Here is a 461,373-nt window from a genome sequence, read left to right as displayed (position 1 = left end):
CGGGCGCGGAAGGCGCGGTAGTGCCGGTCCCGGTCCACCCCGTACGCCTCGGCCCCGGCCCCGATCTCGGAGGCGGCGATGGAACCGGAGATGATCCGCCGCACGAACCCGTCCTGGTGCTCCTGGGCACGGCGCTGGATCTCGAGCTCGGCCTCGCGGTGTCCCGCCGCCAGCGCCACCATGCTCCACGCCGACCACGCCTGCTTGGTGCTGAACAGCTCCAGCAACAGGCTGTCGCGGTACGGGGACGGCGGGGCGTGCTCGCGCACCAGGTCCACGAAGATCTTCTGGTGCTGCATCGAGGTCTGCAGCATCTCCGCGACGCCGACACCCTGCCGGGCCCGGTCCTCCCCGACCCTCCGCAGCGGGGTGTCGTCGTCCTCCGGGCCGGGCGACCGCCGCGCCCGGACCCCCGCGACCGACACCGACATGTTGCGCCGCCAGCTCTCCAGCAGCACGTCGTGGTCGACGTGCCGGTACGAGGTGTGCGTGAACACCCGTGCGAGCATCCGCTCCGCCATCGGGCCGTGCCCGTCGAGCAGGCCGACCTGCTGCAACCGGTCCATCAGGGCGTCCCAGGCCTCGTCCCGCGTCACGCCGCCACGCCGCCGGCCCACGGACGCACCTCCTCGTGCCTCACCGGGTGCACCGCCGCGATGACGGCCCCGGTCCGATGATGCGGCCCGCCGGTCGGCCCGTCGACCTCCGTTCGGGGCGACGGGCGCGGGCCGGCACCACTAGAGCCGGTACCAGTCCCGCGCGGTCTCGGCCATGATCCGCGGCCGCATGGACGGTGGCGCCGCGGCGAGGAGGTCGGTGATGTCGTCGTCGTAGCCGTGCGGGTAGTCGGTGGCGAACATGAGCACGTCCTCCGAGCCCAACCACTCCAGCACGGTCGCGGCCTGCTCCCGGGTGCCGAGGTCGGCGGGCGCGACGGAGAAGCGCATGTGCTCCCGGATGATCTCCAGCGGCCTGCGGTCGAGCCACGGCACCTCGCGGCGCAGGCCCTTCCACTCCTTGTCCATCCGCCAGCCCCACACCGGCAGCCAGGCGAACCCGCCCTCGAGCACCGAGACCCGCAGCCGCGGGCAGGCCTGGAACACCCCCTCCGAGACCAGGCTGGTGACCTGCGCCGTGAAGGACTGCCACTCGGCGGCGTACTCCTCGACGTAGGAGGAGGAGTAGCCGGTGGACGAGGGGGCGTCGGTGGAGGTGCCGCCGAAGTGCAGCCCGGCCACGAGCCCGTGCTCGGCCATCGCGTCGAACACCGGGTGGAACTGCCGCTGACCCCACAGCGCCGCGTGCCGGACGGGCAGCAGGACCTGCACGAACCCGGGGTGGTCCCCGACGCGGTGGATCTCCTCGATCATCGCGGCCGGATCGCGCGCGGGGATCACGACGGAGCCGGCCAGCCGGGGGTCCCGGTCCAGCCACTCGGCGACCAGCCAGTCGTTGACGGCGCGGGCGAGCGCGGCGGCCCAGTCGGGGTGGCGCAGCGAGTCCACGGCGTAGTAGCAGGTCAGGATCGCCCGCTCGACGCGCCACGGGTCGAGCACGTGCTGCTGCAACAGGCCGAGCTCGGAGGCGGGCGGGCGGTCGGCGGGGCGCCACTCGGGGCGGCAGGAGCGGTCGGAGCCCGGCGGGTAGGCGAGGGCGACCCCGCCGACCGGGCCGTGCCACCCGCGCTCGGTGCACCAGGCGATCCAGTGCGGGGACATGTACGGGAACAGGGCCTCGAGCGACGGGACGTTCGCGTGCACGTCGCAGTCGATGACCGCACCCGGCCAGACCTCGTCGCGGGTGACGTCCTCCAGCAGGGCCGTCGTCATCACCGGGCCTCCTTCCGCGCCGAGCGCCGCAGGTCGACCACGACGTACTCGTCCTCCACCCCGACCTCCACGGTCTCGGCGGTGTAGGGCCCGGGCACCCGGCCCGCCACGGGCACGCCGCCGACCTCGTCACGGCCGGCCACCTCGACGTCGTAGGTGCGCAGCCGGGTGCGCGGGTCGACGTACGACCGCCCGGTGCGGACGTCGAACTCCCAGCCGTGCCACGGGCACACCAGCAGCGCGGTCGACTCGTCGTACTCGAACTCGCCCGGCCGCGCGGAGCTCAGCCCGGCGACGACCGTGCCCTTGCACATCTCCGCCCCCTTGTGCGGGCAGCGGTTGATGAGCCCGTAGAAGGAGCCGCCGATGTTGAACACGCCGACCTGCCGCCCGCCCACCTCGACGAGCACCCGCCCCCCGTCGGGGATGTCGGCCGCCCGGGCGACGACGTAGCGTCCGGTCACGTCTGCACCAGCGGGCCGGCGACGTCGCCCGGCGTGGCCCGTCCCGCCGCCCACCGGTCCCGGATCGCGTTGTTCGGCATGCCACGCCCCTTCCGGACCCCTCGCCGTCGAGAGTCCTTCCTGAACGTTCGCTCAGTGCGAACGGCCACCGCATCGGCAGAACCTCCACAGTCGGCCCGGCCATGCTTGGCGGTTCCGACAGCGACAGCGCGAGACGGCCCGTCCTAGCTTCGGGAACCACTCGTGTCCCAGGTCGCACGACGGAGTGTGATCGATCCCGAGGAGATGCCGTGACCGTCGAAGAACCGATCGCCGTCGCCGGGCGCGGCGAGCCGTCCCGTCCGCCCGGGCCGCTGGAGGCGCGGCACGCGCGGTCACGGGCCTTCCAGAACGTCCGGGACGGCGACGCGTCCGAGCGGCTGACGTCCACGCACTGGCACATCGCCGCCGCGCTCGGCCTCGGCTGGATGCTCGACGGGATCGTCATCGCCCTCTATGCGCTGATCGTCCCCTACCTGCTCGCGGACTTCGGGATCAGCCTCAACCTGCTCACGCTCGCGGTGACGATCACCGGCGTGCTCGCCGCGTTCGCGGCCTACTTCTGGCCGTGGCTCGCCGACCGCATCGGCCGCCGCACCGGGTTCATCGTCAACGTCGGGCTGACGTGCGGGTTCCTCGTGATGATCGTGGTGTCGAGCAACTGGCTGTTCTTCATCGTCTTCTACACGCTCATGCGGATGACGATCGCAGGCGAGTGGGCGATCGGCTCGCTGCTGACGGTCGAGACCTGGCCCGCGAAGCACCGCGCCAAGGTGCTCAGCGCGGCCCGGTCGCTCTACGGCTACGGCGTCGTGATCGCGGGCCTGGCGGGCACCTACATCGTCGCACCGCACGGGTGGCGGTGGGCGTTCCTCGTGCCCGCGGTGATCGGCCTGCTCGCGGTCTACGTGCGGTTCCTGTGCCCGGAGTCCCCGGCGTGGGTGCGCAACCGGGACGCGATCGCCGCGCGCACCGAGGACGCGCCGCCGGAGCAGCGGACGACCTGGGCGGAGCGGGCGCGGAGGGCCGCGGTGGGGCAGCTGTTCGAGCCCGGCCAGCGCAAGCGGACCCACGTGGCGCTGTTCGTGGCCGCCACCGCGACGATGTCCTGGTACACCCTCGGCTACTGGGCGCCGTTCTACCTGCAGGAGAGCCACGGCTGGTCCACCGCCGAGTACAGCAGCTGGTACATCTGGTGGGGCGTGGCCGGCGCGTTCGGCTACTACCTCATGGGCTGGATCGCCGACCGCTGGAGCCGGTTCCGCGCGATGCTCACCGGAAACCTGATCTTCATCGTCACGCTGGTGCCCTGGGCGCTGGCCACCGAGACCTGGCAGCTGTGGGTGTTCGGGCTGGCGTCCAACTTCGGCCTGATCGGCGTATGGGGCACGGTGCTCACCTACACCGCCGAGCTGTACCCGACGCGCATGCGCGGGGTGGGTATGGGGCTGACCTGGATGGTCGCGGGGTTCCTCGGCGTGCTGGTGCCCTACGGCGCCCTGTGGATCCGCAATGCGACGGGGTCGTTCACGGCCGCGTTCATGCTCATCCCGCTGCTGCTGGTGGTGCAGCTGATCGGGCTGTTGATCGCGCGGATGGACTTCGCGGGCAAGCAGCTCGACTCGATCGCCACCTGAGCCCACCCCCTCCTCTCGCTAATCGGCGTTAGCCGGGCCGGATATGCTCGGCCGCGCCGAGAGGGGAACCGATGACCACCGCGACCACGGCCCGTACGGCCGAGATCCGCGCCGCCGCGCTGGAGCTGTTCACCCGGCTCGGCTACGAGGCCACCACGATGGCCGACATCGGGGCGGCGGTGGGCGTCCGCGGCCCGAGCCTCTACAAGCACGTGGCGTCCAAGCAGGACCTGCTCGTGCAGATCATGACCGGCACGATGGACGCGCTGCTCGACGCCCACCGCGCGGCCGTCGCCACCACTTCCGACCCGGTGGAACGGCTGCGCCGGGCCGTCGACGCCCACGTGCGCTACCACGCCCGGCACCGGATGGAGGCCTTCGTCGGCACGCGGGAGATCCGCAGCCTCGTCGAGCCGCACCGGACGGCCGTGCTCGCCCGCCGCGCCGACTACGAGGCGGGCTTCCGCTCGCTGATCACCGACGGCGTCGACGCGGGGCGGTTCACCGTGGCCTCCCCGCGGCTGGCCTCCTACGCGATCCTCGACCTCGGCATGGGCGTGGCGGTGTGGTTCCGCGAGGACGGCGAGCACAGCGAGAACGCGGTGGCCTGGCAGTACACGGAGTTCGCGCTGCGGCTGCTCGGCGCCGCGACCTGAGGCCCCGCTACTGGATCCGCCGCTCCATCCCGGCCCAGGCCTTCTCCCGCAGCAGGTACTTCTGGATCTTGCCGGTGGAGGTCTTGGGCAGCTCCCCGAACTCGACGTGCTTGGGAGCCTTGAAGCGGGCGAGCCTGCCCTGCACGTGCGCGACGATCTCCTCAGGGGTGGCGGTGGCCCCCTCCTTCAGCGTCACGTAGGCCGCGGGCACCTCACCCCACCGCTCGTCGGGCACGGCGATCACCGCAGCCTCCAGCACCGCCGGATGCTCCATGATCGCCTGCTCGACCTCGACGGAGGCGATGTTCTCGCCACCCGAGATGATCACGTCCTTGCTGCGGTCGCGCAGCTCCACGTACCCGTCCGCGTGCACGACGCCCAGGTCGCCGGTGCGGAACCAGCCGTCGGGGGCGGCGGCGCTCGTCGCGTCCGGGTCCTTGAAGTAGCCGAGCATCACGTTGTTGCCGCGCAGCGCGATCTGCCCGATCGTCGCGCCGTCCGCAGGCACGTCGGTGCCGTCGTCGCCGATCACCCGCGCGGTGCACGCGATCATGTTGCCGACGCCCTGGCGGGCCTTGAGCCGGGCCTGCGCCTCGCCGTCGAGGTCGTTCCACTCCGGGCGCCAGTCGCAGATCATCGCCGGCCCGAACGTCTCGGTGAGGCCGTAGAGGTGCGTGACGTCGAAGCCCAGCTCGCCCATCCGGCGCAGGATCGCCGGGGACGGCGGGGCGCCCCCGGTGGCGACGCGGACCGTGCGCTCCAGCGGGGCCGCCTCGGCGGCGTAGGCGAGCATCGACAGCACCGTCGGCGCGCCCTCCAGGTGCGTGACGCCCTCGGCGCGCAGCAGCCGCCACACCTGCGCCGGGTCGACCTTCGGCAGGCAGACGTGCGTGGCCGCGGCCGCGGTGACCGCCCACGGGAAGCACCAGCCGTTGCAGTGGAACATCGGCAGCGTCCACAGGTGCACCGCCGAGGGCGACAGCCCGGTGTGGCCCACCATCGCCAGCGCCTGCAGGTAGGCACCGCGGTGGTGGTACATCACGCCCTTGGGGCGGCCGGTGGTGCCGGACGTGTAGTTGATCGACAGCAGCGCCCGCTCGTCGGTCGGTCTGATCGCCCTCGGTTGCGCGGCGGCCAGCAGCTGCTCGTACTCCTCCCCCGCCCGGATCCGCCGCGGTGGGTCCGCCAGCCCGGCCACCGCGGCGTCCACCAGCTCGTCGAAGACGGGGTCGTGCACCAGCACGGCGGCCTCGGAGTGCTCCAGGATGTAGGCCACCTCGGCCGCGGACAGCCGGGTGTTCACCGCGACCAGCGGCACACCCGCCCACGGCACCCCGAAGTTCGCCTCCAGCAGCACGTGCGTGTTCGGCGCGAGCACCGCCACCGGCCGCCCGCCGGCGAGCGGCACCAGCGCCCCGGCCAGCCGGCGGCACCGGCCGTGCAGCTGGGCGTAGGTGAAGCGCAGCTCCCCGTCGACGACGGCCGTGCGGTCGCCGTGCGCCGCGGCCGCCCGGTCCAGGTAGGACACCGGCGTGAGCGGCTCGAACGAGAGCGCGTCCAGATCAACGGTCATCCGGGCCTCCCCGCTGCCGGTGGCGGTGTCCCCCACCGGTTCCAGTGCACGACGTCCTCGACCGGGCGCCGCTTCGGCTGCGCCCACCGGCCCTTCGCCGGGTAGCCCATCGGGATCAGCGCCATCGTCAGCGCGTCGGCGGGCAGGCCGAGCAGCTCCCGCAGCTCGTCCTCGTGCCCGCCGTACAAGGTGGTGAGCGAGGTGCCGATGCCGTAGGCGCGGGCGGCGAGCACGAGCTGCTGCACCGCCCCGTAGATGGAGGACCCGAGGCGCGGGCTCGTGGCGTCGGCGGCGCCACGCAGCACCGGGAACACCCACACCGGCGCCTCCTCCAGGTGGTGGGCGAGGTGCTCGGCGCCGAGGTAGCCGCGCGGGGTGAGCCCCTCGGCGCCGGGCGGTGCCGCGAGGATCTGTGCCCGCCGCGACCCGTAGGCCCGCTCCCAGTTCTCCCGGTACCACCCCGCCACCGGGGCCTTCAGCGCCGGATCGGTGACGACGACCCAGCCCCAGGACTGCATGTTGCCCCCGGACGGGCCGCGGATCGCGGCGTCCAGGACCGCCCGCAGCACGTCGTCGGGGATCGGGTCGGGCGCGAGGTAGCGCCGCGCGGGCGTGGAGTGGAGCGCCTCCAGCACGCCGAGCGGTTCCGGAATGGGCGCCACTGTCACGGATGTCCTCCTTCTCGACCGATCGGGTCGTTCGACGGGGGAAGCCTCGCACCGCCCGGTCGCAGGCGCACCCGCACCGGGTCAGCCCGCGTCGGCGGCAGGCGTCGCGAGCAGCGGCCGGTGCCCGGCGACGGCGATGCCGGACGCGGGCAGCCCCGCCCCGTCGCCGGGGTCCTCGCCCAGCAGCAGCGCGCTGCGGACGCCGAGGTCGCGCAGGACGTGCGCCGCCAGCGCCGCGGTGTCCGCGCCGGGCACCGCGCAGCCGCGCAGCGCGTGCACCGGGCCGACCCCGGGAGCCGCCCGGGTGCGCAGGTACACGAGCACCCCGCGGCCTGCGGCGTCGATCGCGGCGAGCGCCGCGTCCAGCCGCGCCGCGCACGTGCAGCGCAGCGAACCCAGTACGTCACCCGCCACGCACTCGGTGTGCACGTGGACCGGCACGGGGGCCGGCCCGGTGAGGTCCCCGCGCGCCAGGGCGAGGTGCTCGGCGCCGTCGCCGGCGTACCCGAGTGCGCGGAACACGCCGTGCGCGGTCGGCAGGGTCGCGCTCGCCCCGGCCCGCAGCAGGGGCGTGGCGCGCCGGCGGGCCGCCACGACCTGCGACACCCGCACGACGGGCAGCGCGGCCCGCTCGGCGAGCGCGGCCAATGCGGCCGGCCCGGCCACCTCCCCGGCCTCGTCGACGGCCGTGGCGAGCGCGGCGGCAGGAGCGAGCCCCGCCGACGTGCACAGCTCGACGGCGGCCTCGGCCGGGCGGGCCCGCTCCAGGACGCCCCCGCCGCGCGCCCGCAGCGGCAGCACGTGCCCGGGCCGGACCAGGTCGGCGGGCCGGGTGGCCGGGTCGGCCAGCGCGCGGACGGTGAGCGCGCGGTCGCGGGCCGAGATCCCGGTGGTGATCCCGTCCTTCAGGTCGACGGCCACGCCGAACGCCGAGGTCAGAGGCCCGGCGTCGCGGGCGGCCAGCGGCGGGACGCGCAGCGCGTCGAGGCGCTCGCCGGTCATCGCGACGCAGACGATGCCGCTGGACTCCCGCACGAGGAAGGCCATCGCGCGCGCGTCCACCCGCTCGGCCGCCACGAGGAGCACGCCGGTCGGGACGTCGGCGCAGTCGTCGAGCAGCAGCACCGGGCGGCCCGCGACGAGCTCCGCGCCCGCAGTTCCCAGGACGTCGGCCATCACCGCTCCGCGGGCTGGGGGCCGGACAGGACCTGGTGGCGGCGCGCGGCGACGAGGTCGGCGAAGCGCACCACCTCGTCGGCGACGGTGTGCAGCTGCTCGGTGACCCGCACCTCGCTGCAGCACCCGTCGGCGAAGCCGGTCTGCGTCGAGTTCACCGCGGCCCCGTACGGGGTGACCCAGCCGCGCAGCGCGTGCACGATCGCCCGCAGCGCGCTGAGCGTGGTGACCGCGGCCTGCCAGCCGTAGGCGGTGACGATCAGCCCGACGGAGCGGTCGGCGAGGTAGGGCAGGGCGTCGTCGCGCATGTCCTCGGTGTAGTCCAGCGCGTTCTTGACCAGCCCGGAGATCGAGCCGTGGTAGCCGGGCGAGGCGACGATCACCCCGTCGGCGCGGCGCAGGTGCTCGACGAGGTCGCGGGCCACCGGCCCGCCGTCCCCCGCCTCCGGCGCGTACATCGGCAGCCGCGCCAGCTCGGTGCCGGCGAACACGCGCGTGGTGGCGCCCTGTGCCGCGGCGCGGGCCACCGCGATCCGCAGCGCCTGCTCGCTGGAGGAGCCGGTGCGGACGGTGCCGCCGAGGCCGACGACGTGCAGCGGGCGGCTCATGCGGCGGCCCGCCCCGCCAGGAACGCGGTGATCGCCGCGAGCGTGTCGTCCGGGTACTCCACCAGCATCCCGTGGCTGCCGCGCGGCAGCACCTGCAGCGTGGCGTTCGGCAGCAGGTCGGCGATCTCCACCGACTGCGCCACCGGCGTGAGCACGTCCTCGGCGCCGGTGAGCACGAGCGTGGGGGTCTCGGCCTTGGGCAGGTCCGGGCGGGAGTCGTAGACGCGCAGCCCGGCCGCCTGCGCCTCGAACCCGGCGAGCGTCGTCGGGTGCGGGTCCTGGCGGGCGAGCTCGGCCTGGGCGTGCGCGGCCGCGTGGTCGGACAGCAGCCGCGGGGTGAACACCCACGGCATGCCGGTGATCCCGATCGCCACCGGGTCGACGCCCGCGCGGCGCAGCGCGAGGCCCGCGTCCAGCCACGCGTCCTGGACCGGCGTGTAGGACGGGAACGCGTTGAGCAGCACGGCCGCGGACAGCAGGCGGCCGTGCCGGATCAGCATCGACTGCAGCACCGACCCGCCCAGCGACCAGCCGACCGCGGCCACCGGCCCCAGCCCGAGGTGCTCGACGAGCCCGGCGGCGTCGTCGGCGAGGTCGTCGATCGCGTACGGGCCGGGCGGCACGGCGCTGCGGCCGGTGCCGCGGTTGTCGAACGTGATCACGGTGTGCTGCTCGGCCAGGCGCGGGGCCGCGAGCGCCCAGGCCAGCGAGCTGGAGCCGAGCCCGGAGATCAGCAGCAGCGGCGGGCCGTCACCCGTGACGTCGTAGTGGATGTCGATGCCGTTCACGGTGGTGGTGGGCATGCTCAGTTCCCTCCGACGGGTGCGGGGACGCCCGCGCGCGCGGCGATGCGCCGCTGCGAGACGGCGGGGGTCCAGTGGTCGGGCTGGTCGGCCCAGAGGTCGCGCAGCTGCGGGATCACCTTCGTCCCGAACAGGTGGGTGTTCTCGGCGGCGGTCTCCTCGGGCAGGTCGCCCATGTGCAGCGACGCGATCAGCTGCCCGACGCGCAGCTCGGTGGCCAGCTCGCGGATGCGCTGCGCGACCCGGTCCGGCGTGCCGGCGATGATGTAGCCCTTCTCGTCGTACTCCCAGAAGCCCATCTCGCCCCGGGTCGCCCGGCGCTTGTCCTCCAGCGCGGCCGGCGTGTTCACCCGCTGCAGCATCTTCGCGAGCGACTCGGTGGAGGTGTAGCCGGGCGGGGTGGCGTAGCGCATGGCCGGGTCCTTGACCCGCTGGAAGTACTTCACGGCGCGCTCGTACTTGCGCTCGGCCTCGGCGTCGCTGTCGGCGACGCAGACGAGCTGGGTGAACGCCATCCGGTGCGGGTTGAGGTCGCCGTCGTGGGCGGCGACGTAGTCCCAGTAGCCGTCGACCAGCGGTTTGGCCGACCGCAGGCCGGAGAACGACAGGTGCCCGTAGCAGTAGTTCTCCCGCGTCACGAGCTCCCAGGTCTCCACGCTGCCGGACCCGGGCACCCAGATCGCCGGACGCTGCTGGACGGGCCGGGGCCAGACGTTGACGTGGCGCAGCTGCGTGTAGCGCCCGTTGAACGCGAACGGCTCGCGCTCGGCCCACGCCCGCAGCACCAGCTCGCGGGCCTCGTGGAAGCGCTCGCGCAGCTCCACCGGCGGGCGGCCGTAGGCGTACGCGGAGTCCATCGGCGTGCCGAACACGAAGCCGGCGATCACGCGCCCGCCGGACAGGCAGTCCAGGTAGGCGAGCTCCTCGGCCACGCGGGTGGGTGGGTTGTAGAGCGCGAGCGAGTCGCCGATCACGAGGATCGCGGCGTTCTCGGTGGAGCCGGCCACGCTCGCGGCCAGCAGGTTCGGTGACGGCGTCATCGCGAACGGGGTCTGGTGGTGCTCGTTGACCGCGAGCCCGTCGAACCCGTCGCGGTCGGCCTGCTGCATGAGCCGGATGAACATCCGGTAGTCCTCCCCGACCCGCTCGGGGTCGGCGAGGTCGATCGGGCTGTCCACCCAGGCGCCCTGGCCCGGGGCCGGGAAGGCGTCCGGCAGGCCGCTGTGGGTGACCTCCGCGAACCAGTGGAACTTCACCGTTGCACCATCCTCGGGACGAGCCGTCGACGTCGGTCGTCGCCATCGTGAGCGGCGCTCCGGGGCCGGACAATGGAGGACCGCACACTTCCGGCCGGGACGTCCCGGTCAGCTCTCCACAGTTCGCCGAGAACCCGCGGAGATGCCGGACGGTGCATTGCGGAATCTCCGCCCGAACCCTTAACGTCCGTTCAGCCGCAGAGGACGTCCCGCAGGTCACGCGGTACGGCGGCACCTGCCGGATCCCACCATCCCGACTTTCCGGGCGCCGAGCGCCCGGTGCTTCCGCATGCCCGGCCACGAGGGACGACTTCATCGAGGAGGTTGCGCCCGTGCTCAAGTTCTTCGTCCTGCGCGTCCTGTCGACGCTACCGGTGCTCGTGCTCGTGACGTTCGTGGTGTTCGGTCTCGTCCTGCTGATCCCGGGTGATCCCGCCGCCACGATCGCGGGCCCGGACGCCACGGTCGCGGAGGTCGCGGCCGTGCGCGAACGGCTCGGCCTGGACCGGCCGGTGCTGGTCCAGTACTGGGACTGGGTCACCGGGGCGCTCGCGGGCGATCTGGGCACCTCCCTGTACACCAGCCGCCCGGTGGCGACGTCCATCGGCGACGGCCTGCCGGTGACGATCTCGCTCGCCGCGACGGCGCTGCTGATCTCGCTGGTGATCGCGGTGCCGACGGCGATCGTCTCGGCGCTGCGCCGCGGTACGTGGATCGACCGCGTCGCGACCGTCGGTTCCTCGCTGGGCATCGCGCTGCCGTCGTTCTGGCTGGGCCTGGTGTTCGTGCTCGTGTTCAGCCTCGCGCTCGGCTGGCTGCCGGCCACCGGTTACGTCCCGCTCGACGAGGACCCGGCGGCCTGGCTGCGCCACATCCTGCTGCCGGCGCTGACGCTCGGGATCGCCTCGGCCGCCGAGAGCGCGCGGCAGCTGCGGGGGTCGATCATCGGCGTGCTGCAGCAGGACTACGTGCGCACGGCGCGGGCGAAGGGCCTGCGGGAGCGCATGGTGATCGGCAAGCACGTGCTGAAGAACGCGAGCGTCCCGCTGGTCACGGTGCTCGGCCTGCAGATCACCGCGCTGCTCGGCGGCGCCGTGCTCGTCGAGCAGGTGTTCGGCGTGCCGGGCCTCGGGCTGGTCGCCATCGGCGCGGTCACCACCCGCGACATCCCGGTGATCCAGGGCATCGTGCTGGTCGCCGTCGTGGTGGCCATGGTCTGCAACCTCCTCGTCGACCTCACGTACGGCTACCTCAACCCGAAGGTGCGGCCCCGATGACGCGCAGCGAAGCCCCCTCCCCCGCGCCGGCCGCCGCGTACGGCGGCGGTGCCTGGCGCGACTTCCGGCGCCGGGTCGGCCGCAACCGGGCCGCGATGGTGGCGCTCGGCGTCCTGTCCTTCCTCGTGCTGGTCGCGCTGGTCGGGCCGTACGTCACGCCGGCGGACCCGAACGACCAGAACCTGCGCGGGGTGCTGCAGGGCCCGTTCTCGCCCGGCCACCTGCTCGGCACCGACCAGCTCGGCCGCGACATCCTCAGCCGGCTGATCGTCGGCACCCGGGTGTCGCTGTTCGCGATCTGCCTCGCGCTGGTCGTGGCGATGGCGATCGGGGTGCCGCTCGGGTTCCTGTCCGGCTACTCCGGCGGCCGCTTCGACGCCCTCGTCATGCGCCTGAACGACGCGGCGATGAGCTTCCCGCCACTGCTGCTGGCGATCGCGCTGGTCGCGGTGCTCGGCCCGAGCCTGCGCAACGCGATGTTCGCGGTGGGGATCCTCATGGCGCCCCGGTTCCTGCGGCTCGTGCGCGGCGTGGTGCTCGGGCTGCGGGAGGAGACCTTCGTGGAGGCCTCCCGCAGCATCGGCACCCCGACGCGGCTGATCGTCTGGCGGCACATCCTGCCCAACACCCTCTCCCCGCTCACCGTGGCGGTCGCGGTCACCGCGGGCTACGCGATGCTGTCCGAGGCCGGGCTGTCCTTCCTGGGCCTCGGTGTGCAGCCCCCGGACGCCAGCTGGGGCTCGATGATCCGCGAGGGCTTCCTCTACTACGGCCGCTCGCCGTGGCTCGGGATCTTCCCGGGCGTGCTCATCGCCCTCACCGTCTTCACGTTCGTGACGCTCGGCGACGGGCTGCGGGACGCGCTGGGCCGCGAGGAACGGAGCGAGTCGTGAGCGGTACCAGCAGCACGACCGAGCCCACGCTCGAGGTCGCGGGGCTCGAGGTCGAGGTCCTCACCGGCAGCGGCTGGGCCACCGTCGTCGACGGCGTCGGGTTCCGCATCGGCCGCGGCGAGACGCTCGGCCTGGTCGGCGAGTCCGGCTCGGGCAAGAGCGTCACGTGCCTGTCGATCGCCGGGCTGATGCCGCCGAAGCAGTCACGGGTGCGGGCGCAGACGCTGCGGCTGCTCGGGCGCGACCTCAGCGCGCTGACCCCGCGCGAGATGGCCGACGTCCGCGGCCCGCAGATCGGCATGATCTTCCAGGAGCCGATGAGCAGCCTCAACCCGGCGTTCACCGTCGGGGACCAGATCGCCGAGGTGCTGCGCCGGCACGAGCGGATGCCGCGCCGGGCCGCGGCGACGCGGGCGGTGCAGCTGCTCGACCGGGTCGGGGTGCCCAGCCCCGCGCGCCGCGCCCGGCAGTACCCGTTCGAGTTCTCCGGCGGCATGCGGCAGCGGGTCATGATCGCGATCGCGCTGGCGGGCGACCCGGACGTGATCATCGCCGACGAGCCGACGACCGCGCTCGACGTCACCGTGCAGGCGCAGATCCTGGAGCTGCTCCGCGAGCTGCAGCGCGAGCGCGGCATGTCGGTCATCGTGATCACCCACGACCTCGGTGTCGTCGCCGACGTCTGCGACCAGGTCCTCGTCATGTACGCCGGGCAGATCGTGGAGTCCGCGCCGGTGCACGAGCTGTTCCGGACGCCGCGGCACCCCTACATGGAGGGCCTGCTCGCGGCGATGCCGCGGATGGACCGGCCCGCCGCGGCGATGTCGACGATCCGGGGTGCGCCGCCGTCCGTCGGCGCGTTCCCCGCGGGCTGCCGCTTCCACCCCCGCTGCTCCTACGCCGCGGACCCGTGCGGCACCGACCCCGTCCTGCAACCGGTCGCGCCCGGCCGGGCCACCCGGTGCCTCCGGCACCCCGAGCTGACCCTGCGAGGTACGCGATGAGTGCACCGCTGCTCGAGGTCACCGACCTGCGGGTGACCTTCGCCCCGCGCCGGGCACCGTTCCGCCGCGCGGCGGCGCCGCTGCACGCCGTCGACGGGGTGAGCTTCGCGCTGCACGCCGGCGAGACGCTCGGGCTGGTCGGCGAGTCCGGCTGCGGCAAGTCCACCACCGCCCGCGGGGTCCTGCGGCTGGTCGAGCCCAGCGGCGGGTCGGTGCGGCTGGACGGCCGCGAGCTGCTCGGGTTGGCGCCGAAGGAGCTGCGGGCCGCGCGCCGGGACATCCAGATGGTGTTCCAGGACCCGTACTCCTCGCTCGACCCGTCGATGCTCGTGCGGGAGTCGATCGGTGAGCCGATCGACGTGCACCTGCGGCTGCCGCGCGCGGAGCGGACCGAGCGGATCGCGCAGCTGCTGCAGCGGGTGGGGCTGCCGCCGGACGCGATGACCCGCTACCCGCACGAGTTCTCCGGCGGGCAGCGCCAGCGGCTCACGATCGCCCGCGCCATCGCCGCCGACCCGAAGATCCTCGTGCTGGACGAGGCCGTGAGCGCGCTCGACGTGTCCACCCAGAACCAGGTCATCGAGCTGCTCGAGGAGCTGTCCGCGGCGATCGGGCTGACCTACCTGTTCATCGCCCACGACCTGTCGGTGGTGCGCCACATCTCCGACCGGGTGGCGGTGATGTACCTCGGGCAGATCGTCGAGCACGGCGAGACCGCGCGCGTGTTCGACGCCCCGGCCCACCCCTACACCGAGGCGCTGCTGTCGGCGGTGCCGGTGCCCGCGCCGGACGTGCAGCGCAGCCGGGAGCGGATCGTGCTCGCAGGCGATCCCCCGGACCCGGCGCAGGTGCCGCCGGGGTGCCGGTTCCACACCCGCTGCCGCTACGCGATGGACGTCTGCCGCACGGAGGTCCCGCGACTCACCCCCGCGCAGGGGTCCGGCGAGGTCGCCTGCCACCTGCACACCGCGGGCCCGACGCTCGCCGGGATGTCGGTGCGCACCCTCGCCCGCCCGGGCCGGACGCAGGTGCCCGCATGAGGTCGGCGGTGTGGCAGGGCGTCGGCGCGGTCGGGCTCGTCGAGGTGCCGGACCCGGAGCCCGGGCCGCGCGACGTCGTGCTCGACATCGGCGCGTGCGGGATCTGCGGCTCCGATGTGCACGCGTACGCCGAGGGCGCGTGGATCTCCCCGGGCGCGCCGATGGGGCACGAGTTCGCCGGCACGGTCCGGGCGGTCGGCGCCGAGGTGGCGGGGCTCGCGGTCGGTGACCGCGTGGCGGTCAACCCGATGGGCCCCTGCGGCACCTGCCCGCAGTGCGCGGCCGGGCGCACCAACCTGTGCCGCGACATGCGCGGCAGCGCGCGCGGCGGGCTGTCGGACGCCGTGCTCGTGCCGGACGCGGTGGTCGGCGAGCGGCTGTTCCGGATGCCGGAGTCGATGACGTTCGAGGAGGGGGCGTTCCTCGAACCGCTGTCGGTGGCGGTCCGTGCGGTGCGCCACGCCGCCCCCGACCTGAGCGCCCCGCTGGTCGTCGCCGGGCTGGGCACGATCGGGCAGTGCGTGCTGCGGGCGCTGCTCGCGTACGGCGCCACCGACGTGCTCGGCGTCGACGTCTCCCCGGCCCGGCTCGCCGCGGCGGCCGCCACCGGCGCGCCCGTGCTCGACGTGCGCGACGGCGACCTGCGCGACGCACTGCTGGAGCGCTGGGGCACCTCCGTCTCGCCCTACCAGCAGGGCGGCAACGTGGCCGCGTTCTTCGAGTGCTCCGGGGCGCTGCCGGTGCTCGCCACCGCGACCACCGTGACCCGGGCGGGCGGCACGGTCGCGCTGGCCGGGCTGACCAGCAGCACGCCGCCGGTGGACGTCAACACGGTCGTGCAGAAGGAGCTGCGGCTGCTCGGCAGCTTCGCCTACACCGCCACCGATGCCCGCGAGGCGTTCCGGCTGCTCGCCGAGGGCCTGGTCGAAGTGGCCCCGCTGGTGAGCCACCGGGTGCCGCTCGCCCGCGTCGGCGAGGCGTTCGCGACGCAGCACGCCGTCGACGGGTCGGTGAAGGTGGTGGTGCTCCCGTGATCGCCGTCGGCGTCCCGTACCCGGGCGGTCCGGAGGTGCTGCGGCTCGTCGAGCTGCCCACCCCGCAGCCCCGGGCCGGGCAGATCCGGATCCGCACGGCGGCCGCCGCCGTGAACCCGACCGACACGGTCTACCGCCAGCTGGGGCCGCGCCCGGAGGAGGGGCTGGCGCCGCCGTGGATCCCGGGCATGGAGCTGGCCGGGGTGGTCGACGCCGTGGGCCCGGCCGCCGGGGGGATGCCGGAGTGGTCGGCGGGCGACCGGGTGATGGCGATCGTGATGCCGCGCAGGCGGCTCGGGGGCGCCTACGCCGCGCAGGTCGTGGTGCCCGCCGACGCCGCCGCCGCGATCCCGCCCGGCGTCGACGACGCCGCGGCCGCCACCCTGCCGATGAACGGGCTGACCGTGCACTCGGCGCTGCAGCACCTCGCGCTCGCACCCGGCCAGGTCCTCGGCGTCACCGGCGCGGCCGGCGCCGTGGGCGGCTACGCGATCGAGCTCGCGAAGGTCGCCGGGCTGCGGGTGGTGGCCGACGCGAGCGACGCCGACGCCGCGCTCGTGCGCGGGCTGGGCGCCGACGTCGTGGTGCCGCGCTCGAAGGACCCCGCCGCGGAGGTCGCCGCGTTCCGCGCGGCCGTTCCCGGCGGGGTCGACGCGCTGCTCGACGCGGCGGTGCTGGACGCCGCGGCGCTGGGGATCGTGCGCGACGGCGGCGCGCTCGCCACCGTCCGCTTCTGGGCCGGGCCGAGCGAGCGGGGCATCCGGATCCACCCCGTGATGGTCCGCGACCACCTGCACGACGGCGCCGCGCTCGCCCGCCTCGCCGAGCTGGTGGTCGCCGGCCGGCTGACGCTGCGCGTCGCCGCCACCCACCCCGCCGCCGAGGCGGCCACCGCGCACCGGCGGCTGGAGGCGGGCGGCACCCGCGGCCGCCTCGTGCTCACGTTCTGACCCACCCGAAGGACAGGAGGGACACCCATGGGATCGCTGCAGGGCAAGGTCGCCGTGATCACCGGCGGGGCCAGCGGCATCGGCCGCGCCACCGCCGTGCGGTTCGCGCAGGAGGGCGCGGACGTCGTGCTCGGCGATCTCGCCGACGGCACCGAGACGGTCCGGCTGGTCGAGAAGCTGGAGCGGCGGGCGGTGTTCGTCCGCACCGACACCACCAGCGAGGCCGACTGCGACGCGCTGGTCGCCGCCGCGGTGGCCGAGTTCGGCCGGGTGGACGTCGGCGTCGCGTCGGCGGGCATCGCCACCGCGGCCGGGATGAGCAACGTGGAGGCCCGCGCGGCCGGGGGCGACGCCACGCACGTGGTGAACATCGACACCGACGCGTTCCGCAAGGTGCTCGACGTCAACGTGCTCGGCGTGATGATGACCGACCGCGCACTGGCCCGGCAGATGCTGGCCCAGGGCGACGGCGGCGCGATCATCAACATCGCCTCCAGCGCGGCGAAGATCCCCCTCGCCGGCGCGTCGCCCTACTGCGTGTCGAAGGCCGGCGTCTGGATGCTCACCAAGGTGATGGCGCTGGAGCTGGCCACCACGGGGATCCGCGTCAACGCCGTCGGCCCGGGCTACACCGCCACCCCGATGATCGGCGGGATCGAGGACAACGCCGCCGCCTACGGCGCGGCCATGAGCATCACGCCGATGAACCGCCTCGGCACCCCGGAGGAGCAGGCCGCCGCCTGCCTGTTCCTCGCCACCGACGAGTCGTCGTTCATGACCGGGCAGATGCTGCACCCGGCGGGCGGCCAGTTCACCGGCTGATCAAGGAGGTCGGACGTGGGCGTTCCATATTCCCGTCGGGTCGTCGTCCTGCTCGCCGCGCTCGCGCTGCTGCTGGCCGGCTGCGGCGGCCGGGCCACCTCGGGCGCGGGCGGCAGCGGCGTGCTCGACCCGGGCGGCACGTTCCGCTACGTGTTCGTGCAGAACCCGTCGACGTTCGACCCGCACAAGTCGGCGAACCCGTGGGACATGATCTTCTTCCGGCTGGTCTACGACCAGCTGATCATGGAGGACGAGCAGGGCGACCTCGTGCCGCAGCTCGCCACGTCCTGGGAGTTCGTCGACGGCGACACCGCCCTGGTGCTCACGCTGCGCGACGACGTCACGTTCATCGACGGCACGCCGTTCGACGCGGCCGCGGTCAAGGCCAACATCGAGCGGGCGATGACGCTGGAGGGCAGCACCCAGAAGGGGGCGCTGGCCCGGGTGGCGGGCGTCGACGTGGTCGACGCGCACACCGCGCGCATCAACCTCAGCGGGCCGGGCGGGAACCTGCCCGCGCTGCTGAGCGGCACCACCGGGTCCATGATCAGCCCGGCGGCGTTCGACAACCCGGACCTCGACCAGAACCCGGTCGGCTCCGGGATGGCGAGGCTCGCGGAGTACGTCCCGGGGCAGGTCACCCGCTACGACCGCAACCCCGACTACTGGGACCCCGGGGCCGCGAAGGCCGCGCACTACGAGATCTTCGTGCAGACCTCGGCGCCGACGCGGCTCACCATGCTGCAGACCGGGCAGGCCGAGCTGACCTACCTCGACCCGTCGCAGGCCGAGCAGGCCGCCGCGGCCGGGCTGAACACGGCGCCGTCGAAGAGCTTGTCGATCATGTCGCTGTACATGAACACCGGCAAGCCGCCGTTCGACGACATCCGGGTGCGGCAGGCCATGCAGCACGCGGTCGACCGCGGGGCGATCGTCGAGGGCCTGTTCTTCGGCATCGGCGAACCCGTCGCGCAGTACATGCCGCCGGACTACTGGGCCTACAACCCGGACGTCACACCCGACGACCCGGCCCACCGCTACGACCCCGAGCGGGCGCGGCAGCTGCTCGCCGAGGCGGGCCACCCGGGCGGTGTCGACTTCGAGATGCTGGTGCCCAGCCTCGACGACCACCGGGCCGTGGCCGAGGCGCTGGTGCCGATGCTCGCCGAGGCCGGGCTGCGGGCGAGCACCCGCGTGGTCGAGTCGCCGACCACCGGCGTGACCTTCTACGGGCGCGAGGAGGGCAACGCCTTCCCCGGCATGGGGGCCCCGTTCCAGGACCCGACGACCGTCTACCAGGCGAGCCTGCCGGGCCAGTACGCCAACCCGTGGAACACCTCGTCGCCGGAGTTCCAGCAGGCCTGGATGGACGCGCTCGCCGGCTCCAGCCGCGAGTCCCGCCTGGAGGCGATGCACCGGATGGTCGAGGAGGAGAAGAAGATCCTCAAGAGCTTCCCGCTGCACGCGCACGTCCCGCCGAGCGCGTGGACCGACCGCGCGGTGTTCCCCGAGGGCTACCGACCCGCGTACGCGCCGACGTTCCGCGGGGTCGGCGTGACCGGGGACAGCCGGTAGAGCGTTGCCCATCCCGGGCCGGGCAGGGGTGGACAGCGCTCCGTTGTCCGGCCCGCCCCGCTGACCAAGACTCGAGGTGCGGCGCCGGGTGCGCCGCACTCCCCCACCTGACTCCCCCACCGATGCGGAAGGACGAGGCATGCGTCTCGACGGCAGGGTCGCCGTGATCACCGGAGGCGGCTCCGGGATCGGCGCGGCGACGGCCAGGGCGTTCACCCGCGAGGGCGCCCGGGTGGTGATCGCCGACATCGACGCCGACGCGGGCACCGCGGTCGCCGACGAGCTGCGCGCCGGCGGCGCCACGATCGACTTCGTGCACGCCGACGCCGCCGAACCGGCGGCGCTGGAGCGGCTGGTCGCGTTCGCCGTCGACACCCACAGCACCCTCGACGTGCTGCACAACAACCACGTCGCGTTCGAGTCCGGCCGGGTGGGCGACCTGACCCTCGACGGGTTCCGGCGCTCGCTGGACGTCGGGCTCACCTCGTACTGGTACGCGACCAAGCTCGCGCTCGTGCCGATGCTCGCCCAGGGGCGCGGCTCGATCGTCAACACCGCGTCGGTGTCCGGGCTCGCGGGCGACTTCGGGCTCGGCGCCTACAACGTGCTCAAGGCGGGCGTGGTGAACCTGTCGCGGGTGACCGGCATCGAGTACGCCCGCAAGGGCGTGCGCTGCAACGCCGTGTGCCCCGGCCCGATCGGCACCCCGCCCATCGACCGACTGCACGAGGCGGCACCGCAGATCTGGTCCGACATCCGCGACGCGATCCCGATGGGCCGCTACGGGCGGGCCGAGGAGATCGCGAACGTGGTGCTGTTCCTCGCCTCCGACGAGTCCGCGTTCGTCACCGGCACGCACGTCGTGGCCGACGGCGGGCTGTGGGCGCACTCCGGGATGCCGCCGATCGGCGGCCTCGGTCCCGACTTCTGACCCGAACCCGCTACTGGAGGGCATGGCATGACGACCCTGGAGATCCCGAACGTCGGCCGGTTCGACGTCGACGTGTGGGAGGACGGCAGCGGCGGTACCCCGCTGGTCTACCTGCACGGCTACGAGCGCCATCCCGGCGGCGCCGAGTTCCTGACTCGGCTGGCCGAGAACCGGCGCGTCCTCGCGCCGGAGCTGCCCGGCTACGGCCGCTCGACCGGCTTCGAGCACTTCACCGACGTCCTGGACGTCGCGCTGTTCCTGCGCGAGCTCGTCGGGTCGTGGGGCCTGGAGCAGGTCGACGTGGTCGGGCACTCCCTCGGCGGCATGTTCGCCGCCGAGCTCGCCGCGATCAGCCCGCACCTGGTCCGCAAGCTCGTGCTCGTCGACGCGTTCGGGCTGTGGCGCGACGAGGAGCCCGCGCCCGACCCGTTCGGCGCCGCCGACGAGGTGAAGCGCGCGAAGTGGCACGGCGAGGCGCCGAAGACCGAGCCGACCAACTTCCGGCCCGACCCGGACGACCCGCACGCGGCGATCCTGTTCGCCGCCCGCAACCTCGGCTCCGCCACGAAGTTCATGTGGCCGATCGCCGACCGCGGGCTGCGGCGGCGGCTGCCGCTGATCGCCGCGCCGACGCTGGTCGTGCACGGCGCCTCGGACGGGCTGCTGCCGCTGTCCTACGCCGAGGAGCTCGCGCGGCTCGTCCCGGACGCCCAGCTCGCCGCGATCGAGGGCGCGGGCCACTACCCGATGGTCGAGCAGGTCGACGAGTTCGTGACCGTCGTCGACAAGTTCCTGGAGGCGTGATGGGCCGCGTACAGGGCAAGATCGCGCTGGTCACCGGCGGCGCGGCGGGCATCGGCCGGGAGACCGCGGCGACGCTCGCCCGCGAGGGCGCGCGGGTCGTGATCGGCGACATCAACATCGAGGGGGCGGAGAAGGCGGCTGCCGAGATCGGGGACGCCGCCTCGGCCGTCCGGTTCGACGCCACCGACCAGCAGTCGATCGAGGACCTGGTCGCCGCCGTGCTGGAGCGGCACGGGCGCATCGACGTGATCCACAACAACGCGGCGCTCGTCGGCCCGGACGCGTGGTTCACCGACGGAGGCGTCATCGACACGTCGGTGGAGATGTGGGACCGGGCGTTCGCGACGAACGTCCGCAGCATCTTCCTGATGTGCAAGTCCGCGCTGCCGCACATGGTCGCGGCCGGCGGCGGGTCGATCGTCAACATGGCCTCGATCGGCGGCATGCGCGGCAGCATGGCCCTCACCGCCTACGGCAGCACGAAGGCCGCCGTGATCGGGCTGACCCGCTACGTCGCCGCCCAGCACGGCAAGGAGGGCGTGCGCTGCAACGCGATCGCGCCCGGCGTCATCCGCACCCAGCAGCTGCTCGACGCCGTGCCCGACCTGCCGCAGCAGGCGCTGGCCGGGGTCGCGTCGCCGCGGGTCGGCGAACCCTCCGACATCGCGAACATGGTGCTGTTCCTCGCCTCGGACGAGTCGGCCTTCGTCAACGGCGAGGTCTACCGCGTCGACGGCGGCGGGATGGCCACGAGCTGACCTTCCAGGGAGGAAGACCATGATCAAGCTGACCGTCCTCTACGACGTCCCCGCTGACGTCGACACGTTCGACGCGCACTACTTCGGCACCCACGTCCCGCTCGCGGAGAAGGTGCCGGGGATCGAGCGCGTCGAGGTGACGCGCTTCGGCCCGGGCCCCGACGGGTCGCCCGCGCCCTACCACCTGATGGCGGAGCTGTACTTCGCCGACGCCGCCGCCATGCAGGCCGCACTCGGCTCCCCGGAGGGCAAGGCCCTCGGTGCGGACGTCGCCAACTTCGCCGACACCCGGTCGACCCACCTCGTCGGCACCGTCGCTTGAGAGGACAACCGTGAAGTTCCACTGGTTCGCCCAGCAGTACTACACGAAGCTGCCGCACGACTTCGGCGACACCGTGCACAGCTCGTGGGTGACGCCACCGGCGTCGGTCGCCGACCCGCGCCAGGTCGGCGAGGACTACCACATGTACCTGCGCCTGATGCAGCAGGCGGACGGCCTCGGCTGGGACTCGCTGCTGCTCAACGAGCACCACCAGACCTCGCTGGCGATGACGCCCTCGCCGAACCTGATCGCCTCGATCCTCGCCGCCACCACCGAGAACGCCGCGATCGCGCTGTGCGGCAACTCCCTGGCGCTGTACAACCCGCCGATCCGGGTGGCCGAGGAGATGGCGATGATCGACGCCCTCTCCGGGGGCCGGCTGATCGCGGGCATCGTGTTCGGCACGCCGATGGACACCGCGTTCTCCTACGGGGTGCCGCCGATCGAGCTGCGCGAGCGGTTCCACGAGGCCCGCGAGCTGATCCTCAAGGCCTGGACGGCCGACGAGCCGTTCGCGTTCAACGGCAAGTACACGAAGCTGCGCTACGTCAACCCGTGGCCGCGGCCGGTGCAGGACGAGATCCCCATCTGGATCCCGGGCAGCGGCAGCCCGGAGACCTGGGACGTCGTGAACGCCCTGGATTACTGCTACGGCTACCTGTCGTTCTCGGGCAAGCAGAGCGCGGCGCCGATCGTCGGCGGGTTCTGGGACTACACCGAGAGCCAGGGCGCCAGCATGAACCCGAACCGCATGGCGTTCACCCAGATCATCTGCTGCGCCGACACCGAGGCCGAGGCGGAGCGGCAGTACGCCGACGCGGTGAAGTACTTCTACCGGCAGAACCCCACCGCCCTGGAGTTCGCCACCCCGCCCGGCTACAACTCGCTGCCCTCGATCAAGGCCAACCTCACGCGGGCGAAGACCCAGTCCGCGGAGGAGCGCCAGAAGGCCCAGCGCGGCGAGCTGTCGTTCTGGGAGTACGACGAGCTGGGCTACATCATCGCCGGCACGCCGGAGCGGGTGGAGCAGCGCGTCCGGGCGCTGGCCACCGAGCTGCGGATCGGGCAGCTGATCACGTGCATGCACGTCGGGAACCTGCCCGAGGAGGTCGCGGCGGAGAACAACCGGCTCGTGGGGACGTCCGTGATCCCGAAGCTGCGCGACGTGTGGGCCGACGAGGAGGACCGCTGGACGCCGAAGGTCAGCCAGGAACGGGTGGCCGCGAAGTTCGGCGCGGGCGCCGCGGTCTGACCCGGCCCCTCCGAGCCGCGCACGGCGGTCGCGACACGGGTTAGCGTGCACGGCGGCGGGAGGTGTCGCGATGACGCGCGGTGCGGGCGGAACGGCCGACGAGACGATCGCCCGGCTGCTGCGGCTGCTGGCCACCGAGGCGCCCGGTGAGGCGTTCGACCGGCTCGCGGCCCAGGTGGAAGCGGGCGCGCCCGGCCCGGGCCGCGACGAGCTCCTCGTGGCGATCGGCCGGGCCGCCCGCATCCGGGGGCTGCTCGCCCACCGCAAGCGGCGCGAGAAGGAGACCCACGCGCTGATCGAGACGGCGCGCGACCTCGCGTCGCTGCGCGACATCGACGCCGTCCTCGACGCGATCGTGCACCGCGCCCGCCAGCTGCTGGGCACCGACGCCACCTACCTCGCGCTGCGCGACACCGAACGCGGCGACGTCTACATGAGGATCACGCTCGGCACGGTCACGCGGGCGATCGAGTCGGTGCGCCAGCCGCTCGGCAGCGGTGTCGGTGGCCGCATCATCGCGACCGGGGAGCCGTTCGCGACCTCGGACTACCTGCGCGACCCGCGCCTGCAGCGCGACGCCGCGGTCACCGACGCCGTCGTCGAGGACGGGATCGTCAGCATGGCCGGGGTGCCGCTGCGCGTCGGCGAGGACGTCATCGGAGCGTTGTTCGTCGCCAACCGCTACGAGCGCTCCTTCGACCCGTCGGAGATCGAGCTGCTGTCCTCCCTCGCCGACCACGCGGCGATCGTGATCGAGAACGCGCGCCTGTTCGAGGCCGCCGACACCTCCGCGCAGCGGCTGCGCGACGCCAACGCCGAACTGTCCCGGCAGGGCCGTGCGCTGGAGCGCGCGGGCGCGGCGCACGAGCAGCTGATGCCGATGGCCCTGCGCGGGGCCGACCTCACCGAGCTCGTCGAGCGCGTCGCGGCGATGCTGGACGGCACCGTGATCGCGGCCGACGTCGACGGCGAGGTCCTCGCGGCGGCGGGCCCGGCGGTGCCGCCCGACCCGCTGCCCGCACCGCGCCCGGACGCCGTCGGCGCCGCGCCCGATCCCGCGGCGGACGGGACGTGGACGGTGCCGGTGCAGGCGGGCGACGACGCGTTCGGCCACCTCGTGCTCGTCACCCCCGGACCGCTGCCCGACGCCGACGTGCGGACGTTCGAGCGCGCCGCGCAGACCGCCGCTCTGCTCCTGTTGATGGAGCGGCAGGTGTCGGCGGCCGAGCAGAACGTGCGCGGCGAGCTCATCGACGACCTGCTCGCCGAGCGGGAGCCGGACTGGACCGCGTTCACGCGGCGCGCGCGCCGCTCGGGGGCGCTGGACTTCCGGGTCCCGCACACGGTCGTCGTGCTGACGGCCCCGGAGGTTCCCCGCCGCCACCTGCTCGGCCGGGCCGCGGCGCACGCCGCCCGCTCCGGCGGGCCGGCCACCGAGCACGCCGGGCGCGTGGTCGTGCTCCTCCCCCGCGCCGGTCCCGACGCGGCCCACGCGATGGTCCGAGAGCTCGGCCGTGCCATCGGCGGCGCCGTGACGGCGGGCGTCGCCGGGCCCGCGCCGTCCGCGCCGGAGATCCGGGCCTGCCACCGCGAGGCCGAGCGCTGCCTGCAGCTGCTGCTCGCGCTCGGCCGGGAGGGGCAGAGCGCGACCCTGCCCGACCTCGGCGTGCTCGGGCTGGTGCTCGACGGCAGCTCGCCGCCCCAGGTGCGGGCCCTGCTCGCCGAGAGCGTCACGCCGCTGCGGCGCTACGACGAGCAGCACAACACGCTCCTGCTCGAGACGCTCGACGCCTATTTCACGGCCGGGCAGAACCCGCGCGCCGCGGCCCGCGCCCTGCAGGTGCATCCGAACACCGTCTACCAGCGCCTGGACCGCATCGACCGGGTACTGGGGCACCGCCGCTGGCGCGAGCCGGAGGGCGCGCTCGACGTCCGGCTGGCCCTGCAGCTGCGCAGGGTGCTCGAGCACATCCCCCTCCAGCAGCTCACCACCCGGGACGGCTAACGCCGAGTCCCCGGACTCCCCACGGTGGTTGACCACCCGGCATCCTCGTCCCTAGTCTCGGCTAATCGTCATTCGCCAAGGAGGGCCGGTGCCGGGACTGCTGGAGCGCTTCTCGCTCGACGGACGGGTCGCCATCGTGACGGGGGCGTCGTCGGGCCTCGGCGTCGCCTTCGCGCAGGGCCTCGCGGAGGCCGGCGCCGACGTCGTGCTGGCCGCGCGGCGCGCGGACCGCCTCGAGGGCACCCGCAAGCTCGTGGAGGACGCCGGGCGGCGGGCGCTCGTCGTCCCCACCGACGTGAGCAGGCAGCCGGAGTGCCAAGCGCTCGTCGACGCCGCGATGGCCGCGTTCGGCCGGGTCGACGTGCTGGTGAACAACGCGGGCATCGGCACGGCCGTCCCCGCCACCCGCGAGACGGTCGCCCAGTTCGCGCAGGTCGTCGAGCTCAACCTCAACGGGTGCTACTGGATGGCGCAGGCCTGCGGCCGGGTCATGGGCCCGGGCAGCAGCATCGTCAACATCTCCAGCGTCCTCGGCCTCACGACGGCGGGGCTGCCGCAGGCGGCCTACTCGGCGAGCAAGGCCGGGCTGATCGGGCTCACCCGCGACCTCGCCCAGCAGTGGAGCGGACGGCGCGGCATCCGGGTGAACGCGCTCGCTCCCGGCTTCTTCGCCTCCGAGATGACCGACCAGTACAAGCCGGGCTACCTGGACCGGCAGCTGCAGCGGGTGCCGATCGGACGCGTGGGCGATCCCGCGGAGCTCGCGGCCGCCGTGGTGTTCCTGGCGAGCGACGCGGGCGGCTACGTCACCGGCCAGACGCTGGCCGTCGACGGCGGTTTCACCATCACCTGACCCCGGTCACCCCACGCCACCGGAGGCCGACGATGTCCCTCACCGCCGAGGCGCCGACCCGCTCCGCCGCGAGCGCGCACCTGCTGTCGCGCGTCCTGCAGCTCCTGGCCGACGAAGCCCCCACCGCCGAGCTGGACGCCCTCCTCGCCTGCGCCCGGCACGACCCGTCGGCCTCGGCACTGGCGCCTGCCCTGGCCGACGCCCGACGCATCCGCGCCCTGCTCGACCACCGGGACCGACGGGAGCGGGAGGCGCACGCGCTGTACGGCACCGCGCGCGACCTCACCTCGCTGCAGAGCAGCGACGCGGTGCTCACGGCGCTCGTGGACCGCTCGCGGCGGCTGCTCGCCTGCGACTCGAGCTACATCGCACTGGTCGACGGCGAGTCGGGCGACGCCGTCATGCGCGTGACCGCGGGGACGCGCACCGAGGGTATCCGCCACATCCGCCAGCGCGCGGGCTTCGGCGTCGGCGGCCACGTGATCGGGACCGGGCAGCCCCTGGCCACGGCGAACTACCGGACGGACCCGCGGGTGCGCCGGGACCCGCGGGTGGAGGAGGCCGTCGCGCGGGACGGCATCGTCAGCATCGCGGGCGTCCCGATCAAGCGCGGGACGACGGTCGTCGGCGCGCTCTTCGCGGCCAACCGCCGCGAGCGCACCTTCGAGCAGGCCGAGATCTCGATGCTGACCTCGCTCGCGGGCCACGCCGCGATCGTGATCGAGAACGCGCGGCTGTTCGAGCAGGTGCAGGCGTCCTCGGCGCAGCTCCGCGAGGCGAACGCCCGCCTGCGCGCCCAACGCGCGGCGCTCGAGCGCGCGAGCACCGCGCACGAGCAGCTCATGCCGATGGCGCTCACCCGCGTCGGCCTGCCCGAGTTCACCCGGACGCTGGCCCGGATCCTGGGCGGCACCGTGGCGCTCGTCGGGAGCACGGGCGCCGTCCTCGCCGGTGCGCGCGTGGGCACCGGCCTCCGCCCGGAGGACCTGCCGACGGCGCACCCCGAGCAGGTGCGGGCGGCCGAGGTGCGGGCCGGTGCGGAGATCTTCGGCCAGCTCCTGTTCGCGAGGGCCGGCACCGGGCCGGACCCGGACACCGACGCCCGCACCCTCGAGCGGGCCGCGCAGACCGCCGCGCTCCTGATGCTCATGGAGCGCCGGACCTCGATGATCGGCCACGAGCTGCGGGCCGAGCTGGTTGAGGACCTGCTGGCCGAGCGGCCACCCGACCCGGCGACGCTCCGGCGCCGGGCCGACCGCCTCGGCGTGCACGTGCTGGACCGGCCGCACACCGTCGTCGTGCTCGCCGCTCCCGGCCTGCCGAGGCGGGCGCTCCTCGCCGCGGCGACCGCGCACGCCGCCCGCGCGGGGGGTATCACAGGCGAGCACGCGGGCCACCCCGTCCTCCTGCTGCCCGGCTCCGCCCCCGGCACGGCCGCCCGGACGGCCGCCACGCAGCTGTCCGCCGCGACCGGACGCACGGTGACCGCGGGCGGCGCCGGTCCCGCCGGTTCCCCCGCCGAGACCCGGCACCAGCACCGGGCGGCCGGCCGGTGCCAGCGCCTGCTCGTCGCGCTGGGCCGCGCCGGGGAGGGCGCCGACATCGCCGAGCTGGGCGTGCTCGGCCGCGTGCTCGAGGACGCCACCCCCGAGCACGTGCACCGCCTGCGCGAACGCGCGCTCGGACCGCTCCTGCGGTACGACCGCGACCACGAGGCGCAGCTCGTCGAGACCGCGGACCGCTACTTCGCGCACAGCCAGAACGCGCAGGCGACCGCCGAGGAACTCGGCGTGCACGTGAACACCGTCTACCAGCGCCTGGAGCGGATCGACCACGTGCTGGGCGACGCGGGATGGCGCGCCCCGCACGGCGTCCTCGACATGCAGCTGGCGCTGCAGCTGCACCGCTCGATGGGCGCGCCCGCGGACGGGAGCGTCACCCGCGCGGCGTCCAGTACCGCATCAGGACACGGAGCACGATCGAGATCTCGAACCGCGTGACGCCGGGGTGGCGGCCGAGGTCGCGGGCGAGGAAGTCGGCCAGGTCGTCCTCGTGGCGGAACAGACCGTGGTGGATGACCGACGACGTTCCGGCGACCGTGGTCACATAGCGCGCGGAGGGGTGCGCGCTCAGCGCGGTGGCGATCTCCTGCATGGATCCGGCCGAGGTGGACAGGGAGATGACGGCCTCCAGCGGGTGACCGAGCAGCGCCGGCTCGATCTCGACCCGCGGCTGGACGAGCCCGCGCTCCAGCAGCGACTGGGTCAGCCGGTACGCCGTGGACGCGCTCATCGCGACCTCCCGGGCGATCTCGGCGGCGCTGGCCCTGCCGTCGCGCTGGAGCACGCGGGCGATCCCGGCCTCGTCCTCGGTGAGCCGTCCGGGACCGGTCGGCGGTGCGCCGTGGCGGTGCGCGGCGAGCTCCCGCTCCCGGTCGCCGCCCAGCCGGTCCAGCCGCCAGTTCGAGCCGGACTGGTACCGGTGCAGGCCGAGCTCGGAGTGGGTATGGACGACGCCGGGGATCGACGGGAGCGTGGCGGTCAGCAGCGCGGCCGCGGCGGTGCGCCGGGCGGGGTGGAGGATGCAGTAGACGTCCGCCCGGCCGGTCGTCGTCGCGACGAACTGCGCCTCGTCGAGCTCGGCGACGGCGGCGGCCACCGCGTCGGTACGCCCCGGCTCCGTCGAGATCCAGACGTGGTGCGGGGTCGCGTCGCCCGCCACCCACCACGGCACCTGGCCGACCACGCGCATCCCGTGCTGCTCGCGCAACCGGGCCATCCGGCGGCTGATGGTCCCCGTCGAGACGTCGAGGACGTCGGCCAGGATGCGCACGCCCGCGCGCGGCGCGATCTGCAGGGCCGCAACCAGGTCGAGGTCGCCGCCCTCGAGCGTCTCCGTCACCTGTGCGTTTCTAGCACGAGCCGCGCTTGTGAACGATCCAGCGCACAAACAGCTCGTTGTTGACAGATACAAGTCGCCCCCTTCTACTGGGTGACCACATCGTCGCTCGGAGGGACGCCGTTGACCGCGCCGCTGCTCGTCCGCAACGCCCACGTGCTCGACGTCGAGGCCGGCGAGCACCGGCCGGCCGACCTGCTCTGCCTCGACGGGCACGTCGCCCAGGTCGGCGACCGGCTCGACGTTCCGCCGGATGCCCGCGTGCTGGACGTCCGCGGCGCCCACGTGCTGCCCGGGCTGATCGACTGCCACGTGCACGTGATCGCCGTCAGCGGCAACCTCACCGCGGTCGCCGGACTGCCGCCCAGCTACGTCACGGCCGGCGCGATCCGGAACATGGGCGCGATGCTGGACCGCGGGTTCACCACGGTCCGCGACACGGGTGGAGCGGACTACGGCCTCGCGCGGGCGCAGGCACAGGGTCTGGTCCGCGGCCCGCGGCTGATCTACGGCGGCAAGTCGCTGAGCCAGACCGGCGGGCACGGCGACAAACGGCCGGTCGAGGTCAACGTCATCGACAACCACCCGTGCTGCGCCGGAACCGGGCGCGTCGCCGACGGCGTCGACGAGGTGCGCCGCGCCGCCCGTGAGGAGCTGCGCCGGGGCGCCCACCACCTCAAGGTGCACGCCTCCGGCGGGGTCTCGTCGCTCGGCGACCGGATCAGCTCCACCCAGTACTCGATGGAGGAGCTGCGCGCCGTGGTCGAGGAGGCCGAGGCCGCGGAGCGCTACGTCACCGTCCACGCCTACCCGGCGCGGGCGATCAACCGCGCCCTCGAGGCGGGAGTGCGCTGCGTGGAGCACGGCAACCTGCTCGACGAGCGCACCCTCGAGCTCCTCGTGGAGAAGGACGCATTCCTCGTCCCGACTCTCGTCACCTATGTCGCACTGAAGGGCGAGGGCCGGGAGCACGGGCTGCCCCGGGCGAGCTGGGAGAAGATCGACGAGGTCCTGGACGGCGGGCTCGGCGCGCTGGAGCGCGCGGCGCGGGCCGGGGTGCGGATCGCCTACGGCACCGACCTCCTCGGCGGGATGCAGCACCGGGAGAACGAGGAGTTCCGCATCCGGGCGGAGGTCCAGCAACCCATCGACATCATCCGATCGGCCACCACGACGGCCGCCCGGCTCGTGGGCATGGCCGGTGAGATCGGCACCCTCGCACCCGGCGCCCACGCCGATCTCGTCGTCCTCGCCGGCGACCCCCTGGAGGACATCGAGATGCTCGCCGACCCCGCGAACGTGCGCACGGTCGTCCAGGCGGGCCACATCGTCGCGCACCGCGGCGACTGACGCGAACGGGCGGCTACGGGCGTGGACAACAACACCGTGATCCTGGGTGCGATCTGCACCTACGTCGTCGTGATGATCGCCGTGGGGGTCTGGGCGGCACGCAAGGTCAAGAACAACCACGACTTCATGCTCGCCGGGCAACGGCTGGGACGCCTGGTGCTCACCGGCACGCTCCTGGCCACCTGGACCGGCGCGGGCACGATCATCGGCAGGGCCAGCTTCTCCTACACCTACGGCCCGCTGGCCAGCATCTTCTACAGCCTCGGGGCGCCGGTCGGCATCCTCGTCATGTACCTGTTCCTGGCCCGGCGCGTGCGCCAGTGGGGCAAGTACACGGTGCCCGAGATCATGGAGAGCCGCTACGGGCCGTCGGTGCGCCTGGTCACCGCGTTCGCGATCCTGCTGGCCTACACCGGGATCATGGCCGAGCAGGTGCGCGGGCTCGGCTACATCCTGCACCTGACGACCGGTTTCTCGGAGGAGGTCGCGAAGCTCGCCGGGCTCGCCGTGATCGTGTTCCTCGCGTTCAGCGGCGGTCTGATCTCCGTGGCCTACACCGACGCGATCAGCGCGTTGCTGATCACGGTGGCGCTCGTCGGTGGTTTCGTCTTCGTGCTCGTGGGCGTCGGCGGGTTCGGCGGCCTCGCCGCGAGCCTGCCCGCCGACCACATGACCTGGAGCGGCGGGCTCAGCCCGATCCAGATGATCGGTTTCGTGCTGCCCACGCTGCTGCTGATCCTCGGCGACCAGAACATGTACCAGCGATTCAGCGCCGCGCAGACCCCGGAGATCGCGAAGAAGTCGACCCTCGGCTTCCTCGCGGGCGACGTGGTCTTCTACGGCGCCGTCATCGTGCTCGCCTCCGGCGCCGCGGTGCTGCTTCCCGGCATCGCGCCGGACACGGCCATCCTGCGCCTGGCCACCGACACCCTCCCCGTGGCCTTCGGGGCGTTGCTGCTGATGGCCGGCACCGCGTTCATCATCACCACCGGCAACTCCTACCTGCTCTCGGCGGCGGGCAACCTGGTGCACGACATCCACCGCTCGCTCACCCGCCGCGAGCACAGCGCACCGCGCGAGCTGTTGCTCACCCGCGTCGCCATCGTCGGGCTGGGCCTGCTCGCCTATGCCATCGGCGAGTTCTTCCCGAGCGTGCTGGAGATCCAGGTCTTCTCCTACACGATGTACGGCGCGGTCGTGACGCCGTCGCTGCTCGCCGTGTTCCTGTGGAAGCGCGCGACCTCCGCGGGCGCCATCGCCTCGATCGTCACCGGGATCATCGCGACCGTCGGCTGGGAGTTCGTCCTGGACAAGCCGCTCGGCTGGAACAGCGTGCTGGTCTCCCTGCCGTTGGCACTCCTGGCCCTCGTCGGCGTCAGCCTCGCCACGACGGCGCGGACCGACCCGACAGCGGCGACTCCCGACACCAGGTGACTTCGGACTGCGGATCACGGTGTCTGTGTCGAGGCCGTCCGCGGCCCGGTCGCGGACCCGTTTCGGCCTGTGCGCGACGAGCGAGACGTGAGCGGGGTTGCGCTCGTGATCGAACCCCGCTGATGTCTCGCTCGTGGCGGAGTCCTGCGGTGGACGCGCCGTTCCCGGCTGGCGGTACCGGCCGGCCGCCCTTGGTCTGGCCTGGCGTGCGATCGCACCCGAACTGGTTCGGCGAGCGCTTCGACCCCGAACCCATCCTCGACGCTACCGCCGTCAGGCGGACAGGCGGGTGAGCAGCGCGGCCGTCCCCTCCTCCTGCAGGACGTGCAGGGCACGCAGGTACGGCTGGGTGAACGCGGGCTGCTCGGCCAGGTCGCCGAACACGTCGGCGGCGCCGAGGAAGGCCAGCGGCTCGGTGCGCTCGCGGGCGGCGAGCGGGGCCAGCCGTTCGTGCAGGGCATCGTTGATCGGCAGCGGCCGCCCGGCCTCGTCGGCGCCCTCGGAGTACCGCGCCCACGTGGCGACGAGCGCGGCGCCGAAGTCGACCGGGCGGCCCGCGGCCAGGTTGTCGCGGACGGCCGGGAGCACGAACTTCGGGATCCGGTCGGACGCGTCCGTGGCGAGCCTCGCGAGCGTGTCGGCGACCGCCGGGTTGGCGAACCGCTCGAACAGCTCCGCGACGTAGGCGTCCAGGTCGATGCCGGGCACGGCGGGCAGCGTCGGGCGGGCCTCCGCCATGTACCCGGAGAGGAACGCGACGATGAGCGGGTCGGTGGCCGCCTCGTGCGCGAAGGTGTGCCCGGTCAGCAGCCCCGGGTAGGCCAGGCCCTGGTGGCTCGCGTTGAGCAGCCGCAGTTTCATCAGCTCGTAGGGCACGACGTCGTCGACGACCTGGACGCCGACCTCCTCGAAGGCCGGGCGGCCCGCCGGGAAGCGGTCCTCCAGCACCCACTGCACGAACGGCTCCGCCACCACCGGCCAGTCGTCGGCGATGCCGTACCCGTCGCGCACCAGCCTGCGGTCCTCGTCGGTGGTGACGGGGGTGATCCGGTCGACCATCGAGTTGGGGAAGGCGACCTCGGCGGCGATCCACGCGGCCAGTTCCGGGTCGACCAGCTCCGCGTAGGCGGTGACCACCCGGCGGGTCACCTCGCCGTTGCCGGGCAGGTTGTCGCAGCTCATCACCGTGAACGGGGGCGTGCCGGCGGCGCGGCGCCGGGCCAGGCCCTCGGTGATCAGGCCGAACACCGTCGCGGGCTCGTGCGGGGTGCCCAGGTCGCGCTGGATGGCCGGGTCGCTCGCGTCGAACTCGCCGGTGGTGCGGTCGATGAAGTAGCCGCCCTCGGTGACGGTCAGCGACACGATGCGCGTCGTCGGCGCCGCCAGCACCGCCACGACCGCCTCCGGGTCGTCCGGGGCGAACAGGTAGTCGTGGACGGAGCCGATCTCCCGCGGCTCGGTGCTGCCGTCCCCGTGCTTGAGCACCAGCGTGTACACGTAGTCCTGGGCGGCGAGCACGTCGCGCATGCGCGCGTCGCCGGGCAGCACCCCGACCCCGCAGATGCCCCACTCCAGTGCCTCGCCGCGGCTCATCAACCGGTCGACGAACATCGCCTGGTGGGCCCGGTGGAAGTTGCCGAGGCCGAAGTGGACGATGCCGGTGGTGATCCGGGACCGGTCGTAGGTCGGCCTGACGACGTCCGGGCTCGTGGTGTGCGCCATGTTCTCCTCCTCTGCGTCCGAGGTCAGTCGAGCCCGAGCAGGCGGGCGAGGTTGCCGCCGCAGACCATCTGCCGGGCGTCCTCCGAACCCGCGGCCCTGGCCATCTTCTCGAACTCGAAGGTGTAGTCGACGAACGGCGAGTCGGTGCCCCAGATCACCTTCTCCGGCCCGATCTCCTTGACCGACGTGGCCACCTCGAACACGGGCACGCGCGCGGTCTCCAGGTACAGGTTGGGGGTCTCGCCGGCGATCTCGACCGCCTGGTCGTGGGACCAGAAAGTACCGCTGTGCGCCATCAGGAACGGCACCTCGGGGTAGGCCCGGCAGACGCGCGCGAACTCCGGCGGCGCGTTGTAGAGGTCGGACGCGCCGTGGCAGATGACGACCAGGCCGCGCTCGCGGACGGCGTCGAGCACCGGCCCGACCAGCCCCAGGTCCGAGAGGTGGTAGCCGTGGATGGTGGGGTGCAGCTTCAGGCCGCGGTAGCCCTTGTCGGCGCGGCGGTGGATCTCGGCGACGGCCTCGTCGCGCTGCCACGGGTTGACCGCGAGGAACGGGACGATCCGGTCCGGGTCCGCTGCCCGCGCGGCGTCGACGTCGTCGTTGCTGAACACGCCCTCCACGAAGGGGAACGCGCAGGCCAGATCGACACCGGCCGTGTCGATGCGGTCCAGCAGCTCGGCACCGGTCTGGCTGGCGCCGTGGCGCACGCCGACGTGGTTGTGGGCATCGAGGGTGAGCGGCATGTCAGGTCCTTCCGGTGGTGATCTGCGCGGAGGGTCAGCGGGTCCCGCGGCGGCGCAGGACGCCGAGCGCGAGCGCGAGCAGGATGAGCGCGCCGTTGAGGCCGTATCGCCACGGCGCGCCGAGGCCCAGCAGCACCAGCCCGTTGGCGAGCAGGGTGACGAACACCGCGCCCAGCACGGTCCACAGCACGCTGATGCGCCCACGGGGAGAGGCCGTGGCACCGAGGTAGACGGCGGTGAACGCGTCGAGCAGGAACGGCTGCGCCGAGCCGGGCACGGCGAGCCCCGTGCGCGCGGTGAGCATGAGCCCGCCGACCCCGGCCAGCAGACCGCAGAGCACGAACCCGGACGCGAACGTCGCCCGCACCGGGGTCCCGGCCAGCTCCGCGGCGCGTGCGCCGGCGTCCACGAGCTCGATGCGGCGGCCCCACGTGGTGCGGGTGGTCGCGAACCAGGCCACGACGACCACGACGGCGCCGGCGAGCAGCAGCAGGCGGAACGGCCCCCACGAGTCGCTGCCGAACACCAGCACCGGCTTCACGAGGTCGATGGGCGCCGTGAAGAGCTGCTGCGGCGTGCCGTTGTCGGACACGACGAGCGCGACGGCGGTGAGCACCAGGTTGAGCCCGAGCGTCGCGACGATGGCGGGAACCCCGAGGTACCCGGCGAGGACGCCGTTGACGACGCCGACCGCGACCCCGACGCCGATGGCGATCAGCACCGCCGCCGGGGTGCCGTGCCCCTCGAGCAGGGCGCGGGCGGCCAGGTAACCGGCGAGGTCGGCGGTGGCCGCGATCGACAGGTCGAGGCCCTTCATCGACATGAGCACGCTCAGGCCGACCGCGAGGACGACCAGGACGGTGGCGTCCACCGCGACCGCCGCGAGGTTGCGCGGGTCGACGAACAGCGGCCGGGCGACCGCGACGGCCACCACCACCACGATCATCCCGAGGACCGTCGAGTACGACCGCAGCGAGTCCAGGCGGGGCGGCCGGGACAGCGTCATGGCACTCATCAGAAGATCACCACCTGTCCGAGGGCGCGGCGCCGGGCGACCGCGACGAGCACTGCCAGCAGCAGGACCACGCCCTGCACCCCGCCGAGCCACTCGTCGGAGAGCCCGTTGGCGATGAGCCCGGCGCCGGTCGCCGTGACGAAGAGGGAACCGACGGCCGCGGTGGCCGGGTCGAAGAGGAACGTGCGGGTGAGCGCCGAGCCCAGGAACGCGGCCGCCAGCGCGGAGACCAGCAGCTCCAGCGAGGCGTCGCGGGCGGTCGCGCCGCTGGCGTAGGAGGCCAGCAGCACGCCGGCGAGGCCGCTGAGGGCGCCGGAGAGCACCAGCGCGTGGACGGTGGCCCACCCGGTGCGCACCCCGCGCAGCCGCGTCGTGCGCTCGTCGTCGCCGACGGCGCGCAGCCGCAGGCCCGTCGGGGTGAGCCGCCAGACGAGCGCCACGACGGCGATGACGACGACTGCCGTGATCGCGATCGCGGGCACCGGCCCGACGAACCCCTGGCCCAGCAGCAGGAACGAGGGCGTCTGGGCGGTGACCGCCAGGCCGCCGTTCACGCCGAGCGTGATGCCCACCAGGAGGAAGAGCATCCCCAGCGTCGCGACGAAGGACGGCACCCGCAGCAGCACCGCCACTCCCCCGTTGACCGCGCCGATCACCGCCCCCGCGACGACCCCCGCGGCGAGCACCAGCGGCGTGGGGACGCCCGCGACCACGAGGGTGGCCGAGGCGGTCGCGGTGAGCAGGGCGACCGCGCCGACGGAGAGGTCGAACGCACCGGCGCCGAGGGCCACGGCGAGCGCCGCGGCCAGCAGCATCGGCGTGCCCGCCTGCCGCAGCACGTCCCAGAAGCCCGACGAGAGCAGGAAGCCGGGCGACCCGGCGACGAGCGCCGCGACGACCGCGAGCATCGCGACGCCGACACCGGCCTGCCGCAGCCAGGCCGGCCGGTGCGGGGCCGGCGCCGGGGCGCTCGCCACCGCGGCCGGCACCTCGCTCTCCTCCGCGCCGGCAGCGCGCGCGGTCAGCCCCTCCTCGTCCACCTCGCCGCGGCCCAGCTCCTCGGCGACGACGCCGTCGCGCACGACCAGGATCCGGTCGCACAGGCCGATGAGCTCCTCGAAGTCCGAGGACACCACGAGTACCGCGGCACCGCCGGCGGCGAGCTCGCCCAGGTGGCGGTAGATCTCGGCCTTGGCCGCGACGTCGACGCCCGCGGTGGGCTCGTCGACCAGGTACAGCCGCCCGCCGCGCGCGAGCCAGCGCCCGACCACGACCTTCTGCTGGTTGCCCCCGGACAGGGTCGCGACGTCCGGGGCCGCCGACCGCGGGACGATGCCGAGGCGCTCGACGAGGTCCTCCGCGGTGCGCCGCTCCCGGCGCCGCGAGAGCACGCCGCCGCGGGCGTGGGCGGACAGGCTCGACGCGGTGAGGTTGCTGCGGACCGACAGCCCCGGGAACAGGGCCTCGGTCCGCCGCTCCTCGGGCACGAGCGCGATGCCGCGACGGACGGCCGCGAGCGGGCTGGACGGGGCCGACGCGGCACCGGCGAGCCGCACGTCGCCGGTGGCGCGCCGGTCCCCGAACAGGGCCAGCAGCGTCTCGCTGGCACCGGACCCCACGAGCCCGGCGAGCCCGACGATCTCGCCTGCCCGCACCGACAGGTCCATGTCGCGCACCAGCTCGCCGGAGCGCAGGTGCCGCACCTCGAGCAGAGCGTCCCCCGGGGTGTGGGGCACGTCGGGGAACAGCGCCTCGAGGTCGCGCCCGACCATCGCCGCGATGATGTCCTGGGTCGACAGGCCCGCCGCGGGCGCGACGCTCGTGCGGGTGCCGTCGCGCAGGACCGTGACGCGGTCGGCGAGCGCGGTGATCTCGTGCAGCCGGTGGGAGATGTAGAGGACGGCGACGCCGTCCGCGCGGGCGGCGCGGATGAGGTCGAACACCGAGGCGGACTCGGCGGCGCCCAGCGCCGCGGTGGGTTCGTCGAGGACGAGGACCCGCGGTTGCGCGGCCAGCGCGGCGGCGATCGACACCTGCACGCGCTGTGTGGGCGTGAGGTCGCCGACGACGTCGTCGGGCGCGCAGTCCGCACCGACCCGTTCCAGCACCTCCCGCGCCCGCCGGTGCATCCCGGCGCGGTCGAGCAGGACACCGCTGCGGACGCGCTCGCGGCCGAGGAACATGTTCTCCGCAACCGTCAGCCGGGGGGCGAGCGGCTGGTCCTGGTAGACGATCTCGAGGCCGAGGCCGCGGGCGTCCTCGGGGCCGGCGACGTCGACGCGACGGCCGCCGACCTCGATGTGCCCTTCGGCCAGCGGGTTGACGCCCATCAGCGCCTTGACGAGCGTGGACTTGCCTGCGCCGTTCTGCCCGACGAGGGCGTGCACCTCACCGGCGCGCAGTTCGAGGTCGACGCCGTGCAGGACCGTCGTCGTCCCGAACCGGACGACGGCGCCGCGCACGGCGGCCGAGATCGGGGCGTCACCGGTGCCGGCCGGGACGGGGTCGAGGAGCTCGGTCATGTCCTCCCCCTCAGCCGCGCGGGGAGACGGGCTGCATGACCACCACGTCCTGGGTCTGGGGCCACTGGCCGGTGATCTCGGCCTTGTCGAGCTTCGTCTGCTCCCAGATGCCCGGGCCGTAGCGCCGCTCGGCGGCGGCGATCCCGTTGTGGCGGGTGGCCACCCACGCGGTCGTGAAGATGTTGGGCGCCACCTCCTTGCCGTCCCGGGCGTCGAGCGCGGCCTGGGCCGCGAGCTGCCCGATGAGCTGGGCGTTCTGCACGACGGTGGCCACGAACGGGCTGTTGGGGGCGTAGAGCATCGGGAAGGTGGCCCGGTCGCCGTCGATCGAGGCGACCGCGATCTCCGGCCGGTTCGCCTGCTGGATCGCCTGCACCGCGCCCGAGGTCATCTGGTCGAAGGCGCCCCACACCCCGGCGATCGACCCCGGGTCGGGGTTCGAGGTGAGGATCGCCTGCATCTGCGACTGCACCCGCGCGGGGCTGAAGTCCGACGGCTGCAGGTGCAGGGTCACGCCCGGGTAGTCCTCGACCATGGCCTGCAGCACCCGCAGCCGGGTCTCGAGCAGCGGTGCGCCCGGCACCCAGAACGCGTAGAGGTCACCGCGGTAGTCCATCGCGTCCAGCAGCGAGCGGCTCATCATCTCCGCCATCAACGACTCGTCGCCGCCGACGTCGGTGACGGCACCGGGCACGGTGGAACCGACGCCCGCGGTGACGACGACGACGCCCTTGCTGCGCGCCTGCGCCACCACCGGGCCGAGCTGCGCGGGGTCGCCGAGCTCGATGAGCAGGACGTTCACCCCGGAGTTCACCAGCGTCTGGATGTTGTTGATGTGCCGGGTGGCGTCACCGCCGGCGTTCGTGGTGGTCACGGTCGCGCCTGCGGCCCGGAAGGCCTCCTCGGCGCCGGTGACGATGTCACGGTTGTAGTCGTTGACGATCTCCCGCGCGGCGATGCCGACGGTCAGCGGGCCCTGCAGGTACGGCGTCTGCTCTGCACCGCCTGCCGGCGTCGTCCCGGACGCCGGGCCGTCCGTCGCGTCGGTCACCGGCCCGTTGAAGGAACAGGCGGAGGCGAGGGCGACGGCCAGGAATCCGGCGAGGAGCATGAGGATCCGGCGAGCGCCCCTGATCGCAGGTCGGTTCACGGTGTGGTCCTTCCGGGGTGCGGGGAGGGGGGTTCGGGCCGGCGTCCCGGCGCGGCGTCGAGGAGCGCCTGCGCGGTCGGGGTGTCGGTGACGACGGCGTTCGCGAGGCCACCCGACAGCGCGGCTCGCAACGCCTGGACGCGTTCGGGACCCGCGGCGGCGGCCACCCGCAGCGGGCGCGTGCGGATCTCGTCGAGGTCGACCGAGAGCGTCCGATCGGCGAGCTCGCCCCCGATCGGACGGCCGGAGGCGTCGAAGAACCGGCCGACGGCGTCGCCGACGGCGCCCTGCTCCTGCAGCCGGCGCAGGCTCGCCTCGTCGAGGTAGCCGTTGGCGAAGAGCGGGGTCGTGGGGGTCACGTGCCCGACCCCGAACATGCAGATGTCGGCGCGGGCCGCGGTCTCGAACGCGGTGCTGATGCCCCGGTCGGCGCGCAAGCTGGCGACGGTGGCGGCGTTGTCGACGTAGAGCGGGGCGGCGACGAGGATCTCGTGGGCGCCCAGCGCGTCGGCCACGGCGGAGACGGTGCGCATCGGGTTCACCCGCGTCGGGTCGCTCGGTGCCGCGCCGGCGAGCTGCACGACGGTGACGTCGAGGACCTCCTCCGCGCTGCGGCGCAACGTCCGCAGCACCTCCGCGGTGCGCGCGATCCACTCGTTGGGGTTGGAGCTCCAGCCCAGCCCGATGACGTTGCCGGGCTCGAGCCGGCGGGCGAGGATGTCCGCGCACCCCTGCCCGAGGTCGACGTTGCCGGCGCCGTCGGTGTCCGCCGGATCGACGACGACGACCTCCTCGAGGCCGTAGGCGGACTCGAGCGCCAGCTCGGTCTCCACCTGGCGGGTGATCCCCGAGACGATCTCGATCCGCACGATGCCGGCCGCGCGCGCCTGAGCGACGAGGCGCCCGGCGGTGGCCCGGCTGACCCCGAGGTGGCGCGCGATCTCCAGCTGGGTCTTGCCCTCCGCGTAGTACATGACCGCGGCGCGGACCAGCAGGCGCTGTTTGTCGACGTTCGGCAGGGGCACGCTCTCACTCTTCCTTGAGCATATGCTCATTGCTTGCGCATATGTTCGTCACACTATGCCCCGCTCGTCGACGAGGTCAAACAGGTCGAGGCACTGGTCCGGGGCGATCGCCGGTTGGAGTGCCCTGAGAAGCTGGGCCGATGAGGTACGTGGTGATCGGAGCAGGCGCCATCGGCGGCACCATCGGAGGCCGGCTGGCCGAGGCGGGACGGGACGTGGTGCTCGTGGCGCGGGGAGCGCACCTGGCCGCCCTGCGGGAGTCCGGCCTCACCCTCGACGAGCCGGGACGCTCGCGCACGCTGCGGCTGCCCGCGGCCGCCGGTGTGGACGAGATCGAGTGGCAGGACGGCGACGTCGCCCTGCTCTGCACGAAGACCCAGGACACCGTGCCGCTGCTCGACGCGCTGCGGGCGCTCGCGCCCGACGTGCCGGTCGTGTGCGCCCAGAACGGTGTGGCCAACGAGCGGTTCGCCGCGGAGCGGTTCTCGTCGGTGCAGGCGATGTGCGTGGTGCTGCCCGCCGAACACCTCAGGCCCGGCCGCGTCGTCGCCTACTCGACGCCGGTGCCGGGCATCCTCGACCTCGGCCGCTACCCGGACGGGGTCGACACGATCACCGAAGGCATCGCCGCCGACCTCACCGCCGCCGGCTTCAGCTCACGCCCGGACCCCGCGATCATGCGCGCGAAGTACCGCAAGCTGCTGCTCAACCTCGCCAACGCCGCCGAGGCGGCGTGCGGACCCGACGACCCGGGCCTGCGCGACCTCGCCGGCGCCGCCCGCGACGAGGGCGAGAAGTGCCTCGCGGCCGCGGGGATCGACGTGCAGTCCCGCGAGGAGGAGCGCGCCCGCCGCGACGCGCTCATCACGGAGCGCCCGGTGGACGGTGCCGCGCGCCAGGGCGGCTCGACGTGGCAGAGCCTGCGCCGCGGCGCCGGGTCGGTGGAGGCGGAGTTCCTCAACGGCGAGATCGTCGCGCTCGGCCGCGCGCACGAGGTGCCCACACCGGTCAACGCGCTGCTCCTGGACACCGTGGCGGAGATGGCCGCGGGCACGGAGGCACCCGGCGGCCGGGACGCGCAGCAACTGCTCGCCGCCGTGCGGTAAGGCCGGCAGAGCCGCTCCTCAGGCGCGGGGCGCCAGCCAGGCCGCCGCGGCCGTCAGCAGCGCCGCGGTGGCCCGGTGCAGCGTCGGGCCGGTTCCGGTGGGCACGAACTCGGGCGAGTGGTTGCCGGGGGCGTGCCCGGCCGCGACGGCGAGGTACGCCTGCGCGGGCCCGTCCGGGTAGAGGGCCGGGTCGAAGCCGCCGAAGTTCCAGAACACCGACGGCACGCCTGCCGCGTCGGCGAAGCAGCCGAAGTCCTCGCTGCCCGGCTTGCGCGCCGCCTCGTGCACCTGCGCGGCGCCGAACTCCTCGGCAAACGCCGCGCGGACCCGGTCCGCGGCACCGGGGTCGTTGACCAGCAGCGGGAAGTCGTTGATCGGCGCGATCTCCGGCTCCCGCGGGGCGCCAGCCGCGGCGGCCTCCGCCGCGACGATCCGCCGCACCGCGCCCAGCACCCGCTCGCGCACCCCCGCGTCGAACGTGCGGATGTTGAGCTTCAGCTCGGCCGTGGCCGGGATGACGTTCTCCTTGTTGCCGGCGTGGATCGCCCCGACGCTCACCACGGCGACGTCGGTGGGGGCGACCTCACGGGCCACGATCGTCTGCAGCCGCAGGACGATCGCGGCGGCGATGACGATCGGATCCACGGTGTTCTGCGGCGACGAGCCGTGCCCGCCGCGGCCGAACACGGTGACCCGGAGGCTGTCGGCGGCCGCCATGAACACCCCGGGCCGCACGTAGAGGTGCCCGCTCGGCGCCGAGCTGATGTGCTGGCCCAACGCCACGTCGAACGGCGGGAAGCGCTCCAGGAACCCGTCGTCGAGCATCGCGCGCGCCCCCGCGCCGATCTCCTCGGCGGGCTGGAAGACCGCGAGCACCGTGCCGGACCAGGCGTCGCGCTGCGCCGCGAGCTGCTCGACCGCCCCGACGAGCGCGGTGACGTGCGTGTCGTGCCCGCAGGCGTGCATCACCGGCACGGTCGCGCCGTCGGGGTCGGTGGCCGTGACCCGGCTGCGGTAGGGCACCTTCTCGATCTCCCGCACCGGCAGCGCGTCCATGTCGGCGCGCAGCAGCACCGTGGGGCCCGTGCCGTTGCGCAGCACGCCGACGACCCCCGTCCGGCCCACACCGGTGGTGACCTCGCACCCCGCCGCGGCGATCCGGGCGGCCACGACGCCTGCCGTGCGCTCCTCCTGGAACGACAGCTCCGGGTGCTCGTGCAGGTCGCGGTAGAGCTCCTCCAGGGCGGCGGTGCGCTCCTGCAGCCCCACGGTCAGGGTGTTCATCCCGGTCCTCGTCCTCCTGGTCACGGTGATCGGTGCCGTCCCAGGATGGTCCCCGAGGCGCGGCGGGGGTCAGCCGGTGCCCGCGCGGTCCGGCGCCCGCCGTCGTCCGGTCGCCGCCGGGGCGCCCGGACGCCCGGGCAGGAACGACGCGACGGCTCCGGCCCCGAGCGCCGCCGCGGCACCGAGCACCATGACCAGCCGGAACCCCTCTTCGGAGGGCACCGCGAGCCCGCCGACGTCGACGGTCAGCTGCGCGAGGACCACCCCGGCCACGGCGCTGGCCATCGAGGTGCCGATGGCGCGCATGAGGTTGTTCAAGCTGTTCGCCGCCGCCGTGTGGGAGACGGGCACGGCCGCCATCACCAACGCCGGCATCGCCCCGTACGCCAGCCCGATCCCGGCGCTGATCATCGCGGAGACCAGCACGATCTCCCAGATCTCCGACATGAGCACGGTCCCGGCCCCGTAGCCGAGCGCGACGACCACCGCGCCTGCGATCAGCGTCACCTTCGGCCCCCGCGCCCACGACAGGCGCGCCGAGACCGGCGCCATGGCCATCATGACCAGCCCGCTCGGCCCCATGACCAGGCCGGCGCCCAGGACCGACAGCCCCAGCCCGTAGCCGGTGGCCGCCGGGCTCTGCAGCAGCTGGGGCAGCACGAGCGACATCGCGAACATCGAGAACCCGAACACGGCCGAGGCGGTGTTGGTCAGCAGCACCTGGCGCCGGGCGCTGATCCGCAGGTCGACCAGCGGGGCCGCGGTGCGCAGCTCCCAGGCACCCCACAGCAGCAGCGCGAGCGCGGCCGCGGCGAACAGCCCGAGCGTCGGTGCGCTCGCCCAGCCCCAGTCGCCACCGCGGGAGATCGCCAGCAGCAGGCAGACGAGACCCACCGACAACCCGATCGCCCCGACGAGGTCGAAACGCCCTCCGGCGCGCACCGCAGGCTCCGGCACCACGACCAGGACGAGGACGGCCGCCACCACGCCCAGTGCCGCCATGCACCAGAACAGCGCGTGCCAGTCGGCGTGCTGGGCGACCAGCGAGGCGGCGGGCAGGCCGAGAGCGCCCCCGACACCCAGTGACGCGCTCATCACCGCCGTCGCCGAACCGAGGCGCTCGGCAGGCAGGGCGTCGCGCATCACGCTGATCCCCAACGGGACGACGGCCGCCGCGGCCCCCTGCACGGCGCGCCCGACCACCAGCGGCACCAGGGAGTCCGACAGCGCGCCGATGCACGAGCCGACCACCAGCAGCCCGAGGCTGACCAGGAGCATGCGGCGCTTGCCGATCATGTCGGCGAGCCGTCCGACGACCGGGGTGGCCACGGCCGCGGCGAGCAGTGACGCCGTGACCGCCCACGCGGTGTCGGACGGCGTGGCCGACAGCAGCTGCGGCAGCTGTGGGATCAGCGGGATGACCAGGGTCTGCACGAGCGAGACCGTGATGCCGGCGAAGGCGAGCACGGCGACGAGCACCCCCGCCCGCGGCCGGTCCGGCGTCGCGGACGGACTCACAGGACCTCCAGGCGGGACGGGGGCGTCCGCACCAATGTAAATCAATTGCCTGACTTAGGAAACGTGGGTGAGTTCACGTCGCAGGCGCGGCGATAGGTTCGGGTCCCGACGGCGAGGAGGCACCGGTGGTCGAGCTGCGTCAACTGCAGTACTTCCTGTCCGTCGCCGAGCGGCTGAGCATCACCGAGGCCGCGCGCGACCTGCAGATGGCCCAGCCCGCGCTGAGCCAGGCGATCACCAAGATGGAACGCGGGCTGGGCGCCGCCCTGTTCGACCGCAGCCACCGCCGCCTGCGCCTGACCCCCGCCGGCTCCAGCCTCGTGCCGGAGGCCCGCGAGCTCCTGGCACGGGCCAAGGTCCTGCAGGCGACGGTCGGGCGCGGCGGTCCCGAACGCACCTACCTGCGCATCGGGTGCATCGCCTCCGCGGTGTCCGGCCTGCTCCCGCGGGTCCTGCCGCCGTTCCTCGCCGCCCACCCGCAGACGGTGCCCGTCGTGCGGGAGATGGGCCAGCGCGCCCAGGCGGGCGCGCTGCGCGACGGTGCGATCGACGTGGGGATCTGCCGGGTGTTCGACGGCGGCGCCGACCTCGACGCCGTCCGGCTGACCGACGAGCCGCTGCACTGCCTGCTCCCGGCCCGGCACCGGCTCGCCGACCGCACCACCGTCGACCTCGGGGACCTGGCGGGCGACGACGTGGTCTGCTTCCCGCGCGACCTCGCCCCCGTCGCCCACGACACGATCATCAGCGCCTGCGTCCGCGCCGGGTTCTCACCGCGGATCACGCAGGAGGCGGGCAACGACCAGTCCATCTCCGGGATCGTGGCGTGCGGGCTGGCTGTCGCGATCGTCCCGGAATCGACGACCCGGCTGCGGATCGACGGGGTCGTCCACCGCCCGCTGACCGACCCCCTCGCGGTCACACCGCTGTCGGTGATCCTCAGCGCCACCGCGCCCTCGGCGATCGGCACCGCCTTCCGCGACGCCGTGCGCGCCGCCGCCTGAGCGGGGTCGGGGAGCCGCGGGTCAGGGGGCCGGGGCGAAGCGGGTCGGGTCCATGCGCGCGACGTCCATGGGCGTGCCGCCGTCGAGGGCCAGGTCGGCCGCGACCCGGCCGAAGACCGGCGCCAGCTTGAACCCGTGGCCGGAGAACCCGGCCAGCACCACCACCGACGGTGCGTCGGGGAGGGCACCGACCAGCGCGGTGCGGTCAGCGGTGTACCCGTCCATGTAGACGCCGTGGCGGATCGGGTCGGGGTGCAACCCGGGCAGGAAGCGCCGGACCGCCTCGGTGAGGGGCCGCAGCGCGGGCTCCGGCAGGTCGCGGGTCAACGACTCCGGTCCGTCGAGCGGGTCCCACACGTCGGCGAACCCGCACTTCACCGACACCCCGTCGAGCACCGGACAGCCGAACAGGTGCACGCCGTCGGTGTCGCGGATGAACGCCGGGAACCGGTCCGGGAGGTAGTCCTGCACGGTGTCGGGGACGAACCAGGTGAGCACGATCGGCTTCACCGTGATCGCCAGGTCCGGCACCAGCCTGCTCGCCCACGGCCCGGCGGCGACGACGACGCGCCGCACCCGGTACCGCCCCTCGTCGGTGACCACCGTGGCCCCGTCGTCACGGGGCTCGATCGCGCGCACCGGGGTGCGCTCGTGCAGCCGGGCGCCGCGGGCGCGGGCCTGCTCCACGGCGCTCAGCACGCTCAGCTCGGGGCGCAGCATCCCGCCCGCCGCGTCCACGATCCCGATCTCGCCGTCCACGAGGCGGTGCTGCGGGTAGCGCGCGGCGAGCTCGTCGGCGCCGAGGACCTCGTGCTCGAGCCCGTGCTCGGCCACCGAGCGCCGCACGTTCTCCATCGGCGCGAGACCGGGCAGCCCGATCGAGAGGCAACCGGTCGGGGTGAACAGCGGCCTGCCCGAGTCCCGCGTCAGCTCCAGCCACAGCTCGCGGGCGCGCCGGAGCAGGGGCACGTACTCCGGGCCCTCGTGGTAGGCCATGCGGAACAGCCGGGACTCCCCGCCCGCGGCCCCGCGGTCGTGGGCGATGCCGTACTGCTCGAATCCCAGAACGCTCGCTCCGGACGCAGCGAGCTGCCATGCGGTCATCGACCCCATCGCGCCGAGCCCGACGACGGCGACGTCGGCGTCCGTGTTCCCGCTCATGCGGCCCTCTCCTCTCCTGCCCGTGCGGTCGTGCGGCGCGGACGCGCCCAACCCATGAGGAACGGCAGCGCCAGGGCCACGAGCCCCAGCGCCGTCCAGCCCGAGGCGATCGCCCAGCCGGCGCCGAGGATCACGATCAGCGGGGTCAGCGCCACGCTCGCGGTCTCCAGCGGCGCCACCGGGAGGTAGGCGATGCCGAACTCCTCGAGGGTGCCGCTCTCCAGGTCCGGGTCGACCATCCGCAGCAGGGCGATCGACGTCGCGACGGCGCCGGTGGCCCAGCCCCAGGTGAAGATCGCCTTCTCGAACCACGCGCCGTGCATCAGCGCCGGCGCGACCCAGCGGAACATGACCAGGCAGAACGCCAGCCCGATCACCGACAGCACGGCCAGCGGCAGCCAGTAGTCCGCGACGAACCGCGGGACGATCGAGGCGATCCCGCACACGATCAGCACGTCCGTGGCGACACCCGACAGGCTCTTCATCGTGCGCGCGTCCGTGTAGGACCAGGCCGGCGTGCGCCGCAGGACGAGCTTCACCAGCAACCCCACGATGAACGCGAGCGCGAACACCGGCGGCGAGAACTGCGGGTACACCGCCGTGGACAGCTCCGCGATCCCGTAGGCGGCCGCGGCGACGGCCGCGATCAGGCAGATCTGCAGTCCCAGCGGTTCGATCGAGGACGCCGACGTGGTGGCCGAGCCGATCGACCCGCGCCGCTCCGGGTCGCGCACGAGCCCGGAGCGCAGCGACTCGGGCAGGTCGGCGAACCGCCCGACGCCCGAGGCGTGGCCGCGCCGCGCGCCCCAGTTGGCCCAGATGATCCCGCCGACGACCCCGACCAGCAGCCCCACGGTCGCCGACGTGAACGCCAGCGAGCTCGCCTCCTGCCACCCGGCCTGCTCGAACACGCTGCCGATCGCCGCCGCCGAGCCGAAACCGCCCGCCCAGCCGCCGAACAGCAGCAGCCCGAAGCCCTCGGGCGTGCCGAAGACCGGGACGAACAGGACGTAGGCGAGCACCATGCCGAGCCCGACCTGCAGCGCGTACATCGCCATCGAGTACGACGAGAACGCGGCGGTGGAGCGGCCGAACCCGCGCGCGCCGGTGTCGTCGCTGAACGGCAGGCACGCGAAGATCACCGCGATCAGCACCGAGGCGTAGGTGCCCAGCTGGCCGGAGAAGGGCAGCAGCCCCAGCACCTCCGGGCCGAGCAGCAGCCCGAGGAACCCCGCGATGACGCTCGCCGGCAGCAGCAGCCGCTGCGCGGGCACCACCCACCGGCGGACCAGCGTCCCGACCAGCAGCAGGGCGCCGATCAGCCCGGCGTCGGTCAGCAGTGACCAGGGGCCGTACCCCATCCGCACCTCCCGGATCGGTGAGCGATCTTCCTATCAACCCGGGGGTGGTGCGGGACAGATCAGCGGCATTCGATCCGGATGATGACGTCCTACGGGTTGCCGATGGGCGCGACCTCCAGAGGGGAGGGCACCTCGGCCTCGGGCACCGCGACCCGCGCGAGCGCGCGGAAGAACATCGCGGTGCCGACGGCGCCGGGGTCCGGCGCCCCCTTCGCCCGCTCCCCCACGTAGCTCGCGCGTCCCATCCGGGCCTGCAGTGCGGCGGTGCCCCGCGCGCCCTCGACGGCGGCCCGCGCTGCCCCGGCGAAGTCGTCCGGGTCGGTCTGCAGCGCCGTCACGGCGGGGGCGAGGGCGTCCACCAGCGTGCGGTCGCCCACCTGCGCCTCGCCGACGCGCTGGATCGCCGCCAGCCCGGCCGCCGCGCCCGCGGCCCAGCCGCCCTCGGGATCCACGGCCACGGCGTGGGCGAGCTCGGTGAACAGCAGCCCGAACAGCGGTCCGGAGGTGCCGCCGACCTCGTCGAGGAACACCTCCCCCAGCACGGCGAGCGCGTCGGTGTCCGGGCGCTCCTCCCGCACCGCGACCGCACGGCGCAGCCCGCCGCGCAGGTTGTCGCCGAAGTCGCCGTCGCCGCTGTGGCGATCCAGGTCGGTGAGCGCGGCATGCGCGTCGGCCGCGTCGTCGGCGTACGCGCGCAGGATGTCGGCGGTGTTCATCGGGCCTCCGATGTGGTGCGCGGGAAGGCGGGGGTCTGCGTCGGCGCGGCCCACCACTGCAACCACCGCGGCTGCGCGCGGGTGAGCGTCACCGAGAAGCCCGCCATGTCGATCGCGGGCACGAACGTGCCCACCAGCGCGCCCGCGACCGTCAGCCCGCGGGAGCCCAGCCCCTCGGCGACGAGGTCGTGCACGCCGTAGAGCTCCAGCAGCGAGGTGCCGCCGAGCCCGTTGACGAGCACGAGCAGCTCGTCCGGGCCGGCGGGCAGGCCTGCGGTCAGCTCGTCGAGCATCCGGTCCACGAGCTCGGGCAGCGGCGGACGGCTGATCGACTTCGCCGCTCGCTCCCCGTGGATGCCGACGCCGTACTCCAGGTCGGCGGGATCGAGGTCGAACGAGGGCTCGCCGGTGTGCAGCGAAGACTGCGCCCTGGCCGCGACGGCGAGCGAGCGCGAGGAGCCGGCGAACCGCGAGCCGAGCTCGGCCAGCTCGTCGAGACCGAGGCCCTCGTCCGCGGCCGCGCCGAGCAGCTTCTCGACGATCACCGTGGCCCCGGTGCCCCGCCGTCCCGTGGCGGTCTCGGCGCTCTCGGTGGCCAGGTCGTCGTCCACCAGGACGCGCCGGACCTCGATGCCGTCGTGGCGCAGCCGCTCGGCGGCGATCCCGAAGTTGATCCGGTCGCCCGTGTAGTTCTTGACGACGTGGATCACGCCGTCCGGGCCGGCGGCGGCGCGGCTGGCCTCCAGGACCTGCCGGTTGTGCGGCGACGCGAACACCTTGCCCGGCGCCACCGCGTCGAGCATCCCGCGACCGAGGAAGCCCGCGTGCATCGGCTCGTGCCCGGACCCGCCACCGGAGACGAGCCCGACCCGCCGCCCCTGCGCCCGGTGCCGGGCGGTCAGGTGCACCGGGTCGTCGTGCAGCGTGACGAGGTCGGCGTGCGCGCGGGCGAACCCGCGCAGCGCGGCCGGGACCGGGTCGTCGCCGGGCGGGAGGAACAACACCGACATCAGAGGCTCTCCTTGTCCAGGGACGGGGCCTGCTCGGCCGGGGCGTCGGGCCCGACGGGACGGTAGCGGGCCTCGCCCGCCCCCAATCGGGTGGCCGCGAGCGAGGAGAGCACCGCGATCCCGATCGCGTAGACCACCAGCCACGTCCAGTGCCCGCCGCCCGCGGCGAGCAGGGCAGTGCCGGCCAGCGGCGCGAGACCGCCGCCGAGGGTGGCGCCGACCTGCTGGGTGACCGACAGGCCGGTGTAGCGCACGGCCACCGGGTAGAGGTTGGCGAAGAGCGCCGCCTGCGCCCCGTACATCGCGCCGTGCCCGACCGCGAGCCCGAGCGACATCGCGAGCACGGTGAGCCAGAAGTCGCCGGTCTGCACCATGAGGAAGAACGGCACCGCGAGCAGTATCTGGAACACCGCACCGCCGATGTAGACCCGGCGGCGGCCGACGCGGTCCGACAGCGCCCCGAACAGCGGCAGCGTGCCGCACTCGAGCAGGCAGGCGATCAGCACCGCGAGCAGGACCGGCTCGCGCGGCAGACCGAGCTCGGTGGTGATGTAGGCGATCGCCACGACGTAGTAGACGTTGAACAGCCCGCTCTCGGCGATCTTCGCGATGATCGACATGACGACCTTCAGCCCGTGCCGCGCGAACACCTCCTTGACCGGCAGGCTCTGGACCTCGCGCTCCGCACGGGCCTTGACGAACTCCGGGCTCTCGCTCACCCGCAGCCGGATGTACACCCCGACCAGGATCAGCAGGATGCTGGCGAGGAAGGGCAGCCGCCACGCCCACGCGTCGTAGGCTCCGTCGGGAAGCGTCGCGTCGAGCAGGGTCACGAGGCCGACCGGGAGCAGGACGCCTGCCGGCGTGCCGATGTGCACGAGCGAGGTGAAGAAGCCCTGCCGCCGCGCGGGGCTGTACTCAAGGGCCATCAGCACGCCGCCGCCGTACTCCCCGCCCATGCCGAGCCCCTGGATCAGGCGGATCAGCACGAGCAGCAGCGGCGCCGCGATGCCGATCGTCTCGTAGGACGGCAGCAGGCCGATGGCGAAGGTGCCCAGCCCCATCATCACCATCGTGATGATCAGGACGTTCTTGCGGCCCAGCTTGTCGCCGAAGTGACCGAAGACCAACCCGCCCAGCGGCCGGGCGAGGTAGCCGACGAAGAACGTCGCGAACGCGGCCAGCGTGCCCACGAGCGGATCACCCGCGGGGAAGAAGACCTCGTTGAAGACGAGCGCCGCCGTCGTCGCGTAGAGGGTGAAGTCGTAGTACTCGACCGTTGTTCCGAGGGCGCTGGCCCACACGACCCGCTTGACGGGCGTTCCGCCCGCGGCTCCCGAGTTGTCGTTCATGGCACTCCCTCGTACCGTCTGGTGTCGGTGAAATCTGGCGGCTAATGTATCAGGCATCAGAAGCAGCACAACCTCCCCGAGGAGCACGATGAAGGACCTGGACCTGCACGGGATGATCTCGACGGTCGTCACCCCGTTCGACGAGAACGACGAGGTGGACCTCGAGCTCCTGCGGACGGAGGTGAAGTACCTCCTCGGCGCGGGCGTCACCGCGATCTGCGCGTGCGGGAGCACCGGCGAGGGCCAGACGCTCTCACTCGAGGAGAGCGCCGCGATCTGCCGCGTGGTCGTCGAGGAGGTCGGCGGGCGCGTGCCCGTCATCGGCGGCGTCATCCAGAACTCGACCGCGCAGGCGATCCGCTACGGCCTCGCGCTCAGGGCGGCCGGCGTCGATGCCCTGCAGGTGACGCCCGTGCACTACGTCTTCGCCCCCTCCGCGGAGGAGACCGTGGAGCACTTCCGACTCATCGGGGAGGCCACCGAGCTGCCACTCGTGCTCTACAACGTGGTGCCGTGGGCGCTCGTCCCCGTGGACACGATCGAGCAGATGCAGCAGGTGCCCCAGCTCGTCGCGATCAAGCAGAGCGGCGGAGACATGCACCTGCTCGCCGACCTGCTGCATCGCGTCCGCGACCGCTACCGGATCCTCGCCGCGCTCGACGACCTGCACTACCCCGCGTTCGTCATGGGCGCCCACGGTGCGCTCGCCGCGATCCCGACGGTCACCCCCGCGCTGTCGGTGCAGCTGTGGGACGCGGTGCAGGCCGGCGACCACGCCCTGGCCCTGCAGCTGCACGAGCGCATCCTCACGGTGTGGCGCGCCATCGACGGGCCGAACCTGCCGGCCACCCTGAAGGCAGCGCTGCAGCTGCAGGGGCGTGACGGCGGGCTGCCCCGCCAGCCGTTCCGGCCGGCCACCGAGGTCGAGCGCGCCCGGATCGCCACCGCGCTGCGTGACGCTAACCTCATCGACTAGACATCACATACAGGGAACATCTGCAGGGGGACCCGTGACCGTCGAGCCCACCCGTCCCGCCCTGGTCGTCGACTCCATCGCCGACCAGCTCTACCGGATCCTGTGCGAGCGCATCACCAGTGGCGCGTTCGCGCCCGGCTCCCGGCTGGACCCGCAGGCGGTGGCGGCGGAGTTCGGGGTCTCCCGCACCCCGGTGCGCGACGCGCTGGCGCGTCTCGAGCACGACCGGCTGATCGAGACGCGCCCGCGCTCGGGCACGTTCGTCGCGCGCCCCGGGATCACCGACGTGCACGAGGTGTGCCAGCTGCGCAAGGGCATCGAGTGGGTCGCCACCGGCCTCGCGACCGGCCGCATGCCGGAGTCCCAGATCGCCGAGCTGCGCGCCGAGGCCGTCGAGGCGCTCGCCGACGCGGAAGCGGGCGACTACGAGCCCTTCTTCGTCAGCGACATGCGTCTGCACCGCGAGATCGTGGCGGCCACCGGCAACGAGCGGCTCATCGCCGCACGCGCCTCGGTGGAGCCCTTCGTGCAATGGCTGCGGATACTCGGGGCCACCGGCCCGCACCGGCTGGCGGGCTCCACCCGCCGCCACCTGCAGATCCTCGACGCGATGGCCGCGCGCGACGCCGCCGGAGCCCGCGACGCCGCAGCCGTGCACCTCGACGAGGTCGAGGAGTGGACAGTCGCGGACATGGACTCCCAGGCGATCACGACCTGAGCCCGCCCAGGTCGGCCGCGGTCCAGGCCATGGCGACGGCACCGTCGACCACGGCGCGGTCGGCCGCCGGGGTGACGCACGCCGCGGCGAACTCGGGCTGGTGGTTCACGGCCGGGAGGCAGTCCAGCCCGAGCATCGGGTGGATCGACGGCACGCGGTGCGACACGTTGCCCATGTCGGTGGCCGCCCCCACCATCGGCTCCTCGTCCGGGCCCGGGAACCTGCGTCCGAGCGCCTCGGCGTTGCGGCGGTAGAGCGCCACCATCTCCTGGTCGTGCACGAGGTCGGCGTAGTCGGGGCAGCTCGGCCGCACGGTGACCTCGCACCCGGAGCCGACCGCGCCGGCCTCGAAGCAGCGCAACACCCGCTCCTTGAGGGCGGCGAGCGCGTCGACCGACCCCGCGCGGACGATCCAGTTGCCGGTGTTGCGGTCCGGGATGATGTTCGGCGCGAGGCCGCCGTCGGTGACGATGCCCTGGATCCGCTCGCCGTCGCCGGTCTGCTGGCGCAGCAGGCCGATGGCGACCTGCGCGATCGTCATCGCGTCGGCGGCGTTCACCCCCTGCTCGGGGTGCGCTCCCGCGTGCGCCGGACGGCCGCGGAACTCGACGTCGAACACCGACACCGCCGACCCGCGCAGCGCCGCCGCCTCGTGCGCGGCGGGGTGCACCATCATCGCGGCGTGCTTACCGTCGAAGGCGCCGCGGTCGATCATCAGGACCTTCCCGCCACCACCCTCCTCGGCCGGCGTGCCCAGCACCGTGACCGTGAGCCCCAGGTCGTCGGCGACGGGCGCGAGTGCCAGGCCCGCCCCGACCGCCGCCGCAGCGATGATGTTGTGCCCGCACGCGTGCCCCATCCCGGGCAGGGCGTCGTACTCGGCGCACACCACCACGTGGACGGGGCCGCTCCCGGCCGTCGCCCGCACCGCGGTGGGCAGGCCGTAGCAGCCGTGCTCGACGGTGAACCCGCCGGCGGCCAGCGCGTCGGCCACCCACCCGCTGGCCCGCGTCTCCTCGAACGCGAGCTCGGGGTGGGCGTGGATCCGGTGCGACAGGTCGAGCAGTGCGGCCTCTGCGGAGCGGACCCGGGCCGCGATGGCGGGCTTGATCGCGTCGGCGGTGGTCATGCCCGCTCCAGGCGGTCGGCCATCAGCTCTCCCGCCATGATCGCGGTCAGGTTCGTGTTGGCGCGGGGCACGGACGGGAAGATCGACGCGTCGACCACGCGCAGCCCGTCGACGCCGAGGACTCGGCAGGCCGGGTCGACCACGGTGGTGGCGTCGCCGGGATCACCCATCCGGCACGTGCTCGTGGCGTGCTGGGCGTCCGCGGCGGTGGCGAGCAGGTGGTCGTCGAGCCGCGCGTCGTCGTCGAGCACCGCCAGCACCGCGGCGTTGACGCGGTCGACCGAACCGTCGGAGATCGCCGCGACGTCCGCGCCCCGGGCCATCTCGACCAGCGCCCGGACGCCCGAGCGCAGTCGCGCGAGGTCCCGCTCGTCCGAGAGCATGGCTTCCCGGACCTCCGGCTGGGCCCGCGGGTCGCGCGAGGTCAGGGTGATCGCTCCGCGCGACCACGCCTGGTTCACCCACACCCCGAACATGCCCGCCCCGAAGCGGAGGTCGGCCCGCTCCATCGCCAGCACGTTCTGGTTGAGCGACACGAACATCATGTCGAGCGGCTGCGCGTCGGGCGCGTCGCTGGTGTAGCGGACGCAGACGTTGGTGTGCCGGTCGTCGGGGGTCCTGATCGCCGAGGCGGCGTCGAGCGGGATCGCGACGCCCGCCAGGGGGTGGTCCTGCAGGCCCTGCCCGACCGGCAGGTCGGCGACGACGTCGATCCCCAGCGCGCGCAGGTGCGCCGCCGGGCCGATGCCCGAGCGCATGAGCACGGCCGGGGAGTGCACGGCGCCGGCGCTCAGCACGACGAGGTCGGCGTGTTCCTCCACCGGGGTGCCACCTGCCAGGTAGCGCACGCCGACCGCCCGGCCGCCACGCACCAGCACCCGGTCGACCAGCGCACCGCCGCGGACGGTCAGTGCGGCCGCGTCCCTGGCCGGCTCGAGGTACCCGTCGTTGACGGTGACCCGCCGCCCGTCGCGCGAGTTGATCGGGTACGGGGACACGCCCGCGGCGCCGGGCGCGTTGACGTCCTCGGCCCAGCCGTGACCGGCGGAGAGCGCGGCGGCCCGCAACGCCGTGTCCACCGATCCCCACGCCTCCCGTGCCATCCGGAAGATCGGCGTGGGCCCTCCCCTGCCGTGGTGGGGCGCGTCCCCGAACTCCTCGTCGTCCTCGAGGCGGCAGAAGTAGGGCAGCACGTCCTCCGGCGACCAGCCCGCACAGCCCCACCGGACCCAGTCCTCGAAGTCCTCCATCGGCGGCCGGATCGCGATCTGGCCGTTGATCGCGGAGCTGCCGCCGGTGCCGCGCCCGCGCCCGTACAACGCGGGCTCCTGCACGTCGGTCCTGGTCGCGACCACGTCGGGCCACATCAGGTCGCCGCCGACGGCCGGGTCGATCAGGGCGCGCATCGGGTTCGGCGAACGCCAGACCTCGGGCATCTGCGCCGAGCGGTAATCCGGACCGGCCTCCAGCAGCAGCACCCGCCTGCCCGCTCCGACGAGCCGGGCCGCCAGCACCGCGCCGGAGGACCCCGCGCCGATCACGATCACGTCCCAGTCGTTCTCGGCCACGTCGGGTCCTCCGCGATCGTGGGCAGCACCCGTTCGGGCCACCCCTCGCGGTACTGTCGACCCATCACCGGCTCTCAGTCAACGGTGAAACTTCAGATTCTGGTGAAAGATGTCCACCGTGCCCGGCACCCGAAGCCACCTCGGCGGCGACGACGCGGCCGCCGCGGCCGAGGCCGTCGTCGAGGACTTCGCGACGGTCATCGGCCAGACGATGGGCTGGCCGCGGATGGCCGGCCGCACCGCCGCCGTCCTGCTGCTGAGCCCGCACCCGATGACCGTCCGGCAGCTGCAGGACGAGGTCGGGGCCAGCGCGGGGTCGGTGTCGGAGATGACCCGGCTGCTGGTGACGAACGGCGTGGTCCGACGGTTCAAGCCGCCGGGCGCCCGGCACTTCGTCCACGAGTGGCGTCCGGACGCCTGGGCGGGCTGCCTCGAACACCAGCTCCGGCAGGCCGAACAGCTGCGCGAGCTGGCCCACCGCACCGAGCGGGAGGGGACGGCGCTCCCCGAGCTGCAGCAGACCCGGTTGCGGGAGATGTCGGTGTACTACGACTTCATCGTCGCGCGGCTGGGCGCGCTGCTCGAGGAGTACGACCCCCGCGCGTAGGCGGCACCGCTACCGCCCCCGGAGTACCGGCGGCTACTCCCCCGAGTGGACGTGCCGGACCGGGACCGTCGGCATCCTGTTGCCCACCGGGGGTCCGCAGCACGCCGCCGGCCGGCGTCGACACGGGCGAGCGCACGCCACGCCGGGACTCGGCCCCGTTCTGCGCCGGAGGGGTGCGCGGGACGGGGCCGGGTCCCGGTGGCGGCGCGGCCGCCGCGAAACCCGATCGTCGTCGCGGGCGCCGCCCGCCACAGTGGGCGTATGCCCGACGACATCTCCTACCGCTGGCGCGCCCCGGTCACCGACGCGGAACTGTTCGACCTCACCGCCTCCCACGGGGGCCACCCGCAGCGCGGTTGGTGGGACCGGATCCGCCCGCACAGCCTGAGCTGGGTGAGCGCGCACCTGGGCGACGGCGAGCTCGTCGGGTTCGTGAACCTCGCCTGGGACGGCGGCGACCACGCGTTCGTGCTCGACACGAAGGTCCGCCCCGACCACCAACGCCGCGGCATCGGGACGCAGCTCGTGGCACGCGCGACCGACGCGGCACGCGAGGCCGGGTGCGAGTGGCTGCACGTGGACTTCGAGGAGCACCTGCGCACCTTCTACCTCGACGCGTGCGGCTTCCGGCCCACAGCGGCCGGGCTCATCCCGCTGCGCCCCGCCTGACCGGTCATGCCGGGCGGCTATCACAGCAGGTCTTGGACGGGCCGGTCGGCACGCCCCGACCATGGTCCGCGCCCCGCTCCCGCCGAGATGCCCAGAGGACGACCACATGACCCGCACAGCCACCCGGACCACCGCACCCCGGACCGTCCTCGCCGCCGCGGCGCTCCTCGCCGCGCTCACCGGCTGCGCCGGCGCGCCGGCACCGCAGGCCGAACCGGCGCCGCAGGCCGCCGCCCGTGACGTCGCGACGCCGCCCGCGGAACTCAGCGTCGCGCAGCAGCAGGCCCTGGCCGTCGCCGAGCGGTTCACCGAGGCGGCCAACCGCGGCGACGAGGCCGGCGTCCGGGACGCCTACGCCCCCGAGGCGCGGTTCGACAGCGTCGGGCGCATCTACCCCGACCGCGAGGCGATCCTGGAGCGGTTCCTGATCCCCGAGGTGCTCCGGGCCGGTGGCACCTACCAGGCCCTGTCCGCCGTGCCCGGGGCCGGGGAGCGCGTGGTCGTCGAGTACGAGTTCACGACCTCCCGCGGCGGGCGCGAGCACTTCACCTACGACTACCTCGTCACCGACGGCACGATCCGCGACGTGATCGGCCGCTACGTCTGAAGGCCCGAGCCAGAGCTGCACGCCGTTGCTGCGCAGGTAGGCGTCGATCCGCTCCTCGTCGGTCGCGCCGGAGGCGTTCTGCTGCCGCACCCGCTCCTCGTCGGCCGGCTCGGCGCGGCAGCGCTCGAGGAGGGGCCCGATCCCGGGCGGTGCCACGGCGATGACGCCGTCGGCGTCGCCCACCACGACGTCCCCCGGCTGGACGGCGAGGCCGGCGCACGTCACGGGGACGTTGATCTCACCCGGCCCGTCCTTGCCCGGGCGCCGGTCGCGTAGCCGGGCGGCAGACCGTTCCCGCTCACGGCGCCATCCCCACGACGTCGCCGAACGCGCGGGGATCGACCTGGAAGCGCTCCTCCACGGGCTCACCGCGCATCATGGTGAGGATGTTCCGGGCGGCCATGGCGCTGACGGTCCGCAGGGCGGCGACGGTGGAGCCGCCGACGTGGGGGGTGAGGACCACGTTCTCGAGCGTGCGGAGCGGATCGTCGTGCCGGATGGGCTCGTGCGCCAGGGTGTCGATCCCGGCCGCCCGCAGCCTGCCGCCGCGCAGCGCCGCGACCAGCGCGGCGTCGTCGAGCACCGGACCTCGCGCGGTGTTGATCACGATGGCACCGTCGGGGAGCAGGTCGAGCTCCCGTCGACCGATCATGCCGCGGGTGTCGTCGGTCAGGGGCACGTGCAGGCTGAGGACGTCGGCGACCCGGAGCACCTCCTCCAGGGACGACGCCACGCGCACACCGTCGGGAGCGCTGGTGAGGATCGGGTCGTAGGCCACGACGTCCATGCCCAACGCCGTTCCGAGCGCTCCGACCTTGCTACCGACGTTCCCGAACCCGACCAGGCCGAGGGTGCGACCGGCGAGCTCGACGCCGTCCGGGACCGGGGTCCAGCGCCCCGCCTTGAGCTGCGTGTCGAACCAGGTGATCCGGCGGGCGGCGGCGAGCATCAACCCGATCGCCAGCTCCGCGACCGCCCTGGCGTTGGCGCCGGGGGTGAACGTGACGGGGATGCCCAGGGCGGTGGCCGCCCCGACGTCGACGTTGTTCACGCCGGCACCGTGCTTGGAGATCATCTTCAGGGTCGGGCACGAGCGCATCGCGGCGCCGTCGAGGGTGAGCGTCCGCGAGAGGACGGCGTCGACGGGTCGCGTGGCCAGCGTGTCGGCGACCTCGGCCTCGTCCTTGCTGCCGGTCAGCAGGATCACCTCGCAGCCGGCCGCGGTGAGCATGCCCAGGCCCGGCTCGCTGAGCGCCGGAGCCGTGACGAGGACCGTCCAGCTGTCTGTCACGCCGGCTCCAGCGGCAGGGAGCGCACGTCCGCCACGCCCGTGAGGTTCCACAGCAGCTCCCGCAGCTCGGCGGCACGCTCGGCCCCCAGCACGGGCTCGACCAGCGAGCGGAACTTCGCGTCGAGCTGCTCGCGGGTCACCGGGTTCGCCGGGTCGCCGCGCCGGTCGGCGACGGTGACGGCGCGCTCGCGCTCGTCGCGCCCGACGACGGTGACGCGGGCGCCGCGACGCGCGGGGAACGCCTCGTCGAACTCCGCGCCCGGGCGCAGCGCCACCCGGCTCATGAGCGCGGTGACGCGCTCGTCGGCCAGCCGGTCGGTCGTGAACGCACCGGCGGCGACCTCGCCGTGCACGAGGGCGTGCGCGACGACGAACGGGATGGAGAACTTCGCCTCGAACGGCGTGGTCGGGGCGGGGTTCCCGGCCACCGTCAGGGCCGTCGAGTAGGACTCGGCCTCGATACTGGTGACCTCCTCGGCGCGCACACCCGCCTCCCGCAGCTCCAGCGCGGCGTCGATCGCGGCGAAGACGTGCCCGCAGCAGGGGTAGGGCTTGACGCTGGTCCGCTCGACGAGGAACTCCGGACCGAAGGGGGCTGCGGCGGCGTCCCACGACGGCGAGTCGGACATCACCGCACCCATCCCGATCTCCCCGTCGAGCACGGAGGGGGTGCCGGTGAACCCCGCGGACGCGGCGAAGGCCGCGACCGTGCCCGCCTGGGCCGCGTGGCCGCTGTGCAGGGGCTTGCCCATCGAGTCGCTGCGGAAGGTCTGCTGGAGCCCGGCTCCCGTGGTGGCCGCGAGCGCGAGGGCGTGCGCGAACCGGTCGACGTCGAGCCGCAGCACCTCGGCGGCCGCGGCGGCCGCGGCGAGCGCTCCCGCGGTGCCGGTGTTGTGCCAGTACCGGTAGTGCGCGGCGCCCAGCGTGCTCGCCACGCGGTTGCCCACCTCGTACCCGATGACGACGCCGCGCACCAGGTCCGCCCCGCTCACGCCGCAGCGCTCCCCCGCCGCGAGCGCGGCCGCGATCGTGGGCGCGCCCGGGTGGTAGAGCCCAGGGGCGTAGATGTCGTCGAGCTCCAGGGTGTGTGCGGCGGTGCCGTTGACGAGGGCCGCGGTCTCCGCGGAGGCGCCGTCCCGCGTGCCCGGCAGCCGGCACGGGCCCGTCCCGGTGAGCAGGCCCCGCCGCAGTGCGGTGGCGGGCTCGGCCACGGCGCCGCCGACCGTCACCGCCGTCCAGTCGACGATCGCGGCGAGTGCCGCGCGGACGGCGCGCTCGGGCAGCGGCCGATCGCGCGCGGCGACCGCACCGCGGGCGAGGGTCCGGGTCGCGCTGAGGTCGGCGCTGAGGTCGGCGCTCTCGTGGGTCACGTCATCGGCTCCCGCAGACGGGCCGGGTCGTCGCGACCCGGCATCCAACTCGGCAGGTAGTGTATACACAGGCACACCGCCGTGTCCCTGATTCGAACGGGAGCCGTCATGTCCGCACCGCCTCCCGCCGGCACCCGCCGGGTCGCCGCCGTCGACGTCCACCGCCAGATCAGCGAGATCCTGCGGTCCTGGGGACTCGACGAGGACGCGGCCGCGGTGACCGCCGAGGCGATGACCCACACCGATCTCTCGGGGATCGACTCCCACGGGATCTCGATGTTCGTCAGCTACGAGCGGCTGTTCCACTCCGGGCACCTGAACCCCCGCGCCCGCCCGACCGTGCTGCGCGAGAGCCCGGTGACCGCGCTCGTCGACGCGCAGCACGGCTTCGGGCACCCCGCCGCCGCGGAGGCGATGCGCATCGCGATCGACAAGGCCACCCGGGCCGGGCTCGGCGCGGTCTCGGTGGTCAACTCGCACCACTTCGGCGCCGCCGGGTTCTACGCGGCGAAGGCCGCCGCGGCGGGTCTGCTGGGGCTCGTGACCACCTCGGCGCGGACCACCGCCGTCGTGCCCACCGGCGGTGCGGAGCCGCGGCTGTCCACGAACCCGCTGGCCTTCGCCGCGCCGGCCCGCCGCCACGAACCGTTCCTCCTCGACATGGCCACCTCGACGGTGGCGATCAACAAGATCAAGGTCTACGACCTCGCCGACCGGCCGCTCCCGCAGGGCTGGTTCGTCGACCCGGCCGGCGAGCCGGTGACCGACGCCGGCACCGCCCTGCGCGCCGCGTGGGAGGGCCTGGGCGGCGGCCTCACCCCGCTCGGGGGACCCGGCACGACCGGAGGCGGGCACAAGGGATACGGGCTGTCGCTCATGGTCGAGATCCTCAGCTCGGCGCTGTCCGGCGGCACCGCGTCGGCGACCCGCGAGCAGGGCAGCCCGGACAACATCGGGCACTTCTGCCTGGCGATCGACCCGGGCGCGTTCCGCGACGCCGGGGACGTCCTCGACTCCGTCGACCAGATCATCGACGCCCAGCACGCCACCCGGACGGCCGACGGCGCCGAGGTGCTGGTGGCGGGCGAGCCGGAGAGCCGCGCCCGCGCCGAACGGGCGGCGCACGGGATCCCGCTCCCGGCGAGCCTGCGCACCCGCCTGCGGGAGATCTGCGCCCGCACCGGCGCCCCGTACGTGCTGCCGGAGGGCTGACACACCTCACCTCGGATCCGCGCGCCGGGTGTCGGGCATGGCGAGCGTGCACGCCGCGGTGAGCGCCACCAGCACACCGATGGTGACGAATGCGACGAGGAACGTCGCGTGGTCCAGCACCAGGCCGACGAGAACCGGGCCGATCAGCTGGCCCGCGTCGGTGACCATGCGCTGGATGCCGATGGCGGTCCCGCGCGCCCGCGGGTCGACCACGTCCACCACCACGACGGTCGGCGCGGCCGTGGAGTAGGCGGTGACCAGGCCCATGAGCACCATGCAGACGGCGAGCAGCGGCGGCGTCGTCGCCACGGTGAACAGCAGCACGCTCGCCGCGGCCCCGGCGAGGCTGACGACGAGGACCCAGCGGGCACCGCGGGCGTCGAGCACCGAGCCCGCGTGCCACAGCACCGCGATCTGCCCCACCGCCGCCGCCGTGACGAGCAGGCCGATCCCGCCGGCCGTCATCCCGAGCACCTCGCCCGCGTAGAGCGGCACCGCGGTGTTCCGGAGCCCGGTGCGGACGATGAACATCACCAGGATGACGAGCAGCGATATCGCGAAGGCGCGGTGCCCGAGCAGAGCGAGGACGCCGGAACGCCGCGCGCCGTCCGGGGCCGCGCGGCCGCCCTCGGCGTGCTGCAGCGCGGTCGGGCCGGGCAGGCGGACGACGGCCAGCACGGCGCCGACGACCGCCATCGCGCCGTAGGCGAAGAAGGGCGCCCGCAGGCCCCACAGCTCCGCGACACCGCCGCCCACGAGCGGTCCGACGGCCAGGCCGAGCAGGAAGATCCCGTGGTAGAGCGACATCCACCGCCCCGCCGATCCCTGCGGCACGAACGAGACGACGAGCAGCGTCGCGGCGCTCATGTACAGCGCCGAGCCGATGCCCTGGACCAGCCGGGCCGCGAGCAGCACCGGGAAGCTCTCCACGAGGCCGCCGACCACCGAGGCGGCCGCGATCACCAGCGCGCCGAGCGCGCACACCGCCCGAGGCCCGACGCGTTCGGCCCACCGGGCGCCGGCCACCTCGAACAGCAGCCGGCCGAGGGCGAAGGCGGAGACGACGAGGCCCACCTCGGTGGCGCCGACCCCGAAGGAGCTGGCGTAGCCGGGCAGGACGGGGACGAGGATGTTCATCCCCGTCACCAGCATCATCGTGGTCACCGCGGTGACCAGGAAGTAGGGAGGCAGCGTCGCCCTCCCGACCTTCGACACGTCCGCGGTCAGCGCGCGGTCGCGGTGCGGCCGCCGCCGAGCGCCCGGTCGAGCCGCGGGTAGGTGCGCCGCGCGTTCCCCTCGTAGACGAGCGCGCGCTCCGCGGGCCCGAGGCCCGCCGCGTCGACGTAGCGGCGGGTGTCGTCGAAGTGGTGACCGGTCCGGGGGTCGACCCCGCGCACCGCGCCCACCGCCTCCGAGCCGAACAGGATGTTCTCGGTGGGCACCACGCCGAACAGCAGGTCGATGCCGGCCTGGTGGTAGACGCAGGTGTCGAGCAGGAGCCCGCCCAGCAGGTGCTCCTCCAGCGGCGGCAGGCCCTGGTCCTGCGCCATGCCGCGGAAGCGGCCCCAGTGGAACGCCGCCGCGCCCCCGCCGTGCGGGATGACCAACCTGAGTCCGGGGAAGTCGGTGAGGACGTCCGAGCACATCAGCTGCACGAAGGCGGTGGTGTCCGCGCCGAGGTACCAGTCACCCGTGGTCTGCAGGGCCGGGTTGGCACTGGCGCTCACGTGGATCATCGCCGGGAGGTCCTGCGCGACGAGGGCTTCGTAGAGCGGGTACCAGGCCCGGTCGCCCAGCGGCGGACCGCTCCACGCGCCGCCGGACGGGTCCGGGTTGAGGTTCACCCCGACGATGCCGTGCTCGCGCACGGAGCGCTCGAGCTCGGGCAGCACGCTCGCGGGCGACGCACCGGGGGTCTGGGGCAGCATCGCCACCGGCTGGAACCGGTCCGGGAACAGCGCGCAGATCCGGGCGACGAGCGTGTTGCACACCCGTGCCCACGCGGTGCTGACCTCCATGTCCCCGACGTGGTGCGCCATCCGGCTCGCGCGCGGGGAGAACAGCGTGACGTCGATGCCGCGCGCGTCCATCCCGGCCAGCTGGTGGGTCGTCACGGACTCGACGAGCTCGTCGTCGGTGACGACCAGGTCCTCGGGGTCGGGCAGCGGCTCCCCGTTCTCGAAGGCCCGCACCTGGCGCGAGCGCCACTCGGCCACCTGGGGCGGGTAGGTCGTGTAGTGCCCGTGCACGTCGATGACGCGCTCCCGGTCGCTCACCGTTCCTCCTCGATCCGCACGAGTGCGTCCACCGCCACCACGCCCCGGCCATCGGCCAGCACCATCACCGGGTTGGCCTCCGCCTCGACGATCCGCGGTGACGCGGCCAGCTGCGACAGCCCGACGACGGCACGGGCGAGGGCCGGCAGGTCGCCACGGGGGCCACCCCGGTACCCGGCCAGCGCCCGCAGGGCCACCACCTCCTGCACCATCTCCTCGGCGGTGGCGAGGTCGACCGGGGCGGTGCGCACGGACCGGTCGCGGTAGAGCTCGGCGAGCACGCCCCCGGCCGCGAGGACGATGATCGGGCCGGCGTCGGGGTCGCGCCGGTAGCCGACGAGCACCTCGGCCAGACCGCGCACCATCGGCGCGACCATGAACGTCTCGGGCGCGACGTCCGGGGCGGTGGCCGCGAGAGCGGCGCCGATGTCCGCGACCGCGCGGCGGACGCCGTCCGCGTCCCGCACGTCGAGGACCACTGCGCCCGCGTCGGACTTGTGCGGCAGCTGCGCCGACACCGCCTTGACCACGCTGGGCCCGGCGACATCCGGGACGTCGTCGCCCGGTGCGAGGAGCGTGACGGGTGCGTGCGGCACGCCGACGGCGTCGAGCACGGCGTAGGAGGCGACCTCGTCGAGCACCCCGGCAGCGCCGGGGAGGCCGGGAACCGCCGCCGGTGCTCGCGACCCGGTCGGGCGGGGGGCGCGGCGGGAGAAGGTCGCGACGATCGCGTCGGCGCACGACTCCGGTGTGCGGAACGCGGAGACGCCCGCGGAGCGCAGCAGCCGCAACGCCTCCGGGGCCTCCGGCACGACGAAGGCCGCGAGGGGCGCGCCGGTGTGGGCCCGATCCGCGATGGGACGCACCGCGAGGTCGGGGTGGAACCGGGCCGATGAGCCCGGCACGGCCACGACCACGTCGAACTCGGGGGCGCCGACCATCACCTCGAGGGCGGCCGACATCACCTCGTAGCGCGTGCCGGCGAGGGTGAGGTCGACGAGCGTGCCGTGGTCGGTGGGGATGCCGCGCTCGGCCAGCGCCCGCCGCGTCTCCTCGCTCGGGCGCTGGGGCACGGCGCCGGCGACGGCGAGCCGGTCGACGGCCATCGCCCCGCCCCCGCCGGTCGTGGTGACGACCCCGACGCGCGGGGCGCGCGCCGCCCGCGGACGCAGCGGCACCGAACGCACGAGCTGCTGCCCCTCCAGCAGCGCTTCGAAGCTGTCCACCCGCCCGATCCCGATGTCGGCGAGGAAGGCGCTCGCCACCGCGTCGTCCCCGGCGAGGGCGCCGGTGTGCGAGACCGAGAGCTCCGCGCCCGCGTCGGAGCGGCCCAGCTTGTAGGCCAGCACCGGCTTGCCGCGCTCCGCCGCGGCGGCGGCGAACTCGCGCAGGCTCGCGGCGCCGGCGAGCGACTCCAGGAACAGTGCGTACCCCTCGACGCCGGGGTCGTCGAGGGTCGACAGGCAGATCTCGCCGAGTGACAGGTCCACCTCCCCACCCGTCGAGACCAGCCCGGCGAAGCCGACGCCCATCTCCTTGCCCCGCGAGACCAGCGCTCCGATGACGCTGCCCGAATGGGAGGCGACGAAGACGCCGCCCTCCGGCAGGTCCGGCTCGCCGAACGCGGCGTTCGCGGTGAGGGTCAGCCGCTCGTGGACGTTGACCACGCCGAGGCTGGACGGCCCCACCACCCGGACGGGGTGCGCGGCGACGATGTCCTGCAGCGCACGAGCGCGGGCCACGCTCGCCGGGTCCGGACCGACGAACCCGTCGGCCATGATCGTCACGACCTCGACCCCGAGCCGGGCGCACTCGCGGGTGACCTCCACCGCGGCGTCGGGACCCGCGAGGACGTAGGCGTGGTCGGGCACCTCGGGCAGCGCCTCGACCGAGGGCCAGGCCCGCTCCCCCTGGACCAGTGGGCGGTTCGGGTTGACCGGGTAGACGGTGCCGGCCCACCCGGCGCGACGCAGGTACTGCAGGGGCCGGGCCCCGGTCTTGCGGACGTCGTCGGAGACGCCGACCAGCGCGACGCTGCGGGGGGCCAGCAGGGCACGGCGCAGCGCCGCCCGGTCGCCACCGCGGGCCACCGCCGTCACCTGCTACCGCCGCGCTGGGAGAACCGGCGGTCGAAGACCGACTCGGCGATGCGGTTCTTCAGGATCTCCGAGGAGCCGCCGGCGATCATCCAGCCACGGGTGCGGCGGAAGCAGTACTCCACGAGCGACTCCTGGCTGAAGCCGGTGCCGCCCATCACCTGCACGGCCATGTCGGCGGCCGCGAAGCCTGCCTTGTTGGCGGCGTACTTCGCGACGGCGGTGTCATAACCCCTCGGGAGCCCGTTCTCGAGTTCGGTCGCGGCCCGCTCCAGCAGCAGCTGGGCCGCGTCGAGCTCGACGGCCGTCTCGGCGAACCGCCACTGCAGACCCTGGAACTCGCACAGCGGCCTGCCGAACTGCTCCCGATCCAGCGCGTGCCGCCGCGCCGTCTCGAACGCGTAGCGGCCCACGGCGAGCGAGCGGGCGGCGTTGCCGATGCGCTCGGCGTTGAAGCCGGCGATCTGCTTCTTGAACCCGCCGGGCCCGAGCAGGACGTTCTCGGCCGGCACGTAGCAGTTCTCGAAGTAGAGCTGGCACCACTGCTCGCCGTTCATGAAGGTCGACGGCCGCCCCCGGCTGAACCCGTCCGCGCCCTGCTCGACCAGCACCGAGCCGATCCCGCCGACGCCCGGCCCGAACCGGACGTAGACGAGGAACACCGAGGCCTCGGCCGAGTGGGTGGAGAAGACCTTGGTGCCGTCGACGACGAAGCCGTCGCCCTTCGGGGTGGCCGAGGTGCGCAGGTCGGTGAGCGCGGAGCCGGCCTCCGGCTCCGTCATGCCGAGGGAGATCACCTGCTCGCCGGCGAGCAGCGGGCGGAGGAACCGCTCGCGCTGCTCGGCGCTCGCGTACTCGGCGAGGGTGCGCAGCGGACCGAAGTTGCCCGCCTGGACGACGTCGGCGCTGCGCGGGCACGCCGACGCCACCGCCTGGATGGCGATGACGGCGTCGAGCAGCGTTCCTCCCTGGCCGCCCTTCTCCTGGGGCACCGTGATCCCGAGGAGGCCCATCTCGGCGAGCCGCTTCGCGACGTCCCACGGGTACTCCGGCGAATGGGCGCGCGCGAGGGCGTCCGGGGCGAGCGCGTCGCGGGCGAAGGCCTCCACGCTGCGGCGGAGGTCGATCTGCTCCTCGGCGAGGGTGACGGTCACGGCTTCCTCTCGTGCAGGGGTGCGGGGGCGTTGAGCGTCCGCACCGGGGCCCCGGCCAGCCAGGCGGCGATGTCGTCGACGACGTCGCCGTAGAACAGGCGGTACTCCTCGGCGGTCACGTAGCCGATGTGCGGGGTGAGCACCGTGCGGGGGGCCGCCAGCAGGGGTGTGCCCGCGGGGGCGGGCTCGACCTCGAAGACGTCGGCGGCGGCCCCGGCGATGGCGCCGTTCTCGAGCGCCGTGACGAGCGCGGTCTGGTCGACGATCGCCGCCCTGGAGGTGTTGACCAGGTAGCTGGTGGGTCTCATGAGCGCGAGCTCGCGGGCGCCCACCAGGCCGCGGGTCCGCTCCGACAGGACGAGGTGGACGGACACCACGTCGGCGCGGGCGAGGAGCTCGTCCCTCTCCACCCGCCGGGCACCGCAGGCGGCGGCGCGTTCCGCGGTGAGGTTCGCGCTCCAGGCGAGGACGTCCATGTCGAACGCCCGCGCGATCGCCGCCATCTGGCTGCCCGTGGTGCCCAGGCCGAGCAGGCCGAGCGTCTTGCCCTCGAGCCCGACGCCCAGGTGGGTGTGCCAGCGCCCCTCGCGCAGGGCCTGCTGCTGGCCCGGGATGTCGCGCAGGAGCGCGAGGACGAGACCCCAGGTCAGCTCGACGGTGGAGCGCTTGTTGCCCCGCGTGCCGCAGACCAGGACGCCGCGCTCGGTGGCGGCGTCGAGGTCGATGGCGGCGTTGCGCATGGCGGTGGTGACGAGCAGCCGCAGCCGGGGCAGCCGCTCGAGGACCGACCGACCGAGTCGGGTGCGTTCGCGCGTGGCGACGACGACGTCGGCCTCGCAGAGCACGGCGACGAGCTCGTCCTCGGATCCGATGTGCCGCGTCACCGTGACCACGTCGGCCGGCAGCACCGACCAGTCGGCGCAACGGGTGACGGCGTCGAGGTAGTCGTCCAGGACGACGACGCGGGTCGGCTCGCTCACTCGTCGGTCTTGGAGATCTGGTTGACCTCGGTGACGACGGGTTCCTGCGCCTTGAGCCAGTCGGTGTACTCCTGGGGCCCCATGAAGTCGGACTGCAGGGCGAGGTCGGCGAGCTCCTTCTGGTGCTGCTCGCTCGTGATGAGCTTCTCGAACGCCGCGGCGAGCTTCTGGACGCGCTCCTCGGGCACGCCGGCGGGCAGGGCGTAACCGCGCATCCCCGCCTCCTGGACGTCGATGCCCTGCTCCTGGAAGGTCGGGACGTCGGGCAGGAGCGGGCTGCGCTCGTCGTCCATGACGCCCACGGCCCGGCCGCCGCCGGACTTCACGACCTCGAGACCGTCGCCGATCGAGGCGAAGTAGACGTCGACGTGCTTTCCGAGGAACGCCGCCTTGGCGTCGGCCTGACCCGTGTTGAAGTGCACGGGGGTGAAGTCGGCGCCGGTCGCCTGCTCGAGCTTGATCATCGAGAAGTGGCCGCCGCCGCTGAGCCCGGACGTGGCTCCCCGCAGCTCCCCGGGGTTGGCCGTGGCGTGGTCCACGAGGTCCTGGGCGCTCTGGAACGGGCTGTCCGGCTGGACGATCGTGATGCGCGGGTCGTTGACGTGGTTGGCCAGCGGCTGGAAGTCCTCGAGCGTGTAGGTGGCGCCCTTCTCCTCGTCCAGGATCGTCGTGAGGATCGTCGGGTAGTTCAGGGTTCCGATGGTCAGCCCGTCCGGCTCGGAGTTCGCGAGCTCGGTGTAGGCGATCTGGCCGCCGGCGCCGTCCTTGTTCTCCACCTGGACCTGGACGTCGAGCTCCTCCTCCAGGGATCCGGCGAGCGAGCGGGCCATCGCGTCGGTCGTGCCGCCCGCGGCGTAGCCCACGAGCAACGTGATGGTCTCGCCTGACGGCCAGTCGTCGGGGGTGGCACCGCCGCCCCCCTGCTGGGCGCACCCCGTGAGGGCGAGCGCGAGGACGCCCGCGACGGCGGCGGCGAGGCGTTGGGGCTTCTGCACGTGGTTCTCCTTGTGAGGGGTCGTCGGTGACCCGGGGGTCAGACTTCGGCGTCCTCGCGCAGGCGGCCGGCGAGGGTGGCGGGCCGATCGCTCCCGCGCCGGCGCACGGTCTGCACGACCGGGACGACGATGATCGCGGTGGCGACGAGGAGCAGGACGAGGGAGATCGGGCGGGTGAGGAAGACCGTCATGTCGCCCCGGGAGATGTCGAGCGACTGCCGCAGCGAGCTCTCCATGAACGGGCCGAGGATCAGGGTCAGCACCAGCGGTGCGAGCGGGACGTCGAGGCGCCGGAAGGCGAGACCGAGGATCCCGAACACGAACATCACGAGGACGTCGATCGTGCTGTTGTTGATGCTGTAGGACCCCACGACCAGGAAGACGATGATGATCGCGATCAGCAGCTGCTGCGGGATCTTGAGGATCATCGTCCAGATGCGGATCAGTGGGAGGTTGAGGACGAGGCAGACGATGTTGCCGATGAACAGGCTGGCGATGACCGCCCACGCCACGTGCGCGTCGGTCTGGAACAGCGTCGGTCCCGGCGTCAGCCCGTTCATGAGGAACGCGCCCATCAGCACGGCGATCGTGGGTGAACCCGGGATCCCGAGGGTGAACAGCGGGATGAGGGCTGCGTTCGCGTGGGCGTTGTTGGCCGACTCCGGGCTGGCGACGCCCTGGATGGCACCCTTCCCGAGCATCTCGGAGTTGCGGCCGAGCTTGCGCTCCGCTCCGTAGGCCAGCAGCGAGCTGGCGGAGCCGGTGACGCCGGGAACCAGGCCCAGCAGGAAGCCGATGAGGCTCCCCCGGCCGATGGCGCCTGCGCTGTCGCGCAGGTCCTGGCGGCCCGGCAGCAGCCTGCCGACCGTGACCTGGGCGTTCGCCCGGCGCTTCTCGAGGAGCGTCGCGAGGATCTCGCCGAGACCGAACAGGCCGACGAGCACGGCGACGAACTCGACGCCGTCGAAGAAGTGCGCGATGCCGAAGGTGAACCGCGGCGCGCCCTCGACGGGGTCGATACCGACCATCGCGAGGAGCAGGCCGACGGCCGCGGAGATCAGGGCCTTGGTCATCGACTTCCCGGCGAGCCCCACGAGCAGGGACATGCCCAGGATCATCAGGGCGAAGAACTCGGGGGGCCCGATCCGCAGCCCCAGCGACGCGAGCGGCGCCGCCGCGATGACCAGACCGACCGTGGCGAGGGTGCCACCGATGAACGAACCGATGGCCGCGATTCCGAGTGCGATCCCCGCGCGGCCCTTCTTCGTCATCTCGTAGCCGTCGAGCACGGTGATCGCCGAGGACGCCTCGCCGGGCGTGTTGATCAGAACCGACGTGATCGTGCCGCCGTACTGGGACCCGTAGAAGATCGCCGCCAGCATGATGATGGCGCCGGTCGGCTCGAGCTCCATCGTGAGCGGGATGAGGATCGCGGTTCCGGCCACCGGGCCGACGCCCGGGAGCACGCCGATGAGGGTGCCGAGCAAGCAGCCGGCCAGGACCAGGAGCAGGTTCTCGACCGTCAGTACTGCGGCGAACCCGGCGAGGAGCTGGGAGATGTCCACTTCTCACAGCCCCCACTGCGCCAGGAGCGGCACCGACGCGGTCGGCAGGTAGACCTGCAGGACGTTGGCGAACACCGCGTAGATGCCGAACCCGCCCACGAGCGCCACCACGACCGACTCGAGCCAGCGCCTGCGCCCGACCACGAGCAGCAGGAACAGCACGAGCGCGGTGATGGCGAGCTGGTAGCCGACCACGTCGAGCAGCAGGATCGCGGCGAGCAGCGCAGCGAGGACGAGCGTGACCGCGAGGCGACCACCGGGCGGCACGGGCTCGGCGGCGTGGATGTTCCTGCCGCGCGCGGCCTGCACCGCCCAGATCACGGCGAGCAGTGCGAGGAGCACCCCGAGCCACAGCGGGAAGAACCCCGGACCGGGCCCCCGATTCCAGTAGCCCAGTGCGAGCGAGCCGGCGAACGCGCCGAGCCCGAGCACCAGGACGACGGCGGCCGCGACGAGCTCCGCGACGCGCGACCCGATCGCCGGCGCGCCGGCCGGGGGCGGCGCGGGCGCCTCGCCGGCCGTCGGGCCGGTACGCACGCGTTCCATGCGCCACCTCCTGCTCATCGCTGAGCGGTCCGTGCGCTGGTGACGTGCCACGTCGAGGTCGTTGCGGACACGTGTAGCCAGCTGTGTACAACAGGATGCCAGATGCTTGCACGGTGTCCAGGCGCGGTCAACCACAGGCGTCCGCAATGTGGGGTTCCCGGATATCGGACCGCTTGGTGGTCTCGTCGAACCATTGTGTGGTTCACTGCCGCCGTGGAACCCCGGGTGAGGTCGGTCGCGCGCGCCTTCGACCTGCTCGAGCTCTTCGACCACCGCAGACCCCGCCTGCGGCTGAAGGAGATCGCCGAGCGCACCGGCCTGCCGAAGACCACCGTCGTGCGGCTGCTCGCCGACCTCGTCGAGCGCGGCGTCGTCGCGAGCGCCCAGGACGGTCACTACACGGTCGGCGCGACCCTGCTCGGCTGGGTCCGGCTGTCAGCCGCGCTGTGGCGGGTCGACGAGCACACCACCGAGGTGATGCGCGAGCTCGTCCACCGCCACGGCGAGACGGTCAACGTCTACGTCCGCCAGGACCTCACGCGGGTCTCGATCGCCCAGGAGGAGGGCACCGCGACGGTGCGCAACGTCGTCGAGGTGGGCAGGCCGATGCCGCTGACGGCCGGGGCCGCGTCGTACGTGCTCCTCGCCGCGGTCCCGGACGTCGTCGACCGGCTCGTCGCGGCCGATCCGGAACTGGATGCCGCACGGCTGCGGGAGCGCGTGGCAGGCGCCGGGCGGGACGGCTACGCGATCAGCGACGGCGACCGGGAGATCGGCGCCGCGGCCGCGGCCGTCGCCGTGCACTCGCGGCGCGGCGGGCGGGTGATCGCCGCCCTGTCGATGTCCGGGCCGAGCTCGCGGTTCACCGGTCGACGTCTCGAGGCGGGCCTCGCCGGCCTGCACGAGGCCGCACACGCCGTCTCCGAGGCGGGCATGGGAAACGTCGAAGGGCTGCTGTGACACCGAACCCGACCTCGACCCCGCGCGCCGGGCTCCTCGAGGGCCTGCGCGTGCTGGACCTGACCAACGTCCTCGCCGGGCCGTACGCCGCCTACCAGCTGGCCCTCATGGGAGCCGACGTCATCAAGGTCGAGACGCCGCACGGCGGGGACCTGGCCCGCAGGCTCGGCGCCTCCCCCGAGCTCAGCGACGCGGACATGGGGGCCTCGTTCCTCGCCCAGAACGCCGCGAAGCGCTCGATCGCGCTCGACCTCAAGGACGAACGGGGCAAGGCGGCCTTCTGCAGCCTCGTCGCGGGCAGCGCGGTCGTCGTGGAGAACTTCCGGCCGGGCGTCATGCAGCGCCTGGGGTTGGGCTGGGAGCAGCTGCGGGAGATCAACCCGTCGCTCGTCTACTGCGCGATCTCCGGGTTCGGGCAGACCGGTCCGATGCGCGGCAGGCCCGCCTACGACCAGATCGTCCAGGGACTCTCGGGGCTCATGTCCGTCACGGGCACGCCGGAGACGGCCCCGCTGCGCGTCGGCGCGCCCGTGTGCGACACGCTCGGTGGCCTCGCGGCCGCCATGAGCATCGCGGCCGCGCTCGTGCGCCGGCACCGGACCGGTGAGGGTGCCCACCTCGACGTGTCGATGCTCGAGGCCGGTCTGACGGCGATGGGCTGGGTGGTCTCCGACCGGCTCGTCGCCGGCCAGGAGCCGGTCGCGATGGGCAACGAGAACCGCACCGCGGCGCCGTCGGGCACGTTCACCACCGCCGACGGGCACCTCAACATCGCCGCGAACAAGCAGGAGCAGTACGAAGCGCTGTGCGCCGTCCTGGAACGGCCCGATCTCCTGGCCGACGCGCGGTTCGCCACCCGGGAGCAGCGCAAGCAGCACCGCGTCGCGCTCAAGGCCGAGCTGGAGCAGACCCTGTCGGGCCGGTCGGCGGCGGAGTGGGATCCGCTGCTGACCGCGGCCGGGGTGCCCGCCGCGCCGGTGGCGACCCTCGCGCAGGCGCTGGAGTCCCCGCAGCTGGCGGCGCGGGGACTGGTGGCCGAGCTGCCGCTGCCGGTCGCGGGGCGGACCAGCGTTCGGGTGCTCGGCGGTCCGGTGCAGGTGGACGGCGCGCCGGTGCGACCCACCACCTCTCCCCCGCGTCTCGGGGAGCACACGCGCGAGATCCTCGCCGAGCTCGGCTGGACGCGTGCGGAGATCGATGCCCTCGTCACGGCAGGGGGTGCGGTGTAGTGGAGCGCTCGACGTGGTGGACGACCGCCGTCAGCGACATCGAGCCGGGGAGCATCCGGTACCGCGGCTACCCGGTCGAAGAGGTCATCGACGGGGCGTCGTTCGCGTCGACGATCTGGCTGCTGCTGCGCGGCGAGCTGCCTTCCCCCGCCCAGGCGCGGTTGCTGGAGCGCGCGCTCGTCGCGGGGGCCGACCACGGACCGCAGGCGCCCTCGATCGCGATCGCCCGCATGGCGATGACGTGCGGCGTCGGCGTCAACAACGCGATGGCGTCCGCGATCAACGTGCTCGGCGACGTGCACGGCGGCGCGGGCGAGCAGCTCATGGAGATCCTCGCCGGGCTGGCGGATGCCGACGACCTCCCGTCCGCCGTCGCGGACGTGCGCCGCCGGTTGCGCTACGTCCCCGGCTTCGGGCACCGGTTCCACCCCCGCGACCCCCGACGGGACCCGCTCGTGGGCGCGGTGACCCGGGCCGTCGCCGACGGCGTCGTCGCGGGGCGGCACCTGGAGGTCGCGCTCGAGATCGAGCGGCAGCTGTCCGAGGGCCGGGAGCGGGCGGTGCCGATGAACATCGACGGCGCCACGGCGATCATCTACGCCGAGCTCGGGTTCGCTCCCGCCCTCGGACGCGGACTGTTCGTCCTGTCCCGCGCCGTGGGCGCGCTGGCCCACGCGTGGGAGGAATCCGGCTCCGGGGCCCGCAACAAGGGCCCGGTGCCGCGCGACCAGCTCGCCGCCTACGCCGGTCCGCCGCCGCGGCACCTGGAGCCGCGCGGCGACTGACCCGCTCCGCTCCTCCTGCGTCAGGGCCGGGCCGGGCCCACGGTCACCAGCGTCTCCTCGGTCATCTCCTCGATGGCGTAGCGCGGACCCTCCACGCCGGTGCCGCTGGCCTTGACCCCGCCGAACGGCATGAGGTCCACCCGGCTGCTCGAGGTCTCGTTGATGTGCACCGTGCCCACCCGCAGCTGCTGGGCGGCCGTGAGGGCGCTGTCGAGGTCGGCGGTGAAGACGCCCGCGGCGAGGCCGAAGGGCGTGTCGTTCGCCTCGGCGACCGCGTCGGCCAGGGTGTCGAACGGGCGCAGGACGACCACCGGGCCGAAGACCTCGTTCGTCATCACCGTCATGTCGCGCGAGACGTCGCCCAGGATCGTCGGCGTGATCACCGAGCCCTCGCGCGCGCCCCCGTGGACGAGCTCGGCGCCGCCCTCGACGGCCTCGGTCACCCAGGACTCGATGCGGTCCGCCGCCTCGGCCGAGATCACGGGCCCGACGAACGTCTCGGGCAGGCGCGGGTCGCCCACGACCCGGTCCGCGACCCCGCGGGCCACGAGCGCGCCGAACTCCGCCATAACCTCGCGCTGCACGTAGAGCCGCTGCACGGAGGTGCACACCTGACCGGCCTTGCGGAAGGCGGCGTTGACGCACAGCCCTGCCGCGGCCTCCAGCGCCGCGTCCGCGCAGACGATCGTGCTCGCGAGGCTGCCCAGCTCCAGCTGGGTGCGGCGGATGCCGACGGTGCGGGCGATGTGCTCGCCGACCCGCGTGCTGCCGGTGAAGGCGTAGAAGGCGGGTACCGGGTGCTCGAGCAGCGCCTGCCCCACCTCGGCGCCGCCGGGCAGTAGCGCGAGCAGCCCTTCCGGCACGCCGGCGTCGAGCAGCAGCTCCACCAGCAGCACGGCCGTCAGCGGTGTCTCCGGCGCCGGCTTGAGGACCACCCCGTTGCCCGCGGCGAGGGCGGGGCCGACCTTGTGGCACACCGTGTTGACCGGCGCGTTGAACGGCGTGATCGCGCAGACCACGCCGAGCGGCTTGCGCAGGGTGAACCCGATCCGGCCGCGGACGCCGGGCCCGCCCTCGACGGGCACCATGCGCCCGGCCACGCGCTTGGCCTCCTCACCGCACAGCTGCAACGTCTCGGTGGCGCGGTCGACCTCGCGCCCGGCGTCGGTGAGGGTGAAGCCGGTGTCGGCCACCACCGCGTCGACGAACCGGTCGCGCCGCTCCCGCATCAGCGCCGAGGCGGCCATCAGGACCGCGCCCCGCTCGTATCCGGTCTGCCGCGCGGTCGCCTGTGCCGCCGCGACCGCCCGCACGGCCCGGTCGACCTGCGCGCGGTCCGGGACGTGGACCTGCGCCAGCTCCGCGCCGTCGAACTTGTCGTGCAGCGGCTGGGTGCTCGCGCCCTCGCGCCACGCGCCGTCGGAGAACAGGAGTGCCTGCGTGGGAAGGGGCATCAGAACTGGGCCTCGTACTGGGCGGGGTCGATGACGGCTTCGATGACGAGTGGCCGGGTGAGGTCGTTGACGCCCGCGGTGGCGCGCTCGAGCTCGGCGACCGACGTGACCCGGACGCCGTCGCAGTCCATCGACTCCGCGAGCTTCACCAGGTCGGTCGCCTCGATCCGGGTGGCCGTGCTCGGGTAGCCGGCCACCGCCTGCTTGAGCTCGATGCGGTTGAGGCTCTCGTCGACGAACACGACCACCGCGAGGTTCGCGCCGACGCTCGCCGCCAGCCGCATCTCGGTCGCCGCCATCGCGAACCCGCCGTCCCCGACGAGCCCGGCGACGGGCCGGTCCGGGAAGGCCAGCTTGGCCGCGATGGCCGCGGGAACGCCGAACCCCATCGACGACAGCCCGTTGGACATGAGCACGCCCCGCGGCGCCGGCGTGGTCCAGCCCTGCCCGACGAGCAGCTTGTGCGAGCCGACGTCGCACGCGACGACGGCGTCGTGGTTCATCGCGCCGCGCACGACGTCGAGGACGTCGGTGGGGTTGAGGCGGTCGGCCACGCGGCCGGAGTAGTAGACCTCGCGCAGGCGGGCGCGGTGCGCCGCGACGTCGCCGGGATCGGTGCGCGGCTCGCCGCGCCACTCGTCGGCCATCCACCGCAGGACGTCCGCGACGCCACCGACGAGCTCGACCTCGGCCTGGTAGACCTGGTCGGTGTTGGGCACGGCGTCGACGTGCAGCACCGGCACGGCCAGCAACCACGGCTTGATCAGCTCGACGGCGTCGAAGCCCACGGCCACGACGAGGTCGCTCGCGGCGAGCAGGTCCCACATGACCGTGTTGCAGGCCATGTCGAGCACGCCCGCGAAGTACGGGTGGTCCTCGGGCACCACGCCCTTCGCCATCGGCGACACGACGACCGGGGCGCCGACGGTCTCCGCGAGGGCGACGAGCTCCTTGGTCGCCTCGCCCCGCACGGCGCCGATCCCGGCGAGGATCACCGGCCTGCGGCTGCGGGCCAGGCGGGCCACCGGGTCGGGCGTGTCGCCGCCGTGCCCGTGCACCTGGACGCCCAGGGAGCGCGCTTCCAGCGGGGGCAGCGCCACCGGTTCGTCCGGGGCCTGGGCCTTGAAGACGTCCCCGCCGACGGTGAGGTGCACGGCGCCCGGGCGCTCGGCGACCGCCGTGCGCATCGCCTTGCGCAGCGTGGGCCCCACGGCCGCGGTCTCCAGCCTCCCCGCCCACTTGGTGATCGGGCCGAACAGCCGTCCGTGGTCCACGACCTGGTGGGTGAAGAACTGCTCGCGGGCCGCCTCGATCTGACCGGAGATCGCCAGCATCGGCACGCGGTCCCACTGGGCGGCCGCGACCCCGTTGACCAGCGCCGTCGAGCCCGGGCCGAGCGTGGACACGCACACGCCGAGGTTGCCGGTGGCCTGCGCCATGCCCTCGGCCATGAACGCGGCGGTCCCCTCGCGGCGCCCCAGCACGATCTCGGTGCCCTGCAGGCGCAGCGCCTCGAGGAACTCCACCGTCGGGTCGCCGGGATAGGTGAACACGTGCGAGACCCCGGCCTCGGCCAGGTACTCGGCGACCACCGCCGCAACGGTCCGGCTCACGGGCATCCACCTCACCAAACGTCGTCGCCGACGTCGCCGACGTCGTCGTTTTCGATCCGCCCGCGTTCGGCGGCGTGGCGGAGGGAGCCTAACAGCTCGGTATACATCTGCACACGGTCGGATGCCGCGGTGCGGGACACGTCGACCCGACGACTGGCGGGAACGGGCATGACGATGCCGCCGACCGGCGGCGCCGGTCGGCGGGGGGCGGGACCTCAGTCCTCGTTCTCCCAGAGCTTCAGGCGGATGTCGCGCGCCTCGCTGAAGTGCCGGCCCGCCACCTCGGCGGCACGGTCGCCGTCGCGCGCCTCGATGGCGGCGACGAGCTCGGCGTGCTGCTCCACCGTCTCCTCCCAACGCCCCTCGTAGGAGAGCGTGGTGAGCGGGAAGCGACCGAGCTGCACCTCGACCCGCTGGAGCAGATCGATGAGCGCGAGTTGGTGGGTGGACTGCCAGACGATGCTGTGGAAGTTCCGGTTGGCGCCGACCCGGCCGCGGGCGTCGAGATCGGTGGCGTTCACGTAGCGCCGGTGCGCCTGGTGCAGAGCGATGATGTCGTTGTTGGTACGGCGCTCGGCCGCGGTGCGACCGCACTGCGCCTCGAGCAGGATGCGCACCTCGTAGATGTCGAGCACCTCGCCGGGCGTACGGTCCCGGACGACGAGCCCCGATGCCGTGCGGAGCACGAGGCCGTCCTGCTCGAGCCGGGTGAGGGCCTGCCGGATCGGGGTGCGACTGACCCGGAAGGTCTGGGCGAGCGAGGTCTCGACGAGGTGCTCGCCGGGCTGGAGATCACCCAGGTAGATCGATTCCTTGAGCTGGGCGTACGGATCGATGGCATCACCGCCACGCACGGCCACGGTCACCTCGCCTCCCCGGAGCGCCCCGACCGCTCCACGTATGCAGGAGGATACAGGACGCCCAGGAGGAGCCCGGGCGTCCGTGTACGGGAGGCCGACACCCGGGGAATGCCTGGACATCAGGCGTGGTCGTACCGGACACCGTCGCATGCAGTCGTATACCAAGAGTCCGTCGCAGGTGGTGACGTCATCGCGGGAACCAGGCTCCACCTGCGGACGACCTCTCCTCCCGGGAGCAGGAGGAGGGGATGTGTTCGCATCGACCGCGCTGTCGCTGGCGTTCACCGTCGTGTTCGTGCTGACCGCCGGCTACTCGTTGGTGCGCATGGCACTGCTCACCGCCGGAACCGCGCCGGGCGGTGACCGGCTCGCGGAGCTGTCGCACCTGCTGATGAGCCTGGCGATGGTCGGCATGGCGACCGGGTGGACCGGCGGCCCCGCCAGTGCGGGCGGAGTCCTCCAGCTCGCGCTGTTCGGGCTGCTGACCGTGTGGTTCCTCGGTCGTCTCGCGGTCCCCGCTCCCGGGCACGCCCGGATCGGGGACGCCTACCACCTCGTCATGGTCGCCGCGATGGTGTGGATGGTGGCGGCGATGCCGCAGCTGATGGGCATGACCGGTGCACCCGCGGCGGGCGGCGGGGCGCACGCCCACCACCACGGCGGCGGTACCGCCGAGGCGCTCGCCCCGCACACCGTGGCCGTCGCGACGCCACCGTGGGTGCTCGCCGTGAACGGTGTCTTCGTGGCCCTGCTCGCTGCCGCGGCCGTGTTGTGGGGCCGCCGCGCGGTGCGACCGGGTACCGCGATCGGGATCGCCGCGGGCGGGGGCGGCGCCGTCGTCGCCACCCGCGCCGACCCGGGCCTCGCGCGGCTCACCGGCCCGCGTGCGGACGCCTGCTGCCACCTGCTGATGAGCATCGGCATGGGCGCGATGCTCCTCGCCATGTGATGCGCCGCTCCCCCGCGCGCTCCCACCCCCGACCGGAGGGCCCGCTGTGACCGACACCCTCGCCGCCGATCCGCCGGCAGGCGCACACCCCCCGGGCAGCGCCGCCGCCCGGTCCCGCGGTGGCTGGTGGTGGACCGGGCTGCGGCCGCTGGTGCTGCGCCTGCACTTCTACGTCGGGATCTTCGTCGGTCCGTTCCTCCTCGTCGCCGCCGCGACCGGTCTCCTCTACACGGTCACGCCGCAGCTCGAGCAGCTCGCGCACCGCGACGCCCTGACGGTGCCCGCGGTCGGGGACACGCCGGTCCCGCTGGGCGAGCAGGTCGTGGCGGCGGCCGCGGCGGTGCCGGACGGAACGGTCACCGAGATCCGCCCACCCCGCTCCGCCGACGGCACGACCCGGGTCGGCTTCGACGCCCCCGGCGTCGCGGAGGACTACTCGCGCACCGCCTTCGTCGACCCCTACACCGGCCAGGTCCGCGCCGTCCTGGACACCTACGGCGAGTGGCTGCCCGTCCGCGCCTGGATCGACGAGCTGCACCGCACCCTGCACCTCGGCCCGGTCGGGCGGCTCTACAGCGAGGTCGCCGCGAGCTGGCTCGGCGTGCTCGCGCTGTCCGGCGTCGCGCTGTGGACCGCCCGGCGCCGCCGCCGCGCCCGGCTCCGGCGCACCCTGCTGCCGGAGGGCACGGCCACCGGCCGCGTCCGGCTGCGGTCCTGGCACGGCGCGGTCGGGCTGTGGGCGGCGATCGGCATGCTGTTCCTCTCGGCCACCGGCCTGACCTGGTCGCAGTTCGCGGGCGCGAACGTCACCGCGTTGCGCGCGAGCCTCGACTGGTCCACGCCGACGGTCGCGACGGCCCTGCCCGGTCCGGCGGCCGGCGCTCCGGCGGGCGCCGCCGATCCGGCCGTCCTCGGCGACACCGCCGACCGCGTCCTCGCCGCCGCCCGCGCGGCCGGGCTCTCGGACCCGGTCGCCCTCCTCCCGGGTGGCGACGGCGAGGCGTGGGTGGTCGAGCAGGTCCAGCGCTCGTGGCCGGAGAAGCAGGACGCGGTCGCCGTCGACCCGACCAGCGCGACGATCGTCGACACCCTCCGGTTCGCCGACTGGCCGCTGGCGGCGAAGCTCGCGCGCTGGGGCGTCGACGCGCACATGGGCCTGCTGTTCGGCGCCGCCAACCAGGTCGCCCTCGCGACGCTCGCCCTCGCCGTCATCTGCATGGTGGTCTGGGGGTACCGGATGTGGTGGCTGCGCCGCCCGACCCGCGGCGGCCGGGCCGGGCCGCCCGGCGGCGACCTACTCCCCGACCCCGGGGCGGTCCTGCTCGTCGGGGCGGTCGCGGTCCTGGCCGGGGTGGCCCTGCCCGCGCTCGGCGTCACCCTCGTGGTGTTCCTGCTCGTCGACATCGGCCGCCAGCAGCTGCGCGACCGGCGGACCGCACGGCCCTGATGCGTGGCCCGGACGGTCACCGGGGTCGTGCCGCGGCCGATCCGGCCGCAGACGAGGGTGCGTGAGCAGGCCCGTGGCGACGCCCGTGCAGCAGGCTGCCGTGGGCGACCCGGGCCCCCGGCCTCATGATCAGCAAGTCGGCGCGTTCCCGGGTTGAAAGCGCCCGATATCGCGCCGACACGGCGATCATGACCACCCAGGTACCCGGTGATCAAGGACCGGGACGGCCGATGATCACAGTGTCCGAGGGTGCAACGGGACCACAGCCAGGTGCGCACCGGCCCGACAGCGACGAACTCGTCCCGAACAGGCCTGGGCCATGCCGGGAACGGCCCGCCCACAGGAGATCCCACGACGCCATCGACACCATGGGCCTGCGCACGCGACCGAAGACCCATGACGTCGACCGCGTCACGCACAGGCGCGCGGAACGCGCGAACGGCCATGATCAGCAGAAGTGGTACCAGGGCGACAGATCTGTCGCACTGGTACCACTTCTGGCGATCACCCCGGCGCGAGGAGTAGGTGAGGGCCCCGCGCGGCTCGCGCTCCGCACCGCCGCGTGGTCGCGGCAACCCAGGTGGTCAACGCCGCTCCGCGAGCCAGTCCTCGAACGTCGTCGGGGCGATGCGCGCGCCCTCCCCGGGCAGCAGCACGTTCCCGGCCATCGTGGGCCCGAACACCGACGACCAGGTGGGGACGAGCGTCACCGAGCGGCCGCGCGCCTGGTGGGTGCGGCGCGCCATGTCGACGAGGTCCTGCGTGGCCGGCCCCGCGACGTCGACGTGCCTGCCCTGCGGTGCACCGGTCGCGACCTCGGCGAGGATGCCCGCCACGTCCGCGGGGGCGATCGGCTGCACGAGCAGCGGGGCGATCGTGGCGACGCCGTCCCGCTCGGTCCAGCCCGCGACCATCTCGGCGAAGTCGTGGAACTGGGTGGCCGGCACGATCGTCCACGGCACGGGGCCCTGGCCGACCAGACGTTCCTGCTCGCGCTTGCCGGCGTAGTGCGCGTTGCCCTCGATGGCGTGGATCCCGACGATCGAGAGCAGCACGTGGTGCCGGACGCCCGCCCGCTGCTCGGCGGCGAGCAGGTTCGCCGTGGCCGTGGCGAAGAACGTCACGGCCTCCGTGCGGTCGCTCGACGTGGAGTTCGTGGCGTCGACGACGGCCTCGACGCCGGTGAGCGCGTCGTCGAGCCCGTCGCCGGTGACCAGGTCCACCCCGAGCGAACGGCTGATCCGCACGACGTCGTGACCGTCGCGCTCGAGCGCTGTGACCGTGAGGGCTCCGATGTTGCCGGTGGCGCCGGCGACCGCGATACGCATGCCCGAAGGCTATTCAGGACTAAGCAGATCCGCAATATCGTCGATATGCTGGTCGGCGTGAAGCTGCCGGTGAGCACCGAATGGGTCCTGCACTGCGCCACCACGCTGGCGCAGCTCGATCCGCGGACGACCGTTCCGGCTCCCCGCCTCGCGCGGCACTACGACCTGCCTGCGCCCTACCTGGCCAAGCAGCTGCAGGCGCTCGTCCGGGCAGGCCTGCTGGCCGCCACCACGGGTCCGCGCGGCGGGTTCCGGCTGGCGCGGCCCGCCTCGGCGATCACGCTCCTGGAGGTCGTCGAGGCCGTCGACGGCACGTCCTCGCCGTACGAGTGCCGCGAGATCCGCCAGCGGGGCCGTGGCGCGCTGCCGCCCGAGGACTGCCGGCACACCTGCGTGCTCGCGCAGAAGATGGCAGACGCCCACGAGGCATGGCGCGCCAGCCTCGCGGGCGTCACCCTCGCCGACGTCCTCGCCACGCTGCCACCGTCGGCGGTACCCCGGACACGACGGCTCCTGACGGGGACGGAGTAGGTGGAGCCCGTGAGCACCGACCCCTACCACCGCCTCGGACGGGGTTACGACCGGCACCGCCGGCCCGATCCGCGGATCCACGCCGCCGTCACACGAGCACTCGGCGACACCGCGACCGTCGTCAACGTGGGGGCCGGGCCGGGCGCGTACGAGCCGCCCACCACGGTCGTCGCCGTGGAGCCGTCACCGGTCATGATCGCGCAACGGCCGCCCGGCGCGGCGCCGGTGGTGCGGGCCCGCGCCGAGGCGCTCCCGCTGCCCGACGGCGCCGTCGACGCCGCGCTCGCGGTCTTCACCGTCCACCACTGGACCGACCCCGCCGCAGGTCTCGCCGAGCTCGTCCGGGTCTCCCGCCGGCAGGTCGTCCTGACCTGGGACCCCGAGGCCTTCGCGCGCTCGCTGTGGCTCGTCGCGGACTACCTGCCCGAGGTCGCCACCGCCGAGCGCGGGCTCGCCTGCCTGGAGACGATCACGGCGGAGCTCTCGCGCCACGGGCGTCATGTCGAGGTCCGGCCGGTTCCGGTACCGGCCGACTGCCGCGACGGGTTCCTCGGCGCGTTCTGGAGACGTCCCCGGGCCTACCTCGACCCCACCGTCCGGGCCGCCGCCTCCGGACTGGCCGGACTCCCACCCGCCGTGACCGGGCCGGCCCTGCACCGCCTCGCGGACGACCTCGCCACCGGCCGGTGGCACCGCTCGTACGGGCACCTGCTGGACCTCGACGAGCTCGACGTGGGGTACCGCCTCGTCCTCGCCACGGACGAGGGGCGATCCGCCGCCCCGTGATCGGAAGTCGCGATCATGCCCGGTCGCGGCCCTGCCCGTGCCGGACGCGCCGCGCCCGCGGCGCCCGCCAGTGGAACCGCACCGCGAGCAGCCGCACCACGAACCCGACGGCGAGCGCGACGGCCGCGTTCCACCCCTCGTCCAGCTGCAGGCGGTCGCCGATCACGGCGAGCGTGGCCGCCAGCGCGGCCGGGACGGCGTAGAGCTCGCTGTCGCGGCGCAGGACCGCAGGCGGCTCGCCGGCCACCACGTCCCGCAGGATCCCGCCGCCGATCGCCGTGACCACCCCCAGCACGACCGCCTGCACCGGCCCCAGGCCGTGGGCGAGGGCCTTCAACGCGCCCGCGACGCTGAACAGCCCCAACCCGACGGCGTCGAGGACCAGCACCGCGCGGCCCAGCCGCTCGACGAGCCGGTGCGCGACGAACGTCAGCAGCACCGCCACCGCGGGCACCACGACGTAGCCGGGCTCGGTGAACGCGGCCGGTGGCACGGCGCCGATGACGAGGTCGCGGACGATGCCCCCGCCCAGCGCCGTCACGCCGGCGAGCACCAGCATGCCGACGAGGTCGAAGTCGCGGCGCACCGCCACCAGCGCGCCCGAGGTCGCGAACGCGAAGACCCCGACGAGGTCGAGGACCTGCAGCACGGGGGTCAGTGCGCTCACTGCTGCGCCTTCCGGTGCGGGACGGGGCCGCCCGGTGGACGGCGCGACCACCGTAGACACCGCGTTGCCGCCCGGGCCGGTCGGCGCCGGCCCCGCATCGCTTCGCTTCGCTTCGCTTCGACGATCTCGCAAGCGACTGGCGCGCCGCGAAGACGGGGATCCGTCGACGACGGCGGGGTCGGCTTCCGCATCAAGGTCGACGAGCAGTCCACGCTCTGACCGGGGTCGGGACCGGCCCGGTCGGTCGCCGGACTCAGTGGATGTGGGAGCCGCCGTTGACGTCGTAGGTGGCGCCGGTGATGTACCCGGACTCCACGCGGCAGAGGTAGGTGATGAGGTCCGCCACATCCGCGACGCGGCCGTTGCGGCCCACCGGGATGCCGGCGATCAGCGCCTCCTTGCGCTCCCCCTGCAGCGCGTCCCCGGTGATGTCGGTGTCGATCAGGCCGGGCGCGACGCTGTTGACGGTGACGCCGAGCGGGCCCACCTCGCGGGCCAACGCGCGGGCGAACCCGAGCTGCGCGGCCTTCGCCGCCGAGTACGCGACCCCGCCGAAGACCCCGCCGCCCCGCTCGGCCGACACCGACGAGAGGAACACGACCCGGCCGAAGCCCCGCTCGGCCATCCCCGGCACCAGCCGGCGGGTGATGTTGTAGGCGCCGCGGACGTTGACGGCGAAGATGCGGTCCCACTCCCCGCCGTCCACGTCGAGGAACCGGGTGGGCGAGGTGATGCCGGCGTTGTTGACCAGCGCGCCCACCGCGGGCGCGTCGGCGGCGAGGGTGTCGACGGCCGCGGCGACCGAGCCCTCGTCCGTGACGTCGCAGGCGAGCCCGAACGCCTGCACGCCGTGCCGGTCCGCGATCTCGTCCGCGGTGTCCTTGGCGCCGGCCTCGTCGAGGTCGAGGACGGCGACGGTCCAGCCCGCGGCAGCAAGGGCCTGCGCGGTGGCGCGGCCGATGCCGCGGCGGGAGGCCGCGCCGGTGACGACGGCGGTCAAGTCGGTCACGGTCATCTCGCTCCTGTTCAGAGGTCGGCCCTGACGCGCGCGCAGAGCGCGTCGGTGGACAGGCCGTAGCGGTCGTGGAGGGTGGGCAGCGCGCCGGCGGCGAGGAACGCGTCGGGCAGCGCCACGGGGACGATGCGGGCGGCGACGCCTGCGTAGGCGACGGTGGCGGCGACGGCCTCGGACAGCCCGCCGACGACGGTGTGGTTCTCGGCCGTCACCACGAGCCGGTCCCCGCGCACCTCCCGCAGGATCGCCGCGGTGTCCAGCGGCTTGATCGTCGGGACGTGCAGCACGGCGGCGTCGACGTGGTCGGCCTCGAGCCGGGACGCGGCCTGCAGCGCCCGCATGGTCATCAAGCCGGTGGAGACGAACAGGACGTCCCGCCCGCCCCGCAGGAGGGCGGCCCGCCCCAGCTCGAAGCGGTAGTCGTACTCGTCGAGCACGGTCGGGACCTTCCCGCGCAACAACCGGAGGTAGGTCGGGCCGGCATGGTCGGCGAGCGCGGGCACCGCCTGCTCGATGTCGACCGAGTCGCACGGGTCCACGATCGTCAGACCCGGGCAGGCGCGCAGGATCGCGAGGTCCTCGGTGGCCTGGTGGCTGGGCCCGTAGCCGGTGGTGAGCCCGGGCAGCGCCCCGACGACGTTGACGTTCAGGCCGGGCTCGGCGATGTCCAGGCAGAGGAAGTCGTACGCCCGCCGGGTGGCGAACACCGAGTAGGTGGAGGCGAACGGCACCAGGCCGACCTCGGCGAGCCCGGCGGCGGCACCGAGCATGACCTGCTCGGCCATGCCCATCTGGAAGAACCGGTCCGGGTGCGCGTCGCGGAAGACGTGCATGTCGGTGTACTTCGCGAGGTCCGCCGAGAGCCCGACGATTTCGGGGCGCTCCTCGGCCAGGCGGGCCAGCGCGTGCCCGAACGGGGCCGGGGCCGTGCGCTGCCCGGGATCGGCGAACGAGGCGATCATCGCCGAGGTCGTCAGCCGCTGGGCAGGGGCGCTCATCGTGTTGCCTCCAACGCGTCGTGGGCGACCTGCCACTCGTGCTCGGCCACCGGCATGAAGTGCGCCTTCTCCCGGCTCTCCAGGAACGGGACGCCCCGGCCCGGGCGGGTGTCGCAGATCAGCACCGACGGACCGCCCGCGTGGTCGCGGACGCGATCGAGCCCGTCGAGCAGGGCGGGGACGTCGTTGCCGTCGACACGCACGGCGTTCCAGCCGAAGGCGCGCCACTTGTCGACGACCGGCTCGGTGCGCAGGACCGTCGGGGTCGGGCCGTCGGCCTGCAGCCCGTTGACGTCGACGATCGCCGTGACGTTGTCGAGGCCGTGGTGGGCGCAGGCCATCGCGGCCTCCCACGTGGAGCCCTCGTCGAGCTCGCCGTCGGAGAGCAGGTTGAACACCCGCGCCGGGTTGCCCAGGCGGCGCAGCCCGAGGCCCATGCCGCAGGCGATGCCGAGGCCGTGACCGAGCGAGCCGCCGGAGATCTCCATGCCCGGCGTGTAGGAGGCCATGCCCGACATCGGCAGGCGCGAGTCGTCGGTGCCGTAGGTCTCGATCTCCTCGAGCGGGATCGTGCCGGCCTCGGCCAGTGCGGCGTACAGGGCGATCGCGTAGTGGCCGATGGAGAGCAGGAAGCGGTCGCGCCCCTCCCACCCGGGGTCGTCGGGACGCAGGCGCAGCTCGCCGCCCTCGCGGGCGTAGAACACGGCGAGGACGTCGGCGACGCCGAGGGCCTGGCCGATGTAGCCCTGGCCCTGGACCTCGCCCATCGTCAGGGCGTGGCGCCGGATCCGGGTCGCCGCGGCCCGCAGCCACGCGATCCGCTGGTCACGCTCGCCGGCCGCGGCCGGGAGCCGGTCGGTGGTCACCGAGGTCATCGGTTGCTCCTCCTGGTGGGTACGGGGTCAGATGCCGCTGACGGGAGCGGGATCGGCGCCCGTGCGCGCGGAGTGCGCGCGCTCGAGGGCCGCGACCTCGGCCCGCTCGGCGCGGCCCCAGGTCTCCCGGGTCAGCAGCGTGGCGACGAGCCCGAGCAGGCCGTAGGCGCTGAACAGCAGGGCCGGGCCGAGCCAGCCGGTGCGCGCGTACAGCGCCGTCGCGATCAGGGGCGTGAACCCGGAGACGACGGCGGAGAGCTGGTAGGCCAGCGACGCCCCGCTCGTCCGGGTGCGGGCGTGGAAGAGCTCGGGGAACCAGGCACCCTGCACCCCGGCGAGGCTGTTCTGGCACACCGCGTAGCTGACCACGAAGGCGATCACGATCGCCGTTGCCTGACCCGTGTTGAGCAGCAGGAACAGCGGAACACCCCACGCCACGGTGATCGCGGTCCCGATCAGGTAGACGGGGCGGCGGCCGATCCGGTCGGTCAGCGCCCCCCAGAGCGTCGTGGCGGCGATGCCGAGCGCGGCGGCGAGCATGAGCGCGAAGAGCGTCACCGAACGGTCGGTGAGCTCCTCGCTCGCCAGGTAGGACATCACGAACGTGACCGACAGGGCGTAGCCGGCGGTCTCGGTGATCCGCAGGCAGAACGCCCGCAGGACGTTGCGCCAGTCCGTGCGCAGCACCTCGAGCAGCGGGTTCTCCGACACCGCGCCCTCGGCCTTCAGCGTCTCGAACTCCGGCGACTCCTCGACCTTCAGCCGGATCACGATCCCGACGACGATCAGCACCGCGGACAGCAGGAACGGCACCCGCCACGCCCACTGCTCCCCCAGCGGCACGCTCACCAGGAACGCGGCGTTGGCCAGCAGCAGCCCGACCGGGAAGCCGGCCTGCGTGATCCCCGTGTAGAGCCCGCGCCTGCGCCACGGGGCGTGCTCGAAGGTCATCAGGATCGCGCCGCCCCACTCGGCGCCGAACGCCAGGCCCTGCACGACGCGCACGGCGACGAGCAGCACCCCCGCCCAGGCGCCGACCTGCTGGTAGGTGGGCAGGACCCCGATCAGGACGGTGGCGACCCCCATCAGCAGCAACGACCCGACCAGGACCGGCTTGCGCCCGACACGGTCGCCCAGGTAGCCGCCGACGATCCCGCCGAGCGGGCGCACCGCGAACCCGACCCCGAGCGTCGCGAAGGAGAGCAGGGTCCCCGAGAGCGGGTCGGTGGCGGGGAAGAAGACCGTGTTGAAGTACAGCGCCGCGGCCGTGCCGAACCCGATGAAGTCGTAGGTCTCGATCGTCGCCCCGATCGACGACCCGATCGCGACCTTCTTCCTCGCGGGCGTGCCCTCGATCGCCGCGCGGGGCGATCCGGCCGGGGGCGTGTGGTGTGCAGACATGTGATCTCCGCTGATCGGCTGTGACCGAGCGGCCGTCTCCCGTTCCCGAGAGTCCGACTGTTAACACTCGGCAGTCGGGAGACACCTTGCAGGCGTCGTCGTCAGCTGTCAACCGCTCGCACCACTGTCACCAGTACGTCTGCTGTCTCGTCTCAGGTGCAGGACATCGAGCAGAGAGGTGACCGCGATGCGGGTCTTCGTGGCAGGTGGGGCGGGAGCGCTGGGCCGGCGGCTGGTGCCGCAGCTGGTGGCGCGCGGGCACGAGGTGACCGCGACCACCCGGAGCGCGGGCAAGGCCGGTGAGCTGCAGGCGCTCGGTGCGCGTCCCGTCGTGGCGGACGGGCTGGACGGGGTCGTGGTCGGGAGGGCGGTGGCCGAGGCGCGGCCCGACGCGGTCGTGCACCAGATGACCGCGATCGGGACACCGGACATGCGGCACTTCGACCGCTGGTTCGCCACGACCAACCAGCTGCGCACGACCGGCACCAGGCACCTGCTCGCGGCCGCGCAGGCGAGCGGCGTCGAGAAGGTCGTCGTGCAGAGCTACACGGGCTGGACGAACATCCGGACCGGCGGGCCGGTGAAGACCGAGGAGGATCCGCTCGACCCCGAGCCGGCGAAGGAGCAGCGGGAGTCCATGGCGGCCATCCGGTTCGTGGAGCGGGCCGTGCCGGCGGCGCCGCTCACCGGGATCGTGCTGCGCTACGGCAACTTCTACGGTCCGGGGGCATCCGAGTCGATGGTCGAGATGATCCGGGCCCGCAGGATGCCGATCGTCGGCAGCGGCGCCGGGGTGTGGTCGTTCATCCACCTCGACGACGCAGCGACCGCCACGGTCGCGGCTGTGGAACGGGGCGAGGCGGGCGTCTACAACATCGTCGACGACGACCCGGCGCCGGTGTCGCAGTGGCTGCCCCATCTCGCCGACTCGGTGGGCGCGAAGCCGCCGATGCGGCTGCCGGTGTGGCTCGCCCGGCTCGCGGCGGGGGAGGTCGTGGTGCGGTGGATGACCGAGGGCCGCGGTTCCTCCAACGAGAAGGCGAAGCGCGAGCTGGACTGGCGACCGGCCTGGACCAGCTGGCGCGACGGCTTCCGCCACGGGCTGGTCGACGACGGCGCAGCCCGGGACGCGCGCGGATGACCGATCCCGGTGAGCCGGCCGAGGCGCGCGGGGCCGGAAGCCAGATCACGAACGTCTTCGTCCTCGACGTCGCCGACGTGCGTGCGCGGGTGCCGGGAGCGGCGTGCGGCGGAACGACGCCGGGAGTTCGGCGGCACGGTGATCAGCGCGCGGGGGCGCTCGCGAAATGGTCGGCCGCGGCCGTCATGTGCGCCTCCACGACTCCGACCGCGGCCGCGAGGTCACCGCTCTCGATCGCCTCGACGATCGGCGCGTGCCGTCCGGGCGTCATCATCGCCGGCGCGTCCGCAGGGTCCCGGCTCATGATCGTGACCCGGATGCGGCCCTCCAGGTGCCGCCACGACTCCAGCAGCATCACGTTGCCCGACAGCTCGCACAACCGCGTGTGGAAGCCGAGGTCCGCTTCGACCCGGGCGGCGAAGTCCTCCCCCGCGTCGTCGAGCGCGGTGACCGCCGCCCGCAGCGCCGCCACCGCCGCGGCCCGGTCCGGCGACGCGATGATCTCGCTGACCGCGAGCCCCTCCAGCGCCGCCCGCACCCGGAACAGCCCGCGGATCTCCTCCGCGGACAGCGAGTTCACCCGGAGCATCCCGCGGGCACCGGCCCGGACGAGCCCCTCCTGCTGCAGGTGCCGCAGCGCCTCCCGCACGGTGCCCCGGCTCACCCCGAGGCGCGCCGCGAGCTCCACCTCGCCCAGGTGGTCGCCCGGCCGGTAGGCACCGGAGGTGATGGCCGTCCGCAGCGCCTGCAGCACGCGCTCGCGCAACGTGCTGCGGTCGATGTTCGGCAGCGATTCGACGGACACGGGCCTCCCTCTGACTGTCGACAGACTACCTACCGACACCCGGCAACGGCCTCGGCTCGGTCAGCGCGCCGCCACCGTGGCGCCCGGTGCCGGGAGGCGGATGAGCGGTGTCAGCAGCAGCACGACGACCGCGAGCGCGATCGCCACCAGCCCGACGATGCTGAAGTAGGCCACCTCGGTGTCCGGGCCGTAGAGCTGGACGATCTGGGCGCTGATCCCCTGTCCCGCGGCGTTGGAGGCGAGCCACAGGCCCATCGTCTGGGTCTGGAACGCGCTCGGCGCGTAGCGCGTGGTGGCCGACATCCCGATCGGCGACAGGCACATCTCCCCCACCGTGACGATCGCCAGGCTGCTCACCAGCCACAGCGGGCTGACCAGCACCTGCGTCCCGGACATGGCGGCCGGGACGACGAGCAGCAGGTAGGACAGCCCGGCGAAGGTCAGGCCGACGGCGAACTTCTGCGGCGTCGACACCCGGTCCCCGAGCCGTGTCCACAGGATCGCGAACACCGGCGTCAGCACGATCAGCACGAGCGAGCCGACCGACTGGAACCACGAGGACGGGATGCCGAAGCCCCACCGGTCCAGGTCCACGCGCGAGTCGGCGTAGCCGGCGAGCACGCTGTAGCCCTGCTCCTGCACCAGCCAGAAGCAGGCGGAGGCGACGAACAGCGGGATGAACCGCCACACCCGCGACCGCTCGGCCGCGGTGACCTTCCGGCTGCGCAGCATCACCGTGAAGTAGGCGATGGGAACGGCCACCGCGAGCACGCTCAACGCGTTGATCACGCCGCCCGCGGTGAGCCGCCCCGCAACGGCGAAGCCGGCCACGACCAGCACCACCACCGCCAGACCGGCGCCGAGCAGCGTGAGGGTCCGGCGCCCCGTGGGGTCCTGGGAGATGGGGTTGGCGGGCCGCAGGCCGATGTCACCCAGGTAGCGCGCGCCGTGGACGTACTGCACGAGCCCGAAGAACATGCCGACCGCGGCCACGCCGAACCCCAGGTGGTAGTCGACCCGCTGCCCGAGCGTCCCGACCACGAACGGGGAGAGCACCGCGCCGACGCTGATGCCCATGTAGAAGATGCTGTAGCCGGCGTCGCGGCGTCGGTCGCCCTCGGGATAGAGCTGCCCCACCGAGTGCGAGATGTTCGGCTTGAGCAACCCGGTGCCGAGCACGAGGAAGACCATCGAGGCGTACAGCGCGGGCACCCCGAACGGCAGGGCGAGGCTGATGTGCCCGCACATGATGAGGATGCCGCCGTAGAGCACCGCCCGGCGCGGGCCGAGCAGGCGGTCGGCCACCCAGCCGCCTGCGATGGCCGCGAGGTAGATGGACGCGCCGTACACCGAGATCAGGGCCGCCGCGAACGACTCCGGCATGCCCAGACCGCCCTCGCTGACGCGGTCGTACATGTAGAAGAGCAGGATCGCGCGCATCCCGTAGTAGGAGAAGCGCTCCCACATCTCGGTGGCGAAGAGGGTCGCGAGGCCGCGCGGGTGCCCGAAGAAGCCCGTCTGCGGAACGGTCGCCGATGTGCTCGCCATGTCATCCTTGCCGGTCGGGGTCAACACCAGCCGGCGAGTATGCCTCCACCGATCACCGACCGCGTGCGCGTGTGGCCCGCGCCGCACCCCCGATCCCGGCCGCTGATCGTTGCGAGATCCGTCCCGACGCCCCTCCCGGACAGCGCGAGGGGGCTCGGTCGTCCGCCCATCGACGGGGTGGAGTCCGCGGCGGCACGCTGCCGCGGTGGTCCACCTCGGCGACACTGCCGACGTGGACGAGGACGTCCCCGGCCGTGGTGCGCCCGCGTCCGGGGTGCCGGATGCCGCGACCATCCGCCGCGCGCTGGGCGAGTGCATGACGCTCGCCGACATCGACGACGCCATGGACTGGCCGGAGGGCACCGCGCGCAGGCGCCGCTGGCGCGACCCCGCAGCGGGCGGCCTGCCCCCGGCGGACGCCGAGCTCGGCGGTGTCCCGCTGTGGTTCCGGGCGACCGTCAGCCGGTGGCGCGCCGAGCTCCCCGGGCGTCGAGCGGACGCGGGTACCGACAGCACGCCCCCCGGGCCGGAAGCGGAGGCCCCTCCCGAGCCCGAGACCCACCCCGAACGCGAGACCCGGCCCCAGCGCCCGGCCGAGCCCGAGGCCGACGCCGAACCCGACGCCGAGGCCGAAGGCCAGCCCGAGTCCGAAGGCGACGCCGTGCCCGACGCCCGGTCCGGTACGACCCTGCACAGCGGGTTCCAGCTCGACGAGGGCCAGGACGTTCTGGCCTACGTCCACGGGTCCTGGCAGCCGGCGGTGGTGCGCAGCCGCGCCCGGCGCACCGTCGTCGTCGACTACCAGGTGCATCCCGGCGCGCTGGGCGCCCGACGCCAGCGGGTGGCGATCGACCGCATCCGGCAGGACCGGTGACATTGCCGACTTCGCACACCCAACACCACTTCGCACAAGGCCGGGCAAGGCCGAGCTTGTGCGAAGTCCTCGCTGGGTGTGCGAAGGGAGACCGCGCGAGCGGTTCGGGCGCCCGGCGTCTGGCACGCTGGCCGACCGTGGCCACTGATCGTCTCGCCCTGGTCCTGCACCCCCACCGGGATGCGACCGACGTCGTGCGCACCGTCGTGCGGTGGGCCCGGGCGCACGACGCCGAGGTGCTGGCGCGCGCGGAGGATGCCACGCGCGCCGGCGCCGACGTGCGGGCCGTGGAGGCGGCCGAGCTGGCCGCGACGTGCGACACCGTCGTGACCGTCGGCGGGGACGGCACGCTCGCGGTCGAGATCGACGGAAGCCCCGTGCGCGACGCCGGACCCGGCGACTCCTGGACGTGTCGCTGCAGCCGGACGCCCGCCTCGTCGTCCGCCTCGACTCGGAGGCCCACCAGCAACGCAGCCGCTTGAAGCTGGGCCTGCTGGACTTGCCGCTCCTGCCCGAGCAGCTGCGGGAGCTGCTCCCCGCCGACCTGGGGGCCCGCTTCGACTCACCTCCCCTGTCGCCGGAATCGTGAGGGCATCGACGACGCCCCGGGTCGGAGGCACCGCCGTGTATGCGCCCCTCCAACGACGAGCACCCGCAGAAGCACCCGACTGGATCCCGGTGCCTGCACTCGACCGGCCCCCAGTAGCGCCGACCGCCCGCCTGGAAGGCGTTCAAGGGCGTATCGACCCGTTCGATTCGTCCGGCCACGCCCCGAGGTCGGGAGGTTGCGGACCCCGAACGGGGTGGTCGTCACCCCTCGAGCTGTCCGTTGCCTGCGAACCAAGCACGCTGAGACTCGGCCCGTCATCCGTCGTCTCGCCAGCCGAGCCCGGCCCGACCTCCGACGTCATCTCGCCATCGGAGTCCACGTAGATCCGGACGTTGTCGTCATACGGGACGTCCTCGATCCGCCTGATCTCGTCTGCGAGATCGCCGCGGTTCCACTGGTGCTCGGCAAGCCGAGCGAGTTGCTGGACCGCGACCCCCCGGCCCCGATGCGGTTCCGGGAACAGCGCGTCGAGCAGGTTCCGCGCGAGCGACGCATCCGACGGCCTCCGGTGGGTCGGCTCATCGTCGGCCGCCAGCGCCGGTTCCCCGGCGGCGGTGCCGACAGGTACAGGCTCATCGCGATGTGCGTCGGACGCCGACCGGCCCTGCGCCACGGCGCTGATCCGGGTGAGGGGATCGATGCGGTCGGCCACACCGTCGATCTCGTCGAGGTGGCGGGCCAGCCACCACACCACGGCGCTGCCGGGACTCGTCAACACGTCGTCGCTGAGGTAGCGCCGCATGTCCCTCTCCTGGTCGCGCCGGAGCAGCCACACCTCGTTGTCCTTGCGGAGTCGTTCCAAGGCTGCCAGCCGATTCGCGTCCTCAGGCGCGATCGCGGCGACGACATCGGTGGCCCACACCACGGTCCGACCGTCAACGGCGGTCCGAGGGATGCCCAGGGTCGCCGCCAGCCGATGACCGGCAAGGGCATGATCACTCGGCGCCAGCTCTCGGAGCGCCGATGCCGCGCGATCCAGCACCGCCGACTTGGCTAGTGCGTCCGGATCTTCGTGCGCGTCCCGCCCGCCGCCGCGCGACTGCCAATAGACCGTCGCCGAGACCTGGAGCTGGTAGTCGGGGGCCGCCGTGCGGACGGAAGTCGGCTCGAGCGTCGCCTGAGACGGAGGAGGTGGCGGAGGAGCCGGGGACGGGGGCGGGGTGAGCACCGGAGGCTCCGGCCGGAGGAAACGGACCGAGAACGCCGCCACGCCGACCAGAGCCACGACCACCGCGGCGAAACTGCCCCATGTCGGCCACTGCAAACCTGCTCCGAGCAGCAGCGGAAGCACTACTGCCGCCACCACGAGCCCGCCCAGGAACGCAAACCTGTTGGTGGTGTCGTTCATCGTGTTCCTCCCTGGACGTGCTGGACCAACGTTGACGGGTCGATGGCCGCATCGGCGGCCTGTACCGCGGCGGCGTCGACGGCCGCGTAGAGCCGTTCGACGGTCTCCCGCCGCCGGGTTTGCGCCGCCGGCAGCGGCGTCCGCGCCCACTCGCGGCTGACGGAATGGAGGATGGACAGCCGGTCGAAGCGCAGGTCGCAGGCAGCAATGAGCACGGCAGCCAGAGCTTCGGCGTCAGCCGGTTCCGCGGCGGCGTGCACGGACAACCACCTGTGCACCGCAGGCACGTACTCCCACGCCGGGACCGTGTCGAATACGTCACCCCACCGCTGGGCCAAGCGTTCATGCACCCACGCGGCGGCAACGAGCGACCGACCACCGCGCGCGACGAGGAGCTCCGGCACCACGGTCGTGAGGAACAGGCGGGCGTCGGCGCGCCGGGCGTCGGCGTCGGACCGGCGACCACCGGTGAGCCGCGTGAGCAGGTACCGCATGCGGCTGCGGTCGGAACCGACGACCTCGACCAACGCTGTGGTGGCTTCTCGGGCCACCGCGGGCTCGGGGTGGCGGGTGAGGTGGCGCAACCGCACGATGGCTTGTTCGGGGTGGGTCTGCACGATCACCCGCCGGCACGCCGCCACGAGCAGGTCCGCGAGTCGGGCCGGTGCCGCCGTTCGACCGTTCGTATGATCCGTAGCCCACTCGTAGCACCGACGGCGGAACGCCCACCCGTACTCGACACTGGTCAGGCCGTACTCGAGTGCAGCGCTCGCCAGCAGCGCGGGGACACGGGCGTCGCCGGCCCAGACGGCGACGGCGGCGAAGACGTCGCCGGGGCGCCCCACGGCGAGGCTCTGCTCGACGAACCGGGCGACCATCGTCTCGCGGTGGGCGTCCTCGGCTCCCAGGTCACCGCACGCGATGACCCACCGGGCGAAATCGTTGCGCAGGCTCGGGAAATGCGTCCAGAAGTGATTCAAGACCGCAGCGGCGCGCCCGGCCGCGGTGAACGCGACGCGTCCGTCGACATGCAGACGTCCCCCGATCGCTGTGAGCCGGGCGCCGAGGCCGGACCGCTCGAAGTCTGGCGCGGGCCCGACGGTGTGCCGCACCTTTCGCAGCAGGCGTTCCTCCGCAGCCAGCACCGTTGCAGCGTCGGCGCCGGCGAGCAGGGCCACGGACAGCAGCAGTGCCCGATCGGCGGCCGAGGGATGCGCGGCAACGAGTTGAGAGATCTCCGTGTCCCGGTCCGAGAGCCTCTTGACGGCTACGCCGAACCAGCTCTCCGCTGTGCCGTCGGGAACGTCCGAGCGCGCCTCGCGAATGAGTGATGCCAGCTCCGCGACATCGCCGACGCTGCCGTTCGTCAGCAGGTTCGCTACATCGGGCAGCAACGCGCCGGCGGGGATCGCGATCCCGTACTCGCGCAGCCGGCGGTACAGCACCTGCCGGCCGTCCGGTCGCTCGAGGAGGGCGGTGCGCGCCCGGAACTCGGACCGGGGCCGTGTGACAAACGAGGGCAGGAGCACGACTAGAACCGCGGCGGAGGCCGCGACGACGCCGAAGAAATCAGTCAACTCGTCCTGAACGGCCTCGAAGAGCTGGTCGTCGACGTCCGAGAGGTCGAGCAGCAGTCGGTCGCGCTCGACCACGTCCTCGGCGTCGAGGACGCGGCCCCCGTCGCTCCCGGGCTCGGGCCGCAGCACCTGGATGGGCCGGCTGTCGTCGTCCCCGATTCCGTCGAGGAGCTGCCACGCGGCCGTGCGGCGCCCGATGCCGAGTTCACCGGCCAGCAGGACCATACCGTCGGCGGCGAGGATCCGTCTCGCGCGCTCCCACCCCTCCGGTGGGACGAACACGGCAGCCAGGTTCCGCTCGTGATCGAGATCGAGCGCGAGCGCCCCACGGCGCTCCCGACGACTTGTGGCGTACCAGTAATTGCGAACGTAGATCGGGCCGAGCGATCCGGTGATGGAGGTACCTATGTCACGGGCCTGCCCGACGCCCACCGCCGCCGGCCGGTCCTCGGGCGGTTCAGCCGTCACGACGTGGCCTCCGGCGGCGGGACGGGCGCCGATCCGTGCCGTTCCCGTCACCGATGTACACAGGGCCATGGGTACCGGTGAACACGTTGTCGATGTCTCGGGCCGTCCCGACGCCCACGACCCGGTTGTCTTTATAGGTACCGGCCTGCACCGCATCGCGGCCCACGCTGCCGATCGGGAGCCCTGCCGCCCCCGAGAGCTGCTGCGCTGACCGCTCGCTGTCCTCGGCCGCTTCCGGCGGCAGGAGCCCGCGCGCCACCAGCTCGCCGGTCGAATGCGGAACGCGCAGGTACGCGGTCGCCTCGTAGTTCTTGACCTTCACCTTGGTCCGCGCGTAGCTGCTCGGCCGCTCGCCGGTGTACCCGCTCTCGACGGCATCGCAGTACGCCCGCTCCGACACGATGGCGGCGACGCAGGTGTCGTTCTCAGCCCGGCTCAGCAGGCTCTTGACGGCGTCGGCGTCGAGCAGGCGGTGGACCTCGACCCGCGCTGCGCCGCTTCCGTCGGTGTCCCGGTCGCCCGTCGGTTCGGTCACTGGCCCGACGTGGACGCTCACCCGCATTCGCAGCGGCCGTGGTGGATCTCCGATCACGTCGGTCCGGTTCTCGTGCCGCAGCTGTGCTTGCAGCGCACCGAGCAGCGGGTTCAGCAGGAGGGGGAGCACGGACGACCGGAAGCCGGCCACGTACGAATCGCCGATCATCCGCTGCCAGATCTCCTCGCTCCAGAGCTCCCCCAGGCCGGCCCGGCGGAATGCGGCGTTCAGGATCCGCGGGATACGTCGTGTGAGTTCGGCGTGGTCGCGGCCCTGATGCCCGCTGTAGTCGCGGATGTCGACGGCGAACAGCGCCTGGTAGGGCGGCAACCGGCGGGGCTGGTCGCCGCACCCACCGTCGCCATGCGGCGCTCCCGAGAGTGTGGTCATGGTCGTTTTCCCTTCGTGGTCGCTCGATCAGACGGACGCGAGAAGTGCAATCCAGGTCGTGAAGGCGGCGAGGCCGCCGGCGCCACTGAGAAGGGCAGTGCGGAACCAGCGGTACTTGAGTCGCGCGATCTCCGCCAGTGCCGCGGCCTGTGCCCACGCCTGCTCCGCGAATTCGGCCGCATCCGGCCGGGGAGTCGGCGCTGTACCCAGACCGAGGGCTGGGAACGCGAACCAGGCCGCGTCGGCCCCGTGCGTCCGCGGCCACAGGCACGCGACGAGGAGGACCACCGATATCCCGGCGAGGACGATGACGCTCACGGCGACGAGCTCCACGACAGCGGGCAGCGGCGGGCCGGCGCGCAGCGCGGAGGCGATCCCGGCCAGCGCCACCCCCTGCGCTGCGAGGACGAGGCCCGCCTTGGCATCGGCCCCGGCGATCACCCGGTTGATCTCGGCGGCGGTGGTCAGGGCGAGGTCCAGGTCACGATCGGGATCGAGGTGCACACCCGTTGTCATGTATCCCATGACACGGGAGAGTGGAGTCGTTCGTCTGCGTCCAAGTACGCAGACGAACGGCGGGCACGATGCAGGGGGAGACGACGGTCGACGGCACGAGGCTGACGACGTGGATGCGGTCGGTGGGCCGCTGGAGATCGTGGGAAGCGGGCGCGATCATCTTCCGTGAAGGTGAGCCGGCCACCACTGTGTTGTTGATCGAATCCGGCCGGGCGAAAGCGATCCTCTCGTCCGCCAGCGGCAAACAGGTGATGCTTGCCGTTCGAGGTTCGGGTGATCTGCTGGGCGAGTTCGCCGCGTTGGACGGTCAACCCCGGTCGGCCACCGTTCAGGCGCTCAGCGCCGTCCGGGGGTGGTTGGTGACCTCCGCCGCCCTTGTCGACCACCTGTCCGGGGAATCGAGCGCGGCACTGGAGTTGCTACGCCTGCTGGTCGGTCGGCTTCGTGAAGCCGACATGCAGCGCCTCGACTTCGGAGCGCTCGACACGACCGGGCGGGTAGCGAACTTTCTGATCGCTCTCACCCCGCGTCACGTCGAGAACGGGTGGCTGTACCTGACGCAGACCGAGCTCGGCGAGTCCGTCGGGGCATCGCGCGAGGCCACCGTCAAGGCGCTGCGCAGGTTGCGCGATGCAGGCCTCATCGAGACTGCCCGGGGCCGGATCCGCGTCCTCAGGCCCGACAACCTGGCCCAGGTGGCCGACGGGAAGATGTCGGTGGTGGAAGCGCGTGCGCGCCGCGGTCCCGGTCGCGCCTGATCCTGCAATCGCCTCCTCGTTGCTGACCGTCAGCCCTGCAGTTGCTCCGTGACCCAGGTGTGGAAGGCACCGATGTGGTGCTCGCTGGGCACCAGCACTCCACCCCCCGCGTAGGCGCGCGACGACGCGGCCAGCTGGCAGCGCTCGCAGGCGTCGAAGTCCTGCTGGTTGACCCGGTGGAACAGCTCCACGGAGCGGTCCAGGTCCCGGCCGCTGCGCACGACCTCGGGCAGGTAGAGCCAGTCGCACTCCACCCTGGTGCGGTCCGGGGCCACCGGGTACATCCGGTGGAAGATCACGTGGTCGGGGACGAGGTTGATGAACACCTGCGGGTTGACGGTGATCGCGTAGTACTTGCGGTCGTGGTCCTCCCCCACCCCGGGGATCGCGGTGAGGCCTGCGCCGCCGTCGACGGTGAACCCGGCCGCCTCCTCGGCGAAGGCCGCGCCGTGCCCCACGAAGTACTGCGCGGCGTAGCCGTCGGCGAACTCCGGGAGCACCTCGGTGAGCTCCGGGTGGATGGTCGCGCAGTGGTAGCACTCCATGAAGTTCTCGATGATCAGCTTCCAGTTCGCGTGGACGTCGTAGCCGATCCGGCGACCGACCTCGAGGTTCTCGACGTCCCAGCCCTCGATCGCCTCGACCGACCCGAGCCGCTCGGCGACCGCACCGACCACGGTCTCCTCGAACGAGGGCGGCTCGTCGGCCACGCAGACCCAGGCGTAGCCGAGCCATTCGCGCAGGTGGACGGGCACGAGGCCGTACGCGGCCCGGTCGACGTCGGGCATGCTCGTCAGGTTCGGCGCCGCGACGAGCTTGCCGTCGAGACCGTAGGTCCAGGCGTGGTAGCCGCACTGCAGGTTCCGCTTGACCACGCCGGTCTCCTGCATGCAGACCCGCGCCCCGCGGTGGCGGCACACGTTGAGGAACGCCCGCAACCGGCGGTCCCGGCCGCGGACCAGGACCACGTTCTCCCGCCCCACGTCCACGGTGCGGAACGCGCCGGTGCCGTCGATCTCCGCGCTGCGGGCGGCGGCGAACCAGCGGGACTCGAAGATCTTCTCCTGCTCCTCGGAGAAGATCACGGGATCGGTGTAGGAGGGGCCCGGGAGGGTGGGGATCAGGCTCGACGACGGGGCGGACGCAGCGGGGGTCGGGGCAGACACGCGGCACCTCTCGTGCGGGGGTCGGTCAGGCTGCGGTGGTGGCGGGCCGGGGCACCAGCTGCCGGCGCCACTTCCCGAAGAGCTTGGGCTGGTTCATCGCGAAGACCGCGACGAGGTCGCCGTCACGGCGGTAGCCGGCCACGAACCGGCGGTCGGTGAGATCACCCTCGAGGACCTCCACCGGGTCGTCGGGCCGCCGGTGGCCGGCGAACTGCAGCCGGGCGCCGTACTGGTCGGACCAGAAGTACGGCGCCGCGGGCCGGGCGGCCGGGTCGCGGCCGAGCAGGCTCGCCACCGCGGCGCCGGGCTGCTGCACCGCATGGGTCCAGTGCTCGTGGCGCCGGCGCGTGCCCGCGTAGGCGCAGTGGGAGAACGCGCAGTCCCCGGTCGCCACGACGTGCGCGACGTTCGTGGCGCCCGCGGCGTCGGTCCGCACGCCGCGGTGGTCGTGCTCGACGCCGGAGCCGGCGAGCCACTCGACGTTCGGGATCGCTCCGATGCCGACCACCACCACGTCGGCGGCCTCGGTGCGGCCCCCGGCCAGCTGCACCTCGCGGACCCGGCCGTCGCCGCCGAGGCCGGTGACGACCTCCCCGGTGAGGAGCCGGACGCCGTGGTCCGCGTGCAACCCGGTGCAGACCTGCGCGAGGTCCGCGCCGAGCACCCGGCCCAGCGGCACCGGGTCCGACTCGACCACGGTGACCTCCACGCCGAGGCCGCGGGCGGTCGACGCCACCTCCGCGCCGACGAAACCGCCGCCGATCACCACGAGCCGGGCACCGGGGACCAGGTCGCGCCGCAGCGCGACCGCGTCCTCCACGGTGCGCAGGGTGTGCACGCCCGCCGGCCGCGCCCCGGGCAGCTCCCGGGCACGCGCGCCGGTGGCGACCACGACGCCGTCGGCGGGCACCTCGCGCCCCGACGCGAGCACGACGGCACGGGCGCCGCGGTCCAGGCCCACCGCGGCCTCCCCGAGGCGCCATTCCAGGTCGAGCTCCGCGTCCTCGGCGGTGGTCAGCACCAGGTCGTCGAGGTCGACCGTCCCGGCGAGGAAGTCCTTCGACAGCGGCGGGCGGTCGTAGGGGAGCCGGTCCTCCTCCCCCACCACGACGACCCGCCCGTCGTAGCCCTGTTCCCGCAGGGCACGCGCGGCGCCGAGCCCGGCGAGCGAGCCGCCGACGACCACGACGCAGCGCAGCGCGGCACCGGTCATCAGACGCCGGCCCCGACCGGCGCGGGGGCGCGCACGTGCACCATGCCGTCGACGACGACCACTTCGTAGGTGCGCACCGGCGCCTTGGCCGGTGGGCCGGACGGCATGCCGGTGCGCAGGTCGAAGCAGGCGGCGTGCAGCGGGCACTCCACGGCGCACCCCTCCACCCAGCCGTCGGCCAGCGAGGCGTCCTGGTGGGTGCAGGTGTCGTCGATCGCGAACAGCTCACCGTCGACGTTGAACACGGCGATCGGTACCTCGCCCTCGATGCGCACGGCGTCGCCGTCCGGGATGTCATCGATGGAGCCGACGAGGATCATGGTCCCTCCTGTTTCAGATAACGCAACGGGACGCACTATCAGCAACAGCAGGATGCGGCCCATCCCCGGCGCACGTCAATAGCTCTCGGGGTGCCGAACTCGCCCGACCCCGTAGAGTTCGGCCGTGACCGATTCGCCGCGATACACGAGGGAGGTCGCCCCGTCCAAGGTCCAATCGGTGGACCGAGCCATCGCGATCCTGTACCTGTTGGCCGAACGGGGGCGCGACGGCGTGGGCGTCACCGAGGTCGCCGCGGAGCTCGGGGTGCACAAGTCCACGGCGTTCCGGCTCATCGAGGCCCTGGAGATCGGCGACCTCGTGGAGCAGGTCGCGGAGCGCGGCAAGTACCACCTCGGACGGGGGATCGTCCGGCTGGCGGGCGCCACCACCGCCCAGCTCGAGCTGCCCATCGAGAGCCGGCCGGTGTGCCGGCGCCTCGCCGAGGAGCTGGGCGAGACGGTCAACCTCGCGATCGCCGACGCGGGCGAGGCCACGAACATCCTGCAGGAGTACGGCAGCTCGGCGATCACCGGTCGCAACTGGATCGGCAGGCCCACCCCGATGTACGCGACCGCGAGCGGGAAGGTGCTGCTGGCCTGGGGAGACGCCGAGCTGGTGCACAAGGCGCTCGGTGACGACCCGGTCGCCTACACCGAGCACACGATCACCGACGTCGCCGTCCTGGAGGCGGAGCTGCAGAAGGTCCGCGAGCACGGATGGGCCTGCACCATCGAGGAGTTCGAGCTCGGCCTCAACGCCATCGCCGTACCGATCCGGGGCGCCACCGGCGACGTCGTGGCCGCCGTGGGCGTCTCGGCGCCCTCCTACCGCCTCCCGGTCGAGTCGTTCACCGAGGTCGCCGAACAGCTGCTCACCGGCGCCGCCGAGATCAGCAGCCGCATCGGCTACTACGGCGCGACGGAGTAGCCGCGCCGCTCAGAGCACGGCGCGCACGGCGCGCTCGAACCCGACCACGTGCTCCAGCGCCAGCCGCGCCGCCCGCTCGGCCTCACCCTCGACGATGGCCTCGAGCAGCGCGACGTGCTCCTCCACGTGGCCTGCGACCGCGGGGATCCGGTCCAGGAACAGGCACCAGATCCGGGTGGCGAGGTTGTCCTGCCGGACGAGGATGTCCTCGAGGTGCGGGTTGCCCGCCGCGCGGTAGACCTCCCGGTGCACCTGGACGTCGCGGCGCAGCAGCTCGCGCCGGTCGGTGACGCGGGCCTGCAGGCCCGTCGTGTCGCGGGCGAGACCCGAGAGGTGCTCCCGGCAGGCCTGCGTGGCGTTGCGCGCGGCCCGGGACGCCGCGAGCGGCTCCAGCTCCGCGCGGATCTCGGAGATGTGCGCGAGGTCGGTGATGTCGACGGCCGTGGCGAAGGTGCCGCGCCGGGGGTAGGCGACGACGAGCCGGTCGCCCTCCAGGCGCTTGAGCGCCTCCCGCACGGGCGTGCGCCCGGTGCCGAGCTCCTGCGCGAGCACGTCGTCGTTCAGCGGCTCGCCGGGCCGGATGTCGAGCATGACCAGGCGGTCCCGGATCCCCACGTACGCCCGGTCCGCGAGCGACGGGGGCGGACCCTGGGGCGACGCGGACAGAGCAGGCGCGGCGCTCATCGTCCTCCCTCGAGCTTTTCCACAGGCATCGCCGAGGGTCCTTGACGCGGTCCCGCGGGCCGCCTTACCGTACACCGCCGGTTGATATATCAGTAGTCGCCGTTTGGTACTACAGATCGGACCACCCGATGCTCCACACGCAGGTCGCCCGTCCTCCCGAGAGCCTGAACGCCGGTCTCGCCGACACCGATCCCGAGATCCACGCCGCGGTCCTCGCCGAGCTGGCGCGGCAGGAGTCGACGCTGGAGATGATCGCCAGCGAGAACGCCGCCCCCCTCTCCGTGATGCAGGCGCAGGGCTCGGTACTCACCAACAAGTACGCCGAGGGCTACCCCGGCCGGCGCTACTACGGCGGGTGCGAGCACGTCGACGTCGTCGAGCGGCTCGCCGTCGACCGGTTGAAGGACCTGTTCGGCGCCACGTTCGCGAACGTCCAGCCGCACTCGGGCGCGCAGGCCAACGCCGCGGCGATGGCCGCGCTCCTGCAGCCGGGCGACACGATCCTCGGCCTCGACCTCGCCCACGGCGGGCACCTGACGCACGGGATGCGGCTCAACTTCTCGGGCCTGCTCTACGACGTCGCCGCCTACCACGTGCGCGAGGACGACCACCGCGTCGACATGGCCGAGGTGGCGCGGCTCGCGCGGGAGCGCCGCCCGAAGGTCATCGTCGCCGGCTGGTCGGCCTACCCCCGCCACCTCGACTTCGCGGAGTTCCGGCGGATCGCCGACGAGGTCGGCGCATCCCTGATGGTCGACATGGCGCACTTCGCCGGGCTCGTCGCGGCCGGGCTGCACCCCTCGCCGGTGCCGCACGCCCACGTCGTCACCAGCACCACCCACAAGACGCTCGGCGGGCCGCGCGGCGGCGTGATCCTGTCCGCCGAGGACGATCCGGCGCTGCGCAAGAAGCTCAACTCGGCGGTGTTCCCCGGGCAGCAGGGCGGCCCGCTCGAGCACGTGATCGCGGCGAAGGCGGTGACGTTCAGGCTGGCCGCGGGTGCGGCGTTCCGCGACCGCCAGGAACGCACGCTGCTCGGCGCGCGGCTGCTGGCCGACCGGCTGCTGGCCCCCGACTCGCGCGATGCGGGGATCGGCGTCGTGAGCGGTGGTACCGACGTCCACCTGGTGCTCGTCGACCTGCGCAAGTCCGAGCTCGACGGCAAGCAGGCCGAGGACCGGCTGCACGCCGCGGGGATCACCGTGAACCGCAACGCCGTGCCGTTCGACCCGCGGCCGCCGATGGTGAGCTCGGGCGTGCGGATCGGCACCCCCGCCCTGGCGGCGCGGGGGTTCGGCGCGGACGAGTTCGCCGAGGTCGCCGACATCGTGGCCACCGTGCTGCGCCCCACCACCGACGAGGCGACCATCCGCGCGCTGCGCGCCCGGGTGGGCGAGCTGGCCGCGCGCTTCCCCCTCTACCCGGCGCTGGAGGCCTCGTGAACCCGCTCCCGGAGCACCCTGACTTCCTCTGGCGCAACGCCGAGCCGAAGCGCTCCTACGACGTGGTGATCGTCGGCGCGGGCGGGCACGGCCTGGCCACCGCGCACTACCTCGCCCGCAACCACGGCATCACCAACGTCGCCGTGCTGGAGAAGGGCTGGCTCGCCGGCGGCAACATGGCCCGCAACACCACGATCATCCGCTCCAACTACCTCTGGGACGAGAGCGCGGGAATCTACGAGCACGCGCTCTCGCTGTGGGAGGGCCTCGAGGACGACCTCGGCTACCCGATCCTGTTCAGCCAGCGCGGCGTGCTCAACCTCGCGCACAGCCTGCAGGACGTGCGCGACAGCGTCCGGCGGGTGGAGGCCAACGTCCTCAACGGCGTGGATGCGGAGTGGCTCACCGCCGACGAGGTGAAGAAGGTCTGCCCGATCGTCAACACCTCGCAGGAGATCCGGTACCCGGTGCTGGGCGCCACCTACCAGCCGCGCGCCGGCATCGCGAAGCACGACTACGTGGCCTGGGGCTTCGCGCGCCGGGCCGACGAGGCCGGGATCGACCTGATCCAGGACTGCGAGGTCACCGGGTTCACCACCGACGGGGATCGCGTCACCGGGGTGCGCACCACCCGCGGCGACATCGCGGCCGGCACGGTCGCCCTCTGCGCGGCCGGGCACACGTCGGTGCTCACCGACATGCTCGGCTTCCGGGTACCCCTGCAGAGCCACCCGCTGCAGGCACTGGTCTCCGAGCTGCTCGAACCGGTGCACCCCACGGTCGTGATGTCCAACGCCGTGCACGTCTACGTCTCGCAGGCGCACAAGGGCGAGCTGGTGATGGGCGCCGGCATCGACTCCTACAACGGCTACGGCCAGCGCGGCGCCTTCCACATCATCGAGCGCCAGATGGCCGCCGCGGTGGAGCTGTTCCCGGTGTTCGCCCGGGCGCACCTGCTGCGCACCTGGGGCGGGATCGTCGACGTCACCCCGGACGCGTCCCCGATCGTCGGGCGCACCCCGTACGCGAACCTCTACCTCAACTGCGGCTGGGGCACCGGCGGTTTCAAGGCCACGCCCGGTGTGGGCTGGTGCATGGCCCACACGATCGCCCACGGCGAGCCGCACCCGTTCAACGCCCCGTTCACGCTGGAGCGCTTCGTCACCGGTGCCCTGGTCGACGAGCACGGCGCCGCGGCCGTGGCGCACTGAGGAGAATCACCGTGCAACTCATCGAGTGCCCGTGGTGCGGGCCGCGCGAAGAAGTCGAGTTCCACTACGGCGGGCAGGCCCACGTGGCCTACCCCGAGGACCCGCAGGCCCTCTCCGACGAGGAGTGGGCGCACTACGTGTTCTTCCGCGACAACCCGAAGGGCCTGTTCGCCGAGCGGTGGAGCCACGCCGCGGGCTGCCGGCGCTGGTTCAACGCCGTGCGCGACACCGTCACCTACCGCTTCCACGGCGTGTACCGCCCCGACGAGTCCCGGCCGGTGAGCTCATGAGCGAGCTTGCGAGCGAATCATCGATGCAGAGCGAGTTCCGGGTCCCCGCCCGCGGCCGGATCGACCGCGGCACCACCTGCACCTTCACCTTCAACGGGGAGCGGCTCACCGGACACCCCGGTGACACGCTGGCCTCGGCGCTGCTGGCCCACGGCCGCCACCGGGTCACCACGAGCATCGCGCTCGGCCGTCCCCGCGGCATCGCGGCGGCATGGGCGGAGGACCCGAGCGGCCTCGTGCAGGTCGAGGAGCCCTTTCCCGAGCCCATGCTGCTGGCCACCACGATCGAGCTCACCGACGGGCTGGTGGCCCGCGGCGTCGCCGGGCAGGGCCGGCTCGCCGAGGTGCCCGACTCCGCCCGCTACGACGCGAAGCACGCCCACGCCGACCTGCTGGTCGTCGGGGCCGGCCCGGCCGGGCTGGTCGCGGCGCTCACCGCGGCCCGCGCCGGCGCGCGGGTGGTGCTCGTCGACGAGCAGTCCGAGGCGGGCGGGAGCCTGCTCGGGAGCACCGACATCCTCGACGGCGCCCCGGCCTGCGAGTGGGTGGCGGGCGCCGTCGCCGAGCTCGCGGGGCTGCCCGACGTGCTGCACCTGCAGCGCACCACGGCGTTCGGGCACTACGACGACGGGTTCGTGCTCGCGCTGGAGCGCCGCACCGACCACCTCGGCACCTCGGCACCACGGAACCTCTCGCGGCAGCGGGTCTGGCGGATCCGCGCCGGTCACGTCGTGATCGCCACGGGTGCCCACGAGCGGCCGGTGGTCTTCTCCGACAACGATCGCCCCGGGATCATGCTGGCCGGAGCGGCGCGCACGTTCCTGCACCGCTACGGCGTGCTGGCCGGGCGCGACGCGGTCGTGTTCACCACCGATGACGCGGCCTACGCCGCGGCGCTCGACCTCGCCGACGCGGGCGCGCGGGTGCACGCGGTCGTCGACGCCCGGCCCGAGGCGCCACCCGGCTGGCGCGTGGAATGCGAACGGCGCGGCATCCCGGTGCGCGCCGGGGAGGTCGTCACCGGCACCCGCGGTGGCGACCGGATCACCCACGCGCTCGTCGGCCGCGAGCCGGTCGCCTGCGACCTGCTGCTGGTCAGCGGCGGATGGAACCCGGCGGTGCACCTTTTCAGCCAGGCCCGCGGGCGGCTGCGCCACGACGCCGACCTCGGTGCGTTCCTGCCCGGCGAGGAACTGCCCGGGGTCACGGTCGCCGGGTCCGCCAACGGGGTGTTCGACCTCGCGGGCTGCCTGCGCGACGGGCGGCGCGCCGCGCGAAGCGCCCGTGCAGCGGGCATCGAGGCGGTGTCGGGCCCGGGCACGCTGCCGGAGCCGGAGCCGGGTCCCGGACGCACGCCGCCGCTCGTGCTGTGGCGGGTGCCCGAGGGTGACCCGGGCACGCAGTTCGTCGACGTGGCGCGCGACGCCACGGTGGCCGACATCGCCCGCGCGGTCGGGGCCGGGATGCGCTCGGTGGAGCACGTGAAGCGGTACACGACGATCGGCACCGCCCACGACCAGGGCAAGACCTCCGGCGTGATCGCCTCCGGGATCACCGCGGAGCTGCTCGGGGCACCGGTCGAGGGGTTGGGCACCACCACCTTCCGCCCGCCCTACACCCCGGTCGCGTTCGCCGCGCTGGCCGGGCGGCAGCGCGGCGCGCTGTTCGACCCGGAGCGCACCACCGCGCTGCACGACTGGCACGTCGCGCACGGCGCGGTCTTCGAGGACGTCGGGCAGTGGAAGCGACCTCGCTACTACCCGCAGCCCGGCGAGGACATGGAGACCGCCGTCCTGCGGGAGTGCGCCGCAGCGCGCACCGGCGTCGGCATCCTCGACGGCTCCACGCTCGGCAAGATCGACGTCCATGGCCCGGACGCCGCGGTGCTGCTCGACCGGATCTACACCAACATGATGAGCAGCCTCAAGGTCGGCTTCGTGCGCTACGGCGTGATGTGCGGGGTCGACGGCATGGTCATCGACGACGGCACGGTGCTCCGCGCCGCCGAGGACCGGTTCCTCGTCTACACCACCACCGGCGGCGCGGCGAAGGTGCTGGACTGGATGGAGGAGTGGCTCCAGACCGAGTGGCCCGGCCTGCGGGTGCACCTCACCTCGGTCACCGAGCAGTGGTCCACCTTCCCCGTGGTCGGCCCCCGCTCCCGGGACGTGATCGGCGCCGTCTTCCCCGGTGTCGACGTGTCCGCCGACGCGTTCCCGTTCATGGCCTGGCGCGACACCGTCCTCGACGGCGCAGGAGTCCGGATCGCGCGCGTGAGCTTCTCCGGCGAGCTGGCCTACGAGGTCAACGTCAGCTCCTGGTACGCGCCCGCCGTGTGGGAGCGGCTCCTCGCGGCCGGGCGACCCCACGGGATCACCCCGTACGGCACCGAGACCATGCACGTGCTGCGCGCCGAGAAGGGCTACCCGATCATCGGCCAGGACACCGACGGCACGGTCACCCCGCACGACCTCGGCATGAGCTGGGCGGTGTCGAAGAAGAAGCCCGACTTCGTGGGGAAGCGCTCCTTCAGCCGGCAGGAGAACCAGAACCCGCTGCGCAAGCAACTCGTCGGGCTGCTGCCGGTGGACCGCCGGACCGTGCTGCCGGAAGGCGCGCAGATCGTCGGGTGCGACGTGCTGCCCGAGCCGCCGGTGCCCATGCTCGGCCACGTCACGTCCAGCTACCGCAGCGCCGAGCTGGGCCGCCCGTTCGCCCTCGCGCTGGTGAAGGCCGGGCGCACCCGCATCGGCGAGATCCTGCACGTCCCGCTGGGCGGCGCCCTGGTGCCCGTGGAGGTCACCGGATCCGTCCTCGTCGACCCGGAAGGAGCCCGCCGTGACGGCTGAGCGGAGCTTGCCGGAGCGAACATCAGGTCGTGAGTCCCTCCCCCGGACCGGCCCCCTGCACGGCTGGTCGGAGCGCTTCGCCGCCCTCCCCGACGCCGTGCAGATCGTCACCGAGCCGTTCGTCGCGATGGCCGACCTGCGCCTCGACCCGGCGGAGTCGTCCGCGGTCGCGGCCCACCTGGGCGTCGCGCTCCCCACGACCCCGAACACGTGGGTCCGGGGGCACACCACCACCGTGATCTGGCTGGGGCCCGACGAGTGGCTCGTCACCAGCCCGTTCACCACGCCGGAGGCCCTGGAGTCGGGCCTGCGGGAGGCCGTGGGCGGGTGCGGTGCGGTGGTCGACGTCTCGGCGCAGCGCACCACGCTCTCGCTGCACGGGGAGCGCGTCCGCGACGTGCTCGCCACCGGGTGCTCGCTGGACCTGCACCCGCGCGTGTTCCGGCCGGGTTGCGCCGCCCAGACCACGATCGGCCTGGCCGGCGCGATCCTGCTCGCCCTCGACGGCGAGCACTACCAACTCCTCGTCCGCACGTCGTTCGCCCGCCACCTCGCCACCTGGCTGCTCGACGCGGCGGTGGAGTACATGCCCGAGTTCGACCCAGAGCCCAGCACCGACCCCGGGAGGGGAGCCTGATGCCCAGTTCGCCGCAGGTCGTCATCATCGGAGCCGGGATCGTCGGGGCGAACCTCGCCGACGAGCTCACCGCACGGGGCTGGGACCGGGTCACGGTCGTCGACCAGGGCCCGCTGCCGCTCACCGGGGGCTCCAGCTCGCACGCCCCCGGGCTGGTGTTCCAGACGAACGCGTCGAAGACGATGACGGGGTTCGCCCGCTACTCGGTCGAGAAGTTCTCCGCCCTCGACCTCGACGGGCAGTGGTGCTTCAACCAGGTCGGCGGCCTGGAGGTCGCCACCACCCCGGAGCGGCTGGCCGATCTGCAGCGCCGGCACGGCTGGGCCACCTCGTGGGGCATCGAGAGCCGCGTCGTCGACGCCGACGAGTGCGTGCGCCTGCACCCGCTGCTCGACCGCGACCGCGTGCTCGGCGGCTTCCACATCCCCTCCGACGGCCTGGCGAAGGCCCCCCGGGTGGTCGCCGCCCTCGTGCGCAGGGCACAGGCCCGCGGCGCGGTGTTCCGGGGCTCCACCCGCGTCACCGGCATCGCGCAGGCGGGCGGTCGCGTCACCGGCGTGCGCACCGCCGACGGAGTGCTGCCGGCCGACGTCGTGGTCTGCTGCGCCGGGTTCTGGGGGCAGGCCGTGGGCGCGATGGTGGGCATGGCGGTGCCGCTGCTCCCGCTGGCCCACCAGTACGTGCGCACCGGGCAGGTCGCCGAGCTCGTCGGCCGCAACGACGAGCGCACGGAGGCGGGCCTGCCGATCCTGCGCCACCAGGACCAGGACCTGTACTTCCGCGAGCACGTCGACCGGCTCGGCATCGGCAGCTACGCCCACCGCCCGATGCCGGTGCGGCTGTCCGACCTCGACCAGGACGGGGAGGTCACCGCCTCGGCGATGCCGTCGATGCTGCCCTTCACCGAGGAGGACTTCGCGCCGTCCTGGGAGCAGGGCGTCGCGCTGCTCCCCGCGCTGGCGTCGGCGAAGATCGAGGAGGGCTTCAACGGGATCTTCTCGTTCACCCCGGACGGCGGCCCGCTGATCGGCGAGTCGCCCGACGTCGCCGGGTTCTGGATCGCCGAGGCCGTCTGGGTCACGCACTCCGCGGGTGTGGCCCGCGCGGTGGCGCAGCTGCTGGTGGACGGACGCAGCGAGCTGGAGCTGCACGGGTGCGACGTCCACCGCTTCGAGGAGGTCCAGCTCGGCGAGGACTACGTCAGCGAGACCTCGCAGCAGAACTTCGTGGAGATCTACGACGTCCTGCACCCCCTCGAACCGCGCCGGTCGCCGCGCGACGTGCGGGTCAGCCCGTTCCACGCCCGGCAGCGGGAGCTGGGCGCGGTGTTCCTGGAGGCCGCGGGCTGGGAGCGCCCGCACTGGTACGAGGCGAACGCGCCGCTGGTGGCGCAGCTGCCCGAGGCGTGGCGGCCACCGGAGCGCGAGCCGTGGGCGGCGCGGTTCCACTCCCCCATCGCCGCCGCCGAGGCCTGGCGCACCCGCGAGGGCGTGGCGCTGTACGACATGACCCCGCTCAAGCGCCTCGAGGTCAGCGGCCCCGGCGCGTTGGCCCTGTTGGACCGGCTCACCACCGGGAAGATGGACAAGTCGGTCGGCTCGGTCACCTACACCCTGGCGCTCGACGAGGCGGGCGGGGTCCGCAGCGACCTCACCGTGGCCCGGCTGGGTGCCGACCGGTTCCAGGTCGGCGCCAACGGCAACCTCGACCTCGACCACTTCCGGCGCCACGCGGGGTCACATGTGCAGGTCCGGGACATCACCGGCGGCACCTGCTGCATCGGGGTGTGGGGACCCCTCGCCCGTGACCTGGTGCAGCCGTTGTCGCGCGAGGACTTCTCGCACGAGGCGCTGAAGTACTTCCGGGCGATGCAGGCGCGGGTCGGCGGGGTGCCGGTCACCGCGATGCGGCTGTCCTACGTCGGCGAGCTCGGCTGGGAGATCTACACCAGCGCGGAGTACGGGCTGCGGTTGTGGGACGTGCTGTGGGAGGCCGGTCAGGAGCTGGGCGTGATCGCCGCCGGCCGCGCCGCCTTCAACAGCCTCCGGCTGGAGAAGGGCTACCGCTCGTGGGGCCACGACATGACCACCGAGCACAACCCGTACGAGGCGGGCGTCGGGTTCGCGGTGCGGATGCAGAAGGGCGAGTTCGTCGGGCGGGAGGCGCTCGAGGGGCTCAGCGCCGACACGGTCACCCGCAGGCTGTCCTGCCTCACGATCGACGACCGGCGCAGCGTGGTGCTGGGCCACGAGCCCGTCTTCCTGGACGGCCGCCCCGCGGGCTACGTCACCAGCGCGGCCTTCGGGCACACCGTCGGGGCGCCGATCGCCTACGCCTGGCTCCCGGCGAGCGCGACCCCGGGCACGCCGGTGGAGATCGAGTACTTCGGCCGCCGCATCCCGGCCACCGTGGCCGCCGAGCCGCTCGTCGACCCGGAGATGACCCGGATCCGGCGCTGAGACGAGCAGGCGACCATGACCATCAGCGTCTTCGACCTCTTCTCGATCGGGATCGGACCCTCGAGCTCGCACACCGTCGGGCCGATGCGGGCCGCGCACTCCTTCGTGACCCTGCTGGATCGCGAGGGCCTGCTCCCCCGTACGGGCGGGGTGCGCGCCGAGCTGTTCGGCTCGCTCGGCGCCACCGGTCACGGCCACGGCAGCGTCAAAGCGGTCGTGCTGGGTCTGGAGGGCGAGCAGCCCGACGTCGTCGACCCGGCGGCCGCGGAGCCACGCGTGGCCGCCGTCCGCACGCGGCGCGAGCTGCTGCTGGGCGGCAAGCATCCGATCGCATTCTCGGTCGACGACCACGTCGTGCTGCACCGCCGCAAGCGCCTGGCCTTCCACACCAACGGGATGCGCTTCCGGGCCCTCGACGCCGCCGGCACCGAGTTGCTGGCCCGCGAGTACTTCTCGGTGGGCGGCGGGTTCGTCCTCGACGAGGACGACACCGGGCGCCCGGTGCTCGTCGCGGACCCGACCCCGGTGCCCCACCCGTTCCGCACGGGCGGGGAGCTGCTGCAGCGCACCCGCGAGACCGGCATGAGCATCAGCGACGTCATGCTCGCCAACGAGCTCACCCGCCGCACCGAGGAGGAGGTCCGGGCCGGGCTGCTGCACATCTGGTCGGTGATGCAGGAGTGCGTGGAACGCGGGTCCCGCACCACGGGCGTGCTGCCGGGCGGGCTGAAGGTGCGACGCCGCGCGGCAGCCCTGCGCGAGCGGCTCGAGGCGGTCGATGACGACACCGACGCGCTGCGCGCCGTCGACTGGGTCACCCTGTGCGGGCTCGCCGTCAACGAGGAGAACGCGGCGGGCGGGCGGGTCGTCACCGCGCCGACGAACGGGGCCGCCGGCATCATCCCCGCCGTCCTGCACTACTACCGCCGCTTCGCCGGCACGTACTCCGAGGACGGGGTGGTGCGCTTCCTGCTCACGGCCGCGGCGATCGGGCTGCTGTTCAAGGAGAACGCCTCGATCTCCGGGGCCGAGGTCGGGTGCCAGGGCGAGGTGGGCTCGGCGTGCTCGATGGCCGCTGCCGGGCTCGCCGAGGTGCTCGGCGCCACCCCGGCCCAGGTCGAGAACGCCGCCGAGATCGGCATCGAGCACAACCTCGGGCTCACCTGCGACCCGGTGGGCGGGCTCGTGCAGATCCCGTGCATCGAGCGCAACGCCGTGGGGGCGATCAAGGCGATCACCGCCGCCCGGATGGCCCTGCGCGGCGACGGCGACCACCACGTCACGCTCGACAAGGCGATCAAGACCATGCGCGAGACCGGGGCCGACATGAAGGACAAGTACAAGGAGACCGCCCGCGGCGGGCTCGCCCTCAACGTCGTCGAGTGTTGATCGGAGACCGCCGTGCGCACCTTCACCCTGACCCTGAGCTGCCCGCAACGCCCCGGCATCGTGCACGCGGTCACCGCGTTCCTCTTCGGCCACGGCTGCGACATCGTCGAGCACCAGCAGTTCGACGACCCGGTGCGCGGCACGCTGTTCCTGCGCACCGCGTTCGTCAGCGCGGGCGACGCGAACGCCGTCGCCCTGTCCGAGGCGTTCACCCGGGTGGCCGAGGAGTTCGGGATGAGCTTCTCCCTCACCGACGACCGGCCCGTCCGCGCCCTGGTGATGGTGTCGCGGATGGGGCACTGCCTCAACGACCTGATCTTCCGCTGGCGCGCGGGCAGCCTCGGTGCCGAGCTCGTCGCGGTGGTCTCCAACCACGAGGACCTGCGTCCGATGGCCGAGGCGGCCGGGCTGCCCTACGTCCACGTGCCGGTCACCCCGGACACCAAGCCGCAGGCCGAGCAGCGGCTGCTCGAGCTCGTCGACGAGCACCGGGCCGACCTCGTGGTGCTGGCCCGCTACATGCAGGTGCTCTCCGACGGTCTGTGCCGCAGGCTGCACGGGCGCGCGATCAACATCCACCACTCGTTCCTGCCCGGGTTCACCGGGGCGAAGCCCTACCACCAGGCCTACGACCGAGGCGTGAAGCTCGTCGGGGCCACCGCCCACTACGTCACGCCGGAGCTCGACGAGGGACCGATCATCGAGCAGGAGGTGATCCGGATCGACCACACCTTCGACCCGCGCAGCCTCTCGACGGTCGGGCGCGACGCGGAGGCGCTGGCCCTCTCGCGCGCGGTGCGCTGGCACTGCGAACGGCGGGTCCTGCTCAACGACCGCAGCACCGTGGTCTTCCGCTGAGCACCTACTGTGGTGCCGTGCGGTACGCGGCGATCGGCGACAGCTTCACCGAAGGTGTGGGTGACGAGCTCCCGGACGGGGCGGTGCGGGGCTGGGCGGACCGGGTCGCCGCGGGCTTCGCCGCCACGCGGGGCGGCGGGGTGCACTACGCGAACCTGGCGGTCCGGGGGCGCCTGCTGGGGCCGATCGTCACCGAGCAGCTCGACGCGGCACTGTCCCTCACCCCGGCCCCGGATCTGGTCACCCTCAACGGTGGCGGCAACGACATGCTCCGCCCGGGCATCGACGTGGCCCACCTGGTCGGCCTGACCGAAGGGGCGGTCCGGCGCTGCCAGGCCGCCGGGGTGCGACTCGTGCTGCTCAGCGGCGCCGACCCCTCCGATCACCTTCCCTTCGGTCGTACGGTGCGCCGGCGCGGGGAGGAGCTCACGCGGGGAGTCGCCGAGCTCGCGGCGCGGCACGGCGTGGAGCTGGTGGACGTCTTCCACGACGCGGAGATCCGGCACGCGGCCTACTGGTCGCCCGACCGGCTGCACCTGAACGCGGCCGGCCACCAGCGCGTCGCCGCGCTCGTCCTCGCCGCGCTGGGCGAGGGGCCCGCCGCCCAGGGCGCGAGCGCCGGCTCGCCCGTCGCCCGCAGGCTGCTGGCCGAGGCGCGGTACTACCGCGAGCACGTCCTGCCGTGGCTGCTCCGCCGGGTACGGGGCCGTTCCTCCGGAGACACCCGCACCGCCAAGCACCTCGACTGGATCCCCGTGCCGACGGTCGACGCGCCGCCGGTGCAGCCCCACGATCAGGCCTCCGCCCCCGGGAGGTAGCCGGACTCCCGGGCCCGGATCAGGTCGGCCACCGTCCGCGTGACGGGGGTGGCGACGCCGTAGCGCTCCCCCAGCACCGTGACCTGCCCGACGATGGCGTCGACCTCGCCCCGGCGCCGGAGCAGGAAGTCGAGCAGCATCGACGGCCGGGCGTCGGGGATCTTGCCGCCCAGGGCGCGGACGTGCGCGATCGGGTCGCCGACGTCGAGCGCGATACCCGCCGCGTCGGCCACGGCCAGCGCCTCGCGGGCGCAGGCCTCGGCCACCGCCCATGCGCTCGGGTCCGCCAGCACCTGGCCGATCGTCAGCCCGGTGACGCAGGTGGTGCCGGAGAAGGCGACGTTCATGACGAACTTCTCCCACACCATCCGGTCGGTGTCCTCGAACAGCTGCACCGCGAAGCCCGACGAGGTCCACACCTGCGCCGACGCCTCCAGCGCGTCCCGGGGCAGCCCCGCGAAGGCGCCGAAGCGGATCATCTCCATCCCGTTGTGGTGGGCCACGCCGGGCGCGGGCACCGACGCGCCGAAGCCGCCGACCACCCCGATGGCGAGGCGCTCCCCACCGAGTACCGCGGCCACCCGCTCCGGCGAGCCGAGCCCGTTCTGGATGCTCTGGACCACGGTGGCGGGCCCCACCAGCGGCCGCGCCGACTCCGCCGCCGCCGCGACGTCGAACGCCTTGGTGGCGATGACGACGAGGTCGCACACTCCGATGCCCTCGGTGGTGGTCGACATCGAGGCGAGCCGGACGGTCTGGTCCCCGCTCGCACCGTGGACGCGCAGGCCGCGGGCGTTCACGGCCTCGACGTGGTCGGGCCACAGGCACACGCCGTGCACCTCGTGCCCGGCGCGCTGCATCAACCCCGCGTAGACCGACCCCATCGCGCCGCACCCGACGATGGCGACCTTCGACATGTGGTGCTCCGTTCTCCTCGTAGGCGGGGCGCCGATCGCACGGCGCCGTTCCCGGGAGGATGATGGACGCGGCAGCCATCCGGCGGGCGAGGGAGCGGATCTCGTGACGGTCGACGAGCTGGTCGTCGCGTTCGCGCTGGCCCGCCTGGACAACCCGGGGCTCGACCTCGAGGAGACCGCCGAGGTCGTCGTCCGACGGGTGGGGCCCGAGCAGGCCGTCGAGTTCGCCGCCCGCAACCTCGCCGTGCGCGGCGAGCTGCGCGGCCGCGCGTTCGACTCCGCGGTCGAGTACGTGCTGCGCACCGTGCTGCAGCTGCGCGACGACCCCGGCGTGTGACGGGTGATCGCTGGTTGCGTGCACTCAGCGCGGCGCGGACGACCGTCGGCGCACCCGATCGGCGATCATGCCTGCCTGTCGGGGCGTCCCTTCCAGGAGCCGGTGCCGCGCAGCGCGCGGAACGCGCCGTCGACCAGGACGCCGCCGAACAGCGCACCGGTCAGCGGGGCGAGCGGTGCCAGCCACGGTGCGGACCGCATGAGGTCGGCGTTCTGCTGGTGCGCGACGCTCTGCGCGACCCAGCCCGTCGCCCCGACGGCGGTGAGCCACCGGCGGCGTGACAGCGCCCCGGTGACGACGGCGGCCGGTGCGGCCAGGGACAGCGCGATCTGACCGAGCCCCCCGCCGAGGAGCACCGGGACCGATCCGCGGGTTCCCGCCATGAAGCTCTTGCGGAACGAGGCCCACCCCTGGCCGAACGGGTCCATGCCGGTGGTCGTGACGTGGTCCAGGCCGTCGACGGTGCGGGTGGTGCCGCCGCAGTCGCGCACGGCGGTGGCGAGCGCGATGTCCTCGTTGCGCCGGGCGGCCAGTGCCTCCCAGCCGCCCATCTTCGCGTAGCGCTCGCGGCGCACGAGGATGCAGTGGCCGATCGCGAACGCCTTGCTGCCCGCGCCGTCGGGGTCGGCGTTCTCCCCGAGCATCTGCATCGCCGCCGGCACCAGCAGCGGCCAGCTGAGCGAGTGCCCGGGGGGCGGCCCACCGGGCGTGGAGACGAGGTCGGCGTCGACCGCGAGCGCGGTCGCCAGCAGCCGTTCGAGCGCCTCGGGTCCCAGCACCGTGTCCGCGTCGACGAACAGGAGCCACTCCCCGGGTTGCGGCGCGCCCGCCGCCTCGACACCGGCGTACATGGCGTGGACCTTGCCCGTCCAGCCCGGGGGCGGCCCGGCGGTGCGGACGACCGACAGGCGGGGGTCCGCGCTCGCGTGGCGGTGGGCGATGTCGCCGGTGGCGTCGCTCGAGTCGTCGTCGACGACGACGACGCGCATCCCGCCGTCCCGGCCGTAGGTCTGGTTCCGGATGGCGTGCAGGCAGTCGTCGAGCACGGCGGCCTCGTTGCGGGCCGGTACGACGACGGTGACCGGGGCCGGGAACGCGGACCCGGGCCGTGCGTCGCGGATCGGCACGACCCGGCGACGCCGGTCCACGGCGCACACGCTGCGGTAGACGGTGCCGGCGACCCCGGCGGCGAGCACCGCGCCGATCGCTCTCCTGCCGAGCCGGGCCCGGGCGGCCGGTCCGTTCCTGGTCATCACCACGATCCTGCCCTACGGCCGATCCGCGCCCGCCCACCCCCCACGGCCAGCGCCCGACGGCCCCTCGGCGGTACCCCGCATCACACCGCCCGACCGCCGGTTCGCCACCCGATCCGGCTACCGTACGGTTTGTCCGAGTAGTTCTCGGTCGGATCCGCTCCCCGGCGCGCGCACCCACGGCCCCGGTCGTTCCGATCGATCGACATACGGGGGAATCTTGCGGGTTCTCGTTCTCGGTGGTGACGGCTACCTCGGTTGGCCCACCGCGCTGCACCTGTCCGACACCGGGGCCGAGGTCGGCGTCGTCGACAACTTCCTGCGTCGTCGCTACGACGACGAGATGGGTGTGGACAGCCTCGTCCCGATCGAGTCGCTCGAGGTCCGCACCGACGTCTGGCACGACCTGACGGGCCGGCGCATCGAGACCTTCGTCGGCGACCTCGTCGACGCGGAGTTCCTGTTCGACGTCGTGCGCCGCTTCCGGCCCGACACCATCGTGCACTTCGCCGAGCAGCGCTCCGCTCCGTACTCGATGATCGACCGCGCCCACGCGGTGCACACCCAGCACAACAACGTGATCGGCAACCTCAACCTGCTCTACGCGATCGCCGAGATCGACCCCTCGATCCACCTGGTCAAGCTCGGCACGATGGGCGAGTACGGCACGCCCAACATCGACATCGAAGAGGGCTGGCTCGAGATCGAGCACAAGGGCCGGCGGGACCGGGTGATGTTCCCGAAGCGGCCGAACTCCTTCTACCACCTGAGCAAGGTCCACGACAGCCACAACATCGAGTTCGCCTGCCGCATCTGGGGCCTGCGCGCCACCGACCTCAACCAGGGCGTGGTCTACGGGCAGCAGACGCCCCAGACCGAGCGCGATCCCCGCCTCGCCACCCGGTTCGACTACGACGCCGTGTTCGGCACGGTGCTCAACCGGTTCGTCATCCAGGCGGTGCTGGGCGAGCCCCTCACCGTCTACGGCTCCGGCGGTCAGACCCGCGGGATCATCGACATCCGCGACACCGTCGAGTGCATCCGGCTCGCCGCGGCCAACCCCGCCGAACCGGGCGAGTTCCGGGTGTTCAACCAGCTCACCGAGTCGATGTCGGTGCACGAGATGGCCAAGGCCGTGGCCGACACCTTCCCTGGCATCGTCGAGGTGGAGAACCTCGAGAACCCCCGCGTCGAGGCCGACTCGCACTACTACAACGTGGTGTTCACCGGGCTGCCCTCGCTCGGGCTGCAGCCGCACCGCCTGTCCGACACGCTCATCACGTCGCTGTTCCCGGTGGTGGAGCAGCACCGCGAGCGGGTCAACCACGCCGCCCTGTCCCCCACGGTCCGCTGGAGCAGCCCGTCGAACGACCTGGCGACCTGACGGCGCGCCCTCACCGGCCCGGCTTGCGGGCCGCCCCGAAGTAGGTGACGGGCGGCGCGTGACCCGGGTCGAGCAGGAACTCGACCGCCGAGGCGAGGTCCTCGTCGCGCAGCCGGCCGCTCTTGCGGGCGAGCACGGCCCGGACCAGGGCACCGATGCTGCGCGGCCGGAAACCGCACACGTCGTCGACCCGCAGGCCCGCGGCGCTGAGCACGTCGGCGACCTCGGCGGGCGGCCGGAGGCGCTCGGCCCGGTAGCGGCCGGACGGCATAATCCGGGTGGGCGGCAGCGTCTGGAACGCGCCGAGGTAGACCAGCCGCGAGAGCGGGGTGCGCGCCACCGTGTCGTAGACGAGCAGGCCGCCCGGGCGCAGGATCCGGGCGGCGTGCCCGATCACCGCGGGCAGGTCGGCGGTGATCTCGAAGGTGTCGGCGTAGTAGGCGAACGCGAACGCGGCGTCCGGGAGCGTGCCGAGGTCCTCGGCGGCGGCCGTCCGGTAGTGGATCGCGCCGCTCCCGTCGGCGTCCTGCGCGAGCCGCGTGGCCGCGGGGGCGGGGTCGAGCGCGGTGACCTCCATCCCGAGGGCGGCCAGGCCGCGGGCGAGCTCGCCGCGGGTGCTCCCGACCACCACCGCCGGAGCACCCCCCGGCTCGAGCCCGGTGCGTTCCAGCGTGCGCCGGACGTACTGCATGCGCACGGGCTGGAACGTCACGGCACGGATGTGGCGGCCGTCGACGGCGCCGGGCGAGTCGAGTGCGATGCGTGCGGGCACGGCTACCCCCCAAGTCGAGTTCCCAAAGGGAACCTAGCGCATCGAGTTCCCCGGGGGAACCGACTAGGCTCGGGCCCGTGACCAGGACCCCGCTCGCCGGCGTCGCGTGCTCGATCGCCCGCGCGACCGACCTCTTCGCCGACGCCTGGACCGCGCTGATCATGCGCGACGTCCTGCTGGGCGTCACCCGCTTCGACGACATCGCCGAGGACCTCGGCATCTCCCGCAAGGTGCTCGCCGCCCGGCTCGCCCGGCTCGTCGCCGAGGGGGTGCTCACCCGCGAGCGCTACCAGGACCGGCCCCCGCGCGAGCACTACCGCGCCACCGACAAGGGCGCGGAGCTCTACCCGGTGCTGCTCGCCCTCATGAGCTGGGGCGACCGCTGGTACTCCGACGAGGCGGGCCCGCCCGCACTGGTGCACCACCACGACTGCGACCGCGACACCACCCCGGTGACGGTCTGCGCCCGGTGCCACCAACCGCTGACGGTCGCCAACACCGAGCCGCGTCCCGGACCGGGCGGCCGGCGGGGGCACGGGACCCGGGTGCTGGCCCCGCTGCTGGCCGCGCGCGGCAGGGCACCGGGGTCCGGCAGCTCCTGACCGTCGCCGTCGACACCGGAGCAGGAGACGCCGCCCGATCGCTCGGGCGGCGCCCGTGGACGCGGCTGCCGGGTTACCAGGCGTGCACGGTGCGCCGTGCGTGTCGGTCTCGGCGACGGCGGACGACGACCGTCCGACGGCGCAGACCCACGGCGTCGAGCCTCCTCGCGGCGTGCTCCGCGTGGGTGCTCCGGTACCCGCGCCGGGAGCACCGCGGGGAGGACGGATCTTCTCCTCCGGTCCGGCCTTGGCCTGCCTGCGCTCCCGACGCCTTCCTACCCCCGTCCCGCCCGGCCGACACCTCTTCCCCCCGGATCCGACCCGAACGGAGGCACCCGCCGAGCGTCCGGCGCTGCTCAGCGCGTCTCCCGCAGGTCGCTCGCCCTGACCCCGATCAGCAGGACGGCGACGGCGAGCAGCACGATGCCGGCGCTGATCTGCAGGCCGAGCGCGAGGCTGCCGGTGGCGGCCTGGATGAAGCCCAGCAGCGAGGGCGACGCGGCCGCGGCGAACGAACCCATCGAGGTGACCACGGCGATGCCGGTCGCGGCGGCGCGGTCGGAGAGGTAGATCGAGGGGATCGAGTAGAAGACGGTCAGACCGGAGTAGTGCGCGGCGGCGAGGACTGCCAGCAGCACGACGACCACCGCCACGTTGCCGTGGGAGAAGGAGATGGCGAGCATCGCCACGACGGCGACGAGCCAGCTGCCCGCGGCGTGCCAGCGCCGCTCCAGGGTGCGGTCGGAGTGGCGGCCGACGACCAGCATGACCGCCATCCCGACGAGCGGGGGCAGGGCGGAGAACAGGCCGAGGTTCAGCACGTTCCCGACGCCGGCGTCGGCGATGATCCGCGGCGTCCAGAACGAGACGGCGTTGGCGAGGGTGTAGGCGCCGCAGGCGCACAGCCCGAGGATCCAGACCTTGGCGTCGCGCAGCGCGGTGAGCAGGCCCGGATGCCCGGCTCCTGCCGCCTCGTCGCCCTTGCACTGCTGGTCGGCGTCAAGGTCGGCGCGCACGGCCGCCTTCTGGGCCGGGGTGAGCCAGCGCGCCTGCTCCGGGTCGTCGACGAGCCAGAACAGCACGACGAGGGCGAGCAGGATCGGCGGGATCCCCTCGATGAGGAACAGCCACTGCCAGTCGGCGAGGCCCGCGACCCCGCCGAAGGCGTGCATGATCCCGCCGGAGACCAGCGACCCGATGACGCCGGAGATCGGCACGCCGATGAAGAACACGGCCGTCATCCGCGTGCGGCGCGCGGACGGGAACCAGCGGGAGAGGTAGAACAGCGCGCCCGGGAAGAAGCCCGCCTCGGTGACGCCGAGCAGGAACCGGGCGAGGTAGAAGGTGAACTCGTCCTGGACGAACATCGTCGCGATCGTCACCACGCCCCAGGACGCCATGATGCGCACCAGGGTCTTGCGCGCGCCGATCCGGGCCATGAGCGCATTGCTCGGCACCTCGAAGAGAATGAAGCCCACGAAGAAGACCGTGACGCCCAGGCCGTAGACGGCGGGACCGAAGCCGAGGTCGCGCTGCAGGCCCTGCTGGGCGATGCCGATGTTCGTGCGGTCGATGAAGCTGACCACGTAGCAGATCACGAGCAGCGGCATGACCCGCAGGGCGATGGCCCGGTACGTGGCGCTGCGGTCGACGGCGGGACTCTCCCCCGCGCGGTCCTCGCTGCGCGTGCTGGGTGGGTGCTCGGCCACGGCGGTCGACTCCTTCGTCAGGGGTGGCGGCGTCGCGGATCGCGGCGGCAGCGAGAGTGTCAGCATGCGCTGTTGATTCTGTCAACACCAGATCCGATTCCGCTACGATGCCGACATGGCGGAACGCGTGGACGGCAAGGACCTCGTGCCGATCTCGGAGCTGCTGTCCTACCGCCTGTCGCGGACCTCCTCGGCGCTCTCCCGAAGCGCAGCACTGCGCTACCGCCGCGAGTTCGACGTGAGCCTCGGCGAGTGGCGCGCGATCGCCCTGATCGCCGCCGACCCCACCCTCACCCTCAACCGCCTCGCCCGGCGCGCCGGGCTCGACAAAGCGCAGATGAGCCGGGTCGTCGCCCGACTCACCGAGCGGGAGCTGGTGAGCCGCACGGCGGGCTCGGGGCGCACATCCCAACTCGCCCTCACCGAGCGCGGCACGGCCGTGTACCGCGGGCTGATCGCCGCAGCGAACGAGCGCGACCGCACGTTCCTCGGCGCCCTCAGCGACGACGAGGCCGCAGTGCTGCTGAAGGCCCTCGACCGCCTCGCCGAACTCGCCCTGGAGGTCGAGCGGCGGGAACGAGAAGAGTCCGATCTCACGTAGCTGTTGACTTCATCAACACCTCCGCGTAGGCATGGAGTCGACGAGGAGGTGGGCCGGTGGGTCGCGACGAGGTCACCATCTGCGAGTGCTTCGCCCGGGACGGGCTGCAGCACGAGACGGTCCCGGTGCCGACCCGGACCAAGATCTCACTGCTGGAACGGTTCGCCGCCGCGGGGTTCACCCGCATCGAGGCCACCAGCTACAGCCACCCGGGCCGGGTCCCGGCGTTCGCCGACGCCAGCGAGGTGCTGGCCGGCACCACCCGCCGGACCGGGGTGGCGCTCAAGGCCACCTGCCCCAATCCCCGCGCCGTCACCCGCGCCCTTGCCGATCTCGACGCCGGGCACGGCGCCGACGAGCTGAGCCTGCTGGTGTCGGCCAGCGAGAGCCACACCGCGCGCAACCTGCGCACGACCCGCGCCGGGCAGTGGGAGCGGGTCACGGAGATGGCGCGACTCGCCGACCACCGCTTCCGCCTGATCGGCGTGGTGTCCGTGGCGTTCGGCTGCCCCTTCGAGGGCGCGATCGACCCGGGCCGCGTCGCCGCGGACGTCGCGCGCTTCGTCGAGCTGGGCGCCGACGCGGTGACGCTCGGCGACACGACCGGCGTGGCCACCCCGGGCGCGGTCGCCGCGCTGTTCCACCGGCTGGAGCGCGAGCAACCGGGTCTGCCGGTGATCGCGCACTTCCACAACACGCGCGGCACCGGGATCGCCAACGCCGTCGCCGCCCTCGACGCCGGCTGCCGGCACTTCGACAGCGCGCTCGGCGGCGTCGGTGGGCATCCCTCGACCATCAGCTACGGCGCCGGGCTGACCGGCAACGTCTGCACCGAGGACCTGGTCAGCCTGTTCGACGCGATGGGCGTCGGGACGGGTATCGACCTGGACGCCCTCGCGGGGGCGTCGGCCGCCTGCGAGCAGGCCCTGGGCCGCCCGCTGTACAGCATGGTCGCCCGCGCCGGGTTCGCCCGCGCGTCGGTGCCGGCCTGAGAACCCGAGGAGCTCCCGTGCCACCCGCGTCCGAAGCCGCCGTCGCACCGAACGCGGTCCTCCTGGTGGAGGACCGCGCGGTCGAGCACGGCGCCGTCCGCGTGCTCACGCTCAACCGCCCCGCCAAGCGCAACGCGCTCGACACCGCGCTGACCCGCGCCCTGCGTGACGCCCTCGACGCGGCGGATCGCGACCCGGCCGTGCGGGCCGTGGTGCTCACCGGCAACGGCCGGGGGTTCTGCGCGGGCGCCGACCTGTCCGAGTTCGCGCACCTCACCCCGGACGACCCGGACGCGGTGCTGGAGCGGGCGGCGCTCACGGCGCGGGTGCAGACGCAGATGCAGCAGCTGTCGGTGCCCGTCGTCTCCGCAGTTCGCGGGGCGGCGGTCGGCGGCGGCGCCGGGCTGGCGATCGGCGCCGACATGGCCGTCGCCGGGACGGACCTGAAGCTCGGCTACCCCGAGCTGAAGCACTCGATCGTGCCCGCGCTGGTCATGACCGGCCTGGTCCGCCACCTCGGCCGCAAGCTGGCGTTCGAGCTGATCAGCACCGGCCGGTTGCTCACCGCGGCCGAGGCGTGCGCCCACGGGCTGGTGAACCGGGTCGTCGAGCCGGAGGACGTCCTGCCCACCGCGATGGGCATCGCCGAGACGTGGGCCGCGGTCGCGCCCCGGGCGATCGGGGCGGCGAAGGACCTGTTCTACCGCGTCGCCGACCTGCCCACCGACGCCGCGATGCGCGCCGGGCAGGACGTCAACGCGCTGATGCGGGGGTTCCGCAGATGACCCCGCCGCTGCACGGGATCACGGTCCTGGACTTCTCGCGCGTCCTCGCCGGGCCCCTGGCCACCCAGATCCTCGGTGAGCTGGGCGCCACCGTGGTCAAGGTCGAGCGGCCCGGCACCGGCGACGAGACCCGCGGCTTCGAACCGCACCTGCCGCACGGCGAGAGCGCCTACTTCTTCGCCGTCAACCGCGGCAAGCGCTCGGTCGCCCTGGACCTGAAGGACCCACGCGGGCGCGACGTCGCCCGCAGGCTCGCCCGCACGGCCGACGTCGTGGTGGAGAACTTCCTGCCCGGGGCCATGAACCGCCTCGGCCTCGGCTACGCCGACCTGAGCGCGGACAACCCGGGCCTGGTCTACGTGTCGGCCACGGGGTTCGGCCAGACCGGCCCGGACCGCGCGCGCAAGGGTTACGACACCGTGTTCCAGGCGCTGTCGGGTGTCATGGAGATGACCGGCGAGGCGGACGGGCCACCGGTGAAGTCGGGGGTCCCGGTCGCCGACCTGACCTCCGGGCTCTGGGTGGTGATCGCCGCGCTGACCGGCCTCGCCGGTCGCGCTGCCACCGGTCGCGGCCGCCACCTCGACGTCGCGATGATGGACGTGCAGCTGAGCCTGCACGCCCTGAACGCCGCGCGCCTGTTCGCCCTCGACGAGGACCCGACCCGCACCGGCACCGAGCACCCCGGCCGGGTGCCGAGCGCCGCTTTCGAGGCCGCCGACGGCGGCTGGCTGCACATCAGCGGCAGCGACCAGCACTGGATGCCGCTGTGCGCGGTGCTCGGGCTCGACGACCTCGCCGCCGACGAGGAGCTGCGCCGCAACGCGGGGCGGGTCGCCCACCGGGAGCGGGTCATGGACGCCCTTCGCACCGCGATCGCCGGACGCGACCGGGACCCGCTCGTGAAGGAGCTGCGCACCGCCGAAGTGCCGGTGGGTGAGGTCCGCTCGGTGCGGGAGGCGCTGGCCGACCCGCACACCGCCGCGCGCGGCGTCGTCGGCGGGTTCGACCACCCCACCGAGGGCGCCTTCCCCGCGCTGCGCACGCCGCTGCGCGACACCGCGGGGGAACCTCCGCCCACGGTCGCGCCGCCGCTGCTCGGTGCCGACACCGACACGGTGCTCGCCGAAGCCGGTCTGAGCCCGGCCGAGATCGACGACCTGCGCGCCGCCGGGGTGGTCGGCCGATGACCGGCGAGCGCGTCCGCGTCGAGGCCGCCGAGGGCACCGCCCGGGTGGAGCTGGCCCGGCCCGAGGCGCGCAACGCCGTCGACCTGCCGATGTGCCTGCAGCTGCGCGCCGCGTTCGAGGAGCTCGACGCGGACGACTCGGTGCGCGTCGTGCTCCTCGCCGCGCAGGGCCCGGTCTTCTGCGCCGGCGCCGACCTCAAGGAGCGCACCGGCAAGGACGCCGCGTGGGTCCGTCGCAGGCGGATGGCCTCCTTCGCCGCCTACGCCGCGATCGAGGCCTGCAGGCGCCCCGTGGTCGCCCTCCTGCAGGGGGCCGTCGTCGGGTCGGGTGGGGAGATCACCCTCGCCGCCGACTTCGCGCTGGCCGCCGACGACGTCACCTTCCGCTTCCCCGAGCCGCACTGGGGCACCGTCGGCGCCACCCAGCGGCTGCAGCGCGCCATCGGCAAGCGGCGGGCGAAGGAGCTGCTGTTCACCAACCGCCCGCTCGGCGCCCGGGAGGCCCACGAGCTGGGCATCGTGTCCCGCCTGGTGCCGGCCGCGGAGCTGGCCGCGGCCGGCCACGAGACCGCTGCGAGGATCGCGGGGGCACCGCCCTCGGCGATCGCGCTGACCAAGCGTGCCGTCGACCTCGGCGCCGAGACCGACCTCGACCGCGGCATCCGGATCGAGATGGCCGCGATCGAGCAGAACCTCGCCGACGGCGGCTGGCGCGACGGGGTCGAGCGCTTCCGCGACCGGGCCCGCACCGCCCCGACCACCGAGGAGGACGCGTGATCGACCTGCGCACCGCCTGCCCGCTGACCGCCCACGAGGCGCTCGACCGCGCCGCGCTGCTCGCTCCCGACGTCGAGGCCGTCGTCACCGCGGAGGAGCGGATCACCTACGGCGCGCTCGCCGCCGAGGTCTCCCGGATCCGCGCCGCGCTCGTCGCCCGCGGGATCGGCCGCGGCGACCGGGTCGGGCTCTGCGTCGGCAACGGCCCGCGCTGGGTGGCCCTGTTCGTCGCCCTCGGCTCGGTCGGGGCGGTCACGGTTCCGGTGAACACCCGGTTCACCGGCGACGAGATCCACTACACCCTCGCCCATGCCGCGGTCTCCACCCTGTTCACCGCCGACCGGGTGCTCCGCGTCGACCTCGCCGCGCTGTTGCGCGACATGGGGATCAGCGCCGACGGCCGGTGCGCCTCGCTGCCCGAACTGCGGGAGACCGTGGTGCTCGGCGACGCCCCGGGCTGGGCGACCCCGTGGGCGGACTTCCTCGCCGGCGGCGCAGGTGACCCGGGCCCGTCCGCGACACCCGACGACGTCCTGCTGGTGCAGTACACCTCCGGCACGACCTCCCGCCCGAAGGGCGTGCTGCTCACCCACCGCAGCATGTGCGCCGACGCCTTCTTCTACGGCGCGCGGATGGGGCTGCGGCCCGGCGACCGCTTCCACTCCGCCCGCCCGTTCTTCCACGTCGCCGGGAGCACGCTGTCCGTGCTGTCGGCGCTCCAGCACGCCACCACGCTGGTCACCATGGCGCGCTTCGAGCCCGCCGAGGCGCTGCGGCTGCTCGAGGCCGAGCGCTGCACGCACTTCTCCGGCAACGACACCATCGCGCTGCTGCTGCTCAACCACCCCGACCGCGACCGGCACCGGCTGCAGCTGCGCGGCGCCTGGGTCGCAGCCTCCCCCACCGTGATCCGGCGGGTGATCGACGAGCTCGGCGCCCGCGAGTGCGTGGCCGGGTACGGGCTGTCCGAGGCGTCGCCGAACGTCGCGCAGTCGGCGTGGTGGGAGCCCGAAGAGGTGCGGGCGTCGGGGGCCATGGCCGTGGAACCCGGTGTCGAGGTCCGCATCCGGGCGGTCGACGGCGGCCGCGACTGCGCGCCCGGCGAACCCGGGTCGATCCTCGTCCGCGGCTGGAACGTCATGCAGGGCTACCTCGACGACCCGGCCCGGACCGCCGAGACGATCGATCCCGACGGCTGGCTCGCCACCGGCGACGTCGGGGTGCTCGACGGGTCGGGCCGGCTGCACTTCGTCGGGCGGACGAAGGACATCATCCGTGTCGGCGGGGAGAACGTCGCGCCCGCGGAGGTCGAGGACACCCTGCACCGCCACCCCGCCGTCCGGCAGGCCGCCGTCGTCGGGGTGCCCGACGACCGCCTCGTCGAGGTGCCGTTCGCCTTCGTCGTGCTGACGGCGCCCGGAGCGGCCGGCGTGGAGGAGATCCTCGGCTGGGCCCGGGAGCACATGGCCGGGTTCAAGGTCCCCCGACACCTGCGCATCGTGGACGGCTTCGAGGACATCGGAATGACCGCCAGCTCGAAGATCCAGAAGTCGCGGCTCGCCGCCCACGCCCGTGGCCTGCTCGACCAGGTGCGCGCATGACCCGCCTGCACACCCGCGCCACCGATCTCCTCGGCACCGACCTGCCGGTCGTGCAGGCGGGGATGTCGTGGGCGTCCTCCTGCTCCGCGCTCCCGCTCGCCGTCAGCGGCGCAGGCGGGCTCGGGGTCGTCGCCGCCGGACCGATGCGGCTGCCCGACCTCGCCCGCACGCTCGCCGAGATGGCCGCGGGGACCGAGCGTCCGTGGGCGGTGAACCTCCCGCTGTACCGCGCCGGCGCCGACAAGGTCATCGACATGCTCCTGGAGCGCCCGCCGCCGGTCCTGATCGCCTCCCAGGGCGGGCCCCGGCGCTACCTCGACCGCTTCCACGCCGTCGGCACCACCTGCCTGCACGTCGTGGCCGGGGTCGAGCACGCCCGCAAGGCCGCCGACGCCGGCGTCGACGGGCTCGTCGTCGTCGGCGCGGAGGCGGGCGGCCACCCGCCTCCGGCCATGGTCACCACCCAGGTGCTGGTACGCGCCGTGGCCCGGGCGGTGCCCGGCGTGCCCCTGATCGCCTCCGGCGGCATCGCCGACGGCACCGGGCTCGCCGCCGTGCTCGCGCTCGGCGCCGACGCCGCCCAGTTCGGCACGCGCTTCCTGGCCAGCACCGAGGCTGCCGTTCACCCCGCCTACAAGGCGGCCGTGCTCGCCGCAGGCGTCGACGGCACCCGCACCGTCGGTCACGGGCTCGGTGTCATCCGGGCGATCGCCAACGACTTCACCGCGCGCATGGGCGACCTCGAACGCGGCACCGCCGACATCGAGGTCCGCCGCACGGCGTTCCAGGCCGCCACCCTGCGCGACGCCGCGCTCGACGGCGACGTCACCGGCGGCAAGGTCGAGGCCGGGCAGTCCGCAGGACTGGTCGACGAGGTCCTGCCCGCCGCCGCGATCGTGGCCCGGATCGTGGACGAGTACGCCGCGGCGTGCGACCGCCTCCCCCGGCGCGAAGGAGCGCTGCCGCGGGTCTGACCCCGTCAGGCAGGCCTCGGGCTCGGGACGCTGAAGGGCCCGGCCGCCTCCAGCGCGGCGAGGAGCGCGTCGACCAGCGGCGTTCGGTCCTCGGCACGCCAGACGACGTGCAGGGCCAGGGTGGGGGCCGGCGCGGTGAGGGGCACGGCGACGAGCCCTTGCGCGGGCCCGCGCGAGGCGCGGGACGCGGAGCTGAACCCGATCACCTGCCGCGCCGACACGAGCACGCCCGTCGCGACCGGGTCGTCGACCTCCCCCGCGATCGTGAGCTTGATGCCGGCCCGCCCCGCCGCGCCGACGATCGCGTCGTGCATGGCGGGGCTCTGCTCGCGCCGGAACAACAGGCACGGCTGGCGCTCCAGCATCCGCATCGGCAGGTCGTCGCGGCCGGCCCAGGGATGGTGCTCGCCGACGACCGCGACGATCGGGACGGTCATCAGCTCCTTCGAGCTCAACCGCGGGCTCGTCGGGCTGCCGTAGACGAACGCGACGTCCAGCTCGCCGCCGAGCACGCCCTCCAGCTGGGGTCCGGTCCGCCGCTCCCACAGCTGCGTCTGCACTCGTGGGTGCTGGGCGCCCAGGTGGACCAGCGCGGCGGGCAGCACGTCCTGGCCCGCGGGGAAGTTGAACCCGATGGTGAGCGTGCCGGCACGGCCCGTCGCCACCGCGTGCGCCGCGGCGACCGCCCGGTCCATGTGGTCGAGCAGCTTCCTGGCCTCGTCGCGGAAGAGCTCTCCCGCCGGGGTGAGCCGGACCTCGTGGGAGCTGCGGCGCACCAACGCCACCCCGACGTCGCGCTCGAGCCGCTGCAGGTGCTGGCTCAGGGACGGCTGCGCCAGGTGCAACCGCCGCGCCGCCCGCCCGAAGTGCAGCTCCTCGGCGATCGCGAGGAAGGAACGCAGGTACCGGGTCTCCATCGCCTCGCTCGCCTCCAGGACTACCGCCGGACGGTATGCCGCCGCGGTCGTCGCCGCGCATCGCGCAGGTGTGCGTCAGGCGAATGCTGCATGACAGCACGCCGCAGCGGACGACGGCGCGGGGACAGCCACGTGCGCCGAAGCCCGATCGTCCGCACCGGAACTCCGATCGTTCCTGGTCAGCGGGCTGCCGCCCGGCCCCGCCGGGACGCGTCCGGCCGTCCGCAGCCCTGGCGTTCATCCGCGCGACACCCGCTCCTGCTGGCCTGTGCGCCTACGCCGTCCCGTCGACCCCAGGAGGATCACCGGTGAGCCGCATCCAGATCGAGGGCGTGACCCGGCGCTTCGCCGGGGCGCGCCGGGACGCGGGCCCCGTGACCGCCGTCGACCGCGTCTGGATCGACGTGGCCGACGGGGAGTTCCTCGTGCTGCTGGGCCCGAGCGGGTGCGGCAAGTCGACGCTGCTGCGCATGGTCGCCGGGCTCACCGCCCCGTCCGCGGGGCGGATCCTGCTCGACGGCCGCGACATCACGGCCACCCCGCCGCGCGACCGCGACCTCGCGATGGTCTTCCAGAGCTACGCGCTCTACCCGCACCTGAGCGTCGGGCGCAACATCGGCTTCCCGCTGCGCACCCGCGGCAGGCGGCGCGCCGACATCGACGCCCGGGTCGCCGAGGTCGCGGCGGTGCTCGGCCTGGAGGGCCTGCTCGACCGCAGGCCCCGCGCCCTGTCCGGGGGCCAGCGCCAGCGCGTCGCCCTCGCCCGGGCGCTCGTGCGCGACCCCGGCGCGTTCCTGCTCGACGAGCCGCTGTCCAACCTCGACGCCACGTTGCGCACCGCGACCCGCGCGGAGCTCGGCGACCTGCACCGCAGGCTCGGCGCCACGTTCCTCTACGTCACCCACGACCAGGTCGAGGCCATGACCATGGCCACCCGGGTCGCGGTGCTGAACGGCGGCCGGCTCGAGCAGCTCGGCACCCCCGAGGAGGTCTACGACGCCCCCGCGTCGGTGTTCGTCGCGGGCTTCATCGGCTCCCCCGCGATCCGGCTGCTGCCTGCCCGGCTGTGGTCCGACGCCGGCGAGCTGCGGGCCGTCGGCGCCGACCTGGAGATCCCACTGGGACCGGGCGAGGACCCCGACGGGCGGGACGTGCTCGTCGGCGCCCGCCCCGAGCACGTCCGCCTCGCCGCCCCCGGCGCGACGGGCCCGCTCTGGCGGGGCACGGTCCGGCTCGTCGAGAACCTGGGCGGCGAGGAGGTCGCGCACGTCGCCGTCGGCGGGCACGACGAACCCGGCAGCCGCATCGCCGTGCGCGGGCCCCGCCCCCTCGGCCTCGCCGTCGGCAACGCCGTCGCCCTCACCTGCGATCCCGACCGCGTCCACCTGTTCGACGGGGCCGGCGGCCGGCGCCTCGTCCGCGCCGCCGCCCCGACCCCCGCCGCGCCGGCGGCCTGACCCCTCCCGACAGGAGCACCCCCGTGCCCATCCCCCGAGTACCCGTCCTGCTGGCCGCCGCCGTCCTGCTCGCCGGGTGCGGCGTCGGCGGCTCCGCGCCCGCGGGCGCGCCGGCACCCGCGCAGCCCGCCCCGGAGCTGGCACCCGACCAGCAGGTGGCGATCACCTTCGAGAGCTACAACTTCGGCCAGGCGGGCGCCTGGTCGGAGACGTTCACCGCGCTGCTCGACCGGTTCCACGCCGAGCACCCGAACATCACCGTGACCGCGCAGAAGCCGCAGGGTACGAGCTCCAACCCGGCCGCCGACGCCGTGTCGAGCGTGCAGACCCAGGCCGCGACCGGTAACGCCCCCGACGTCGTGCAGCTCGGGTTCTCCGACCTCGGGTTCACGGTCGGCCAGCTGGGCGCCAAGCCGCTCGAGGACCTCTTCGGCGACGACGTCGCGCAGAACTTCGGCGGCACGCACCCGTACGCGCCGGCCGCCGCCCGGCTCGCCACGCTGGAGGGCAGGACCTACGGCGTGCCGTTCGTGCTGTCCACCCCGGTGCTGTACTACAACGCCAGCCTGTTCACCGCGGCCGGGCTCGACCCCGCCCGGCCCCCCGCCACCTGGGCGGAGGTGGCCGCGGCCGCGCAGCAGATCAAGGCCGCCACCGGCAAGGAGGGGGCCTACGCCGACTGCGTCACCACCGTGGCGAAGGACTGGTGCCTGCAGAGCATCATCCGCTCGGGCGGCGGGCGGGTGCTCTCGGAGGACCGCACCACCCTGCTGTACGCCGAGCCGCCCGCGGTCGAGGCCGTGTCCGTGCTCGCCGACATGGTCGCCTCGGGGGCGAGCCCCAAGTTCAGCCAGCAGCAGGCGGTGGAGGCCTTCGCCCGCGGCGACCTCGCAATGATCCTCGAGTCCAGCTCGATGCAGGGCACCTTCGGCCGGGGTGCGCAGGGCGCCGGCTGGGAGCTGCGCGGCGCCGCGACCCCGTCGTTCGGCGACGCCCCGGCCGTGCCGACCAACTCCGGCGCCGCGCTGTACGTGCTGGCCGACGACCCCGCGCGGCAGCGCGCAGGCTGGGAGCTCATCGAGTTCCTCACCAGCGACGCCGCGTTCACCGAGATCGCGCAGAACATCGGCTACCTGCCGCTGCGCACCGGCCTCGTCGACGACCCCGCCGCGCTGCAGGAATGGGCGGCGGCCAACCCGACGACCGCGATCAACATCGACCAGCTCGAGCGGATGGAGCCGTGGGTCTCCTTCCCCGGCGACGACTACCTGCAGATCCGCGACGGGATGATGGACGCGGTCGAGGAGGTGGTGCTCCAGGGTGCCGACCCGCAGGCGACGCTCCGGGCGGCCGCCGAGCGCGGGCAGGCCCTCATCCCGGCGGGTGGCGACCGGTGACGGCCCGCTTCCTCGCCGTCGTCTCCGACAGCCACCTCACCGCCGACCCCGCGTCGGCGGACGCGCTGCGCGCCGCCCTCGCGGTCGTGGAGGCGGGCGCCCGGCCGGATGCGCTGCTGCTGCCCGGCGACCTCGCCGCCGACGGCGAACCCGGCGCCTACCGCCTGCTGCGCGAGGTCGTGGACCCGGTAGCGGCCCGGCTGGGGATCCCGGTGGTCCCCGTCATGGGCAACCACGACGAGCGCGGGGCCTTCCGCGCCGCGCTCGGCGCCGGCGGGGAGCCCGGGGACCCGTGGGACACCGCGACCCGCGTGGGCGGCCTGCGGATCGCGGTGCTCGACAGCACCGTGCCCGGCCACCACCACGGCGCGCTCGACCCCGACCAGCTCGAGCGGCTGCGGGCCGAGCTGGCCGAGCCCGCACCCGAGGGCACCGTGCTGCTGCTGCACCACCCGCCGCTGCCCTCGCCCGTTCCCTCGGTCGACCTGCTGCGCCTGCGCGGCACCGAGAAGCTCGCGGAGGTGCTGGCCGGCACCGACGTCCGGATCATCGTCTGCGGGCACGCGCACTACGCGGGCGCCGGTGCGCTGGCCGGCATCCCGGTCTGGATCGCCCCGGCGCTGATCTACCGCGTCGACGCCCTGCCGCCCGCCGGGCGCCTGCGCGGGGTCGCAGGGCCCGCGATCAGCCGGGTCGACCTCGTCGAGGGCACCGCGGTGGCGACCGCCATCCTGCTCGGCGGTGAGCCCGTGAACGACGTCGACGCCGCGGAGCGGGTGGCCTGGATGCGCGAACGGATCCCGGCGCCGTGACCGCGTCCACGACGGTCGCCCCGACGGCGTTCGTCGAGGTTCCCCCGCCCGCGCATGGCGACGCGCCGGCCGCCGTCACCGTGTCCCGGTGGCGGCGGCCGGCCCGCGCCGCGCCCCCGTACCTGTTCCTCGCGCCCGGGCTCGCGCTGCTGGTGGTGTGGGTCTACCGGCCGCTCGTGGAGACCGCGGAGCTGTCGTTCTACTCCTGGAACCTGCTGCCGACGAGCCCCGCCGAGCCGGTCGGGTTCGACAACTACGTCCGGCTGTTCGCGCTGCCGGACTTCTCGGCGTCGATCGGCCGCACCCTCGTCCTGATCCTCGGGCTGCTGCCGTTCACGCTGGTGGTCCCGGTGGTCGTCGGCCTGCTGGCGCGGCGCGTGCGCGGCCGCGCGGCGACCGTCTACCAGGCGCTGGTCTTCGCGCCGATGCTGGTGGCGCCGGTGGCGGGCGCCGCGGTGTGGCAGTGGATGCTCGACCCGCGCGGCGGGCTCGTGAACCAGGTGCTGGGCACCACCACGAACTGGCTGCAGGAGCCGGGACCCGCGCAGGTCGCGATCATCCTGATCACCGGGTGGCACGTGCTCGGCTTCGCCACGTTGGTGGTGGCGGCCGGGCTGAGCGGGATCGACGGGGAGTACTCCGCCGCCGCGTCGCTCGACGGCGCGACCCGCTGGCAGACCACCCGGTGGATCACGGTGCCGCTGCTGTCGCCCACCCTGTCGTTCCTGCTGCTCATGACGCTGCTGCTGGCCGCGCAGTGGAGCTTCCCGCTGGTGAACACGCTCACCGACGGCGGCCCCTCGAACGCGACCACGAACGTCTACTACCTGTTGTGGGACTACGCCTTCGGCTCGTTCGACGCCGGCCTGGGCGCGGCGGCCGGCATGATCTTCTTCCTCGGCTTCGGGGTGGTCGCGCTGGCGCTCGTCCGGCTCACCGATCGGCTCTCCTTCCATGACGCCTGACCCCACGCCCGTCGGCGAGCGCTCCCGCCCCCTGGCCGCCCACCTCGTCCTCGGCCTGCTCGGTCTGGCCTGTGTCGTGCCGATCTACTGGCTCTACGCCACCTCGCTGCGTGCCCCCGAGGACGTCTACTCGCTCAACCCGTTCCCGTGGCCGCTGTCCGTGGCGAGCTATGCGGAGGCCTGGACGGCCGCCGACGTGCCGCGGCTGTTGCTCAACACGACCGTGATGGCGGCGATGATCGCGCTCGGGCAGCTGCTGACCGGCCTGTTCGCCGGCTACGCCTTCGCGGCGTGGCGGTTCCGCTTCTCGGGCGCGCTGTACCTGCTGTTCGTCGCGACGTGGTTGGTGCCGTTCCAGGTCACGATGCTGCCCAACTACGTCCTGCTCAACCAGCTCGGCACGCTGAACACCGTCGCAGGCGTGGTGCTGCCCAACCTGTGCTCGGCGCTGGCGGTGATCATGCTCCGCCAGCACGTCCGCAGCGTGCCCCGCGAGCTGCTGGAGGCCGCCCGGATGGACGGCCGGGGCTCCTGGTCCACGCTGTGGACGGTGGTCGTGCCCAACCTCGGCCCCGCGCTGGCCGCGCTGGGCGTGCTGCTGTTCATCAACGCGTGGAACGAGTACTTCTGGCCTGCGCTGGTGATGCAGCGCTCCAACGCGGTGCTGCAGTTGGGGCTGCGCAGTTTCATGGGCACCGAGGGCAACGACTGGGGCCCGCTGATGGCGACCGCGGGCCTCGCCTGCCTGCCCGTTCTCCTGTTGTATCTGGTCCTGCAGCGCAGGATCGTCGACGGTTTCGTCCGCTCCGGACTGAAATAGCGATCCGATTCACTCGACGCCGACGACGTGCAGGACGCAACAACAACGCCGAGATCATGGCGCAGCTCGGACTGCCGGATGGTCCCGTCCACCCGCTGAGATAGCTACCCCATAGCGAAACCGCTACGACGCATCGCCGCCCACGTCACGCACGGTGGCGTGAACCCCGCGCGCGACACGACTAGGGTGGTAGGAGTGACCGGAGTGCGGATCGCTGGTGTCGGGCACGCACTACCCGTCCGGGTCGTGAGCAACGCCGATCTCGTCGGCACGCTCGACACCTCGGACGAGTGGATCCGCAGCCGGAGCGGGATCGCCACCCGCCACCACGTCGACCCGGGCACCGCCACCTCCGACCTGGCCGTGGCGGCCGGGTCCCACGCGCTGGAGGTCGACCGGCGCGGCGGCGGGGACGGGGGCGTCGACCTCGTGGTCGTCGCCACCACGACGCCGGACCGGACCTGCCCGGCCACCGCCCCGCTGGTCGCGTCGCGGCTCGACCTGGGCACGGTGCCCGCCTTCGACGTCAACGCCGTCTGCTCCGGCTTCCTCTACGGCCTGTCCACCGCCGCCGCGATGATCCGCGGCGGCGCCGCGGCCTCGGTGCTGCTCGTCGCGGCCGACACCTTCTCCACGATCGTCGACCCCACCGACCGGCGCACGGCCTTCCTGTTCGGCGACGGCGCGGGCGCGGTCGTGCTGCGCGCGGGCGGCGACGACCTGCACGAGGTGACCCTGGGCAGCGACGGGGGCCAGGAGGAGCTCATCGTCGTGCCGGGCGGCGGCTCCCGCGAGCCCGGCTCGCCCGACCGCTTCTTCACGATGCAGGGGCAGGCGGTCTACCGCCACGCCGTGGAGCGCATGGCCGGCTCCACGTCCGAGGTGCTCGAGCGGGTCGGCTGGGACATCGCCGACGTCGACCGCTTCGTCGGGCACCAGGCCAACAGCCGCATCCTCGACGCCGTCGCCCGCCGCCTCGGCCTGCCCCCCGAGGCGCTCGTGGTCAACCTCGACCGCGTCGGCAACACCGCCGCGGCCTCGATCCCCGTCGCGCTGTCCGAGGCGCACGAGCGCGGCGAGCTGAAGAGCGGGCACCGCGTCGTCCTCGCCGCGTTCGGGGGCGGTTCGACGTGGGGCGCGGCCGCCCTGACCTGGCCGTCGCTGGACTGATCGGGCTGTACGGAGTGGGTCAGCGGCCCCGGCCGGCCAGCCGCGCCGCCGTGCGCAGCGTGCGGCGCGGCAGCTCCAGCGCGTCGACCACGGCGCGGTAGCGCCAGCCGGGCACCGACAGGGTGCGCCCGCGGACGAGGTCGGCGAGGCACTTGTCGACCACCGCGTCGGGGTCGAGCCCGGACCTCGACGCCCCTTCCGGAGCCGGACGCATGCGGACCTGCAGCTGCCCCACGCACAGCGCGAGCGCCCGGACCCCGGTGCCGGTGAGCGACGCGGCCACCGTGTCGGTGAACGACAGCACCCACGACTTGCTCGCGGCGTAGGCGTCGCCGCGCCCGGCGAGGTACCCGGCGAAGCTGGCCACGTTGACGACCGCACCCCGGCGGCGCTCGATCATCGCAGGCAGTGCGGCCCGGGTGAGCCGCATGACGGCGGTGATGTTGGTGTCGATCTCGGCCTGCAGCCGCCCGACGTCGACGCCCACGAACTGGCCCTCACCCTGGACGCCCGCGTTGTTGACGAGCAGGTCCACCGGTCGTTCCCGGTCGCCGAGGCGCTGTTCCACCGCGGCCAGGTCCTTCTCGTCGGTGAGGTCGGCGACCAGGACCTCGACGGTCCTGCCGAGCCCCCGCGCCGCGCCCGCGACGCGCTCCACCGCGTCCTCCTCGACGTCGAGCAGGACGAGGTCGTGTCCGTCGCGTGCGAGTCGGGCGGCGAAGGCGGCACCCAGGCCGCGGCCTGCACCGGTGACGAGCGCTGTAGCCATGATCGGGACGCTAACAGCTCACCCTTCCGGGCCCACCTGCACCACCGTGCCGCCCTACCGCGGGCTCCTCGCCCGGAGCGCGCCGCGGCTCCACGGTGCCGGCGCGGTGGCGTTCCAGTGCCGGCCCCTCCCCGACCGCCAGTGGCGACCCCTGGTCGGGCCGGCCTGGCCGAGCCCGGCGGACCTGTCGGGGTGGAGGGCGGCGAACTGCGCGGCCGTGATGCTCATGAGCACGATCGACGCCACGCCCCCGTGCACGAGCTCGGTGTCCCGCACGCGGTCGACCTCCTCGAAGCCGAGCCTGCTGTGCAGGGTCAACGAGGCGATGTTGGCGCTGTGGATCCCGACGTCGCACCAGTGGTAGCCGCGTTGCGCGAACATGAAGGCCAGCAGGGTGGCCACGGCGTCGCCCGCGTAGCCGCACCGCCGGTGCCGCGCGCCGATCCCGACCCCGTAGCTGAACCGGCCGGACGCCGGGACGGCGTGGAGCGTGCAGATCGACCCGACCAGCATGCCCCCGTGCAGCGCCTCGATGGCGAACTGCACGTCGTCGTCCTGTGGCGCCCGGTCCCGGGCGGCGCTCGCCCGGTGCACGGCCCAGTGCCGGTAGCCACCCACCCGGCTCGGTTGGTCGCGCACCGACGCCCGGTCGAACCCGATCAGGGTGCTGCGATCGACCGGGCGGATCTCACGCAACCGCACCTTGCGCCCGATCGGACCCGGCCGTTCGACCGACGGAGGAGCGCTGGCGGCCACCGGACGCGCGCGCGACGCACTGATCGTCATCGCCGGTCACCGTATCGGGGCGGCTCCGGGCGCCCGCCGCAGCGGTGGCACAACGCCCCGGACCTGCGACGGGCGTGGCCGTGGTCGTCAGACGAGCCCGAGCGCGAGCATCGCCTCGGCGACCCGGGCGTAGGCGGCGATGTTGGCGCCCGCGACGTAGTTGCCGGGCATCCCGTACTCCTGCGCGGTCTCGAAGCAGCGGGCGTGGATGCCGGTCATGATGTCGCGCAGGCGCTCCTCGGAGTGGGCGAACGACCACGAGTCGCGGGAGGCGTTCTGCTGCATCTCCAGGGCCGAGGTCGCGACGCCGCCCGCGTTGGCGGCCTTGCCCGGACCGAACGCGACGCCCGCCTCCTGCAGCACGCGCGCGCCCGCGGGGGTCGTCGGCATGTTGGCGCCCTCCCCCACGGCGACGCAGCCGCCCTTCACCAGCGCGAGGGCGTCGGCCTCGTCGATCTCGTTCTGGGTGGCCGAGGGCAGGGCGACCGCGCACGGCACCTCCCACACCGAGCGGCCGGAGACGAACGTGGCGTCGCCCCCGCGTTCCCCCGCGTAGGCGCTGATGCGCTCCCTGCGCACCTCCTTGACCTCCTTGAGCAGGTCGAGGTCGATGCCCTTCGGGTCGTGCACGAAGCCGGAGGAGTCGGAGCACGCGACGACCCGCCCGCCCAGCTGGTGCACCTTCTCGATCGAGTAGATCGCGACGTTGCCCGAGCCGGAGACGACGACGTCCTTGCCGTCGAACGACTCGCCGCGGGCGCGCAGCATCTCCTCCACGAAGAACGCGCACCCGTACCCGGTGGCCTCGCGCCGCACCTGGGCGCCGCCGTAGTTCAGCCCCTTGCCGGTCAGGACACCGGACTCGTAGCGGTTGGTGATGCGCTTGTACTGCCCGAACAGGTAACCGATCTCCCGGCTCCCCACGCCGATGTCGCCCGCGGGGACGTCGGTGTACTCGCCGATGTGGCGGTAGAGCTCGGTCATGAAGCTCTGGCAGAACCGCATCACCTCGCGGTCCGACCGGCCCTTCGGGTCGAAGTCCGAGCCACCCTTCCCACCGCCGATCGGCAGCCCGGTGAGCGCGTTCTTGAACACCTGCTCGAAGCCCAGGAACTTGACGGTGCCCAGCAGCACCGACGGGTGGAACCGCAGCCCGCCCTTGTACGGGCCGAGCGCGCTGTTGAACTCGACGCGGAACCCGCGGTTGATGTGGATCGCCCCGCGGTCGTCCTCCCACGGCACCCGGAAGATGATCTGGCGCTCGGGCTCGCAGATCCGCTCCACGATCTTCGCGTCGGCGTACTCGGGGTGCTTGTCCACAGCGGGCCCGATGCTCTCCAGCACCTCGCGCACCGCCTGGTGGAACTCCCGCTCACCGGGGTTCCGGGCCAGTACGTCGGCGTAGATCCGCTCCAGGTCGCCGTGCATCGGCACTTCGCAACACCCTCCTACCACCGGCTCGTCGCAGGCACCTCGCGGTTCCCGCCGCTGCAAGGCGCAGCGCGGGCCGAGCGTAGGCGCCGTACGCCGCGAAACCCCCGCTGACCGGCCCGGAGGGGGACCAACGCCACACGTGCGCGCGTCAGCGGGGCGCACGCCGCCCGAACGGGACGCGCAGGACGCCACCGACGTCCCGCACCCGCGACGGGCCGGGGGCGGCGTGGGCGACCACCGCGACGGGGCTGCAGCAGTGCTGCAGGACCGAGCGGCTCACCGAGCCGAGCACCGCGGCCCTGACCTGCCCCCGGTGCCGGGAACCGACCACCACCACTGCGGCACCCCGGGACTCGGCCGCGACGACCCGCGCCGGTTCGCCGCGGACGGGCGCGGTGACGACCTCGACGTCGGGGAACGACGCCCGCCAGGGCTCGAGCGCGCGCTCGAGGGTCCGGCGTCCGACGACCTCGGCGACGGACGCGGGCGCGTGCACCGCCTCGAGGTCCGCCGGCGCGTCGGGCGTCCAGGCGTGGACCGCGACGAGGGGGATGCCGCGCTGCCGGGCGGCCCGGAACGCGAAGCCGACGGCGCGGTCGCAGGACCGGTCGGGCCCGACGCCCACGACGACGCGGGGTGGCGACCAGGGCGGGGGCTCCCCCTCCGGCACCGGCGGGATGACGACGACCGGACCGGACGCGTGCGCGACGACCTGGGCGGAGACCGACCGGGCCAGCAGCGCCCGCAGCCCGCACAGCCCGCGGCTGCCCAGGACGAGCAGGCAGGCGCGGGCGGCCTCGGCGAGCAGGGCCCCGAGCGTGGTCCCGCCGAGCAGGTGCGCCGACACCTCGATGTCCGATGCCACCGTCCGGGCCCGACCGACCGACTCCGCCAGCACCGCGTCGGCCGCCGCGTGGGCGGTGAGGTAGGCGTCCATCGGCGCGACGACGCCGTAGGGATCGGCCGGGAGCGTGGGGCGGAAGACGTGCACGATCCGCAGCGGGCAGCCGCGGGCCGCGGACTCCGCGGCCGCCCACTCCACGGCGGCGTCCGCGGAGCCGGCGGCGTCGACGCCGACGACGACCGGTGCGCGCGCACCGCCGCGGGGCGTCCGAGCGCCGCCCGGCCCGGGGCCGCTCACGCCGGCCACCGGGGCGGACCGGCGTCCTCGAACCGCAGGACCAGCCAGGCCAGGGCGATCGCGAGGGCGAGCGCCAGCGCGATCCCCCACGATCCGGCGAGCACGACGACCGCGCTGAGCAGCACCCCGACGACCAGGAGGAACGTCGCGCCGACGCGTCCCGCGGACCCGCGCGGCAGGCGGCGCGCCCGCGCCTCGAAGGCGCGGGCGAAGCCGGGGTCCTCGTCCAGGATCCGCCGTTCGACCTCGCGCAGCGCCTCCCGTTCACGGTCACTGAGCACGACGCACCTCCTGGGCCCGATACCGCCGTACGGCACGAAACGCATCGTAACACGATGTATCGTGGCACGATACAGTGAGCGCCGGTCGAGCGGTGCCGGTGCGCGGCGTGGTGTCATGTGGACGTGGGGGCCGAGGACGTGCGGACAGACTCCGAAGCACTGGCAGACTCCGGAGCACTGACGAAGCAGGACTTCGAGGCGCTCGCCCGGTTCCGCTTCGGGATCCGCCGCTACCTGCGCTTCAGCGAGGAGATCGTGCGCAGCCACGGCCTGGCGCCCCAGCAGTACCAGCTGCTGCTGGCGCTCAAGGGTTTCCCCGATCGGGACTGGGCGACGGTGCGGGAGCTGGCCGACCGGCTCCAGCTGCGCCACCACAGCGTCGTCGAGCTGGTCAACCGGGCGCAGGGGCAGGGCCTCGTCGAGCGGGTGCCGCACCCCGACGACGCGCGCGCCGTGCGCGTGCAGCTGACCGGCGACGGCGAGCAGATCCTCGCCCGGCTCAGCGCCCTGCACCGCGACGAGCTGCGCCGGATGGACTCCCACCTCGCGCTGCCGGCATGGCACGACGAACCCGCGCGACGCGAGCGGACGGAACGCTGAGGGTGCGCGCGCTCAGGTGAGGTCCGCGAGCTCACGCTGCGGCCACCCGAGCAGCCGGGCGCCGAGGACGGCCGCGTGGATCGTGAAGCGCTGCGCGGGGTCGGTGGGGTCGTACCCGGTGAGGGACGCGATGCGGTCCAGCCGGTAGGTCACCGCACGCACCGACAGGTGCAGCCTGCGCGCGGTCTCGGTGACCACGCAGCCCGTCGCGAAGTACGCGTCCAGCGTGCCCAGCAGCGGCCCGGCGCCACCGCGGGCCCCGGCCAGCGGGCTCACCACCGTGTGCACGAGGTCGGTGATCGCCGGCTGGTCGCGCAGCAGCACCCGGTAGATCAGGAGGTCCTCGGCGTGGACGACGGCGGTGTCGAGCTGCAGCCGCAGCGCCATCGTCAGTGCCTCCCGCGCCTCCTCGTAGGACCGCGCGATGCCGTAGCTGCCCGGGTGCGGCCTGCCCACCGCGACCCGCCACGGCGCGCCGCGCGGCGAGCGGGCCAGCTCCGCGTGCACCAGGTCGCCCAGCGTGACGGGTGGCGTGCGGCGGGACCCGTGACGCGCCGGTTCGCTCGGCGCGACCACGACGACGCGCCCGTCCTTCGTCGCGATCAGGACGTCCCGATCACCGACGCCCTGCACGACCGCCCGTTCCAACGAGCTGATCGCCGCGTCGGTGTCGCCCAGGCGCCCCGCCGGGAGCGCCAACGCGACCTGGTGGGCCTGGCCGAGGTCCATGCCGAACGGCTCGGCGCGCTCGACGAGCGCGCCCACGTCGGCGTCCCCGCGCAGCAGGTCCTCGATCAGCTCCCGGCGCAGCGTCTCCTCGCGCTGCACCATCTCCCGGCGGGCGACGTTGTACCCCTCGGCCAGGCTCGCGACGGCATGGTCGACGGCGCGCATGACGGCCTCCGCCGCGCGGCCCACCGCGGCGCCGTCCTGCGACAGCGCCACCGCGGGCAGCTCACGCCACAGCCGCCACGAGGCGGACAGGTACAGCTGCACGGCGTTGCCCGCCGACACCCCGAGCTCGGCGGCGCGGCGGCCCAGCAGGCCGACGGCGTCGAGCTCGGCGCGTTCCGGCTTCCGGCCGGTGGCGGCGGCGTCGGCCAGGATCGACAGGAAGTCGCCCAGCAGCTCCACCGGCACTCCCCCGGCGCCGCGGCTCGCCTCCTGGGCCACGCGGCGCAGCCAGGCCGCGTCGGCGCTGGCGTTCTCGCAGACCACCGCAGGGCCCGGCCGGGCGTGTCCCCGTCCCATGTCCTGACTCCTCCCACACCGCCTCTCGCCGGCGGGGCCGCGATCGAACATGCCGATCACCGGCAATCAGAACGGCCCCGCCAGCGTATCGCCTCCTCCTCGCTTGCCGTATAGCGGCAAGGAAAGCCGACCGCCGGCGCCACCAGGGTCCGCATCCCGAGGGCGTCCCATCCCACGAGGCGGCGACGGGCACCGAGCAGCCGCGCGACGGCGCCCCGCGTGTCCGCGGCCCAGACGACCCACCCGCTCGGAGTCCGCCGCAGGGCGATGTCGCCGATGCGGGACGGCGCGGCGGTCGCCCCGGTCATGATCGGCCGCCCGAGGGCGTCCTGCACCAGGAGGCACTCGCCGGGCCGCCGGGAACGGGCCGGCCGCGTGGAGAACGCCCGTAGCACGAGCGGCGCGCGCTGCAGGTCACCGAGCGCGGCGGCGGTCACGAAGCTGCGGTGGCCACCGACGTCGACGATCACGCCCGTCACGGACGCGCCGGTCGCCCGTCGATGCGCCACGACGTCACGGACGTGCCCGAGGTGCTGCATCTGCGGGCCGAGGACCACCCGTCCGAGCAACCGCCGGACCCACACCTGCGCCGCGGACGCGCAGCCGTCGCGCGTACCCACGCTGACACCCACCCCCATCACAGACCCCCGCTCGCCCGACAGAAGGGGCATGCAGGCCGCCCGCAAGGGGGCTGACGGCCCGCATGCCCCACGCCCGCTGTTGCCGGGCACCCTCCACGGTGCCCGCACCGCGTGGTTGCCGGCAGGAGCCCACGCCGGCCAACTCGACGCCCCTGAGCTTGCCGAGCACCGGCAGGACCGCGGGACTCCTCAGACCGCGGCGCCGGGGCTGTACGGAACGGCCCGGACCAGCGTCACCGTCATCGACCGCCCGTCGGGCAGCCGGTACTCGCGCCGCTCGCCCTCGGCCGCCCCGACCAGCGCCCTCCCCAGCGGGGAGTCCGGCGAGCAGATCTCGACGTCGGGGTAGGCGTCCTGCTCGCGTTCGGCCAGCAGGAACGTCTCCTCGTCCGGATCGTCGCCGAAGGCGACCGTGAGCACCATTCCCTGCTCCGCGATTCCGTCGTCCGGCGGCTCCTGGCCGACGATCGGGTCCTGCAGCATCTGCTGCAGCTTCCGGATCCGCTGGTTGCGCTCCCTGCGATCCGCGGCCGCCTGCTCGTCGGACCCGTCCCGTCCGGTACCGCCGATGCCCGACCGCACGCCCTCGGAAATGTCGCCGGCCCGCTCCCTGACGAGCTGCAGGAGCTCGCTCTTCAGCCGCTCGTACCCGTCCTGGGTCAGCCATACCTGCTGCGTGTCGGTCATCATCGTGCTCCTCGATCCGGATCGGGCGCCGACCATTCGACAGAACCCACAAGTGGTTCCGGCGCCCAGATGAGAACGAGCACGGCCCGTCGGGGCCGCGCTCGAGACCCACCATACGACGGTGTCCAGCACCATTCCGCCCGGAATCGCGAGGTTGCCGGGCAACGGAATCCACCGCGGCTCGAATACTGCCGGGGCCGGGCAATGAGGAGCACCGGAACGCGCCGGTCCGCCGCTCGAGGGCCGCGGAGCGCCACGAGGTTGCCGGAATGCGGCAGCCACGGGCGGGTGCCCGTGACGCGCAGCGGCAGGAGCCGGTGCGTTATATCGTGTGACGATAGGGTTCCGGCGCGTCCACAGGAGGCCCGCGGTGTGCGACGACGACACGGACGGCGCGGCTGCACGCGACCAGGACCCCCACGACCCGGAAGGACGACGATGCCCGAGCAGACCACCGACTCCCCCGTCGAGGTGAGCGACGCCCCCGACCGCTCGCGGTTCGAGATCACCGTGGACAGCAGGCCCGCGGGGTTCCTCCGGTACCGGCACCTGCCGGGCGTGCTCGTGTTCGAGCACACCGAGATCCACGACGGCTTCCAGGGCCGCAGGCTCGCCGGACAGCTCGCCGCGGGAGCCCTCGACGCGGCGCGCGAGCGCGGCCTGCGGATCCGGCCCGTCTGCGAGTACCTGGCGGGCTACGTGCAGCGGAACCCGCAGTACGCGGCGCTCGTCGACTCCCCGTCGCAGGGCGCCTGACAGGAGCGGGTCACGGCCCCTGCCGTCCCGGGCCCGGGGGCGCGCCGCCGGAGTCGTCCTCCTCGGCGGGCTCCGGCGCGGGCCTCGGGGCGCGCTGCGGCTCCGCCACCGCCGCGGACGTGGGCACCGGGGTGGTCGTCGCCGGTGGCGTCGCGACCGCTACCGCACCGGGGCACGCCTCGACGTCCTTGACGACCCCGAGCTCGACGACCGTGCCCTCCGCGGCGGGCCCGGGCTCCGGGTCCTGGGTGCAGACGATCCAGGTGCCGTCCACGGCCTGGCTGCGGTCGCCCAGCAGGTCCTGGGAACGAGCGGGGAAGCGCACGGCCTGCAGCGTGGACACCGCCCGGTCGAGCGGGTCGTCGACCACGTCCGGCACCGACGGACCGGCCGGGGCCGCGGGCGCGCCGGCGCCGCTCCCGCAGCCGGTGAGCGCGGCGGCGACGCCCAACGTGGCGGCGAGCCGGAGGCCGCGCCGGGTGGTCAGGTTCAAGGAGGTGGTCCTTCCCGGGAGGCGCAGGAGGGCGCGCGCTCGCGGAACTCCTGCCGGAGGCGGCGACCGGGTCGACCGGGGAACTGACGCGGCGCCGCGACGTCGTGGGGGCGATGTGGTGATCGGTCGGACACCACGAGTCGTTACACCCTCACAGCGCGTGACCACCTCGCTGGGGGCCGCCTACTCCGGCGTGCGCGTCGCCAGCCCGAACACCGGCCCGTCCCGGCAGACGAGCGGGGACTCGACCCCGTCGTCGACCGTGCCGGTCGCGCAGCCGTGGCAGTAGCCGAGGCCGCAGGCCATGTGCGCCTCCACCGAGACCTGGACCGTGGCGCCCCAACGGGCACCCAACTCGGCGCTCAGCCGCGCGAGTCGCTCGGACCCGCAGGTCAGGATCTGCTGCGGGGGCCGGTCATCCAGATCGTGGCACAGCCGGGCTCGCAGCTCCCCGACGTCGCTGCTCCCGTCGGCGTCGCTGACCGCCGCGACCGCGACCGCGCCGTGCGCGCGGAACTCCTCGGCACCGATGACCGAGCCCGGGTCGCGGCCGCTGGTGACGGCGACGACGTCGACCGGCGCGCGAGCGAGCTCCTGCGCGACGCCGGTGAGGGAGCAGGTCCCGATGCCCCGGCCGAGCAGGAGGACGCGCGTCGTCCCGGGGTGGACGTCGAAACCCCGGCCGAGCGGCCCCACCACGACCATGCGCTCGCCCGGCGCGAACGCCGACAGCGCCCGGGTGCCGCCCCCGACCACGGCGTACAGGATGTCCACGACGCCAGCGTCCGCGTCCCAGGAGTAGAGGGCCATGGGCCGCGGCAGCACCGGTCCGCCGGAGCGGTGCCGCGCCGCGGTGAGCATGACGAACTGGCCCGGCCGGGCCGCCGCGGCGATGTCCGGGGCGGCGAGCCGCAGGTGCCGGTAGCGGTCCGCGCGGTGCCGGTTGACCAGCACCTCGGCCTCGCACCACGTGGGGGCCGCGCGGTCGACGGGGGCGAGCGTTCGGAGGATCATCTACAGCTCGGCGTCGAGACGCAGGAGGCCTGCGGCCAGCACCGTCGTGCCGAGCGCCAGGTCGTCGATGTCGGTGCTCTCCGCGGGGTCGTGGCTGATCCCGTCCCGGCTCGGCACGAAGATCATCCCGGTCGGGGTGATCCGGTTGACCTGCTGGGCGTCGTGGCTCGCCCCGCTGGCGAGGACGGTCGGCTCGATCCCGAGGTCCGCGCAGGTGTCGACGAGGACGTCCCGGATGGCTGCGGGCAGCGGCACCGGTGGGGTGTCGGCCAGCGGGTGGGAGGTGAAGCCGACGCCCCGCCGGTCGCAGACCGCCGCGGCCCGTTCCGCGATCTCGGTGGCCGACCGCTGCTGCTGCTCCCGGTCCAGGCCGCGGACGTCCACCCACAGGCTCGCCGCGCCGGCGATCGTCGTCATCGATCCCGGTGCGACGTCGATCCGGCCGACGGTCGCGCGGGTCCCGCCGGCGGCCGCCCGGGTGGCGACCGACTCCACGAGCAGGACGACCTCGGCCGCCGCCGCGGCCGCGTCGGCCCGCAGGTGCATCGGTGTCCCACCGCTGTGCGACGCCCGGCCGGTGAGGTCGAACCGCATCCGCGTGCTGCCCGAGATGGTGTCGACGACCCCGACGCGCCTTCCCCGGGACTCGAGCACCGCGCCCTGCTCGATGTGCAGTTCCACGAACCCCGCCCAGTCCGACGGGTCCCAGCGGGCGTCGCCCACGCGCGCGGGGTCGAACGCGACGGCCGCCATCGCGTCGGCGAGCGAGACGCCCTCGGCGTCGTGCTTCTCGTGCAGGTCGTCCGGACCGGTGGTGCCGGCGACGATCCGGCTGCCGGTGCAGGCCTGCCCGAAGCGGGCGCCCTCCTCGGCGGCGAACACCACGAACCGCAGGGGGTGGCGGTGCGCGATCCCGTGCTCGGTGACGAGGCGCGCGGTCTCCACCGCGGCGGCGACGCCGGCGATGCCGTCGAACCTCCCCGCGTTCGGGACGCTGTCCAGGTGCGAGCCGGTGCCGATGGCGGGCGCGGTGGGGTCGCTACCCGGGAGCTCGGCGAGCGTGTTCCCGGCCGCGTCGGTCCACACCCTCGCCCCCAGGTCGGCCATCCGCGCGGCGAACACCGCGTGCGCGTCGCGTTCGAGGGGCGTGTAGGCCAGCCGCGTGACGCCCGGACCGGAGTCCGGCTCGGAGAGCGCGGCGAAGGCGTCCAGCAGCGCCCCGAGCCGATCAGCGTCGGCCCTCGGGTGGGCGTGGACGTGGGCGGATGCGGGTCGGTTCACGGGAGGAGTCCCGTCGCCTCGTCGAGCACCCCGACCGCGGCGGTGGGCACGTCTCGCGCCGCGGCGAGTGCCGCGGAGCCGAGCACCGCCGCCACCGCGACGGTCCGCCCTCCCCGGTTGTCGACGAGCTTGCGCAGCGTCGCCAGCCGCCGGTCCACCCACTGGGTGGCCATCGGCACGACCAGGGTGCCGGGCTCGAGGTCGCGGTCGAGCCCGAGCCTGCCCTCGACCTCGGACGCGCGCAGCACGCCGACGTCGAGGCACCGGGCGACCGCGTGGGCGAGCACCGCCTCGTCGCTGGTGTCCCACACGAGGAGCGCCTGCGGCGGGTCGACGGCGCAGCCGCGGATCGCGCCGGCCAGCCGTTCCCCGATGACGTCCACCGCCCGGGGTGAGCGCGCGGTGTTGATCGTGGGCCCGTAGGTGTCGGGAGCGATCCCGACGGCGCGCAGCGCGGTGAGGGCGGGGCCGTTGTCGGTGGTGGCCACGGGAGTCCTCCTCCTCAGGGGGTGGTCGGGTCGAGCGACTCGCCCCGCCGCTCGGGGATCAGCAGCATCGCCACCATGGCCACGATGTAGATCAGCGCCAGGAAGCTCAGCGCGGTGGCGAAGCCGGTCGAGGCGGCGAGCAGGGCGACGACGAGCGGGGCGAACCCGCCGACGCCGCGGCCGATGCCGAACAGCACGTTCTGCGCGGTCGCGCGGGCCGCGGTGGGGTAGTTCTCGGCGATGATCGCCCCGTACCCGCCGAGCATGCCGTTGGCGAAGATCCCCATCACGGCCCCGCCCGCGAGCACGGCCAGCGGTGCGGTCAGCTGGCTGTAGCCGAACAGGGCCAGGCAGGCACCCGCCTGGAAGATCCAGAAGGCCTTCCGCCTGCCGATCCGGTCGGCGAGCAGGCCGAACAGCAGGATGCCGAAGATCATCCCGCCGATCGTGACCGCCGTCCACGTCGCCGAGGCCGTCAGGCTCAGCCCGATCTGCTCCGACAGGTAGGTCGGCAGCCAGGTCATGATGCCGTAGTAGCCGAAGTTCTGGACCGAGCAGATGATCACGATGCCGAGGCTGGTCCACGCGACCCTGCGGTCGGCGACCAGCAACCGGTACGGGTTCGGCGGCTTCTGCCGTGCGGTCTCCTCCTTGTGCCGGACGAACGCATCCGGCTCGTGCAGCCGCTTCCGGAAGACCGCGGCGACGATGGCCGGGAAGATCCCGATGACGAACAGGCCCCGCCAACCCCACAGCGTGATGACCGGAGCCGAGATGATCGCCGCGAGCAGGACGCCGAGCTGGAACCCGACGCCGACCACCGACGTCGCACGGGCCCGCTTGAGCGCGGGGATGGCCTCGGCGGCCAGCGCCATGCCGATGCCGAACTCCCCACCGATCCCGGCGCCGGCGATGAACCGGAAGATCGCCATCTCGACGAAGCCCTGCGACACCGCCGTCAGCGCGGTGAAGACCGCGAACAGCACGATCGAGTAGGTCATCACCTTGACCCGGCCGTACCGGTCGGCGAGGGACCCGAAGACCATCGCGCCCGTCACCGTGCCGAACAGCGTGATCGTGGCCAGCCAACCGGCCTCGGTGGTGGACAACCCGAGGCTCAGGGTGATCGCGGGCAGCGCGAACCCGAGGATCTGCAGGTCGAAGCCGTCCATCGCGTAGCCGATGGTGGCGGCGAGGACCGCCTTGCGGCCGTACGGCGTGACCTCGTCCGCGCCGGGGGCGGTCTCGGCGCGGGCGGGTCGGCCCGCCCGGTTCTCGGCGTCGTCGTCAACGTCCATGAGGGGCTCCTGATGTCAGAAGGAGGAGGATCCGACCAGGTCGGAGAGGCGGGTGACCCCGAGCTCCGCGGCCGCGGCCGGGAGCTCGCGCAGGATCTCGGTCATCACGAAGGGGCGCGCGAAGGTCGCGGTCCCGACCTGCACCGCGGTGGCCCCGGCGACGAGGAACTCGGTCACGTCCTGGGCGGTGGAGATCCCGCCGCAACCGACGACGGGGATGTCCACGGCCCGGGCGGCCTGCCAGACCATCCGCAGGACGAGGGGTGTGACCGCCGGACCGGACAGGCCGCCGGTGCCGTGGCCGAGCCTCGCCCCGGCGGCTCCGCGGGTCGACGGCGAGCGCGGGGAAGCTGTTGCAGACGGTGATCGCCGTCGCGCCGGCGTCCTCGGCCGCCCGGGCGGCCGTGTCGATCGCCGTCAGGTCCGGGCCGAGCTTCACCAGCACCGGGACCGCGGTCCGGGAGGCGACCCCGGCCACGACGCGGTGCAGGGCCCGGGGATCGGCGCCGAGCGTCTGGCCGCCCCGCTCCAGGTTCGGGCACGACACGTTCACCTCGAGGGCCGCGGGCGCGCACTCCGCGAGCGCCTCGGTGACCTGCCAGTACTCCGGCTCGGACAGCCCGCCGACGCTCACCACGACCGGCACGCCGAGGCGCTGGTAGGCCGGCAGCCCGGTCCGGACGAACGCCGCGACGCCCGGGCTCGGGATCCCGACGCTGTTGAGCATGCCCTGCGCGCTCTCGGCGAGCCGGTGCGCCCGGTTGCCCGGCCGGGCCTGCGCGAAGACCGTCTTCGTGACGACGGCGCCGAGGCGGTGCACCGGCAGCAGGTCCGCCAGTTCCGGGCCGAAGCACCCGGACGCCGGCATCACCGGGTTGGCGAGCGACAGCTCGCCCAGCCGCACCGACAGGTCCACGGGTCGGGCGTCCACGGGCACAGCCTCGACTGCTCCGTCGATCCGTGCGGTCATTCTGGAAACCTCTTTCCAGTTTCGAATGGCGAAGGGTGCCCCTGATCCGGACGCCTGTCAAGGACGTCGGGCGTCAGGCCTCCCGCAGCGGCGCGAGGACCCCGGCCACGTCGGGCGCCCGGTCGAGCGCGAGGAGGGAGTCCCACAGCCGCGGCGCCGGCTCGCCCGCGAGGAGGAGGAACTTCCTGTGGATCTCGTCCATGCTCAGGGGATCGTGGTGGTGGCCGCGCGGGTCGGTGACCGACGCCTCCAGCCGCTCCCCCGCGTGCACCACGACGCGGGTCGGCGAGTGCCGGGGCCACTGCCGCTCGAGCTCGTCGTCCACGCCGACGCTCACGAGCCGCGCGAGGTCGGCCACGGGCGGCCGGTAGTCGAACGTGGAGAGGTCCGAGGCCCGCGCGGTGAGCACCGCCGCCACCGCGTAGGGCAGCGAGAAGCGCGCGGACAGGTCGTTGGGCGCCGCCTGCCGGTCGAGCTTCAGGTTGTTCGCCACCGTGTGCACCTCCACGGCGGTGATCTGCTCCACCGGCACCGCGGGCAGGGACAGCACGGCATCGATCGCGCCATGGGTGAGCGCGCACGCGCTGTGCCGCTTGAAGTAGTTGCGCAGGATGGCCGGACGCGCGGGGTCGACCGCACCGGCGAGCGCATCGACGTCGACGACGCGGCCGGTCACCCGGCCGAACAGGGCGCCCACCGACTCCGGCGAGCCGCGGAACCCGGCCCGGTGCAGCCGGGCGGCACGCAGCGCGTTCTGGGCCGCGAGCCCCATCGCCGTGTTGCGGGCGGTGGCGCCCTCGTAGCAGGCGTTCCAGACGGGGACCGTCGGCGTGGTCGCGGCGATCGCCGCCACCGCGACGGGGTCCTCCCCGAGCAGCAGCGCCACCGCGACGGCGGCGCCCACGCCTCCGAGGTGACCGTGGGGATGGGTCGGGGGCGTCAGCCGGAACGCGGTGAACAGCCGCGCGGCCACCTCGTACCCGGCCACGACCGCGCCGAGGAGCTCCGCACCCGAGCGGTGCGCGACCTCGGCGGCCGCCAGTGCGGCGGGCACCACGTGCATCGCCGGGTGCCCGGTCGGGCGCATGCCCTCGTCGAGCTCGAGGAACGACCCCGCGGTCGCGTTGAGGAAGGCCGCTTCCTCCGGCGGCGCCGGGATCGCACCCGGCGCCCACACCGTGGCCCCTCCCCCGGCCGGGAGCTGCGACTCCCGCAACCGGGTCATCTCCGCGGTGCGCCCACCGGCCAGGCTCACGCCGATCGTGTCGGCCACGACGTGCAGCGCGTGCCGGCGGACCGGCTCGACGAGCGGGCCGGCGGACAGCCCGGTGGCCTCCCTGATCGCCGTGGAGACGGCGCGCGCGAGCTCCGCGGTCTCGCTCACCGCGCGGCCGCGGCGCGGGCGCCCGCGTGGTCCGCGGCGACGAAACGACCACGTCGCGGCGCCACGATCTCCCGGTCGCGCACGACGACCTCGCCGCGCAGCACCGTCGCCACCGGCGCGCCGCGCAGCTCGAAGCCGTGCCACGGGCTCACGGGCTGCTTGGCGATCAGCTCCTCGTTGCGCACGGTGCGCCGCGCCTCCGGGTCGATCACGACCAGGTCCGCGTCGCTCCCGGGCCGGATGACGCCCTTGCGCGGGTAGAGCCCGTAGAGCTTGGCCGTCTCGGTCGCGGTGACCTCGGCGAACCGGCTCGCGGTGGTCTTGCCCCGCAGCAGCGCGTCGACCAGCACCGGCCCGAACGTCTCGCACCCGACGGCACCTGCAGGCTGGGTGGCGAACCCGCGGCTCTTCTCCTCGACGGTGTGGGGGGCGTGGTCGGAACCGAGGGAGACGATCGCGCCCTCGTCGACCCCGGCCCAGAGCGCGTCCTGGTCGCCCTGCTCGCGCACCGGCGGGTACACCTTCATCACCGGGCCCACGCGCGGGTAGTCGGCGTCGGTCAGGGTGAGGTACTGCGGGCAGGTCTCGGCGGTGAGCCGGACACCGCGCTGCCGGGCGGAGCGCACGGCGTCGAGGCCGGCTGCGGACGCCAGGTGCACCACGTGGAAGCGGCACCCCGTGGCCTTCGCGAACTCGGTCGCGATGGCGATCGTCGTGGCCTCGGCGGCGGCGGGCCGGGCGGCCAGCAGGTCCTCGTAGGTCTCGATCGGGTGCCCGAGCTGTTCCTGGCTGGTGGCGAGCACGTCCTTGTCCTCGCAGTGCGCCGCCAGCAGGCCGCCGTGCCGGGCCACCTCCCGGAACAGGTTCATGACGTGCCCGTTCGGCGGCGGCATCAGCAGGTTCTCCGGGGGCTCGTCCCCCAGGTTGTAGACCAGCGACCGGGTCTCGCGGTGCAGCGCGTAGCCCCAGAAGAGCTTCACGGCCACCGCGCCGGCCTCGAACAGCGGGCCGATCTGGTCGAGGTTCGGCTCGCCCAGCGCCAACCCCCACAGCCCGAAGTCGGTCCAGGCGGAGCGTTCGTGCTGGGCGCGGCGCTCCGCGAAGACCTCGGCGGAGTCCACGGGCGGGATCGCGTTGGGCATCTCCAGCACGGACGTGACGCCGCCGGTGAGCGCGCCCCGCGTCGAGTGCTCGAAGTCCTCCTTGTGCGTCATCCCGGGATCACGGGAGTGCACGTGCGGGTCGATGAACCCGGGCAGGACGAGCTTGCCGCCCGCGTCGTAGCGCTCGTCGGCCTCGACCCGGGAGCCGACGTCCAGGATCCCGGCGATGACGCCGTCCTCGCACAGCAGGTCGCCGTGCAACAGCCCGGCGGGCGTCACGAGCTGGGCATCGGTCAGGTGCAGCCTCAATGGATCTCTCCTCCAGCGTCGGTGGGAGTGGTGGGGGACAGCGGGGCCCAGGTGTCGGCGCCGAGCACGGTGCCGAGTCCGGCGGCGTCGGCCGCGTCGAGGACCGCCACTGCGCAGGCCAGGTCCTGCAGCGCGAGTCCGTGCGACTCGAAGACGGTGATGTCGTCCGGCGACCCGCGGCCGGGGATCCGTCCCGCGTGCACCGCGGCGAAGGGGCTCGCGGCGCTCGGGTCGAACCCGTTGGCCAGCAGGTCGCCGCACTCCTTGCGGGCCACCTCGACCGAGTCGACCACGACGTGCGCGGCGCGGCGGATCACGGTGGCGTCGAGCTCGCGGCGCCGCGCGTCGTTGCTGCCGACCGCGTTGACGTGGGTGCCCGGGCGCAGCAGGCCGCCGTCGAACAGGGGCTCGGTGGCGCCGGTCGCGGTGACGACGACGTCGGCCCGTGGCACCGCGCGCGCGGGGTCGGTCTCGCTCTCCACCCGCAGCCGGGGGTGGGCGGCGCGCAGCAGCCGGGCGGTGGCGCCGGCCCGCTCGTCGCTGCGCCCGACGACCACCACCGAGTCGAGGTCCGGCAGCACCTCGACCAGCGCGGTGATCTGCGCGGGTGCCTGGAACCCGGTGCCGAACAGGCACACGGTCGCACTCTCCGGGCGGGCCATCGCCCGGGTGGCCACCGCCGACGCCGCCGCCGTGCGGCGCTGCCCGAGCAGGTCGCCCTGCAACAGGCCGCGCAGCTGCCCGGTCCGGTGCGCGTAGACCAGCAGCGTGATCAGGCTCGCCCGGCTGCTGCCGCGACGCACCACCGGGTAGGACTTCACGACCGCGGCGTCGAGCGTCGGTGCGATCGCGGACATCACGTTGAGGGTCGTGCCACCGGCCGCACTGCGGTCCCGTGGCTGGTCCTGCGCCGTGCCCGCGGCGAGGAGGTCGAACGCCGCGCCCACCGACGCGAGCGCGGCGGCCGGCGGAAGCAGCCGGTCGACGACGCGGTCGTCGAGGATCCGTGGCACGTGCCCTCCAGGCTCGGAGCAGAAGTGGAAATCTGTTTCCACTATGATGGGAGGCGAGCATGGAAGAGCACCGGCGGCTTGTCAAGGCCGGTGTCTACAGTGAGGGCCCGGACACCGGGTGACCCCAACGGGAGGAGCTGGTCGATGGGCGTGGCCAAGCCGGTCGAGGTGGTGGTCCGCGCCGTCGAGGTGCTCAACGCGGTCGCGTCGGCGCGAGGCGGGCGCAGCCTCCAGGAGCTGCACGACGAGCTCGACATCCCGCTCGGCAGCCTGCACCGGATCCTCGCGACGCTCAGCCAGAGCGACTACCTGCGCCGCTCTCCGGTCACCAAGCGCTACTTCGTCGGACGCGCCGCACGCGCCCTCGGCGGCGGGACCGGCCCCGCGAGCGCACGGCTCGTCCAGCCCCCGCCCGCCCTGGTCGAGGCGGCGGCCGAGACGGGCGAGACCGCGTTCCTGACCGAGCTCGTCGGCGACGTGCCGGTGTGCGTCTCGATCGTCGAGGCCGAGCACCCGCTGCGGTTGTTCGTCCGCATCGGCCAGGAGATGCCGCTGCACGCCGCGGCGTCGAGCCGCGCCATCCTCGCCCACCTCGACGAAGCGGTCGCCCGGACCCTGCTGGCGGGGTCCGCACCGCTCACGGAGTACACCGCGGGCACCCCGAGCGAGATCGAGGAGGTCATCGCGGTGCTCCGGGAGGTCCGGCAGCACGGTTACGCCGTGTGTGACAACGAGCTGGACCCGAACGCCTGGGCGGTCTCGGCCCCGATCCGCGACGGCGAGGACCGGGTGAGCTCCAGCGTCACGATCACCGCTCCCGGGCCCCGGGCGGCCGACCCGGACGCGCGGGAACGCGCCACACGGGCCGTCCTGCGCGCGGCCGACGCGCTGTCCGCCGAGCTGGGAGGGTCCCGCCCCGTGTTCACCGACAGCCCCGCCTGATGCCCGCGGCCCGATCGATCGGCCTGCTCGCCGCCGGCGGCACGATCTCGGTCGTCCCGTCGACCTCCGGGGCCCGCGAGCACAGCGGGGCGGACGCCCTCGCGCCCACCGCGTCCGCGCTCCCCGACGGCATCGACGTCCACCCCCGCGACGTGCTGCGCCGCTCGTCCCGGGCGATGGGCCTCGACGACCTCTGGACGCTGGCCGAGGCCGTGCGCGCCGAGATCGCGGCGGGCCGCGACGGCGTCGTCGTCACGCACGGCACCGACACGCTCGAGGAGACGGCTTACGCGCTGGCCCTGCTCGTCGAGACCACGGCGCCGGTCGTCGTCACGGGGGCGATGCGGGCGCCGCACCTCGCCGGCCCGGACGGGCCCGCGAACGTGCGGGCCGCGCTCGTGGCGGCCGCGCAGCCGGCACTGGCCGCGTACGGCCCCGTCGTGGTGTTCGCCGACGAGGTGCACGTCGCCCGCCTGGTCACCAAGGCGCACAGCACCCGGGTCGCCGCGTTCGCGTCACCCGCGGCCGGGCCCGTCGGGTCCGTCGTGGAGGACCGGCTCGAGCTGCTGCTCGGTCCCCCGCCCGTCCCGGACCGCCTTCCCCGCACGGCCGCCCCGGCCCGGCGCGTCACCATCGTCCCGGCCGCCACCGGCGTCGACGGCGCCCTCGTCGACGCCGTGGCGGCCGAGCTCGACGGCGTGGTCGTCGCGGCGCTCGGTGGCGGCCACGTCTCGCCCGCCCTCGGGGAGTCGCTGGTCCGGATCGCCGGTTCCGGACGACCGGTCGTCGTCACCAGCCGCTGCCCGGACGGCGCGCTGCTGTCGAGGACCTACGGCGGCGCCGGCTCGGAGATCGAGCTCCGGGAGGCGGGGCTGCACTTCGCCCCGTACCTGACGCCGCCGAAGGCGCGGCTGCGCCTGGCGTTCGGCCTGTCCGCCGCCATCCCCGCCGACGAGCTGTTCCCCGCCGGACCGTGACGGGTCAGCCCTCCCCGGCCAGCACCGCCGTCGCCGTGAGCGACGGGCCGACCCCCACCGCGCCGACCGCGATGTCGAGCCGCGGACCGTCGACCGTCGCCGTCGCCTCGACGTCCGCGGGGACGAACGCCGGCCGCACCAGCCGGTAGGTGAACTCCGTGACTGCGGCGCCCGGTGCGTGCACCCGGGGCAGCTCGAGCGCGAGCAGGGCGAGCAGGGGGCCGTGCACGACGAGGTCCGGGTAGCCCTCGACCTGCGTGGCGTAGGTGCGGTCGTAGTGGATCCGGTGGGCGTTGTAGGTGAGCGCGCTGAACCGGAACAGCAGCGCCTCGTCGGTGGCCTGCACGTCCCGCCAGGTCCCCGACGCGGGCGGGCCGTCCGCCGCGGGGCGCTCCAGCCGGCGCACCGGGGCTCCGGCCGGCTCGGAGCGGTAGACGATGTCCTGTTCCTCGGTGGCGGCGGGCGCGCCGTCGACGGTCAGCTCGTGCCGGACGGTCACGAACGCCATCTCCCCGCTGCGCCCGGTCTTGACCGCGACGTCGGCGACCTGCGAGCGGCACGCCAGCTCGCTCCCGACCGGAACAGCGCCGTGCCGGCGCCACCGACCGCCGGCGAACATGCGGCGCCGGTCCGGGAGCGGCGGGAGGAACCCGCCCTCGGCGGGATGACCGTCCGCGCCGAGCGCGGACTGGCGAGGGTGGTCCAGGAGGGAGAACCAGTGCCACAGCGGCGGCAGCGGGTCGCCCGGCGCAGGCCGGACCGGCGAGTCGAGCAGGTCGGCGAACGCCGCCGCCGCCCACGGGTCGACCCGCCGGCACGACTCGACCGGCTCGGGCTGCCAGCCCGCGAGCGCCGCCGCGAGGGCCCCGGCGCTCACGGCGTGCGCCCCGCGCCGCCGAACAGCGCGACCTCGGTAGCGGCCCGGTCGACAGGCTGCGGTGCGGATCCGTCCATGAACTGACTCCCCTCGAGGACCTACGGATCTTAGGGTTCCTGGTCCGGATTTCCGACATGCGCGGGTTCGTCGTGGGCACACCCCGCTGCGGTCTCGCTCGTCGTCTCCGGTGGGCGCGCCGTACCCGGCTCGGGGCACCCGGCCCCACCCTCGCCGCGGGCCTTCCGGGCGATCCCCTCCGTCCGCCTCGACCCTCACCGTCGCGATCTGGTCAGCTTGGCGGAACTACCGATTATCGTGGTCGTCCTGGCGGCCGTTCCCGGCGCGGGCCCAGGCCCGTTCAGGAGGAGCGTTGCGGCCGGGTGGGTGCGCACCTGGCTGTGGTCCCGATCCCGCCCCCTGTGATCACCGTTGTCACGTTCCGCGGAACGCCGACGAGCCCATGATCACCGGAACTGGTGCCACGGCCGCACTCCTGCGGTCGAGATACCGTTCTTGACGATCACCGAAGCGAACCCGGCCACGAGAAGTACAGCGGCGCGGCCGGAAGAACGCTCACGTGCGACTCAGATTGATCAGGCGAGCACGACCCGCGGCCTTGTGCCAGTACGTGCCTTCGGTCGCGTTCCGCGGAACGCAGCCAGGGCCCGGGAACTGTCCGACCCCGATGCCATCCTGAACCGGAGAACACCAGCTCACACCCCTGGAGACCCCCGGTGTCGATCACCACGCTCCCCGCCCCGCCGCAGACCACCGACATCCACGTCCTGGAAACAGAACTATTGAGTCTGGCCGGGCACATCGCCGCCGCCGAATGCCGATTCCTACAAGTACTGGCCGAGTTCGACGACCGCGACGGCTGGGCCGGGGCCGGGATCCGCTCGTGTGCGCACTGGTTGTCCTGGCGGGCCGGGATGAGCCTGCGCACCGCCGCCGACCACCTCCGCGTCGCCCACGCCCTGCAACACCTACCGTGCTCCTTCCACCACGGCGTGATCCATGACCACGGCTACCGCATCCACCGCGTGACCGACCGGTGGCGGTTCCACCGCCCCGACGCCACCCCCATCCGCCACCACCGGGCCACCGCTGACCGGCAACACCGAACGCCTCATCGAAATGCACACCCGAGCCGGGCTGCGGATCGAGCGCACCACCCTGACCCCGAACTGGTACGGCGATCGCCTGGACCCGGAGCCGATCCTGGACGCCCTGCTCCCCCGCCGGGTCACGACCGCGGCCTGACCGCGTTCAGCGGAACGCACCCACCCCGCACCACACCCCGATCGCGATCCGCCGAACACGACGACCCCGGACCGCAGCCTGACCCGCGTTCCGAACACGGCGACCCCGGACCCGCCGATCGATCGCGTTCTGCGGAACACGACCATCCCGCATCTTCAGGGCACGAGTGCGAGTTTGCCGACGGTGGCTCGCGTTTCGAGTTCCACGAGCGCTTTCGCCCCCTCGGCCAGCTCATAGATGGTGGGTTGGCCGGGCGGGAGCACACCTGCGGCGAGCAGCCTGAACATCTCGGTCATGACATCGCCGAAGACTTGAGGCGCGAACTGGATGAGGATGCCGATGTTCAGGCCGATCAGATGGACCTGGTGCTTGTAGACAAGATCCCAGTTGCTGATTGCGGCTTCGCCGCCCGCCAGGCCGAAGACCACGACTCGGCCAGTCACCCGCTTGGCCGCGGCTAGGCTGGCCTCAACAGCGGCGCCCCCCACGGACTCCAGAACCAGGTCGGCACCGGTGCCATCTGTGAGTCGCAGAACCTCGGCCGCGATGTCGGCGCCGCGAGAGTCGATCACGTGGTCGGCCCCGAGAGCCAGCACCACCTGGTGCTTGTCGGGTGAAGCCGTCCCGATCACCGTGGCGCCGTAGTGCTTGGCCATCCTCACCGCGGCTTGGCCCGTTCCGCCGGCAGCCGCATGGATCAGCACGCTTTGTCCTGCCGCGATCAGGCCGAGCGGCTTGAGGGCGGCCAACGCAGTCGGCCATGAAACGACCATGCCTAGCGCTTGCTCGTCGGCCCATCCACTCGGCACCGGGACCGCGCCCGCCGCAGGCAGCACCATGTACTCCGCGAAGGCGCCGCCTCCGATGCCGACGCCGATCACGTGGGCGCCGAGCTCAACACCGGTCACCCCTTGGCCCGCGGCGACGACCTCGCCGACGCCCTCGATGCCTGCCAGGTAGGGCGGCGGCGGGCCCCCGGCGGCCGCACCACGGGACTGGGAGATGTCGAGGAAGTTGACGCCGGCGGCGGCGACGCGGATCAACACCTCGCCCGGCCCCGGGTTCGGCACCGGCGCGTCGGACACGAGACGAAGGTCCTTCGGGCCGTCCAGGGACGACTGCTGCAAGGCGCGCATCGTGGCGGGGATGTCCATGGTCACCTGTCTGGTATATTGGTCGTTCGACAAACAAACCTTGGCACCTCGGAGCGACCGCGTCAAACTTCGGCAGGAGGCCGATCCCCGATGGCTACTCGCGGGCGGCCGCGGACGTTCGACCCGGACACCGCTCTGAGGCAGGCGCTGGAGGTCTTCTGGGAGCGGGGCTATGAGGGCTGCTCGCTCAGCGACCTGTCCCAGGCGATGGGAATCGCGTCTGCCAGCATCTATGCCTGCTTCGGGAGCAAGGCGAACCTGTTCCGCCAGGTCATGGAGCTCTACGGCTCGACAGCCGGCGCGCCGCCCAGACGCGCTTTGAACGACGAACCGACCGCCCGAGCCGCGATCCACGCCATGCTGCGCGCGACCGCGGACCAGGTCACCCGCTCCGATGCGCCGCACTACTGCATGTTGATCCTTGCGGCGCCCACCGGCGCGGTCGAGAACCACGCCGTACGAGAGTCTCTTGCCGAGATCCGGCGCTCACAGTTTGCCGCGATCAAAGACCGGCTTGTCCGCGGCATCACCGACGGCGACCTGACCGTGTCGGCAACCAGCGTCAACGGTATCGCCCGCTACTACACCACCGTCGTGCAAGGACTCTCCGTGCAAGCCCGCGACGGCGCCGACCGCGCCGAGCTCGAAGAAGTCATCACCTGTGCGATGACCGGGTGGGCCGCCCTGACCTCCGCGCCATCACAGATCGACAGCTGAGCCGCTGGTCGCCCGCCGAGCCACGGATTCCCGCCCTGGTCCGTCACCTGGTCACCCTGGGCCCGCAGCTGCGGGAGCGTGGGGTGACTGCGGGTGGTCGAGCCGGCCCCTGATCTCCTTCAGCGGTTCGTCCGCGGCCGCCTACCACGTCGGGGCGGAGGAGGCGGACATCTACGCGCTCTGGAGCGAGCCGCTCGCGGTCGCCGCAACGACGGCGCCCCCGCTCTGCCGGCGTGCAGATCGCGGTGCACCGCCGCGACGTTGCCGCGCCACTGGGCGTAGGCGTCCCGGTCGGCCTCGACCCCCGCTCAGCCGGCGTCCGCGGCCATCCCCCGCCAGAGCAGGTCCACGAGGCTCTCGGTGTGCCGTCGCCAGTCGCCGTCCGGGTCGAGGTACATCAGGCCGCCGAGCCCGCGCAGGACGGTCTCCGGATCCAGGTCGGGGCGCACGGTGCCGGCCCGCATGTTCGCCTCGACCAGCGCCGTCGCCGCCCCGACCACGGCGCGGTAGGCGGTCGCGACCACCTCCTCGGCAGAGGTGCTGGCGCACTGCAGCGCGCCGGCCAGCCCGCGCTTGGTCATCATGTACCGCGTCAGGTACTCGGTAACCCACGTGCGGAAGGCCTGCTCCGGCGGGTGCTCCCGCAGCAGGCACGGCACGACCTCGACGAGGTGGCTCACCTCGCGCTCGTAGACCGCGAGGACGAGGGCGTCCGGCGTCGGGAAGTGCCGGTAGACGGTGCCGACCCCCACGCCGGCCTTCTTCGCGATGGCGTTGAAGGACATCTCGCCGGTGGGGAGCGCCTCGGCGGCGACGGCGAGGATGCGGTCGTGGTTGCGCCGGGTGTCCGCACGGCGGTGGCTGACCGAACCCGTCGTCCTCACCCCTCCGGCGCGCATCGTGAGCCGTTCACGGTAATGCAGCCGGCGCGCTGACGGGACGGGGCGTCGTTGCGAAGCGGATAAAAATCCGCTAGCTTGGGCACGGCGTCACACTCGACCCCACCCACCACCACGACCTGCACCGATCGTCCTCGGTGCACCGGGTCTGCGGGAAAGAGAGCCAGTGGACATCTCGATCGAAGTCAACGGTAGACCCGAGAACCTGAGTGTCGACCCAGGAGTGACCCTGCTGGACGCGCTCCGCGAACGCCTCGGCGTCACCGGACCCAAGAAGGGCTGCGACCGCGGCCAGTGCGGCGCCTGCACCGTGCACGTCGGCGGAAGGCCCGTGCTCTCGTGCCTCACCCTCGCCGCCACCGTGACGCAGCCGGTCACCACGGTGGAAGGGCTCGCCGACGGCGACGAGCTGCACCCCGTCCAGCAGGCGTTCGTCGACCAGGACGCCCTGCAGTGCGGCTTCTGCACCTCCGGCCAGGTCATGTCGGCCGTCGCCGCGGTCGAACAGGACGTGCCCGACGTCCGGGAGTTCATGTCCGGCAACCTCTGCCGCTGCGCGGCCTACCCGAACATCGTCGCCGCGATCGAGCAGGTGAGGCGGGCCGATGCGGCAGTTTGAGCTCACGGCGCCCGAGACCCTCGACGCGGCCCTCTCCTCGCCCGGCACGTTCCTCGCCGGCGGCACCACCCTCGTCGACCTGATGAAGCTCGACGTCCTCACCCCGCAACGGGTCCTGGACATCAACGCCCTGCCGCTGCGCGGCATCGACACCTCCGACGGCCTGCGGATCGGTGCCCTGGAGCGGATGAGCGACGTCGCCGCGCACCCCGGCGTGTACCCCGTGATCTCGCGCGCGCTCCTGCTGAGCGCCTCCCAGCAGCTGCGGAACATGGCCAGCATCGGCGGCAACCTGATGCAGCGCACCCGCTGCGGCTACTTCCGCGACGTCGCCACGCCGTGCAACAAGCGGGAGCCCGGCAGCGGCTGCTCGGCGATCTCGGGTGCCAACCGGATGCACGCCGTGCTGGGCACGAGCGACTCCTGCGTGGCCACCCACGCCAGCGACCTGGCGGTCGCCCTCGTCGCACTCGACGCGCGGGTCCGGCTGGTCAGCGCCGACGGCGAACGCACCGTCGCGCTGGCCGGGTTCTACCGCACGCCCGGTGGCACCCCGGAGGTCGAGAACGACCTGCGCGCCGGGGAGCTGATCAGCGAGGTCGTGGTGCCGCGGCTGGACTGGGCGACCCGCTCCACCTACGTCAAGGTGCGGGACCGGCAGTCCTACGAGTTCGCGCTGACCTCCGCGGCGGTCGCCCTCGACGTCCGGGACGGGCACGTCGTCGACGCCCGGGTGGCGGTCGGCGGCGTGGCGACCGTGCCGTGGCGGCTCGCGGCCGTGGAGGCGGCCCTGCGCGGGAAGCCCGCCACCCAGGCCTCCTTCGAAGAGGCCGCTGCCCTCGCGGCCGACGGCGCCCGGCCGCTGTCGGCGAACGGCTTCAAGGTGCCCTTGCTGCGGCGGACCGTCGTCCGCGCGCTGCTCGAGGTCACGCAGTCCGACGAGACCGAAGGGGTTCGCGCATGATCGGCCGGTTGGATGCCCCGCTGAAGGTGACGGGCCGCGCCCGGTACGCGCTGGACAACAACGTCCCCGGGATGGTCTTCGGGCACGTCGTGCTCAGCACGGTCGCGCACGGCGAGATCACGGACATGGACGTCACGGCGGCGCGCAGTGCTCCGGGGGTGCTCGCCGTCTACACGCCGTTCGCACCGTTGCCGCTGACCGCGCCCGTCACGGCGATGCTGGGGCCGATCTGGGTGCCGCTGCAGAGCACCGACGTCACCTACTACGGACAGCCGATCGGCTTCGTCGTCGCCGAGACCGTCGAGCAGGCGCGGGACGCTGCGGCGCTCGTGCGGGTCACCTACGACGAGCGGCCGGCGTCGACCTCGATGAGCGACGGCCTCGCCACGGCCGTGGACGCGCCGCCCTCGCTCGACGGCTCCCCGCCGGAGCTGTCGGTGCTCGCGCCCGGAGTCGAGTCCATCGAGGACGCGCTGGCGGCGAGCCCCGTCGTCGTCGACGCGACCTACACCACCGCCACGCAGAACCACGCCGCGATGGAGCCGCACTCCGCGATGGCCGTGTGGGAGTCCGGCACGGTCACCGTCTACACCGGCAACCAGGGCTCGGACCTCGTGGCCTCGGCGCTGGCCGACGCGTTGGGCGAGGACCACGCGGCGGTCCGCGTCGTGAACCCCTTCGTCGGCGGGGCGTTCGGCGGCAAGGCCCTCTCCATCCCCGCCTTCCTGGCGGCGGCCGCCGCCCGGGACCTCGACCGGCCCGTCAAGGCCGCGCTCACCCGCGAGCAGGTCTTCACCGCCACCGCCACCCGCCCCGCCACCGTGCAACGGCTCACGGTCGGCGCGGAGAGGGACGGCACGCTGGTGGCGCTGCGCCACGACTCGTGGTCCAGCACCCCGGCCGGCGGCGGCTTCGTCGAGCCGACCTCGCACGGCACGTCCCGGGAGTGGTACGCCACCCCGAACGTGGCCATCAGCCAGAAGATGGTGCCGCTGCACGTCCCGCCCACCACGTTCATGCGGGCGCCGGGTGAGGCGCCCGGGTCGTTCGCGCTGGAGAGTGCGATCGACGAACTGGCGGTCAAGCTCGACATGGACCCGATCGCGCTGCGTCAGCGCAACAACTCGGCCGCCCCGCCCGGCAAGGACCTGCAGTGGTCGAGCAAGCACCTCGACGAGTGCTTCCGGGTGGGCGCCGCCCGGTTCGGCTGGGCGGAGCGCACCCCACGGGGACGCGTCGACGGCGACTGGCTCGTCGGCATGGGCACCGCCACCGCGATGTTCCCGGCCCTGCGGTTCCCGGCCAGCGTCCGGGTGACGCTGCGCGACGACGACACGGCCGAGGTCGCCACCAGCGGCGCCGACCCGGGCACCGGCCTGCTGACCGTGCTGTCCCTGATCGGCGCCGAGTCCCTCGACATCGCTCCCGAGAAGGTCACGCCCCGGCTGGGCGACTCGGCGCTGCCGCCGGGGGGCATGTCCGGCGGCTCGACCGCCACGGCGAGCGCGGGCTCGGCCATCATGGTCGCCGCTCCGAAGGTGATCGACGACCTGGTCGCGCTGGCGTCGGGCCCCGGCGCGCCGTTCGAGGGGGTGGAGCTCTCCTACGCCGACGGTCGCGTGCTCGCCGCCGACGGCCGGAGCCTGTCCTTCGGGGAGGTGCTGCGGGCGACGGGTCGCGACTCGATCGCCGCGGTCGGCTCCTCCGCACCGGGCGAGGAGTTGACCAAGCACTCGTTCAGCTCGTTCGGCGCCCAGTTCTGCGAGGTCCGGGTGCACCGGTGGACGCGGGAGGCGCGGGTGTCGCGGATGCTGGGCGTGTTCGACGCCGGCCGCGTCATCAACGAGCAGGCCGCCCGCAGCCAGATCATGGGCGGCATGATCTGGGGTGTGTCGGCCGCCCTGCACGAGGGCCTGGAGGTCGAGGAGAACGGCCGCCTCGCCAACGCCGACTTCGCGAACTACCTGCTCCCGGTGAACGCCGACATCCCCGAGGTCGACGTCGAGTTCGTCCGGTACCCCGACACCCTGCACAACCCCGTCGGGGCGCGCGGGCTCGGCGAGATCGGCGTCGTCGGCATGGCAGCGGCGGTGGCGAACGCCGTCTTCAACGCCACCGGCATCCGCGTCCGGCGCATCCCGATCGCGATCGAGGACCTGCTGGAGGAGTGATGCTGCACTCCTGACCGTGGGCGCTGCGTGCCAGGCTGCCGGGATGACGGAGATCTCAGGCAGGACGATCACCGGGACGCAGGTCGCCGACGTGTCGCTGGCCGATGCCCGGGTCCGGGACGTCGAGGTGGTCCGGGCGAGTTTCTGGCGGGTGCGGATGCGCGGCGTGTGGCTCGGCGAGGTGGAGATCGACGGCGAGATCGCGGGCCTGCGGATCAACGGCGTCGACGTCGGGCCGCTGGTCGAGGCCGAGCTCGACCGGCGTGATCCCGACCGCGTGAAGATGCGCCCGACGGACGTCGCCGGTTTCCGCGAGGCGTGGGACCTCGTGGAGTCGCGGTGGGCGGGGACCGTGGAGCGGGCCCGTGCCCTGCCGCCGGAGCTGCTGCACGAGCGGGTCGACGGCGAGTGGTCGTTCATCCAGACGCTGCGGCACCTGGTCTTCGCCACCGACATCTGGGTGCGCCGCGCGATCCTCGGCGATCCGACGCCGTGGCACCCGCTCAGCCTGCCGTTCGACGAGATGGAGCCGGTCCCGGGCGTCCCGTGGGACCGCGACGCCCGGCCGGGCCTGGACGAGGTGCTCGCCCTGCGCGCGGACCGCACGGGAACCGTCCGCCGGGTCATCGAGGGCCTCACGGAGGAGAGCCTCGCCGCCCGGACCACGCCGGTCGCCGGGCCGGGCTACCCCGAGCCCGACAGCTACCCGGTCGCCGGCTGCCTGCGCACGGTGCTGAGCGAGGAGTGGGAGCACCGCCGCTACGCCGAACGAGACCTCGACGTGCTCCGCGACCGGCTCGGGGCCTGACCGTCTCGCAAGCTGACCGACGCACCAGTCAGGTACCGCAAGCCTGCTCTGTGCACCTGCGTCTCGGCGCCAGCGCTTGCGACGGTCGCAAGTAACCCCTAGCGTGCGGCGCCATGACCGGGACCCGCCACGCCTCGACGCCGGTGGACGCGGCCGTGGCGGAACGCGTGCGGGAGCTGCTCGCCCGCGACGGGTGGACCCAGCGCCGCTTCTCCGAGGCGATCGGGCTGGAGGAGACCAAGCTGTCCAAGTCGCTGGCCGGGCGCCGCCGCTTCCCCGCCGCGGAGCTCGTCGCGATCGCCGACGCCACCGGCGTCACCGTCAACTGGCTGCTGCACGGCCACGACGACGCGCGCACCCACACCGCCGTGCCGCGCGGGGCGGCGCGCACGGAGTCCGGGTCCGACCGCGGCGCCCGGGCGCGGCGGCGCATCCTCGACGCGGCCTGGAACCTGATCGCCGACCGCGGCTACCACCGCGTGCGCACCGCGGACGTCGCGCACGCCTGCGGCACGAGCCCGGCCGCGATCCACTACCACTTCCCCACCCGCTCCGGGCTGCTCGACGAGGCGTTGCGGCACAACGTGAAGCTCGCCTTCGACCGGCAGGTCGCCGCGCTGGGCGAGGTCCCCGACCCGCACGCCCGGCTGCTGCGCCTGATCGACCTGCAGCTGCCGTCGGGGCTGCTGCTGCGCCGCGAGTGGTCGATCTGGATCCAGGTCTGGGCGGAGACCGCGATCGACCCGGCCCGCCGCGCGCTCTACTGGGACTCCTACGACCGCTGGTACCGCAGCGTGCTCATGACGCTGACCGACGGCGCGGACGCCGGGGTGTTCGTCCCCGGCCGCGCCGAGGCGCTCGCCCGCCAGCTCACCGCGCTCATCGACGGCCTCGGCATCCAGGTCATGGCCGCCACCCCGGGCACCAGCCCGGAGGAGATGCGCGCGGTCCTGCACGACTTCATCGACCGGGCCGTGCTCCTGCGGCCCGCGACGCACGACACCGCTACGGAGGCCGGATGAACCGTGATGTGATCATCACCTGTGCCGTGACCGGGGCCGGGAACACGGTGGGCAAGAGCCCGTACGTCCCGTACACGCCCAAGGCCATCGCCGACGACGCGATCGCGGCGGCCCGGGCCGGGGCCGCGGTCGTGCACATCCACGTGCGCGACCCCGAGACCGGCGACCCGTCCCGGGCGGTGTCGCTGTACCGGGAGACGGTGAGCCGGATCCGCGACTCCGGCGTCGACGTCGTGCTCAACCTGACCGCGGGCATGGGCGGCGACCTCGTGATCGACGCCGACGACCCGCTCAAGCCGGTCGACGGCACCGACCTGGTCAACGCGCTCGAGCGGCTGCCGCACGTCGAGGAGCTGCTGCCCGACATCTGCACGCTCGACTGCGGCTCGCTGAACTTCGGCGAGGGCAACCAGCTCTACGTGTCCACGCCCGACATGCTGCGCACCGGCGCGAAGCGGGTGCAGGAGCTGGGGGTGAAGCCGGAGCTGGAGATCTTCGACACCGGGCAGCTGTGGTTCGCCTCGACGATGGTCGCCGAAGGCCTCATCGACGCGCCGCCGCTGTTCCAGCTGTGCATGGGCATCCCCTACGGCGCCCCGGCCGACCCGGGCGTGCTGGCCGCGATGGTGAACCTGCTGCCCGCGGGCGCCAACTTCGCGTCGTTCGCGATCGGGCGCGACCAGCTGCCGTGGGTGGCGCAGTCGATGCTCCAGGGCGGGCACGTCCGCGTCGGGCTGGAGGACAACCTCTACCTCGCCCGTGGCGTCAAGGCGACCAACGAGCAGCTCACCGAGCGGGCCGTGCAGATCGTGCAGGACCTGGGCGCGAGCGTGGCGACCCCGGACCGGGCACGGGAGATCCTGGGCCTGCGGGAGCGTGCCGGTGTCTGAGCGGCCCGTCTCCGAGATCCGGACCGTCGCCTGCATCGGCGCGGGCGTGATCGGCGCCGGCTGGGCGGCCTACTTCCTGGCCCGCGGCCTGCGGGTGCGGGCGTGGGACCCGGCCCCGGACGCCGCCGACAAGCTGCGCCGGGTGATCGACGCGGCCTGGCCGGCGCTCACCGAGCTGGGCCTGGCCGAGGGCGCGGACCCGCACGCGATCACGCTGTTCCCGACCGCGGCCGAGGCCGTCGCAGGGGCGGGGTTCGTGCAGGAGAGCGCGCCCGAGGACCTCGCGCTCAAGCGCTCCCTGCTGGCCGAGCTGGCCGCGGCCGCCGGTCCGGATGTCGTCGTCGCGTCGTCCACGTCGGGCTACCCGATGACGGACATGGCCACCGATGCGGCCGACCCGTCGCGCCTCGTCGTCGGGCACCCGTTCAACCCGCCGTACCTGATCCCTCTGGTCGAGGTGGTCGGCGGCGAACGGACCGCGGCGTGGGCGACCGCGCGGGCGGCCGCGTTCTACCGTCACATCGGCAAGTCGGTGATCGAGATGGACCGGGAGCTGCCGGGGTTCATCGCCAACCGGCTGCAGGAGGCGATCTGGCGCGAGGCGCTGCACATGGTCGCCGCGGGCGAGGCCACCCCGGAGGAGATCGACCGGTCGATCACCGACGGCCCCGGCCTGCGCTGGCCGGTGCACGGACCGTGCCTGACCTTCCACCTGGCCGGCGGCGAGGGCGGCATGGCACACATGCTCGACCACTTCGGACCGTCGCTGAAGTCGCCGTGGACCCGCCTGGAGGCCCCCGAGCTGACGCCCGCGCTGCGCGACGACATGGTCGCGGGCGCCGAGGTGAGCGCGGGCGGACGGCCGATGGCCGAGCTGGTGGCCGAGCGGGACCGGGCGGTCATCGCCGTCCGGCGCGCGGTCGAGGCGGCCCGGGCGGCGGGAGCGGGTCATCGCTGAGCTGCAGCACGCCGACACGGTCCGGCCGGAGTGGATCGACTACAACGGCCACCTGTCCGAGCCCTACTACGTCCTCGTGTTCGGGGACGCGACGACCGCGCTGATGGAACGCGCCGGGATGGACGCCGCGTACCGGGAGGCCACCGGCTGCTCGCTGTACACGGTGGAGGCGCACGTCCGGTACCTGCGCGAGGTCGCCGATGGCGCCGCGCTGCAGGTGCGCACCCGGGTGCTCGGCCGCGACGCGAAGCGCCTGCGGCTGTGGCACGAGCTGCACGTGGACGGCCGGATCGCCGCGACGGAGGAGCTGATGTGCCTGCACGTCGGCGCGGACGGCACCCGACCCTTCCCCGACGCCGTGGCCGCGGAGCTGGACGCGCTGGCCGGGCCCGCCGCGGAGGAACCGGAGCACGCGGGCCGTGCCATCAGCCCGCTCGGGCGGGGCGGGACGGTGGTGCAGCGGCCCCCGACCTGAGCCCCGACCACCGCCCCGCATCACACGGGGCCTGTAACGAGGAGACACCTCCATGATCAGCCCGACCGTGCCGGCGCTCAGCCGGCGCCGGCTGCTCGGCAGTGCCGCCGGGCTCGCCACGGCGGCGCTGCTGGCCGGCTGCGCCGGCCCCGCCGGCGTCCGGGACGCCGGACCGCCGCGCCGCGGCGGCGTGCTGCGGGTGGGGGTGACCGGCGGCGGCTCGTCGGACACCCTCGACCCGCACAGCCCGGCGACCAACCCCGACATCGCCCGCACGCTGAGCCTCTACGAGCCGCTGCTGCACTGGGACGACGCCTACACGCTGCAGCCCGCCGTCGCCGAGTCGGTGCAGGCCGAGCCCGGGGCGCGCGCCTGGACCGCGACGATCCGCCCGGGCATCACGTTCCACGACGGCCGCCCGGTCACGCCCGACGACGTGATCGCCACGTTCGCGCGGATCACCGACCCGAACGACCCGAAGTCGGGCGCCTCGCAGTTCTCGGTGCTGCGCGAGGTCGTCGCCGTCGGCGACCGGCAGGTCCGGTTCGAGCTGACCGAGCCCTCCCCCGTGTTCGACCAGTACCTGGGCGAGTACTCCTGCGGCATCGTGCCCGCCGACTTCGACGTCGAACGCCCGGTGGGCACCGGCGCGTTCAGGTTCGCGTCGTTCACCCCCGGCCAGCAGAGCGCGTTCGTCCGCCACGACGGCTACTGGCGCCCCGACCAGCCCTACGTCGACCGCCTCGAGCTGATCAACTTCGCCGAGGACGACGCCCGGATCAACGCGCTGCTGTCGGGCCAGGTCGACGCGATCGACCAGGTCCCGCTCTCGCTCACCGAGGTCGTCGGCTCCTACGAGTCGGTCCGCCTGCTCACCTCCGAGACCGGGTCGTGGCTGCCGTTCACCATGCGCGTCGACGTCGCCCCGTTCGACGACGTGCGCGTGCGGCAGGCGCTGCGCCTCATCGCGGGCCGCGACGAGCTGGTCAACCAGGTGCTGTCCGGGCAGGGCGTGCGCGGCGTCGACCTCTACGCCCGCTTCGACCCGCAGTACCTCGACCCGCAGCGCCGGCAGGACATGGAGCGCGCCCGCGACCTGCTGAGCGCGGCCGGGAAGCCGAACCTGTCGCTGGAGCTGGTGACCTCGCCCATCCAGGCGGGCACGGTGGAGGCCGCGCAGGTGTTCGCCACCCAGGCCCGCGCCGCCGGCGTCGAGATCGGGCTGCGCCGGGTGGACACCTCGACGTTCTTCTCCGACCAGTACCTGCAGTGGGAGTTCGCCCAGTCGTTCTGGAACACCCGCAACTACATCCCGCAGGCGTCGCAGTCGTCCACGCCGGACGCGCCGTTCAACGAGACGCACTGGGAGGATCCCGAGTACCTGGCCGTGATCGGGCGGGCCCGCTCGGAGGTGGACCCGCAGCTGCGCGCGGAGCTGGTGCGCCAGGCGCAGGAGATCGAGTTCGACCGCGGCGGCTACATCATCTGGGGCTTTCCGAACCGCGTGGACGCCGCGCAGGCCTACGTCGGCGGGCTCGTCCCGAACCGGACGGGGCTGTCCCTGTCCGGCTACGAGTTCCGGAAGGCGTGGGTGAACGCATGACCGGCTCCCCGCTCCCCCGCATGATCGTCAAGCGGCTGTTGATCAGCGTGCTGGTGCTGCTGGTGGTCTCGCTGCTGGTGTTCGGCGCCACGCTGCTGCTGCCCGGCGACCCGGCGCGCGCGATCCTCGGCCAGCAGGCCACCCCCGAGCGCGTGGCGGCGCTGTCGGAGCAGCTCGGGCTGGACGCGCCCGCCCCGCAGCGCTACCTGGAGTGGCTCGGCGGGATCCTCACCGGGGACCTCGGCTTCTCCGCCGCCACGCAGGGCCCGGTGTCCGAGCTGCTCGCGGGCCGGCTGGCGGCGTCCGGGCTACTGCTGGTGCTCACCGCGGTGGTCAGCACGCCGATCGCGCTGGCGCTCGGCGCCTGGGCGGCGGTGCGCCGCGGCTCGCGCACCGACTCCGCGCTCTCCGGGTCCAGCCTGGTGCTCGCCGCGCTGCCCGAGTTCGTCATCGGTGTGCTGCTCGTGGTGCTGCTCGCGACCTCGGTGTTCCGGGTGCTGCCGTCGGTGACGCTCGCCCGGCCCGGCGAGCCGGTGTGGTCGCGGCCCGAGCAGCTGGTGCTGCCGGTCGTCACGCTGGCGCTGGTGGTGATCCCCTACGTGGTCCGGATGACCCGGGCGACGCTGTCCGAGGCCCTGGACGCCGGGTTCGTCGAGATGGCCCGGCTCAAGGGCCTCCCGGAGCGCACGGTGCTGGTCCGCCACGCCGTGCCGCACACCATCGGCCCGGTCGCCCAGGTGATCGCGCTGCAGCTGGCGTGGCTCGCCGGTGGCGTCGTCGTGGTGGAGTTCCTGTTCCGCTACCCCGGCATCGGCCAGGCCCTGATCGACGCCGTCGCCACCCGGGACGTCCAGGTGGTGCAGGCCATCACGATGATCATCGCCGCGTTCTACGTGCTCGTGAACCTCGCCGCGGACGTGGCGGGGATGCTCGCCGATCCGCGGATCCGCCACTCGACGACGGGAGCCGCCGCATGAGCGCCCCCGCTGTGCCCGCCGGGCTGCTGCGGCGGACGTTCCGCCGGCGCCAGGCCCGGATCGGGGCCGTGCTGACCCTCGCCGTCGTGGCGATCGCGCTGCTCGGGCCGCTGCTCGGGCCGCTGCTCACCGGCTACGGCGTCGACGACTTCGCCGGCCGCCCGTTCCGCCCCGACGGCGTCGCCGGCACCGACGACCTCGGCCGCGACGTCCTGACCCGCTTCCTCGCCGGCGGCGGCCCGGTGCTGCTCTACGCGCTGGCCGCCACCGCGATCGGCATCGTCGGCGGCGCGGTCGCCGGGATGCTCGCCGGCTACTCGGGGGGCCGGCTCGACTCGCTGATCATGCGCGGCAGCGACGTGCTGCTGTCGTTCCCGCAGCTGGTGCTGGCGCTGCTCGCGGTGGCCGTGCTCGGTTCCACGGGGTGGCTGCTGGTGCTGGTCATCGGCATCACGCACATCCCCCGCGTGGCGCGGGTGGCCCGCCAGGCGACCCTGGCCGTCGCGAACCAGGACTACGTGCTCGCGGCGCGGATGTACGGCGTGCCGCGGCGGCGGATCCTCACCACCGAGGTCCTGCCCAACATCACCGGTCCGCTGATGGTGGAGCTGGGCCTGCGGCTGACCTACTCGATCGGCTACGTGGCCTCGCTGTCGTTCCTCGGCCTCGGCGTCCAGCCGCCCGCCGCCGACTGGGGCCTGCAGATCAACGAGAACCGGATCGCGCTCAGCGTCGCGCCGTGGGCCGTGCTGCTGCCGGTGATCGCCATCGCGGTCCTGACCGTCGGCACGAACATGATCACCGACGCGCTGGCCAAGGAGTCCGCGGACACCACCGGGGAGGCAGCCACATGACCGGCACCGACATGAGCCCGACGATCGAGTGCACGGGCCTGCGGGTCGCCACCACCGGCGGCCGGGAGGTGCTGCACGGCGTCGGCTACGCCGTCGCGCCCGGGGAGATCCTCGCCCTGGTCGGCGAGTCCGGTTCCGGCAAGACGACGGCCGCGCTCGCCGCGCTCGGGCACTTCCGCACCGGGCTGGTCCACACCGGCGGCGCGATCGCCTTCCACGGGCACACCGAGACCCACGACGACCTGCTGGGCCTGCCCGCGGCGACCCTGCGCGGGATCCGCGGCCGGCTGGTCTCCTACGTGCCGCAGGACCCGGCGCTGTCGCTGAACCCGCTGCTGCGGATCAGCACCCAGGTCTGCGAGGTGCTGGAGGCGCACGCCTACGACGGCGACGCGGACGCGCGGGTGCGGGAGGTGCTCGCCGACGTCGGGCTGCCCACCGACGACGCCTTCCTGCGCCGCTACCCGCACCAGCTCTCCGGCGGCCAGCAGCAGCGCGTCGGGATCGCCGCCGCGTTCGCGTGCCGTCCGGACGTCGTCGTGCTCGACGAGCCGACCACCGGCCTGGACGTCACCACCCAGGACCTGGTGCTCGACACCGTCCGGGACCTGGTCACCCGGTCCGGCACGGCGGCGCTGTACATCACCCACGACCTCGCCGTGGTCGCCGGGCTGGCCGACCGGGTCGCGGTCATGCAGGCGGGTGAGGTCGTCGAGACCGGCACCGTCGCGCAGGTCGTCGGCGCGCCGGAGCACCCCTACACCCGCCAGCTGATCGCCGCCGTGCCCGATCTGCACCGGGCCGTCGAGAAGGACGCCGTGCCGACCGGGAAGGGCGCGGGCACGCCGCTGCTGCGGGTGGCCGGCGCCGGCAAGCGCTACGGGGCGAAGACGGTGCTGGACGGCGTCGACCTGGAGCTGTGGCCCGGCGAGTGCCTGATGCTGCTCGGCGAGTCCGGGTCGGGGAAGACGACGCTGGCCCGGGGCCTGTCCGGGCTGCTGGACCTGGACGCGGGCGAGCTGTCGCTCAGCGGCGAGCCGCTGGCCACCCCGCGCACCTACGCCCAGCTGCGCAGCGTGCAGTACGTGTTCCAGAGCCCGTTCGCCTCGCTCAACCCGCGGCGCACGATCGCCAGCTCCCTGGAGGTGCCGCTGCGCCACCTCACCGACGCCGGCCCCGACGCCCGCCGCGCCCGCGTGCTGGACATGCTCGACCAGGTGCAGCTCGACTCCTCGTTCGCCGCCCGCTACCCCGGCGCGCTGTCCGGTGGGGAGCGGCAGCGCGCCGCGATCGCCCGCGCGCTGGTCACCGCCCCGGACGTGCTGGTGTGCGACGAGGTGACCTCGGCGCTGGACGTGTCGGTGCAGGCCGCGATCCTGGACCTGCTGGCCATGGTCCGCCGCGACCTGGGAACGGCCATGCTGTTCGTGACCCACAACATCGCCCTGGCCCGCGAGGTCGCGGACCGGATCGCCGTGCTGCAGGGTGGCCGGATCGTCGAGCACGGCCCGGTGGCGGACGTGCTCGCCGACCCGCAGCACGCCTACACCCGGGAGCTGCTGGAGCACACGCCCTCGATGTCCGTGGCGCGGTGAGCGACGGCACCTCCGGGGGCGCACCGTCACCTGAGCTCATCGGCCGGTTCCGGGGAATCCGGGGTCGACGGCGTCCCGCGCCGCTCGCCGCGCAGGAGGCCCACGGCGAGACCGGCGCCCACCACCAGCACCATCGCGCTCAGGGCGGCGGCGAGCTGCACCGCCCCGGCGAACGACGAGCGGACCGTCTCGAGCATGGCGACGCCGGCGTCGACCGGTAGGCCCTCTGCGGCCGCGAGACCGCCGCCGACGGTACGGCCCGCGTCCTCGACCACCGGTCCGGCCACCTCCGCGGGGGCGTCCCGCACGACCAGGGTCCGGTACCGCGCCATCGCCGCCGTGCCGATCAACGCGATGCCGAGGGCGAGGCCGAGCTCGGCCCCGCTCTCGGCCACGCCGGATGCCGTGCCGGCACGTTCGGGAGGCGCAGCGCCGACGATCAGGTCGGTGGTCAGGGCCAGTGTCGGTGTCACGCCGACGTAGAGCACCGTGAAGCCCACGACCGTCCACGCCAGGCTCATGGCCGGAGCGGTGACGGTCACCACCGCGGCCCCGATCGCGGCCGTACCCAGCCCGACCGCGACGACCGCGGCCGGGCGGACGCGACGGGCGAGCACCGGCGCGAGCAGCGTGGCACCGATGCCCAGCAGGACCGACGGCACCGTCCACAACCCGGCGTGCAGGGGCGTGAGTCCGAGCGTCGCCTGCAGGTACTGCATGACCAGGAGCTGGGTGCCTGCCACAGCGGCGACAGCCAGCATCTGGGCGCCGAGGCCGGCGCTGAACGCGAAACGGCCGAACAGGCGCAGGTCCATCAGCGGGTCGCGCGAACGCAGCTGTCGACGCACGAAGACGATCCCGAGGGCCGGCCCGGCGGCGACCCATGCGGCGGCACTCCACGCGACGCCGTCCGTCGCGACCTGTTTGATGCCGTGGACGAACGACAGGAGCCCGACCAGGAGCAGCACCGCGCCGCCGAGGTCGAACCGCCCGGACAGGTCCCTCGAGCTCTCCGGGAGCAGGAACGGTCCGAGGATCAGCAGCAGCACCATGACGGGCACGGCGACGAGGAACACCGAACCCCACCAGAAGAACTCCAGCAGCACGCCGCCGACCACCGGGCCCATCGCCTCGCCCGCAGTGAAGGCCACCATCCAGAACGCGATCGCGAAGGCACGCTGGGCCGGCACCGTGAAGGTGTCCGCCAGGAGCGCGAGCGTCGAGGGCATGAGGGTCGCGCCGGCGAGGCCGAGCAGGGCACGCGCGGCGATCAGCGCCTCCGCAGTGGTCGCCAGGGATGCGAGCACCGAGGCCACGACGAAGGCCGCCGCACCGATCAGGAGCAGCCTGCGCCGCCCGACCCGGTCCCCGACGCTGCCCATGACCAGCAGGAACCCCGCCATCACGAAGCCGTAGACGTCGAGGATCCACAGGAGCTGGGCAGCGGAGGGAGCCAGGTCGGCACTGATGCTCGGCGCGGCCAGGTGCAGCGCGGTGAGGTCCATCGAGAGGACCGCGGTCGGTAGCGCCAGCACCCCCAGCGCCAGCCATTCCCGTCGACCGGCGCGGGTCCCCGCCGTCACGTCCACCACGTCTCTCCCTGCCTGCGAGCGTCCACGGTTCGAGGCCGCCCGCGGACCGGGGAGCCCCTGTCCGTCGGACGCTAGAGTCTCACGTGGACGTGAGGGTCAAGGCGGAGATCGGACGTGTGATGAAGATCGGGGAGCTCGCGCAGCGCACGGGCGTCAGCGTGCGAGCACTGCGCTACTACGACGAGCAGGGCCTCCTGCGCCCGCAGCGCACACCCGGTGGCTACCGCGAGTTCGACCCGCGCGACGTCGTGCTGGTGGCCCGCATCCAGACGCTGATCTCGGCCGGACTGAACACCGACCTGATCGCCGAGGTCCTGCACTGCTTCAGTGACGGCGGTGCGGGCGAGACCCCGTCACCCACCTGCGCGGAGATGGTCGCCGAGCTGTCCGCGGCCCGCGACCGGATGCTCGGCCGGATCGAGCAGCTGGAGGAGTCGTGCCGCCTCCTCGCAGCCATCATCGACGCGGCTCCGCAGCCGGCCTGACGCGCGTACCCGGTTCACGCGCCACCGCCGGATGGCGCCGCCGCCGGCACGGGGTCCGGCTTGCGCCACAGCCCGGTCACCCGCATCAGCAGCCACAGCAGCAGCGCGAGCGCGAGCGCGGCCAGCCCGAACACCAGGTTGCCCAGCGACAGGGCCAGTGCGGGGAGCACCGCCGTGACCAGGCCGCCGCCCACGAACGGGCTGGCGAACGGCGCGCGCAGCCCGTACGCGCGGAAGGCGTCGGTGCGGGAGTCCGCGTCGACGGTGCGCAGCAGCACCAGCCCGACCGACATCACGGCGGTCATCGACCCGAAGTTGATGATGCCGTGCTCGAACCAGTCCTCCCGGAAGATGCGCGGGCTGACGTACCAGAAGACGGCGACGCTGATCGCCGCCACCACCACGGTGAGGATCATCAGCGGCACGAAGTAGGTGAGGATCACCGGCACGCTCACCGAGGCGACCGCGGAGACCACCAGCAGGTCGAGGGCGAAACCCTGGATCGCGCCCAGCGTCCGCTTGTCGACCGTGGGCGCGAACGGCGTGCGGGCGACCACGAGCTGCACCAGGAGGCCGCCGATCATCGCCATGGGGAACAGCGGGACCCCGTCGATCACCAGGGCGATGACGTACTGCAGGACCCAGCCGATCACGATCGCCGCGGCGATCAGGGCGGCGTGGTAGGCGAGGTTGTCGATCGAGCTCTTGGAGATCCGCCCGACGCTGTGCACCTCGGCCTGCTCGGCGTCGAGGATGTCGCTGCCGGTCGGGACGCCACCGCCGGTCCGCCGGGAGAGCTTCCCCCGCCGGGCCGCGATGTTGATCAGCACCATCCCGCCGAAGATCCCGAACAGGAGCCCGAACGTCGCGGAGCCGATGGCCAGGTCGCCGCCGTCCGCCCAGCCGAGGTCGGTGAACACCCCCGCCATGCCGCCCGCCGTGCCGTGACCGCCCGGCCAGCTGATCTCCATGATCGTCGAGAACATCGGGTTGACGCCGAAGACCGGCTCGAGCAGGAGGGCGCACAGCAGCGCCGGGATCCCGATGACCACCAGGCTGCTGAAGTAGCTGTAGAACACGTGCGGCGCCGCGGCGCCCACCGCGTCCTTCAGCTTCGGCGGCGCCTGGCCCATCAGCAGTGGGGCGAAGACGACCGTGACGAGCACGCCGGGCATGGCGCTCCAGGTGTCGTTCATCTCCTCCGGGACGAGCCCGACGAAGTGCGGCCCGAGCACGAGCGCCACCGCGCCGCCGATGAGCGACGCGGGGATGAACCACCGCTTCAGCACCGGGATCCGGTACCGCAGCAGCACCCCGAGCAGCAGGAACAGCCCGAGCACCGCCACCGACAGCATGAGCCCGCTCAGCTGGCCACCGCTCAATGCATCCGTGTCGAACACGTCACGCGCTCCTCTCAGCCGGGTGGAACCGGTCGGTGGCGAACGGGTCGAGCGCGCGCGGTCGGCGCCCGCTCAGCATCCAGTCGCCCAGCAGCTCCGCGACGGCGGGGGCGATGGCGAAGCCGTGACCGGTCCACCCCGCGGCGACCAGCACGTTGCGCGTGCCCGGCACGACGTCGATGACCGGGACCTGGTCCTGCGCGCAGGACTCGGGACGGTCCGCGGCCGCCTCGAGCAGCCGGGCGCCGGCCAGCACCGGGAACACCGCGGCCGCCTCGCGCAGGTTGCCCTCGACCTGATCGGGCACCACCTCGCCTGCCGTCGTGCCGGTGCGGGCCCGGCCCAGCCAACCGCCGCTGACCATGACCACGCCGTCCTCGACGGTCTTCAGCGACACCGTGCGGTGGTCGTGGCCGACGAGCAGGCCGACCGGGCTCGCGCCGGCCGGCCGCACCCGCAGCGCCTGCGGGAGGATCGTCCACAGCGGCAACCGCACGTCGAGCTCGCGCGCGATCAGCGGCGCCGCCCCGGCGTTCGCGGCGACCAGCAGCGACTCGCCCACCTCGTAGCGCTCGCCGTCCGCGCAGACCACCGCGCGCACCACGGAGCCGGCGCGCTCGAACCGGGACACCCGCGCCCCCTCCACGATCTCGGCGCCGTGCCGCCGGGCCGCGGCCGCGTAGGCCCGCGTCGTCGCGGTCTGGTCGCCCATCCCGTCGAGCGGGGCGTGCAGGGCCCCGACGACGGCGTCGGAGACCTCCGGCAGCAGCCCGCGGACCCGGTCCCGGTCGATCACCTCGGTCGGCACGCCCAGCGCGGACTGCACCTGCGCGTGCGCGGCCGCGGCGACGAGCCCGCCGCGCATCCCGGTGACCGGGCGCTCGATCAGGTTCACCCCGCCGGTCCGCTCGTAGCCGACGTCGGCACCGAGCACGTCCGACAGCCCCGGCCACAGCTCGTAGGCGCGGCGCAGCAGCGGCAGCTCGCGCGGGTCGCGCTTGTTCCCCCGCACGCCCCGCTTGCCGAACCCGCCCGACGCGGCCGACGCCACCGTGGCCGCCTCGAGCAGCACGACGCTGCGACCGCTGCGGGCGAGGTGGTGGGCGACGGCGCACCCGTACACGCCACCGCCGACGACGACGTGCTGGAAGCGGTGCGCCATCACTGCTCCCCCGGCCGGCGCGCGGCCGCGACGGCGCCGCTCGCGGCACCCCCGGCGAAGCGCTGCGGCCGGAACCCGGCCAGCGCGGGTGCCTGCTCGCCGTGCACCACCTCGCGGGTGGCGAGCGCCGCCAGCTCCGGCGCGAGCGTGACGCCGCTGTGGGTCACCGCGACGTAGACCGTGCGCGCGTCGTCGAGGAAGCCGGCCACGGCCTGGCCGTCGGCGGGCAGCGGCCGAATCCCGACCGCGACGTCCTCCATCGCAGGGGCGGCCGGCAGGCCGACGACGTCGGCGAAGCGCCGCGCCAGCTCCGCACCCACCCGGGCGCGGACCGCGTCGGGGGCCGCCGGGTGCGCCTCGACGTCCAGGTCGAGGCCCTGCAGCAGGTAGCGGCCACCGCCCGCGGGCCGGAAGTTCACCCGGGTCGTGCTCACCACGGACGCCACTCCCGCCGCGTCGACCGGCTGCGTCGTCGCGAGGAACCCGTACGGGGGCGCACCCACCGCGTCGTCGGTGTTCAGCGGGACGTGGAAGCCGGATCGGGCGAGGAACGACGTGGTCCAGCGGCCGGTCGCCACGACGACGCCGGTGAAGCGCTCCCGCTCCCCGCCGCCGAGCCGGACCTCGACCCCGGACTCACCCGGCGCCAGCCGCTCGACGGCCGCGGTGCGGACCTCGCCACCGGCGGCCCGCAGCCGCTCGTGCGCCTCGGCGACGAACGCCGGCACGTCGCAGTAGCCCTCCTCGGGGTACCGGACGGCGGCGCGCACCGCCTCCGCCCGGATGCCCGGCAGCTGCTGCGCGGCCTGCGCGGCGGGGACGTCCTGCACCGCGTAGCCGCGCTCGCGCAGCCGCGCCACCTTGGGCTCGAGCAGGGCGAGGTGCTCGTCGGTGAACGCCACCTCGAGGTGCCCCACCGGGTGGAACGACGTCCGGCCGGCGGCCCGGCCCGCCCGGTGGCGCTGCAAGCCGGCGAGGTTGAGGCGGTAGTACGCCGGAGGGACCTTGTTGTTCGCGTTGACCCACGCGAAGGAGGTGCCCGAGGTCCCCTGCAGGAGCGCGCGCTCCTCGAGGACGGTGACCCGGGCTCCCGCCTCGGCCAGGTCGGCGGCCACCGCCGACCCGACGGCACCGGCTCCTACGACGGCCAGATCCATTCCGCTCCCTCCACCATCGCCTACGGTGGCGCCACCTGCTTGCCAGGTGCCGCGACGGTAGTGAAAACTACGAGAAGCGGTCAATACCCGAAACGAGACGGAAACTTTGTAGTGGACGCTACGTCGGTGCCCGACACGCTGTCCTCGCGGCTGGAGTCCCGCGCCGAGCGGCTGCCGCCCGCCGAGCTCGCGGTCGCCCGCTACATGGCGGCGCACCTCGACCTCGTCGCCGCCCGCTCCGCCCTGGAGATCGCGGAGGCGGTCGGGACGAGCGACGCGACGGTCGTGCGCACCGCACGCTCCCTCGGCTACACCGGGCTGCGTGAGCTCAAGCGCGACGCAGTGGCCGTGCTGGCCCGGCGCGAGGACCCGGCCGCCGTGCTCAGCGACCGGCTGGGCCGGGCCGACGACCCGCAGCACCGCGCCCAGCGCGTGTTCCGGGACTCGGCCCGCGTCGTCGGCGCCCTCGACGAGTCGATCCGGCTCGACGTCTGGGAGGCCGCCGTGACCGCCGCGCTCGAGTCCGACCGGGTCGTCTGCTACGGCATCGGGCCGGCGGGCGCGGTGGCCGAGTTCTGCGCGAACTCGCTGCGGCGCGTCGGGCTCGCCGCCGTCGCGAGCGCGACCACCGGGTTGAGCCTCGCCGACGAGCTGCTCGGGCTCCGCGGCGGGGACCTCCTCGTCGTGTTCGCCCCGCTGCGGCTGTTCCGCGAGATCTCCGTGGTGCTCGACCGCGCCCGGGAGGTGGGCGCCCGCTCCCTGGCGGTCACCGAGGCGCTGGCGCAGCCGCTGCGCGAGCGGGCCGACCTCGTGCTGGAGACCCCGCCGTCGACCACGGCCACCGCGAGCGAGAGCATCGCCGCCTTCGCCGTCGCGCACGCCCTCACCATCGACATCGCCGCCCGCACCCGCGAGTCGTCGGTCGCCACGATGTCGCGGCTCAACGAGCTGCGCCACCGGGTGTCCGGCGACGACCCCGAACGCTGACGACCGGGCATTCCCGGGTGACCGGGACGGCAGCCGGTGCCAGGGTGCAGATCATGACGACCCGGGTGCGCACCTCCGCCGGAGCCGTCCGAGGGAGCTGGGACGACCGCGTCGCCGTCTACCGCGGCATCCCCTTCGCCGCGCCTCCGGTCGGGCCCGACCGGTTCGCCGCCCCGCGCCCGGCGCCGCCGTGGGACGGGGTGCGCGACGCCACCCGGTTCGGCCCGCCCCCGCCGCAGCCGGCCCGGCCGACCGAGGGGACGGACTGGCTGAACCTCGCCGTCTGGACACCCGCTCCGGGCCGGACCGGGCTCCCGGTCGTCGTGTGGATCAGCGGCGGCGGCTACCTGAACTGCGACACGGCCAACCCGCACCTGGAGGGCTCGGCGTTGGCGCGCGCCGGGGCGGTGGTGGTGAGCGCGCACTACCGCAACGGGACCGAGGGGTGGGCCCGCCTCGAGGGCGCGCCGGACAACCGGGGCCTGCTCGACCAGATCGCCGCGCTCGGATGGGTGCAGGAGAACATCACCGCGTTCGGCGGCGACCCGGGCGACGTCACCGTGCTCGGCCAGTCGGCGGGAGCGGGCTCGATCGCCGCGCTGCTGGTGATGCCGGCGGCGGCCGGGCTGTTCCGGCGCGCGATCCTGCAGGGCATCCCGGAGACCTACTTCACCCCCGGCCTCGCGGCCGACATCGCCGCCGAGGTGACCGCCGGGGTCGGGCGGGCACCGCGGGTCGCCGACCTCGTCGATGTCGCCCCCGACGACCTCGTCGCGGCGGCTCGGTCGGTGACCGCGGGGCTCCCGCGGCGCGCGGACCGGTGGGGCGCGGTCGCCCACACCCCCACCCCGTTCTCCCCCGTCGTGGACGGCGAGGTCCTGCCCGCCGCTCCGTGGGCCGCGCTCGCCGGGGGCGCGGCGCGCGACGTCGACCTGCTGGTCGGCCACGGCCGTGACGAGTTCAGCCTGCTCGCCCGCCGCCTCGGCGACGTCGACGACACCGCGGCGGACGCGCTGATCGACGGGCTGACCCCCACACCGGGCGCCCGGCGCTACCGCGACGCCTACCCGCTGCTCTCCCCGACCGAGCTGCGGGACACGGCCATGTCCGACTGGCTCTTCCGGATGCCGGCCCTGCACCTCGCCGACGCGGCCCACGCCGGTGGCGCCCGGGTCTGGTTCTACGAGCTCTGCTGGGGGTTCAACGCCCTGGGCGCCTCGCACGCCCTCGACACCCTGCTCGTCTTCGGCACCGCCGAGATCGACACCGGCCTCGCCGACGCCGGCCCGGACCTCGTGGGGCAGTCCCGACGCCTGTCGGAGCTGATGCGGGCCGAACACATCGCGTTCGCGACCACCGGCGACCCCGGCTGGGCCCGCTACGACCCGCGGGAGCGCACCACGCGGTTGTACGACGCGGTGTCCGGCGTCGGCCGCTACCCCGAGGAGCGGTCCCGCCGGATCTGGCGGGACCAGCGGTTCGGCGTGCTGGACCGCACGGGCTGATCAGCCGGTGCGGGATCCGCTCACTCCTCGGTGGAGATGAAGACGTTCTTGGTCTCGGTGAAGGCGCTCACCGCGTCGGGCCCCAGCTCGCGCCCGAGCCCCGACTGCTTGAAGCCGCCGAACGGGGTCCAGTACCGCACCGAGGAGTGCGAGTTGACCGAGAGGTTGCCGCTCTCCCAGGCCCGGCTGACGCGCAGCGCCCGGCCGATGTCGCGGGTCCACAGCGAGCCGGACAGCCCGTACTCGGTGTCGTTGGCGAGCGCGACGGCGTCCGCCTCGTCGTCGAAGGGCATGACGGCGATGACCGGTCCGAAGATCTCCTCCCGCCACTGCCGGGCGTCCTGCGTGACGGGCGCGAGCACCGTGGGCGGGAACCAGAAGCCGGGGCCGTCCGGGGCGGTTCCGCGGAACGCGACGGCGGCGGTGTCGTCGACGTAGGAGGAGACCTTGTCGCGGTGGGCGGCGGAGATGAGGGGGCCCATCGCGGTGGCGTCGTCGGCCGGGTCGCCGACGGCGAAAGCGCGGACCGCGGGTTCGAGCAGCTCCATGAACCGGTCGAGGACGCTGCGCTGCACGAGCACGCGGGAACGGGAGCAGCAGTCCTGCCCGGCGTTGTCGAAGGCCGCTCCCGGGGCCGTGGCCGCGGCGCGCTCGAGGTCCGCGTCGGCGAAGACGATGTTCGCGTTCTTCCCGCCGAGCTCGAGCGTCAGCGACTTCACCTGGTCCGCGCAGTGGCGCATGATCCGCTTGCCGACGGCGGTGGAGCCGGTGAACACGACCTTGCGGACGAGCGGGTGCGTCACCAGCTGCTCGCCCGCCTCGCTGCCCGTGCCGGGCACGACCTGCAGCACGTCCTCGGGCAGCCCGGCCTGCAACGCCAGCTCCTGCAGGCGCAGCGCCGTGAGCGGGGTGTGCTCGGCGGGCTTGAGCACGACCGTGTTGCCCGCCGCGAGCGCGGGCGCGAAGCCCCAGGCGGCGACCGGCATCGGGAAGTTCCACGGCACGATCACCGCGACGACGCCGAGCGGTTCCTGGAAGGTGATGTCCACACCCCCTGCGACGGGGATCTGCCGGCCGGTCAGGCGTTCCGGCGCGGCGGAGTAGTAGGCGAGGACGTCCCGGACGTTGCCCGCCTCCCACCGCGCGTTGCCGATGGTGTGGCCGGAGTTGCGCACCTCCAGCTGCGCGAGGTTCTCGATGTCGCCGTCGACGACCTCGGCGAAGCGGCGCAGGAGCCGGGCGCGCTCGGACGGCGCCACCTCGCGCCACGTCCGGAAGGCGCGCTGGGCCCGCGCGACGCGCTCGTCCACCTCCTCGCGGCCGGGGAACTCGACGCTCGTCAGCACCTTCTCGTCCACCGGGCTGATGACGTCGTAGCTGCTCATCGTCTCCACCTTCCTCGCACTCGCGGCGCTGCCCCACGGCAACATCGACCACAGTGAACATCCCGAGGTCGGGCGGCCGGATGCCGGGCGTCGCGGCCCCGGTAACGGATCACGTGCGCACAGCGACGTCGCAGTCGGCGAAGCCCCACCGCCGCTCCCCCGCTCCAGAAGGACACCGACGTGACCACCGCGCAGATCGACCGGCTGCTCGACTCCGACCGCGCGTGGGCGGTCGTCGACGTCGAGACCTCCGGCTTCCACCCCGGCAGCGGCCGGGTGCTCAGCGTGTCCGCCATGGCCCTCGACGCGGCGGGCCGCCCGGAGGGCCCGCGGTTCGCCTCGCTCGTCAACGCCGACTGCGATCCCGGTCCGGTCCACGTCCACGGGCTCACGCGGCAGCGCCTGGCCGCGGCACCCCGCTTCGACGAGATCGCTCCGGCCCTGCTCGAGGTCCTCGACGGGCGCGTCCTGGTGGCGCACAACGCCGCGTTCGACCACGGCTTCCTGGCCGCGGAGGCCGAGCGCGCCGGGGTGAAGCTGCCCGTGCGGCAGCGGATGTGCACGCTCGCGCTGAGCCGACGCCTCGGCATCGACGTGCCCAACCACAAGCTCGCCACGCTCGCCGGCTACTGGGGCGTGCCCCAGCGGCGCGCCCACGACGCCGAGGACGACACGCAGGTGCTGTCCCGCGTCCTGACCCACAGCCTCCTGCTCGCCGCACAGCTGGGCCTGCCGCTGCCGTTGATCGGCTGCGACAGCCGGACCGGCGCGACCCGCTACCCGCCGCGCGCCACGACGCCGCCGTGCCCGTGGCGCTACCCCGGCAGGCTGAACGCCGGGCAGCCGCTCGTGCAGGGCATGAAGCTGGCCATCACCGGCACGACCGGGGAACCCCGGACCATGCTCGTCGAGCGGCTCACCGCCGCCGGGCTCGACGTGCAGAACTCGGTCAGCCGCCTCACCAGTGCACTGCTCTGCAACGAGCCCGACCTCGGCACCCGCAAGGCGGAGCGCGCCCGCGCCGAGGGCATCCTCGTGCTCGACGAGACCACCGTGCTGCGGCTCCTCGACGACGTCCGGCCCGGCGAGCCGGTGGCCCGGCCCGCACCGCGGCGCGCCGGCGCGCCCAGGGTCGTCGTGCGCGGGCCGCTGCACGGTCGGCGGGTGCTCGTCCTCGGCGGCACCCACCCCCAGGCCGCGGCCGTGCGCACCGAGATCGGCGCGCTCGGCGGGGCCGCGGCCGTCAACCTCAGCGCGGGCGTCACCGACGTGATCCTGATGGCCGGCGGCGAGACCGACCGGCGCCTCGCGCGGATCCGCGAGGCCGAACTGCCCCTGCACCGCGGCCGGGTCGCGCTCGGCATCACCCTGCCCGCACCGTGCGCCGACGCGGTCGAGCCGGGCTACGTCGGGAAGCACCGCTCGGAGGCAGCGGGTGCCGGGGTGCCGGTCCTGCCCCGCGGCGCCGTCGTCGACCTCCCCGACGAGGACGTGTGGACGGTCAACGTCGCCTGGCGCGCCGACGCACTGGCCGGCGGCACGGACGTCGACGTGGTCGCCTTCCTCGTCGACGCCGACGAGCAGGTCATCGCCGACGAGGACTTCGTCTTCTACAACGCGCCGGTCAGCGAGCACGGCGCGGTGGCACTGGCCGCCGACGGCGACAGCGAGCAGAGCATCCGCATCGACCTCGGCCTCGTCCCCGACCAGCACAGCAAGATCATCATTGCCGCGGCGCTCGGCGGGGACGCCACCTTCGGCGCGCTGGGCGCGGTCACGCTCAGCGTCGACGGGGACGCCGCGACGGCCGCCACGTCCACGCTGGACGCCGCCACCACCGAACGCACCATGCTGCTGGCGGAGGTCTACCGGCGCGACGGGAGCTGGCGGCTGCGCGCCATCGGGCAGGGCTACGACGACGGCCTCGCCGAGCTCGCCACCCGCCACGGCGTGGCCGTCGAGAGCTCGTGACGGCCGGCCGCGCCGGTCACCGCGGCGGGACGGGATCGGCCGCCCGCTCCTGCTCGGATGCGGTGAGATCGGTGGCGAACCCGACCACGGCCTGGTCGATCCGGCGCAGCAGCCGGATCGCCCCGAGCAACTCGGCGCGGCGGCGCGCGTCGCGTCCCTGCGAGGCGTAGGACTCCGCGGCGTCGATCGCGTCCTCCGCGGAGCGGACGGCCGCACCGGGCTCCTCCCGGCGCAGCAGCACGGCGCGCAGCCCGTCGAGGTTGGCCCGCACGCGCTGCGCGGCCGGTTCCAGCGTGGCGGCCCACCCGGGTTCCACGACGGCGTCGGAGACCCGGGCGAACCCCCGCGCGTAGTGGTCGACGCCCGTGAGCACGCGCAGCGCGCGCTCGTAACCGGTGCGGCCCCGGCGCCGCAGGAACGCACGCTCGAGCGGCTTCGCCCGCTGCCGCAGCGTCCCCAACGCGTCCCCCGCGTCCCGCGCCAGCTCCACCGGCGGGGCCTCCGGTGCGCGGCCCACGATCTTCTCGACCGCGGCCTGCAGCACGGCGTGGACGGCGTCGACCTGCTCGTCGAGGGCCTCCTCGAACGCCTCCCGCGTGCGTTTGGGCAGCACGAGGTAACCCGCGAGGATCCCCATCGCCACGCCCACCGCGGTCTCCTCGACGCGCACCACGAACGTCGTGGGGTCGAACTGGCCGATCAGGCCGTAGAGCAGCGCGAGCACGGCGGTGAGCCAGAACGCCATCAGCGTCTGGGAGACCCGCACGAGGTAGAGCGCGAGGAACACGCAGCAGAACAGCAGCACGAGCACCACCACCGGGTGGTCGCCCACGAGGACGGCCAGGCCCATCCCCGCGAGCACCCCACCGATCGTCCCGATCACCCTCTCGTAGCCGCGGCTGAGGACGTCGCCGCGGCTGCTGGTGCCGGCGAACACGATGAACGCCGCGATCACCGCCCAGTACCACCGCGCCGGCGAGACGAGCTCGCCCACCACGATCGCGAGGCTGGTGGCGACCCCGACCTGCACGGCCTGCCGTGTGGTGATCCGCAAGCCCGACGGCTCGTCGTCCTCCGCGCCCTCCGCGTCCTCCGCGTCCTTCCCGCGTCCCGTGCCCGTCTCGGCCTCGGGCGCGGATCCCCGCTCCGGTTCGCGCGCGATCTCCAACGCGTCGGCCAGCCGGACCACGGCGAACGCCACGCGGTGCACGCGGGCCGCCCGCCCCTCGGGCTCCGCGGTCAGGGCGGCGACGCTGCGCCTCGCGGTCTCCAGCAGGACCGTGACGAACCCGCGCGGTGTGCCGGTGGCCGACGCCGCGCTCAACGCGCGCAGTGCCGCGAGCAGTGCGCGCCGCCGGTCGTCGTCCATCCCGCCCGCCCCGGCCCCGCCGGGGGCGGCGGCGAGCCGCTGCGCGGTGAGCGCGAGGCGTTCGGCGGCCAGCTCCGCGTCGAGGACGCGCAGGGCGAGCTCGTCGGGGTCGGCGGCGGCGCGTTCGGTCTCCAGCGCGTCGGCCACGAGCAGCGCCGTCTCGTTGAGCCGGGTCCTGCGCCGCAGCACGGCCTCCCACTCGTCCTCGACGTCCGACGGGGCCGCCTTCAGCAGGTCGGCGACCGCGTCGACGAGGGCGTGGACGTGGGCGCGGAAGGCGCGCAGGAGCCGCTCGAGCGCCCGCTCCGGACGCTCGGCGAACACGACGTCGCGCAGCAGCAGCGTTGACCCGATCCCGACCGCGGCGGCGAGCACGAGCCAGGGCAGCTGGGCCGGGGCAGCACCGAGGAACTGGGTGAAGAAGAACGGCATCACCGCGGACATGCCGAGCGCGACCCCGCGCGGGCCGAACCGGCGCACGTACACCGCTCCCACCATCACGGCGACGAACACGACGTCGGCGACGACCCGGTGCGGAGCGAGCAGCGTGCCACCGACGACCGCGAGGACCGCGGGACCGAGCATGAGCGACGTGGTCACGCGGCGGGCGCGCAGCTCGGGCTCGTTCACCGCCAGGTTGCTGACCATCGCCAGCACCGACGCGAGCAGCACCACGGTGACCGGGAACCCGGCCGGCAGGCGCAGAACGGTCGTCACGGCTGCGGCGAGCACCATCGCCGCGGTGGCGGTCCCGGCCAGTCGCAACCGGACGAGGCCGGGGTCGAGGCCGGTCAGAGCGGTGCGGAGCTCCGGGAACCGGGCGCTGAACCGCACGCGGGGAGTCTCCCACGCCGGACGCGAACCGGAGGGGCTCCTCCCGCTCCGGCGAGGCGGTTCAGTCGGCCAGCGCCGGGTTGCGCCGCACGGCCACCAGGCTGGTGATCGCGGTGATCGCCAGGACCCCGACGATCACGGACAGCGACACCCCGATGCCGACCTCGGGCACCGGGAGCGGCTCGCCGTTGTTGAGGAACGGCAGCTCGTTCTCGTGCAGGGCGTGCAGCACGAGCTTCACGCCGATGAAGCCGAGGACCACGGCAAGGCCGTAGGACAGGTAGATCAGCTTCTTGAGCAGCCCGCCGAGGAGGAAGTAGAGCTGGCGCAGGCCCATCAGCGCGAAGGCGTTCGCGCTGAAGACCAGGTACGCCTCCTGGGTCAGGCCGAAGATCGCCGGAATGGAGTCGAGCGCGAACAGCAGGTCGGTGAGCCCGATCGCGATCATCACGATGAGCATCGGGGTGACCCAGCGCTTGCCGTCGATCCGCACCGTGGTCCTGCTGCCGTGGTACTCGCCGGTGACCGGGAGCACCCGCCGGATCAGCCCGACGACCTTGGGCTCCTTCCACTCCTCGTCGTCGCCCCCCACGCCCTGCCGGACCATGTTCACGGCCGTGTAGATCAGGAACGCGGCGAAGAGGTAGAAGACCCAGCTCAGGGCGTTGATCACGGCCGCTCCCGCGGCGATGAACAGGCCACGCATGAGCAGCGCGATCACGATGCCGACGAGGAGGACGCGGTGCTGGTGGATCGCCGGTACCGCGAACGACGACATGATGATCACGAAGACGAACAGGTTGTCGACCGAGAGCGAGTACTCGGTGATGTAGCCGGCGAAGAACTCCCCGGCGTACTGGCCTCCCGCGAAGAACCAGAGACCGAGTCCGAACAGCCCCGCGAGCGCGACGTAGAAGAGCACCCAGTAAGTGGCCTCTTTGATGGTGACCGCGTGCGGTTTGTGGTCGACCAGGAACAGGTCGGCGAGGATGACGGCGGCCAGGGCGCCGATGGTGGCGAACCAGAGCCAGGCGGGCACGTTCACAGGGGAGCCTCCACGTATCTCGGGCAGCAGCGGGCCGCCCCGAGGTCTCTCCCCTCCGCGTCCGTGGAACGGAACTGCGGACCGGTGGCGCCGGGTCCGAGGTCCCGCGTGATTGACGATCCTGGGCCGCGGGGCCTCTCGCCGTGCTGACGACGCCACCGCGACCGGGATACTCCCCTGCGGTGCACCGTCAGAATGCAGGTTCGACTCTCCGATTTCCATCCAGGGTGACTTGGAACACGAAATGGAGTTGCGGCCGGAATTGACACATCTGCGGAATTGGTAATGCTTGTCCGATATCACCTTGATGCCGGGATCCGACCGTCTGACGCACGCCCTGAGCCCGGACGAGAGCGGCGGCGATACGTTGTCGGACGTGGACCCGACGCCCGCCGGCACCGTGCCCGACCCCGACCCCGTGGTGCTGCGGGCCGCACGGTGGGAGGGGCGGCTGGTCGACGTCTCGGTACGCGCCGGGCGGATCGACGCCATCGCACCGCACGTGCCCGGCGCCCGGCACGACGCGCCCGGTGTCGATCTCGGCGGTCGCACCGTCCTGCCCGGGCTGTGGGACAACCACGTGCACTTCGACCAGTGGGCCGCCGCACGCCGCCGGCTCGACCTCGCCGCGGCCGGGTCCGCCCGGGAGGCCGCCGCGATGGTCGCGGCCCGGCTGGCGGCGGAACCGCCGGGCCGGGGGGAGCTCCTGGTCGGCTACGGGTTCCGCGACGCGTTGTGGCCCGACCACCCGCACCGCGACCTCCTCGACGCCGTGGCACCCGCCGTCCCGATCGTCCTGGTGTCCGGCGACCTGCACTGCTGCTGGGTCAACGGCGCGGCGGCCGAGCGGTACGGGCTCGCCGACCACCCGTCGGGCCTGATCCGGGAGCAGGAGTGGCACCCGATCATGCAGGACGTGCGGCAGGCGCAGGCCCGGGACCTGCAGCGCTGGACCGACGACGCGGCCCGCGCCGCCGCGGCCCGTGGCGTCGTCGGCGTCGTGGACTTCGAGGCGCCGTGGCAGCTCGACACCTGGGCGGCGCGCATCGCGGGCGGGTGCGACGTGCTGCGGGTGGTCGCGTCGGTGTGGCCGGAGTGCCTGCACGACCCGATCGAGCGCGGGCTGCGCACGGGTGACGTCGTCCCCGGCACCGGCGGCCTGCTGACCATGGGCCCGCTCAAGATCGTGACCGATGGGTCGCTCAACACCCGCACCGCCTACTGCCACGACCCCTACCCCGGCCTGGCCGGTACCGCGCACCCGTGCGGGATGCTGCTGGTGCCGCCGGACGAGCTGGTGCCGCTGCTGGAGCGGGCCGACCGGGCCGGGCTCGAGGTGGCGGTGCACGCCATCGGCGACCACGCCAACACCCTCGCCCTGGACGCCTTCGCCGCCACCGGGGCGCGCGGCCGCATCGAGCACGCCCAGCTGCTGACCGAGCCCGACGTGGCCCGCTTCGCGGCGCTCGGGCTCACCGCGAGCGTGCAGCCCCGGCACGCGGTCGACGACCGCGACGTCGCCGACCGCTACTGGGCCGACCGCACCGACCGCGCGTTCCCCTACCGACGGCTGCGGGACGCGGGCGTCCCGCTGGCGCTCGGCTCGGACGCCCCGGTGGCGCCGCTGGACCCGTGGGTGGGCATCGCCGCGGCGGTGCACCGCAGCGCCGACGACCGCGCACCCTGGCACCCCGAGCAGCACATCACCCTGGAAGACGCGCTGGCGGCGTCGGCGGGCCCGGACGGCCCGCTGCGCCCCGGCCGCCGGGCCGACCTGCTCGTCCTGGACACGGACCTCCCCACGGACCCGGCGGAGCTGGAGGAGCTCCCGGTCGCGGCCACGATGCTGGCCGGCCGCTGGACCGTCGCCCTCTGACGGCAGCGAGCGCGCTCGACTTCGGGGTGCCGGGGCGTCAGGAGAACTGGATCCCGCCGTCGATCATCACCGACTGACCGGTCATGTAGTCCGAGTCCGGGGAGGCGAGGTAGGAGACGAAGCCGGCCACGTCCTCGGGCACCGACACCCGGCCGAGGTGGATCAGCTCCGAGTACTTCGCGATGGCCGCACCCTTGCGCAGGCCCTCGTGGTCGGCGAGCTTCTCGTCGATGTGGTCCCACATCGCGGTGCCGACGATGCCCGGGCAGTAGGCGTTCACGGTGATGCCGTGCTGGGCCCACTCCATCGCGGCCGCCTGGGTGAGGCCGCGCACCGCCCACTTCGAGGCGGAGTAGTGCCCCAGCAGCGGGAAGGGCCGGTAGGCCACGATCGACGCGGCACCGATGATCTTGCCGCCGGAGCCCTGCGCGATCATCTGCCTCGCGGCGGCGGTGTAGCAGAGGTACACCCCGCGCAGGTTGATCGACATGAGGTGGTCGAACTCCTCGGGAGTGACCTCCAGCAGCGGCTTCACGGCGGCGATCCCGGCGTTGGCCACCATCACGTCGAGCGAGCCGAGCTCGCCGACCGTCTGCTGCACCATGGCCTGCACGGCGTCCGGCTCGGCCACGTCGGCCACCACCGCGGCCGACCGCCGCCCCATCGCCGCGATCTCGTCGGCCACGCCCTTGAGCTGGTCGCCGTTCGCCTCGATGTCGTTGACCGCGACGTCGAGACCGTCGGCGGCCAGCCGCAGGGCGATGCCCTTGCCGATGCCCCGCGCGGCACCTGTGACCAGCGCGACCCGCTTCTCCGATGCGACCACTGCTACCTCCGTTGGTGGTGGGCTCGTCCCGGCCGTGACGACCGAACGGGGGCCGACGCTAGGGACCCGCGGGGGCCACCGGCAGGCCCTCGGCGTCTCAGTTTGAGACGAGGAGCGCCCCGCTCACCGCCGCCGGCCGGCCGTGCCGCGCTCGCGCAGGCTGCGGCGGGGCAGCCGGCTGACGCCGAGCAGGGCCACCACGCAGAACCCGAGGACCCACCAGAACGCGTCGGCGAACGCCCACGTGACCCCGGCCGTGCCGAGCGGCTCCCGGGCCGCGAGCCTGGTCTGCAGGATCACCGCGAGCAGCGCCGTGCCGACCGAGCCGCCGATCGTGCTGAGCAGGTTCAGCGCGCTCGCGGCCCGCGGGATCACCGCCCGCTCCAGCGCGCTGTAGACCAGCGCCATCACCGGAGCGCTGATCATCGAGCTGCCCAGCCCCCGCACCACCAGCGACGCGGCGATCAGCGCGGCGGGCGGCTCGGACGCGAGCTGGGTGAACACCACCGTTCCGAGGGCCACCAGCGCGACCCCGGCGCAGACCAGCGTGCGGGGTGCGACGCGGTCGACGATGCGGCTGACCACCACCGACCCGGCCGCGGCCCCGACGCCCTGTGGGACGAGCAGCAGGCCCGCCTCCCACGGGGTCATGCCGCGCCCGCTCTGCAGGTACAGGGGCAGCAGGAACATCGCCCCGTACACCGACGCGCCGAGCACCAGCAACGCCAGCGCGGCGGCACCGAACGGGGGCCGCGACAGCAGCCGCGGATCGAGCAGCGGGACGCCGCGGTGCCGCAGCGCGTGCACGGCGAACCCGGCGAGCATCCCGGCGCCGACGGCCAGCGCGCCCCAGCTGACGACCGGTGGCACCGCCTGGCCGTGCGCGAATCCGGTGAGCCCGAAGACCAGCACCGCGATACCCGGGGACAGGAGCACCGTGCCGCGCACGTCCAGCAGCGCCCCCGCCGTCGCCGGCGCGTCGCGCGGGACGTGGCGCAGCGCGAGCAGCACCCCGACCAGCCCGATCGGCAGGTTCACGTAGAACAGCCACGACCAGTGCGCCACGCCGAGGATCGCGCCGCCGATGACCGGCCCGAACACCGGGGACAGCAGCGGGACGACCCCGACGATGCTGATGATCCGCCCGATGCGGCCCGGCCCGGCAGCCCGGGCCAGCAGGGTCTGCCCGGTGGGCGGCAGCAGCCCGCCGCCGAGGCCCTGCAGCACCCGGAACACGATCAGGCTGGCCGGCGACCAGGCCAGCCCGCACAGCACGGACCCGGCGAGGAACACCAGCACGGCGCCGATCCAGGTGCGGCGCCCGCCGAACCGGTCCACCAGCCAGCCCGACGCCGGCACCGCCGCGACGACGGCGAGCAGGTAGGCGGTGGTGACCCACTGGACGTCGGTGATCGATGCTCCGAGATCCGCGGTCAGGGTGTCGATGCCGACGGTGACGACGGTGGCGTCCATCGTCGCCATGAAGGTGCCCAGGACCAGGACGAACGCGGTCCGGACCAGCGGCGCGTCGATCCGCTCCGGCGGGCCGGTCACGGGGCCGCGGACCCGGCGAGCGCGGCGAGCGCGGCGCGCAGGTGCTCGACCAGGGCGGCGGGCTCGTCGCCGGGGAACACCCCGGGCGCCCAGAAGATCCGGACGACGAGCTCGGCCCCCGCCCGGCCGTCGACGGCGATCGCGTTGACCATCAGCTCCCGCGGCTGCGGGAGGTCCGCGTCGCCGCCGGAGCCGATCGGGTCGGAGCCGGGCGCGGGCCGCCACACCACCGGCTCGGTGGCCGCGGTCTGCAGCCGGCCCAGGTAGTTCACCGAGATCCGGGGTGCGGTGCCGCCGACGAGGTCGCCGAGGATGCCGGAGCCCAGCCCGTCACCGGCCGCGGCGAGCTGCTCCGCGACAGCGGCGAGCGTCCGCGCGGCGTCGGTGGCCTCGACCCGCACCGGGTGGGATGCGGAGAGCCAGCCGACGGTCGAGGACAGGTCGACGGGCCCGCTGCCGTCGGGCAGCAGCTCCGGGCGGCCGTGGCCCTCCCGGGCGACCGTGACGACGTGCTCGCCGCGCCACGCGCGCACGGCCATGGCCACCGCGGTGATCAGGACCGCGTCCGGCGCGGTCCCGTGCGCCGCGGGCAGCGCCGTGAGCACCGCGTGCGCCGCGTCCGGGTCGAGGCGCAGCTCGCGGTGCACGGCCGTGGCCATGGTGTCGCGCGCCGGGTCCAGCGGGCGCGCGCCGAGCGGCGCGACGTCCGCCGCCACCCGCTGCCAGTGCGGCAGCTCCCCGCGCCGCGCCGGGACGGCCGCCGCCACGGCGCGGGCCCAGCCGAGGTAGGACGCCCCGACCCGCGGCAGGTCCGGCGCCCCGCTCTCGTAGAGGTGCGCGACGTCGTCGACGAGGATCCGCCACGACGCGCCGTCGACGGCCACGTGGTGGGCGACCAGCAGCAGCCTCCCCGGCACCGCGTCCCCGGCGTCGAGCCAGACCGCGCGCAGCAGCGGGCCGCGCCGGAGGTCCATCCCGGCGCGGGTCTCCTCGAGCCGGGCGGCGGCGACGGCCTCGATCCCGTCCGGCGCGACCGCGACCCGGGTGAGCACGTCGGCCCCGGTGACGGCGCCGACCGGCGGGATCCGCAGCACCGGCTCGGCCCCGTCGACCAGGCGCGCCCGCAGGACGTCGTGGCGGGCCAGCACGCCGTCGAGCACGGCCTCCCACCGCGCGAGGTCGCCCCCGGCCGGCACCACGAGGTCCACCCAGAGGCAGAAGGCGTCGGGCGCGGCCCCGCCCGCGGCGCAGAGCGCGAGGAACTCCCGTGCCGCCGGGGTCAGCGGCGCGTCGCCCGCCGCGGGCTCGCCCGTGGCCGCGAGGTCCGCGGTCACCGCGCGCGCGGCGATGCCGGCCACCGTGGCGCCCTCGAACACGTCCCGTGCGGTGAGCACGAGCCCGCGCCGCCGCGCCCGCGACACCACCTGCAGCGAGACGATGCTGTCGCCGCCGACGTCGAGGAACGCGTCGTCGAGCTGCACGTCCCCGCCGTTGACGACGCCGCGCCCGAGGACGTCGCGGAACACCTCCAGCAGCAGCGCCTCCGCGGCCGTGGCGGGCTCCCGGGCCGCGGTGGCCGCGACGGCCGGCGCCGGCAGTGCGGCCCGGTCCAGCTTCCCGCTCGGCCCCAGCGGCAGCTCGTCCAGCTCGACCAGCGCGGACGGCACCATGTGGTCCGGGAGCTGGGTGGCGGCGTCGGCCAGCAGCGTCGCGACGTCCAGCGGCGCGTCGCCCGCGGGCAGGACGTAGCCGACGATCCGGCGGTCCCCCGGCCGGTCCTCGCGCACGACCACCGCGCAGCCGCGCACCGCAGGGTGCCGTCCCAGCACGGTCTCGATCTCGGCGAGCTCGATGCGGAAGCCGCGGATCTTCACCTGGTCGTCGCCGCGGCCGAGGAACACGAGCTGGCCGTCGGGGCGCCACCGCACGCGGTCGCCGGTGCGGTACATCCGGGAGCCGGGCTCGCCGAACGGGTCGGCGACGAACGCGGCCGCCGTCAGGTCCGGCCGGTTGACGTAGCCGCGGGCGAGGCCGGGCCCGGCGAGGTACAGCTCACCGGTCTCACCGACCCCGACCGGCATGAGCCCGTCGTCGAGCACGTAGGCGCGGACGTTCGGGTCCGGCCGCCCGATCGGGACCGGCCCGGCCTCGACCGGCTCGTCGGGGTCGTGGACCCACATCGTCGCGTTGATCGTGGCCTCGGTCGGGCCGTAGGCGTTCAGGAAACGTCGCCTGCGTCCCCACCGGCGCACGATCGCCGGGTCGAGCCGCTCGGCGCCGACCATCATGAGGACGTCCCGGTCGATCTCCAGGTCGTCGGGCAGGGCCGCGACGAACGACGGCAGCAGGTTGATGCCGGTGACCCGGTGCTCGCGGATGTAGGCGACGAGCTCGTCGCCGGGCACCCGCGCCTCGTCGGGCGCGATCACCGAGGTCCCCCCGGACAGCAGCGCCACCATCGTCTGCCAGAACGCGACGTCGAAGCTGGTGGAGGCGAACTGCAGGTAGCGGTCCTCGGAGGTGATCCCCACGACCTCCTCCTGCAGGGCCACCAGGTCCGGGATCCCGCGGTGGGTGACCGCGACGCCCTTGGGCCGTCCGGTGGTCCCGGAGGTGTAGATGACGTAGGCCAGCGCGTCCGGGGTGAACCGGGCACGCGGGGTGGCGGGGTCGGTGCCGGGCCGGCCTGCGACGGTGGCCGGGTCGTCGAGCCGCAGCACCGGCATCCCGTCCGGCAGCTCCACGTCCAGCGCGGCGTGCACGTCCGTGGTGGTGAGGGCGGCGGCCGGGCGGATGTCGGAGATCATGTAGGCGAGCCGGTCGCGCGGGTAGGCGGGGTCCATCGGCACGTACACCGCACCCGCCTTCAGCACACCCAGCAGGGCCACGACCATCTCGACGTCGCGACCGAGCAGCACCGCCACCGGGTCCTGCGGGGCCACCCCGTGCGCGACCAGGGCGTGCGCCAGCTGGTTGGCCCGCCGCTCCAGCTCGGCGTAGGTGAGGCTGCGGTCGCGGCAGACCACGGCCTGCGCCCCGGGCTTGCGCCGCACCCACGCGGCGAACTCCGCCAGGCACGGCCGCCGCTTGCGCGTCGGCTCGACGACGCCCATCGCGAGCACCGCGGCGCGCTCGTCCTCGTCGAGCAGCGGCAGCCGTCCGACCGGCCGGTCCGGGTCGGCGACGATCTCGTGCAGCAGCCGGACCAGCAGCCGCCCGTACTCGCGCACGGTGTCGTCGGCGAAGGCGTGCGGCTGGTACGCCAGCCCGATCGTGATCGACTCGCCCGGGAGGACGACGACCGTCAGCGGGTAGTGCGTGGCGTCGGCGATCTCGACCGCGGCGAGGTCGAGGCCGGGCGCCACCGGGATCCGCCGCCGGTCCGACAGCGGGAAGTTCTCCACCACGAGCATCGTGTCGAACAGGTCGCCGGCCCCCGCTGCACGCTGCACGTCGGGCAGGCCGACGCCGTGGTGCTCGGCCATCGCGACGGCCTGGGCCTGCACGGCGTCGAGCACCTGCGCCGCCGTGTCGGACGGGCGCGTCGCGACCCGCACGACGACCGTGTTGAGCAGCAGGCCGATCATCTCCTCGACGCCCTCGACCTCGGGCGGTCGGCCGGAGACGGGGCAGCCGAACAGGACGTCGCGACGACCGGTGAGGCGCCCGAGCAGCAGCCCCCACGCGGTCTGCACGACGCTGGACAGCGTCAGCCCGCGCTCGCGGGCGAACCCCCGCAACCGATCGGAGAACTCCGGCCCGAGGTCGATCCTCACCCGCTCCGGGCGCTCGACGCGGGCCGCGGTGGCGGCTGGCGCGAGGCGCGTGCCCTCGTCCACCCCGGCCAGCAGCTCCCGCCAGGCCTGCAGTGACTTCCCGGGGTCACGGCGGGCGACGAAGCGGTGGTAGGCGGCGAGGTCCGGCGCGTCGGGCACGGCCGGGCCGCCGCCCAGCTCGGCGTAGAGGCCGCTCAGGGCGCGGCCGACCAGCGGCATCGACCAGCCGTCCAGCAGCGCGTGGTGCATGGTGAGGCACAACCGGTGCTCGTCCGGACCCGTGGCCACCAGCAGGAACCGCACCAGCGGTGGCGTCGCGGGGTCGAACCCGCGCTGCACCTGGTCGCTGCGCAGCCGCTGCACCTCCGCCTCCCGTGCCACGGTTTCCAGGCCGGTGAGGTCGGCGTACTCCCACAGCAGCTCGGTCTCGGCCGGCACCACCGTCACGACGTCACCGGAGTCGGTGACCACGAGGAACGACCGCAGGGCGGGCCTGCGGCGCAGCAGCTCCCCGGCCGCGGCGCGCATCCGGTCCGGGTCCAGCTCGCCGTCGAACCGCAGGACCGCCTGCGCGACGTAGACGTCGGTGTCGTCCGCACCACGCACCAGCGTGTGGAACGCCAGCCCCACCTGCAGCGGGGTGGCGGGCAGCACGGCCTCGATGCGACGGGTGCGCTCGATCTCGGCGGTCGTGGCCTCGTCGAGCCGCACGAGCGGCCGGTCCGGCTCCGCCTCGGCGACGGCCACCGGCCGGGCGCCCGCGGCCAGCGCCGCGATGCTCTGCCGGGCGAGGAGGTCCTTGGGGCGCAGGTCCAGCCCACGCGCCCGGGCCCGGCTGCTGACGGCGATGGCGGTGATGCTGTCGCCGCCGAGCGCGAAGAAGTCGGCCTCGACCCCGACGTGCGGCAGGCCCAGCACCTCGGCGACCACCGCGCTGAGCGCCTCCTCCTGCACGGTGACCGCCGCCCGCCCGGTGTCGGCGAGGGCGGGCGCGGGCAGCGCGGCGCGGTCGAGCTTGCCGTTGACCGTCACCGGGAGCTCGGCGAGCACCACGACGGCCGCGGGCACCAGGTGCTCGGGCAGGCGCACCGCGAGCGCGTCGCGCAGGTGCTCCGGGCTCGGGTCCGCACCGGCGGCGGGGACGACGTACCCCACGAGCCGCGCACGTCCGGAGTCGGTGCGCACCGACGCCGCGGCGGCGTCGACCCCGGGCAGCGCGGCCAGCCCGGCCTCCACCTCACCCAGCTCCACGCGGTGCCCGCGGATCTTGACCTGCCCGTCGTCACGGGCGACGTACTCGAGATCGCCAGCGGGCAGGCGCCGGACGAGGTCGCCGGTGCGGTACATCCGCTCCCCCGGCCGCCCGTACGGGTTCGCGACGAAGCGCTCGGCGGTGGCACCGGGCCGGCCCAGGTAGCCGCGGGCCAGGTGCGGCCCGGCGAGGTACAGCTCGCCGCGCTCGCCGTCGGGCACCGGGGCGAGCGCGCCGTCGAGCACGTAGGCGCAGGTGCCGGGCACGGCCGCACCGATGGTCGGAGCACGCCCGGCGACGGGGGCCACGGTGGCGTCGACGGTGGCCTCGGTCGGACCGTAGAGGTTGAACGCCGTCGCTCCGGATCCGGCGACGGTGCGCCACAGCCCCTCGCCGACGGCCTCGCCGCCCAGCAGCAGCACGCCGGGGGCGGGCGATCCGGCCAGCAGACCGGCCGCCAGGAGCGGACCCGCCATGGACGGGGTCGTGTCGACGACGTCGATGCGGTCGCGCCGCACCGCCGCCACGAGCGCGTCGGCGTCCCGGGCGGTCTCGGTGTCGTAGAGGTGCAGCTCGTGCCCGCACAGCAGCCAGCAGAGCTGGTCGAGCGAGGCGTCGAAGGCGAACGAGTAGGTGTGCGCCGCCCGCAGCCGCCGGGGAGCTCGGCGCTCCGCCGCGGCGACCACCGTCGCTCGCTGGCGGTGCACCAGCTCGGCCAGACCGCCCGACCGGGCCAGCACGCCCTTGGGGCGGCCCGTCGAGCCGGACGTGTAGATCACGTAGGCGAGGTGGTCCGGGTGCCGCGGTGCCGCCAGCTCGGCCGCGGTGAGCGGGCGCTCGGGCAGGGCGGCCAGCTCGGCGAGCACCGCGGGGTCGGCCAGGTCCAGGCGCTCGACGGCGCCGAGGTCCGGCGCGGACCCCGCCGTCACCACGAGCACCGGGCGGGCGTCGGCGAGCAGCTCGCGGCGCCGCTGCTGCGGGTGCTCCGGGTCGAGGGCCAGGTACGCCGCGCCGGCGTCGAGGACGGCGAGCAGCGCCACGACGAGGTCGGCCGAGCGGGGCAGCGCGAGCGCGACCACGTCGTCCGGGCCGACCCCGCGGGCCCGCAGCGCACGGGCCAGCCGGTGCACGCGACCGGCCAGCTCGGCCGTGGTGAGCCGCTGCGCGCCCGCGACGAGCGCGGTCGCGTCGGCCCGGGCAGCGGCGAGCGCGTCGAGGACGGCCGGCACCGGCTCGGCTGCGCCGTCCACGGCCGGCGTGCGGGCCGCGGCGAGCAGCGCCTCACGGGCCTCGCCGACCAGGTCGACCTGCCCGACGGGCGGCGCCTCGGGCCGCGCCAGCTCGCGCACCATGGTCCGCATCGCGGCCGGCTTGCGGTCCACCGCGGCCTGGTCCCCGGCGCGCGCGTCCACCTCGAACCCGAGCAGCAGCCCGCCGTCGCGGGTGGGGGTGGCGGTCAGGCCCCAGTCCTCCGGCGGGCCGCCCGCGACGTTGCGCATCTGACCGGTGGCGCCCGCGAAGTCCATCACGAGGTCGTAGGCCTTGAAGTTGACGCCGCTGCCGTGCAGCAGCGCGCTCGCGCCCGGCACGCCGAGGTCCCGGGGGATGTTCCCGCCGCGGTAGCGCTGGTGGGCGCGCATCTCGGCCATCGCCGCGGCGACGCGGCGGGTCAGCTCGGGCAGCCGGTCACCGCTGTGCACGGCCACGCGCAGCGGCAGCACGTTCACCGCCATGGCGGGCGTGCGCAGCCCCGTCGACCCGAGCCGGCACATCAGCGGCAGCCCGAAGACGACATCGCTGCGCCCCTGCATGCGGTGCAGGAACGCCGCGTAGCAGGCGATCACGGCCTCGCCCCAGGTGGCGCCCACCTGCTTCGCCACCGCGCGCAGCGCCTCGATCTCGGCGGGCGGCACGACCGCGCTCGCGGACAGCGTGCACTCCGCCGGGCCCGCCGGTGCCGCCCGGTCGTCGAACTCCGGCACCGGGGTGAGCCGGTCGACCCAGTAGGCGCGGTCGGCCGCGCTGTCCTCGCTCGCGAGGTAGGCCGCATCGGCCGCCGCGAACTCGGCGAACGGCCGGAACGGCGACGGCGGCACCGGCTCGCCCGTGGCCAGCGCGGTGTAGACCGCGGCGATGCGCCGGCAGAGCATCGACTGGGAGTAGCCGTCGATCACCAGGTGGTGGTAAAGCAGCACGCACCAGACGTCGCGGTCGGTGATCCGCAGGACCACCTGCACGGCCAGGTCGCGTTCGGTCATGCCGGACAGCGCCGCGGCCGCCCGGAACCGCTCGGCCGAGACGAACGCGTTGCCTGCCGCGACGGGGTCGGGCTCGCCGCGCAGGTCGACGATCCGCGGGGCCGCCGCCGGCGTGTCGTCGACGAGCTGCCGCGGGCCTCCGGGCGGGTCGAGCACCCGCACCCGCAGCGTCTCGGCGTCGTCGGTGGTGATCCGGACGGCCTCGGCGAGGAGGCCGGCGTCGACGGGGTCCGGGCCGGAGACCTCGAGGACGTCACCGACGAGGTAGTACGGCGAGTCCGGGTCGAGCCGTTGTGCGTTCCAGATCCCCAGCTGCGCGGTGGTCAGGTCGAACGTCACGGGGGCCTGGACACCGGTGGTCACGCGCACTCCTCGTCTGTCGGAGATCAGGGGACGACGGTCACGCGGGAGGCGACAGCAGCGGTGCGAGCGCCTCGTCGGCCGCGTCCAGCGCCGTCAGGGCGGCCTTGTAGGTGGCCGCCTCCGTGTAGCGGATCGGGATCGTGCGGCCCGCCTCCACGGCGGGCAGCAGCGGCCACAGCGGCGAGTCGAGGACCTGCTGCACGCCCTCCCGGACCGACCCGTCGGGCTCGGCGCTGTAGGTGATCACGTCGGCCTCGCCGAGGCTCGCCGGGAGCTCCTCCATCGAGGGGTACTCGCTCACCGCCCGCGATCCCGGCCCCGGCTCCTGCACCTGGCCGTAGTAGGTGACGCCGAGGTCGTTGAGGACGTTGGTGCCCCACGAGCCGTCGAACTCCCGCTGGAACGTGCCGCGCGCGACCTCGCCGTACGCGCCGACGTGGCCGAACCGCAGGGGCCCGACCACGGGGGCGTACTTCTCCTCCAGCCCGGCGGCCTTCGCCTCGTACTCGGTGCGCAGTGCGTCGAAGGCGGGCAGCACGCCCGCCGCGTCGGCCTGCCGCTGCGACACCTCGCGCCACTTCGACGGGATCGTCGGACCGATCGCCACGACCGGCGCCACCGACTCCAGCAGCTCCACGTCGACGTCGGTGAGGATCGGTGCGGGCACCCCGATCACGATCAGGTCGGGGTCGACCCGGGCGATCGCCTCGTAGTCGGTCTCCGCGGCCAGCTCGCCCGCGACCTTCTCCAGCCCGTCGTAGGTGGCCTTGTCCTCGGGGCTCATCAGCGGGATGCCCCGCTGCCACGTCGAGATGCCGACGAGCGGGGCACCCGTCTCGATCAGCGCGGGCACCGCGTACCCGGTGGCGACGATGCGCTGCGGGGCCACCGGGATCGTGATCTCGCCGTTGTCGGCGGCGAAGACCCGCGTCGGCGCCGCCGCGGCCGGCGCCGGGGCGTCCGCGGACGAGCCGCAGCCGGCCGCGACGAGTGCGAGCGCGGCCGCGCAGGCGGCGACCAGGCGCGACGGGAGCTGCAGCCTCATGTCAGGTACTCCCCCATGCGCGTGAAGTGGTCGGCGGCGTCCAGCTCGCGCCCGTCGTCGGTGCGCACCCGCTCCAGCACCAGGCCGCGGTTGCGGCCGCGCCGCGCGTCGGCGCCCGCGACGACCACCACGCCGCGCCCGCGCCGGATGACGACCCGGCCGGGCGTCCCGCCGATCACGTCGTCGGTGACCGACGCCGCGAGGACGCGCAGCCGCTCGCCGCGGTGGTAGCAGTAGGCGTTCGGATACGGGTCGACCTGCGCGCGCACCAGGTTGAACAGGTCGCGCGCCGGCCACGAGAAGTCGATGCGGTTCTCCTCGTCGCTGCGGCGGTGGAAGTAGGACGCCGCCCTCCGGTCCTGCGGGGTCGGCACCGCCCGCCCGGACGCCACCAGCTCGAGCGCGTCGACCGTGATCGGGCCGAACATCGCGAGCGTGCGGTCGAAGAGGTCGACCACGGTGTCGTCGTCGGTGACCGGGGTGGAGCGCTGCAGCAGGATGTCGCCCGCGTCGAACTCCGCGTTCATCAGGTGCGCGGTGACCCCGACCTCGGGCTCGTCGTTGATCAGCGCCCAGTTCAGCGGGGCGAACCCGGCATAGGCGGGCAGCAGCGCGTCGTGCACGTTGACCGTGCCCAGCCGGGGGATCGAGTAGACCTCCGGGGCGAGCCAGGTGCGCCAGTTCGACACCACCATGACGTCCGCGGCCGCGGCCGTGATCGCCTCGCGCACCTCGGCGTCGTCGGCGCGCTCGCGCACCAGCAGCGGGATGCCGCGGTCGGCGGCCAGCTCCGCCACCGACTCGTTGAAGATCTTCTCGTAGGGGTTGTCGCTGTCGGCGTGGGTGACGATCAGGGGGACCTCGTGACCGGCGTCGAGCACCGCCTCGATCGTCCGCCGCCCCCAGGTCATGTATCCGAACGCGACGACCCGCATCCCGGTCCAGCCCCCTCGACTGTCGTTGGTAAAGGCAGGCTAACCATAGGTGCCGTGCGTCTCCCGGGAAACGTGACCTGGGACGCGATCAGCGATCGGGACCGAATCGGCTGTGCCGGCCCGGGGCCCGCCTGGGAGAGTGCGGGCGTGCACGCGCAGGCCGGTTCCTCCGAGGACACCCGTTGGATCACCACCCCTCTCGACGAGAGCCTCGTGCGGGGCGCCCTCGAGCTCGAGCGCACGGAGCACGGGGTGCTGCCGCACCGCCTGCCCGCGTGGGCTCGCGCGCAGGGTGACGCGCAGCTGGCGATGGCCGAGGCCCAGCCCTCCGGGGTGCGGCTCGCCTTCCGCACCCGCGCCACGGCCGTCGAGCTCGACACCCTCCGCACGAGGGTGGGCTACCGCGACATCCCGCCCCGCCCGGACGGCGTCTACGACCTGCTCGTCGACGGGGAGCTCGCCGGCCAGGCCGCGACCACCGGCGGGAAGGTGCTCCTGCTGGACATGGCGACCGGGACGGCGGAGACGCAGCCCGGCCCCGTCGGCACGGTGCGCTACACCGGCCTGCCCGATCGTCTGAAGGACGTCGAGATCTGGCTGCCGCACACCGAGATCACCGAGCTGGTCGCGCTGCGCACCGACGCCCCCGTCGAGGCCCGCCCGCGGGGGGACCGCCGGGTGTGGCTGCACCACGGCAGCTCGATCAGCCAGGGGTCGAACGCGGCGAGCCCCTCGACCACGTGGCCCGCCCTGGCGGCCGCCCGCGGCGGCGTCGAGCTGGTCAACCTCGGCTTCGGCGGCAGCGCGATGCTCGACCCGTTCACCGCCCGCGTCCTGCGCGACACCCACGCGGACCTGATCAGCGTCAAGATCGGCATCAACGTCGTGAACGGGGACGTGATGCGGCGCCGCGCCTTCGGCCCGGCCGTGCACGGGTTCCTCGACACCATCCGCGAGGGGCACCCGGACACGCCGCTGCTGGTGGTCTCGGCCATCCACTGCGCGATCCACGAGGAGACGCCCGGTCCCGGCGCCGTGGACTTCTCGACCGGCACGCTGCGGTTCCGCGCCACCGGCGATCCGGCGGAGCGCGCCGCGGGGAAGCTGACGCTCACCGTGGTGCGCGAGGAGCTCGCCCGCATCGTGGGGCAGCGCTCGGCCGCCGACCCGCACCTGCACCACCTCGACGGCCGCGAGCTCTACGGCGAGGCGGACGCCGCCGAGCTCCCGCTCCCGGACGCCCTGCACCCGGACCCCGCGAGCCACCGGCGCATCGCCGAGCGCTTCGCGGAGTTCGCCTTCGGCACCGGAGGAGGATTCGCATGACGAGCGCCCGCCGCGGAGGAGCGGATCAGCTGGACACGATGTCGTCCTCGGTGTTGCCGAACCACTCGTTGTCGTCCTCGTCCACCTCTTCCCGCCCCCGCACCATCAGCCCGGCCTTGCTGCCGAACACGACGTTGTCGACGAGGTCGAACGGGCCCTCGGTGTCGACGTAGATCCCGTAGCGCCCGTTCCCGCCGATCGTGTTGCCGCGCACCGTGGACGCGGCGGCGAGGCTGACGATGCGGATCCCGTCCTTCTCGTTGCCGCGCAGGTGGTTGGCCTCGATCAGGTTCTGCCGCGAGGTCTGGGTGAGCCCGACGCCCGACTCGGTGTTGTCGTACACCTGGTTGCCGCGGATGGTGTTCTCGTTCGACTCGTTGATGTTGATGCCCTGCGCGGCGTTGCCGAACGACTCGTTGCCCTCGATGAGGTTCCGGTCGGACCCGAGGTACATCACGATGCCGTGGTGCTGGTTGGCGTAGACGATGTTGTCGCGGACCACGCTGTCGGTGCAGTGCTCGGCGAGGATGATCCCGTGCTTCCCGTTGTGGTGCACGACGTTCCGCTCGATCACCAGCTCGGTGGAGTGCGTGTGCGGGTCGATGCCGTAGAGGACGTTGTCGTGGAACTCGTTGTCGAGCACCTGCAGGCCCGTGACCTCGTAGGAGTAGAGGCCGTAGTAGAGGTGGGAGACCACGCTGCCGGTGATGCTCCCGGTGGTCCCCTCGGTGCGCCAGGACAGCCCGTAGGACTCGACGTCGCCGGAGCCGAGGTAGCGGATCTCGGCCGCGTCGATCGTCAGCCGCGCGCCGTCGCGGGCGAGGATGAAGCTGCGCCCGTCGCGGTACTCCTCGTCGACGGTCCCGGCGCTGTGGTCCCACGACGTGAGGCACGAACCGGCGATGTCGACGCCGCCGCCGAACGCCCGGATCGCGGTGACCACGCCCTCACCGCTGGCCATCTTGAGCCAGCGCACCTCCGGGGCGCTGATCCGCAGCGACGCGCCGTCGCGCACGACCAGGTCGGCGCCGAGCAGCCACTCGCCCGGCCCGACCTCGCGCAGCGCGTCCGGGTCCGCGATCTCCTCGCTCAACGCCGGCAGGGAGACGTTCTCCCCGCCGGACAGGGTGATCGTGCGGGTGGCGAGGTCGAACCGGGCGTCGACGTCCGCCGCCTCCGTGCGGGCGGCCGGCGGCGCGGCCGGTGCCGCCGGGGCCGGGCGCGAGCACGGGGCGGCCGGGTCGACGACCCCACGAGCGGGGACGTCGTGGCGCGGGAGCAGCTCCGGCGTCGGCGTCGCGCACCCGCCCACGAGCAGCGCCAGCGCGCCGGCGACGGTGCGGATCTTCCAAGGCTGCATCACACGGTCATTCCTGCACTACTCGCTCTCTTCCGGGCGCCTGGCACGGTAGTGCCGCTCCGGCGCGTCGACGCGCCCCCGGCGCACCGTCGGGGCGACGGCTCGGCTGTTCCCGCTGCAGGCCTCTGACCAGCTACGACAGCGGATCAGCGGCAGTGCGCCGGGCCCGGCTCGAGCCGTCGCCACGGGCGTTGCGGCGGCCCGCGACGAACCTGACGATCAGCTGACGAAAACGCGACCGCTCACCGCTCGGCTTCCGGGAGCTCCACGACGAACCGCGCTCCACCACCCGGGCGGTCCTCGATCCGGACGGATCCACCGTGCCGGCGGGCGTGCTGGGCGACCAGCGCGAGCCCGAGCCCGCTCCCCCCGTCCTGCCCCCGCTGCCCGGCCTGGGCGCCGCGGGCGAAGCGCTCGAACACCCGCTCCCGCAGCTCCCCCGGTACACCCGGCCCGGCGTCGTCGACCTCGATGCGGGCGCGACCGTCGCGCCGTCGCACCGCCACCCGCACCGCTCCGCCCGCGTACCGGTCCGCGTTGTCGAGGAGGTTGGCGACGATCCGGTCGAGCCGGCGCCGGTCGCCCTGGACCAGCGGTGGCGGCGTCTCGATCTCCACCGCGGGCACCGGCTCCGCGCGCACCTCGAGGACGTTGCGCACCAGCTCCCCGAGGTCCACGAGCTCGCCGGGCGGGTCGCCGGGCTCCTGGTCGGCCCGCGAGATCTCGAGCAGGTCCACGACCATCCGCTCGAACCGGTCCACCTCCGAGAGCAACAGGTCCAGCGCCCTGCCTGCCGTTCCGGCGAGCTCGCCGCGCCTGCGCCGCAGCACGGCGGCCGCGTTCGCCATCGTCGTGAGCGGGGAGCGCAGCTCGTGGCTCACGTCGCCGGCGAACCGCGCATCCCGCAGCACCCGCGCCTCCAGCGCCTCCGCGGTGTCGTTGAACGCCGCCGCCAGCGCGGACAGGTCCCGGTCGGTGTGCTCGGGCAGCCGGGTCCGCAGGTCCCCGCTCGCCATGCGGGACGCCGCGCCGGTCAGCTCGGTCAGGGGTCGCAGCGCGCGCTTGCTCGCCCACGCACCGAGCGCGAACCCCAGCAGCCCGCCCGCGGCGACACCGCAGACGAGGACGAGGCCGAGGAAGCGGAGCGTCCGCTCCAGCTCCACGAGCGGGAAGAGCTCGACGAAGACCCCCGCCCCGGCGCCGACCGGCAGGGCCACGGCGATCACCGGGATGCGCTCCACGGTGAGCCGCCGGGTGTCGGCGACACCGCTGCGCGCGAGCGCCAGCAGCGGCTCGGGCAGGACCGCGGGGTCGACCCGGCGACCGGCGGTGATCCAGCCCTCCGGGCGGGACAGGAACACGGTGGAGTCGGAGTCGGAGGTCAGGCCGGCGAGCAGGTCGTCGAGCCCCTCCGCGCCCGAGCGCAGCGAGCTGTCGACGAGCCGGACGTTGACCTCGGCCTGGCGGACCGCGCTCATCTCACGCTGCCGCACCATGTAGTCGGCGGCCAGGTTCCAGGTCGCGATGGCGAGCACGCCGGTGAGCAGGAGCCACGCCGCGCCGAAGGCCGTCCCTATCCGCCAGCGCAGCGTGAGCCGCATGATCGGCACGCGAGGTCCCGTCCCGTCCGGCGGCTCAGCCGGCCTTGTAGCCGCGCCCGCGCACGGTGAGCACGCGTTCGGGCTCGTCCGGGTCACGTTCGATCTTGCGGCGCAACCGCCGGATGTGCACGTCGAGGAGACGGGTGTCGCCGAAGTAGTCGTAGCCCCACACCCGCTTCAGCAGCTCCTCCCGCGTCACGACGCGCCCACCCGCGGCGGCGAGCTCGGCGAGCAGGCGGAACTCGGTGCGCGTGAGGTGCACGTCGGTGCCGGCCCGGCGGACCACGTCCTCGTCGGGGAGGATCTCGACGTCGCCGACCCGCAGGGCGCGCCGCGGTTCCGCGGGGTGGCGCCTGCGCAGGAGCGCCCGGATGCGCGCCGAGAGCTCGCTCGCCACCAGGGGCTTGGTGACGTAGTCGTCCGCGCCCGCCTCCAACCCGTCGACCACGTCGGCCGAGTCCGTCCTGGCGGAGATGATGATGATCGGCAGGTCCCCCCGGGAACGGAGGGTCCGGCACACGTCGAGCCCGTCCACGCCGGGCAGCATGAGGTCGAGCAGGACGACGTCCACCGTCGTCGTGTCGAGCAGGTCGAGGGCCTGCTCCCCGGACGCGGCCTCCACGACGTCGCAGCCCTCGTCGGCGAGCGCGAGCCCGAGGGCCTGGCGGATCCGCTCGTCGTCCTCCACCAGCAGCAGCCGGGCCTCCATGCATCCTCCTCGCCGCGCGGGTGGTCAGTGGGCACCCGCGCGCTGCCGCAGCCGGTACCCGGCCAGGCGGTGGAGCATCTCGTCGAGCGAACCGGGCGGGACCTGACCGCGCAGCTCCGCCTCCGCCGCCGCGACCTCGGCCTCCACGATGACACACGGGAGGACGCCGTCGAACTCGGCGGACAGCCTCCGGGTGACCGCATCGCGGCGCCCCGCGCCCGGCAGTACCTGCATCGTTCCTCCGCTCGCCGTGTCCCACCCCGATCCTGGCCGATTCCGCGCACGTCGTGGGCCTCCGGCGCCCCCGCCGGCCGTTCCGCAAGCCGATCGTCAGGTCCGGCGTCCCACCGTGTACGCACCGTGAACTCACACACGTTTCGGAGACCGCGGCGACACCGACCGTTACCCTCGGTTCCCGAGATCGCTGTGCCCCGGGTGGTGCCGCCTGTGCCGCATCCAGCCTCGACCCGGCTGTCGACACAGCACGTTCACCCGGAAGGTGAGACATGCGCTCGCGCGCTGCACGCTGCCGTCCCCGTGCCCGGAACACGCCGGCCGGTGCCCGGTGACACTCGCACTGCCCAGCACCCCCGCGCTCTACCCCGCCGTGCCCGCACCGGCCCGCCGCACCCTGCTCGACGTGCTCGCCGAGACCGCCGAGGAGCACCCCAACGAGGCCGCGCTCGACGCCGGCGGCACGGTGCTCACCTACCGCAGGCTGGCCGAGGAGATCGACGTGGTCCGGCGGCGCCTCGCCGAGGCCGGCGTCGGCGTCGGGGACCGGGTCGGGGTCCGGATCTCCTCCGGCACCGCCGAGCTGTACGTCGCGATCCTCGGCGTCCTCGCCGCGGGCGCCGCGTACGTCCCCGTCGACGCCGACGACCCCGGGGAACGGGCCGAGCAGGTGTTCGGCGAGGCCGGGGTGTGCGCCGTCCTCGGCGACGACGGGGCGATGACGACGCACGGGGCCCCGATCGGCACGCCGGGCGGCCCGGGCCCCGGCGACGACGCGTGGATCATCTTCACATCCGGCTCGACGGGCACGCCGAAGGGCGTCGCGGTCAGCCACGGCTCCGCCGCGGCGTTCGTCGACGCCGAGGCCCGCTTGTTCCTCGTCGACGAGCCGATCGGTCCCGGTGACCGCGTGCTGGCCGGGTTGTCGGTCGCATTCGACGCCTCCTGCGAGGAGATGTGGCTCGCGTGGCGCCACGGCGCGTGCCTGGTCCCGGCGCCCCGGGCGCTGGTGCGCACCGGGGTCGACCTCGGGCCGTGGCTCCAGGCGCAGCGGATCACGATCGTCTCCACCGTCCCGACGCTCGCCGCGCTGTGGCCGCCGGAGGCCCTCGAGGACGTGCGCCTGCTGATCTTCGGCGGGGAGGCGTGCCCGCCCGAGCTCGCCGAGCGCGTCGCGGTCGAGGGTCGCGAGGTGTGGAACACCTACGGGCCCACCGAGGCCACCGTCGTCGCGTGCGCCGCGCAGCTCACCGGCGACGGGCCGGTGCGGATCGGGCTGCCGCTCGACGGGTGGGCGCTCGCCGTCGTCGACCACGCGGGCGACCCGGTCGCCATGGGCGAGCGCGGCGAGCTGGTGATCGGCGGGGTCGGGCTCGCCCGCTACCTCGACACGGAGAAGGACGCCGCGAAGTTCGCACCGTTGCCCTCCCTCGGTTGGGAGCGCGCCTATCGCAGCGGCGACGTCGTCCGCGCCGACGAGGCCGGGCTGGTGTTCCTCGGACGCGCCGACGAGCAGGTGAAGCTGGGCGGGCGGCGCATCGAGCTGGGCGAGGTCGACGCCGCGCTGCTCGCGCTGCCCGGTGTCCGCGGCGCCGCGGCGGCCGTGCGGCGCACCCGGGCCGGCAACCAGGTGCTGGTCGGGTACGTGGTGCCCGACGGCGAGCTGGACACCGACGCCGCGGCGCTCGCCCTGCGCGAGCGGCTCCCCGCGGCGCTCGTCCCGCTGCTCGCGGCGGTGGACGACCTGCCGACGCGCACGTCGGGCAAGGTCGACCGGGACGCGCTGCCGTGGCCGCTCCCGGCGGCGAGCGGGGCCGACCCGGTCGCGGCGGGCCTGCTGACCCCCACCGAGGGCTGGCTCGCCGAGGGCTGGGCGGAGATCCTCGGCGTTGGGGTGACCGACCCGAAGGCCGACTTCTTCACCCACGGCGGCGGCAGCCTCACCGCGGCGCAGCTGGTGGCACGGATCCGGACCCGGCACCCCCAGGTGTCGGTCAACGACCTGTACCTGCACCCGCGGCTGGGGTCGCTCGCGGCCCGCCTGGACGCGCTGAGCGCGACCAGGACCACCCAGCGCGACGTCGCGCCGACGCCGCGGCGGGCGGCACTCGCGCAGGCGCTGCTCATGGTCCCGATGCTGGCACTGGTCGGCCTGCGCTGGGCGAGCGTCGCCGCCGCGCTCTCGACGGTCGCCGCGGTCGCGGTCCCCTGGGCGCCCACCGTCCCGTGGTGGTCGCTCGCGGTGGCCTGGCTCGTGCTGTTCAGCCCGGCCGGGCGGATCGGGATCGCCGCGGGCGGCGCGCGGCTGCTGCTGCGCGGCGTGCGGCCGGGCAGCTATCCGCGCGGCGGCTCGGTGCACGTGCGGCTGTGGGCCGCCACCCGCCTCGCCGAGCTGTCCGGCGCGACCGGCGTCACCGGCGCGTCGTGGACCACCCGCTACGCCCGCGCGCTCGGCGCGAGGATCGGCAACGACGTCGACCTGCACTCCGCCCCTCCCGTGACCGGCCTGCTCAAGGTGGGGCGCGGCGCGGCCGTGGAGCCGGAGGTCGACCTCGGCGGCTACTGGGTCGACGGCGACGTCGTGCACATCGGCAAGATCCGCATCGGCGCAGGCGCCACCGTCGGCTCGCGCAGCACGCTGCTGCCGGGCACGCGGATCGGCAAGGGCGCCGAGATCGCCGCGGGGTCGACCGTGCGCGGCGCGGTGCCCGCCGGTCAGCGCTGGGCGGGTTCGCCCGCGGGGCGCACCGGGAGGAGCGCCGTGCACTGGCCGTCGTCGCGGCCGGCCCGCTCGCGCTCGTGGGCGCTCGCCTACGGCGCCACGTCGCTGCTGCTCGGGCTGCTCCCCGCGGTGGCGGCGCTGCCGGCACTCGTGATCATCGCGGTCGGGGTCGCCGGCACGTCCTCCCCCGCGGACGCGACGGTCGCGGCGCTGCTCGTGATCGCCCCCGCGGCCGCCGCGTACCTGCTGGCGTACGCGGCGCTCGTCGCGGCCGGGGTGCGCCTGCTCGGCATCGGCATGGCCGAGGGCTTCCACCCGGTGCACAGCCGCGCCGGCTGGCAGGTCTGGACCACCGAGCGGCTGATGGGCATGGCCCGCACCGGCCTGTTCCCGCTGTACGCCAGCCAGTTCACGGCCGCATGGCTGCGGCTGCTCGGCGCGGAGGTCGGCCGCGACGTGGAGGCGTCGACGGTGATCGCGCTGCCGAAGATGACCACGGTCGCGGACGGCGCGTTCCTCGCCGACGACACCATGGTCGGCACGTACGAGCTCGCCGGCGGCTGGATGCACGTGGCGCCCTCGCGCGTCGGCAAGCAGGCGTTCCTGGGCAACTCCGGGATGACCGCGCCGGGTCGGTCGGTGCCCAACCGCGGGCTCGTCGGCGTGCTGTCGGCGACACCGCGCAAGGCGAAGAAGGGCTCGTCGTGGCTCGGCCTGCCGCCCATGCCGCTGCGCAGGGCCGTCGAGCAGGGCGACACCAGCCGCACGTTCCACCCGCCGCGCCGGCTCAAGATCGCGCGCGGGCTGATCGAGCTGTGCCGGGTGGTGCCGGTGATGTGCTCCGCCGCGCTCGCCGTGCTCGTCGTCGGACAGCTGGTGGCGATCCACGCCGGCAGCGGGTTCCTGGTGGCGGCGGTGCTCGCCGGCCCGCTGCTGCTCGGTGCCGGCATCACGGCCGCCGGCGTGACGACGGCGGCGAAGTGGCTGCTCGTGGGCCGGTTCCGGCCGGTGGAGCACCCGCTGTGGAGCTCGTTCGTGTGGCGCAACGAGCTGGCCGACACGTTCGTCGAGGTGCTGGCGGTGCCGTGGCTGGTCGGGCCGGCGAGCGGCACCCCGGTGCTCACGGCGTGGCTGGAGACGATGGGCGCGAGCATCGGGCGCGGCGTCTGGTTGGAGACGTACTGGCTGCCCGAGTCCGACCTCGTGCGCCTGGGCGACGGCGCCACCGTCAACCGGGGCTGTGTCGTGCAGACCCACCTGTTCCATGATCGGATCATGAGCATGGACGAGGTGCGCATCGACGAGGGCGCGACGCTCGGGCCCAACGGGATCATCCTCCCGGGCGCGGGCATCGGCGCGGGGACGACCGTCGGGCCGGGCTCGCTGGTCACGCGCGGTGACACCGTCCCGGCGGCGACCCGCTGGCTGGGCAACCCGATCACCACGTGGGGCTGAGCGGGCCGGCGGCCGGCGCGGCCCGGTCGGACGACCCCTACCTCCCCACCCACGGCAACGGCGGGTACCGGGTCGAGCACTACGATCTGGAGATCGACTACAGGCTCGCCGCCAACCGGCTCACCGGGCGGGCGGTGCTCACCGCCGTCGCCGACGCGCCGCTGTCCCGGTTCAGCCTCGACCTCGCGACGTTCCGCGTGCCGCGGGTCCTCGTCGACGGCCGGGCTGCGAAGTTCCGCCATCGCGACGGCAAGCTGCACGTCACCCCGGACCGCCCGGTCGCGGGCCGGTTCACCGTCGAGGTGCGCTACACCGGCAACCCCACCCCGGTCTCCAGCCGGTGGGGCGACGTCGGCTGGGACGAGCTGGCCGACGGCGCGCTCGTCGCGAGCCAGCCCGTCGGCGCGCCGTCATGGTTCCCGTGCAACGACCACCCCTCGGACAAGGCCACCTACCGGATCGCGGTGACCACCGCCGCGCCCTACACGGTCGCGGCCACCGGTGTGCTCTCCGCGCGGCGCCGCTCGGCCGGCGCGCGCACGTGGGTGTTCGAGCGGACGGAGCCCACACCGTCGTACCTCGTCAGCGTCCAGATCGGGCGCTACGAGGAGATCGTGCTCAGCGAGGACCCGGTGCCGCAGGTGGCGCTGGTCCCCGCCCGGCTGCGCAAGGTCGCCGCGCGCGACCTCGGCCGACACCCCGCGATCATGACGACGCTCGCGCGCTTCTTCGGGCCCTACCCGTTCGCCGACTACCAGCTCGTCGTCACCGACGACGAGCTGGAGGACCCGATCGAGGCCCAGGGCATGTCGATCTTCGGTGCGAACCACCTCGACGGGCGGCGCACCCACGAGCGGCTCGTCGTGCACGAGCTCGCGCACCAGTGGTTCGGCAACAGCCTCACGATCGCCGACTGGCGCCACATCTGGCTCAACGAAGGCTTCGCGACGTACGCGGAGTGGCTGTGGTCGGAGGCGGCGGGCGGCCGCGCCGCCGCGGCGCACGCCCGGGAGTGGCACGCGCGGGTGGCGGCGCAGCCTGCCGACCTCGTGCTCGCCGACCCGGGGCCCGCGCGGATGTTCGACGAGCGGGTCTACAAGCGCGGGGCGCTGGTGCTGCACGCGTTGCGCGGCCGGATCGGCGACGAGCCGTTCTTCGCGCTGCTGCGGGACTGGACGGCGCGGCACCGGCACGCGACGGTGACCACCGCGCAGTTCGTCGAGCTGGCCGGGCGACATGCCGACGCGGACCTCTCCACGTTCTTCACCGCGTGGCTGGATCGTCCTGCGCTCCCCGGTCTCGGGAGCTGAGCGCCTCCGAGCCCTCGGGGTCGAGGCCCAGCGGGGCCGCGGCGGTGACGTGGCGCAGGGCCTCGAGCCCGGCGGCGATGGTGGGCCTGCCCTGCGACCCCGCACGGACGGCGGTGATCACGTGCCGGATCGGCACCGGCGGCGTGCTGATCGGGATCCGGCGCGTGTCGTGCCGGGTGGGCAGGTCGGCCAGGCGCGGGACCATGGCCACGCCGAAGCCGCGGGCGACCAGGGCGGCGCCGGTGTCCCACTCGTCGGCGTAGTGGGCGATGTCGGGAGCGAACCCGGCGCTGGCACAGGCCAGCGTCACCAGCTGGTGGTAGGCCCGCCCCGGGTTGCTGCAGATCCAGGGGTCGCCCGCGAGGTCGCTCAGGGCGACGTCGGCCGCACCGACCAGCGGGTGATCGGGCCCCACCAGGACGTCCAGCGGCTCGTCGTAGAGGGCGTCCTGGTCGAACGCGGGGTCGGTCACGGGTGGGATGTCCGGTGTCGCGACGACCACCGCGATGTCGGCGTCGTCGGAGGCCAGCAGGTCGAACGCGCGGGCAGGCTCGCCCTCCCGCAGCTGCACGCGCAGCGCGGGGTGCTCGCGGCGCAGGTGCTCCAGCGCCCGCGGGACCACTGCCGCGGCGGCGCTGGAGAACCCGCAGAAGCGCAGCACGCCACCCACGTCGCCGGCGCGGTGCGCGGCCAGATCCGCCTGGGCGCGCTCCCACGCCGCGGTCAGGGACTTGCCGTGGGCGAGCAGGGTCCGCGCGGCGGGCGTGAGCCGCACCCCCCGCCCGACCGGTTCGAGCAGGGCGACGCCGAGCTCGCGGGCCAGTGCCTGGATCTGGTGCGAGGCCGCGGACGGCGTCAGCCGGCACACCTCCGCGGCGGCGGTCACCGTGCCGTGCCGCGCGATCGCCTGGAGCACCCGCAGCCGCCGGTCAATCATGTATGGAACGTACAAGATCCTGGGTTCGATTCTTCGATGGACGCGGACGGTCGGCGGCACCGACACTCCCGTCATGACGGGTCATCGTGCGATCGTCGTCGGTCTCGGCGGGCTGGGTTCCGCAGCGCTGCACCGGCTCGCCGCGGAGCTCGGCGCGGGCGTCCTGGGGATCGAGCAGTTCGAGCTCGGCCACCACCGCGGCGCGTCCCAGGACCACTCCCGGATCATCAGGCTCGCGCAGCACCAGGCGCCCTACGCCGCGCTGGCCGCGCCCGCCTACGCGGCGTGGCACGAGGTCGAGGCCGAGTCCGGGCAGCAGATCGTCACCCGCACCGGAGGCCTGGTCGTCGAGGACCGGCCGGCCCGGCAGAACACCGCCACGGGCACCCGCAACATCGAGGGCTACACCGCGATGTTCGACCGCTTCGGGGTGGACTACGAGCTCCTCGACGCCGACGACCTCGTCGACCGGTGGCCCCAGTTCCGGCCGGGTGGCGGCGAGCAGGCCCTCTACCAGCCCGAGTCCGGCATCGTCGACGCCGCGCGGGCGAACGCGGTGCACGTCGCGCTGGCCAGGGCCCACGGCGCCGAGGTGCGGCCCCACACCCGCGTCCACGCGGTACGCCCCGACGGCGCGGGCGTCGCCGTCGTCACCAACGGGGGCACGCTGCGCGCCGACCGCGTCGTCGTGGCCTGTGACGCCTGGACCAACCAACTGCTCGCCGAGACGGGGGTGGCGCTGCCCCTGACCGTGCTGCAGGAGCAGGTCACCTACTACGCCACCCCGCACCTCGCGGAGTTCTCCCCCGCCCGGTTCCCGGTGTTCATGTGGCACGGCCGCCACAACTTCTACGGGTTCCCGGTCTACGGCGAGGTCGCCACGAAGCTCGGCCAGCACATGGGCGGGCCCGAGACCACGGCCGACACCCGCAGCTTCGACCCCGACCCCGTGCGCCGCGAGCGCTACGCCGAGTTCGTCGCCCGGCACATCCCCCGCTTCGGCGGGCCCGAGCTGTACTCGAAGACCTGCCTGTACACCGTGCCCCCGGACCAGGACTTCGTGCTCGACACCCTGCCCGAGCACCCCCAGATCGCCGTCGCGATCGGCGCCGGGCACGCGTTCAAGTTCGCCGCGCTCATCGGGCGGCTGCTCGCTGACCTCGCCCTCGACCGGGAGCCGTGCCACCCGATCGACGCCTTCTCGATCACCCGCCCGGCGCTGACCGACCCGTCGTTCCCGCGCAGCTTCCACGTCTGAACACGAAGGGAGACCCCCGCGATGACGACCGACGCGACGACCCGGCCCGTCGATCCCCATGCCGCGCTGCCGGCGCGCCCGGTCGACCCGGCGCGGTTCACCGAGGAGAGCACCTACCGCCACACCCGGCTGCCGGTGGAGCTGGCCTCGACCCTGATCCCCGACGCCTACTGCTCCCCCGAGTTCTTCGCCCTCGAGCAGGAGCGGGTCTTCACCACCGGGTGGGTCGCGGTCGGGTTCGCCGGTGACGTCGACCGTCCCGGCGCGTGCGTGGTGGTCGAGGTCGCGGGCCGCTCGGTCATCGTCACCCGCAACCGCGAGGGCCGGCTGCGGGCGTTCCACAACGTCTGCCGCCACCGCGCCACGCGGCTGCTCGACGCGGACGTCCGCGAGGTGGGCCGCCGCGGGCACATCCGCTGCCCGTACCACAGCTGGACCTACGACACCGACGGCCGCTGCCTCGGCACACCGCTGTTCGAAGGCTCCGACGTCCCGGCGGGCGAGGAGCCCGTCTTCGACACCTCGGTGGCGAAGGGCTTCGACCGCGCCGACTACGGCCTGCTCCCGGTGGCCGTCGACACCTGGGGCTTCTTCCTGTTCGTCAACCTCGCCGCCGACCCCGCCCCGCTGGCAACCCAGCTCGGCGACCTCCCCCGGCGCTTCGCCGACCACCGGCTCGAGCAGTGGGTGCCGCAGCGCCGCCGCACCTACGACGTCGCCGCGAACTACAAGCTCGTCGGCGAGAACTTCATGGAGTACTACCACCTGCCCTGGGTCCACCCGGAGCTGAACAAGGTCTCCAGGTTCTCCGACCACTACCGCTGGCAGGGGCCGGGCATGTACACGGGCATGTGCACGACACCGGTGTCGCGCAACACCGACGCCGGCGGCTGGGACGGCCTGCGGCCGCTGAGCTCGCTCGGCGCCCAGGACGCCGAGAGCGGGCGGTTCGTCTGGCTCTTCCCCAGCACCGCGCTCGTCGTGCTGCCCAACCACGCCTTCGTGCTGCTCAACCGCCCGGTGAGCGCGACCCGCACGGTGGAGACCGCGGTCCTGCTCACCCACCCCGAGTCCCTGGACGACCCGGGCGCGGAAGCGGGCCTCGACCAGCTCGAGCGGTTCTGGGACCTCGTCAACCGCCAGGACCTCGAGATCGTCGAGCGCGTCCAGGAGGGCATCGAGAACCCGGCGTACCGCGGCGGGCGCATGTGCTTCCGGTTCGAGGAGCCGCTGCACCGCTTCCAGAACATGGTCATCGACAGGCTGCTCGGCATCGACCGGGTCCCAGGGGGCGACGAGGCCACGATGACCCGGATGTTCCCGGACCCGTGACGCCCGCGCGTCGTTCCCGCCCCGGCACGACAGCAGTAGATCGTGCCGGTTGCGATCTCCCGATGACGATGCCGCAGAGCCCGATCGTTCCTGTGCTTCGTCGCCGCGGCCCTCGTCTCGATCGCCCTCGCCTATCGGCTGGACCGCCGCAATCTCGACCGGGTGGACGCGAACTCGTGACCGCCGTCCCTGTCGCCTCACCACGGCCGTGACGTACCACCGCACTGGTGGTCTCGGTCAGCACGGCAACGGCGATCAGAACCCAGAGGAGCTCCCGGTTCGTGAGGGCCCACAGGGAGGCGACGGCGGCAATGCGATACGGAGCCTTCTCCGCCCGCTCACCGCCGGCCCCGGCGAGCCGCCGCCGTTCGAGGCCCCCTCCGACCCCTCGTCGGGCGGCGGCCCGCCGGTCCCACCCGACCCGGCGTCACCGGACGGGGTGTCCGCGGGCGGCACGGCCTCCGGCACCGGCGGGATCGCCGCCGGCGCGCGGCAGGCGGGGCGACGACGACCGCGGACCCGTCCGGCTGGGCGAGCATGAGCGCCACCTCGCCGCACCCGACGACCAGGAGCGCGGCCCGTGACCGCGCCGAGCGCAGTGCCACCCGGTCGGCGGGGGCGGCCACCGAGCACGGTGCACCGAAAATCCCGACGTGGTCAGATGGGCGCAACGAGGCCCACCAGGGCGACGAGTTCACCCGGCAGGCTCGATGTATGTATCGCCGCCGAAGACACCTGCGTAGATGTCCCAGCCGCCGCTGATCCTGACCCCACCCGCACCGGCAGTCCAATGCGCCGTCCCCTGCTTCCACCCGTCGTGGCGATACCAATGCAGGTCACCATTCGGCTTGATCCCGTAGATCACCCCGTCGCCGCCACTGAACACGTTGGCGTAGATGCCCCAGCCGCCGCTGATCCTGACCCCACCCGCACCAGCAGTCCAATGCGCCGTCCCCTCCTTCCACCCGTCGTGGCGATACCAATGCAGGTCACCATTCGGCTTGATCCCGTAGATCACCCCGTCGCCGCCACTGAACACGTTGGCGTAGATGCCCCAGCCGCCACTGATCCTGACCCCACCCGCACCAGCAGTCCAATGCGCCGTCCCCTCCTTCCACCCGTCGTGGCGATACCAATGCAGGTCACCATTCGGCTTGATCCCGTAGATCACCCCGTCGCCGCCACTGAACACGTTGGCGTAGATGCCCCAGCCGCCACTGATCCTGACCCCACCCGCACCAGCAGTCCAATGCGCCGTCCCCTCCTTCCACCCGTCGTGGCGATACCAATGCAGGTCACCATTCGGCTTGATCCCGTAGATCACCCCGTCGCCGCCACTGAACACGTTGGCGTAGATGCCCCAGCCGCCACTGATCCTGACCCCACCCGCACCAGCAGTCCAATGCGCCGTCCCCTCCTTCCACCCGTCGTGGCGATACCAATGCAGGTCACCATTGGGCTTAATCCCGTAGACGGCGAACCCGACAGCTCGACCGACGCCGAGCGGCTGCTGCTGTTGCGCGGCCTTGATACTGTATTCGATCTTGTAACTGCCCTCCGGCGAATCCGGACTGAACGCCCATTCCGTGGCGCCTAGTTCGAAGTCTTGCGCCGGATGAACAGTCTTCTCGAGCCTGGGAAGTACGTCATTTGCCGAAGTGTCGTCATGTTCGTACCCACTAGCCGCGATCGTGATCGTGCCGTTCGGAGCGAGTGAAACATTCGGAAAGGTGAGGTTGAGTGCGTAGTCAGTATTGTCCCGGACCCCGTCGTGACCCCATGTCTGCTGCTGGCCGTTGACGATGAACTTCATGTACCATTCCGCAGACGATCCAGGCTCAGCCGTGGTGTTCACGCTCGAGTCGATCACGTGGATCTTGTTGATGGTTACCGTGGCGTGCGTTATTGCCATGTCATTGCCTCTCTCAGGTTCAATCCGCTCGCTGATATCCCTCTGCCGGAAGAGTTCAGTGGGCACCGGACCATCCCGCCGCGGCGGCGGCCGTCGGTGGCTCTTCCTGTGCCGTCGTCGGGTCGCGCCATGCGCCCCGGTCGGCGAACGCGTGCGGCTCGAGGACGGTGACCCGGTGGATCACCTCGATCGGCAGTCCCGTCCGGCGGCCGGCCTTGCGGATCGCCTCCGGGTTCGCCGGCTCGTACATGCAGAAGAGGCGCTTGTCTCCGGAGTTCACAAAGCAGCACAGCCAGGCCACCCCGAGCTCGGTGTTGGCCAGGACGATCTCCGACACCGGACGCTCGACGAGGAAGGCGCCGAGGTCCTCCGGGAGCGCGCGTTCGATCGAGTACCGAGGCACTGGGCCCTCCCCGCTCCCGCGAATGTCGTGTGGAGACGTTGGAAGCGCTCTGGTGCGGACTCATCGGGCGCGACACCCTACTTTCAGTGGGCTCGGACCCCAATTACGCGGCGTGATCGGCCGGTTGTCCTATGACGCTCCCGCTCAATGATCACTGCCGCCGAACACGGTGCGCACTGCGTCCGCGCGGCTGTGCACGCCGAGCGTGGCGAGCGTGGCGGCAACGTGGTGGCCGACGGTCTTGGGCGACAGGTGCAGGCGCGCGGCGATCTCCGGCCCGGTCAGCCCCTCGGCCACCAGTTGGAGGATCTCCAGCTGCCGGGTGGTCAGCCCATGCGGGTTGGCCCGGGTCGCCGCCCGCGGACCGCGGTGGCCGTAGCGCACCCCCAGGTGCCGCAGCCGCTGCCGGGCGCGGGCGGCGGCGGGTCGTGCTCCCAGCGACTCGAAGGCTTCCAGCGCCTGGCCCAGGGCGGCCGCGTCGCCGGCCAGGCGGGCCAGCGCGGCGTCGTAGCGGCAGCCGAGCGCCTCCCACGCCCGAGCGGCCTCCCGCCAGTCGCCGGCCAGCTCGAGGGCGAACGGTCCGGCGGCCGGCACGGCCGGTGCGTCTCCGCCCGCGAGCCGGGCCCAGCGGGCCAACGCACCGACCATCCACGGGTCGCTGTCCTCGGTGACGGCTGCGAGGCCGCGACGCACCTCGGCGAGCGCCGCCTCGTCGTCGCCGGCCAGCCAGTGCGCCTCGGCGCGCGCCTGGTACACCGCGCCGAGCCGGACCATGTACTCCCATGAGCCCGACCCGGCCGCTTCCTCGAGCAGCGGCCAGCTGTCCGGGTCACCGCGTCTCGCGCGGACCAACCCGAGGGTGACCAGCGGGAACAACCGGCTGAGCGGGGGTAGCGCGGTGTATCGCAGTACCGAGGCAGCCTCCTGGGTGGCCTCCTCCCAACGGTCCTGGAACAGCAGGGCGAAGGCCCGTGCCCCACCCAGGTGACCCAGGAACATGTCGAGGTCCCGCTCCCGGCAGTAGGCCACCGCGTGTTCGTCGAACCTCCGCGCGCGGGCGAAGTGCCGATGCACCACCGCGGCGGCCGACATCACGGGGAACATGCCGGCGAGTTCCACCGTGCCGTGCGTGGCCACGGTGTTCCAGATCTCGTCGAGCTCGTCCCAGCCCTCGTCGCACCGGAACACGCGGGCGATCGCGACCGCGAACCGCGCGCGCACCGTGACGACGAGGTGCTCGAGTTCCTCGCCCAGCCGGGCCGCGCGCTGCGCGTACTCGATCGCGGTCCGCGGGTCGTAGTCGAAGCTCGCCTGCTCGGCCAGGTTCAGGTATGCCAGGGCACGCTCCACACCGGGCGGCACGACCTCGAGTACCCGCACCGCCCGCAGGCCCAGCTCACGGGCCTCGGCGTTGCTACCGAGCAGCCATAGGATGTAGGACGCCCAGCACAGGTCGTGGCCCTCGCGCAGCCGGTCGCCCGCGCGTGCGCGGAGTTCGGCGGCGTCCCGCCACGCGGCGACCGCGTCGCCCGCCACACCGGTCAGGTAGAGCGAGTAGGCACGCCGCTCCAGCAGCCCCGCGCGGTGGTCTGGTGCGGCGCCCACCGCGTGTCGCAGGGCGCGTCCGTACTGCGCCGCCGCTTCCCGGTGTGCCCCGACCGCCGCAGCGCTGTCCCCGGCGCGGGGTGCGAACTCCAGCACGGCGCGCGCGTCGCCCGCCTGCTCGGCATGGTGCGCGAGGCGGGGCAGGTCGTCCGCTGAGCCATCGGCACGCAGCTGGGCGAGCACCCGGCGATGCAGCTCGGCCCGCCGATAGGCGGGAATGGCGTCGAGCACCGCAGCGCGGGCGAGCTCGTGCCGGAATTCGACGATGTGCCCGCGCGCCTGCAGCAGGCCGCGGGCGAGCCCGTCGCGCAGCACTCCCTGAACGTCCGCGAGCACCGAGTCCACCAGCTGCACCGGGGCAGGCGAGCCGATCACCGCCACAGCCTCCACCACGGCCCGGACCCCCGGTGCGCATCGCGCCATCCGGCCGAGCACCGCATCGCGGACCGACAGCGGGACCGATCCCGCGGGTGCGGCGAGCACCTCGGTCACGAAGAACGGGTTACCCCGGGTGCGCTGGTACAGGGTCTCGGCGTCGACAGCCCTGTCGACGCCGGGCTCGGCCGCCATTGCGGCCACCGCCGCCCGGCTCAGCGGCTGCACCTCGTGACGGCAGGTTGCGGCACTCCCCGCGAGGTCGCCCAGAACCACCGCGAGCGGGTGCTCGGGGGAGACCTCGTCGTCCCGGTACGTGGTCAGCACCAGCGTCGTCGTGCTCTCGATCCGGCGTGCCAGGAAGCGCAACAGATCCAATGTCGCCGCGTCGGCCCAGTGCACGTCCTCGACGACCAGGACGGTCGGTCGGTCCTTCGCCCCGAGTTCGGTGAGCAGTTCGCGGAATACGGGGCCGGACCCGCCGACGCCGTCCAAGGCCACGTCCAGGGCGCGGCGTAGCGACGGTCCGAGGCCGGCGGCGCAGTCGGCCAGCGGCCCCAGCGGGCTCGGCGTGCTCAACGGGTCGCAGGCCCCGGTCAAGATCCGCGCACGGGGACCGACCAGCTGTGCGAACCGGTGCACGACCGCGGTCTTGCCGATTCCCGCCTCCCCACACAACAGCACCAGCCGCCCGCGGCCGGCTGCGGCACCGTCCAGGTGCTCGGCCAACTCCCCCAGCAGCTCGTCCCGCTCCGCGAGCTCCACAGTCGACGATTATCGGGCCGGTCGTCCGTTGGGAACAGGCCCGATACGTCTGCCGTCCCGGCCGACGCAGCCCATCGGTCGCCGGCGCGTCAGGCCGGTCGCAGCAGATGGGGCACCGCACCACTCGGATGGATCACCTCACCCCGCGGGTCTCCTGGTGCTCAGCGCGGCACAGGCACGCACTCCGAGACCGCTCGGAGCAGGGTCTCGACCTGCTCACCCCAGCGCGACACGATCACCAGATCCCGGGCCGGGTCGACCCAGAGCAGGTGGCGACCGAGGTTGCCGCGCGCGGCGCGGCCCGTCGCGGGCGCCGTCGGGAACACGGTCCGGTGGTCGTTGAGCCACCAGAGCAGGCCGTATTCCGGGTTCGCGGTGCTCGGTGTCCAACTCAGGTCGATCCAGGTACTGCTGATCACCTGACGGCCGTCCCAGCGACCGCGCCGCCGGTAGAGCTCGCCGACGAGCGCGAGGTCGGACGCGCTGATCCAGAGGCCACCACCCCAGTGGGCGCCGCCGCTGACCACCGGCAGGCCCCGTCCGTCCAGGGGCAGGGTGGAGTTGCGGTAGCCATGCCAGGTCCAGTTGTGCGAGGCACCGATCGGCGCCATGACGCGTTCGGCGAGCACCTCGGGGAGGGGGCGGCGCAGCAGGGCGGTGAGGGCCAGGCAGAGCAGGTTGACGCGGACATCGTTGTAGGCCCAGCCCTCCCCCGGTGGGGTGCCGGCCGCTGCGCTGCCGCGGCGCCGGCTCTGGGCGTCGACCGAAGCGGGTTTGCCCCACAGCCACCCGTCCCAGCCGCTGGTCTGCTCGAGCAGGTGGCGCCAGGTGATCCGGTCCGAAGGGGCTGCGGTGAACTGTGGGAGGTCGACCGCCTCCCGGACGCGCGTGTCGAGCCCGAGCAACCCGTCGTCGAAGGCGAGGCCCGCGACCAGCGACGCGATCGACTTGGTGGCGCTGAACGCCATCTCCGGACGGGTGGGGTCGCCCCATTCGGCGACGCGCGAGCCGTCGAGCACCACCACGCCGCTGGGACCGGCGCCAGGCAGTTGGGGCCCGATGACCTCCCGGTGATCGGCGTCGCCGACCTGCGCGGCGCAGTACGCGGCGATGTCATCGGTACCGTCGGTGGCGCGCCGCGCCTGCTCTGCGCAGGCTCGCCCGATGGCGTCGAGGTCGGCCGGGTCGGCGGGCACGCGGGGATTGCCGATCAGCTCGGCACTACGGCTTGCGCGCCACACCGCAGAAGGCGTCGACGGCCTCCGGCAGGCCGGCGCCGTCGACACCGTCCGCAGCGGCACGCCACCGGGACGGGGAGACCACGCCGGGGCTCAGCAACTGCAGGCCGTCGAAGAAGTCGGCGATCTCCGCGCGGGTCCGCAGGTGGTACGGCGCCCCGGCGTCGGTCCGCAGCCGTGCGGCTGCCACGGACGCCTCGGGCCGGAGGTCGTGGGTGCCGTCGTTGAGGGCGAGATAGCTGCCCGGGGGCAGGGCGTCGAGCAGCCGCTGCACCACACGTCGCGCTCGGGTGTGGTCGGCGATGCTCCCGAGGACGCCCAGCATCAGCAGCGCCACCGGCCGCTGCAGATCCAAGGTCTTCGCAGCCTCGGCGAGGATCACCTCCGGCTCGCGCACATCTGCGTCGACGTAGCCGCACGCCCCTTGGGGGGTGCTGGTCAGGAGGGCCCGGGCCCGCACCAGGACCAACGGATCGTTGTCGACGTACACCACCCGGCACGACGGGTCCGCGCTCTGGGCGAGCTCATGGGTGCTGTCGGAGGACGGCAACCCGATCCCCACGTCGAGGAACTGGCGCACGCCCGCGTCCTCGACCAGATGGCGCACGACGCGCCCGTGGAAGGCCCGGGACTGCGTCGCGACGTCGACGATGCTCGGCAACATCGCCGTGACCATGTCACCGACGGCCCGGTCCACGGCGTAGTGGTCCCGGCCGCCGAGCCAGTAGGTCCACACCCGGGCGGAGGAGGCCACGGCCGGATCGAGCGTCACGGCTTGCGCGCGACGCCGCAGTACGCGTTCACCGCCGGCGGCTCCCGGTCGCTCCACACGGAGCTCGGGCGCCACCGCGACACCGGGACCACACCCGGATCGAGCAGCTCGAGCCCCTCGAAGAAGCCGGCGATCTCCTCGGGCCGCCGGTTCACGTACACCGCGTGCCCGCCCTCGTTGTGTTCCGCCGTGGCCTGCAGCCGTTCCTCGCTGGTGGCGGCGCCGTCCTCGAGCACGAGGAAGCTCCCCGAGGGGATCGCGCCGACCAGCTGCCCGACTATCGACCTGGCTTGGGAGTAGTCCGCGACGTTGCCGAGGACACCGAGCATCATCAACCCGACCGGCCTGGTGAAGTCCAACGTGCGGCCGGCCTGCTCGACGATGTGTTCGGGCGTGCGAGCGTCGGCGTCGATGTACGCGCACGCGCCTTCCTTCGTCGAGGTGAGCAGCGCTCTCGCATGGACGAGGACGATCGGGTCGTTGTCCACGTACACGATCCGAGCGCTGGGATCGATGGCCTGGGCGACCTCGTGGGTGTTGTTCGACGTGGGCAGCCCGGTGCCGATGTCGAGGAACTGGTTGACCCCGCACTCGGCGGCGAGGTGGGTGACGGCGCGAGCGAGGAAGTCGCGCGCTTGGCGAGCGTCCTCCCTGATCCCGGGATAGGTGGCGAGCACCTTGTCGCCGGCTTCCCGGTCGGCGGCGTAATAGTCCTTACCACCCAGCCAGTAGTTCCAGATCCTGGCCGAATGGGGCACGGTCGGGTTGATCCGGTCCCTCAGATCGTCCGGAACACGTCCAGCTCCTGTCACGACGATTTGCCCCCAGTCAGCTCATCGCGGTCGACCGCCACCGTATAGCGGGCCTCGCCCTCCGTCACCCGGCGTTGTCCGACCCCGCGGTGGCGGTGACAGCCCGGATGGCGTCCTCGAGGATGTCCAGCCCGCAGTCGAGCTCGGCCTCGCTGATGGTCAGCGGCGGGGCGATCCGGAAGATCCCGCCCATCCCCGGCAGCTGCACGATGTTCACGTGCAGCCCGCGCTCCAGGCAGGCGGCCGTGACGGTGGCGCCGAGTGCGTCCGCCGGCGCCTTCGTCTCCTTGTCGGTGACCAGCTCGATGCCCTGGAGCAGCCCCCGCCCGCGCACGTCACCGACGACCTCGTACCTGCTCCGCAGGTCGGTCAGCCGCTCGGTGAGCCGCTCCCCGAGCTTCGCGGCGCGCTCGACCAGGCCCTCCCGCGCGATGACGTCCAGAACGGTGTTCGCGACCACGGCGGCCAGCGGGTCGGACGCGTGGGTCGTGTAGAAGAGGAACCCGCGCTCGGCGCAGACCTGCTCGATCTCGTCGCTCGTCATGACCGCCGCCACCGGGAGGCCCGCGCCGAGGGTCTTGGACAGCGTGAGGATGTCCGGGGTGACGCCGTGGTGCTCGAACGCGTACATCGCGCCGGTGCGCCCCAGCCCGGTCTGCGCCTCGTCGACGATCAGCAGCATGCCCCGCTCGGCACACATCTCCTTCAGCCGCGCGAGGTAGCCGGGCGGGAGCTCGACGATGCCGCCCGAGGACAGGATGGGCTCGACCAGGCACGCGGCCAGTGACCCGGTCGACTGGGCGTCCACCGCCGCGAACCCGTACTCCAGCTCGGCCTGCCAGTCGTGGGAACCGCCGGCGCCCCGGAAGGGCGAGCGGTAGGCGTTGGGCGTGGGCAGCGTGAGGTTGCCGGGCAGCACCGGGCCGTACCCGCGACGTCCTGCGGAGAACGTCGCGGCGGCGGCGCCCGAGGTCATGCCGTGCCACGAGCGGTCGAACGAGACGATCTCGTACTTGCCCGTGCACAGCTTGGCCATCTTGAGGGCGGCCTCGTTGGCCTCCGCACCGGTAGTCAGCAGGAGCATCTTGGTGAGGTGCTCGGGCAGCGAGTCCGAGAGCCGCTTCGCCAGGTCCACCACGGGCCGGCTCAGCATCCCGCTGAACAGGTGGCTCATCGAGGCGACGGCGTCGCCGACCGCCCTCACGACGTCGGGGTGCGAGTGCCCGAGGACGGCGCTCATCTGCCCGGAGGTGAAGTCGAGGATGGCGTTGCCGTGACTGTCGTAGACGGAGGAGCCGTGCGCGCGCTCGATGATCCGCGGCGTGAACGCCGGGATGTACCGGACGAGGTGGTCCTCGACGTCGCCCCAGAAGCCGTCCGTGCCCACGCTGTCTCCCCCCGCCGGCCATCCCCTCAACAGCCACCACGCTATCCGCCCCCACCCGAGGTGACCGCACAGATCGAGCAGGGGCCGCGGTGTGTGCGGTGCGGCTACCCGTCGCCGTCAGTCGCGCGCGGGCGCCGGGAGCTCCGCCGCAGGCGCGTCGGCCGCGGCGGCGCGGCGGCGGGAGGTGATCAGGCTGGCCACCGCGGCCACCGCGATCGTGCCCGAGATCACCAGCAGCGACAGCCACGTCGGGATGGTCCAGACCGGCACCGGCTGGCCGCCGTTGAGGAACGGCAGGTTGTTCTCGTGCAGCGCGTGCAGGACGAGCTTCACGCCGATGAACGCGAGGATGACCGACAGCCCGTGCGCGAGGTAGATCAGCCGCTCCAGCAGCCCGCCGATGAGGAAGTACAGCTGGCGCAGGCCGAGGAGCGCGAACGCGTTGGCCGTGAACACCAGGTACGGCTCCTGCGTGAGCCCGAAGATCGCCGGGATGGAGTCGAACGCGAACAGCAGGTCGGTCAGCCCGATCGCGACGATCACCAGGAACATCGGGGTGAACATCGCCCGCCCGTCGACGCGGGTGCGCAGCTTGTCGCCGTCGTACTCGGAGCTGGTGGGGATGATCCGGCGCACCGTCCGGATGAGCCGGCTGTCGCCCTGGTCGCCGTGCTCGTCCTCGTCGGACACGGCCTCGGTGATCTGCTTGTAGGCCAGCACGAACAGCACGGCGCCGAACAGGTAGAAGACCCAGGAGAACTGCTCGATGACGACGGCACCGACCGCGATGAAGATGCCGCGCATCACGATCGCCATCGCGATGCCGATCAGCAGGACCTTCTGCTGGTAGATCTTCGGCACCGCGAAGCTGGTCATGATCAGCAGGAAGACGAAGAGGTTGTCGACCGACAGCGCCTTCTCGGTGAGCCAGCCGGCGACGTACTCGCCGCCGTAGGTCCAGCCGGAGAACACGCCGACGCCCACGCCGAACACCAGGGCGAACGCGATGTAGCCGACCGACCACACCGTCGACTCGCGCAGCGTCGGTTCGTGCGGCTTGCGGACGTGCCCGACGAAGTCGAACACGATCATCCCGATGACCAGGGCGATGGTGGCAAGCCAGACCCAGATGGGCACGTTCATGACGATCCCTTTCAGCACAGCATCGAGTGCTGAAAGTCTCGTCCGCCCGGAGCCCCTGATGGGCTGATGATCCGGACCGACGGCACCGGGGCCAGCTCGTCCTGACCCGTACTGACGGCACCGCCGCGGAGGACTACTCCCCTTCGCGCCGCCACTGTAGCGGCTCGGGCCGGCGGTGCAAACCTCCCCTTCCGGACATTCCGCGCGATCTACGCCTCATCCGGCGCGAGCACGCGGGTCGCCGCGCGCAGCGTCTCGGCCAGCCGCTGCCGGTGCCCGTCGACGTCGGACGGGGTCACGCCGTCCGCCGCCGCGTGCGCGAAGTCGTCGGTGACCACGCGCAGCGCCGCGTTCACCGTCGCGGCGAGCACGCGCACCTCGGGTGCGTCCACGGGCAGGCCCGCCCGCGGGGCGAGCACCTCGGCCAGGGTCGGTTCGGCGCGTTCCTGCAGCACCAACCAGACCGCGCGCAGGGCCGGGACGTCGCGGGTCATCCGCACCACCGCGAGCACCGCGTCGGTGTCCGTGTCGACCTCCGGTCGCGACGGGACGAACGTGTAGGCGACCCGCAGGTGCTCGGCGAGCTCGACGCCGATCGGCCAGGAGCGCAGCACCGCGCAGAACCCGTCGAGCGCCTCGGTGAGCAGCGGCTCCACGCAGCTCTCCTTGGTGCGGAACAGCCGCCACAGGGTCCGTTCGGACACGCCCGCGACCTCCGCGATCCGCACCCCGGACGTGCCGCCCACGCCGTGCACGCGGAACAGCCGCACCGCCTCCCGGGAGATCTCCAGGCGCTGCCGGCGGCGCCCCTGCTCACCGAGCGGCGGACGCCCTCGTCGCGTACCGCCCTGCTGCGCCACGGCAGGCACCCTAATCGGTCAGACTTTGTGGCAGCTACTGCCAATTAATCGTACCGTGGGGTCATCCGACCCCCAGGAGGACGATCGATGACCCTCGCCGCCGAACGCCCGCAGCTCCCGTTCACCCGCCCCAACCTCCTCGACCTCGCGCCGTTCTACGAGGTGCTGCGCCGCGAGGCGCCGATCGCGCCGGTGATCACGCCCGCGGGCGACCCGGCGTGGCTCGTGACCCGGTTCGCCGAGGTCCGCGAGCTGCTCGGCGATCCGCGGTTCGGCCGCTCGCACCCCGAGCCCGAGCGTGCGTCGCGGATCAGCACGGCCGCGGTGCAGGAGGGCCCGACCGGCGACTACGAGTCCGAGGAGTCCGACCACCGGCGCATGCGCCGGCTGCTGACCCCCGCCTTCTCCGCCAAGCGGATGCGCCTGCTCTCCGGGCACGTCCAGGAGCTCGTCGACGGCTACGTCGACCAGATGGTCGCCGCCCACGCCGCGTCCCCCGACGGACGGGTCGACCTGCACGCGCAGCTGGCCTTCCCGCTGCCGGTGGCGGTGATCTGCCGGCTGCTCGGGATGCCGGAGGCGGACGGCGAGCTCTTCCGATCGCTGTCGGACCGGATGGCCACCTTCTCCGGTGAGGACGCGAACGAGGCCCGCACCGAGTTCGGCCGCTACATGGCGGGCCTGGCCGAGGGCAAGCGCGCCGAGCCGGGCGAGGACGTCATCACCGACCTGGTGCGCGCGCAGGCCGAGGACGAGAGCTTCGGCTACCCGGAGATGGTCCGCCTCTGCGTCGGCCTGCTGTTCGCCGGGCACGAGACCACGGTCAACCGGATCGGCCTGGGCACGCTGTTCCTGCTGACCCGCCCCGAGCAGTGGGACGCGCTGGCCGAGGACCCGGACGGCCGCATCGACGCCGTGATCGAGGAGATCATGCGGCTGGGCGCCCCGGGCGATCTCGGGCTGCTGCGCTACGCCCACACCGACGTCGAGGTGTCGGGTGTCACCATCCGCCGCGGCGACGCGCTGATCCTGTCCATCAACTCGGCGAACCGGGACGACGCGGTCTTCGCCGACGCCGAGACCTTCGACCCGGACCGCACCGAGCGCGGCCACGTCGGCTTCGGCCACGGGCCGCACTTCTGCATCGGCGCCAGCCTCGCCCGTACCGAGCTGCGCGCGGTGTTCGCCACCCTCGCCCGGCGGCTGCCCCGGCTGCGCCTCGCGGTCGGGTTGGACGCGCTCGACGTCCGCACCGACCACCTCACCGGCGGCGTGCGCAGCCTGCCCGTCACCTGGTGACGCACCACCACCGACCGCAGGAGGGACCGATGGAGATCGAGGTCGACCAGGACACGTGCGTCGGCTCGGGGCAGTGCGTGCTCACCGCCCCCGACGTGTTCGACCAGCGCGACGACGACGCGATCGTCGAGCTGCTGGATCCCGCGCCGCCGGCGCCGAGCCGGCAGGCCGCCCGCAACGCGGCAGCAGGCTGCCCGGCAGCGGCGATCACCGTCCGGGACGACGCGCGCTCCTGACCGCGCTCCCGGTCGTACCTGGGGGTCGCAGGGCCACCTTCACGTCCCGGTCGCCGCTTACGGTGAATGCATGAGCACCACGGACGACGCCGGCCTGGGAGGGTTCCTCCGCGCCCGGCGAGCGCAGGTCGGCCCCGCCGACGTCGGGCTCGAGGCGGGTGGCCCGCGGCGGGTGCAGGGGCTGCGCCGCGAGGAGCTCGCGCTGCTGGCCGGCATCAGCACCGACTACTACGTCCGGCTGGAACAGGGCCGCGACCGCCACCCGTCGCGGGAGGTCCTGGAGGCGCTCGCCCGGGTCCTGCAGCTCGACGAGGACGCGGTCCGGCACATGCAGGCGCTCACCCGGCCGGCCCGGCGGCGCCGCCGACCGACGCACCGCGCGACGGTCCGGCCATCGGTCGAGGTGCTCGTGCACGCGATGACGCAGACCCCCGCCGCAGTCGTCGACCGCTACCTCACCGTGCTCACGGCCAACCCCCTCGCGCAGTGCCTGCACTCCGGGCTGGCCACCGGGCGCAACCTGCTGCGCGACGTCTTCCTCGATCCCGGGACCGCCGACGCCTACCCCGAGCTCGAGGCCGTGCGGCGCGAGACGGTCGCCGGACTGCGCGCGTTCGCCGGCACCGACGTCGACGACCCGTTCCTCACCGACCTCGTCGGCGAGCTCTCCCTGAAGAGCCGCGCGTTCGGACAGATGTGGGCCCGCCAGGACGTGCGCCACTGCCGGGCGGGTACCAAGCGGTTCCGCAACCCGCTCGTGGGCGACCTCACCCTCACCTACGACTCCTTCGACGTCGGCGGCTCCACGGGACAGACCATGATCGTCTACACGGCCGCCCCCGGTAGCCAGGACCACGAGGCGCTCACCCTGCTCTCCGCGCTCGCCCACGACCGCACCGGCTCCCCGGCCACCGCGGCGCCCTCCTCCCCGTCACGCGCACAGCGCTGACCGACCCGCCCCCCGAGACAGAACCGAGGCCCGTTCCCATGCGCTCGACCTGGGGCTACGCCCTGCAGGTACCCGGTCAGGACCTGGCTCCCTGGAAGTTCGACCGCCGCGACCTGCGGCCCGACGACGTGGCCATCGCCGTGACCCACTGCGGCCTGTGCCACAGCGACATCCACGCCGTCGACGCGTTCCACGCCGGCGACGCGCCACTCGTTCCCGGCCACGAGTTCGTCGGCACCGTCAGCGAGATCGGCCACGAGGTGACCCGCTTCGCCGTGGGGGACGCGGTGGCGGTCGGCAACATCGTCGACTCGTGCGGGGAGTGCGGCTCCTGCCGGGCGGGGCAGGAGAACTACTGCGCGCGGTTCCCGACCACCACCTACGGCGGCACCGACCGCCACGACGGAACCCCCACCCGCGGTGCGTACTCGGGCGAGTACGTCGCCGGGGAGAGGTTCGTCTACCACCTCCCGGAGAGCCTCGACCCCGCGGGAACGGCGCCGCTGATGTGCGCGGGCGCCACCGTCTGGGAGCCGCTGCGCCGGTGGGAGGTCGGTCCCGGCTCCACCGTGGGCGTCGTGGGTCTCGGCGGACTGGGGCATCTCGCCGTGAAGTTCGCGAAGGCGCTCGGCGCCCGCGTCGCGGTGTTCACCACGTCCCCCGGCAAGGAGGACGCGGCCCTCGCCCTCGGCGCCGACGAGGTGATCGTCTCCACGGACGCCACGGCCATGGCCGCCCAGAACGACCGCTTCTCCTTCATCCTCGACACCGCATCCGCCGACCACGACCCCTCGCCGTACCTGCGCGCGCTGCGGATGGACGCCACCCTCTGCGTCCTCGGCATCCCCGCCACGTGGTCGGTCGACCCGATGAGCCTGCTCGTGGGCCGCAAGAGCCTCGCCTCCGCCGGGAGCGCGGGGACCCCCGGCACCCAGGACATGCTCGACTTCTGCGCGCGCCACGGCATCACCGCCGACGTGGAGACCGTTCCGCTGTCGCAGGTCAACGAGGCGATGCAGCGCCTGCGCCGCAACGACGTGCGCTACCGGTTCGTCCTGGACGTGGACGAATCAGAACGGGGGCTCGTCGACCTGTGACGTTCGGGGGTCTCGTCCGTGGTGGTGGTGCGTCCTCCGCAGCGGCCCGGCCACCGGCCCGAGCGGCGGACCGCGTGCGGGGCAGGTCGGCCACCGCGACCGCGTGCGCGATCTCCACCAGCCCCGCCAGCAGCTCCGCCTGGTCATGCGCCAACTGCCGCGACCGGGCCTGCACGACCTCGACCAGCCGCGCGTTCGGGACCGACTCCCACGCCAACTCGCCGAGCGCAGCAGCCAACCCAGGACCCGGCGGCAGTGCCACTGCCCGGTCCACGAGGTCTGCCACGCTGGTCATGTCTCGAACTCATGTTCGACCCCTGACAATTCCGGTCCGGTCCCGAGCCAGGTCGCGCCCCGGATCAACGGCTCACCGAAAAGCTCAACCGCCGGCGACGGAAGGTGAGATACCAGGCCGCAGTGCAGCAATGCTCCGAGGTGGTCTGCGTCGCTCAGCCCCGCTCGGCCGCGCCGCGCCGCACGTCGGAGGGCGTGCAGCCGAAGCGCGCCCGGAAGAGCCTGGTGAAGTGCGCTTGCGAGGCGAAGCCCCACCGGCAGGCGATGTCGGCGATGCGGTAGTGCGCCGTCGACGACGCCGTGAGGTCGACCCGGGCGCTGTCCAGCCGCCTGCCCTGCACGTACTGCGCCACGGTGGTGCCCTCGGTCGCGAACGCGCGGTTGAGGTGGCGGGGCGTCACACCGACGGCCCTGGCCACCGAGTCGGCGCACAGACTCGGCTCGGCGAGGTGCTCGGCGATGTGGGCCTTGGCGGCCAGCAGCCGGGAGGTGCCGCTCGGGGTACCCCGGCCGGTGGTCATCGTCTGCAGCAGGTCGAGCAGCTGGTCTCGGACGGTGTCCGGGGACACTGCCGGGTCGTCGACCAGCCCGAGCAGCGTCTCCCGCAGAGCCCGCGCGGTGAGGCTCGCCGGGCCCGGTCCGTCGCCCGGGACCGTGAGCGGCCGGTCGATGCCCGGGCCGCACCACTCGAGGAACAGTGGCCGGGGCACGTCGACCAGCAGCTGCCGCATCGCCGAACCGAAGCCGAACAGGTAGGGGCGGTCGGTCTCGTACACGATGACGTCGCCCGCGCCGAGCGTGAGGCAGCCGTCCGCGTGGTAGAAGAACGCCTCGCCCTCCAGCAGCAGCGTCACGAACGTGGCGTCCTTCGGGCGGGCGCGCACCAACGCGGGCGCGCGCTCGATCACGTGCCGGTTGCCCGCGATGTCGGCCACCCGGAACCCACCGAGGTCGAGGTTGAGCTGGCGCGCGACCAACCCCTCCATCGCATAGGTGGAGCAGGTCAACCCCACCAGCGCCTCGGCGTTGTAGTGCTCCCAGAAGGCCAGCCGGTCGGGGGCGTCGACGGCCGTGGTCGAGACCGAGGACAGCACTGTCGCAGCGGGCACGGGACCTCCGGTGGCCGGGCTTCGCGGCGGCCGACGGTACCTGGCGCTCACGCCGTGAGGTAGCCCCCGTCCACGGGCAGCACGGCGGCGAGCACTCCGGTGCCCTGCCCGGCAGGCCAGGTCATCCGGCCTCCTTCCCGCACCGGACGAGCGTCTTGACCCCGTCGCTGCCACCGGTCGCCATCGCCCGCAGCGCCGCGGCGGCGTCCTCCAGCGCGACGACGTCGGTGACGAGCGCGGCCAGGTCGAGCCGCCCGGCGGACACGAGGGCGATCAGCTCGTCGTGGCAGTCGCGGTAGCCGACGCTCGTGGTGAGCCGCTGCTCGGCGTTGACCATGTCGAACGCGGGCAGCGTCAACCGGTCGACGAGGCCGAGCAGCAGCAGTTCGCCGCCGGTCCGCAGGCCGGCCAGCGCGGCGTCCACGGTGGCCTGCGCGCCGACGACCTCGAACGCCACGTGCGCGCCGTCGCCGCCGGTGAGCTCCCGGACGACGGCGAGGACGTCCTCGTCCGGCGCCAGGACTGCCGTGGCGCCGAGCCGGGCCGCGAGGTCGCGCCGCGCGGGCACCGGATCGACCCCGACGACGACGGCCGCGCCGGCCTCGCGCAGCAGCGCGCAGACGAGCAGGCCCACCGGCCCGAGCCCCACGACGAGCGCGGCCTGCCCCGCCGCGAACGTCGAGCGGCGGATGCCGTGCAACGCCACCGCGGCGGGCTCCAGCACCGCCGCCGCGGCGAGGTCGAAACCCGCGGGCAGCGCCCGCACCATGTACGCCGGGACGAGCGCGTACTCGGCCAGCCCGCCGTCGCCCATGAGCCCCGCGAAGCCGAACCCGGCGCAGACCTCGTAGCGACCATCCCGGCAGGCGGTGCACCGGCCGCAGCGGTAGTTGGGCTCGACGGCGACGAGCGCACCCACGGCCGGCCCGTCGACGCCTCGCCCGAGCGCCGCGACGGTGCCGGAGAACTCGTGTCCCAGCGTCAGCGGGGCCACCGCCCCGGACAGCGGGTGCGGCGGCCCGACCGGGATCGCGTGCGGGCCGTCCGCCACCTCGTGCAGGTCGCTGCCGCAGATGCCGCAGTAGGCGACGGCCACCAGCACCTCGCCGGGTCCGGGCGGGGGCAGCTCCACGGTCTCGAGCCGGACGTCGCCTGCAGCGTGCCAGCGCACCGCCCTCATCCGGCCGTTCCCCGTCTCCGCGCCGGCGCAGTCTCGACCAGCGCGAGGCTCAGCAGCACCACGACGACCGCCGCGCCCGACGAGATGAGCATCGACGCGTCGAGCCCGAAGGCGTCCGACAGTCGACCGGCCAGCGCCGGTGCGACGAACCCGCCCACGACCTCGCCGACGCCCATGATCAGACCGAGCGCCGTGGCCATGACCGCCCGCGGCACCGTCTCCGCCGGGATGGTGGCCATGAACAGCGTGAAGCAGCCCAGGCCGGTGTAGGTGAGCACGAGCGCGGCGAACAGCAGGCCGGGGGCGTCGATCCCGATGATCGCCAGCGGGGACAGGGCGGCCAGCGCCGAGAACCCGACCATGGCGGGTTTGCGACCGATGCGGTCGGAGATGCCGGGCACGACCGCGCCCCAGAGCACCCAGGCCACCCCGATGCCGCTCAGTACGAAGCCCAGCTGACCGGGGTCGAAGCCCTTCACCTCCGCCAGGTACAGCGGCGTGAACGTCTGGGTCGTGGTGAACCAGGTCAGGTAGAAGATCGCGATCACCAGGCAGACGACGACGTTGCGGCTGCGCAGCGCCGCGCGTGGCCCGCCCGCGCTGGGGACGTCGGGCACGTCGGCGTCCATCGCCACGGTCGCCGGGTGCCGCAGCCGCAGGTCCCGGACCAGCGTGAGCACCAGGGCGGCCATGATCAGCCCCGGCACCACCGTCGCGTAGAACGCGGCGCGCCAGCCGAACGACTCCGCGAGCCACACCGTCACGATCGGCCCGAGGATCCCGCCGAGCAGACCGGCCGACGAGCCTTGCAGCAGCCCCATGTTCAGCCCACGCCGCCGCGGCGTGGACGAGTGCAGCATCATCGGCTGGGCGAGCGGCAGCACCGCCCCCTCGGCCGCGCCCATGAGCGCCCGGAACAGCAGCAGGCTCGCCAGCCCGCCCACGAACCCCGACAGCGCCGAGAACAGCGTGAACGTCACGATCGCCGCGACGAGCAGCGGCTTGCGCCGGTCCAGCCGGTCGGACAGGAAGCCGACGCAGATCCCGGCGACCGCCCAGGTCAGCGCCGGGATGCCGCCGAGCAGGCCGATGTGGGCGTTGGTCAGGCCGAGCTCGTCCTTGAAGAACGGCGTGAGGAAGTTCAGCGCCAGCCGGTCGAAGAAGACGAACCCGAACGTGCTGAACAGCACCGCGAGCAGGACGTTCTCGTAGCGGCCGCCGCGGGCCGGCGGGCGGTAGCCGGCAGGGGCGGAAACCGACTGGTCCATGTCAGCGGATCAGCGTCTCGACGAAGTCCGCGCCGATCCCGACCTTCTCGTAGTGCTCGCGGCACAGCGCGAGGTAGTCGTGCACGTCGAAGTGCCCGGCGCTGTCGCCGTTCTCGTCCAGCCAGATCAGCGGGCCCTTGACCACGAAGAAACAGCGCATCGGCTCGTCGGACTCGTACGCCACGAGCGTGTGCCCCTCCCCCGGCGTCTCGTAGACGAAGGAGCCCTGCGTCGCCGTCCACGGCTGCTCCAGGTACCCCCAGGTGCCGCTGATCGTGTAGGCGAACACCTCGTGCGGGTGGTAGTGCCGGTTCACCAGCCCCGCCGACCTCGCCCACAGGACGTCGGCCCACCGGTTGTCCCGTGGTGAGATCCACAACGGCCGGGAACCGACGGTCTCGGTCAGCGGCACGTAGTACCGCTCGTCGTCGATCGGCGCGGACTGGTGGAAGACCTCGGGCTGCGCGTCGGGCTTCAACGCGTTGGCGATCGGCTTCAGATCGCGCCAGAACTCGGTGCCCGGTTCCTTCGTGCCCGGTTCCTTCGACATGGGCTGCTCCTCTGCGAGTGCGCTGCGCCACGGCGTCGTGGCGTCGCAGGAGAGTCAAGGCGAAGGCGGGCGGCGGGTCTTTCCTGCGTCGGACACGTCCCTTGCCTGTTCCGGACATGTCCGGGCGGTACCCCACCTGGCGGCCGGAGCGGATCCGGCGCGTTGCGGCGGCCATCGGGGCCGGCATCGTCGAGGCCCCGTGGCTCGGGCCCGACTCCTCGCCCGACACCGGGTAGAAGCGGGGGTCGGCGTCCGCCGGTCCCGCTGAACCGGGAGAATGGACCCATGAGTGAGGCGAACGGCCAGGACGTCTGGCAGCCGGGTCAGGACTGCCAGGCCGTGGCCACCGCGAAGGCCCTGGGGCAGGACGTCGACCGGATCCACGGGGCGCCGTGGGGTGTGGTCGGCACGCTGGGCGACAGCATCTGCTACGTGGGCGTGAACGAGAAGGTCGAGGCCGTGCACGCGGCGATGGGGCGCCGGATCTCCGAGCGCGACCTGCCGGTGCGCCTGCTGGCCCCCAACTACTCGGGCGGCATCTCCGACGGCCAGCGCAACGGCACGCCGCAGATGCGGTACTCGCTCATCGGTCGCGAGACCACGAACGACGGCCTTTCCCTGCACTTCGAGGGCAGCGACATCCGCGGCGTGGTCGCCGTCGTCGCGTGCGACAAGCCGCCGGTCGGGGCCACGGCCGCGATCATGGAGCGCAACGTGCCCGCGGTGGTGCTGTCGGACGGCTCGATCCGCCCCGGCACCGACCCGCTCACCGGCGAGACGATCGACCTGGTGAGCTGCTTCCAGGTGGCGGGTGACCCGGACCTGGCGAAGCGCGAGCGCTGGGCGCGCAACGCCTGCCCCGGCTACGGCAGCTGCGGCGGCATCTTCACCTACAACACGATGCAGTCGTTCATCGCCCTGCTGGGGCTCGAGCCGCTGCACATGGTGTCTCCCGCGTCCGAGGACCCGCGGCGCACCGAGGTGTTCCCCGAGCAGGTCGTCGACTGCCTGGAGATCATGACGCAGCGCGGGATCACCCCCCGCGACATCGCCACCCCCACCGCGTTCCGCAACGCCACGATCGTCGCCATCGCGGTGGGCGGCTCGACCAACGTGGTGCTGCACGCGCCGGAGATCGCGCGCGCCGCGGGCATCGACTTCTGGAACCAGGTGATGTCCCAGAAGGAGTTCAACCAGCTCTCCCGCACGGTGCCGGTGCTGGTCAACGCCCGCCCGTTCGGGAAGTACAGCATGGTCGACATCGACGCCGTCGGCGGTCTGCCCGTGATCGTCAAGGAACTGCTGGACGCCGGCGTGCTCGACGGCTCGCCGATGACGTGCACGGGCGAGACGCTGGCCGAGCAGGTCGCCCGGATCGACCCGCCCGCGCCCGACGGCGAGATCGTCCACCCGGTGTCGACGCCGTTCAAGCCGACCGGCGGGCTGCGCCTGCTGTCGGGGAACGTGGCGCCCGAGGGCGGCGCGGTGATCAAGCTGGCCGGTGTGGAGACCGGGATCGTCGACAACCGGTTCGTCGGCCGGGCGCGGGTGTTCGACAGCGAGCAGGACCTGCTGCGCGCCCTCATCGAGACCCCGGACGTGTTCGCCGACCAGGACATGGTCGTGATCCGCTACGAGGGGCCGCGCGGCGCGCCGGGCATGCCGGAGATGCTCGACCCGACGTCCCGGATCACCGCGCTGTGCCGGCAGAAGGGCATCTCGATCGCCCTGATGACCGACGCCCGCTTCTCCGGCGGCTCGGTCGGCCTGGTGATCGGCCACGTCGGCCCGGAGGCCGCGCTGGGCGGCCCGATCGCGCTGATCGAGGACGGCGACACGATCGTCATCGACCTCGACGACGACACCCTCGACTGCGTCGAGCTCGGCGACGCCGCCACGTTCGAGGCGCGCGCGGCCGCGTGGCGGGAGGCGGCGGCCGCGAACGGCGGCCAGCACCCGCTGGTGCGGCCGGTGACGTCGCGGCTGCTGCGCCGCATGCGCGCGGTCGCGGCCACGGCCATCGCGGGCGGGGGCATGACGACCCCGTGACGGCCTGAGCCGGCTCGACACCTCGGTCAGGCCAGCGCAGCCCGGTGGTTGCGGTTGGCCGCGATCAGCTCGTCGAGCGCGTCGCGGGTGCGGGCCAGGTCCTCGATGTGGGCCGTGAGGTGGTCGCGCTCCTGCACCATCCGGTCGAAGGCGGCGTCGGTGGTGTCCGTGCTGGGAGCGTCGACGCAGGGCAGGAGCTCGGCGATGGTGCGACTGGACAGCCCGGCCGCGTAGAGGCGCTGCAGGAACCGCACGCGTTCCACCGCGTCCTCGGAGTAGTGGCGTTGCCCGCTCGGGCTGCGGGAGCTGGTGAGCAGCGCCTGTTCCTCGTAGTAGCGCAGCGACCGCACGCTCACCCCGGCCCGGTCCGCGAGCTCTCCGATCCGCACCGGCGGACTCCTCCCGTGATCTGCGGCATACGACATTGCCTCTGACGTCGGTGTGAGGTTTTAGCGTAGCGGAGCACCCGGGGGTTCGGGTGCGCACACCGAGGAGGAGCAGTCCCGTGACCACCCTGTTCGACCGCTACCAGCTCGCCGACATGGCGCTGCCCAACCGGGTGGTGATGGCCCCGATGAGCCGGGTCCGCGCCACTGCCGACGGCCGGGCGACGTCGTCGATGGCGACCTACTACGCGCAGCGCGCCAGCGCCGGTCTCATCGTCTCCGAGGGCGTGCAGCCCAACCGGGTCGGCCAGTCCAACCCCGGTACCCCGGGGCTCGTGAACGCGGAGCAGGCCGCCGCGTGGCGCCCGGTCACCGACGCCGTGCACGTCAACGGTGGCCGGATCGTCGCCCAGCTGATGCACGGCGGCCGGGTGTCGCACCCCGACACCACCGGCCTGCAGCCCGTCGGGCCGTCGGCCGTCGCGGCGGTCGGCGAGGTGTTCACCCCGACCGGCCCGCAGCCGGCGCCGGTCCCGCGCGCCCTGGACACCGCCGAAGTGCCCGAGCAGGCCCGTTCCTTCGCCTCCGCGGCCCGCCACGCGGTCGAGGCGGGCTTCGACGGGGTCGAGCTCCACGGCGCGAACGGCTACCTGATCGCGCAGTTCCTGTCCTCCAACGCCAACCTGCGCGCCGACCGGTACGGCGGAGGAATCGGGAACCGCATCCGGTTCGCCGTCGAGGCCGTCGAGGCCACGGTCGACGCCGTCGGCGCCCGGCGTACCGGTATCCGGCTCTCGCCGGGCGCCGGGCTGTGGGGAGCCGTTGACACCGAGGTGCCCGAGCTCTACACCGCCCTGCTGACCGAGCTCGCCCGCTTCGACCTGGCCTACGTCCACCTCGAGGCGACCACCGACGAGGACACGCTCGTCGGCCTGCGCAAGGTCTGGGACGGCACGCTGATCGTCAACCCCGCGTTCCCGATGGGGACCGACCGCACCGACCGCACGTCCGCCGACCGCTGGCTCGGCCTCGGCGCCGACCTGATCAGCTTCGGCCGGGCCTTCATCAGCAACCCGGACCTGGTGGAGCGGCTCCGCGCGGACCTGCCGATCGCCGCGGACGACCAGGCGAGGTGGTACCAGGGCGGCGACGCCGGCTACCTCGACTACCCGGCCTACCGGCACGCCGCCTGACGGGCAGGTGAGGGTAGCCTCACCGGGTGCCGGAAGTGCTCGCTGGTCGTGCGGTGGTGGCGGGCTCCTTCCGCGACCAGCGTCGTGCGATCGCTGCCGCAACCCTGTTGCTCTGCGGCCACCAGGTGGGCGAGGCGCTGGTCCCCGTCCTGGTGGGGGTCGTGATCGACCGCGCCGTGGGCACCGGCGACGTCGGCGCGCTCGTGCTGTGGCTCGCGGTGCTCGCCGTGGACTTCGCGTTCCTGTCGACCTGCTACCGGTTCGGGGCGCGCTACGCCTGGCTCGCCGACGTGCGGACCGACCAGCGGTTGCGCCACCTGGTGGCCGACCGGGTGCTCGATCCCACCGGTGGGGCCGACAACGGGCGGCTCCCGGGCGAGCTCACCGCCGTCGCCGTGGCCGACGCGAAGCGGGTGGGGGTCTCCCTGTTCGCCCTCCCGATGGGTCTCGCGGCGGTCGCGGCGCTGGTCGTCGCGGCGATCTCGCTGCTGCGGACGTCGGTGCCGCTCGGGCTGCTGGTCCTGCTGGGCACCCCGCCGCTGCTCTACCTCGTGCACCTGCTGGGCCGGCCCCTCGAGCGGCGCAGCGCCCCGGAGCAGGAACGGGCGGCCCGCGCCTCCGGGGTGGCCGCCGACCTCGTCGCCGGCATCCGCGTGCTGAAGGGGATCGGCGCCGAACCGGCCGCCGTCTCCCGCTACGCCACCACCAGCCAGGACGCGTTGGCGGCCACCCTCCGGGCCACCGGCGCGCAGGCGCAGTACTCCGGAGCGGTGCTGATCGCCAACGGGCTGTTCCTCGCGCTGGTGGCGCTGGTCGGCGGCCGGCTCGCCGCGGACGGTGCGATCTCGATCGGCGGCCTGGTCGCCGCCGTCGGGCTCGCGCAGTTCCTGCTCGGCCCGCTGCAGGTGTTCGGCCGCGTCAGCGCGCGGTTCGCGCAGGCCAGGGCATCGGCGACCCGGATCGCCGAGTTGCTGTCCGCTCCCGCCGCGGTGCACGGCGGCGGCGGTGAGCTGCCGGACGGGCCAGGGCGGCTGACGGTCCGGGGGCTGCACTGCGGGCCGCTCCACGGGGTCGACCTGGACGTCGCGCCCGGTGAGCTGCTCGGGGTGCGGTCGCGCGATCCGGCGGCGGCGACCACCCTGCTCGCGTGCCTCGGCAGGCAGGTCGAGCCCGCGTCCGGGTCGATCGAGCTCGACGGCGTGGACCTCGCCGCCGCCGAACTCGGCGCGGCACGGGCACGGGTGCTGGTCGCGACGCACGACGCCCGGCTGTTCGCCGGCACCGTGCGCGAGAACGTCGCCGCCGGTGGGCAACGGGTCGAGCAGGCGATGCGGGCCGCTCGCGCCGACCAGGTCAGCGACGTGCTCCCGGACGGCGACGCCACCCAGGTCGCCGAGCACGGCAGCGCCCTGTCCGGTGGGCAACGGCAACGCATCGCGCTGGCCCGCGCACTGGCCGCGGACGCCATCGTCCTCGTGCTGCACGACCCGACCACCGCGGTCGACGCCGTCACGGAGGCCGAGATCGCAGCCGGCCTGCGGCGCATGCGGGACGGCCGCACGACGATCGTGGTGACCTCGAGCCCCGCGCTGCTCGGTGCCGCGGACCGGGTGGTGGAGCTGGCGTGAACGAGCGGACGCTCCTGCCGGTCACCTCCGGCGCCCGGGTGCTCGCCGTGCTCGGCGAGCTGCTGCACCCGCACCGGGCACGGGCGCTCGCCGCGCTGGTGGCGCTGGTCGCCGCGGCGGCGAGCGCGCTGCTCACCGCGCCGCTGCTCGGCCGGGTCGTCGACATCGCGGCCACCGGGCAGGGCGCGGACGCGGTCACGGGCCCGGTGCTCGCGCTGGTGGCCGTCGCGGTGGTCGAGGGCGCGCTGGCCGTGGTCGGGGTGGGCCTGGTGGCACGGGTGGGCGAGGGCATGCTCGCCGCGCTGCGCGAGCGGTTCGTCGACCGCGCGCTGCGGCTGCCTCTGGAGCAGATCGAAGCCGCCGGCTCGGGCGACCTGACATCGCGGGTGAGCACCGACATCGCCCTGGTCGGCGACGCGGTGCGCCACGCGGTGCCCGACTTCGCCCGCGCCGCCCTGATGATCCTGCTGACGCTGGTCGGCCTCGCCGTGCTCGACTGGCGGTTCCTGCTCGCGGCCCTGCTCGCGGTGCCGATCCAGGCCGCGACGGCGCGCTGGTTCCTGCGCCGGTCGGGCCCGTTCTACGCCGCGCAGCGCCGCGCAGGCGGCGCCCAGCAGCAGCAGCTGCTCGAGACCGTGGGCGGCGTCGAGACCGTGCGGGCGTTCGGGCTCGCCGCGCAGCACACCCGGCTGGTCCGCGCCCGCTCCGCCGAGGTGGTGCACCTTGCGATGGAGGTGGTGCGCTTCCAGACCCGGTTCTTCGGGCGGCTCAACGGCGCCGAGCTGGTCGGGGCCGCCGCCGTGCTGACGACGGGCTTCCTGCTGGTGCGCGGCGGCACGGCCACGATCGGCACCGCCACGGCGGCCGCGCTGTACTTCATCAACCTGTTCACGCCCGTCAACCAGGTGCTGTTCCTGCTGGACACCGTGCAGTCGGCGGGTGCCGGCCTCGCCCGGATCGTCGGCGTCGCCGACCTCCCGCAGGCACCGGCGCCGGCGCGTGCCGCGCGCCCGGCCGACACCGGGATCACGGTCAAGGGCGTGTCCTTCGGCTACGTCGACGGGCACCTCGTGCTCGACGACGTCGACCTCGAGGTCGACCCCGGCACCACGGTCGCGCTGGTGGGCTCGAGCGGTGCGGGCAAGACGACGCTGGCGAAGCTGGTGGCCGGCGTGCACGCGCCCCGTGCCGGAACCGTGCGGATCGGGGACGCGCCCCTGCCCGAGCTCGGGGCCGACGGCATCCGCGAGACCGTCGCGCTGATCACCCAGGAGGTCCACGTCTTCGCCGGGCCGCTCGCCGACGACCTGCGGCTCGCCCGCCCGGACGCCACCGACGACGACCTGCGCGCCGCCCTCGACGCCGTCGGTGCGCTCGGCTGGGCCGAGGGACTCCCGTCCGGCCTGTCGACGGTGGTGGGGGCCGGCGGCACCGGCCTCACCGTCGAGCAGGCCCAGCAGCTCGCGTTGGCGCGGCTCGTGCTGGCCGACCGGCCGGTGGCGGTGCTGGACGAGGCCACCGCGGAGGCGGGCAGCTCCGGCGCGCGGCAGCTCGAACGGGCCGCCGCCGTCGCGCTCGAGGGCCGGACCGGGCTGGTGATCGCGCACCGGCTCACGCAGGCGGCCGCCGCGGACCTGGTCGTCGTCCTCGAGGCGGGCCGGGTGGTCGAGCGGGGCACCCACGACGAGCTCGTCGCGGCCGGTGGCCGGTACGCGCACCTGTGGGCGGCCTGGTCGCAGGACGCGACGCGGGCGGCTGCGGGGACGCCGACGGCTGCGGGCCGGTCCCCCGCTCCTCCTCAGGACGGATGACCAGCTCGCGGACCTCCTGCGTCCCGCGTCCTGATCGATGGCTACCGTGGTCGGACCGAGCTCCTCCACCCACCACAGCTCGTCGCGGAGGCGGCATGACGCGGGTCGGTCTGATGATCACGTGCATCAACGACGCCCTGTTCCCGGACACCGGCAAGGCCGTCGTCACCGTGCTGCGCAGGCTCGGGGTGGACGTCGAGTTCCCGGCCGCGCAGACCTGCTGCGGGCAGCCGATGGTGAACACCGGCTACCTGGACGAGGCGGTCCCGCTGGTGCGCAACCACCTCGACGCGTTCGCCGGGTGCGAGGCGATCATCGCCCCGTCCGGGTCCTGCGCGGGCTCGGTGCGCCACCAGCACGGCCTGGTCGCGCAGCGCTCCGGCGACCCGGGCCTGGTCCGCGCGGTGGCCGCGGCACCGCCGGTGTACGAGCTCTCCGAGTACCTGGTCGACGTGCTCGAGACGGTGGACGTCGGCGCGTACTTCCCGCACCGGGTCACCTACCACCCGACCTGCCACTCGCTGCGGATGCTCGGCGTCGGCGACCGGCCGACCCGGCTCCTGCGCGCGGTCCGCGGGCTGACGCTTGCCGAGCTGCCCGGTGCCGCGGAGTGCTGCGGGTTCGGCGGCACGTTCGCGATGAAGAACGCCGAGACCTCGATCGCGATGGGCAACGACAAGGCCCGCCACGTCCGGGAGACCGGGGCCGAGGTGCTCGTCGCCGGGGACAACTCCTGCCTGATGCACGTCGGCGGGCTGCTGTCCCGGCAGCGGTCGGGCGTGCGGGTGATGCACCTGGCCGAGGTGCTGGCCCAGACGGAGCCGGTGATCTCCTCGGCGGGCCGGGCGGCGGACGAGCGGAGCCCGGGGACCGACCTGCCGCAGGGGCGGGAGGTGGCGAGGTGAGTGGCACCTTCCTCGGCACGCCCGCGTTCCCCACCGCGGCGAAGGCCGCGCTGGAGGACTCCCAGCTGCGCCGGAACCTGGCGCACGCCACCGGCACGATCCGCACCAAGCGGGCGAGGGTGGTCGGCGAGGTCGACGAGTGGGAGCAGCTGCGGCTGGCGGGCGAGGCGATCAAGAACCGGGTGCTGCGGCACCTGCCGGACTACCTCGAGCAGCTGGAGCGCTCGCTGACCGCGGCGGGCGCGACCGTGCACTGGGCCCGCGACGCCGCCGAGGCCAACGCGATCGTCGTCGACATCGCCCGCAGGCACGGCGCGGACGAGGTCGTCAAGGTCAAGTCGATGGCCACCCAGGAGATCGACCTGAACGGCGCGCTGGAGGCCGCGGGGATCCGCGCGTGGGAGACGGACCTGGCCGAGCTGATCGTCCAGCTCGGCGACGACCTGCCCAGCCACATCCTGGTCCCCGCGATCCACCGCAACCGCGCGGAGATCCGGGAGATCTTCCTGCGCGAGATGGGCCGGGCCGGCCGGCCGGCACCCGCGGACCTGACCGACGAGCCCGCCCGGCTGGCGGCGGCGGCACGAGCCCACCTCCGGGAGAAGTTCCTGCGGGCGCGGGTGGCCGTGTCCGGGGCGAACTTCGCCGTCGCCGAGACCGGCACGCTGGCCGTGGTCGAGTCCGAGGGCAACGGCCGGATGTGCCTGACCCTGCCGGAGGTGCTGGTGTCGGTGGTCGGCATCGAGAAGGTGCTGGCGACCCACCAGGACCTGGACGTGATGCTGCAGCTGCTCCCGCGCTCGTCCACCGGTGAGCGGATGAACCCCTACACCTCCACCTGGACCGGCGTCACGCCCGGGGACGGGCCGCAGGAGGTGCACGTGGTGCTGCTGGACAACGGCCGCACCGACGTGCTGGCCGATCCGACCGGGCGGCAGGCGCTGCGCTGCATCCGCTGCTCGGCCTGCCTGAACGTCTGCCCCGTCTACGAGCGCACCGGCGGGCACGCGTACGGCTCGGTCTACCCGGGCCCGATCGGTGCGATCCTCACCCCGCTGCTGCGCGGGGTCGGCAACGACGCGCAGACCGACTCGCTGCCCTACGCCTCCAGCCTGTGCGGCGCGTGCTTCGAGGTCTGCCCGGTGCGCATCGACATCCCCGAGGTGCTCGTGCACCTGCGCGCCCAGGTCGTGGACGCGCACAAGCGGGCCTCGCGGGTGCCGTCGGTGCAGGACATGGCGATGAAGGCGGCGTCGTGGGCGTTCTCGACACCGTCGCGCACCGCCGCCGCGGAACGGGCCGCCGGGCTGGGCGGGCGGCTCGCGGCGAAGCTGGGACGCACCGCACCCGGCGGCCGTTCGGTGCTGGGTGCGGTCCCCGGACCGGCGGGAGCCTGGTCGGACTCCCGCGACGTGCCGGTCCCGGCCCGCGAGTCGTTCCGGCAGTGGTGGGCGCGCACCGACGGCGGTCGCAGCGAGGAGGAGCAGTCGCGGTGAACGCGCGCGAGGCGATCCTCGGCCGGGCCCGGCGGGCACTGGCCGACGTACCCGACGTCGACCCCGCCGTCGACGTCCCCGTGGTCCGGCCCGAACCGGCCCGGGACCGCACCCACGAGCAGGTCGTGGACCTGTTCGCCGAGCAGGTGGCGGACTACCGCGCGGTCGTCGAGCGGGCCACCACCGCCACCGCCCCCGGCCTCGTCGCCGCCGCGCTGCGCGGCCGCACCCCGCTGTCGGCGAGCGGCCCGTTGCGCGTCCTCGTGCCTCCCGGCTTCCCGGACGCGCTGGTCCCGGACGGGATCGAGGTGGTGCGCGACGGCCCGGACGTCGCGGTGGCCGAGCTGGACCGCTGCGACGGGGTGCTGACCACCGCAGCGCTCGGCATCGCCGAGACCGGGACGATCGTGCTCGACCACGGCGACGGTCAGGGCCGCCGCGCGGCGACGCTCGTCCCGGACCTGCACGTCTGCGTGGTGCGGACCGACCAGATCGTGCCCGGGGTGCCGGACGCGGTGGCCGCGCTCGACCCGCGCCGACCGAGCACCTGGATCAGCGGACCGAGCGCGACCAGCGACATCGAGCTGGACCGCGTCGAGGGTGTGCACGGCCCGCGCACCCTGCATGTCCTCGTCGTCGCCGCGGACGCCGCCGGGCCCTCGGACGGCTGATCGCCACAGAGGGCCGGCAGGGCCGGCACGTCTCGATCATGTATCGGATACTCCCCGTTGGAGTGGCGCGGTCGCTCTGCGTGCGTATTCTCGACGCTTCTTCGCCGATCATGTGCGCACGGGGGTGACGGTGTTCGACGCGTCGACGACTCTGACCCGCCTCGTCGCAGAGTTCGCCGCACGTGACCGTCCCGACCGCGACCCCGACGACCTGCCGGTCATCGTGCTGTGGGGAGCGCGCGGCTCGGAGTCGTCCGCCCTCCTGACCGACCTGCTCAGGCTGCGGACGTGGAACGCGCCGCGGGCGCACCTGGACGGCGAGCAGCTGCCGACCGACCTGCGACCGCACCTCGTGGCGAACCGGTTGGCGTTCCAGCTCGGCCGGCAGGTCGAACGTTTCGGCCGGGCCCGGTTCCCACGCTTCTTCCTCGGCGCGCAGGCGGTGCGCGCGCCGCTCGACCCCGACGTGGCCTCGGCCTCCCAGGTGCGGAAGGAGCTGATCCGGCGGCAGCTGCGCAACCGGCCCGAGGGACGGCAGTGGTTGCGGGAGTCGGCCCAGGCGCTCGCGGCCCTCGCGGGCCTGGGCGACAACTGGAACAACGCGGCCGGACTGATCGTGGACGGCGCGCTCGAGGCCGCGCGCACGGCCGCCCTGCTGCGCGGCGCCGGCGTCCAGTGGTACCGCGACGGGCTCGGCCACCACTCCCCCGATCCGGTGGACGCCCTCGTCGAGCTGTCGGTCGCGGAGTTCCTCGGCAACCGCGCCCTCGTCGACGAGGTCCTCTGCCGGGCCTTCGTGGCCGACCTCCGTGGCGAGTACGAGAGCGGGGCCGGCATGTTCTTCGTCCGGCGGACGAGCGCCCTCGTCCTGCTGGACAACGTGGCCATGCCCCCGACGAGCCGCTTCGTCGACCTGCTCACGGCGCAGGCGGGAACCTCCGGTCCACTGGTCGTGGTGGCGTCCTCCCACCTGCGGTTCCCCGAGGCCGCCGCCCAGGACACGGCGGGCTGGCAGCCGGACGACCTCCCGGACGCCTCGCCGGAGCGGTGGTCCGCGCAACGGCCCGGACGCGGCGGGAGCCGGTACTACCCGGTGTGGGTCGACCCCGTCGACGACGTGCCCGCGACGACCGAGCCCGCGGGCGCCGACGTGCAGGCGATCGCGCACGGCCGCGGGCTGCGTCCTGCGCAGCACCCGTCGGTCGCGTTCGCCCGCCGGCTGACCGCGGCCCACCCGGCCGGGCTGGACATGGTCTTCAGCGCCCTCGAGGGCATCGGCGGCGTGCCGGGCCACGGCAGCGTCCCCGCGCGGTACGACCTGCGCGGCCTGTTCGGCCTGGAGGAGAGGCGCTCCGGGAAGCGGCTCGACGACACGGTCTTCGACCTCGTCCTCGGCTCCCGGACCGAGACGATGCGGCGGGCCCTGATGCTGATGGGGATCGCGGTCGACCTGTCCGACCTGCGCTTCGACCCGATCCTCGACACCGAGGACGAGCAGATCGGCCTGCTGGTCACCGAGTTCCGGGAACGCGACCTGTGGGTGACCCACCACGTGACCGAGGACGGGCCCGAACCACCGCGGATGCACCCCTTCGCCCGCCGGGCCATCGCGCACCGGCTGGGTCGTGACGACGGCGTGTCCGGGGTGGAGTGGGAGACCGCCCACACGGTCCTGCGCACGGCTGCCACAGCGCGCGCCGACCGCGTCGGCGAGCTGTACCACGACCTCGCGCTGGGCCGGATCGGCGAGGTGGCGTGGGAGCTCAGCGAGCTGTTCGACCCGGAGAACCCCCGTGACTGGTACGCGCTGCTGCGGCAGGTCGCCCGGGCGCCGCTCGCCCGGCCCGCGCGGTACGACGACGCGGTCGCGCACTTCGGGCAGCTGTGCGCCGGGATCGACTCGCAGACGACGGTCAGCGCCGACCTGGTGGCCGCCCTGCAGCTGCACACCGATCCGCTCGCCGACCCGTTCCACGACACGTGCGGGATCGTCGGCCACGAGCTGGGCAGGCTCTCGGGCGAGGCGGTCACCGGCAAGGCGTTCCTGCTGAAGGCGAAGAGCGAGTTCGACAGCTGCTGGAAGCGCTGGCACTGACGCTGAGGGGGAATTGATGCCCGGGGTTCTCCGGCGGGTGGGCAGCTGGTGGGGTGATCTGCGCGGGGCGTGGCGCGCCGTGATCGTGATCGTGCTGGTCGCGGTGCTGACCTATGCGGTGACGGTGATCGTCGACCGCTGGCGGTACTGCGAAGCCGACATCGCACGTGGCGACGGCGGCGGCTGCGTCGGGATCACCGACGGCTCGCACGGCCCCGTGTTCGGGGCCGGGACGGCGGAGGCGCTGCGGATCATCGGTGAGGAGAACGCCCGCATCGCCGCGGATCCGGGCGACAAGGAGATCGTCAGCATCGCCTACCTCGTGCCCATCCCACCGCCGGGGGTGGAGGACGACTACGCGGTCCGCCTCAGCGGCGACGTGATGGGGGCCGCCATCGCCCAGCGCCAGGCCAACCGGACCACCACCCTCGGCGACCGCCCGCTGATCCGGTTGCTGGTGGCCAACGTCGGCGACTCGGCGGCACCCGCGCCGGAACCCGTGGACGATCTGATCGCGATGGCCGGACCCGACTTCGCCACCCACAAGCTGATGGCCGTCGCCGTCAGCGGCAAGTCCCTGGACCCGATGATCGGCGTGATCGACGAGCTCGTCGCCGCCGAGGTGCCGGTGCTCGTGTCCCACCTGACCGCCGAGCAGGTCACGTCCGCACCCGTCGCCGCCGACACCTCACTCGCCCGGGTCGCTCCCACCACGTCCGACGAGTCCGCCGCACTGGCCGCCTACCTGCGCCCGTCCACCGGCCGAGCGCTGATCGTGCAGAACAGCGACCAGAACGACCGGTACGCGGCGAGCCTCGGCTCCGCGTTCCGGGAGCACTACACCGCCGCGGGCCACGCGATCGTGGAACCGGTCGAAACCTACGTGGGCGGGCCCTCCGCGGCGAACGCCATGGACGACATCATGGTCCACGTCTGCCAGCAACGCCCGGACGTCGTGTTCTTCGCCGGCCGGGCGGCCGAGCTGGCACCGTTCGTCGCGGCGTTGCCCAAGCGGACCTGCCTCGACCACCCGGTGCGGGTCGTCACCGGCGACGACGGAGCGAGCTTCGCCGAGGCGGTGGCCCGCGGCGAGCCGGGGCTGCGCGAGGGGTTGCAGGCGAACGCCTCCGTGGCCTACACCTCACTCGCCAACCCGGACGCGTGGCAGGCCTCCCCCGAGCTGTTCGCCTCCGGCTCGGCCGACTACCTCACCGGCGGGTGCCCGGACTGCTTCCCGACGCACTTCCCCGACCACGGCCTCGACGACAGCTACGCGATCATGGGCTACGACGCCGTGCTCACCGCGGTCACCGCCATCCGGCAGCCCGACGGTTCGGTCAGCACCCCCGACGCGGTGGTCCAGGAGTTCAAGCGGCTCCACGGACCGAAGGCCGTGGCCGGGGCGAGCGGGTGGATCTCGCTCAGCGCCACCGGGAGCCCGGTCGACAAGGCGGTGGCCATCATGGGGGTGCTCCCGGACGGCACCGCCGAGTTCCTGCAGCTCAGCTCGCCGTCGGGCAGCCCCTGCCGGCCGGGCACCCCGCCCTGCTGAGCCGCCGTGCCGAGGCGCCGGTCACCTCGACGGCGTCGCCGCTTCCAGGGACTCCGCGATCCGGTGCAGGTAGCGCTCGTCGGCGATCGGCCCGCCGCGCTCCGCGCCCAGGCAGGCCAGTGCCGCGCCGACGACGGCGGGCACCGACATCCGCCGCACCACGGCACCGGGCAGGGCGCGCGCGACGCCGTCGTCGACCAGCCGGTCGAGCCGCTCGTGGCCCGCGGTGAGCAGGCTCCCGGCGAGCACGACGTCGCTTCCGGTCGTCGGCACGTTGGCGCGGTTCATCGCGGCGGCCGCCATCGTGACGACCTCCTGGGCCTGCCGGTCCACCAGCTGACGCGCCACCGGGTCGCCGTCGGCGTCCGCGTCGAGTAGCAGGGGGGTCAGGTCCGCGAGGGCGGGGGCGCCCGCCCGGCCCCGGTGCAGGTCGGCCACGGCCTGCCGGACGGTCGGCCGGGCGAAGTGCGCGGCCACCCGGTACCGCAGGGAGGTGTGCGGGCCACGCCCGTCCTCGGCCCGGCTGGCGGCGAACAGTACCTCGGACCCGAGGGTCAGCGCGCCGCCCCAGTCACCGGAGATCGTGCCGAGGGCCAGGTAGCCGGCCGTCCTCCCGGTGGCCGAGCGCGCCAACGCGTTGATACCGCTGCCGAACTTCACCGCGACCCCGGCGGGGCGGCGCATGCCCGCCCAGAGCACGGCGTGGATGTCGTTCTCCACGACGAGGTCCGTGCCCGCGAAGTGCGCGGCGAGGGCGGCGCGCACGTCCTCGCGTTCCTCGGGGAGGTCGACCCCGGCCACGAAGGCGACGACGCGCGCCACCGGCGTCGACGCCGGCAGGCCGGCCCGGGCGAGGGCCTCACCGCGCAGCCGCTCGACCACCGACGCGGCCTGCACCGCCCCGACGCTCTGCGGCGACGTGCTGCCCGCCCGCACCCGCGCGAGCACCTCGCCGGCCGGCGTGAGCAGGGCGGTGTCGGTCTCGAAGGTGCCGCCGTCGACGGCGAGGAACAGCCGGGACACTAGGTCCACCCGAGCTCCCGGGAGACCTCGTCGCACGCTTCGAGCAGGCGTGGCGTGCCGGATGGCGGGACCCGGGTCGGGACACCCGACCGCGGCAGCGTGAGCGTCATCGCCGCGACCACCGCCCCCGTCGAGTCCCGCACCGGTGCCGCCACGGTAGCGACGTCGGCCCGGTGCTCGTCCCGGTGGTCGGCCCGCCCGACCGCGAACCCCGCCTGGCGCACCGCGTCGATCTCGGTGCGCGGCACCGCCTGGCCCAGCAGGGTCTCCATCTGCTCCTGCGGGAGCGCGGCGGCGAGCACCGCGGTCGCGGGCGCGTGCAGCGGGAGCACCTCCCCCACCCGCGCGGGCCCGGCGTGCGGTCCCCTCCCCGCTGCCACGGCGACGACGACCGCCTCCCCCTCCTCGTGGGTCGCCAGGTGGACCCAGCCACCGGTCGAGTCCCGCAGCCGGTCCATCGCGGGCCGCGCGACCGACGCGACGTCGCGCGACTCGATCGCGAACGACGCCAGGTCGAACAGGCGCCGCCCGAGCCGGTAGTGGTGGGCGTCGGCGCGGTGGACGAAGTGGTGCTGCTGGAGCGTGACCAGCAGGCGGAGCACGGTCGACTTGTGGACGCCGAGCGACTCGGAGATGTCCGAGAGCGTGGTCCGTCCGGCGGCGATCTCGTCGAGGATGCGGAGTCCGCGGTCCAGGCTCTGACTCATGGTGCGTTGCAGTGTATGCAACCGCGGCTGTGACCGCGTTGACCCCTGTAGATGCCACTGCTAAGAAGCCCTCTAGCTCGCAGGAAGCACCGTTGCATTCCACGCAACGGAGCGATCAGGAGGTGGACGTGGCCGATGTCGAGGAGCTGCTCGCGCAGCTGATCCGCATCCCCAGCATCAACCCGAGGGGGCGGGCCGAGCCTGCGGAGACCCCTCTGGCCGAGTACGTCGCCGACTGGGCGCGCGGCCACGGCATGGCGGCGGACCTCCACGAGGTCGTCGACGGCCGCTGCAACGTCGTGGTCACCCTGCCCGGCGACAGCGCCGAGACGATCCTGCTCGAGACCCACCTGGACACCGTCGAGACCGAGGGCATGACGGTCGCCCCGTTCGCGCCGACGGTGGCCGACGGCCGGCTCCACGGGCGCGGCGCCTGCGACGCCAAGGGCCCGCTCGCGGTGTTCCTCACCGCGATGGCGGACCTCGCACGACGCGGCCCCCGCCCGCACACCGTCGTCCTCGCCGGCGTCGTCGACGAGGAGCACGTCTACCGCGGCGTGCTGCACCTGCGCGACCAGGGCGTCACCAGGAACGGCCCGGTGGTCGGTGCCGTCGTGGGCGAGCCGACCTCGCTGCGCATGGTCACCGCGCACAAGGGCTGCATGCGGTGCCGGATCACCGCGCGCGGGCCGGGCGGCCACTCCTCGGAACCGTGGGGCCGGGTCAACCCGATCGCCACGCTCGCCCAGGTCGTCGACCACCTGACCGGGGAGTACGCACCGGCGCTCGAGGCGCTGGCACGCCCGCTCGTCGGGCCACCGTCGCTGGCCGTCACGATGATCGAGGGCGGCACCGGGCCGAACGTGCTGCCGGAGAGCGCCACGATCACCGTCGACCGCCGCACCGTCGCCGGCGAGGACCCGCACGCGGTGTGGAGCGAGCTCCGCCACGACCTGCTGACCCGCTGGCCCGAGCACCTCGAGGTCGCCGAACCGCACATCGTCGACCACGCCCTGGAGACCGATCCCGGCGATCCGTTCGTCCGCGCCGTCGGCGACGTGCTGCGGGAGGCGGGCCACGACCCCGAACCGAAGGGCGTCGGGCACGGCACCGACGCGTCCAAGATCGCGTGGGACGGGGTGCCCTGCGTCGTCTTCGGTCCGGGTGCGATCGCACAGGCCCACACGCCTGCCGAGTTCGTGCCCCTCGCCGAGCTCCACGCCGCGCGCGGGGTGCTGGACGCCCTGCTCCGGCGACGCATCCACACCGGAGCCCCGGCGTGACGCCGACCGCCGCGACCCACCTGATCGACGACGGGCCGATCGGCTGGCGTTTCAAGGGCCTGCCCCCCGATGCCGCCGGTGGCACGCTCGCCGCCCTCGGCGCCGAGGGCAGGTCGCTCTTCGACGCCGGCTTCGGCTGGCCGCTGCTGGTGCTGCGCGACTCCGCGCTGCGGCACAACGCCGAGCTGATGGCGCGCTACTGCACCGAGCACGGCGCCTCCATCGCCCCGCACCTCAAGACCACCGCCTCGCCCGAGCTCGCGGAGTACGCCCTGCGCGCGGGCGCATGGGGTGTCACCCTCGCCACCCCGTACCAGGCGCGGGTGTTCATGGCGGCGGGTCACGCCCGCATCCTGCTGGCCAACGAGCTCGTGGACCGCGCCTTCGCCCGCGAGGTGGTCGGCTGGCTCGCCGAGGACGAGGCGCGCGCCTTCTACTGCTACGTCGACTCCCGCGAGGGCGTCGAGGTGCTGCGCGCGGCCCTCGACGGCGTCGCGACCCCCCGCCCGCTGCCCGTGCTGATCGAGGTCGGCCACGACGGCGGCCGGGGCGGCTGCCGGGACTCCGACGCCGTCGCCGCGGTCCGCGACGCGGTGCGGTCGGTGGACGGGCTGGCCCTCGCCGGGGTCGCCGGCTACGAGGGCTCGGTCAGCCACGCGCGCGACGCGCACGGCCTGTCCGCCGTCGCGGGTTACCTGCGTTCGGTGCGCCGCGCGATGGAGCTGGTCCTGCCGCACGCCGACCCGCGGCTGGACGAGTACGTCGTCTCGGCGGGCGGCAGCCTCTACTTCGACGTGGTGGCCGCCGAGCTCGGTGACTGGCCCGCCGACCGGGACGTCCGGTTGATCATCAGGTCCGGCGCGTACCTCACCCACGACCACGGCCTTTACCGCGCGCTGTCCCCGCTGGACGGCAGCGCACCCGGAGCAGCGCGAGTGAGCCGGCTCGTCCCGGCGATCGAGGTGTGGGCACCGGTGCTCAGCAGGCCCGAACCGGGGCTGGCGATCCTGGGCGCGGGCCGGCGCGATCTCAACTGGGACCAGGGCCTGCCGGCGCCGATCCAGGCCCGCGACCACCGCGGCCGCGACGCCCGGGACGCCGCGGGATGGACGATCGACGCGCTCGACGACCAGCACGCCTACCTGCGACTTCCCCCGCAGGCCCGGCTGGGGCCCTCCGACCTGGTCCGGCTGGGCATCTCGCACCCCTGCACGATCCACGACCGCTGGCTCACCGCCGTCGTGGCCGCCGACGACGACACCGTCGTCTCGGTGGCCCGCTGCTACTTCTGACGACCGCCCCCGCCCGACCGGAGAAGGACCCCCGTGACAGTCCCCGGAACCACCGCATCCGTGTCCACGAAGCGATCGAGGGTCCGGTTCGCGGTCCTCGCCTCGAACTTCGTGATCCTGTCCCTGAACTACGCCGACCGCGCCGTCATCGGCGTCGCGGCGCCGTTGATCATCGCCGAGTTCGGGTTCTCCAACGCCGCGTTCGGCTGGATCCTCGCCGCGTTCGCCTTCACCTACTCGCCGTTCGGGTTCATCGGCGGGTGGCTGGCCGACCGGCACGGCCCCGCGAAGGTCATGGGCTGGGCGGCCATCGCCTGGTCCTGCTTCACCGCATTGACCGCCGCGGGCGTGGGGTTCGTCAGCCTGCTGCTCATCCGACTGCTCTTCGGCGCGGGCGAGGGCCCGCAGGCCACGGTCACGGCCAAGATCATGCACAGCTGGTTCCCGAAGCGGGAGCTCGGCACGGCGGTGGGCATCGCCAACGCGGCCACCCCGCTCGGGGGCGCCATCGGCACCCCGGTGGTGGTGGCGATCCTCGGAGCCACCCAGGGCAACTGGCGGATCCCGTTCGTCGTCTTCGGCGCACTGGGCGTCCTGTTCGCGATCGGCTGGTTCGTCGTCGTCCGCGACACCCCCGAGCAGCACAGGTGGGTCTCCCCCGCCGAGCTGGCGCACATCCGCGAGGACCGGGTGCCGGGCGCCACCGTCGGCGACGACGGGGAGCACGCGGACCACCTGCCCTGGTGGCAGTACCTGACCCGGCCCGCCGTGTGGACCACGGCGGTCGCCTACTTCGGCTACGCCTGGATCCTCTGGACCTTCCTCAACTGGTTCCCCACCTACCTCGTCAACGAGCGCGGCATCGACCTGGACGAGCTCGCCGTCGCAGGTGCGGTGCCGTGGGTCGGCGGCTGCATCGGCCTCGCACTGGGCGGCCTGTTCACCGACCTGCTGGTCCGCCGCACCGGCCGGTCGCTGGGGCCGCGCCGCTGGACGGTGGTCGTCTGCCTCGCCGCGACCGGCCTGCTCTTCGGCGGGATCGGGCTCGTGTCCAGCACGGTCGGCGCCGTCGCACTGATGACCGTCGTGGTGTTCCTGCTCTACTTCACCGGCGCCCAGTACTGGCTGATCGTCGGCGAGGCGGTGCCCGGACCGACATACGGCTCGGTGTCCGGTGCGGTGCAGATGTTCGCCACCACGGCCTCGATCATCGCCCCGGCCCTGACCGGCTACCTCGTCGACTCGTCGCTGGGATGGACGGGCACCTTCGCGTTCGCGGCCGCCGTCGCCCTCGCGGGCGCGCTCCTGCTGGCGCTGTTCGGCAACGTCCGCAGCACACCCCGGCCGGCCTGAGGCCGCGGGCCGGCGGACTTGCGCCGGCCCGCCCGGGCGTGGTCTCATCCGGCAGCACTGATTATCAATAAAAAGGATGATGACGATGCCGTCGCAGCACCAGGGCCTCCGGGGGAGCCTCACCAGCTACGGGGACGCCGAGTTCGCCCTGTTCCTGCGCAAGGCGTTCATCAAGGGCGCCGGCTACGGCGACGACGCGCTGGACCGCCCGGTCATCGGCATCGTCGACACCGAGAGCGGCTTCAACCCCTGCCACGGCAACGTCCCGCAGCTGATCCAGGCGATCGAGCGCGGCGTGATGCTCGCCGGCGGCCTGCCCGTGTCGTTCCCGACGATCTCGATCCACGAGAGCTTCGCCCACCCCACCAGCATGTTCCTCCGGAACCTGATGGCGATGGACACCGAGGAGATGCTGAAGGCGCTCCCGGTCGACGCGGTCGTGCTCATCGGCGGCTGCGACAAGACCGTCCCGGCACAGCTCATGGGCGCCGCGTCGGCGGGCAAGCCGGCCATCCAGCTCGTCACCGGCTCGATGCTCACCGGGTCGCACCGCGGGCGCACCGTCGGCGCGTGCACCGACTGCCGCGCGTTCTGGGGCCGCTACCGCGCCGAGGAGATCGACGCCGACGAGATCGCCGAGGTCAACGGGCGCCTGGTCGGCAGCGTCGGCACCTGCTCGGTCGCCGGCACCGCCAGCACGATGGCGGCGGTGAGCGAGGCCCTCGGCGTCGCCCTGCCCGGCAGCGCCACGCCGCCGGCCGTCACCGCCGACCGGATGCGCGTGGCCGAGGCGACCGGCACGCGCGCGGTCGGCCTGGCCGAAGAGGGGCTCACGCTCGACCGGATCCTCACACCGGCCGCGTTCGACAACGCCTTCCGGATCCTGCTCGCCATGGGCGGTTCCACCAACGCGCTGGTGCACCTGGCCGCCGTCGCGGGCCGCTGCGGCTACCGCCTCGACCTCGACGCCTTCGACGCGCTCGGCCGCGAGACCCCCGTGCTCGTCGACCTCAAGCCCTCCGGCGACCACTACATGGAGGACCTGCACCGGGCCGGCGGAATCCCGCGGCTGATGCTGGAGCTGCGCGGCCAGCTCGACCCGACGGCGCTGACCGTCACCGGGCGGACCCTGGGCGAGGAGCTCGACGACGCCCCGGCGCCGTTCGCGCAGGACGTCATCCGCCCCCGTGACAACCCGATCCACAACGGCGGCAGCATCGCCGTCCTGCACGGGAACCTGGCGCCGGGCGGCGCGATCATCAAGCAGTCGGCCGCCACGCCCGCGCTGCTGGAGCACCGCGGCCGGGCCGTCGTGTTCGAGGACGCGGCCGACCTCGCCGAGCGGATCGACCGCGACGACCTCGACGTCGACGCGTCCGACGTGCTCGTCCTGCGCAACATCGGCCCCGTCGGGTTCCCCGGCATGCCCGAGGCGGGCTACATCCCCATCCCGCGCAAGCTGGCGAAGGCCGGTGTCAAAGACATCGTCCGGATCTCCGACGGCCGCATGTCGGGCACCGCGGCCGGCACGATCGTGCTGCACAGCTCCCCCGAGGCGGCCGTCGGCGGCCCGCTCGCCCTCGTCCGCACCGGCGACACGATCGCGCTGTCGGTCGGCCGCCGCTCGCTGGTCCTCGAGGTCGACGACGCCGAGCTCGCCCGCCGGGCCGCCGGCGCCGCGCCGCCCCGGCCGCGCCCCGAGCGCGGCTACGCGAAGCTCTACGTCGACGAGGTGACCCAGGCCGAGGAAGGCTGCGACTTCCGCTTCCTGCAGGCCGTCGACACCCGCGCGAGCGTCCCGTCGCGCGCCGGGTCCGCCTGACCCGCTCCCCCGCCCCACCCCCGTCCCGACCCCGTCGGGTCCACCACCCCGTGGATCCACCACTCCAGGAGACACTGTTGTCCTACGAGGCTTGGGTCGTCATGGCCGCCGTACTGGCCGTGGGCGTCCTCCTCACCCTGATCATCGTGTTGAAGGTGCAGGAGTTCCTCGCGCTCCTGCTCACCACCCTCGCCTTCGGCCTGGCCGTCGGGAACGGTCCGACCGAGCTGATGGACCTGGTCGTCGGCGAGATGGGCGACTCGCTCGGCCAGCTCTCGCTCGTGATCGCGCTCGGCGCGATCTTCGGGATGGTCCTGCAGCACGCCGGCGCGGCGGAGCGCATCGCCGTCACCCTCGTCGAGCGCTTCTCCGACCGCACCATCTCCTGGGGCCTCGGGCTGGCCGGGTTCCTCGTCGCGACCTCGGTCTACATCGACGTGGCGATCGTGGTGCTCGTCCCCATGCTCTACGGGGTCGCGCAGCGCACGGGCAAGTCGCTGCTCCACTACGGCATCCCGCTGTGCGCCGGGCTGAGCGCGGCGTACACGTTCATGCCGCCCGCACCCGGCCCGCTCGCGGCCTCCGGGATCATGGGCGCCGACATCGGCCTCGTGGTGCTCTTCGGCGCCGTCTGCGGGATCCCCGCCGTCGCCGTCGCGGGCCCGCTGTTCGGGCGGTTCATCGCGCGCCGCATCCACGTCGTGCCGCCCGCGGCGATCGTCGGCTCGGCCGACCCCGTGGCCCCCGCCCTCACGACGCCGTCGACCGGCACCGACGGTTCCTCCCCGGCGACCGCGACGTCCACCGTTGACGTCCGGGCGGAGCCGGAGCGGGACCTGCCCTCCTTCGGGTCCGTCGTCCTCGCCCTGCTGATGCCCCTGCTGCTCATCCTCGTCGGCACGGTCGGGCGCCTGATGGGCGGCGAGTCGCCGGTCGCCACCACGTTGACCTTCGTCGGCAACCCCGTGATGGCGCTGCTGCTGACCGTGCTGTTCAGCATGTGGGTGTTCGGCGTCCGCCGCGGGATCGGGCGCGCCGAGCTCGGCAGGCTCGCGGGCACCGCGCTCGGCCCGGCGGGCAACATCATCCTCGTCACCGGCGCCGGCGGCGTGTTCGGCGGTGTGCTGGTGTCGTCCGGCCTCGGCGACACCCTGTCCGCGGCGATGCGCGACGCCAGCATCCCGCTCGTCGTCTTCGGCTTCGTCGTCGCCGCGGTCATGCGGATCTCGCAGGGCTCGGGCCTCGTCGCCATGGTCACCGGCGCCACGTTCAGCGCACCCCTGGCGGAGTCGCTCGGCGCGAGCCCGACCACGGTCGCCCTGACCTGCATCGCGATCGCCTGCGGCGGCGCCGGGTTCTCCCACGTCAACGACTCCGGCTTCTGGATGGCCAACCGGTACTTCGGCATGAACGTCGCCGACACGCTGAAGTCCTGGACCGTCATGAAGTCCCTGGTCGGCCTCACCGGGTTCGCGGTCGTGCTCCTGCTGAGCCCGTTCGTGAGCTGACGGGTCGGGGGTGCGGACCGAGAGGCGGTCTCGGACGTGGACCACGGCACCGGCCCGACCGTCGGGCAGCGCATCGCACAGCTGCGCGGCGACCGGACACAGCAGGAGCTGGCCACCGCGGCCGGAGTGTCAGTCGACCTCATCCGGAAGCTCGAGCAGGGCAGCAGGCACACGCTGTCGATCGCGAGCCTGCACAGCATCGCCCGCGCGCTCGACGTCGATGCAGGGCACCTGCTGTCGAGGACGACGCCGCTACCGGATCCGTCCGAGCACTCCGGCGCGGTCGCGATCCGCGAGGCCCCACCTACGTCGACGACCTGATCGGCGACGACCCGGACGTGGAGCCGCTCACCGTCTCGGGCGGCTACGACGAGCTCGGGCAGCTGCTGCCCGGCGCGATCACACAGTCCAGGGCGATGGTCCGGGAGGCGCGCGCCGACGAGCGATCGGGCGCCCACGACGTCGCCGCGCAGCTGCACCAGCTCGCGGCGTGCACGCTCGTGCACCTCGGCTACCCCGACGTGGCGCACATGGCGCTGCGCGAGGCGCTCTCCCTCGCCGCCGCAGGCACCGATCCGCTGCGGGTACTCCGACGAGAACCAGCGCCGAGCCGCCCCCTTTCGCAGGTGAACGGAACACCAGAGCTGTCCATGCAAGATCGAACAACCCTGGTGTTCCGCTCACCCGCAAAACCGGGACCCGCCCGGCAAGCATGATCCGAACTTTCGGTCGTCCATGGTCGTGATCGCAACCATGTGCACCCGATATCGCGGATCATGCGCGGGACCACCACCGAACGGCCCCGGCCACCGCCGACACCCCGACAACGGCACCGGGCACTGCCGCTCCTGCTGGGGTGCGCAGGTCGCGGATGTCCGCCGGTGGATCGCCACCGCCGCGCTGACCAGAACCCGAGCCCGGATGTTGCCGGCACGGCCCCGCCGGCACCGGACGCGGCGGCTGAACGTGCTCGTGCCGGTCTCTCCACCGGAGGAGGACGGTCACCGTGCGAACATGGAGGACCCGGGGAACGACGAGGAGGCCGGTCGGATGGGTGGCGACGGGGCGGTGCGGACGCGGGCCGCCGGGATCGTCGCCGAACTGGCCGCCGAGCTCGAGGAGGAGATCGCCCTCGGTCTCCTGCACCCGCGGGAGCGCCTCGTCGAGGACGACCTCATGGAGCGGTTCGGCGCGAAGCGCCACGTCGTCCGCAGCGCGCTCGCCACGCTGGAGTCGCGCGGCGCGGTCGAACGCCGGGCCAACGTCGGGGCGTTCGTCCGCTCCTACACGGCGAAGGAGGTCCGCGACCTCTACGACGTCCGCACGCTGCTCGAGGCCAGCTGCGCGCGCAGCATCGCCGTGCCGGTGCCGCCCGAGCGGCTCGACCCGCTGGTGGAGTGCCAGCAGGCGCACGACGCCGCCGTCGCCGCCCAGGACCGGCGCGCCGCGCACCGGGCCAACCTGGCCTTCCACGCGATCCTGTTCGGCCTGTCGGACAACAGGACGCTCGTCGAGGCCGTGCGCCACCACGCCGGCATGACGTCGTCCATCCGCTCCCTCACCGTCGCCGACGACCAGTACCTCCTGCGCGCCCAGGCCGAGCACTGGGAGATGATCCGGGCGCTGCAGGAGGGCGACCGGGACCGGCTCGTCCGGGTCTGCGTGGCGCACCTCGAGCCGTCGCGGGACGCCTACCTCCGCCGGCTGGCCGTGGGCTGAGCCAACCGCTGTCAGCTCCGACCGTGCGGGCGTCCCGGGGACCGGGCGGAGACGCTGCTGGGGAGGCCGCGCCTACCGCGCGTCCTGCCCGGGAACCGGTGCCTCCCCCGCTGCGGCGTCTCGGCTCCCGCCCGGGACGAGCACGGAATCGACGTCCGGATACTCCTCGCCCTCCCGGCTTCCGGAGCCGGCCGCAGCCCGGTGGGGCGTCATCAGCAGCAAGTAGCACCCGCCTCCCACCGCGATCCCGAGGAACCAGTTGAAGGCGTAGAGCCCGCCCCACCCGGGGACGATAAGCCCACAGGTCGCCGCGAGGATCCCCACGGCGAGCGCCACGATCGCGCGGACGTTCCATCCGTTCGAGTAGGCATATGGACCGGTCGCCGACTCGGTGAACAGCCCGGCGACCGAGAGCGAGCGCCGCCGCACGTAGTAGAAGTCAACGAGCATGATCCCGGAGATCGGCGCCATCGTGGCGCCGATGACCCCGAGGATCTCGGTCACGATGGTCGCGTCCTCATACCAGAGCCACGGGCAGAAGGCGACGGCTGCGACCACGGCGATCAGCCCGGACCGCCGGAAGGACAGCCGGCTCGGCCAGAGGTTGGTCAGGTCGAACCCCGCGGAGACACCGTTGGTCGCCACGTTCACCGAGGCGGTCGCGACCAGGACGCACAGACCGCCGAAGATCGCGACCAGCGGCTGGTCGAACCCGGCCAATATGTCGATCGGGCTGGTGACGACCTCGCCGTAGATGCGCGCCGTGCCGACCGAGACCAGCAGGCTCATCACCGAGAACAGGAAGAACATGATCGGGAAGCCGATCCCCTGGCCGATGGCCTGGTCCTTCTGCGACCGTGAGAACCGCGTCAGGTCGGCGATGTTGAGGATCAGTGTCGCCACGGTGCCCAGGAGCGCGGTCATCGAGCCGACGAACGTCGGCCAGAACTGCGCCGGCGCGATGGTCGCGGGCGCATCGACCAGCGGACCGATCCCACCCACGCCGACGGCCGCCCAGATGACCAGTCCCACTGCCAGCACCATGATCGACGGGCCCGCCCAGACCTCCAGCCTGCGCACGCTCTGGATGCCGTGACCCATGATCCACGCGTGCGCTGCCCAACAGACCACGAACGCGATCAGCACGTCGATGTTCATCCCGAGAACGTGGTACTGCTGCAGGCTCGAATAGGCAGGCACCGCGGAGGAGACCACGGCCGCGATGGCTTGGCTCCCGATGTAGATGTGCACCGCGAACCAGAACACCGCAACCGAGGCGCGCAGCACGACGGGCACCTGCGCACCGTTACGCCCGAAGGCGGCGCGGATCAGCACCGGGAACGAGAGCCCGTACTTCGCACCGAGGACGCTGTTGGCCAGGATCGCCAGGAACGCGATCCCGTAGGCGCAGCACACGCAGGCCAGCGCCTGCCAGAAGCTCATGCCGATCGCGATGAGGTTCGCCGCGACCTCCCACGCGACGATGTTGTGCACGATCCCCATCCAGATCGTGGAGTAGTTCCACCAGGTCCAGTTCCGTTCGTCCGCCCGCAACGGGCGCATGTCGGGGTTGTGCAACCCCAGCCTGTTGCGGGCGTTCGCGGAGGTGGGGACAACGGTGTCGTGGCTCATGGACGCTTCCGCTTCAGTCAGGGACGGATCAGGGCATCACGTCGCCGCAGTTGGGCCCCAATGTCTGTCCGGTGTAGAGGTTCCCGGCGGGATCCGACGCGAGCAGGAGCGCGGTCGGCACGACTTCCTCCGGTTCGCCGAACCGGGGGATCACGAGCTCGGCGAGCTTGTCCCGGCGCCACCGCTCACTGACGTTCGCCATGAGTCGGGTGTTCAGCGGTCCCGGGGCGATGGTGTTCGCGGTGATCCCGTGGTGGGCCACCTCGAGCGCCACCGACTTGGTGAAGGCGATGATCCCGGCCTTGGCCGCCGCGTAGTGGCTGTGTTCCCGCCCGCCCTTGAGAGCGATCTGGGAGGCGACGGAGATGATTCGGCCGCGACTCTGCACCAGCATCGGCCCTAGGGCGGCCCTCGTCGCAAGGAAGACGCCGGTGAGGTTGACGTCGATCGTGCGCTGCCAGGTGGCCAGCGACATCGCCGCCGTCACAGCGGGCTCGGAGACCGCGGCGTTGTTGACCAGGACGTCGACACCGCCGTGGTCCCGGACCGCCTTGTCGACGAGCGCCGTGGCCACCTCCTCGCGGGAAATGTCGCCCTCGACGGTGCCCACGCGGGCGCCCAGAGCACGCAGCTCCTGCAGGAAGGCCTCGAACACCGCGGGCTCCTCGCCGACGTGGTTCAGGGTCAGGTCGGCGCCCGCGCGGGCGAACCCGATCGCCAGGGAACGGCCCAGACCGACGCCCGCCCCGCTCCCGGTGATGACGACCGATCGGCCGACCAGGCGGCCGAACCCGACGGGCCGTGGCTCGTTCCCGGTCATCGATCAGTACCTCTTGAGCTCCGCCACGACCTGCTCGAGGTCCATCACGTCGCCGAACCGGGAGTCGATGTCCAGCAGCGCGGCCTGGTGCCCGGTGTGGCTGCGGTCCCCCACGGCCTCGCGGGGCACCACGACACGGATGTTGTGGTTGAAGGCGCTCTCGCAGGTCGAACGGATGCAGCCGCTGGTGCTGACGCCGACGACGACCGCGGTGTCGACGCCCTGCCCGATCAGCATCGACAGCACGTTCGTCCCGAAGAACGCCGACGCCCGCGGCTTCTCGACGAGCGGTTCGTCGTCGCGACGGCCGAGCTCGGGGCGCAGCTGCACCCGCTCGCTGCCCCGGATCATCAGCGTGCTGTGGGGCGTCTTGCTGGTGACCACCGGACCGGCTTCCACCAGGCCGGGGTCGTAGGCCATCGTCGTGAAGACGATCGGGAGCTCCTTCGCCCGGAACACCTCGAGCAGGCCGGTCGTCGCCGCGACGACCGCCTCGACGTCGGACCCGAGCTGCTCGTCGGGTGCCGTCCAGGCTCCGGCGAGGTCGATCACGAGCAGGGCGGGCCTCGTCCCCCACCCGGACCGGCCTGCGAAGCCGGCCTCGCGGTAGAGCTGCCGCATCTCCTCGTTGTCGAGGCTGTGCGCTGCACGGTAGTCGGCTGGCATGAACGTCCTTCCCGCTGATGACGACCTGGTGCCGCTCGGCGCCAGGACCGTAGCAAGTTCCTCAGGTTTGAGGAAGTATTATCAGTTGCGACGCTGTTAATCCAGATCGGTCGTGCGTCGGGCAAGATGATGAACCATGACGTCGAAGGGCAGGGAAGCGCCGTGAACGGGGAGCCGACCACTGCGGGGGCAGAGCTCGGCGGTGACGCCGAGGCGTTGTTGCTGGTACTCCATCGCGCCGACGAGCCGATTGGGGCCCGCGTCGCCCGTCGACTGCTCGAGGAGGCGGGGCGCGAGCTCAGCGAGGCGAGCGTGTCGCGGGTGCTCGCGAAGCTGGACGCCGCGGGGATGACGGAGTCCGTCGGGCGCAAGGGCCGGGTCCTGACCGACGTCGGGCGCCGGTTCACGACGTCGAGCCTGCTCAGCCGCCACCGGCACGAGCAGTTCACCCGCGCGCTGGACCTGCGCAGCGTCCAGGAGGTGCTGGACTGGCTCCGCGCGCGCCGGGCGCTGGAGACCGAGATCGCCCGCCTCGCCGCCGAGCGCGCCCACCAGACCGAGATCGACGCCCTGGAAGCCGCCCTGGCCGACCACGAGCGACAGCTCGACCGGGGTGCCGACCCGACCCCGGCCGGCATGCACTTCCACCAGCTGATCATCGGCGCCGCCAAGAGCCCGCTGTTCGAGGCCCTCACCGGGAGCCTCTACACCCCTGCGCTCGCGCCGGTCGAGCGCGCGCTCGACGTCATCACCGGCGGGCGCGGCACGATCGGGCACTCCCCCGCCGAGCACGCCGTGATACTGGCGGCGATCAAGGACCACGACCCGGACGCGGCGAGCGAGGCCATGCACAGCCACCTCGATCGGCTCATCAAGGAGGTGGAGGAGTTCTCGGTCTCCTCGATGGCCTCGATGCTGCCCAACCTGCTGACCGTTCTGGCGGGGGCGTGACGGGGATGGGGCAGCGCCACTACATGGGCCATGACCTGGGCCATGACCTGCTCATCCGCGGCGGGATCGTCGTCACGGCCGCGGGCGGGGAACAGCGGCTCGACGTCGCGGTCAGCGCGGGGCGCATCTCCGCACTGCTCGAGCCGGGTGCCCCGATCGCGGCGGACGAGACCGTCGACGCCGACGGCCACTACGTGCTCCCCGGGGGGATCGACACGCACTCGCACGTCTCCTGGCCGCTGGCCGACGGTCGGGTCACCGACGACGGTTTCGACGGAGCCGGCGCCGCGGCGGCGCTGGGCGGGACGACCACCCTCGTCGACTTCGTGCCGCCGCTGCGCCCTGACCAGCGACTGCGCGACGCGAGCGAGGAGCGGATCGCCCAGATCGAGGCGGCAGCGCCGATCGACGTGGCCCTGCACCCGATCCTCAACCGGGCCGACGCGGGCGTGCTGGCCGACATCCCCGAGGTCATCCGGGCCGGGTTGACCTCGTTCAAGATGTACATGACCTACGGCGACCGGGTGAACGACGGCCAGATCTGGCGGCTGATGCAGCAGATCGTCGCGCACGACGGCCTCCCCGGTTTCCACGCCGAGAACCACGACCTGCTGACCGACTCCCTGGAGACGCTGGTGCAGCAGGGCCGCACCGCGGTGACCGACTTCCCCGAGAGCAGGCCCGCCCTCGCCGAAGCAGCCGCGATCCGCACCGTCACGCACATGGCGGGCAAGCTCGCCAGTCCCGTGTACGTCTTCCACGTCTCCGGCGACGAGGCGCTCGCGGCGATCAGGGACGGCCGCCGCGACGGCGTTGCGGTGCACGCGGAGACCTGCACGCATTACCTGACATTCGACGAGTCGGTCTTCGCACGACCCGACGGGTGGAAGTTCGTCATCACCCCGCCGATCCGCGGCGCGCACGACAACGCGCTGCTGTGGGAGGCGGTCGAGCGGGGCGCCGTCACGAGCGTGGGCTCGGACCACTGCGCCTACGACGCGGCGAGCAAGTCCGCCCACCCCGGCGACCACCGGCTCACCCCGCCGGGGGCCGCCGGCATCCAGGCCCGCACCCCCGTGCTGTGGGACCAGTGCGTCAACCGCCGGGGCCTGACCCCCGCGCACTTCGTCGCCGTGTCGTCCGAGCGGGCGGCGCGGGCGCTCGGGCTGAGCCCGCGCAAGGGCACGATCGCCGTCGGGAGCGACGCGGACGTCGTGGTGCTCGACCCGCGTCGGCGCTGGCGCGGCAGCGACCTACTCCCGGCCTCCCCCCGCACCTTCGACCTCTACGACTCCTACGAGGGCGCCGGCCTGCCGACCCACGTCTTCGTCCGTGGGAACGCGGTCGTGCGGGACGGGGCGTTCTGCGGAAGCCCCACGACCGGCGGTTTCGTCCGCCGCTGAGCGCCACCGGGGTGGCCCGGTGCGGCTGCGCCGGGCCACCCCCCGACCTCACCCGGCGACCGCCTCCGGCCGGACCGCGCTGGCCTCGATCTCGAACAGCAACTGCCCCGCCAGGGCGACGCCGACCGTGCTGCGGGCGGGGAACGGCGCGGCGAACCGGCGCCGGTACACGGCGTCGAAGGCCGCGAAGTCCTCGATCCGGGTGAGGAAGCAGGTCGTGCGCACCACGTCGGCGAGGCCGCACCCGGCGGCGGCCAGCACCGCCTCCAAGTTGGTGATCGCCTGCTCCACCTGCCCCTCCAGGCTGCCGGGCAGCTCGCCGGTGGCCGGATCCGTGCCGACCTGCCCGGCGGTCCAGACGGACCGGCCGTGGACGATCGCCTGCGAGTAGGTGCCCCCGGGTGCGGGGGCGTGCTGCGTGGACACCTGCTGGAGCTCGGACATCGGCTCGGACTTCCTTCCGTCGAACGGTTCGGGCGTCGACGCTCGCTACGTCGCGATCGCGTCGGCGCAATCGAGTATGACAGCCCTTCCTCAGATATGAGGAAGGTGTTACGGTGCCTCGCACCAGCCCCGGGGAACACTCGTCTCCCTGACTGCACCGCCGCGCCGCACGGGCGTGAGCCGGGCTGATCCGACCGACATCGAGATCCGCGGAGGCGCCATGCCCGCACCGTCACACTTCTTCGTCCGAGCCGACACGGTCTACCCGGCCGACCGGGCACGGCCGATCCAGCGCGGATACGTGGAGGTCCGCGACGGCGCGATCGCCGCGGTGGGCGCCGCGGACGAGGTGCAACCGTGGCAGGACCGGCCGGACGTGCCCGTCGTCGACTACGGCGCCGCCACCGTGTTGCCCGGCATGATCGACGCGCACTGCCACCTCACGCTCACCGGCGACGGCAAGACCTACGAGGAGCAGGTCCTCGACCCGGACGAGATGATGTCGCTGATCGCGGTGTCGAACATGCGTCGCCACCTGGCCAGCGGCGTCACGACGATCCGGGACAACGGCGGGCGCAACCGGGTCGTGTTCGTGGTGCGGGAGGCGATCCGGCGCGGCTACGTCAACGGCCCGCGCATGCTGCTCGCCGGGCGCCCGCTGACCCACGACTACGGGCACTTCTACTGGTGCAACGGGGTCGCCGACAGCGACGCGGAGATCCGCGCTGCGGTGCGCAGGCTGGTGGCCGAGGGCGCCGACCACATCAAGATCATGGCCTCCGGCGGGGCGACCGCCGGGAACATGCCCCACTACCCGTCCTACACGACGGACGAGATGCGCGTCGCCGTGGAGACCGCGCACGGCCTGGGCCGCCGGACCACCGCGCACGCGCGGGCCGCCCGGTCGATCGTCAACGCCGTGGACGCCGGCTCGGACTGCGTCGAGCATGCCGAGTTCCTCGTCCCGGCGCCGATCACGGAGTTCGGACCCGGTGTGGCGTCCGCGGGGACGATGGTCTACGACCCCGCCATCACCGAGCGCCTGCACGAGGCCGGCACCTTCGTCAGCTTCACGATCCAGACCGGCGGGTGGGAGACCCTCGGTGAGCTGACCGCGAAGCGGGAGCGCGACGAGCACACCGCCGAGGACGCCTCCCGCATCTCCGCGCTCGAGGCCTACTTCGACATGAAGCTGGGCATCTTCTCGAAGCTGCTCGCCGACGACATGATCGACCGGCTCGCGATCAGCTCGGACGCCGGGCCGTACGACGTGTCCTTCGGCGGTCTGCAGAACGGGCTGGTGCTCGCCGTGCGCGGCGGGATGTCGCCGACCCAGGCCCTCGACGCGGTCACCTCGGTCGCGGCGCAGGCCTGCGGGATCGACGAGCAGGTCGGCTCCCTGCAGCCCGGCAAGGTCGCGGACCTGCTCGTCGTCGCGGGCGACGCCACCACCGACATCACCGCGGCCTGGGACGTCCAGGCGGTCTACCAGTCCGGCCGCATCGTCGCCCCCGTCGTGGCCAGCTCCGGCGTCGACTCGGCGCCGATCAGGCACGAGGCGGCGGCCACCGCCTTCACGATCGACTGCTGAGCGAGGAGCGCCGATGACCCCCTACCCCCGCGACCTGGTCGGATACGGCCGGCGGCCGGTCGACCCCCGCTGGCCCGGCGGCGCGCGCGTCGCCGTGCAGATCGTCGTCAACTACGAGGAGGGCGGCGAGCACTCGGTCCTGCACGGTGACGCGCACGCCGAGGCGTTCCTGACCGAGGAACCGGCGACCGCCGTGCCCAACCTGCGCAACATCAACGTGGAGTCGCAGTACGAGTACGGCAGCCGCGCCGGGTTCTGGCGGCTGCACCGGCTGCTCACGCAGCGGCGGGTCCCGGTGACCGTCTACGGCATCGCCGAGGCGCTCGCGCGCAACCCCGAGGCGGTCGCCGCCATGCAGGAGGCGGACTGGGAGATCGCGAGCCACGGGCTGCGCTGGATCGACTACGCGCAGGTCCCGCCCGTGGTCGAGCGCGAGCACATCCAGCGGGCGATCGAGGTGCACACGAAGGCCACCGGCGCCCGCCCCACCGGCTGGTACACGGGCCGGATGTCACCGCGGACCCGCGCGCTGCTGGTCGAGGCCGGTGGCTTCCGGTACGACTCCGACTCCTTCGCCGACGACCTGCCCTACTGGGCCGACGTCGCCGGCACGCGGCACCTTGTGATCCCGTACACGCTCGACAACAACGACGGCCGCTACCTCAACAGCTACGGCTACGGCGGCCAGCGCTTCTCCGACTACCTGATCGCGGCCTTCGACCTGCTCCACGCCGAGGGCGCCGACGCTCCCAAGATGATGAGCGTCGGGCTGCACTGCCGGATCGCGGGTCGCCCCGGTCGCGCCGCGGACCTGGCCCGCTTCCTCGACCACGTCACCGCCCGCGACGGCGTCTGGCTGACCCGCCGGATCGACATCGCCGAGCACTGGCACACCCACCACGGCCCCGTGCAGTAGCCCACCAGCAGAGGACCCGTCATGGAACGCAGCACCTGGACGACCCTTCCCAACTGGGAGTTCCGCCTCCTCCCGCGGGACAACCGGACGCTGATCACCTGCGTCTTCCTCGGGCTGATCATGGCCGTGATCCTGCAGATCACCGAGCGGATCGACCTCGCCCTGACCGGCGGCACCATCCCGCTCGTCTCGGCCGTCGTGGTCTGCGCGATCTGGGTGCCCGCTTCGGCCTTCTACGGCCTCACGGGCGCGCTGATCACCGCCTGGATCAACCCGATCATCTCGAACCTCACCGCCTCGCAGCCGATGGCGCCGTTCCTGTTCCTCACCAACGCCGGGCACACGCTGCCGGTCGCCCTGCTCGTCTGGCTCATGAAGCGGTCCACCCGCGGGCTGAAGCTCTGGGAGGTGCTGGTCATCGGCCAGATCGGCGGCCTCGCCGACGCCGTGGTGTTCGGCATCGGCAACCGGCTGATCCTGCACATGCCGTGGGACTTCATCGTCGGCCAGATCCTGGTCATCCAGCCGTGCTTCTTCGCGGGCAGCTTCATCACCTACGTGGTCATGCGACGACTCCTGCGGACCGGCCTGATCCGAGGCGCCGGCAGCGCGTCTCGCCCGCTCAGCGCCGAGGAGATCTGAACCGGCATGAGCGGCGGCATGCTCTACCGCCCCGGCGCCTCGGTGCTCCACCGCGCCGACCCGCGGGCGAAGATGATCGCCATCCTCGTGGTGCTCGTCAGCGTCCTGAGCACGACCCGGCTCGACGTGCTGGGCGTGATGCTCGTGGTCGTCGTGGCCGCGCTGCACGTCCTGGCCGGGCTCACGGTGCGGTCGTACTGGAAGGCGCTCGTCGTCACGGTCCCGCTGATGGTGCTCCTGACCCTCCTGCAGGCCGTCGTGCAGGAGGGTCCGGTCGCCGCCACGGTGGCCGGGGTCGAGCTGTCGCAGCGCGGCCTCCTGCTCGGTGCCGGGCTCGCGCTCCGGTTGCTGACGATGGGCATCGCCTTCTACGGGTTCGCCGCGACGACGAGCCCGAGCGGGATCGCGCTCGCCGTGCACAAGGCCGGGGTCCCCTACAAGTTCGCCTACCTGACCAGCTTCGCGTTCCGGTTCCTCCCGCTGATCCAGGACGAGGCGCGCACGTTGCTCACCGCGATGTCGGTGCGCGGCGCCGCCGACGCGTCGTCGAGGAACCCCGTGGCGCGCGGGAAGGCGCTGGTCCGGATGGTCTTCCCGATGTTCCTGGGCGCGCTGCGCCGCAGCGGCGACATCGCCCTGTCGATGGAGCTGCGCGGGTACGGCCTGCAGACCCGACGGACGTTCGTCCACGAGCTCCGGATGGGCCGGTCCGACGTCGTGCTCGTCGCCGCAACGCTCGCGCTCGGCCTGGCAATGGCTGCGGTGCGGCTGAGCGGCTTCTCCGTCCTGCCGTGGGAGGCCTGACCCGTGTCCACCACCATCGCCGTCCGCAACCTCTCGGTCCGCTACCGCGGTGCCGAGCGCCGGGCGCTCGACGAGGTCGACTTCGAGGCCGCCGAGGGTGAGATCCTCGGCGTCCTCGGACCGACCGGCGCGGGCAAGAGCACGCTGCTCAAGTGCCTGGCCGGCGTGATCCCGCACTTCGAGCACGACGCCCGCTACAAGGGTTCCCTCTCGGTGCTCGGCCGGGAGCTCGCCGAGTCGGACTCGCTGGCATCCGTCGCCGCGGACGTCGGCCTGGTCCTGCAGGACCCCGAGGTGCAGCTGGTCAACACGACCGTGCGGGAGGAACTGGCCTGGGGGATGGAGAACCGCGGGGTGCCGGTCCCCGTGATCCTGGACCGGGTGGACCGCGCGGCCGAGCTGTTCGGCCTGACCGACCTGCTCGACCGGTTCACGCACGCGCTCTCCGGTGGGGAGAAGCAGCGCACCGTCGTGGCGGCAACGTTCTGCCTCGACCCCCGCGTGATGCTCCTCGACGAACCGACCAGCGAGCTCGATCCCGCCGGCACCGACGACGTCATGCGCGCGATCCGGACCGTCGCCGCGCAGGGCGTGACGGTGGTGATCGTGGAGCACAAGGTCGAGGAGCTCGCCGAGTACGCCGACCGGCTCGTCCAGCTCGACCACGGCGCCGTCACCGCCGTCGGGACCCCCCGGGAGCTGCTGACCTCGCCCCGTGCCGTCCACCGGCCCCCGGTGCTCGCGCTCGCCCGCCGCCTGCGCGAGCTGCAGGCGTGGCCGAGCACGGAGCTTCCCCTCACGGTCGACGAAGCCGTTGCGCAGTGGACCGGCGGCGTGGGGCGGGTCGTCCCGCACGCCCCGGCCGCCCCCTCGGCCGTGCCCCGCCCCGACGTCCTGACGCTGCGCGACGTCCGGCACGTCTACCCCGGTGGTGTCGCCGCCCTGACCGGGGTCGAGCTGGCCATCGGGCGCGGCGAGTTCGTGGCGATCATCGGGAAGAACGGCTCGGGCAAGACGACCTTGGCCAAGCACCTGAACGGCATGCTGCACCCGACGAACCGGGACGGGACGGTGACCGTCGCACCTGCCGGGGCGCCCCCGTTCCGCACCGGGGAGCGGCGGCTGCACCAGATCGCGCGGCACGTCGGTTACGTCTTCCAGAACCCCGACCGGCAGATCTTCCACGACAGCTGCGCCGAGGAGCTCGAGTTCGGGCTCCGCAACCTCGGCGTGCCGGAGGCGGAGATCGGTCCACGGGTGGGCGAGACGCTGCGCGCCGTCGGCCTGGCCGGCCGGGAACGGACCAACCCCGCGCACATGAGCCGCGGCGAGCGCCAGCGTCTGGCGATCGCCGCCACCCTCGTCATGGAGCCGGAGGTCGCCGTCATCGACGAGCCCACGACCGGCCAGGACCCGGCCGAGGCCCGTCTCATCCTCGACGTACTCGCCGCCTACTGCCGGGCGGGACACACCGTCGTGATCATCTCCCACGACATGGCGCTCGTCGCGGGCTACGCGGACCGCATCATCGCGATGCGGCACGGGTCCGTGCTCGCCGACGGGCCACCGCGCGAGGTGTTCGCGATGGTCGACGTCCTCGACACCACCAACATCCGGCCGCCGCAGCTCACCGCGTTCGGCTCGCGCATCGGCGCCCCCGTCCTGCTCGACCACGACGAGGCGGTGGCCGCGCTGTCCGGGCTCGCCGCGAACGAGAGGTGCTGACATGCGCGTCCTGGTCACCGGAGCGTCCGGCTTCGTCATGAGCGTCTTCATCCGGGCCCTGCTCGAGACCGACGCACGGGCGCAGGTCGACGCCGCGGACCTCAGCACCCCCGACGCCCTGTGGTGGCGCCACCTCGACGACGTCCGCGACCGGGTGCGCACGCACCGCGTCGACGTGCGCGAGGCCGCCGCCGTGCGGGCACTCACGTCCTCGAGCGCGCCGGACGTGGTGGTCCACGGCGCGACCGTGACGCACGCGCCCGATCTGGAGCGCGCCGACCCGACGCGGTTCGTGGACGTCAACGTGATGGGAACGGCGCACGTCCTCGACGCTGCCCGGCAGGTGGACTCGGTCGGCCGCTGCATTCTGATCAGCAGCGGAGCGGTCTACGGCGCAGGAACCCCGGACGGACGCGACCCCCAGCCGGAGAGCACATCGACCCGGCCCGACGAGACCTACGGCATCACCAAGCTCGTCGGCGAGCTGATCGCCGCCCGCTTCACCGATCTCTACGGGCTGCCGGTGCCGATCCTTCGCTTCAGCAAGGTGTTCGGACCCATGGAGCGCCCCACCGGGGCGCGCACCGCGATGTCGGTGCCGTTCCACCTGGCGGGTGCCACCGTGGCCGGCCGGGCGGTCCGGATCACGACGCGTTCGTGCGACGCGAGCGGCGACTGGATCAGCGCATGCGATGTCGCCGCCGGACTCGTCGCGCTGTGCCGCACCGGCGCGCCCCCTTCGGGGCCGATCAGCCTGGCTGCCGGACGGCGGATCCCCGTTCCCGAGCTCCTCCGGGCCTTCGGAACGGAAGTGGTCTGGGCCGACAGCGGTGCACAGCTCGATCTCGATCCCGCGCTCCGCAACGGGAAGGACGGCAGCTACGCCGTCCACCGTGCCCGCAGCGAACTCGGCTGGGCGCCCCGGCCGCTGGAGGACCAGGTCTCCGAGTACCTGGCCTGGGCACGGCGATCGCCGGAGGTGTTCGCGGCATCCGAACGACCTGCGGGGGTTCCCCAGACGTGAGCCCGCGCGGCGGCGGGCTCACCCGGGCCGCGCCGCGCGTCTCGACCTAGCGGGCCATCTCCTGCCGGTGAGGTGAGCGCTCGAGACCCGTGGCGCGTACAGCCATCCGAGGGCGGCGTCCTGACCCTCACCGCCCGGTCGAGCCGTCGATCTGCTCGCGCAGGATGTCGGCGTGCCCGGCGTGCCGGCCGGTCTCCTCGATCATGTGCACCAGCACCCACCGCATGGAGGGCGACGGTCCGCGGCGCGGCGGGCGGGGGGCCGGGAGCGTGAGGTCCGCACACGACTCGATCACCTGGTTCGCCCGCTCGACCACGTCCCGGTAGGCGGCCAGCACGCCGTCGGCCGTCTCTGCCGCGGACGGCCGGAAGGTGGCGGCCCAGTCGTCGACCCGCTCACCGAGGAAGTAGAAGCGCTCGACGGCGGTCAGGTGCTTCACCAGTCCCAGGAGGCTGGTGCCCGAGGGCACCCCGCCGGTGCGGACCTGCGGCTCCGGCACGCCGGTGGCCTTGTCCGCCACCGCGCGGCGCAGGTGGTCGAGGAACCCCTGCAGGGTGGCCTTCTCGCCCGCCCCGGTGCGCGGGGGCCCGCTGTCCCTGCGCGGCATCAGCGGCCTCGCCGGACGAGCAGGACGTTGTCGGTGACGGTGGCGGTCTCCCCGGCCGGTCCGGTGGCGCGGCGACGCGGCGTGTCCGCGCGCACCACGGTCCACCCGGCGGGGTCGAGGGCGAGGTCGGCGGCGACCTCGTCCGGCGTCGGGAAGTGCGTGTCCGGGTCCTGGTTCCACGACCACGGCGCGATGGAGCCGTGGTCGACGACCAGGAGCAGGCCACCCGGCCGCAGCGCCTGCGCCGCGGCGCGCAGCACCCGGCCGCGGGGGAACGCGAACGGGGTGTGCAGGTACTGCGCGGAGACGAGGTCGAAGCTCCCGCCCGGGAAGCTCGTCGTCAGATCGTGCCGCTCGCCGGTCACGCGGGCCCCGACGCCCAGCTCGCGAGCGCGGGCCTGGACCCGGTCGACGGCGGTGCCCGAGATGTCCACCGCGGCGACCCGCCAGCCGCGCTGCGCGAGCCACAGGGTGTCGCCGCCCGCGCCGCAGCCCAGGTCCAGCGCGAGACCCGGGCGCAGCGGCTCGGCCGTCTCGACGAGCAGCGGGTTGGCGCGCCCGCCCCCGCCGGACCGGGAGGCGTAGAGGCGCTCCCAGAACACGGCGGCCTCGTCGTGGGCGGTCATCGGGCCGCCCCGTCCGCGAGGAACGCCAGCAGCTGCGCGGTGACGAACTCCGGGTTCTCCTCGGGCAGCCAGTGGCCCGCTCCCGGCACCTCGACCGCGCGGGTGATGTGCGGCATGCGCGGCTCGACCGTGGACCGGGTGAACGGGAGCAGCCCGAGCATCCGCACCCCGTCGACGTCGGCCGTCCCGTGGCGGAACCGCTCGGCGAACTCGGCGTCGTCGCGGGTCGCGGTGTCCACGGCCGACGGGCCGGGCTGCCGCGCCTCTCCCGTCGCGCACGCCGTCGTCAGCGCGAGAGCGACCGCCACCACCGCCACGCCCGATCGGACTGTTCTGATCATCGGGTCTCACCTCCGCCACCAGCATCGGGACCGACGTTGCACACTTGCAAGTAATGTTGCGGATCTGCACGATGGCGCCATGAGCGACACGGAGTACGACGTCCTCGCCGGGGTCGGGCCGCGCCTGCGGGCGCTGCGCCGGGCGCGCGGCACCACGTTGGCGGAGCTGGCTACCGAGACCGGACTCACGGCGAGCACGCTGTCGCGCCTCGAGACCGGCAGGCTCCGCCCCACGCTGGAGCAGCTGCTGCCGCTGGCCCGGGCGCACGGCGTCCCGCTCGACGAGCTGGTCGCGGCGCCGCCCACCGGCGACCCGCGCATCCACATGAAGCCCGTGCGCCGGTCCGGGTACACGGTGGTGCCGCTGACCCGGCGGGCCGGGGGCGTCCAGGCCTACAAGGTGATCTACCCGCCCGCCGGCCGGTCGGAGACGACGGACCTGCAGACCCACGAGGGCTACGAGTGGTTCTACGTCCTCGACGGGCACGTCCGGTTCGTGCTCGGTGAGCAGGAGTTCCACCTCGGCCCCGGCGAGGCCGCGGAGTTCGACACCCGCATCCCGCACCGGATCGGCAGCGCAGGCCGCCGGCCCGCGGAGCTGCTCACGCTGTTCGGGCCCCAGGGCGAGCGCGCCCACCTGTCGCCGTCGCACCACTGAGCACCACGGCCCGACGCCCCCGGGCGCACGTTATCGGCTCGTGACGCCCGGGGCCCTTGACGGCGACCCATGTTAGCGCTCACAGTTACGCGCCGGTGGGACGTGCATCACACCAGGGCCGGTGGTCCCGCCGCCCGATGACCGCCTGAGGAGGCGCCGTGCGCATGACGACGACGAGGTTGCCCGCGCTCCGGATGCTCGCTGCCGCGGCAGCGGCCGCGCTCGTGCTGGCCGGCTGCGGAGGCGGCGGCGGGGAAGGGGGCGGGGATGCAGCAGGCGCCCCTGCCGGCGGCGAGCCGCTCACCCTCGGGTTCTCCCAGGTCGGCGCGGAGAGCGGCTGGCGCACCGCGAACACGAAGTCGGTGCAGGACTCCGCGGCCGCCGCCGGCATCGAGCTGCAGTTCTCCGACGCCCAGCAGAAGCAGGAGAACCAGATCAAGGCGATCCGCTCGTTCATCCAGCAGCGGGTGGACGTGATCGCCTTCAGCCCGGTCGTCGAGTCCGGCTGGGACACCGTGCTCATGGAGGCCAAGCGCGCCAACATCCCGGTGATCCTCACCGACCGCTCGGTCGACTCGGCCGACACCTCGCTGTACGCCACCTTCCTCGGGTCCGACTTCATCGAGGAGGGCCGCAAGGCCGGGCAGTGGCTGCTGGAGCAGACCGCGGGCGCGACCGAACCGGTCAACATCGTCGAGCTGCAGGGCACCACCGGTTCGGCGCCGGCGATCGACCGGCAGGAGGGCTTCGCGGAGGTGATCGCGCAGAACCCGAACCTGACGGTCATCGCGTCCCAGACCGGCGACTTCACGCGCTCGGGCGGCCGGCAGGTGATGGAGGCGTTCCTGAAGTCGCACCCGGACATCGACGTCCTGTACGCCCACAACGACGACATGGGTCTCGGGGCGATCGAGGCGATCGAGGCGGCCGGCAAGGTGCCCGGGCAGGACATCCAGATCATCACCGTCGACGCGGTGAAGGACGGCATGCAGGCGCTCGCCGACGGCAAGATCAACTACATCGTGGAGTGCAACCCGCTGCTCGGCCCGCAGCTGATGGACCTCGTGCAGAAGGTCGCCGCAGGCGAGGAGGTGCCCGCACGCGTCGTCACGGAGGAGACGACGTTCGACACCGAGGCCGCCAAGGCCGCGCTGCCGAGCCGCCAGTACTGATGGAGCAGGCCCCCCTGGTGGAGATGACCGGCATCTCCGTGGCGTTCGGGCCGGTCCAGGCCCTCGAGTCGGTGGACCTGCGGCTGTACCCGGGCGAGGTGCACGCCCTGATGGGTGAGAACGGGGCCGGGAAGTCGACGCTGATCAAGGCGCTCACCGGGGTGCACCCGGTGGACGCGGGCGAGATCCGGGTGCTCGGCGAGCCGGTGGCGTTCACCGGACCGGCCGCGGCCCAGGCCGCCGGGATCAGCACGGTCTACCAGGAGGTGAACCTCTGCCCGAACCTCTCGGTGGCGGAGAACCTGCTGCTCGGGCGCGAGCCGCGCCGCGCCGGTCGCATCGACTGGCGCGGCGTGCGCCGCCGCGCCGCCGAGGTGCTGGCCGGCCTGCACCTGGACCTCGACCCGGCCTCGCAGCTCGGCGCCCACCCGATCGCGCTCCAGCAGCTCGTCGCGATCGCCCGGGCCGTCGAGGTGGACGCCCGGGTGCTGGTGCTCGACGAGCCCACCTCCAGCCTGGACGCGGGCGAGGTCGCCGAGCTCTTCCGGGTGGTCCGCCGGCTGCGCGGGAAGGGGGTCGCGATCCTGTTCGTGTCGCACTTCATCGAGCAGGTCTACGAGATCTCCGACCGCATGACCGTGCTGCGCAACGGGCGCCGGGTCGGTGAGCACCGCACCTCCGAGATCTCGCGGGTGCAGCTCGTGTCCGCGATGGTGGGCCGCGAGCTCGAGGTGCTGGAGCGGCTCGACCGCGCGCCCGCCGAGCCCGCCGCCGACGCGGCGCCGCCCGTCGTCGCGGCGGCCGGGCTCGGGCGTCGCGGTGCGGTCGCGCCGGTGGACCTCGCGGTCCGGGCGGGCGAGGTCGTCGGGCTGGCGGGGCTCCTCGGGTCCGGGCGCACCGAGCTCGCGCGGCTGCTGTTCGGCGCCGACCGCGCCGACACCGGCGAGGTCACGGTCGGCGGGCGCCCGGTGCGCCTGCGGACCCCGCGCGCGGCGATCGACGCCGGCATCGCGTTCAGCTCCGAGGACCGCAAGGCCGAAGGCGTGGTCGCGGACCTGTCGGTGCGGGACAACATCGTGCTCGCGATGCAGGCCTCCCGCGGCTGGACCCGCCGGATCCCGCGGCGCCGCCAGGACGAGCTCACCCGGCGCTGGATCGAGCTGCTCGACATCCGCCCGGCCGACCCGGACGCGCTGCTGCGCAACCTGTCGGGCGGCAACCAGCAGAAGGTGCTGCTGGCCCGGTGGCTGATCACGCAGCCGCGGCTGCTCATCCTCGACGAGCCGACGCGCGGCATCGACGTCGGCGCGAAGGCCCAGATCCAGGAGCTCGTCGCCGAGCAGGCCCGCCAGGGCACCGCGGTCGTGTTCATCTCCGCGGAGCTCGACGAGGTCGTGCGGTTGTCCGACCGCGTGCTCGTCCTGCGCGACCGCAGGCCGGTGGCCGAGCTCGCGGGCGAGGACGTGGAGCTGGACCGGGTCATGGAGCTGATCGCCACCGGAGGGGACGCCCGTGCGTGAGCTGCTGCGCAAGCCGGTCTGGCCGCTCGTCGCCCTGCTGCTGCTCAACCTGGCGGTGACGCCGAGCTTCTTCGCGGTGCGGCTGCAGGACGGCAGGCTCTACGGGAGCCTCGTGGACATCCTGCACAACGGCGCCCCGCTGGCGCTGGTCGCGCTCGGCATGACGCTGGTGATCGCCACGCGCGGGATCGACCTGTCCGTCGGCGCGGTCGTCGCGATCTCCGGCGCGGTGGCGTGCACGTGGATCGCGAGCAGTCCCGACCCGGCGAGCCCCGGCGCCGCGCTCGCCGGCATCGGGCTCGCCCTCGCGCTCGCGGTGGCGCTCGGCGCGTGGAACGGCTTCCTCGTCGCCCGCCTCGGCATCCAGCCGATCATCGCCACGCTCGTGCTGATGACGGCCGGGCGCGGCCTCGCCCAGCTCGTCACCGACGGGCAGATCATCACCGTGAACAACGGGTTCTTCTCCGGCCTGTCCGGCAGCGCCCTGCTCGCCGTCCCGCTGACGGTGGTGGTGGCCGCGGCGGTGTACGCGCTGGTGTCGCTCGTGACCCGGCGCACCGCCCTGGGCACGCTCGTCGAGGCCGTGGGCATCAACCCGGAGGCCAGCCGGCTCGCCGGCGTGCGGTCGCGCAGCATCGTGTGGACCGTCTACGTCTTCGCCGCGCTGTGCGCCGCCGTGGCGGGCCTGATGATCAGCTCGAACGTCAACGCCGCCGACGCCAACAACGCCGGCCTGTGGCTGGAGCTCGACGCGATCCTCGCCGTCGTCATCGGTGGTACCTCGCTCGCCGGCGGGCGCTACTCGATCGCCGGCACCCTGCTCGGCGCGCTCACGATCCAGACGCTGACCACCACGATCTACTCCGTGGGCATCCCCCCGGAGGTGTCGCTCGTGTTCAAGGCGCTGGTCGTCATCCTGGTGTTCCTCGCCCAGGCGCCGAAGGTACGGGCACTGCTGCGGCGACGCCGCCGCGCGGACGCCACTCCCCCCGCGGCGCCCGCCGTGCCGGTCGAGACGGCGGGGACCAAGCGATGACCGCCCTCGCCGGGCGCCTCCGCCCCCGCCGCGTGCCCACCCGGTTCCTGCCGGTCGTCGTGACGTTCGCGCTGTTCGTGCTGATGTTCTCCGGCGGAGCGCTGCGCTACGAGTCGTTCGGGTCCGGGCAGGTGCTGCTCAACCTGCTGATCGACAACGCCTTCCTCGTGGTGCTCGCGGTCGGGATGACGTTCGTGATCCTCACCGGGGGCATCGACCTGTCGGTCGGGTCGGTCGTCGCGCTCTCGACGATGGTGGCCGCGGCGCTGCTGCGCGCAGGCTGGCCGCCGCTGGTCGTGATGGTGCTGGTCCTCGCGGGCGGTGCGCTCTTCGGCCTCGCCATGGGCGCGGTGATCCACTACCTCGACCTCCAGCCGTTCATCGTCACGCTCGCCGGGATGTTCCTCGCGCGGGGCCTCTGCTACGTGATCGACCTGGAGTCCGTCCCGATCGACGACCCGCTGTTCCGCACGGTCGCGCAGACCGCGGTACCGCTGGGCGAGGACCTGTTCCTCAGCCCGAGCGCGCTCGTCGCCCTCGCCGTCGTGGCCGTCGCGGTCTACGTGCTGCACCTGACCCGGTTCGGCCGCACGGTGTACGCCGTCGGCGGCAACCCGCAGTCCGCGCTGCTGATGGGGCTGCGGGTGGCGCAGGCCAGGGTGGGCGTGTACGTGATCAGCGGGGCCTGCTCCGCCCTGGGCGGCCTGCTGTTCACCTTCTACATGCTGTCCGGCTACAGCCTGCACGCCGTCGGGGTGGAGCTGGACGCGATCGCCGCCGTCGTCATCGGCGGGACGCTGCTCACCGGCGGCTCCGGTTTCGTCCTCGGCTCCGTGCTCGGCGTGCTCGTGCTCGGCACGATCCAGACGATCCTGTCGTTCGAGGGCACGCTCAGCTCCTGGTGGTCCCGGATCGTGATCGGCCTGCTCCTGCTGGTGTTCGTGGTGCTGCAGCGGGTGCTGGCCCGCCGCACGCACACCGGCTGAACGCCGGTCCCGCGGGGGTCTCTCAGCACAGGTTCAGCCTCCATCACGCAGGATCACACCCGGGGCCGCCGCCGGCGCCCCAGCGAACCGCGTTCCCGAGGAGGCACGACCCCGCATGTCGTCACGCCGCACGTCGTCACGTCGCAGGGCTTCCCGCGCCACCGCCCTCCTGGCCGTGCTCGCGGCGACCACCCTCGTCGCCGCGTGCGGCACGCAGGCGTCCGGGTCGGGCGACGGCTGCGCCTGGTACGAGTCGGGGCCGCTGTTCGACCAGTCCGAGAGGTGCGCCGACGGCACGCAGGGCGCTCCCGCGGACGGCCAGGGCGGTGGGGACGGCGGGGAGAGCACGTTCGACTCCGAGGTCGGGCGCATCGCCATGTCGGCGGACGGCAACCAGCACGACGAGGACGACTGGGCGTCCGCGCCCATGGCGCTGGCGATCCTCGCGCACCGCAACCTGCAGGCGAACCTCGTGCACTACGACTACAACGACCACATCTGGGACTCGTCCGAGGAACACCTCGAGAACATGACCGAGAGCGTCCAGGAGGGCGGGGAGCGCTTCGGCTTCGACATGTCCCGGTTCTTCGACGACACCGACCCCGAGCAGCTGGCGGCGGGCACCCGGAACCTCGTGGCCGAGATCAACGCCTCCACCGAGGAGGACCAGCTCTCGATCGTCCTCGCCGGCCCCATCGAGACGGTCTGGATGGCGCTCGACGCCGCGGACCCGGAGGCCAGGGAGCACGTCGAGTGCATCACCCACGGCGAGGACAGCTTCAACCAGACCCACGCCGCGGAGGAGCACGGCGGCCACGACTACGAGGACCTGATCGACCTGGGCTGCGAGCGCGTCGAGATCCCCGACCAGAACTCCGGGCTCGGCCCCATCGAGATGGACTTCTGGGACTTCCTCACCGAGAGCGGCGACGAGAACTGGGAGTGGCTGCACTCCCGGCTCGAGCTCGTCGGGAACGGCGACGTCTCGGACGCCGGCATGGTCTTCTACGTGATCACCGGCGAGGAGGACGCCCGCCGCGAGGAGCTGAAAACCTACTTCGGGGCGTAGGCCGGCCGAATGGTGCCGGTGACCTCGCCGAACCCGATCCGGGTGCCGTCCGGTCCGGGCGCGGTCGCGGAGATCGTGACCTCGTCGCCGTCCTGCAGGAACGCGCGCTCCTCCCCCTTGACGGTGACCGGCTCGCGCCCGCCCCAGGTGAGCTCGATGAAGGCGCCGCGCTGGTGGCGCTCCGGTCCGGAGACGGTCCCGGAGGCGAACAGGTCCCCGGTGCGGGCCGACGCCCCGTTGACCGTCAGGTGGGCCAGCATCTGGGCGGGCGACCAGTACATGTGCCGGTAGGGCGGGCGGGAGACCTCCTCGCCGTTCCACTCGACCACCATCTCGACGTCGAGACCCCAGTCCTCGCGCCCGCGCAGGTAGGGCAGCGGCCGCGGGTCCTGCCCGGGCAGCGGGATGCGCGCGGCCTGCAGCGCGGCCAGCGGCACCACCCACGGGGAGACCGAGGTGGCGAAGCTCTTACCCAGGTGCGGGCCGAGCGGCACGTACTCCCATGCCTGGAGGTCACGTGCCGACCAGTCGTTGACCAGCACGGCGCCGAACACGTGGTCGGCGAAGGAGTCCACGCCGATCCGGGCCCCGAGCGGCGAGCCGACCCCGACGACGAAGCCCAGCTCGGCCTCGATGTCCAGCCTGCGGCTCGGGCCGTAGGTCGGGTCGGCCTCGTCGGGGGCCTTGCGTTGCCCGCACGGGCGCACCACGTCGGTGCCGGAGACGACGACGGTGCCGGCGCGCCCGTGGTAGCCCACCGGCAGGTGCTTCCAGTTGGGCATCAGCGGCTCGGAGTCGGGCCGGAACAGCCGCCCGAGGTTGGCGGCGTGGTGCTCGGACGCGTAGAAGTCGACGTAGTCGGCCACCTCGAACGGCAGGTGCAGGCGCACGTCCCGCACCGGGTGCTGCGCCTCGTCCGGCACGTCGCCGCGGACGGCGGCGGCGACCCGCTCCCGGACCCGGCGCCATCGGTCCGGCCCCTGCGCCATGAACGGGTTCAGCGACGGCGCCGCGAACACCGCATCGCCCAGCAGCACCGACAGGTCGACCACGGTGTCGCCGACGCGCACCCCCACCCGGGGCGCACCACCGGGCGTGGAGAAGACGCCGTAGGGCAGGTTCGCCGGGCCGAACGGCGACCCCTCGCCGACGGCGACCGTGCTCACGCCGGTCCCCGCCCGGACCAGGTCCAGGCGTAGCCCGGGTCCTCGCTCGCCAGGCCGCCCTCGCCCAGCTCCAGCGGGCGGAAGGTGTCGACCATGACGGCGAGCTCGTCGAAGTACTCGGCACCGATCGACCGCTCCGCCGCACCGGGCTGGGGGCCGTGGCTGTGCCCGCCCGGGTGCAGGCTGATCGAGCCCTGCCCGATGCCCGAGCCCTTGCGGGCCTCGTAGTCGCCGCCGCAGTAGAACATGACCTCGTCGGAGTCGACGTTGGAGTGGTAGTAGGGCACCGGGATCGCCAGCGGGTGGTAGTCGACCTTGCGCGGCACGAAGTTGCAGATCACGAAGTTGCCGCCCTCGAACACCTGGTGCGCGGGCGGCGGCTGGTGCACCCGCCCGGTGATCGGCTCGAAGTCGGAGACGTTGAACGTGTACGGGTAGAGGCAGCCGTCCCAGCCGACCACGTCGAACGGGTGCGTGGGCACGACGTGGCGGGTGCCGACCACCCCCCGCGACCCGCGGTGCTTGACCAGGACCTCCACGTCCGTCCCCTCGACGAGCAGGGGTTCGGCGGGGCCGTGCAGGTCGCGCTCGCAGTAGGGCGCGTGCTCCAGCAGCTGCCCGAACCGCGACAGGTAGCGCTTGGGCGGCGCGATGTGCGAGTTCGCCTCGATCACGTACGCGCGCAGCGGCTCGGGGCCCTGCGGCACCCAGCGGTGGGTCGTGGCGCGCGGCAGGAGCACGTAGTCGCCCTGCCGCGCCTGCAGCACGCCGAAGACCGTCTCGACCGTGGCCGCGCCCGACTCGACGTACACGCACTCGTCGCCGATCGCGTTGCGGTAGAGCGGGGACGCCTCGCCCGCGACGACGTAGGAGATCCGCACGTCGGCGTTGCCCAGGACGAGCCGACGGCCGGTGACGACGTCGAGTGCCTTGGGCTCCTCGCCGGGGAACAGCTCGTGCAGCTTCAGGTGCCGCGGGAGCAGCGGCCGGTTCTCGGTGAGCGTCTGGTCGGGCAGCTCCCACGGCGACGCGTCGACGAGCGCCGACGGGACACCGCGGTGGTAGAGCAGCGACGAGTCGGCCGAGAACCCCTCCTCACCCATCAGCTCCTCGCGGTAGAGCCCGCCCTCGGGCGTGCGGTGCTGGGTGTGGCGCTTGGGCGGGACGTCACCGGCTCGCCGGTAGTACGCCATGGCGGTCCTCCTCGGCTCGGGTGGTGGTGGAACGAGCGGCGGCGCGGGCGAGTGCCGCGCGGACGTCGTCGCCGGTCGGGTCGGCGAGGACGGCGGCGACGTGGGCGTCCGGGCGGAGCACCCACACCTCGGCCGGCCGGGCGTCCAGGGCGGCGGCGAGCGCCCCGGACGCGTCGATCGCGCCCAGGGCGAGGACGCGGACCGGGCCGGGCGCGGCGGTAGCGGCCGCGCGGGCGGCGTCGAGGTCGGCCTCCGGCGTGGCCAGCAGCAGGAACCCGTCGCGGGCCAGCTCGCGGAACCGGCTCGCGCGCGGCGGGCAGCCGGCCCCGCGCACGGGGGCGTCGGGAACCAGCACGCCGGGGCCCGCGGGCGGGGCCTGCCCGCGCGGCGGCCGACCGCCGAACGGGCGGCGCGCGTCGGCGGTGGTCAGCGGCGAGTCGACGTACCAGAACGGCTCGGCGAGCCGTCCGGAGTCGACGAGCGCGCGTGCGGCCGGGTCGGCGGCGGCGCGGGCGAGCACGTCGGCGCGGTACCGGGCCCGTTCCCCGTCAGGGGGTACGAGGAAGTCCATGGTCGCGGTCGTGACCGCGATGTTCTCGCGGGCCGCCGCGTGCCGCTCGTCGTGGTAGGTGTCGAGCAGCGCGTCGGGCGCCCAGCCGCGCCCGGCGTAGGCGATCTTCCAGGCGGCGTTCTCGGCGTCGCCGACCCCGGAGTTCAGCCCCCGCGCCCCGAACGGGGAGACGAGGTGCGCGGCGTCCCCGGCGATCAGCACCCGGCCGCGGCGCATCCGGTCGGCCAGCCGGGAGTGGAAGCGGTAGACCGACTTCCAGACGATCTCGTACCCGCGCTCGCCGATGACCTGCCGGATCCGCGCGTCCAGGGCTCCCGAGGCCGCCTCGTCGTCGAGGTCGTAGTCCGGTGGGACCTGCCAGTCGATGCGGAACGTGGAGTCCGGGCAGGGGTGGATGAGGACCTGGCGGCCACGGTTCCAGTCCGGGTCGAAGTAGAACCGCCGCTCGGTGGCCCAGCCCGGCATGTCGGTGCGGATGTCGCAGATGAGGAACCGGTCGTCGAAGGAGTGCCCCTCGAAGCGCACGCCGAGCTGGTGGCGCAGCTCGTCGCTGCGCGCGCCGCTGCAGAGCACCAGGTAGGACCCGCGCACCCGCGGCCCGTCGGCGCAGGTGACCGTCACGCCCGTCCCGTCCTGGTCCAGCGCGGTGACCCGGTGGCCCCACCGCAGGTCGACCAGCGGCTCGGCCGCGATCCGCTCGTCGAGGAGGAGTTCCGTGCGGGTCTGGGAGATGTTGACGAACGGCGGGAACGCCGGACGGCCGGGCTCGGCGAGCTCGACGGCGAACAGCTCGGTGCCCCGGTGGAACGTGCGGGCGGTCCTCCAGGTGACGCCCTCGTCGGCGATCCGCCGGCCCACCCCGACGGCCTCCCAGACGTCGAGCACGTCGCGCTGCTGGCAGATCGCCTTGGAGCCGACGTCGTCGCGGCGCGGGCGCTGGTCGAGCACGATCGAGGGCACGCCCCAGCGGGCGAGCAGCAGGGCCGTCGTCTGACCGACCGGCCCGGCGCCGAGCACGAGCACGGGCTCGACGGGCCACGCCGCCGGTGGCGCGGGAGCGCTGGACATGACCTGCCCCCTCAGCCCTGCAGCTGGGCCCAGACCTCGCGGTCGCGCTCGGCCGTCCAGATGACGGGGCGCTCGACGCCCGACAGCTCGTCCCACAGGCGCGAGACGTCGAACGGCAGGCAGTGCTCGAAGATCGGCCAGTGGCCGTAGTCGTCGACGAGGGCGGCGTGGGTGGCCTCGAAGGCCTCCTTGAGGGTGCCGCCGCGCTGCTGCACGGCGCCGACCTCGCGCATCATCACCTGCAGGAAGCCGCGGGTCTGCTCGACGGCGGCGTCCACCTCCGCGCGGCCGCGGCTGACCGCCCCCCGGCCGCCGACGAGCTGTTCCGCGCCGAGGGCCTTGACCCGGTCCAGGGTGGTCGTGGCCCAGTCCCGGTGGAACGCGTCGCCGGTGTAGAGCGCGGCCTGCGCCTCCACGAGGTCACCGGCGAAGAGGATCCGGTGCCGGGGCAGCCACGCGGTGATGTCGCCCTCGGTGTGGCCGCGGCCGTGGTACTGCAGCACCAGGTCGCCGCGGTCGCCGCCGAGGTCGATCGTGAGCCGGTCGGCGAACGTGAGCGTCGGCCAGGTCAGCCCGGGCACCGAGTCGGCGGCCTCGGCCAGCCGCGGCATCCGCGCGAACTCCGACTCCCAGTCCTGCCGGCCCCGCTCGGCCACGAGCGCGCGGGTGAGCTCGTGGGAGACGATCGTCTCCGCGTCGAACGCGCTCGCGCCGAGCACGCGCACGGCGTGGTAATGCGACAGCACGAGGAAGCGGACGGGCTTGTCGGTGTGCTCGCGCAGCACCGCAAGCCACTTCCGCGCGGCGACGGGCGTGGCGAGCGCCTCGAAGCAGACGAGGAAGTCCTCGCCCTCCACCGCGCCGATGTTCGGGTCGCCCTCGGCGGTCAGCGCGTAGACGCCGTCGGCGAGCACCTCGAGGGTCTGCTCCTTGGCGGCGGTGTCGGCCGAGGAGGCGAACGGCTTGGCCATGTGTCGTGCCCTCTCCGTCAACCATCAAAGGTTTTACTGGTTGAGGGACGGTAGAGGCCGCACGTGACGAGCGCCAGGGCGTCCCGAGACAGGGTACGACGAGCGGCAGTGTCGTGCGCCACACCTCCGGCCCCCTCGTCACGGCGAGAGCACCGCGGGGTCGACGACGACGTGGACGAGCGCGAACACCCCCTCGGCAACGGCCTCGAGCGCGCGCTCGACGGCCCCGGCGGCCTCGGCGTCGGCCCGCACCGTCTCGGCGTGCCCCCCGTACGCGCGCGCGAGCGCGGCGAAGTCCGGGTTCGCGAGCCGCGTGCCCGACACCCGCCCGGGGTACTCGCGCTCCTGGTGCATGCGGATCGTGCCGTACTGGCCGTTGTCCATGACGACGACCAGGAACGCGGCGCCTTCCTGCGCCGCCGTCGCGAGCTCCTGGCCGTTCATCAGCAGCTCGCCGTCGCCCGCCACGGCCACGACCGCGCGTCCGGGGTGCTCGAGCGCGGCCACGACCGCCGCGGGCACCGCGTAGCCCATGGAGCCGTTGCGCGTGGCCAGCTCGCCCGGGTAGCGGTCGACGGGGAGGAGCCGTGCCCACGCCGTGTGGTTGCCGGCACCGACGGTCTGGAGGGCGTCGGAGGTCCGCGCCGCGATCTCGCGCAGCACGGTGGTCATGCCCGTGCCGCGCGCGAGCCGGGCGAGCTCCTCCTCGTACGCCCGCCTGCCCGCCTCCGTCCACGGGCGCCAGACCTCCGCCCGGTCCAGGTCGAGCTCGGCGACGGCGCGCGCGAACGCGGTCGGGGCCGCGAGGACGTGCCGGCTCACCGCCCCCGAGCGACCGCGCAGGCCCGGGTCGATCGTCACGACCACGGTCGCCGCGTCGGGATCCTGGCGCAACCGGTACCCGCCGGTGACGACGTCGCCGAGCACAGCGCCGACCGTGACGAGCAGGTCCGCCTCCTCCAGCATGCGCGCGGCGTACGCGGGGCCGCCGAACGCGAGCTGGCCGACGCACGAGGGCGAGGCGGTGGGCACCCGGTCGGCCGCGTGCCACTCCTGCACGATCGGCAGCGCGTTGCGCTCGGCGAACCGGGTGGTGGTCGCCGCGGCGTCCGGCGTCCAGCGTGCGCCGCCGACCAGCAGGAGCGGCCGCTCGCTGCGCTGCAGCCGCGCGACGAGATCGGCGAGGTCGCACTCGCTCACCGTGCCGTCGACGACCGGAAGGGGCTCGTGGAGGCGCCCCGCGAACGGGGCGGCCACCACGTCCTCCGGCAGGCCGACGACGACGGGGCCGGGCCGCCCGCTCGTCGCGGCGAAGAAGGCCTCGGCGACGACCTCGCTCGCGCGGTCGGGCTCGTCGAGCACGAGCACGCGCTTGGTCTGCGTGCCGAACCAGGCGGCCGGGTCGAACTCCTGGAAGGACTCCCGCTGCCGGTCCCCGATCGGCACGAGGCCGACGAACAGGACGAGCGGGGTGGCGTCCTGCCATGCGGTGTGGACGGCGACGAACGCGTTCGCCGCCCCCGGCCCGCGGGTCACCATGGCGACGCCCGGCGTGCCCGTGAGCTTGCCGTGGGCCTCGGCCATGTAGGCGGCGCCGCCCTCCTGGCGGCAGACGACGTTGTGGATCCCGGACTCGTACAGCCCGTCGAGCAGCGCGAGGTAGCTCTCCCCCGGCACCGAGTAGACGCGCCGGACGCCGTGCCGGACCAGGGAGTCCACGATCGCGCGGCCGGCGTGCGTGGGCGTGGTCATCTCGGCTCCCCGGGATCGGATCGCGCCGCGGGCGGCGACGCGACGGCAGCGTAAGGACCGGGCGGGCACGCCCTCCAATACCGATGTTGTGGGCCGTCGATCGCATCGCGGCATGGCCCTCAGCCGGCCCACCGGGGCCCGTTATGTCCGGTTGCCGTTCCCCCGATAGGGTGCTTCTCCGCACGCCGGCGCTCCCCGCGGCTCCCCTTCCGGCGTACGCGTCGAGGAGGCAGGATGTCCCGGTTCCCGCGGCGCGCGTGCTGCGCACTGCTCGGTGCCGTCGTTCTCGTGCTGGCCGGATGCGGGAACCCGACCGCGATGCACGAACCGGACCTCCTCCAGGCGCTGCCGGCCCCCTCACCCCCGCCGACGGCCGTCCCCACGCCGTCCCTGGACGACGCCCGCTCCTCCGACCGCGGGCCCACCGCCGACCGGGACGAGTGGCGGCTGGTCTTCAGCGACGACTTCGACTCCAGGCTCGACCCGCAGGTGTGGAACCGCTACAACTCGGTGGGCGGGTTCGGCAACGGCTGGCGCCGCCCCGAGGCGATCACCACGAGGAACGGCGCGCTGCGCATCACCGCCCGCGGCGACGTCTCCGGCGGCATGAACCACGAGCACAGCCAGACCTACGGGCGCTGGGAGTTCCGCGCGCGCACCGAGAAGGGCCGGGGCCGGGGCTCGGCGATCCTGCTGTGGCCGGACTCCCTGGACAAGGAGGCCGACGGCGAGCTGGACATGATGGAGGTCCCGCGCGAGGACCGCTCGCAGGCCCACTTCGTGATCCACTACTCGGCGCAGAACAAGCTCGCCGGCAACAAGGTCAGCGGCGACTTCAGCCAGTGGCACACCTTCGCCATGGACTGGCTCCCCGACCGGATCACCTGGTACGTCGACGGGGTCAAGCAGTTCGAGACGACCGACCGCAACGTCATCCCCACCAGCCGGATGCACCTGGCGATCCAGCTCGACATGGGCCCGTACGAGGAATGGATCCTCGCCCCGGACCACACCACGCCCGCCGAGGTCAGCCTCGAGGTCGACTGGGTGCGCGTCTACGCGCGACGGTAACGAACGCCCCGGTCCTCCGCATCCGCGGCGGACCGGGGCGTCGTCGGTCGGTGCCTTACCGCAGGTCGAACCGGTCCAGGTTCATGACCTTGTCCCACGCCTTGACGAAGTCACGGACGAACTTCTCCTTCGCGTCGTCGGCGGAGTACACCTCGACGATTCCGCGCAGGATCGAGTTCGACCCGAAGACCAGGTCGACCGCCGTGGCGGTGCGCACGACGTTCCCGTCGGCGGCGCGGCCCTCGTAGACACCGTCGGCGTCCTTCGACGTGCTCCACGCGACCCCGAGGTCGAGCAGGTTGCGGAAGAAGTCCTGGGACAGGACCCCCGGCCGGTCGGTGAAGACGCCGTGCTGCGCGCCGCCGGTGTTCGCGCCGAGCACGCGCAGGCCGCCGACCAGCAGGGTCAGCTCCTTCGCCGTGAGCTCGAGCATGTAGGCGCGGTCGACGAGCAGCGTCTCCGGCTCGAGCTTCACGTCCGGGGCGATCCAGTTGCGGAAGCCGTCGGCGCGGGGCTCGAGGAAGGCGAACGTGTCGACGTCGGTCTGCTCCTGCGAGGCGTCGGTGCGGCCGAGCGCGACCGGCACGGTGACGTCCACGCCGGCGTCGGCGGCGGCCTTCTCCACGGCGGCCGCGCCACCCAGCACGATCGTGTCGGCCAGCGAGACGGGCTTGCCGAACGCCGTGCGGACCTCGTCGAGCTTCGCGACGACCTCCTGCGTCCCGGCGTTGACCGCCCAGCTCGCCTGCGGCTCGAGCCGCAGGCGGGCGCCGTTCGCGCCACCGCGCTTGTCGGTGCCGCGGTAGGACGCGGCCGAGGACCATGCGGTGTGCACGAGCTGCGAGACCGTCAGACCGGAGGCGAGGATCTGCTTCTTGAGCTCGGCGGCGTCGGACTCCGACAGCAGCTCGTGCTCGACCGGCGGCAGCGGGTCCTGCCAGAGCTGGACCTCTTGCGGCACCCACGGGCCGACGTAGCGCGACACCGGGCCCATGTCGCGGTGCAGCAGCTTGAACCAGGCCCGCCGGTAGGCGTCGGCGAACTGCTCGGGGTTGTCGCGGAACCGCTCGGCGATCTTGCGGTACTCCGGGTCGGTGATCAGCGCGAGGTCGCTCGTCAGCATCATGGGCGGGTTCTTCTTGCCCTCGATGTGCGCGTCGGCCACGAGCTCCTGGCCCTCGGGCTGCTTGGGCTTCCACTGCTTGGCGCCCGCAGGGCTCTCGGTGAGCTCCCACTCGAAGCCCAGCAGCGTGTCCCAGTAGCTGTTGTCCCACTGGGTGGGCGTCGGGGTCCAGGCGCCCTCGAGGCCGCTGGTGATGGTGTCGGCGCCCTTGCCGGTGCCGTTCTGGTTCTGCCAGCCGAGCCCGACCGAGTGCACCGGGCACGCCTCCGGCTCCGGGCCGACGAGGTTCGGGTCGCCCGCGCCGTGCGCCTTCCCGAACGTGTGCCCACCGGCGATGAGCGCGATGGTCTCCTCGTCGTTCATCGCCATCCGGCCGAAGGTCAGGCGGATGTCGTGGGCCGACGCGAGCGGGTCCGGCTGGCCCTTCGGGCCCTCCGGGTTGACGTAGATCAGGCCCATGGTGACGGCGCCGAGGGCACCCTCGAGCTCGAGCGGGGCGTCGCCGCTGTAGCGCTCGTCGCCGAGCCAGGTGTCCTCAGGACCCCAGAAGACCTCCTCCGGCTGCCACGTGTCCTCCCGGCCGAAGGCGAAGCCGAAGGTCTCGAAGCCCATGTCCTCGTGCGCCACGTTGCCGGCGAGGACCAGCAGGTCGGCCCAGGACAGGCTGCGCCCGTACTTCTGCTTGACCGGCAGCAGCAGGCGGCGGGCCTTGTCGAGGCTGGCGTTGTCGGGCCAGCTGTTGAGCGGGGCGAAGCGCTGGGCGCCGGAACCGGCACCGCCGCGCCCGTCGACCTGGCGGTAGGTGCCCGCCGCGTGCCACGACATGCGGATGAACAGCGGGCCGTAGTGGCCCCAGTCGGCGGGCCACCAGTCCTGCGAGGTGTGCATGACCTCGACGATGTCGGCCTTGACCGCATCGAAGTCCAGCTGGGAGACGGCCTTCTTGTAGTCGAAGTCCTCGCCGAGCGGGTCGGAGTCGGGCGAGGTCTTGTTGAGGATGTTCAGGTCGACCTGGTTCGGCCACCAGTCGCGGTTGGACCGCGGCCGGCCGCTCCGGTGCGAGGTGGGACCCGCGATGGCCGGGTTCTCGCTCTCGCTCCTGCTCTCGGTGCTGTCGGTGCCCTGGGGGCTCGCGGACGAGTCGCGGGGCTTCGGGTCGGCCACGGCCGGGTTCTCGCTCTCGGTGGGCACGTCGGTCCTTTCCTCGGGACGCCGGTCGTGGAGGGCCGACCGGCCTGGTGGTGGGGTGCGTCTGGGTCCGTGGCGGGCGCGCGCTCAGCGGCCCGCGGACGGAGTCTGGCAGGCGGGGCAGAGGCCCCAGTACACGATCTCGGCCTCCTCGATCTCGAAGCCGGCGTGGTCGGACGCCGTCAGGCACGGGGCCTCGCCGATGGCGCAGTCGACATCGCTCACCGCCCCGCAGGAGCGGCACACGAGGTGGTGGTGGTTGTCGCCCACCCGCGCCTCGTAGCGGGCGACCGAACCCGCCGGTTGGATGCGGCGCACCAGGCCGGCGTCGGTGAGGGCGCGCAGGACGTCGTAGACGGCCTGGTGCGACACCGATCCCAGCCGCGCCCGCGTGGCCGCGAGGAGGGTTTCGGTGTCGGCGTGCGGATGGTCGTACACCGCCGACAGCACGGCCTTGCGCGGCGCGGTGACGCGCAACGCCGCCTCGCGCAGGAGGTGCTCGGCCTGCGGTGGGTTCTGCACGACAGGGATCTCAGCACGAAGTCCTGACTGGATCAAGTCCAGAAACCGGCCGTGGTCGTCCGGACCGCGTCAGCGGCGCGCCCGCAGGACCCGCACCAGGTACACGAGCGCCGACGCGGCGGCCATCCCGGCGACCAGCAGCACCCACCGCCCGGCGACCGGGGACGTGTCCAGCCCCGACGCCGCCCGCAGCGCCGGCTCACCCCGGCCGAGGATGCCCGGCAGGAACAGCAGGAACGTCAGCCCGGCGCCGAGCAGGGGCACCCGCACGTGGTTGACGAGCGGCACCCGCGGGTGCGCCCGTCGACGACGGATCCCCTCGCGGGAAACGGCGTTCACCAGCCGGTCCCCCGCGGCGTAGAGCGGGAACAGCACGAAGTCGTGCAGGGCGACGGCGGCCAGGAACCACGCCAGCATCACCGGCCACGCGGGGTCGCCCGCGACGATCGCGACCGCGCCGCCGGTGACGGCCAGGCAGACCAGCACGGCCGGCAGGTGACCCGCCCCGGCGCCGTAGGAGCGGTGCAGACGTCCCATCACGCGCTCCGGAACTCGATGGTGCGGACCCACTTCGTGCACTTCACCGCCGGCAGCGCGGGCACGATCACGCGCGCCGGGAACCCGTGGTCCGGCGAGAGGTCGGCACCGTTGACCCGCAGAGCCAGCAAGGAGTCCGGGTCGAGGACCTGCCCGGGGTGGAGCGCGGACTGCGCTCCCTCCTCCACCGAGCGCACCAGTGCCGACGCCGGTTCGGGCACGCCCGCGAGCGCGGCGAGGTCGCGCAGCCGGACCCCGGTCCAGGTCTGCACGGTCGACCAGCCCTCGACGCAGGCGATCGGCAGCCGGGCGGTGTGCTGCGGAAGCGCGGAGAGCGCGGCCAGGTCGAGCGCCCGGGTCCCGTCGCCGGTGAGCTCCAGGCGCCAGCTCGTTCCGACGTCCGCGGGTGCGATGCGGCTGGCGGCGAACGTCTTGTTCACCGGGAAGTCGTTCGGCCCGCCGTCCGCGCCCGCGGTGGTGCGTCCGCGGGGCAGCAGGAACGCCGTACCGCGGACCGCGTCCCCCAGGGTCTGGCCGAGGGTCAGGACCCCGACCAGCACCATCCCGCCGCCGACGAGGGCGAGTGCCCCCCGCCGGCTGATCGTGGGCGCCGACGGCTCCTCCGCCACCAGCCCCGACCCGTCGTCCGGCTCCGGTGTGGTCCCGGCCAGCGGCGTCCGCAGGTCCTCGCGCAGCGAGCGGGAACGGGCGCCGCGCAGCGCCCGCGGCAGCATGATCGCCACATGCGCGACGAACGCGCCGACGAACACCCAGGCGCCGGCGTAGTGCGCGGCGTAGAAGCTGAACCCGAACGCGTAGTCGTACTGGATGTTCAGGACACCGGTGGCGATCTCGAACAGGATGCTGCCGACCAGCAGCAGCAAGGTCACCCGCTCCAGCAGCTGTGCGATCGAACGCACCGGCGGCCACGCGAACAGCTTCGGGATGACCGACCACAGCTTCGCGAGCACGACCGGGACGACCACGAGCCCGAGCCCGACGTGCAGGCCCTGGTTGAGCCGGTAGAGCCACGACGGCCGCGTGGGCCAGTCGAAGACCGGCAGCCGCAGCAGGCCGACGTCACCCGGGATGGCCCCGCCGAGCTGCGGGCCGTAGGCCACGTAGCTGAGCAGGCCGGTCACGATCACGACGGGCAGCCCTGCCAGCAGGACGAGCCCGAGCACGGACGTCAGCCAGGGGCCGCGCAACGGGCTGCGCCAGCGCGGCAGCGGCGGGCGCAGGCGGGCGACCGCGCGCCAGAGCGGCGCCGGGAACCCGTACTCCTGCACGACGTCGTCCTGGGCGGGCACCGCGTCCGGTACCGGATCGCTGGGGCGGGTCATGCTCGGGACGTTAGGAGGAGGAGGGCCCAGCCTGCGGCGGATCGCGCTTACGGTCCGCTGACGTCGGCCCGCGGCGCGAGGACGGCGAGCTCCCCACCTGACGAACGGCACTCCCGCCGGTACCTAGCCGACGAAAGTGCCGTTCGTCATGCGAATCCCGTCTCCCCCTGATCGCGGTTGCGGTACGCCGTGGGGCTCTGCCCGGCGAACCGCGCGAAGCGCTGGGAGAAGTACAGCGGGTCCTCCCACCCCACCTCCCGGGCGATGACGCCCACCGGGCGATCGGTGAGGTCGAGCAGCTGCTTCGCCCTGATCAGCCGCTGCTGCTCGACGTAGCGCTGCGGGCTCGTCCCCAGGTGCTCCCGGAACAGCCGGGTGAGCCGCGACGTCGACAGGTGCACCACCTCCGCCAGGCGGGCCACGTCGAGCGGCTCGGCCAGGTGCGCGTCGACGTGGTCGAGCACCCGCAGGACGCGCTCGTCGGTGCGGGCACCGAGATGGTTCTGCGTGTCGCACCACAGCAGCGCCTCCTCGAGCGCGTTCACCGCGAAGAGCTCGGCCCGGGCGAGCGCACCCCGCCCGGCCCTGGCGCTCCGGTGCAGCGCCGCGACGATCCGCCGGTGGACCTCCCCGTCCGCCGTGATGCGGCCGATCCCGGGCAGCGGCTGCGGCCAGGCCAGGAGCGGCATCCACTCCGGCCGCGGGTGGAAGTGGGAGAACAGGATCTCCCATCCCGTGCTGCCCGGCGCGGTGGCGTAGTCGTGCAGTACCCGCGGCCGCAGGAGCACGGCGTCCCCGGGGCCTGCCCGCACCACACCCCCGTCCGCGTCCCCGAACCCCCCCGCCCCGGAGACGGTGTGGATGAGCAGCCAGTCGGTCGTACCCCGACGCCGGAACGTCGCGTACTCCGGGCCCTCGTCGAGGTGCCCACCCAGAACCCGTGTGACGACCGGGACGAACCCGTTGGCCCGGCCCGCACGCCCAGCGCCCGGATCTTCCATGTTGTGGGCCAGTCCTCCCATGGTCGTGCAGCCAGGCCCCGACGAACCTGGATCGTATGTCCGATGCCGTGCTCGCCCCGTCCGCTCCCGTCGCCGAGACCTACGCCCGCCTCGGGGTCGTGCTCGTGCGCTCGCTGCTCGACGCCGCCGAGGTGACCGAGATCCGCGAGGCGTTCACCACGCAGGTCGAGCAGGACCGTTCCGTCGGCCACGACGACGGCGTGCCGGCCGACGACGTGCTCGCCCGCTATCCCCGCATCGTCCACCCGCACCGCCGCACGGATCTGCCGATCGGCAGGCTCGCCCGCCGGTGGATGCTCGATCCCCGGATCGTCGACCGGGTGGCGGAGATGATCGGACCGCCGCTGGCCGCCCAGTCGATGTTCTACTTCAAGCCGCCCACCGCGCGGGGCCAGGCCCTGCACCAGGACAACCTGTTCCTCCAGGCCCACCCGGAGACCTGCCTCGCCGCCTGGATCGCGGTCGACGACTGCGACGCCGCGAACGGCGGCCTGCAGGTCGTGCCCGGGTCGCACCGCTACGAGATCGTCTGCCCCGGTGCGGCCGACCCGGCGGAGTCGTTCACGACGATCGCGATCGACGCTCCCGACGGGTTGTCGGCGGTGCAGACCGAGATGCGGGCGGGCGACGCGCTCTTCTTCCACGGCAGCACCGCGCACGGCTCGGGCCCGAACCGCACCACCGACCGGTTCCGGCGTTCGCTGATCTTCCACTACGTGCCGCAGGCGAGCGTCGAGATCGCCCGCTTCTACAACCCCCTGCTCACACCCGCGGGTGACGAGGTCGACGTCGCGGTCGCGGACGGCGGAGGGGCGTGCGGCGAAGGCTGGACGCCGGCGGGTCCGCACTGAGCGGTCCGCGACACGTTCGGCCGGTGGCCCGGTCGCCCGATCGGCGTGCTGTCGGGCCCGGCCGGGCGGATTCGGCGATACTCTGCCGATGATGCCCGGGGCGACGACCGCGCAGCTGCGCGGGAGTGCGTTCCGATGATCCCACTGCTCGCGGTCGCGGCAGGTCTCGGCATCGCGGGGATCGACCCGGGCGGCGCCCTGATCGCGATCGGCGCGCTCGCGATGGGTGCTCGCGAGCGCGACGTCATGGCCTTCGGGTTCGTCTCCGTCCTCGGCACCGCGCTGCTGGGAACGGTCCTGTCCCTGACCGTCGGGCAACGGCTGCTGACCGTCCGCTGGAGCGCGCTCCTCCCCCCGGATCGGCTCGCCGCGCTCATCGAACTGCTGATCGCCGCCGGTCTGGTGTGGTGGGCGGTCGTGCGCCTCCGCAGGCCGGCAGCGCGTCCGCCCCGTCCGAAGGGCCGAACCCGGACGAGCGGCGCGGCCCTGCTCGGTCTCGCCGTCCTGTGGGCGGCGGCCGCGGTGCTCGACCCCACGTTCGTCGGCCTCGTCGTCGTCGCCGGCCGCGAGGATTCCGTCCTCACCGTCGGCGCCGCTCACCTGCTGTGGATCGTGGTGAGCCAGGCCCCGCTGATCGCGCTGATGGTCGCGATCGCCCGCGGTCACGAGAAGCGGGCGGTCGCCTGGTTCCAGCGCGCCTGGGAGCGCGTTCGCCCCGTGGCGTTCGCCATCGGTACCGGGGCGCTGCTCCTGGCGGGAGCGGTGTTCGCCCTCGACTCCCTGTGGTGGTTCTTCACCGAGCAGTTCCTGATCACGATCCCCGAGTAGCGGGGCGGCGTTCAGAAGCGGCGGCTGACCCAGTCCCGGGACTGCGCGGCACGGGCGAGCTTGGTCAGAACGGTGTTGAGCACGTCCAGTTCCTCGGGCGTGAGCAGCCCGGCCCACTCGGCCTCGCGGCGGTTGTGGGCGCGGAAGGCCGCCTCGAAACGCTCGGTCCCACCCGTGGTGAGCGAGAGGACCACGCCGCGCCGGTCGCGCTCGTCCGGGCTCCTGGTCACCAGACCGGCGGACTGCAGCGTGGTGGCCAGGCTGGACACCGCCGCGCGGCTCATCCCCGTGACCTCCGCCGCCCGCCTGGACTCCTGCGGGCCGGCCACCCACAAGGCGAACAGCAGCCGGAACGCCGACCAGCTCCACCCGGCGGGACGGTGGACGGTGGACTCGAGGTCGTAGACGACCGTGCTCACCACCCGGTGCAGCAGCAGCACCATCGCCATGGCCGAGCGGTTCGTCCCCGGCAGCTGCTCGGCCGTCCGGTCGAGGGCGATCCCGACGAAGGACAGGAACCGGTCCGCGGCGTCGCCGGTCCCGGCGGGACCGGGTTCGAAGGGCTGGGTCACCGGTCGATGGTAGGAGCCAGGGGGCACGGTCGGCCGTGCCCCCGACACCCACGGGCCCGACGATTCGGGTGCACGGCGGTTTCGCGCGTGATGCTAACGTGACCGATCGCTGCAGCCGCTCATGCCGATCCCTGCGTATCAGTTCCTCCGGCCAGGGCGGGTTGCGGCGAAATCGATCGGCGGAACAATCATTCGGAACGGGAGAGCCTCCGTGGCGCAGAAGGTCACTGTGATGCTGGTGGACGACCTCGACGGGACCCGGGCATCGGACACCGTCGCCTTCGGCCTCGACGGACGCTCCTACGAGATCGACCTCTCCGAGGCGAACGCGGCGAAGCTGCGCGACACCATGGCCGTCTACGCGGCGGCGGGCCGCCGGACCGGTGGCCGCGCCCGGCGTGCCACCGCGCCCGACACCACGCAGAACGGCGCAGCCGAGAGCTCCACGGCCGCCACCCCCGCCGCGGATCGAGCCCGGACGGCCGCGATCCGCGAATGGGCACGCGAAGCCGGGCTCGACGTCTCCACCCGGGGGCGCATCCCGAACTCCGTCACCGAGGCCTACGACAACCGCGAGGCCCGGCCCGCCACCTCCGACCCGGCTCCGGCTCCGGCTCCGGCTCCGAAGAAGAAGCCGCGTCGGCTCGAGAAGGTCGCCGACCCGTTCAACCCCGAAGCGGCCACCGCCTGACACCCGCATTGATCCACGCTGTTCACCGATCTCCCGCAGGAATACGCCGACCCCGCCGACGGTGACGGGTCGGGGGAGCCCGGCCAAGGCGTTGATGAACGCGCATCCACGGATGTGGGTGCCGAGAGAAGGGTGGGGAATGGCCGTCCCCGAGACCATGCGCGCGGTGCGGATCACCCAGCACGGAGGGCCGGAGGTCCTGGAGCGGGCCGAGGTACCCGTGCCCACCCCGCAGGCAGGGGAAGTGCTGGTGCGCGTCACTGCCGTCGCACTGAACAACACCGACCTGTGGACCCGGCAGGGCGCCTACGGCCGCCCGGACGACCCGGAGGCGCTGTCGGGCTGGCGCGGGCCGATCGACTTCCCGCGCATCCAGGGCGCAGACGTCGCCGGTGTGATCGCGGGCACCGGGACCGGCGTGGACGACGGCCTCGTGGGTCGCCGGGTGGTGGTCGATCCCGCGATCTACGACGCCGCCGGGCCGGATGCCGACCCGGTGGGCCTGATGGGCAGCGAGCGCGACGGCGGGTACGCCGAGTACGTGACCGCGCCTGCGGAGCAGGTGCACGACGTCACGCGGTCCGCGCTCACCGACGACCAGCTCGCGACGCTGCCGACCGCGTACGGCACGGCGCTGGGCATGATCGAACGGGGTCGGCTGCGGGAGGGCGAGACCGTCCTGGTCACCGGGGCCTCCGGCGGTGTCGGCGTGGCGCTGGTGCAGATCGCCCGCGCACGCGGCGCGCGGGTGCTCGCCGTCAGCAGCGGCTCCAAGATCGAGTCGGTGCGCAAGGCGGGCGCGCACGAGGTCGTCGACCGCGCGCACGACGTCGTCGAGCAGGTCCGCGCCGCCGCCCCCGACGGCATCGACGTCGCACTCGACGTGGTCGCCGGGCAGCTCGTGGGTGCGGGCCTGCCGCTGCTCCGCGAAGGTGGCCGGTGGGTGATCGCGGGCGCCCTCGGCGGCTACGACGTGGCCTTCGACGTGCGCCGCCTCTACCTGCACAACGCGCAGGTGATCGGCTCCGCGATGCACACGCCCAGCCACTTCGAGCTCCTCATGGCCATGGCACGCGATGCCGAGATCCAGCCCGTCATCGCCGCGAGGTTCCCGCTGGACCGGGCCGCGCACGCGCAGGAGGAGCTCGCCCGCAGGAACCACGTGGGCAAGATCGTCCTGAACCCGTAGCCGGGCGGGTCACGACCGGTCCTCCCGGAGGAGGACCGACGGCCTCCGCGGCCGGCGCACGACGCCGAACGCGATCGTGCCCGTCGCGGTGATCGCCGCCAGCACGAGGAACGCCGCCCGGTACCCGTTCGCTCCGGCGAGCGCGGTGCCGAGCAGCGGGCCCACCACCAGTCCGATCGAGACGAACCCCGCGGACCACCCCATGATCGAGCCGAACGAGCCGACGCCGAAGTAGTCCGCGCGCAGTGCGGTCATGACCGGCCCGCGCAGTCCCCACGCGACTCCGTGGACGGTGGCCGCCAGCACCAGGAGCCCGGCACCGGACACGGTCGCGAGCGCGACCAGCGCAACCGTGTGCACGACCATGCAGACCGCGGCCAGGATGCGCTTGTCGACGCGGTCGCCCATCACCCCGGTGACGACCTGGCCGAGCAGCTGGCCCGTCGACATGAGCGCGACCGCGAGGCCCGCGGTCGCGAGCGGGATGCCGTGCTCGTGGGTCATCAGCGGCACCAGGTGCAGGTTCACCGCGCTGACCGCCACCAGCGCCGCGCCGTGGCCTGCGACGAGCAGCCAGAACGCGGCGGTCCGCAGTGCGGCGCGCAGGTCGTGATCGTCCGTCCGCGCGTGGCCACCGCCTCGCACCGGCTCGCCGGCCTTCACGTCGAGCCCCGCGGACGCCGGCACGCGCCGCCGAACGCTCCGGTCGGTGGGGAGAGCCGCACATGCCGCCACCCCGACCACGAGGGTCACGACCGCCACGCCGACGAACGTCGCGCGCCAGCCCCATCCGTCGAGCGCCCAGGTCACGAGCGGGACGGCCAGCCCGCCGAGCGCGATCCCGGTCGGCAGCAGCCCCAGCGCCAGCGTCCGGCGCTGCGGCATCGCCTGCACGACCGCCACGGTCAGCGGTGTGACGCCCGCGGCCGAGCACCCGAGCGCGATCACCACGACGGCGGCGACGAGGTGCGACGGGCCGGTGGCGGCGCCGGCCAGCGCGAACCCGACCGCCGTGATGACCGTGCCCGCCCGGGCCACCGCCCGGGCCCCCAGCCGGTCGCAGCACCACCCCGTGAGGGGCGCGAGGAAGCCGTTGCCCAGCTGGACGATCGCGTAACCGACGGCGACGACCCCCGGCGACCACCCGGTGTCAGCGGTGATCGCCACGAGGTAGGCGCCGAAGGCGCTCATGATCAGACCGCTCTGCAGTGCGAGCAGCACCGACCCGCCGACCACGACCCACCACGGGCTCCGCGTCGCCCGGTGCACCGGCTCCCCGGCTACTTCGTCGCGCCGGCGGTGAGACCTTCGATGATGTGCCGCTGGAAGAACAGGAACATGATGATCAACGGTAGCGAGGCGAGCAGGGCTCCGGCGAGCAGGATGCCGTACTGCGACTCGAACGGGCCGAGCAGCGAGGCGGTGCCCAGGTTGACGACGAACATGTCGTCGTCGGTCGTGACGATGAGCGGCCAGAAGAAGTCGTTCCAGTACGAGAGGAACGTGATGGTGCCGGCGACCGCGAGCCCCGGCCGGACCAGCGGCACGACGATGCGCCACCACAGACCGAACTCGCTGACCCCGTCCACCCGGGCGGCGTCGAGCAGCTCGTCGGGGACGCTGATCGTGTACTGCCGCATCAGGAAGACCGCGAACGCGTTGGCGGCGACCGGGAGGATCAGCGCCCAGTAGGTGTTGAACCCGCCGAGCTCACGGACGATCTGGAACTGCGGCACCAACAGCACCTGGAACGGGATCAGAACGGTCCCGAGCACGAGCATGAACAGCAGGTTCTTGCACCGGAACTCGTACTTCGAGAAGGCGAACCCGGCCAGCGAGCTGATGAACAGGGTCAGCGCGGTGCCGAAGACGGCGACGACGACCGTGTTCAGGTACCACCGCGCGTACGGCAGGAGGTCGAACAGCGCAGCGACGTTGTCCAGGGTGAGATCGCGCGGGAAGAAGCGGATCGGGGTCGCGAAGATCTCGTTCTGCGGTTTGAAGGCGCTGACCATCATGAAGACGTAGGGCGCGGCCATGGAGATCGCGGCGACGGCGAGGAGGCCGGTGACGACGACGGTGAGCCGCCGGCTCCTCCGCCGACGGTGCCGCCCCGGCCCTGCCGCACGTGGGAGATCGCCCACGGAGACGGATGTCGTACTCATCGATCCACCCCTTCACTCGGACGTGCGGTAGCCGCGGAACAGCATGATGTTCACGATCGACAGGACCAGGAGCACCGCGAACATCGAGTACGCGATCGCACTCGCGTAGCCGATGTTGAAGTAGCGGAAGCCCTGCTGGTAGAGGTACAGCGAGAGGGTCAACGATGCGTCGGCCGGGCCGCCCTCGGTCATCAGCAGCGGCTGGGCGAACAGGTTGTAGGACCCGACGATCGCCTGGATCACGACGAACAGCGCCACCGGCCGCAGCAACGGCAACGTCACGTACCGGAACGTCTGCAGCGCGTTCGCACCGTCGACGGTCGCGGCGTCGTAGTAGTCCTGGTTGATCGCCGCCAGTCCGGCCAGCCAGTACAGCGAGTTCAGCCCGAGGTAGGTCCAGATCCCCATCAGGATCATCGAGGGCATCACCACCCGCGGATCGGTGATCCACCCCACTTCGACGCCGAACGTCCCCAGCATCGCGTTGAGCAGCCCGAAGTTCGTGTCGAAGACCTGCAGGAAGATGACGGAGATGACGACCGAGGACGTGATGACGGGCATGAAGAAGATGACCTTGAAGAGCGTCTTGACCGCCAGGAACCTCGACCGGAACAGGAGAGCCAGACCGAGCGCCAGCGGGGAGAGGAGGAAGACGCTCCCCATCATGTAGTACGTGGTGTTGAGCACCGCGCGGAGGTACTGCGGATCCCCGAGCATGTAGGCGTAGTTGTCCAGACCCACGAACGTCAGGCCGGTGAACCCGAAGCCCTGGAAGAAGCTCAGGTACAGCGAGTAGGCGATCGGGAAGATCCCGAAGACGCCGAAGATCACGAAGAACGGGACGAGGAAGAGATAGGGGGCGGTGCGCCTGCGCAGCAGCCATGACGACCCGCGACCGGCGCGCGGCCGTTCCGGCCCGGGTGTGGAGATGCTCGACGGTGTGTCGACGGTGGTGGCCATGAGTCCTCACCCATTCACGGAGTCGCCAGATCGATGACCTTCAGTGCCTCTTCCTGCGCGTTCTGCATCGCCACGGCCGGCTCCAGATCGCCCCGCATTCCGGGCGTGATACCCGCCCGGAGCGTCGCCTGCGTGACCTGCGGCCAGAACGGTGAGTTGTACCAGTTGTTGATCTCTGACGCGTAGTCACCGATGAGCGCCCCCACCGGTTGGTCGCGGAAGAACTCCGCCGGCTCGTTGAGCCACGGCTCCGCGTAGGCGGGCCGGTAGGTGGGGAAGTTCTGGCGCTGGTCGAAGTCGAACCGGACGGACTCGATGTCGGTGTGCATGAAGATGACGAAGTCCACGGCCTCGTCGGGCAATGGGCAGGACCGCGTGACGCAGACCCCGGTCCCGCCCCAGGTGGCGGCGCGCGACGGCGACGCGCCACCCCCGTCCCATCGGGGAAAGGGCTGCAGCCGCCACTTCCCCGCGGTTTCCGGGAGGTAGCTCTGGGTGTTCCCGCTGAAGAGCCAGGGCGGGCCGAACACCGTCGCCACCGTTCCGTTGCCGAGGGCGGCGAAATGCTGCGGGCTGTCACTCTCGAGGTTGCTGCTCAGCATCGCCCAGCCGTCCTCGACGGCCTTGCGCCGGAACTCGACGGTGCGGATGCCGTACTCGTCGGCGACGCGCGGCATCCCGGCCTCGTCGAAGAAGCCGCCGCCCTGCTGGAGGGTGAACATCCACCACTCCCCCCAGTCGAGGTACTCGACGTCGACGAGGTAGCGGCCGGTGTCCCGGCGGTACCGCCGCGCCTCCTCGGCGAGTTGGTCCCAGGACCCGATCGGCGTGGTGACCCCGGCATCCTCGTAGAGGTCGGCGCGATAGCACATCAGGCACGTGTTCTGCTCGCTGCCGATCCCGTAGATCCCGCGGCGGTACGACCAGGGATCGAGCGCCGACGGCACGTAGAACTGGTCCACCAGGTTCCGGCGGTGCAGTTCCGGGCCCATGTCGACGAACATGGGCTCGCCTCGGACGTAGTTGCCGAAGCGACTGATCTCGATGTCGCAGATGTCCGGTCCGCCGGAGCCGGCCATCGCCGCGACGAGGATCTTGTCGTGCAGCTGCTCGAAGGGCAGGTACACGAACTCCAGCTCGAAGTCCGGGTTGTTCTGCTGCCGGTAGCGGCGCCACGCGTTCTGGTGCCACTGCCCGCGGCTGTTGCGGTCCCACGCCCACACCTGCAGGACCGGTCTGCCCCCGACCGTTCGGCGGGACTCGGTTGCGCAGCCGCTCGCTCCGAACCCGGCGGCGGCGAGCGCCCCGATCGAGGAGAACTTGAGGAAATCTCGGCGTGCGAGTCGTGACACGGAAACCACTCCTTTGTGGCAATTCCCCGGAGGGGCACGGCCGGTGTGCCGCGTCTTACCGGATCAGGACTTTCCCTTTCCCGCCGGGCCCGGATCCGCCGCCAGGAGGATCACGGACTTGATGGTGTCGGGTTCGGCGTGGAAGGCCTCGGCGTAGCGCTCGAGGGGGACGGTGGTCGTGAGCAGGCCGTGCAGCCACTCCGGGTCGGCGTGCAGCAGGGCGGCGTGCGCGGCCTCGAAATGCCCGCGGCCGGAGCTGGACACGCCGGTGATCGTGCGGTTGCCCCCCGTCAGGCGTCCGCTGAGGACGGAGAGCTCCATCGTGGGGTCGGTCCCCCGGTGGCCGCCCGCCACCAGGCACAGCACCCCGCCAGGGCCGGTCGCAGCGATGGCGGCAGCCACCAGTTCGCCGGTGCACTCGACGACGGCGTCGAATCCGCCGCGCCCGGTGCCGCCGAGCGCGGTGCCGAGATCGTGGGCGCCCTCGTGGTAGACCGCACCGAGCGCCTTCACCTGACGGACCTTCGGCCCACCGCCCACCTGGTCGACGACGTGGACCTCGTAGCCGCGCTGGGCGCCCAGCAGCGCGGCCAGGAGACCGATCGGCCCGGCACCGAGGACGAGCGCCCGCCCGGACCGCCGCGACGAGGCGTCCACGCGCTCCCACGCCTTCGCCACGATGCTGGCCGGCTCGACGAGCACGCCGGCCAGCCCGAGCCGCGGGCTCACGGCGACGGCGTAGCGGTCGGCGAGGACGTAGCGCTCGGCGGCGTAGCCGTCGCGGCCTTTGATGCCGCGCTCGGTGAAGTCGCCGTTCAGGCAGATGTCCAGCTCGCCCACCGCGCAGTTCGGGCACGGATGCGGGTCCGGGCGCCGCACCAGACCCGCGACCAGGTCGCCCGGTGCGAACCGGGAGCCGGACGGGGCCCGGCGAACGCGCCCGAGCGACTCGTGGCCGAGCACGAGCCGGTCGCCGGGCGCGCCGCCGCGGAGGCCCCGTGCGAGGAGTGAGCGGTCGGTGCCGCAGACGCCCACCGCGATGCCGTCGACGAGCAGGTCCGCGTCGTCGGGCGTCGGCTCCGCGAGGTCCGCCAGGCCGAGTCGGGCCCCCTCCTCGCCGGCGTGGATCACCAACCCGTGCATCGGCGTCCCCTCCTCTCCCCGGTGCGGCCCGGCTAGATGCCGAGCTCGCGGAGGTTCTTCCGGCTGGCGGTGGCGCTCTCCAGCGGACTGGCCTTCTGCGTCACGTCCGTCTCGACGATCAGCCAGCCGTCGAAGTCGACGCCGTCCAGGACCGAGAACAGGCCGGTGAAGTCGACCCCACCCTCGTTGATCTCGGTCCAGATCCCGTGCTCCTCGAAGGTCTTGTAGTCCCAGCCCGCGGCGGCGCCCTCGTCGCGCACGGCCGGGACGACGTCCTTCAGGTGCATCGTCTTGATCCGGGTCGCGTGCCGGCGGGCGAACTCGACGACGTCGACGCCGGCCCACGCCAGATGACCGGTGTCGGGACCGAGGAACACCACGTCGGGGTCGACCGCGGCGAGGAGCCGTTCGATCTCGTCCTCGGTCTCGACGAAGGTTCCGGCGTGGTTGTGGTAGCAGGCGCGCACGCCGAGGCCGAGCATCACCTCGCCGACCGCCTGCAAGGTGTCCGCCAGCTGCCGGAACTCGGGCTCGGGCAACGCGTCCTCGGCCGTGACGTGGCCGACGGCCTGCCGCCGTGTCCGGCCCGACGCGGTCGGGCGGTCGAACCCGCCTGCGGAGACGTAGACCTCGGTCAGCCCCAGTTCCTTGGAGAGCTCGGCGTACCGCCGCGCCGCAGCGATGTTCTCCGCACGCCGGGCGGCGTCCCAGAAGTCGCCCCACAGGTATCCGGGCGCGACATCCAGCCCGCGGCCGTCGAAGTAGGCCTTGATCTCCTCTGCGTTCTCGCCGTGGCGCGGGCTCCAGGGCGCGCCCTCGTAGCCGGCGCGACGGATGTCGTCGAGCGCGGCGTCGTCGGGGAGGCCGCGCCACGTGATCTGCCCACATCCGAGTCGGACCTGCATGTCTCTTCTCCTCCTGGTCGGGTGGTGCCTCGGGTGGTGCCTCAGACGAGCAGGCGTTCTCGTGCATCGGCCGGGATCGGGGACGGCGGGGTGCACGTGGTGGTCAGCTCCACCCGCTCGCCGCGCTCGCCGGACCGGACCAGCGCGCCGACCAGATCCACCACGTGGCAGGCGAGCTCGGCGCTCGCACGGGGGATGCGGCCTTCCTGGATCGCGACGACCATCTCGGCCACACCGAGACCGCGCTGGTTGTGCGGGCCGCCGTTGGTCGGGCCGCTTCCCGGCAGCTCGTTCCAATCCCGCTCGCCGTAGCGGCGGATGTACGCCGGATCCGCGAAGTTGTTCGGGTTGGGCAGTGTGATGGCTCCGTCCGTGCCGTACACGTGGACGGCGGGGATCTCGGATCGGTGGGCGATGCCCCAGACCAGCGACACATTCGCGACGGCGCCACTCGCGAACTCGACGACACCGGAAACCGAGATCGCGGCCCCCATCGGTCGTTGCTCCGCCGTCTTTCCCGCTGTCGAGGTCCGCGCTGCCCCGCTCACCCGGACGGCGGGTCCGAACAGGTTGACCAACGCGCTCAGGTAGTACGGCGCCATGTCGAGGAACGGTGTGCGCCCCTCGGAGTAGGCGCTGGGGACGGTGAGCGAGCTGCGGAGCATGACCGCCGTCGCGGACAGGGGGCGACCGATGCGGCCCGCCGCCAGCGCCGCCCAACCCGCCTGGAACCCGGAACCCAGCAGCGTGTCGGGGGCGCAGGCGAGGGAGAGCCCGCGCCGGGCGGCCTCCGCGACCAGTTCCTGAGCCTCAGCCGCGCTCGTGGCCAGCGGTTTCTCCGAGTAGACGTGCTTGCCTGCGGCCAGTGCCGCACGCGTCACGCCGACGTGTGCCGCAATCGGGGTCAGGTTGAGGACGAGTGCGATCGAGCGGTCGGCGACGAGCTCGTCCGGGGTGACGGCGTGGGGGATCCGGTACCGGTCAGCGACGTGTGCGGCCGCGTCGGAGTCGATGTCCGCGACCGCGACCACGTCCGTCACCGGACTCCGGATCAGATTGGGCAGGTATTGGTGGCTGACCTTGCCGCAGCCCAGGATTCCGATGCGAACCGGTTCCATGGTGGCCCCCTGGAGGCCGATCGACGCAGGCTGAACACATCGCCCGACGTCGAACGGGAGACGGAGTCAGAGGAAGGAGCGGATGGCGGAATTTGTTATGATTCCGCACCTAACATACGCCGCCGGCGGGATTTGTCAACAGTCAGAACAAGATGGTTATCGCGACCGGTGAAGATCGCATTGCGCTTCGCGATGATCCGCATCGGAGCTCTGCACCATCACATGCAAGACGCCCGTACGGTGATCGGGCAGTCTCGGGCCCGCCCTGGATGCCGCACCGCAACGCACGGCAGTATGGCCGGCATGCTGCCGCAGGGAACGGCGATCTCGGTCCGCCGGGGTGTGCGGTGACGTCCGGGACCGGTCGGGGAACGGACAGCGTGCGCAGGCACAACCTGCGGACGCTGCTGCGCCACCTGCACCTGCAGGGACCCACCACCAGGACCCGGCTCGGGACGATCACCGGCCTGACCCGCAGCGCCGTCGGCGACCTGGTGACCGAGCTGACCGCACGCGAGCTGGTGAGCGAGTCCGACGAGGTCGCCGAGTTCGGCCGCCCCCGCGGCCGCCCCTCCCTGCTCGTCGCCGCCCGGGGCGACGTGGCGCGGGTGCTCGCCGTGGTGATCGGGGACGACACGCTGCGGTCGGCGTGGGTGGGTCTCGGCGGCGGCGTCGGCAGCGTCACCGAGATCCCGCACGACTACGTGGTCGACGACCCCCGGCCCAGCCTCGAGCAGCTGGCCGCCCTGCTCCGCAGGCAGCTGGCGGACGCCGCGCGCCCGCCGCTCGCGATCGGGGTGGCCGTCCCGGGCCTGGTGCGGGCCACCGACGGCGCGGTCGCGCTCGCGCCGCGCCTGGGCTGGCGGGACGTGCGGCTCGTCGACGAGCTGCGCCGCCGGATCGACCTGCACGCGCCCCTGGTGACCGGCAACGACAGCAACCTGTCCGCGCTCGCCGAACACCTGCGCGGAGCGGGCCGCGACCACGACCACATGATCCACTTGGGGTCCGGGCTCGGCGTCGGCGGCGGCATCATCCTCGACGGCAGGCTCATGCAGGGCGGGCACCCGGGCTACGCGGGCGAGGTCGGCCACATGGTGATCGGGGGCGGGACGCTCCCCTGCTACTGCGGCGGTCACGGCTGCTGGGAGACCCAGGTCGCCGCCGACGCCGTGTTCCGGCATGCCGGGATGACGGTCACGGACGGGCACGGGCGCAAGGCCGCCCTCGCCGAACTGCTGGTCCGATCCGGGCGCGGCGAACCCGGGGCGAGGGCCGCCGTCACGGCGTTGGTCCCGGCGATCGCGGCCGGGATCGCCACCCTGCTCTCGCTGTTCAACCCCGGCCGGATCATCCTCGACGGCGTGTTCGCCCACCTGCTGCAGCACGCCGAGCCGGAGCTGCGCGCCGCGATCGCCTACCGCCGCCCGGTCCTGTCGAACGGCCCGGTCGACCTGGTCCCCGCCGAGCTGGGCGCGCAGGGACCGCTGCTCGGCGCCGCCGAGGCCGCGGTCGACGCCTTCCTCGCCGGCCTGCGCACCGCGTCGACCGCGGCCTCCCGAGCGACCCGGGACGCCGACCGCTGAGCTCCGTCCGACCTGCCGCGATCGCGGGGATCAGGCGGACCGGCGTGGCACCCTCATGCGGGGGTCGGAGCGTCCCGCGCAACGAGGCCCTGCTCCTCCAGCGCCGTCCACAGCTGCACCGGGACGTCGTGGCCGAAGGCCTCCAGGCACGACCGTGCCTCCCCGGCGTTCTTCACCCCGGGGATCACGGCGGCGACAGCCGGGTGCCCGAGCGGGAACTGCAGCGCGGCGGCGGCCAGCGGCACGCCGAAGGACGCGCACACCTCCTGCAACCGCCGCGCCCGCTCCCGCTCCTGCTCACCGGCCTCCCGGTAGTAGTAGGTCGCACCCGTCGCCGGGCCGGTGGCGAGGATCCCCGAGGCGAACGGCTGGCCGATGACGACGCCGGCACCGCGCTCGGCGCAGCGGTCCAGCTCTGCCAGCCCGCCCTGCTCCATCAGCGTGTACGGGCCCGCCACCAGGAACAGGTCCGGGTCGAACCGGTCCAGCCAGTGCGACACCAGCCCGATCTCGTTGATCCCGAACCCGACACCGCGGATCACGCCCTGCGCCTTCAGGTCCTGCAGCGCCGCCCAGCCCGACCGCAGCAGGTCGTCGGTGTGGGCGTCCATCCGCGCCTGCGGCCCGAGGTGGCCGGTGTCGAGGTCGTGCACGAGCACGAGGTCGATCGCGGAGACGCCCATCCGCTGGATCGAGTCCTCGATGGAGCGCAGGACGCCGTCACGCGTGTAGTCGTAGTGCACCTCCCACGTGGCGGGGTCGCCGATCCCGGTGCGCGCGGCCGGGCGCTGCGCCGCGCGGGCCGGCCGGATCAGGCGTCCGACCTTCGTGGAGAGCACGAACCGCTCGTCACACCGGCCGGCGAGGAAGCGGCCCAGGCGCTGCTCGCTGATCCCGCGCCCGTAGAACGGGGCGGTGTCGTAGTAGCGCACCCCGCCCGCCCACGCCGCCTCGAGGGCGGCCTGGGCGTCGTCGTCGGAGTACGCGGGCCGCGGGAACTTGAGCGCCCCGCCGCCGAACCCGAGCGTCGTGACCTCGACCCCGGTGCGGCCGACCTCGCGGGTCGCCGCCGGCTTCACGCCGCACCTCCCCGCTGGGCGGCCAACTCCAACGCGCGCCGCACCAGCACGCGCACGAGGTGCGTCCGGTAGGCCGCACCCGCGCCGGGTTCGTCGGGGGGCTGGGTGCCCTCGGCCGCGAGCGCCGCGGCGTCGGCGATCGAGGCCCCGCCCGCGAGCGCCTGCTCCACGGCGGTGGCGCGCAGCGGGACCGGCCCCATGTTGATCAGGCCGATGCCCGGCCGCGTGCCGTCGGACACCGCCACCCCGACGATCGCCCAGTCGATCGCCCGGCGGGTGAACTTCTGGAAGCTCCATCCCGACGCGGCCGGTTTGGGGATGCGGACCTCGGTGAGCAGCTCGTCCGGTCCGAGCGCGGTCTGGAACAGGTCGGTGAAGAACTCCCCCGCCGCGATCTCCCGCGTGCCCGCCGGTCCGGTGACCACGAGCGTCGCGTCCATGGCGAGGGCCACGGCGGGCAGGTCGGCGGCCGCGTCGCCGTGGACGAGCGAGCCGCCGATCGTGCCGCGGTGGCGCACCTGCGGGTCTCCGACCCGGCCCGCCGCGTGGGCCAGCAACGGGGCCTCGCGCGCCAGCAGCGGCGAGGCCTCGAGCTCCCGGTGGCGGGTGAGCGCGCCGATCGCGATCGTGTCGCCCTCGTCCTGGACGTAGGACAGCTCGCGCAGCCCGCTGATGTCCACCAGCATCTCGGGGGCGGCGAGCCGCAGCTTCATCAGCGGCAGCAGGGAGTGCCCGCCGGCGAGCAGCTTCGCGTCCTCACCGTGCTCGGTCAGCAGGGCCAGTGCCTCGGCGAGCGAGCCTGCCCGGCGGTAGGTGAACGGCGCCGTGATCACTGCGCACCTCCGTCGGCGGCCGCGGCGAGCACGGCCGCCACGATGTTGTGGTAGCCCGTGCAGCGGCAGAGGTTGCCCTCCAGCCCGCTCCTGACCTGGTCCTCGGTCGGCTCGGGCACCTCGCGCAGCAGCGACACCGAGGCCATCACCATGCCGGGCGTGCAGAACCCGCACTGCAGCCCGTGGTGATCGGAGAACGCCTGCTGCACGGGGTGCAGCGAGCCGTCCTCGGCCGCGAGCCCCTCGATCGTCGTGACGTCGGCGCCCTCGGCCTGCGCGGCGAGCACCGTGCACGACTTGACCGACTCGCCGTCCAGCAGCACGGTGCACGCCCCGCACGACGTGGTGTCGCAGCCGACGTTGGTACCCGTGAGGCCGAGCTGGTCGCGCAGGTGGTGCACGAGCAGCGTGCGGTCCTCGACGTCCGCGGTGGTCTCCTTGCCGTTGACCCGGATCGTGATCTCCATCAGCCTTCCCCGTCCTTCGCGTCCACGATCGCGGCCCACACCCGGTCCGGCGTCGCCGGCATGTCGAGGTGCCGCACGCCGAGACCGGCGAGGGCGTCGACGACGGCGTTCTGCACGGCCGGGGTGGACCCGATCGTGCCCGCCTCCCCCACCCCCTTGACGCCCAGCGGGTTGAGCGCGGTCGGTGTCTCCATCGAGAGCAGCTCGAAGCTCGGCAGCTCGGCCGCGGTGATGAACGCGTAGTCGGCGAGGTTCGCCGTGACCGGGTTGCCGTCGGCGTCGTAGGCCATCCGCTCCAGCAGCGCCTGCGCCGCGCCCTGCGCGATGCCGCCGTGGCGCTGCCCCTCGAACGTGACCGGGTTGAGCACCGGGCCCGCGTCGTCGACGGTGACGTGGCGCACGAACCGCACCTGGCCGGTCTCGGTGTCGACCTCCACGACGGCGAGGTGCGTGCCGAACGGGAACGTGGGCCGCTCCTCGGTGAACAGGACGTCGGCCGCGAGGCCGCCGTCGGCCTCGGCCACGCGAGCGAGCTCGCCCCACCCGATGCCGGCCGTCGCTGTACCGCGGACCTGCCAGACCCCGCGGTCGGTGTCGAGCACGAGGTCGGCCTCGGCCGCCTCCAACGCGTCGGCGGCCAGCCGTCGCGCCTGCTCCACCACCTCGTTGCCGGCCTGGTGCACGGCCGCTCCGCCGAGCTGCAGCGACCGCGACCCCATCGTGCCGGTGCCCGTCGGCACCAGGTCGGTGTCGCCGTGCAGCACGGTGATCTTCTCCAACGGCACGCCCGTCAGGTCCGCGACGAGCATCGCGAACGACGTCGCCAGCCCCTGGCCGTGGGGCGAGCTGCCGGTGAGCACGCGCACCGATCCGTCGGTGCGCACCTCGACCCGCGCGAACTCCCCTGCCTCGTTGTTCGGGGCGGTGATCTCCACGTAGGACGACAGCCCGAGGCCGACCTGCACGATCTCGCCCGCGGCGCGTCGGCGGGCCTGCTCTGCGCGCAACCTCTGGTAGCCGGCCGCCTCGAGCACCCGGTCCAGCGCCTCGGCGTACTCGCCGGTGTCGTAGACGGCGCCGGACGGCGTGGTGAACGGGAACTGCTCGGGCCGGACGTAGTTGCGCCGCCGCACCTCGGCCGGGTCGACGCCGGCCTCGGCGGCGAACAGGTCCATCGCCCGCTCGATCGCCGCCGTGGCCTCCGGGCGCCCGGCGCCGCGGTAGGCCGCGATGGGCGTGGTGGTGGTCAGCACGCCACGCGCGGCCGACTCCACCCGCGGGATCGCGTAGGGGCCGCTGGTCATCAGCATCGTGAGCGCGGGCAGGAACGCCGCGTCGCACGGGTAGGCGCCGACGTCCTGCAGCACCTCCAGGCGGTAGGCGAGGACGGTGCCGTCGCGGCGGCCGCCGATCGTGACCGTCTGGCGCTGGCCGCGGCCGTGCGTCATCGCGACCATGTTCTCGCTGCGGCTCTCGGTCCACCGCAGCGGTCGGCCGATCCGCCGGGAGATCCAGCCGAGCAGTGCGGCGTCCGGGTCGATGCCGATCTTGGCGCCGAACCCGCCCCCGACGTCCGGGGTGATCACCCGGACCTGGCCGGCCGCCAGCCCGAGCGCCTCCTGCAGCGTGTCGCGGCAGGCCTGGACGTTCTGGGTGGACACCCACATGGTCAGCCGGCCGTCATCACCCCAGGCGCACGCCGCGCCGCGCACCTCCAGCGGCGCCGGGGCGACCCGCTGGTTGGTGATCGTGCGCGTGACCACGACCTCGCAGTCGTCGAACAGGTGCTCGTCCGCCGCCGCGCCCTGCGCCCCGGTGACGTTCGTGCCGGCCTCGGGGAACAGCAGCGTCTCGCCGCGCAGCGCGTCGTCGAGGTCGATCACCGCGGGCAGCGGGTCGTAGTCCACCTCCACCAGCTCGGCGGCGTCCTGGCCCTGGTAGCGCTCGTCGGTGACCACCGCGGCCACCGGCTCGCCCACGTAGCGCACGACGTCGCGGGCGAGGTAGGGCCGGGTCATCGCCGCGGGCGGCCCGTCGCCGATGCCGTTGCCCGGTGGTAGCGGCGCGAGGTCGACGTCGGTGCCGGTGATCACTGCGACCACGCCCGGCGTGCTGCGCGCCGCGTCGGCGTCGACGGCGGTGATGCGCGCGTGCGCCATCGGGCTGCGCACGTACGTCACGTGGGCGGCACCGGCGAGCAGCGGCTCGCGGAGGTCGTCGATGTAGGTGCCCCCGGCCGTCAGCAGCTTCGGGTCCTCGGTCCGCGCCACGCGGGTCCCGAGAATGCTCATGATTCGTGCTCCTTGGGTGCCAGTCGGCGAGCCAGGTCCTCGTTCAGGTCGTGCCCGAGGCCGGGCCGGTCCGGCGCGAGGGCGTAGCCGTCGCGCCACTGGATCGGCTCGTCGAGCAGCTCGGCGTGCAGGCCGCCGAACCGCTCGATCGACTCCATGATCAGGAAGTTCGGGCAGCAGAGGCCGAGCTGCACCGACGCGGCGGCGATCAGCGGCCCGCCCCAGACGTGCGGCGAGATCTGCAGGTAGTGCGCCTCGGCCATGGCTGCGATCTTCTTGCTCTCCAGGATGCCGCCGACCTGGCCGACGTCCAGGTTGAAGATCGCCGCCGCCTCGTGCTCGATGAGCCGGGCGAAGTCGTACTTCGTGGTGAGGCGCTCCCCCGTGGTGATGGGGATGCGGGTGCCGCGCGCCACCTTCGCCATCTCGGCCATGTTCTCCGGCGGCACCGGCTCCTCGAACCAGAGCGGGTCGTAGGGCTCCAGCCGCCGGGCCAGCCGGATCGCGCCCGCCGCGGTCATCTGCCCGTGCGTGCCCACCAGGATGTCGCAGCGGCTGCCGACGGCTTCCCGGATCTTGGCGATGACCGCCTCGGCGGTGTCCAGCGCGGAGAGCGAGTACTGCACCGGCACGACCTGGCCCAGGCCCTGCTCCTGCGTGGGAGCGAAGCCGAACGGGTCGAGCTTCACCCCGGTGAACCCCAGGTCGGCGTAGTGCGCGGCGCGCTCGGCCACCAGGTCCGGCTGCGTCCAGAGGTCGTGGCGGTCCACGTCGCCGTCGTCGGCGGGGTAGATGTAGGTGTAGGTGCGGACGCGGTCCCGCACGGCCCCGCCGAGCAGCCGGTGCACCGGCCGCCCCACGTCCTTGCCGACGATGTCCCAGCACGCCATCTCCAGCGCGCTGATGATGGCGAGCTTGGTCTGCTCCGGGTAGTGGCTGTAGCCCGCCCGCGAGTACAGGGTGTCGTACAGCAGCTCGATCTCGTACGGGTCGTGGCCGAGCAGGTGGGTCTCCACCAGGTCCTCGACCAGCACGGCCATCGCCCGCGGCCGGAACGCGCTGGCGAGCATCATGACCTCGCCGTAGCCGCGCACCCCGGTGTCGGTGTCCAGCCGCAGGAACAGCCACACCTTGCCGCCCTTGTGCGGCGGCGGGACCTCGACCGGGAACGTCTCGACCCCGGTGATCTTCACTGGACGGGCGCCGGGACGGGGGTGATGGCCTTGCCCGTCGAGAACCAGGACCGCATGTTCTCGATCACGCACCGGTCCATGTCGTCCCGGGTCTCGAAGGTGTTGCTCGCGATGTGCGGGAGCAGCACGACGTTCTCGGACTCGACCAGAGCCGCCGGCACGTTCGGCTCGTCGGAGAACACGTCGAGCCCGGCGCCCGCGATCGTGCCGGTCGTCACCACGTCGACCAGCGCGGCCTCGTCGACGAGCCAGCCGCGGGCGACGTTGACGAAGATCCCTTCCGGCCCGAGCGCGGCGAGCGTGTCGGCGTCGACGACGTGGCCCACGCCCGGCCCGCCTGCCGCGCACAGGAACAGGAAGTCCGACTCGCGCGCGAGCTCGACGCTCGTCGGGTGGAGCGTGTAGTCGACGTCCGGAGCCGGGCGCGGGTCGTAGTAGGCGATCTCCATGTCGAACGCCTCGAGCCGCTTGGCGAGCATCCGCCCGATCCGGCCCATGCCGAGGATCCCGGCCCGCTTGCCGGAGAACCGCTTGCCCGACGCGGCCTGGCCGCCTGCCGCCCACTTGCCTGCCCGCACCCACCGGTCACCCGAGGTGATCTTGCGGGCGACGTCCATCGCCAGCACCACCGCGGTGTCGGCGACGTCCTCGTAGAGCACCGGCGTGGTGGTGACGACGATCCCGCGCTCGCGGGCGGCGACGAGGTCGGTGCGCTCGAGCCCGACCCCGAACAGCGTCGTGATCTCCAGCTTCGGCAGCGCGTCCATCGTCGCCGCCGAGAGCCCGATCATCGGGTTGGACAGCGCGCCGCGGATCCGTTCCGCGGCCGGGCCCAACGAGCCCGCGACGTCGTCGAGCGAGACCTCGTGCAGCGTGAACTCGGCGCTGAGCGCCTCGATCACGGCGGGGCGCTGCCGCCCGATGACGGCGAGCTCCACCTTGTCCGATGTGGTCACGACGACCCCCTGGGGTATCGGGAGACCGAGGTCTCCTTGCTGGTCATGAACTCGAGCAGGGCGGGTCGGCCGGCCTCGGTCGCCGCGATGCCCCGCTTGATCGCCGGGACGATGTCGCCCGGCTCGGTGATCCGTTCGCCGTACCCGCCCAGCGCCTCGGCGAAGGCGGCGTAGTCGCCGGAGATGTCGGTGGACCGGTAGCGCTCGGTGGACACTGGCATCCGCGATAGCTCGATCGCCATGCTGTGGTTGTTGAGCAGCACCGACAGGATCGGGATCCGCTCGCGCACCGCGGTCTCGAAGTCCATCCCGGTGAACCCGATCGCCGCATCGCCCCAGACGTTGACGCACAGCATGTCCGGGCGGGCCAGCTTCGCCCCCATCGCCAGGCCCAGCCCGTAGCCGAGCTGGGTGGTCTTGCCCCAGCCGAGGTAGGTCAGCGGCCGGGTGGTGGTCCAGAACGGCGAGAGCTGGTCGCGCGGGCTGCCCGCGTCGTGGGTGATGATCGTGCCGGCGACGTCGACCGTCTGCTGCAGGTCCCACAGCACCCGGTACGGCGACAGCGGCGTCTCGTCCGAGGTCAGCCGGGGCATCCACTCGGCGAGCCACTCCTCGCGGACGCGGGCGATCTCGGCCTCGACCGGTGCCGCGTCGCGGGCCGAGCCGACCAGCCGGCGCAGCTCGTAGAGCAGCGCGTCGAGCGTGAGCCCGGCGTCCCCGATCAGCCCGATCTCGACGGGGAGGTCCTTGCCCAGGTGCATCGGGTCGAGCGTCGCGTGCACCACCCGCTTGTCGAGCGGCAGCTGCGTGCCGAACGACGTCTCGGTGAAGCTGCACCCCACCCCGAAGATCACGTCGGACGCGTCGAGGAACCGCCGCACCGCCTTCGGGATCGCCAGGCCGCCCGAGCCCAGCGCCAGCGGGTGGTCCTCGGGGAAGGCGCTCTTGCCCTCCAGACTGGTGGTCACCGGGGCCGCGAGCAGCTCGGCGAGCTCGCGCAGCTGGTCCCAGGCCTTGGCGTAGTGCACGCCCTGCCCTGCGTAGACCACTGGGCGCTCGGCCTCCGCGAGCAGCCGGGCGGCCCGCCGCACCGCGGCCGGGTCCGGCCCGTACCGCGCGCGCAGCGCCGGCGTATAGCCGAGCGGCTCGGGAACCTCCTCCTCCCACAGGTCGATCGGGATCTCGACCAGCACCGGCCCGCCGCGGCCGTTGCGCAGCCGGGTGAACGCCCGCCGCAGCACGTTGCGCACCTCGGCCGCGCTGACGATCGGCTCGGCCGACTTGGTGACCGTCGCCATCTGCCGGGAGGCGTGGTAGTTCGGCTCGACGTGGGCCAGCCGCCGCGGGTAGCCCGCGGGCAGCACGAGGATCGGCACCGACTCCGAGTACGCCTGCGCGATACCGCCGTAGGCGTTCTCGGTGCCGGGCCCGTGCTGCATCGCGAACACGCCGACGCGGTCGCCGCTGGTGACCCGCGACATCGCGTCGGCCATGTGCAGGCCGGTGCGCTCCTGGCGGACGACGACCGGCCGGATCCCGGCGACCGCCGCCTGCTCGATGATGTCGTTGACCGGATAGCCGATCAGGACCTCGACGCCCTCGCGGGTGAGGATCTCCGCGACGGCCTCCCGGACCTTCACGGCCCGGACTTCGCCGCGGCGACCAGCCGGTCGGCCACCTCGACGTTCACGAGGTTCTCCGGGCGCTCGCCGGAGAGCGCGTCCCGGACGTTGCGGGCCGCCATCCGGCACATCTCCCGGCGGGTGGTGCCCGTGGCGCTGCCCAGGTGCGGCAGCAGCACGACCCGCTCGCGCAGCTCGAGCAGCTGGGCCTCCACCTCGGGCTCGCGCTCGTAGACGTCGAGCCCGGCCCCGGCGATGACGCCGTCGCGCAGCGCGGCGGCCAGCGCCGCCTCGTCGACGAGGGGCCCGCGCGCGGTGTTGATCAGCATCGCGGTGGGCTTCATCGCCGCGAACGCGGCGGCGTCGAACCGGTGCCGCGTGGAGTCGAGCAGCGGCGCGTGCAGCGACACGAAGTCGCTGCGCGCGAGGAGCTCGTCGAACTCCACGTAGGTGACCCCGAGCTCGCGCTCGTCCTGCTCCGGCAGCCGCGCCACGTCGTGGTAGAGCACGGTCATGTCGAAGCCGCGGGCGCGCCGCGCCACCGCCCGCCCGATCTGGCCGAGCCCGAACAGCCCGAGCGTGGCGCCGAAGACGTCCACGCCCAGCTGCTCCTGGTTGATCCGCCAGTGCGTGTACTGCCCGGCCCGCAGGAACGCATCGCCCTCCGGCACGCGCCGGGCGGTGGACAGCAGGAGCGTGAACGCGAGGTCGGCGGTGGCGTCGGTGAGCACCCGCGGGGTGTTCGTGACCGCCACCCCGGCGCGCGTGGCCGCGGCCACGTCGATGTTGTCGTAGCCGACCGCGACGTTCGCCACCACCCGCAGCTGCGGGTTCGCGGCCAGGAGCTCCTCGTCGATGCGGTCGGTGAGCAGGCAGATCAGGCCGTCGTAGCCGGCGACCGCTGCACGGAGCTCGGCAGCGGGCAGCGGGGGGTGGTCGCGGCGCAGGTCCACCGTGATCCCCGTGCCGTGGAACTCCTCCAGGGCATCCTCGACGATCTCCTGCGAGACGAACACCCTGCTCATGCGTACTGCCCCGTCGTCGAGACCTTGACCTCCCTGCCGCCCTCGAACGCCTGGGAGATCACGGCCGTTGCCGCCGAACGCATCAGCGCGGCGTCGGACCCGACGGTGAACATCCCGTAGCCGCGGGCGTGCCACCGGCGCACGGTCTCGGCGCTGTCGCAGTGGATGCCGGCGACCTTCCCGTGCTTGCGGCAGGCCTCGATGATCGTGTCGATCAGCTTCTCGTGCTCCGGGTCGCTGACGTTCAGAGTCGGGGTCATGCCGTGCCCGAGCGCGAGGTCCGACGGCCCGACGTACACGGCGTCGACCCCCGGCACGGCCAGGATCGCGTCCAGGTTCTCCACCCCGCCCGGCGTCTCGATCATGACGGCGACGATCGTGCGCCGGTTGGCCGACTCGGGGGTGTACTCCGGCACGTCCAGCGCCGCCCGGATCGGGCCCCAGCTGCGCATCCCCATCGGCGGGTACTTCGCGGCCGCGACGGCCGCGCGCGCGTCCTCCTCGCTGCTCACCATCGGCACGATGACGCCCTGCGCGCCGGCGTCGAGCGCCTTCATGATGTGGTCGGGCTGGTTCCACGGCACCCGCACGAACGCGGGCGTCTGCGTGATCGACAGCGCCTGCAGCATCGGCATCATCTCGTCGTAGCCGATCACGCCGTGCTGGGTGTCGATGCACACCCAGTCGAAGCCGCAGCGGCCCATCATCTCCGCCGAGAACGAGCTCGGGATCGAGCACCAGCCCCCGATCGTCGCCTCGGAGCCATCCCACAGCTCACGCAGTGACTTCCCCATGATCTCTCCCTGCTGTTCGTGGACGGTTGTCGGCGATGGCGTCACGGGTCGCTCGCCCCGACGTCCGGGCGGTCCGTCCGGACGGGGCGGGTGTCCGCCGCGGTCTGCTCCAGCAGGTCCGCCGTGACCTGCGCGAAGCCGTGTGCGAATGGGGACGGGGGAGCTCGGGTGCCGCAGCGGCGGGACCGCCGGCGGATGCCCCGCCCGACGAAATCCGGCGGCATTCCGGATTTGTTTTGTCTACCTACTTAATCTACCCTCCCGACCATTCCTGTCAACCCCTCGCGGCGGGGAGACCGTCACGCGAAGGTCAGCTCGCGCCGCGACTCGATCTTGTCCTCGTCCAGGTCCATACCCAGCCCCGGCCGGGTCGGCGGCGTGACCTTCCCGTCCACGGGGTGGACCGGGTGGGCGAGGAACCACTGGTGGATCGTGTTCCACTTCAGCAGGTACTCGACCATCGGCGTGAGCGTCGCCGGCTGGGCGAAGCTGAAGTGGGTGTTGGCCGGCACCGAGTGCCCGTGCGGGATGAGCTGCACGTCGTACGCGCTCGCCAGCGCGGCGATCTTGAGCATCTCGCTGATGCCGCCCGCCCAGTACGTGTCGGGCTGGTAGAGGTGCATCGCCCGGGCCGCCATGAGCTGCTGCAGACCCCAGCGGGTGTACTCGTGCTCCGCGCCGGACACCAGGATCCCGTTGCGCATGCGACGCGTGATCTCGGCGTAGGACTGCGGCTTGTCCGGCATGACCGGCTCCTCGATCCACCGCGGCGCGAACTCCGCGAGCCGGTCGGCCATCGCCAAGGCGTAGGGCACGTCCCAGGACATCCAGGCGTCGACCATGATGTCGACGTCCGCGCCGACGGTCTCGCGCAGCGCCGCGACCAGCGCGACGTTCGCCTCGATCCCGGCCTTGCCGTCGACCGGCCCGTGCCGGGGGAACCACTTGGTGGCGCCGAACCCCTGCCCCACGATCTCGGCGACCCGCTCGCGCGCGGAGTCCAGCTCGAGCGAGTAGCCAAGGGCCGAGGCGTAGGCCGGGATCTCCTCCCGCGTCGGGCCGCCGAGCAGCACGTACACCGGGACGCCGAGGTGGCGGCCCTTGAGATCCCACAGGGCGCAGTCGAGCGCGCTGATCGCCATCATCTCGACGCCCTTGCGCCCGTGCACCGCGTAGCGGTACATGACGTCCCACAGGTACTCCGTCGCCAACGGGTTCTGGCCGATCAGCAGCGGGGCGAAGCCGGTCTCGATGAGGTGGGCCTGTTCCCGGGTGATCGGCCCCGCCGTCCCGTTGACGCCCTCGTCGGTCTCGATGTGCACGAACACCGACGTCATCCGGTACGAGCCGGGGCCTCCCGGCGGCAGGAACCAGGGGCCCTCCGCCTTGAACTGGGGGTAGATGTCGACCGGGCGGATCAGGCGCTCCTCCCAGAACGCGCCCTCGTGGTCGAGCGTGCCGCTGTACTCCACGCAGCGAACGGCTGCGATCTTCACGGTCGGGTCCCCTCCGTCGTCGGTCGGCGCGCCATCAGCCCACCTCGAACTGCTCGAACTGCTCCTGGATCTGCTCCAGTGCCCAGTCGGCACCTTCCTGCGGCGACGCCCCCTGCAGGGCCACCCGGCCGATCGCGTTGCCCCACACCTGGATCCGCTCGGACTGGCTGTAGGCCGGGCTCAAGGTCGCCCAGGACGGCACCGTCTCCCCGCTCAGCTGATCGATCGCGGCCTTCACGTTCGGGTCGTCGGTCTGGGCGAAGTACGGGTCCTCGAACAACGAGGTCTGCACCGGGGCCCAGCGACCCTGCGAACCCTTGAGGACCTGGACCACGTTCTCGGGCCGCGTGAAGAACGAGAGGAAGTCCATCGCCTGGTCCTTCTTCTCGTTCGCCTCGAACACCGCGGCGCTGTGCAGCAGCGTGATCGAGGGGCTCGGACCGCCGATGGCCCGGTCCGGGAAGCCGGTGGTGACGATGTCCTTCCACTTCTCCGGGTCCTCCTCCTTGACCGCACCCGGCATGGAGAGCGAGCCGTTGGGGGTGCAGAGCACGGACCGGTTGAGGAAGTAGGTGTTGTTGCTGCTGTCCTGCCAGTTGAGGCTGTCGCCGGGCGAGTAGCCCTGCTTGTAGAGGTCGACGATCCAGGTGAGCGCGTCGGTGATGCCGCGGCGGACCTCGTCGGTGGTGACGAGGTTGTTCTGCTCGTCGAGCAGCTCGACGCCGTACGCGCGCAGCACCTGCTGGGTGTCGTAGTTGGTGTCGCCCGCGCCCGACCCCATCGGCCACCCGACCGCGAACACGTCGTTGTTCCCGCGGCCGCGGTAGGTGTCCTGGGCCTGCTTCCAGAAACCCCAGTACCCGTCCCAGTCCCGCGGCGCCTGGTCGTGGTCCATGCCGATGTCGGCGAGCATGCTGCGCCAGTGGAACAGCGACACGGTGAACTGCCACAGCGGCACCGTGTAGTAGGAGGCCGCCTCGGCCTCGCCGTTGTAGAGCCGCGCAGACCGGCGCGCGCCCTCGGTGATCTGCATCGGCTCGACCACGCCGGAGACGTCGGCCAGCAGGCCCTCGTAGGCGTGCTTGGCCGACTGGTTGATCTCGGCGAACAGCACGTCGGGCGTACTGCCCGCGGCCACCGCGCTCTGCTCCTTCTGCGGCATGTCGTTGGTGCCGTAGAACTGGAGGTCGACCGGCATGCCCGCCTGCTGCGACCACGCCTGGGCCACCGCGCGCACGGCGTCGTCCTGGGCGGGGTAGAAGCCCTGGTTCCACCACACGACGAGGGCGTCGCTCCGGCCGGCGCCGGACCCGCCGCACGCGCCGAGCAACGGGACGGCCGTGGCCCCGGCCGCGAGCAGTCCCGCCCCGCGCAGGAAGTCGCGTCGTCCGATGGACGACCGCGTGTTCGTTCTTGTCATCGCTGTTCCTCCACGTCGTTGTCGAGGTACCGGTTCGAGTCGGTCACGTCTTCACCCCGCCCGCGGTCATGCCGCTCGAGACGTTCTTCCGGAAGACGTAGTAGATGATCACCGGTGGAATCGCGTAGATCAGCGACGTCGCCATCAGCAGGTTCCACGGGACCTGGTCGGTGTTCAGGAACGACCCGAGCGCCACCGGCAGTGTCATGTTCTCCGCCGAGTTCAGCAGCAGGAACGCGAGCAGGTACTCGTTCCACGAGCTGAGCAACGCATAGGTACCGATCGCGACGAGCACCGGCCTCATCAGCGGTAGGTAGATCCGCACGTAGATCTGCCAGTTCGTGGCCCCGTCGACCCGCGCGGACTCGTCGAGCTCGAGGGGGATGCCGGATTTCGCGTACTGGGTGAAGACCCACATCGCGTACGGCGAGGCGAACGCCGTCATCGAGAAGATCAGCGCCCACGACGTGTCCAGGAGGCTGTAGTTCGCCATCGCCCGGTAGAGCGGAATGGCGAGGAAGCTCGTCGGGATGACGTACGTCGCGAGTGCCGCGTTGGACAGGGCGTTGCCCCACCGGGGCCGCAGCCGCGCGATCGCGAAACTCGCCGACGAACCGATCGTGAGCACCAGCAGGGTCGTGAGAGCGGCGACGAAGATGCTGTTCCACAGCTGCCGCCAGAAGTTCTCGATGAAGAAGTCGCCGGCGGTGAGGACCGTCCAGAAATTGGAGAGCGTCGGGTTCTCCGGCCACAGCTGCCGCTCGAACACCTCCCCGTCGGGACTGAGCGACATCATCACCATGTGGTAGACGGGCAGCAGCGTCCAGACCAGCAGGACGACCGCCACCACCCCGAGCCCGACGCCCCGTCGGACCCGCGCGGCCGGGGAGCCCATCACCGTCGCGGCCATCTCAGAACCCCTCCCGTCCGAGCCGGCGCACCAGCACGATGATCAGCGGGATGATCACCGGCAGGGCCGTGAGCGCGACCGCGATGCCCTGGTCGACGTCGCCGACGTCGAAGGCGAAGCGGATCCCGAGGGTGGCCAGCACGTGCGTCGTGTCGGCCGGGCCGCCGCCGGTGATGAAGTGGATGCTGTTGTAGTCCGAGAGCGTCCAGATCGACGACAGCAGCGCGCTGGTGAGGAACACGTTGCTGAGCATCGGGAACGTCACCCAGTAGAACCGCCGCAGCCCGGTGGCGCCGTCCACCGCCGCCGCCTCGTAGACGTCCTGCGGAATCGCCATGCGGGCGGCCAGCATGATCAGCGTCCAGAACGGCAGCCATTTCCAGATGTGCGCGCCGATGGCGGCCGTCATCCCCCAGGTGGAGTCGATCAGCCAGTCGGGGTTCGCGATCCCCACCGAACCGAGCAACGTGCCCAACATCCCCCACTGCGGGTTGAGCATCCAGTGGATCGACAGCAGGGCCGGCACCGACGGGATCGCCCACGGCAGGAGGCTGACCGCGAGCAGCCCGCGGATCCACCAGGTGCCCACCGCGAAGAACCCGGACAGCAGCAGGGCCAGCACGAGCTTCAGGTTGACCCCGAACCCCACGAAGATGATCGTGTTCACCACCGTGCGCAGGTACATGTCGTCGGTGAACAGATCCTCGTAGAGATCCGGGTCCGCGCCCATCCAGAACCCGTAGACCACGGGGTACACGACCACGAGCAGGGCGGTCAGGACGAACGGGATCGCGAAGATCACCGGCCAGTTCACCAGCGGTGGGAGGCGCGACGGCCAGGGCGGCTTCTCCTTGGGCGGCGGAGGTACCTGCTCCTCGACGAGCGGCGCGCGGCGGTGCCGTTCGTCCACCGGTTTGGTCATTCGCGAGACTCCTACGGCTCGAGGGCGACCACTGCAACGACCTGCGCCTGCGTCAGCGCGTGAACGCGTCCTTCATCTTGTTCCGCCGCTGCGGGAGCTGGGCGGGGTCGAACTCGGGCGAGGAGACCCAGCCGATGAACTCCTGCTCGGCGGCCATCACGCGGTCGGCCGCCGCCGGCAGCTCCGCCGCGATCTCGGCCGGGATCTGCAGCACGCCGTGCTTGTCCGCGTGCAGCAGGTCGCCGGGGTCGACCCTGAGCCCGCCGACCGTCACCGGCTCGCCCGCACCCTCCACCCGGGCGTAGCCGTGGGAGACGCTCACGGCGCGGGCGAAGAAGTGGAAGCCCATCTCCCGGGCCTCGTCCAGGTCGCGGACCGACCCGTCGGTGACGGCGCCCAGGCATTCGAGCCGCGTGAACATCGTGGCCATCACCTCGCCCCACAACGCTCCGTGGGCCGGCTCGTCGTCGAGGTCCTGGACCACCACGATCCGCGGCCCCGGCACAGCCTGCACGTGCGTGGTCAGGGCGTCGGGGTCGTAGCCCCCACCGGTACCGCGGGCGCGCATGGTCGCGGTGGCCGCGTACCCGACGATCCTCGGCAGGTCCGGGAACATGCACCGCACGTCGTGGCGCATGTACCCCTCGTCCCGGGGGCGCACGTCGAACAGCTCGATGGCATTGGACAGCGTCGGCGAGTCGTAACCCCTCAGCGCGTCCAGCACGGAAGGGTCGAGTACGGCGGACATCGGGCACCTCTCGATCTGGAGCAGGTCCAGGGGAGCTGAGCGGCAGGGCACGGGACGAGGGCACCGGCATGCGCCGCACGCGCCGGGCGGCGGTGCGCGGCCCGGCGGCCGCCCCCACCCCGCCGCCGTTCAACTCCGGTTCGTGTCACCGACGCTAACATCTGGACTGACCAGATTGGAAGACCGTGGGCTGATCGGAGACGGGACCATGAAGGAACAGCAGCTGCTGGTGGCTGAGATCGTCCCGTTCCTGCTCTCGCGGGGCTACGGTCCCAACGAGCGGGCGCCGTCGGAACGAGAGCTCGCCGAGCGCTTCGGCGTCAGCCGACCGCAGGTACGCGAGGCGCTGTCGGTGCTGGAGGCCTTGCGCCTGATCGAGCGCAGGCCGAAGTCGGGGATCTACATGACGACCGAATCGGCGAGCATCGAAGCGCTGCGGCTGTTCGCCGAGATCGGCGTCCCGCTGTCCGGCGACCTGGTGGGCGAGATCGTCGAGGTCCGGCGCATCCAGGAGGTCGAGGCCATCCGGCTCGCGAGCCGCCGGCACACGGAGGAGAACCTCGAGACGCTGCGCGGCTGCCTCGCCGAGTGGACCGACGCCCTCACCGATCCGGCCCGGATCGCCGAGCTGGATCGCGCCTTCCACTGCGGGATCGTGCGCGCCGCGCAGAACAGCGTGCTACTGAGCCTGGTCGACCTCTTCTTCCTCATGACCAAGCGGCGGCGGGTCTTCTACTTCAGTGATCCGGCCCGCTGCCGACAGTCCCTCGCGGAGCACCAGCAGATCCTCGACGCCCTCGTGGACCGCGACGAGGAAGCCGCCGTGCGCCGGCTCGACAAGCACCTGTCGAGCGCCACCAAGTACTGGGAGTACCTGCTCAACGGCTCGCCGTCCACACCGGACGGCTCGCGCCCGTCCTAGCTTGCTGGGGCCGGATTTCGTGACCACGGGTGTCGGCGGTGGCCGGGGCCGTTCGGTGGTGGTCCCGCGCATGATCCGCGATATCGGTTGTCCATGGTCGTGGCGGCAGCGATGGACGTTGGGTCGGACACGGGCGCGGTGCCCGGGTTGCCCCGGGTCCGTTTCCCGTGCCCGCCCGCCGAACCGGACGTGCGGCTCTCACCGCATCCGGCTCTCCGCATGTCGTGGCCGTTGCTCAGCCTGTGAGGGCTGGGGTCCACGGGGTTGGTATGTTCGCTCCGCGGTAGCGGTAGCGGGTCACGGCGACGCTGGAAGCGCCGGTGAACACCACCCCGTTGTGGGCGATCCGCCAGCCATGATCGCAGAAGCGGCGGCGGATCTCCTTCCAGCTGATCTTGGGGTGTTTGCGGCGGATCCACCCGACCAGTCGCCACCAGGTGTGGTGGTCGACCGCGCTGAAGGTCGCTTTGGACACCCCGTGCCGGAAGTAGTTCGCCCACCCTCGCACCGTCTGGTTGAGCCCGGAGAGCAGCTCGTCCAGGTCGGTGTTCAGGTTTGACTTGTTCGTTTTCTCTCGCACCCGGTCCCGCACCTTCTGTGTTGATTTGCGGGAGGGTGTGGTGTAGACGTAGCGCTTCTGCGTTCCACGTTTCCGCATCCGCCGGATGTGGAAACCGAGGAAGTCGAAGCCCTCGTCGATGTGCACCGCCCGGGTTTTCTCCTCGGCAAGCCGTAGCCCCAGTGGGGCGAGCACGGCCGCCACCTCGACCCGGAGCGCTTCGGCGTGGTGACGGTCCCCGGAGACCAGCAACACGAAGTCGTCGGCATACCGGATCAAACGCCAGTTCCCCTTGCCGTTACGTTTCCGCGCGGCCCGCCGTGCCGGGGTGCCCATCGCCCCGGTGGCCGGGTCCCAGTGTTGGGTGAAGTGTTCATCCAACACTGAGAGTGCGATGTTCGCCAGCAGCGGCGAGAGGATCCCACCCTGCGGGGTGCCGGTCGGTGATTCCTCCCGATCCCCGAGATCGGTGAAGATCCCGGATTTCAGGAACGCCTTCACCAGATTCGCCAGCCGCTTGTCCTTGATCCGCCGCCGCAGCCGGTCCATCACCGCGACGTGGTCGATCTCATCGAAACACGCGGCGATGTCGGCCTCCAGCACCCACTCGTAGTTGATGGGTGCGGAGGTGAAGTGGTGGATCTCGGCGATCGCGTCCTGAGCGCGCCGGTTCGGGCGGAACCCATACGAGCACGGCAGGAAGTCCGCCTCGAAGATGGGTTCGAGCACCGCCTTGACGACGGCCTGGACCACCCGGTCGGCCACCGTGGGGATCCCCAGCCGGCGCAGCTTGCCGCCGCCCTTGGGGATCATCACCTGCCGGACCGGACACGGCCGGTACTCACGCGTCTTGAGTGAGTCCCGGATCTGACCCAGGAACACGTCCACTCCGATGCGGGTATCGACCGCGGCCACCGTCAGCCCGTCGACCCCCGCGGTCTTCGCCCCCTTGTTTCCGGCAACACGCGTGAACGCATCGACCAGGAACGCCGGATCATAGACCAGGTTGAACAGATCATCAAACCGGCGAGCCGGGTCCTCGCTCGCCCAACGGTGCAACTTGCGCTGCATCCTCCGTACCGCCAACCCGGCCGAATCCACATCCGGCCAAGCCACGACACCAGTATTCACCGGTGTATCTCCGTCCCTTGCAGTCAGCATCCTCGCCCGACACGCTGCCGCCCTTCCCCGTGTGCCGGGCTTTCCCCGGCCCGGAGTACTACGGCGGCTCCGCCCCACCCGGCCCTTCGGTCGGCATCGCACCTATCCAGCGGTCGTCACGCCTGGCCGGCGCACCCTGCTGGAACGTCGCACGGATGGTTCCCACGTTCACTGTTGCTCGGTCGACGAGTGAGGCACCCAGCTGTACCCCTGCGGCATCGCCACGGCTACGCCGTAGACATTCACCATGGCCTCCCGGACCCGGCACGGCCATACCAGCCGGGAGTTCCTCACCCGCCGGGACACGACCGGCAGCCGAGTACGCGCCGCACCCCAGCCCATATCCACCGGATTTCGAGCTGGCCGCGAGTCAAGAGGCGTAATAGCGCTGGTTTCTCTCGTATACCTTCTCGTCTCGCTCACCGGGCCCGGCCCATCCGGCAGTCCTGAGCCGTCCCGACTTTGTCGCGGCTGCTCCCACCCTCCCCGGCGATCCCCGGATCAGGCTGCCGCCAGCTTCACCCCACCGCTACGACGACAGGGCCACGAAGGTCTCCCACCTCCATCCGAACCAACAGCGCCTCGTGGCGCACAACCGATACTCGCGATCTTCCCGCCCAATGATCGGCAGTATCGGGGTGCACATGGTTGCGATCACGACCATGGACGACCGAAAGTTCGGATCATGCTTGCCGGGCAGGTCCCAGTTTTGCGGGTGAGCGGAACACCAGGGTTGTTCGATCTTGCATGGACAGCTCTGGTGTTCCGTTCACCTGCGAAAGGGGGCGGCTCGGCGCTGGTTCGTGGTTGCGCGGGCGGCCGTCCCCGACGCGGGCCCCGGCCGGTTCCGACGAGAACGCCCCTGCCGGGTGCCACGCCTCTGGCTGTGGTGCCGGTCCGACCCTTGCCCCGGTGGCCGCGCGACGTTCCCAGCACCCCTGGGACCGGCAAGATCACGAAGGCCGGCTGGAGTACTAGCCCACACGGACACCTACATCTGGTACTTCCACTCCGGCCGGTCCATCCCGCACGTGGACGTCGAGACCACCGGCAGGCGCGGATCACCACTACCGTCGCCCCGGTGGACGAGGTGGACGCGGTGTTGGCCGGCCCGCGTGGCCGCCGGTTCTGCGCCGAGATCGCATGCGAAGATCCGGACGTCGCGGCGGCACTCCTCCGCGCGGCCCACTCCCCCAGCGATGAGGCGGCACGGCGACGCCTCCTGGACGCGCTCGCGAGTTCGAGCGCCGCCCGCTCGGACGTCACCGAGGACCGCCTGCTCGCGTGCCTCGCCGATGCGGTTGCGCACGCCCGATACTGGCAGGAACCCGACGAGGAGGACGTCCTGCTCACCGACCCGGACGTCGTCCGGGCGCTGCGCCCGACGGCGGCGGCCGCGGTGGCGTCCCCGGCCTGGCGGTGGTGGTCCTCGCCGCTCGCCGTGGACGACCAGGCCCACGTGCAGTGGACCGGCCGGTACCCGACCGAGCCGCCGCGCCTCACCGGTGCCGCCGACGACCTGCGGAGCTGGCGGCGGGAGACGGTGGAGGAGGAGCGCCGGGCGCACGGGCGTCCGGCCGATCCGGCGGCCCCCCCACAGCGGGTCCTGGTGGTCGACGCCCGCGCTGCAGGGTCTGGTCACGACCTCCCGCGCGCGCCCCGGACTGGGCGCCACGCAATTGTTGCTCGTCGAGGACGACCTGGGGTGGTCGCAGGCCCGCGTGCAGCCGCTGCGGCCCGTCCGTCCGCCGCGCGTGTACGAGGTGACCGGCACGGCGGCGTGGGTCGAGCTGGTGGAGCGGTACCCGCTCGAGGTGACCTTCTCTCGACGCCACGACTGGTGGCGCACGTCCCGCCACTCGGGGCGGTGGTTCATCCCCGACTGGCTCGCCGTCGCCGCCGACCACGACGCCGTGCACCTCACCGTCGCCGCCTACCTCGCGACACCAGGGCGGGCGCTCGCGGTCGAGGGCGGAGCCACCCTCGTGGCGGGCTGGGACCCCGACGCCACGTACTGGCTCACCGACGTCCTCACCGCGGACGGTGAGCCGCTCACCTGGGAGCGGTGCGACGACGACGGGACGCAGCGGTGGCGACCCGCCGGCGCGGTCGCGGACGGGGGCTGACTCGTCGCGTCGACGTGGGCGCCGGATGTGGGCCCGCTGTGGATCACGTGTGCACCGCGCGCGGAACCCTCCGAGGCCGCCTGCCGTCGAAGAGGATCCGGGACGACGCCGGGACCCACCCGGCCTCGGAAGCAGGGAGCTGCATGTCCGGCCCGTCCCGCCGCCACGTCCTCGGCCTGCTCGGCTCCCTGCCACTGGCCGGTGGACTGCTCGCCTGCAGTTCCGCGCCGGCCTCGGGCCCGGGGGCCGAGGTCCCGGTGGCGCTGCGGCCGGGCGGCGAGTTCGAACGGTTCGTCGCCGACCTGGCGGGCAGGGGCGAGTTCTCCGGCACCGTGCTCCTCGCGCGCGGCCGCGAGGAGGTGCTCGCCGTGTCCCACGGGATGGCGGACGCGCAGCAGGGCACCCCCAACGGGGCAGCGACCCGCTTCGGTACGGCCTCGATCGGCAAGATGTTCACCGCCGTCGCCGCCGCCCAGCTCGTCGAGCAGGGAGAGCTGGCGTTCGACGCGACCGTGGGCCGCTACCTGGACGGCTTCCCGGCAGCGATCGCCGACACCGTCACGGTGCACCACCTGCTCACCCACACCTCGGGAATCGGCGCCCCGCCGACCGGCACCACCCGCGGGAACGGCGCGCCCCCGCCCGCCGACCTGGACGAACGTCTGGACGCGGATCTCGCGCGCATCCGGCAGCTTCCGCCGCAGTTCGCTCCCGGCACCCGGTCCGCCTACAGCAACGACGGTTTCACTGTGCTCGGCGCGATCGTCGCCCGCCTGTCCCGCCGCTCCTTCTTCGACCACGTCCGCGAGCACGTCCTCGCCCCCGCGGGCATGGACGGCAGCGACTACCTGACCGCGGAGCAGGTGCGTACGGCCACCGACGTCGCCCACCCCTACCGGGTGCAGGAGTCCGGCGAGGCGGTCGACCTGACCACGATCGGCCCCTTCGTCCCCCTCGCGAGCCCGGCCGGCGGCACCTACGCGCCTGCGTCGGACCTGCACGCCTTCGTCGTCGCCCTGCAGGACGGCGCGCTGCTCGCACCCGGGCTCGCCGACCTGGTCACCACCGGCAAGGTGCCGGTGCAGCGGCCGGGACCGGACGAGCTGCGATTCCACGGCTACGGCTTCACCGACACCCTGCTGCGCGGCCACCGGGTGTTCGGACACTCCGGCAGCTCCCCCGGCCACGCGAACAACCTCGACGTCTTCCCCGGCCTCGGCTGGATGTCGGTCGTCCTCGGCAACCGCACCGGGTCCCGCGACTACCGCGTCACGGTCGACGCGATCGCCGGCCGGGTGCGGGACGTCCTCACGGCCGAGGCCGGATGAGCTCTGTTCAGCGCGTTCGCCTCACCGGCACTCACCGCGGCAGCGGCTCGACCGGCTTGTAGGCGATCGCGTCGACGTCGACCAGGAAGTCCAGGGGCGGTCGGCCCTCGAAGGTCATCCGGGCAGGCAGGTAGTCATCGAAGTACGTGCGGTACACCTCGTTGAAGGCAGCCCAGTCCTCGACGTCCTGCAGGTGGACGGTCACCATGACGAGGTCGTCGAGGTCCGCGTCCGCAGCGCCGAGAACGATGCGGATGTTGTCGAAGACCCGCCGGGTCTGGGTCTCCAGGTCCTTCGGAACGACCTGTCCGGTCTCGGGATCGACCGGCACCGTGCCCGAGACGAAGATGAAGTCACCGGCCCTGACGGCCTGCGGGAAGGGGCCGACCGGCGTTCCGGCCTCCTCGGTGAAAATGACCGTCTTGGTTCCGCGCGGCATGGCTCCTCCTGCATCGCAGTCTCGTTTACGAGTACAACGTCTCATGCACGAGAGTGTCGGGCAACCGCTATCGTGGCCCCGTGGACAGAGCGAGGCGGGCGGTCGCCGCCAACCTCCGCACGATCCGCACGGCGAGAGGCCTGACGGTGGCGGCTCTCGCGGACGCGAGCGGCATGGGGAAGGCGACCCTGTCGCGGATCGAGGCCGGCCAGGCGAACCCGACCCTCGAGACGCTCTACGCCCTGGCGGATGCCCTGCAGGTTTCATGGGGAACGCTGGTCGCAGAGCCCCCGGCACGCACCGTGCACACCACGGCCGATGACGTTCCCGTTCTCGCCGGCCCCGTCGAGGCTCGACTGCTCACCCAGATCACGGGCGTCCCGTTGCTCGAAGGACTGGAAGTGCGGTTCCCGGCGGGCAGTCGGCGCGAGTCGGGCGCTCACCCCCGAGGCGTCGTCGAACACCTGTTCCTCATCAGCGGACGACTGCGGGCGGGCCCCCTCGATGCACCGGAAGACCTGGACAGTGGCGACGTGCTGCGCTTCGCCGCCGACGTCCCGCACGTGTACGAGGCACTCGACGGCGAGGCCGCCCGGGCGGTCCTGCTGATGACTTACCCGGTGATCTCCACCGGAGATCGCGGTTCCCGCGCCGTGCAGGACATCTGACGGCGGGTGTGGTCGGCCCGCCTCACAGCCAGCCGACTGCGCGCCGGCGCACAGCGCACGGTCTCGCGCGGCTCTGCGCCGGGAGGCCCGTTTCCGCCGGGCGCCGGCTCTACCGGAAGACGACGAACGATGCGGTGTCCCGTCCCACCCGAGCTCCTTACGCATCTCCGGGCAGGGGGCGTGCGGCGCGTTCCGCGGAACGCCGCCGATCCTATGATCACCAGGAATGGCGCCAGAGCGTCATATCTGACGCCGAGACACCACTCGTGGCGATCACGCCGGTGCGGCCCGGGCGCGAGAAGTACATCAGCGCGGCGGCAGAAACCCTGAGGTGCAACTCGCACCGATCATGCGGCCACGACCCACACAACAGCTCCCTCACGCTGCTCGCGGTGCCGAGCAGCGCGAGCGATCGGAGTGGGGTTCTTCGCGGTCGGCCTGCTCGGTGCCGCGATGACGGTGTGGGCGCAGTCGATGCGCATGCGGCGGATCCCGCCGGAGCTGCACGGCCGCGCGTTCGCCCTGCTCCGCACCCTGATGCAGGCGACACTGCCGCTCGGCTCGGCCGTGGTGACACCGATGCTGGCGCTCGGCCAGCTCACCCTCGCCGCCTTCGTGATGTGCCTGCTGGCCGGGCTACCCGGCCTCGCCCTGCTCGCGGTCACCGACACAAGCCGGACCTGTTGGCGGCGCGGAGCGGGCCCACCCCGGGCTGCGGGAAGGTGAGTGGCCGCATGGGGTACGTCGAGCCGATCCGAACTCTCGTGGACCCGGACCGGGGCACCGGTCAACGGTCTGCCACCGGTGTCTTCGTCATCTACGCTCCTCTCCTCGTCGAGGCGGTGTCTCTGGCGCCGTCGAACCGGGTGTGGGGAGGGGCTCGGTGCGTCGCGGCCCGGGTTCGCGAACGAGCAGGATGCCCACCAGGAGCCCGACCGGGAGCACGATCAGCACCAGCAGCAAGGGGCGGTAGGTGCCCACCGCCGCGTGCCCGAGCGCCAGCAGCACCGGCCCGACCGCGGACGCCGCGACCGTCACCATGTGCACGATCCCGCGGATCTCACCGATCGTCTCGGTGCCGAAGTAGCGCGGGAGGGCGGCGGCCTCGACGGTGCGGAAGCTGTTGTTGGCGACGCCGAGCGCGATGCCGTAGAGCGCCCCGCCCCACCACCCCGGCGGCAGGAAGCCGCCCAGGACGAGGGCCGCCACGAGCATCAGCATCGCCCCCACCATCACCGGCCGGGGTGAGACGCGGTCCAGGACGACGCCGATCAGCAGGGTGCTGGCCAGGCCGGACACCGTCTGCGGCAGGAACGTCGCGGCCGCCTCGACCGAGGTGAGCCCGCGCTCGCCGAGCACGTCCACCTGGTGGAAGGTCAACGCAGTGCCGACGAGTGCGAGCACGCCGACACCGCCGGAGAGCACCCAGAACATCGGCACCCGCAGCACCTGCCGGGCGACTCCCGCCGATCTCACCGCCTTCGGCTTCCGCGTCGCCCGCGGCGCCGCCGGGACGGGAGCGCGCGAGCGCCGGGGCACCCCGAGGAGCGCGATCGGGACGATCAGCACCCACACCGCGACTCCCTGCACGAGCCAGGCCGTGCGGAAGCCGTGCTCCGCGATCAGTGCCTCGAGCCCGATCGGCGCGAGCGAGATGCCCGCGGAACCGATCGCCGTGACGACGCCGATCGCGGTGCCCAGCCGCCGCTGCACGTGGTAGGCCACGAGCGTGGTGGCCACCAGCGTGAGCGCCCCCTGCCCGGCGAACCGGATGCCCACGAAGCCCGCGGTGAGCCCGACCAGGCCGCTCACCGCCGACAGGCCGACGAGGACGGCGCCGAAGACCGCGCCGATGACCAGCAGCACCGGGCGGGCGCCGCGGCGGTCCATCGCCCGCCCGATCAGCGGCAACGCCACAGCGCCCGCCAGCGTCCCGATCAGGTAGGCCGTCGACACCGCCGTCCGGCCCACGCCCAGCTCGGCCGCCATCGGATCGACGAACACCGACACCGCGGCGGTCTGCCCCGGCGCGGACAGGCACATGGCCAACGACCCGGCCGTGGTGACCCGGGCGTCGGTCCAGGCCGGCGCCCTCTTCCCCGATCGCGACACGGTGTGACGCCCTCCCCAGCACTCGGCCGCGGATGCGGCACGCCATGGAAACGGGACGGCCCCGCCGGGGCCGTCCCGCTGCTCATCTGCTCGGAGCGGTCAGCTCCAGAGCCGGTCGTGGCTGGTCTCGGCGTCCCAGTGAGCGTTTCCCAGTAGCGGGGCTGGGTGCGTGCGGCGACACGCCGACGACGCGGAGATGATCAAGAGGGGTGCGGGACCCCGGTAGAAGAGTCGGTCCGCCTAAAGATCGACTTGAACACCGAGGTCCCGCGTGCCCGATCCTGTCACCTACACCGCTGTGCTCCCGATCGGGGAGTCCACCGTCGCGTTCGTGTCCGGCCTGCTGTCCGGCGAGCGCACTCGCCGTGGCACCCGTCGGGGCCGGCGCGCGCTGGGCTGCTACCGGCAGGCGATCCTGGTGCTGCGCTGGTTCCTCGACGGCACCCGGGTCGCCCAGCTCGCCGCGGATAACCAGGTCAGCGGCTCGACCGCCTACCGCTACCTGCACGAAGCGATCGACGTGCTCGCCGCAGCAGCACCGAGCCTGCACGGTGCACTGCTGGCCGCGCACGCCGCCGGATACCACCATGTGCACCTGGACGGCACGCTGATCCGCACCGACCGGTCCAAGGCGCTCGGCCCGACCCCCGGGGTGGATCTGTGGTGGTCGGGCAAACACCAGCACCATGGCGGGAACGTGCAGGTGGTGACCGCGCCGGACGGGTGGCCGGTGTGGACCTCCCCGGTGCGCCCGGGTCGCGAACACGACACCACCTGCGCCCGCGCCCACCCCGACCTGCTGCCCACGCTCGATGCCTGGACCGACACCGGTCACGCTGCCCTGGCCGATCTGGGCTACGAAGGCGAGAACCAGCGGCTGACCTGTCCGTTCAAGGCGGTGCGCGGGCAGAAACTCTCGGTCGAGCAGCGGACTGTGAACACCTTGCATTCCGCGACCCGCGCCCTGGCCGAACGCGGAAACTCCCTGCTTAAGACAACGTTCAAGGCGCTGCGCCGGGTCAGCCTGTGCCCGTGGCGGATCGGGGCCATCACCGCCGCAGCGCTCGTGCTTCTCCACCACGAGCACGGCCGCACAACCTGATCAACCCGCGACGTTGATCACTACTGGGAAAGGTTCAGTGGGTCGTCTCGGCGAAGAACACCGGGTCACGGGGGTCGAGCTGGGCGCGGAACAGGTCCTCGTTGATGTCGCCGAAGCCCAGGCCCGGGGTCTCCGGCACCACGATCTCGCCGTTCTGGATCAACGGCCTGGGCAGGTCGGTCACCAGCTCGCTCCAGAACGGGACGTCGGCGGCGTGGTGCTCCAGCGCCAGGAAGTTCTCCGTCGCGGCAGCGAGGTGCACGCACGCCATCGTCGCGACCGGCGACGCCGCCAGGTGCAGCGCCATCGCCACCCCACGCTCCTGGGCGTAGTCACCCAGCCGCTTGGTCTCCGCGATCCCACCCGATGTCGCCGGGTCCGGGTGCACCACCCGGATCGCACCCGCATCCAGCAGCGGCTTGAAGTTCTCCGCCAGGTAGATGTCCTCCCCCGTGCACGTCGGCACCGCCACCGCCTCGGTGAGCTGCCGCCACTGGTCGGTGAACTGCCACGGGATCAGGTCCTCGATCCACGCCAGCGTGAACGGCTCCAGCGCCCGCCCGATCCGGATGCACGAGTCCAGCGCGATGTGCCCGAAGTGATCGGCCGCAATCGCCACGTCGTACCCGACGACCGCGCGCACCTTCTCCACGTAGCTCGCCAGGTAGTCCACGCCCTTCGGGGTGACCTGGATGCCGGTGAACGGGTGCATCGTGGACTTGTCCTCACGAGCCCCCGCGGGCGCGATCAACGTGCCCGGCACGTCCCACAGCAGGTCGATGCCCACGTCCATCTTGAGCATCGTGAAGCCGCGCTGCTTGCGCTCCAGCAGCCGCTGCCCCATCGCCTCCGGGTCCGCCAACGACGGCGTGTCCGCATAGCAGCGCACCGTGTCCCGGAACCGCCCTCCGACGAGCGCGTACGCCGGCACCCCGTAGGCCTTGCCCGCCAGGTCCATCAGCGCCATCTCGATGCCGCACACGCCGCCGCCCTGGCGGCCGTGGTGCCCGAACTGCTTGATCTTGCGGAAGACCTTGTCCAGGTTGCACGGGTTCTCCCCGACCAACCGGCTCTTCAGCATCAACGCGTAGGTGGCGCTGGCCTGGTCGCGCACCTCGCCGTAGCCGACGAGGCCCTGGTTGGTGTCGATCCGGACGATCGAGGAACGGAACGGCACCCCGTGCAGGTTCGCCACCCGCACGTCGGTGATCCGCAGCGCGCTCGGCCGCGACGCCGTGCTGACGTACTCCTCGGAAATCGTGCTCGTGCTGGTGCTCACGCGTTCTGCTCCTTGCGCCACTGCTGGAAGTCGGCCTCGATGTCATCCGCCCACGTCGGGACGTCGATCTGCGCGCTGGTGTAACGCCGCTCGGACAACCGCTGCTTGCCGAACACATCCCGCACCCGGGTGTCCTCGCTCGAGGCGGCCACCGCGGCCGCCAGGTGCGCCGGGATCACCGCCACCCCCGTGGGCGTACCGAGGATCACGTCGCCCGGCAGCACCGTGGCACCGCCGATCCGGACCGGGATGTTGATCCCGGCCAGCGTCACCCCACGGATCGGGGTCGGGTCCACGTCGCGGTGGAAGATGTTCACCCCGCCGGGCAGCTGGGACAGGCCCTGCAGGTCCCGGATACCACCGTCGATCACCGCACCCACCCCGGTGCGGGAGGCCACCGCGGTGCCCAGGTTGTCCCCGACCACGGTGCCCTCGACGATCTTGCCGAAGATGTCGACGACCATCACGTCGCCGTCCTCCAGCGTCTCGATCACCCACGAGTTCTGCCGGTCACCCTCCAGGTGCCCCTCCCGGGCCCCGGCCGCGACCACCACGTCGTCGAAGTCGGGACGGTGCGGCAGGAACTGCGCCGTCACCGCCCGCCCCACGATCACCGTGCCCGGGTGGGTCTCACGCCAGCCACCCGCGAACTGGCGCACGTAGCCGGCCTGGAACAGGTGCCCCCACGCCTCCTCCGTGGTGGCCAGCCGCAAGCTCGCCAGCACGTCGTCGGGCACACGGGGCCGACCCGACCCGAACCGCTCACCGGTCCACGCCGCCGTGAGCTCCTCGAGGTCGTCCTTGCCGGGATGGATGCGCACGTGCGCACTCCCCTTTCTTCTGGAGGTGGAGATCAGCCCTTCACCGCACCGGCGGTGAGGCCCTCGGTCAGGAACCGCTGCCCGAACGCGTACATGAGGACGACGGGGATCGAGATCAGCAGCGAGGCGGCGGCGAGCTGCCCCTGCGGCACGACGTCCCCGAAGATCATCGACTGCATGCCGACGGGCAGCGTCTTCAACTCGTCCTTGGTGATGAACACGAAGGCGAACAGGAACTCGTTCCACGCGTTGGTGAGCGTGAACAGCGCGACGGCCAGCAGGCCGGGCTTCGCCAGCGGCAGCACGATCCGGTAGAAGGCCTGGAACCGCGAGCAGCCGTCGACGAGGGCGGACTCCTCGAGCTCCGGCGGGATCGACCGGAAGTACCCGACCAGCAGCCAGGTGGCGAACGGCAGCGTGAACGTCGGGTAGGCCACGACCAGCGACCAGAGGCTGTCGACCAACCCGAAGGAGCTCAGGAGCTGGTAGAGCGGGATGAACAGCAGCGCGCCGGGCATCACGTAGGTCAGCAGGATGGTCACGGTGAAGCCCTGCGCCCCCCGGAACTTCAGCCGGGCCAGCGCGTACCCGGCCAGCGCCGCGCAGATCAGCGCGATGACCGTGGACGCGGCCGAGACCAGGATCGTGTTGAGGTACCAGCGGCCGAACGCCCCGGTGAACAGGGCCTCGAACTGCTCGGTGCTCCACGGGGTCGGCCACAGGTCGCTGGTGTGCTGGATGACCTGTATGTCGGTCTTGAACGCGGTGACGACCATCCAGTAGAGCGGGCCGAGGGTGAACAGCAGCAGCCCGGCCAGCGCCACGCCGGAGCCGGTGCCGCTCACCAGCCGCGACGCCCTGCGGTTGCCCCGCGCCCCGAACGCCGAGGCCACCCGGCCGACGACGACCGCGAGCACCACGCACACCCCGAGCACGACGCCCGCCTGGAAGAAGATGTGCGGTGAGATCCACAGCAGCAGCGCGGCGCACGCGGCCACCACGACCCACGGCATCGCCGTGCGCTGTGCAGGGCTCAGCCGGCTGGGCCGGGAGTCGCCCGGCCCGTCGGCGCTGCGCATCAGCCGGACGAGGACGGCCACGAGGACACCGACGACCGGGACCATCACCAGGGTGACCGCGGCACCGGCGCCGAACTGCAGCTGCTGGATGGCCTTCGAGTACGCGACCATGACGTAGGGGGCGGTGGCGTCGCCCGGCCCGCCCTGGGTCATCAGCCAGATCAGGTCGAAGTTGTTGAACGTCCAGATCGACGACAGCAACGTGGTGACGATGATGACGTGCCGCAGGCCCGGCAGCGTCACGTGCACGAACCGCTGCCACGGCGACGCCCCGTCGACCATCGCGGCCTCGTGCAACCCGTTGTCGATCGCCTTCAGCCCGGCCAGGAAGCAGACCGCGAAGAACGGGATGCCCTTCCAGACGTTCACCAGGATCACCGACGACAGCGCCAGCGTCGGGTCCGACAGCCAGCCCGCCGGCCAGGTGGGAACCACCCCGATCGCGGCGAGCAGCGGGCCGATACCGGTCGCGGTGAGGACGGTGTTGACGCTGCCGAAGATCGGGTCGAACAGCGCCCGCCAGGTGAACGCCGTGACCACGGTCGGCACCACCCACGGCAGCAGCAGCACGCCCGCGACGACGGCCCGGCCACGGCGGAGGTGGTGCAGGATCAGGGCGGCGATCAGACCCAGGACGACCTTGAAGATCTCCGCGTAGACCGTGAACACGAACGAGTTGATCACGCCCGTGTGGAACAGCTGGTCGTCGATCAGCGCGGTGAAGTTGTCCAGCCCGACGAAGACCGTCTCCGCGCCGTGCCGCTCGGTGGTGCTCAGTACCGCGGAGAGCACGATCGGCACGAGGATCAGCAGCGCGATCAGCACGGCCGTCGGCCCCAGGAACGCCGCGGCCATCCGCCAGTCCTTGCCCAGGACCCGCTCGGACCGGCTCACCGGGCGCGGGCTCGCCCCTGCCCTGCGCACGGGGCGGGTCTGCAGCGCGGTCACTGCCGCAGTCCCTGCTGCTCGAAGATCTGCGTGATCCGCTCGTGGGCCGACGCGACCGCGGCCTGCGGGGTGGTGCCCTGCAGCACCGTCTGCATCATGTCGGTGAGCACGTAGGACTGGAGCACCGCCTGCCGCCCGCTGCTCGGCCGCCCCGGGAACCCGAGGCCGGTCGTCGTCGGGATCGGCAGCGGCTGCTGCGCCATGTCGCGCAGCATGGAGAACGCCGGGTCGCCCTGGGTGTAGAAGGGGTCGGAGTCCCAGACCTGCTCCCAGGCCGGCATCGCCAGCCCGGGTGCGGCCTTCGCGATGTTCAGCAGCGGCGTGCCGCTCACCAGGTACTTCGACAGCACCTTCGCCAGACCCGGGTTCTGCGAGCCCCGGAAGTTGATCAGCGCCTGGGACTGGCCGTAGCGGACGGGCCGGTCGGTGGCCGGACCGGTGCAGCCCGCGAAGGCGTGCGTCCCCGCGTAGACCGGGTTCTCGGTGGTCTTCGAGTCGGCGTAGACGCTGAACTGGTTGCGGACGTAGCCGATGATCCCGGCCAGCCAGTTCTCGTTGTTGCTCGAGTCGGTCCAGCTCTCGATGCCCGGCGGGCGCATCGGCTGGTACTTCGGGTTCTTGAAGATGTCCTCGACGAACGCGACGGCGTCCACCGTCTCCGGGGAGTTGAACGTGACGGTCCGACCGTCCTCGGCCGTGATGGCCCCACCCCAGGAGTTGACCACGCCCTCGAGGAACGAGTTGCCGTCCCCGGAGCGGTTGATCGTCACCCCCCACCCGAACCGGCGCTTCGCCGGGTCGGAGATCTCCAAGCAGATGTCACGCATCTCCTCGTAGGTGTAGGTGTCCTTGACCGGGATGCCCTTCTCCTGCAGCCAGTCCTTGCGGACGAAGTCGCCGAGCCCGACGAAGTGGTAGGGCACGCCGTACCACTTGCCGTCGTACACGCAGAAGTTCTGCGACTCGCTGACCGGTTGGCCCAGTGTCGTCGTCAGGCTCTCGACGACGTCGGTCATCTCGTTCACCAGACCGAGGTTGTGGAACTGGGCCAGGAACCGGTCGTCGGTGAAGAACGCCAGGTCCCGGGCGTTGCCCGACGCGATCTCGGCGTCGAGCTTGGCCACGACGTCGCCCGTGTCGGCCTGCATGAGGTTGTTCTCCACCGTGGTCCCGGTGGCCTCGGCGAACGTCTGCAACGAGTGGTCGAGCGCCTCGTTGGCCAGGTCCGAGTACATCTGCTGCGACAGCATCCGGACGGTGCTGCCCCGGAACGGGGCGGCCTCGTCGAGGATCGCCTGCGGGACCGTGACCTGGACCTGGGGCGCGCTGGGCCGGCCCCCGCACGCGCTCAGGCTCAGCACACCGAGTGCGCTCGCCCCCAGGAACCTCCGCCTCGAGAGCTCCGGTCGATGGATCATGCCCACTCCTGTCGGTGTGAATTCGGTTCGGCTCCGGTGCTCACTGCCGGAGTCCCTGCTGCTCGAAGATCTGCACGATCCGCTGGTGGGTGTTCGTCACCGCAGCTGCGACGGGGGTGCCGGCGATGATCTCGGCGACCATGTCCGTGAGCACGTAGGCCTGCAGCACCGCCTGCCGCCCGCTGCTCGGGGCCTGCGGGAAGTTGTATCCACCCGAGGTCTGGACCGGCAGCGGCTGGTGCGCGATCTTGCGGAGGGCGGGGAAGGCCGGGTCGCCCTGCGTGTAGTAGGGGTCGGAGTCCCAGACCTTCTGCCACGCCGGCATCGACAGCCCTGGGGCCTGCTTCGACACGTTGAGCAGCGGCGTCCCGCTCACCAGGTACTTCGCCACGACCTTGGCGAGGTCGGGGTTCTTCGCGCCCTTGAAGATCATCAGCGCCTGGCACTGGCCGAGGTTCAGCGGGCGTCCCGCCGCGGGCCCGAAGCCGCCGACGAACGGGTGGGTGAGCTCGTGGACGGGGTTGCCCGTGAGCTTGGCGTCGGCGTAGAGGCTGTACTGGTTGGTGGTGAAGCCGGTGACCCCGGCCAGCCAGTTCTCGTTGTTGCTGGTGTCGGTCCAGCTCTGGACCCCCGGCGGCAGCATCGGGGCGTACTTCGGGTTCGTGTAGATGTCGGAGACGAACGACACCGCCTCGACCGTCTCCGGCGAGTCGAACACGACGGTCCGGCCGTCGTCGGCGGTGATCGCCCCGCCGTAGCCGTTGACGGTGTCCTCGATGAACCCGTTGGCGTCCGCCGAGCGGTTGACCGTTTTGCCCCAGCCGAACCGGCGCTGCGCCGGGTCGGAGACCTCCAGGGCGAGGTCGCGCATCTCCTCGTAGGCGTAGGCGTCCTTGAGTGGGATGCCCTTCTCCTGCAGCCAGTCCCGCCGCGCGAACGTGCCGATCCCGATGAACTGGTACGGGATGGCGAACCACTTGCCGTCGAACACGCAGGAGCTCGTGGCCTCGCTCGCGGGCTCGCCCAGCGACTCGGTCAGCTCGGCGACGACATCCGAGACGTCGACCAGGTCGCCCAGGTTCTGGAACTGCGCGACGAACCGGGTGTCGGGCAGGAACGCCATGTCGCGCACGTCGCCGGCCTGGACCGCGGCGTGGGTCTTCGCCACGAGGTCACCGGTGTCGGTGTTGACGAGGTCGTTCTGCACCGTCGTCCCGGTGGCCTCCGCGAAGGCCTCCAACGCGCGGTTCACCGCGTCGTTGGCACTGACCGAGTACAGCTTGTTGGACAGGAACCCGAGGCTGCTGCCCCGGAGAGCGGCCGCCTCGTCGAGGATCGCCTGCGGAACCTCGATCTGCACGGGCGGTGGCGCCGCGGGCTGGTTCCCGCACGCACTCAGCGCGAGCGCACCGAGAGCGCTCGTCCCCAGGAACTTCCGTCTGGACCACAGGGTCCGGGTCTGGTCGGCCATTGACCATTCCTCCTGATTCCCGCGGCGCCATCGCCTGCGGTGGAGCTTTCGACGGGGCCCGGATGCCCGGACCTAGAGCGCGGTCATTCGAAGATCCCGAAGCCGGGAACGGCGTGCTTGCGGACGCCGTCCATGTCCAGCTCGACGCCGATGCCGGGGGTGTCGGGCAGGGTGATGTAGCCGTCCTTGACGATCGAGCCGCTGCCGTCGGGGGCCACCACGTAGCTGTCCCAGACCTCCCGCTCCTCGAGCGCGTGCCACTCCTGCACGAAGAAGTTGGGGATCGCGCCGCACTGGTGCGCGGTCGCCATCGTGCCCAGCGGGGTGGAGACCAGGTGCGGGGCGAAGGGCACGTAGTGCATCTCGGCAAGGTTGGCGATCTTCTTCGCCTCGGCCAGCCCGCCGCACTTGGGCACGTCCGGCTCGATGACGTCGACCGCGCCCTTCTCCAACAGCTCCCGGAACCCCCACCGCAGGTAGAGGTTCTCGCCGGCGCAGATCGGGGTGCGGGTCTGCTCGCGCACCCGCCGCAGCGCGTCGACGTTCTCGGCCGGGATGGGCTCCTCGAGCCACATCAGGTGGAACGGCTCCAGCTCCCAGGCGATCCGGCAGGCGCTCGGCACGTCGTAGCGGGCGTGCAGGTCGATCGCCAGGTCGATGTCCGGGCCGATCGCCTCGCGCACCGCCGCCACCCGCTCCACCATCGAACGCAGCTCGGAGGCGTTGATGGTGTGGTTGTACTCGTCGAACTTCGCCGGGTGCGCCACGTCGTCGATGTCGAACTTGATCGCCGTGAACCCCTGCTCGACCATCCGCTGCGCCCGCTGCACGCAGCCGGCCACCGAGCCGGCGGGGTCGTCGCCGTCGCCGCAGTCGGCGTAGAGGCGGATCCGGTCGCGGAACTTGCCGCCCAGCATCCGGTACACCGGCTGGCCCGCGGCCTTGCCCGCCAGGTCCCACAGTGCGAGCTCGATCCCGCTGAGCGCGATCACGAACACGCCCGCCTGCGGCCCGGCGAACACCCGCCGCCGCAGCTTCTCCCAACACCGCTCGACGTTGCGCGGGTCCTCGCCGATGAGCAGGTCCTTCAACGAGTTGATCAGCCCGACGACGCCGCCCGCGCCCGCATCCGGGTTCGCCTCGCCGTAACCGCTGATGCCCTCGTCGGTGTCGATCCGTACCAGCGTCGCCTGGCCGTGGTAGGCGACCACCGCCGTCGTGACGTTGACGATCCGCATGCCGTTCTCCCGCCCGAACCAACTTGTCCTATAAGCTGTTGAGATGACTAGGAGACAAGGTGAGACCGGACACTGTCAATACTTGTCCGATAAGCTGTTGAGATGAGCAGGAGCGGGGAGGTGCCCGTCGGCGTCAAGGTCCGAACCCTTCCGATGCAGGTCGCAGCCCGTCTGGTGGAGCGGATCGCAACCGGCGGACCGGCGCCGTCGGAGCTGGAGATCTCGCAGGAGTTCGGCGTCTCCCGCATCGTGGCCCGCGAGACGCTCAAGATCCTCGCGTCGCTCGACATCGTCGACATCGCGCAGGGGCGCCGCGTCGCGGTGCGGCCGCCCGAGGAGTGGGACTACCTCAACCCGCTGCTGGCCGAATGGCTCCCCGAGGAGCAGGTCGTCACGCTCCTGCGCGAGCTGCACCAGGTGCGACTGCTCCTCGAGCCGGAGCTCGCCGCGATGGCCGCCGCGAACATGACCGACGAGACGCTCGCGCGGCTGCGGCAGGAGATGGACCGGATGACGGCCCTCACCGGCGAGCCGGACCACTACCTCGAGGCCGACCACGCGTTCCACATGGAGATCTGCCGGGCGGCGAACAACCGCATCCTCGACCGGATCATGTACTCGGCCCGCTGGCTGGGCACCGCCAGCCGCCGCGTCACCAACGCACCGCGCGGCAGCCTGCACCGGGCCACCGACGCGCACGCGCGCGTCCTCGCCGCCCTCGAGGCGCGCGATCCCGAGGCCGCCCGCGCCGCGATGCGCGACCACCTGCACGGCAACATCCCGATCCTCGCCGAGAAGGAGCAGCGGACCAAGCGCGCCTCCGCCGCCCCGTAGACCTCCCGGCATCCACGAGCTCGTGTCGCGCCCCGTCGAGAGGACGTGGAATGACCATGAACGAGACCCGCCCGCTGGTCCTCGTCGGCGGGGACATGGGGCGCGGGGACGGCGTCGACTACCGGGCGAGGCTCGCCGCGGCCTTCCCGCAGGCGGAGTTCCTCTCCTACGAGACGGATCCCGACGTGCTCGAGCGGCGCATCGCCGACGCCTCGGCCGTCATCGGGCACGTCCCGGAGCACCTCCTGCCGCGCGCGGCGCGGCTGCGTTGGGTCCAGACCACCGGCGCAGGCGCGAACGCCGTCTGCACGCCCGCCTACCAGCAGCGCGACGACGTCGTCGCGACCACCGCCTCGGGCGTCCACGTGGCGAGCGTCCCCGAGCAGGTGCTGGCGATGGTGCTCGCGTTCGCGCGCTGCCTACCCGAACAGATCGTCAACCAGCGCGGCGCGAAGGCGTTCTACTGGCCGACGCCCCCGTTCGAGGTCGAGGGCCAGACGATGGCCGTGCTCGGCACCGGCCGGATCGGCGAGGCGCTCGCCCGCAAGGCCAGGGGCCTCGACATGAGGGTCGTCGGCTGGCGCAGGCGGGAGCCGCCGGCGGCGGACGACCTGTTCGACCGGTGGTACGCGCCCGACGACCTGCACGGCGCGCTGGCCGACGCCGACCACGTGGTGATCACGCTGCCCCTCACCCCGGACACGCACCGGCTGATCGGCGACGCCGAGCTCCGCGCGATGAAGCCCACCGCGTACCTCTACAACGTCGGCCGCGGACCGATCCTCGACCAGGATGCGCTGCTGTCCGCGCTCCGCTCCGGGACGATCGCCGGTGCCGGGCTCGACGTCACCGATCCCGAACCGCTGCCGCCCGACCACCCGCTGTGGGACGAGCCGAACGTCGTCCTCCTCACGCACTACGGCGGGCTGACCCCGCAGTACGGCCCCCGCGCGTACGCGATCGTCCACGGCAACGTCGACCGGTTCCTCTCCGGCCGGCCGCTCGTGAACGTCGTCGACAAGCGTCGGGGGTACTGAGCGGCCGCGAGAACCGCGAAAACAGGAGCGGTACGGCGAATGGCGCACATGCCATACCGCCGAACGCCATAGGCTTTTCGGGTGAAGATGGCAAGGAAGCCGCGCCCAGCTTGCCGCACATGATCACGCTCCGATAGAACGATCTTCACTTCGTTCACTCCATCGGGGGTATTTTCCAGTGAGTCAGCTGTGGGCCGGCGAAGAACACGGCCTGAGACCGGGGGCCGTCACGGTGACCGACCTGGTGCAACGAGACGCGCCGTCGCCGGTTGATGCGGATGCCGCGGCCGTCGCCCCGGTGCAACGGGTACCCGGCCCGAAGCGCAGGCCGGTGGCCGGTACCGCCCTCGTCGCCGGCACGCTCGTCGCCGCGGTCACGGGCGCGGGCTCGGTGTTCGGCGTCGGCATGTTCACCGAGACCGCGGCACACACGGCCAACACCCCCGACACCTCCGACACCCCCGACGCTGCCGACGACACCGACGGCTACGCCGGCCAGGGGCTGCTCGACCAGTACCAAGCGGCGCCCGACCGCGCGCTGGTCGAGTCCGCCGAGAACCCGTCCGGTGACCTCGACCCGGGCATCGCCCCGCCGGACTCCTGGACCGCCCTCGCGTTCCCCGACGCGCACCCCGACGAGCCCGGCACCGCGGACAGCGACAGCGACGGGCAGGACGGCTCCCCCACCGCCGGACCCGACGACACGCGGCACTCCGACGAGGGGTCCGCCGGTGTCGCGGTGACCGGCGCCGACATCGCCGCCCTGCACGGCGGCGGAGTGCCCGCCACCCTGGCAGCCGGCGGATCCGGGGCCGGCGACGCGGGCCCCGCGGCGCCGGTCACGACGCTGTCCGCCGCCGCGGAGGACGACTCCGACGACGACGGCGAGAACGCCGACGGCGACGCCGAACACGGCGTCGGGTCCACCGCCACGGAGGCGGTGGCCTTCCGCACCGCCGCGGGCACTGCGGGCGACGAGAACGCCGGTGCCGACTCGACCGACGACGGCTTCTCGGCGACGGGGCAGGACGCGTCCGACGACAAGGCGGACGACGGTGGATCCGACGATGCGTCCACCGGCGCGTCCGCCCGCCTCCTCGCGGCCGGTCCCGTGGACGCCAGCGCTTCCGCCGCCGACAGCGGGGAGGACAGCGGCGACGACGCAGACACGGACGACCGCGAGACCGACGCGGCTGAGGACGCGGGCGACGACGAGAACGATGAGAGCGACACCTCTCGCGACGACGACCGCGATGACGACAGCGACGACGACAACGACGACCGCGACAACGACGACGACCGCGACAACGAGACCGACCGTGACAGCGGCAACGGGACCGACCGTGACAGCGACGACGGGACCGACCGTGACGGCGACGAAGACGACGCGGACCGTGAGGGCGGCGACGGGCTGTTCGGCGTCGTCGGCGGTCTGATCGGAGGCGTGGGCGACCTGCTCGGGGGCATCGGGAAGGCGCTCGACGGCTGAGCTCAGCCCCCGGCCCCGGATGCGACGGGGCCTGTCGTGCCCGGCCGTTCCACGTCGCAGACGGTGCCGTCGGCCGGCAGGACGCCGTCGATCAACGTGGCGTCCACCGCGGCGTCGACGCACGCGACCGTGCCGTAGGAGCCGTGACCGACGCCTTCTCGCGTGAGCAGGACGGCGGAGTCCAGCGTCTCGACCATGGACTCCGCCCAGTGGTGGGGGGTGACCGGGTCCAGCCGGCCGCCCACCACCAGTACCGGCGGAGCACCGGCGGCCGTGAGCGGTTCGGTGACGGGGTCCGGGTCCGGCGCGGGCCACAGGGCGCAGTTCAGCGCGCTGTATGCGGCCCGGGTGCCGATCCGCTCGGCCTCCGCGACGACCTCGGTGGCAGCGGCGGTGTGCGCGGCGACGTCGGTCGGGGTCCGCCAGTCGGCGCACCGCACCGCGGTGTGGACCTCGTGCGTGGCGGTCGGGACCCCGAACGGCGAGACCGTGATGCTCTGCCACAGGAAGTGCAGCAGTGCGCCGTCGCCGTCCTGCGCGCCGAGCAGCGCCGAGGTGAGCGTCGGCCAGGCGACCTGGTCGCCTGCGAGCCCCCGGGCGGCCTCGAGCGCCATGGCGCCGTCGAGCGTGCCGCCCGGTGTCACTCCTTCGACCGGCGCCACCTCCAGCGGCTGCTCCTCGAGCTCGACGATCAACGCGTCGAACGCCGCTTCGGGGTCACCGTCGCCGAACGGGCACACTGCCGCACCCTCGGTGCGGCAGGTCTCGAACCAGGCGTCGAGCGTGCGCTCGCTGGCCACCGCGACCTCGCCGAGGAACTCGAGCGAGTCGCCGAACCACAGCCCGGTGTCGACGGGCGCGTCGAGCACCATCTGCCGGACGCGGTCCGGGAAGAGCGTGGCGTACATCGGCCCGACCACGGTGCCGTAGGAGATGCCGTAGTAGGTGATCTGGTCCTCGCCGAGCGCGGCCCGGACCTGGTCCATGTCGCGGGCGACGTTGTCGGTGGACAAGCCGGCCAGGAAATCGAGCCGCTGGTGCGCCCCGCAACCGTCGGTGAAGGTGGTGGCGTCGGCCAGCAACTCCGGCAGCGGCTTGCCCCCGGGTACGGCCGGGTCGGATCCGGTGGCCGCGGCCTCGGCGCGCTGCTCATCGGTGAGGCAGCGGGCGGCACCCGATCCGCCGACGCCGCGGGGGTCCATGGCGATGACGTCGAACCGGGCGAGCACGTCGGGCGAGAACGTGCCGGGGGCGCCTGCGGTGGCGTGCAGGTTCCGCAGCGTGTCCGTGGCCACGACCCCCGGCCCGCCCGGGTTGAAGAACAGGCTGCCGATGCGCTGCGCCGGGTCGCCTGCCCGGTGCCGCATGACCGCGAGCGGGATCTGCACGCCGTCGGGCTCGGTGTACTCCAGCGGCACCTCGACGGTGGCGCAGTCGAGGTTCGGTCCGCACTCGTTCCAGGCGATCGGGTCGGGCACCGGCGCCGTGGACGAACCGCCCTCCGACATCGCCGTCGACACCGCACCCGACCCACCGGCGCACCCGGTCAGGACCAGCGCGGCGGCGGCGACGGCCGCGCCGCACCGGGACCCGATCTGTCTGTGCATGTCAGGGACGGTAGGGAGACCACCCGGGGTCGGGGATCACTCGACCGGCTGCGATCTTCCGGCGGAAGTCGGAGCGCGCCTCCCCCTTCGGGGGGAGCCGCGACGCGGCGGGTGGCCGGGTTCCACGCAGGGCATACCGTGCTGGAGTGTTGACCTACACATCCGAGAAGCAGGACTCGCACTGGCGTCCGGACGCGGACCGGCTCGTCGAGGGGTCCCGGTGAGCGCCGACTGGCTGCGCCCGCTCGGGACGACCGGGCTCACCGTGTCCGCGGTGTGCGCGGGCGGCGGGCCACTGGGCAGCATGCCGGGCAACTTCGGCTACGACGTGCCGGCGCAGCGCGGGATCGACACCGTGAAGCGCGTGCTCGACGGGCCGATCAGCTTCCTCGACACGTCCAACAGCTACAGCGGTGGGGAGAGCGAGCGCCGCATCGGCGCCGCGCTGGCGCAGGCGGGCGGGCTACCCGAGGGGTTCGTGCTGGCCACCAAGGTGGACCGGGACCCGTCCGGCGACTTCTCCGGCCCCCGGGTGCGCCGCTCGATCGAGGAGAGCCTGGAGCGGCTGGGGCTCTCGGGCGTCCCGCTGCTGTACCTGCACGACCCCGAGCACATCCCGTTCGAGGACGGGATGGCGAAGGGCGGGCCGGTCGAGGAGCTGCTGCGCATCCGCGACGAGGGCATCGCCGCGCACATCGGCGTGGCCGGCGGGCCGGTCGCGCTGATGGAGCGCTACGTCCGCACCGGCGCGTTCGAGGCGCTGATCACCCACAACCGCTGGACGCTGCTGGACCGCTCGGCCGACGCCCTGCTGGACGCCGCCGTCGACCAGGGTGTGGCGGTGGTGAACGCGGCCGTCTTCGGCGGCGGGATCCTCGCCACGGGCAGCGCCGGCTCCACCCGCTACGCCTACCGCGAGGCCCACCCGGAGGTGCTCGACGCCCTGCGGGGCATGGAGCAGGCGTGCGCACGGCACGGTGTGCCGCTCGCGGCCGCCGCGCTGCAGTTCTCGATCCGCGACGAGCGCGTCGCGTCGACGGTGGTCGGGTTCTCCCGCCCCGAGCGCGTGGACGAGTGCGTGGCGCAGGCACGGCTGCCGATCCCCGAGGCGCTGTGGCCGGAGCTGGACGCGCTGGTGCCGAGCGGCGACCGCTGGCTGTACTGACGACTGCCGGATCAGGCGAAGAATCCCTCGTCGCCGGGGCGCAGGTGGGCCTTCGCGGCCTCCCGGTCGAACTCGACCCCCAGCCCCGGCCGGTCCCACACCTCGACGAACCCGTCCACCACGATCCGCTCCGGCAGCCCCGTCACGATCGAGTACCACCACTCCGGCCGCGCCACCGGGTACTCGAACGCGATGAAGTTGTCCGGCAGCGTGGCGCACACCTGCACCAGCGCGGCCAGCCCGAACACCCCGTCCAGCACGCCGTGCGGGGCGATCTGGACGCCGTGCAGGTCGGCGTACTCGGCCACCCACTTGAGCTCGGCGATCCCGCCGACGTCGCACGGGTCCGGCCCGACCACCCGCACGGCCTGCGTGGAGATCAGGTCCTTGAAGTTCTGCCGCAGGTAGATCTGCTCGCCGGTGTGCGTCGGCGTGCTGGTCGCGACCGTCACCTCGCGGTACTGGTCGGCGTGCACCCACGGCACGTAGTCGCCGGTGAGGAGGTCCTCCACCCACATCAGGTTCAGCGGCTCCAGCGCGCGCAGCAGCCGGATGGAGTCGGGCACGGTGAAGCCGGGGCCGGCGTCGAGGGCCAGCCCGACCTCGTCGCCGAGCACCTCCTTCATCGCCTCGACGCACGCGACCGTGTGCTTGAGGCCGCGCTCGGTGAGCGGCCCGCGGTTGGGGTGTCGCGGGCCGGTGCGCAGCTCGCCGAAGGTGAAGTCGGGCGTGTTCTGCACCATGAAGCCGTGGTAGCCCACCCCCTCCTTGATCAGGGTGAAGCCCTCGGGCGCGGCCTTCATCTGCGCCATCGCCTCGGCGTAGTCCTCCGGGCGGTGCCCCTTCAGCTGCGGGCGCACACCGCCGTTGTAGACCCGCACCTTGTCGCGCACCTTGCCGCCGAGGAGCTTGTAGACCGGCAGCCCCGCCGCCTTGCCCGCTACGTCCCAGAGCGCGATCTCGATCGCCGACACCGCGGCGCCCCACGGCTTGAACGCGGCGAACCGCCGGATCTTCAGCAGGCACCGCTCGACGTCGGTGGGGTCCTCACCGACCAGGAAGTCCCGGTACATCTCCACCACGGGGCGCATGTACGGCTTGGACGACTCGATCTCCCCGAACCCGTCGACGCCCTCGTCGGTGACGATCCGGATGATCGGGCTGTCGCCGATCACCGCGCACTTCAGGTCGACGATCTTCATCGACTGCTCCCTCCGCGAGATCCGCTCAGCGCTGCCCGGTCATACGCAACACCCGCACCCCGAACGCGTCCAGCGCGACGCGCCCCGGGTCCACCTGCTCACCCGACACGACGTCCTGCAGGTCACCGGCGAGCTCCATCTCGACCGTGACGGCTTCGGCGTGCTGGCTCAGCACCCACAGGAAGCGGCGGCCGCCCGGGTGCTCCAGCACCTCAGCGTGCACGAGCGGGTCGTGCACGGTCGCCGTCGTGCGCACGCCGGCCTCGGCGGCCAGTGCACGGTAGATCCGGGCCGTGTCCTCCGGGTTCACCCCCGGGGTCATCGCGGCGAAGTGCTCCACCGGGTACGTCCCGAGCACCATCGCACCCTGCCCGACGCGGCGGCGCAGCAGCGCGGGCCTCCCCTCGGCGTCGGTCAGCAGCACCTCGGCGTCCACCGGGCGGACCGGCAGGTAGGAGCGCGAGTTCTCGGTACCGGCAGCGGTGAACGTCAGCCGCTCGCCCGCGGCGAGGTCGCCGAACGGCTGGGCGACGGTCAGCTCGACCTGCCCGGACACCGGCTCGACCAGCCCGTAGCGCAACTGGTGCTCCACCCCGAAGATCCGGTTCATCTCCGCCCACCACGGCCCGCGCTGCCAGGCGTGCTCGCCCGCGCAGTAGGAGACGTAGACGGTGGCGCCCTCCGCGGCGAGCTCCTCCAGCCGCGTCCAGGTCGGCGCCAGCAGCGCTTTGGTGGACGGCACCAGGTAGAGCCGGTGCTCGCCGTCGATGCCGTCACGTTCGCGGACCAGGTCCAGCGCCACGTCGGCCTCCCACGCGGCGATCCAGGCCTGGCGCAGCGAGCGGAAGACGAACGGCCCGTCCGCCGCGGGCGTGAGCGGGTGGCGCTGCTCCAGGTAGCTCGACACGAGCAGCGCCGCGTCGCTCGGCGGCCGGCGCAACGCGGCGACGTCCACCGCGTCGATGACCCGGGAGAAGTCCCGCAGCTCTCCCAGCGCGGGCTTGGGCCGCCCGTCGGAGTCGGTGAGGCCGAAGTACAGCTCGAAGGCGTGGTGGCGGTACGGGTCCTGGTCGGCGATGTGGCCGTAGTCGGTGTTGTTCCACGCGAGCCACCCGCGCGCGCCCGCCAGCAGCGACGAGTGCAGCACCTGCCGGTAGTAGTGCGCGGCGTTCACGTCCGACACGTACGCCGAGGTCACGCCGAACTCCTCGAGCACGACGGGACGGTCGGCGAAGTCCAGCAGGTGGCAGATGAACGCAGCGGTGAGGAACTGCCGGCTCTGGTCGTCCTCCATGCGGTAGACGTGCGGGCCGAGGAAGTCCACCAGCGGCGCGATGTCGCGGATGTGGAAGCCGTTGTCGGCGCCGGTGACCTCGATCCCCCACGCCCCGTCGCCGAGCGACACCGGCTGCGTGCCCCCGCCCGCGCGCACGGCGGAGACCATGAGCTCCGCCCACGCGGACACGACCTCCCGGTCCTCCGGGCCGCCGCGGGTGTCCGGCCGCCCGTAGATCGGCATCTCGTTGGACACCAGCCAGCCGACGACGGCGTCGTGCCCGCCGACCCGCTCCACCATCTCGCGGATGAACCAGGACTGGCGACCGACGAGCCACACGTCCGTGTAGAGGTCGCGCCCGCCGCGCCAGGCTGGGTCCCAGTTCTCGCCGGACATGTGGCCGACGAGGAACGTGGGGATGGTGCCGAGCCCGCGCTCGGTGTGCTGGTCGAGGAACTGCAGGAACGACTTCACCTTCGCCTCGTCGATCCGGCCGGGCTCGGGCATGAAGTCGGGCCAGTAGAAGAAGCTGCGCGTGGTGTTGAGGCCGTGGGCGGCCAGCGTGTCCAGCTCCTCGGCCACCGTCTCGGCGTCGTAGTCCGCCCACATCCGCGGGCCGCCCGCGCGCGACCAGTAGTTGACCCCGAGCCACGGGGGCGCCGGCAGCATCATGCAACTCCTTCGGTAGCGGGATTCAGCCCTTGACCCCGCCGCTGGCCAGGCCGCGGACGAAGTACTTCTGCAGGACGATGAAGACGATCACCACGGGGACCGTCAGGACCACCGAGGCGGCCATCGTGGATCCCCAGTCGATCCGGAACTCGGATGCGAACTCGGTGAGCGCGACGGGCGCGGTCCGCGCGCTCGCCGACGACGTCAGGACCGACGCGAGCACGAACTCGTGCCACGACTGCAGGAACGCGTACATCCCCGCCGCGGCGATCCCGGGCGCCGCGACGGGCAGCGTCACGTAGGTGACCGCGTCCAGCCGCGAGCCGCCGTCCATCAGGACGGCCTCCTCCAGCTCCACCGGGATCGACGCGATCTGGTTGCGGATCATCCACGTCACCAGCGGCACCGTGATCACCAGGTGGGCGATCGCGAGACCCACGACGGAGTCCTGCAGCCGCATGTCGCCGATGATCTCGTAGAGCGGCAGCAGCAGGACCGTGATCGGCACCATCTGCCCGAGCAGGATGAACAGCGCGATCGGGCGGGCCGAGCGGAACCGGAACCGCGCGAGCGCGTAGCCCGCGCTGGTGCACAGGATCAGCGTCATCAGGGTGGTGAACCCGGCCGCGAGGATCGAGTTCAGGAACGCGCGCGGCATCGAGGAACCCGTGAACACCTCGACGTAGTTCTGCAGGGTCCAGGTGTCGGGGAGGAGCGTCGGCGGGATCGCGAAGACCTCGTCGCGCGGCTTCAGCGACGTGAACACCATGACCGCGATGGGTGCGAGCGTCCAGACCGCCATCACCGCCACGCCGATCCACGTGGCCGTGGCGAGCGCGCCCTTGCTGCGCAGCGCCGTCCCCGAGCTCATGCCGATCCCTCCATGTCCCCGCGCACCGCGCGGACGTAGATCACCGCGAACACCATCGAGACGACGAGCTGGATGACCGCCACCGCGGAGACCATGGCGGCGTCGCCGGTCTGGAACGCCTGGTAGATGAGGATCGGGAGGATCGTCGACGCGCCGGCGGGCCCGCCGCCGGTGGCGACCCAGATGATCGTGAACGAGTTCAGCGCCCACACCACCATCAGCAGCGCGGACAGCCCGGTGGTCGGCCGGATCGCCGGCAGCACGATGTGGCGCAGGACGGACAGGGCGCCCGCGCCGTCCATCCGCGCGGCCTCGAGCCGCTCGTCCGGGATCGAGGTCAGTGCCGCCGAGACCATCAGCATGATGAACGGCGCGGTGAACCAGACCTGCACGACCGCCAGCGCGTAGATCACCACCGTGGGATCGGACAGCCAGCCGATGGGCTCGGACAGCAGCCCGAGCCGGATCAGAACGTGGTTGACCAGCCCGTAGTCGATCGAGAAGTTCCACTTCCAGACCGTGGCCCCGACGACGTTCGGGATGATCCACGGGATCATGAACACCCCGCGCCACACGCCTGCCCAGCGCAGGTGCTTCGAGTTCATCAGCAGGGCGGCGGCGTGCCCGAGCACGAGGGCCCCCACCACCGACACCGCGGTCCACACCAGCGTGGTGCCCAGCACCCGGAGGAAGTCCGGCGACTCGACCAGCCGGACGAACGCCGCGCGGCCGTCGCCGGTGACCGCCCGCTGGAGCACCGAGACGATCGGGATGACCGTCAGCCCTGCCATCACGAGGACGGCGGGCAGCGCGAGGCCGAGGCCGGTGCGGCGCCGCCTCCGCCGGGCGTGCTCGCTCGCCGGCGTGGGCCGCAGGGGCAGCGCGGTGCTCGCCGAGGTCATCGCCCGCCCCCTGCCCCGGCCGGTCCGAGCACCCGGTCGGCCTCGGCCTGGATGGCGCGCGCGCCCTCGTCGGGGGTGCTCTCCCCGAGCGCGACCGACTGGATCGTGCCGGCGACGGACGGGATCATGGACACCCATGCCGGGTCGTTCGGAGTGGGCACGGAGTGCTCCGTCAGCTGCTCGTAGTGGGCCTGGCGGTACTCGTCGTGGAACCGCGGGTCGTCGGCCGCGCTGATCCGCGCGGGGTAGGTCGAGGTCAGCCTGGCCATGTTCGCCGGCCGGGAGAGGAACGCGACGAGGCGCTTCGCGCCCTCGGTGTTGGGGGCCTCGGCGGGGACGACGTAGCCCCAGCCGTCCGCACCCTGCATGCCCGGCCCGGCGGGGCCGGGGGTCACCGCCGTGCCCACGTTCATGCCCGCGTCGAGCTGCAGCTGCACGTCGAACACGCCACCGACGTACATCCCCACCCGACCGTTGATGAACAGCTCACGCACCTCGGTGTTGTCGACCTCCAGCGAGCTGCGCGACGCCCAGCCGTCGGCCACCGATGACGCGACGACCTCCAGGGCCGCCCGCGACGACTCGGTGGTGAGCCGCGGCACGCCGTCCTCGACGGTGGCGCCCGCCGACAGCGCGAAGCCGAGGAAGCGGTTGACCAGGTCGTTGGGGGTGCCGCCCATGGGCCAGGCGACGCCCGCCACGTCACCCGCGGTCACCGCCTTCGCGTCGGCGGCGAAGTCGGCCCAGGTGGTGGGCGGTCCGGTGATGCCCGCCCCGGCGAGGAGATCCTTGTTGTAGATCAGGGCGATGCAGTCCCAGCGGTAGGGCACGGCGTGGACGGCGCCGCCGCTGGAGACCGCGTCGAGCGCGCCGGAGATGAAGTCCTCGCGTGGCATCTGCGGGCCGAAGAGGTCCGACAGGTCGGCGAGCTGGTTTTCGCGCACGTAGGTGCGGGTGCGCGACGCCAGTTCCGTGATGACGTCCGGCGTGTCCCCGGAGTCGAGGGCGACGGACACCTTGTTGGCGATCGTGTCTACCGTGGTCTCGACCATCCGTACGGTCAGGTCGGGGTTCTCGGCCTCGAACTGCGCCACCAGCTCGGTGGCGATCGGCGTGTCCCAGTTGGGCAGCCACCACGTGACCGTCCGCGCCGAGTCGTGGCCCGAGACCACCGCGGAGGCGATCGTGCCCACCACCCCGAGTACCAGGGCGGCGGACACACCGATGAATGCCGCCGTTCTTCCGCGAAGAGCCACGTCGCTCCTTTCGACATCGTCCGCCAGGTCAGAAACCGGTTTCGCACGACCCGCCGTGCGACGCGAGATCGAAAGCAGCTGGTCTAGATCGTTTGCCAGCCGGACATCCGCCTTCTCGCACTGCGCATGTAAACCGGTTTCGCTACGCTAACACGGGAGGCGGGGCGAAGAGAAGCCGCGTGCGACGACGAGGAGATGGTGATGGCGCTGCGTACGGGGATCATCGGCACGGGCGCGTGGGCACGCGAGACGCACGCCCCGGTGCTGACCGCGCACCCGGACGTCGAGTTCGTCGGCGCATGGGGACGCAACCGCGCGGCGGCCGACGCCGTGGTCGCACCCTTCGGCGCGCGTGCCTTCGGCGCCCTCGACGACCTGCTCGACGCCGTGGACGCCGTCGTGCTCGCCATCCCCCCGACCGCCCAGCCCGACCTCGCGGTCCGGGCCGCCCGCGCGGGCTGTCACCTGCTGCTGGAGAAGCCGCTCGCCCTCGACGTCGCCGAGGCGCGGCGGATCCGGGACGAGGCGGCAGCGCACGACGTCGCAGGGCTGGTGTTCCTCACCTCCCGGCACCGCCCGGAACAGCGGGCGTGGATCGCCGCGGCGCGCGAGCGGGGCGGCTGGCACAGCGCGCACGCGAGCTGGCTCGCCGGTCTCTACGCACCGGACGCCCCGCGCGACCCCGCCGACTGGCGGCAGGCCAAGGGCGCGCTCTGGGACGTCGGGCCGCACGCGCTGTCGGTGACCCTCGGCGTGCTGGGCCCCGTGCGCGCGGTCGCCGCCACGCGCGGCCTCGGCGACACCGTGCACCTCGCCCTCCGCCATGCGGACGGTCCGTCCAGCACCGTCACGCTGAGCCTGACCGCGCCCGTGCAGCAGAGCCTGTTCACCGCCGTCGGCGCGGCCGGGGTGCTGCCGATGCCGACACCGCTCTCGACGGTGCGGGTCGCCGCGGCGACCGCGGTCACCGACCTCGCCGCCATGGCGGCGAGCGGCGTGCGGACCCACGACGCGGACCTGACCTTCGGCACGGAGATCGTGGAGGTGCTCGCCGCCGCGGAGGCCGCGCTGGGGCCCGACCCGGTCGCGAGCACCGCGACCCGACCTCAACCCCGGTGACCGCCGGCGGGTCGGCGTCGTCAGCGCGCCGGTCCCGTCGACTCCCGGATCACCAGCTCCGGCTCGGGGAGGGCCACCCCGGGCGCGACGAGCACGCCGAGCAGTTCGAGGAGACGCGCGGCGCACCGCTCGCCGAGCCCCTGGACGTCCTGCCGGATCGTCGTCAACGCGGGCGTGGTCCAGCGGCTGAGGTGGATGTCGTCGTGCCCGATGACCGACAGGTCCTCGGGCACGCGCATGCCGCGGGCCATGGCGGCCCGGCAGCCCGCGATCGCCATCGGGTCGCTGTCGTAGAGGATCGCCGTGGGTGCCTCGCGCTGGCCGAGCAGGTCGCCGGTGGCCCGGTGCCCCTCCTCCGCCGAGAAGTCGGTGCGCGAGATCCCGACGACCGAGAGGCCGTTCTCCGCGACCGCCTCGAGGAACGCCTGGGTGCGGAACTGGACGTGCGAGCGGTCCGGTGGCCCCGCGACGTAGGCGAGCCGCCGGTGCCCCAACCCGGCCAGGTGCGCCACCGCGTCGGCCACCCCGCCACCGGGATGGGCAGCGCCCTCCCACGGGATGTCCGTCCGGGCCCACGGCCGGGACACGATCACGGCCGGCAGGTCCAGCTCGGCGACGATGTCGAACCGTTGGTCCATGATCCTCGACTCCGCGAGGAAGACGCCGTCGATCCGCTGCGTCTGCGCGAGCGACACGTACGCGTCCCGCTCCTGGGCGGGCGTCGAGTGCTCCGCGATCTGCATCAGCAACCAGTAGCCGTGCTCGGCGAGCGTGCGCTCGATCCCCGAGAGCAGCTCGGCGAAGTAGGGATCGGACGACAGGAGGGTCGGCGGCCGGTTGATGACGAACCCGACGGCGCCGGACCCGCCACTGGTGAGGGCGACGGCACGGGCCGAAGGCCGCCACCCGAGGCCGGCGGCGACGCCCAGCACCCGGATGCGGGTCTGCTCCGACACCCCGCCCCGGTTGTTGAAGGCCTTGGACACGGTGGCCTTGGAGACGCCGGCGAGCTCGGCGACCTGCGAGATCGTCGGCCGTCGCGTCACCGGGCTCCCTGCGCCCGTCGTGTTCGTCACTTCGCTCCCCACCCGCTGCTGGAGCCATTATCGCCGCAGGGGGCGGGAACCCGCGGCGGGACCGCGCGAGCAGCGCTCTTCGTCGTTCATTTCAGGCAAGATCGATGCGAGCCGCGCACCACGCTGAACGGGCAGCCGTGTCGTGCTCCTCGGACCGATCACCTCGTCGAGATCGGTGCGACCAGCACACCACGGTCTTCTCGGCCGTCGAGGTTCGTCCGCTCAGTCGGCCTGGTGTGCGGTGTTCGCGACCCAGTGGGTGAGCAGGTCCGGGTCACCTGAAACGCGCAGCCCGTCCTCCAGCCCCGCGGAGATCGGCCGACGCCTGGTCAGCATGAGCAGCAACGCCGTCGCCGACCCGTGGACCGTGACGTCTGCGGTGCCGTGGCGATGCTGCCACGTCGCCCCCTCTGCGCCGCGCTCGACGAACCACTCGCCGGCCTCGCCGAGACCCGGCTCGTCGTCGGCGTGCAGGTGCAACGTCTGCCCGCTGCCGCGCAGCGCCTCGGCGGAGTCGGGCCGCTGGGCCGCCCACCCCGGCGAGGTCATCATCGCCAGGTGGTCGGTGATCGCGTCGGCGGCGAGCTCGGCGTCGAGCTGGTAGGCCACGCCGGCGGTGGCGGCCGCGTCGGCGCGGTGGATGATCGTCTCGCAGAGCGTCCGGCGCAGCCAGAACCGCGTGCCCGACCGACCGTCGCCCGCCGGGTTCCACACCGGCGCGTCGGCACCGGCATCGGCGCAGGCCGCGACCAGCCGCGACGCCCCCTCGGCCAGCCACGATGCCCACGCCTCCGGGTCGGAAGGCAGCTCCGGGACCGACGTGGGCAGCCGCGACGGGTCGGCCACCCGCTCCTCCACGATGGCGGCGACCCACTGCTGCGTCTGACCCACGTGCTCGACGAGCTGGGCCGTGGTCCACTCCGGGCACGTCGGCACCGGCGCATCGGGCGCAGCGCGACGCACGGTCTCGGCGAACTGCGCGGTCTGGTCCAGCAGCGCCTGCCCGTACCGCTCCATCGACAACTCGATCATCGTCCGCAACCTCTCGTCTCGTGATGACGCGTGATCCGTGGGGCAGACCCGCGTCCGGGGAGGAAGTCATCGCCCGAGCAGCGCAGCACGGGTGGCGTCTCCACGAGGTCGTCGGGTGCGGGCGGTCAGGACCGGGCAGGCACGAGGCGCCACCCAGGACGCTCGGCGTTCGTGATCCAGCGCAGGAGCCATTCGGCCGGTCCGTAGCGGAACCGCTGCACCCACCACGCGCTGACGACGAGCTGGACGGCGAAGACGAGCAACGCGAAGAGCGCCGTCGCCGGCGGTGAGAAGGTGCCCGCCATGCCGAACCCGATCCCGGAGAACACCACGAGACCGACCACCGACTGCGCGAGGTAGTTGGTGAGCGCGATGCGGCCGGCCGGCGCGAGCGCCGCCCGGACGGCGGCGGTGCGCCGGTGGTGGAACAGGCGCAGCAGCGTCGCCACGTACGCGGCGGCCAGCACCGGCGCCGTGGCGACGCTGGCCGCGACGGTGAGCGTGTCGCCGTTGCCGCCCAGCAGCGCGTAGCCCAGTCCCCCGGCGAGCCCGACCGGGAACCCGACCCACTGGATCCGCCGCAGGACCGGTTCGTCGCCCCGCACGCGCGCGAGCAGGCGCCTGCGCCCGGCGACCATCCCGAGGAGGAACATCGCGAGAGCTGTGGGTCCCTGCAGGCTGACGGCCTGGACGAGCAGCAGCGGAAGGCCCGCGACGTGCTCGCCGATGATGGCACCCCAGCCGCCGAGCATCGCCGCGGTCGAGCGCTCGGCGTTGGCAAGCGCTTCGGCCTGCCCGGGCAGGACCGCCGCCCTGTCGACGAACAGCCCGCTCGCCAGCAGGCTGAGCAGCACGAACCCGTAGAGCGCCGCGGCCGTCCGCAGGGCCGTCCGGTCGGTGACCCGCCGCATCCAGAACAGGACCAGGCAGACCACGGCGTAGGTGGTGAGGATGTCGCCGCCGTAGAGGAACACCGTGTGCAGCACACCGAGCACGAACAGGCCTGCGGTGCGGCGCAGCATGCGCGGGGCGAAGGCGGCACCCGCGCGGGCGGCCGACTCCATCTGCAGGGTGAAGCTGTAGCCGAACAGGAACGAGAACAGCACGTAGAACTTCATGTCGACGAGCACCGACGACGTCGCGCGGACGATGTCGTCGAACACCGAGGAGAAGGCCGGGTCGTCGACGAGGTTCCCGGGATGGCCGGACGCCATGAAGGTGACGTTGACGATGAAGATCCCCAGCAACGCGAACCCCCTCACGGCATCCACGCTCTGGACCCGAGGTCCGGTCCGGTCGGTCATGACGGCGCCCCCATTAGTGTCTCTCAGATAGTATCTCGCGGACACTAACACGCGGAAACCCTCCGATGGAGACTGTGGGCATGACTGCGGAGACGGTGCCGGCCGAGGTGGCCCGGCTGTGGGGGCTCTCGACGTCGGTCGGCCGGGTCGGACGGCCGCCCGAGCTCGACCTCGAGCAGGTCGTCCGGACGGCGATCGAGCTCGCCGACCGCGACGGGACCGCCGGCGTGACGCTGGCGAAGGTCGCCACCGCGCTCGGCTACACGAAGATGGCCTTGTACCGCCACGTCGGCTCCAAGGACGAGCTGCTCGAGCTGATGGCCGACCGCGCCACCGGCCCCGCGCCGCAGATCACCGCTGCCGGGTGGCGCGCCGGGCTGCGACAGTGGGCGCACGCCCTCCGGTCGGTCTACGCGGCGCACCCCTGGATCACCCAGCTGCCGGTCTCGGGCCCGCCGCGTGGCCCCCACGCCACCAGCTGGCTGGACGCGCTACTGGGCACCCTGCGCGGCAGCCGGCTCGACGGGGGGACGAAGCTGGGGATCTCGGTCGTGCTCAGCGGATACGTGCGCAACTCCAGCGCGCTCGCGGTGCAGCTCGCCGAGGGCAGGTCCCAGACCGGGATGGACCAGCCGCAGGTCGAGCAGGACTACGCCCGGACGATGGCGCGTCTGGTCGACCCCGAACGCTTTCCCGACGCGGCGGCGCTGTTCGCCACCGACCCCTTCGCCTCGGCGGCCGCGGACCCGGATCCCGACTTCACGTTCGGCCTCGAGCTGATCCTCGACGGCGTCGCCACCGCGATCGGCGAGAGGTCGTGACGCCGGTGACGGCCACGAGCGGGGATCAGCCGCCACCCTTCCCACCGGGCTGCGGTCACGTCGTCGTGCAGGCGGCTAGGCCACCGAGGCGCCCGGCCGGGTGGGAGCAGCATTCTTGGTCCAGCGCATGTAGATGCGCTCCTTGAACGTCCACGCCCCTCGCCGGCTTGCGGTCGTACTCGACGAAGCCGAGCTTCGCGTACAGGCGCCGGGCGTTGTCGTTCACGTCCACGACCTCCAGGACGAGTGCCCGGTACCGGGGGTGCTGCATGACGTGCTGGAAAAGGGCCGTGGAGACGCCTCTGCCGCGGGCGTGCTCACTGGTGGCGACCCATTCGACGTAGCCGGTGTCGTCGTCGTAGGGCAACGCTGCGTTGAACTCCCTGGCCAGTACGCGGGCCGCAACGGTTCCCCGCACGAGGCCCATCGCCCGCCGGAAGGAGACCGTGTTCGCCACCAGGGCGCGGCCGGTGTTGTTCGAGCAGGCCAGCACCCCGACGATCGCACCGTCGAGCTCGGCGACGTAGAACATGTCCGCACGGATGTCGTCACGGAAGGCGGTGACGAGTTTGCTGCGATCCTTGGTCACGAAGGACAGCTGCGCGAAGAAGCCGTCGAGGATGACGTCGGCCACCTCGTCCCGGACATCGCGGTCGTACTCGTCCATCCGCCTGACTTCGATCATCGTTGCGACTCCTCCCCTCGTGGGGGCGCAGGCGTCTTCCCGCGCCGGCCCAGCCGGTTCGGAATTCAGTGTACGTACGTACATGCAACCAACGCAAGAAGTGCCGAGACGGACGTACGTCCAAGGACGATGTAGGCTAGGGCTCATGAACCAACGGGAGGCCCTGCTCGAAGGCGCGAAGAAGTGCCTGGTCGACCGGGGGTACAGTCACACGACTGCCCGCGACATCACCGCAGCATCAGGCGCACACCTGGGTTCGATCGGTTATCACTTCGGTTCCAAGGACCGGTTGATGAACCTCGCCGCGCTCGAACTGAGCAGCAACTGGGGCGACACCCTCGAACGTGTGGCCCGTGCCGCCGGTGGCGCGACTCCGACGGAGCGGCTCCAGGCCTTCCTCACCGAGCTGCTCACCTCCATCCCCGCGTCCAAGGACGTCCAGTCGGCCAGTCTGCAGGTGTTGGCCCAATCGCAGTTCGACGAGGAGCTGCGTCGGACACTCGCCGAGAGCCAGGCCACCGGCCGCGCCGAGCTCGCCGCGATCGTGCTCGGGGTTCCCTCGGTCGACACGGACTCGGCCGAGGCACACGGCCTCGGCGCCCTGATCTACGCGCTCGCCACGGGTCTCGTCGCCCAAGCGTTGATCGACCCGGAAACGCTACCGGACCCGAAGGTGCTCGCGGCCGCACTGCGAGCCGTGGATGACGACGAACCCTCCACCTCGTCGTCCTGAGGACACTCCTCGGGTGCCTCGGGAAACGGCCGTCAGCCGCATCGGTCAACGCGACATCGCCGCGTTCGCCCGCGGGTGCGCGGTGCTGGGCTGCGGCGGCGGTGGTGGGGTCGCGCTCGCCGAACGGATGCTGCGGGATGCCGTGGCACGCTCCGGCCCGGTGCGGCTCGTCGACCTCGACGAGCTCCCCGCCGCCGCGTTCGTGATGCCGTGCGGCATGCTCGGCTCCCCGCTGGTGCTCGAGGAGCAGCTGCCCACCGGCGACGAGCCGTTCGAACTGGTGGCGGCCGTGCAGCAGGCGCACGGCCGGCCGGTGGACGCGCTGATGCCCTTCCAGCTGGCCGGTGCGAACGGTGTGTTCCCGCTCGCCTGGGCGGCGAGCCTGGGGTTGCCGCTGGTGGACGCCGACGGCACCGGGCGGCCGATGCCGATCATGGCCACCGCGATGGGTCTGGCCGGGGTGTCCCCGACGCCCGCCTGCGTGGTCGACGGACACGGGCAACGGATCACGATCCGAGCGCGGACCCGGGAGCGGCTCACGACGACGGCGATCGCCACGCTGGCCGGCGTCGGTGGGCTCGCCGCGTTCGCCTTCGACCTGATGGAGGCCGCGACCGCACGTCGAGCGACCATCCATGGTTCGGTGACCCGCGCCCTCGCGATCGGCCGCGCCGCGCTCAGCCGCCGCACGGCGGTCGAGACCGTGCTCACCGGCGGTCGGGTACTCGCCCGCGGCCGCGTCCACCAGGTCGAGCGCTATCGCGCGGACCGGCATCGAGGCGGATCCGTGCTGATCGAAGGGGTGGGCACGGCGCAGCCCCGCTGGCTGCGCCTCGAGTTCCAGAACGAGTTCCTGCTCGCGGTGGACGCCGGTCGGGTCGTCGCCACCGTCCCCGACACGATCGCCGTGCTCGACTCCGCTTCCGGGAGCCCGCTCCTGGTGGACGAGATGCGGGAGGGCCAGGTCGTCATCGCCCTCGCCGGAGCGGGTCCCGAGATCTGGCAGAACCCGCAGAGCGCTGCGGTGGCCGGCCCGGCCGCCTTCGGCCTCGACCTCCCGGAGGGGCTCGCCACGCCACGCGGAGTCGGCCGGTGACGCCCGTTCCGGTGCGGTTGGCCGTCGCGACCGGGGCCCGGCGGATCGAGGCCGCCGCAGTCACCCCCGACGGCACCGTGGTCGCCACCGCCGAGCTCGACCCGACGGGCTCGCCTGCCGCCGACGTCGAGGCGGCCCTGGCCCGGCTGCTCGCCGTCCGCGAGGTCGATCCGGGCGCGACCCTTGCGGTGGTGGCCGCGGGCAGATGGGCCGCGGCCGCCCTGCGTCCGCCCTACGACCTGGTGCCCGTGGCGTCGATCCGGCTGGCAACGCCGGCCCGATCGGCGTTCCCCCCGCTGCACGGCTGGCCGCCGGCCCTGCGCACCGCGGTATCGGCGGGCGAGGCGATCGTGACCGGCGGATGCGGCGTCGACGGCAGCGCCGCGGCACCACTGGACGAGGCGGGACTGCGGGCCGCGTTGACGCGCGCCGATCCGGCGGCGGTCGCGATCACCGCCACGTTCGCCGGCGTCTCGGCCGCGGACGAGCACGCCGCCGAACGGACGGTCGAGGCCACGCTACCCGGCACCCCGGTCGTGCTGAGCCACGAGTTCGGCGCGCTCGGGCTGCTGGAACGGGAGAACTCCGCGGTACTCGACGCGGCGCTGACCGGCGTCGGCCGCCGGCTGGTGGATGCCATCGCCACGGCACTGGAGCGGCTGCGCATCGACGCGCCGGCTTACCTCGTCCGCAACGACGGGACGCTCATCGCAGCCGCGGAGGCGGCCCGGTTTCCCCTGCTGACCTACGCCGGTGGCGACGCGGCGTGGCTCCGGGGTGCGGCGGCGCTGGCAGGCGTCGGCGACGCGCTGGTCTGCCGGGCCGAGCCGGACGGCATCGCGGTCGGCGCGGTCCACAACGCCCGTTCACGGGAGTCGAGCGGGCGCCGACTGATCGCCGGCGTACCGACAAGTGTCGAGCTGCCCGACGTCGCCGCCGTGCGCCACGGCCCGGGTGCATCGCGGCACCGGGCCGAGCCGGCGCGGACGCTCGCCCGGCTCGGAGGGCGGGAGGCGCCACGACCGCTGGTCGTGGTCGGCGGCGCCGCGCGGATGCTGGTGGGCGAACTGCCCGCGGAAAGCGAGGCGCAGTGCCCGAGGCTGGCCGAGTTCGCCGCCGCGGTGGGAGCCGCGCTGGCCCCGGTCAGCGCGACCGTCGAGGTGGTGCTGCCGAGGTACCTGCCGGCGGAGCGGCGGTACGCCGAGCTCGCGGCGCGGGCCACGGATCTGGCCTTGTACAACGGCGCCGACCCGGGCGGGATCGCCGTCGTCGAGTTCGCCGAGGTGCCGCTGCCGTACCTGCCGGAGAGCCCGGTCCGGTGCCGGGCCCGGGCCGAGGGCCCACCTCAGGGACGGTTGCGGGTCGTCTCCTGAAGGAGCCTGGCCCGGCAGGCCAGTTGGAGCATCATCCACTGGTTCGGATCGTCGAGGTCGACGTCGAGCACCGCCAGGATCCGTTTGAGCCGGTAGGCCAGCGAGTTGCGGTGCAGGTGCAGGGCCTCGGCCGCGTGCAGCAGCGACCCGTGGTGGTCCAGGTACGCGGCGAGCGTGCGGACCGCCGTCGCCCGTCGCTCGGGACCGAGCCGTTCCAGCGGGGCGAGCAGGGTCTGGCCGATCTCCCGGCCGACGGTGGACGCCGACCACTCGGCCAGGAAGCGGTTCGTCCCGAGCGAGTCGAACGAGACCACCGGAGCGTCCCGGCCGGACAGCGCGGCCCGGGCCTCGGCGACCGACCGCCGAAGCCCGGCCAGGCCCGGGTGCGAGCTGCCCACGCCCGCCCGGGTCGTCGCCCCGACCTCGGCCACCCGTGACACGATGCCGGTCGCGACCGTGCCGGCCCTCGAGATCGCCCCGAGCCCCGGGTCGTCCGGATCGATCCGGACGACCAGCAGCGTTCCACCGCTGCGGGCACGATGCCACACCCCGCCGGCGTCGCGCGCGACCTCGAGGGCCGCCCGCCGGACCGCGAGCGCCCGGTCGAACCGGGAGCTGTCCGACCCGGCGTGGTCGGGCGCTTCGTCGGTCTCCAGCAACACGGCGGTGTGCCAGCCGTCGATGTCGATCCCGAGCGCCCGGGCTCGGTCGAGCAGCCCGCCCGCCTGCGGCGGTTCGGCCAGGAGCAGTTCGGTCAGCAGCTCGGCCCGCCGCTGGTCGGGGGCTTCCTCGGCCCGCCGGGTGCGCTGCAACCCCTCGGCGACGGCGGCGGAGGCCAGCGCGAGGACCAGCTCGGCCGCGAGCTCGCCGAAGCGGTCGGCCGGGCGGGCGGTGCTCAGCGTGCCCTCGGTCCGCCCCTCCACCCGCACCGGGACGCCCAGCTCGGCCGCCCGCGGCGGGCGGAGCTCGACGGGCTCGCCCAGGCACTCCCCCGCCGCCTCGAGCAACGCCTCGATCGGGGCGTCCTCGGCCCGCAGGGTGTCGAGCCGGGTCAGACCGCGGTGGACGCGGTGGAGCGCAGCGGCGGCACCGTCGTTCAGCCTGCGGTCCACCGCCACCACCAGTTCGGCCGTCGGTACGGCCGGATCGGCGCGCAGCACCGTGACCCGGCCGGCGCCGGCGATCGCCTGGGCGGACGTACCGACCACGGTCTCCTCCCCGGACAGGAGCACCAGGGCGGCCGCCCTGCGGTCCGCGGCCAGCCGCACGGCCAGGTCGAGCCGGTAGCCGGACAGGGCGGCCGACGCCCGAGCGGTGAGCACGACCATGGCCCCTGCACCGACCCGCGCGATCGCGGCGACGTCCTCCGCCACCTGGACCTCGGTCACCGCACGCGCATCCACGCCGTCGGGAGGCAGCCGCGTCACCAGCCGGGCGACGTGCGGATCGGACAGCAGCGCGGCAACGGCGGTCATCGCCCGATGATGTCCGACCCGTGCGACATGGAGGCTGTGCCGAACGCATGAAGTCGTGCCGAACCTCGTGCTGATGATCCGAAGACCGTGCCCGGTACGGCCCAGATACTCGGCGGACGAACCCGAGGAAGGGAGCGCCAGTGCCCGCATCCGGCAAGGCATCCAGATCCCGCGTCGCGGTCGACGTCGGGGGGACGTTCATCGACTTCGTCATGCTCGACGAGGTCAGCGGAGAGCTGGTGATCGAGAAGCAGCCCTCCACCTCGTCGCGTCTGGTGGAGGAGTTCCTCGCAGGCCTCGATCGACTTCCCGTCCAGGTGGCGGGGATCGAGCGGATCTTCCACGGGACGACCGTCGCGATCAACACGATCCTGCAGGAACGCGGGGTGACCGTCGGTCTGATCACCACGGACGGCTTCCGCGACGTCCTCTCGCTGGCGCGGGGCGGCCGCCCGGAGATCTACAACCTGTTCCACCGGCCGACACCCGCACTGGTGCCGCGGGACATGCGGGTCCAGGTGCGGGAGCGGGTCGCCGGCGACGGGACCGTCGTCCAGCCGCTCGACGAGGTTGGGCTGCTGGAGAGCGCCGATCTCCTGGTGCGGCGCGGAGCGGCGGCGATCGCGATCTGCTTCCTCCACTCCTACGCCAACCACGAGCACGAACGACGCGCTGCCGAGCTGGTCCGGGAGCGCTACCCGGAGATCGCCGTCACCGCGTCGAGCGAACTGGTCACCGAATGGCGGGAGTACGAGCGCACCTCGACCACCGTGCTGAACTCCTACGTCCAGCCGAGCTTCCAGCGCTACATCTCCGACCTGGTCGCGAACCTCGGTTCGCGCGGCTACTACCGGCCGGTCGCGCTCATGCAGTCCAGCGGCGGGGTCATCGCCGAGCACCTGGCCGCCCGCAAACCCATCCGGACCCTGGAGTCCGGCCCGGCGGGCGGCGTCATCGGCGCCGCGGCGCTGGCCGCACAGCTCGGCCACCGGAACGTCATCTGCGCCGATGTGGGCGGGACCAGCTATGACGTCGCGCTCATCGAGGACGGACGGATCCTGGAGCGGTCCGAGACCACCGTCGACGGCCGCCCGGTCCTCGGCCCCACCATCGACATCGTGTCGATCGGCGCCGGCGGCGGCTCGATCGCCTGGATCGACCACCGCGGTGCCCTGCAGGTGGGGCCGCGCAGCGCCGGTGCGCACCCCGGCCCGGCCGCGTTCGGGCTCGGCGGTACGGAACCCACCGTGACCGACGCCCACCTGCTGCTCGGCCGGCTCGATCCGCAACGATTCCTCGGGTCCCGGATGCGCCTCGACCCGGACGCCGCGACCGAGGCGATGCGCTCCCGGATCGCCGAGCCCCTCGGGCTGTCGCTCGAGCAGGCCGCCGCGGGCACCCTGGCCATCGCCGAGACGAGCATGACCTACGCGATCCGGGCGGTGACCGTGGAACGCGGGCTCGACCCGCGCGACTTCGTCATGTACTCCTACGGCGGGGGCGGCGGGCTGTTCGCGGCGGCGGTGGCCGAGCACTGCGAGGTCGGGACCGTGGTGGTCCCGCAGGCCCCGGCGAACTTCTCGGCCTGGGGCATCCTCAGCTCGGACTACCGCGAGGACGCGGTGCTCACGCGGGTCCTGCCGCTGGACGAGCCCCATTCCGACGAGGTCATCAAGATCGTCTCCGCGCTGGCCGCCGAGGCGACCGACCAGCTGGCCCAGTACGGATTCACCGCCGAGTCGCTGGTCACCACTCACCAGCTCGACGTCCGCTACACCGGCCAGGACGCCACCATCCCGGTGGCCCTCGACGTGGGCTGGCTGGAGTCGGGCGAGCTGCTGCGCACCCAGGTGCGCGCGGCGTTCGTCGGCGCCCATCGCCGGCTCTACGGGCACGGCTCCGCGGAGGCCCCCCTGGAGCTCGTGCACAGCCGCGCCAGGGTCGTCGGCCCGGTCACCCGGCCGAGTTGGCCGTGCTGGACGCAGCGGACCGAGACCGGACCGCACGACGTGCGGCCGGTCCACTTCGGCTCGGCGTTCGTCGAGACCCGGATCTACGAACGGGAGGCGCTCGCGGCCGGCCAACGGGTGCCGGGCCCAGCCGTCATCGAGGAATGGACGACGACGACCGTCGTGCCACCGGGTTGGACCGCCGGGGTCGACGACCTCGGCAACTTGATCATCGAGCGATCGGGGTGCGAGGCATGAGCGGTCCGGACGTCGACATCGTCACCGTGGAGATCATCCGCAACGGCATGACGTCGGCAGCGCTGGAGATGGCCAGGACGTTGCGGCTCACCGCCTACAACCCGCTGCTGTTCGAGTCGCAGGACTACGGGCTCGGCATCGTGTCGCCCGACGGCCAGATGTGGGGCGAAGCGCCGGGCGTCGCCGCTTTCATCGGCTGCCTCGGCGACACCGTCCGGACCGGCGTCGCCGCGCTCGGGCTCGACGGGTTCGACGAGGGCGACGTCGTCATCGTCAACGATCCGTACCTCAGCGGCACCCACATCTCCGACACCACGGTCTACCTGCCGATCTTCCACTCGGGCCGGATCGTCGCGTTCTCCTCGGCGACGGCGCACTGGGCGGACGTCGGCGGCAAGGAACCCGGCGGGTGGTGTCGCGACTCGACGAGCATCTTCCAGGAGGGGATCTGCTTCAACCACCTGAAGCTGGTCGACCGGGGCCGCCGCAACACCGAACTGTTCAGGCTGATCGCGGCCAACGTCCGCTTCTCCGACCTGGTGACGGGTGACCTGGAGGCCAAGCTCGCCGCCGCCCACCAGGGTGCGCTGCGGGTACAGGCCTTGTGCACGAAGTACGGGGCGGACGTGGTCACGGACGCGATGTCGGCGGTCATCGAGCGCACCGATGCCGCGGTCCGGCAGAAGATCGCCAAGATCCCCGACGGCAGCTACGACGCGACCATGTGCCTGGACTCCGACGGCGTCGTGGAGAACGACCCGGTCCGGCTGGCGGTGAACCTCCGCGTGTCCGGTGATCGGATGACGGCGTCCTTCCGCGGCACCGACCCCACCCGGGGCGGACCGGTCAACCTCAACCCGATCGTCGCGAAGAGCGCGGTGCGGATCGCGCTCAAGGCGCTGACGATGCCGACCGACCCGACGAACGAGGGCCACTTCCGCGCCCTCGACTTCGAGATCGAGCCGGGCACCGCGCTGACCGCGCAGCGCCCCGCGCCGTGCGACTCCTACGGCTACGCCGTGGTGGCCGTGATCGAACTGTGCGTGCAGGCCATGGCCGAGGCCCTGCCGGACTCGTGCCCGGCGGGCGGCTCCCAGCTCACCGGCATCGCCATCTCGCGATCGGACCCGCGGGACGGCAGGCCGTTCATCTTCAGCGACCCCGTCGACGGCGGAACCGGCGGGCGGCCGGACGGCGACGGCGCCGTGCTCAACGTGATGGGCAACGGCGACGTGCCGAACACCCCCGTCGAGATCATCGAAAACCGGTACCCGGTGCGGATCGAGCGCTTCGAGTACGCGCCGTCGGTCGCCGGCGCCGGTCGCCGGCGCGGCGGCCCGGGCATCCGCCGCGACTACCGCATCCTCGAAGCCGGTCTCCATCTGAACGTGGTGCTGGAGAACACGCAGGACGTGATGTGCCGGGGGATGGACGGCGGCAGGCCCGGCAGGCCGGCACGGGTGGTCGTGCGTCCCAGCACCGCGGGCGAGGTGGTCGTCACCAGGCACGACAGTTCACACCCGCTGGGGGTCGGTGACACGTTCACCGCCGTGACGTCCGGGGGCGGCGGGCTGGGCGACCCGTTCACCCGCGACCCCGCCGACGTGCTGCGCGACGTGCGCGGGGAGTTTCTCAGCGCCGACGACGCGGCATCGGTCCACGGCGTGCGGGTCGTACAGGACCGCGGTGCCTGGCGCATCGACGAGCTGGCCACCGCCGGACTGCGAGCGGCCCGATGACCCGGTTCGCCGACGCCCACAACGACCTGCTGCACGAGGTCGCCCACCGCGCACACGAGCCGAACCCGTTCGGCCGGCACTGGCTCGGCAAGATGCGCGACGGCCACGTGGCGCTGACCGTGTGCGCTGTCGCCTGCGGGCTCGAGCAGCTGCCGGAGGGCGGGCTCCGGGTGGCGTTGCACCAGTGCGGCGCCTTCCACCGCGCGCTGCGGGAGAACCCCGCCGACCTCGTCTGGGCCCGCGGTGCCGGTGACCTGGCCGAGGCGGAACGCGAGGGCCGGATCGCGCTCGTGCTGAGCATGGAGGGCGTCGAGCCGTTCGGGTACAGCGCGGCACTGCTGGAGCCCTTCATCGCCCTCGGCGTGCGCATGGTCGGCCTGACCTGGAACCGGCGCAACCCGTTCGCCGACGGCCTGCAGGAGCACGACAGCGACGGCGGCCTGAGCAGGCTCGGGCGCACCCTCGTCGACGCGCTGGTCGAACGGCACATCGCCATCGACCTCGCGCACGCGAGCCCCCGCACGGTCGACCAGGTGCTTGCGCGGGCCGCCTGTGGGCACCTGCTGGTCAGCCACGCCGGGTGCCGGTCCGTCTACGACACGTCGCGCAACCTGAGCGATGCCCAGCTGACCGCGATCGCGGCCGCGGGCGGGCTCATCGGCGTGATGCCGCACCCGGTCACCCTCGGCATCGGGGACGGAGGGGCGACGCTCGACAAGGCGGTGGACCACCTCGACCACGCCCGTCGGGTGGTCGGCGTCGACCGGCTGGCGATCGGGGCCGACTTCACCCGCCAGCTCGTGCGCTCCGGAGGGCTGCACATCCCGCCGGACATCATCATGCCCGAGGGGATGGCACCGGACGCCGCGGTCGAGGGCCTCGAGGGGCCCCACCACTTCCCGTACCTCGCCGATCGCATGCAGGCGCGCGGCTGGTCGCGGGCCGAGTGCGACGCCGTGCTGCACGACAACCTGCGCGCCTTCCTCGACGGCGTGCTCGACCACCACGAACCGAGCTGCCGGCCGAGCCCGGCCGGCCACCGCTGACCCCGGGAGCGAACGCATGCGAACCAACATCGACATCGGCACCGCGAAGGGTGCCTACACCTCGCTCGTCATCGCAGGCGACATCGGGTTCGTCGCCGGGCAGGGCGGTCTCGACGAGAGCTCCTCGGTGGTTCCCGGCGGCATCGAGGCGGAGACCGCGACCGCACTGGGCAACCTCGAACGAGTCCTCGCCGAGGTCGACGCCACGCTGGCCGACGTGGTGTCGATGACCTGCTACCTCGCCGACCTGGACGACTGGGCGGCGATGGACGCGGCGTACCGGAGGTACTTCGGCGACCGCGCGCTCCCGGCCCGGACCGCCGTCGGGGTGGCGGCTCTGCCGTTCGGCCTGCGCGTCGAGATCACCGCGACCGCCTACCTGCCGGGGGGTCGCGGCGGAGGTCGCCTGCGGTAGCCGGCCCGACCATTCCGCTGGGTGCCGCTACCGGGGCCGTCCGGATCCACCCGGACGGCCCCGTTCCGCCTCAGGCGAGGGTGCGGACCGCAGCGGCTTGGCGCCCGTGTCCGGGCTCGGCCACCACCACCCCGTCGGCGAACACCGTCGTCCCGCGCACCAGCGTGCGACGGGGCACGGTGGTGAGCCGGACGCCCGCGTAGGGCGTCCAGCCGATCTTGCTCAGCACCTCGTCGTCGGTGATCTCGTGGTCGGCGGACGGGTCCACGACGACCAGGTCCGCGTCGTGCCCGACGGCGATCCGCCCCTTCCCGGCGAGCCGGAACAGGTCGGCGGGCACGGAGCTGGTCGCCCCGACGACGCGTTCGACGCTGATCAGGCCCTCCTGGGCCGCGGTCAGGAGCATCGGCAGGAAGAACTGCGTGGACGGGGTGCCGGTGTGGGCCTTCCAGCCGTCGGTCCAGCCGATCTCCTTCTCGTCCCGCGTGTGCGGGGCGTGGTCGGTGGCGACGATGTCGATCGTGCCGTCGCCCAGGCCCGCCCAGAGGGCGCCGGTGTTCTTCTCCGGCACGTAGTAGCTCAGGGCGTAGGAGCCCCACTTCTCGATGTTCTCCCAGCGGTTGCCCAGGAACAGCGCCCACGGGTTGATCTCCGCGCTCACCTTCTGCCCGCGCGCCTTCGCCTGGCGGATCAGCTCGACGCTGCCCGCGGTCTGCACGTGCAGCAGGTGCAGGTGGACCCCCGTGGCCTGCTGCATCCGCAGCAGGGTCGCGATGGCCGTCTCCCAGATCAGTCCGTCGTGGGCGGCGTAGGCCTTCGCGTACGCCAGCGCGTCGCGCTCGCCCCGGTCCCAGAACCGCTGCTCGATGTGGTCCATCAGCTCCTGGTCGTGGGGATGCACCATCAGCGGCACGTCGGCCGCCGCGCAGGCCTCCATGATCGCCATGAGCTGCCCGTGGTCGTGGACGCCGATACCGGGCATGTGCGGGTAGTCGCGGCCGGTGTCGACCACCATGAAGACCTTGAACGCCGCCACGCCCATCGCCGCAAGGCCGGGGATCTCGGTGACCACGGTGCCCGCGGGGTTGACGTTCCAGTCCACCAGCGCCCGCTGCCGGTACCGCTCGAAGAGCGCCTCGAGGCGCTCGGTCGTGTTGGGCGGTGGCTGGATGTTCGGCATCGCCACGGTCGTGGTGACACCACCCGCGGCGCAGGCCCGGGTCACCGTGACGATGTCCTCCTTGTACTCGAAGCCCTCGTCCGTGCCCTCGCGGTGGTGGCTGTGCATGTCCACCGCTCCGGGCAGCACGAGGCACCCGCCGGCGTCGATCACCTCGCGGGCCTCCGGCTCGGCGCCCGGGGCGTAGAGGCCCACCACCCGTCCCCCGTCGATGCCGACGGATGCCTGCTCACGACCCCAGTCGTGGACCACGGTCCCGGCCCGCACCACAGTGTCGATCGCCACGCTCGCCCCTCCTCCACGCGGGCCGGGCGGCCCGTCGATTGGATCCACTATGCAGGCGACTGCACCTGCGGGAGTGACACAGCCGATATCATTTGCGGAGAAGTGATAGCGAAATCAGATCGCGGAGGCGGTACATGGACCTCGTGGACCTGCAGGCCTTCCTGGCGGTCGTGGAGCACAACGGCTTCCGGCGCGCCGCCGAGGCGCTGTTCGTCTCCCAGCCGGTCGTGACGCGCAGGATCGGCCGCCTCGAACAGGAGCTGGGAGTGGCCCTGCTGGAGCGCGGTGCATGGGGCGTGCGGCTGACCGGCCACGGCGAGGCGCTCGTCGACGGTGCCCGGCGCGTCCTGGACATGGCCGACGAGGTGCGGGCCGCCACGGTGGGGGCGAGCCCGGCGTCGATCAGGCTGGGGTGCAGCGCCACCGCGGCCGGCAGCTACCTCGCCGCGTTCCTCTCCGACTGGATCCCCCGCCACCCCTCGACCAGGGTGACCATGATCGAGGACGGGGCGCACCGGATGCGGCGCAGGCTGGAGGCCGCCGAGTGCGACGCCGCGATCATCGCGGCGCCGGTACCGCCGACGTTCGAGAGCCTGCCCATCACCACGGTCACGGTCCAGGCGGTGCTGCCGGCCCGGCACCGGCTCGCCGCCGGCAGCGGTCCCCTCGATGTCGCCGAGCTCGACCGGGAGCTCGTGCTCGTCAACGGCCGCTCGTTCCTGTCGACCGAGCTGTTCCTGTCCGCCTGCCGGGTCCAGGCGGTGGAGCCTGACGTCGTCTACGAGTGCAGCGTCGGGCAGACGCTGGCCGCGCTCGCCGAGGCCGGCCTCGGCGTCGCGATCATCAGCGACACCGTCGACCGGCGCGGATTCGACCTGACCACCCGCCCGATCTGCGACGCCGAGGGCCACCCGCTGCAGTTCGACCTGCACGTGGCGTGGGCGCGCAACCGGTCCTCGGAGGTCGTGGCCGCCTTCGCGCGCGAGCTCTCCGACTTCACGCGCCCGATGCGCACCCGGCCGGCCCGCACGTGAGTGGGCCTGCTCAGCGCAGCTTCGGCAGTACCTCCGTGCCGAGCAGCTCGATCTGCTCGAAGAACCGGTCGAACTTGAAGCGGAAGTCGAAGACGAGGTGCTCGACCCCGAGGTCGGCGAACTTGCGCACCTCGCGGACGGCGTCGTCCGGGTCGCCGACGATGAGCTGGCCCTCGAGGTCCTCCACCGTCTCGAAGCTGCCCGAGGGCGGCTTCACCGCGAACTTCGCCTTGTTCGCCCAGGCGAGCAGCCCGGGGATGTTGACGTGCCGCAGCGCCTCTTCGCGGGTCTCCTCGATGCTGGTGGGCGGGATGACCGCGACCGTCGGTGTCGCGCGGCCCTTCTCCTGCGACAGCTCCTGCATCGTCGTGATCCGCTTGGCCAGCGTGGCCATCGAGATCCGGCCCGGCATCCACCCGTCGCAGAACTCCACGGCCAGGCGCGCCGAGCGCGGTGTCGCCCCGCAGTACCAGAACGGGACCGGGCCGCCGATCGGCTTCGGCTCGATCGTCACGTCGGAGAACGAGAACACACCGTCGTCGTAGGTGACGTCGTTCTCGGTGAACACGCGGCGGAGGATCTCGGCGTTCGAGCGCACCAGCTCCACGCGGTCGTGGTGGCCCCAGCCGATGGCCTCGAACTCGTGGTCGAAGGTGCCGGCGCCGAACCCGAGGATGAGCCGCTGCCCCACGAGCTGCGTGATCGTGCCCGCCATCAGGGCCGTGACCAGCGGGTGGCGGAACGGGATGAGCGACCCGGTGCCCAGCTCGATGCGGTCGGTGACCGCGCCGATCGCGGTCAGCGTCGTCAGCGCGTCGTAGAAGGTCCGGTTGGGCTTCTCCATCTCGCCGTGCGGCTCGAACACGAGGTGGTCGCGCACCCAGACCGAGTCGAACCCCTTGTCCTCGGCGAGCTTCGAGCCCTCCAGCAGCTTCTCCTTGCTCGCGTGCTCACCGAAGTGGGGCAGCAGCAGTCCGAACTTCATCCTCAGGTCCTCTCGTCAGCGGCGTGCAGGGTCTCGACCTCGTCGAGGGCGGCGTGGCTCGTGGTGACGACGACGTCGGCCGGGCGCAGGTACCGGTCGAACCAGGCGACGATGCGGGGGGTCGTCTGCTCCCAGTACCGGTCGTAGGCGGCGTAGTGCGTGGTGTGCCGCTGCATCACCAGGCACTTCGGACCGCGCGCCGCCTCGTAGAGGCGCTCGGCGTGGTCGGTGGGCGTGGTGGCGTCGCCCTCGACCCCGATGACCATGAGCGGGGTCCTCAGGCGGGCGGCCGCGTCGATCGGCCGGTAGGCGATGATCTCCTCCGCCGCGGCAAGCGGGACCGACGCCGGGATCCGGTCGTCGACGTCGGACTTCACCGTGCTCGCCCGCCGTTCCGGGGTCGGCACCATGATCTCCTCGCGCGGGTGCACGCGCCTGCCCGCACCGGTGCTGACGCGGACCCTGCGGTCCTCCTCCAGCGCCTCCCGGAAGGCCAGCCACTCGTGCTCCTGGCGCATGCGGTGCAGCCAGTCCTCGCCGTCGGCGACCGGCACCTGGCTGACCGCGGCCTTGATCCGCGGATCGGCCTCGGCGAGCAGCACCGCGTTCCCCCCGCCGGTGCCGCCGGTGCCGAACGTGCCGATCGCGTCGGCGTCGACGTCGGCCCGCGTCGTCAGGTAGGTGACGGCGTTGACCAGGTCCTGGAGCTGGCGCGCCGGTGAGAGCACACCGCGGTCGCCCGCGGAGTCCCCGAACCCCCGGTAGTCGAGGATCAGCACCGCGTAGCCGGCCTCGGTGAGCGCTTCGTGGTACCGGACGTAGAGCTTCGCGTCCTTGAGCCCGAGCCAGCCCGGCCCCTGCACGACCGCCCGCCACGGCCCGTCACCGGTGTCCGGGGTGCGCCAGAGGGCCGCGATGCGGTCGCCCTCGCTGTAGAAGGTCACGTCCTGGGTGCGCACGTCATCTCCCTGTCGGGACGGCGGCCGCCGACCGGCCGGGTGGGTGTCGTCGGTGGCTCGGGATCCGCGGCCCGCGTGATGTGGCGGAGCATGCCGAGGACGCCGTCCCGGACGCGTTCGAGGTGCTCGGTGAGGATGCGCTCGGCGCCGTCGGCGTCCGCGCGGGAGACCGCCTCGACGAGGTCGCGGTGGGTGTGCTCGCCCGCCCCGTGCAGGCGCCAGCCGAGCATGTAGCGGCCCACCTTGAGGCGCAGCTGCTCGACCATCTCCAGCAGCTGCGGGTTCCGGTCACCGTCGTAGAGGGCGTGGTAGAAGCGCTTGCGCGACTCGACGAAGGGGGCGCCCTCGGTCTGGGCGTCCGACTCGTCCGCCAGCCTGCGCAGCTCGGCCAGCCGTTCCTCGGTCATCACGGCCATCGACCGCCGCAGCGCGTACGCCTCGAGGACGCGGCGCAGCTCGTAGACCTCGGCGACGTCGTCGGCCGTGGGGGCGCTCACCACGGCGCCCCGCCGGGGTTGGAAGGTGACGAGGCCGTCGGACTCCAGCTGCAGGAGTGCGGCGCGCACCGGCACCCGCGACACCCCGATGGCGTCGGCGAGCGTCTCCTGCCGCAGGCGCTCGCCCGGCTGGAAGGCGCCCGCGAGCAGGGCGTCCCTGAGGACGGCGTAAACCATGTCCCCCACCGACCGGTACCCCGGCGCCATGCGGTGGGCCAGGTCCCGGAGCGCCCGCGTACCGGACTGCGTGCCCATCAGCTCTCCCCCACCGCTGCGCCGACCGCTGCCCATCCTTGCGGACTTCGTATCCAGGATCCAGCTTTCCCCGATGCCCGGCTCCGGCTATTGGATACGAGCCGCCGAGGTCCTGATCGCGCCCCGGGTCTACGCTGCGTCGCGTGGCGCGCAGACGGCCCCTGGAGGACGACGTCCCCGCACTCTCCGACGTCGTGAACCGCCTGTCCGGCGGGTACACGACCGTCGGCGAGCTCGTCTACGCGATCCTGCGCGAGGCGATCCTCACGGGCGCGCTGCAACCGGGGCAGAAGCTGGGTCAGGAGGCCATCGCCGAGGCCATCGGCGTCTCCCGGATCCCGGTGCGCAGCGCGATCATCCAGCTCGAGACCGAGGGGCTGGTCGTCTTCAAGCCGCACCGCGGCGCGGTGGTGGCCACCCTGACCGCGGAGAAGGTGCGCGAGACCTACTCGGTGCGAGCACTGCTCGAGGCGCAGGCCATCAAGCTCGCGATCCGCAGCATGACGCCCGAGCGCGCGGAACGCCTGGTGGAGATGGCCGATCGGCTCGACGACCCGGAGCGCACCAGCGACTTCCTCGAGGACCGCGTGGCCTTCTACCACGAGCTCTACGGCGCCGACGAGAACCCGGTCCTGGTAGGCGTGATCGACCAGCTGCGCAGCAGCGTCGGGCGGGACCTGCTCGGCCTGCGCGTGCACGACCACGCGCACAGCCACCGCGGGCTCGTGGACCTCGTCGTCGCCGGCGACCTGCCCGGGGCGCGGCGCTGGGTCAAGTCGCACCTCGACGCCGTCTGCGCCGGGCTGCTCGCCGAGCTCGACTCGGCCCCCGAGACCTACCCTGCAGCGCACAGGTCCGCCTCCCGCTCGCGCAGGCGCGGCAGGATCGACGACTCGTAGAGATCCAGGAAACGGGCCTGGTCGGGGCCGGGTGCGTGGAACACCAGGTGCCGGAACCCCATGTCGACGTACTGCCAGATCGACTCGACGTGCTCGTCCGGGTCCGACGAGACGATCCAGCGGGAGGCCACGCGCTCGATGGGCAGGGCGTCGGCGAGCCGCTCCATCTCGACGGGGTCCTCGACCCCGAGCTTCTCCTCGCCGGACAGCGCCAGCGCGCCCCAGAAGCGGGTGTCGTGGCGCGCCCGGTCCCGGTCGGGGTCGAACGACACCTTCACCTCGATCATCAGGTCGAGGTCGTCGAGAGCCCGGCCGCCCCGGGCCGCGCCCTCGGCCAACGCCGGCAGCAGCGTGTCGGTGTAGAGGCCGCGCCCCTTGCCGCTGGTGCAGATGAACCCGTCGGCCACGCGGCCTGCGAGGCGGGTCGCCGCCGGTCCGGACGCGGCCACGTACAGCGGCACCGGCTGCTCGGGCCGGTCGTAGATCGTGGCCCGGTCGGTGCTGTAGTAGTCGCCCTCGAACGTCACGCGCTCCTGCGTCCAGAGCTCCCGGATCAGGTGCAGCGCCTCCTTGAGCCGGGCGAACCGCTCCTTGCCCTCCGGCCAGCGCAGGCCCAGCGGCGCCTCGTTCATCGACTCCCCGGACCCGACGCCGAGCACGACCCGCCCCGGGGCGAGGCAGCCCAGGGTCGCGAACGCCTGGGCGATGACGCCCGGGTGGTAGCGGAACGTCGGGGTGAGGACGCTCGTGCCGACCGTCACGGTCCGAGTGCCGGCGACCAGCGCACCCAGCCACGGCAGCGCGGCGGGCGCGTGGCCCCCGTGATGGCGCCACGGCTGCAGGTGGTCGCTCACGAACACGGAGTCGAAGCCCGACCTCTCGGCCCGGACCGCGAAATCGATGAGCTCCCGCGGCGGGAACTGCTCCGCCGATGCCTTGTAGCCGAACTTCAGCATGTGGTGCCTGCCTTCTCCTGAGAACGAATTGGATTCAGGATCCAATGCCTACGCACAGCGGACCGGTCCGCACACGGTGGCGGGGTCAGCTCTCGTAGCTGGGGTGACCGGCCTGCAGGGCCTTGGCGCGGAAGTCCTCGACCAGCTCGGCCCGGCTGACCTCGGGCACCCACACCGCCTCGGCGAAGCTCCAGAGCAGGTAGGGGTGGGCGCCCATCGCGTACAGCGCCCCGTAGTCCCGCGCGGCGAGGGCCTGCCGCTCGGTCTCGGTGAGCGGTCCGCCCCGCGCGACCCACGGGGGCGCCTCGAACCCGCCGCGCTCCACGTAGCGGGCCACGAAACGCGGCGGGTCGGCCACGTAGCCGGCCAGGCTGTCGCGGTCCATGTTGACCAGCCGCATGAAGGCGTTCACCGCGTGCCTGCTCATCGCTCCCCCGCCTTCCACTCCACGAAGGGCGACGAGGCGAACCGGGAGCGCAGGCCCACGGCGTACGCCGCGGGGGCGCCCCCCGCGGCGCCCATCGCCACGACGAAGTTGAGGAACTGCGGCGTCACGTTGCCGGCCGCCAGCATCCGCTCGAGCGTCAGCTCCCGGAAGATCTCCTCCACGTTCCCGTCGGCGAGCCACCGGATCGCGTCCTCGTCGAACTCCGGGTCCGAGGATCCGCGGAACTGCTTGGGCCCGCCGACCTCGGTGGCCAGGTGCCCGCTCGTGACGAGCACGACGCGGCGGTCCAGCGGCGACTCGGCCACCGCCCGGCGGATCACCTCGCCCAGCCGGAAGAACCGCTCGGGCCCCGGGAACGGAGGGGCGATGCAGTTCGTGAAGATCGGGACGACGGCGACGTCCGGCGACGGCGACAGGAACGCGTGGGGCAGGTAGATGCTGTGGTCGGCGCGCAGCTCCTGCGAGCTGGCGAAGTCGACGCCGTGCGCCATCCCGCCGCGCAGCAGGTCGAGCCCCAGTGCGGGGTCGCCGACCAGCACGTCCTGCGGGATCCCGAACTCCCGCTCCTCGTTGAAGAACGTGGTCGGCACCAGGTCGCTGCGGCCGACGAGGAACGTCGGCATGTTGTCGTGGAACCACTGCGTCATGTGGTCGGTGCCGACGACGACCAGCACGTCCGGCCGCAGCTCGGTGATCCGCTCGCGCATCGCGCGGAACGCGTCCCGGGTCGCGAGGAGGTCCGGCTCGACCTCGCCGCGCAGGGTGCGCCACAGCAGGGGGTTGTGCGGGGCGGCGAAGATCCCGACGATCCGGCCCATCTAGTGCTCGAGCCCGAACAGGGTCATGGCGTTCTCCAGGAGGATCTTGCGCCGCGAGGCCTCCTTGATCGCGAGCGCGTCGAAGTCCGACATCCACCGTTCCACGGTCATCACCGGCCAGTCGCTGCCGAACAGCACGCGGTCGGTGATCACGGAGTCCGCGTAGCGCACGACCTCGGGGGGCAGGTACTTCGGCCCCCACCCGGAGAGGTCCAGGTAGACGTTCGACTTGTGCCACACCATCGCGAGGTTGTCGAGGTGCCACGGCCACGCGGGGTGCGCGCTGATGATCTTCAGCTCCGGGAACGCTGCGGCGACGTCGTCGACGTACGGGATCGGACGGGCGTACTCCAGGGAGTAGCCGCCGCCGCCCGGTGTGCCGGCACCGGCACCGGGGAAGCCGCCGTGGAACATCACGACGAGCCCCAGCTCGGCACACGCCTCCCAGATGGGGAAGAAGCGCCGGTCGTTCGGCAGGAACTTCTGGCGAGCCGGGTTGAGCTCGCCGACGCCTGCGATCCCGAACTCGGCGTGGCACCGGCGGATCTCGGCGATCGCCGCCTCGCCCTTCCACGGGTCGATGCCGGCGAACGCGAGGAACACGTCGGGGTGGTCGGCCTGCGCCTTGCCGAGCAGGTCGTTGGGGGCTCCCTTGATCCCGGACGTCGTCTCCGAGTCCGAGTTGACGATGACGGCCATCATGTGCCGCTCGCGGTAGGCGTCGGCCTGCTCGGCGAACGACACCACGGGCCGATCCCGCTTGAAGTGCTGGGCCATCTGGCCGCGCCGGGCACCCATCGCGGCGAGGAACTCCTCCGTCTGCGGGTGGGTGTGCACGTCGACGGCCACCAGGTCGCGGGGGACCTTCACGATGCCGTCACCTCCTCGTCGTCGAAGGACAGCTGCTGCTGTTCGAGCAGGCGCTCGGTGTCCGCCCCGAGCAGCGGCGCCATCCGGTAGGCCGGCCGGCCGCTGCCGTTGAAGACCGTGCTGTGCCGGGGCATCCGGACCTCGTCGCCCGCGGCGTCCGGCGCGGTCGTCACCAGGTCCATGGCCGCCACCTGCGGGTCGGCGAAGAGGTCGGCGACCCGGTTGAGCGGCCCGTGCGGGATGTCGTGCGCGGCGAGCTCGCGCAACCAGTGCTCCCGCGGCCGCCGTGCCGTCTCCCGCTTGAGGATCTCGTCGAGCTCGTCGTAGTGCGCGACCCGGCCTTCCCGCGTGGCGAACCGTGGGTCCTGCGCCAGGTCGGCGCGGTCGATCACGTCGAGCAGCCCGGTCCAGAACTTCTCCGGGACCGACATGTGCACGACGAACGCCAGACCGTCCGAGCCGACGCACGCGTACGCCTGCGCCCGCCGGGGTCGCGTGTCCGGGCCGGCGGTCGCACCCGTCTGGAGGTAGGTCGACGCGGACTCGGTGAGGAAGTCCAGCACGGCGCCGACCATCGAGACCTCGACGTGCTGGCCGGAGCCGGTGACGTGCCGCGCGTGCACGGCCGCCAGCACGGCCTGGACCGCCGACATCCCGGCGAGCAGGTCGGAGAAGGCCGGGCCGGCGGGCCGCAGCGCGTCCGCCGGGATGACCTGGCTGTACATCCCGCCGACGGCCGAGATGACCGAGTCGTAGGCCGGCCGGGTCGCGTACGGGCCGTCCGCGCCGAACCCGGTGATCGAGCAGTAGACCAGGCGCGGGTTGCGCTGCGCGACGACGTCGGCCCCGAACCCGAGCCTGCGGGCGACGCCGGGGCGGAAGTTCTCGATGAGCACGTCGGCCCCGGCGGCCAGCCCGAGGAGGGCGTCCAGGCCGGCGGCCGACTTCAGGTCGAGGACGACGCCGTCCTTGTTGCGGTTGTACGCCGCGAACTGGGGGCTGTAGCCGCTCCCGGTGCCCTCCCAGCGACGCATCGGGTCGCCGGCCGGTGACTCGACCTTGACCACGTCCGCGCCCATGTCGGCGAGCAGCTTCGCGGCGTAGGGGCCCGCGATGTACTGGCCGATCTCGACGACGCGCAGGCCGCTCAGCGGCCCGTTCGCCGCCGGGCCCGATTCGGACGCACTCATCCCGAAGTCCTCTCCTCGTGCTCGCGCCGCCGCGGCGCTCTCCACGTCGTCCGGCAGCAGGGACACCTCGACCGGGTCACGCGACATGGACGACCACCTTCCCCTCGCGCGCCCGATCGCCGATCGCGGCGTACGCCTCCCCCATCTCGGCGAGGCCGAAGCGGCGCCCGACGGCCGGGCGCACGGCGCCGGTCGTGACGAGTCGCAGCGCTTCGGAGACCTCGTGGTAGTCGGCCGACGCCGCACCGATCACCGACTGCCGGTTCAGGTACAGCGCACGGGCGTCCACGCAGACGTCCTTGGCCAGCGAGGCCGAGCACACCACGAGCCGGCCCTTCCAGCCCAGGCACTGCAACGCCGCGCCGATGACGTCGCCGTGGCCGCTCGTGTCGAGGGCGAGGTCGACGCCGGCGGGTTCGAGGCGCCGCACCTGCTCGACCAGCGATGCCGGGCCGTCGTAGTGGACGGCGCGCACGCCGGAACCCGCCACGGCGCGGGAGGTGGAGGCGGCGACGACCCGGGCCCCGACGTGCCGGCCGAGCTGGACCGCGGCGGACCCGACGGCCCCGGTGGCGCCGGTGACGAGGAAGGCGGCGCCGGGGTCGAGGCGGCCACCGGCGCGGAGGGCGTGCAGCGCGATGGGAACGCTGTGCACGGCGGCGGTGGCGACCTCGAAGTCGAGCTGCCCGATGTCGAAGGCGTTCCGCGCGGGAACGGCCGCGTACTCCGCCGCGCCGCCGGCCCGGTGGACGCCGACGACGGTCTGGGACGGGCAGTCCGCCTCCTGCTCCCGGCGGCAGTACGCGCACTGCCCGCAGGAGATGTTCGGCTTCACGACGACCCGCTCGCCCCGGCGGTCGCCGTCGACGCCTGCGCCCTGCGCGACCACCGTGCCCGCCGGGTCGATGCCCAGCACGAGCGGGAGCGGGGTCTGCGCACCGGGACCGAGGCCCCGCATCGTGTTGAGGTCGAGCTGGTTGGCGCCGACGGTGCTCACCGCCACGAGCACCTCGTCGGGCCCGGGCGATGGGGCGGCCACCTCGCACACCCGCACGCCGTCCGGACCGGCGAAGGAGGTCAGGCAGGCCGCCCGCATCAGGCGACCCGTCGGGGCGGCGCCGGTCATCGGATCTCGGTCGCCGCGTTCCGCGCGTCGGTCTCCAGCAGGGTCCAGAGGTGGTTGCGCAGTTCGACGTAGCGGGGGTCCGCCGCCGCCGACCGCTCCGAGCGCGGCCGGGGCAGTTCGACCTCCAACACCTCGGCGATCGAGCCGGGATGGCTGCTGAAGACCGCCACCCGGTCGCCGAGGAGGATCGCCTCCTCGATGCTGTGGGTGATGAACATGACCGTCTTGCCGGTCGCGGCGATGATCCGCTCGAGCTCCCCGCGCATCACCTCGCGCGTCAACGCGTCGACCGCGCCGAGGGGCTCGTCCATCAGCATGATCCGCGGCTCCGCCACCAGCGCCCGCGCGAGACCGACGCGCTGCTGCATCCCGCCGGAGAGCTGCCGGGGGTAGGAGTTCTCGAAGCCGCGCAGGCCCACGAGCTCGATGGCCTCGCGCACCTGCGCGTCGGCGTCGCGGTCGCGCAACCGGGGTTGCATCTCCATCCCGAACCGGACGTTGGCCGCGACCGTACGCCACGGCATCAGTGCGTAGTCCTGGAACACGACGGCCCGGTCCGGGCCGGGTCCGGTGACGGGGACGCCGTCGACGCGGACCGATCCCTCGGTCGCGCGGACGATCCCCGCCACCGTGTTCATCATCGTCGTCTTCCCGCATCCGCTCGGGCCGAGGACGGTGAGGAACTCCCCCGCGTACACGTCGAGGTCGACGTTCTCGATCGCGACGACGGTCCGTCCCCTGCGCCCACCGTCGTAACGGACGCCCAGGTTGCTGATCGAGATCAGCGGCTCACGCGGATCGGGCGAGCCCGGCTCCGGCACGTCGGACTGACGCAGGGTGGAGGCACTCATCGAAGGGATCTCCCATCGGGCGCGGCGGCGCCATGGCGAGGAGGAGCTCGTGCCCGACGGAGCCTACGGGCGCACCCGAGGTGCGGGAAGAGAGATTGGACTCTGGATTTTGGATCCAATGTCCAGCGACGCCACCGTTACCGAACCGTGACATCGGCCGCCTTTACAGCCTCCCCGTTTTGGATACCGTATCCGCCACGAGCGATGCCCCCGATGCGCGCCTCCCGATGGCCTCGCCGCTCCAGCAACGATGACGTCCGGAAGTGGGAAGGTCATGCGCAGGTCGACATCACGAGCCCGGCTCGGCACGGTGGCCGGAGCGGCGGTCCTCGCCCTCCTGGCCGGCTGCGCGAGCGGCGCCCCAGAGCCCAGAACGCCCGTCGACCTCGGGCAGGGCGAGCCCGGGCCGGCCGAGGACACGCAGATCACCCTCGCCATCCCGTTCCCCGACGTCACGATGCACTCGATGTACGCCGTCGGGACCGAGCTGGGCCACTACGCCGAGGAAGGCCTCTCCGTCGAGGTCATCACCGCCGACAACGTGGCCGCGGCCGTCTCGAGCGGCAGCGCTGACGTCGGGGTGGAGAGCGCCGGTTCGGTCATCGAGGCGATCCGCGGCGGCGTCGAGGTCGACGCCCTGTCCGGGCACTTCTGCCGGCAGAACTTCGACTTCGCCACCCAACCCGGCGTCACCGCGATCGACCAGCTGAACGGCACCAACGTCGTGCTCGCCGGCACGAGCGGCGACCCCGCCGAGTTCCAGCGGGCGCTCGCGCTGCGGGAGGCCGGGTGGGACCTCGACAGCGTCGACGCCGAGATCGTCTACCCGGGGCCCGACTCCGCGACGTGGCGCGAGTTCTTCGTGACCGACCGCGTGTCGCTCATCCCGTTCTACGGCGACGACCGCCCGGCCCTGGAGGAGTACGGGGCCGAGATCATCGTGGAGTCGCTGCAGAACTGGCCCAACGACCTCCAGATCGCCGGAAGCGGCTGGCTCGCCGAGAACCCGAACTCGGCGGTGCGGTTCCTGCGGGCGACCATGAAGGCCGCCGAGTACATCGTGGCTCCCGGCGCGGGGCATATCCCCGCGAACAAGGACAGCGTCCTCGACATCTACGAGAAGCACGGCTTCGACGTGGCAGACCTGCGCGTGCAGAACGGCCCGTGGGTGCTCGACGGGCATCTGACCTGCCCGAACCTCTACTTCGGCGAGGAGGCGTGGAACACCACGATCGAGACGCAGAAGCTGCAGCCCCTCGACTTCGCGGCCCACGTCGACCTCGCCTACCTGGAACGCGCCCAGGGGCTCCTCGGGATCGGCAACGACGTGCCCAGCGAGCTCACCTACCCATGAGCACCGCCGACGCACTCACTCCCGCGGAGGCGGCATGACCACCCCGCCCACCAGCAACGCCACCGGCCTGGCCGCACGTCTCGCCCGCCTGGACCGCAAGCACAAGGCCCTCGTCTTCGGCGGCGAGGTGGTGTTGTTCCTGGCCGTCTGGCAGGTCGTCGTCGGGCAGTGGCGCCTGGTCAACGCGACCTTCTTCCCGCCACCGCTGAGCGTGCTCGACGGGCTCGTCGACCTCGTGTCGTCCGGCACGCTGACCGAGCACGCCCTCACGTCGGTGCAGTCGTGGGTGACGGGGTTCGCCCTCGCGGCGGCGATCGGCATCCCGCTCGGCCTGCTCATGGGCAGCTCGCTCCCGGTCGACCGGATCGTCGGGCCGCTGGCGTGGACGATCTACGCGACGCCGATGCTGGCCTACCAACCGCTCAGCAAGGCCTGGTTCGGCTTCGGGACCGGCCCCGTCGTCTTCCTCGTGGTGATCGCGGCCGTCTTCCCGATCCTGCTGAACGTCTCGGCCGGGATCCGGACCACGAACCCGTCGCTGATCAGCGCAGGTCGGGTGTACGGGGGGAGCCGGTTCCAGCTGTACCGCAAGGTGCTCCTCCCCTCGACCGTCGCGTTCCTCTTCGCCGGTCTCCGACAGGCCGCGGTCATGGCCACGATCGGCATGATCGCCGCCGAGCTGACCGGTTCGTCCACCGGGATGGGGGCCTTGATCATGCGGACCTCGAACACCTACAACACGGCACAGTCCTTCGCGGCGATCGGCCTCGTGGTGCTGTGGAGCGTGGCGATGACCCAGCTGATCAGCGGCCTCGGCAGGTGGTGGGCGCCGTGGACCCGGACGGGCGGACGATCATGACGAAGGCGCGACGGACGAACCGCGCACTGCCCGCGGATGCGAAGTGGACGGCGATCCTGGGCATCGCCGTGGTGGGCATCGTGGCGTTCTGGCAGCTCGCCGTCACCCGCCTCGAGCTGGTCCCGGCCGCGTTCCTGCCGCCGCCCACCGCGGTCGCCGCGGCGTTCACGGAGCTCGTCACGCGCGCCGAGTTCTGGAGCGCCCTGCTGTTCAGCCTGCAGAACCTCGCCATCGGGCTGGTCGCCGCGGTCGTGGTCGGAGTGGTGGCCGGGCTCGCCGTCGGTTGGTTCCCGGTGCTGCACTTCACCGTCGCGCCGTTCCTGTGGCTGCTGTACTCCACGCCGAAGGTCGCGCTCGCGCCGCTGTTCATCCTCGTCCTCGGGCTGGGCAACTCCTCCAAGATCGCCTTGGTCTTCCTCCTCGCGGTCTTCCCGATCCTGCTCAACACGATGGAGGGCGTCGAGACCGTCAGCCCGTCGCTCGTGCGCGCAGGCCGGGTGTTCGGCTTCCACGGCGTCGCACTGGGCGCGAAGATCATCCTCCCGTCCACCCTCCCGTTCAGCCTCGCCGGTATCCAGCGCGGCGCCGCGCTCGGCTTCACGGGTGCGGTGCTGGGCGAGTTCCTCGGCGGGGCAGGCGGCCTCGGGCACATGCTCGAGCGGGCGGCGTTCGACTTCCGCATGGACGAGGCGCTGGCGATCGTCCTCGTCATGGTGGTCATCGCGAACGGACTGCTGCTGGCGATCTCCGGAGCGCGTCGCCGCTGGGCACCGTGGTACAGCGGCAGCGTCAGTGCCGTCAGCTGACCCCTGCGAGCTCAGGAGCACCAGCGTGCACAAGACGTTCATCTCGCCCACCTCGATCTACGCCCCGACGTGGGACTTCAGCCAGGCGATCAAGGTGACGGGCGGGAGCCTGCTGTTCGTCAGCGGCATCATCGGCTACCGCCCGGACGGCACGATGCCACGCGGCCTCGTCGACCAGGCCGAGGTCGCCTTCGAGAACCTGCAGCAGGTGCTGGCGGCGGCGGGCGGGGCCATGGCGGACATCGTCAAGGTGAACGTCTTCGTCGGGGAGGACTACCGGCTGCACCGCGACGAGATGCGCGAGGTGCGCTCCCGGTTCTTCCCGCGGGACTTCCCGGTGAGCACCCTGGTGCAGGTGGCCGGCTTCGCCAACCCGGACTACCTCTTCGAGATCGAGGCGATCGCCGCCCTTCCGGCCTGACCCGTGCCTTCTACCCGCCCGGCACGACGAAGACGAGCCAGACCAGCGGCGGGCCGGCGACGACGGTGAGCACGGCCCAGAGCAGCAGTCGGCGGAAGAACACCCGCTCGGGCAGGGTCTGCTGGTTGGCCAGCAGCAACGCGCCGTTGGTCGACATCGGGCTGCTGTCCACCAGGGTCGACGCGATCGCCAGCGCGGTCACGGTGCCGATCACCGAAAGGTCGTGCGTCATCAGCACCGGGACCGCGAGCGGGATGGTCGCCGCCAGCACACCGGCTGTCGCCGCGAACGCCGAGATCAGCGCACCCACGAAGCACAGTGCCAGCGCGGCGAACAGCGGCCTCCCGCTCTGGTTGATCAGGTTTCCCACGTAGTCGAGCGTGCCGACGTGCTCGAGCACTCCGACGTAGGTCAGCATCCCCCCGATCAGCAGCACGACCGACCACGGCACCTTCTGAACCGCCTCGGCCGCGCGGTCGGTCGCGAACAGGGTGAGCGGAACGCTGATGACGATGGCGAGCAACCCGACGTCGAGGCCGAACACGAGAGCGCCGACGACCAGCGCGAGGATGCCGGTCAGCGTCAACGCCTGCGAGCGGTTGATGCGAGCGGACGGGGCGCGGCTGCCGACCCGTTGCGGGCTGGCGGTCACGGCTGCAGCCGGGCCGAGCCCGACCGTTCCGGGGCTCGAGCCGGCGCTCGGTCCGCTGGACCCGCCGTGGTCGGGGCCTTCCTCGATCGGGTCGGCCGCACCGGCTCCCACCTTGCCGCGCTTCCACAGTCCACCTCCCCCGAGCACCAGGAACACGACGACGGCCACAGCGGCGCTGAACGCGAGGTTGTTGATGAACAGCAGACCGGGCGAACGAGGGAGACCGGCTTCCGCGAGAACGCCATCGGTGATCACGCCGAACGGGCTGATCGGTGAGAAGCTGCCGCCGACCGAGCCGAGGCAGATCATGATCCCCATCATCAAGGGGTTGATCGAGTGCCGGGCGGCGAACCGCAGCGCGATGGGAGCGACGCAGGCAAGCGCGGCGGCGGCGAGAGCGCCCATCGCGGCGAGCAGCGCGGTGAGGCCGTACATCAGCCACGGGATGAACGCGAGACGACCGCGCACCAATCCGACTCCGCGATCGATCATCCACTCGACGGTCCCGTTGGTCTGGGCGATGGCGAACAGGTAGGTGACGCCCACCAGCAGGACGAACAGCTTGCTCGGGAACCCGCCGAAGATGTCGTCGGGGCTGAGCCCTCCGACCAGACCGCCGACGAGGTAGGCGGCGGCCAGCGCGAGCACGCCGAGGTTGACGGGCAGCCACGACGCGATGACGAACATGGCGACGAGGACGTAGATGGAGATCAGCTCAGGAGACACGACGACCTCCTGCGCCTGACGAGGGGGAGGAACCGGCAGTGCTCGTGACGAGGCCGACGGCCACGTGTCGCGGGTCGGCGGCCGCGAAGGTGACGGCGAGCAGGACAGGGCAGAAGAACTGCACGGGCGACAACGTTGTCTCCTCTGGGGGGTGCGCCAGCACCGGACGGCGTGCGGCTCGTGATCGGCCGGGTACGCGGTCGCCGATGCCCCGTCTCGCGCTACGCAGGAATGGGTTGGGGCAGGCGTCACGCCACACCGAGACGCGGATGCGGTGGGATGGTCGTCGGTCGGGCTGTGCGGTGGTGCGCCGTTCAGCGGACGATGGCGACGGTGTGGTTATCCGGAGAGATCCGCACGAGTTCGCCGGTGCGGACCGTCTCGAAGAACTCCTGGTCGACACCGGCGACGATCGGCAGGCCCGCGGTGACGGCGCCCTGGACCATGACCGGGTTGACGGCACCGAAGATCAGGCCACGCGGACCCACGCCGAGGCCGCGCATCGACAGGAACGCCCAGCCTGCGGCGACCCCGCCCTGGACGCCGGGTGCGATGAAGATCTTGCCGCGGACCGACTGCCCCTTCAGGGGGTGATCGTTGCGGGAGATCAGGCCGGTGGTGCGGTCGAGGTCGTAGCGCGCGCTGAAGGCGACCGGGCTCACGACGGCCTCCGCCTCGACCTCGGCGCCGGTGGCCTGCGCGACCCTGAAGAAGGTCTCGATGGTCGTCATCGTCCTGCCACCTTTCCGGTGAGAGCTGCGTCGATGCACTCGTCCGTCCGACGGAGCGCAGGCGTGTAGCCGTGGGCGCGGATGATGTTGACCAGCTTCGCCGAGTTGGTCACCAGGTTGCCCCAGCCGAAGTGTTCGCGCTGGGCGGCCGGGTCCATGACGTACCAGCAGGTGCCGCGCAGGACGATGCCGCCTGCGGAGGTGATCGCCTCCATGTGCCCCTGCTCGCGGAGCGCCTCGCAAGTGAGGCTGTTCGTCGTGAGCAGCAGCGTGACCGAGTCGGAGACCTTGTTCCCCTGCAGCCGGTCGGCGATGTGCTTGCTCTCGAAGAAGGAGAGCTGCGGTGCCGTGAACACCACCAGGTCGACGGGTCCGCCGTCGGGCAGGTCGCGGGCCATGAACGCGTCGATGTCGGCCTGGGAGACCTCGAACTCGTCGATCAGTTCCCGGCCGGCGTTCGCCGCCTCGAAGGTCGGCGCCTCCGGTGTGGTGCCCACGATGTGGTACATCGCCATGGAGCCGTAGCTGGCCAGGCTGGCACCGAAGTGCTTGAGCTCGTCGGAGACCGGACCCGGCCGGTCGACGACTTCGATGGCCGGCACGTTCCAGTACCCGCGCGTCCGCTCGCCGATCAGGCCGCCGAGGGCGCCCCAGTCGGCGTGATCGTCCAGGCTCGCCGTGACCCGGACCCGGACGTTGGCCCGGCGGTTCTCGTCGAGGTGGAAGCCGTACTCCGGAGTCCGGCCGGTCAGCGCCGCCGCGAGCCCCGCCGCGCCGGACTCGTAGTTCGTCCGTGCCCCCAGTACGGAGTTCGCGTAGGCGACCGTGCCCGTGTCGCCCCACGCCACGTGTTCTCCCAGCCTCGGCTGGTAGACGGACTGGTAGCCGATGCAGGTGTTGACGGTGGAGACCCCGAGCCGACGCAGGAGCACTCGCGTCTCCTTCTCCCCCTCGACGAGCTCGGGCGACTGGGCCAGCAGGTGGGCCTGCTCGAAATCGACCGACTGCGCGTTGCGCGTGGTCGGGACCCGGACCGTCACGCCGGCGTCGGCGAGCCGGGTGAGGTAGTTGGCGCCGGCCTGACCGAAGACCTCCCGGTCACCCATGAAGTGGGCGTTGGTGACCTCGACGAACCGCTCGGCTCCGAAGAACTCCCCGACGCTCACCTGCTCCCGCAGGATCCCGGCCAGTGCCTCGCCATGTCTGCCGTCGAGGATGTCCTGCTCGGCCGCGGTCAGTTGCATGGTTCCTCCCGGACGATGGATACCCTGGAACCCACAACTCACACTACAACAGGATACAAGTCAAGCGAACGGAAGAAGATGACCGAAGACCAATCTGTCAACCTGTTGCACCGTGGCAGCTCGGCGAGCATGCACGAGCAGCTGGCCGACCAGTTGCGACGACTGGCCGCCCAGTCGGGCTCGGACACCCGCATGCCCACCGAGATGGAGCTCGTCTCGACGTACCAGGTGAGCCGGACCACCGTCCGGAGGGCGATCGCCGCCCTGGTCGAGGAGGGACTCCTGGTGCGCCGCCAGGGCGCAGGCACGTTCGTCGCACCGAAGCGGGCGGCGCACCCACTGGACCAGCTCCGGCCGTTCGTGTCGATCTTCTCCAGCATCGGCAAGTACCCGGAGGGCCGGGTCCTGCGCTTCGAGTGGACGAATGACCCGAGCGCGCTGCACGGTCTCGACGCCGACGCCGGGCTGCTCATCCGACGCCTCTACATCATCGAGGGCGCGCCGCAGGCGATGGTGGACATCACCCTCCCCGACGTCGTCGGAGAGCGGATCTCACGCGCGCAGATCGAGGAACACCCGATCTACCAGGTCCTCCAGCAGGACCTCGGCCTCAAGCTCTCCCACGGCGACATCACCCTGGCCAGCGTGGGAGCCCGCCCGGACCAGGCCGAGCTGCTCGGGGTCAACCCGGGGAGCCCCTTGCTCGCGCTGTCCCGGGTCACCTACGACGACTCCACGCGGCCCGTCGAGCGGGCCCGGTACCACCTCCTGCCAGACCTCTTCGAGCTCCATCTGACCGTGGGCGCCCAAGGATCCGAGCAGCTCTCCTACTCCTTCACCCGCCCTGGCCCCGAACTGGTGATGCGAGCAGGATCCGAGGACGCAAGCCCCCGGTGAGCCGTTCCGCGGGGTTAACGGGGGGGGAGACACTGATGACGTCGATCGGCTCCTCGAACAAGGCGGTGATCCCGCCGACCGTGCTCGCCGCTGTCCTGGAGATCGGGCGCCGCGAAGGGCTTCCGGTGACGTCGTGGCTGTCGGGCACCGGGCTCGATCCCGCTCTGCTCTACGCGCCCGGCGCGCGGGTGTCGTTGCAGCAGGCGCGGACGGTCCTGCGCCGGGCGCTCGCCGCGTTGCCGGGGCGTGCGCTGGGGGTGGAGGTGGGCGAGCGGGACGCGCTGTTGTCGTTCGGCCTGCTCGGTGTGGCGATGCGGGCGTCGGAGACCCTGGGCGAGGGCCTCACCCTCGCCCAGGAGCTGCACCAGGCCTCGGGCAGCCTCCTCGACGTGGAGCGCGAGGATCTCGGCAGCCGCATCGGGGTGCGGTTCTGGGAGCGCTGGCCGGACCCGGGGCTGGCGGCGTTCCTGTGCGAGGAGGCGCTGGTCAGCACCGTCATCGTCGTCCGCTCGATGCTGGCGGACCCGACATGGGCGCCGTTGCAGGTCGACCTGGCCTACCCACGACCTGCGCACGCTGCGCGCTACCACCAGGTTCTCCGCTGCCCGATCACGTTCGACGCCGGCGCGAACCGCATGGTCATCCCCGCCGCGTTGATGGAACGTCCACTTCCGACCCGGCACGAGCCGACGCGACGGGCGGCCATCGAGGCCAGCCGCAGCATGCTCGCCCCGGGCGAACCGCCCTCGGACCTGGTCGCCTCGCTCGAGACCCTGCTCGCCGGGCACCTGCGGCGGCCGCTGAGCATGCGGGACGTCGCCGAGCGGCTGCACGTGACCGAGCGGACCCTGCACCGGCGGCTGGCCGAGGCCGGAGTGCGCTTCCGCGACGTCGCGAACCGGGTCCGTGAACGCCGCGCGACGTCGCTGCTGCGGCACTCGTCGGTGCCGGTCAGCGAGGTGGCGACCGAGGTCGGGTTCGGCGACAGCCGCGAGTTCCGGCGTGCCTACGCCCGCTGGACCGGGCGCACGCCGTCGCAGGCGCGCGGGGGCCGGTCGCCGGACTAGGGACCACCTGTCCCGCGACGGCGGGTCGGCAGGTCGGTAGTGCGTCCGGTCCGCCCCTCCTCCTGTCCGTTCGAGCCCTGCACCCCCGCGCGTACGCGCTGTTGCATGGAGCGCAGGGGCTGAGACGGAACCGCCGGGCAGCCCCGGGGGCGGAATCGCATCCCGCACCACGGCGGCACGGAAGGAAGAGATGACGAACACCAGCACGACCGACGTCCCCCTGCACGTGACCGGTCACCTCGCCCCGGTGCCCGACGAGATCGACGCCGTCGACCTGCCCGTCGAGGGCGCGCTGCCGCCCGAGCTCGTCGGCCGCTACCTGCGCAACGGCCCCAACCCGCTGCCCGGGCAGCCGTCGAAGCACTGGTTCGCGGGCCACGGGATGGTGCACGGCATCCGCATCGACGGCGGCCACGCGCGCTGGTACCGCAACCGGTGGGTGCGGACGAAGGCGCTGGCCGGGGCGCCCGCGATGCGCCCCGACGGGAGCCCCGACATCACCGTCGGCGAGGCGAACACGAGCGTCATCGCCCACGCCGGGAAGATCCTGACGCTGGTCGAGAGCGGCCTGCCGCACGTGCTCACCCCGGACCTGGAGACCGTGGGGACCAGCGACTTCGGCGGCCGGCTCACCACCTCCATGACGGCGCACCCCAAGACCGATCCGGTGACCGGCGATCTGCACTTCTTCGGCTACGGCGTGACGGCCCCGTTCGTCACCTACCACCGGCTCTCCGCCGCGGGCGAGCTCGTGGCGAGCGCACCGATCTCCGTTCCCGGACCGACGATGATGCACGACTTCGCGATCACCGACCGGCACGCGGTGTTCCTCGACCTGCCGATGACGTTCACCCCGGAACGGATCGACCACCCCCTGCCCTTCGACTGGGACCCCTCCTACGGCGCCCGGATCGGCGTGATGCCGCTCGAGCGCCCGGGCGAGGTGCGCTGGTACGAGATCGACCCGTCCTACGTCTTCCACGTGGGCAACGCGCACACCGACGCCGCCGGGCGGGTGGTGCTCGACGCCGCCCGGTACGCGGGCGCGGACGCGGCGCGGGCGTGGGCGCACACCGGCACCCCGTCCGCCTCGACCGGCGTCCCCGCGCACCCCGACCCGGCGGGCCCTGCCGCCGCGGCCGCCGACAGCGGACTGGCCCGCCTCCACCGCTGGGTGCTCGACCCGGCCACCGGCACCGTCACCGAGACCACCATGGACGACCGCGGGATCGAGTTCCCCACCGTCGACGACGACCGCGTGGGGCGCGTCGCCCGCTACCGCTACGCGGTCTCCGGTGGCGACCCCTCCGCCACGGCGATCGTCAAGCTCGACGCGGACGCCGGGGTCGTCGCCGAGCACGCGCTCGGCCCGGACGTCGTCGCCGGCGAGGCGGTGTTCGTGCCCTCCGGCTCCCCCGACCGCGCCGAGGACGATGGCTGGCTGCTCAGCATCGCGAGCCGGCGCGACGGCGGCGGCTCGAAGCTCCTCGTGCTCGACGCCACCGACGTCGGCGGCGCGCCGGTCGCCTCCGTCACCCTGCCCCGGCGGGTCCCGGCCGGCTTCCACGGCTCGTGGATCACCGACGCCGAGCTCGAGCAGCTCCAGGAGGCCGGCGGATGACGTGCCGGCTCGAACCCCGAGCGGTCGGCGGGCGAGGACGGCCGGTGCGACCGCGGCTCCCCACCGGGGCGCTGCTCGGCCTGTTGACGATCGGAACGTTCGCGGTCGGGGCCGACAGCTTCGTCCTGGCGGGAATGCTGTCGCCGATCGCGTCGGACCTGTCGGTCTCGGTCGCGGCGGCCGGACAGCTGACCACGGCGTTCGCGGTGACCTACGCCGTCGCGGCGCCTGCGCTGGCAGTGCTGCTCGGCAACGGGGACCGGCGGTTCGTCCTGGCCGCGGGCGGGGCGCTGTTCGCGCTCGGGGCCGCCCTCCAGGCCTCGTCGACCTCGATGCCGTTCATGCTGGTCGCCCAGGTGCTCGCCGGAGCAGGAGCCGCGCTCTACGTCTCCAACGCCACCGCGACCGCGGGTGCCCTGGTCCCGGAGGCGCGCCGGGGACGGGCGCTCGCCATGGTCTACGGGGGCTTCACCGTCGCCACGCTCGCGGGCGGCCCCCTCGGGCTGGTCGCCGCACAGGCGGTCGGCTGGCGCGGGGTGCTGGGGGTGGTCGCCGCCTTCGGTGTCGCCGCCGCTCTCGGGACCCTGGCCCTCCCGGCGGTGCACCTGCCGAAGGCGACCATGGCCCGGCGGGTGGGTGTGCTCGGCCGGCGGGCGGTGCTCGTCACCCTGCTCGTCACGATGCTCGCGCAGGCAGCGGTGATGGGTGCGCAGGTGTACCTCCCGACGATCCTGACGCCGGCCGCCGGGCCGTTGCTGCCCGTCCTGCTGGCCGCCACCGGCGGGGGGATCGTCGTGGGCACGTGGGCCTCCGGCCGGCTCGTCGACCGCACCGGTCCCGACCCCATCCGGTACGCCGCCTTCGCGGGGCTCACGCTCGTGCTCGGCGCCGCGATCCCCGTCGTCCTGGGCCACGTGGGGTGGTTGTTCGTGGTGATGCCGGTGTTCGGCCTGTTCGCCGGGATGGTGCTCGTGCCCCAGCAGCACCGACTCGTCGCGGCGGCCCCGGACTCCCCCGCGGTCGCCCTCGGATGGGGCTCCTCCGCGATATACCTCGGCGCCGCCGTCGGGTCCGTCGCCGGCGGGGCCGTGCTCGCCGGGGCGGGACCGGTCTGGCTCGGTCCCCTCGCAGCGGGCCTGGTCGTCCTCGCGTTGCTCGCCACGCGGCTCGAGCCGCGCACCCCACGTGATCCGGCCTTCGTGGGTCGCACACCTCCGTTTCCCGACAACCGTCCACGAACAGCGAGGAGCAGCCGATGACCGTGGTACTCGTACACGGCAACCCCGAGAGCGCGGCGATCTGGACCGCTCTGGTCGACGAGCTGGCGAAGGCCGGTGTCACCGACACGGTGCGCCTGTCCCCGCCCGGGTTCGGCGCGCCGCTCCCCGACCACTTCGCCGCCGACGTGACCGGGTACCGGGACTGGCTGATCGCCGAGCTCGAGCTCCTCGGCCGCCCGGTGCACCTGGTCGGCCACGACTGGGGCGGCGCCCACGTGCTCAACGTGGCGATGGTCCGACCCGATCTCCTGCACAGCTGGGCCAGCGACGCGATCGGGCTGTACGACCCCGGCTACGTCTGGCACGACCTCGCACAGCGCTGGCAGACCGATGGCACGGGCGAAGCCGACGTGGGGACCCTGGTCGGAGCTCCCCTCGAGAGGAAGACCCAGCAGATGGTCTCGCTCGGGTTCGACCGGCCGACCGCCGAACACATCGCGCACGCCCAGAACGCCGACATGGGCCGCGCGCTGCTGGGGCTGTACCGCTCCGCCAGGCAGCCGGCGATGGCCGACCTCGGTCGCGCGCTGCCCGACGCCGCAGCTCGCCCCGGACTCGCCCTGGTGGCGAGCGAGGACCACTACGTCGGCTCCGTGGCCCTGCGTCGCCGATCGGCCGCGCGGGCCCGCGCCCGCGTCGAGCTCCTCGAGGGGTGCGGGCACTGGTGGATGGCCGAGGACCCGGCGCGGGGCGCCGACGCCCTCACCCGGTTCTGGGCCTCGATCCGAGACTGACCCCTCCGTCAGCGCGACGGCGATCCGGCGGACTCGACGCGGGTCAGCCGATGTCGCGCAGGTCGTGGTCCTTGCCCTCCTTCGCCACGACGAGGGCGACCAGGCCGATCGAGGTCATGCCCATCCAGGCCAGTGCGACGAGCCACAGCGACCCCCCGCCCACCAGCACCAGCGAGGAGGCGATCACCGGCATGAGACCGGCCCCGAGCGCCGCGGCGATCTGGTAGCCCATCGAGGTCCCGGTGTAGCGGATCCGGGTCGGGAAGAGCTCGGCCGCGAAGGCACCGTAGGGCCCGGCGACGAAGCCCTGGATCACGGCCAGGCCGAGGAGCAGCGCGAGGAACACCGCCCACACGCTGCCCGCGTCGAGCAGGAACATGATCGGGAAGGCGAGCAGCAGTGCGGCGACGTTCCCGCCCATCATCACCGGCCGACGCCCGATCCGGTCCGACAGACGCGCCGCGACCACCACGACCGCGATCACGCATACGCCGGTGAGGGCCTTCACGTTGAGCACGCTGGTGGGCGAGAGCTGGAGCTGCGTGACGGCGTAGCCCAGCGCCCACACCCCCATCAGGCCCTGCGCGGCCTGCCCCGAGATCCCGGCGGCGATGGCCAGCAGCAGCCGCCGCGGGTAGCGGGTGAGGACCTCGCCGACCGGCACCTGCTTCTCCTCCACCGCCTCCACGGCCTCCTGGAACACCGCCGACTCGGCGGTCTTGAGCCGGATGACCAGCCCCACGCCGGCCAGCACGGCGCTGAAGAGGAACGGCACCCGCCAGCCCCAGGACAGGAAGTCCTCCCGCGGCAGCGTCGAGGCGAGGCTGAGCGCCAAGGTCCCGACGATCGTGCCGGCGGGGGCGCCCATGTAGGCGAAGGAGGCGGCGAAGCCGCGGGACTCCTTCTTCGCGCGCTCGAAGCCGAGCAGCATGGCGCCGCCCCATTCCCCGCCCACCGCGACGCCCTGCAGGATCCGCAGGAGCACCAGCAGCAGCGGCGCCGCGACGCCGATCTGCTCGGTGGTCGGGAGCAGGCCGATCAGCGTGCTGACCAGGCCCATCAGCACCAGGGTCACGACCAGCATGGACTTGCGGCCCAGCCGGTCGCCGAGGTGGCCGAACACGATGCCGCCGAGCGGGCGGGCGAAATAGCCTGCCGCGAGCGTGCCGAACGCGAGGATCTGCGCGACGCCGGGACCGACCCCGGTGAAGAACACGGTGCCGAAGACGACGCTCGCGGCCGTCGCGTAGAGGATGAAGTCGTAGTACTCGATCGCGGTGCCGACGAAGCTGGAGGCCAGGATCCGGCGCATCTCCTGCGGGGTCGCCTCGATCCGCCGGGCGGACTGCGCGCTGTCGGTGCCTGCCATCACGCCACCTCCGTCCTGCGGCCGGTCGCGAACGCGATGACGTCCAGGTCGTCGGGCACGAGCACCGGGCCGCGGAACGTCTCGGCGGCGCCCGCGGAGAACGCCGACGCCGGGGCGTCGCCGGGCACCAGGTGGTGCAGGGCCAGCACCCGCGCACCGGCCCGGGTGGCGAGCTCGCCCGCCTGGCGGGCGGTGGTGTGGGCGCGCCCGTGGTGGGCCATCGTCGCCCGCCGCATGGCCGTGTCGGCGTAGCGGCGGCCCATCGCGGTCAGGTCGATCGCCTCGTGCAGCAGCAGGTCGGTGTCCCGCGCGAGGCGGACCACGTTGTCGCAGGGCGCGGTGTCCCCCGAGATCGTCACCGAACCCCCGGCCGTGTCGAACCGGAACGCGAACGCCGGGGCGGTGGGCGGGTGCTCGACCAGGATCGCGGTGACGACGACGTCGTCGTCGCGGTGGACCTCGAACGGCTCCATCGGCGGGGCCACCCGGGTGTCGGGGGCGAAGCCCGTACCCGGCGGCAGCGCGATGTCGTGGACGGCCACCTGGTCGGCGGGTCCGCGGGTCAACGAGTCGAAGATCCGGTCGTTGAGATCGGTCGCGTGTGCGGCGCACAGCAGGTCGACCATCTCCACGGTCCCCGGGGTCGGGTTGGCCGGCGCCACCGGTTCCGGCCGTCCGGTCGCGTGCGGCGACAGCGGCGGCAGGCCGCCCCGCGGGCCGGGACCGTGCACCGCGATCGGCGGAGCGGCCGGGTCCCGGCGCTCGAACAGGCCGAACAGCAGCAGCGGGACCAGGTCGGCGACGTGGTCGGAGTGCAGGTGGGTCAGGAACAGCGCGCGGACCCGGTCGAGCGGCAGACCGGCGCGCGCGAGCTGGCGACCGGTGCCCTGGCCGGCGTCGACGAGGTACACCGCCTCGCCGACGACGACGGCCGTCCCGATCCCGCTCCGCGCGGCCGCGGCGCCGGGGCGGTCCCACCACCGCGGACCGCCCGCGGTCCCGAGGGTCACCACATGAGGGCTGGACATGACACTCCTTCGTGTCGTGCTGGGACGTGCGGCAGCCGCACCTTCCCCTAGCACTGTCGCCCACCAGCAGAATCAGGAACAGCTGATTCTGCTGTCGCAGAGCATAAGCTCCACTTGTGAAGGACGTGACGCTGCGCCAGCTCGAGTACCTGGTCGCGATCGCCCAGGACGAGTCGATCTCCCGGGCCGCGGTCCGCTGCCACGTCTCGCAGGCCGCGATCAGCCAGGCCCTGCGGGAGCTCGAGGGTGCGCTCGGCGTGCAGCTGGCCGTGCGGCGCACCGCGAAGGGCGTCCACCTGACCGCGGCCGGCCGGGAGGCGGCGACCCGGGCCCGGGGGGTGCTGCAGGACGTGCGGCAGCTCGCCGGGCAGCCGGGCACCGGGCGCCTGACCGTCGGGTGCTTCCCCTCGGTGTCGGCGCAGGTCCTGCCGGAGGTCGCCGGCCTGCTGCGAGACCGGTTCCCGGACGCGCAGCTGGAGATCGTGGAGGGCTCGGCCGCCGTGCTGCAGGAGCGCCTGCTGCGCGGCCAGGTGGACGTCTGCTTCCTCTACGAGATGCAGCTGCAGCCCGAGGTGGAGCCGACCCTGCTGCGCGAGCGCCGGTTCAAGGTCGCCGTCGCCGCCGACCACCCCCTCGCCGCCCGACCCGACGTGCGCCTCGCCGACCTCGCCGACCACCCCGGCGCGCTGCTCAACGTCGAGCCCGCGAGCTTCCTGAACGAGGCCCTGCTGGCCCGCTTCGGCGTCGTTCCGCGGATCGCCTACCGCAGCACCGACGTCCTCGCGGTGCGCGCCCTGGTCGGGCGGGGGCTGGCCTGGGCGCTGCTGATGACCGAGGTGCCCAGCAGCCACGAGGGCCGACCGCTGCGGTTCCTGCCCATCGTCGAGGACATCGGGACCAACTCGCTCGTCGCCGCCCTGCCGCGCGGGGTCCGGGCGAGCGGGCTGGTCGAGCACGTGGTCGAGCACTGCCGAGAGGTGCTGCCCGCGTAGTTCGCGCACCACGACAGCGGCCCGTCGACCCACAACCGGCCGAGGTCGAGCTGTTCAGGTCGCGACCGTCGCGACCGCGAAGCCACCCCACGCACGCTTAGAGGGGCTCGACGGTGAAGTAGTCGAACACCAGCATGCTGCCCGACGCCGTGCCCGCGATTCTGCCCAGCGTGCTCTCGACCGCCGGGTGCTCCAGGTACATGATCACGCCCTCCCACAGGAAGACCGCCGGACGGTGTGGATCGAAACCGGCCTCGACCAGTCGGGCGGCGGTGACGTGGTGCGCCCGAGGCGGTGGATGGCCTACGGCGTGACCGACGAGGTGATCGGCGACCCGACGGGACCCCCGGAGTCCGGCACCTCGGCGTAGTCGGGCAGCTCGACGCCGTTGATCGCGCGCTCGACCAGCTCCATGAGCGCCTCCATGTCGGGCTCCGGGCTCGGCTCGGCGTCCGGCGCCGGGGCCTCGCGGCTCTGCACGTGCATCCGGCCGATCTCCTGGTTGGCCTCGACGAACGGGCGCATCCGCGCCTCGTAGCCCGCGAGCCCGGCTTCCGGGTCCCACCCGGCGGCGGCCAGCTCTCCGGCCAGCAGGTAGGCGCCGACCAGGGCCAGCCCGGTGCCACCCCCGGACATCGGCGACGAGCTGAACGCCGCGTCCCCGAGCAGCCCCACCCGTCCGCTCGACCAGCGGTCCATCACCACCTGGGCGACCTGGTCGAGGTAGAAGTCCGGGGTGTCGTCCAGGTGATCGAGGATGCGCGGGGTCAGCCAACCGAAGCCGGCCATCCGCTCCCGCAGCAGTCGCTTCTGGGCCGCGACGTCGCGGTGGTCGACGTCGAAGTCGGCGGCGCTGAACGAGAGCATGGCCATCGCCCGGGTGGCGTCCGGGAGGGGCCGCAGGCCTGCGGAGCGTCCGGACTCCTGGTAGTCGATCAGCCAGCGGTCCACCCCGAACTCGTTGGGCACGCTGTAGAAGGCCAGGACGAGCCCGAGGTGGCGGACGAACCGCTCGCGCGGACCGAAGACCATCGCGCGCAGCGCCGAGTGCAGCCCGTCCGCGCCGATCACCAGGTCGAAGCGTCGCCGGGCGCCGCCCGCGAAGGTCACGTCGACCCCGTCCGCGTCCCGGGTGAGCTCGGCGATTCGGTCCCCGAAGACGTACTCGACGCTGTCCCGGGTGTCGTCGTAGAGCACCCGGGACAGGTCCCCGCGCAGGATCTCGATCTCCGCGATGTACCCGTCGCCGCCGTGGTCGTCTGCGCGGAAGGTCTCCAGCACGTTCCCGTCCACGTCCACGGTGTACGCGCCTGCGGTGTCGGTGCAGGCGGCGCGCACCGCCGCGTCCAGCCCCATGCGCCGGATGACCTCCTTGGCCACCCCGCGCGCGTCCACCGCCTGCCCACCGGGACGCAGCCCGGGGGCCCGCTCCACCACGGTCACCTCGGCCCCCCGCCGGTGCAGCCAGTGGGCCAGCGCGGGCCCCGCGATGCTCGCCCCCGCCACCAACACCCTGATACCGCTCACAGCGCCCCCTTGCCCGTCCGGTTCGTGCCGTTGACGTGGAGTCGGCCCCGCCCTCGGTCCGCCCCCATCCAGCCGGTGAGACTCGGGCGCGGCCGGAAACTGATCGCCGGGCAGTCAACTGGATCCTCGCGTGGAGCGGGCACCCGCGGGGCGTGGCGATCAGGTGGTGACCACGTGGCCGACACGGGTGCCCGCGGTGCCGCCCGTCCGTACGTTAGTGATCACCGACGACGGATGGAGATCCGCATGTCAGAGACCACGAGCGCGGGAGCGGCCCGGAAGGTCGCCGCCGAGGTGACGGTGTCGATGGACGGGTACAGCAGCACCGGACCCCAGGACGACATGAGCTGGGCCATGGGGCACATCGCGAGCGGGCAGAGCGAGCTCTACTACGAAGGGATCTGGCGGGGTGTGAGCACCGCGCTGCTGGGCAGGACGAACTGGGAAGGCTTCACGTCCGTGTGGCCGGCGATCACGAACGACCCGGCCAGCTCGCCCCGCACCCGCGAGCTCGGCAGCTGGCTGGCCTCGGTGGAGAAGATCGTCTTCTCCACGACCCTGGAGCAGGACGACCTCGAGAAGGCGGAGTGGACCAACGCCCGGGTCTCTCGCGATGCCGCAACCGAGGTACGGGCGCTCAAGAGCGGGCCGGGCCGGGACATCCTGGTCCTGAACAGCGCGAGCATCATCCAGACGCTGCTGGAGGAGGACCTGGTCGACGACCTCTACCTGACGGTGGTGCCGGCGACCCTCGGTGGCGGGCTCCAACTGCTCCCCGACGGCTACGCGTCCACATGGCAACTCGCCAGCGCCACGGCGTTCCCCTCGTCCGGGGCGGTCGCACTGCATTACCAGCGCCCCTGAACCGCGACGTCACGCCGAGGGACCCGGGTCGTCGACCCGCAGGCGGAGCTCCCGTTTGAGGATCTTGCCGGTGGCGTTCTTCGGCAGCTCGGGCACGAAGACCACATCGCGCGGCTTCTTGAACGAGGCGAGCCGGTCGCGGCAGTGCCGCACCAGTGCGTCGGGGTCGGGATCCCCGTCCGCGACCACGAAGGCCCGCACGGATTCGCCCCACTCGGGATCGGGAACGCCGACGACCGCCGCTTCGCGGACAGCCGGGTGGGTGAGGAGGACCTCCTCGACCTCCCGGGGGTAGACGTTCGACCCGCCGGTGATGATCACGTCCTTGGCCCGGTCGGTCAGATGCAGGTAACCGGCCTCGAAGTGGCCGATGTCGCCGGTGTGCAGCCAGCCCCCGGCCAGCGTGGCCGCAGTGGCCTCGGCGTTGTTCCGGTAGCCGCGCATCACGACGTCACCGCGGACGAGGACCTCACCGTCCGCTCCGTCCGGCACGGGCTCGCCGGTCGCGTCCGCGACGCGGACCTCGACGCCGTGGAACGGGCGCCCGCACGAACCGGGATGGGCGAGCGCCTCGGACGCGGGCATGACGGTGATCGTCATCGGGGACTCGCCCTGCCCGTAGATCTGGACCACGATCTTCCCGAACACGTCGACCGCCGCCCGCAGGTCCTCCTGGTAGAGCGCCGCGCCGCCGACGACGATGCTCCGCAGCGTCGGGAAGGTCCGGCCGCGCGCCTCGTCGACCACGCGCTTCAGCATCGTCGGGGCGAGGAAGGCGGCGTGCGTGACCCGGTGCTCCTCGATCAACCCGACGAACTCGGCGGCCGAGAAGCGGGTTCCGGGCGCGATGACCTGGGTCGCGCCCCGGGCGATCGAAGGCAGCAGGTACAGCCCGCTGCCGTGGGTCAGAGGCGCGGCGTGCAGGTAGACGCTGCCCTCGGCGATCTCGTCGAGGTCGACGTGGTAGGCCTCCGTCATCGCTTCGAGGTTGCGGTGGGTGAGCATCGCGCCCTTCGGCCTCCCGGTCGTCCCGGAGGTGTAGAAGAGCCACGCCGGGTCGTCGGAGGCCGTCTCGACCGCGGGCACCGGCTCCGGGCCGAGGACGTCCTCGTAGTCGATCCCGGAGTCCGATCCGTCCGCCCTGGCCACGCGCAGCACGCGGATCCCCTCGGGGAGGCCACGCGTCGCGGCGGCCGTCTCATCGCTCACGACGACGGCGGCCGCTCCGCTGTGCCGGGCGATGTACCCGACCTCGTCGGGATGCAGGTGCCAGTTGACCGGAACGGCGACGAACCCGCCGTGGAAGGCGGCCCACAGCGCCTCGACGAGCTCGACCCGGTTGGGCATGAGCAGCAGCACGACGCGGTCACCGCGTTCGAGTCCGAGCCGGGCCAGACCGGCGGCGAGCCGGCCGACCCGGTCGCCGAGCTCCCGGTAGGTGAGCGTCCGGGAGCCCTGGACGAGGGCGATCCCGTCACCGGCTCGCGCAACCCCGTCACGGAGCAGTGCGGCGATGTTCACGAGGCCTCCAGCGTCGGATGGTACGAACCGATCAGCGCGGTTCCACCGGCTCAACCGTCGAGATCATAGGTGGTCGATCTGTTCGCGAAGGATGTCGCCGTGTCCTGCGTGCCGGGCGAACTCTTCTATCATGGCGAGCAGAGTCCACCGCATGCTGACCGTCCCTTCACGGGGATTGTCCTTCGTGTCATCGAGGTCGAAGCGGGCGGCGATCACCCGCGATCGCCGGCTCGCCCGTTCGAACTCGGCGATCACGTCGGCCAGCGATTCGTCGGCTGCGACGGCGAAGGTGCCCTCGTCCCGCTTCGAGTATCCGTCGCATTCGGACTCGTCGAGTCCCGCCCAGAGGCGCTGGAACCAGATCCGTTCGGCGGCCGCGGCATGCTTGATCAACGAAATCGGGGTCGTCAGCGACACGACGAGCCGTCGACGGGCGTTGACGTCGGAGAGGCCGCGTATCGTCCCGATCAGCGCTTCGCGGTTGCGATCGAGCATGTTCTCGAGGATCGCCCGCTCTGCGCCAATGGTCACCCGGTCAGCACTCATGAACTTCCACTCCGTCCTACGCGTTTCGATTCGAGGGACAACAGATTCAGCTCTGGAAGAAGCCGGAGAGGCTGATGCGCGAGAGCGTGTCGATGCGGGAAATGTGGACACCGCGACGAAGACGTCCGCCAGGACCCAGATGGGTCACTCGGGGATTGCCGACACTGTATCACAGTCCCGCTGACCCCATATCCGTTGTGCGAGGTCGCTCCGGCCGCGACCGGGCAGGATGGCGACGTGGAGATGCGGGAGATCGAGACGTTCCTGGTGCTGGCCGAGGAGCTGCACTTCGGCCGCACCGCCGAGCGGCTCTACCTCTCCACGTCGCGGGTCAGCCAGACCGTGCGGGCGATGGAGCTGCGCGTTACCGTGCCGATCCACGGCGGGGACTGGTGACGGGCGAGCGGGTGACGCTCCGTGATGTCACCGGTACTGCTCGCGGTCGCCCGACCGCCTGGCCCGTCCCACCGTGGTTCAGAGCAGGACCTCGATCACCGTCGGCCCACCCGCGGCCAGGGCCGCGTCGGTCGCCGTGGCGAGCTCGTCCATCGTCTCCGCCCGGGTGGCCTGCACGCCCAGCCCGCGCGCGAGCGACACCCAGTCGACCACCGGTGAGGTCAGGTCGAGCAGTGCCGACGCCCGCTCGCCGACGTCCTGCACGCCGACGTTCGCCATCTCGTTGCGAAGGATCTGGTAGCGCCGGTTGGCGAACACCAGCGTCACCACGTCCAGCCCTTCCCGGGCCTGGGTCCACAGTGCCTGCGGCATGTAGAGGCCGGAGCCGTCACTCTCCAGCGTGAGCACGCGCCGACCCGGGCACGCCATGGCCGCGCCCACCGCCACCGGCATGGCGTAGCCGATGGACCCGCCGGTGCCCGAGAGCCAGTCGTGCGGCCGGGCCGTTGCCGTCGCCGCGTGGAAGGACCGGCCCGTGGTGATCGACTCGTCGACGACGATCCCGTCCTCGGGGATCACGTTCGCCAGGAACGCCGCGAGCTTGTCCGGTGTGATCGTCCCGGTCGGCCGGGCCGGTAGCGCCAGCCCGGCAGGGCGCGCGGCAGGGCCTGCGGCACCGGTTCTGCCGGCGGTGTCCAGCAGTGCCCGCAGGGCGGGCTCGGGGTCCGCGCGCGCGTCGCACAGCTCGACGAACCGGGTGCCCGGCCGGGCGATCCTGCTGCGCTTGTCCGGGTAGGCGAAGAACGGGACGGGGGGCGCGGCTCCCACCAGCACGACGGTGTCGAACCGGTCGAACAGCTCCCGCGCCTGCTCCACCGGGTACGGGACCTTGCGGGCCGGATGGCGCCCCGCGCCGCGCGGGACCCGGGCGATGTGGGTGTTGACGAGCACCTCGGCCCCGGTCGATGCGGCGATCCGCGCGGCCAGCTCCAGCGCCACCGCGTTCGAGGTGCGCCCGCCGAACAGGATCGCCGCGCGGGGCCCGGCGTCCCGCAGCAGCCGCGCCGCCTCCGTCACCGCGAGCTCGTCGACGACCGGCGCGGGCGCCGGGTCGGCGACCGGCCACTGCGGCGGGACGTCCCGCAGCGGGCTCCACGCCGCGTCGGCAGGCAGCACCAGCGAGGCGATCTGCCCCCGCAGGCTCGCGGCCACGGCGGCGGCGCCGTCACCGGCCACCGCGTCCGCCCCGGCCGTGGTGCGCACCCAGTCCGAGAACGGCCGCGCCGCGCCCTCGACGTCCGAGGTCAGCGGCGCGTCGAGGGCGCGGTGGTACGAGGCGTGGTCCCCGATCACGTTCACCACGGGCGAGCACGCCCGGCGCGCGTTGTGCAGGTTGGACAGCCCGTTGGCCAGGCCAGGGCCCAGGTGCAGCAGTGTCGCCGCCGGGCGGCCGCTCATCCGGCCGTAGCCGTCGGCGGCGCCCGTCGCGACCCCCTCGAAGAGCACCAGGCTCCCCCGGATCCGCGGCGTGTCCTGCAACGCGGCGACCGCGTGCATCTCCGAGGTCCCCGGGTTCGCGAAGCACACCTCGACGCCGTTGTGCGCGAGGGTGCCCAGCAGCGCCTGCGCGCCGTTCATTCCCCGTCCTGCCCGGTCCACCCGGCGGCCTGCTGCCGGACCGCGGCCTCGTCGAAGTCGTTGTACCGCTCGACCAGGGAGTAGTCGACGATCTGGGCGAGCGGGGTGTCCTTCGCCTCCGGCGTGATGATCCCGTTCTCGGCGTAGAACGTCCGGGTCGCCTCGAGGTCCTCGTCGGTCTGCCTGCCGTACTGCCCTGCCGAGCCGCGACCGCCGGTGGTCTCCAGCCGCTTCGCCAGCTGCTCGGTCGCGGCGCCCAGCAACGCCGCCTCGTCCCCGCCGCCCGGCTTGGACGCGGGGAAGTTCTCCCAGTGCATGCGCACGGCGGCCTCCGGGTTCGCCTGCGCGAACACCATCCCCTGGAAGAACGCCCGCCACAGCGCTGCGATCCGGTCGGGCGCGGTCTCGACCGCCTCCCGGGCGCACACCATCGAGGAGGTCCCGGTCAGGTCGTTCGCCGGGCTCTCCAGCTCCACCAGCGGCTCGCCGAGCAGGCCCTCGATGACCAGGTTGGGACCGTCGTAGCCGGAGTAGGCCTGGATGTCGCCCGCCCGGAAGGCCTGCGCGGCCTGGGTTCCGTACCCGACGGCGAGGAACTGCTCGTCGGTGGCCTCCACGCCGGCGGCCCGCATGCCGCCCTGGGCGAGGTCGACGGAGACGCTGCCGAGCACGCTCACCCCGATGGTGCGGCCGACCAGGTCGTCGATGGAGTCGAAGCCGCTCGCCGCCGGCGCGACCGTGCGGAAGATGTTGCCGTTGGTGGTTCCGAGGATCACGATGCCCGGGTCGGTGGCGGCCAGGGTCATCGCGTTCGCGGTGGAGGCGTAGGTGCAGGTGGCCTGGCCGGAGCCCACCGACTGGATCGCGGCCAGCGCGCTCTCCACCGGCTGCATGGTCACCTCGAGCCCGCCGGCCTCGAAGTAGCCCATGGTCTCCGGGACCGTCGCGTAGCTCGCGGTGGCCGCGCTCATGGACTGGTCGGGCACTGCGAAGATCATCGGCCCTGTCCCGTCGCCGCCGCCCGCTCCGCCGCACCCGGCGACGGCGAGCATCAGGCCGACCGCGGCGGCGGCGATCAGGCCGTTCCGGCGCGGCCGGCAGCGCGACGAGATGGTGTGCATCCTGCGGATCGGTCGGGGCATCGGAACCTCGGGTTCTCGCGTGTGGGGCCGGGGGCCGGGGGTCGGGGTCACTGCCGGTACTTGCGCAGGCACCAGCTGAGCAGGCCCAGTGCCAGCGAGATGGACAGGCCGAATGCGCTCAGGATGATCAGCAGGGCGTAGGTGACGTCGATCGTCCCCGCCTGTGACGAGGCCTGGATGGCGAATCCCAGGCCCTCCCGGGAGGAGACGAACTCGGCGACGATGACCCCGATCAGCGACAGGACCGCCGCGGACTTCAGGCCGGGCAGGATGTAGGACAGCGCGTTCGGGATCTGCAGCATCCGCAGGCGCTGCCACCTGCTCGCGCCGAGCGCGCGCATCAGGTTGGTGTGGTCCTCGCTGACGTTGGTCAGCCCGACCATCGCGTTGACCAGGATCGGGAAGAAGGCCATCAGTGCCGCGATGACGACCTTGGGGGTCAGCCCGTAGCCGAACGCGGCGATGATCAGCGGCGCGATCGCGACCTTCGGGAAGGTCTGGATCATGATCAGATAGGGGTAGACGGCCATCCGCAGCGGCGCGGAGAACGCGAAGACGAAGCTCACCAACAGCGCGGCGACGGTCGCCGCGGTGAAGCCTGCGATCGTCTCGTACACCGTGGCCCACAGGTTCGGCCAGATCGTCCCGCTGGAGAACTGGTCGACCAGCGCGGCGACGACGTCGGCCGGGTGGGCGAGCACGAGTGGCGACACGAGCCCCTGCTGCGCCGCGACGAACCACGAGCCGAGCAGCAGGGCGAGCAGCAGCACCGACAGGATCGTGGCCTGGACCCGCGTCGACGCGTACCACCGCGCGGCGGGGGGTCCCAGGTCGGCGATGCCCGGTACCGGCTCGGTGTCGTCGACAGGGGTGCGGACCATCGGTTGGACCACGGTGTCCTCCGGCGTCAGTGGGTCTGGTCGAGGACGCGACGGGTGTGCGCCACGATCTCGTTGAACTCCGGGGCGGTGCGCGTCGCGCTCGTGCGCGGCCGGGGAAGGTCCACGTCGAACACGTCGAAGATCCGTCCCGGTCGTGCGCTCATCACCGCGATGCGGTCGGACAGGAAGACCGCCTCGGAGATGCTGTGGGTCACGAAGACCACGGTCTTGGGTTCGGCGCTCCAGATCCGCAGGAGCTCCTCGTTGAGGTCCTCCCGGGTGAACTCGTCCAGCGCCCCGAACGGCTCGTCCATCAGCAGCAGGCCGGGGCTCAGCACGAGCGAGCGGGCGATCGCCACCCTCTGCTCCATCCCGCCGGAGAGCTCGCGCGGGTAGTGGTGGGCGAAGTCCTGCAAGCCGGTGATCTCCAGCAGCCGCTCCACGCGGCGGGCCCCCTCCTCGCGGGAGATCGAGCCGCTGACGTGGAAGGGCAGCGAGATGTTCTCGGTGACGGTGCGCCACGGCAGCAGGGTCGGCTTCTGGAACGCGACGCCGGCGTCGGTCAGCGGGGCGGTGACCGGCCTGCCGTCCACCCGGACCGCGCCCGAGCTGGGCGGCTGCAGGCCGGCGATCGCCTTGAGCAGCGTCGACTTCCCGCAGCCGGACGGGCCGAGCAGCGAGACGAACTGCCCGGCCCCGATCTCCAGGTTCGCGTCCTGCAGGGCCGTGATCGTCAGCTTGCCGCGACGGAAGACCTTGCTGACGCCGGCGACGCTGATCGACGACGCCTGGGTGACCCGCTCCCCGGCCGCTGCGGTGGCGCTCACGACCGGCCTCCCGCGGGGGTGAGGTTCTGGGCGTAGAACCGGTGCCAGTTCCCACCCAGGATCTGGCCCGCCTCCCGCTCGTCGAACCCGCGGCGCAGCAGGGCGGGCAGGATCTCCCGGTGCGAGTGCGGCGTGGTGTACCAGCTGCGTCTCGCCGGCGGTGGGGCGATCCCGGCCCCCTTCTGCTCCCGGCGGGACCACCGGCCGTTGCGCATCCAGCGCAGATAGCCCTCGTCACCGTGCTGGTTGTGGTCGGTGCCGATGCCGACGCAGTCGACGCCGATCAGGTCGACCGTGCGCGCGACCATCTCCGACCACTGGTCGACCGTCTCGTGGAAGCCGCGGGTGATGTTGTGGTACATCGTCACGCCGAGCACGCCGCGGTTCTTCTGCAGCGCGCGCAGCACGTCGTCGGACTTGTTGCGGGGGTGGTCGACGAGGCTCTGCGGGTTGGCGTGCGTGATCGCCACGCCGCGCTCGGACGCCTCGATCGCCTCCAGGCTGGTCCGGTCACCGACGTGCGAGAGGTCGATCACCATCCCGACCCGGTTCATCTCCGCCACGACCTCCCGGCCGTAGCGGGTGAGCCCGGAGTCCGCGGGCTCGTAACAGCTCCCGCCGATGTCGTTCTGGATGTTGTAGGTGAGCTGGGCGACGTGCACGTCCATCTTCTTGAACAGCTCGACGTAGCCCAGTCGCCCCTGCAGGAAGGCCGAGTTCTGGAAGCCCAGCAGGATCGCCAGCTTCCCCTCGGCCGCGGCCCGGTCGATGTCGCCCGGCTCCCGGACGAGCACCGCGAGGTCGGCGTTGTCGGTGACCAGCTCGCCCCACCGCACCACCGCGTCCATGGACTCGGTGGTGTCCTCCCAGAACCCGCAGGTGACGGTGACGCAGTCGATGCCGCCCGCCAGCGTGTCCTCGATCGCCCGCCGGTCCATCCGCGAGCAGATCAGGCTGTCGATTGTGACCATCGTGCTCCCCGTCTCACGAGACGTCGATGAAGATCTCCCGGCGGTGCGACTCCCGCCCGAGCGGGTCGTTCTGCCGGATGAAGCGCTCGCCGTCGGCGGTCACCCGCCGCAGCGTGTCGCCGGTGTGGTAGCGGGAGAGCGCGGTGTCCACGCTCAGCGCCCGGTTCGAGGTGAAGTAGAGCTGCCACCAGGTCGATGCGGCGATCTCGACGCCGCGCAGCAGCGCGGCCTCGGTGCGCGTCCACGCCGCGGCGACGTCCGGGGTCCCGTCCGGCGGCGGGACGTGCAGCGTGCTGCCGTCGACCACCCGGGCCTCGATCCGGTAGCCCTGCAGCACCCGAGCGGCGGTCCGCAGCGCGGACGGGTGCCCGGCGCGGGTGACCCGGGCCTCCACCGGCCCCGTGCGGGCGGCCCGCGCGGCGAGGTGGTGGACGAGGAGGTGCCCGCTCAGCAGCAGGCTCGTCCCGGCGCAGTCCACGGTCACCGTCCGGCCCTCGCCGGTGAAGCGGGGCGCCCGGAATGCGGGGCGGGGCTCGGGCCGGGTGAGGCTCGCCAGGTCCTCCAGGGTGCGCTCCGGGTCGCCCGCGCATCCGGCGACGACGAACTGGCGCGCCCCGGGCACGGCACCCGGCGGCACCCCGAGCACCATCATCAGCCGCTCGGTGACGAGCTTGATCTCGCGCAGCTGGACGGTGAGCGTGCCCGTGACGCCCTCCGGCGGGGTGATCGCGCTCATCGTCGGGCGGATGCTCGCCCGGGCGGATCTCTCAGCGGTCATGGGCGGAACCTGCCTTCGTCCTCGATGTCGTCACGCGCACGGCAGAGGTGGTCGCGCATCACGTTCTCGTCGGTCCGGCCGCTCGGCGTGATCGCGCTCAGGGCACCCCGGCAGACGCCGCCCGAGAAGATCGGGACCGCCACCGCGGTCACGTCGTCGCCCGACCAGCGGCCGTGGATGATGGCGAACCCGTCGGCCCGCACCTGCCGGTAGCGTTCCTCGGGCGGCAGCGCGATCCCCGCCGCGCGCAGGTCGTCGCGGAGCTCGAGGCCGCCGTAGGCGAGCAGCACCTGCCCGGAGGCCGACGTGCTGACCGAGATCCGCTCCTCGCTGGACCGGCGTACCTGCAGTGCCCGGTCCGGCTCCACCCGCTCGACGATCCGGGGGTGGTCGCCGTCGAGGACCGCGAACGAGATCGGCTCGTTCAGCGCGCCGACCAGGGCGTGCATCTGGGCGCGGACCGCCGCGGTCAGCCCGAGCGCGGCCAGCGCGGCGTTGCCGATGGCGCAGGCCTTGGTCGACAGCACGTACTGCTCACCGTGCCGCGCCAGCCAGCCCGAGCGGACGCCGGTGACCAGGTACTGGTGAGCCACCCCGCGGGGCCAGCCCAGCGCGGCCGCCACCTCGGTGACCGTCGGTGTCGTCGTGTCGGCGACCGCTTCGAGGACCCGGAGCATCTTGACCGCGCTGGTGAGGGTCTTCGTCCCCGGCGAGGAGTTCTCCGCCCCTCGGGACTCGGTCTCCCCCACCGCCGCCCCGCTCACGCGGACACCCGGATCCGGTCCGCCGGGGTCTGCCACCACCAGTCGGCGCCCTCACCCCGCGCCACCTCCGCCCTCGTCGGCGCCCCTTCCATGATCAGACCGCGCAGGTACCGGTTGAGGTGGTCGACCGTGTTGTCCAGGCCGAAGCAGAAGGCGTTGAGGACGTGGATGAGGTGGACCGGGACGCACTCCTGGCTGCGCAGGTCCACCCGCGGGATCGCGTACGGCTCGGTCGCGAGGACCTGCACGTGCGCCACGGCCGACTCGAGCTCCGGCCGCTCGGCCAGGAGCTCGCCCACGGTCGCCGGCCGCCCGGGCTCCTGCAACGCCGCGTACAGCCGCTGGACCTGACCGGGGTGGTCGATCGACAGCTCGAACGTTCCCTCCGGGATCTCGTCGCGGGGCCCGGAGCGGGGCTCCTCCGAGGCCCGGGACTTGTACCAGGACCGGGTCCGCTGCTCCGGCTCGTCCAGCGGGAACCCCAGAGCCCACGCGAACGGGCCCGTGACGAGCTCCTGCAGCCGCGCGCAGGACATGAACGGATCGGCCTGCACCTGCTCGTCCACGACCAGGGTCTCGAGCAGCTCGTCGCAGAGCTCGGGAACCAGCTCCAGCAGCAGGCTGCTGAAGATCTCCTCGGCCTCCGGGGTGACCTCACCCGCGATCAGCTCGGCGACCCTGGCGCAGGGCCGGTCGGCCGCGGTCCTCCCGTCGCGGTCCCCGGCACGCACGGCTCGCAGCGTCTGCCGGACCCGCCGCAGGTCGAGCGCGATCTCCGGCCCCCGGGGGAACGCCGTGTAGGCCGACAGGTCCCGGTTGCGGTAGTCGGCCGCCCGCTCCAGCAGCGCATCCAGCGCGTCCAGCCGCGGGTCGTCCGGCGCGAGCTCCAGGGCCAGCGCGGCCGATCGGGCGGTCTCGAACGCCCTGATCCACGCCCCGACGAGCGTGGGCCGGTTGAACGCGAAGAGCACCAGCCCCAGCGCCGACCCGTTGCCGATCCCCAGCTCGCGCTTGAGCGCGGGGTCCAGCGGGCGGGCGAGCCCGGGGGCGTCGAGCCGCGCCAGGTGCTCGACGAGGTCGCACGCGAACTCGCGCATCATGTAGGCGGAGAGCATCTGGGCGTGGTACGGCAGCCGCAGCGGGTGGTCGTCCTCAAGCGAGCGGAAGGACCGGGTCCCGAAGGTCCCGTTGCCGTCCAGACCGGTGTTGCGCATGAGGTAGCCGGTCTCGCGGAGCCGCTCGACGTCCGGCTGCTCGCCGCGGGCCAGGCAGGAGCGGACGTACTCGAACAGCCGAGTGCTCTGGTTGGACCGGAACCAGACCAGCGTCCCCGGGCAGGCGCGGCCGGCGTAGAGCTTGGGCATCTCCTCCCGGGTGTGCTCGAGCATGCCCTGGTCGGGCTCGCCCTCGATCAGGGCGCCCTCCATGTCCCAGCTCGACCCGATGATGCGCGAGGTCCGGTTCACGAACCGCGGCTCCCGGGAGAACGCCGCCAGCGTCAGGACGTTCCGCCCGGTGTCGATGCGGTACACGATGCGCCCGTTCGCCCGTGCGTCGACGTCGATCTCGACGAGCTCGATCTTCCAGCGCTCCCTGCGCATCAGATCCACGAAACTGCGCGCCGCGCTGATGCGGTTCGAGGGCAGCGCACCGAGTCGGCGGGGCCGCATCAGTTGGTCGGGAGATCGCATCAGGTCGGGCGACGACGTGACCCCGACTCCGGAACCGGCGTTCGACTCGGCCGCGAGAGCCACGGTCCCACCCTTCTGTCCGACATTGTTGGACAGTGTCCGTCATTGACTTGCAGCGAGGGTACAGCTGTCACACCGCAGGTCAAGAGGTCGAGCCCGGCGGATCCCGATGGCGTGCGAGGCAGGCCGCGCCCGGCCCGAGTACCGGCGGCCCGATCTCTCGCTGTCAGGTCGTCACCTGCCGTCCATGTCGACGGCATCCCCCTGTCGGGTGAGCCCGGCATGGTTCGTAACGAGATGACGTGGACAAGTCGTCACCGCGTAACGAGGAGACGTAGATCAGGTGGCCAGAATCCAGATCGAGGGCCTCGGCAAGCAGTTCGGGGCGACGACCGCGGTCGACGCCGTCGACCTGACCGTCGAGGACGGAGAGTTCGTCGCGCTGCTCGGTCCGAGCGGTTGCGGCAAGACGACCCTGCTGCGGATGCTCGCCGGGTTGTCGGCCCCGTCGGCAGGCCGGATCCTGCTGAACGGCACGGACATCACCCATGCATCCCCGAAGGACCGGGATCTGGCGATGGTGTTCCAGAGCTACGCCCTCTATCCCCACCTGACGGTCGCCGGGAACCTGTCGTACCCGTTGCGCAGCAGCCGGGTCCCGCGGGCGAGGGTGGCCGAGCAGGTCGCGGCCGTCGCCGAACAACTGGCCCTGACCCCGTTCCTGTCCCGGCGACCGAAGGAGCTGTCCGGCGGGCAGCGCCAGCGGGTGGCCGTGGGCCGGGCGATGGTCCGCAACCCGGCGGCCTTCCTCATGGACGAGCCGCTGTCCAACCTGGACGCCAAGCTCCGAACGGCCACCCGCACCGAGCTCGCCGCCCTGCACCGCAGGCTCGGCGCGACCTTCGTCTACGTCACCCACGACCAGGTCGAGGCGATGACGATGGCGTCGCGGATCGTCGTGATGGACGGCGGGCGGGTCGAGCAGGTCGGGACACCGGAGGAGGTCTACGACAGCCCCGCGTCGGTGTTCGTCGCGACCTTCCTCGGCGCGCCGCCGATGAACGTGCTGCCCGCGACCGTCACGAGCGCCGACGGCCGGGTACGCGCCGACGGTGACGGGATCCGGGCCGAGCTGTGGCCGGGGCAGACGCCGCCGCACGAGGTCGTGGTCGGGGTCCGCCCCGAGCACCTGGTCCGGCGCGGCCCCGACGGCGTCGACGCGGGAATCCTGCTCGACGCCCGCGTCGAGGCCGTCGAGAACCTCGGGAGCGAGGAGGTCGCGCAGTGCCGGGTCGGTGACACCCCGGTCGCGGTGCGCGGCCCGCGACCGCTGCGCCTCGCCGTGGGTGACCAGGTGTCCTTGACCTGCTCGCTCGCCGACCTCCACCTGTTCGACGCCACCACCCGGCGCCGCCTGCGCTGGGTGGACGAGCCTGCCGAGCGCACCGTCGCGGTCGGCTGAGGCCTCCCCCTCCCCCCGAGAACCCTCCTCCGAGAACTGGAGCACACCCCTGATGTCTTCCCATGCCCGCCGATCCCGCCGCCGGGTGCTCCCGGCCGCGGTGCTCGCCGGCGGCCTCGCCCTCGCGGCCTGCGGCGGCCCGCCCTCCGCCGCGCCCGGTGCCGACGGCGCCGCTCCCAGCCTCGTCCCCGGCCAGCAGGTGTCGATCACCTTCGAGACCTACAACCTGCTCAACGCCGGTCCGTGGACCGACACGATCACGGGGCTGGTCGAGGAGTTCGAGCAGCAGCACCCCGACATCGACGTGACCGCCCAGGCTCCGGCGGGCGGGATCGCGAACCTCACCGGCAGCGTCCAGCAGCAGATCGTCGCCGGGAACCCGCCCGACGTCGCCCAGCTCGGCTTCGGCGACCGGGTGTTCGCCGCGCAGTCGCTGCGCGCGGTGAACTTCAACGAGGAGTTCGGCGACGCCGCGGTCGCCACCCACCTCGACGGCTCCGACGGCCAGCACCCCTTCCACGAGCGCACCCGCACGATGGGCGACGTCGAGGGCGACACCTACGGCATGCCGTACGTGTTCTCCACGCCGGTCCTGTTCTACAACGCCGACCTGTTCCGGGCCGCCGGCCTCGACCCGGAACGCCCGCCGGCGACCTGGGGCGAGTTCAAGCAGGCAGCGCTGGCGATCACCGGCGCGACCGAGTCCGACGGCGGCTACCTGGCCTGCCTCGGGACCGGCGCGGCCGACTGGTGCCTGCAGGGCGTCATCCGCTCGGCCGGTGGCCGGGTCCTCGGCGAGGACGGCAGGACGATCAGCTGGGGCGCGGGCGGCTCGGTCGCGGCGCTGGCGACGTGGCAGGACCTGGTCGGCAGCGGCGCCTCTCCCGACATGGACACCGGCGACGCGCAGGAGGCGTTCTCCCAGGGCCGCCTCGGGATGTTCCTGCAGACGAGCGCCATCCAGAGCGCCCTGATAGCGGCGGCGTCCGATACCGGCTTCGAGCTGCGCGCGGCCCCGATGCCCGCCTTCGAGGGCCACGAGGCCGTGCCGACGAACTCGGGATCGGCCCTGTTCTCCTTCTCCACCGACCCGGCGAAGAAGGCGGCGGCGTGGGAGTTCATCAAGTTCATGACCAGCAACACGGCGTACACGAAGATCACCAGTGGGATCGGCTACCTGCCGCTGCGGGTGGGTCTCGTCGAGGATCCGAACGGCCTGCAGCAATGGGCCGCCGCGAACCCGCTCGTCCGCCCGAACCTCGCGCAGCTCGACCGGCTCGAGCCCACCGTCGCCTACCCCGGCGACCAGTACCAACAGATCCTCACCCTGCTCACCGACTCGGCCACCGAGGTGGTCTACCGCGGAGCGGACCCGGCCGCGACCATGCGGGCCTCGCAGGAGCGCGCGCAGGGGCTCGTGCCGTGACCGCGGGACTCGAGCCGCCGCGCGACCACCAGGTGCCGGGGGCGTTCAACGTCCGCGACGTCGGCGGCTACCCGGCGGGCACCGGGCGGGTCCGGTGGGGGCGGTTGTTCCGCTCCGCGGGCCTGCAGCACCTCGACGACGCCGGGCGCCAGGCGTTCGCCGCCCTCGGCCTGCGCACGGTCGTCGACCTGCGCAGCTCGGCCGAGTGCGCGGCCGCCCCCAGCGCGCTGGACGGGACCGGGCTGGTCCCGGCGCACCGGCCCGTCCTCGGCGACGGTGGGTCCGCGTTCGCGGCGGGGACCGAGATCCCCACCCTCGCCGAGCTGTACGAGCACATGCTGACCACCTGCGGGGACGGCCTCGTCGCGGCGGTCCGCGAGCTCGCCCGCCCGGGCGCGCTGCCTGCACTCGTGCACTGCGCGGCGGGCAAGGACCGGACCGGCGTCGTGATCGCGCTGGTGCTGTCGGCCGTCGGCGTCCCGGACGAGACCGTCGCGACCGACTACGCGCTGACCGCGGCGCGCCTGCCGGAGTCGTTCTTCGCCGCGCTCCCCGTCCCGGAGCACCTCACCCCCGACGCCCTGACCTTGCTGCACGCGATCTACCGCGAGAGCCCGGCCGAGGTCATGCACCGGCTCCTCGACGCACTGCACACCGTCCACGGCGGCGCGGCCGCCTACCTGCTCGCCCACGGCATGACCCGCGGGGAGCTCGACGCGCTCACCCGCGCCCTCGTCACGATCCCCTCGACCGAACCGGAGCCCTCATGACCACCCGCAGCCTGCTGCACATCACCGACTGCCACATCGTTGTCGAGGGCGAGCTGCTGCACGGCAGCGTCGACAGCCTCGGAAACCTCCAACGGGTCCTCGACGCCGTCGTGGCGAGCGGGATGCCGACCGATGCGATCGTGCTGACCGGCGACCTCGCCGACGCCGGCGCGCCGGGCGCCTACCGCCGACTGCGCGCCGTCGTCGAGCCGGCCGCGGCCCGCCTCGACGCCGATGTCGTCTACCTCATGGGCAACCACGACGAGCGCAGCGCGTTCCACGCGGAGCTGCTCGACGACCCGGAGGCCGGCCGGCGCAGCCACGACGCGGTGCGCCGGATCGGCGGGCTCCGGCTGATCGCGCTCGACACCACCGTGCCCGGGCACCACCACGGCGAGATCGACGAGGCGCAGTACGAGTGGCTGGGCGCCCAGCTCGCCGAGCCCGCCCCCGAGGGCACCATCGTGGCGCTGCACCACCCGCCGGTCCCCGCGTCCGACGAGCTGCACGCCGCGGTCGGGTTCCGCGACGCGGAGAAGCTGATCGAGACCCTCGACGGCACCGACGTCCGCGCCGTCCTCGCCGGACACACCCACGCCGCGGCCGCGAGCATCGTCGGATCGACGTTCGTGTGGGTCGGCGGCGCGCTCGCCTACTCCTTCGACGGGACCGCCCCGGCCGGCATGCTGCGCGGGCGGCCGGCGCCGGCGTTCAGCCGCATCGACATCACCGACGGCGTCGTCACCGCCACCTCGATCCAGCTGCCGCCCGAGGGTGAGCAGCCCGTCTACGAGATGTCGACCGCGAAGATGGCCGAGCTCGTCCTGGCCCACTCCGCCGCGCACTGATGTTCGTCGACGCCGCGCCGGTCTCGCCGCGCGGCCTCGCCCCCACCGCCGCGCCGGCTCCGGCCGGGGCCCGGTGGTGGGCGCGGCTGCGGCCCTACCTCTACCTGATGCCCGCGGTGGCCGGGCTGGTCGTCTGGACCTACCGCCCGCTCGCCCAGACCGTCGAGTGGTCGTTCTACGACTGGAACCTGCTGCCGACCACCCCCGCCACCTGGGTCGGCATGCAGAACTACGCCGACGTGGCCGCGCTGCCCGAGATGCGCCAGGCGGTCGTGAACACCGGCTGGTACGTCCTCGGCATGCTGCCCTTCGCCGTCGTCGTCCCGATGGTCGTCGCCCTGCTCAGCCGGGGCGTCGGCGGGCGGGCCCGCACCGTGTACCAGGCACTCGTGTTCCTGCCCATGCTGGTCACGCCGGTCGCGAGCGCGGCGGTGTGGCGCTGGATGCTCAACCAGGACGGCATCGTCAACCGGGCCCTCGCCGTCGTCGGGGCCGACCCGGGCAACTGGTTCCGCAACGCCCCGACGGCCCTGATCGCGCTCATCCTGATCACCGGCTGGCAGATCAGCGGGTTCGCCGTGCTCGTGTTCGCCGCCGGTCTGGCCGGGATCGACCGCGAGTACGTCCAGGCCGCCGCGCTCGACGGCGCGTCCCGGGTCCGGACGCTGTGCACGATCACCCTGCCGCTGCTGTCGCCGACAGTCCTGTTCATGACGCTGATGACGGTGCTGCTGTCGGCCCAGTGGTCGTTCGCCCTGATCGACCTGCTCACCCAGGGCGGCCCGTCGGGCACGACGATGAACATCTACTACCTGCTCTACAAGTTCGGCTTCACGAACTTCGACGTCGGCTACGCCTCGGCGGCGTCGGTCGTGTTCTTCGCCGCGTTCGGGGTCCTCGCCGCCGGGCTGCTCGCACTCGTGCGGCGCTTCAGCTTCTACGACAACTGATCCGGAGGATCCGTGCTGACTCTCGTCGAGCCGTCGCGGCCACCCGCGCCCACGGCCCCACCCGTCCGGGACGCGCCCGCGACCCGGGCCGGCCGGACGGACCGCGGCCCGTGGTGGCGGGGCATCGGCGGACACCTCGTCCTGGCCGTCGCCGGCGTCGCGAGCGCGTTCCCCGTGTACTGGATGTACGCGACATCGCTGAAACCGGCCGAGGACGTGCTCGACCAGCGGCTCGTCCCCGACGCCGTGACGCTGGACAACTACGCGTACGTACTCGCGAACCTGCCGTTCGGCTCGATGATGCTGGGGACGTTCGCCATGGCCGCCGCGGTGGCGGTGGGTACGGTCCTGACCGCCGTCCTCGCCGCGTTCGCGCTGGCCCGGTGGGACTTCCCGCTCAAACGGATCATCATGCTCCTCGTGGTGTGCACGTGGCTGGTGCCGGTGCAGGCCACGATGCTGCCGAACTACGTCCTGATCTCCCAGCTCGGCCTGCTGGGAACCGTCACCGCGGTCGTCGTGCCGCAGGTCGTCTCGGCGGTGTCCGTGCTGATGCTGTTCCAGCACATCAACTCGTTCCCGCGGGAACTGTTCGACGCCGCGACGATGGACGGGCGGTCGCCGTTCAACACCCTGGTCACCGTGCTACTGCCGAACCTGCGCCCGGCGATCGCCGCGGTGTCGATCCTCGCCTTCATCTCGGCCTGGAACGAGTACTTCTGGCCGACGATGGTCCTGCGGGGCGGCGACCAGCTGATCCAGGTGGGGGTCCGGGCGTTCCTCACCTCGGAGGGCAACGACTGGAGCGCGATGATGGCCGCCTCCGGGCTGGCCTGCCTGCCGGTGTTCGCGCTCTACATCGCGCTGCAACGCCAGGTCGTGGACGCCTTCGTCCGTTCGGGGCTGCGATGATCAACGAACCGACGATCATCCGCCCCGCCCGCCGACGTAGCATTTCCGGGTGAGCCCGCCGTCGCGCGCGCCGTCCGAGGCGTTGACCCGCATCAGGGCGTTGTCCGGGCGGTTGGTGGCGAGCGAGCAGCGGGTCGCGACCGTGCTCCTGGAACAACCCGAGCGGGTCCTCGACTGGTCGGTCGCCGACGTCGCCGAGGCGGCCAGCACCTCGACCGCGACCGTCGTGCGGGCGTGCAAGAGCCTCGGTTTCACCGGGTTCCAGCAACTGCGCCTCGTACTCGCCAGGGAGCTGCCGGACCGACCGCCGCTGCCGCAGCCCACGACCGCGGCCGCGGTCTTCGCCACCGCCATCGAGAGCCTCCGCCTCGGCGCGGACATGGTCGACCAGACCCAGGTGGACCGCGCCGCCGACGCCCTCGCCTCCGCGGGACGCCGACTGTTCGTCGGCACCGGCGCGTCCGCGCCACCGGTTCAGGACGCCGCCCTGCGGTTCGTCTGCAGCGGCCGGCCGACCGAAGCCCCGGCCGACAACGTCACCCAGCAGCTCACAGCACGGCTCCTGGTCCCCGGCGACGTCTGCCTCGCCGTGAGCCACAGCGGCGCGAACCGGCCGACCCTGGTCGCCGTGGCCGCCGCGAACGAGGCGGGCGCCACCACGATCGGCGTCTCCAGCTACGCCGACTCACCGCTGATGCAGGACGTCGACATCCCCCTCGTCGCCGGAACGGCCACCGACCCGGCCGAGATGGACGTCATCACCGGCCGCATCTCCCACATGCTCCTGCTGCACGCGCTCCAGGTCAGCGTCGCACTCCGCGATCCGGAGACCAGCAACGCCGCACAAGCGAAGCTGGCGGGAGTGCTCGACGGGCTGACCGCGCAGCCGGCTCGTGCCCTCCGGAGGAGCTGGACGCTCTGACCCGGCCGTGATCCCCAGCGCGAAGTCACGCAGTCGTGATTATCCCGGGGTAACCGCCACGGAGCCCGAGCGGGCCCGGGCCTTTCACCTGGCCACCGAGCCGGCCCGCCCGCCCCTCGACGTCAGCCGAGCGCTCCGGTGTCCACCCCGAGCTCGCGGCCCCAGGCTTGCAGCTCCGACACAGTCTGTGTCGCGATGATCAGTTCCTGGTGAAGGGGAACGTCGGCGGGCAGGACCCGGCGGGAGCCGGGCACCCGACCACCCGCCTCCTCCACCGAGCGGGCAAGGGTGCCCAGCCGCTCGACGGCCTGGTCCCCGCCGAACCGGCGGGGGTCCAGCGTGATCAGGACGTGGCCGATCTGCTGCGGCTTCGGAGCATCCGCAGCCGCGAACATGTCCGGAACGTCGGCGGACAGGTTGGGGCCGGCGAGCCCGCCCGCGACGGCCTCGACCATGAATGCCAGGGCGAAACCCTTCGCGCCGCCCAGCGGCGACAACATCCCGTGCAGCGCGGCCTGTGGATCGGTCGTCGGGGTGCCGTCGGAGTCCAGGGCCCAGCCCTCGGGCACCGGGGTACCTGCCTTGGCCAGCGCCGCGATCTTGCCACGGGCCACCGCGCTGGTCGCGAGGTCGACGATGGCGGGCTTCGGGCCGGTGGGGATGCCCGCGGCGATCGGTGAGGTGGACAGCACCGGGGTGCTGCCGCCCCACGGGGGCATCACTGCGGGACCGTTGGAGAAGGCCAGGGTGAGGTAGCCGGCCTGCAGCCCGGGCACGGTGTAGAGGCCGAGGGCGCCGCAGTGCCCGGAGTCGGCCACGGACACCGCCGCCACCCCGAACTGCGCACAGCGCCTGACGGCCTCCTCCGCCGCGGCCCACAGCTGCCAGTGCCCGATGCCGCCCCCGCCGCTGTAGGACACCAACGGTCCGGTGTCGGTGACGGTCTCCAGCTCCGCCATGGCCGGGTAACCACCGGCCCGGATCCGCTCCAGGTAGAACGGCAGCCGCATGAGCCCGTGCGAGCCGATCCCCCACACGTCCGCTTGCACGATGCACTGAGCGGTGACGTCGGCGCGTTGCGCCGGCATGCCCGCGGAGCAGAGCAGAGCCGCGGCGATGTCCCTGGCGTCCTGGACGACCGTCATGCCGCACGCCCCCTGCGGACCGCGCCGACCATCGCCCGCGCCTCCCCACCGCTCAGCACGGCGTCGATGTCGGCGGCCAACACCTGCAGGATCGCCTGCTGGCTCTCGTGGGTGATCCCGGCGATGTGCGGGGTCAGGATCGTGGTTGGGAGGTCCTCCAGCCGTCCCCGCCCGGGTGGCGGTTCGGTGGCCCGGACGTCCAGGGCCGCGCCCGCCAGCCGGCCGGCCTCGAGCGCGTCCGCCAGCGCCTCCTCGTCCACGACCTCGCCCCGCCCGACGTTGACGAACAGGGTGTGCGGTCGCATCCGCGCCAGCAGGCTCTCCCCGACGAACCCTTCGGTCTCGGCGGTCGCCGGGAGGTGGCAGGACACGACGTCCGCGTGGGCCACCACCTCTGTCAGCGGGGCCAGCCGGATGCCGGCCTCGACCAGCGCCGGTGAGGTGGGCTCGACGTACGGGTCGTAGGCGATGGCCCGCATCCCGAACGCGTCGGCCAGCTTCCCGCACTCCCGTGCGGTCGCCCCGGCACCGAGCAGGCCCCAGGTGCCGCCGCGCAGCTCCCGGCCCGGCGCCCTGTTCCACCCGCCCGCGCGGGTGTCCCGGTCCCGCTCGACGGTGTTGCGGGCCAGAGCGAGGGCGAGGCCGAGCGCGTGCTCGGCCACGCTGCGGGCGTTGGCCCCGAGCGGCGCCGCGACCACGACACCGGCGTCGTCCGCTGCGGTGACGTCGATGTTGTCCAGCCCGACGCCCGCGCGGGCGACGATGCGCAGGTCCGGGGCAGCGGCGAGCAGCTCGGCGTCGACCTGGGTGCGGTTGCGGACCACCAGGGCGGTCGCCCCGCGCAAGGCGTCGAGCAGGCCGCCGCGGTCCTTCCAGAGTTCCGGCGCATGCTGGATGGGGTGCCGGTCGCCGAGCGCGCGCAGAGGGTCCCCCCAGACGTCCTCGGTGACGAGGATGCTCATGACCGCTCCTCCTTGTCCGCGGGGGCCGTGTCCGTGGGGGCCACGAGCTTGTGGACGGCGACGACGTCCTCGCTGCCGTACCCGTGGGCCACGGCGGCGACGAGCTGCGAGAGTCCCTGGGCCGCGACCGGCGTCGGAACCCCCCAGCGCGCCGCGGAGTCCACGGCGAGACGGACGTCCTTCGCGGCGAGCGCCGCGCCGAACCGCGGCGCGTAGTCCCCGGCGACGATCCACGGCAGCCGGACGTCCGACTGGAAGGAGAAGGCACCGGTGTCCCGCAGTGCCTCGCTGAACATGTCGGGCGTGATGCCGGCGCGGCGGGCCAGGGCGTAGCCCTCGGCGAGCACGGCCACGTTGGTCATCCCGATCATGTTCGAGACGAGCTTGAACATGGCGGCAGCACCCGGCGAGCCGAAGTCGTAGGTCTTCTCCCCCATGCGCGCGAACAGGGGGCGGAGGGTCTCGACGGCGTCGGCGGGGCCGCCGACGAACAGCGGGATCGCCCCCTGCTCGGCCGCGGCGGGTGTCTTGCCCAGCGCGCAGTGCACGAAGGCGTGCCCCGCGTCCCCGAGCGCCGCGGTCAACGCATCGGCCGTGGCGGGGTCGATGGTCGAGACGTCGACACCGACCGCACCCTCCGCGAGGTGCGGGATCAGGTCCCCCCACACCGATCGGACGTGGTCCGGCAGCGGCAGGCTGGTGACGACGACGGCGGCGTCCTTCACGGCCGCCTCGGCGCTGTCCGCCGCGCCGGCCCCGGCATCGACGCACCGCGCGACCGCGGCGGGATCGAGGTCGTAGACGTGGACGTCGTGGCCGCCGGTGGCGAGGCGTCGCGCGACGGCTCCGCCCATGTTCCCCGCCCCGACGAAGGCGATCTTCATGACGTGGTGCTCCTGTCGTTCGATTCGGCGTGGCCGGCGCGGGCGCGCACGGCGTCGGGCTGCTCGTCGGTCTCGGCGTCGACGTCGACGTGGGTCGGGTCCCAGCGGATGACGGCGAGCACGAGCATGCCCAGCAGCGGCGCGACGGCGACCGCGTAGAACACCCCGGTCCCCAGCGCCGAGCTCAGGATCGGGAAGAAGAACAGCGAGACCATCGAGCCGATCCGCAGCATGGCCTGGCCGAAGCCGCTGCCCACACCGCGCAGCGTCGTCGGATAGCTCAGGGTCGCGATCGTCATGCCCTGGGCACCCGGCCCGTAGGCGTGGAAGAACACGAAGAGCCCGAGCAGGCCGCCGATGCCCAGCAGCGCGATTCCGGAGCCCTGCCCCAGTGCACCGAGCCCGATCAGCGCCACGAAGCACACCGCGAAGCCGCTCATCGCCAGCTTCCACGAGCCCAGCCGGTCGCTGAGCCTGACACCGACCAGGCCACCGACGACGCCGAAGAGGAGGTTGAAGATCAGCGGCCCGACGATCGAGGTGAGCCTGCCCTGCTGCAGCAGGCTTGCGATGATCACCGGCAGGGCGAAGCCGACCGCGTAGTACTGGACGGACTGCAGCGCACTCACCGCGGCGGCCTGGATGGTGCGCACGCGGTAACGCCCCTGGAACAGCCGCCGGAACTCCTTCAGCGCCGCGGGCTTGGTCGGGGCCACGACGGGGGCGTTCGGATCCGGTTCGCCGACCTGCACCTCCAGCCCGTACGAGTTCTTCAGGATGGCCGCGGCGCGGTGCAGATCGCCCTGGCCTGCGGCCCACGCCGGGGACTCGTCCATGTACTTGTGCCGGACGAGCATCACGATCAGGGCGGGCACAGCGCCGAAGCCGACGGCCCACCGCCACATGTCGGCGTGCATGTCGGCCGGCATCAGGAAGTACAGCGGTAGCAGGACGACGAAGCTCGCTCCGGTGGCGAGGTACCACATGGGCTGCCAGAGCGACACCTTGCCGCCGCGTCCGCGCAGCGCGTTGAACTCCGCAATGAAGGCGAGGGCGACGGGGAAGTCGATGCCGATGCCGATGCCCATGACGAACCGGGCGGCCGTGAGCAGCTCGTAGTTGGGGGCCACGGCGCAGGCGATGGCGGCCACCACGAAGAAGATCATGTCGGCCATGAACATCTTGTAGCGGCCGACGCGGTCGACGAGGTAGCCGCCGACGAGCGCGCCGAGCAGCGCCCCGACCATGATGGACGCGGCGACGACCCCCTCTTCGACGGGGTTCAGCCGGAAGGTCGTCGCGATGTCGTGAAGGCCGAAGGCGATGGAGGAGAAGTCGTAGGCGTCGATGAAGATGCCCCCCAGCGCGATGATCGTGATGGCGCGGGACTTGCCCCCCTTCGCACGTCCGGTGTTGATCAGGTGGTTGACGTCCGCCGCCGAGCGGATGACAGGCGGCGTGGACCGGGATCCGGGCATGGAGCTGACTTCCTTGTCGTCCTGCGGGTCATCTCGGTGGGGCAGCGTCAGATGCCCATCGACAGGTAGCGGACCTCCTCGAACTCCTCCAGGCCGGTGGCCGCGCCCTCCCGGCCGAGACCGGACTGCTTGGTCCCGCCCATCGGGGCGAAGGCGACGCTGGGCAGGGCGTTGTTGATCCCGACGATGCCGTTGTCCAGGTGCTCGGCGACGCGCCAGACCCGCGCCTGGTCGCGGGTGTAGAAGTAGGCGGCGAGGCCCATCTCGGTGCCGTTGGCCAGCGCGAGGGCCTCCGACTCGGTGCGGAAGGCGAAGATCCCGGCCGCCGGTCCGAAGACCTCCTCGCGGGCGAGGCCGACGTGGGACGGAACGTCGGTGAGGATCACCGGTGCGGCGAACGCCGGCCCAGGCAGGTCGAAGTCGCGGGTGACCTTCTTGGCCCCGGCCGCGAGCGCCTCGTCCACGAGCTCCTGGACGACGGTCACCCTGGCCTCGTCGATGCACGGGCCGAGGTCGGGCACCGGCTCGGCCAGTCCGTCGCCGACGGACATCGCGTCAACGGCTGCGGCGAGCTTGTCCGTGAACTCCTGCTGGACATCCGCGTGGACGAGGAAGCGGTTCGCGCCGATGCAGGACTGGCCGGTGTTGCGGAACTTGGCCAGCATCGCGCCCTCCACCGCGGCGTCGACGTCGGCGTCGTCGAACACGATGAACGGGGCGTTGCCGCCCAGCTCGAGCAGCGGCCGCACGATCCGGTCGCCGGCCTTCTGCATGATCGACCGGCCGACGCCGGTGGACCCGGTGAACGACACGACGCGTACCGCGGGGTGGGAGAGGTAGGCATCGGTGATCTCGGCGGCGGGCCCGTGCACGAGGTTGAGCACGCCCGCGGGCAGGCCTGCGTCCTGCAGGCAGCGGATCATCTCGACGGCGGCGAGCGGCGCCTTCTCCGACACCCGCGCGACGACGGTGCAGCCTGCAGCCAGCGCCGGGGCGAGCTTGCGGGCCTGGATCGAGCAGGGGAAGTTCCAGGGCGTCAGGCTCGCGACGACACCTGCGGGGCGGCGGATGCTCACGTGCCGACGGTCGGCGGCCTCGTACGGGTGCACGGCACCCGCCGGGCGCCGGACCTCCTCGGCGAACCAGCGGAAGTACTCGGCGGAGAAGCCGATCTCGCCGACGGCCTCGGGACGCCTCTTGCCCGCCTCGCGGGCGAGCAGGGCGCCGAACTCCGGCGCGCGCTCGCGGATCAGCTCCGCGGCGCGCAGCAGGATGTCGGCCCTCGCGCGGCCCGGCGTGTCGGCCCAGGCCGGGAACGCGGCCGCCGCGGCGTCGGCGGCCGCGGTCGCCTCGGCGGCGCCGCCGTAGCCGATGTGGCCGACGACCGATCCGTCGACCGGGTTGACGACTGCGCGGCGTTCGGCCGGGTCGCTCCACCGGCCGTCGATCAGGGTGGTGCCCATCTCGTCCTCTCGTCGGGGGCGGGCGGGGGCGACCCGTGGTGGGCCGCCACCGCCCGTCGATCACGCGCTCTCGTAGAGCCGAGTGAAGACGTACTCCCGGTGGCCCATGACCTCGGCGCAGGCGAGCCGCCCGTTGATGGAGCGATCGACGACCTCCATCAGCCGGTCGCCCGCCGCGGTGAGGTCGTACTCGCGGCGCAGCAGCCCCGAGCAGTCGAGGTCGATGTGCTCGGACATCGTCTCGGCGGTGACGGGGTTGGCCGTCAGCTTGATCACCGGCTCGATGGGGTTGCCGATCACGTTGCCCTGGCCCGTGGGGAACAGGTGGATCGCCGCGCCGGCCGCGGCCATGAGCGTGATGCATTCGGCGGCCGCGGACGAGGTGTCCATGAAGTACAGGCCCGGGGTGTTGCCGGGGGCCTCGGCCTTGTCGAGGGCACCGATGACGGGCTTGGTGCCGGTCTTGGCGATGTTGCCCATCGCCTTCTCCTCGATGGTCGAGAGGCCGCCGCGGATGTTGCCCTGGGTGGGCTGCGAGCCGAGCAGGTTGGCGCCGGTCTTCTCGATCATCTCGAGGTAGCCGTCGTAGATCTCCTGGAAGCGGTTCCGGACGGCGTCGTCGACGCAGCGCTCGGCGATGAGGTGCTCCCCACCGGTCAGCTCGCTGGTCTCGCCGAACAGGACCGTGCCCCCGGCGTCCACCCAGCGGTCGACAGCCTCGGCGGTGGTCGGGCACGACCCGAGACCACTCGTGGTGTCCGACTCACCGCACTTGATCGAGAGCATGATGTCGGCGCGCTCGACGGCCTCGCGCTGCTTCTCGGAGTCGTCCTGGAGGAACCTCGCCGCGACCCGGGCAGCGCTCTCGATCGTGCGCAGGTCACCGTGCCGCTCGATGGAGAAGCCCTGGACCTTCTTTCCCGTCTTCGCGATGCCCTCGACGACCCGCTCGGTCCAGGTCGGCTCGATGCCGATCACGACCACGGACGCCACGTTGGGGTTCGAGCCGGTGCCGATGAGGGTCCGGAAGGTCAGGTCCAGGTCCGGGCCGAACTGCAGGCGGCCGAACGCGTGCGGCAGCGCCAGCGTCCCCGGCACGACCTTCGCGACGGCCTCGGCGGCGGCGTTCGACAGGTCGTCGACGGGCAGGATGACCGTGTGGTTGCGGATGCCGACCGCGCCGTTGTCGCGGCGGTACCCGGTCAGGCGACGCTGTTCTGCCACCGTGCGCTCCTCGCGTTGTGGACGTGGACGTAGTCGCCCTTGCCGATGTTCGCGGTGGCCCGACCGACCCGCTGCCCGTACTCGGTGACGTCGGCGCCCTCGGCGATGTCGACCAAGGCGAGCTTGTGGCCCAGCGGGACGGGGTGGTTGACCTCGATGCTCACCGAGTCCGGCTTGCGCAGGTAGCCGCCCTCGACGACACCAGGCTCGAGATCGCGGACCGCGACCGCCACGACGTCCCCGTCGTGGTGGACGAGGAACCCGGGAGGCCCGGATGCGTTGACCATCTCCACTCCTTTGGCTAGAGGTCTTACCACTTCGACGGTAACTGACCCGGGAGGTCGACACAAGGGCACGCGAACGGTGAGAGGTAAACTGGTCTGGCCTCTTCGGAGTCAAACGCAAGCACGAGCAGGGGGTCACGCCGTGGCGGTCGACAGCAGCATGTGGGTTCCGCTCCAGCAGGGGCGCGTGGCCGACCTCATCGCGGACCGGATCCTGCAGCTCATCCGCTCCGAACAGCTACACCCCGGCAGCAGGCTCCCCGCTGAGCGTGAGCTGGCCTCGCTGCTCGGCACGAGCAGGCCGTCTCTGCGGGAGGCCCTGCGTTCCCTGCAGGCCAAAGGGCACGTCGAGATCCGGCACGGGGCAGGCGTGTTCGTCACCGACCCGGCGACATCCCGTTCCCTGCGCGCCGCGGTGTTCGCCGAGGAGATGAGCCTGACCGAGCTGTTCGACATGCGCGAGGTGCTGGAGCTGCCCGCCGTGGCGTGGGCCGCGACCAACCAGGACACCGAGCGGCTGGCCAAGGTGCAGGACGCGTACGACGCCCTCGACGCCGCCTCCGCCCAGGAGGACGTCGACTGGGCGCTGCTGCAGAAGCTCGACGCCGCCTTCCACCTGAGCATCGTCGAGGCCGCAGGCAATCGCTTCCTCAGCCAGACACTCACCGTGCTGCAGGACATCCTCGCCCGCGGCATGGAGACCACCCTGCAGCTGCCCGGGAGACTCCAGAAGTCCCGGATCGACCACCGCCGGATCCTCGACGCCGTACTCGCAGGTGACCCCGCGGCCGCCCGGAAGGCCGCCGCGGCGCACATCCTCGGCGCTCGCCAGGCCGCAGTCGCCCGCGTGCGCAACGAGACCGAGGCCTCCCCCGGCCAGCGCTAGCTCGGCAGCACGAAGACAAGCCAGGTCGACAGGGGAGCTGCCACGATCAAGGCCCCTCCCCAGCACAGAAGCTGCCGGAACACCACGTCCCGCTTGTCCGCCGGCGCGTTGGCGACGACCAGCGCGCCGGTGGACGAGAGCGGGCTGGCGTCGACGACGAGCGCCGAGAGCGCGAGAGCGGTGATCACCGCAGTCGGATTGAGACCGGAGCCGAGAAGCAGCGGGACGACCAGCGGCACGAGGGCCCCGAGCATGCCGATCGTCGACGCGATAGCCGATCCCACCGCCCCGATGACGCAGACCACCAGGACGCCTAGGGCAGGAACCCCGATCGCGGCGACGCCCTGACCGAGGAAGTCGATCGTGCCGACCTCCTGCAGCAGGTCGATGTAGGTCAGAGTTCCGCAGACGAGCAGCACGGTGGCCCACGCGACCTGACTCACCGCGGCGCGACCGGTGCGGGGAGAGACGATCGAGAGCACGACGGCGACACTCATGGCGAGAATGCCCACGTCGAGGTCGAACGCGAGGCCACCGCCTGCGAGGACGAGAAGACCGGCAAGAGTCGTCGCTCTGATCAGGTTCAGGCGCGCACGGTCACCCACGTTCTGCTCACCCGATACGCCCTCCGCGTGCGATCCGGCGGCCGGTCCGGGCGGCGGCCCTGACGATGAACCGTCGAGGAGACCGACCGACGCCGCAACCACCTGATCGCCAGCACTGACCCGACGCAGCCGGCCGCCGCCGAAGAGGAAGAAGCCCGCGATGCCCAGCGCGACGTTGAACGCGGCGGCACTGAAGAACAGGGCGCCGGCATCCAGGTCCAGGCCGTTGCGCTGCGCTACCTCGCGGCAGATGCTCCCCAGGACGCTTGTGGGCGCGAGACCACCCGCGGCGCCTCCGTTGACGACCATCAGCCCCATCAGCAACGGGTGCAGGTCGTACCGACGGGAGAATTCGAGCGCGACCGGCGCGACGACGGCGATCACCGCGACGAGCGGTGCACCTGCCATGGCGAGCAGCCCGGTGATCGCAAACAATACCCACGGGACAAGGCCGAGTCGCCCACCGACCATTCGTACGCCGGAGCTGAGAAGCCAGGCGATCGTTCCGTTGTCGCGAGCGATCGCGAACAGGTAGGTGACTCCGACCAGAGTGACGAACAGCCCCGACGGGAAGCCATGTGAGATCGCGTCGTCGATCGGGATCCCGGCAAACAGGGTACTGATGGCGAATGTGGCCACGAAGGCGACTGCGCCCATATTGATGCCGACGGTCATGGTGATCACGAAGACCAGCGCCAGGCCGACCAGGGCGACGATCTCGATGGGCATCGTTACTCCACTCCCGCGTTCACGACCGCAGCAGATGCAATACGAGTGGGTCCGGCGTCCGTGGCCGCCATGAGCGGTCCGGCACGGACAGGTCGCTCTGCCGACGCAGTCCTGCTCGAGTCGAGAGGAATCACGATGGTCTCCCTTGGTGCTCATCGTTGAACCAGGGCGCACGGGGAACGCTCGCGGCGGCCGGTCACCTTGCCGCCTGGACGATTGGCCGGAGGTCTTACCAGTACCTTGACACCGGCGAGAGAGACGCGCAAGGGTCGCCGAGGCCGCGAAGCAAGCTGAGCTCCGTCACGACGGGTTGCAACCAGGGGCGGTACCGGACGAGGACTGGAGCGAGGAGCAGATGACGCCGATGCTGATCGCCGCGGCGGCCTGCGTGGCCGCCGCGGCCGTTGTCGGCGGCATCACCGGCTTCGCCACCTCCCTCCTGGTGACGCCCGCTCTGCTACTACTCGGCTTCGGGATCTCCGAGGTGGTCGTGATCAATCTGACCGCTACCCTCGTCACCCGCACGGCCGCCCTGTGGACGCTGCGCAGACACATCGACCGGCGCGCCGTCTGCCTGCTCGCAGGCGGCGGCCTTCCGGGCGCTGTTGCCGGCGCGCTGACCGCCTCCCACATCGATCCCGCAGTGCTCACGGTCGTTGCCGGTGTCGCCGTGGCGCTCGCGGGTCTCCACATGCTGCTCACGCGACCGCCCGGGCGTCCCCGAGGCATCGGCCCGGCATCCTTCGTGGCCGTCGGAACGATCGGCGGTTACCTGTCGACCACGATCTCCCTGAACGGTCCCCCCGTCGCGATCCTGCTCGGTCGCACACCGCGCACGCCCACTCAGTTCGTCGCCGACTTCGCCGGCTACTTCGTGGCCGTCAACGCCATCTCACTCGGCACGCTCGTGATCTACGGCCGGATCGACTGGACCATCTTCTGGCCCGTCGTGCCGGTACTCGTCGGAGCCGCCCTGGTGGGAAACCGGGTGGGGATGACGTTGCACCCGCGAATTCCCGTGCGCACCTTTCGGCTTCTGGTATCCATACTCGTGGTCATCGCCGGGCTCGCGACGATCGCGGCGTGACGGTCGCCGTCCGGATTGTGTCCGCGACGGACCCGAGCGGGTCGTCGGTCTGGTGCGCGGACGACCGGCACCAGCCCCTGGAGCGCCTGGAGGCTGTGCCGATCCGCCTGTAATACACCGAGGTCATCTTCAGCGGCTCAGGCGCACGCGAAGACTTTCCCATGTTTGCAGAGTGTTGTTCAGTCCACGGCGCGGCTCACCGATGAGTTCGATGTGGCGAACCTTCCGGGCGAGGACGGTGAGGAGTGCCTCGGCCTCGGTCCGCGCCACGTGCTGTCCGACGCACTGGTGCAGCCCCATCCCGAATCCGAGGTGACCGGACGGGTCGCGGTCCAGCGTGAAGGTGTCCGGATCGGTCCACCGCCGCGGATCACGATTCGCCGCGCCGAGCAGCAGCATGATCTTGCGATGCTTGCCGAGGTGCGTCCCGGCGAGCTCGACGGGCTCGGCAGTGGTGTGGAAGACGATCTGCAGCGGCGACGCCCAGCGCACGGCCTCGTCGAAGGCGCGACGGGACAGTTCCGGTGCGCCGCGCAGCCGCTCCCACTCCGCGGGGTGGGTGGCGAAGGCGTAGAGGATCCACGCGATTCCGTGGATGGTGGTGTCGATGCCCGCCGAGAGCAGTGAGCGAACCACGAGCGGGGCCTGGTCCGGGGTGATCTCCCCGCGGTCGGCGGCCGTCCAGATGTCTGCACCGAAGCCCTCCGGAGCGAGGTTCTCCCGCCGGCACAGGTCGCTCACCCACTGGGACAGTTCGGCCAGCCTGGCGGCGCTGCGCCGGAAGTTCTCGTTCTGCGGACCGAACGCGTTGAAGACCAGGTCGCCGTAGGCGAGGAGGTTCTCACGTCCCTCGTTCGGCAGGCCGACAGCGTCGGGGAAGACCTTGAGCGGGAACGCGGCGGCGATCTCGGTCATCGCGTCGGCCTCGCCGCCCCGGGCGATGACACGATCGACGAGCTCCTCCGCCTCCTGGATCCACAGCTCGCGGAGCCTTCTGAGCTTGCGCATGCTGAGCACGTCGGTGAGGACCCGCCGCGGTGCGTCGTGCTCAGGCGGGTCGGCTTCGGTGGGGGTGGCCGGAGGGCGCCACGGCTTCTCGGTGTGGAAGTTGGCCAGTCCCACCCCCGCACCGACCTGGAACTGCTGCCAGTTCGAGAGCACCTCCCGGACCTGGTCGAAGCGGCCGGTCGCGTAGACGTCGTACGTGCTCATGTGGACCACGGGTGCCTTCTCGCGCACCTCGCGCTGCAGAACACTGCGGTCCACCAGGTGCTCGTCGGCGAAGACATCGATGTCGCTCGCGGCGACAGCGGACGGATCGTGGAAATCAGTCGTCATCGTGGCTCCGCTCCCGCTATAGGTCGAGGCTGATGTGGTCGGTGCGGGCGCGCGAGACGCAGACGAGCATGCAGTCCCCGGCCGCCCGGTCCGCGTCGGTGAGGACGCTGTCCCGGTGGTCGGGCGTGCCCGCCACGACAGCCACCTCGCAGGTACCGCAGGTGCCCTGCCTGCAGGAGGACAGGATGCCGATCCCGGCGGTCGCGAGAACGTCGAGGATGCTCTGTCCCGGGCGGACCTCGAGCCGTCGACCGGAGCGACTCAGTGTCACGGCGAACGACTGGTCCACGGCCCGGTCCTGGCTCGCGGCGACGAAGCGTTCGGTCCTCAGTGTGTAGGGCGGCCAGCCCGCGCACGCTGCAGCCGCGGCATCGAGCAACCCGGCCGGCCCGCAGCAGTACACCCTCGTCGCCGGATCGGGTGCGCCGAGCCACCCGGCGACGTCGAGGAGCCCGACCTCGTCCTGCGGGGCTACGTCGACCCGTCCCCCGAGACGCTCCAGCTCGTCGAGGAACGCCATTGATGGTCGGCGGCGTCCCCCGTAGAGCAGCCTCCACTCCCGCCCCGTCCGCACGGCCTGCTGGATCATCGGCAGCAGTGGGGTGATGCCGATCCCGCCCGCGATGAAGGCGTACCGGTCGGCGGGGACCATGGGAAAGTTGTTGCGCGGGCCGCCGTGGGCCAGGACGTCGCCTTCGCGGAGCTCGGCGTGGATCCACTCCGACCCGCCCCGGCTGTGCGGCTCGCGGAGGACCGCGATGCGGTACCGGTGACCGTCCCATCGGTCGCCGCACAGCGAGTACTGGCGCACCACCCCGTCCGGCAGGATGAGGTCGAGGTGGGAGCCGGGCGTCCAGGGCGCCAGGCGATTGCCGGCGGGGTCGGCCAGGGTGAGCGCCAGCACGTCCTCGGCCACCTGCTCGCGCCGGACCACGCGCAGCGCACTGGCGGAGGCCGGATCAGCGGTTGCGCACGTGGGCGCGCCGAGCGCGTGCGTCATCGGGCGCCTTCCAGCTCCCCGGACAGCCGGAGTGCGGCCAGGTCCGGCTCCCGGGTGCGCCGGTAGTACTCCTGCAGGGAGAACGGCCAGACCTGCGATGCCCGGCCGTACCGGTTGCGGTACCAGGTGCTGACGGTCGCGACGCCCCACGCGCGGCGCTCGTTCCCCCGATCCACCTCGGCGCAGAACTCGTCCATCGCCTGCCGACTCGGTTCCATGACCTTCTTCCGGCTGCGCAGCAACTCGCCGATGCATTCGACGGTGTACTCGGCGGCGCACTCGGCCATGAACAGCGAACTGCCGTTGACGACGACGCCGGTGTTGGGCCCCATCAGCATGAAGAGGTTGGGGAACCCGGTCACGGTGACGCCGAGGTGGGCGCGGGCATCCCCGTTCCAGAACTCGTGCAGGTCCTGGCCCTCGCGGCCGGTCACGACGATCGGCTCGAGGTAGTCGGAGGCGCGGAAGCCGGTAGCGTAGACGATCAGATCGACCTCGTGCAGCGTCCCGTCGGAGGTCCTGATGCCCTCGGGGGTGACCGCGTCGATCCCGTCCGTCACGAGGTCGACGTGCGGCATCTTCAGTGTGGCCGCCCAGACGCCGTTGTCCCGGGTCATCCGCTTCGCCCCCGGCGGATAGCGGGGCGTCATCTTCTCCAGCAGGTCGGGGCGGTCACCAACCTGGGCACGCAGGTGCTCGAGCAGCTGCCGCCTGAGCTCTGCGTTGTTCGCAGAGGTGCTGTCGTCCCGGGTCCATTCCGGATCGGCCTCGACGAACGGGAGGCGTCCTTCGGCCGCCAACCAGAACTGCCAGAACCGGTACCAGCGGCCGTAGTACGGGACGTGCCGGAGCAACCACTGCATCCCGGGCGGGATGTCCCGGTGGTATCCGGGGGTGGGCAGCATCCACGGCGCGTTCCGTTGGAAGACGCTCAGGTGGGCGACGTGGTCGGCGATGGACGGCGCGATCTGGTAGGCGCTCGCGCCGGTCCCGACCACGGCGACCCGCAGACCGGTGAGGTCGACGGTGGGGTCCCACCGCGACGAGTGGAACCACCGTCCGCCGAACGAGTCGCGCCCCGGGATGTCCGGGATGTTGGGCAGGTTGAGCTGACCGACGGCGGTGACGACGGCGTTGACTCGGTGCCGGCTGGACGTGCCGTCCCCGGTGCGCGTGGTCAGCGTCCACATCTGGTCGTGGTCGTCGTAGCGCGCCTCCGTGACCTCGGTGCCGAACCGGATCCGGGGCCGGAGCCCGAAGCCGGTGGCCACGTCGCACAGGTAATCCTCGATCTGCTGCTGTCGGGAGAACTGCTGGGGCCAGTCCGGCTTCTGGGCGAACGAGTAGCTGTAGGCGAAGTTGGGAGTGTCCAGGCGGCAGCCCGGGTAGATGTTCTCCCACCAGGTGCCACCGACCTCGGCGTTCTTCTCGAACACGATGTGCTCGACGCCGGCCTGCTGCAGCCGGTACGCCGCCGCCATCCCGGAGATCCCCGCGCCGATGATCGCAACGGTGAAGGGCACCGTGGGCGCGATCGCGTCCTTGCGCCACGTGGGGGCGCCGTAGTCATGGGGAAGCCCGAGTTCATGACGCAGAAGGGGCAGGTACTCCTCCCCCGCACCCTTGGTCAGGAACCGCATGATGGTGGCGAGCAGCTCGGGGCCCGGCTCGCCGACCGGAACCGATCCGCGGTCGCGGAAGCGCGCGAGCGCCCCGACGGCGAGGCGGCGGGCGTGCTGCTGGGCCTCTGCGCTCAATCCGCCCTGCGGCGCGATCGTGGAGTCCATCGGCGGGATCGGCGGTGTGACCTCGTCGACGAGCAGCCCCGGGTCGGCGTTGACGAGCGCGAGCGCCGCGAGCAGTGCGGGCAGTTCCGCCTCCGACACGGCGTCGGCCAGGAACACGTCGTCCTCCTCGAGGGGGAGGAACTCGTCGTAACGGCGGGCGCCGCCGGCCGGCTCGGTCAGCGGCGAGGTCGAGATCGGCGATGTCGAAGTCATTGCGCGTCTCCGTCGAGGAAGTCGAGGACGAGGCGCGCGGTCTCGCCGGGGGCATCGACGTTCGGTTCGTGCGCGTGGTCCACCTCGGTCGCATACGCACCGGGAGCGATGTCGGCGAGCTTCTTCGCCCAGCCCTTCTCCAGCAACACGTCGTGTCGGCCCTCCACGAGCAGCACGGGCGTGCTGACGGTGGCCCAGTTCTCCAGGAAAGGGTCCGGCGGCAGCTTCCGTTCCACCGCGGGGTTGCTCAGCCTGGGGGCGGCCATCGCTTCCCAGTGACCCGGGATGAGGCTGTTCTCATAGCGGGCCCGCACATGTGCCTGCATGCCTTCGGTGCTCCGCACGACGAGCCCGGTCATGCGCTCAGCGTCCGCCAGACTCGGCGTGTAGTCGGCGAGGGCCGCGATTCCCTCGGGAAGCCGGTAGGGACCTCCGGTCCCAGAGATGCTGACCGCCCGGTCAACCGGCCAGGGACGGGCCGGGTCGGTCACGGCGCGCAGGAGCAGCGAACCGCCGAAGGACGCCCCGACGAAATGGGCGGTGCGCACACCGAGTTCGGCGCAGAACGCCGCCACGTGCGCGACCCGCGGCACATAGGGCGACCGGTCGAGGAAGACGACCTTGTCGGTGCTGCCCCAGCCCAGGAGCTCCGGGGCCAGGACGTGGTAGCGCTCGGCGAGCGGGGTGATCATACCTCCCCAGCACAGCTCGGCGGTGGTGCCGAACCCACCGTCGTGGATCAGGACGACCGTCTGCTTGCTGGGGTCGCCCGCTTCGAGGTATCCGGTGCGAAACCCGCCTGCGACAACGGTCTTCGTCTCGTAGGTGCTGGTCACAGGTGTCCTTTCGGTGCCGCGGCAGTTGCTGCTATCGGGCGTGCCTTGCTAGTGCTTGACGGAGCCCCCGTCGACGCAGAGCGTCTGCCCGGTGACGAAAGCGGCTCCTTCGGAGAGCAGGAACCGGACAGGGCCGACGAGGTCGTCGGGAACGGCCCGTCGCTTGATCGCCCGTCCGGCGATGTTGGCCTCCTCGGTGTGCGCCATGTCCGCGATCATCGGAGTGGCGGTGATCCCGGGACTCACCACGTTGACGGTGATCCCGTCCTCGCCGAGTTCCTCGGCCAGGCACCGCGCGAACCCGATGACGCCCGCCTTCGAGGCGACATAGGCGAACAGGTTCCTCGGGCCCTTGAAGACGGTGCCCGACGCGAACAGCACGATCCGACCACCTCGGGGCATCAGCGGAACCACGGTCTGGGTGAGACCGATCGTCCCCTCGAGGTTCGTGCGCAGGATCCGTTCCCACATCTCGCGCGGGGTGTCGGCGAACGAGGACCACTGGCCGACGGCGGCGCAGTGCACGAGGTCGTGGATCTCCCGTCCCGCGAGCGCCTCGGACAGCGCCCCGATCCCCTCGGCGGTGCCGAGGTCGGTCTGCAGGTACGTCTCGGGCGCCTCGGCCTCCGGGCGGGGGGCGATGTCGGCGACGAACACCCGGTGGCCGTCCGCGCGCAGTGCCGCCGCCATGGCTTGCCCGATCCCGCTGGCACCGCCCGTGACGATCGTGTTCCTCATGCGGGGGTCTCCTCGTGCCTCTTCTGCAGCCCGGCATCAACGCTGCCGAGAAACGAGGTCAGGATCTTGTTGAACCCGCCGGCGTTCTCCAGGCAGGACAGGTGCCCTGCCCCGGCCACCACCTCCAGAGCCGCACCGTCGATGCCGTCGGCGATCTCCTGGGACCGCTGCAGCGGCGCCTTGTGGTCGTGTTCGCCCGCCACGACGAGCGTGGGGCAGGCGATGAGCGAGAACCACGGGGTGACGTCCGCCCGGAAGGTGACCTCTACCGAGCTGAGGTAGGCGCCGGGGTGAACGGCGGCGATGGCGCCGCGCAAGGCCGAGTGGTCCTCCTCGTCGATCACGCGGGTGAGGGTCTGCGCGAGGTACTGCTCGGCGAAGGCGTCCATCCCGGCGGCGATCCCCTCGGCCGCTCCCTGCACACGCGCCTCGGCAACGTCGGCAGGAAGGCGGGCGAAGGAGTTCGCGACCACGAGGCTGCGCACCTTCTCCGGGTGCGTTCCCGCGTAGGCGACGGCCTGCAGCCCGCCCATCGACAGGCCGACCAGGTGGACGGGGCCCCGGTCCTGGAGCACCCGGTCCAGATCCGAGACCCAGCCGGTGAGAGTTGCCTCTCCCGGCCAGTCCGCCTCCCCGTGCCCTCTGGTCTCCGGGGTCAACACCTCGTACGCGTCCGACAGCGCCGGTACCTGGCGGCGCCAGAGTCGGCGATCCGTGCCCAGGCTGTGCAGGAGGACGACAGTGTGGCGATCCCCATCGTGTGCGGGAGCGGTGACTGGGTGGGGCATGGGAACCTTTCTGGGCTGAGGGGCCGCGCGCTGGGGCCCGGTCGCGGCGGCGGTCAGGCGTTCTTGTGCACGAGCGCGCGCCCGTTGACGCCCCACCGGTCCGCGCTGACGCGTTCGATCAGAACGTGGATGGCCTCGGGCTTCGCCTGCGTCACGGAGGCGTAGACGTCCGTGAGCGAGGCGATGAGCTCGTCGGCCTGATCAGCGGTCAGGGGCGAAGCGTGCTTGATGTTGATGATCGGCATCGCGGCGGTTCCTATTCGTTGGCCGGCTGGGCGGCTTCGGTGGACGGGAGCGGTGACGCGGAGGTCGAGTGGGGCACGTGTGCCGGGCGAGCGGTGGGGCCGGCGTGCTCGCCCAGGCCGAGATGCCTCGTCTCGCCGACGACGAGCACCCCGAGCACCATCACGATCGCGGCGATTGTGATGCCGATGGCCAGGCGACCGGGGAGGTCAGCCACTTCCGGGCTCAGCGCCGTGATCACGGACGGCGTGATGCCCCCGATCGCGAAGCCGAGGTTCCAGGACAGCCCCGTACCGGTAGCGCGGATCTCGGTGGGGAACCGCTCGTTGAGGAAGATGAGGATCGGCGCGGACGCGGACATCATCATGATCGCCATAACGGTGGACAGGACGGCAACCGTGAGCGCGTCGGCCGGACCCAGCGACGCCATCCAGAGGTACAGCACGGGGAGCGTGACCAGGTTCGGCAGCCCAAAGCCCAGGAACACCGCGCGCCTGCCGAACCGGTCAGACAGGTGACCGCCGAGGACACCCCCCGCGATGACTCCGGCGTTGGCCACGATCAGAAGGACGGCCGCCGCGGTCTTGTCGAAGCCGATGTTCCGCTCGAAGAAGGTCGGGAAGACGCCCAGCGTGAGGTAATAGGTGGTGGCGCCGCCCGCGGCGATCGCGATGTTGAGCAGGAACGCGGTGCGGTAGCGGGGACCGACCAGCTCACGCAGAGGGGACTTGCGCGCCGCCGGCGCGCTCGACGTCCCCTTCCACAGCGGCGACTCGTCGGTTCTGCGGTAGATGTAGAAGCTAAAGGCGGCCGTGAGCAGGCCGGTGAAGAACAGCACGCGCCATCCGTACGACGCGAACGCCTCGCCGGGGAACAGCCAGGCCACCAGGAAGTACATCATCGAGGCGACCACGGCGCCTGCGCCGGCACCTCCGCCGGCCACCACGCCGGACATGAGGCCGCGGTGCCGGGCGGGGACCGTCTCGGTACCGAGCGTGTGCGTGGACACGACGACCCCGCCGACGAAGATCCCCTGGATCACCCGCAGGACGAGGAAGACCAACGGCGCGAGGAGCCCCGCGGCGGCGTACGTCGGCACCGCGCCCATCAGAGCGGTCGACAGGCCGACACCGAGGATGGCCACGAGCATCGCCCGCTTGCGCCCGTTGCGGTCGGCGTAGGCCCCGAAGATCGCCGAACCCAGCGGGCGGAACAGCAGCGTGACCGCGAAGGAGGCGTAGACGAACGTCAGCTGCAGCGTCGCGTTGTCGGACGGGAAGAGCAACGGGCCGATGGTCGAGGCCAGGTAGAGGATGATGGTCAGGTCATAGAGATCCATGGCCCAACCGGCGATCGACGCGATACCTGCGGCGCGGACCTGCTTGCCGCCCGCTGCGTCATGGGTTTCGCCCAAGACGACCTCCTTGTCGTGGAGAGCCCCGACCGGGGGCCACCTAGCCCGGACCGTATGGTCGTGTTTCGCTCCGCGGCAAGACGCTGTTCCGGTATGAGGAACAGGATTTTCGCACGTTGTTCCGCTATGGTGTCCCGGTGAGTGACGGAGCTGACACGCTGTCATCGGTGAACCGAGCACTGACCCTGCTGGAGCTCCTGGCCGAGAACAACGGGTTGACCGTGACTCAGCTGGCCGATCGCCTGCAGACGGGGAAGACGACGGCCTTCCGCCTGACCAAGACCCTCTCGGAACGCGGTTGGGTGGAGAAGGACGACGAGCTCCGGTACCGCCTCGGCCCTGCCTTGCTGGGCCTGGTGCCCGCGAACCAGATGGGACAGGGGCTGCGTCAGCAGCTCCGGCCGCTCCTGGAGGAGCTCCAGGACGAGACCGGCGAGACGATCCATCTCACGGTGCTGCGCGGCCGGTACATCGTTTACGTCGACCAGCTGATCTCGCCGAAGCCGGTCCACTCGGTCAGTACGCTCGGCAGCCGCTCACCGGCCCACTGCGTGTCGCCAGGCCTCGCACAGCTCGCCGCCCTACCCTCGGAGGCGCTCGACTGGATCCTGGCGGTACCGCTGCGCCGCTATACCGAGCGATCGCTGACCGAGCCGGACGCCGTGCGGGCAGAACTGCAGCGCGTGCGAAATCGCGGCTACGCCGTCAACCGCGGCGCCTTCCGTGCGGAGGTCGGAGGCGTCGGCGCCGCGGTACTCGACGACCACGAGCGCCCCGTCGCGGCGCTGTCGGTATGCATGCCCGCGTTCCGGATGAAGGACAACGACCTCTCCGGAATTGGCGAACTGCTGAAGATGAAGGCTGCCGACGCCCAACGACGTATCCGGCTCGCCCGCAGACCGGCCATCGACACGTTCTGAAGGGATACCGTGCAGACGCATCAGGAACGTCGCTACCTCATCACCGGAGCAGGCTCGGGGATGGGACGCGAGGTGGCGCTGGCACTGGCGGCGGCCGGAGCCAAGGTCGCCGTTGCCGATCGGGACGAGAGTTCGGCCGAAGCGGTGGCGACCGCGATCACCGCGACAGGCGGCGTCGCCCTGACGATTCCCGTCGATGTCACCAGCGAGCCCCAGGTGATCCACATGCTGACCACTGCCTGCTCGACCTTTGGCGGCTTGGACGGCGCATTCAACAACGCCGGGATCGCCGTAGCCGGCGAGTACGCGTTCGGCACCCCGCTCACGCAGGTTGCCTTGGAAGACTTCCGCTCCATGGTGGACGTCAACACCATCGGGATGTTCCTCTGCCTCAAGCACGAGCTGCGCCTGCTGCGCGGCCCGGGCGTCTCGATCGTGAACAACGCCTCCGTAGCCGGTCTCATCGGGCTGGCGAACGGAGCCCCCTACGTGGCGTCCAAACACGCAGCGGTAGGTCTGACCAAGGCCGCCGCCCTCGAAGCGGCACCGCTCGGGATCCGCGTCAACTCCGTGTGCCCCGGATTCGTGGAGACCCCCATGCTGCTCGAGCACGCCACCAAGGAGGGCCGGCAGCGCCGCGAGAACGCCACGCCACTCGGACGCCTCGCGCGACCGCACGAAGTCGCTGATCTGGTGGCCTGGCTCCTGTCGCCCGCCTCGTCATTCGTGATCGGATCGAATCTGACGGTAGACGGTGGGCTCAGCGCCGGCTCCAGGCACTGACCCGTCCAGATTCACCGATCCTGCCGCCGACCGCGCATTCCGTCAGGCGCCTACTCGAATGTCCTCCCCATTCCATCTTTCCTGCACGGCTTGGTGAGATCACCTCACTGCATTCCATTCTCGACCGATTTCTGAACTTCGGCGGTCGGCCGGCAACCAGGCGTCTTGAAGAGACTGGTTCGGATATCGATTGATCGGTCTAGGGTCAGTGGGATATCGCGGTGAAATCCTGCACGGTGGCCGTGAGCGCCTGTTCGGTGGGCAACCGCTCCATGGATGACGCGCCGTAGAAGCCGTCCACCACCGCGGTGCGCTCCAGCACGTACCGCACGTCGTCCACGGTGGCGATCGGGCCGCCGTGGCACAGGACGATGACGTCCTCGCGCACGGCCCGTGCCGCCGCGGCCCACTCGTCGATCAACGCAACGCAGTCGTCGAGTGAGCGCGCGGTCCTGGCGCCGATGGCGCCGCCGGTCGTCAGGCCCAGGTGCGCCACGACGACGTCGGCGCCGGCCTGCGTCATGGTGGTCGCATCGGCGGCGGAGAAGACATAGGGCGTGGTGAGCAGGTCCATCTCGTGGGCGATCCGCACGAGGTCGACCTCGAGCTGGTAGCCCATGCCCGTCTCCTCCAGGTTGGCCCGGAAGTCCCCGTCGATCAGGCCGACCGTCGGGAAGTTCTGGATCCCGGAGAACCCCATCCGTGCCAGCTCGGGCAGGAAGGTGTGCGGGTCGTAGAACGGGTCCGTGCCGTTGACTCCAGCGAGCACGGGCGTCTCGCGCACGACGGGCAGGACCTCGCGGCCCATGCTCACGACCACGTCATTGGCGTTGCCGTAGGCGAGCAGACCGGCGAGCGAGCCACGGCCGGCCATCCGGTAGCGGCCGGAGTTGTAGATCACGATGAGGTCGACGCCGCCAGCCTCCTCGCACTTCGCCGACAGGCCGGTCCCGGCGCCGGCCCCGACGATGGGACGGCCGGCCGCCCGGGTCTCGCGCAATCTGCGGACGATGTCAGCGCGGCTGGTTCTCGGCATCCTGCGAGTTCTCCTCGGTGTGCTGGTGAGCGTGAGCGATGTGGTCGCTCAACCTGGCGGCCATCGCGCGGGCGAAGTCCGGGTCGTTGATTTCGGCGTCGAGCTCGACGAGCTCGACGCGGGTCGGGTCGAGCCCTGCCCGGAGGGCGTCGAACAGGGCCGCGTCGGCCGCGGGATCGTGGAACGGCCCGCCGGCCACCGACACGGCGGAGACGCCGCGCAACGGCAGCATCACGGTGACCGGACCACGGGCGCGGGACAGCCGCTCGGCCATGCGTGCGCCGACCTCGGCGCATTCCTGCGGTGTGGTGCGCATCAGCGTGACGCTGGCATTGTGGACGAGCAGATTGCGCTGCGCGAAGCGCTCCGGCACCGACTCCTTCGGACCGAAATTCACCATGTCCAGTGCGCCGACGGAGACGACCTGCGGGACGCCGGCCGCCCCGGCGGCCGTCAAACGATCGGGGCCTGCCGAGAACACTCCACCCACGAGCTCGTCGGCCAGCTCCGTGGTGGTGACGTCCAGTACTCCGGCGAGCCTGCCTTGCGCGGCCAGCGATTCGAGGCTGCGCCCGCCCATCCCGGTCATGTGGAACACGAGCACCTCGTAGTCGAGGTCCTCCAGGTGCGCGCGAGCCGCCCCGACGCAGGGGGTGGTCACCCCGAACATGCTCGCCCCCACGAGCGGCCGGTCGGCGTGCGCCAGGGCCACCGGCGCCCGGGTCACCATGCCGGCCACCGCGGCCGCGGCGTTCGCGAGGATCTCCGCCGACAGCCGGTTCACCCCGGCCACGTCGACGACGCTGGGCACCAGCACCAGATCGGTCTCCCCTACGTACGGCCGGGTGTCGCCGCTTGCCGCGGTGGAGACGACGAGCTTCGGGACCCCGATCGGCAGGCCGCGGAACGCCGTGGCGGCCAGGGAGGTGCCGCCGGTCCCACCCATCGCGAAGGCCGCGTCGCAGCGTCCCTGCTCATGAAGGGCACGGATCACCCGTGCCGCGCCGGTCGCCATCGCCTGTACCGCCGCGCCGCGGTCGCCACCGCGCGCCAGCGCTGCGTGTGCGACGCCGGCGGCCCGGGCGACCTCCTCCCGGGTGACGTCGGCCGCCGGGTCGAGCTCACCGAGCACACCGACGTCGACCAAGACCGTCGCCAGCCCGGCCGCGTGCAGCCGGTCGGCGACGAAGGCGTACTCCGCCCGCTTGGTGTCCAGGGTGCCGAGCAGGACGACCGTGCGCTGCGGGCTCGCGGTACCGTCGGCGGTCATTCCCCGACCGTCTGCCGGTCCGGGGCCGAGAACGAGATGAGCAGCTCGACCTCATCCTCACCGATGTTGCGCGCGTTGTGCAGCCGGCCGGACGGGATGCTGACGACGTCCCCCGGGTGCATCACCGTGACCTCGTTCTCGACGCTGTGCTCGATCGTGCCACGCACGACGTAGAGCACTTCGTCGCAGTTGGGGTGGTAGTGCCGCGGGTTGGATCGACCCGGTTCGATGTGACATTTTCCGACGGTCATCGTCTCGGAGTTTCCGAGCTTCCCAGAGACCATCCAGACCAGACGTCCGAAGGGGGTCTCCTCCACGTCGTAATCGGACGGCCGGGCAACGGCCTGCTGTGCGTCGAACACCGTTCTCCTCATCGATCGTTCCGGGGGTGCGTGGGTCAGTCGTGGATCGCGGGCCGGCCCGTGACCCCTGGTGGCAGATCGCGGTACAGCTCGAAGAGCTGCATGATCGCCAGGGCGTCGGCCAGCGTGCCCTTCTCAGCGGAACGGCCGGCGATCACGGCCTCACAGAAATGCAGCAGCTCGGGTACGTACCCGAGGTAGAACAGGTTCTTGTTGTACAGCTGTCCCAGCGAGAACTCCGGTTCCCACATCAGCGGGGCCACCTCGTCGTCCACGACGAAGGACGGCGCCCGTCCGTAGGTTCCGCGGGAGCCCGCGCGGTAGTAGGTGATCCGCACCCCGTTCTCCACGACCACGTTGCCGCCGGGGCCGACGACCTCCACCCGCTCCAGCGGGCTGGTTCCGGCCGACCCTGCGGCCAGGTGCATGGTCCCGACGGCGCCGGAGGTGAAGCGCAGGCTCGTGACGCTGCCCCCGGTGACCGGCTCCCACTCGTAGCTGAGGCGGTCCACGGGGCCCATGAGGTAGTTGAGCACCGCAGCCGGGTGGTAGATGTGGTCGAGGAAGCTGCGCATCGCGACCAGGTCCTGGCGATCGGCGAGCGGCGGCATCGACTGCGGGTAACGGACCGCGACCGAGGACACCGGGCCGAACTCCTCGGCGGAGATGATGGCCTTCACCTTCTCCATCGCAGGCGTGAAGACCTTCTTCAGGCCGGTCATGACGAACTGACCGGTCTCCGCGCTGAGTTCCATCAGCTCGCGCACCTCTTCCGTGGAGGCAGCGGTTGGCTTCTCGGTCCACACGTGCGCGCCCGCGCGCAGGCAGTCGGCGGCGATGTCGGTGGCCTGCACGCGGCCGGACTCGTCATATCCGGTCACGACGAGCACTGCCCGCGGTGATTCCCGATCGAGCATCTCCCGGTGATCGGCATAGTAGGTCGGGGCGCCGAACATTCGAGCATAGGCGGCGGCCCGGTCCTTCTCGACATCACACACGGCACGCAGGTCCACCGGCAGGTACTGCAACGCAGGATAAACGTTTCGGAACGAGTGCCCGCCGGCGCCGATGAACGCGACCGGGAGCCGGTCAGGGTACTCGAACTGGTAACGGAAGTCAGTGTTGATGCGGCACCTCACTTGACGGACCCGGCCAGCAGGCCGCGGGTGAACGAACGTTGCAGGAACACGTAGACGAGGATCGACGGGATCATGGCGAGGACGATTCCGGCGAACAGTGCCCCGTAGTCGGAGCTGTACTGGCCCTGGAACTGCGTCAGGCCCACCGGAATGGTGCGTGCGGTGTCGTCGAAGAGCAGCAACAGCGCCAGCAGGTACTCGTTCCACGCGGCGAGGAAGCTGAACACCGCAACGGCGAGCAGCGCCGGCTTCGCCAGCGGGAGCATCACGCTGAGGAACGTGCGCCAGTCCGACGCCCCGTCGATCTTCGCCGCCTCCGCGAGCGAGTCGGGCAGATCCCGGAAGAAGCTGCGGGTGATGAAGACACCGAGCGGGGTGCCGGTGGCGACGAGGATGAGCACCAGCCCAAGCCTGGTGTCCACCAGCCCCATCGAGCGGAACTGGTAGAAGACCGGCACGACGATCGCCTCGATCGGCAGCGTGATCGTGAAGAGCAGCAGGTAGAACAGCCGGTCGGTGAGCCGGGTGGCGAGCTTGCCGAACACGTAACCCGCCGGACACGCGACCAGCACGATCAGCGCGGTCGCCGCCACGGCGACGACCAGGCTGTTGACGAAGTAGCCGGCGAAGCCGCCGCTGGTCCAGACCGTGACGAAGTTGACCCACGTCCAATTCTGTGGCAGGCCCAGCGGGGAGCCGAAGATCTCGCCCTCGTCCTTGAACGCGCTCAGGACGACCCAGACGAACGGCACCATGGTGAGGGCGGTGAGCACGGCGAGCGGGCCCACCAGCACCGCGGCCCGTAGCCGGTATGCGATCACGACGGAGTCACCTTCCTTCGGCGGCGCGGTCGCGCCCGCGGTTGATGGCGAAAGCGATCGTCATGGCAATAGCCGCGATCGTCAGGCCGGCGGCGCTGGCCAGTCCGATGTCGCCGGTCTGGAAGGCCTGCCGCCACACGTAGACGGCGGCCAGCTCCGTCGCCCGCGACGGTCCGCCCTGCGTCATGGCCCACACGGTGCCGAAGCCCTTCAGCGCGCTCACGAACGCGAGCACGAGCACGAGGCTGATCGTGTTGTGCAACGCCGGGAGCGTCACGTACCGGAAGCGCTGGATCGCGTTCGCCCCGTCGATGGTCGCCGCCTCGTACTGCGCGGGATCGATCGTCTGCATCCCGGCCAGGAAGATCAGCATGTAGAACCCGTACGCCTGCCAGGCACTCGCCAGCCCTACGGCCGGGAGCGCGAGGATCGGCTCTCCCAGCCACGGGCGGGTCAGGAACTCCAGGCCGACGGCGCGCAGCGCGTCGTTCAGCAGGCCGACGGTCGGGTGGTACAGCTGGCTCCAGATCACCCCGACGACGGCCAGCGACAGGACGTGCGGGAGGAAGGCCAGGCTCCGGAACAGCGACCGGATCCGATCCCACCGCACCTCGTTGATCAGCACTGCCATGAGCAGTCCACCGCCGGCGGCGAGGACCACGTGCATGACCCACCACACCAGGGTGCGCCCGAGCGCCTGCAGGAACGCCGGGTCGGTCCAGAGCTCGACGTAGTTCGCGAGGCCCACCCAGGTCATGACCGGGGCGACGCCGTTCCAGTCGAACAGGCTGAACTGGACCCCGCGCATCAGCGGGACGAGCACGAACACGACGACCAGGCCGAACGCCGGGGCCAGCATCAGGGCGACGAACAGCATCCGGCCGAGCTCCGGGCGGCGCAAACCCCCGATCCGGCCCGGACCGCCCGCTGCTCCGGGGCGCCCAGCCCGGCGCGGGCGCACGCCCTGCACCACCGCCATCAGCCGCCGCCCTCGGCCCGGCTCTTCTCCAGCTCGGCCTGCACGCCCGCTATCGCGGTCTCCGGGCTGGTGCTGCCGGTGAGCAGGCCCTGCACCGCCTGGTACCAGGCGTCCTTCGCCGACGCGGGCAGGTAGACGCTGGGGTTGTAGCCGGGGGCCGTCGCCAGGGCGTCGACGGCGGCCTGGATCGCCGGGTCGAGGTTGGCACCATCCGGAACGACACGCGACGGCGCGAGGGTCATGCCGCTGTCGGCGGCCAACTGCAGGTACTCCTCGCTGGACACCCAGTCGAGCCACTCATACACCGCGGACTTCGCATCCGTGTCCACCGGCACCACCCAGCTCAGCGCGAGCCCGGCCGTCGGCACCGCAGCGGCTGCCGGATCCAGGGCCGGCATCGGGAACGAGTCGAACCGGCTCGCGTCCCCGCCCTCGGCCCGCAGCTCGGCCATCGGCCCCTGCGGCATCACCGTCATCGCCGCCTCACCGGCGAGGAACGCCGCCTCGGCCTGCTCCTGGTCCAGCGCGGCGGCCTCACCGGCATTGATGCACCCGGCGTCGATGAGCTCGCGCAGCATCTCACCGCCACGCACGATCGCCGGCTGGTCGAACGCCCCATCGCCGTAGATGACCTCGGACATCGCCTCGGCGCCTGCCGAGGACTGGACGAGCGCGCCGAGCAGCCAGCCGCCGGCGAAGTTGTCGCGTGCGCCGACGACCATCGGGAGTGTTCCGGAATCGGCCAGCGGGCCACACGCAGACCGGAGCTCGTCGAACGTCGCTGGCACCGCGACCCCCGCCCGCGTGAAGTACTCCTTGTTGAAGTGGACCTGGAAGACGTCGAGGCCCTCGACGACCTCGAAGGGCGCGCCGCCGCCCTGCCGGGTGATCTGATCGAGCACGGCGGGCCGGTAGCGCTGCGACAGCCCCCGCTCGGCGTAGAGCTCCGAAAGGTCGGCGACGAGGCCCCCGTCGGCGAGCAGCCCCACCCGCCCCGGGCCCGAGTTGACCAGAAGCACGTCCGGGGCTTGCCCTGAGCGCAGCAGCGTCTGGACGCTGCCCTCCTCGAACGTCACCTCGACGGCGGACACCTCCACCGTGATATCTGGATGGGCGCGACGGAACTCCTCCACGACGGCCGCGGAGTACGGGTGGTCGAAGCCCGCGATCTGCAAGGTCGAGGATGAGTCCTGCGGCCCACCCCCGGCCGGGGCGCCGGGTGCCGCGACGGATCCGCACGCGGCGAGCAGCGCACACGCGGCGCCCGCAACGACGGTTTGGACGTACCTCGGTCTCATCGGTTGCTCCTTCGCTCCGCAGACCTGTCGAATGGCCATGTCCACTTGCCCGTCCCCCGAGGGTCGGCACAGAGTGGCAGCCGAGGACAGACGGAATCCATGGCCAAACGAGCACAATTGGCCCTACTTTGGGGAGGTGAAGTTCGACGCCGACCAGCTTTCGGTGATGCTCAGCGAAACGGGCGTCCGCGATGGGCCCCTGCACAAGCGGGTCAGCGGCGGCCTGCGCATCTTGATCGAGAGGGGTGAGCTCCCCGCCCGCAGCATCCTGCCGTCGGAGCGCTCACTGGCGATCGCGCTGTGTGTCAGCCGCACGACCGTGGTGACCGCGTACCAGGAGCTGCAGGAGGAGGGACGGATCGAGCGCCGGCGCGGCAGCGGGACACGAGTGCGCCCACCCGCGTTCGACGACAGGGAAACGGTCTCGGCGCTCGCGCTGGCCGGAAGCGACACGTCCTCGTCGTTCCTCGACGGGCCGCTGGCCACCCTCGACCTGTCGACCGCCGCACTGCCTGGGCTGCCGATCGTCGCCGAGGTGGCCGCGGGGCTCACCGGCGCGGACTACGCCGCGCTGGTGGCGCAGCACCACGGCTACCACCCGAGGGGGATCCTTCCGCTGCGGCAGCGGCTCGCCCACTGGTACACCGAAGCCGGGATTCCGACGTCCGAGGACGAGATCCTGATCACCGGCGGTGCGCAGCAGGCTCTGGAGCTGATCACGAACGGCTGCCTGCAGCCCGGCGACGACGTCGTCGTGGAGCGGCCGACCTATCGGGGCGCCCTGGAGGTGTTCGCGCGTTCCGGATGCCGGTTGTGCGAGGTGCCCTGTGACCGGTCCGGCGTGGACGTGTCGGCCCTCGACGCGCTCGCCAGCGCGCGCGTTCCCCGCCTGTGCTATCTCCAGTCCGCGGTGCACAACCCGCTGGGGACCGTTCTGTCGGACGACCGTCGACTGCGGTTGCGACAGCTCCTGCGCCGGCATCCGTCGCTGATCGTCGTCGACGACACGTCGCTGGCCGGCACCCTCTTCGAGGAGGAGGCGCCGCCGCCGGGGTTCGCCGCGCCCGAGGCTCCCGACCGCGTCATCGTCATCGGATCGATGAGCAAGTTGTTCTGGGGCGGCCTGCGCCTCGGCTGGATCCGGGCCTCCACCCGCGTGATCTCCCGGTTGGCGCGGATGAAGGGCCGGCTCGACTTCGGCACCTCGCTCGTCAGCCAGCAGATCGGGCTACGGCTCCTCGAGTATGTCCCCGAGGCCCGCGCCACTCGGCGGGTACAGCTCACCCGCGGGCTGACTGATCTGACCGGGCTACTCGGGGACCTGCTCCCGGACTGGACGTGGGACGACCCACGCGGAGGACCGTCGCTGTGGGTTCGGCTGCCGCACGGCGACGCAACCCATCTCGCCCCGATGGCGCTGCGATTCGGCGTCGCGATCCTGCCCGGCGCCGTGTTCTCCGCCGACTCCACCACCAAGGACTATCTGCGCCTGCCCTACGCCCTGCCCCGCGACGTGCTCACCGCCGGCGTGCAACGCCTCGCCGCGGCATGGCACGCCTACTCCCGCCATGAAGCAGCCGACATCGACCTGCATTCGGTCACGACCTGACCTCCCGGCTCCGCCTTCACCCTTCGGGAGGATCGCCTCGACATACCTGCGGCGTCGGGGTCCTGCCCGCACCCGGGCCGGACCCGAGATGAGCTCCACCAGCGAATCCAACGAGGCGACCCACCATCAAGATCACCCACACGACCATCACCGTCGATCAGGCATCAGCCTCCCCCCGCGACGGCCTCACGACCGGCTACTCACCGTCCGCCGGCTCAGCTCCGCCGACCGGCACGGGCCCGCAGCTCGGCGACGTCGGCGCGGCTGAAGGGCATGTTCGGGAAGGAGGTCAGCCGGACGAGCGGGAAGTTGCCGAGCATCCGGCGCATCCCCGGGTCGGTGAGCTTGCTGGGTCCCGTTGCCACGATCAGGTCGTCCAGCAGCGAGCCGGCGACGGGGTGGGCCAGCCACTCGTCCAATGTGGAGTCGTCGGTCAGTGGCGGCACGGGCCGTGGGACGTCGACGGTGATGTCGGCGCTCGCCCGCAGATCGCGTGAGGACGCACCCACCGCGACGGTGAACCGCCCGCCCTCGAGGACCCACCGCCTCAGCTGCGGGTGGAAGTAGGAAAGGTCCCGGTGGGTCAGCGCGAGGTCGACCCGACGCGACTCACCGGGCCCGAGGGCGATCTTGCGGAACGCCTTCAGCTCGCGCGCGGGACGAGCCACGGTGGCGGCCGGGGCCGAGACGTAGACCTGCACGACCTCCTTGCCGGCCCGGTCGCCGGTGTTGGTCACCGTGACCGACACGGCGGCGAGGTGCTCCCCGCCGTCCTCGACGGTGACTTCGAGGTCGGAGTAGGCGAAGCTCGTGTACGACAGGCCGTGCCCGAAGGGGTAGGACACCTCCTGCCGGCGCGCGTCGTAGCCGCGGTAGCCGACGAAGACGCCTTCGCCGTACCGCACCACCCCGCACTCGCCCGGGAAGTTGAGGTGGGCGGGTGAGTCCTCCAGGCGGAGCGGGATCGTCTCGGCCAGCCGGCCCGAGGGGTTCGCGCGCCCGAAGAGCAGGTCGGTGATCGCGTCTCCCCCTGCCTGCCCGAGCAGCCAGCCCTCCAGGATCGCGGCGGCGTGCCGGTCCCAGTCCGAGACCTGCACGACCGAGCCGTTCGACAACACGACGACGACCCGGGGGTTCACCTCGGCGACCGCGGCCAGGAGCTCGGTCTGGGTGGCGGGCAGCAGGATGTGCTCGCGGTCGTAGCCCTCCGACTCGGCGGACGGCGGCAGGCCGAGGAACAGCACGACCGTGTCGGCGTCCCGGGCCGCGGCGACGGCCTCCGCGTGCAGCGCGGGGTCGTCGGCGGACTCGTCGTCGACCCCGAACCCGGCGGCGAACACCGCACGGTGCCCGAGGGTCTCCCGGACCGCGGTCCACGCGTCGTTCAGCCGGGTGGGAGTGACCTGGGAGCTGCCCGCGCCCTGGTAGCGGGGGGTTCGGGCGAACTCACCGATGACGGCGACGGTTCCTGCAGCGGCCGGGTCGAGGGGCAGCAGCGGGACGGCCCGCGTGGCGTCGCCGGGCACGGTGACGGGCTCGTTCTTCAGCAGCACCGCGCAGTCGGCGGCGGCATCGCGGGCGAGGGTGTGATGGGCGGCGACATTGACGGCCCCGCCCGCCCGCACCGCGGGCAGGGCGCGCCCCAGCAGGGTGAGCAGGCGTTCGGTGGCCCGGTCGACGACGGCCTCGTCGAGCTCCCCTGCTCGCACGGCGGCGACGATCTCCGCGTCGGTGACGCCGCCGCTCGCGGGCATCTCCAGCTCCAGCCCGGCCCGCAGGCCGGCGACGCGGTCGTTCACCGCACCCCAGTCGGAGACGACGACGCCGTCGAAGCCCCACTCGGTGCGCAGCACGTCGGTGAGCAGCCACGGGTGCTCCGAGGCGTACGTGCCGTTGACCTTGTTGTAGGAGCACATCACCGTCCACGGGCGGGCCTCGGTGACGACCCGCTCGAACCCGGCGAGGTAGATCTCGCGCAGGGTGCGCTCGTCGACCTCGGCGCTGACCCGCAGCCGGTCGGTCTCCTGGTTGTTCGCCGCGTAGTGCTTGACGCAGGCACCCACCCCTGCGCTCTGGATGCCGCGCACCAGCGCCGCCCCGAGGATCCCGCTGACCAGCGGGTCCTCCGACAGGTACTCGAAGTTGCGGCCGCACAGCGGGGAGCGCTTGATGTTGATGCCCGGGCCCAGCAGGACCGCGACGCCCTCGGCACGGGCCTCCGCCCCGAGCGCCCGGCCCACCTGCTCGACCAGGTCGGCGTCGAACGAGGAGCCCAGCGCCACGGCCGGCGGGAAGCAGGTGGCCGGCACCGAGCTGCCCAGGCCCACGTGGTCCGCGGCCCCCGTCTGCTTGCGCAGCCCGTGCGGCCCGTCGGTCATCATGACCGCGGGGATGTCCAGCCGCTCCACCGCCTGGGTGTGCCAGAAGTCCGAGCCCGAGCACAGCGACGCCTTCTCCTCCAGCGTCAACCCGGCCAGCAGCCCCGGCACGTCCGGACCGGCGTCCGTGGCCGTCCCCGCGTCGCTCGTCGTCATCGGATCGCTCCTCCTGCTCGTGCTGCTCGTGCTGCTCGTGGGAGCACCTCCACCTCGCGGCTGTCGCGGTAGCCCAGCCGGCACGCCTTCACCCACACCCGCGTGTCGGGGGGCGGCGGCGTGGCCGGGCAGAGGAGGTGCCAGTGCCTGCGGTCGGGAGCCGGCGACCCGATGGCGTCGGCGAGCCCCGCCGCGCCTGCCGCCTCGCCCCCGTCCCCCGCCGGCTGGGGCCGGTCGGTGGTCCAGACCACCTGCGCCCCCTGGGTCGCACACGTGGCCGACACCGCGCCGGCGTCCTGGTCGAACTGCGGCGCGGCGGTCACCGGCCACCCGCCGCCGGGCCGCCAGGACGCCAGCAGGTCGTCCTCGGCCAGCTCGCCCAGGTCGCCGTAGGTCCGCAGCCACCGGTCCACGGCATCGCGGAACCGCGCGACGGTCTCGGCGTGGCGCGGGTCGCCGGCGAGGTTGTGCTGCTCGTACGGGTCCTCCACGAGGTCGTACAGCTCCTCCGCCGGCTTGGCCGGTGCGACGAGCCTGCGCTGGAGCGGGGTGAGCAGGCTGCGGGGCAGGCCCTGGGCGAGCTGCTGCGCCTCGCCGGCGGCGAGCCTGCGCATCTCCCGCCAGGTGTGCAACCGGTCGGGGTAGTCGCAGTGCTGCATGGGCGAGCGGTCCGGGTGGTGGTGGCGGGTGTAGCGGTAACGGGCGTCGCGGGCGCTGCGGCTCCTGTCCTCCAGCTCACCCATGCGGTCGAGGGCGGCGAAGGCGTAGGTGTTCGGCGACCGGACCGACCGGCCGCCCGGCTCCAGGAGCGGGGTGCCGTGCATGTGCTGCGGGACGTCCAGCCCGGCGAGCCGCAGCATCGTGGGTGCCAGGTCCATCAGGTGCACGACCTCGGTGTTCACCGAGCCCGGCGGGACCCGGCCCGGCCAACGCACGATGAGCGGTTCGTGCAGACCCGAGTCGGTGGCCCAGCGCTTGCCCCGCGGCATGCCCAGGCCGTGGTCGCTCCAGAACACCACGACCGTGTTCTCGACGAGGCCGTCCTCGTCGAGCTGGGCGAGCAGCTCGCCGACCCAGTGGTCCATCTCGCTGATCAGGTCGTGGTAGCGGGCCCAGGACCGGCGGAACGTCCCCGTGTCCGGGTGGTAGGGCGGCGGGGTCGTCGACGCCGGATCGTGCCGGTCCTCGGCGTGGACGTGCGAGGTGCGCTGCGCGAACGCCTCGTCGTCGAGGTAGATCTGCGACTCGTGCGTCGCCATCCCGTGGAAGGCGGCGAAGAAGGGGGTGTCGGGGGTGGGGCGGTTGCGCCAGTGCGCGGTGTCGCTGCAGTCGTCGAAAGCGCTGGCCGGGGTGGGCACCTGGAAGTCGGTGAACCAGTTGTTGGTGGTGTAGTAGCCGGCCTCGCGCAGGTACTCGGTGAACAGCCGGACCTGCGGCGGTGGGACCGCCTTCGTGCGCATGTGCATCGTGCCGATGGCCGTCGGGAAGCAGCCGGTCATGATCGCGGACCGGGACGGGGCGCAGATGGGCGCCGCCGCGAACGCCTTGTCGAACCGCATGCCCTCGGCGGCGAGCCGGTCCAGGTTCGGGGTGCGCGCGTGCTCGGCACCGGGATAGACGCCGGCGTAGGCACCGAGGTGCGGGTTGATGTCGTGGGTGGAGATCCACAGGATGTTGGGACGCCCGGTCGCGGCGGGGGTCGTCACGGAGCCCGTCATCCCGGTCGCCCGGCGGCCGCGGCCTCGTCCTGGGCGGCCACCTCCGCGGGCAGCACCTCGTCGTCGCCGTCACCGGTCGCGGGCGGGGCCGCGGGCAGCGCGGCGAGGTCGGCGGCGATCGCGCGCAGTGCGGCAGCCGGGACGGCGGCCGTCCGGGCCAGCCCGTACAGGCTCGCGGCCGGCGAGACGGTGATCAGTTCGGTCCGGACGAGCCCGGGGGCGTGCTTCCCCACGACGTCCCCGGCCCGGGGGTCGGCGAGCAGTTCCACCAGGGGGGCGGAGATCAGGTCGGCAGCCGGCAACGTGTCCAGCGGCGGCAGGGGCTCGGCGGTGGCGGCGGCCCGGTCGGCCTGGACGCGCACGAGCAGGTGTTCCGGGCCCGGCTCGACCTCGAACGGGATGCCGAGCCGCTCGAACTGGCTGCGCGGGGCGCCGCTGTCGTGCATGAGCCGCGCGAGCAGCCGCAGCATCCGCAGCTCGGCCGCGTCGTCGGCGATGGGGTGCTCCTGTGCCGGGTCGGCCTCCAGGTCGTACAGCAGGGTGCCGTGCCGCCAAGGGTTCATCCACTGCCCACGGCCCTGCAGCCGCATCGTGCGCAGCTCCTTCGTGAAGGAGAACGCCTCCGCCGGTTCCCACCCGGCCAGCTCGTCGGTGCCGAACCGGCTGCGCATGTGGGTCGGCATCAGCGTGTACTGCTCGATGGGCGAGTTGGACTCGTCGGCGGGTGCGCGCATGTAGACGTGGCGGCCGTCGGTGACGTTGACGTGGCCGCCGTGGACGCCGAACAGCGCACCGTCGTGCAGCACGTGCCGCTCGTCGGCGCTGTCGCGCAGCACCGCGGCGAGGTCGCGGCCCTGCATGTCGGGCGTCGGTTCGAGACCGAAGAACCGCAGGAGGGTCGGCGCGATGTCGATGGTCTGGGCGAGCGCACCGCGGCGGGTGCCGCGCTCGCCGGTGCGCGGGTCCCAGACGAACGCCGGGAGGTGGACCAGCTCGTTGAACCACGGCTGGACGCCCTTGGCCCACCAGCCGTGCTCACCGAGCAGGAACCCGTGGTCGGTGTTGACGATCAGCATGGTGTCGTCCCACATGTCGTGGGCGTCCATGACGTCGATCACCCGTCCCAGCGAGTGGTCGCACATGCTCACCAGCGCCGCGTACCGGTTGCGGGCGTGCTCGACCTGGCCGGCCGGCTCGGTGACCTTCTGGTAGCCCGGCCAGTCGAAGTCGGGGCCGTCGTGGTCGTCGGAGTAGCGCTCGCGGAACCGTTCGCCGCTGAAGAACGGCTCGTGCGGGTCGAACAGCTCGATCTGCAGCATCCAGTCGTCTGCGGCGACGTTGGTCTGCACGAAGTGCAGGCCGGCGTCCACCGTCCGCGTCTGGTAGTGCTCGGCCTCGGTGGGCAGGTACGTGCGGTTGACCTCGTCCTGGCGCTTCATCCGCGCGTGGACGTGGCGGGCGGCGTGCCCGGGCTGCACGACGCCCTTCCACGGATCACCCTCCTGTCCCCTGAAGAACTCCCAGGTGGTGTAGCGGGTGTGGTACGTGCCGCCGCCGTCCTCCCAGTAGTGCGGGTGGTCCGACGCCAGGTGGGTGTGCACGCCGGCCTCGCCGAGCAGCTGGGGCACCGAGTCGTCGAACGGCTCGAGCGGCCCCCAGGAGCGGTGCAGGAAGTTGTAGCGCCCGGTGTGCATCTCCCGCCGGGCCGGCATGCACGGCATGGACCCGGCGTAGTAGTTGTCCAGGGTGACGGCCTTCTCGGCGAGCCGCGTGAAGTTCGGCGCCTGCACGAAGGTGTCGCCGTAGGGCGGCAACATGTGCCGGTTGAGGCTGTCGAACATCAGGACGATCGCGCGCACAGTTCTCCTCGGGCGTGCTGGGCGCTCGGCGGCGCCGGGCTGCAGGTCAGTCCGTGGACGGGGCGAGCGGGGACGGCAGCTCCCCGTCGACGAGCGGCTTCCCGTCCAGCAGCCGCCCTCGCAGGTCCTCGCAGGCGGCGACGTGGGCGTCGATCGTCGCCGCACCCCGGCGGTGCAGCCATTCGTCCATGCCGACGGCCAGCTCCGCATCGAAGGGAAGGTCCGGGTTGAGCGGGAGGCGGCGGTCGCGGAAGCGGTAGCGGGCGATCTGCTCGCGGCGGGCAGCCAGCTCGACGTCGAGCATCGCGATGATCTCCTCGACCGTCAGGAAACCGGCGAAGGCCAGCCGCGCCCGCAGTTCTGCGCCCAGCACCCGGTCCGGGGGGTGGTAGGGCCCCTTCAGCCAGTCGAGGAAGACGGTCGCACCCTCCTCGGTCACCCGGTAGATCTTGGCGTCCTGGGCACCGGGGCGCGGCTGGACCTCGTGGGCGATCCAGCCGTCCCGCTCCATCCTCGCCAGGGAGCGGTAGACCTGGCTCATCTGCGTGTTCGGCCGCAGGAACCGGCCCGAGGTGTCGAGGTACTTCTTCAGGTCGTATCCGGTGCTCGGGTTCCGTAGGAGCACACCGAGGAGAAGGTCCTCGAGCTTCATCGTGCGGCCTCCCGTCGTCGTCGTCCGACCATGACACTAGTGGAGTACATTGTCAACGAGTCACCCCAACGGCTCGAGGAGGACCATGACGCCCTGCTGCCCGGCCGAACCGCCACCGGGACACGCGCGGGCTGCCGTACCGGCGTCGCCCCCGCCGCCCGCGCCGGGGGCGAGACGGCAACCACCGACCGCAGTCGCACTGCCCGGCGGAGCCTTCCTGATGGGCACCGAGGACGGCGAGGGCTACCCCGACGACGGCGAGGGCCCCGTCCGGCCGGTCACCCTCCGCCCGTTCGCGATCGACACCGTGGCCGTGTCCAACGCCCGGTTCGCCGAGTTCGTCGAGGCCACGGGCTACGTCACCGAGACCGAGCGGATCGGCTGGTCCTTCGTCTTCGTCGGGTTCCTGCCCGGGCCGCTGCGCAGGATCAGCCCGCGCCCGGACCGCACCCCGTGGTGGGCGGCCGTCTCCGGGGCCACCTGGGCGGCGCCGGAGGGCCCGGGCAGCGACCTGACCGGCCGCGAGGACCACCCCGTGGTGCAGGTGTCCTACGCCGACGCCCGGGCGTTCGCCGCATGGGCCGGGGGCAGGCTCCCGAGCGAGGCCGAGTGGGAGTACGCCGCACGCGGCGGGCTCGAGCAGGCCCGGTTCCCGTGGGGCGACGAGCTGGAGCCCGACGGGCGGCACCGCTGCAACGTGTGGCAGGGCAGCTTCCCCGTCCGCAACACCGCGGCCGACGGCTACAAGGGCGCGGCGCCCGTGGACGCCTACGAGCCGAACGGGTTCGGCCTGTACAACGTCGCCGGCAACGTGTGGGAGTGGTGCGCGGACTGGTTCAGCACGACCCACCACCTCTCCGCGGGCCGCACCGATCCGCAGGGCCCCGAGCGCGGGGACAGCCGCGTCATGCGGGGTGGTTCCTACCTGTGCCACGCCTCCTACTGCAACCGCTACCGGGTCGCAGCCCGCACCGCCAGCACCCCGGACAGCGCGGGCGGCAACCTGGGGTTCCGGGTGGTGTGGGACCTCCCGACCGGTCGGGCGTAGCCCGCGCGAGCACCCATCGCGGCCGGTCACGCCTGGTCGGGAACCTTCAGCGTGGGCAGCGGCGCCTGCGCGTGCCAGGACGCCGGGACCGCGCCGTTGTCGACGCGCAGCCGTTCCCGCAGGTCGTCGGCATCCTCGACGCGCCCGGTGCGGCGCAGGTGGGCCTCGAACTCGACGGGGTCGCTGTAGAGCGTCGGGCCCTGCTGCAGGCTGGTCTGCATCGGATCGGGCAGAGCCCCCGGGGTGCCGGCGTAGCGGTGCCACCACTCGAACAGGTGCGAGCGCATCTGCGCCAGCAGGACAGGTTCCTTCTCGACGAGGTTCTCCGTCATGTGCGGGTCGGCATCCAGGTCCCACAGCGACTCCCACTCCGCCTTGAACGAGCCCGGGTGGTAGGTGCGGGTGTACATGTGCCGGGCCGTGCGCACCGAGCGCTGGTAGGTGTGCGCCCCGTGACCGAGCACCAGGTACTCGCGCCCGTCCTGTTCCTCCCCGCGCAGCAGCGGCGCGAAGGACCTGCCCTGCCATTTCGCCGGCAGCTCGGTCGCGTCCAGCATGTCGAGCACCGTCGGCGCGTAGTCGATGTTGTAGAGCAGGTGCTGGTAGCTGCGGCCCCGCCCGTCGTCGGTGACGCCGGGCCAATGGACGATCATCGGGATCCGGTTCACCGGTTCACTGGCCAGGCCGTGCTCGGCGTAGGAACCGAGCTCCCCGAACGACTCGCCGTGGTCGGCGCTGACCACGATCGCCACCTCGCCGGACAGGCCCATCTCCTCGAGCGCGTCCAGCAGTCGCCCGAAGTGGTGGTCCCAGTAGTGGATCGCCCCGTCGTAACCGTTGACCAGGTGATCGAAGTCGGCGCGGGTGCGAATCGCGTCGGGCATGTTGTGCGGGACGCGCGACCGGCGCGGCCGGCCCGCGTAGTGCAGGTCCAGCGCCGAGCGCGGGCCGTACACACGGGCGTGCTCGTCGATCGTCGCCTGGTCCGGCCACTCCGGAGCGGGGCCGCTCGCGGCGGCCCGCCCGGTCCACTCCGCCGGCTGCAGGTAATCGGTGTGCGGATCCCAGTAGGTGACGTGCAGGTACCAGTCCTCGACGTCACGGTGCCGCCGGATCCAGTCGACCGCGACGTCGGTGACGGATTCGGCGGGCTCGTCCCCGATGTCGGGGGTGGTCTGCATCGTGTCCAGGAACCCGGCGCTGAAGTGGTAGGCGCGGTGGCGTTCGGCGAACGAGGAGAGCACCGCGGTGCGGTAGCCCCGGCCCACCAGCGCCTGAGCCAGCGTGGGCCGGCCCGGCGCGGGACGGTGGCCCGAGTCCAGGCGGAACCGCGCATCGGTTCCGGCGTGCCCGATCACCCCGTTCGTGATGCCGAACTGGCCGCTGACCAGCGCCGTGCGCGAGGGCAGGCACGGGGAGTCCGAGCAGTAGTACCGGTCGAAGCGCACCGAGTCCGCCGCCAACCGGTCGAGGTTGGGCGTGATGTCGCGGGTGTACCCGTACGGACCGGTGTGGTCGGGCCGCAGGCTGTCGACGTCGACATAGATGATCCTCATGCGGGCTCCTCCGCGAGTTCGCGGCGCTGCTCGCGGCGGGCCCGCTGGGCCACCGGGTCCGGCACGGGCGCCGAGACGAGCAGCTTCCGGGTGTAGGGGTGCTTCGGCCGGGCGGTCACCTCGTCGGCCCGGCCGATCTCCACGACGTCGCCGCGGTAGAGCACCATCACGTTGTGGCTGATGTGCCGCACGACCCCGAGGTCGTGCGAGACGAACAGGTAGGCCACCCCCATGCCCTCCTGGATCTCCACGAACAGGTCCAGCACCCGCGCCTGGGTGGTCAGGTCCAGCGCGGACACGGGCTCGTCGCAGACGATCAGCCGCGGGCCGGGCGCGATCGCCCGGGCGATCGCGATGCGCTGGCGCTGCCCGCCCGAGAACTCCCGGGGAAGGCGGTGTGCCGCGTCGGCGGGCAGGTGCACGCGGTCCAGCAGCGTCCGCACCCGCCGGGCGGCGTCCGTCCGGGACACGCCTGCGGTCGTGAGCGGTTCGGTGAGGATCGACTCGATCGTCATCGACGGGTTCAGCGAGGTGTACGGGTCCTGGAAGACCACCTGGATGTCTCGCGCCAGCGCGCGACGCTTCCGGCGGGAGGCGCGGGTGATGTCGCGGCCGTCGAAGCGGATCGTGCCGGAGGCCGCCCCGACCAGTCCCAGCACCGCCCGACCGATGGTGGTCTTGCCCGAACCGGACTCGCCGACCAGCCCGAGCGTCTCCCCGGGGCGGATGCCGAAGGTGACCTCCTCCAGCACCCGGTGCGGCGCGGCGCGCCACCCCTTCCCGGGGAAGTCCACGCAGAGCCGGTCCACCTCCAGCAGGCGCTGCATCACCGCGTCACCTCCCCGCCTGCGCCGGCGCCGACCGCAGCCGCGTCGTCGTCGAAGGGGTAGGGGCGGGTGGGGCCGTCCTCGACCATGGAGTCGAGCAGCGTGCGCGTGTAGGGGTGCCGCGGGGCGGTGAAGATCTCCTCCACGTCCCCGGTCTCCACGATCCGGCCGTGCCGCATCACCGCGACCCGATCGCAGATGTCGGCGACCACCCCGAAGTTGTGGGTCACCAGGACCACTCCCATCCGGTACTCGCGCTGCAGGTCGCGCAGCAGGTCGAGGACCTCGGCCTGAACGGTGACGTCCAGCGCGGTGGTCGGTTCGTCGGCGATCAGCAGCTTCGGCTTGCACGAGATCGCCCCGGCGATGAGCACCCGCTGCGCCATACCCCCGGAGATCTCGTGCGGATAGGCGTCGAAGGTGCGCCGCGGATCGGGGATGCCGACCCGGGCGAGCAGCGCGAGGGCCCGCTCGCGGGCGTCCGCACGGCTCAGCCGCAGATGCACCCGCATCGGGGTCACCAGCTGGGAGCCGATGCGGAAGGCGGGGTCGAGGTTGCTCAGCGGCTCCTGCGGCACGTAGGCCATCTCGGTGCCGCGCAGCGCGCCGTGGTCCTTCGCGGACAGGCGGGTCAGCTCCTGCCCGGCGAACACGATGCTCCCGCCGCGGACCCGCCCGCCCTCGGGGAGCAGCCCGAGCACCGCGAAGGCGGTCTGCGTCTTCCCGGATCCGGACTCGCCGACGAGGCCGAGCACCTCCCCGGCGTCGACGTGCAGGTCCACGCCGTGCACGACCGCCTTCTCCCCGCCGTCGGCCTGGGCGTAACAGATCTGCAGCCCGCGGACGGCCAGCAGGTCCCCGGCCACCTCGGGGGGCTCCGTCTCGCGCGCCGCCGGGCCGGCGCCCGCCCTGCTCTCGGACGCGGGTGCGGAGGCCGGGGCGCGCCGGCGGCGACGGGCCACCCCGATCGGCGTGCCTCGATCCTCCAGCGCGTCGCGCAGCGCGTTGGACAGCAGCAGCAGGCAGGCGCACACCAGGCCCACGAGCAGCGCGGGCCACAGCACGAGCAGCGGCGCGAGGGACATCTTCCGGAAACCCTCGTTGATCATCGCTCCCCAGGAGGGCACCGAGTTGTCCCCGACCCCGAGGAACTGCAGGCCGGCCTGGACGGCGATCGCGATGCCGGCCACCCGCGCGCTCTGGATGATGATGGGAGCGCGCACGACGGTGAGGACGTGCCGCCCGATGATGCGCGCGTCGCTGAGCCCCGACACGCGCGCGGCGTCGACGTAGAGCTCACCGCGCACCGCCTGCACCGCGGCCCGGACGATGCGGAAGTACCCCGCCATCAGCATCACGCCGAAGACGGTCATCGCGATCCAGGTCGAGGGGCCGGCGACCGCGCGGACGGCGAGCAGGACGACGATCGCCGGGAGCGCCTGCAGCATGCTCGTCAGCCAGGTGCCGGCCGTGTCGAACCAGCGGCCGTAGTAGCCCGCCACGAGCCCGCTGCTGATGCCCAGTGCGGCCGCGACCCCCACCGCGAGCGCCGCGCCGAGCAGGTTGACCTGACCACCCCAGACGAGCCGGGACAGGACGTCGCGCCCGCTCGAGTCGGTGCCCAGCCAGTGCTCGGCGCTCGGCCCGGCGAGCGTTCCGAACAGGTCGATGCGGTTCGGGTCGGCCAGCGGCAGCACCGGCGCCAGCGCAACGGCGGCGACGACCACCAGCAGCACCGCGGCGCACCCGACGCCGAAGGGGTTGGCGAGGAACCGGGCGAGGGCGCCGGAGCCACGGGCGGGTGCCGCGGCGACCGGCGCCGCGCCGGCGCCCAGCGCGGAGTCCTGGGGTTCGGTCACCGGAGCCTCGCCTTCGGGTTGAGCCACGCCACGACCAGGTCGACCACCAGGTTCACGACGATCACGATCGCGACGGTGGCGACGATGACGCCCATGACCAGCGGGAGGTCGCCCTTCGTGGTGTTGGTGACGGCCAGCGTGCCCAGGCCGGGGAGTGCGAACACCTGCTCGATGACGACGGACCCGCCGAGCAGGCCGACGAACTGCAGGCCGAGCATCGTCAGGCCGGTGGTCGAGGAGTTGCGCAGCACGCTGGTGAGCACGATGCGCCGCTGCGAGAGCCCGCGGCTGCGCAGCGTGCGGACGTAGTCCTGGCGCAGCACGCCGATGGCGGCGCTTCGGACCTGCTGGGCGATCCCGGCGACGGCGCCGAGGGACAGCGCGGTGACCGGCAGCACCAGCGTCGCCATCCAGGCCAGGACCGACTGCTGCGGGGAGACGTAGCCGACGGCCGGGAACAGCGCCAGCTGGACCCCGAGGACGGTGGCGAGGAAGAGCGCGACGAGGAAGTTCGGCACGGCGTCGACGGCGGTGGAGACCACCTGGACCGCGCGGTCGAGCCATCCCCGGCGCACGGCGCAGAGCAGGCCGAGCGCGAACGCGGTGACGCCGCTGACGACGACCACGGGCACCAGCACGCTGAGCGACACCGGCAGGGCGTCCGTGACCGCCTGCGTCACGCTCTGCGGCGTGTAGTAGGAGCGCCCGAGGTCCCCGCGCAGCGCGTCGAGCAGCCAGCTCCCGTACCGGACGAACACCGGCTGGTCGAGTCCGAGCTCCAGCTCGAGCTGGGCGATCTGCTCCGGGGTCGCGGTGTCGCCGAGGATGTTGCGGGCGGTGTTCCCGCCCGCCGCGAGGGTGAGCAGCACGTACGCCAGCAGGGAGATGCCGAA

Annotated in this window: 410 protein-coding genes and 3 pseudogenes (2 of these 413 only partly in view); 180 read left to right on the top strand and 233 right to left on the bottom strand. The window is 72.9% G+C overall.

Features of this window, described 5'->3' with window-relative positions; all coding sequences use genetic code 11:
• The 3 genes from FB558_RS22240 to FB558_RS22230 all read right to left on the bottom strand — a co-directional run.
• A protein-coding gene (locus FB558_RS22240) for a PucR family transcriptional regulator (RefSeq protein WP_142056345.1) crosses the window boundary here: on the bottom strand, positions 1-617 show its 5' portion. 613 nt of this gene lie to the left of the window's left edge; 617 of the gene's 1,230 nt are visible here — the first part of the coding sequence; the start codon lies at positions 615-617; its stop codon lies beyond the left edge, outside the window.
• Between the two features lie 120 nt (positions 618-737).
• Complete coding sequence (locus FB558_RS22235; protein WP_170231462.1) at positions 738-1,829, bottom strand: amidohydrolase family protein; 1,092 nt, start codon at positions 1,827-1,829, stop codon at positions 738-740.
• On the bottom strand, positions 1,829-2,293 hold the full coding sequence (locus FB558_RS22230) for a Rieske (2Fe-2S) protein (RefSeq protein WP_142056343.1): 465 nt from the start codon (positions 2,291-2,293) through the stop codon (positions 1,829-1,831). Before FB558_RS22230 ends, FB558_RS22235 begins: the two co-directional genes overlap by 1 nt.
• Before the next feature lie 290 nt (positions 2,294-2,583).
• Between FB558_RS22230 and FB558_RS22225 the strand changes: the two genes are divergently transcribed.
• Positions 2,584-3,969 carry an MFS transporter gene (locus FB558_RS22225; protein ID WP_170231461.1) on the top strand — a complete coding sequence of 462 codons (1,386 nt, stop codon included), beginning with the start codon at positions 2,584-2,586 and terminating at the stop codon, positions 3,967-3,969.
• 71 nt (positions 3,970-4,040) lie between these two features.
• A complete protein-coding gene (locus FB558_RS22220) occupies positions 4,041-4,625 on the top strand; it encodes a TetR/AcrR family transcriptional regulator (protein ID WP_142056341.1) in 585 nt (194 codons plus the stop codon).
• Positions 4,626-4,632: 7 nt separating this feature from the next.
• Here the strand turns inward: FB558_RS22220 and FB558_RS22215 are convergent, their stop codons facing one another.
• The 6 genes from FB558_RS22215 to FB558_RS22190 all read right to left on the bottom strand — a co-directional run bounded on the left by FB558_RS22215 (position 4,633) and on the right by FB558_RS22190 (position 10,709).
• Positions 4,633-6,198, bottom strand: a complete 1,566-nt coding sequence (locus tag FB558_RS22215) for an acyl--CoA ligase family protein (protein ID WP_211366730.1) — start codon at positions 6,196-6,198, stop codon at positions 4,633-4,635.
• Positions 6,195-6,866, bottom strand: coding sequence for a nitroreductase family protein (locus FB558_RS22210; protein WP_211366729.1), 672 nt, complete (start codon positions 6,864-6,866; stop codon positions 6,195-6,197). Before FB558_RS22210 ends, FB558_RS22215 begins: the two co-directional genes overlap by 4 nt.
• An 81-nt stretch (positions 6,867-6,947) precedes the next feature.
• Positions 6,948-8,042, bottom strand: a complete 1,095-nt coding sequence (locus tag FB558_RS22205) for a 3,4-dihydroxy-2-butanone-4-phosphate synthase (protein ID WP_142056340.1) — start codon at positions 8,040-8,042, stop codon at positions 6,948-6,950.
• Positions 8,042-8,650, bottom strand: a complete 609-nt coding sequence (locus tag FB558_RS22200) for an NADPH-dependent FMN reductase (protein WP_142056339.1) — start codon at positions 8,648-8,650, stop codon at positions 8,042-8,044. The genes FB558_RS22205 and FB558_RS22200 overlap by 1 nt, the downstream gene beginning before the upstream one ends.
• Complete coding sequence (locus tag FB558_RS22195) at positions 8,647-9,453, bottom strand: alpha/beta fold hydrolase (protein ID WP_142056338.1); 807 nt, start codon at positions 9,451-9,453, stop codon at positions 8,647-8,649. Before FB558_RS22195 ends, FB558_RS22200 begins: the two co-directional genes overlap by 4 nt.
• A gap of 2 nt (positions 9,454-9,455) precedes the next feature.
• Positions 9,456-10,709, bottom strand: coding sequence for an LLM class flavin-dependent oxidoreductase (locus tag FB558_RS22190; protein WP_142056337.1), 1,254 nt, complete (start codon positions 10,707-10,709; stop codon positions 9,456-9,458).
• Positions 10,710-11,041: 332 nt separating this feature from the next.
• Between FB558_RS22190 and FB558_RS22185 the strand changes: the two genes are divergently transcribed.
• The 16 genes from FB558_RS22185 (at position 11,042) to FB558_RS22110 (ending at position 28,229) form a co-directional block, all read left to right on the top strand.
• The gene (locus tag FB558_RS22185) at positions 11,042-11,986 is read left to right on the top strand and encodes an ABC transporter permease (RefSeq protein WP_142056336.1); all 945 of its coding nucleotides are present in this window, start codon (positions 11,042-11,044) and stop codon (positions 11,984-11,986) included.
• Positions 11,983-12,879, top strand: a complete 897-nt coding sequence (locus tag FB558_RS22180) for an ABC transporter permease (RefSeq protein WP_142056335.1) — start codon at positions 11,983-11,985, stop codon at positions 12,877-12,879. Before FB558_RS22185 ends, FB558_RS22180 begins: the two co-directional genes overlap by 4 nt.
• Complete coding sequence (locus tag FB558_RS22175; protein ID WP_142056334.1) at positions 12,876-13,883, top strand: ABC transporter ATP-binding protein; 1,008 nt, start codon at positions 12,876-12,878, stop codon at positions 13,881-13,883. The genes FB558_RS22180 and FB558_RS22175 overlap by 4 nt, the downstream gene beginning before the upstream one ends.
• Positions 13,880-14,923 carry an ABC transporter ATP-binding protein gene (locus tag FB558_RS22170; RefSeq protein ID WP_142056333.1) on the top strand — a complete coding sequence of 348 codons (1,044 nt, stop codon included), beginning with the start codon at positions 13,880-13,882 and terminating at the stop codon, positions 14,921-14,923. The genes FB558_RS22175 and FB558_RS22170 overlap by 4 nt, the downstream gene beginning before the upstream one ends.
• Positions 14,920-15,957: a zinc-dependent alcohol dehydrogenase gene (locus FB558_RS22165; RefSeq protein ID WP_142056332.1), complete on the top strand. Its 1,038-nt coding sequence runs from the start codon at positions 14,920-14,922 to the stop codon at positions 15,955-15,957. The genes FB558_RS22170 and FB558_RS22165 overlap by 4 nt, the downstream gene beginning before the upstream one ends.
• Entirely contained in the window at positions 15,954-16,907 is a 954-nt protein-coding gene (locus FB558_RS22160; RefSeq protein ID WP_142056331.1) for a zinc-binding dehydrogenase, read from the top strand. The genes FB558_RS22165 and FB558_RS22160 overlap by 4 nt, the downstream gene beginning before the upstream one ends.
• 27 nt (positions 16,908-16,934) lie before the next feature.
• Positions 16,935-17,729 (top strand): SDR family NAD(P)-dependent oxidoreductase, encoded by a 795-nt coding sequence (locus FB558_RS22155; RefSeq protein WP_142056330.1) that lies wholly within the window; start codon positions 16,935-16,937, stop codon positions 17,727-17,729.
• A 15-nt stretch (positions 17,730-17,744) separates the two neighbouring features.
• On the top strand, positions 17,745-19,304 hold the full coding sequence (locus FB558_RS22150; RefSeq protein WP_142056329.1) for an ABC transporter substrate-binding protein: 1,560 nt from the start codon (positions 17,745-17,747) through the stop codon (positions 19,302-19,304).
• A 139-nt stretch (positions 19,305-19,443) separates the two neighbouring features.
• Complete coding sequence (locus FB558_RS22145; protein ID WP_142056328.1) at positions 19,444-20,235, top strand: SDR family NAD(P)-dependent oxidoreductase; 792 nt, start codon at positions 19,444-19,446, stop codon at positions 20,233-20,235.
• A 27-nt stretch (positions 20,236-20,262) separates the two neighbouring features.
• Positions 20,263-21,039, top strand: a complete 777-nt coding sequence (locus FB558_RS22140; RefSeq protein ID WP_142056327.1) for an alpha/beta fold hydrolase — start codon at positions 20,263-20,265, stop codon at positions 21,037-21,039.
• Positions 21,039-21,797: an SDR family NAD(P)-dependent oxidoreductase gene (locus tag FB558_RS22135; RefSeq protein WP_246106660.1), complete on the top strand. Its 759-nt coding sequence runs from the start codon at positions 21,039-21,041 to the stop codon at positions 21,795-21,797. Before FB558_RS22140 ends, FB558_RS22135 begins: the two co-directional genes overlap by 1 nt.
• A gap of 19 nt (positions 21,798-21,816) precedes the next feature.
• Entirely contained in the window at positions 21,817-22,119 is a 303-nt protein-coding gene (locus FB558_RS22130; RefSeq protein ID WP_142056325.1) for an EthD family reductase, read from the top strand.
• A 10-nt stretch (positions 22,120-22,129) separates the two neighbouring features.
• Entirely contained in the window at positions 22,130-23,371 is a 1,242-nt protein-coding gene (locus tag FB558_RS22125) for an LLM class flavin-dependent oxidoreductase (protein WP_142056324.1), read from the top strand.
• A gap of 70 nt (positions 23,372-23,441) precedes the next feature.
• The gene (locus FB558_RS22120) at positions 23,442-25,376 is read left to right on the top strand and encodes a helix-turn-helix domain-containing protein (protein WP_142056323.1); all 1,935 of its coding nucleotides are present in this window, start codon (positions 23,442-23,444) and stop codon (positions 25,374-25,376) included.
• Between the two features lie 88 nt (positions 25,377-25,464).
• On the top strand, positions 25,465-26,229 hold the full coding sequence (locus FB558_RS22115; RefSeq protein WP_142056322.1) for an SDR family NAD(P)-dependent oxidoreductase: 765 nt from the start codon (positions 25,465-25,467) through the stop codon (positions 26,227-26,229).
• A gap of 32 nt (positions 26,230-26,261) precedes the next feature.
• Positions 26,262-28,229 (top strand): helix-turn-helix domain-containing protein, encoded by a 1,968-nt coding sequence (locus FB558_RS22110; protein ID WP_142056321.1) that lies wholly within the window; start codon positions 26,262-26,264, stop codon positions 28,227-28,229.
• Here FB558_RS22110 and FB558_RS22105 read toward each other — a convergent pair.
• Positions 28,165-29,130: an Lrp/AsnC family transcriptional regulator gene (locus tag FB558_RS22105; RefSeq protein ID WP_142056320.1), complete on the bottom strand. Its 966-nt coding sequence runs from the start codon at positions 29,128-29,130 to the stop codon at positions 28,165-28,167. The two genes, FB558_RS22110 and FB558_RS22105, sit on opposite strands and share 65 nt — an antisense overlap.
• A 120-nt stretch (positions 29,131-29,250) precedes the next feature.
• Here FB558_RS22105 and FB558_RS22100 point away from each other — a divergent pair, with 120 nt between their 5' ends.
• Both FB558_RS22100 and FB558_RS22095 read left to right on the top strand, forming a co-directional pair.
• A complete protein-coding gene (locus FB558_RS22100) occupies positions 29,251-30,477 on the top strand; it encodes a metal-dependent hydrolase family protein (RefSeq protein ID WP_142056319.1) in 1,227 nt (408 codons plus the stop codon).
• Between the two features lie 21 nt (positions 30,478-30,498).
• The gene (locus FB558_RS22095; protein ID WP_211366728.1) at positions 30,499-31,911 is read left to right on the top strand and encodes a sodium:solute symporter family protein; all 1,413 of its coding nucleotides are present in this window, start codon (positions 30,499-30,501) and stop codon (positions 31,909-31,911) included.
• A 273-nt stretch (positions 31,912-32,184) separates the two neighbouring features.
• On the opposite strand, the gene FB558_RS22090 is transcribed toward FB558_RS22095, so the two are convergent.
• From FB558_RS22090 to FB558_RS22065, 6 genes are read right to left on the bottom strand one after another with little or no spacing between them, the layout of a single operon-like run.
• On the bottom strand, positions 32,185-33,633 hold the full coding sequence (locus FB558_RS22090; RefSeq protein WP_142056318.1) for a mannitol dehydrogenase family protein: 1,449 nt from the start codon (positions 33,631-33,633) through the stop codon (positions 32,185-32,187).
• 23 nt (positions 33,634-33,656) lie between these two features.
• Positions 33,657-34,379, bottom strand: coding sequence for an amidohydrolase family protein (locus tag FB558_RS22085; protein WP_142056317.1), 723 nt, complete (start codon positions 34,377-34,379; stop codon positions 33,657-33,659).
• A gap of 34 nt (positions 34,380-34,413) precedes the next feature.
• On the bottom strand, positions 34,414-35,394 hold the full coding sequence (locus FB558_RS22080; RefSeq protein WP_142056316.1) for an ABC transporter permease: 981 nt from the start codon (positions 35,392-35,394) through the stop codon (positions 34,414-34,416).
• Positions 35,394-37,916 (bottom strand): ATP-binding cassette domain-containing protein, encoded by a 2,523-nt coding sequence (locus tag FB558_RS22075; RefSeq protein ID WP_142056315.1) that lies wholly within the window; start codon positions 37,914-37,916, stop codon positions 35,394-35,396. Before FB558_RS22075 ends, FB558_RS22080 begins: the two co-directional genes overlap by 1 nt.
• 10 nt (positions 37,917-37,926) lie before the next feature.
• The gene (locus FB558_RS22070) at positions 37,927-39,066 is read right to left on the bottom strand and encodes a sugar ABC transporter substrate-binding protein (protein WP_142056314.1); all 1,140 of its coding nucleotides are present in this window, start codon (positions 39,064-39,066) and stop codon (positions 37,927-37,929) included.
• Positions 39,063-40,091: a sugar-binding transcriptional regulator gene (locus FB558_RS22065; RefSeq protein ID WP_170231460.1), complete on the bottom strand. Its 1,029-nt coding sequence runs from the start codon at positions 40,089-40,091 to the stop codon at positions 39,063-39,065. The genes FB558_RS22070 and FB558_RS22065 overlap by 4 nt, the downstream gene beginning before the upstream one ends.
• A 140-nt stretch (positions 40,092-40,231) precedes the next feature.
• Here FB558_RS22065 and FB558_RS22060 point away from each other — a divergent pair, with 140 nt between their 5' ends.
• Positions 40,232-41,197: a ketopantoate reductase family protein gene (locus FB558_RS22060; RefSeq protein ID WP_142056312.1), complete on the top strand. Its 966-nt coding sequence runs from the start codon at positions 40,232-40,234 to the stop codon at positions 41,195-41,197.
• A gap of 18 nt (positions 41,198-41,215) precedes the next feature.
• Here the strand turns inward: FB558_RS22060 and FB558_RS22055 are convergent, their stop codons facing one another.
• Both FB558_RS22055 and FB558_RS22050 read right to left on the bottom strand, forming a co-directional pair.
• Entirely contained in the window at positions 41,216-42,481 is a 1,266-nt protein-coding gene (locus FB558_RS22055) for an amidohydrolase (protein WP_142056311.1), read from the bottom strand.
• Between the two features lie 69 nt (positions 42,482-42,550).
• On the bottom strand, positions 42,551-43,999 hold the full coding sequence (locus tag FB558_RS22050; protein ID WP_142056310.1) for an MFS transporter: 1,449 nt from the start codon (positions 43,997-43,999) through the stop codon (positions 42,551-42,553).
• A 125-nt stretch (positions 44,000-44,124) separates the two neighbouring features.
• On the opposite strand from FB558_RS22050, the gene FB558_RS22045 reads away from it, so the two are divergent.
• The gene (locus tag FB558_RS22045; RefSeq protein ID WP_142056309.1) at positions 44,125-45,003 is read left to right on the top strand and encodes a LysR family transcriptional regulator; all 879 of its coding nucleotides are present in this window, start codon (positions 44,125-44,127) and stop codon (positions 45,001-45,003) included.
• A gap of 21 nt (positions 45,004-45,024) precedes the next feature.
• Here FB558_RS22045 and solA (FB558_RS22040) read toward each other — a convergent pair whose 3' ends face one another.
• From solA (FB558_RS22040) to FB558_RS22020, 5 genes are all read right to left on the bottom strand, one after another.
• Positions 45,025-46,164 carry an N-methyl-L-tryptophan oxidase gene (gene solA / locus FB558_RS22040; RefSeq protein WP_142056308.1) on the bottom strand — a complete coding sequence of 380 codons (1,140 nt, stop codon included), beginning with the start codon at positions 46,162-46,164 and terminating at the stop codon, positions 45,025-45,027.
• Positions 46,161-47,525, bottom strand: a complete 1,365-nt coding sequence (locus FB558_RS22035; protein WP_142056307.1) for a sodium/glutamate symporter — start codon at positions 47,523-47,525, stop codon at positions 46,161-46,163. The genes solA (FB558_RS22040) and FB558_RS22035 overlap by 4 nt, the downstream gene beginning before the upstream one ends.
• Before the next feature lie 89 nt (positions 47,526-47,614).
• The gene (locus tag FB558_RS22030; RefSeq protein ID WP_142056306.1) at positions 47,615-48,241 is read right to left on the bottom strand and encodes a DAK2 domain-containing protein; all 627 of its coding nucleotides are present in this window, start codon (positions 48,239-48,241) and stop codon (positions 47,615-47,617) included.
• Entirely contained in the window at positions 48,238-49,251 is a 1,014-nt protein-coding gene (locus tag FB558_RS22025; RefSeq protein WP_142056305.1) for a dihydroxyacetone kinase subunit DhaK, read from the bottom strand. Before FB558_RS22025 ends, FB558_RS22030 begins: the two co-directional genes overlap by 4 nt.
• Positions 49,251-50,603, bottom strand: a complete 1,353-nt coding sequence (locus FB558_RS22020; protein ID WP_142056304.1) for an MFS transporter — start codon at positions 50,601-50,603, stop codon at positions 49,251-49,253. The genes FB558_RS22025 and FB558_RS22020 overlap by 1 nt, the downstream gene beginning before the upstream one ends.
• 88 nt (positions 50,604-50,691) lie before the next feature.
• Here FB558_RS22020 and FB558_RS22015 point away from each other — a divergent pair, with 88 nt between their 5' ends.
• Both FB558_RS22015 and FB558_RS22010 read left to right on the top strand, forming a co-directional pair.
• Positions 50,692-51,579, top strand: a complete 888-nt coding sequence (locus FB558_RS22015; protein WP_142056303.1) for a dihydrodipicolinate synthase family protein — start codon at positions 50,692-50,694, stop codon at positions 51,577-51,579.
• A gap of 34 nt (positions 51,580-51,613) precedes the next feature.
• A complete protein-coding gene (locus FB558_RS22010; protein ID WP_142056302.1) occupies positions 51,614-52,297 on the top strand; it encodes a GntR family transcriptional regulator in 684 nt (227 codons plus the stop codon).
• Here FB558_RS22010 and FB558_RS22005 read toward each other — a convergent pair.
• A complete protein-coding gene (locus FB558_RS22005) occupies positions 52,287-53,426 on the bottom strand; it encodes a M20 family metallopeptidase (protein ID WP_142056301.1) in 1,140 nt (379 codons plus the stop codon). The genes FB558_RS22010 and FB558_RS22005 overlap by 11 nt on opposite strands.
• Positions 53,423-54,994, bottom strand: a complete 1,572-nt coding sequence (locus tag FB558_RS22000) for a GMC family oxidoreductase (protein ID WP_142056300.1) — start codon at positions 54,992-54,994, stop codon at positions 53,423-53,425. The genes FB558_RS22005 and FB558_RS22000 overlap by 4 nt, the downstream gene beginning before the upstream one ends.
• Before the next feature lie 109 nt (positions 54,995-55,103).
• Here FB558_RS22000 and FB558_RS21995 point away from each other — a divergent pair, with 109 nt between their 5' ends.
• The 3 genes from FB558_RS21995 to FB558_RS44670 all read left to right on the top strand — a co-directional run bounded on the left by FB558_RS21995 (position 55,104) and on the right by FB558_RS44670 (position 56,877).
• Positions 55,104-55,601: a GbsR/MarR family transcriptional regulator gene (locus FB558_RS21995; RefSeq protein ID WP_142056299.1), complete on the top strand. Its 498-nt coding sequence runs from the start codon at positions 55,104-55,106 to the stop codon at positions 55,599-55,601.
• A 261-nt stretch (positions 55,602-55,862) separates the two neighbouring features.
• Positions 55,863-56,270 carry a GNAT family N-acetyltransferase gene (locus FB558_RS21990; RefSeq protein WP_142056298.1) on the top strand — a complete coding sequence of 136 codons (408 nt, stop codon included), beginning with the start codon at positions 55,863-55,865 and terminating at the stop codon, positions 56,268-56,270.
• A gap of 106 nt (positions 56,271-56,376) precedes the next feature.
• Positions 56,377-56,877 (top strand): nuclear transport factor 2-like protein, encoded by a 501-nt coding sequence (locus tag FB558_RS44670; protein WP_246106703.1) that lies wholly within the window; start codon positions 56,377-56,379, stop codon positions 56,875-56,877.
• A gap of 171 nt (positions 56,878-57,048) precedes the next feature.
• Here FB558_RS44670 and FB558_RS45255 read toward each other — a convergent pair.
• The 3 genes and pseudogenes from FB558_RS45255 to FB558_RS21975 form a co-directional block, all read right to left on the bottom strand.
• A pseudogene (locus tag FB558_RS45255) lies at positions 57,049-57,246 on the bottom strand (RraA family protein); the annotation flags it as partial.
• Complete coding sequence (locus tag FB558_RS21980; RefSeq protein WP_211366727.1) at positions 57,176-58,168, bottom strand: hydroxyacid dehydrogenase; 993 nt, start codon at positions 58,166-58,168, stop codon at positions 57,176-57,178. The gene FB558_RS21980 and the pseudogene FB558_RS45255, both read right to left, overlap by 71 nt.
• A complete protein-coding gene (locus FB558_RS21975) occupies positions 58,165-59,538 on the bottom strand; it encodes an MmgE/PrpD family protein (protein WP_170231458.1) in 1,374 nt (457 codons plus the stop codon). The genes FB558_RS21980 and FB558_RS21975 overlap by 4 nt, the downstream gene beginning before the upstream one ends.
• 108 nt (positions 59,539-59,646) lie before the next feature.
• Between FB558_RS21975 and FB558_RS21970 the strand changes: the two genes are divergently transcribed.
• Positions 59,647-60,750, top strand: a complete 1,104-nt coding sequence (locus tag FB558_RS21970) for an Ldh family oxidoreductase (protein WP_142056295.1) — start codon at positions 59,647-59,649, stop codon at positions 60,748-60,750.
• A 6-nt stretch (positions 60,751-60,756) separates the two neighbouring features.
• On the opposite strand, the gene FB558_RS21965 is transcribed toward FB558_RS21970, so the two are convergent.
• Genes FB558_RS21965 through FB558_RS21930 form a run of 8 tightly spaced genes read right to left on the bottom strand, consistent with a single transcriptional unit; the run spans position 60,757 to position 70,362 of the window.
• Positions 60,757-61,965 carry an MFS transporter gene (locus FB558_RS21965; protein ID WP_142056294.1) on the bottom strand — a complete coding sequence of 403 codons (1,209 nt, stop codon included), beginning with the start codon at positions 61,963-61,965 and terminating at the stop codon, positions 60,757-60,759.
• Between the two features lie 8 nt (positions 61,966-61,973).
• Positions 61,974-63,026, bottom strand: coding sequence for an amidohydrolase family protein (locus FB558_RS21960; protein WP_142056293.1), 1,053 nt, complete (start codon positions 63,024-63,026; stop codon positions 61,974-61,976).
• Entirely contained in the window at positions 63,023-65,116 is a 2,094-nt protein-coding gene (locus FB558_RS21955; RefSeq protein ID WP_142056292.1) for an acetate--CoA ligase family protein, read from the bottom strand. The genes FB558_RS21960 and FB558_RS21955 overlap by 4 nt, the downstream gene beginning before the upstream one ends.
• Before the next feature lie 5 nt (positions 65,117-65,121).
• A complete protein-coding gene (locus tag FB558_RS21950; RefSeq protein WP_211366726.1) occupies positions 65,122-66,276 on the bottom strand; it encodes an acyl-CoA dehydrogenase family protein in 1,155 nt (384 codons plus the stop codon).
• A complete protein-coding gene (locus FB558_RS21945; RefSeq protein WP_142056291.1) occupies positions 66,273-67,256 on the bottom strand; it encodes a D-2-hydroxyacid dehydrogenase family protein in 984 nt (327 codons plus the stop codon). Before FB558_RS21945 ends, FB558_RS21950 begins: the two co-directional genes overlap by 4 nt.
• Positions 67,253-68,251: a tripartite tricarboxylate transporter substrate binding protein gene (locus FB558_RS21940; protein WP_142056290.1), complete on the bottom strand. Its 999-nt coding sequence runs from the start codon at positions 68,249-68,251 to the stop codon at positions 67,253-67,255. The genes FB558_RS21945 and FB558_RS21940 overlap by 4 nt, the downstream gene beginning before the upstream one ends.
• 38 nt (positions 68,252-68,289) lie before the next feature.
• Positions 68,290-69,816: a tripartite tricarboxylate transporter permease gene (locus FB558_RS21935; protein ID WP_142056289.1), complete on the bottom strand. Its 1,527-nt coding sequence runs from the start codon at positions 69,814-69,816 to the stop codon at positions 68,290-68,292.
• Positions 69,817-69,819: 3 nt separating this feature from the next.
• Entirely contained in the window at positions 69,820-70,362 is a 543-nt protein-coding gene (locus FB558_RS21930) for a tripartite tricarboxylate transporter TctB family protein (RefSeq protein ID WP_170231457.1), read from the bottom strand.
• A 225-nt stretch (positions 70,363-70,587) separates the two neighbouring features.
• On the opposite strand from FB558_RS21930, the gene FB558_RS21925 reads away from it, so the two are divergent.
• Genes FB558_RS21925 through FB558_RS21915 form a run of 3 tightly spaced genes read left to right on the top strand, consistent with a single transcriptional unit; the run spans position 70,588 to position 73,336 of the window.
• Complete coding sequence (locus FB558_RS21925) at positions 70,588-71,322, top strand: IclR family transcriptional regulator (protein WP_211366725.1); 735 nt, start codon at positions 70,588-70,590, stop codon at positions 71,320-71,322.
• Positions 71,319-72,551, top strand: coding sequence for a CaiB/BaiF CoA transferase family protein (locus FB558_RS21920; RefSeq protein WP_142056286.1), 1,233 nt, complete (start codon positions 71,319-71,321; stop codon positions 72,549-72,551). Before FB558_RS21925 ends, FB558_RS21920 begins: the two co-directional genes overlap by 4 nt.
• Complete coding sequence (locus FB558_RS21915; RefSeq protein ID WP_142056285.1) at positions 72,551-73,336, top strand: citryl-CoA lyase; 786 nt, start codon at positions 72,551-72,553, stop codon at positions 73,334-73,336. The genes FB558_RS21920 and FB558_RS21915 overlap by 1 nt, the downstream gene beginning before the upstream one ends.
• A gap of 20 nt (positions 73,337-73,356) precedes the next feature.
• Here FB558_RS21915 and FB558_RS21910 read toward each other — a convergent pair whose 3' ends face one another.
• From FB558_RS21910 to FB558_RS21900, 3 genes are all read right to left on the bottom strand, one after another.
• Complete coding sequence (locus FB558_RS21910) at positions 73,357-74,790, bottom strand: aldehyde dehydrogenase family protein (protein WP_142056284.1); 1,434 nt, start codon at positions 74,788-74,790, stop codon at positions 73,357-73,359.
• Positions 74,790-76,403, bottom strand: a complete 1,614-nt coding sequence (locus tag FB558_RS21905) for a thiamine pyrophosphate-binding protein (protein ID WP_170231456.1) — start codon at positions 76,401-76,403, stop codon at positions 74,790-74,792. The genes FB558_RS21910 and FB558_RS21905 overlap by 1 nt, the downstream gene beginning before the upstream one ends.
• 215 nt (positions 76,404-76,618) lie before the next feature.
• Entirely contained in the window at positions 76,619-77,269 is a 651-nt protein-coding gene (locus tag FB558_RS21900; RefSeq protein WP_170231455.1) for a GntR family transcriptional regulator, read from the bottom strand.
• 244 nt (positions 77,270-77,513) lie between these two features.
• On the opposite strand from FB558_RS21900, the gene FB558_RS21895 reads away from it, so the two are divergent.
• Together FB558_RS21895 and FB558_RS21890 are read left to right on the top strand one after the other, a co-directional pair.
• A complete protein-coding gene (locus FB558_RS21895; RefSeq protein WP_170231454.1) occupies positions 77,514-78,212 on the top strand; it encodes a DUF5134 domain-containing protein in 699 nt (232 codons plus the stop codon).
• Positions 78,213-78,258: 46 nt separating this feature from the next.
• Positions 78,259-79,659, top strand: coding sequence for a PepSY-associated TM helix domain-containing protein (locus FB558_RS21890; protein ID WP_142056280.1), 1,401 nt, complete (start codon positions 78,259-78,261; stop codon positions 79,657-79,659).
• Between the two features lie 584 nt (positions 79,660-80,243).
• On the opposite strand, the gene FB558_RS21885 is transcribed toward FB558_RS21890, so the two are convergent.
• On the bottom strand, positions 80,244-80,987 hold the full coding sequence (locus FB558_RS21885) for an SDR family oxidoreductase (protein ID WP_142056279.1): 744 nt from the start codon (positions 80,985-80,987) through the stop codon (positions 80,244-80,246).
• Between the two features lie 57 nt (positions 80,988-81,044).
• Here FB558_RS21885 and FB558_RS21880 point away from each other — a divergent pair, with 57 nt between their 5' ends.
• A complete protein-coding gene (locus tag FB558_RS21880) occupies positions 81,045-81,518 on the top strand; it encodes an RrF2 family transcriptional regulator (protein ID WP_142056278.1) in 474 nt (157 codons plus the stop codon).
• 9 nt (positions 81,519-81,527) lie between these two features.
• Entirely contained in the window at positions 81,528-82,304 is a 777-nt protein-coding gene (locus FB558_RS21875; RefSeq protein ID WP_142056277.1) for a class I SAM-dependent methyltransferase, read from the top strand.
• A 13-nt stretch (positions 82,305-82,317) separates the two neighbouring features.
• Here FB558_RS21875 and FB558_RS21870 read toward each other — a convergent pair whose 3' ends face one another.
• From FB558_RS21870 to FB558_RS21850, 5 genes are all read right to left on the bottom strand, one after another.
• Positions 82,318-82,971, bottom strand: a complete 654-nt coding sequence (locus tag FB558_RS21870) for a trimeric intracellular cation channel family protein (RefSeq protein WP_246106659.1) — start codon at positions 82,969-82,971, stop codon at positions 82,318-82,320.
• Between the two features lie 253 nt (positions 82,972-83,224).
• Positions 83,225-83,986, bottom strand: coding sequence for an SDR family NAD(P)-dependent oxidoreductase (locus FB558_RS21865; RefSeq protein WP_142056275.1), 762 nt, complete (start codon positions 83,984-83,986; stop codon positions 83,225-83,227).
• Between the two features lie 11 nt (positions 83,987-83,997).
• A complete protein-coding gene (locus FB558_RS21860; RefSeq protein ID WP_142056274.1) occupies positions 83,998-84,984 on the bottom strand; it encodes a transketolase family protein in 987 nt (328 codons plus the stop codon).
• The gene (locus tag FB558_RS21855) at positions 84,981-85,859 is read right to left on the bottom strand and encodes a transketolase (RefSeq protein WP_142056273.1); all 879 of its coding nucleotides are present in this window, start codon (positions 85,857-85,859) and stop codon (positions 84,981-84,983) included. Before FB558_RS21855 ends, FB558_RS21860 begins: the two co-directional genes overlap by 4 nt.
• A 27-nt stretch (positions 85,860-85,886) precedes the next feature.
• On the bottom strand, positions 85,887-87,260 hold the full coding sequence (locus tag FB558_RS21850) for an MFS transporter (protein ID WP_142056272.1): 1,374 nt from the start codon (positions 87,258-87,260) through the stop codon (positions 85,887-85,889).
• Positions 87,261-87,447: 187 nt separating this feature from the next.
• On the opposite strand from FB558_RS21850, the gene FB558_RS21845 reads away from it, so the two are divergent.
• On the top strand, positions 87,448-88,401 hold the full coding sequence (locus tag FB558_RS21845; RefSeq protein WP_142056271.1) for an NAD-dependent epimerase/dehydratase family protein: 954 nt from the start codon (positions 87,448-87,450) through the stop codon (positions 88,399-88,401).
• A gap of 142 nt (positions 88,402-88,543) precedes the next feature.
• Here the strand turns inward: FB558_RS21845 and FB558_RS21840 are convergent, their stop codons facing one another.
• Positions 88,544-89,206, bottom strand: a complete 663-nt coding sequence (locus FB558_RS21840; protein WP_246106658.1) for a GntR family transcriptional regulator — start codon at positions 89,204-89,206, stop codon at positions 88,544-88,546.
• A 60-nt stretch (positions 89,207-89,266) separates the two neighbouring features.
• Positions 89,267-90,754 (bottom strand): peptide MFS transporter, encoded by a 1,488-nt coding sequence (locus FB558_RS21835; RefSeq protein ID WP_142056270.1) that lies wholly within the window; start codon positions 90,752-90,754, stop codon positions 89,267-89,269.
• Positions 90,755-90,986: 232 nt separating this feature from the next.
• Here FB558_RS21835 and FB558_RS43335 point away from each other — a divergent pair, with 232 nt between their 5' ends.
• Together FB558_RS43335 and FB558_RS21825 are read left to right on the top strand one after the other, a co-directional pair.
• On the top strand, positions 90,987-91,628 hold the full coding sequence (locus FB558_RS43335; protein ID WP_170231453.1) for a hypothetical protein: 642 nt from the start codon (positions 90,987-90,989) through the stop codon (positions 91,626-91,628).
• A gap of 137 nt (positions 91,629-91,765) precedes the next feature.
• A complete protein-coding gene (locus FB558_RS21825) occupies positions 91,766-92,110 on the top strand; it encodes an NAD(+)/NADH kinase (RefSeq protein ID WP_142056269.1) in 345 nt (114 codons plus the stop codon).
• A gap of 249 nt (positions 92,111-92,359) precedes the next feature.
• Here FB558_RS21825 and FB558_RS21820 read toward each other — a convergent pair whose 3' ends face one another.
• Genes FB558_RS21820 through FB558_RS21805 form a run of 4 tightly spaced genes read right to left on the bottom strand, consistent with a single transcriptional unit; the run spans position 92,360 to position 97,060 of the window.
• Positions 92,360-93,586: a hypothetical protein gene (locus FB558_RS21820; RefSeq protein ID WP_142056268.1), complete on the bottom strand. Its 1,227-nt coding sequence runs from the start codon at positions 93,584-93,586 to the stop codon at positions 92,360-92,362.
• A complete protein-coding gene (locus tag FB558_RS21815; RefSeq protein WP_142056267.1) occupies positions 93,583-95,631 on the bottom strand; it encodes a hypothetical protein in 2,049 nt (682 codons plus the stop codon). The genes FB558_RS21820 and FB558_RS21815 overlap by 4 nt, the downstream gene beginning before the upstream one ends.
• A complete protein-coding gene (locus FB558_RS21810) occupies positions 95,621-96,556 on the bottom strand; it encodes a hypothetical protein (RefSeq protein ID WP_142056265.1) in 936 nt (311 codons plus the stop codon). The genes FB558_RS21815 and FB558_RS21810 overlap by 11 nt, the downstream gene beginning before the upstream one ends.
• A gap of 27 nt (positions 96,557-96,583) precedes the next feature.
• Positions 96,584-97,060, bottom strand: a complete 477-nt coding sequence (locus FB558_RS21805; protein ID WP_142056263.1) for a Pycsar system effector family protein — start codon at positions 97,058-97,060, stop codon at positions 96,584-96,586.
• A gap of 80 nt (positions 97,061-97,140) precedes the next feature.
• Here FB558_RS21805 and FB558_RS21800 point away from each other — a divergent pair, with 80 nt between their 5' ends.
• The gene (locus tag FB558_RS21800; protein WP_142056261.1) at positions 97,141-97,830 is read left to right on the top strand and encodes a Crp/Fnr family transcriptional regulator; all 690 of its coding nucleotides are present in this window, start codon (positions 97,141-97,143) and stop codon (positions 97,828-97,830) included.
• 29 nt (positions 97,831-97,859) lie between these two features.
• On the opposite strand, the gene FB558_RS21795 is transcribed toward FB558_RS21800, so the two are convergent.
• From FB558_RS21795 to FB558_RS21785, 3 genes are read right to left on the bottom strand one after another with little or no spacing between them, the layout of a single operon-like run.
• Positions 97,860-98,996 (bottom strand): aromatic ring-hydroxylating oxygenase subunit alpha, encoded by a 1,137-nt coding sequence (locus FB558_RS21795; RefSeq protein WP_142056259.1) that lies wholly within the window; start codon positions 98,994-98,996, stop codon positions 97,860-97,862.
• 25 nt (positions 98,997-99,021) lie between these two features.
• Positions 99,022-100,194 carry an NAD(P)/FAD-dependent oxidoreductase gene (locus FB558_RS21790; protein WP_142056680.1) on the bottom strand — a complete coding sequence of 391 codons (1,173 nt, stop codon included), beginning with the start codon at positions 100,192-100,194 and terminating at the stop codon, positions 99,022-99,024.
• A gap of 14 nt (positions 100,195-100,208) precedes the next feature.
• On the bottom strand, positions 100,209-100,529 hold the full coding sequence (locus tag FB558_RS21785; RefSeq protein WP_142056257.1) for a bifunctional 3-phenylpropionate/cinnamic acid dioxygenase ferredoxin subunit: 321 nt from the start codon (positions 100,527-100,529) through the stop codon (positions 100,209-100,211).
• Positions 100,530-100,707: 178 nt separating this feature from the next.
• Between FB558_RS21785 and FB558_RS21780 the strand changes: the two genes are divergently transcribed.
• Positions 100,708-101,457 carry an IclR family transcriptional regulator gene (locus tag FB558_RS21780; protein ID WP_142056255.1) on the top strand — a complete coding sequence of 250 codons (750 nt, stop codon included), beginning with the start codon at positions 100,708-100,710 and terminating at the stop codon, positions 101,455-101,457.
• A gap of 9 nt (positions 101,458-101,466) precedes the next feature.
• Here FB558_RS21780 and FB558_RS21775 read toward each other — a convergent pair whose 3' ends face one another.
• Positions 101,467-102,141, bottom strand: coding sequence for a GntR family transcriptional regulator (locus FB558_RS21775; RefSeq protein WP_142056253.1), 675 nt, complete (start codon positions 102,139-102,141; stop codon positions 101,467-101,469).
• A gap of 128 nt (positions 102,142-102,269) precedes the next feature.
• Here FB558_RS21775 and glyA point away from each other — a divergent pair, with 128 nt between their 5' ends.
• Genes glyA through FB558_RS21730 form a run of 9 tightly spaced genes read left to right on the top strand, consistent with a single transcriptional unit; the run spans position 102,270 to position 114,094 of the window.
• The gene (gene glyA, locus FB558_RS21770; RefSeq protein ID WP_142056252.1) at positions 102,270-103,583 is read left to right on the top strand and encodes a serine hydroxymethyltransferase; all 1,314 of its coding nucleotides are present in this window, start codon (positions 102,270-102,272) and stop codon (positions 103,581-103,583) included.
• On the top strand, positions 103,580-104,794 hold the full coding sequence (locus tag FB558_RS21765) for a sarcosine oxidase subunit beta family protein (protein ID WP_142056250.1): 1,215 nt from the start codon (positions 103,580-103,582) through the stop codon (positions 104,792-104,794). Before glyA ends, FB558_RS21765 begins: the two co-directional genes overlap by 4 nt.
• Before the next feature lie 11 nt (positions 104,795-104,805).
• Positions 104,806-105,084 (top strand): sarcosine oxidase subunit delta, encoded by a 279-nt coding sequence (locus tag FB558_RS21760; RefSeq protein WP_142056248.1) that lies wholly within the window; start codon positions 104,806-104,808, stop codon positions 105,082-105,084.
• Positions 105,085-105,107: 23 nt separating this feature from the next.
• A complete protein-coding gene (locus FB558_RS21755; RefSeq protein WP_142056678.1) occupies positions 105,108-107,933 on the top strand; it encodes a 2Fe-2S iron-sulfur cluster-binding protein in 2,826 nt (941 codons plus the stop codon).
• On the top strand, positions 107,923-108,570 hold the full coding sequence (locus FB558_RS21750; RefSeq protein ID WP_211366724.1) for a sarcosine oxidase subunit gamma: 648 nt from the start codon (positions 107,923-107,925) through the stop codon (positions 108,568-108,570). Before FB558_RS21755 ends, FB558_RS21750 begins: the two co-directional genes overlap by 11 nt.
• The gene (locus FB558_RS21745) at positions 108,570-111,029 is read left to right on the top strand and encodes a GcvT family protein (protein WP_142056246.1); all 2,460 of its coding nucleotides are present in this window, start codon (positions 108,570-108,572) and stop codon (positions 111,027-111,029) included. The genes FB558_RS21750 and FB558_RS21745 overlap by 1 nt, the downstream gene beginning before the upstream one ends.
• 15 nt (positions 111,030-111,044) lie before the next feature.
• The gene (locus FB558_RS21740) at positions 111,045-112,418 is read left to right on the top strand and encodes an L-serine ammonia-lyase (protein WP_142056244.1); all 1,374 of its coding nucleotides are present in this window, start codon (positions 111,045-111,047) and stop codon (positions 112,416-112,418) included.
• 12 nt (positions 112,419-112,430) lie between these two features.
• Positions 112,431-113,276 carry a formyltetrahydrofolate deformylase gene (gene purU, locus FB558_RS21735; protein WP_142056242.1) on the top strand — a complete coding sequence of 282 codons (846 nt, stop codon included), beginning with the start codon at positions 112,431-112,433 and terminating at the stop codon, positions 113,274-113,276.
• A 17-nt stretch (positions 113,277-113,293) separates the two neighbouring features.
• Complete coding sequence (locus FB558_RS21730; protein ID WP_142056241.1) at positions 113,294-114,094, top strand: SGNH/GDSL hydrolase family protein; 801 nt, start codon at positions 113,294-113,296, stop codon at positions 114,092-114,094.
• On the opposite strand, the gene FB558_RS21725 is transcribed toward FB558_RS21730, so the two are convergent.
• Entirely contained in the window at positions 114,070-115,011 is a 942-nt protein-coding gene (locus FB558_RS21725) for a ketopantoate reductase family protein (protein WP_142056239.1), read from the bottom strand. The genes FB558_RS21730 and FB558_RS21725 overlap by 25 nt on opposite strands.
• Before the next feature lie 103 nt (positions 115,012-115,114).
• Here FB558_RS21725 and FB558_RS21720 point away from each other — a divergent pair, with 103 nt between their 5' ends.
• On the top strand, positions 115,115-115,348 hold the full coding sequence (locus FB558_RS21720; RefSeq protein WP_142056237.1) for a hypothetical protein: 234 nt from the start codon (positions 115,115-115,117) through the stop codon (positions 115,346-115,348).
• Between the two features lie 65 nt (positions 115,349-115,413).
• Here the strand turns inward: FB558_RS21720 and FB558_RS21715 are convergent, their stop codons facing one another.
• The gene (locus tag FB558_RS21715; RefSeq protein WP_142056235.1) at positions 115,414-116,601 is read right to left on the bottom strand and encodes a glycosyltransferase family 2 protein; all 1,188 of its coding nucleotides are present in this window, start codon (positions 116,599-116,601) and stop codon (positions 115,414-115,416) included.
• 220 nt (positions 116,602-116,821) lie between these two features.
• Here FB558_RS21715 and FB558_RS21710 point away from each other — a divergent pair, with 220 nt between their 5' ends.
• A complete protein-coding gene (locus tag FB558_RS21710; RefSeq protein WP_142056233.1) occupies positions 116,822-117,985 on the top strand; it encodes an NAD-dependent epimerase/dehydratase family protein in 1,164 nt (387 codons plus the stop codon).
• Positions 117,986-117,995: 10 nt separating this feature from the next.
• Here the strand turns inward: FB558_RS21710 and FB558_RS21705 are convergent, their stop codons facing one another.
• Complete coding sequence (locus tag FB558_RS21705) at positions 117,996-118,757, bottom strand: class I SAM-dependent methyltransferase (protein WP_211366723.1); 762 nt, start codon at positions 118,755-118,757, stop codon at positions 117,996-117,998.
• 77 nt (positions 118,758-118,834) lie between these two features.
• Between FB558_RS21705 and FB558_RS21700 the strand changes: the two genes are divergently transcribed.
• Positions 118,835-119,359: a winged helix-turn-helix transcriptional regulator gene (locus FB558_RS21700; protein ID WP_142056231.1), complete on the top strand. Its 525-nt coding sequence runs from the start codon at positions 118,835-118,837 to the stop codon at positions 119,357-119,359.
• 356 nt (positions 119,360-119,715) lie between these two features.
• Here FB558_RS21700 and FB558_RS21695 read toward each other — a convergent pair whose 3' ends face one another.
• Entirely contained in the window at positions 119,716-121,068 is a 1,353-nt protein-coding gene (locus tag FB558_RS21695) for an MFS transporter (RefSeq protein ID WP_246106656.1), read from the bottom strand.
• A 115-nt stretch (positions 121,069-121,183) separates the two neighbouring features.
• Between FB558_RS21695 and FB558_RS21690 the strand changes: the two genes are divergently transcribed.
• The 7 genes from FB558_RS21690 to FB558_RS21660 are packed head-to-tail and all read left to right on the top strand — an operon-like array spanning position 121,184 to position 127,987.
• Positions 121,184-121,669, top strand: a complete 486-nt coding sequence (locus FB558_RS21690; protein WP_142056227.1) for a MarR family winged helix-turn-helix transcriptional regulator — start codon at positions 121,184-121,186, stop codon at positions 121,667-121,669.
• A 56-nt stretch (positions 121,670-121,725) separates the two neighbouring features.
• Entirely contained in the window at positions 121,726-122,661 is a 936-nt protein-coding gene (locus tag FB558_RS21685) for a hydroxymethylglutaryl-CoA lyase (protein WP_142056225.1), read from the top strand.
• Positions 122,662-122,678: 17 nt separating this feature from the next.
• Positions 122,679-123,446 carry an enoyl-CoA hydratase/isomerase family protein gene (locus FB558_RS21680; protein ID WP_425468046.1) on the top strand — a complete coding sequence of 256 codons (768 nt, stop codon included), beginning with the start codon at positions 122,679-122,681 and terminating at the stop codon, positions 123,444-123,446.
• Positions 123,443-124,636, top strand: a complete 1,194-nt coding sequence (locus tag FB558_RS21675) for a CaiB/BaiF CoA transferase family protein (RefSeq protein WP_142056223.1) — start codon at positions 123,443-123,445, stop codon at positions 124,634-124,636. The genes FB558_RS21680 and FB558_RS21675 overlap by 4 nt, the downstream gene beginning before the upstream one ends.
• A complete protein-coding gene (locus tag FB558_RS21670) occupies positions 124,633-125,412 on the top strand; it encodes an enoyl-CoA hydratase/isomerase family protein (protein ID WP_142056221.1) in 780 nt (259 codons plus the stop codon). The genes FB558_RS21675 and FB558_RS21670 overlap by 4 nt, the downstream gene beginning before the upstream one ends.
• On the top strand, positions 125,409-127,013 hold the full coding sequence (locus FB558_RS21665; protein WP_246106655.1) for an AMP-binding protein: 1,605 nt from the start codon (positions 125,409-125,411) through the stop codon (positions 127,011-127,013). The genes FB558_RS21670 and FB558_RS21665 overlap by 4 nt, the downstream gene beginning before the upstream one ends.
• Positions 127,010-127,987: an NAD(P)H-dependent flavin oxidoreductase gene (locus FB558_RS21660; RefSeq protein WP_142056219.1), complete on the top strand. Its 978-nt coding sequence runs from the start codon at positions 127,010-127,012 to the stop codon at positions 127,985-127,987. The genes FB558_RS21665 and FB558_RS21660 overlap by 4 nt, the downstream gene beginning before the upstream one ends.
• 5 nt (positions 127,988-127,992) lie before the next feature.
• On the opposite strand, the gene FB558_RS21655 is transcribed toward FB558_RS21660, so the two are convergent.
• Positions 127,993-128,904: a LysR family transcriptional regulator gene (locus tag FB558_RS21655; protein WP_142056217.1), complete on the bottom strand. Its 912-nt coding sequence runs from the start codon at positions 128,902-128,904 to the stop codon at positions 127,993-127,995.
• Positions 128,905-129,212: 308 nt separating this feature from the next.
• Between FB558_RS21655 and FB558_RS21650 the strand changes: the two genes are divergently transcribed.
• The 6 genes from FB558_RS21650 (at position 129,213) to FB558_RS21625 (ending at position 135,525) form a co-directional block, all read left to right on the top strand.
• Complete coding sequence (locus tag FB558_RS21650) at positions 129,213-130,361, top strand: ABC transporter ATP-binding protein (RefSeq protein WP_142056215.1); 1,149 nt, start codon at positions 129,213-129,215, stop codon at positions 130,359-130,361.
• 23 nt (positions 130,362-130,384) lie between these two features.
• On the top strand, positions 130,385-131,758 hold the full coding sequence (locus tag FB558_RS21645; RefSeq protein ID WP_246106654.1) for an ABC transporter substrate-binding protein: 1,374 nt from the start codon (positions 130,385-130,387) through the stop codon (positions 131,756-131,758).
• Positions 131,755-132,570, top strand: coding sequence for a metallophosphoesterase (locus tag FB558_RS21640; RefSeq protein WP_142056213.1), 816 nt, complete (start codon positions 131,755-131,757; stop codon positions 132,568-132,570). The genes FB558_RS21645 and FB558_RS21640 overlap by 4 nt, the downstream gene beginning before the upstream one ends.
• Positions 132,567-133,535: a carbohydrate ABC transporter permease gene (locus tag FB558_RS21635; RefSeq protein WP_170231451.1), complete on the top strand. Its 969-nt coding sequence runs from the start codon at positions 132,567-132,569 to the stop codon at positions 133,533-133,535. Before FB558_RS21640 ends, FB558_RS21635 begins: the two co-directional genes overlap by 4 nt.
• Complete coding sequence (locus tag FB558_RS21630; protein ID WP_142056211.1) at positions 133,525-134,355, top strand: carbohydrate ABC transporter permease; 831 nt, start codon at positions 133,525-133,527, stop codon at positions 134,353-134,355. Before FB558_RS21635 ends, FB558_RS21630 begins: the two co-directional genes overlap by 11 nt.
• Positions 134,356-134,550: 195 nt before the next feature.
• Complete coding sequence (locus FB558_RS21625; protein WP_211366722.1) at positions 134,551-135,525, top strand: beta-ketoacyl-ACP synthase III; 975 nt, start codon at positions 134,551-134,553, stop codon at positions 135,523-135,525.
• Between the two features lie 19 nt (positions 135,526-135,544).
• On the opposite strand, the gene FB558_RS21620 is transcribed toward FB558_RS21625, so the two are convergent.
• The 5 genes from FB558_RS21620 to FB558_RS21600 all read right to left on the bottom strand — a co-directional run bounded on the left by FB558_RS21620 (position 135,545) and on the right by FB558_RS21600 (position 139,936).
• Positions 135,545-136,294 (bottom strand): SDR family NAD(P)-dependent oxidoreductase, encoded by a 750-nt coding sequence (locus tag FB558_RS21620; RefSeq protein ID WP_142056207.1) that lies wholly within the window; start codon positions 136,292-136,294, stop codon positions 135,545-135,547.
• Between the two features lie 54 nt (positions 136,295-136,348).
• Positions 136,349-137,080, bottom strand: a complete 732-nt coding sequence (locus FB558_RS21615) for a GNAT family N-acetyltransferase (RefSeq protein ID WP_142056205.1) — start codon at positions 137,078-137,080, stop codon at positions 136,349-136,351.
• Positions 137,081-137,167: 87 nt separating this feature from the next.
• The gene (gdhA, locus tag FB558_RS21610; RefSeq protein WP_142056203.1) at positions 137,168-138,514 is read right to left on the bottom strand and encodes an NADP-specific glutamate dehydrogenase; all 1,347 of its coding nucleotides are present in this window, start codon (positions 138,512-138,514) and stop codon (positions 137,168-137,170) included.
• A gap of 148 nt (positions 138,515-138,662) precedes the next feature.
• Positions 138,663-139,655: a universal stress protein gene (locus FB558_RS21605; protein ID WP_142056202.1), complete on the bottom strand. Its 993-nt coding sequence runs from the start codon at positions 139,653-139,655 to the stop codon at positions 138,663-138,665.
• On the bottom strand, positions 139,652-139,936 hold the full coding sequence (locus FB558_RS21600) for a DUF3040 domain-containing protein (protein ID WP_170231450.1): 285 nt from the start codon (positions 139,934-139,936) through the stop codon (positions 139,652-139,654). Before FB558_RS21600 ends, FB558_RS21605 begins: the two co-directional genes overlap by 4 nt.
• Positions 139,937-140,059: 123 nt before the next feature.
• Here FB558_RS21600 and FB558_RS21595 point away from each other — a divergent pair, with 123 nt between their 5' ends.
• Positions 140,060-140,536 (top strand): MarR family winged helix-turn-helix transcriptional regulator, encoded by a 477-nt coding sequence (locus FB558_RS21595; RefSeq protein ID WP_246106652.1) that lies wholly within the window; start codon positions 140,060-140,062, stop codon positions 140,534-140,536.
• A gap of 12 nt (positions 140,537-140,548) precedes the next feature.
• Here the strand turns inward: FB558_RS21595 and FB558_RS21590 are convergent, their stop codons facing one another.
• From FB558_RS21590 to FB558_RS21580, 3 genes are all read right to left on the bottom strand, one after another.
• On the bottom strand, positions 140,549-141,787 hold the full coding sequence (locus FB558_RS21590; protein ID WP_142056198.1) for a PucR family transcriptional regulator: 1,239 nt from the start codon (positions 141,785-141,787) through the stop codon (positions 140,549-140,551).
• A gap of 56 nt (positions 141,788-141,843) precedes the next feature.
• Positions 141,844-142,407: a hypothetical protein gene (locus FB558_RS21585; protein WP_142056196.1), complete on the bottom strand. Its 564-nt coding sequence runs from the start codon at positions 142,405-142,407 to the stop codon at positions 141,844-141,846.
• Between the two features lie 210 nt (positions 142,408-142,617).
• The gene (locus FB558_RS21580) at positions 142,618-143,115 is read right to left on the bottom strand and encodes a GreA/GreB family elongation factor (protein WP_142056663.1); all 498 of its coding nucleotides are present in this window, start codon (positions 143,113-143,115) and stop codon (positions 142,618-142,620) included.
• 438 nt (positions 143,116-143,553) lie between these two features.
• On the opposite strand from FB558_RS21580, the gene FB558_RS21575 reads away from it, so the two are divergent.
• The gene (locus FB558_RS21575) at positions 143,554-143,871 is read left to right on the top strand and encodes a GNAT family N-acetyltransferase (RefSeq protein ID WP_142056194.1); all 318 of its coding nucleotides are present in this window, start codon (positions 143,554-143,556) and stop codon (positions 143,869-143,871) included.
• 10 nt (positions 143,872-143,881) lie between these two features.
• Here FB558_RS21575 and FB558_RS21570 read toward each other — a convergent pair whose 3' ends face one another.
• The 10 genes and pseudogenes from FB558_RS21570 to FB558_RS21530 form a co-directional block, all read right to left on the bottom strand.
• Positions 143,882-144,364 carry a hypothetical protein gene (locus FB558_RS21570; protein ID WP_142056192.1) on the bottom strand — a complete coding sequence of 161 codons (483 nt, stop codon included), beginning with the start codon at positions 144,362-144,364 and terminating at the stop codon, positions 143,882-143,884.
• 183 nt (positions 144,365-144,547) lie between these two features.
• The gene (locus FB558_RS21565; RefSeq protein ID WP_142056190.1) at positions 144,548-145,378 is read right to left on the bottom strand and encodes an iron-sulfur cluster-binding protein; all 831 of its coding nucleotides are present in this window, start codon (positions 145,376-145,378) and stop codon (positions 144,548-144,550) included.
• Positions 145,379-146,659: a Zn-dependent hydrolase gene (locus tag FB558_RS21560; protein WP_142056189.1), complete on the bottom strand. Its 1,281-nt coding sequence runs from the start codon at positions 146,657-146,659 to the stop codon at positions 145,379-145,381. It lies immediately after the preceding gene.
• Entirely contained in the window at positions 146,656-147,147 is a 492-nt protein-coding gene (locus FB558_RS21555; RefSeq protein WP_142056187.1) for a hypothetical protein, read from the bottom strand. The genes FB558_RS21560 and FB558_RS21555 overlap by 4 nt, the downstream gene beginning before the upstream one ends.
• A gap of 14 nt (positions 147,148-147,161) precedes the next feature.
• Complete coding sequence (locus FB558_RS21550) at positions 147,162-148,445, bottom strand: MFS transporter (RefSeq protein WP_142056186.1); 1,284 nt, start codon at positions 148,443-148,445, stop codon at positions 147,162-147,164.
• A gap of 15 nt (positions 148,446-148,460) precedes the next feature.
• Positions 148,461-148,694 (bottom strand): nitronate monooxygenase, encoded by a 234-nt coding sequence (locus FB558_RS45250; RefSeq protein ID WP_281288657.1) that lies wholly within the window; start codon positions 148,692-148,694, stop codon positions 148,461-148,463.
• A 160-nt stretch (positions 148,695-148,854) separates the two neighbouring features.
• Positions 148,855-149,313: pseudogene (locus FB558_RS45245) on the bottom strand (beta/alpha barrel domain-containing protein); the annotation flags it as partial.
• A gap of 175 nt (positions 149,314-149,488) precedes the next feature.
• Positions 149,489-150,799: an MmgE/PrpD family protein gene (locus tag FB558_RS21540; RefSeq protein WP_170231449.1), complete on the bottom strand. Its 1,311-nt coding sequence runs from the start codon at positions 150,797-150,799 to the stop codon at positions 149,489-149,491.
• Positions 150,796-152,211, bottom strand: a complete 1,416-nt coding sequence (locus tag FB558_RS21535; RefSeq protein WP_170231448.1) for a dihydroorotase — start codon at positions 152,209-152,211, stop codon at positions 150,796-150,798. Before FB558_RS21535 ends, FB558_RS21540 begins: the two co-directional genes overlap by 4 nt.
• Complete coding sequence (locus tag FB558_RS21530) at positions 152,208-153,224, bottom strand: ornithine cyclodeaminase family protein (RefSeq protein WP_170231447.1); 1,017 nt, start codon at positions 153,222-153,224, stop codon at positions 152,208-152,210. Before FB558_RS21530 ends, FB558_RS21535 begins: the two co-directional genes overlap by 4 nt.
• Positions 153,225-153,368: 144 nt before the next feature.
• On the opposite strand from FB558_RS21530, the gene FB558_RS21525 reads away from it, so the two are divergent.
• Positions 153,369-154,166: an IclR family transcriptional regulator gene (locus FB558_RS21525; RefSeq protein ID WP_142056178.1), complete on the top strand. Its 798-nt coding sequence runs from the start codon at positions 153,369-153,371 to the stop codon at positions 154,164-154,166.
• Complete coding sequence (locus tag FB558_RS21520; RefSeq protein WP_142056176.1) at positions 154,166-155,143, top strand: asparaginase; 978 nt, start codon at positions 154,166-154,168, stop codon at positions 155,141-155,143. The genes FB558_RS21525 and FB558_RS21520 overlap by 1 nt, the downstream gene beginning before the upstream one ends.
• A gap of 4 nt (positions 155,144-155,147) precedes the next feature.
• On the opposite strand, the gene FB558_RS21515 is transcribed toward FB558_RS21520, so the two are convergent.
• On the bottom strand, positions 155,148-156,020 hold the full coding sequence (locus FB558_RS21515) for an HTD2 family dehydratase (RefSeq protein WP_246106651.1): 873 nt from the start codon (positions 156,018-156,020) through the stop codon (positions 155,148-155,150).
• A 1,137-nt stretch (positions 156,021-157,157) separates the two neighbouring features.
• Here FB558_RS21515 and FB558_RS45240 point away from each other — a divergent pair.
• Positions 157,158-157,283, top strand: a complete 126-nt coding sequence (locus FB558_RS45240; RefSeq protein ID WP_281288654.1) for a hypothetical protein — start codon at positions 157,158-157,160, stop codon at positions 157,281-157,283.
• A gap of 155 nt (positions 157,284-157,438) precedes the next feature.
• Here FB558_RS45240 and FB558_RS21510 read toward each other — a convergent pair whose 3' ends face one another.
• Positions 157,439-158,437, bottom strand: a complete 999-nt coding sequence (locus FB558_RS21510) for a zinc-binding dehydrogenase (protein WP_142056661.1) — start codon at positions 158,435-158,437, stop codon at positions 157,439-157,441.
• Positions 158,438-158,527: 90 nt separating this feature from the next.
• Between FB558_RS21510 and FB558_RS21505 the strand changes: the two genes are divergently transcribed.
• Entirely contained in the window at positions 158,528-159,154 is a 627-nt protein-coding gene (locus tag FB558_RS21505) for a TetR/AcrR family transcriptional regulator (RefSeq protein WP_142056174.1), read from the top strand.
• 308 nt (positions 159,155-159,462) lie between these two features.
• Here the strand turns inward: FB558_RS21505 and FB558_RS21500 are convergent, their stop codons facing one another.
• The gene (locus FB558_RS21500) at positions 159,463-160,038 is read right to left on the bottom strand and encodes a TetR/AcrR family transcriptional regulator (protein ID WP_246106650.1); all 576 of its coding nucleotides are present in this window, start codon (positions 160,036-160,038) and stop codon (positions 159,463-159,465) included.
• Positions 160,039-160,219: 181 nt separating this feature from the next.
• Between FB558_RS21500 and FB558_RS21495 the strand changes: the two genes are divergently transcribed.
• The 12 genes from FB558_RS21495 (at position 160,220) to FB558_RS21440 (ending at position 172,989) form a co-directional block, all read left to right on the top strand.
• The gene (locus FB558_RS21495) at positions 160,220-160,672 is read left to right on the top strand and encodes a (2Fe-2S)-binding protein (protein ID WP_142056170.1); all 453 of its coding nucleotides are present in this window, start codon (positions 160,220-160,222) and stop codon (positions 160,670-160,672) included.
• On the top strand, positions 160,659-161,636 hold the full coding sequence (locus FB558_RS21490) for an FAD binding domain-containing protein (RefSeq protein ID WP_142056168.1): 978 nt from the start codon (positions 160,659-160,661) through the stop codon (positions 161,634-161,636). Before FB558_RS21495 ends, FB558_RS21490 begins: the two co-directional genes overlap by 14 nt.
• Positions 161,633-163,807, top strand: a complete 2,175-nt coding sequence (locus FB558_RS21485) for a xanthine dehydrogenase family protein molybdopterin-binding subunit (protein ID WP_142056166.1) — start codon at positions 161,633-161,635, stop codon at positions 163,805-163,807. Before FB558_RS21490 ends, FB558_RS21485 begins: the two co-directional genes overlap by 4 nt.
• A gap of 43 nt (positions 163,808-163,850) precedes the next feature.
• On the top strand, positions 163,851-164,615 hold the full coding sequence (locus tag FB558_RS21480; protein WP_142056164.1) for a DinB family protein: 765 nt from the start codon (positions 163,851-163,853) through the stop codon (positions 164,613-164,615).
• Positions 164,616-164,728: 113 nt separating this feature from the next.
• On the top strand, positions 164,729-165,637 hold the full coding sequence (locus FB558_RS21475) for a TetR/AcrR family transcriptional regulator (RefSeq protein ID WP_142056162.1): 909 nt from the start codon (positions 164,729-164,731) through the stop codon (positions 165,635-165,637).
• On the top strand, positions 165,634-166,527 hold the full coding sequence (locus FB558_RS21470) for a beta-keto acid cleavage family enzyme (protein ID WP_142056160.1): 894 nt from the start codon (positions 165,634-165,636) through the stop codon (positions 166,525-166,527). Before FB558_RS21475 ends, FB558_RS21470 begins: the two co-directional genes overlap by 4 nt.
• The gene (locus FB558_RS21465) at positions 166,520-167,485 is read left to right on the top strand and encodes a 3-hydroxyacyl-CoA dehydrogenase NAD-binding domain-containing protein (protein ID WP_142056158.1); all 966 of its coding nucleotides are present in this window, start codon (positions 166,520-166,522) and stop codon (positions 167,483-167,485) included. The genes FB558_RS21470 and FB558_RS21465 overlap by 8 nt, the downstream gene beginning before the upstream one ends.
• A complete protein-coding gene (locus tag FB558_RS21460; RefSeq protein ID WP_142056156.1) occupies positions 167,478-167,960 on the top strand; it encodes a thioesterase family protein in 483 nt (160 codons plus the stop codon). Before FB558_RS21465 ends, FB558_RS21460 begins: the two co-directional genes overlap by 8 nt.
• A gap of 52 nt (positions 167,961-168,012) precedes the next feature.
• Positions 168,013-169,563: an ABC transporter substrate-binding protein gene (locus FB558_RS21455; RefSeq protein WP_142056154.1), complete on the top strand. Its 1,551-nt coding sequence runs from the start codon at positions 168,013-168,015 to the stop codon at positions 169,561-169,563.
• Positions 169,560-170,540: an ABC transporter permease gene (locus FB558_RS21450; protein ID WP_142056152.1), complete on the top strand. Its 981-nt coding sequence runs from the start codon at positions 169,560-169,562 to the stop codon at positions 170,538-170,540. The genes FB558_RS21455 and FB558_RS21450 overlap by 4 nt, the downstream gene beginning before the upstream one ends.
• A complete protein-coding gene (locus FB558_RS21445; RefSeq protein ID WP_142056150.1) occupies positions 170,537-171,394 on the top strand; it encodes an ABC transporter permease in 858 nt (285 codons plus the stop codon). The genes FB558_RS21450 and FB558_RS21445 overlap by 4 nt, the downstream gene beginning before the upstream one ends.
• Positions 171,391-172,989, top strand: coding sequence for an ABC transporter ATP-binding protein (locus FB558_RS21440; protein WP_142056148.1), 1,599 nt, complete (start codon positions 171,391-171,393; stop codon positions 172,987-172,989). Before FB558_RS21445 ends, FB558_RS21440 begins: the two co-directional genes overlap by 4 nt.
• A 26-nt stretch (positions 172,990-173,015) precedes the next feature.
• Here the strand turns inward: FB558_RS21440 and FB558_RS21435 are convergent, their stop codons facing one another.
• Positions 173,016-174,572 carry an MFS transporter gene (locus FB558_RS21435; RefSeq protein ID WP_246106649.1) on the bottom strand — a complete coding sequence of 519 codons (1,557 nt, stop codon included), beginning with the start codon at positions 174,570-174,572 and terminating at the stop codon, positions 173,016-173,018.
• 92 nt (positions 174,573-174,664) lie between these two features.
• Here FB558_RS21435 and FB558_RS21430 point away from each other — a divergent pair, with 92 nt between their 5' ends.
• A complete protein-coding gene (locus FB558_RS21430; protein WP_246106648.1) occupies positions 174,665-175,066 on the top strand; it encodes a MerR family transcriptional regulator in 402 nt (133 codons plus the stop codon).
• 14 nt (positions 175,067-175,080) lie between these two features.
• On the opposite strand, the gene FB558_RS21425 is transcribed toward FB558_RS21430, so the two are convergent.
• The 3 genes from FB558_RS21425 to FB558_RS21415 are packed head-to-tail and all read right to left on the bottom strand — an operon-like array spanning position 175,081 to position 178,785.
• The gene (locus tag FB558_RS21425; RefSeq protein ID WP_142056146.1) at positions 175,081-176,466 is read right to left on the bottom strand and encodes a sodium/glutamate symporter; all 1,386 of its coding nucleotides are present in this window, start codon (positions 176,464-176,466) and stop codon (positions 175,081-175,083) included.
• A gap of 1 nt (position 176,467) precedes the next feature.
• On the bottom strand, positions 176,468-177,628 hold the full coding sequence (locus FB558_RS21420; protein WP_142056144.1) for an NAD(P)/FAD-dependent oxidoreductase: 1,161 nt from the start codon (positions 177,626-177,628) through the stop codon (positions 176,468-176,470).
• On the bottom strand, positions 177,628-178,785 hold the full coding sequence (locus FB558_RS21415; protein WP_142056142.1) for an NAD(P)/FAD-dependent oxidoreductase: 1,158 nt from the start codon (positions 178,783-178,785) through the stop codon (positions 177,628-177,630). Before FB558_RS21415 ends, FB558_RS21420 begins: the two co-directional genes overlap by 1 nt.
• A gap of 126 nt (positions 178,786-178,911) precedes the next feature.
• Here FB558_RS21415 and FB558_RS21410 point away from each other — a divergent pair, with 126 nt between their 5' ends.
• Together FB558_RS21410 and FB558_RS21405 are read left to right on the top strand one after the other, a co-directional pair.
• Positions 178,912-179,772 carry a MurR/RpiR family transcriptional regulator gene (locus FB558_RS21410; protein WP_170231446.1) on the top strand — a complete coding sequence of 287 codons (861 nt, stop codon included), beginning with the start codon at positions 178,912-178,914 and terminating at the stop codon, positions 179,770-179,772.
• Positions 179,773-179,825: 53 nt separating this feature from the next.
• A complete protein-coding gene (locus FB558_RS21405; RefSeq protein ID WP_142056138.1) occupies positions 179,826-181,277 on the top strand; it encodes a carboxylesterase/lipase family protein in 1,452 nt (483 codons plus the stop codon).
• Between the two features lie 20 nt (positions 181,278-181,297).
• Here FB558_RS21405 and FB558_RS21400 read toward each other — a convergent pair whose 3' ends face one another.
• On the bottom strand, positions 181,298-182,662 hold the full coding sequence (locus FB558_RS21400) for an aldehyde dehydrogenase family protein (protein WP_142056136.1): 1,365 nt from the start codon (positions 182,660-182,662) through the stop codon (positions 181,298-181,300).
• Positions 182,663-182,842: 180 nt separating this feature from the next.
• Here FB558_RS21400 and FB558_RS21395 point away from each other — a divergent pair, with 180 nt between their 5' ends.
• Positions 182,843-184,633: a TerD family protein gene (locus tag FB558_RS21395; protein ID WP_211366721.1), complete on the top strand. Its 1,791-nt coding sequence runs from the start codon at positions 182,843-182,845 to the stop codon at positions 184,631-184,633.
• 16 nt (positions 184,634-184,649) lie between these two features.
• Here FB558_RS21395 and FB558_RS21390 read toward each other — a convergent pair whose 3' ends face one another.
• Together FB558_RS21390 and FB558_RS21385 are read right to left on the bottom strand one after the other, a co-directional pair.
• A complete protein-coding gene (locus tag FB558_RS21390) occupies positions 184,650-186,836 on the bottom strand; it encodes an FUSC family protein (protein ID WP_142056134.1) in 2,187 nt (728 codons plus the stop codon).
• A gap of 61 nt (positions 186,837-186,897) precedes the next feature.
• The gene (locus tag FB558_RS21385; protein ID WP_142056132.1) at positions 186,898-187,881 is read right to left on the bottom strand and encodes a TerC family protein; all 984 of its coding nucleotides are present in this window, start codon (positions 187,879-187,881) and stop codon (positions 186,898-186,900) included.
• Positions 187,882-188,257: 376 nt separating this feature from the next.
• Between FB558_RS21385 and FB558_RS21380 the strand changes: the two genes are divergently transcribed.
• Positions 188,258-189,757: an amidohydrolase gene (locus tag FB558_RS21380; protein WP_246106647.1), complete on the top strand. Its 1,500-nt coding sequence runs from the start codon at positions 188,258-188,260 to the stop codon at positions 189,755-189,757.
• Between the two features lie 37 nt (positions 189,758-189,794).
• On the opposite strand, the gene FB558_RS21375 is transcribed toward FB558_RS21380, so the two are convergent.
• The 5 genes from FB558_RS21375 to FB558_RS21355 all read right to left on the bottom strand — a co-directional run bounded on the left by FB558_RS21375 (position 189,795) and on the right by FB558_RS21355 (position 201,766).
• Positions 189,795-190,583, bottom strand: coding sequence for an acetoin reductase (locus tag FB558_RS21375; RefSeq protein WP_142056128.1), 789 nt, complete (start codon positions 190,581-190,583; stop codon positions 189,795-189,797).
• 123 nt (positions 190,584-190,706) lie between these two features.
• Entirely contained in the window at positions 190,707-192,137 is a 1,431-nt protein-coding gene (locus FB558_RS21370; RefSeq protein ID WP_142056126.1) for a DHA2 family efflux MFS transporter permease subunit, read from the bottom strand.
• Positions 192,134-199,786, bottom strand: a complete 7,653-nt coding sequence (locus FB558_RS21365) for a non-ribosomal peptide synthetase (RefSeq protein WP_142056124.1) — start codon at positions 199,784-199,786, stop codon at positions 192,134-192,136. The genes FB558_RS21370 and FB558_RS21365 overlap by 4 nt, the downstream gene beginning before the upstream one ends.
• A 37-nt stretch (positions 199,787-199,823) precedes the next feature.
• Positions 199,824-200,831: an ABC transporter substrate-binding protein gene (locus FB558_RS21360; protein ID WP_142056122.1), complete on the bottom strand. Its 1,008-nt coding sequence runs from the start codon at positions 200,829-200,831 to the stop codon at positions 199,824-199,826.
• Positions 200,828-201,766, bottom strand: a complete 939-nt coding sequence (locus FB558_RS21355) for a methionyl-tRNA formyltransferase (RefSeq protein ID WP_142056120.1) — start codon at positions 201,764-201,766, stop codon at positions 200,828-200,830. Before FB558_RS21355 ends, FB558_RS21360 begins: the two co-directional genes overlap by 4 nt.
• A gap of 147 nt (positions 201,767-201,913) precedes the next feature.
• On the opposite strand from FB558_RS21355, the gene FB558_RS21350 reads away from it, so the two are divergent.
• Positions 201,914-203,092, top strand: a complete 1,179-nt coding sequence (locus tag FB558_RS21350) for an SGNH/GDSL hydrolase family protein (RefSeq protein ID WP_142056118.1) — start codon at positions 201,914-201,916, stop codon at positions 203,090-203,092.
• A 25-nt stretch (positions 203,093-203,117) separates the two neighbouring features.
• Here the strand turns inward: FB558_RS21350 and FB558_RS21345 are convergent, their stop codons facing one another.
• From FB558_RS21345 to FB558_RS21330, 4 genes are all read right to left on the bottom strand, one after another.
• Positions 203,118-204,452, bottom strand: coding sequence for a right-handed parallel beta-helix repeat-containing protein (locus tag FB558_RS21345; RefSeq protein WP_142056116.1), 1,335 nt, complete (start codon positions 204,450-204,452; stop codon positions 203,118-203,120).
• A 242-nt stretch (positions 204,453-204,694) separates the two neighbouring features.
• Positions 204,695-206,053, bottom strand: a complete 1,359-nt coding sequence (locus tag FB558_RS21340) for a HAMP domain-containing sensor histidine kinase (RefSeq protein WP_142056656.1) — start codon at positions 206,051-206,053, stop codon at positions 204,695-204,697.
• Positions 206,054-206,087: 34 nt separating this feature from the next.
• Positions 206,088-206,762: a response regulator transcription factor gene (locus FB558_RS21335; protein WP_142056114.1), complete on the bottom strand. Its 675-nt coding sequence runs from the start codon at positions 206,760-206,762 to the stop codon at positions 206,088-206,090.
• Between the two features lie 24 nt (positions 206,763-206,786).
• Positions 206,787-206,996, bottom strand: coding sequence for a hypothetical protein (locus FB558_RS21330; protein WP_142056111.1), 210 nt, complete (start codon positions 206,994-206,996; stop codon positions 206,787-206,789).
• A gap of 331 nt (positions 206,997-207,327) precedes the next feature.
• On the opposite strand from FB558_RS21330, the gene FB558_RS21325 reads away from it, so the two are divergent.
• Positions 207,328-211,173: a Pls/PosA family non-ribosomal peptide synthetase gene (locus FB558_RS21325; RefSeq protein WP_246106646.1), complete on the top strand. Its 3,846-nt coding sequence runs from the start codon at positions 207,328-207,330 to the stop codon at positions 211,171-211,173.
• Entirely contained in the window at positions 211,164-212,483 is a 1,320-nt protein-coding gene (locus FB558_RS21320; RefSeq protein WP_142056109.1) for a M1 family metallopeptidase, read from the top strand. Before FB558_RS21325 ends, FB558_RS21320 begins: the two co-directional genes overlap by 10 nt.
• Here the strand turns inward: FB558_RS21320 and FB558_RS21315 are convergent.
• On the bottom strand, positions 212,437-213,420 hold the full coding sequence (locus tag FB558_RS21315; RefSeq protein ID WP_142056108.1) for a LysR family transcriptional regulator: 984 nt from the start codon (positions 213,418-213,420) through the stop codon (positions 212,437-212,439). The two genes, FB558_RS21320 and FB558_RS21315, sit on opposite strands and share 47 nt — an antisense overlap.
• A 73-nt stretch (positions 213,421-213,493) precedes the next feature.
• Between FB558_RS21315 and solA (FB558_RS21310) the strand changes: the two genes are divergently transcribed.
• Together solA (FB558_RS21310) and FB558_RS21305 are read left to right on the top strand one after the other, a co-directional pair.
• Entirely contained in the window at positions 213,494-214,678 is a 1,185-nt protein-coding gene (gene solA / locus FB558_RS21310) for an N-methyl-L-tryptophan oxidase (RefSeq protein ID WP_142056104.1), read from the top strand.
• Positions 214,679-214,699: 21 nt separating this feature from the next.
• On the top strand, positions 214,700-216,010 hold the full coding sequence (locus FB558_RS21305) for an aromatic ring-hydroxylating oxygenase subunit alpha (protein ID WP_142056102.1): 1,311 nt from the start codon (positions 214,700-214,702) through the stop codon (positions 216,008-216,010).
• Positions 216,011-216,704: 694 nt separating this feature from the next.
• On the opposite strand, the gene FB558_RS21295 is transcribed toward FB558_RS21305, so the two are convergent.
• From FB558_RS21295 to FB558_RS21255, 9 genes are all read right to left on the bottom strand, one after another.
• A complete protein-coding gene (locus FB558_RS21295; RefSeq protein ID WP_142056098.1) occupies positions 216,705-217,988 on the bottom strand; it encodes a tachylectin-related carbohydrate-binding protein in 1,284 nt (427 codons plus the stop codon).
• Positions 217,978-218,325 carry a nickel-binding protein gene (locus tag FB558_RS21290; RefSeq protein WP_170231445.1) on the bottom strand — a complete coding sequence of 116 codons (348 nt, stop codon included), beginning with the start codon at positions 218,323-218,325 and terminating at the stop codon, positions 217,978-217,980. The genes FB558_RS21295 and FB558_RS21290 overlap by 11 nt, the downstream gene beginning before the upstream one ends.
• A gap of 144 nt (positions 218,326-218,469) precedes the next feature.
• Positions 218,470-221,070, bottom strand: a complete 2,601-nt coding sequence (locus FB558_RS21285; protein WP_142056094.1) for an ATP-binding protein — start codon at positions 221,068-221,070, stop codon at positions 218,470-218,472.
• A 161-nt stretch (positions 221,071-221,231) separates the two neighbouring features.
• On the bottom strand, positions 221,232-222,266 hold the full coding sequence (locus FB558_RS21280; protein ID WP_246106645.1) for a serine hydrolase domain-containing protein: 1,035 nt from the start codon (positions 222,264-222,266) through the stop codon (positions 221,232-221,234).
• A 25-nt stretch (positions 222,267-222,291) separates the two neighbouring features.
• A complete protein-coding gene (locus FB558_RS21275; RefSeq protein WP_211366720.1) occupies positions 222,292-223,080 on the bottom strand; it encodes an SAM-dependent methyltransferase in 789 nt (262 codons plus the stop codon).
• Positions 223,077-223,838 (bottom strand): SAM-dependent methyltransferase, encoded by a 762-nt coding sequence (locus FB558_RS21270; RefSeq protein WP_246106644.1) that lies wholly within the window; start codon positions 223,836-223,838, stop codon positions 223,077-223,079. Before FB558_RS21270 ends, FB558_RS21275 begins: the two co-directional genes overlap by 4 nt.
• Positions 223,839-223,956: 118 nt before the next feature.
• Positions 223,957-225,279 (bottom strand): aspartate aminotransferase family protein, encoded by a 1,323-nt coding sequence (locus tag FB558_RS21265; protein WP_142056090.1) that lies wholly within the window; start codon positions 225,277-225,279, stop codon positions 223,957-223,959.
• Positions 225,280-225,396: 117 nt separating this feature from the next.
• Complete coding sequence (locus FB558_RS21260; RefSeq protein WP_142056089.1) at positions 225,397-226,422, bottom strand: TerC family protein; 1,026 nt, start codon at positions 226,420-226,422, stop codon at positions 225,397-225,399.
• Positions 226,423-226,631: 209 nt separating this feature from the next.
• A complete protein-coding gene (locus FB558_RS21255) occupies positions 226,632-227,282 on the bottom strand; it encodes a TetR/AcrR family transcriptional regulator (protein ID WP_142056087.1) in 651 nt (216 codons plus the stop codon).
• Between the two features lie 87 nt (positions 227,283-227,369).
• On the opposite strand from FB558_RS21255, the gene FB558_RS21250 reads away from it, so the two are divergent.
• The 4 genes from FB558_RS21250 to FB558_RS21235 all read left to right on the top strand — a co-directional run bounded on the left by FB558_RS21250 (position 227,370) and on the right by FB558_RS21235 (position 230,863).
• A complete protein-coding gene (locus tag FB558_RS21250; RefSeq protein WP_142056085.1) occupies positions 227,370-228,581 on the top strand; it encodes a cytochrome P450 in 1,212 nt (403 codons plus the stop codon).
• Between the two features lie 29 nt (positions 228,582-228,610).
• Positions 228,611-228,817 carry a ferredoxin gene (locus FB558_RS21245; RefSeq protein WP_142056083.1) on the top strand — a complete coding sequence of 69 codons (207 nt, stop codon included), beginning with the start codon at positions 228,611-228,613 and terminating at the stop codon, positions 228,815-228,817.
• Between the two features lie 70 nt (positions 228,818-228,887).
• Positions 228,888-229,766: a helix-turn-helix domain-containing protein gene (locus FB558_RS21240; RefSeq protein ID WP_142056081.1), complete on the top strand. Its 879-nt coding sequence runs from the start codon at positions 228,888-228,890 to the stop codon at positions 229,764-229,766.
• A 38-nt stretch (positions 229,767-229,804) separates the two neighbouring features.
• Positions 229,805-230,863, top strand: coding sequence for an NAD(P)-dependent alcohol dehydrogenase (locus FB558_RS21235; RefSeq protein ID WP_142056079.1), 1,059 nt, complete (start codon positions 229,805-229,807; stop codon positions 230,861-230,863).
• A gap of 449 nt (positions 230,864-231,312) precedes the next feature.
• On the opposite strand, the gene FB558_RS21230 is transcribed toward FB558_RS21235, so the two are convergent.
• The 4 genes from FB558_RS21230 to FB558_RS21215 all read right to left on the bottom strand — a co-directional run bounded on the left by FB558_RS21230 (position 231,313) and on the right by FB558_RS21215 (position 235,264).
• Positions 231,313-232,266 (bottom strand): helix-turn-helix domain-containing protein, encoded by a 954-nt coding sequence (locus tag FB558_RS21230; protein ID WP_170231444.1) that lies wholly within the window; start codon positions 232,264-232,266, stop codon positions 231,313-231,315.
• A gap of 121 nt (positions 232,267-232,387) precedes the next feature.
• Positions 232,388-233,446 carry an alcohol dehydrogenase catalytic domain-containing protein gene (locus FB558_RS21225; RefSeq protein ID WP_142056075.1) on the bottom strand — a complete coding sequence of 353 codons (1,059 nt, stop codon included), beginning with the start codon at positions 233,444-233,446 and terminating at the stop codon, positions 232,388-232,390.
• Entirely contained in the window at positions 233,443-234,714 is a 1,272-nt protein-coding gene (locus FB558_RS21220; protein WP_142056073.1) for an MFS transporter, read from the bottom strand. Before FB558_RS21220 ends, FB558_RS21225 begins: the two co-directional genes overlap by 4 nt.
• 1 nt (position 234,715) lies before the next feature.
• Complete coding sequence (locus tag FB558_RS21215; protein ID WP_142056071.1) at positions 234,716-235,264, bottom strand: 2,4'-dihydroxyacetophenone dioxygenase family protein; 549 nt, start codon at positions 235,262-235,264, stop codon at positions 234,716-234,718.
• 285 nt (positions 235,265-235,549) lie between these two features.
• Here FB558_RS21215 and FB558_RS21210 point away from each other — a divergent pair, with 285 nt between their 5' ends.
• Positions 235,550-237,313 (top strand): dihydroxy-acid dehydratase domain-containing protein, encoded by a 1,764-nt coding sequence (locus FB558_RS21210; protein ID WP_142056069.1) that lies wholly within the window; start codon positions 235,550-235,552, stop codon positions 237,311-237,313.
• Between the two features lie 26 nt (positions 237,314-237,339).
• Here FB558_RS21210 and FB558_RS21205 read toward each other — a convergent pair whose 3' ends face one another.
• Positions 237,340-237,702 (bottom strand): MerR family transcriptional regulator, encoded by a 363-nt coding sequence (locus tag FB558_RS21205; protein ID WP_211366719.1) that lies wholly within the window; start codon positions 237,700-237,702, stop codon positions 237,340-237,342.
• A gap of 116 nt (positions 237,703-237,818) precedes the next feature.
• Between FB558_RS21205 and FB558_RS21200 the strand changes: the two genes are divergently transcribed.
• The 8 genes from FB558_RS21200 (at position 237,819) to FB558_RS21165 (ending at position 249,050) form a co-directional block, all read left to right on the top strand.
• Positions 237,819-238,892 carry an alkene reductase gene (locus FB558_RS21200; RefSeq protein WP_142056066.1) on the top strand — a complete coding sequence of 358 codons (1,074 nt, stop codon included), beginning with the start codon at positions 237,819-237,821 and terminating at the stop codon, positions 238,890-238,892.
• 26 nt (positions 238,893-238,918) lie between these two features.
• Positions 238,919-240,520 (top strand): ABC transporter transmembrane domain-containing protein, encoded by a 1,602-nt coding sequence (locus tag FB558_RS21195; RefSeq protein WP_246106643.1) that lies wholly within the window; start codon positions 238,919-238,921, stop codon positions 240,518-240,520.
• A complete protein-coding gene (locus tag FB558_RS21190) occupies positions 240,517-242,331 on the top strand; it encodes an ABC transporter ATP-binding protein (RefSeq protein WP_142056064.1) in 1,815 nt (604 codons plus the stop codon). Before FB558_RS21195 ends, FB558_RS21190 begins: the two co-directional genes overlap by 4 nt.
• A gap of 95 nt (positions 242,332-242,426) precedes the next feature.
• Positions 242,427-243,236, top strand: a complete 810-nt coding sequence (locus tag FB558_RS21185; protein WP_142056062.1) for a (Fe-S)-binding protein — start codon at positions 242,427-242,429, stop codon at positions 243,234-243,236.
• The gene (locus tag FB558_RS21180; RefSeq protein WP_142056060.1) at positions 243,233-244,732 is read left to right on the top strand and encodes a lactate utilization protein B; all 1,500 of its coding nucleotides are present in this window, start codon (positions 243,233-243,235) and stop codon (positions 244,730-244,732) included. The genes FB558_RS21185 and FB558_RS21180 overlap by 4 nt, the downstream gene beginning before the upstream one ends.
• A complete protein-coding gene (locus FB558_RS21175) occupies positions 244,729-245,403 on the top strand; it encodes a LutC/YkgG family protein (RefSeq protein WP_142056058.1) in 675 nt (224 codons plus the stop codon). The genes FB558_RS21180 and FB558_RS21175 overlap by 4 nt, the downstream gene beginning before the upstream one ends.
• Positions 245,404-245,527: 124 nt before the next feature.
• Complete coding sequence (locus FB558_RS21170; RefSeq protein WP_142056056.1) at positions 245,528-247,498, top strand: hypothetical protein; 1,971 nt, start codon at positions 245,528-245,530, stop codon at positions 247,496-247,498.
• 16 nt (positions 247,499-247,514) lie between these two features.
• Positions 247,515-249,050, top strand: a complete 1,536-nt coding sequence (locus tag FB558_RS21165; RefSeq protein WP_142056054.1) for an ABC transporter substrate-binding protein — start codon at positions 247,515-247,517, stop codon at positions 249,048-249,050.
• 21 nt (positions 249,051-249,071) lie between these two features.
• On the opposite strand, the gene FB558_RS21160 is transcribed toward FB558_RS21165, so the two are convergent.
• Both FB558_RS21160 and FB558_RS21155 read right to left on the bottom strand, forming a co-directional pair.
• The gene (locus tag FB558_RS21160; RefSeq protein WP_170231443.1) at positions 249,072-250,082 is read right to left on the bottom strand and encodes an N-acetylglucosamine kinase; all 1,011 of its coding nucleotides are present in this window, start codon (positions 250,080-250,082) and stop codon (positions 249,072-249,074) included.
• Positions 250,073-250,780: an IclR family transcriptional regulator gene (locus FB558_RS21155; RefSeq protein WP_142056052.1), complete on the bottom strand. Its 708-nt coding sequence runs from the start codon at positions 250,778-250,780 to the stop codon at positions 250,073-250,075. The genes FB558_RS21160 and FB558_RS21155 overlap by 10 nt, the downstream gene beginning before the upstream one ends.
• A 128-nt stretch (positions 250,781-250,908) precedes the next feature.
• On the opposite strand from FB558_RS21155, the gene FB558_RS21150 reads away from it, so the two are divergent.
• From FB558_RS21150 to FB558_RS21115, 8 genes are all read left to right on the top strand, one after another.
• Positions 250,909-252,063, top strand: a complete 1,155-nt coding sequence (locus FB558_RS21150; RefSeq protein WP_142056051.1) for a M20 family metallopeptidase — start codon at positions 250,909-250,911, stop codon at positions 252,061-252,063.
• A complete protein-coding gene (locus FB558_RS21145; protein ID WP_142056049.1) occupies positions 252,060-253,355 on the top strand; it encodes an alanine racemase in 1,296 nt (431 codons plus the stop codon). Before FB558_RS21150 ends, FB558_RS21145 begins: the two co-directional genes overlap by 4 nt.
• 33 nt (positions 253,356-253,388) lie before the next feature.
• Positions 253,389-254,708 (top strand): MFS transporter, encoded by a 1,320-nt coding sequence (locus FB558_RS21140; protein ID WP_142056047.1) that lies wholly within the window; start codon positions 253,389-253,391, stop codon positions 254,706-254,708.
• An 85-nt stretch (positions 254,709-254,793) separates the two neighbouring features.
• Entirely contained in the window at positions 254,794-256,530 is a 1,737-nt protein-coding gene (locus FB558_RS21135) for an IlvD/Edd family dehydratase (RefSeq protein WP_211366718.1), read from the top strand.
• A gap of 77 nt (positions 256,531-256,607) precedes the next feature.
• Entirely contained in the window at positions 256,608-258,038 is a 1,431-nt protein-coding gene (locus tag FB558_RS21130; RefSeq protein WP_142056043.1) for a GntP family permease, read from the top strand.
• A 36-nt stretch (positions 258,039-258,074) separates the two neighbouring features.
• Positions 258,075-258,359, top strand: coding sequence for a helix-turn-helix domain-containing protein (locus FB558_RS21125; protein ID WP_142056041.1), 285 nt, complete (start codon positions 258,075-258,077; stop codon positions 258,357-258,359).
• Between the two features lie 17 nt (positions 258,360-258,376).
• Positions 258,377-258,754 (top strand): hypothetical protein, encoded by a 378-nt coding sequence (locus FB558_RS21120; protein WP_142056039.1) that lies wholly within the window; start codon positions 258,377-258,379, stop codon positions 258,752-258,754.
• A 298-nt stretch (positions 258,755-259,052) separates the two neighbouring features.
• On the top strand, positions 259,053-259,757 hold the full coding sequence (locus tag FB558_RS21115; RefSeq protein WP_246106642.1) for a GntR family transcriptional regulator: 705 nt from the start codon (positions 259,053-259,055) through the stop codon (positions 259,755-259,757).
• Positions 259,758-259,829: 72 nt separating this feature from the next.
• Here the strand turns inward: FB558_RS21115 and FB558_RS21110 are convergent, their stop codons facing one another.
• The 3 genes from FB558_RS21110 to FB558_RS21100 are packed head-to-tail and all read right to left on the bottom strand — an operon-like array spanning position 259,830 to position 262,875.
• Positions 259,830-261,389: an NCS1 family nucleobase:cation symporter-1 gene (locus tag FB558_RS21110; RefSeq protein ID WP_142056037.1), complete on the bottom strand. Its 1,560-nt coding sequence runs from the start codon at positions 261,387-261,389 to the stop codon at positions 259,830-259,832.
• A gap of 28 nt (positions 261,390-261,417) precedes the next feature.
• Positions 261,418-262,209 carry an SDR family NAD(P)-dependent oxidoreductase gene (locus FB558_RS21105; RefSeq protein ID WP_142056035.1) on the bottom strand — a complete coding sequence of 264 codons (792 nt, stop codon included), beginning with the start codon at positions 262,207-262,209 and terminating at the stop codon, positions 261,418-261,420.
• Between the two features lie 3 nt (positions 262,210-262,212).
• Entirely contained in the window at positions 262,213-262,875 is a 663-nt protein-coding gene (locus tag FB558_RS21100; protein WP_142056034.1) for an isochorismatase family protein, read from the bottom strand.
• A 162-nt stretch (positions 262,876-263,037) separates the two neighbouring features.
• Between FB558_RS21100 and FB558_RS21095 the strand changes: the two genes are divergently transcribed.
• Positions 263,038-263,826 carry a FadR/GntR family transcriptional regulator gene (locus tag FB558_RS21095; RefSeq protein WP_170231442.1) on the top strand — a complete coding sequence of 263 codons (789 nt, stop codon included), beginning with the start codon at positions 263,038-263,040 and terminating at the stop codon, positions 263,824-263,826.
• A gap of 5 nt (positions 263,827-263,831) precedes the next feature.
• Positions 263,832-265,229: an amidohydrolase family protein gene (locus FB558_RS21090; RefSeq protein ID WP_246106695.1), complete on the top strand. Its 1,398-nt coding sequence runs from the start codon at positions 263,832-263,834 to the stop codon at positions 265,227-265,229.
• 48 nt (positions 265,230-265,277) lie between these two features.
• On the opposite strand, the gene FB558_RS21085 is transcribed toward FB558_RS21090, so the two are convergent.
• Positions 265,278-265,673, bottom strand: coding sequence for a RidA family protein (locus tag FB558_RS21085; RefSeq protein WP_142056028.1), 396 nt, complete (start codon positions 265,671-265,673; stop codon positions 265,278-265,280).
• Between the two features lie 220 nt (positions 265,674-265,893).
• Between FB558_RS21085 and FB558_RS21080 the strand changes: the two genes are divergently transcribed.
• Genes FB558_RS21080 through FB558_RS21055 form a run of 6 tightly spaced genes read left to right on the top strand, consistent with a single transcriptional unit; the run spans position 265,894 to position 272,375 of the window.
• On the top strand, positions 265,894-267,264 hold the full coding sequence (locus tag FB558_RS21080; RefSeq protein ID WP_142056027.1) for an amidohydrolase family protein: 1,371 nt from the start codon (positions 265,894-265,896) through the stop codon (positions 267,262-267,264).
• Positions 267,265-267,277: 13 nt separating this feature from the next.
• Complete coding sequence (gene puuE / locus FB558_RS21075; RefSeq protein WP_142056025.1) at positions 267,278-268,180, top strand: allantoinase PuuE; 903 nt, start codon at positions 267,278-267,280, stop codon at positions 268,178-268,180.
• Between the two features lie 21 nt (positions 268,181-268,201).
• Positions 268,202-268,822, top strand: coding sequence for a hypothetical protein (locus FB558_RS21070; protein ID WP_142056023.1), 621 nt, complete (start codon positions 268,202-268,204; stop codon positions 268,820-268,822).
• 6 nt (positions 268,823-268,828) lie between these two features.
• Complete coding sequence (locus FB558_RS21065) at positions 268,829-269,626, top strand: energy-coupling factor transporter transmembrane component T family protein (RefSeq protein WP_142056021.1); 798 nt, start codon at positions 268,829-268,831, stop codon at positions 269,624-269,626.
• 3 nt (positions 269,627-269,629) lie between these two features.
• The gene (locus FB558_RS21060) at positions 269,630-271,351 is read left to right on the top strand and encodes an ABC transporter ATP-binding protein (protein ID WP_142056019.1); all 1,722 of its coding nucleotides are present in this window, start codon (positions 269,630-269,632) and stop codon (positions 271,349-271,351) included.
• Position 271,352: 1 nt separating this feature from the next.
• Positions 271,353-272,375 carry an NAD-dependent epimerase/dehydratase family protein gene (locus FB558_RS21055; protein ID WP_142056017.1) on the top strand — a complete coding sequence of 341 codons (1,023 nt, stop codon included), beginning with the start codon at positions 271,353-271,355 and terminating at the stop codon, positions 272,373-272,375.
• Between the two features lie 127 nt (positions 272,376-272,502).
• Here the strand turns inward: FB558_RS21055 and FB558_RS21050 are convergent, their stop codons facing one another.
• The 3 genes from FB558_RS21050 to FB558_RS45540 are packed head-to-tail and all read right to left on the bottom strand — an operon-like array spanning position 272,503 to position 273,949.
• On the bottom strand, positions 272,503-272,982 hold the full coding sequence (locus FB558_RS21050) for a DinB family protein (protein WP_142056015.1): 480 nt from the start codon (positions 272,980-272,982) through the stop codon (positions 272,503-272,505).
• On the bottom strand, positions 272,982-273,608 hold the full coding sequence (locus FB558_RS21045; RefSeq protein ID WP_142056013.1) for an SAM-dependent methyltransferase: 627 nt from the start codon (positions 273,606-273,608) through the stop codon (positions 272,982-272,984). The genes FB558_RS21050 and FB558_RS21045 overlap by 1 nt, the downstream gene beginning before the upstream one ends.
• On the bottom strand, positions 273,605-273,949 hold the full coding sequence (locus FB558_RS45540) for an alpha/beta fold hydrolase (protein ID WP_211366717.1): 345 nt from the start codon (positions 273,947-273,949) through the stop codon (positions 273,605-273,607). Before FB558_RS45540 ends, FB558_RS21045 begins: the two co-directional genes overlap by 4 nt.
• 79 nt (positions 273,950-274,028) lie before the next feature.
• On the opposite strand from FB558_RS45540, the gene FB558_RS21035 reads away from it, so the two are divergent.
• From FB558_RS21035 to FB558_RS21010, 6 genes are all read left to right on the top strand, one after another.
• Entirely contained in the window at positions 274,029-274,607 is a 579-nt protein-coding gene (locus FB558_RS21035; protein ID WP_142056011.1) for a helix-turn-helix domain-containing protein, read from the top strand.
• A 164-nt stretch (positions 274,608-274,771) separates the two neighbouring features.
• Positions 274,772-275,779, top strand: a complete 1,008-nt coding sequence (locus FB558_RS21030; protein ID WP_246106641.1) for an ABC transporter substrate-binding protein — start codon at positions 274,772-274,774, stop codon at positions 275,777-275,779.
• A complete protein-coding gene (locus FB558_RS21025; RefSeq protein ID WP_246106640.1) occupies positions 275,779-277,299 on the top strand; it encodes a sugar ABC transporter ATP-binding protein in 1,521 nt (506 codons plus the stop codon). Before FB558_RS21030 ends, FB558_RS21025 begins: the two co-directional genes overlap by 1 nt.
• Positions 277,292-278,335, top strand: a complete 1,044-nt coding sequence (locus FB558_RS21020) for an ABC transporter permease (protein WP_425468044.1) — start codon at positions 277,292-277,294, stop codon at positions 278,333-278,335. The genes FB558_RS21025 and FB558_RS21020 overlap by 8 nt, the downstream gene beginning before the upstream one ends.
• Positions 278,332-279,321 carry a galactofuranose ABC transporter, permease protein YjfF gene (gene yjfF, locus FB558_RS21015; protein ID WP_142056009.1) on the top strand — a complete coding sequence of 330 codons (990 nt, stop codon included), beginning with the start codon at positions 278,332-278,334 and terminating at the stop codon, positions 279,319-279,321. The genes FB558_RS21020 and yjfF overlap by 4 nt, the downstream gene beginning before the upstream one ends.
• A gap of 115 nt (positions 279,322-279,436) precedes the next feature.
• Positions 279,437-280,390: a hypothetical protein gene (locus FB558_RS21010; protein WP_142056007.1), complete on the top strand. Its 954-nt coding sequence runs from the start codon at positions 279,437-279,439 to the stop codon at positions 280,388-280,390.
• Here FB558_RS21010 and fahA read toward each other — a convergent pair.
• The 5 genes from fahA to FB558_RS20985 form a co-directional block, all read right to left on the bottom strand.
• Complete coding sequence (gene fahA / locus FB558_RS21005; protein ID WP_142056005.1) at positions 280,375-281,556, bottom strand: fumarylacetoacetase; 1,182 nt, start codon at positions 281,554-281,556, stop codon at positions 280,375-280,377. The genes FB558_RS21010 and fahA overlap by 16 nt on opposite strands.
• Positions 281,553-282,749, bottom strand: a complete 1,197-nt coding sequence (locus FB558_RS21000; RefSeq protein ID WP_142056003.1) for a homogentisate 1,2-dioxygenase — start codon at positions 282,747-282,749, stop codon at positions 281,553-281,555. The genes fahA and FB558_RS21000 overlap by 4 nt, the downstream gene beginning before the upstream one ends.
• Positions 282,724-284,388 (bottom strand): FAD-dependent monooxygenase, encoded by a 1,665-nt coding sequence (locus FB558_RS20995; protein ID WP_142056001.1) that lies wholly within the window; start codon positions 284,386-284,388, stop codon positions 282,724-282,726. Before FB558_RS20995 ends, FB558_RS21000 begins: the two co-directional genes overlap by 26 nt.
• A gap of 11 nt (positions 284,389-284,399) precedes the next feature.
• Positions 284,400-285,359 (bottom strand): MBL fold metallo-hydrolase, encoded by a 960-nt coding sequence (locus FB558_RS20990; protein WP_142055999.1) that lies wholly within the window; start codon positions 285,357-285,359, stop codon positions 284,400-284,402.
• Between the two features lie 138 nt (positions 285,360-285,497).
• Positions 285,498-287,111, bottom strand: coding sequence for a thiamine pyrophosphate-dependent enzyme (locus FB558_RS20985; protein ID WP_142055998.1), 1,614 nt, complete (start codon positions 287,109-287,111; stop codon positions 285,498-285,500).
• A gap of 234 nt (positions 287,112-287,345) precedes the next feature.
• On the opposite strand from FB558_RS20985, the gene FB558_RS20980 reads away from it, so the two are divergent.
• Positions 287,346-288,182: a glycoside hydrolase family 16 protein gene (locus FB558_RS20980; protein WP_142055996.1), complete on the top strand. Its 837-nt coding sequence runs from the start codon at positions 287,346-287,348 to the stop codon at positions 288,180-288,182.
• Positions 288,183-288,237: 55 nt separating this feature from the next.
• Here the strand turns inward: FB558_RS20980 and katG are convergent, their stop codons facing one another.
• The 5 genes from katG to FB558_RS20955 all read right to left on the bottom strand — a co-directional run bounded on the left by katG (position 288,238) and on the right by FB558_RS20955 (position 293,896).
• Positions 288,238-290,496, bottom strand: a complete 2,259-nt coding sequence (gene katG / locus FB558_RS20975) for a catalase/peroxidase HPI (RefSeq protein WP_142055994.1) — start codon at positions 290,494-290,496, stop codon at positions 288,238-288,240.
• Positions 290,497-290,580: 84 nt separating this feature from the next.
• Complete coding sequence (locus FB558_RS20970; protein ID WP_142055992.1) at positions 290,581-291,015, bottom strand: Fur family transcriptional regulator; 435 nt, start codon at positions 291,013-291,015, stop codon at positions 290,581-290,583.
• Between the two features lie 69 nt (positions 291,016-291,084).
• The gene (locus FB558_RS20965; RefSeq protein WP_142055990.1) at positions 291,085-291,552 is read right to left on the bottom strand and encodes a hypothetical protein; all 468 of its coding nucleotides are present in this window, start codon (positions 291,550-291,552) and stop codon (positions 291,085-291,087) included.
• A complete protein-coding gene (locus FB558_RS20960; RefSeq protein ID WP_142055988.1) occupies positions 291,552-292,895 on the bottom strand; it encodes a molybdopterin-dependent oxidoreductase in 1,344 nt (447 codons plus the stop codon). Before FB558_RS20960 ends, FB558_RS20965 begins: the two co-directional genes overlap by 1 nt.
• A gap of 146 nt (positions 292,896-293,041) precedes the next feature.
• Entirely contained in the window at positions 293,042-293,896 is an 855-nt protein-coding gene (locus FB558_RS20955) for a helix-turn-helix domain-containing protein (RefSeq protein ID WP_142055986.1), read from the bottom strand.
• A gap of 56 nt (positions 293,897-293,952) precedes the next feature.
• Between FB558_RS20955 and FB558_RS20950 the strand changes: the two genes are divergently transcribed.
• Together FB558_RS20950 and FB558_RS20945 are read left to right on the top strand one after the other, a co-directional pair.
• Complete coding sequence (locus FB558_RS20950) at positions 293,953-294,768, top strand: phytanoyl-CoA dioxygenase family protein (RefSeq protein ID WP_142055984.1); 816 nt, start codon at positions 293,953-293,955, stop codon at positions 294,766-294,768.
• A gap of 135 nt (positions 294,769-294,903) precedes the next feature.
• Positions 294,904-295,596: a hypothetical protein gene (locus FB558_RS20945; protein WP_142055983.1), complete on the top strand. Its 693-nt coding sequence runs from the start codon at positions 294,904-294,906 to the stop codon at positions 295,594-295,596.
• Positions 295,597-295,607: 11 nt separating this feature from the next.
• Here the strand turns inward: FB558_RS20945 and FB558_RS20940 are convergent, their stop codons facing one another.
• The gene (locus FB558_RS20940; protein WP_246106639.1) at positions 295,608-296,168 is read right to left on the bottom strand and encodes a MarR family winged helix-turn-helix transcriptional regulator; all 561 of its coding nucleotides are present in this window, start codon (positions 296,166-296,168) and stop codon (positions 295,608-295,610) included.
• 211 nt (positions 296,169-296,379) lie between these two features.
• Here FB558_RS20940 and FB558_RS20935 point away from each other — a divergent pair.
• Both FB558_RS20935 and FB558_RS20930 read left to right on the top strand, forming a co-directional pair.
• Positions 296,380-296,742 (top strand): annotated as a pseudogene (locus tag FB558_RS20935) (histone-like nucleoid-structuring protein Lsr2); the annotation flags it as partial.
• A gap of 256 nt (positions 296,743-296,998) precedes the next feature.
• Entirely contained in the window at positions 296,999-298,048 is a 1,050-nt protein-coding gene (locus FB558_RS20930; protein ID WP_142055979.1) for a zinc-binding dehydrogenase, read from the top strand.
• Positions 298,049-298,057: 9 nt separating this feature from the next.
• Here FB558_RS20930 and FB558_RS20925 read toward each other — a convergent pair whose 3' ends face one another.
• From FB558_RS20925 to FB558_RS20895, 7 genes are all read right to left on the bottom strand, one after another.
• The gene (locus FB558_RS20925) at positions 298,058-299,317 is read right to left on the bottom strand and encodes an MFS transporter (protein ID WP_142055977.1); all 1,260 of its coding nucleotides are present in this window, start codon (positions 299,315-299,317) and stop codon (positions 298,058-298,060) included.
• A gap of 11 nt (positions 299,318-299,328) precedes the next feature.
• Positions 299,329-300,213 (bottom strand): carbohydrate ABC transporter permease, encoded by an 885-nt coding sequence (locus FB558_RS20920; RefSeq protein WP_142055975.1) that lies wholly within the window; start codon positions 300,211-300,213, stop codon positions 299,329-299,331.
• Between the two features lie 12 nt (positions 300,214-300,225).
• Positions 300,226-301,173: a carbohydrate ABC transporter permease gene (locus FB558_RS20915; RefSeq protein ID WP_142055973.1), complete on the bottom strand. Its 948-nt coding sequence runs from the start codon at positions 301,171-301,173 to the stop codon at positions 300,226-300,228.
• Between the two features lie 14 nt (positions 301,174-301,187).
• Complete coding sequence (locus tag FB558_RS20910; RefSeq protein WP_142055971.1) at positions 301,188-302,525, bottom strand: ABC transporter substrate-binding protein; 1,338 nt, start codon at positions 302,523-302,525, stop codon at positions 301,188-301,190.
• Positions 302,526-302,588: 63 nt separating this feature from the next.
• Entirely contained in the window at positions 302,589-303,668 is a 1,080-nt protein-coding gene (locus FB558_RS20905; RefSeq protein WP_142055969.1) for an alcohol dehydrogenase catalytic domain-containing protein, read from the bottom strand.
• Positions 303,669-303,700: 32 nt separating this feature from the next.
• The gene (locus tag FB558_RS20900) at positions 303,701-304,573 is read right to left on the bottom strand and encodes a sugar phosphate isomerase/epimerase family protein (protein ID WP_142055967.1); all 873 of its coding nucleotides are present in this window, start codon (positions 304,571-304,573) and stop codon (positions 303,701-303,703) included.
• A 41-nt stretch (positions 304,574-304,614) separates the two neighbouring features.
• The gene (locus FB558_RS20895; RefSeq protein WP_142055966.1) at positions 304,615-305,691 is read right to left on the bottom strand and encodes a Gfo/Idh/MocA family protein; all 1,077 of its coding nucleotides are present in this window, start codon (positions 305,689-305,691) and stop codon (positions 304,615-304,617) included.
• Between the two features lie 380 nt (positions 305,692-306,071).
• Between FB558_RS20895 and FB558_RS20890 the strand changes: the two genes are divergently transcribed.
• Positions 306,072-307,277 (top strand): ROK family protein, encoded by a 1,206-nt coding sequence (locus FB558_RS20890; RefSeq protein WP_170231441.1) that lies wholly within the window; start codon positions 306,072-306,074, stop codon positions 307,275-307,277.
• A 53-nt stretch (positions 307,278-307,330) separates the two neighbouring features.
• Here the strand turns inward: FB558_RS20890 and FB558_RS20885 are convergent, their stop codons facing one another.
• From FB558_RS20885 to FB558_RS20820, 14 genes are all read right to left on the bottom strand, one after another.
• Complete coding sequence (locus FB558_RS20885) at positions 307,331-308,356, bottom strand: aldo/keto reductase (protein ID WP_142055962.1); 1,026 nt, start codon at positions 308,354-308,356, stop codon at positions 307,331-307,333.
• Positions 308,353-309,189 carry an FAD binding domain-containing protein gene (locus FB558_RS20880; protein ID WP_142055960.1) on the bottom strand — a complete coding sequence of 279 codons (837 nt, stop codon included), beginning with the start codon at positions 309,187-309,189 and terminating at the stop codon, positions 308,353-308,355. Before FB558_RS20880 ends, FB558_RS20885 begins: the two co-directional genes overlap by 4 nt.
• Positions 309,186-309,656, bottom strand: a complete 471-nt coding sequence (locus tag FB558_RS20875; RefSeq protein WP_142055958.1) for a (2Fe-2S)-binding protein — start codon at positions 309,654-309,656, stop codon at positions 309,186-309,188. The genes FB558_RS20880 and FB558_RS20875 overlap by 4 nt, the downstream gene beginning before the upstream one ends.
• The gene (locus tag FB558_RS20870; RefSeq protein WP_142055956.1) at positions 309,656-311,947 is read right to left on the bottom strand and encodes a xanthine dehydrogenase family protein molybdopterin-binding subunit; all 2,292 of its coding nucleotides are present in this window, start codon (positions 311,945-311,947) and stop codon (positions 309,656-309,658) included. The genes FB558_RS20875 and FB558_RS20870 overlap by 1 nt, the downstream gene beginning before the upstream one ends.
• Positions 311,944-313,140 carry a mandelate racemase/muconate lactonizing enzyme family protein gene (locus tag FB558_RS20865; protein WP_142055954.1) on the bottom strand — a complete coding sequence of 399 codons (1,197 nt, stop codon included), beginning with the start codon at positions 313,138-313,140 and terminating at the stop codon, positions 311,944-311,946. The genes FB558_RS20870 and FB558_RS20865 overlap by 4 nt, the downstream gene beginning before the upstream one ends.
• Positions 313,137-314,096, bottom strand: coding sequence for a 2-hydroxyacid dehydrogenase (locus FB558_RS20860; protein WP_211366716.1), 960 nt, complete (start codon positions 314,094-314,096; stop codon positions 313,137-313,139). Before FB558_RS20860 ends, FB558_RS20865 begins: the two co-directional genes overlap by 4 nt.
• Positions 314,093-315,736 carry a thiamine pyrophosphate-requiring protein gene (locus tag FB558_RS20855; protein ID WP_142055952.1) on the bottom strand — a complete coding sequence of 548 codons (1,644 nt, stop codon included), beginning with the start codon at positions 315,734-315,736 and terminating at the stop codon, positions 314,093-314,095. The genes FB558_RS20860 and FB558_RS20855 overlap by 4 nt, the downstream gene beginning before the upstream one ends.
• Positions 315,733-316,743, bottom strand: coding sequence for a 2-hydroxyacid dehydrogenase (locus FB558_RS20850; RefSeq protein ID WP_142055950.1), 1,011 nt, complete (start codon positions 316,741-316,743; stop codon positions 315,733-315,735). Before FB558_RS20850 ends, FB558_RS20855 begins: the two co-directional genes overlap by 4 nt.
• On the bottom strand, positions 316,740-317,537 hold the full coding sequence (locus FB558_RS20845; protein ID WP_142055948.1) for an HpcH/HpaI aldolase family protein: 798 nt from the start codon (positions 317,535-317,537) through the stop codon (positions 316,740-316,742). The genes FB558_RS20850 and FB558_RS20845 overlap by 4 nt, the downstream gene beginning before the upstream one ends.
• Positions 317,538-317,836: 299 nt before the next feature.
• Positions 317,837-319,033 carry an enolase C-terminal domain-like protein gene (locus FB558_RS20840; RefSeq protein WP_142055946.1) on the bottom strand — a complete coding sequence of 399 codons (1,197 nt, stop codon included), beginning with the start codon at positions 319,031-319,033 and terminating at the stop codon, positions 317,837-317,839.
• Between the two features lie 34 nt (positions 319,034-319,067).
• Entirely contained in the window at positions 319,068-320,453 is a 1,386-nt protein-coding gene (locus FB558_RS20835) for an ABC transporter substrate-binding protein (protein ID WP_142055944.1), read from the bottom strand.
• A gap of 43 nt (positions 320,454-320,496) precedes the next feature.
• Positions 320,497-321,363: a carbohydrate ABC transporter permease gene (locus FB558_RS20830; RefSeq protein ID WP_211366715.1), complete on the bottom strand. Its 867-nt coding sequence runs from the start codon at positions 321,361-321,363 to the stop codon at positions 320,497-320,499.
• Position 321,364: 1 nt separating this feature from the next.
• A complete protein-coding gene (locus FB558_RS20825) occupies positions 321,365-322,285 on the bottom strand; it encodes a carbohydrate ABC transporter permease (RefSeq protein WP_142055942.1) in 921 nt (306 codons plus the stop codon).
• A gap of 52 nt (positions 322,286-322,337) precedes the next feature.
• Positions 322,338-323,033 carry an RraA family protein gene (locus FB558_RS20820; protein ID WP_142055940.1) on the bottom strand — a complete coding sequence of 232 codons (696 nt, stop codon included), beginning with the start codon at positions 323,031-323,033 and terminating at the stop codon, positions 322,338-322,340.
• 208 nt (positions 323,034-323,241) lie between these two features.
• On the opposite strand from FB558_RS20820, the gene FB558_RS20815 reads away from it, so the two are divergent.
• On the top strand, positions 323,242-323,955 hold the full coding sequence (locus FB558_RS20815; protein ID WP_142055938.1) for a FadR/GntR family transcriptional regulator: 714 nt from the start codon (positions 323,242-323,244) through the stop codon (positions 323,953-323,955).
• 235 nt (positions 323,956-324,190) lie between these two features.
• On the opposite strand, the gene ltrA is transcribed toward FB558_RS20815, so the two are convergent.
• On the bottom strand, positions 324,191-325,630 hold the full coding sequence (ltrA, locus tag FB558_RS20810) for a group II intron reverse transcriptase/maturase (protein ID WP_211366131.1): 1,440 nt from the start codon (positions 325,628-325,630) through the stop codon (positions 324,191-324,193).
• A 1,036-nt stretch (positions 325,631-326,666) separates the two neighbouring features.
• The gene (locus FB558_RS20805) at positions 326,667-327,317 is read right to left on the bottom strand and encodes a hypothetical protein (protein WP_142055936.1); all 651 of its coding nucleotides are present in this window, start codon (positions 327,315-327,317) and stop codon (positions 326,667-326,669) included.
• Between the two features lie 37 nt (positions 327,318-327,354).
• Here FB558_RS20805 and FB558_RS20800 point away from each other — a divergent pair, with 37 nt between their 5' ends.
• Positions 327,355-327,801: a hypothetical protein gene (locus FB558_RS20800; RefSeq protein ID WP_142055934.1), complete on the top strand. Its 447-nt coding sequence runs from the start codon at positions 327,355-327,357 to the stop codon at positions 327,799-327,801.
• A 143-nt stretch (positions 327,802-327,944) separates the two neighbouring features.
• Entirely contained in the window at positions 327,945-329,129 is a 1,185-nt protein-coding gene (locus tag FB558_RS20795) for a serine hydrolase domain-containing protein (RefSeq protein ID WP_142055932.1), read from the top strand.
• Positions 329,130-329,160: 31 nt separating this feature from the next.
• Here FB558_RS20795 and FB558_RS20790 read toward each other — a convergent pair whose 3' ends face one another.
• Positions 329,161-329,568: a RidA family protein gene (locus tag FB558_RS20790; RefSeq protein ID WP_142055930.1), complete on the bottom strand. Its 408-nt coding sequence runs from the start codon at positions 329,566-329,568 to the stop codon at positions 329,161-329,163.
• A gap of 80 nt (positions 329,569-329,648) precedes the next feature.
• Between FB558_RS20790 and FB558_RS20785 the strand changes: the two genes are divergently transcribed.
• Both FB558_RS20785 and FB558_RS20780 read left to right on the top strand, forming a co-directional pair.
• A complete protein-coding gene (locus FB558_RS20785) occupies positions 329,649-330,236 on the top strand; it encodes a helix-turn-helix domain-containing protein (protein ID WP_170231440.1) in 588 nt (195 codons plus the stop codon).
• Positions 330,237-330,653: 417 nt separating this feature from the next.
• The gene (locus FB558_RS20780) at positions 330,654-330,962 is read left to right on the top strand and encodes an MFS transporter (protein ID WP_142055926.1); all 309 of its coding nucleotides are present in this window, start codon (positions 330,654-330,656) and stop codon (positions 330,960-330,962) included.
• Between the two features lie 87 nt (positions 330,963-331,049).
• Here FB558_RS20780 and FB558_RS20775 read toward each other — a convergent pair whose 3' ends face one another.
• The gene (locus FB558_RS20775; RefSeq protein ID WP_211366714.1) at positions 331,050-332,348 is read right to left on the bottom strand and encodes an MFS transporter; all 1,299 of its coding nucleotides are present in this window, start codon (positions 332,346-332,348) and stop codon (positions 331,050-331,052) included.
• Between the two features lie 298 nt (positions 332,349-332,646).
• On the opposite strand from FB558_RS20775, the gene FB558_RS20770 reads away from it, so the two are divergent.
• Positions 332,647-333,450 (top strand): HARBI1 family protein, encoded by an 804-nt coding sequence (locus FB558_RS20770; protein ID WP_170231439.1) that lies wholly within the window; start codon positions 332,647-332,649, stop codon positions 333,448-333,450.
• 34 nt (positions 333,451-333,484) lie between these two features.
• On the opposite strand, the gene FB558_RS20765 is transcribed toward FB558_RS20770, so the two are convergent.
• The 6 genes from FB558_RS20765 to FB558_RS20740 form a co-directional block, all read right to left on the bottom strand.
• On the bottom strand, positions 333,485-334,729 hold the full coding sequence (locus tag FB558_RS20765; RefSeq protein ID WP_246106638.1) for a mandelate racemase/muconate lactonizing enzyme family protein: 1,245 nt from the start codon (positions 334,727-334,729) through the stop codon (positions 333,485-333,487).
• Positions 334,726-335,550 (bottom strand): RraA family protein, encoded by an 825-nt coding sequence (locus FB558_RS20760; protein ID WP_142055922.1) that lies wholly within the window; start codon positions 335,548-335,550, stop codon positions 334,726-334,728. Before FB558_RS20760 ends, FB558_RS20765 begins: the two co-directional genes overlap by 4 nt.
• 32 nt (positions 335,551-335,582) lie before the next feature.
• Positions 335,583-337,577, bottom strand: a complete 1,995-nt coding sequence (locus tag FB558_RS20755; RefSeq protein ID WP_246106637.1) for an ABC transporter permease — start codon at positions 337,575-337,577, stop codon at positions 335,583-335,585.
• A complete protein-coding gene (locus tag FB558_RS20750; RefSeq protein ID WP_142055920.1) occupies positions 337,574-338,995 on the bottom strand; it encodes an extracellular solute-binding protein in 1,422 nt (473 codons plus the stop codon). The genes FB558_RS20755 and FB558_RS20750 overlap by 4 nt, the downstream gene beginning before the upstream one ends.
• A 40-nt stretch (positions 338,996-339,035) precedes the next feature.
• Positions 339,036-340,466: an ABC transporter substrate-binding protein gene (locus FB558_RS20745; protein WP_142055919.1), complete on the bottom strand. Its 1,431-nt coding sequence runs from the start codon at positions 340,464-340,466 to the stop codon at positions 339,036-339,038.
• Positions 340,467-340,549: 83 nt separating this feature from the next.
• Positions 340,550-341,704: a mandelate racemase/muconate lactonizing enzyme family protein gene (locus tag FB558_RS20740; RefSeq protein ID WP_142055917.1), complete on the bottom strand. Its 1,155-nt coding sequence runs from the start codon at positions 341,702-341,704 to the stop codon at positions 340,550-340,552.
• Positions 341,705-341,806: 102 nt separating this feature from the next.
• Between FB558_RS20740 and FB558_RS20735 the strand changes: the two genes are divergently transcribed.
• The 3 genes from FB558_RS20735 to FB558_RS20725 all read left to right on the top strand — a co-directional run bounded on the left by FB558_RS20735 (position 341,807) and on the right by FB558_RS20725 (position 345,064).
• Entirely contained in the window at positions 341,807-342,538 is a 732-nt protein-coding gene (locus tag FB558_RS20735) for a FadR/GntR family transcriptional regulator (RefSeq protein WP_246106636.1), read from the top strand.
• A gap of 50 nt (positions 342,539-342,588) precedes the next feature.
• Positions 342,589-343,575: a D-2-hydroxyacid dehydrogenase gene (locus FB558_RS20730; protein WP_142055915.1), complete on the top strand. Its 987-nt coding sequence runs from the start codon at positions 342,589-342,591 to the stop codon at positions 343,573-343,575.
• Positions 343,576-343,873: 298 nt separating this feature from the next.
• Complete coding sequence (locus FB558_RS20725; protein WP_142055913.1) at positions 343,874-345,064, top strand: hypothetical protein; 1,191 nt, start codon at positions 343,874-343,876, stop codon at positions 345,062-345,064.
• A 2-nt stretch (positions 345,065-345,066) separates the two neighbouring features.
• On the opposite strand, the gene FB558_RS20720 is transcribed toward FB558_RS20725, so the two are convergent.
• Complete coding sequence (locus tag FB558_RS20720) at positions 345,067-346,671, bottom strand: alpha/beta hydrolase (RefSeq protein ID WP_142055911.1); 1,605 nt, start codon at positions 346,669-346,671, stop codon at positions 345,067-345,069.
• Between the two features lie 220 nt (positions 346,672-346,891).
• Here FB558_RS20720 and FB558_RS20715 point away from each other — a divergent pair, with 220 nt between their 5' ends.
• A complete protein-coding gene (locus FB558_RS20715) occupies positions 346,892-347,836 on the top strand; it encodes an aldo/keto reductase (protein ID WP_211366713.1) in 945 nt (314 codons plus the stop codon).
• An 11-nt stretch (positions 347,837-347,847) separates the two neighbouring features.
• Here the strand turns inward: FB558_RS20715 and FB558_RS20710 are convergent, their stop codons facing one another.
• Genes FB558_RS20710 through FB558_RS20690 form a run of 5 tightly spaced genes read right to left on the bottom strand, consistent with a single transcriptional unit; the run spans position 347,848 to position 353,979 of the window.
• Positions 347,848-349,038, bottom strand: coding sequence for a mandelate racemase/muconate lactonizing enzyme family protein (locus tag FB558_RS20710; protein ID WP_142055909.1), 1,191 nt, complete (start codon positions 349,036-349,038; stop codon positions 347,848-347,850).
• 25 nt (positions 349,039-349,063) lie between these two features.
• Positions 349,064-350,986: a cellulase family glycosylhydrolase gene (locus FB558_RS20705; RefSeq protein WP_211366712.1), complete on the bottom strand. Its 1,923-nt coding sequence runs from the start codon at positions 350,984-350,986 to the stop codon at positions 349,064-349,066.
• A gap of 22 nt (positions 350,987-351,008) precedes the next feature.
• Complete coding sequence (locus FB558_RS20700) at positions 351,009-351,857, bottom strand: carbohydrate ABC transporter permease (protein WP_142055907.1); 849 nt, start codon at positions 351,855-351,857, stop codon at positions 351,009-351,011.
• Entirely contained in the window at positions 351,854-352,759 is a 906-nt protein-coding gene (locus tag FB558_RS20695) for a carbohydrate ABC transporter permease (protein ID WP_170231438.1), read from the bottom strand. Before FB558_RS20695 ends, FB558_RS20700 begins: the two co-directional genes overlap by 4 nt.
• Entirely contained in the window at positions 352,756-353,979 is a 1,224-nt protein-coding gene (locus FB558_RS20690) for an ABC transporter substrate-binding protein (protein WP_170231437.1), read from the bottom strand. Before FB558_RS20690 ends, FB558_RS20695 begins: the two co-directional genes overlap by 4 nt.
• Before the next feature lie 237 nt (positions 353,980-354,216).
• On the opposite strand from FB558_RS20690, the gene FB558_RS20685 reads away from it, so the two are divergent.
• Positions 354,217-355,134, top strand: a complete 918-nt coding sequence (locus FB558_RS20685) for a Gfo/Idh/MocA family protein (protein ID WP_211366711.1) — start codon at positions 354,217-354,219, stop codon at positions 355,132-355,134.
• A gap of 20 nt (positions 355,135-355,154) precedes the next feature.
• Here the strand turns inward: FB558_RS20685 and FB558_RS20680 are convergent, their stop codons facing one another.
• From FB558_RS20680 to FB558_RS20670, 3 genes are all read right to left on the bottom strand, one after another.
• Positions 355,155-356,180 (bottom strand): LacI family DNA-binding transcriptional regulator, encoded by a 1,026-nt coding sequence (locus tag FB558_RS20680; protein ID WP_170231436.1) that lies wholly within the window; start codon positions 356,178-356,180, stop codon positions 355,155-355,157.
• A 252-nt stretch (positions 356,181-356,432) separates the two neighbouring features.
• Positions 356,433-357,242 (bottom strand): maleylpyruvate isomerase family mycothiol-dependent enzyme, encoded by an 810-nt coding sequence (locus FB558_RS20675; RefSeq protein ID WP_142055899.1) that lies wholly within the window; start codon positions 357,240-357,242, stop codon positions 356,433-356,435.
• Positions 357,243-357,367: 125 nt separating this feature from the next.
• Positions 357,368-358,504, bottom strand: coding sequence for a DUF418 domain-containing protein (locus tag FB558_RS20670; protein ID WP_246106635.1), 1,137 nt, complete (start codon positions 358,502-358,504; stop codon positions 357,368-357,370).
• A 122-nt stretch (positions 358,505-358,626) separates the two neighbouring features.
• On the opposite strand from FB558_RS20670, the gene FB558_RS20665 reads away from it, so the two are divergent.
• Positions 358,627-359,367, top strand: coding sequence for a TetR/AcrR family transcriptional regulator (locus tag FB558_RS20665; RefSeq protein ID WP_211366710.1), 741 nt, complete (start codon positions 358,627-358,629; stop codon positions 359,365-359,367).
• 55 nt (positions 359,368-359,422) lie between these two features.
• Here the strand turns inward: FB558_RS20665 and FB558_RS20660 are convergent, their stop codons facing one another.
• Entirely contained in the window at positions 359,423-360,052 is a 630-nt protein-coding gene (locus tag FB558_RS20660) for a GNAT family N-acetyltransferase (protein ID WP_211366709.1), read from the bottom strand.
• A gap of 145 nt (positions 360,053-360,197) precedes the next feature.
• Here FB558_RS20660 and FB558_RS20655 point away from each other — a divergent pair, with 145 nt between their 5' ends.
• From FB558_RS20655 to FB558_RS20645, 3 genes are read left to right on the top strand one after another with little or no spacing between them, the layout of a single operon-like run.
• Positions 360,198-360,785 (top strand): TetR/AcrR family transcriptional regulator, encoded by a 588-nt coding sequence (locus tag FB558_RS20655; RefSeq protein ID WP_142055895.1) that lies wholly within the window; start codon positions 360,198-360,200, stop codon positions 360,783-360,785.
• Between the two features lie 13 nt (positions 360,786-360,798).
• On the top strand, positions 360,799-361,881 hold the full coding sequence (locus FB558_RS20650; RefSeq protein ID WP_170231435.1) for a DUF917 domain-containing protein: 1,083 nt from the start codon (positions 360,799-360,801) through the stop codon (positions 361,879-361,881).
• On the top strand, positions 361,878-363,254 hold the full coding sequence (locus FB558_RS20645; RefSeq protein WP_142055891.1) for a hydantoinase/oxoprolinase family protein: 1,377 nt from the start codon (positions 361,878-361,880) through the stop codon (positions 363,252-363,254). Before FB558_RS20650 ends, FB558_RS20645 begins: the two co-directional genes overlap by 4 nt.
• On the opposite strand, the gene FB558_RS20640 is transcribed toward FB558_RS20645, so the two are convergent.
• A complete protein-coding gene (locus FB558_RS20640; RefSeq protein ID WP_142055889.1) occupies positions 363,227-364,729 on the bottom strand; it encodes a helix-turn-helix domain-containing protein in 1,503 nt (500 codons plus the stop codon). The two genes, FB558_RS20645 and FB558_RS20640, sit on opposite strands and share 28 nt — an antisense overlap.
• A gap of 140 nt (positions 364,730-364,869) precedes the next feature.
• On the opposite strand from FB558_RS20640, the gene FB558_RS20635 reads away from it, so the two are divergent.
• Genes FB558_RS20635 through FB558_RS20620 form a run of 4 tightly spaced genes read left to right on the top strand, consistent with a single transcriptional unit; the run spans position 364,870 to position 370,136 of the window.
• Complete coding sequence (locus FB558_RS20635) at positions 364,870-366,936, top strand: hydantoinase/oxoprolinase family protein (RefSeq protein WP_142055887.1); 2,067 nt, start codon at positions 364,870-364,872, stop codon at positions 366,934-366,936.
• Positions 366,933-368,675 (top strand): hydantoinase B/oxoprolinase family protein, encoded by a 1,743-nt coding sequence (locus FB558_RS20630; protein ID WP_170231434.1) that lies wholly within the window; start codon positions 366,933-366,935, stop codon positions 368,673-368,675. Before FB558_RS20635 ends, FB558_RS20630 begins: the two co-directional genes overlap by 4 nt.
• Positions 368,672-369,721, top strand: a complete 1,050-nt coding sequence (locus FB558_RS20625; RefSeq protein WP_142055883.1) for a dipeptidase — start codon at positions 368,672-368,674, stop codon at positions 369,719-369,721. The genes FB558_RS20630 and FB558_RS20625 overlap by 4 nt, the downstream gene beginning before the upstream one ends.
• A 16-nt stretch (positions 369,722-369,737) precedes the next feature.
• Positions 369,738-370,136: a RidA family protein gene (locus FB558_RS20620; protein ID WP_142055881.1), complete on the top strand. Its 399-nt coding sequence runs from the start codon at positions 369,738-369,740 to the stop codon at positions 370,134-370,136.
• A gap of 70 nt (positions 370,137-370,206) precedes the next feature.
• On the opposite strand, the gene FB558_RS20615 is transcribed toward FB558_RS20620, so the two are convergent.
• Positions 370,207-371,601, bottom strand: coding sequence for a dihydroorotase (locus FB558_RS20615; RefSeq protein WP_211366708.1), 1,395 nt, complete (start codon positions 371,599-371,601; stop codon positions 370,207-370,209).
• A gap of 134 nt (positions 371,602-371,735) precedes the next feature.
• Between FB558_RS20615 and FB558_RS20610 the strand changes: the two genes are divergently transcribed.
• The gene (locus FB558_RS20610; RefSeq protein WP_142055879.1) at positions 371,736-372,635 is read left to right on the top strand and encodes a LysR family transcriptional regulator; all 900 of its coding nucleotides are present in this window, start codon (positions 371,736-371,738) and stop codon (positions 372,633-372,635) included.
• Positions 372,636-372,645: 10 nt separating this feature from the next.
• Here FB558_RS20610 and FB558_RS20605 read toward each other — a convergent pair whose 3' ends face one another.
• From FB558_RS20605 to FB558_RS20595, 3 genes are read right to left on the bottom strand one after another with little or no spacing between them, the layout of a single operon-like run.
• Entirely contained in the window at positions 372,646-373,620 is a 975-nt protein-coding gene (locus FB558_RS20605; RefSeq protein ID WP_142055877.1) for an LLM class flavin-dependent oxidoreductase, read from the bottom strand.
• A 2-nt stretch (positions 373,621-373,622) separates the two neighbouring features.
• Positions 373,623-374,579 carry an alpha/beta hydrolase gene (locus FB558_RS20600; protein WP_142055875.1) on the bottom strand — a complete coding sequence of 319 codons (957 nt, stop codon included), beginning with the start codon at positions 374,577-374,579 and terminating at the stop codon, positions 373,623-373,625.
• Positions 374,561-375,331 carry a GntR family transcriptional regulator gene (locus tag FB558_RS20595; RefSeq protein WP_170231433.1) on the bottom strand — a complete coding sequence of 257 codons (771 nt, stop codon included), beginning with the start codon at positions 375,329-375,331 and terminating at the stop codon, positions 374,561-374,563. The genes FB558_RS20600 and FB558_RS20595 overlap by 19 nt, the downstream gene beginning before the upstream one ends.
• Positions 375,332-375,474: 143 nt before the next feature.
• Here FB558_RS20595 and FB558_RS20590 point away from each other — a divergent pair, with 143 nt between their 5' ends.
• Positions 375,475-376,230 (top strand): GntR family transcriptional regulator, encoded by a 756-nt coding sequence (locus tag FB558_RS20590; RefSeq protein WP_142055871.1) that lies wholly within the window; start codon positions 375,475-375,477, stop codon positions 376,228-376,230.
• Here the strand turns inward: FB558_RS20590 and fgd are convergent.
• The 7 genes from fgd to FB558_RS20555 all read right to left on the bottom strand — a co-directional run bounded on the left by fgd (position 376,167) and on the right by FB558_RS20555 (position 382,489).
• Entirely contained in the window at positions 376,167-377,186 is a 1,020-nt protein-coding gene (fgd, locus tag FB558_RS20585; protein WP_142055869.1) for a glucose-6-phosphate dehydrogenase (coenzyme-F420), read from the bottom strand. The genes FB558_RS20590 and fgd overlap by 64 nt on opposite strands.
• An 85-nt stretch (positions 377,187-377,271) precedes the next feature.
• Positions 377,272-377,613, bottom strand: a complete 342-nt coding sequence (locus tag FB558_RS20580; RefSeq protein WP_142055867.1) for a hypothetical protein — start codon at positions 377,611-377,613, stop codon at positions 377,272-377,274.
• Positions 377,610-378,452 (bottom strand): DODA-type extradiol aromatic ring-opening family dioxygenase, encoded by an 843-nt coding sequence (locus FB558_RS20575; RefSeq protein ID WP_142055865.1) that lies wholly within the window; start codon positions 378,450-378,452, stop codon positions 377,610-377,612. The genes FB558_RS20580 and FB558_RS20575 overlap by 4 nt, the downstream gene beginning before the upstream one ends.
• The gene (locus tag FB558_RS20570; protein ID WP_211366707.1) at positions 378,453-379,322 is read right to left on the bottom strand and encodes an amidohydrolase family protein; all 870 of its coding nucleotides are present in this window, start codon (positions 379,320-379,322) and stop codon (positions 378,453-378,455) included. It lies immediately after the preceding gene.
• Positions 379,319-380,599, bottom strand: coding sequence for a CaiB/BaiF CoA transferase family protein (locus FB558_RS20565; protein WP_142055863.1), 1,281 nt, complete (start codon positions 380,597-380,599; stop codon positions 379,319-379,321). Before FB558_RS20565 ends, FB558_RS20570 begins: the two co-directional genes overlap by 4 nt.
• Positions 380,589-381,638 (bottom strand): alcohol dehydrogenase catalytic domain-containing protein, encoded by a 1,050-nt coding sequence (locus FB558_RS20560; RefSeq protein WP_142055861.1) that lies wholly within the window; start codon positions 381,636-381,638, stop codon positions 380,589-380,591. Before FB558_RS20560 ends, FB558_RS20565 begins: the two co-directional genes overlap by 11 nt.
• Positions 381,635-382,489: an ABC transporter ATP-binding protein gene (locus tag FB558_RS20555; RefSeq protein ID WP_142055859.1), complete on the bottom strand. Its 855-nt coding sequence runs from the start codon at positions 382,487-382,489 to the stop codon at positions 381,635-381,637. Before FB558_RS20555 ends, FB558_RS20560 begins: the two co-directional genes overlap by 4 nt.
• 274 nt (positions 382,490-382,763) lie before the next feature.
• On the opposite strand from FB558_RS20555, the gene FB558_RS20550 reads away from it, so the two are divergent.
• Genes FB558_RS20550 through FB558_RS20535 form a run of 4 tightly spaced genes read left to right on the top strand, consistent with a single transcriptional unit; the run spans position 382,764 to position 385,929 of the window.
• Positions 382,764-383,843, top strand: a complete 1,080-nt coding sequence (locus FB558_RS20550; protein ID WP_142055857.1) for an ABC transporter substrate-binding protein — start codon at positions 382,764-382,766, stop codon at positions 383,841-383,843.
• A 34-nt stretch (positions 383,844-383,877) separates the two neighbouring features.
• Complete coding sequence (locus FB558_RS20545) at positions 383,878-384,702, top strand: ABC transporter permease (protein WP_142055855.1); 825 nt, start codon at positions 383,878-383,880, stop codon at positions 384,700-384,702.
• On the top strand, positions 384,675-385,508 hold the full coding sequence (locus FB558_RS20540; protein WP_211366706.1) for an ABC transporter permease: 834 nt from the start codon (positions 384,675-384,677) through the stop codon (positions 385,506-385,508). Before FB558_RS20545 ends, FB558_RS20540 begins: the two co-directional genes overlap by 28 nt.
• A 25-nt stretch (positions 385,509-385,533) precedes the next feature.
• A complete protein-coding gene (locus tag FB558_RS20535; RefSeq protein ID WP_170231432.1) occupies positions 385,534-385,929 on the top strand; it encodes a RidA family protein in 396 nt (131 codons plus the stop codon).
• A 10-nt stretch (positions 385,930-385,939) separates the two neighbouring features.
• On the opposite strand, the gene FB558_RS20530 is transcribed toward FB558_RS20535, so the two are convergent.
• From FB558_RS20530 to FB558_RS20520, 3 genes are all read right to left on the bottom strand, one after another.
• Positions 385,940-387,307, bottom strand: coding sequence for an SLC13 family permease (locus tag FB558_RS20530; protein ID WP_142055849.1), 1,368 nt, complete (start codon positions 387,305-387,307; stop codon positions 385,940-385,942).
• A 314-nt stretch (positions 387,308-387,621) separates the two neighbouring features.
• Positions 387,622-388,038 carry an aconitase X swivel domain-containing protein gene (locus FB558_RS20525; RefSeq protein WP_142055847.1) on the bottom strand — a complete coding sequence of 139 codons (417 nt, stop codon included), beginning with the start codon at positions 388,036-388,038 and terminating at the stop codon, positions 387,622-387,624.
• On the bottom strand, positions 388,035-389,282 hold the full coding sequence (locus FB558_RS20520; RefSeq protein ID WP_142055845.1) for an aconitase X catalytic domain-containing protein: 1,248 nt from the start codon (positions 389,280-389,282) through the stop codon (positions 388,035-388,037). Before FB558_RS20520 ends, FB558_RS20525 begins: the two co-directional genes overlap by 4 nt.
• 78 nt (positions 389,283-389,360) lie before the next feature.
• Here FB558_RS20520 and FB558_RS20515 point away from each other — a divergent pair, with 78 nt between their 5' ends.
• The 5 genes from FB558_RS20515 (at position 389,361) to FB558_RS20495 (ending at position 394,881) form a co-directional block, all read left to right on the top strand.
• Positions 389,361-390,179, top strand: coding sequence for a GntR family transcriptional regulator (locus FB558_RS20515; protein ID WP_170231431.1), 819 nt, complete (start codon positions 389,361-389,363; stop codon positions 390,177-390,179).
• A 35-nt stretch (positions 390,180-390,214) separates the two neighbouring features.
• On the top strand, positions 390,215-391,246 hold the full coding sequence (locus FB558_RS20510) for an AraC family transcriptional regulator (protein WP_142055841.1): 1,032 nt from the start codon (positions 390,215-390,217) through the stop codon (positions 391,244-391,246).
• Positions 391,247-391,436: 190 nt separating this feature from the next.
• Positions 391,437-392,867: a carotenoid oxygenase family protein gene (locus tag FB558_RS20505; protein ID WP_142055839.1), complete on the top strand. Its 1,431-nt coding sequence runs from the start codon at positions 391,437-391,439 to the stop codon at positions 392,865-392,867.
• A 44-nt stretch (positions 392,868-392,911) separates the two neighbouring features.
• Positions 392,912-394,126 (top strand): MFS transporter, encoded by a 1,215-nt coding sequence (locus tag FB558_RS20500; protein WP_170231430.1) that lies wholly within the window; start codon positions 392,912-392,914, stop codon positions 394,124-394,126.
• Complete coding sequence (locus FB558_RS20495; RefSeq protein WP_142055835.1) at positions 394,123-394,881, top strand: alpha/beta fold hydrolase; 759 nt, start codon at positions 394,123-394,125, stop codon at positions 394,879-394,881. The genes FB558_RS20500 and FB558_RS20495 overlap by 4 nt, the downstream gene beginning before the upstream one ends.
• A gap of 43 nt (positions 394,882-394,924) precedes the next feature.
• Here the strand turns inward: FB558_RS20495 and FB558_RS20490 are convergent, their stop codons facing one another.
• Positions 394,925-396,250 carry an MFS transporter gene (locus tag FB558_RS20490; protein WP_142055833.1) on the bottom strand — a complete coding sequence of 442 codons (1,326 nt, stop codon included), beginning with the start codon at positions 396,248-396,250 and terminating at the stop codon, positions 394,925-394,927.
• On the bottom strand, positions 396,250-397,278 hold the full coding sequence (locus tag FB558_RS20485) for an MBL fold metallo-hydrolase (protein ID WP_142055831.1): 1,029 nt from the start codon (positions 397,276-397,278) through the stop codon (positions 396,250-396,252). The genes FB558_RS20490 and FB558_RS20485 overlap by 1 nt, the downstream gene beginning before the upstream one ends.
• Before the next feature lie 116 nt (positions 397,279-397,394).
• Between FB558_RS20485 and FB558_RS20480 the strand changes: the two genes are divergently transcribed.
• A complete protein-coding gene (locus tag FB558_RS20480; RefSeq protein ID WP_142055829.1) occupies positions 397,395-398,270 on the top strand; it encodes a LysR family transcriptional regulator in 876 nt (291 codons plus the stop codon).
• A gap of 97 nt (positions 398,271-398,367) precedes the next feature.
• On the opposite strand, the gene FB558_RS45235 is transcribed toward FB558_RS20480, so the two are convergent.
• Both FB558_RS45235 and FB558_RS20470 read right to left on the bottom strand, forming a co-directional pair.
• Complete coding sequence (locus FB558_RS45235; RefSeq protein ID WP_142056611.1) at positions 398,368-398,532, bottom strand: class I SAM-dependent methyltransferase; 165 nt, start codon at positions 398,530-398,532, stop codon at positions 398,368-398,370.
• A 41-nt stretch (positions 398,533-398,573) separates the two neighbouring features.
• Positions 398,574-399,797 (bottom strand): FAD-dependent monooxygenase, encoded by a 1,224-nt coding sequence (locus FB558_RS20470; protein ID WP_211366705.1) that lies wholly within the window; start codon positions 399,795-399,797, stop codon positions 398,574-398,576.
• A 246-nt stretch (positions 399,798-400,043) separates the two neighbouring features.
• Between FB558_RS20470 and FB558_RS20465 the strand changes: the two genes are divergently transcribed.
• Positions 400,044-400,661 (top strand): dihydrofolate reductase family protein, encoded by a 618-nt coding sequence (locus FB558_RS20465; RefSeq protein ID WP_142055826.1) that lies wholly within the window; start codon positions 400,044-400,046, stop codon positions 400,659-400,661.
• A gap of 9 nt (positions 400,662-400,670) precedes the next feature.
• Here the strand turns inward: FB558_RS20465 and FB558_RS20460 are convergent, their stop codons facing one another.
• On the bottom strand, positions 400,671-402,182 hold the full coding sequence (locus FB558_RS20460) for a class I adenylate-forming enzyme family protein (RefSeq protein ID WP_142055825.1): 1,512 nt from the start codon (positions 402,180-402,182) through the stop codon (positions 400,671-400,673).
• A 63-nt stretch (positions 402,183-402,245) separates the two neighbouring features.
• Positions 402,246-402,728 carry a DinB family protein gene (locus FB558_RS20455; protein WP_142055823.1) on the bottom strand — a complete coding sequence of 161 codons (483 nt, stop codon included), beginning with the start codon at positions 402,726-402,728 and terminating at the stop codon, positions 402,246-402,248.
• Between the two features lie 243 nt (positions 402,729-402,971).
• Between FB558_RS20455 and FB558_RS20450 the strand changes: the two genes are divergently transcribed.
• Complete coding sequence (locus tag FB558_RS20450; protein WP_142056608.1) at positions 402,972-403,124, top strand: helix-turn-helix domain-containing protein; 153 nt, start codon at positions 402,972-402,974, stop codon at positions 403,122-403,124.
• Positions 403,125-403,202: 78 nt separating this feature from the next.
• Here the strand turns inward: FB558_RS20450 and FB558_RS20445 are convergent, their stop codons facing one another.
• The 8 genes from FB558_RS20445 to FB558_RS20410 are packed head-to-tail and all read right to left on the bottom strand — an operon-like array spanning position 403,203 to position 411,726.
• Positions 403,203-404,762: an acetolactate synthase large subunit gene (locus FB558_RS20445; RefSeq protein ID WP_142055821.1), complete on the bottom strand. Its 1,560-nt coding sequence runs from the start codon at positions 404,760-404,762 to the stop codon at positions 403,203-403,205.
• The gene (locus FB558_RS20440) at positions 404,759-405,904 is read right to left on the bottom strand and encodes an ABC transporter substrate-binding protein (RefSeq protein ID WP_142055819.1); all 1,146 of its coding nucleotides are present in this window, start codon (positions 405,902-405,904) and stop codon (positions 404,759-404,761) included. The genes FB558_RS20445 and FB558_RS20440 overlap by 4 nt, the downstream gene beginning before the upstream one ends.
• 47 nt (positions 405,905-405,951) lie before the next feature.
• Entirely contained in the window at positions 405,952-406,785 is an 834-nt protein-coding gene (locus tag FB558_RS20435; RefSeq protein ID WP_142055817.1) for an ABC transporter permease, read from the bottom strand.
• A 26-nt stretch (positions 406,786-406,811) separates the two neighbouring features.
• Complete coding sequence (locus FB558_RS20430) at positions 406,812-407,612, bottom strand: ABC transporter ATP-binding protein (protein ID WP_246106634.1); 801 nt, start codon at positions 407,610-407,612, stop codon at positions 406,812-406,814.
• Positions 407,609-408,583, bottom strand: a complete 975-nt coding sequence (locus tag FB558_RS20425) for a membrane dipeptidase (RefSeq protein WP_142055815.1) — start codon at positions 408,581-408,583, stop codon at positions 407,609-407,611. The genes FB558_RS20430 and FB558_RS20425 overlap by 4 nt, the downstream gene beginning before the upstream one ends.
• Before the next feature lie 13 nt (positions 408,584-408,596).
• Complete coding sequence (locus tag FB558_RS20420; RefSeq protein WP_142055813.1) at positions 408,597-409,361, bottom strand: hypothetical protein; 765 nt, start codon at positions 409,359-409,361, stop codon at positions 408,597-408,599.
• Complete coding sequence (locus FB558_RS20415; RefSeq protein ID WP_142055811.1) at positions 409,358-410,125, bottom strand: IclR family transcriptional regulator; 768 nt, start codon at positions 410,123-410,125, stop codon at positions 409,358-409,360. The genes FB558_RS20420 and FB558_RS20415 overlap by 4 nt, the downstream gene beginning before the upstream one ends.
• Positions 410,122-411,726: a hypothetical protein gene (locus tag FB558_RS20410; RefSeq protein WP_142055809.1), complete on the bottom strand. Its 1,605-nt coding sequence runs from the start codon at positions 411,724-411,726 to the stop codon at positions 410,122-410,124. The genes FB558_RS20415 and FB558_RS20410 overlap by 4 nt, the downstream gene beginning before the upstream one ends.
• Before the next feature lie 433 nt (positions 411,727-412,159).
• Between FB558_RS20410 and FB558_RS20405 the strand changes: the two genes are divergently transcribed.
• The 7 genes from FB558_RS20405 to FB558_RS20375 are packed head-to-tail and all read left to right on the top strand — an operon-like array spanning position 412,160 to position 419,106.
• The gene (locus FB558_RS20405; RefSeq protein WP_142055807.1) at positions 412,160-413,278 is read left to right on the top strand and encodes an ABC transporter ATP-binding protein; all 1,119 of its coding nucleotides are present in this window, start codon (positions 412,160-412,162) and stop codon (positions 413,276-413,278) included.
• Positions 413,279-413,330: 52 nt separating this feature from the next.
• Positions 413,331-414,704 (top strand): ABC transporter substrate-binding protein, encoded by a 1,374-nt coding sequence (locus tag FB558_RS20400; protein ID WP_142055805.1) that lies wholly within the window; start codon positions 413,331-413,333, stop codon positions 414,702-414,704.
• Positions 414,701-415,474: a tyrosine-protein phosphatase gene (locus tag FB558_RS20395; protein ID WP_142055803.1), complete on the top strand. Its 774-nt coding sequence runs from the start codon at positions 414,701-414,703 to the stop codon at positions 415,472-415,474. The genes FB558_RS20400 and FB558_RS20395 overlap by 4 nt, the downstream gene beginning before the upstream one ends.
• A complete protein-coding gene (locus FB558_RS20390; RefSeq protein ID WP_142055801.1) occupies positions 415,471-416,322 on the top strand; it encodes a metallophosphoesterase family protein in 852 nt (283 codons plus the stop codon). The genes FB558_RS20395 and FB558_RS20390 overlap by 4 nt, the downstream gene beginning before the upstream one ends.
• Positions 416,322-417,272, top strand: a complete 951-nt coding sequence (locus tag FB558_RS20385; RefSeq protein WP_142055799.1) for a carbohydrate ABC transporter permease — start codon at positions 416,322-416,324, stop codon at positions 417,270-417,272. Before FB558_RS20390 ends, FB558_RS20385 begins: the two co-directional genes overlap by 1 nt.
• A 12-nt stretch (positions 417,273-417,284) precedes the next feature.
• Positions 417,285-418,184 carry a carbohydrate ABC transporter permease gene (locus FB558_RS20380; protein ID WP_246106633.1) on the top strand — a complete coding sequence of 300 codons (900 nt, stop codon included), beginning with the start codon at positions 417,285-417,287 and terminating at the stop codon, positions 418,182-418,184.
• A 49-nt stretch (positions 418,185-418,233) separates the two neighbouring features.
• Positions 418,234-419,106, top strand: coding sequence for a MurR/RpiR family transcriptional regulator (locus FB558_RS20375; protein WP_142055797.1), 873 nt, complete (start codon positions 418,234-418,236; stop codon positions 419,104-419,106).
• A gap of 122 nt (positions 419,107-419,228) precedes the next feature.
• On the opposite strand, the gene FB558_RS20370 is transcribed toward FB558_RS20375, so the two are convergent.
• The 7 genes from FB558_RS20370 to FB558_RS20340 are packed head-to-tail and all read right to left on the bottom strand — an operon-like array spanning position 419,229 to position 426,549.
• Positions 419,229-420,251, bottom strand: a complete 1,023-nt coding sequence (locus FB558_RS20370; RefSeq protein WP_142055793.1) for an Ldh family oxidoreductase — start codon at positions 420,249-420,251, stop codon at positions 419,229-419,231.
• Positions 420,248-421,213 carry an NAD(P)-dependent oxidoreductase gene (locus FB558_RS20365; RefSeq protein ID WP_142055792.1) on the bottom strand — a complete coding sequence of 322 codons (966 nt, stop codon included), beginning with the start codon at positions 421,211-421,213 and terminating at the stop codon, positions 420,248-420,250. The genes FB558_RS20370 and FB558_RS20365 overlap by 4 nt, the downstream gene beginning before the upstream one ends.
• Positions 421,210-422,121, bottom strand: a complete 912-nt coding sequence (locus tag FB558_RS20360) for an NAD(P)-dependent oxidoreductase (protein WP_246106693.1) — start codon at positions 422,119-422,121, stop codon at positions 421,210-421,212. The genes FB558_RS20365 and FB558_RS20360 overlap by 4 nt, the downstream gene beginning before the upstream one ends.
• Positions 422,094-423,575 (bottom strand): MFS transporter, encoded by a 1,482-nt coding sequence (locus FB558_RS20355; RefSeq protein WP_142055787.1) that lies wholly within the window; start codon positions 423,573-423,575, stop codon positions 422,094-422,096. Before FB558_RS20355 ends, FB558_RS20360 begins: the two co-directional genes overlap by 28 nt.
• A 47-nt stretch (positions 423,576-423,622) precedes the next feature.
• Positions 423,623-425,038, bottom strand: a complete 1,416-nt coding sequence (locus FB558_RS20350) for an NAD-dependent succinate-semialdehyde dehydrogenase (RefSeq protein WP_142055785.1) — start codon at positions 425,036-425,038, stop codon at positions 423,623-423,625.
• A gap of 60 nt (positions 425,039-425,098) precedes the next feature.
• Positions 425,099-426,262: a UxaA family hydrolase gene (locus FB558_RS20345; RefSeq protein WP_142055782.1), complete on the bottom strand. Its 1,164-nt coding sequence runs from the start codon at positions 426,260-426,262 to the stop codon at positions 425,099-425,101.
• Complete coding sequence (locus FB558_RS20340; RefSeq protein ID WP_142055780.1) at positions 426,241-426,549, bottom strand: UxaA family hydrolase; 309 nt, start codon at positions 426,547-426,549, stop codon at positions 426,241-426,243. Before FB558_RS20340 ends, FB558_RS20345 begins: the two co-directional genes overlap by 22 nt.
• A gap of 139 nt (positions 426,550-426,688) precedes the next feature.
• Between FB558_RS20340 and FB558_RS20335 the strand changes: the two genes are divergently transcribed.
• Positions 426,689-427,432 carry a FadR/GntR family transcriptional regulator gene (locus FB558_RS20335; RefSeq protein WP_246106632.1) on the top strand — a complete coding sequence of 248 codons (744 nt, stop codon included), beginning with the start codon at positions 426,689-426,691 and terminating at the stop codon, positions 427,430-427,432.
• On the opposite strand, the gene FB558_RS20330 is transcribed toward FB558_RS20335, so the two are convergent.
• Positions 427,429-428,766, bottom strand: coding sequence for an SLC13 family permease (locus tag FB558_RS20330; RefSeq protein WP_142055778.1), 1,338 nt, complete (start codon positions 428,764-428,766; stop codon positions 427,429-427,431). The genes FB558_RS20335 and FB558_RS20330 overlap by 4 nt on opposite strands.
• Before the next feature lie 355 nt (positions 428,767-429,121).
• Here FB558_RS20330 and FB558_RS20325 point away from each other — a divergent pair, with 355 nt between their 5' ends.
• Positions 429,122-429,853, top strand: a complete 732-nt coding sequence (locus tag FB558_RS20325) for a sulfite exporter TauE/SafE family protein (RefSeq protein WP_142055776.1) — start codon at positions 429,122-429,124, stop codon at positions 429,851-429,853.
• A 129-nt stretch (positions 429,854-429,982) separates the two neighbouring features.
• On the opposite strand, the gene FB558_RS20320 is transcribed toward FB558_RS20325, so the two are convergent.
• From FB558_RS20320 to FB558_RS20285, 8 genes are read right to left on the bottom strand one after another with little or no spacing between them, the layout of a single operon-like run.
• Positions 429,983-431,191, bottom strand: coding sequence for a cytochrome P450 (locus FB558_RS20320; RefSeq protein ID WP_142055773.1), 1,209 nt, complete (start codon positions 431,189-431,191; stop codon positions 429,983-429,985).
• A gap of 16 nt (positions 431,192-431,207) precedes the next feature.
• The gene (locus FB558_RS20315; RefSeq protein ID WP_142055771.1) at positions 431,208-432,191 is read right to left on the bottom strand and encodes a PDR/VanB family oxidoreductase; all 984 of its coding nucleotides are present in this window, start codon (positions 432,189-432,191) and stop codon (positions 431,208-431,210) included.
• Positions 432,188-434,191 carry a flavin-containing monooxygenase gene (locus tag FB558_RS20310; RefSeq protein ID WP_142055769.1) on the bottom strand — a complete coding sequence of 668 codons (2,004 nt, stop codon included), beginning with the start codon at positions 434,189-434,191 and terminating at the stop codon, positions 432,188-432,190. Before FB558_RS20310 ends, FB558_RS20315 begins: the two co-directional genes overlap by 4 nt.
• Entirely contained in the window at positions 434,188-435,027 is an 840-nt protein-coding gene (locus tag FB558_RS20305) for an alpha/beta fold hydrolase (protein ID WP_142055767.1), read from the bottom strand. Before FB558_RS20305 ends, FB558_RS20310 begins: the two co-directional genes overlap by 4 nt.
• 48 nt (positions 435,028-435,075) lie before the next feature.
• Positions 435,076-435,765 (bottom strand): SDR family NAD(P)-dependent oxidoreductase, encoded by a 690-nt coding sequence (locus FB558_RS20300; protein WP_142055765.1) that lies wholly within the window; start codon positions 435,763-435,765, stop codon positions 435,076-435,078.
• Positions 435,762-436,553, bottom strand: coding sequence for an alpha/beta fold hydrolase (locus FB558_RS20295; RefSeq protein ID WP_142055763.1), 792 nt, complete (start codon positions 436,551-436,553; stop codon positions 435,762-435,764). Before FB558_RS20295 ends, FB558_RS20300 begins: the two co-directional genes overlap by 4 nt.
• A 53-nt stretch (positions 436,554-436,606) precedes the next feature.
• Complete coding sequence (locus FB558_RS20290; RefSeq protein WP_142055761.1) at positions 436,607-436,798, bottom strand: tautomerase family protein; 192 nt, start codon at positions 436,796-436,798, stop codon at positions 436,607-436,609.
• 11 nt (positions 436,799-436,809) lie between these two features.
• Positions 436,810-438,210: an MFS transporter gene (locus FB558_RS20285; RefSeq protein ID WP_211366704.1), complete on the bottom strand. Its 1,401-nt coding sequence runs from the start codon at positions 438,208-438,210 to the stop codon at positions 436,810-436,812.
• A gap of 137 nt (positions 438,211-438,347) precedes the next feature.
• On the opposite strand from FB558_RS20285, the gene FB558_RS20280 reads away from it, so the two are divergent.
• Together FB558_RS20280 and FB558_RS20275 are read left to right on the top strand one after the other, a co-directional pair.
• Positions 438,348-439,130: an IclR family transcriptional regulator gene (locus FB558_RS20280; RefSeq protein WP_211366703.1), complete on the top strand. Its 783-nt coding sequence runs from the start codon at positions 438,348-438,350 to the stop codon at positions 439,128-439,130.
• Between the two features lie 9 nt (positions 439,131-439,139).
• A complete protein-coding gene (locus tag FB558_RS20275; protein ID WP_211366702.1) occupies positions 439,140-439,913 on the top strand; it encodes an SDR family NAD(P)-dependent oxidoreductase in 774 nt (257 codons plus the stop codon).
• 205 nt (positions 439,914-440,118) lie between these two features.
• Here FB558_RS20275 and FB558_RS20270 read toward each other — a convergent pair whose 3' ends face one another.
• The 7 genes from FB558_RS20270 to FB558_RS20240 all read right to left on the bottom strand — a co-directional run bounded on the left by FB558_RS20270 (position 440,119) and on the right by FB558_RS20240 (position 446,818).
• Positions 440,119-440,949, bottom strand: coding sequence for a phosphoenolpyruvate hydrolase family protein (locus tag FB558_RS20270; protein ID WP_142055755.1), 831 nt, complete (start codon positions 440,947-440,949; stop codon positions 440,119-440,121).
• Entirely contained in the window at positions 440,927-442,219 is a 1,293-nt protein-coding gene (locus tag FB558_RS20265; RefSeq protein WP_142055753.1) for a Tm-1-like ATP-binding domain-containing protein, read from the bottom strand. Before FB558_RS20265 ends, FB558_RS20270 begins: the two co-directional genes overlap by 23 nt.
• Positions 442,216-442,536, bottom strand: a complete 321-nt coding sequence (locus FB558_RS20260; RefSeq protein WP_211366701.1) for a cupin domain-containing protein — start codon at positions 442,534-442,536, stop codon at positions 442,216-442,218. Before FB558_RS20260 ends, FB558_RS20265 begins: the two co-directional genes overlap by 4 nt.
• 80 nt (positions 442,537-442,616) lie before the next feature.
• Positions 442,617-443,720: a Gfo/Idh/MocA family protein gene (locus tag FB558_RS20255; protein ID WP_142055749.1), complete on the bottom strand. Its 1,104-nt coding sequence runs from the start codon at positions 443,718-443,720 to the stop codon at positions 442,617-442,619.
• Complete coding sequence (locus FB558_RS20250) at positions 443,717-444,541, bottom strand: carbohydrate ABC transporter permease (RefSeq protein ID WP_142055747.1); 825 nt, start codon at positions 444,539-444,541, stop codon at positions 443,717-443,719. The genes FB558_RS20255 and FB558_RS20250 overlap by 4 nt, the downstream gene beginning before the upstream one ends.
• A gap of 7 nt (positions 444,542-444,548) precedes the next feature.
• Positions 444,549-445,520, bottom strand: a complete 972-nt coding sequence (locus FB558_RS20245; RefSeq protein ID WP_142055744.1) for a carbohydrate ABC transporter permease — start codon at positions 445,518-445,520, stop codon at positions 444,549-444,551.
• The gene (locus FB558_RS20240; RefSeq protein WP_170231429.1) at positions 445,520-446,818 is read right to left on the bottom strand and encodes an ABC transporter substrate-binding protein; all 1,299 of its coding nucleotides are present in this window, start codon (positions 446,816-446,818) and stop codon (positions 445,520-445,522) included. Before FB558_RS20240 ends, FB558_RS20245 begins: the two co-directional genes overlap by 1 nt.
• 73 nt (positions 446,819-446,891) lie before the next feature.
• Here FB558_RS20240 and FB558_RS20235 point away from each other — a divergent pair, with 73 nt between their 5' ends.
• Positions 446,892-448,427: an aminotransferase-like domain-containing protein gene (locus FB558_RS20235; RefSeq protein ID WP_170231428.1), complete on the top strand. Its 1,536-nt coding sequence runs from the start codon at positions 446,892-446,894 to the stop codon at positions 448,425-448,427.
• A gap of 215 nt (positions 448,428-448,642) precedes the next feature.
• Here FB558_RS20235 and FB558_RS20230 read toward each other — a convergent pair whose 3' ends face one another.
• The 4 genes from FB558_RS20230 to FB558_RS20215 are packed head-to-tail and all read right to left on the bottom strand — an operon-like array spanning position 448,643 to position 455,190.
• The gene (locus tag FB558_RS20230) at positions 448,643-450,961 is read right to left on the bottom strand and encodes a glycoside hydrolase family 3 C-terminal domain-containing protein (protein WP_142055737.1); all 2,319 of its coding nucleotides are present in this window, start codon (positions 450,959-450,961) and stop codon (positions 448,643-448,645) included.
• Positions 450,958-452,667: a sulfatase family protein gene (locus FB558_RS20225; RefSeq protein ID WP_246106631.1), complete on the bottom strand. Its 1,710-nt coding sequence runs from the start codon at positions 452,665-452,667 to the stop codon at positions 450,958-450,960. Before FB558_RS20225 ends, FB558_RS20230 begins: the two co-directional genes overlap by 4 nt.
• Before the next feature lie 8 nt (positions 452,668-452,675).
• Entirely contained in the window at positions 452,676-454,538 is a 1,863-nt protein-coding gene (locus FB558_RS20220; protein ID WP_142055732.1) for a sulfatase, read from the bottom strand.
• A 46-nt stretch (positions 454,539-454,584) separates the two neighbouring features.
• Positions 454,585-455,190 (bottom strand): PadR family transcriptional regulator, encoded by a 606-nt coding sequence (locus tag FB558_RS20215; protein WP_142055730.1) that lies wholly within the window; start codon positions 455,188-455,190, stop codon positions 454,585-454,587.
• 85 nt (positions 455,191-455,275) lie between these two features.
• Here FB558_RS20215 and FB558_RS20210 point away from each other — a divergent pair, with 85 nt between their 5' ends.
• Positions 455,276-456,238 (top strand): formylglycine-generating enzyme family protein, encoded by a 963-nt coding sequence (locus FB558_RS20210; protein WP_142055728.1) that lies wholly within the window; start codon positions 455,276-455,278, stop codon positions 456,236-456,238.
• Positions 456,239-456,264: 26 nt separating this feature from the next.
• Here FB558_RS20210 and FB558_RS20205 read toward each other — a convergent pair whose 3' ends face one another.
• The 4 genes in view from FB558_RS20205 to FB558_RS20190 are tightly spaced (each overlapping or abutting the next) and all read right to left on the bottom strand, a layout consistent with a single transcriptional unit that may run on beyond the window.
• Positions 456,265-457,794, bottom strand: coding sequence for a sulfatase family protein (locus tag FB558_RS20205; RefSeq protein WP_142055726.1), 1,530 nt, complete (start codon positions 457,792-457,794; stop codon positions 456,265-456,267).
• Complete coding sequence (locus tag FB558_RS20200; RefSeq protein ID WP_142056599.1) at positions 457,791-458,621, bottom strand: ATP-binding cassette domain-containing protein; 831 nt, start codon at positions 458,619-458,621, stop codon at positions 457,791-457,793. The genes FB558_RS20205 and FB558_RS20200 overlap by 4 nt, the downstream gene beginning before the upstream one ends.
• The gene (locus FB558_RS20195) at positions 458,621-460,480 is read right to left on the bottom strand and encodes a dipeptide/oligopeptide/nickel ABC transporter permease/ATP-binding protein (protein ID WP_246106629.1); all 1,860 of its coding nucleotides are present in this window, start codon (positions 460,478-460,480) and stop codon (positions 458,621-458,623) included. The genes FB558_RS20200 and FB558_RS20195 overlap by 1 nt, the downstream gene beginning before the upstream one ends.
• A protein-coding gene (locus FB558_RS20190) for an ABC transporter permease (protein ID WP_142055724.1) crosses the window boundary here: on the bottom strand, positions 460,477-461,373 show its 3' portion. 48 nt of this gene lie beyond the right edge of the window; only the last 897 of its 945 coding nucleotides appear in the window; its start codon lies off the right edge, out of view; the stop codon is at positions 460,477-460,479. The genes FB558_RS20195 and FB558_RS20190 overlap by 4 nt, the downstream gene beginning before the upstream one ends.

The sequence above is a fragment of the Pseudonocardia kunmingensis genome (assembly GCF_006716445.1).
Taxonomy (GTDB): domain Bacteria; phylum Actinomycetota; class Actinomycetes; order Mycobacteriales; family Pseudonocardiaceae; genus Pseudonocardia; species Pseudonocardia kunmingensis.
This window is presented reverse-complemented; position numbering and strand designations above follow the sequence as displayed.

Bases quoted from the DNA above. Each gene is read 5' to 3' on its own strand.
- FB558_RS21035 (WP_142056011.1), top strand. From the start codon at position 274,029: ATGAGCGACACGGAGTACGACGTCCTCGCCGGGGTCGGGCCGCGCCTG.
- FB558_RS21590 (WP_142056198.1), bottom strand. From the start codon at position 141,787: ATGGGACGGGGACACGCCCGGCCGGGCCCTGCGGTGGTCTGCGAGAAC.
- FB558_RS21220 (WP_142056073.1), bottom strand. From the start codon at position 234,714: ATGGACCAGTCGGTTTCCGCCCCTGCCGGCTACCGCCCGCCGGCCCGC.
- FB558_RS20980 (WP_142055996.1), top strand. From the start codon at position 287,346: ATGTCCCGGTTCCCGCGGCGCGCGTGCTGCGCACTGCTCGGTGCCGTC.
- FB558_RS20665 (WP_211366710.1), top strand. From the start codon at position 358,627: ATGACTGCGGAGACGGTGCCGGCCGAGGTGGCCCGGCTGTGGGGGCTC.
- FB558_RS44670 (WP_246106703.1), top strand. From the start codon at position 56,377: ATGACCCGCACAGCCACCCGGACCACCGCACCCCGGACCGTCCTCGCC.
- FB558_RS21785 (WP_142056257.1), bottom strand. From the start codon at position 100,529: ATGATCCTCGTCGGCTCCATCGATGACATCCCGGACGGCGACGCCGTG.
- FB558_RS21670 (WP_142056221.1), top strand. From the start codon at position 124,633: ATGACCGGCGAGCGCGTCCGCGTCGAGGCCGCCGAGGGCACCGCCCGG.
- FB558_RS21520 (WP_142056176.1), top strand. From the start codon at position 154,166: ATGCCCGCGGCCCGATCGATCGGCCTGCTCGCCGCCGGCGGCACGATC.
- FB558_RS45250 (WP_281288657.1), bottom strand. From the start codon at position 148,694: ATGGTCTGGCAGGCCGCCCGGGCCGTGGACATCCCCGTCGTCGGTTGC.
- FB558_RS21775 (WP_142056253.1), bottom strand. From the start codon at position 102,141: ATGAGCGCCGCGCCTGCTCTGTCCGCGTCGCCCCAGGGTCCGCCCCCG.
- FB558_RS21340 (WP_142056656.1), bottom strand. From the start codon at position 206,053: ATGCGGCTCACGCTGCGCTGGCGGATAGGGACGGCCTTCGGCGCGGCG.
- FB558_RS20370 (WP_142055793.1), bottom strand. From the start codon at position 420,251: ATGACGGTCGTCCAGGACGCCAGGGACATCGCCGCGGCTCTGCTCTGC.
- FB558_RS21100 (WP_142056034.1), bottom strand. From the start codon at position 262,875: ATGCCAGCCGACTACCGTGCAGCGCACAGCCTCGACAACGAGGAGATG.
- FB558_RS21315 (WP_142056108.1), bottom strand. From the start codon at position 213,420: ATGATTGACCGGCGGCTGCGGGTGCTCCAGGCGATCGCGCGGCACGGC.
- FB558_RS20365 (WP_142055792.1), bottom strand. From the start codon at position 421,213: ATGAGCATCCTCGTCACCGAGGACGTCTGGGGGGACCCTCTGCGCGCG.
- FB558_RS21745 (WP_142056246.1), top strand. From the start codon at position 108,570: ATGCCCAGTTCGCCGCAGGTCGTCATCATCGGAGCCGGGATCGTCGGG.
- FB558_RS21335 (WP_142056114.1), bottom strand. From the start codon at position 206,762: ATGGAGGCCCGGCTGCTGCTGGTGGAGGACGACGAGCGGATCCGCCAG.
- FB558_RS21110 (WP_142056037.1), bottom strand. From the start codon at position 261,389: ATGAGCCACGACACCGTTGTCCCCACCTCCGCGAACGCCCGCAACAGG.
- FB558_RS20720 (WP_142055911.1), bottom strand. From the start codon at position 346,671: ATGCACAGACAGATCGGGTCCCGGTGCGGCGCGGCCGTCGCCGCCGCC.
- FB558_RS20930 (WP_142055979.1), top strand. From the start codon at position 296,999: ATGGCCGTCCCCGAGACCATGCGCGCGGTGCGGATCACCCAGCACGGA.
- FB558_RS21885 (WP_142056279.1), bottom strand. From the start codon at position 80,987: ATGCGTATCGCGGTCGCCGGCGCCACCGGCAACATCGGAGCCCTCACG.
- FB558_RS22180 (WP_142056335.1), top strand. From the start codon at position 11,983: ATGACGCGCAGCGAAGCCCCCTCCCCCGCGCCGGCCGCCGCGTACGGC.
- FB558_RS21660 (WP_142056219.1), top strand. From the start codon at position 127,010: ATGACCCGCCTGCACACCCGCGCCACCGATCTCCTCGGCACCGACCTG.
- FB558_RS20875 (WP_142055958.1), bottom strand. From the start codon at position 309,656: ATGGAGATCACGATCCGGGTCAACGGCAAGGAGACCACCGCGGACGTC.
- FB558_RS20400 (WP_142055805.1), top strand. From the start codon at position 413,331: ATGTCTTCCCATGCCCGCCGATCCCGCCGCCGGGTGCTCCCGGCCGCG.
- FB558_RS22145 (WP_142056328.1), top strand. From the start codon at position 19,444: ATGCGTCTCGACGGCAGGGTCGCCGTGATCACCGGAGGCGGCTCCGGG.
- FB558_RS20620 (WP_142055881.1), top strand. From the start codon at position 369,738: ATGCGAACCAACATCGACATCGGCACCGCGAAGGGTGCCTACACCTCG.
- FB558_RS20900 (WP_142055967.1), bottom strand. From the start codon at position 304,573: ATGCAGGTCCGACTCGGATGTGGGCAGATCACGTGGCGCGGCCTCCCC.
- FB558_RS21445 (WP_142056150.1), top strand. From the start codon at position 170,537: ATGAGCGCCCCCGCTGTGCCCGCCGGGCTGCTGCGGCGGACGTTCCGC.
- FB558_RS21245 (WP_142056083.1), top strand. From the start codon at position 228,611: ATGGAGATCGAGGTCGACCAGGACACGTGCGTCGGCTCGGGGCAGTGC.
- FB558_RS20630 (WP_170231434.1), top strand. From the start codon at position 366,933: ATGAGCGGTCCGGACGTCGACATCGTCACCGTGGAGATCATCCGCAAC.
- FB558_RS21485 (WP_142056166.1), top strand. From the start codon at position 161,633: ATGATCGGCCGGTTGGATGCCCCGCTGAAGGTGACGGGCCGCGCCCGG.
- FB558_RS21345 (WP_142056116.1), bottom strand. From the start codon at position 204,452: ATGCAGCCTTGGAAGATCCGCACCGTCGCCGGCGCGCTGGCGCTGCTC.
- FB558_RS22020 (WP_142056304.1), bottom strand. From the start codon at position 50,603: ATGAACGACAACTCGGGAGCCGCGGGCGGAACGCCCGTCAAGCGGGTC.
- FB558_RS21135 (WP_211366718.1), top strand. From the start codon at position 254,794: ATGCCGTCGCAGCACCAGGGCCTCCGGGGGAGCCTCACCAGCTACGGG.
- FB558_RS21860 (WP_142056274.1), bottom strand. From the start codon at position 84,984: ATGAGCGCCCCTGCCCAGCGGCTGACGACCTCGGCGATGATCGCCTCG.
- FB558_RS20210 (WP_142055728.1), top strand. From the start codon at position 455,276: ATGACGCCCTGCTGCCCGGCCGAACCGCCACCGGGACACGCGCGGGCT.
- FB558_RS21185 (WP_142056062.1), top strand. From the start codon at position 242,427: ATGACGCGGGTCGGTCTGATGATCACGTGCATCAACGACGCCCTGTTC.
- FB558_RS22170 (WP_142056333.1), top strand. From the start codon at position 13,880: ATGAGTGCACCGCTGCTCGAGGTCACCGACCTGCGGGTGACCTTCGCC.
- FB558_RS22220 (WP_142056341.1), top strand. From the start codon at position 4,041: ATGACCACCGCGACCACGGCCCGTACGGCCGAGATCCGCGCCGCCGCG.
- FB558_RS22075 (WP_142056315.1), bottom strand. From the start codon at position 37,916: ATGACCGAGCTCCTCGACCCCGTCCCGGCCGGCACCGGTGACGCCCCG.
- FB558_RS21865 (WP_142056275.1), bottom strand. From the start codon at position 83,986: ATGACCGTGACCGACTTGACCGCCGTCGTCACCGGCGCGGCCTCCCGC.
- FB558_RS20330 (WP_142055778.1), bottom strand. From the start codon at position 428,766: ATGCCCATCGAGATCGTCGCCCTGGTCGGCCTGGCGCTGGTCTTCGTG.
- FB558_RS21010 (WP_142056007.1), top strand. From the start codon at position 279,437: ATGTCGTCACGCCGCACGTCGTCACGTCGCAGGGCTTCCCGCGCCACC.
- FB558_RS22090 (WP_142056318.1), bottom strand. From the start codon at position 33,633: ATGGCGCACACCACGAGCCCGGACGTCGTCAGGCCGACCTACGACCGG.
- FB558_RS21025 (WP_246106640.1), top strand. From the start codon at position 275,779: ATGGAGCAGGCCCCCCTGGTGGAGATGACCGGCATCTCCGTGGCGTTC.
- FB558_RS21725 (WP_142056239.1), bottom strand. From the start codon at position 115,011: ATGTCGAAGGTCGCCATCGTCGGGTGCGGCGCGATGGGGTCGGTCTAC.
- FB558_RS22165 (WP_142056332.1), top strand. From the start codon at position 14,920: ATGAGGTCGGCGGTGTGGCAGGGCGTCGGCGCGGTCGGGCTCGTCGAG.
- FB558_RS20490 (WP_142055833.1), bottom strand. From the start codon at position 396,250: ATGGCAGGCACCGACAGCGCGCAGTCCGCCCGGCGGATCGAGGCGACC.
- FB558_RS20960 (WP_142055988.1), bottom strand. From the start codon at position 292,895: ATGACCCGCCCCAGCGATCCGGTACCGGACGCGGTGCCCGCCCAGGAC.
- FB558_RS20675 (WP_142055899.1), bottom strand. From the start codon at position 357,242: ATGATCGAGTTGTCGATGGAGCGGTACGGGCAGGCGCTGCTGGACCAG.
- FB558_RS22120 (WP_142056323.1), top strand. From the start codon at position 23,442: ATGACGCGCGGTGCGGGCGGAACGGCCGACGAGACGATCGCCCGGCTG.
- FB558_RS21655 (WP_142056217.1), bottom strand. From the start codon at position 128,904: ATGGAGACCCGGTACCTGCGTTCCTTCCTCGCGATCGCCGAGGAGCTG.
- FB558_RS20205 (WP_142055726.1), bottom strand. From the start codon at position 457,794: ATGAGGATCATCTATGTCGACGTCGACAGCCTGCGGCCCGACCACACC.
- FB558_RS20710 (WP_142055909.1), bottom strand. From the start codon at position 349,038: ATGAAGATCGTCGACCTGAAGTGCGCGGTGATCGGCGACAGCCCGATC.
- FB558_RS20555 (WP_142055859.1), bottom strand. From the start codon at position 382,489: ATGAGTGCCTCCACCCTGCGTCAGTCCGACGTGCCGGAGCCGGGCTCG.
- FB558_RS20740 (WP_142055917.1), bottom strand. From the start codon at position 341,704: ATGCGGATCGTCAACGTCACGACGGCGGTGGTCGCCTACCACGGCCAG.
- FB558_RS20995 (WP_142056001.1), bottom strand. From the start codon at position 284,388: ATGTCCAGCGCTCCCGCGCCACCGGCGGCGTGGCCCGTCGAGCCCGTG.
- FB558_RS20515 (WP_170231431.1), top strand. From the start codon at position 389,361: ATGACCGAAGACCAATCTGTCAACCTGTTGCACCGTGGCAGCTCGGCG.
- FB558_RS20625 (WP_142055883.1), top strand. From the start codon at position 368,672: ATGACCCGGTTCGCCGACGCCCACAACGACCTGCTGCACGAGGTCGCC.
- FB558_RS21470 (WP_142056160.1), top strand. From the start codon at position 165,634: ATGAACCGTGATGTGATCATCACCTGTGCCGTGACCGGGGCCGGGAAC.
- FB558_RS21475 (WP_142056162.1), top strand. From the start codon at position 164,729: ATGACCGGGACCCGCCACGCCTCGACGCCGGTGGACGCGGCCGTGGCG.
- FB558_RS21030 (WP_246106641.1), top strand. From the start codon at position 274,772: ATGACGACGACGAGGTTGCCCGCGCTCCGGATGCTCGCTGCCGCGGCA.
- FB558_RS21615 (WP_142056205.1), bottom strand. From the start codon at position 137,080: ATGACGATCAGTGCGTCGCGCGCGCGTCCGGTGGCCGCCAGCGCTCCT.
- FB558_RS21440 (WP_142056148.1), top strand. From the start codon at position 171,391: ATGACCGGCACCGACATGAGCCCGACGATCGAGTGCACGGGCCTGCGG.
- FB558_RS20700 (WP_142055907.1), bottom strand. From the start codon at position 351,857: ATGAGCTCGGGGACGGCGCTGCGCAGCAAGGGCGCGCTCGCCACGGCC.
- FB558_RS20495 (WP_142055835.1), top strand. From the start codon at position 394,123: ATGACCGTGGTACTCGTACACGGCAACCCCGAGAGCGCGGCGATCTGG.
- FB558_RS21820 (WP_142056268.1), bottom strand. From the start codon at position 93,586: ATGAACGACACCACCAACAGGTTTGCGTTCCTGGGCGGGCTCGTGGTG.
- FB558_RS21225 (WP_142056075.1), bottom strand. From the start codon at position 233,446: ATGAGGGCGGTGCGCTGGCACGCTGCAGGCGACGTCCGGCTCGAGACC.
- FB558_RS21155 (WP_142056052.1), bottom strand. From the start codon at position 250,780: ATGAGTCAGAGCCTGGACCGCGGACTCCGCATCCTCGACGAGATCGCC.
- FB558_RS21305 (WP_142056102.1), top strand. From the start codon at position 214,700: ATGACGACCGACGCGACGACCCGGCCCGTCGATCCCCATGCCGCGCTG.
- FB558_RS20595 (WP_170231433.1), bottom strand. From the start codon at position 375,331: ATGGGCACGCAGTCCGGTACGCGGGCGCTCCGGGACCTGGCCCACCGC.
- FB558_RS21715 (WP_142056235.1), bottom strand. From the start codon at position 116,601: ATGACCAGGAACGGACCGGCCGCCCGGGCCCGGCTCGGCAGGAGAGCG.
- FB558_RS21995 (WP_142056299.1), top strand. From the start codon at position 55,104: ATGTCCACCGTGCCCGGCACCCGAAGCCACCTCGGCGGCGACGACGCG.
- FB558_RS20465 (WP_142055826.1), top strand. From the start codon at position 400,044: ATGTCAGAGACCACGAGCGCGGGAGCGGCCCGGAAGGTCGCCGCCGAG.
- FB558_RS21930 (WP_170231457.1), bottom strand. From the start codon at position 70,362: ATGGAACGCGTGCGTACCGGCCCGACGGCCGGCGAGGCGCCCGCGCCG.
- FB558_RS20945 (WP_142055983.1), top strand. From the start codon at position 294,904: ATGATCCCACTGCTCGCGGTCGCGGCAGGTCTCGGCATCGCGGGGATC.
- FB558_RS22215 (WP_211366730.1), bottom strand. From the start codon at position 6,198: ATGACCGTTGATCTGGACGCGCTCTCGTTCGAGCCGCTCACGCCGGTG.
- FB558_RS20525 (WP_142055847.1), bottom strand. From the start codon at position 388,038: ATGACGACCATCGAGACCTTCTTCAGGGTCGCGCAGGCCACCGGCGCC.
- FB558_RS20245 (WP_142055744.1), bottom strand. From the start codon at position 445,520: ATGGCGGTGGTGCAGGGCGTGCGCCCGCGCCGGGCTGGGCGCCCCGGA.
- FB558_RS45540 (WP_211366717.1), bottom strand. From the start codon at position 273,949: ATGATCAGAACAGTCCGATCGGGCGTGGCGGTGGTGGCGGTCGCTCTC.
- FB558_RS20310 (WP_142055769.1), bottom strand. From the start codon at position 434,191: ATGACTTCGACATCGCCGATCTCGACCTCGCCGCTGACCGAGCCGGCC.
- FB558_RS20640 (WP_142055889.1), bottom strand. From the start codon at position 364,729: ATGACCGCCGTTGCCGCGCTGCTGTCCGATCCGCACGTCGCCCGGCTG.
- FB558_RS20510 (WP_142055841.1), top strand. From the start codon at position 390,215: ATGACGTCGATCGGCTCCTCGAACAAGGCGGTGATCCCGCCGACCGTG.
- FB558_RS21330 (WP_142056111.1), bottom strand. From the start codon at position 206,996: ATGCAGGTACTGCCGGGCGCGGGGCGCCGCGATGCGGTCACCCGGAGG.
- FB558_RS20965 (WP_142055990.1), bottom strand. From the start codon at position 291,552: ATGGGACGTCTGCACCGCTCCTACGGCGCCGGGGCGGGTCACCTGCCG.
- FB558_RS20660 (WP_211366709.1), bottom strand. From the start codon at position 360,052: ATGATCGAAGTCAGGCGGATGGACGAGTACGACCGCGATGTCCGGGAC.
- FB558_RS21855 (WP_142056273.1), bottom strand. From the start codon at position 85,859: ATGACCTCGGTGACCACCGACCGGCTCCCGGCCGCGGCCGGCGAGCGT.
- FB558_RS20550 (WP_142055857.1), top strand. From the start codon at position 382,764: ATGCGCAGGTCGACATCACGAGCCCGGCTCGGCACGGTGGCCGGAGCG.
- FB558_RS21455 (WP_142056154.1), top strand. From the start codon at position 168,013: ATGATCAGCCCGACCGTGCCGGCGCTCAGCCGGCGCCGGCTGCTCGGC.
- FB558_RS20955 (WP_142055986.1), bottom strand. From the start codon at position 293,896: ATGGAAGATCCGGGCGCTGGGCGTGCGGGCCGGGCCAACGGGTTCGTC.
- FB558_RS20990 (WP_142055999.1), bottom strand. From the start codon at position 285,359: ATGGCCAAGCCGTTCGCCTCCTCGGCCGACACCGCCGCCAAGGAGCAG.
- FB558_RS21740 (WP_142056244.1), top strand. From the start codon at position 111,045: ATGACCATCAGCGTCTTCGACCTCTTCTCGATCGGGATCGGACCCTCG.
- FB558_RS20745 (WP_142055919.1), bottom strand. From the start codon at position 340,466: ATGGCCGACCAGACCCGGACCCTGTGGTCCAGACGGAAGTTCCTGGGG.
- FB558_RS20835 (WP_142055944.1), bottom strand. From the start codon at position 320,453: ATGACAAGAACGAACACGCGGTCGTCCATCGGACGACGCGACTTCCTG.
- FB558_RS21580 (WP_142056663.1), bottom strand. From the start codon at position 143,115: ATGACCGACACGCAGCAGGTATGGCTGACCCAGGACGGGTACGAGCGG.
- solA (WP_142056104.1), top strand. From the start codon at position 213,494: ATGACGGGTCATCGTGCGATCGTCGTCGGTCTCGGCGGGCTGGGTTCC.
- FB558_RS21525 (WP_142056178.1), top strand. From the start codon at position 153,369: ATGGGCGTGGCCAAGCCGGTCGAGGTGGTGGTCCGCGCCGTCGAGGTG.
- FB558_RS21505 (WP_142056174.1), top strand. From the start codon at position 158,528: ATGGCTACTCGCGGGCGGCCGCGGACGTTCGACCCGGACACCGCTCTG.
- FB558_RS20870 (WP_142055956.1), bottom strand. From the start codon at position 311,947: ATGAGCATTCTCGGGACCCGCGTGGCGCGGACCGAGGACCCGAAGCTG.
- FB558_RS21055 (WP_142056017.1), top strand. From the start codon at position 271,353: ATGCGCGTCCTGGTCACCGGAGCGTCCGGCTTCGTCATGAGCGTCTTC.
- FB558_RS20215 (WP_142055730.1), bottom strand. From the start codon at position 455,190: ATGAAGCTCGAGGACCTTCTCCTCGGTGTGCTCCTACGGAACCCGAGC.
- FB558_RS21675 (WP_142056223.1), top strand. From the start codon at position 123,443: ATGACCCCGCCGCTGCACGGGATCACGGTCCTGGACTTCTCGCGCGTC.
- FB558_RS20410 (WP_142055809.1), bottom strand. From the start codon at position 411,726: ATGCGCAGGGAGCGCTGGAAGATCGAGCTCGTCGAGATCGACGTCGAC.
- FB558_RS20545 (WP_142055855.1), top strand. From the start codon at position 383,878: ATGACCACCCCGCCCACCAGCAACGCCACCGGCCTGGCCGCACGTCTC.
- FB558_RS20795 (WP_142055932.1), top strand. From the start codon at position 327,945: ATGTCCGGCCCGTCCCGCCGCCACGTCCTCGGCCTGCTCGGCTCCCTG.
- FB558_RS22110 (WP_142056321.1), top strand. From the start codon at position 26,262: ATGTCCCTCACCGCCGAGGCGCCGACCCGCTCCGCCGCGAGCGCGCAC.
- FB558_RS21260 (WP_142056089.1), bottom strand. From the start codon at position 226,422: ATGAACGTGCCCATCTGGGTCTGGCTTGCCACCATCGCCCTGGTCATC.
- solA (WP_142056308.1), bottom strand. From the start codon at position 46,164: ATGAGCGGGAACACGGACGCCGACGTCGCCGTCGTCGGGCTCGGCGCG.
- FB558_RS20435 (WP_142055817.1), bottom strand. From the start codon at position 406,785: ATGGTCCGCACCCCTGTCGACGACACCGAGCCGGTACCGGGCATCGCC.
- FB558_RS22155 (WP_142056330.1), top strand. From the start codon at position 16,935: ATGGGATCGCTGCAGGGCAAGGTCGCCGTGATCACCGGCGGGGCCAGC.
- FB558_RS21415 (WP_142056142.1), bottom strand. From the start codon at position 178,785: ATGGATCTGGCCGTCGTAGGAGCCGGTGCCGTCGGGTCGGCGGTGGCC.
- FB558_RS20350 (WP_142055785.1), bottom strand. From the start codon at position 425,038: ATGGGCACCACCCTGATCGACGGCCGGTGGAGCGACCCGGCCGAACGC.
- FB558_RS22130 (WP_142056325.1), top strand. From the start codon at position 21,817: ATGATCAAGCTGACCGTCCTCTACGACGTCCCCGCTGACGTCGACACG.
- FB558_RS20560 (WP_142055861.1), bottom strand. From the start codon at position 381,638: ATGACCGGCGCCGCCCCGACGGGTCGCCTGATGCGGGCGGCCTGCCTG.
- FB558_RS21250 (WP_142056085.1), top strand. From the start codon at position 227,370: ATGACCCTCGCCGCCGAACGCCCGCAGCTCCCGTTCACCCGCCCCAAC.
- FB558_RS20450 (WP_142056608.1), top strand. From the start codon at position 402,972: ATGCGGGAGATCGAGACGTTCCTGGTGCTGGCCGAGGAGCTGCACTTC.
- FB558_RS21050 (WP_142056015.1), bottom strand. From the start codon at position 272,982: ATGCCGCGCAGGGACAGCGGGCCCCCGCGCACCGGGGCGGGCGAGAAG.
- FB558_RS20230 (WP_142055737.1), bottom strand. From the start codon at position 450,961: ATGACGACGAGCGACGCGGGGACGGCCACGGACGCCGGTCCGGACGTG.
- FB558_RS20575 (WP_142055865.1), bottom strand. From the start codon at position 378,452: ATGGGCCGGATCGTCGGGATCTTCGCCGCCCCGCACAACCCCCTGCTG.
- FB558_RS20730 (WP_142055915.1), top strand. From the start codon at position 342,589: ATGACCATGAACGAGACCCGCCCGCTGGTCCTCGTCGGCGGGGACATG.
- FB558_RS20685 (WP_211366711.1), top strand. From the start codon at position 354,217: ATGGCGCTGCGTACGGGGATCATCGGCACGGGCGCGTGGGCACGCGAG.
- FB558_RS21565 (WP_142056190.1), bottom strand. From the start codon at position 145,378: ATGATCCTCCGAACGCTCGCCCCCGTCGACCGCGCGGCCCCCACGTGG.
- FB558_RS21105 (WP_142056035.1), bottom strand. From the start codon at position 262,209: ATGACCGGGAACGAGCCACGGCCCGTCGGGTTCGGCCGCCTGGTCGGC.
- FB558_RS20850 (WP_142055950.1), bottom strand. From the start codon at position 316,743: ATGAGCAGGGTGTTCGTCTCGCAGGAGATCGTCGAGGATGCCCTGGAG.
- FB558_RS20580 (WP_142055867.1), bottom strand. From the start codon at position 377,613: ATGAGCAGGCACGCGGTGAACGCCTTCATGCGGCTGGTCAACATGGAC.
- FB558_RS20815 (WP_142055938.1), top strand. From the start codon at position 323,242: ATGAAGGAACAGCAGCTGCTGGTGGCTGAGATCGTCCCGTTCCTGCTC.
- FB558_RS21085 (WP_142056028.1), bottom strand. From the start codon at position 265,673: ATGTCCGAGCTCCAGCAGGTGTCCACGCAGCACGCCCCCGCACCCGGG.
- FB558_RS22200 (WP_142056339.1), bottom strand. From the start codon at position 8,650: ATGAGCCGCCCGCTGCACGTCGTCGGCCTCGGCGGCACCGTCCGCACC.
- FB558_RS21810 (WP_142056265.1), bottom strand. From the start codon at position 96,556: ATGACCACACTCTCGGGAGCGCCGCATGGCGACGGTGGGTGCGGCGAC.
- fgd (WP_142055869.1), bottom strand. From the start codon at position 377,186: ATGCTGAAGTTCGGCTACAAGGCATCGGCGGAGCAGTTCCCGCCGCGG.
- FB558_RS20445 (WP_142055821.1), bottom strand. From the start codon at position 404,762: ATGAACGGCGCGCAGGCGCTGCTGGGCACCCTCGCGCACAACGGCGTC.
- FB558_RS21690 (WP_142056227.1), top strand. From the start codon at position 121,184: ATGGCGGAACGCGTGGACGGCAAGGACCTCGTGCCGATCTCGGAGCTG.
- FB558_RS20295 (WP_142055763.1), bottom strand. From the start codon at position 436,553: ATGCCCCACCCAGTCACCGCTCCCGCACACGATGGGGATCGCCACACT.
- FB558_RS20390 (WP_142055801.1), top strand. From the start codon at position 415,471: ATGACCACCCGCAGCCTGCTGCACATCACCGACTGCCACATCGTTGTC.
- FB558_RS20240 (WP_170231429.1), bottom strand. From the start codon at position 446,818: ATGAGACCGAGGTACGTCCAAACCGTCGTTGCGGGCGCCGCGTGTGCG.
- FB558_RS20605 (WP_142055877.1), bottom strand. From the start codon at position 373,620: ATGAAGTTCGGACTGCTGCTGCCCCACTTCGGTGAGCACGCGAGCAAG.
- FB558_RS20440 (WP_142055819.1), bottom strand. From the start codon at position 405,904: ATGCCCCGACCGATCCGCAGGATGCACACCATCTCGTCGCGCTGCCGG.
- FB558_RS21355 (WP_142056120.1), bottom strand. From the start codon at position 201,766: ATGCGGGTCGTCGCGTTCGGATACATGACCTGGGGGCGGCGGACGATC.
- FB558_RS21575 (WP_142056194.1), top strand. From the start codon at position 143,554: ATGCCCGAGCAGACCACCGACTCCCCCGTCGAGGTGAGCGACGCCCCC.
- FB558_RS21480 (WP_142056164.1), top strand. From the start codon at position 163,851: ATGACGGAGATCTCAGGCAGGACGATCACCGGGACGCAGGTCGCCGAC.
- FB558_RS20895 (WP_142055966.1), bottom strand. From the start codon at position 305,691: ATGGAACCGGTTCGCATCGGAATCCTGGGCTGCGGCAAGGTCAGCCAC.
- FB558_RS21070 (WP_142056023.1), top strand. From the start codon at position 268,202: ATGGAACGCAGCACCTGGACGACCCTTCCCAACTGGGAGTTCCGCCTC.
- FB558_RS22005 (WP_142056301.1), bottom strand. From the start codon at position 53,426: ATGACCACCGCCGACGCGATCAAGCCCGCCATCGCGGCCCGGGTCCGC.
- FB558_RS20355 (WP_142055787.1), bottom strand. From the start codon at position 423,575: ATGCCCGGATCCCGGTCCACGCCGCCTGTCATCCGCTCGGCGGCGGAC.
- FB558_RS22195 (WP_142056338.1), bottom strand. From the start codon at position 9,453: ATGCCCACCACCACCGTGAACGGCATCGACATCCACTACGACGTCACG.
- FB558_RS20705 (WP_211366712.1), bottom strand. From the start codon at position 350,986: ATGATGCTGCCGGCGCCCCCGTGGCTCGGGGTCAACTACTGGTCGCGC.
- FB558_RS20315 (WP_142055771.1), bottom strand. From the start codon at position 432,191: ATGACGCACGCGCTCGGCGCGCCCACGTGCGCAACCGCTGATCCGGCC.
- FB558_RS20270 (WP_142055755.1), bottom strand. From the start codon at position 440,949: ATGCCGAGAACCAGCCGCGCTGACATCGTCCGCAGATTGCGCGAGACC.
- FB558_RS21405 (WP_142056138.1), top strand. From the start codon at position 179,826: ATGACGACCCGGGTGCGCACCTCCGCCGGAGCCGTCCGAGGGAGCTGG.
- FB558_RS20985 (WP_142055998.1), bottom strand. From the start codon at position 287,111: ATGACCACGCCCACGCACGCCGGCCGCGCGATCGTGGACTCCCTGGTC.
- FB558_RS20655 (WP_142055895.1), top strand. From the start codon at position 360,198: ATGAACCAACGGGAGGCCCTGCTCGAAGGCGCGAAGAAGTGCCTGGTC.
- FB558_RS20565 (WP_142055863.1), bottom strand. From the start codon at position 380,599: ATGTCGCGTGACCCGGTCGAGGTGTCCCTGCTGCCGGACGACGTGGAG.
- FB558_RS22055 (WP_142056311.1), bottom strand. From the start codon at position 42,481: ATGAACACCCTGACCGTGGGGCTGCAGGAGCGCACCGCCGCCCTGGAG.
- FB558_RS21490 (WP_142056168.1), top strand. From the start codon at position 160,659: ATGCGGCAGTTTGAGCTCACGGCGCCCGAGACCCTCGACGCGGCCCTC.
- FB558_RS22035 (WP_142056307.1), bottom strand. From the start codon at position 47,525: ATGGGGTACGGCCCCTGGTCACTGCTGACCGACGCCGGGCTGATCGGC.
- FB558_RS20420 (WP_142055813.1), bottom strand. From the start codon at position 409,361: ATGACCGCTGAGAGATCCGCCCGGGCGAGCATCCGCCCGACGATGAGC.
- FB558_RS21620 (WP_142056207.1), bottom strand. From the start codon at position 136,294: ATGGCTACAGCGCTCGTCACCGGTGCAGGCCGCGGCCTGGGTGCCGCC.
- FB558_RS21550 (WP_142056186.1), bottom strand. From the start codon at position 148,445: ATGGACGTTGACGACGACGCCGAGAACCGGGCGGGCCGACCCGCCCGC.
- FB558_RS21115 (WP_246106642.1), top strand. From the start codon at position 259,053: ATGGAGGACCCGGGGAACGACGAGGAGGCCGGTCGGATGGGTGGCGAC.
- FB558_RS21970 (WP_142056295.1), top strand. From the start codon at position 59,647: ATGTCCGCACCGCCTCCCGCCGGCACCCGCCGGGTCGCCGCCGTCGAC.
- FB558_RS20425 (WP_142055815.1), bottom strand. From the start codon at position 408,583: ATGGTCACAATCGACAGCCTGATCTGCTCGCGGATGGACCGGCGGGCG.
- FB558_RS20845 (WP_142055948.1), bottom strand. From the start codon at position 317,537: ATGGGGAAGTCACTGCGTGAGCTGTGGGATGGCTCCGAGGCGACGATC.
- FB558_RS20750 (WP_142055920.1), bottom strand. From the start codon at position 338,995: ATGATCCATCGACCGGAGCTCTCGAGGCGGAGGTTCCTGGGGGCGAGC.
- FB558_RS21000 (WP_142056003.1), bottom strand. From the start codon at position 282,749: ATGGCGTACTACCGGCGAGCCGGTGACGTCCCGCCCAAGCGCCACACC.
- FB558_RS20485 (WP_142055831.1), bottom strand. From the start codon at position 397,278: ATGTCCAGCCCTCATGTGGTGACCCTCGGGACCGCGGGCGGTCCGCGG.
- FB558_RS20290 (WP_142055761.1), bottom strand. From the start codon at position 436,798: ATGCCGATCATCAACATCAAGCACGCTTCGCCCCTGACCGCTGATCAG.
- FB558_RS21835 (WP_142056270.1), bottom strand. From the start codon at position 90,754: ATGGCGAGCACATCGGCGACCGTTCCGCAGACGGGCTTCTTCGGGCAC.
- FB558_RS21510 (WP_142056661.1), bottom strand. From the start codon at position 158,437: ATGGACATCCCCGCCACGATGCGCGCCTTGCAGCAGTCGTCCCTGGAC.
- FB558_RS20695 (WP_170231438.1), bottom strand. From the start codon at position 352,759: ATGACCTCGGCGAGCACCGCGCTGCCCCTGCGGCCCACGCCGGCGAGC.
- FB558_RS22205 (WP_142056340.1), bottom strand. From the start codon at position 8,042: ATGGCCGACGTCCTGGGAACTGCGGGCGCGGAGCTCGTCGCGGGCCGC.
- FB558_RS20825 (WP_142055942.1), bottom strand. From the start codon at position 322,285: ATGACCAAACCGGTGGACGAACGGCACCGCCGCGCGCCGCTCGTCGAG.
- FB558_RS21360 (WP_142056122.1), bottom strand. From the start codon at position 200,831: ATGAGGCTGCAGCTCCCGTCGCGCCTGGTCGCCGCCTGCGCGGCCGCG.
- FB558_RS20520 (WP_142055845.1), bottom strand. From the start codon at position 389,282: ATGCAACTGACCGCGGCCGAGCAGGACATCCTCGACGGCAGACATGGC.
- FB558_RS22085 (WP_142056317.1), bottom strand. From the start codon at position 34,379: ATGCCGCTCACCCTCGATGCCCACAACCACGTCGGCGTGCGCCACGGC.
- FB558_RS21240 (WP_142056081.1), top strand. From the start codon at position 228,888: ATGAGCACCACGGACGACGCCGGCCTGGGAGGGTTCCTCCGCGCCCGG.
- FB558_RS22140 (WP_142056327.1), top strand. From the start codon at position 20,263: ATGACGACCCTGGAGATCCCGAACGTCGGCCGGTTCGACGTCGACGTG.
- FB558_RS21215 (WP_142056071.1), bottom strand. From the start codon at position 235,264: ATGTCGAAGGAACCGGGCACGAAGGAACCGGGCACCGAGTTCTGGCGC.
- FB558_RS21165 (WP_142056054.1), top strand. From the start codon at position 247,515: ATGCCCGGGGTTCTCCGGCGGGTGGGCAGCTGGTGGGGTGATCTGCGC.
- FB558_RS22080 (WP_142056316.1), bottom strand. From the start codon at position 35,394: ATGAGTGCCATGACGCTGTCCCGGCCGCCCCGCCTGGACTCGCTGCGG.
- FB558_RS22030 (WP_142056306.1), bottom strand. From the start codon at position 48,241: ATGAACACCGCCGACATCCTGCGCGCGTACGCCGACGACGCGGCCGAC.
- FB558_RS21400 (WP_142056136.1), bottom strand. From the start codon at position 182,662: ATGAGCAGCTACGACGTCATCAGCCCGGTGGACGAGAAGGTGCTGACG.
- FB558_RS22025 (WP_142056305.1), bottom strand. From the start codon at position 49,251: ATGTCGGTGTTGTTCCTCCCGCCCGGCGACGACCCGGTCCCGGCCGCG.
- FB558_RS20385 (WP_142055799.1), top strand. From the start codon at position 416,322: ATGTTCGTCGACGCCGCGCCGGTCTCGCCGCGCGGCCTCGCCCCCACC.
- FB558_RS21420 (WP_142056144.1), bottom strand. From the start codon at position 177,628: ATGGCGCACCGCTTCCAGCACGTCGTCGTCGGCGGTGGCGTGTACGGG.
- FB558_RS20265 (WP_142055753.1), bottom strand. From the start codon at position 442,219: ATGACCGCCGACGGTACCGCGAGCCCGCAGCGCACGGTCGTCCTGCTC.
- FB558_RS21990 (WP_142056298.1), top strand. From the start codon at position 55,863: ATGCCCGACGACATCTCCTACCGCTGGCGCGCCCCGGTCACCGACGCG.
- FB558_RS20300 (WP_142055765.1), bottom strand. From the start codon at position 435,765: ATGAGGAACACGATCGTCACGGGCGGTGCCAGCGGGATCGGGCAAGCC.
- FB558_RS20200 (WP_142056599.1), bottom strand. From the start codon at position 458,621: ATGCAGCGCCTGCTGGAGGTGGACCGGCTCTGCGTGGACTTCCCCGGG.
- FB558_RS20455 (WP_142055823.1), bottom strand. From the start codon at position 402,728: ATGAGTGCTGACCGGGTGACCATTGGCGCAGAGCGGGCGATCCTCGAG.
- FB558_RS21630 (WP_142056211.1), top strand. From the start codon at position 133,525: ATGACGCCTGACCCCACGCCCGTCGGCGAGCGCTCCCGCCCCCTGGCC.
- FB558_RS21755 (WP_142056678.1), top strand. From the start codon at position 105,108: ATGCAGAGCGAGTTCCGGGTCCCCGCCCGCGGCCGGATCGACCGCGGC.
- FB558_RS45240 (WP_281288654.1), top strand. From the start codon at position 157,158: ATGCACACCCGAGCCGGGCTGCGGATCGAGCGCACCACCCTGACCCCG.
- FB558_RS20790 (WP_142055930.1), bottom strand. From the start codon at position 329,568: ATGCCGCGCGGAACCAAGACGGTCATTTTCACCGAGGAGGCCGGAACG.
- FB558_RS21210 (WP_142056069.1), top strand. From the start codon at position 235,550: ATGAGTGAGGCGAACGGCCAGGACGTCTGGCAGCCGGGTCAGGACTGC.
- yjfF (WP_142056009.1), top strand. From the start codon at position 278,332: ATGACCGCCCTCGCCGGGCGCCTCCGCCCCCGCCGCGTGCCCACCCGG.
- FB558_RS21910 (WP_142056284.1), bottom strand. From the start codon at position 74,790: ATGCCCCTTCCCACGCAGGCACTCCTGTTCTCCGACGGCGCGTGGCGC.
- FB558_RS22015 (WP_142056303.1), top strand. From the start codon at position 50,692: ATGAAGGACCTGGACCTGCACGGGATGATCTCGACGGTCGTCACCCCG.
- FB558_RS20950 (WP_142055984.1), top strand. From the start codon at position 293,953: ATGTCCGATGCCGTGCTCGCCCCGTCCGCTCCCGTCGCCGAGACCTAC.
- puuE (WP_142056025.1), top strand. From the start codon at position 267,278: ATGACCCCCTACCCCCGCGACCTGGTCGGATACGGCCGGCGGCCGGTC.
- FB558_RS20915 (WP_142055973.1), bottom strand. From the start codon at position 301,173: ATGGCCACCACCGTCGACACACCGTCGAGCATCTCCACACCCGGGCCG.
- FB558_RS20340 (WP_142055780.1), bottom strand. From the start codon at position 426,549: ATGGTCAACGCATCCGGGCCTCCCGGGTTCCTCGTCCACCACGACGGG.
- FB558_RS22135 (WP_246106660.1), top strand. From the start codon at position 21,039: ATGGGCCGCGTACAGGGCAAGATCGCGCTGGTCACCGGCGGCGCGGCG.
- FB558_RS22060 (WP_142056312.1), top strand. From the start codon at position 40,232: ATGAGGTACGTGGTGATCGGAGCAGGCGCCATCGGCGGCACCATCGGA.
- FB558_RS20735 (WP_246106636.1), top strand. From the start codon at position 341,807: ATGAGCAGGAGCGGGGAGGTGCCCGTCGGCGTCAAGGTCCGAACCCTT.
- FB558_RS21800 (WP_142056261.1), top strand. From the start codon at position 97,141: ATGCAGGGGGAGACGACGGTCGACGGCACGAGGCTGACGACGTGGATG.
- FB558_RS22235 (WP_170231462.1), bottom strand. From the start codon at position 1,829: ATGACGACGGCCCTGCTGGAGGACGTCACCCGCGACGAGGTCTGGCCG.
- FB558_RS20905 (WP_142055969.1), bottom strand. From the start codon at position 303,668: ATGCACGGGTTGGTGATCCACGCCGGCGAGGAGGGGGCCCGACTCGGC.
- FB558_RS21090 (WP_246106695.1), top strand. From the start codon at position 263,832: ATGGGGCAGCGCCACTACATGGGCCATGACCTGGGCCATGACCTGCTC.
- glyA (WP_142056252.1), top strand. From the start codon at position 102,270: ATGCTCCACACGCAGGTCGCCCGTCCTCCCGAGAGCCTGAACGCCGGT.
- FB558_RS20320 (WP_142055773.1), bottom strand. From the start codon at position 431,191: ATGACGACTGATTTCCACGATCCGTCCGCTGTCGCCGCGAGCGACATC.
- FB558_RS20325 (WP_142055776.1), top strand. From the start codon at position 429,122: ATGACGCCGATGCTGATCGCCGCGGCGGCCTGCGTGGCCGCCGCGGCC.
- FB558_RS21850 (WP_142056272.1), bottom strand. From the start codon at position 87,260: ATGTCTGCACACCACACGCCCCCGGCCGGATCGCCCCGCGCGGCGATC.
- FB558_RS20820 (WP_142055940.1), bottom strand. From the start codon at position 323,033: ATGTCCGCCGTACTCGACCCTTCCGTGCTGGACGCGCTGAGGGGTTAC.
- FB558_RS21045 (WP_142056013.1), bottom strand. From the start codon at position 273,608: ATGACCGCCCACGACGAGGCCGCCGTGTTCTGGGAGCGCCTCTACGCC.
- FB558_RS20505 (WP_142055839.1), top strand. From the start codon at position 391,437: ATGACGAACACCAGCACGACCGACGTCCCCCTGCACGTGACCGGTCAC.
- FB558_RS21080 (WP_142056027.1), top strand. From the start codon at position 265,894: ATGCCCGCACCGTCACACTTCTTCGTCCGAGCCGACACGGTCTACCCG.
- FB558_RS20610 (WP_142055879.1), top strand. From the start codon at position 371,736: ATGGACCTCGTGGACCTGCAGGCCTTCCTGGCGGTCGTGGAGCACAAC.
- FB558_RS21450 (WP_142056152.1), top strand. From the start codon at position 169,560: ATGACCGGCTCCCCGCTCCCCCGCATGATCGTCAAGCGGCTGTTGATC.
- FB558_RS20920 (WP_142055975.1), bottom strand. From the start codon at position 300,213: ATGAGTACGACATCCGTCTCCGTGGGCGATCTCCCACGTGCGGCAGGG.
- FB558_RS21065 (WP_142056021.1), top strand. From the start codon at position 268,829: ATGAGCGGCGGCATGCTCTACCGCCCCGGCGCCTCGGTGCTCCACCGC.
- FB558_RS20830 (WP_211366715.1), bottom strand. From the start codon at position 321,363: ATGGCCGCGACGGTGATGGGCTCCCCGGCCGCGCGGGTCCGACGGGGC.
- FB558_RS21845 (WP_142056271.1), top strand. From the start codon at position 87,448: ATGCGGGTCTTCGTGGCAGGTGGGGCGGGAGCGCTGGGCCGGCGGCTG.
- FB558_RS21235 (WP_142056079.1), top strand. From the start codon at position 229,805: ATGCGCTCGACCTGGGGCTACGCCCTGCAGGTACCCGGTCAGGACCTG.